At 69.0% G+C, this 461,373-nt stretch carries 353 protein-coding genes, 4 tRNA genes and 2 pseudogenes (2 of these 359 only partly in view); 148 read left to right on the forward strand and 211 right to left on the reverse strand.

Going from position 1 to position 461,373, the window contains the following annotated elements; translation table 11 throughout:
• Positions 1-1,723 carry the 5' portion of a nitric-oxide reductase large subunit gene (locus HW274_RS08160; protein ID WP_075253314.1) on the reverse strand. Its footprint begins 620 nt before the window's first position, so 1,723 of the gene's 2,343 nt are visible here — the first part of the coding sequence; its start codon is at positions 1,721-1,723; the stop codon falls past the left edge of the window.
• A gap of 365 nt (positions 1,724-2,088) precedes the next feature.
• Between HW274_RS08160 and HW274_RS08165 the strand changes: the two genes are divergently transcribed.
• Positions 2,089-3,660 (forward strand): molybdopterin-dependent oxidoreductase, encoded by a 1,572-nt coding sequence (locus tag HW274_RS08165; protein ID WP_185988553.1) that lies wholly within the window; start codon positions 2,089-2,091, stop codon positions 3,658-3,660.
• A 115-nt stretch (positions 3,661-3,775) separates the two neighbouring features.
• Here HW274_RS08165 and infB read toward each other — a convergent pair whose 3' ends face one another.
• From infB to rimP, 4 genes are all read right to left on the reverse strand, one after another.
• Complete coding sequence (gene infB, locus HW274_RS08170; RefSeq protein WP_075253312.1) at positions 3,776-6,739, reverse strand: translation initiation factor IF-2; 2,964 nt, start codon at positions 6,737-6,739, stop codon at positions 3,776-3,778.
• A gap of 91 nt (positions 6,740-6,830) precedes the next feature.
• Positions 6,831-7,163: a YlxR family protein gene (locus HW274_RS08175; protein WP_075253311.1), complete on the reverse strand. Its 333-nt coding sequence runs from the start codon at positions 7,161-7,163 to the stop codon at positions 6,831-6,833.
• Between the two features lie 118 nt (positions 7,164-7,281).
• Positions 7,282-8,322: a transcription termination factor NusA gene (gene nusA, locus HW274_RS08180; protein ID WP_003786363.1), complete on the reverse strand. Its 1,041-nt coding sequence runs from the start codon at positions 8,320-8,322 to the stop codon at positions 7,282-7,284.
• Positions 8,323-8,515: 193 nt separating this feature from the next.
• Positions 8,516-9,034 (reverse strand): ribosome maturation factor RimP, encoded by a 519-nt coding sequence (rimP, locus tag HW274_RS08185; RefSeq protein ID WP_075253310.1) that lies wholly within the window; start codon positions 9,032-9,034, stop codon positions 8,516-8,518.
• 124 nt (positions 9,035-9,158) lie between these two features.
• Here rimP and HW274_RS08190 point away from each other — a divergent pair, with 124 nt between their 5' ends.
• From HW274_RS08190 to HW274_RS08200, 3 genes are read left to right on the forward strand one after another with little or no spacing between them, the layout of a single operon-like run.
• Positions 9,159-10,208: a Tat pathway signal protein gene (locus HW274_RS08190; protein WP_185988554.1), complete on the forward strand. Its 1,050-nt coding sequence runs from the start codon at positions 9,159-9,161 to the stop codon at positions 10,206-10,208.
• A 1-nt stretch (position 10,209) separates the two neighbouring features.
• The gene (locus HW274_RS08195) at positions 10,210-10,446 is read left to right on the forward strand and encodes a hypothetical protein (RefSeq protein WP_075253308.1); all 237 of its coding nucleotides are present in this window, start codon (positions 10,210-10,212) and stop codon (positions 10,444-10,446) included.
• Between the two features lie 3 nt (positions 10,447-10,449).
• Positions 10,450-13,473 (forward strand): DEAD/DEAH box helicase family protein, encoded by a 3,024-nt coding sequence (locus HW274_RS08200; protein WP_185988555.1) that lies wholly within the window; start codon positions 10,450-10,452, stop codon positions 13,471-13,473.
• A 13-nt stretch (positions 13,474-13,486) separates the two neighbouring features.
• On the opposite strand, the gene HW274_RS08205 is transcribed toward HW274_RS08200, so the two are convergent.
• On the reverse strand, positions 13,487-15,319 hold the full coding sequence (locus tag HW274_RS08205) for a proline--tRNA ligase (protein WP_185988556.1): 1,833 nt from the start codon (positions 15,317-15,319) through the stop codon (positions 13,487-13,489).
• A gap of 256 nt (positions 15,320-15,575) precedes the next feature.
• On the opposite strand from HW274_RS08205, the gene mvk reads away from it, so the two are divergent.
• Genes mvk through fni form a run of 4 tightly spaced genes read left to right on the forward strand, consistent with a single transcriptional unit; the run spans position 15,576 to position 19,829 of the window.
• A complete protein-coding gene (gene mvk, locus HW274_RS08210) occupies positions 15,576-16,538 on the forward strand; it encodes a mevalonate kinase (protein WP_185988557.1) in 963 nt (320 codons plus the stop codon).
• Entirely contained in the window at positions 16,535-17,566 is a 1,032-nt protein-coding gene (gene mvaD / locus HW274_RS08215; protein ID WP_185988558.1) for a diphosphomevalonate decarboxylase, read from the forward strand. The genes mvk and mvaD overlap by 4 nt, the downstream gene beginning before the upstream one ends.
• Positions 17,557-18,744, forward strand: coding sequence for a phosphomevalonate kinase (locus tag HW274_RS08220; protein ID WP_185988559.1), 1,188 nt, complete (start codon positions 17,557-17,559; stop codon positions 18,742-18,744). The genes mvaD and HW274_RS08220 overlap by 10 nt, the downstream gene beginning before the upstream one ends.
• Entirely contained in the window at positions 18,741-19,829 is a 1,089-nt protein-coding gene (gene fni, locus HW274_RS08225; RefSeq protein ID WP_185988560.1) for a type 2 isopentenyl-diphosphate Delta-isomerase, read from the forward strand. Before HW274_RS08220 ends, fni begins: the two co-directional genes overlap by 4 nt.
• A 169-nt stretch (positions 19,830-19,998) precedes the next feature.
• Here fni and HW274_RS08230 read toward each other — a convergent pair whose 3' ends face one another.
• The 13 genes from HW274_RS08230 to rpsB all read right to left on the reverse strand — a co-directional run bounded on the left by HW274_RS08230 (position 19,999) and on the right by rpsB (position 33,164).
• Positions 19,999-21,375, reverse strand: a complete 1,377-nt coding sequence (locus HW274_RS08230) for a tripartite tricarboxylate transporter permease (protein ID WP_003786380.1) — start codon at positions 21,373-21,375, stop codon at positions 19,999-20,001.
• The gene (locus tag HW274_RS08235; RefSeq protein ID WP_101586145.1) at positions 21,372-21,662 is read right to left on the reverse strand and encodes a hypothetical protein; all 291 of its coding nucleotides are present in this window, start codon (positions 21,660-21,662) and stop codon (positions 21,372-21,374) included. Before HW274_RS08235 ends, HW274_RS08230 begins: the two co-directional genes overlap by 4 nt.
• A gap of 110 nt (positions 21,663-21,772) precedes the next feature.
• Positions 21,773-22,762, reverse strand: a complete 990-nt coding sequence (locus HW274_RS08240) for a GNAT family N-acetyltransferase (RefSeq protein ID WP_185989596.1) — start codon at positions 22,760-22,762, stop codon at positions 21,773-21,775.
• A 48-nt stretch (positions 22,763-22,810) separates the two neighbouring features.
• The gene (ispG, locus tag HW274_RS08245; RefSeq protein WP_003786387.1) at positions 22,811-23,992 is read right to left on the reverse strand and encodes a flavodoxin-dependent (E)-4-hydroxy-3-methylbut-2-enyl-diphosphate synthase; all 1,182 of its coding nucleotides are present in this window, start codon (positions 23,990-23,992) and stop codon (positions 22,811-22,813) included.
• A 102-nt stretch (positions 23,993-24,094) separates the two neighbouring features.
• The gene (locus HW274_RS08250; protein WP_185988561.1) at positions 24,095-25,429 is read right to left on the reverse strand and encodes an RIP metalloprotease; all 1,335 of its coding nucleotides are present in this window, start codon (positions 25,427-25,429) and stop codon (positions 24,095-24,097) included.
• Entirely contained in the window at positions 25,426-26,718 is a 1,293-nt protein-coding gene (gene dxr, locus HW274_RS08255) for a 1-deoxy-D-xylulose-5-phosphate reductoisomerase (RefSeq protein WP_185988562.1), read from the reverse strand. The genes HW274_RS08250 and dxr overlap by 4 nt, the downstream gene beginning before the upstream one ends.
• A 41-nt stretch (positions 26,719-26,759) precedes the next feature.
• Positions 26,760-27,305 (reverse strand): DivIVA domain-containing protein, encoded by a 546-nt coding sequence (locus HW274_RS08260; protein ID WP_003786395.1) that lies wholly within the window; start codon positions 27,303-27,305, stop codon positions 26,760-26,762.
• Complete coding sequence (rlmN, locus tag HW274_RS08265; protein ID WP_185988563.1) at positions 27,302-28,564, reverse strand: 23S rRNA (adenine(2503)-C(2))-methyltransferase RlmN; 1,263 nt, start codon at positions 28,562-28,564, stop codon at positions 27,302-27,304. The genes HW274_RS08260 and rlmN overlap by 4 nt, the downstream gene beginning before the upstream one ends.
• A gap of 71 nt (positions 28,565-28,635) precedes the next feature.
• Positions 28,636-29,565, reverse strand: coding sequence for a phosphatidate cytidylyltransferase (locus HW274_RS08270; RefSeq protein ID WP_185988564.1), 930 nt, complete (start codon positions 29,563-29,565; stop codon positions 28,636-28,638).
• A gap of 72 nt (positions 29,566-29,637) precedes the next feature.
• Positions 29,638-30,195, reverse strand: coding sequence for a ribosome recycling factor (frr, locus tag HW274_RS08275; protein WP_003786400.1), 558 nt, complete (start codon positions 30,193-30,195; stop codon positions 29,638-29,640).
• Positions 30,196-30,350: 155 nt separating this feature from the next.
• Positions 30,351-31,103: a UMP kinase gene (gene pyrH / locus HW274_RS08280; RefSeq protein ID WP_070511117.1), complete on the reverse strand. Its 753-nt coding sequence runs from the start codon at positions 31,101-31,103 to the stop codon at positions 30,351-30,353.
• Positions 31,104-31,359: 256 nt separating this feature from the next.
• Positions 31,360-32,199: a translation elongation factor Ts gene (gene tsf, locus HW274_RS08285; RefSeq protein ID WP_003786404.1), complete on the reverse strand. Its 840-nt coding sequence runs from the start codon at positions 32,197-32,199 to the stop codon at positions 31,360-31,362.
• A 107-nt stretch (positions 32,200-32,306) separates the two neighbouring features.
• Positions 32,307-33,164: a 30S ribosomal protein S2 gene (gene rpsB, locus HW274_RS08290; protein ID WP_075253294.1), complete on the reverse strand. Its 858-nt coding sequence runs from the start codon at positions 33,162-33,164 to the stop codon at positions 32,307-32,309.
• A 632-nt stretch (positions 33,165-33,796) separates the two neighbouring features.
• Here rpsB and HW274_RS12810 point away from each other — a divergent pair.
• The gene (locus HW274_RS12810; RefSeq protein ID WP_256692389.1) at positions 33,797-34,450 is read left to right on the forward strand and encodes a M23 family metallopeptidase; all 654 of its coding nucleotides are present in this window, start codon (positions 33,797-33,799) and stop codon (positions 34,448-34,450) included.
• Positions 34,451-34,475: 25 nt separating this feature from the next.
• Here HW274_RS12810 and HW274_RS08300 read toward each other — a convergent pair whose 3' ends face one another.
• The 3 genes from HW274_RS08300 to HW274_RS08310 all read right to left on the reverse strand — a co-directional run bounded on the left by HW274_RS08300 (position 34,476) and on the right by HW274_RS08310 (position 36,808).
• Positions 34,476-35,399: a tyrosine recombinase XerC gene (locus HW274_RS08300; RefSeq protein ID WP_185988565.1), complete on the reverse strand. Its 924-nt coding sequence runs from the start codon at positions 35,397-35,399 to the stop codon at positions 34,476-34,478.
• A 52-nt stretch (positions 35,400-35,451) separates the two neighbouring features.
• A complete protein-coding gene (locus HW274_RS08305; RefSeq protein ID WP_185988566.1) occupies positions 35,452-35,811 on the reverse strand; it encodes a helix-turn-helix transcriptional regulator in 360 nt (119 codons plus the stop codon).
• A gap of 85 nt (positions 35,812-35,896) precedes the next feature.
• Positions 35,897-36,808: a DMT family transporter gene (locus HW274_RS08310; protein ID WP_185988567.1), complete on the reverse strand. Its 912-nt coding sequence runs from the start codon at positions 36,806-36,808 to the stop codon at positions 35,897-35,899.
• A 991-nt stretch (positions 36,809-37,799) separates the two neighbouring features.
• Between HW274_RS08310 and HW274_RS08315 the strand changes: the two genes are divergently transcribed.
• Genes HW274_RS08315 through HW274_RS08325 form a run of 3 tightly spaced genes read left to right on the forward strand, consistent with a single transcriptional unit; the run spans position 37,800 to position 41,043 of the window.
• Entirely contained in the window at positions 37,800-38,165 is a 366-nt protein-coding gene (locus tag HW274_RS08315; protein ID WP_075253290.1) for a serine/arginine repetitive matrix protein 1, read from the forward strand.
• Positions 38,162-39,790 carry an FHA domain-containing protein gene (locus HW274_RS08320; RefSeq protein WP_185988568.1) on the forward strand — a complete coding sequence of 543 codons (1,629 nt, stop codon included), beginning with the start codon at positions 38,162-38,164 and terminating at the stop codon, positions 39,788-39,790. Before HW274_RS08315 ends, HW274_RS08320 begins: the two co-directional genes overlap by 4 nt.
• Positions 39,790-41,043 (forward strand): serine/threonine-protein kinase, encoded by a 1,254-nt coding sequence (locus tag HW274_RS08325; protein ID WP_260679033.1) that lies wholly within the window; start codon positions 39,790-39,792, stop codon positions 41,041-41,043. The genes HW274_RS08320 and HW274_RS08325 overlap by 1 nt, the downstream gene beginning before the upstream one ends.
• A gap of 27 nt (positions 41,044-41,070) precedes the next feature.
• Here HW274_RS08325 and HW274_RS08330 read toward each other — a convergent pair whose 3' ends face one another.
• The 13 genes from HW274_RS08330 to rpsP all read right to left on the reverse strand — a co-directional run bounded on the left by HW274_RS08330 (position 41,071) and on the right by rpsP (position 51,920).
• On the reverse strand, positions 41,071-41,217 hold the full coding sequence (locus HW274_RS08330; protein WP_178384959.1) for a hypothetical protein: 147 nt from the start codon (positions 41,215-41,217) through the stop codon (positions 41,071-41,073).
• 72 nt (positions 41,218-41,289) lie between these two features.
• Complete coding sequence (locus HW274_RS08335; protein ID WP_075253286.1) at positions 41,290-42,669, reverse strand: DNA-processing protein DprA; 1,380 nt, start codon at positions 42,667-42,669, stop codon at positions 41,290-41,292.
• Positions 42,666-44,237 carry a YifB family Mg chelatase-like AAA ATPase gene (locus HW274_RS08340; RefSeq protein WP_185988570.1) on the reverse strand — a complete coding sequence of 524 codons (1,572 nt, stop codon included), beginning with the start codon at positions 44,235-44,237 and terminating at the stop codon, positions 42,666-42,668. Before HW274_RS08340 ends, HW274_RS08335 begins: the two co-directional genes overlap by 4 nt.
• Positions 44,228-44,788 carry a YraN family protein gene (locus tag HW274_RS08345; protein ID WP_075253284.1) on the reverse strand — a complete coding sequence of 187 codons (561 nt, stop codon included), beginning with the start codon at positions 44,786-44,788 and terminating at the stop codon, positions 44,228-44,230. The genes HW274_RS08340 and HW274_RS08345 overlap by 10 nt, the downstream gene beginning before the upstream one ends.
• Positions 44,789-44,950: 162 nt before the next feature.
• A complete protein-coding gene (locus tag HW274_RS08350; RefSeq protein WP_003781502.1) occupies positions 44,951-45,259 on the reverse strand; it encodes a DUF2469 domain-containing protein in 309 nt (102 codons plus the stop codon).
• A gap of 108 nt (positions 45,260-45,367) precedes the next feature.
• Complete coding sequence (locus HW274_RS08355; protein ID WP_185988571.1) at positions 45,368-46,090, reverse strand: ribonuclease HII; 723 nt, start codon at positions 46,088-46,090, stop codon at positions 45,368-45,370.
• On the reverse strand, positions 46,087-47,307 hold the full coding sequence (gene lepB / locus HW274_RS08360) for a signal peptidase I (protein WP_185988572.1): 1,221 nt from the start codon (positions 47,305-47,307) through the stop codon (positions 46,087-46,089). The genes HW274_RS08355 and lepB (HW274_RS08360) overlap by 4 nt, the downstream gene beginning before the upstream one ends.
• A 111-nt stretch (positions 47,308-47,418) precedes the next feature.
• Positions 47,419-47,766, reverse strand: coding sequence for a 50S ribosomal protein L19 (gene rplS / locus HW274_RS08365; protein WP_003786428.1), 348 nt, complete (start codon positions 47,764-47,766; stop codon positions 47,419-47,421).
• Between the two features lie 243 nt (positions 47,767-48,009).
• A complete protein-coding gene (lepB, locus tag HW274_RS08370) occupies positions 48,010-48,924 on the reverse strand; it encodes a signal peptidase I (RefSeq protein ID WP_185988573.1) in 915 nt (304 codons plus the stop codon).
• Positions 48,921-50,339, reverse strand: coding sequence for a tRNA (guanosine(37)-N1)-methyltransferase TrmD (trmD, locus tag HW274_RS08375; protein WP_185988574.1), 1,419 nt, complete (start codon positions 50,337-50,339; stop codon positions 48,921-48,923). The genes lepB (HW274_RS08370) and trmD overlap by 4 nt, the downstream gene beginning before the upstream one ends.
• Positions 50,336-50,893, reverse strand: a complete 558-nt coding sequence (gene rimM, locus HW274_RS08380; protein WP_185988575.1) for a ribosome maturation factor RimM — start codon at positions 50,891-50,893, stop codon at positions 50,336-50,338. The genes trmD and rimM overlap by 4 nt, the downstream gene beginning before the upstream one ends.
• Positions 50,894-51,199: 306 nt before the next feature.
• Complete coding sequence (locus HW274_RS08385) at positions 51,200-51,436, reverse strand: RNA-binding protein (protein ID WP_003786440.1); 237 nt, start codon at positions 51,434-51,436, stop codon at positions 51,200-51,202.
• 1 nt (position 51,437) lies between these two features.
• Positions 51,438-51,920 (reverse strand): 30S ribosomal protein S16, encoded by a 483-nt coding sequence (rpsP, locus tag HW274_RS08390; RefSeq protein ID WP_070512919.1) that lies wholly within the window; start codon positions 51,918-51,920, stop codon positions 51,438-51,440.
• A 356-nt stretch (positions 51,921-52,276) separates the two neighbouring features.
• Here rpsP and HW274_RS08395 point away from each other — a divergent pair, with 356 nt between their 5' ends.
• The 8 genes from HW274_RS08395 (at position 52,277) to HW274_RS08430 (ending at position 59,060) form a co-directional block, all read left to right on the forward strand.
• Positions 52,277-52,675 carry a GntR family transcriptional regulator gene (locus tag HW274_RS08395; protein ID WP_003786443.1) on the forward strand — a complete coding sequence of 133 codons (399 nt, stop codon included), beginning with the start codon at positions 52,277-52,279 and terminating at the stop codon, positions 52,673-52,675.
• On the forward strand, positions 52,672-53,430 hold the full coding sequence (locus tag HW274_RS08400) for a hypothetical protein (RefSeq protein WP_075253278.1): 759 nt from the start codon (positions 52,672-52,674) through the stop codon (positions 53,428-53,430). The genes HW274_RS08395 and HW274_RS08400 overlap by 4 nt, the downstream gene beginning before the upstream one ends.
• A gap of 53 nt (positions 53,431-53,483) precedes the next feature.
• On the forward strand, positions 53,484-54,314 hold the full coding sequence (locus tag HW274_RS08405) for an ABC transporter ATP-binding protein (RefSeq protein WP_003786447.1): 831 nt from the start codon (positions 53,484-53,486) through the stop codon (positions 54,312-54,314).
• A 65-nt stretch (positions 54,315-54,379) separates the two neighbouring features.
• Complete coding sequence (locus HW274_RS08410) at positions 54,380-55,147, forward strand: hypothetical protein (RefSeq protein WP_260679036.1); 768 nt, start codon at positions 54,380-54,382, stop codon at positions 55,145-55,147.
• A 128-nt stretch (positions 55,148-55,275) separates the two neighbouring features.
• Complete coding sequence (locus tag HW274_RS08415) at positions 55,276-56,286, forward strand: ABC transporter ATP-binding protein (protein ID WP_075253276.1); 1,011 nt, start codon at positions 55,276-55,278, stop codon at positions 56,284-56,286.
• Between the two features lie 58 nt (positions 56,287-56,344).
• Positions 56,345-57,223 carry a hypothetical protein gene (locus HW274_RS08420; protein WP_075253275.1) on the forward strand — a complete coding sequence of 293 codons (879 nt, stop codon included), beginning with the start codon at positions 56,345-56,347 and terminating at the stop codon, positions 57,221-57,223.
• A gap of 134 nt (positions 57,224-57,357) precedes the next feature.
• Complete coding sequence (locus HW274_RS08425) at positions 57,358-58,452, forward strand: sensor histidine kinase (RefSeq protein WP_185989598.1); 1,095 nt, start codon at positions 57,358-57,360, stop codon at positions 58,450-58,452.
• Positions 58,449-59,060, forward strand: a complete 612-nt coding sequence (locus HW274_RS08430; protein ID WP_185988576.1) for a response regulator transcription factor — start codon at positions 58,449-58,451, stop codon at positions 59,058-59,060. Before HW274_RS08425 ends, HW274_RS08430 begins: the two co-directional genes overlap by 4 nt.
• Before the next feature lie 25 nt (positions 59,061-59,085).
• Here HW274_RS08430 and ffh read toward each other — a convergent pair whose 3' ends face one another.
• On the reverse strand, positions 59,086-60,771 hold the full coding sequence (ffh, locus tag HW274_RS08435; RefSeq protein ID WP_075253272.1) for a signal recognition particle protein: 1,686 nt from the start codon (positions 60,769-60,771) through the stop codon (positions 59,086-59,088).
• A 363-nt stretch (positions 60,772-61,134) separates the two neighbouring features.
• Here ffh and HW274_RS08440 point away from each other — a divergent pair, with 363 nt between their 5' ends.
• The 4 genes from HW274_RS08440 (at position 61,135) to HW274_RS08455 (ending at position 64,880) form a co-directional block, all read left to right on the forward strand.
• A complete protein-coding gene (locus HW274_RS08440) occupies positions 61,135-62,127 on the forward strand; it encodes an ABC transporter ATP-binding protein (RefSeq protein ID WP_003786461.1) in 993 nt (330 codons plus the stop codon).
• Positions 62,128-62,282: 155 nt separating this feature from the next.
• The gene (locus HW274_RS08445; protein ID WP_178384964.1) at positions 62,283-63,011 is read left to right on the forward strand and encodes an ABC transporter permease; all 729 of its coding nucleotides are present in this window, start codon (positions 62,283-62,285) and stop codon (positions 63,009-63,011) included.
• Positions 63,012-63,033: 22 nt separating this feature from the next.
• The gene (locus HW274_RS08450) at positions 63,034-64,191 is read left to right on the forward strand and encodes a sensor histidine kinase (protein WP_075253400.1); all 1,158 of its coding nucleotides are present in this window, start codon (positions 63,034-63,036) and stop codon (positions 64,189-64,191) included.
• A gap of 77 nt (positions 64,192-64,268) precedes the next feature.
• A complete protein-coding gene (locus tag HW274_RS08455; RefSeq protein ID WP_075253270.1) occupies positions 64,269-64,880 on the forward strand; it encodes a DNA-binding response regulator in 612 nt (203 codons plus the stop codon).
• A gap of 128 nt (positions 64,881-65,008) precedes the next feature.
• Here the strand turns inward: HW274_RS08455 and ftsY are convergent, their stop codons facing one another.
• The 3 genes from ftsY to smc form a co-directional block, all read right to left on the reverse strand.
• On the reverse strand, positions 65,009-66,169 hold the full coding sequence (gene ftsY / locus HW274_RS08460; protein ID WP_185988577.1) for a signal recognition particle-docking protein FtsY: 1,161 nt from the start codon (positions 66,167-66,169) through the stop codon (positions 65,009-65,011).
• A 351-nt stretch (positions 66,170-66,520) separates the two neighbouring features.
• The gene (locus tag HW274_RS08465) at positions 66,521-66,895 is read right to left on the reverse strand and encodes a hypothetical protein (protein ID WP_075254880.1); all 375 of its coding nucleotides are present in this window, start codon (positions 66,893-66,895) and stop codon (positions 66,521-66,523) included.
• 161 nt (positions 66,896-67,056) lie between these two features.
• Positions 67,057-70,836: a chromosome segregation protein SMC gene (gene smc, locus HW274_RS08470; protein ID WP_185988578.1), complete on the reverse strand. Its 3,780-nt coding sequence runs from the start codon at positions 70,834-70,836 to the stop codon at positions 67,057-67,059.
• Positions 70,837-71,005: 169 nt separating this feature from the next.
• Between smc and HW274_RS08475 the strand changes: the two genes are divergently transcribed.
• Both HW274_RS08475 and HW274_RS08480 read left to right on the forward strand, forming a co-directional pair.
• Positions 71,006-71,953: an ABC transporter ATP-binding protein gene (locus HW274_RS08475; RefSeq protein WP_075254878.1), complete on the forward strand. Its 948-nt coding sequence runs from the start codon at positions 71,006-71,008 to the stop codon at positions 71,951-71,953.
• Positions 71,953-73,197: an ABC transporter permease gene (locus HW274_RS08480; RefSeq protein ID WP_185988579.1), complete on the forward strand. Its 1,245-nt coding sequence runs from the start codon at positions 71,953-71,955 to the stop codon at positions 73,195-73,197. The genes HW274_RS08475 and HW274_RS08480 overlap by 1 nt, the downstream gene beginning before the upstream one ends.
• A 121-nt stretch (positions 73,198-73,318) precedes the next feature.
• Here HW274_RS08480 and ndk read toward each other — a convergent pair whose 3' ends face one another.
• From ndk to HW274_RS08495, 3 genes are all read right to left on the reverse strand, one after another.
• Complete coding sequence (ndk, locus tag HW274_RS08485; protein ID WP_185988580.1) at positions 73,319-73,759, reverse strand: nucleoside-diphosphate kinase; 441 nt, start codon at positions 73,757-73,759, stop codon at positions 73,319-73,321.
• A gap of 87 nt (positions 73,760-73,846) precedes the next feature.
• Positions 73,847-74,527, reverse strand: coding sequence for a dihydroxyacetone kinase subunit DhaL (gene dhaL / locus HW274_RS08490; protein WP_185988581.1), 681 nt, complete (start codon positions 74,525-74,527; stop codon positions 73,847-73,849).
• Positions 74,528-74,845: 318 nt separating this feature from the next.
• Positions 74,846-76,642, reverse strand: a complete 1,797-nt coding sequence (locus tag HW274_RS08495) for a folylpolyglutamate synthase/dihydrofolate synthase family protein (RefSeq protein ID WP_185988582.1) — start codon at positions 76,640-76,642, stop codon at positions 74,846-74,848.
• Positions 76,643-77,003: 361 nt separating this feature from the next.
• Between HW274_RS08495 and HW274_RS08500 the strand changes: the two genes are divergently transcribed.
• Positions 77,004-78,326 (forward strand): UDP-glucose/GDP-mannose dehydrogenase family protein, encoded by a 1,323-nt coding sequence (locus HW274_RS08500; RefSeq protein ID WP_075254873.1) that lies wholly within the window; start codon positions 77,004-77,006, stop codon positions 78,324-78,326.
• A gap of 23 nt (positions 78,327-78,349) precedes the next feature.
• On the opposite strand, the gene HW274_RS08505 is transcribed toward HW274_RS08500, so the two are convergent.
• From HW274_RS08505 to HW274_RS08575, 15 genes are all read right to left on the reverse strand, one after another.
• Positions 78,350-79,777, reverse strand: a complete 1,428-nt coding sequence (locus HW274_RS08505; protein ID WP_185988583.1) for a lipopolysaccharide biosynthesis protein — start codon at positions 79,775-79,777, stop codon at positions 78,350-78,352.
• Complete coding sequence (locus HW274_RS08510; protein ID WP_020991665.1) at positions 79,761-80,702, reverse strand: polysaccharide pyruvyl transferase family protein; 942 nt, start codon at positions 80,700-80,702, stop codon at positions 79,761-79,763. Before HW274_RS08510 ends, HW274_RS08505 begins: the two co-directional genes overlap by 17 nt.
• Before the next feature lie 291 nt (positions 80,703-80,993).
• The gene (locus HW274_RS08515; RefSeq protein WP_185988584.1) at positions 80,994-82,433 is read right to left on the reverse strand and encodes a lipopolysaccharide biosynthesis protein; all 1,440 of its coding nucleotides are present in this window, start codon (positions 82,431-82,433) and stop codon (positions 80,994-80,996) included.
• Between the two features lie 108 nt (positions 82,434-82,541).
• A complete protein-coding gene (locus HW274_RS08520) occupies positions 82,542-83,648 on the reverse strand; it encodes an EpsG family protein (RefSeq protein WP_003786497.1) in 1,107 nt (368 codons plus the stop codon).
• 9 nt (positions 83,649-83,657) lie between these two features.
• The gene (locus tag HW274_RS08525; protein ID WP_075254942.1) at positions 83,658-84,809 is read right to left on the reverse strand and encodes a glycosyltransferase family 1 protein; all 1,152 of its coding nucleotides are present in this window, start codon (positions 84,807-84,809) and stop codon (positions 83,658-83,660) included.
• 65 nt (positions 84,810-84,874) lie between these two features.
• Entirely contained in the window at positions 84,875-85,657 is a 783-nt protein-coding gene (locus tag HW274_RS08530) for a glycosyltransferase family 2 protein (RefSeq protein ID WP_003786500.1), read from the reverse strand.
• A 31-nt stretch (positions 85,658-85,688) separates the two neighbouring features.
• Positions 85,689-86,375, reverse strand: a complete 687-nt coding sequence (locus HW274_RS08535) for a sugar transferase (protein WP_185988585.1) — start codon at positions 86,373-86,375, stop codon at positions 85,689-85,691.
• Positions 86,372-87,583 (reverse strand): DegT/DnrJ/EryC1/StrS aminotransferase family protein, encoded by a 1,212-nt coding sequence (locus HW274_RS08540; protein ID WP_185988586.1) that lies wholly within the window; start codon positions 87,581-87,583, stop codon positions 86,372-86,374. Before HW274_RS08540 ends, HW274_RS08535 begins: the two co-directional genes overlap by 4 nt.
• Complete coding sequence (locus tag HW274_RS08545; protein WP_232211293.1) at positions 87,583-89,508, reverse strand: nucleoside-diphosphate sugar epimerase/dehydratase; 1,926 nt, start codon at positions 89,506-89,508, stop codon at positions 87,583-87,585. Before HW274_RS08545 ends, HW274_RS08540 begins: the two co-directional genes overlap by 1 nt.
• 693 nt (positions 89,509-90,201) lie before the next feature.
• The gene (locus HW274_RS08550) at positions 90,202-91,551 is read right to left on the reverse strand and encodes a polysaccharide biosynthesis tyrosine autokinase (RefSeq protein ID WP_075254939.1); all 1,350 of its coding nucleotides are present in this window, start codon (positions 91,549-91,551) and stop codon (positions 90,202-90,204) included.
• Positions 91,552-91,802: 251 nt separating this feature from the next.
• Positions 91,803-92,744, reverse strand: coding sequence for an ATP-grasp fold amidoligase family protein (locus HW274_RS08555; protein WP_075254938.1), 942 nt, complete (start codon positions 92,742-92,744; stop codon positions 91,803-91,805).
• 438 nt (positions 92,745-93,182) lie between these two features.
• Positions 93,183-96,542, reverse strand: a complete 3,360-nt coding sequence (gene ileS, locus HW274_RS08560; RefSeq protein ID WP_075254937.1) for an isoleucine--tRNA ligase — start codon at positions 96,540-96,542, stop codon at positions 93,183-93,185.
• 551 nt (positions 96,543-97,093) lie between these two features.
• Positions 97,094-98,041, reverse strand: coding sequence for an aldo/keto reductase (locus HW274_RS08565; protein ID WP_185988588.1), 948 nt, complete (start codon positions 98,039-98,041; stop codon positions 97,094-97,096).
• 155 nt (positions 98,042-98,196) lie between these two features.
• On the reverse strand, positions 98,197-99,039 hold the full coding sequence (locus HW274_RS08570; RefSeq protein WP_185988589.1) for a hypothetical protein: 843 nt from the start codon (positions 99,037-99,039) through the stop codon (positions 98,197-98,199).
• A 118-nt stretch (positions 99,040-99,157) separates the two neighbouring features.
• The gene (locus HW274_RS08575) at positions 99,158-99,940 is read right to left on the reverse strand and encodes an SDR family NAD(P)-dependent oxidoreductase (protein ID WP_185988590.1); all 783 of its coding nucleotides are present in this window, start codon (positions 99,938-99,940) and stop codon (positions 99,158-99,160) included.
• A gap of 118 nt (positions 99,941-100,058) precedes the next feature.
• Here HW274_RS08575 and HW274_RS08580 point away from each other — a divergent pair, with 118 nt between their 5' ends.
• From HW274_RS08580 to HW274_RS08620, 9 genes are all read left to right on the forward strand, one after another.
• A complete protein-coding gene (locus HW274_RS08580) occupies positions 100,059-101,423 on the forward strand; it encodes a Na+/H+ antiporter family protein (protein WP_185988591.1) in 1,365 nt (454 codons plus the stop codon).
• An 88-nt stretch (positions 101,424-101,511) separates the two neighbouring features.
• Complete coding sequence (proC, locus tag HW274_RS08585; protein WP_185988592.1) at positions 101,512-102,336, forward strand: pyrroline-5-carboxylate reductase; 825 nt, start codon at positions 101,512-101,514, stop codon at positions 102,334-102,336.
• A gap of 479 nt (positions 102,337-102,815) precedes the next feature.
• Entirely contained in the window at positions 102,816-104,519 is a 1,704-nt protein-coding gene (locus HW274_RS08590; RefSeq protein WP_003786542.1) for a nitrite/sulfite reductase, read from the forward strand.
• Positions 104,516-105,307 carry a phosphoadenylyl-sulfate reductase gene (locus HW274_RS08595; protein WP_185988593.1) on the forward strand — a complete coding sequence of 264 codons (792 nt, stop codon included), beginning with the start codon at positions 104,516-104,518 and terminating at the stop codon, positions 105,305-105,307. Before HW274_RS08590 ends, HW274_RS08595 begins: the two co-directional genes overlap by 4 nt.
• Complete coding sequence (gene cysD / locus HW274_RS08600) at positions 105,304-106,308, forward strand: sulfate adenylyltransferase subunit CysD (protein ID WP_075254929.1); 1,005 nt, start codon at positions 105,304-105,306, stop codon at positions 106,306-106,308. The genes HW274_RS08595 and cysD overlap by 4 nt, the downstream gene beginning before the upstream one ends.
• Positions 106,308-107,666 (forward strand): sulfate adenylyltransferase subunit 1, encoded by a 1,359-nt coding sequence (locus tag HW274_RS08605; protein WP_185988594.1) that lies wholly within the window; start codon positions 106,308-106,310, stop codon positions 107,664-107,666. The genes cysD and HW274_RS08605 overlap by 1 nt, the downstream gene beginning before the upstream one ends.
• 3 nt (positions 107,667-107,669) lie before the next feature.
• Entirely contained in the window at positions 107,670-108,479 is an 810-nt protein-coding gene (gene cobA / locus HW274_RS08610; protein WP_185988595.1) for a uroporphyrinogen-III C-methyltransferase, read from the forward strand.
• A 42-nt stretch (positions 108,480-108,521) separates the two neighbouring features.
• Entirely contained in the window at positions 108,522-109,565 is a 1,044-nt protein-coding gene (locus HW274_RS08615) for a sulfite exporter TauE/SafE family protein (protein WP_185988596.1), read from the forward strand.
• Complete coding sequence (locus HW274_RS08620; protein WP_185988597.1) at positions 109,562-110,248, forward strand: sirohydrochlorin chelatase; 687 nt, start codon at positions 109,562-109,564, stop codon at positions 110,246-110,248. The genes HW274_RS08615 and HW274_RS08620 overlap by 4 nt, the downstream gene beginning before the upstream one ends.
• 99 nt (positions 110,249-110,347) lie before the next feature.
• Here the strand turns inward: HW274_RS08620 and HW274_RS08625 are convergent, their stop codons facing one another.
• The 11 genes from HW274_RS08625 to arc all read right to left on the reverse strand — a co-directional run bounded on the left by HW274_RS08625 (position 110,348) and on the right by arc (position 125,552).
• Positions 110,348-111,151: a TetR/AcrR family transcriptional regulator gene (locus HW274_RS08625; RefSeq protein WP_185988598.1), complete on the reverse strand. Its 804-nt coding sequence runs from the start codon at positions 111,149-111,151 to the stop codon at positions 110,348-110,350.
• A 106-nt stretch (positions 111,152-111,257) separates the two neighbouring features.
• Entirely contained in the window at positions 111,258-112,067 is an 810-nt protein-coding gene (locus HW274_RS08630; RefSeq protein WP_003786563.1) for an ABC transporter permease, read from the reverse strand.
• A gap of 118 nt (positions 112,068-112,185) precedes the next feature.
• Entirely contained in the window at positions 112,186-113,139 is a 954-nt protein-coding gene (locus tag HW274_RS08635) for an ABC transporter ATP-binding protein (RefSeq protein ID WP_185988599.1), read from the reverse strand.
• 212 nt (positions 113,140-113,351) lie between these two features.
• On the reverse strand, positions 113,352-115,091 hold the full coding sequence (locus tag HW274_RS08640; RefSeq protein ID WP_185988600.1) for an ABC transporter ATP-binding protein: 1,740 nt from the start codon (positions 115,089-115,091) through the stop codon (positions 113,352-113,354).
• A 2-nt stretch (positions 115,092-115,093) separates the two neighbouring features.
• Positions 115,094-116,941 (reverse strand): ABC transporter ATP-binding protein, encoded by a 1,848-nt coding sequence (locus tag HW274_RS08645; RefSeq protein ID WP_185988601.1) that lies wholly within the window; start codon positions 116,939-116,941, stop codon positions 115,094-115,096.
• A gap of 10 nt (positions 116,942-116,951) precedes the next feature.
• Complete coding sequence (locus tag HW274_RS08650; RefSeq protein ID WP_185989599.1) at positions 116,952-119,285, reverse strand: ATP-binding cassette domain-containing protein; 2,334 nt, start codon at positions 119,283-119,285, stop codon at positions 116,952-116,954.
• A 70-nt stretch (positions 119,286-119,355) separates the two neighbouring features.
• Positions 119,356-119,991: an ECF transporter S component gene (locus tag HW274_RS08655; RefSeq protein ID WP_185988602.1), complete on the reverse strand. Its 636-nt coding sequence runs from the start codon at positions 119,989-119,991 to the stop codon at positions 119,356-119,358.
• Between the two features lie 404 nt (positions 119,992-120,395).
• A complete protein-coding gene (locus tag HW274_RS08660; RefSeq protein ID WP_185988603.1) occupies positions 120,396-121,940 on the reverse strand; it encodes a proteasome accessory factor PafA2 family protein in 1,545 nt (514 codons plus the stop codon).
• Positions 121,937-122,125, reverse strand: coding sequence for a ubiquitin-like protein Pup (locus HW274_RS08665; protein WP_075255146.1), 189 nt, complete (start codon positions 122,123-122,125; stop codon positions 121,937-121,939). The genes HW274_RS08660 and HW274_RS08665 overlap by 4 nt, the downstream gene beginning before the upstream one ends.
• Complete coding sequence (locus HW274_RS08670) at positions 122,122-123,897, reverse strand: proteasome accessory factor PafA2 family protein (protein WP_260679039.1); 1,776 nt, start codon at positions 123,895-123,897, stop codon at positions 122,122-122,124. The genes HW274_RS08665 and HW274_RS08670 overlap by 4 nt, the downstream gene beginning before the upstream one ends.
• A gap of 5 nt (positions 123,898-123,902) precedes the next feature.
• A complete protein-coding gene (gene arc, locus HW274_RS08675) occupies positions 123,903-125,552 on the reverse strand; it encodes a proteasome ATPase (protein WP_185988604.1) in 1,650 nt (549 codons plus the stop codon).
• 240 nt (positions 125,553-125,792) lie between these two features.
• Between arc and valS the strand changes: the two genes are divergently transcribed.
• Entirely contained in the window at positions 125,793-128,609 is a 2,817-nt protein-coding gene (gene valS / locus HW274_RS08680; RefSeq protein ID WP_185988605.1) for a valine--tRNA ligase, read from the forward strand.
• A gap of 70 nt (positions 128,610-128,679) precedes the next feature.
• Here valS and HW274_RS08685 read toward each other — a convergent pair whose 3' ends face one another.
• Positions 128,680-129,309: a hypothetical protein gene (locus HW274_RS08685; RefSeq protein ID WP_075255149.1), complete on the reverse strand. Its 630-nt coding sequence runs from the start codon at positions 129,307-129,309 to the stop codon at positions 128,680-128,682.
• 153 nt (positions 129,310-129,462) lie between these two features.
• Here HW274_RS08685 and HW274_RS08690 point away from each other — a divergent pair, with 153 nt between their 5' ends.
• On the forward strand, positions 129,463-130,008 hold the full coding sequence (locus HW274_RS08690) for a GNAT family N-acetyltransferase (RefSeq protein WP_185988606.1): 546 nt from the start codon (positions 129,463-129,465) through the stop codon (positions 130,006-130,008).
• A gap of 29 nt (positions 130,009-130,037) precedes the next feature.
• Here HW274_RS08690 and HW274_RS08695 read toward each other — a convergent pair whose 3' ends face one another.
• From HW274_RS08695 to HW274_RS08715, 5 genes are all read right to left on the reverse strand, one after another.
• The gene (locus tag HW274_RS08695; protein ID WP_075255151.1) at positions 130,038-131,051 is read right to left on the reverse strand and encodes a LacI family DNA-binding transcriptional regulator; all 1,014 of its coding nucleotides are present in this window, start codon (positions 131,049-131,051) and stop codon (positions 130,038-130,040) included.
• Positions 131,032-132,810: a glycoside hydrolase family 13 protein gene (locus HW274_RS08700; RefSeq protein WP_075255152.1), complete on the reverse strand. Its 1,779-nt coding sequence runs from the start codon at positions 132,808-132,810 to the stop codon at positions 131,032-131,034. Before HW274_RS08700 ends, HW274_RS08695 begins: the two co-directional genes overlap by 20 nt.
• Before the next feature lie 192 nt (positions 132,811-133,002).
• On the reverse strand, positions 133,003-133,866 hold the full coding sequence (locus HW274_RS08705) for a carbohydrate ABC transporter permease (RefSeq protein WP_060957622.1): 864 nt from the start codon (positions 133,864-133,866) through the stop codon (positions 133,003-133,005).
• The gene (locus tag HW274_RS08710; RefSeq protein ID WP_010613520.1) at positions 133,863-134,900 is read right to left on the reverse strand and encodes a carbohydrate ABC transporter permease; all 1,038 of its coding nucleotides are present in this window, start codon (positions 134,898-134,900) and stop codon (positions 133,863-133,865) included. The genes HW274_RS08705 and HW274_RS08710 overlap by 4 nt, the downstream gene beginning before the upstream one ends.
• A gap of 78 nt (positions 134,901-134,978) precedes the next feature.
• Entirely contained in the window at positions 134,979-136,271 is a 1,293-nt protein-coding gene (locus HW274_RS08715; RefSeq protein WP_075255154.1) for an ABC transporter substrate-binding protein, read from the reverse strand.
• A 312-nt stretch (positions 136,272-136,583) separates the two neighbouring features.
• On the opposite strand from HW274_RS08715, the gene HW274_RS08720 reads away from it, so the two are divergent.
• Together HW274_RS08720 and HW274_RS08725 are read left to right on the forward strand one after the other, a co-directional pair.
• A complete protein-coding gene (locus tag HW274_RS08720; RefSeq protein ID WP_185988607.1) occupies positions 136,584-138,476 on the forward strand; it encodes a long-chain fatty acid--CoA ligase in 1,893 nt (630 codons plus the stop codon).
• 47 nt (positions 138,477-138,523) lie between these two features.
• Positions 138,524-140,425 (forward strand): long-chain fatty acid--CoA ligase, encoded by a 1,902-nt coding sequence (locus tag HW274_RS08725; RefSeq protein ID WP_185988608.1) that lies wholly within the window; start codon positions 138,524-138,526, stop codon positions 140,423-140,425.
• Between the two features lie 127 nt (positions 140,426-140,552).
• Here the strand turns inward: HW274_RS08725 and HW274_RS08730 are convergent, their stop codons facing one another.
• From HW274_RS08730 to HW274_RS08745, 4 genes are all read right to left on the reverse strand, one after another.
• Complete coding sequence (locus tag HW274_RS08730) at positions 140,553-140,885, reverse strand: chorismate mutase (RefSeq protein WP_185988609.1); 333 nt, start codon at positions 140,883-140,885, stop codon at positions 140,553-140,555.
• On the reverse strand, positions 140,882-142,183 hold the full coding sequence (clpX, locus tag HW274_RS08735) for an ATP-dependent Clp protease ATP-binding subunit ClpX (protein ID WP_003786598.1): 1,302 nt from the start codon (positions 142,181-142,183) through the stop codon (positions 140,882-140,884). The genes HW274_RS08730 and clpX overlap by 4 nt, the downstream gene beginning before the upstream one ends.
• Positions 142,184-142,435: 252 nt before the next feature.
• The gene (locus HW274_RS08740) at positions 142,436-143,110 is read right to left on the reverse strand and encodes an ATP-dependent Clp protease proteolytic subunit (protein WP_075255158.1); all 675 of its coding nucleotides are present in this window, start codon (positions 143,108-143,110) and stop codon (positions 142,436-142,438) included.
• Position 143,111: 1 nt separating this feature from the next.
• Positions 143,112-143,750 (reverse strand): ATP-dependent Clp protease proteolytic subunit, encoded by a 639-nt coding sequence (locus tag HW274_RS08745; RefSeq protein ID WP_003786603.1) that lies wholly within the window; start codon positions 143,748-143,750, stop codon positions 143,112-143,114.
• Positions 143,751-144,066: 316 nt separating this feature from the next.
• Here HW274_RS08745 and HW274_RS08750 point away from each other — a divergent pair, with 316 nt between their 5' ends.
• Together HW274_RS08750 and HW274_RS08755 are read left to right on the forward strand one after the other, a co-directional pair.
• Complete coding sequence (locus HW274_RS08750) at positions 144,067-144,435, forward strand: cupin domain-containing protein (RefSeq protein WP_075255159.1); 369 nt, start codon at positions 144,067-144,069, stop codon at positions 144,433-144,435.
• A 574-nt stretch (positions 144,436-145,009) separates the two neighbouring features.
• A complete protein-coding gene (locus tag HW274_RS08755) occupies positions 145,010-146,143 on the forward strand; it encodes a glycosyltransferase family 2 protein (RefSeq protein WP_075255160.1) in 1,134 nt (377 codons plus the stop codon).
• 170 nt (positions 146,144-146,313) lie between these two features.
• Here the strand turns inward: HW274_RS08755 and tig are convergent, their stop codons facing one another.
• The 4 genes from tig to rpmF form a co-directional block, all read right to left on the reverse strand.
• Positions 146,314-147,675: a trigger factor gene (gene tig, locus HW274_RS08760; protein ID WP_185988610.1), complete on the reverse strand. Its 1,362-nt coding sequence runs from the start codon at positions 147,673-147,675 to the stop codon at positions 146,314-146,316.
• Between the two features lie 281 nt (positions 147,676-147,956).
• A tRNA-Pro gene (locus HW274_RS08765) sits at positions 147,957-148,030 on the reverse strand.
• Between the two features lie 48 nt (positions 148,031-148,078).
• Positions 148,079-148,149 (reverse strand) — tRNA-Gly (locus tag HW274_RS08770).
• 34 nt (positions 148,150-148,183) lie between these two features.
• Positions 148,184-148,348 (reverse strand): 50S ribosomal protein L32, encoded by a 165-nt coding sequence (gene rpmF / locus HW274_RS08775; RefSeq protein ID WP_010613511.1) that lies wholly within the window; start codon positions 148,346-148,348, stop codon positions 148,184-148,186.
• A gap of 156 nt (positions 148,349-148,504) precedes the next feature.
• Here rpmF and HW274_RS08780 point away from each other — a divergent pair, with 156 nt between their 5' ends.
• The 3 genes from HW274_RS08780 to epsC all read left to right on the forward strand — a co-directional run bounded on the left by HW274_RS08780 (position 148,505) and on the right by epsC (position 151,465).
• Positions 148,505-149,293, forward strand: a complete 789-nt coding sequence (locus HW274_RS08780) for a YigZ family protein (RefSeq protein WP_185988611.1) — start codon at positions 148,505-148,507, stop codon at positions 149,291-149,293.
• A gap of 541 nt (positions 149,294-149,834) precedes the next feature.
• Positions 149,835-150,764, forward strand: a complete 930-nt coding sequence (gene cysK / locus HW274_RS08785) for a cysteine synthase A (RefSeq protein WP_003786612.1) — start codon at positions 149,835-149,837, stop codon at positions 150,762-150,764.
• Between the two features lie 125 nt (positions 150,765-150,889).
• Complete coding sequence (gene epsC, locus HW274_RS08790; protein ID WP_185988612.1) at positions 150,890-151,465, forward strand: serine O-acetyltransferase EpsC; 576 nt, start codon at positions 150,890-150,892, stop codon at positions 151,463-151,465.
• An 84-nt stretch (positions 151,466-151,549) separates the two neighbouring features.
• Here epsC and HW274_RS08795 read toward each other — a convergent pair whose 3' ends face one another.
• From HW274_RS08795 to HW274_RS08805, 3 genes are read right to left on the reverse strand one after another with little or no spacing between them, the layout of a single operon-like run.
• A complete protein-coding gene (locus tag HW274_RS08795; protein WP_185988613.1) occupies positions 151,550-152,848 on the reverse strand; it encodes an alpha/beta fold hydrolase in 1,299 nt (432 codons plus the stop codon).
• 40 nt (positions 152,849-152,888) lie between these two features.
• Positions 152,889-153,890: an Fpg/Nei family DNA glycosylase gene (locus tag HW274_RS08800; protein ID WP_185988614.1), complete on the reverse strand. Its 1,002-nt coding sequence runs from the start codon at positions 153,888-153,890 to the stop codon at positions 152,889-152,891.
• 2 nt (positions 153,891-153,892) lie between these two features.
• Positions 153,893-154,393 carry a ribose-5-phosphate isomerase gene (locus tag HW274_RS08805; protein ID WP_075255167.1) on the reverse strand — a complete coding sequence of 167 codons (501 nt, stop codon included), beginning with the start codon at positions 154,391-154,393 and terminating at the stop codon, positions 153,893-153,895.
• Between the two features lie 98 nt (positions 154,394-154,491).
• Between HW274_RS08805 and HW274_RS08810 the strand changes: the two genes are divergently transcribed.
• The 5 genes from HW274_RS08810 to pepN all read left to right on the forward strand — a co-directional run bounded on the left by HW274_RS08810 (position 154,492) and on the right by pepN (position 163,842).
• On the forward strand, positions 154,492-156,672 hold the full coding sequence (locus tag HW274_RS08810; protein ID WP_260679040.1) for a M13 family metallopeptidase: 2,181 nt from the start codon (positions 154,492-154,494) through the stop codon (positions 156,670-156,672).
• Between the two features lie 203 nt (positions 156,673-156,875).
• Positions 156,876-157,838, forward strand: a complete 963-nt coding sequence (locus tag HW274_RS08815) for an LPXTG cell wall anchor domain-containing protein (protein WP_185988615.1) — start codon at positions 156,876-156,878, stop codon at positions 157,836-157,838.
• Positions 157,839-157,995: 157 nt separating this feature from the next.
• On the forward strand, positions 157,996-159,099 hold the full coding sequence (locus HW274_RS08820) for an LCP family protein (protein WP_185988616.1): 1,104 nt from the start codon (positions 157,996-157,998) through the stop codon (positions 159,097-159,099).
• A 225-nt stretch (positions 159,100-159,324) separates the two neighbouring features.
• On the forward strand, positions 159,325-161,049 hold the full coding sequence (locus HW274_RS08825) for a peptidase (protein WP_185988617.1): 1,725 nt from the start codon (positions 159,325-159,327) through the stop codon (positions 161,047-161,049).
• Positions 161,050-161,241: 192 nt separating this feature from the next.
• Positions 161,242-163,842 (forward strand): aminopeptidase N, encoded by a 2,601-nt coding sequence (gene pepN / locus HW274_RS08830; RefSeq protein ID WP_185988618.1) that lies wholly within the window; start codon positions 161,242-161,244, stop codon positions 163,840-163,842.
• 131 nt (positions 163,843-163,973) lie between these two features.
• Here pepN and HW274_RS08835 read toward each other — a convergent pair whose 3' ends face one another.
• Positions 163,974-165,422 carry a PTS transporter subunit EIIC gene (locus tag HW274_RS08835; RefSeq protein ID WP_075255026.1) on the reverse strand — a complete coding sequence of 483 codons (1,449 nt, stop codon included), beginning with the start codon at positions 165,420-165,422 and terminating at the stop codon, positions 163,974-163,976.
• Positions 165,423-165,682: 260 nt separating this feature from the next.
• Between HW274_RS08835 and HW274_RS08840 the strand changes: the two genes are divergently transcribed.
• The 3 genes from HW274_RS08840 (at position 165,683) to HW274_RS08850 (ending at position 167,309) form a co-directional block, all read left to right on the forward strand.
• Positions 165,683-166,432 carry a GntR family transcriptional regulator gene (locus HW274_RS08840; RefSeq protein ID WP_075405440.1) on the forward strand — a complete coding sequence of 250 codons (750 nt, stop codon included), beginning with the start codon at positions 165,683-165,685 and terminating at the stop codon, positions 166,430-166,432.
• Between the two features lie 188 nt (positions 166,433-166,620).
• Positions 166,621-166,851, forward strand: a complete 231-nt coding sequence (locus HW274_RS08845) for a glucose PTS transporter subunit EIIB (RefSeq protein ID WP_009397277.1) — start codon at positions 166,621-166,623, stop codon at positions 166,849-166,851.
• Entirely contained in the window at positions 166,848-167,309 is a 462-nt protein-coding gene (locus HW274_RS08850) for a PTS glucose transporter subunit IIA (RefSeq protein ID WP_185988619.1), read from the forward strand. Before HW274_RS08845 ends, HW274_RS08850 begins: the two co-directional genes overlap by 4 nt.
• Positions 167,310-167,460: 151 nt before the next feature.
• On the opposite strand, the gene malQ is transcribed toward HW274_RS08850, so the two are convergent.
• Both malQ and HW274_RS08860 read right to left on the reverse strand, forming a co-directional pair.
• Positions 167,461-169,674, reverse strand: a complete 2,214-nt coding sequence (malQ, locus tag HW274_RS08855; RefSeq protein WP_185988620.1) for a 4-alpha-glucanotransferase — start codon at positions 169,672-169,674, stop codon at positions 167,461-167,463.
• 434 nt (positions 169,675-170,108) lie between these two features.
• A complete protein-coding gene (locus tag HW274_RS08860) occupies positions 170,109-170,336 on the reverse strand; it encodes a glucose PTS transporter subunit EIIB (RefSeq protein WP_075255030.1) in 228 nt (75 codons plus the stop codon).
• Between the two features lie 368 nt (positions 170,337-170,704).
• On the opposite strand from HW274_RS08860, the gene ptsP reads away from it, so the two are divergent.
• The 4 genes from ptsP (at position 170,705) to HW274_RS08880 (ending at position 174,512) form a co-directional block, all read left to right on the forward strand.
• Positions 170,705-172,402, forward strand: a complete 1,698-nt coding sequence (ptsP, locus tag HW274_RS08865; protein WP_075255031.1) for a phosphoenolpyruvate--protein phosphotransferase — start codon at positions 170,705-170,707, stop codon at positions 172,400-172,402.
• Positions 172,399-173,379, forward strand: a complete 981-nt coding sequence (locus HW274_RS08870) for an acyl-CoA thioesterase II (protein WP_075255032.1) — start codon at positions 172,399-172,401, stop codon at positions 173,377-173,379. Before ptsP ends, HW274_RS08870 begins: the two co-directional genes overlap by 4 nt.
• A 38-nt stretch (positions 173,380-173,417) precedes the next feature.
• Entirely contained in the window at positions 173,418-173,771 is a 354-nt protein-coding gene (locus tag HW274_RS08875) for a hypothetical protein (RefSeq protein WP_256692544.1), read from the forward strand.
• 213 nt (positions 173,772-173,984) lie between these two features.
• Positions 173,985-174,512 carry an alpha/beta hydrolase gene (locus tag HW274_RS08880; RefSeq protein ID WP_256692545.1) on the forward strand — a complete coding sequence of 176 codons (528 nt, stop codon included), beginning with the start codon at positions 173,985-173,987 and terminating at the stop codon, positions 174,510-174,512.
• Positions 174,513-174,858: 346 nt separating this feature from the next.
• Here HW274_RS08880 and HW274_RS12915 read toward each other — a convergent pair.
• Together HW274_RS12915 and ettA are read right to left on the reverse strand one after the other, a co-directional pair.
• Positions 174,859-175,563: pseudogene (locus tag HW274_RS12915) on the reverse strand (M23 family metallopeptidase).
• A gap of 156 nt (positions 175,564-175,719) precedes the next feature.
• On the reverse strand, positions 175,720-177,402 hold the full coding sequence (gene ettA / locus HW274_RS08890) for an energy-dependent translational throttle protein EttA (protein WP_003786651.1): 1,683 nt from the start codon (positions 177,400-177,402) through the stop codon (positions 175,720-175,722).
• 317 nt (positions 177,403-177,719) lie between these two features.
• Here ettA and HW274_RS12920 point away from each other — a divergent pair, with 317 nt between their 5' ends.
• Positions 177,720-179,792 (forward strand): methylated-DNA--[protein]-cysteine S-methyltransferase, encoded by a 2,073-nt coding sequence (locus tag HW274_RS12920; RefSeq protein ID WP_343283693.1) that lies wholly within the window; start codon positions 177,720-177,722, stop codon positions 179,790-179,792.
• On the opposite strand, the gene HW274_RS08900 is transcribed toward HW274_RS12920, so the two are convergent.
• The 3 genes from HW274_RS08900 to HW274_RS08910 all read right to left on the reverse strand — a co-directional run bounded on the left by HW274_RS08900 (position 179,731) and on the right by HW274_RS08910 (position 182,947).
• Entirely contained in the window at positions 179,731-180,681 is a 951-nt protein-coding gene (locus tag HW274_RS08900) for a type II CAAX endopeptidase family protein (RefSeq protein WP_081376296.1), read from the reverse strand. The genes HW274_RS12920 and HW274_RS08900 overlap by 62 nt on opposite strands.
• A gap of 132 nt (positions 180,682-180,813) precedes the next feature.
• Positions 180,814-181,935, reverse strand: coding sequence for a peptide chain release factor 2 (prfB, locus tag HW274_RS08905; protein ID WP_010613489.1), 1,122 nt, complete (start codon positions 181,933-181,935; stop codon positions 180,814-180,816).
• 100 nt (positions 181,936-182,035) lie between these two features.
• Positions 182,036-182,947, reverse strand: coding sequence for a LysR family transcriptional regulator (locus tag HW274_RS08910; RefSeq protein WP_075255034.1), 912 nt, complete (start codon positions 182,945-182,947; stop codon positions 182,036-182,038).
• 30 nt (positions 182,948-182,977) lie between these two features.
• Here HW274_RS08910 and HW274_RS08915 point away from each other — a divergent pair, with 30 nt between their 5' ends.
• Positions 182,978-183,376, forward strand: a complete 399-nt coding sequence (locus HW274_RS08915; RefSeq protein WP_075255035.1) for a hypothetical protein — start codon at positions 182,978-182,980, stop codon at positions 183,374-183,376.
• Between the two features lie 67 nt (positions 183,377-183,443).
• Here HW274_RS08915 and HW274_RS08920 read toward each other — a convergent pair whose 3' ends face one another.
• The 7 genes from HW274_RS08920 to HW274_RS08950 all read right to left on the reverse strand — a co-directional run bounded on the left by HW274_RS08920 (position 183,444) and on the right by HW274_RS08950 (position 188,349).
• Entirely contained in the window at positions 183,444-183,950 is a 507-nt protein-coding gene (locus tag HW274_RS08920) for a glycosyltransferase (RefSeq protein ID WP_075255036.1), read from the reverse strand.
• The gene (locus HW274_RS08925) at positions 183,947-184,360 is read right to left on the reverse strand and encodes a hypothetical protein (protein WP_075255037.1); all 414 of its coding nucleotides are present in this window, start codon (positions 184,358-184,360) and stop codon (positions 183,947-183,949) included. The genes HW274_RS08920 and HW274_RS08925 overlap by 4 nt, the downstream gene beginning before the upstream one ends.
• A gap of 156 nt (positions 184,361-184,516) precedes the next feature.
• Positions 184,517-184,990, reverse strand: a complete 474-nt coding sequence (locus HW274_RS08930) for a TadE/TadG family type IV pilus assembly protein (RefSeq protein WP_075255038.1) — start codon at positions 184,988-184,990, stop codon at positions 184,517-184,519.
• The gene (locus tag HW274_RS08935) at positions 184,980-185,210 is read right to left on the reverse strand and encodes a hypothetical protein (protein ID WP_075255039.1); all 231 of its coding nucleotides are present in this window, start codon (positions 185,208-185,210) and stop codon (positions 184,980-184,982) included. The genes HW274_RS08930 and HW274_RS08935 overlap by 11 nt, the downstream gene beginning before the upstream one ends.
• 87 nt (positions 185,211-185,297) lie before the next feature.
• Positions 185,298-186,251: a type II secretion system F family protein gene (locus HW274_RS08940; protein WP_081376297.1), complete on the reverse strand. Its 954-nt coding sequence runs from the start codon at positions 186,249-186,251 to the stop codon at positions 185,298-185,300.
• A complete protein-coding gene (locus tag HW274_RS08945) occupies positions 186,248-187,099 on the reverse strand; it encodes a type II secretion system F family protein (RefSeq protein WP_185988621.1) in 852 nt (283 codons plus the stop codon). The genes HW274_RS08940 and HW274_RS08945 overlap by 4 nt, the downstream gene beginning before the upstream one ends.
• Positions 187,099-188,349, reverse strand: coding sequence for a CpaF family protein (locus HW274_RS08950; RefSeq protein WP_185988622.1), 1,251 nt, complete (start codon positions 188,347-188,349; stop codon positions 187,099-187,101). The genes HW274_RS08945 and HW274_RS08950 overlap by 1 nt, the downstream gene beginning before the upstream one ends.
• A gap of 287 nt (positions 188,350-188,636) precedes the next feature.
• On the opposite strand from HW274_RS08950, the gene HW274_RS08955 reads away from it, so the two are divergent.
• Positions 188,637-189,953 carry a phosphotransferase gene (locus tag HW274_RS08955; RefSeq protein WP_075255042.1) on the forward strand — a complete coding sequence of 439 codons (1,317 nt, stop codon included), beginning with the start codon at positions 188,637-188,639 and terminating at the stop codon, positions 189,951-189,953.
• A gap of 39 nt (positions 189,954-189,992) precedes the next feature.
• On the opposite strand, the gene HW274_RS08960 is transcribed toward HW274_RS08955, so the two are convergent.
• Positions 189,993-193,421, reverse strand: coding sequence for an ATP-dependent DNA helicase (locus tag HW274_RS08960; protein ID WP_185988623.1), 3,429 nt, complete (start codon positions 193,419-193,421; stop codon positions 189,993-189,995).
• Positions 193,418-197,044: a UrvD/REP family ATP-dependent DNA helicase gene (locus HW274_RS08965; RefSeq protein ID WP_185988624.1), complete on the reverse strand. Its 3,627-nt coding sequence runs from the start codon at positions 197,042-197,044 to the stop codon at positions 193,418-193,420. The genes HW274_RS08960 and HW274_RS08965 overlap by 4 nt, the downstream gene beginning before the upstream one ends.
• 242 nt (positions 197,045-197,286) lie before the next feature.
• Here HW274_RS08965 and HW274_RS08970 point away from each other — a divergent pair, with 242 nt between their 5' ends.
• From HW274_RS08970 to HW274_RS08980, 3 genes are all read left to right on the forward strand, one after another.
• Positions 197,287-197,502: a DUF3107 domain-containing protein gene (locus tag HW274_RS08970; protein WP_009232349.1), complete on the forward strand. Its 216-nt coding sequence runs from the start codon at positions 197,287-197,289 to the stop codon at positions 197,500-197,502.
• A 351-nt stretch (positions 197,503-197,853) separates the two neighbouring features.
• On the forward strand, positions 197,854-198,279 hold the full coding sequence (locus HW274_RS08975) for a hypothetical protein (RefSeq protein WP_185988625.1): 426 nt from the start codon (positions 197,854-197,856) through the stop codon (positions 198,277-198,279).
• A 10-nt stretch (positions 198,280-198,289) separates the two neighbouring features.
• A complete protein-coding gene (locus HW274_RS08980; RefSeq protein ID WP_185988626.1) occupies positions 198,290-199,045 on the forward strand; it encodes an NAD-dependent protein deacylase in 756 nt (251 codons plus the stop codon).
• Here the strand turns inward: HW274_RS08980 and ppk2 are convergent.
• The 5 genes from ppk2 to HW274_RS09005 all read right to left on the reverse strand — a co-directional run bounded on the left by ppk2 (position 199,042) and on the right by HW274_RS09005 (position 204,073).
• Positions 199,042-199,881 carry a polyphosphate kinase 2 gene (gene ppk2, locus HW274_RS08985; RefSeq protein ID WP_185988627.1) on the reverse strand — a complete coding sequence of 280 codons (840 nt, stop codon included), beginning with the start codon at positions 199,879-199,881 and terminating at the stop codon, positions 199,042-199,044. The two genes, HW274_RS08980 and ppk2, sit on opposite strands and share 4 nt — an antisense overlap.
• 166 nt (positions 199,882-200,047) lie before the next feature.
• A complete protein-coding gene (locus HW274_RS08990; RefSeq protein ID WP_185988628.1) occupies positions 200,048-200,314 on the reverse strand; it encodes a Txe/YoeB family addiction module toxin in 267 nt (88 codons plus the stop codon).
• Complete coding sequence (locus HW274_RS08995) at positions 200,311-200,553, reverse strand: type II toxin-antitoxin system Phd/YefM family antitoxin (protein ID WP_075255046.1); 243 nt, start codon at positions 200,551-200,553, stop codon at positions 200,311-200,313. The genes HW274_RS08990 and HW274_RS08995 overlap by 4 nt, the downstream gene beginning before the upstream one ends.
• A gap of 118 nt (positions 200,554-200,671) precedes the next feature.
• Positions 200,672-200,748, reverse strand: a tRNA-Met gene (locus HW274_RS09000).
• A 118-nt stretch (positions 200,749-200,866) separates the two neighbouring features.
• Positions 200,867-204,073: a UPF0182 family protein gene (locus HW274_RS09005; protein WP_185988629.1), complete on the reverse strand. Its 3,207-nt coding sequence runs from the start codon at positions 204,071-204,073 to the stop codon at positions 200,867-200,869.
• A 234-nt stretch (positions 204,074-204,307) separates the two neighbouring features.
• On the opposite strand from HW274_RS09005, the gene HW274_RS09010 reads away from it, so the two are divergent.
• A complete protein-coding gene (locus tag HW274_RS09010; RefSeq protein ID WP_075255048.1) occupies positions 204,308-204,889 on the forward strand; it encodes a PPA1309 family protein in 582 nt (193 codons plus the stop codon).
• 60 nt (positions 204,890-204,949) lie between these two features.
• Here the strand turns inward: HW274_RS09010 and HW274_RS09015 are convergent, their stop codons facing one another.
• Entirely contained in the window at positions 204,950-206,512 is a 1,563-nt protein-coding gene (locus HW274_RS09015; RefSeq protein ID WP_075255049.1) for a zinc-dependent metalloprotease, read from the reverse strand.
• A 246-nt stretch (positions 206,513-206,758) separates the two neighbouring features.
• Here HW274_RS09015 and HW274_RS09020 point away from each other — a divergent pair, with 246 nt between their 5' ends.
• Both HW274_RS09020 and HW274_RS09025 read left to right on the forward strand, forming a co-directional pair.
• Positions 206,759-207,988 (forward strand): PDZ domain-containing protein, encoded by a 1,230-nt coding sequence (locus HW274_RS09020; RefSeq protein WP_075255070.1) that lies wholly within the window; start codon positions 206,759-206,761, stop codon positions 207,986-207,988.
• Positions 207,989-208,148: 160 nt separating this feature from the next.
• Positions 208,149-209,129 carry a hypothetical protein gene (locus tag HW274_RS09025; protein ID WP_185988630.1) on the forward strand — a complete coding sequence of 327 codons (981 nt, stop codon included), beginning with the start codon at positions 208,149-208,151 and terminating at the stop codon, positions 209,127-209,129.
• A gap of 30 nt (positions 209,130-209,159) precedes the next feature.
• Here the strand turns inward: HW274_RS09025 and HW274_RS09030 are convergent, their stop codons facing one another.
• From HW274_RS09030 to HW274_RS09040, 3 genes are all read right to left on the reverse strand, one after another.
• Positions 209,160-211,247, reverse strand: coding sequence for an ATP-dependent helicase (locus tag HW274_RS09030; protein WP_185988631.1), 2,088 nt, complete (start codon positions 211,245-211,247; stop codon positions 209,160-209,162).
• Positions 211,248-211,310: 63 nt separating this feature from the next.
• Complete coding sequence (gene nudC, locus HW274_RS09035) at positions 211,311-212,423, reverse strand: NAD(+) diphosphatase (RefSeq protein WP_075255052.1); 1,113 nt, start codon at positions 212,421-212,423, stop codon at positions 211,311-211,313.
• Between the two features lie 154 nt (positions 212,424-212,577).
• A complete protein-coding gene (locus tag HW274_RS09040; RefSeq protein ID WP_260679042.1) occupies positions 212,578-214,725 on the reverse strand; it encodes a PfkB family carbohydrate kinase in 2,148 nt (715 codons plus the stop codon).
• Between the two features lie 408 nt (positions 214,726-215,133).
• On the opposite strand from HW274_RS09040, the gene HW274_RS09045 reads away from it, so the two are divergent.
• Positions 215,134-216,366 carry a cysteine desulfurase family protein gene (locus HW274_RS09045; protein ID WP_075255054.1) on the forward strand — a complete coding sequence of 411 codons (1,233 nt, stop codon included), beginning with the start codon at positions 215,134-215,136 and terminating at the stop codon, positions 216,364-216,366.
• Positions 216,367-216,401: 35 nt separating this feature from the next.
• A complete protein-coding gene (locus tag HW274_RS09050) occupies positions 216,402-216,767 on the forward strand; it encodes a DUF5655 domain-containing protein (protein WP_075255055.1) in 366 nt (121 codons plus the stop codon).
• Between the two features lie 194 nt (positions 216,768-216,961).
• Here HW274_RS09050 and HW274_RS09055 read toward each other — a convergent pair whose 3' ends face one another.
• Positions 216,962-217,258 (reverse strand): hypothetical protein, encoded by a 297-nt coding sequence (locus HW274_RS09055; protein WP_185988633.1) that lies wholly within the window; start codon positions 217,256-217,258, stop codon positions 216,962-216,964.
• Between the two features lie 409 nt (positions 217,259-217,667).
• On the opposite strand from HW274_RS09055, the gene mnmA reads away from it, so the two are divergent.
• A complete protein-coding gene (gene mnmA, locus HW274_RS09060) occupies positions 217,668-218,855 on the forward strand; it encodes a tRNA 2-thiouridine(34) synthase MnmA (protein WP_185988634.1) in 1,188 nt (395 codons plus the stop codon).
• 141 nt (positions 218,856-218,996) lie between these two features.
• A complete protein-coding gene (locus tag HW274_RS09065; RefSeq protein WP_185988635.1) occupies positions 218,997-221,309 on the forward strand; it encodes a hypothetical protein in 2,313 nt (770 codons plus the stop codon).
• Positions 221,310-221,380: 71 nt separating this feature from the next.
• Here the strand turns inward: HW274_RS09065 and HW274_RS09070 are convergent, their stop codons facing one another.
• Positions 221,381-222,361: an electron transfer flavoprotein subunit alpha/FixB family protein gene (locus tag HW274_RS09070; RefSeq protein WP_185988636.1), complete on the reverse strand. Its 981-nt coding sequence runs from the start codon at positions 222,359-222,361 to the stop codon at positions 221,381-221,383.
• Positions 222,362-222,458: 97 nt separating this feature from the next.
• Complete coding sequence (locus HW274_RS09075) at positions 222,459-223,217, reverse strand: electron transfer flavoprotein subunit beta/FixA family protein (protein ID WP_075255060.1); 759 nt, start codon at positions 223,215-223,217, stop codon at positions 222,459-222,461.
• 203 nt (positions 223,218-223,420) lie between these two features.
• Between HW274_RS09075 and glgX the strand changes: the two genes are divergently transcribed.
• Positions 223,421-225,814 (forward strand): glycogen debranching protein GlgX, encoded by a 2,394-nt coding sequence (gene glgX / locus HW274_RS09080; protein WP_185988637.1) that lies wholly within the window; start codon positions 223,421-223,423, stop codon positions 225,812-225,814.
• Positions 225,815-226,004: 190 nt separating this feature from the next.
• Here the strand turns inward: glgX and HW274_RS09085 are convergent, their stop codons facing one another.
• The 6 genes from HW274_RS09085 to HW274_RS09110 form a co-directional block, all read right to left on the reverse strand.
• Complete coding sequence (locus HW274_RS09085) at positions 226,005-226,544, reverse strand: DUF6301 family protein (protein ID WP_185988638.1); 540 nt, start codon at positions 226,542-226,544, stop codon at positions 226,005-226,007.
• Between the two features lie 50 nt (positions 226,545-226,594).
• Positions 226,595-227,200 carry an Imm5 family immunity protein gene (locus HW274_RS09090; RefSeq protein WP_260679044.1) on the reverse strand — a complete coding sequence of 202 codons (606 nt, stop codon included), beginning with the start codon at positions 227,198-227,200 and terminating at the stop codon, positions 226,595-226,597.
• 466 nt (positions 227,201-227,666) lie between these two features.
• Entirely contained in the window at positions 227,667-228,224 is a 558-nt protein-coding gene (locus HW274_RS09095) for a hypothetical protein (RefSeq protein WP_185988639.1), read from the reverse strand.
• 183 nt (positions 228,225-228,407) lie between these two features.
• A complete protein-coding gene (locus HW274_RS09100; RefSeq protein WP_185988640.1) occupies positions 228,408-228,938 on the reverse strand; it encodes a DUF6301 family protein in 531 nt (176 codons plus the stop codon).
• Between the two features lie 95 nt (positions 228,939-229,033).
• Positions 229,034-229,420 (reverse strand): hypothetical protein, encoded by a 387-nt coding sequence (locus HW274_RS09105; protein ID WP_185988641.1) that lies wholly within the window; start codon positions 229,418-229,420, stop codon positions 229,034-229,036.
• Positions 229,417-231,531, reverse strand: a complete 2,115-nt coding sequence (locus HW274_RS09110) for a hypothetical protein (protein WP_185988642.1) — start codon at positions 231,529-231,531, stop codon at positions 229,417-229,419. Before HW274_RS09110 ends, HW274_RS09105 begins: the two co-directional genes overlap by 4 nt.
• 377 nt (positions 231,532-231,908) lie before the next feature.
• On the opposite strand from HW274_RS09110, the gene trpS reads away from it, so the two are divergent.
• From trpS to HW274_RS09140, 6 genes are all read left to right on the forward strand, one after another.
• Positions 231,909-233,021 carry a tryptophan--tRNA ligase gene (gene trpS / locus HW274_RS09115; protein WP_185988643.1) on the forward strand — a complete coding sequence of 371 codons (1,113 nt, stop codon included), beginning with the start codon at positions 231,909-231,911 and terminating at the stop codon, positions 233,019-233,021.
• Positions 233,022-233,152: 131 nt separating this feature from the next.
• Entirely contained in the window at positions 233,153-235,312 is a 2,160-nt protein-coding gene (locus HW274_RS09120) for an alpha-1,4-glucan--maltose-1-phosphate maltosyltransferase (protein WP_313902155.1), read from the forward strand.
• An 11-nt stretch (positions 235,313-235,323) separates the two neighbouring features.
• Positions 235,324-237,246: a maltose alpha-D-glucosyltransferase gene (gene treS / locus HW274_RS09125; protein WP_185989604.1), complete on the forward strand. Its 1,923-nt coding sequence runs from the start codon at positions 235,324-235,326 to the stop codon at positions 237,244-237,246.
• Positions 237,246-238,853 (forward strand): phosphotransferase, encoded by a 1,608-nt coding sequence (locus HW274_RS09130; RefSeq protein ID WP_185988644.1) that lies wholly within the window; start codon positions 237,246-237,248, stop codon positions 238,851-238,853. The genes treS and HW274_RS09130 overlap by 1 nt, the downstream gene beginning before the upstream one ends.
• A gap of 79 nt (positions 238,854-238,932) precedes the next feature.
• On the forward strand, positions 238,933-241,143 hold the full coding sequence (gene glgB, locus HW274_RS09135) for a 1,4-alpha-glucan branching protein GlgB (RefSeq protein ID WP_185988645.1): 2,211 nt from the start codon (positions 238,933-238,935) through the stop codon (positions 241,141-241,143).
• Between the two features lie 274 nt (positions 241,144-241,417).
• Complete coding sequence (locus tag HW274_RS09140) at positions 241,418-243,784, forward strand: glycogen/starch/alpha-glucan phosphorylase (protein WP_185988646.1); 2,367 nt, start codon at positions 241,418-241,420, stop codon at positions 243,782-243,784.
• A gap of 104 nt (positions 243,785-243,888) precedes the next feature.
• Here HW274_RS09140 and HW274_RS09145 read toward each other — a convergent pair whose 3' ends face one another.
• The 3 genes from HW274_RS09145 to HW274_RS09155 form a co-directional block, all read right to left on the reverse strand.
• Positions 243,889-244,839, reverse strand: coding sequence for a tetratricopeptide repeat protein (locus tag HW274_RS09145; RefSeq protein WP_075254820.1), 951 nt, complete (start codon positions 244,837-244,839; stop codon positions 243,889-243,891).
• Between the two features lie 167 nt (positions 244,840-245,006).
• A complete protein-coding gene (locus HW274_RS09150) occupies positions 245,007-246,056 on the reverse strand; it encodes a Tat pathway signal protein (RefSeq protein ID WP_185988647.1) in 1,050 nt (349 codons plus the stop codon).
• Positions 246,053-247,825, reverse strand: a complete 1,773-nt coding sequence (locus HW274_RS09155) for a hypothetical protein (protein WP_185988648.1) — start codon at positions 247,823-247,825, stop codon at positions 246,053-246,055. Before HW274_RS09155 ends, HW274_RS09150 begins: the two co-directional genes overlap by 4 nt.
• Before the next feature lie 468 nt (positions 247,826-248,293).
• Here HW274_RS09155 and HW274_RS09160 point away from each other — a divergent pair, with 468 nt between their 5' ends.
• A complete protein-coding gene (locus tag HW274_RS09160; RefSeq protein ID WP_185988649.1) occupies positions 248,294-249,916 on the forward strand; it encodes a DivIVA domain-containing protein in 1,623 nt (540 codons plus the stop codon).
• Positions 249,917-249,925: 9 nt separating this feature from the next.
• A complete protein-coding gene (locus HW274_RS09165) occupies positions 249,926-250,417 on the forward strand; it encodes a hypothetical protein (protein WP_075254825.1) in 492 nt (163 codons plus the stop codon).
• A gap of 35 nt (positions 250,418-250,452) precedes the next feature.
• On the opposite strand, the gene HW274_RS09170 is transcribed toward HW274_RS09165, so the two are convergent.
• The 5 genes from HW274_RS09170 to HW274_RS09190 form a co-directional block, all read right to left on the reverse strand.
• Positions 250,453-250,743: a hypothetical protein gene (locus tag HW274_RS09170; RefSeq protein WP_003786752.1), complete on the reverse strand. Its 291-nt coding sequence runs from the start codon at positions 250,741-250,743 to the stop codon at positions 250,453-250,455.
• A gap of 113 nt (positions 250,744-250,856) precedes the next feature.
• Positions 250,857-251,711 (reverse strand): carbohydrate ABC transporter permease, encoded by an 855-nt coding sequence (locus tag HW274_RS09175; protein WP_075254827.1) that lies wholly within the window; start codon positions 251,709-251,711, stop codon positions 250,857-250,859.
• A 6-nt stretch (positions 251,712-251,717) separates the two neighbouring features.
• Positions 251,718-252,647, reverse strand: coding sequence for a carbohydrate ABC transporter permease (locus HW274_RS09180; protein WP_075254828.1), 930 nt, complete (start codon positions 252,645-252,647; stop codon positions 251,718-251,720).
• 144 nt (positions 252,648-252,791) lie between these two features.
• A complete protein-coding gene (locus HW274_RS09185) occupies positions 252,792-254,111 on the reverse strand; it encodes an ABC transporter substrate-binding protein (protein ID WP_185988650.1) in 1,320 nt (439 codons plus the stop codon).
• A gap of 385 nt (positions 254,112-254,496) precedes the next feature.
• Complete coding sequence (locus tag HW274_RS09190) at positions 254,497-255,483, reverse strand: malate dehydrogenase (RefSeq protein WP_185988651.1); 987 nt, start codon at positions 255,481-255,483, stop codon at positions 254,497-254,499.
• A 254-nt stretch (positions 255,484-255,737) separates the two neighbouring features.
• Here HW274_RS09190 and HW274_RS09195 point away from each other — a divergent pair, with 254 nt between their 5' ends.
• Both HW274_RS09195 and HW274_RS09200 read left to right on the forward strand, forming a co-directional pair.
• The gene (locus HW274_RS09195; protein WP_185988652.1) at positions 255,738-257,549 is read left to right on the forward strand and encodes an ABC transporter ATP-binding protein/permease; all 1,812 of its coding nucleotides are present in this window, start codon (positions 255,738-255,740) and stop codon (positions 257,547-257,549) included.
• Positions 257,546-259,402 (forward strand): amino acid ABC transporter ATP-binding/permease protein, encoded by a 1,857-nt coding sequence (locus HW274_RS09200; RefSeq protein ID WP_185988653.1) that lies wholly within the window; start codon positions 257,546-257,548, stop codon positions 259,400-259,402. The genes HW274_RS09195 and HW274_RS09200 overlap by 4 nt, the downstream gene beginning before the upstream one ends.
• A gap of 122 nt (positions 259,403-259,524) precedes the next feature.
• On the opposite strand, the gene HW274_RS09205 is transcribed toward HW274_RS09200, so the two are convergent.
• The 3 genes from HW274_RS09205 to purH all read right to left on the reverse strand — a co-directional run bounded on the left by HW274_RS09205 (position 259,525) and on the right by purH (position 263,303).
• Positions 259,525-260,877, reverse strand: coding sequence for a dicarboxylate/amino acid:cation symporter (locus tag HW274_RS09205; RefSeq protein WP_075404221.1), 1,353 nt, complete (start codon positions 260,875-260,877; stop codon positions 259,525-259,527).
• A gap of 180 nt (positions 260,878-261,057) precedes the next feature.
• On the reverse strand, positions 261,058-261,357 hold the full coding sequence (locus HW274_RS09210; RefSeq protein WP_075254834.1) for a DUF3017 domain-containing protein: 300 nt from the start codon (positions 261,355-261,357) through the stop codon (positions 261,058-261,060).
• Positions 261,358-261,476: 119 nt separating this feature from the next.
• A complete protein-coding gene (gene purH / locus HW274_RS09215) occupies positions 261,477-263,303 on the reverse strand; it encodes a bifunctional phosphoribosylaminoimidazolecarboxamide formyltransferase/IMP cyclohydrolase (protein ID WP_185988654.1) in 1,827 nt (608 codons plus the stop codon).
• A 262-nt stretch (positions 263,304-263,565) separates the two neighbouring features.
• On the opposite strand from purH, the gene HW274_RS09220 reads away from it, so the two are divergent.
• Positions 263,566-266,061, forward strand: coding sequence for a hypothetical protein (locus HW274_RS09220; protein ID WP_185988655.1), 2,496 nt, complete (start codon positions 263,566-263,568; stop codon positions 266,059-266,061).
• An 8-nt stretch (positions 266,062-266,069) separates the two neighbouring features.
• Here the strand turns inward: HW274_RS09220 and HW274_RS09225 are convergent, their stop codons facing one another.
• The 3 genes from HW274_RS09225 to sucC are packed head-to-tail and all read right to left on the reverse strand — an operon-like array spanning position 266,070 to position 269,494.
• Positions 266,070-267,347, reverse strand: coding sequence for a DUF6350 family protein (locus tag HW274_RS09225; protein WP_185988656.1), 1,278 nt, complete (start codon positions 267,345-267,347; stop codon positions 266,070-266,072).
• On the reverse strand, positions 267,344-268,285 hold the full coding sequence (sucD, locus tag HW274_RS09230; RefSeq protein ID WP_075404225.1) for a succinate--CoA ligase subunit alpha: 942 nt from the start codon (positions 268,283-268,285) through the stop codon (positions 267,344-267,346). The genes HW274_RS09225 and sucD overlap by 4 nt, the downstream gene beginning before the upstream one ends.
• A 3-nt stretch (positions 268,286-268,288) precedes the next feature.
• Positions 268,289-269,494 (reverse strand): ADP-forming succinate--CoA ligase subunit beta, encoded by a 1,206-nt coding sequence (gene sucC / locus HW274_RS09235; RefSeq protein WP_185988657.1) that lies wholly within the window; start codon positions 269,492-269,494, stop codon positions 268,289-268,291.
• A gap of 238 nt (positions 269,495-269,732) precedes the next feature.
• Here sucC and HW274_RS09240 point away from each other — a divergent pair, with 238 nt between their 5' ends.
• The 5 genes from HW274_RS09240 to HW274_RS09260 all read left to right on the forward strand — a co-directional run bounded on the left by HW274_RS09240 (position 269,733) and on the right by HW274_RS09260 (position 275,792).
• Entirely contained in the window at positions 269,733-270,503 is a 771-nt protein-coding gene (locus HW274_RS09240; protein ID WP_075254840.1) for an aminoglycoside phosphotransferase family protein, read from the forward strand.
• 236 nt (positions 270,504-270,739) lie between these two features.
• The gene (locus tag HW274_RS09245; protein WP_185988658.1) at positions 270,740-270,880 is read left to right on the forward strand and encodes a hypothetical protein; all 141 of its coding nucleotides are present in this window, start codon (positions 270,740-270,742) and stop codon (positions 270,878-270,880) included.
• A 233-nt stretch (positions 270,881-271,113) separates the two neighbouring features.
• Positions 271,114-273,480, forward strand: a complete 2,367-nt coding sequence (locus tag HW274_RS09250) for a 6-phosphofructokinase (protein WP_185988659.1) — start codon at positions 271,114-271,116, stop codon at positions 273,478-273,480.
• A 43-nt stretch (positions 273,481-273,523) separates the two neighbouring features.
• Positions 273,524-274,825 carry a chloride channel protein gene (locus HW274_RS09255; RefSeq protein WP_185988660.1) on the forward strand — a complete coding sequence of 434 codons (1,302 nt, stop codon included), beginning with the start codon at positions 273,524-273,526 and terminating at the stop codon, positions 274,823-274,825.
• 100 nt (positions 274,826-274,925) lie between these two features.
• The gene (locus HW274_RS09260; RefSeq protein ID WP_185988661.1) at positions 274,926-275,792 is read left to right on the forward strand and encodes a CPBP family intramembrane glutamic endopeptidase; all 867 of its coding nucleotides are present in this window, start codon (positions 274,926-274,928) and stop codon (positions 275,790-275,792) included.
• Here the strand turns inward: HW274_RS09260 and HW274_RS09265 are convergent.
• On the reverse strand, positions 275,782-276,441 hold the full coding sequence (locus HW274_RS09265) for a nitroreductase (protein WP_185988662.1): 660 nt from the start codon (positions 276,439-276,441) through the stop codon (positions 275,782-275,784). The genes HW274_RS09260 and HW274_RS09265 overlap by 11 nt on opposite strands.
• 110 nt (positions 276,442-276,551) lie before the next feature.
• Complete coding sequence (locus HW274_RS09270; protein WP_185988663.1) at positions 276,552-278,420, reverse strand: alpha-glucosidase; 1,869 nt, start codon at positions 278,418-278,420, stop codon at positions 276,552-276,554.
• 231 nt (positions 278,421-278,651) lie between these two features.
• Between HW274_RS09270 and HW274_RS09275 the strand changes: the two genes are divergently transcribed.
• From HW274_RS09275 to HW274_RS09285, 3 genes are all read left to right on the forward strand, one after another.
• The gene (locus HW274_RS09275; RefSeq protein ID WP_185988664.1) at positions 278,652-281,186 is read left to right on the forward strand and encodes a TIM-barrel domain-containing protein; all 2,535 of its coding nucleotides are present in this window, start codon (positions 278,652-278,654) and stop codon (positions 281,184-281,186) included.
• A 79-nt stretch (positions 281,187-281,265) separates the two neighbouring features.
• Positions 281,266-281,928: a sugar O-acetyltransferase gene (locus tag HW274_RS09280; RefSeq protein WP_185988665.1), complete on the forward strand. Its 663-nt coding sequence runs from the start codon at positions 281,266-281,268 to the stop codon at positions 281,926-281,928.
• The gene (locus HW274_RS09285) at positions 281,928-282,647 is read left to right on the forward strand and encodes a nitroreductase (protein ID WP_185988666.1); all 720 of its coding nucleotides are present in this window, start codon (positions 281,928-281,930) and stop codon (positions 282,645-282,647) included. The genes HW274_RS09280 and HW274_RS09285 overlap by 1 nt, the downstream gene beginning before the upstream one ends.
• Positions 282,648-282,802: 155 nt before the next feature.
• Here HW274_RS09285 and HW274_RS09290 read toward each other — a convergent pair whose 3' ends face one another.
• On the reverse strand, positions 282,803-283,798 hold the full coding sequence (locus HW274_RS09290; RefSeq protein ID WP_185988667.1) for a CPBP family intramembrane glutamic endopeptidase: 996 nt from the start codon (positions 283,796-283,798) through the stop codon (positions 282,803-282,805).
• 114 nt (positions 283,799-283,912) lie between these two features.
• Positions 283,913-286,819, reverse strand: a complete 2,907-nt coding sequence (locus HW274_RS09295; protein WP_185988668.1) for a UvrD-helicase domain-containing protein — start codon at positions 286,817-286,819, stop codon at positions 283,913-283,915.
• A gap of 113 nt (positions 286,820-286,932) precedes the next feature.
• On the opposite strand from HW274_RS09295, the gene HW274_RS09300 reads away from it, so the two are divergent.
• Positions 286,933-287,568 carry a DJ-1/PfpI family protein gene (locus tag HW274_RS09300; protein WP_185988669.1) on the forward strand — a complete coding sequence of 212 codons (636 nt, stop codon included), beginning with the start codon at positions 286,933-286,935 and terminating at the stop codon, positions 287,566-287,568.
• Entirely contained in the window at positions 287,549-288,022 is a 474-nt protein-coding gene (locus tag HW274_RS09305) for a MarR family winged helix-turn-helix transcriptional regulator (protein ID WP_185988670.1), read from the forward strand. The genes HW274_RS09300 and HW274_RS09305 overlap by 20 nt, the downstream gene beginning before the upstream one ends.
• Positions 288,023-288,380: 358 nt before the next feature.
• Here the strand turns inward: HW274_RS09305 and HW274_RS09310 are convergent, their stop codons facing one another.
• Positions 288,381-288,809 (reverse strand): nuclear transport factor 2 family protein, encoded by a 429-nt coding sequence (locus tag HW274_RS09310; RefSeq protein ID WP_185988671.1) that lies wholly within the window; start codon positions 288,807-288,809, stop codon positions 288,381-288,383.
• A 452-nt stretch (positions 288,810-289,261) separates the two neighbouring features.
• On the opposite strand from HW274_RS09310, the gene HW274_RS09315 reads away from it, so the two are divergent.
• Together HW274_RS09315 and HW274_RS09320 are read left to right on the forward strand one after the other, a co-directional pair.
• Positions 289,262-290,257, forward strand: a complete 996-nt coding sequence (locus HW274_RS09315; protein ID WP_185988672.1) for an NADP-dependent oxidoreductase — start codon at positions 289,262-289,264, stop codon at positions 290,255-290,257.
• Positions 290,258-290,294: 37 nt separating this feature from the next.
• Complete coding sequence (locus HW274_RS09320) at positions 290,295-290,759, forward strand: MarR family winged helix-turn-helix transcriptional regulator (protein ID WP_260679046.1); 465 nt, start codon at positions 290,295-290,297, stop codon at positions 290,757-290,759.
• A 159-nt stretch (positions 290,760-290,918) separates the two neighbouring features.
• Here HW274_RS09320 and prmC read toward each other — a convergent pair whose 3' ends face one another.
• The 12 genes from prmC to argS all read right to left on the reverse strand — a co-directional run bounded on the left by prmC (position 290,919) and on the right by argS (position 306,409).
• The gene (gene prmC / locus HW274_RS09325; RefSeq protein WP_185988673.1) at positions 290,919-291,815 is read right to left on the reverse strand and encodes a peptide chain release factor N(5)-glutamine methyltransferase; all 897 of its coding nucleotides are present in this window, start codon (positions 291,813-291,815) and stop codon (positions 290,919-290,921) included.
• Entirely contained in the window at positions 291,805-292,899 is a 1,095-nt protein-coding gene (gene prfA, locus HW274_RS09330; RefSeq protein WP_185988674.1) for a peptide chain release factor 1, read from the reverse strand. Before prfA ends, prmC begins: the two co-directional genes overlap by 11 nt.
• Before the next feature lie 119 nt (positions 292,900-293,018).
• Positions 293,019-293,231, reverse strand: a complete 213-nt coding sequence (gene rpmE, locus HW274_RS09335) for a 50S ribosomal protein L31 (RefSeq protein WP_003782958.1) — start codon at positions 293,229-293,231, stop codon at positions 293,019-293,021.
• A 140-nt stretch (positions 293,232-293,371) separates the two neighbouring features.
• Complete coding sequence (rho, locus tag HW274_RS09340) at positions 293,372-295,483, reverse strand: transcription termination factor Rho (RefSeq protein WP_185988675.1); 2,112 nt, start codon at positions 295,481-295,483, stop codon at positions 293,372-293,374.
• Between the two features lie 377 nt (positions 295,484-295,860).
• Positions 295,861-296,646, reverse strand: coding sequence for a CE1759 family FMN reductase (locus HW274_RS09345; protein WP_081376285.1), 786 nt, complete (start codon positions 296,644-296,646; stop codon positions 295,861-295,863).
• 1 nt (position 296,647) lies between these two features.
• On the reverse strand, positions 296,648-297,796 hold the full coding sequence (locus HW274_RS09350; protein WP_075254857.1) for a CE1758 family FMN-dependent luciferase-like monooxygenase: 1,149 nt from the start codon (positions 297,794-297,796) through the stop codon (positions 296,648-296,650).
• 228 nt (positions 297,797-298,024) lie between these two features.
• Positions 298,025-298,927 (reverse strand): homoserine kinase, encoded by a 903-nt coding sequence (gene thrB / locus HW274_RS09355; protein WP_075254858.1) that lies wholly within the window; start codon positions 298,925-298,927, stop codon positions 298,025-298,027.
• A 1-nt stretch (position 298,928) separates the two neighbouring features.
• The gene (locus tag HW274_RS09360; protein ID WP_185988676.1) at positions 298,929-300,257 is read right to left on the reverse strand and encodes a homoserine dehydrogenase; all 1,329 of its coding nucleotides are present in this window, start codon (positions 300,255-300,257) and stop codon (positions 298,929-298,931) included.
• A gap of 269 nt (positions 300,258-300,526) precedes the next feature.
• Entirely contained in the window at positions 300,527-300,694 is a 168-nt protein-coding gene (locus HW274_RS09365; RefSeq protein WP_003786832.1) for a hypothetical protein, read from the reverse strand.
• A gap of 252 nt (positions 300,695-300,946) precedes the next feature.
• Complete coding sequence (locus HW274_RS09370) at positions 300,947-302,770, reverse strand: DUF5979 domain-containing protein (protein ID WP_185988677.1); 1,824 nt, start codon at positions 302,768-302,770, stop codon at positions 300,947-300,949.
• 486 nt (positions 302,771-303,256) lie between these two features.
• Positions 303,257-304,717, reverse strand: coding sequence for a diaminopimelate decarboxylase (gene lysA, locus HW274_RS09375; RefSeq protein WP_185988678.1), 1,461 nt, complete (start codon positions 304,715-304,717; stop codon positions 303,257-303,259).
• Between the two features lie 6 nt (positions 304,718-304,723).
• Positions 304,724-306,409, reverse strand: coding sequence for an arginine--tRNA ligase (gene argS, locus HW274_RS09380; RefSeq protein WP_185988679.1), 1,686 nt, complete (start codon positions 306,407-306,409; stop codon positions 304,724-304,726).
• A gap of 133 nt (positions 306,410-306,542) precedes the next feature.
• On the opposite strand from argS, the gene HW274_RS09385 reads away from it, so the two are divergent.
• Positions 306,543-306,618, forward strand: a tRNA-Arg gene (locus HW274_RS09385).
• A gap of 131 nt (positions 306,619-306,749) precedes the next feature.
• Here HW274_RS09385 and HW274_RS09390 read toward each other — a convergent pair.
• From HW274_RS09390 to HW274_RS09405, 4 genes are all read right to left on the reverse strand, one after another.
• Positions 306,750-307,505, reverse strand: coding sequence for a glycerophosphodiester phosphodiesterase family protein (locus tag HW274_RS09390; protein ID WP_185988680.1), 756 nt, complete (start codon positions 307,503-307,505; stop codon positions 306,750-306,752).
• Between the two features lie 12 nt (positions 307,506-307,517).
• Positions 307,518-309,794, reverse strand: coding sequence for a peptidoglycan DD-metalloendopeptidase family protein (locus HW274_RS09395; protein ID WP_260679047.1), 2,277 nt, complete (start codon positions 309,792-309,794; stop codon positions 307,518-307,520).
• A 343-nt stretch (positions 309,795-310,137) separates the two neighbouring features.
• Positions 310,138-311,217: a hemolysin family protein gene (locus tag HW274_RS09400; protein ID WP_185988682.1), complete on the reverse strand. Its 1,080-nt coding sequence runs from the start codon at positions 311,215-311,217 to the stop codon at positions 310,138-310,140.
• On the reverse strand, positions 311,214-312,557 hold the full coding sequence (locus HW274_RS09405) for a hemolysin family protein (protein WP_185988683.1): 1,344 nt from the start codon (positions 312,555-312,557) through the stop codon (positions 311,214-311,216). Before HW274_RS09405 ends, HW274_RS09400 begins: the two co-directional genes overlap by 4 nt.
• A gap of 362 nt (positions 312,558-312,919) precedes the next feature.
• On the opposite strand from HW274_RS09405, the gene HW274_RS09410 reads away from it, so the two are divergent.
• Entirely contained in the window at positions 312,920-316,747 is a 3,828-nt protein-coding gene (locus HW274_RS09410) for a multifunctional oxoglutarate decarboxylase/oxoglutarate dehydrogenase thiamine pyrophosphate-binding subunit/dihydrolipoyllysine-residue succinyltransferase subunit (protein WP_185988684.1), read from the forward strand.
• Positions 316,748-316,877: 130 nt separating this feature from the next.
• On the forward strand, positions 316,878-317,471 hold the full coding sequence (locus tag HW274_RS09415; protein ID WP_003785741.1) for a GDSL-type esterase/lipase family protein: 594 nt from the start codon (positions 316,878-316,880) through the stop codon (positions 317,469-317,471).
• Between the two features lie 101 nt (positions 317,472-317,572).
• On the opposite strand, the gene HW274_RS13010 is transcribed toward HW274_RS09415, so the two are convergent.
• From HW274_RS13010 to HW274_RS09425, 3 genes are all read right to left on the reverse strand, one after another.
• Positions 317,573-317,647 carry a 50S ribosomal protein bL37 gene (locus HW274_RS13010; protein WP_370538935.1) on the reverse strand — a complete coding sequence of 25 codons (75 nt, stop codon included), beginning with the start codon at positions 317,645-317,647 and terminating at the stop codon, positions 317,573-317,575.
• Between the two features lie 161 nt (positions 317,648-317,808).
• On the reverse strand, positions 317,809-318,246 hold the full coding sequence (gene rsrA / locus HW274_RS09420) for a mycothiol system anti-sigma-R factor (protein ID WP_075254560.1): 438 nt from the start codon (positions 318,244-318,246) through the stop codon (positions 317,809-317,811).
• Positions 318,243-318,911 (reverse strand): sigma-70 family RNA polymerase sigma factor, encoded by a 669-nt coding sequence (locus tag HW274_RS09425; RefSeq protein WP_010613374.1) that lies wholly within the window; start codon positions 318,909-318,911, stop codon positions 318,243-318,245. The genes rsrA and HW274_RS09425 overlap by 4 nt, the downstream gene beginning before the upstream one ends.
• 368 nt (positions 318,912-319,279) lie before the next feature.
• Between HW274_RS09425 and HW274_RS09430 the strand changes: the two genes are divergently transcribed.
• The 5 genes from HW274_RS09430 (at position 319,280) to HW274_RS09450 (ending at position 325,857) form a co-directional block, all read left to right on the forward strand.
• Positions 319,280-319,780, forward strand: a complete 501-nt coding sequence (locus HW274_RS09430) for a DoxX family protein (protein WP_185988685.1) — start codon at positions 319,280-319,282, stop codon at positions 319,778-319,780.
• 215 nt (positions 319,781-319,995) lie between these two features.
• Entirely contained in the window at positions 319,996-322,272 is a 2,277-nt protein-coding gene (locus tag HW274_RS09435) for an NADP-dependent isocitrate dehydrogenase (protein ID WP_185988686.1), read from the forward strand.
• A complete protein-coding gene (gene aroA / locus HW274_RS09440; protein WP_185988687.1) occupies positions 322,269-323,735 on the forward strand; it encodes a 3-phosphoshikimate 1-carboxyvinyltransferase in 1,467 nt (488 codons plus the stop codon). The genes HW274_RS09435 and aroA overlap by 4 nt, the downstream gene beginning before the upstream one ends.
• The gene (gene rsgA, locus HW274_RS09445; protein ID WP_185988688.1) at positions 323,735-324,853 is read left to right on the forward strand and encodes a ribosome small subunit-dependent GTPase A; all 1,119 of its coding nucleotides are present in this window, start codon (positions 323,735-323,737) and stop codon (positions 324,851-324,853) included. Before aroA ends, rsgA begins: the two co-directional genes overlap by 1 nt.
• A gap of 272 nt (positions 324,854-325,125) precedes the next feature.
• On the forward strand, positions 325,126-325,857 hold the full coding sequence (locus HW274_RS09450; protein WP_185988689.1) for a metalloregulator ArsR/SmtB family transcription factor: 732 nt from the start codon (positions 325,126-325,128) through the stop codon (positions 325,855-325,857).
• 128 nt (positions 325,858-325,985) lie between these two features.
• Here HW274_RS09450 and HW274_RS09455 read toward each other — a convergent pair whose 3' ends face one another.
• From HW274_RS09455 to HW274_RS09465, 3 genes are read right to left on the reverse strand one after another with little or no spacing between them, the layout of a single operon-like run.
• Positions 325,986-327,668: a multicopper oxidase domain-containing protein gene (locus tag HW274_RS09455; protein ID WP_185988690.1), complete on the reverse strand. Its 1,683-nt coding sequence runs from the start codon at positions 327,666-327,668 to the stop codon at positions 325,986-325,988.
• Positions 327,665-329,068, reverse strand: a complete 1,404-nt coding sequence (locus tag HW274_RS09460; RefSeq protein ID WP_185988691.1) for a hypothetical protein — start codon at positions 329,066-329,068, stop codon at positions 327,665-327,667. Before HW274_RS09460 ends, HW274_RS09455 begins: the two co-directional genes overlap by 4 nt.
• Positions 329,065-330,246 (reverse strand): hypothetical protein, encoded by a 1,182-nt coding sequence (locus tag HW274_RS09465; protein WP_185988692.1) that lies wholly within the window; start codon positions 330,244-330,246, stop codon positions 329,065-329,067. The genes HW274_RS09460 and HW274_RS09465 overlap by 4 nt, the downstream gene beginning before the upstream one ends.
• 256 nt (positions 330,247-330,502) lie before the next feature.
• Between HW274_RS09465 and HW274_RS09470 the strand changes: the two genes are divergently transcribed.
• The 3 genes from HW274_RS09470 (at position 330,503) to HW274_RS09480 (ending at position 332,450) form a co-directional block, all read left to right on the forward strand.
• Positions 330,503-330,799 (forward strand): DUF2249 domain-containing protein, encoded by a 297-nt coding sequence (locus HW274_RS09470; protein WP_003785642.1) that lies wholly within the window; start codon positions 330,503-330,505, stop codon positions 330,797-330,799.
• A gap of 127 nt (positions 330,800-330,926) precedes the next feature.
• A complete protein-coding gene (gene moaA, locus HW274_RS09475) occupies positions 330,927-332,117 on the forward strand; it encodes a GTP 3',8-cyclase MoaA (RefSeq protein ID WP_185988693.1) in 1,191 nt (396 codons plus the stop codon).
• Between the two features lie 21 nt (positions 332,118-332,138).
• Entirely contained in the window at positions 332,139-332,450 is a 312-nt protein-coding gene (locus HW274_RS09480) for a MoaD/ThiS family protein (RefSeq protein WP_185988694.1), read from the forward strand.
• Positions 332,451-332,537: 87 nt separating this feature from the next.
• On the opposite strand, the gene HW274_RS09485 is transcribed toward HW274_RS09480, so the two are convergent.
• Positions 332,538-333,005: a molybdenum cofactor biosynthesis protein MoaE gene (locus HW274_RS09485; RefSeq protein WP_185988695.1), complete on the reverse strand. Its 468-nt coding sequence runs from the start codon at positions 333,003-333,005 to the stop codon at positions 332,538-332,540.
• Positions 333,006-333,183: 178 nt separating this feature from the next.
• Between HW274_RS09485 and glp the strand changes: the two genes are divergently transcribed.
• The 3 genes from glp (at position 333,184) to HW274_RS09500 (ending at position 335,798) form a co-directional block, all read left to right on the forward strand.
• Positions 333,184-334,518, forward strand: a complete 1,335-nt coding sequence (glp, locus tag HW274_RS09490) for a gephyrin-like molybdotransferase Glp (RefSeq protein WP_185988696.1) — start codon at positions 333,184-333,186, stop codon at positions 334,516-334,518.
• Positions 334,519-334,606: 88 nt separating this feature from the next.
• Positions 334,607-335,119: a cyclic pyranopterin monophosphate synthase MoaC gene (gene moaC, locus HW274_RS09495; RefSeq protein WP_185988697.1), complete on the forward strand. Its 513-nt coding sequence runs from the start codon at positions 334,607-334,609 to the stop codon at positions 335,117-335,119.
• Between the two features lie 19 nt (positions 335,120-335,138).
• Complete coding sequence (locus HW274_RS09500; protein WP_185989606.1) at positions 335,139-335,798, forward strand: molybdenum cofactor guanylyltransferase; 660 nt, start codon at positions 335,139-335,141, stop codon at positions 335,796-335,798.
• A gap of 43 nt (positions 335,799-335,841) precedes the next feature.
• Here HW274_RS09500 and HW274_RS09505 read toward each other — a convergent pair whose 3' ends face one another.
• A complete protein-coding gene (locus HW274_RS09505; RefSeq protein WP_075375287.1) occupies positions 335,842-336,375 on the reverse strand; it encodes a molybdenum cofactor biosynthesis protein B in 534 nt (177 codons plus the stop codon).
• Between the two features lie 319 nt (positions 336,376-336,694).
• Here HW274_RS09505 and HW274_RS09510 point away from each other — a divergent pair, with 319 nt between their 5' ends.
• From HW274_RS09510 to moeB, 8 genes are all read left to right on the forward strand, one after another.
• Positions 336,695-338,026 carry an MFS transporter gene (locus HW274_RS09510; protein ID WP_075375259.1) on the forward strand — a complete coding sequence of 444 codons (1,332 nt, stop codon included), beginning with the start codon at positions 336,695-336,697 and terminating at the stop codon, positions 338,024-338,026.
• 213 nt (positions 338,027-338,239) lie between these two features.
• Positions 338,240-342,016: a nitrate reductase subunit alpha gene (locus tag HW274_RS09515; protein WP_221935774.1), complete on the forward strand. Its 3,777-nt coding sequence runs from the start codon at positions 338,240-338,242 to the stop codon at positions 342,014-342,016.
• Positions 342,016-343,692: a nitrate reductase subunit beta gene (narH, locus tag HW274_RS09520; RefSeq protein WP_185988698.1), complete on the forward strand. Its 1,677-nt coding sequence runs from the start codon at positions 342,016-342,018 to the stop codon at positions 343,690-343,692. Before HW274_RS09515 ends, narH begins: the two co-directional genes overlap by 1 nt.
• Position 343,693: 1 nt before the next feature.
• The gene (narJ, locus tag HW274_RS09525; RefSeq protein ID WP_075254574.1) at positions 343,694-344,461 is read left to right on the forward strand and encodes a nitrate reductase molybdenum cofactor assembly chaperone; all 768 of its coding nucleotides are present in this window, start codon (positions 343,694-343,696) and stop codon (positions 344,459-344,461) included.
• The gene (gene narI, locus HW274_RS09530; RefSeq protein WP_185988699.1) at positions 344,458-345,246 is read left to right on the forward strand and encodes a respiratory nitrate reductase subunit gamma; all 789 of its coding nucleotides are present in this window, start codon (positions 344,458-344,460) and stop codon (positions 345,244-345,246) included. The genes narJ and narI overlap by 4 nt, the downstream gene beginning before the upstream one ends.
• A gap of 31 nt (positions 345,247-345,277) precedes the next feature.
• Positions 345,278-346,258 (forward strand): molybdate ABC transporter substrate-binding protein, encoded by a 981-nt coding sequence (modA, locus tag HW274_RS09535; protein ID WP_185988700.1) that lies wholly within the window; start codon positions 345,278-345,280, stop codon positions 346,256-346,258.
• Between the two features lie 42 nt (positions 346,259-346,300).
• Positions 346,301-348,427, forward strand: a complete 2,127-nt coding sequence (locus HW274_RS09540) for an ABC transporter permease (protein WP_185988701.1) — start codon at positions 346,301-346,303, stop codon at positions 348,425-348,427.
• A 41-nt stretch (positions 348,428-348,468) separates the two neighbouring features.
• Positions 348,469-349,716, forward strand: a complete 1,248-nt coding sequence (gene moeB / locus HW274_RS09545) for a molybdopterin-synthase adenylyltransferase MoeB (RefSeq protein ID WP_185988702.1) — start codon at positions 348,469-348,471, stop codon at positions 349,714-349,716.
• Between the two features lie 289 nt (positions 349,717-350,005).
• Here the strand turns inward: moeB and HW274_RS09550 are convergent, their stop codons facing one another.
• Together HW274_RS09550 and HW274_RS09555 are read right to left on the reverse strand one after the other, a co-directional pair.
• The gene (locus tag HW274_RS09550) at positions 350,006-351,121 is read right to left on the reverse strand and encodes an iron chelate uptake ABC transporter family permease subunit (RefSeq protein WP_185988703.1); all 1,116 of its coding nucleotides are present in this window, start codon (positions 351,119-351,121) and stop codon (positions 350,006-350,008) included.
• Complete coding sequence (locus HW274_RS09555; RefSeq protein WP_256692508.1) at positions 351,118-352,101, reverse strand: iron ABC transporter permease; 984 nt, start codon at positions 352,099-352,101, stop codon at positions 351,118-351,120. The genes HW274_RS09550 and HW274_RS09555 overlap by 4 nt, the downstream gene beginning before the upstream one ends.
• A gap of 188 nt (positions 352,102-352,289) precedes the next feature.
• Here HW274_RS09555 and HW274_RS09560 point away from each other — a divergent pair, with 188 nt between their 5' ends.
• The 4 genes from HW274_RS09560 to HW274_RS09575 all read left to right on the forward strand — a co-directional run bounded on the left by HW274_RS09560 (position 352,290) and on the right by HW274_RS09575 (position 356,131).
• On the forward strand, positions 352,290-353,357 hold the full coding sequence (locus HW274_RS09560; RefSeq protein ID WP_075254581.1) for an iron-siderophore ABC transporter substrate-binding protein: 1,068 nt from the start codon (positions 352,290-352,292) through the stop codon (positions 353,355-353,357).
• Between the two features lie 3 nt (positions 353,358-353,360).
• A complete protein-coding gene (locus HW274_RS09565; protein WP_075254582.1) occupies positions 353,361-354,227 on the forward strand; it encodes an ABC transporter ATP-binding protein in 867 nt (288 codons plus the stop codon).
• A 283-nt stretch (positions 354,228-354,510) separates the two neighbouring features.
• Complete coding sequence (locus HW274_RS09570; RefSeq protein ID WP_075254594.1) at positions 354,511-355,533, forward strand: zinc-dependent alcohol dehydrogenase family protein; 1,023 nt, start codon at positions 354,511-354,513, stop codon at positions 355,531-355,533.
• Positions 355,534-355,579: 46 nt separating this feature from the next.
• Entirely contained in the window at positions 355,580-356,131 is a 552-nt protein-coding gene (locus HW274_RS09575) for an NAD(P)H-dependent oxidoreductase (protein WP_075254583.1), read from the forward strand.
• Between the two features lie 82 nt (positions 356,132-356,213).
• Here HW274_RS09575 and HW274_RS09580 read toward each other — a convergent pair whose 3' ends face one another.
• Positions 356,214-356,708 (reverse strand): GNAT family N-acetyltransferase, encoded by a 495-nt coding sequence (locus tag HW274_RS09580; RefSeq protein ID WP_075254584.1) that lies wholly within the window; start codon positions 356,706-356,708, stop codon positions 356,214-356,216.
• Positions 356,709-356,801: 93 nt separating this feature from the next.
• Entirely contained in the window at positions 356,802-358,124 is a 1,323-nt protein-coding gene (locus tag HW274_RS12925) for an NAD(P)H-dependent oxidoreductase (RefSeq protein ID WP_178385022.1), read from the reverse strand.
• A 271-nt stretch (positions 358,125-358,395) separates the two neighbouring features.
• Here HW274_RS12925 and hisN point away from each other — a divergent pair, with 271 nt between their 5' ends.
• From hisN to HW274_RS09615, 6 genes are all read left to right on the forward strand, one after another.
• Positions 358,396-359,289, forward strand: coding sequence for a histidinol-phosphatase (gene hisN / locus HW274_RS09590; protein ID WP_003786930.1), 894 nt, complete (start codon positions 358,396-358,398; stop codon positions 359,287-359,289).
• Between the two features lie 401 nt (positions 359,290-359,690).
• On the forward strand, positions 359,691-360,527 hold the full coding sequence (locus tag HW274_RS09595) for an undecaprenyl-diphosphate phosphatase (RefSeq protein ID WP_185988704.1): 837 nt from the start codon (positions 359,691-359,693) through the stop codon (positions 360,525-360,527).
• Between the two features lie 236 nt (positions 360,528-360,763).
• Entirely contained in the window at positions 360,764-363,190 is a 2,427-nt protein-coding gene (locus tag HW274_RS09600) for a tetratricopeptide repeat protein (protein ID WP_185988705.1), read from the forward strand.
• A 42-nt stretch (positions 363,191-363,232) separates the two neighbouring features.
• Positions 363,233-366,223, forward strand: a complete 2,991-nt coding sequence (locus HW274_RS09605) for a tetratricopeptide repeat protein (protein WP_185988706.1) — start codon at positions 363,233-363,235, stop codon at positions 366,221-366,223.
• Between the two features lie 51 nt (positions 366,224-366,274).
• Entirely contained in the window at positions 366,275-367,600 is a 1,326-nt protein-coding gene (locus tag HW274_RS09610; protein ID WP_185988707.1) for an exonuclease subunit SbcD, read from the forward strand.
• Positions 367,597-371,052 carry an AAA family ATPase gene (locus tag HW274_RS09615; RefSeq protein WP_185988708.1) on the forward strand — a complete coding sequence of 1,152 codons (3,456 nt, stop codon included), beginning with the start codon at positions 367,597-367,599 and terminating at the stop codon, positions 371,050-371,052. Before HW274_RS09610 ends, HW274_RS09615 begins: the two co-directional genes overlap by 4 nt.
• Positions 371,053-371,118: 66 nt before the next feature.
• On the opposite strand, the gene HW274_RS09620 is transcribed toward HW274_RS09615, so the two are convergent.
• The 4 genes from HW274_RS09620 to HW274_RS09635 form a co-directional block, all read right to left on the reverse strand.
• Positions 371,119-373,740, reverse strand: coding sequence for a hypothetical protein (locus tag HW274_RS09620; RefSeq protein ID WP_185988709.1), 2,622 nt, complete (start codon positions 373,738-373,740; stop codon positions 371,119-371,121).
• A gap of 364 nt (positions 373,741-374,104) precedes the next feature.
• Complete coding sequence (locus tag HW274_RS09625) at positions 374,105-375,163, reverse strand: hypothetical protein (protein WP_185988710.1); 1,059 nt, start codon at positions 375,161-375,163, stop codon at positions 374,105-374,107.
• A gap of 103 nt (positions 375,164-375,266) precedes the next feature.
• Positions 375,267-377,513, reverse strand: a complete 2,247-nt coding sequence (locus HW274_RS09630) for a beta-galactosidase (RefSeq protein WP_185988711.1) — start codon at positions 377,511-377,513, stop codon at positions 375,267-375,269.
• Between the two features lie 71 nt (positions 377,514-377,584).
• Positions 377,585-380,017 carry a sialidase family protein gene (locus tag HW274_RS09635; RefSeq protein ID WP_185989608.1) on the reverse strand — a complete coding sequence of 811 codons (2,433 nt, stop codon included), beginning with the start codon at positions 380,015-380,017 and terminating at the stop codon, positions 377,585-377,587.
• A 148-nt stretch (positions 380,018-380,165) separates the two neighbouring features.
• On the opposite strand from HW274_RS09635, the gene HW274_RS09640 reads away from it, so the two are divergent.
• Complete coding sequence (locus HW274_RS09640) at positions 380,166-381,122, forward strand: DUF4862 family protein (RefSeq protein ID WP_185988712.1); 957 nt, start codon at positions 380,166-380,168, stop codon at positions 381,120-381,122.
• A 125-nt stretch (positions 381,123-381,247) separates the two neighbouring features.
• Here the strand turns inward: HW274_RS09640 and HW274_RS09645 are convergent, their stop codons facing one another.
• On the reverse strand, positions 381,248-385,201 hold the full coding sequence (locus HW274_RS09645) for a DNA-directed RNA polymerase subunit beta' (RefSeq protein WP_020991733.1): 3,954 nt from the start codon (positions 385,199-385,201) through the stop codon (positions 381,248-381,250).
• A 180-nt stretch (positions 385,202-385,381) separates the two neighbouring features.
• Positions 385,382-388,903 (reverse strand): DNA-directed RNA polymerase subunit beta, encoded by a 3,522-nt coding sequence (gene rpoB, locus HW274_RS09650; protein WP_185988713.1) that lies wholly within the window; start codon positions 388,901-388,903, stop codon positions 385,382-385,384.
• Positions 388,904-389,658: 755 nt separating this feature from the next.
• On the opposite strand from rpoB, the gene HW274_RS09655 reads away from it, so the two are divergent.
• Positions 389,659-390,780 (forward strand): hypothetical protein, encoded by a 1,122-nt coding sequence (locus HW274_RS09655; RefSeq protein ID WP_185988714.1) that lies wholly within the window; start codon positions 389,659-389,661, stop codon positions 390,778-390,780.
• Positions 390,781-391,109: 329 nt separating this feature from the next.
• Here HW274_RS09655 and rplL read toward each other — a convergent pair whose 3' ends face one another.
• The 5 genes from rplL to HW274_RS09680 all read right to left on the reverse strand — a co-directional run bounded on the left by rplL (position 391,110) and on the right by HW274_RS09680 (position 395,556).
• Positions 391,110-391,499: a 50S ribosomal protein L7/L12 gene (rplL, locus tag HW274_RS09660; protein WP_009747839.1), complete on the reverse strand. Its 390-nt coding sequence runs from the start codon at positions 391,497-391,499 to the stop codon at positions 391,110-391,112.
• Positions 391,500-391,562: 63 nt separating this feature from the next.
• Positions 391,563-392,084, reverse strand: a complete 522-nt coding sequence (gene rplJ / locus HW274_RS09665) for a 50S ribosomal protein L10 (RefSeq protein ID WP_075254603.1) — start codon at positions 392,082-392,084, stop codon at positions 391,563-391,565.
• Positions 392,085-392,433: 349 nt separating this feature from the next.
• Positions 392,434-392,916 carry a DUF6912 family protein gene (locus HW274_RS09670; protein ID WP_075404290.1) on the reverse strand — a complete coding sequence of 161 codons (483 nt, stop codon included), beginning with the start codon at positions 392,914-392,916 and terminating at the stop codon, positions 392,434-392,436.
• An 85-nt stretch (positions 392,917-393,001) separates the two neighbouring features.
• The gene (locus HW274_RS09675; RefSeq protein ID WP_185988715.1) at positions 393,002-394,879 is read right to left on the reverse strand and encodes a hypothetical protein; all 1,878 of its coding nucleotides are present in this window, start codon (positions 394,877-394,879) and stop codon (positions 393,002-393,004) included.
• Positions 394,876-395,556, reverse strand: a complete 681-nt coding sequence (locus HW274_RS09680; RefSeq protein WP_185988716.1) for a hypothetical protein — start codon at positions 395,554-395,556, stop codon at positions 394,876-394,878. The genes HW274_RS09675 and HW274_RS09680 overlap by 4 nt, the downstream gene beginning before the upstream one ends.
• 200 nt (positions 395,557-395,756) lie before the next feature.
• Between HW274_RS09680 and HW274_RS09685 the strand changes: the two genes are divergently transcribed.
• Complete coding sequence (locus HW274_RS09685) at positions 395,757-395,981, forward strand: helix-turn-helix domain-containing protein (RefSeq protein ID WP_003786975.1); 225 nt, start codon at positions 395,757-395,759, stop codon at positions 395,979-395,981.
• 23 nt (positions 395,982-396,004) lie between these two features.
• Here the strand turns inward: HW274_RS09685 and HW274_RS09690 are convergent, their stop codons facing one another.
• The gene (locus HW274_RS09690) at positions 396,005-396,553 is read right to left on the reverse strand and encodes a Fis family transcriptional regulator (RefSeq protein ID WP_075405272.1); all 549 of its coding nucleotides are present in this window, start codon (positions 396,551-396,553) and stop codon (positions 396,005-396,007) included.
• Positions 396,554-396,733: 180 nt separating this feature from the next.
• Here HW274_RS09690 and HW274_RS09695 point away from each other — a divergent pair, with 180 nt between their 5' ends.
• Together HW274_RS09695 and HW274_RS09700 are read left to right on the forward strand one after the other, a co-directional pair.
• A complete protein-coding gene (locus HW274_RS09695; RefSeq protein WP_185988717.1) occupies positions 396,734-397,579 on the forward strand; it encodes a LysM peptidoglycan-binding domain-containing protein in 846 nt (281 codons plus the stop codon).
• A 109-nt stretch (positions 397,580-397,688) separates the two neighbouring features.
• Entirely contained in the window at positions 397,689-398,204 is a 516-nt protein-coding gene (locus tag HW274_RS09700; protein WP_185988718.1) for an Rv3235 family protein, read from the forward strand.
• 71 nt (positions 398,205-398,275) lie between these two features.
• Here HW274_RS09700 and secA read toward each other — a convergent pair whose 3' ends face one another.
• Positions 398,276-401,107, reverse strand: a complete 2,832-nt coding sequence (gene secA / locus HW274_RS09705; protein WP_185988719.1) for a preprotein translocase subunit SecA — start codon at positions 401,105-401,107, stop codon at positions 398,276-398,278.
• Positions 401,108-401,437: 330 nt separating this feature from the next.
• On the opposite strand from secA, the gene HW274_RS09710 reads away from it, so the two are divergent.
• The gene (locus HW274_RS09710) at positions 401,438-402,358 is read left to right on the forward strand and encodes a ComF family protein (RefSeq protein WP_075254612.1); all 921 of its coding nucleotides are present in this window, start codon (positions 401,438-401,440) and stop codon (positions 402,356-402,358) included.
• Between the two features lie 216 nt (positions 402,359-402,574).
• A complete protein-coding gene (hpf, locus tag HW274_RS09715; RefSeq protein ID WP_075254613.1) occupies positions 402,575-403,225 on the forward strand; it encodes a ribosome hibernation-promoting factor, HPF/YfiA family in 651 nt (216 codons plus the stop codon).
• A 138-nt stretch (positions 403,226-403,363) separates the two neighbouring features.
• Here hpf and HW274_RS12835 read toward each other — a convergent pair whose 3' ends face one another.
• The 4 genes and pseudogenes from HW274_RS12835 to mtrA all read right to left on the reverse strand — a co-directional run bounded on the left by HW274_RS12835 (position 403,364) and on the right by mtrA (position 407,747).
• On the reverse strand, positions 403,364-404,110 hold the full coding sequence (locus HW274_RS12835) for an LpqB family beta-propeller domain-containing protein (protein ID WP_260679237.1): 747 nt from the start codon (positions 404,108-404,110) through the stop codon (positions 403,364-403,366).
• Positions 404,111-404,260: 150 nt separating this feature from the next.
• A pseudogene (locus HW274_RS13015) lies at positions 404,261-404,629 on the reverse strand (hypothetical protein); the annotation flags it as partial.
• 519 nt (positions 404,630-405,148) lie between these two features.
• Positions 405,149-407,032: an MtrAB system histidine kinase MtrB gene (gene mtrB / locus HW274_RS09725; protein ID WP_075254614.1), complete on the reverse strand. Its 1,884-nt coding sequence runs from the start codon at positions 407,030-407,032 to the stop codon at positions 405,149-405,151.
• A gap of 34 nt (positions 407,033-407,066) precedes the next feature.
• Positions 407,067-407,747 carry an MtrAB system response regulator MtrA gene (gene mtrA / locus HW274_RS09730; protein ID WP_003786992.1) on the reverse strand — a complete coding sequence of 227 codons (681 nt, stop codon included), beginning with the start codon at positions 407,745-407,747 and terminating at the stop codon, positions 407,067-407,069.
• A gap of 269 nt (positions 407,748-408,016) precedes the next feature.
• On the opposite strand from mtrA, the gene HW274_RS09735 reads away from it, so the two are divergent.
• From HW274_RS09735 to HW274_RS09755, 5 genes are all read left to right on the forward strand, one after another.
• On the forward strand, positions 408,017-409,366 hold the full coding sequence (locus HW274_RS09735; protein WP_075254615.1) for a hypothetical protein: 1,350 nt from the start codon (positions 408,017-408,019) through the stop codon (positions 409,364-409,366).
• Between the two features lie 7 nt (positions 409,367-409,373).
• Positions 409,374-410,060: a DUF4129 domain-containing protein gene (locus tag HW274_RS09740; RefSeq protein ID WP_075254616.1), complete on the forward strand. Its 687-nt coding sequence runs from the start codon at positions 409,374-409,376 to the stop codon at positions 410,058-410,060.
• On the forward strand, positions 410,057-411,268 hold the full coding sequence (locus tag HW274_RS09745; RefSeq protein WP_075254617.1) for a DUF4350 domain-containing protein: 1,212 nt from the start codon (positions 410,057-410,059) through the stop codon (positions 411,266-411,268). The genes HW274_RS09740 and HW274_RS09745 overlap by 4 nt, the downstream gene beginning before the upstream one ends.
• On the forward strand, positions 411,265-412,368 hold the full coding sequence (locus tag HW274_RS09750; RefSeq protein ID WP_075254618.1) for a MoxR family ATPase: 1,104 nt from the start codon (positions 411,265-411,267) through the stop codon (positions 412,366-412,368). The genes HW274_RS09745 and HW274_RS09750 overlap by 4 nt, the downstream gene beginning before the upstream one ends.
• Positions 412,369-412,433: 65 nt before the next feature.
• On the forward strand, positions 412,434-413,726 hold the full coding sequence (locus tag HW274_RS09755; protein ID WP_185988720.1) for a DUF58 domain-containing protein: 1,293 nt from the start codon (positions 412,434-412,436) through the stop codon (positions 413,724-413,726).
• A gap of 23 nt (positions 413,727-413,749) precedes the next feature.
• Here HW274_RS09755 and HW274_RS09760 read toward each other — a convergent pair whose 3' ends face one another.
• On the reverse strand, positions 413,750-414,745 hold the full coding sequence (locus HW274_RS09760; protein WP_075254620.1) for a stage II sporulation protein M: 996 nt from the start codon (positions 414,743-414,745) through the stop codon (positions 413,750-413,752).
• Between the two features lie 14 nt (positions 414,746-414,759).
• Between HW274_RS09760 and HW274_RS09765 the strand changes: the two genes are divergently transcribed.
• Complete coding sequence (locus tag HW274_RS09765) at positions 414,760-415,641, forward strand: RDD family protein (RefSeq protein ID WP_075254621.1); 882 nt, start codon at positions 414,760-414,762, stop codon at positions 415,639-415,641.
• Positions 415,642-415,699: 58 nt separating this feature from the next.
• On the opposite strand, the gene HW274_RS09770 is transcribed toward HW274_RS09765, so the two are convergent.
• Both HW274_RS09770 and HW274_RS09775 read right to left on the reverse strand, forming a co-directional pair.
• A complete protein-coding gene (locus HW274_RS09770) occupies positions 415,700-415,939 on the reverse strand; it encodes a Trm112 family protein (protein WP_075254622.1) in 240 nt (79 codons plus the stop codon).
• Entirely contained in the window at positions 415,936-416,322 is a 387-nt protein-coding gene (locus HW274_RS09775; RefSeq protein WP_020991738.1) for a DUF3499 domain-containing protein, read from the reverse strand. The genes HW274_RS09770 and HW274_RS09775 overlap by 4 nt, the downstream gene beginning before the upstream one ends.
• Positions 416,323-416,430: 108 nt before the next feature.
• On the opposite strand from HW274_RS09775, the gene HW274_RS12845 reads away from it, so the two are divergent.
• Positions 416,431-416,907, forward strand: a complete 477-nt coding sequence (locus HW274_RS12845) for a metallopeptidase family protein (protein WP_009407400.1) — start codon at positions 416,431-416,433, stop codon at positions 416,905-416,907.
• Between the two features lie 31 nt (positions 416,908-416,938).
• Here the strand turns inward: HW274_RS12845 and HW274_RS09785 are convergent, their stop codons facing one another.
• The 3 genes from HW274_RS09785 to HW274_RS09795 are packed head-to-tail and all read right to left on the reverse strand — an operon-like array spanning position 416,939 to position 423,281.
• Positions 416,939-418,900: a DUF5719 family protein gene (locus HW274_RS09785; protein ID WP_185988721.1), complete on the reverse strand. Its 1,962-nt coding sequence runs from the start codon at positions 418,898-418,900 to the stop codon at positions 416,939-416,941.
• Positions 418,897-422,964: a glycosyltransferase gene (locus tag HW274_RS09790; RefSeq protein WP_075254624.1), complete on the reverse strand. Its 4,068-nt coding sequence runs from the start codon at positions 422,962-422,964 to the stop codon at positions 418,897-418,899. Before HW274_RS09790 ends, HW274_RS09785 begins: the two co-directional genes overlap by 4 nt.
• Entirely contained in the window at positions 422,961-423,281 is a 321-nt protein-coding gene (locus HW274_RS09795; RefSeq protein ID WP_003787027.1) for a WhiB family transcriptional regulator, read from the reverse strand. The genes HW274_RS09790 and HW274_RS09795 overlap by 4 nt, the downstream gene beginning before the upstream one ends.
• Positions 423,282-423,609: 328 nt before the next feature.
• On the opposite strand from HW274_RS09795, the gene HW274_RS09800 reads away from it, so the two are divergent.
• Positions 423,610-424,401 carry a TIGR03089 family protein gene (locus tag HW274_RS09800; protein WP_075254625.1) on the forward strand — a complete coding sequence of 264 codons (792 nt, stop codon included), beginning with the start codon at positions 423,610-423,612 and terminating at the stop codon, positions 424,399-424,401.
• Between the two features lie 38 nt (positions 424,402-424,439).
• Here HW274_RS09800 and manA read toward each other — a convergent pair whose 3' ends face one another.
• Positions 424,440-425,630 (reverse strand): mannose-6-phosphate isomerase, class I, encoded by a 1,191-nt coding sequence (gene manA, locus HW274_RS09805; protein ID WP_075254626.1) that lies wholly within the window; start codon positions 425,628-425,630, stop codon positions 424,440-424,442.
• A gap of 32 nt (positions 425,631-425,662) precedes the next feature.
• Positions 425,663-426,244, reverse strand: coding sequence for a dTDP-4-dehydrorhamnose 3,5-epimerase family protein (locus tag HW274_RS09810; RefSeq protein ID WP_075405255.1), 582 nt, complete (start codon positions 426,242-426,244; stop codon positions 425,663-425,665).
• A 202-nt stretch (positions 426,245-426,446) separates the two neighbouring features.
• Between HW274_RS09810 and rfbA the strand changes: the two genes are divergently transcribed.
• Entirely contained in the window at positions 426,447-427,319 is an 873-nt protein-coding gene (rfbA, locus tag HW274_RS09815; RefSeq protein ID WP_009747944.1) for a glucose-1-phosphate thymidylyltransferase RfbA, read from the forward strand.
• A 90-nt stretch (positions 427,320-427,409) separates the two neighbouring features.
• Here the strand turns inward: rfbA and HW274_RS09820 are convergent, their stop codons facing one another.
• The 3 genes from HW274_RS09820 to HW274_RS09830 all read right to left on the reverse strand — a co-directional run bounded on the left by HW274_RS09820 (position 427,410) and on the right by HW274_RS09830 (position 431,234).
• Entirely contained in the window at positions 427,410-428,978 is a 1,569-nt protein-coding gene (locus HW274_RS09820; protein ID WP_075414584.1) for a DUF2142 domain-containing protein, read from the reverse strand.
• Between the two features lie 54 nt (positions 428,979-429,032).
• Positions 429,033-429,962, reverse strand: a complete 930-nt coding sequence (locus HW274_RS09825; RefSeq protein WP_185988722.1) for an NAD(P)-dependent oxidoreductase — start codon at positions 429,960-429,962, stop codon at positions 429,033-429,035.
• A gap of 150 nt (positions 429,963-430,112) precedes the next feature.
• Positions 430,113-431,234 carry a glycosyltransferase family 1 protein gene (locus HW274_RS09830; protein WP_185988723.1) on the reverse strand — a complete coding sequence of 374 codons (1,122 nt, stop codon included), beginning with the start codon at positions 431,232-431,234 and terminating at the stop codon, positions 430,113-430,115.
• Between the two features lie 167 nt (positions 431,235-431,401).
• On the opposite strand from HW274_RS09830, the gene HW274_RS09835 reads away from it, so the two are divergent.
• From HW274_RS09835 to HW274_RS09845, 3 genes are all read left to right on the forward strand, one after another.
• The gene (locus HW274_RS09835) at positions 431,402-432,514 is read left to right on the forward strand and encodes a glycosyltransferase family 1 protein (RefSeq protein ID WP_075254632.1); all 1,113 of its coding nucleotides are present in this window, start codon (positions 431,402-431,404) and stop codon (positions 432,512-432,514) included.
• The gene (locus HW274_RS09840) at positions 432,511-433,521 is read left to right on the forward strand and encodes a glycosyltransferase family 2 protein (RefSeq protein WP_185988724.1); all 1,011 of its coding nucleotides are present in this window, start codon (positions 432,511-432,513) and stop codon (positions 433,519-433,521) included. Before HW274_RS09835 ends, HW274_RS09840 begins: the two co-directional genes overlap by 4 nt.
• Before the next feature lie 134 nt (positions 433,522-433,655).
• Positions 433,656-434,756: a glycosyltransferase family A protein gene (locus HW274_RS09845; protein ID WP_185988725.1), complete on the forward strand. Its 1,101-nt coding sequence runs from the start codon at positions 433,656-433,658 to the stop codon at positions 434,754-434,756.
• A gap of 28 nt (positions 434,757-434,784) precedes the next feature.
• Here HW274_RS09845 and HW274_RS09850 read toward each other — a convergent pair whose 3' ends face one another.
• From HW274_RS09850 to HW274_RS09900, 11 genes are all read right to left on the reverse strand, one after another.
• Positions 434,785-436,083, reverse strand: coding sequence for an ABC transporter ATP-binding protein (locus tag HW274_RS09850; protein ID WP_075255341.1), 1,299 nt, complete (start codon positions 436,081-436,083; stop codon positions 434,785-434,787).
• A gap of 8 nt (positions 436,084-436,091) precedes the next feature.
• Positions 436,092-436,958 (reverse strand): ABC transporter permease, encoded by an 867-nt coding sequence (locus HW274_RS09855; RefSeq protein ID WP_075255340.1) that lies wholly within the window; start codon positions 436,956-436,958, stop codon positions 436,092-436,094.
• 4 nt (positions 436,959-436,962) lie between these two features.
• Positions 436,963-438,057, reverse strand: coding sequence for an NAD(P)-dependent oxidoreductase (locus tag HW274_RS09860; RefSeq protein WP_075255339.1), 1,095 nt, complete (start codon positions 438,055-438,057; stop codon positions 436,963-436,965).
• A gap of 165 nt (positions 438,058-438,222) precedes the next feature.
• Positions 438,223-439,320 carry an acyltransferase gene (locus HW274_RS09865; protein ID WP_075255338.1) on the reverse strand — a complete coding sequence of 366 codons (1,098 nt, stop codon included), beginning with the start codon at positions 439,318-439,320 and terminating at the stop codon, positions 438,223-438,225.
• Positions 439,317-441,197, reverse strand: a complete 1,881-nt coding sequence (locus HW274_RS09870; protein ID WP_075255337.1) for a rhamnan synthesis F family protein — start codon at positions 441,195-441,197, stop codon at positions 439,317-439,319. The genes HW274_RS09865 and HW274_RS09870 overlap by 4 nt, the downstream gene beginning before the upstream one ends.
• A gap of 74 nt (positions 441,198-441,271) precedes the next feature.
• Positions 441,272-442,114 carry an NAD(P)-dependent oxidoreductase gene (locus HW274_RS09875; RefSeq protein ID WP_075255336.1) on the reverse strand — a complete coding sequence of 281 codons (843 nt, stop codon included), beginning with the start codon at positions 442,112-442,114 and terminating at the stop codon, positions 441,272-441,274.
• Positions 442,115-442,149: 35 nt separating this feature from the next.
• Complete coding sequence (locus HW274_RS09880; RefSeq protein ID WP_185988726.1) at positions 442,150-444,159, reverse strand: hypothetical protein; 2,010 nt, start codon at positions 444,157-444,159, stop codon at positions 442,150-442,152.
• Positions 444,149-444,616 carry a GtrA family protein gene (locus HW274_RS09885; RefSeq protein ID WP_075255334.1) on the reverse strand — a complete coding sequence of 156 codons (468 nt, stop codon included), beginning with the start codon at positions 444,614-444,616 and terminating at the stop codon, positions 444,149-444,151. Before HW274_RS09885 ends, HW274_RS09880 begins: the two co-directional genes overlap by 11 nt.
• On the reverse strand, positions 444,613-445,710 hold the full coding sequence (locus HW274_RS09890) for a glycosyltransferase family 2 protein (protein ID WP_396027375.1): 1,098 nt from the start codon (positions 445,708-445,710) through the stop codon (positions 444,613-444,615). The genes HW274_RS09885 and HW274_RS09890 overlap by 4 nt, the downstream gene beginning before the upstream one ends.
• A 57-nt stretch (positions 445,711-445,767) precedes the next feature.
• On the reverse strand, positions 445,768-447,822 hold the full coding sequence (locus HW274_RS09895; protein ID WP_185988727.1) for a rhamnan synthesis F family protein: 2,055 nt from the start codon (positions 447,820-447,822) through the stop codon (positions 445,768-445,770).
• A 123-nt stretch (positions 447,823-447,945) separates the two neighbouring features.
• On the reverse strand, positions 447,946-450,363 hold the full coding sequence (locus HW274_RS09900; RefSeq protein ID WP_185988728.1) for an N-acetylmuramoyl-L-alanine amidase: 2,418 nt from the start codon (positions 450,361-450,363) through the stop codon (positions 447,946-447,948).
• A 412-nt stretch (positions 450,364-450,775) separates the two neighbouring features.
• Here HW274_RS09900 and rfbB point away from each other — a divergent pair, with 412 nt between their 5' ends.
• Complete coding sequence (gene rfbB / locus HW274_RS09905) at positions 450,776-451,771, forward strand: dTDP-glucose 4,6-dehydratase (RefSeq protein WP_075254727.1); 996 nt, start codon at positions 450,776-450,778, stop codon at positions 451,769-451,771.
• Between the two features lie 272 nt (positions 451,772-452,043).
• Positions 452,044-452,385: a type II toxin-antitoxin system HicB family antitoxin gene (locus HW274_RS09910; protein ID WP_075254729.1), complete on the forward strand. Its 342-nt coding sequence runs from the start codon at positions 452,044-452,046 to the stop codon at positions 452,383-452,385.
• 24 nt (positions 452,386-452,409) lie between these two features.
• Here the strand turns inward: HW274_RS09910 and HW274_RS09915 are convergent, their stop codons facing one another.
• Together HW274_RS09915 and HW274_RS09920 are read right to left on the reverse strand one after the other, a co-directional pair.
• The gene (locus tag HW274_RS09915) at positions 452,410-454,476 is read right to left on the reverse strand and encodes a DUF6541 family protein (RefSeq protein ID WP_075254730.1); all 2,067 of its coding nucleotides are present in this window, start codon (positions 454,474-454,476) and stop codon (positions 452,410-452,412) included.
• A gap of 31 nt (positions 454,477-454,507) precedes the next feature.
• A complete protein-coding gene (locus HW274_RS09920; RefSeq protein WP_075254731.1) occupies positions 454,508-455,812 on the reverse strand; it encodes a nucleotide sugar dehydrogenase in 1,305 nt (434 codons plus the stop codon).
• Between the two features lie 102 nt (positions 455,813-455,914).
• On the opposite strand from HW274_RS09920, the gene HW274_RS09925 reads away from it, so the two are divergent.
• Positions 455,915-457,576 carry an asparagine synthase-related protein gene (locus tag HW274_RS09925; RefSeq protein ID WP_256692518.1) on the forward strand — a complete coding sequence of 554 codons (1,662 nt, stop codon included), beginning with the start codon at positions 455,915-455,917 and terminating at the stop codon, positions 457,574-457,576.
• Between the two features lie 56 nt (positions 457,577-457,632).
• Here HW274_RS09925 and HW274_RS09930 read toward each other — a convergent pair whose 3' ends face one another.
• The 3 genes in view from HW274_RS09930 to HW274_RS09940 are tightly spaced (each overlapping or abutting the next) and all read right to left on the reverse strand, a layout consistent with a single transcriptional unit that may run on beyond the window.
• On the reverse strand, positions 457,633-459,735 hold the full coding sequence (locus HW274_RS09930) for a DUF6541 family protein (protein WP_075254732.1): 2,103 nt from the start codon (positions 459,733-459,735) through the stop codon (positions 457,633-457,635).
• Positions 459,732-461,153 (reverse strand): glycosyltransferase, encoded by a 1,422-nt coding sequence (locus tag HW274_RS09935; RefSeq protein ID WP_075254733.1) that lies wholly within the window; start codon positions 461,151-461,153, stop codon positions 459,732-459,734. Before HW274_RS09935 ends, HW274_RS09930 begins: the two co-directional genes overlap by 4 nt.
• Positions 461,150-461,373, reverse strand: partial view of a glycosyltransferase gene (locus HW274_RS09940; protein WP_075254734.1) — the 3' end only. Its footprint extends 931 nt past the window's final position; the window shows 224 of its 1,155 coding nt (coding positions 932-1,155); its start codon lies beyond the right edge, outside the window; its stop codon occupies positions 461,150-461,152. The genes HW274_RS09935 and HW274_RS09940 overlap by 4 nt, the downstream gene beginning before the upstream one ends.

The raw sequence follows: 461,373 nt of genomic DNA on the forward strand, positions 1-461,373 counted from the left end.
TGGCGCCCAGCTGCATGAAGGCCCAGGCCTCCACCGTCAGGAAGGTCAGGGGGATCACTTCAGCAGCTGAGAAGAAGGCGCCCAGGGCCATGTGCTCGACCGGCGTGCCGGAGAAGTACAGGTGGTGCATGGTGCCGATGACGCCGCCGGCGGAGTACAGGATGATGTCCATGAAGATGATGCCCAGTGCGATCCTCTCACGGACAACGCCCAGCAGGACGAAGACGTAGGCGACCATGACGGTGGTGAACAGCTCGAGGAAGTCCTCGACCCACAGGTGCACCACCCAGAAGCGCCAGAACTCGGCGACGGTGACGTGGGTTCCGGTGCGCGCCATCATCCCCACGGCGTAGAAGGCGGGGATCGCCAGGGCCGCGAACATGAACAGCCAGGGCATGTTGGCCACGTGCTCGTTGCTCAGGCGCGAACGCATGGCGCGCCAGATGATGAACACCCATACGAACAGGGCCAGGGTCAGCAGCACCTGGAAGACGAAGGGCAGGTCGAGGTACTCCCACTGCTGGGCGAACAGCGGCCCCTTGGCCCAGCTCAGGCCGTGCTGGCTGGCCCCCTCCGCCAGGCAGGACAGGACGACGACCACCGTGGCGGCGATGAACAGGGTCCACACCAGCACGTGCTGCTTCTTCGGCTCGCGCCTGGCGATGAACGGGGTCAGGAACAGGCCGGCCGCGAGCAGCCCGATGGCGGTCCAGAACAAGGAGAGCTGGACGTGCCAGGTGCGGGCCAGGGAGAAGGGCAGGAGCCGGCCCAGGTCGAAGCCGAAGAAGGACAGCACGTCGGCCCGGTAGTGCTCGGCCAGGGCTCCCAGGAGCGTCTGGACGAGGAAGAGGGCGGCGATGGTGAAGACGTACCAGGCCACCACCCGCTGCGACTTGGTCAGTCCGACCTCCTCGGGCTGCCGGAAGGACAGGGCCGGGGCCTCCTCGGAGTGCCAGCCGATCTTCTGGCTCCAGCGGCCGTAGATGGCGAACATGACGCCGGTTCCACCGATGAGGACGATCAGCGACAGGACCGACCAGATCATGAGGTCACCAGTGGGCGCGTTGCCGACCAAGGACTCGGCGGGCCAGTTGTTCGTGTACGAGTAGTCATGACCGGGGCGCTGCGCTGACGAGCCCCAGGCGGTCCAGCCGAAGAAGGCCGTCACCTGCTTGACCTGGACAGGGTCGGTGATGAGATCCGGCTTGAGGCCGTGGCTGTGTGCATCGGGCCCGAACATCGTGGTGTAGTGGCTGACGGCCTCGTTGTAGGCCTTGACCTGCTCATCGGTCCACACCAGGGTTCCCGTAGAGGGGTCGTAGCGGTTGGTCCGCATCATCTCCTTGGTGGCGGCCGCCGGGTCGGCGACCCCCTGGGCGGCGAGCTGCTTCTTGACGCTCGTGGCCTCCATGCGAAGGTACTCGGCGGTGAAGTCCGGACCGAGGTAGCCGCCGTGCCCCAGGATGGAGCCGTACTCCATGAGACCTCTGGCCTGGAAGAGCTTCTGCCCCTCGGTGATGTCCTGCGTCGTGAAGAGAGTCTCACCGCTCTCGGTGACCACCTTCTGCGGCTGAGGCATGGAATTGGTGTAGGTGCGGTAGGCCAGCAGGCCCATGACAGTGAATCCGAAGAGCATGACCAGGGCGACCCCCTGGATCCACCCCTTGCCGATGAGGCGAGCGCGTCGGGAGGACGCCCCCTCAGTCGTGGCAGCGGATGACATGAGATTACCTCCGTGTATCTCAGGAGACGGCGGACGTCTTCCGCGTCGTCACAGCCACCGTACAAGCCTTGCAGAGCATCGCGGGGGAACAATCCAGGACTTCTCCGTCGATATCCCAGCCAATCGGTCCCATTTCCTCAGATTCTCTCCATTGATATTCAACACGTGGAACGACACGATGGCCAGGACGCCACCTATTTTAGTCACTATTGTGTTTCCTATTTAAGGAAGGCTGATGTAACTCCACCTCCGCCGCGCCGACATCTCGATCGCGACATCTTGTCACCATCCCCTACATAGAACCGAGAAACAGCAGTACAATCATTTATACGGAAAGACTGTCACCCCGTTTGTAAGGCACGACGATGTCCCTTTTGCCCCTAGCCGCACAGACCGCCAACGACGTCGCCCAACAGTGCGTCGACACTGAGACCTTCCCACTGTGGTTGCGCGTCACCCACTTCATCAACTTCCTCCTCATGGGCGTGCTCCTCCGCTCCGGGATTGAGATCATCGCCTCGCACCCGCGCTTCTACTTCAAGGACCAGTGCGAGCCCGGCTCCGAGTGGATCCGGTTCACCAAGGACAAGGTGCCCCTCGAGGAGGGGGCCTTCACCGCCCGGGACGATCAGCGCGACCTCTCCCCCCTGCTGTCCCTGCCCGGCCGAGCCAAGATCGGGCTGGGGCGCGCCTGGCACGGGGTGGCCACCAGCTTCTGGCTGCTCAACGGCGTCATCTACGTCGCCTTCCTCGTGGGCACCGGGGCGTGGAACCGCCTGGTTCCCACCACGTGGCGAATCCTGCCCGAGGCCTGGGACTCCCTGCTGACCTACGCGCACCTGCGCACCCCGTCCTTGTGCGACTTCACCCCTTACGACAGCCTCCAGCAGCTGGGGTACTTCTTCATCGTCTTCATCGCCGCTCCGCTGATGATCATCACGGGACCGGTCATGTCCCCCGCCGTCGTGGGCCGCTTCCCCTGGTACGCCAAGATGTTCGGCGGCCGCCAGGCCGCCCGATCCCTGCACCTGATCGGCATGTTCATCTACCTGGGCTTCGCCATCGTTCACGTGGGCCTGGTGTTCATCGTGCACGCTCCTCACAACCTCACCCACATCGTCTTCGGCTACTACGACCCGAGTCGGGTGGGTCAGGCCTACGTCACCGTGATCGGGACGATCATCGTCGTGGTGGCGCTATGGATCGCCATGTCCTACTGGACGCTGACGGACACCCGTCGCAGCCAGCGGATCCTGTGGGACGCCACGCGAGGGATCCGCCGCCTCACGGTGGACCGCTTCAGTTCTCAGCAGGCCGCTAAGAAGCCCTGGACGGAGAAGGACATCTCCAAGTTCCATTGGGTCAACACCCGCACCCCCTCACGGGAGGAGTCTCCGGAGTACCAGGAGCTGGCGGCGAACGACTTCGCCGACTTCCGCCTCGAGGTGGGTGGCATGGTCTCGGCGCCGGCGTCCTTCTCCCTGGCGGAGCTCAAGTCGATCTCCAGCCAGTCCCAGATCACCATGCACACCTGCATGCAGGGCTGGACGGGGATCGCCAAGTGGACGGGGATCCGTGTACGGGACCTGCTCGCGCAGGTCGGTCAGATCGATCCCGAGGCCGGCTGGGTGATGTTCGAGTCCTTCGGCATGGCCCAGCACATGCACGACGGGCGTCCGGTCGAGCCGTACTACACGTGCCTGCCGCTGGACATGGCCCTCGAGGATGACACGATCCTGGCCTGGGGCCGCAATGACGCACCGCTGTCGGGCATGTTCGGTGCTCCGCTGCGCCTGCGCTGCGAGACGAGCCACGGTTACAAGATGATTAAGTGGGTCCGGTCGGTGACGTTGATTCGTCACTACAGCGAGGTCGGTGACGGCATGGGCGGGACCCGCGAGGACTCCGGGTACCAGGACGTCAACGCGCGCATCTGACACTCATCGCCCCACCCGCCGATTCTCGCGGGCAAGGCGATGCGGGTCCGTCTGATACGGTGGCCGGCCACCCCGCAATGGGGTGGCCGGCCACCGTTGATGAACGCTGTCGTTCTCAGTCGCGAGGCTTCTCGCGCATCTCCCAGGTCTCGATGACGTCGCCCTCGGCGAGGTCCTTGAAGCCCAGGTTGATACCGCACTCGTAGCCCTCGCGGACCTCGGTGACGTCGTCCTTCTCGCGGCGCAGCGTCTCGATGGACAGATCGCCGTTGATGACGACTCCGTCGCGCACCAGGCGGGCCTTGGTGCCCCGCTTGATGATGCCCGAGCGGACGATGGAGCCGGCGATGGAGCCGAACTTCGAGGAGCGGAAGATCTGTCGGATCTCGGCGGTGCCGAGCTCGACCTCCTCGTAGACGGGCTTGAGCATGCCCTTCATGGCGGCCTCGACGTCCTCGATCGCGTTGTAGATGACCGAGTAGAACTTCATGTCGACGCCCTCGCGGTCGGCGATCTCCGAGACGCGCTCGGCGGGCCGGACGTTGAAGCCGATGATGACGGCGGAGTCCACCGTGGCCAGGTTGACGTCGTTCTGCGTGATGGCACCCACGCCGCGGTGGATGACGCGCAGGGCGACCTCCTCGCCGACGTCGATCTTGAGCAGGGAGTCCTCCAGGGCCTCGACCGCACCCGAGCTGTCGCCCTTGAGGATGAGGTTGAGGGTGTCGACCTTGCCCTCCTTGAGGACATCGGTGAGGTTCTCCAGGGAGACCCGCTTGCGGCGCTTGGCCAGCAGGGCGGCGCGCTCGGCGGCCTCACGCTTGTCGGCGATCTGGCGGGCCGTGCGGTCGTCGGGGGCGACGATGAAGGAGTCACCGGCGCTGGGCACGTTGGTCAGACCCAGGACCAGGGCCGGGCGGGCAGGGCCGGCCTCGGTGAGGTTCTCCCCGTGCTCGTTGAACATGGCACGCACACGCCCGTAGGCGCTTCCGGCCACGATCGGGTCACCGACCCGCAGCGTGCCGCGCTCGACCAGGATGGTGCTCACGGCGCCGCGGCCCTTGTCGAGCTTGGCCTCGATGGTCACGCCGCGGGCCTCGGTGTCCGGGTTGGCCCGCAGGTCCAGGGCGGCGTCCGCGGTCAGCAGGACGGCCTCGAGGAGCTCGTCGATGTGGAGACGCTGCTTGGCGGAGATGTCCACGAACATCGTGTCGCCGCCGTACTCCTCGGGGACCAGACCGTACTCGGTGAGCTGGCCACGGATCTTGTCCGGGTTGGCGCCCTCCTTGTCGATCTTGTTGACCGCCACGACGATCGGCACGTTGGCCGCCTGGGCGTGGTTGAGGGCCTCAACGGTCTGGGGCATGACGCCGTCGTCGGCGGCCACGACGAGGATGGCGATGTCGGTCACCTCGGCACCGCGGGCACGCATGGCCGTGAAGGCCTCGTGACCGGGGGTGTCGATGAAGGTGATCGGACGCTCCTCGTCGTTCAGGTTGACGCGCACCTGGTAGGCGCCGATGGACTGAGTGATGCCCCCGGCCTCACCGGCGACGACGTCGGTGGAGCGGATGGCGTCCAGCAGCTTGGTCTTACCGTGGTCGACGTGGCCCATGACCGTGACCACCGGGGGCCGGGGCAGGAGGTTGGCGTCGTCCTCGTCGGGCTCAAGGTCGATGTCGAAGGACTCCAGGAGCTCGCGGTCCTCGTCCTCGGGCGAGACGATCTGGACGTTGTAGCCCAGCTCGGCGCCCAGGAGGGCGAAGGTGTCCTCGTCGAGGGACTGGGTGGCCGTGGCCATCTCACCGAGGTGGAACAGGACGGTCACCAGGGCCGCGGGGTTGGCGTTGATCTTCTCGGCCAGGTCCGTGAGCGTGGCCCCCTGGCGCACGCGCACCGGGGTGGAGCCGTCACCGCGCGGGACGATGACACCGCCGATCGACGGCGCGCTCTGCTGCTCGAACTCCTGGCGCTTGGCCCGCTTGGACTTGCGTCCCCGCGGGGCACCGCCACCGCGCCCGAAGGCGCCCTGGGTGGAACCGCGACCGCCGCGGCCACCACGGGGTCCGCCGAAGCCGCCGCCCGGACGACCGCCGCCACCGGGACGACCGCCGCCGCCGGGACGCGAGCCACGGCCACCGCCGCCGGCACCGCCTCGTGCGGGGGCACCGGGGCGCCCGATGGAGGACTGGCCGGGCATCATGCCCGGGTTGGGACGCGGACCGCCCGGACGCGGGGCACCGGAGCGTCCGGCTCCCTGAGGCCGTGCACCGCCCTGCGGCCGTGCGCCGCCCTGAGGGCGGGGGCCACCGGGGCGCGGGCCGCCCTGGGGACGGGGTCCACCGGAGCCACCCGGTCGGGGCATGCCCTGGGAGGTGGCGAAGGGGTTGTTGCCGGGGCGCGGCGCGCCAGAGCGCGACTGACCTGAGCGCTGGCCTCCTCGACCTGTCTGACCACCCTGGCGGGGCATGCCCTGGGAGGTGGCGAAGGGGTTGTTGCCAGGGCGCGGCGCACTGGGGCGGGGCCCCGGAGTCGGGGCGTTGCGGCGCGCGCCGGGCGTCGGGGCGCCAGAGGCGGCCGCAGGCTTGGGGGCGCCGGCTCCGGGCTTGGGGACCTTGGGTGCCTCAGCGGCAGCACTCGGCTGGGGCGCCGGCTTGGCGGCGGCCGCCGGGGCCGGAGTGGGGTCACTCGGCTTGGCGGACTGAGCCCCTGGCTTGGGTGCGCCGGCTCCCGGCTTGGGGGCGGCCGGCTTGGCGGCGGGGCTCGGAGCCTGGTCCTGAGCACCGGCGGCTCTCGGCTTGGCGCCCTGAGCTCCCGGCTTGGGGGCGCTCTTGGAGGGCTTGGGGGCCTGAGAGTCGGTCTTGGCCGGCTTGTCGACCTGGGTGTCCGCCGGCGCCTCCTGCACCTGGGCGGCGAAGTGCTCGCGAACCCGGCGAGCGACGGGGGGCTCAACGGCGGAGGAGGCCGCCTTGACGAACTCTCCCTGGTCCTTGAGCCAGGCCAGGATCACCTTCGAGGTGACCTTCTTGCCAGTGGGGTCGAGCTCCTTGGCGAGCTCATGAACGCGTGGTTTAGCCACTTTTCTCCTGTCCGGTTTCCCACCCCGGACAGGGGTGGGTGCTTCTAGAGGCAGCTCATCGCTGGGTACTCATCGGGTGCCCATCGGCTTCCTACCCGCCTTCGCTATCGGTGGTCCGCTCACCCGGTCGGGCAGCGGGGACCTCGCCGTCGTTAACCATCCTCCTCTCCAGGAACCCGCGCACCCGGGCCACATCCAGTGGTCCGCCGGTGCGCAGAGCGCGTGGAGCGGCGCGTCGTCGTTCAGCAAGGTCGAGGCACGCCGGATCCGGGTGGATCCAGGCGCCGCGCCCGGGTCTGACGGCCCGGGCATCGACGTCGAGCTCACCGCTCGGCGTCAGGACGAGACGCAGCATCTGCGTCCGCGGGGCCCTTTGTCGACAGCCGATACAGGTGCGCTCGGGCACGTGGGGGATGGTGACCACCGTCCGTCGGCGTCCTTCCGCTGCTCTGCAACCGCTGACGCGGGTACCGCAACCGGGGAATCCCGGCGCAGGACCCGCAAAGGTCCGCCGGAAAGTCTACATCGCCCCGCAGGGCGGTTCAGTCGCCCAGCTCTGAGGGACCTGTCACGTCGTCGGACTGGGAGCCCTGGCCGGGAGTGATCTCACCGGACTCGGCATCGGCGTGGATGTCGATCTTCCACCCGGTCAGGCGCGCGGCCAAGCGGGCGTTCTGCCCCTCCTTGCCGATAGCCAGGGAGAGCTGGAAGTCGGGGACGATGGCGCGCGCAGTGCGTTCCTCGGCGTCGATGACGCCCACGGCGGCCACACGGGCCGGGGACAGGGCGTTGGCGATGAAGCGCGCCGGGTCCTCGGAATAGTCCACGATGTCGATCTTCTCTCCACCGAGCTCAGTCATGACCGCGCGCACCCGCTGCCCCATGGGGCCGATGCAGGCCCCCTTGGCGTTGACGCCGCGGACCTTGGAGCGCACTGCCATCTTGGTGCGGTGGCCGGCCTCCCGGGCGACGGAGACGATCTCGACGTCACCCGAGGAGAGCTCGGGAACCTCGCGCTCGAAGAGCTTACGAACCAGACCGGGGTGAGTGCGCGACAGGATGATCTGAGCCCCCCGAGTGCCGCGCGAGACGTCGGTGACGTAGGCGCGCACGCGGTCTCCGTGGCGGTAGCGCTCACCGGGCACCTGCTCATGGGGAGGCATGATGCCCTCGTGCTCCTCATCCAGGCGCACGTAGACGATACGGGGGTCGCGCCCCTGCTCCACGGTGCCGGAGATCAGCTCACCGGTCTTGTCCTTGAAGGCGCCCAGGACCTCGAAGTCGCGGCGGTCCTGGATGCGCTGGACGATGACGCTGCGGGCCGTGGCCTGGGCGATGCGGCCGAAGTCGTCGGGGGTGTCGTCGAAGTACTCCCCCGTGGGCTGGTCCTCCTCGTCGACCTCCGGGGCCAGGACGCTCATGTGCCCGGTGCGACGGTCGATCTCGACGTGGGCGCCGCGGATGGCCCCCGGAACCTTGGAGTAGGCCCCCAGGATGGCGTCCTCGATAGCGGGCAGCAGGTTGTCCAGGTCAATACCGAGCTCGTCGGCAGCGCCTCGCAGCTCCGGCATATTGATGTCCATGGGTCCTTGGGTCCTCTCTGGTCCGCTGAGCGGGTGTGCACTGGGTTCCCGTCGACGGTAGCCCGTGACGGGTCGGATGGTCCATCACGTCTGTCCGGGCCGGTCCGTCAACCTATCAGTTATCAGGACACACATTATTCCCGGTCGCTATCCGCGGGGAGCATCTTATGGATTCTCGGCCTGTTGCCCGGCTCTAGAGCCCGGCCACCACCATCCGCGCCTCGGTGATGTCCCCCAGCGCGATGCGGTGCTCGACGCCGTCGACCTCAATCCCGACCATGCCGCCATTGTGGTCGTCGGCCTCGTCGTCCGCATCGGCCGCGGCGACGAGGCCGGTGAGCTCGACATCGGCCGTGCACACCCGGGCACTATGACCAACGGCACGTCGGAAGTGACGCAGGGTGGTCAGCTCCCGCTCGGCTCCGGGGGTGGAGACCTCAAGGGTGTACTGCCCCTTGACGGGGTCAGCCTCGTCGAGAGCCTGGGAGATGGCCGCGGTCACGGGCCCCAGGGCGTCGAGATCGAGGTCTCCGGGACCGTCGACCAGATCCACGAAGACGCGCACGACCGAGTACTTGCCCGCCCGGGTGGTCTCCACGCTCTCGAGATGAAGCCCGGCGTCGTTGACGATCGGAGCGAGCAGATCGGTGAGACTGCGGGCCAGAGCGTCAGCGCGCTGGCGCGGATCCTTGCGCGGCTCATGGGCTGCCATGGTCGTTCTTCCTCCCGTACTGGCCCGAGCCGAAGGCCCGGACGAACGCGGTCAACATAGTCAACATGGTCGAGGTGGTCGAGGTCGGGATCATGCTACCTGCCGTCTGTGGGAGGATTCCCCGGTGAACACTCGCCGCGCTCCCCTCCCCGCCCAGTCGAACGGCTCTCAGCCGCCCTCCAGTGACCGGGTCGGCGCCAGGCCCCGTACCAGTGGCGACACCGGTGCGGCGGGCCACGGCTTGACGCGCCGCGCCATGGTGCTCGCGGTGGGAACGGCTGTGACCGCGGCGCTGAGCGGTTGCGGGCTGCGCCTGGGGAAGGGCTCCCCGGCGTCCCTGCCGTCGGCCTCGGCGGCAGAGACCGCTCGTGATGGACTGGCCAGGCAGGCTGCGCTCATCTCCTCCACCGCTGGCGTGGTCGCGCAGGCCGGCGGCGGGGATGCCACGACGACGGGTCTGGCCGAGGGGGTCAAGCAGACGGCTGATGCCCAGCTCGAGACCCTGGGCGGGGTGTGGCAGCCCTGGCCCTCTCAGGTGCCCTCCGCGTACCCCACGGTGGCTCCCGTGCCGTCGGCCTCGCCGGGCGCCTCCGCACAGGACCTGGCCACGGCCCTGGCCGATGGATCGACGCTGGCCCGCCGCGCGGCGATCGCCGCCGCCTCGGAGCAGGATGCCCGGCTCTTCACCTCGCTGACGGTGGCCTGGAGTCTCCAGCATGATCTCTTCGAGCCGCCGAGCTCGGCGGACAAGCCTCGGGTGGAGGTGGCGCAGGGCTCCAAGATCAGCTCCGGTCTGCTGACCTCCTATGACGCGGCCCGCTACGCCATGGAGGAGCTTGCCGCGCGCAGCGACGACTCCGAGCGCACTCGGGCGATCGCCGACGCCAAGGCCGCCACCGCCGTGGTCAACGCCGCGGTGGCCGCGGGCTCTGAGGACAAGCGGCTGGGCGCCTACGCCGCACCGAGTGAGTCCACCGACCCCAACGTGAGCACCCAGGTGCTCTGGGCCCGGCAGGTGTGGTCCGCCGTCGTGTCGTCGGAGGTGGAGGAGGCCGGTTCCGCCAAGGCCTCCAGCCCGGCCCGCGAGGCGGCCGTCACCGGTGCGGTCGACGCCGCCCGGCGCGCCACCGCCTGGGGCGCGGACTTCTCCTCCTTGCCCGGCTACGCCGCCTGACATGCGTCTTCTCGTGGCGGCCGTAGCCGCCATCGCCGCCCTGGCAGCCGTGGACCAGCTCTTCTTGTGGATGGAGCGCCGTGGCCGGCTCTACTGGCGGCGCCGCAAGCGCGACCCACGTGGCGCCCTCCTGGGTCCCATCGACAACGTCTTCAACCCGGCCCACGAGCACGTGGTTGAGCAGCAGGAGACCGAGGAGCGCCTGGCCGATATCCAGGGCGACGCAGCCTCGAGGTGAGACATGAAGAGCGCAGCCGCCCCCACCACGCAGCGCCCGCTGCGCCGGTGGACACGTCGAGTGCCGTTACGCGACTACCAGCAGAGTCTCCTTGACCGGCTCCATCCCGACGACGGATCCACGCTTCACCTGCTCGCACCACCGGGAGCGGGTAAGACGCTCATGGGGCTGGAGCTGGCCGTGCGCAACGGCCGCCGTGCGCTCGTCCTCGTACCCACCACGGTCATCAGGGCGCAGTGGATCCATCAGGCGCAGAAGCTCTTCACCTCCTCCTTCGGCTCTCCTTCGGTCACTGGTTCCGTCGGCGCCCACCTGCCGGGCGCGCGTCCAGAGCAGGCTGCGGAAGCCGCCGACCTGACGGTGCTGACCTATCAGTCCCTGGCCGTCGTCGGCTCCTCCCCCGCCTGGAGCGAGGCGGCCCGCTCGCACTGGCTCACTGAGCTCACGGCCGACGGACGAAGCACCGGGAGCGCCGAGGCGTGGCTGAAGCGCCTGGAGGCCGATAATCCCCGGGCCTACAGCCGTGGACTCCGTTCACGTACTGCCACCACCCGCCGCCGGATCGATGAGCTCGACGACGACGCCATCGACGCGATTCTGGGTCCAGGTGCCCGGGCACGCCTGGACGCACTCGTCACCGCGGGAGTCGCCACCATCGTCCTCGACGAGTGCCATCATCTGAAGGCCCACTGGGCCATCGTCGTCCACTACCTCGTACGGCGTCTGAAACGAGCGGGCCTGTCCCCCACGCTCATCGGTCTGACGGCCACTGAGCCCTCGGGTGAGGACCGGTCGGCCCGCCGCTATCGCGCGCTCCTGGGCGACATCAACGCTGAGGTCCCGGTTCCGGCCGTCATCCGCGCCGGTCACCTCGCCCCTTGCCGTCAACTGGCCTGGTTCACGCTCCCGTCCCCGGAGGAGACGGAGTTCCTGGCCGTCGCCGGAGAGGAGCTCCGTCACCGGGTGGGCGAGCTGCTGCTGAGCCCCGACGGCGTCGACTACCTGCTTGAGGTTGTCGCCCCGCCCACGTCGTCCACGGCTCCAGGTGACGGGAGCGGGTCGGGGACGTTGCCTCGCATCGCTGAGACGGATGACGACCATGCCCCTACGACAGCGAGGCCTTACGAGGAGGACGAGCTGGTGCGTCGGATCGTTGCGGGTTTCGACACCGACCCGCTCCTGGCCGCATCCGCAGCAGCGCTGCTGCGCAGAATAGGCAGCTACCGGGGCACGACTCTGAGCACTCGAGTTGTTCCGCTCCTGCCCGAGCTCGACCTGCTTGATCTTGACGATGAGCTCAGGCTCCTGGGTCGGTACGCTCATGACCGCCTTCTGGCGGCGCCGGAGCGCCGGCGGGACTGGGAGTCCACACGCGAGCTGCTCAGAGGCTTCGGGCTGTACCTGACCGATTCCGGTATCCGGGCGGGACGGTCCCCGGTGGACACCATCACTGCCGCATCCAGGGCCAAGGACACGGCCATCGTCGACATCCTGCGTCACGAGCTCGACTCCATCGGCGATCGGCTGCGAGCAGTGGTTGTCACCGATGCGGCCGAGCACTCAGCTCCTCACCGAGCGCTCGACGTCCTGGTCCCAGCTTCACGCCCCGGCCCTGCGGGAGGCGCGGTGCGTTGTATGAGTACGCTGCTCAGTGATGCGGATCTGCGCTCCTTGCACCCGGTGCTGCTGACCAGTTCCCGCCTGAGCCTGGCCAGCGGTGACACCTCGCTGCTGGATCGGCTGCGTCGGAGCACCGGTCTCGCACTCCCCGCCACCGATGACGGCTGGATGCTCTCGGTCACCGGGCAGGGAGTTGGCAGCGCCGGGCTCGTCCTGGCCGTCAGTGAGCTGGTCGCTGCCGGGAAGGTACGACTCGTCGTGGGCACCCGGGGGCTGCTCGGCGAGGGCTGGGACTGCCCTGCCGTCAACACGCTCATCGATCTGACGGCGGCGACGACCTCGGCCTCAACGCAGCAGCTGCGCGGTCGCACGATGCGTCTGGACCCAGGCTGGGTCGACAAGGTCGCTCACAACTGGTCCGTCACCTGCCTCCTGCCAACCCATCCCCGACTGCGCTCCGACCCGGACCTGAACCGACTGCGTCGCAAGGCCGAGCACCTGTGGTCACTGGTGCGGATCGATGATCCCGAGAGCGCCCCGGTGTCGGCCTCCGACGAGCCTGGTGGCGCTCCTGTTGTCGAGACGGGGCTCGATGCCATGCTGACACCGGTCCAGCGCCGCCTTCTCGAGAGAATGGATGACGGCGCCTCCCCGGAGGATATTGATGCCCTCAACTCCGCCACCCTGACCGGCCTCGATCGTCGGATCGAGTCGCGGCGATGGCTCGCTCAAGCACCCGCAGCACACCGAGTGTCACAACGCGGCCGTGGCCGCGTGCTGGAGGCGGTCGAGATCACGAGCGCCCCGGCCCTGCTGCGCCGGGGATCGCCCACGGCCTTCTGGAGTGCAGCGGCTCGCGCCGTTCTCGATGTTGTCCTGCCGCGATACGACCTCACTGCGGACGGGGAGCCCGCTGGCGGACCCTGCCCCGACCTCGTGGTTCGCGAGAGTGCCACCGATTCGCTCGGCGGATCTCGTCCGCGTGTGCTGATCGGCCTGGACGGGGTGGGGACCCGTCAGAGTGCTCGGTTCGCCGACATCCTCACCGAGCTCCTGAGCTCCCCGGTGCGCCGTCCTCGTTTCATCCTCGAGGCCGCTACCGCAACATTGGCTCGAGGTACGGCCGAGCAGCCTCTGAACGGGCTGCGGCGTCTCCTGGGAAGGCTGCTGGCGCTGGGGGCATGGAACCACGATGACAGTGTTCACCTTGCGGTTCCGACGGCCCTGGCCCGCTCCCGAGCCGATATGGAGGCCTTCGTCCGTTCCTGGTCCACACGAGTGGGTCCGTGCCGGCTTCACCTGGTTGCCGATGCCGATGACGCGGCAGCACTCCTGTCCTGCCTCGGCAGCGGTGGTCCCACCGGACGAGTCGAGCTGCGTCGTACCAAGCGCTGGCTGGAGGACTGAGCGGCCGTGCCGTTCAGTGACGGGCGGCCTCCAGGGCGGCGCGGACGGTGGTGCTGAGCTCGGCTGCGGCGGCGTCGGCGGGCACGGAGCGGCGCTCGCCGGTGCGGCGGTCACGGATCTCCACGGTTCCCTCCTTGGCCAGGTCCCGGCCGACGACCAGCGTGTAGGGCAGGCCGAGGAGCTCGGCGTCGGCGAACTTCACGCCGGCGGAGACCTTGCGGCGGTCGTCGTAGAGGACCTCGACGCCGTCGGCGTCCAGGGATGAGGCGATCTGCTCGGCGACGTCGAAGACGGCCTGGTCCTTGCCGGTGGCCAGGACCTGCACGTGGTAGGGGGCGATCTGGGCGGGCCAGGTCAGTCCCTTGTCGTCGTGGTTGGCCTCGGCCAGGGCGGCCATGACGCGGCTGACGCCGATGCCGTAGGAGCCCATGGTGACCACGCGGGCCTTGCCGTTCTCGTCCAGGACGGTCAGTCCCAGGGCCTGGGAGTACTTGCGTCCCAGCTCGAAGATGTGGCCGATCTCGATGCCGCGGGCCAGGTGGAGGGGACCGGAGCCGTCGGGGGCGGGGTCGCCCTCACGGACCTCGGCGGCCTCGATGGTGCCGTCGGCGGTGAAGTCGCGGCCCATGACCAGGTCCAGGACGTGCTTCTTGTCGCTGTTGGCACCGGTGACCCAGCTGGTTCCCTCCACGATCCGGGGGTCGACGAGGTAGCGCACGGAGCCGGTGAGGACCTCGGTGCCGTCCTCGCGCTTCTCCACGCGCCGCAGCGGGGAGTTGGGGCCGATGGCACTGGGGCCGATGTAGCCGCGCACGAGCTCGGGGTGGGTCTCGAAGTCGGTGTCGCCGGCCATCTCGACCTCGGCGGGGGCGACGGCGGCCTCCAGGCGCTTCATGTCGACGTCGCGGTCCCCGGGCACGCCGACGACCAGCAGCTCGCGCTCGCCGCCGGGGTGGATGAGGGTGACAACGACGTTCTTGAGGGTGTCGGCGGCCGTCCAGTCCCGCCCGTCTGAGCGCGGGTAGGCACGGTTGCACAGCTCGACCAGGGAGTCGATGGTGGGGGTGTCAGGGGTGTCGACCACGCGCGCCGGGCCGATCCCGGAGGCGTCCACGGGCTCGGGGACCACGGTGGTGACGGCCTCGGCGTTGGCCGCGTAACCGCTTGAGGAGCGCACGAAGGTGTCCTCACCGATCTCGCAGGGGTGGAGGAACTCCTCGGAGTGGGATCCGCCCATGGCGCCGGCCATGGCGTTGACGATGACGTAGTCCAGGCCCAGACGGGTGAAGATCCGCTCGTAGGTGTCGCGGTGGGCCTGGTAGGCGGCGGCCAGGCCGGCGTCGTCGATGTCGAAGGAGTAGGAGTCCTTCATGACGAACTCGCGGCCGCGGATGATGCCGGCGCGGGGGCGGGCCTCGTCGCGGTACTTGGTCTGGATCTGGTAGACGACGGCCGGCAGGTCCTTGTAGGAGGAGTAGAGGTCCTTGACCGCGAGGGTGAACATCTCCTCGTGGGTGGGGGCCAGCAGGTAGTCCCCGTCCTTGCGGTCGCGGAGCTTGAACAGGGTGGGGCCGTAGTCGTCCCAGCGCCCGGTGGCCTGGTAGGGCTCGGCCGGCAGGAGTGCCGGGAAGTGGACCTCCTGGCCACCCATGGCGTCCATCTCCTGGCGCACGATGTCCTCGATCTTGCGCAGTGTCCGCAGCCCCAGTGGCAGCCAGGTGTAGACCCCGGGAGCAGCCCGGCGGACGTAGCAGGCGCGTACGAGCAGGCGGTGGCTGGCGACCTCGGCATCGGCCGGGTCCTCGCGCAGGGTTCGGATGAAGGAGGTGGAGAGTCTGTGCAGCACGAGGGCGATCCTACGGGGTCTGACGCCACGGCCCCAACGGAGCCCGCCCGACCGTACGAGATCACGCGATTCGGGACCGGCTGACCAACGACGACGCACCGGGCGATCCGAAGGCCTTGACGCTGTTCAGGGACGACTTGCGGCCCTCGAGAAAGGCCCGATACGCTCCATCCCATCGGAGGGTTCGTCGACCCTCTTATCCCTGAGTTCGGCCGCGTCACGTCCCCCTGCTCGCGGGCCACAGGCAAGGAAGCATATGGACAGGCACTCCTCCCTGCGCGAGGGACACGGCCAGACGTGGGCGAAGGCCATTCTTCTGGGTGAGCACTCCGTGGTCTACGGCCACCCCGCCGTCGCCGTACCGCTGCAGGACCTGCGGATGCGAGCCACTGTGAGACCGACCTCGGGCCCCTCTACGCTGACCAGCCTGGACTACTCGGGCCCCCTGACGCAGGCCGGCCCCCGGTTCGCCAGCGTGGCGCGAGCCTTCGAGGTGGCACGGGAGTTCTCCGGGTGCCTGGACCAGGCCCTTGAGATCACTACCGTCAGCGACTTCCCCCATGAGCGCGGGCTCGGTTCGTCGGCCGCGGCGGCCGGCGCGATCATCCGTGCGGTTCTGGACGCCTGCGGGCGCGAGGCCACCGCGGACGAGCTGTTCGCCCTGACGCAGATGGCCGAGCAGATCGCTCACGGCAAGCCGTCGGGGCTCGACGCCGCCGCCACCTGCTCCCCATGCCCCATCCGGTTCCAGGGAGGGCAGATGCGGCCCCTGAGCCAGCGCGTTGAGAACGCCTCCCTCATCATCGCCGACTCCGGGATCCACGGCTCCACCCGAGAGGCCGTTGGAGGCCTGCGCCGGCGCTACGAGAACGATCCTGACAACATCGGCCCGCGTATCAACCGACTGGGAGCACTCACCCAGAACGCGATCATGGCCTTGGACCAGGCCGACGCCCCGGCCCTCGGGGTCGCCATGGACGAGGCGCACGCGGTGCTGACCGAGCTCAGCCTGAGCCTGCCGATCCTCGATGACCTCACCGAAGCCGCCCGCAGCGCCGGGGCACTGGGCGCCAAGCTCACCGGCGGAGGACTCGGCGGCTGCGTCATCGCCCTGGTCACCGGCGAGTCCGCCACGCGCCGGGTGCGTGCCGCCCTGGAACAGACCGGCGCACCGGAGACATGGAGCTATCGGATGCGCATCAGCGAGGTGGACGAGTGACCGCCGTACCCCCTGGAGCCGCTGCCGGCTCCTCCCCGTCCGCCATCACGACCGCGACGGCCAGCGCGAACACCAACATCGCGCTCATCAAGTACTGGGGCAAGGTCGATGAGGCACAGGCGATCCCAGCCACGTCGAGCCTGTCCCTCACCCTCGGCGGCACCCGGACGACGACAACGGTCTCCTTCGACGGCGGGGACGGCGCCGCAGACTCGGTGACGATCAACGGGGCCTCCCCCAGCGCCGTGGAGCTGGAGCGAGTGACCCGGTTCCTCGACCTGGTGCGCGCCCGCTCAGGCGTCACCGCCCCGGCAACCATCACCTCCCGGGCCTCGGTCCCGCTGGCGGCCGGCCTAGCGAGCTCGGCGGCGGGCTTCGCGGCGCTTGCGGCAGCGGCCTCCCAGGCTGCCGGCATGGATCTCGATGGCCGGGAGCTCTCCAGACTGGCCCGACGCGGCTCGGGCTCGGCGACCCGCTCCGTCTTCGGCGGGCTGGTCCTGTGGAACGCGGGCCACGACGACGCCTCCTCCTACGCCGAGCCGGTCGCCTGCGAGATGGACCTGGCGATGGTCGTCGTCGTGCTCTCGCAGCGTTACAAACCCATCAGCTCGACCCTGGCCATGCGGGCCACCATGTCGTCCTCCCCTCTCTTCCCCGCCTGGGTCGAGGCCAGCGGAAGGGACCTTCAGGTGGCGCTGGAAGCGGTCCGGGCGGGCGACCTGGCACGGCTCGGGGAGATCGTCGAGGGCAACGCCCTGGGCATGCACGCCACGATGATCGCGGCCCGCCCTGGCATCATCTACTGGCTGCCGCAGACCGTGGCGGCACTGCACGCGATCCGCGCCATGCGCGAGGAGGGGCTGCCCGTCTGGGCAACGATCGATGCTGGACCCAACGTCAAGGTCCTCACCGAGGGCGCCCGCGCCAAGGAGGTCGCCGCCGCGCTGCGGGACCGTCTGACCGGCACCACCGTCTCGGTGAGGTGTCCCGGCGGCGGGGTGCGTATCGAGGAGGGCCCATGCCCCTGACCTCTCACGGCGGCGATGTCGTCTCCAGGGCGCCGGGCAAGCTCTACATCGCCGGAGAGTACGCCGTCGTCGAGCCCGGCCACCGAGCGGTCCTGGTCGCCGTCGACCGATTCATCACCGTACGCATCACGCCCTGCTCCCCCTCCGGCGAGTATGCGGGCACGATCAGCTCACGGCTCTACGCCAACGGCTCCAGGTCCTGGCGCCGCCGACCGCAGGACGGCCAGGCCGAGGCAGTCGGAGGAGAGGACGACTACATCATCTCGGCGATCCGAGTCGTTGAGGCGCTGGTGACCCAGGGTGGCGGCCGGCCACGCTCCTTCGACCTGAGCGTCTCCAGCGAGCTGGAGGAGGACGACGGGCGCAAGCTGGGACTGGGCTCATCATCAGCGGTGACGGTGGCGACGGTGCGCGCCGTCGCGACGTTCTACGGCATGGCCGCCGACGACCTGACCGTCTACAAGCTGGCGATGCTGGCCAGTGACACGGTCCAGCCGATCGGCTCAGGAGGAGACATCGCCGCGAGCGCCATGACCGGGTGGGTGGCCTACACCTCCCCCGACCGCTCATGGCTGCGCCGGGCCCGACAGCGAGCCGGGGCCGGTGGCATGAGCGATCTCGCGGAGGCGGACTGGCCAGGTCTGAGCGTCCGCCGCCTGCCGCCTCCTTCATTGCGGCTTCAGGTGGGCTGGACCGGTGCGCCCGCCTCCACCCCGGCCCTGGTCGCCGACGTCCAGACCCGATCCCACGGGGCCGATGACTACACCGTCTTCCTGCGCGACAGCCAGGACTGCCTGGCTCGTCTCATCACCGCGATCGAGGATGATGACGTCGTCCGGATCATGCGCCAGATCGCGCGCAACAGGGCTCTTCTGGCAGGGCTCAGCAGGATCGGCGGCCGGACCATCGAGACCACTGAGCTGGCGAGACTGGTCGAGATCGCGCTCGACCACGGGGCCACGGCTAAGAGCTCGGGCGCCGGGGGCGGGGACTGCGGAATCGCCCTGTGCCCACCGGCCACGGACCTGGTTGCGCTGCGAGCCGCGTGGGAGACTGCCGGGATACGGCCTCTGGACCTGTCGGTCTACAGCCAGGACTCATCCGCTGCCTGCGCAGCCGACCCCGCTGAGGCACATGCTCATTCCTCGACCGCCTCCCCCGTTAAGGTCACCCCATGAGCCACGAGCCCATCACCTCGCAACGGGCCTCCCGTAAGGACGAGCACCTGGAGCTGGCCATGCGTCTGCACGGTCAGGACCGCGCCGGCGCCTTCGACGACGTCTCCTTCATCCATCACAGCCTGCCGGGGGTCAGCGCCGAGCAGGTCGATATCGGCACCACCGTCCTGGGCTGCCGATGGGAGGTCCCGTTCTACATCAACGCCATGACCGGCGGAACGCAGACAACAGCGGCTATCAATGCCGGTCTGGCCGAGGCGGCCGCTGAGGCGGGAGTCGCGATCGCCTGCGGTTCCCAGCACGTGGCCCTGCGTGACCCGGAGCGAGCGGACGGCTTCCACGTCATCCGACGCCGGGCCCCGGGCGCCTTCGTCCTGGCCAATGTCGGACCGACCGTCAGCCCTCAGGAGGCACTGCAGGCCGTGGAGATGCTGGAGGCCAACGCCCTGCAGATCCACCTCAACGCGGCCCAGGAGCTGGTCATGCCCGAGGGCGACCGCGACTTCACCGGCTGGAGCGAGGCGATCGCCGGCATCGTTGCGGCCGTGCCCGTCCCGGTGGTGGTCAAGGAGGTGGGCTTCGGGCTCTCACGCCGAACGATCGAGGCCCTGGCGCGCACCGGCGTCGCGGCCGTCGACGTGGCTGGGGCCGGAGGCACGGACTTCGTCGCCATTGAGAACGAGCGCCGACCGCAGCGCGACCTGTCCTACCTGGTCGGCTGGGGCCAGTCGACGGCGCTGTGCCTGCTGGAGTCGCTGAGCGGCTCGGAGCCGGTCAGCCTGCCGGTACTGGCCTCCGGCGGCGTGCGCAACCCGCTCGACGTCGTCCGGTCTCTGGCCCTGGGAGCCTGTGCCGTCGGCGCCTCCGGGCACGTCCTGCGCACCCTGGTCAAGGAGGGCCCCGAGGCCCTGCGCCAAGAGCTGCGCACCTGGAGCGAGCACGTGCGCACGCTCATGACCCTGCTGGGAGCGGCCGATGTCTCTCAGCTGCGTCGCACCGATGTTCTCGTCACCGGGAGCACCGCTGAGCGGGCCCGTCTGCTCGGCGTCGATCTGACCGGTCTGGCGCACCGTAGCGATAGCTAACCGTCACCAGGTGCTTCCATCAAGGGAGATCGTCCCCTCTGCCCCAAACTCCGACTGACTCATCGAGTGCTGGTATCAGGACTCAGCACCGGAGTCTTGCGCGGCCGATCGCAACAGACGTGCGGCGGAGGCCGGTCCCCAACCTCCGCCGCATCCCGCGAGAAGGAGATCAGGCCAGAGCGGCCAGGGCCTTGACGATGCCGGGGGCCGCGTAGAGGGACATGAACTGGACGCCGTAGGAGACCCCCAGTCGGTTGAGCGACCCGCACGCGATGCCCACAAGCAGGACCCCGAAGACATTGGCCAGGCCTGCCTTCTGGTCGGCGTCGATGTAGGCCAGCAGGAGGACGAAGGCGACGAACAGCGCCAGCACCGCCTCGTGGGGAATGCGACGCATGACGAAGTAGGTGATCTGCGAGGACCAGCGCACGGCGATGACGTACGTGATCGTAACCGCGGCAAGAGCCCCGATGGTCACGGTGATGATGAATCCGGGCAGATCCAGCAGGTGGTGCAGGTTGTGCTGCTTGGTGTAGACCGAGCCCGCATTGAACAGCGGACCGGCGGGGCCGACGGACACACCGGAGATCGGGACCCCGAGCGCCACCAGAGGAATGATGACGCCGGCCAGGTAGGTCGAGTGGGTCAGGGCGCTCATGACGGTCACTGCACGTTGCGCGCGGGGCACCCGGTCCTCCTTCTGGCGGGCCACGGAGGCCTCGCCCAGCAGGAAGGTCAGGCCCACCGGGCTGAGAATGAACAGCGGGGTGGAGACGGCGGCCATGGCGGCACTCCACCAGCCCTCGGACCTCGTGATGAGCCGCCCCGGCCACAACGCCTGTCGCTCAAAACCGGATCGCAGCAGCTCGGCCTTGGTGCGATTGCCGTGCGGCAGTGCCTCCCGGCGCTTGGCATTGAGCAGCTCCAGGAGGGTCAGGAGCATGGGCCCCACGGTGATACCGAGGAAGAATGAGGTATTGACACTGGCCTTCTCAGGGATAATCCCCGCCCCTCGGTAGAGCGCCGGAAGCGCCTGGAACAGAAGTGCCATGGGAAGAATCGATACCAGGGAGAGAATTCGGTTCTTTCCGAGCAGTGCCAGAATCACGGCTCCGGCAGCCAGGACGATATCGGAGTTGGACTTGATCCAGTCGGCCATGGGCAGCAGCAGACCGGCAAGGAGGAAGCTCAGGGGAATGGAGATAAGAGTTCCGATGGCCGACCCCACCGCCATCTTCCGGATCGTGTCTGAGGCCAGGCCCTTGTTGCGCAGCACCATGGCGTGATCCATGAGCGGAGCGGACATGACTCCGCCGGGCAGTCCCACCAGCGCCGTCGGGATCCCGTTCATGAGGTTGAGCGTGACCACGGCGGAGATGAAGAAGGCGAGCACTACGTGCGGTGGTGCCCCAGCCAGGATGATCGCCAGAGTGACGGGGGCCAGCACCCCGGTCTCATCGGTCCCGGGGATGAAACCGATGAAGGTGTAGAGGACTACGGCAGCCAGGATGGCAGCCGCCATCATGAGGAGAAGGCTCACAGTCACTGGTCTCCCCCTTCACTCGCCCCGATGTTCAGCTCATCGACAATGGTGACCTCACGTTTAGGAGTCACAAGGAAGCAGCAGGCGATAAAACCGATAGTGGAGGCCCCCAGCCCCCAGAACAGCGGCTTGCCTCCGAGATAAACGGAGAACAGCACCGCCGCGACGACACATATCACCGATATCAGGAGACAGACAATCAAGTCTCTGGGCGATACGAGGTCATTCCATACCTCGATATTGTTCTGACGCTCCGTGTTCTCGGAGTCGACGTCATCCGTACTGCACACGATTGGTGATCGTAGGCGAGCCGCCCAAGACGCTCCATATGTTGTTCACCATGACTTTGCAGGCGCCGTGTAACAAAATCGCATCATCCTTGCGGTCCCACCGGGAACATTCACAGGAGCACGGTGGCGAACAGGCCCACCTGCTCAAAGCCCAGGGAGCGGTAGAGCGCCATGGCAGGGGCGTTGTAGTCGTTGACGTAGAGGCTCACGACGCCGTCGGCGCCGACATGGTCCCGGCGCACGGCGTCCACCACGCCGGCCAGTGCCGCCGCCCCGACTCCCCGCCCACGCAGGTCGGGGCGGGTCCACACGCCGGTCAGCTGGGCGACGCCGCCTGTCGGGGAGTGCCACAGGGCCCCGACGTCGGCCTTGAAGGCCACCGCCCGGGGCGATTCGGGCTGGACAGGCCCACCGGCGCCGTCGTCGAGGACGACGTAGCTGCGCCCCTGCTCGATGAGCCAGCCGACGTGGCGGCTGTATCCGGAACCATCGGTGGTGGGGTCGTAACCGAGCTCACCGATGAACATGTCCACCGAGGCCGGAAGGACCATCTCCGTCTCACTTGGCTGCGCCCGGCGGACCGCCTGCCCCACCCAAGACAGGGAGGGGTGACGGGGCCGGTGCCCGACGCTCAGCCCCGCGGCCGGGCGAGGTGCGGCCAGGACCGGCTGCTTCCAGCGCTCCTGGCGGGAACGCACTCCCTGCTCGCTGAGCGCTCCCCAGATCGCTGCGACGTCCGGGGCCGGCCCGCAGACCGAGCCGTGCCTGGACAGGCGGGGTCGGCAGTGCTCGGCCAGTGCCCGGATCTCACCGGCATCGGCCGCCCGCAGACCGTGCTCGGGGCGTCCGGCCAGGCCGAAGGGCATGAGGGAGCCGACCGACCAGGCCGCGGCAACGGGCTGTGCCAGTCCGCCCAGGGCGACGACGTCTCCACGTCCCCAGCGGGTCCAGCGCTGCATCTGCTGGACCAGGCTCACGGCGCAGACCGGATCCAGAGCGCACAGCGACATGACTCCCGACACCTGATCGGAGGGAACCGGTGTCAGGCGGTCGGCGTGACGCTGAGCGCGTCTCGTGTCGCGGTGCCGCAGGAAGCTCATACCCGTCAGGCCCGGGCCGGCGCTGAGGCGCCCGGCCCTCACCGGTCCTCAGCCGGCTGCCGAGACCATGGGGCTGGTGCCGGCCAGGGCCTCCTCCCCGAGTTCCTCGGCCATCTCTGCGGCCATGGCCTCGGCGTGCTTGAGGAGGGTCTCGACGACCTGATCCTCCGGGACGGTCTCCACGACCTGGCCGCGCACGAAGATCTGGCCCTTACCATTGCCCGAGGCGCAGCCCAGATCCGCCTCGCGGGCCTCGCCGGGGCCGTTGACGACGCAGCCCATGACGGCCACGCGCAGCGGAGCGGTGACCTTCTTGAGTCCCGCCTCGACCTCCTCGGCAAGGGTCCACACGTCCACCTGGGCCCGACCGCAGGAGGGGCAGGAGACGATCTCGAGCTGGCGCTCGCGCAGCCCCATGAACTCCAGCAGCTTGGTGCCCACCTTGACCTCCTCGACCGGAGGAGCGGACAGCGAGACCCGAATGGTGTCGCCGATGCCCTCGGCCAGCAGGGTGCCGAAGGCGGCGCAGGACTTGATGGTGCCCTGGAAGGCGGGGCCGGCCTCGGTCACGCCCAGGTGCAGGGGCCACTGGCCGGCCTCCGACAGGAGCCTGTAGGCCTGCACCATGGTGACGACGTCGTGGTGCTTGACGGAGATCTTGAAGTCGTGGAAGTCGTTCTCCTCGAAGAGTCCGGCCTCCCAGGTGGCCGACTCCACGAGCGCCTCGGGGGTGGCCTTCCCGTACTTCTTGAGCAGGCGCTTGTCCAGGGAACCGGCGTTGACGCCGATGCGCAGGGAGACGCCGGCGTCGGAGGCGGCTTTGCAGATGTCGGCGACCTGGTCGTCGAACTTGCGGATGTTGCCGGGGTTGACACGCACCGCGCCGCAGCCCGCCTCGATGGCGGCGAAGACGTACTTGGGGTTGAAGTGGATGTCCGCGATGACGGGGATGCGGGACTGCTTGGCGATGATCGGCAGTGCCTCGGCGTCCTTGTCGGTGGGGCAGGCCACGCGCACGATGTCGCAGCCCGCGGCCGTCAGCTCAGCGATCTGCTGCAGAGTGGCGCCGATGTCGTGGGTCTTCGTGGTGGTCATCGACTGCACGGTGATGGGGGCGTCTCCACCGACGTTGAGGCTGCCGACCCGGATCTTGCGAGTGGGTCGGCGCGCTGCCAGGACCGGGGCCTGGGCACGCATCGTAGGGATGCCAAGAGCGATCGCTTCAGTCACCCGTCCAGTATGTCACCCGCCCTGCCCGGGCCTGCATCTCCGGTGTGTGGCATCGCTCCCGCCGGTACCGATTTGCTCACGCCCTCCCCGGCCCTGCGGGCCTCACAGCGGCGCGGCGATATCCACCCACACCAGGACCAGGGCCATGGCGATGAGCAGTCCGAAGACGACCTGACCGACGGGCAGCATCCTGGCCGTGTCCACCGGTCCCGGATCGGGCTTGCCCTGCGCCTTGGCGATCGAGCGCCGGATGCCCTCCCAGCAGGCTCCGAGGACGTGCCCGCCGTCCAGTGGCAGCAGGGGCACCAGGTTGAAGGCGAACAGCGCCAGGTTGAGGCTGCCCAGCAGCATGAGCATGGTGCTCACCCGCATCGACAGGGGGACCGCCCCACCCCCGGCCACACCGCCGCTGGTGGCGTTTCCGGCCATGCGTCCCATGCCCACCAGGCCCACGACGCCACTGTCGGCGCTGCGCTGCTCAACGCCCAGCGCCGCCTGGACGGCGTGATAGAGGCCCACCGGCAGGGTGGCGATGGCCTTGACCGTCCCACCGATGGCCTGTCCGATGATGCCGGGGATCTTGGTGGGGCTCAGGGGAGTGGTTCCCAGCGACGGGGAGATGCCGACATAGGGGCGGGCCTGGGTGCGCACGGCCCCGGAGGCGTCCTTGACCGGGGCGCCCTGCGCGTCGCGAACGGTGCGCTGGGCCTCGACCGCAGTGACGCTCACTTTGCGCTCGACTCCGTCTCGCTCGATGATGACCTCGGTGGGGCTGGTGCCTGCGGCTGCGATCCGGGCCTGCAGCTCCTCCCAGGTGGAGACCTTTACCCCGCCCCAGGAGACGATCCTGTCGCCGACCCGTATGCCGGCGGCGCTGGCGGGGCCGACCGGGTCGGAGTCCTGGCAGGGGGTGCCCGCGTCGATGTCTGAGGACACGCAGGGCGCCACGGTCGACAGCGTCGTCGTGCGTCCGGGGATGCCGACCACGCCGACGGCCACGGCCAGCAGCACGATCCCCAGGACCAGGTTGGTGAGGATTCCCCCGGCCATGACGATGAGCTTCTTGGGGACGCTGAGGTGGTAGAAGGCCCGGTGCTCCTCCCCGGGCTGGATCTCCTCCAGGGCCTCGGCGCGTGCCTCGCCCACCATGCCCAGGCTTCCGTCCTTGCGTCGGCGGTCCGGCCTGCCGGGCCTGGCCGGAGGCAGCATGCCGACGAGCTTGACGTAGCCGCCAAGCCAGATGGCTTTGACGCCGTACTCGGTCTCGCCGCGCTTGAACGACCAGATCTTCGGGCCGAAGCCGATGAAGTACTCGGGTACCTTCACGCCGAATTTCTTGGCGGGGATCATGTGCCCGAGCTCGTGAAGGGCCACTGAGACACCGATCCCGATGACGAGGATGACGATGCCCAGGATGTAGGCCAGGGTGGTGCTCACGAGTGCGTTCCTCCGTTTCGTGCCGCGATGAGCTCGTCGGCGCGGGCGCGTGCCCAGGTCTCCACGGCCAGGACGTCGTCGAGGCCCGGGCCGGTCAGGCCCTCGTGCTCGGCCACGACGGCCGCATCGATCTCGACGATGTCGCGCCACTCCAGGCCGCCGGCGAGGAAGGCGGCTACGGCCTGCTCGTTGGCCGCGTTGAGCACCGCCGGGTGGGTGTCCGAGGCCGCCACGGCGCTGCGGGCCAGGTCGACGGCGGGGAAGGCGGCGTCGTCCAGCGGCTCGAAGGTCCAGCTGACCGGTTCGCGCCAGTCGTTGGGAGTCACCAGGCCCGACAGGTCGGGGCGCTCGGGCCAGGTCAGGCCCAGGGCGATGGGCAGGCGCATGTCGGGCGGGGAGGCCTGGGCGATGGTGGCGCCGTCGGTGAACTCCACCATGGAGTGGATGACGGACTGGGGGTGGACGACGACGTCGATCCGCTCGGGTGCCACGTCGAACAGGAGGTGGGCCTCGATGAGCTCGAGCCCCTTGTTGATGAGGGTCGAGGAGTTGATGGTCACCACCGGCCCCATGTCCCAGGTGGGGTGCTTGAGGGCGGCGGCGGCACTGATCCCGGTGAGCTCGGCGCGGCTGCGTCCGCGGAAGGGACCGCCGGAGGCGGTCAGGACCAGCCGCCGCACCTCGCTGCGTCCGCTGAGGACGGGACTGGTCAGTCCCTTCTCGTGGCGGCCGCTGGCCAGGGCCTGGGCGATGGCGGAGTGCTCGGAGTCCACGGGGACGATCTGGCCGGGTCGCGTGAGCGCCTGGCGGACCAGGGCGCCCCCGACGACGAGGGACTCCTTGTTGGCCAGGGCCAGGCGGGCGCCGCTGGCCAGGGCGGCCAGCGTGGGCAGCAGTCCCACCGAGCCGGTGATGCCGTTGACGACCGTGTCGCCGGCGCCGAGCTCAGCGGCCTGGACCGCCGTGGTGGCGGCGTCGGGACCGGTGAGGATGGTGGTGACCGGGTCGGGGCGGCCGGCCTGGGCGGCTGCGGCTCTCAGGGCCTGGCGCAGGCGGCCGGCGAGGTCCTCTCCCCCGCCGGTGACGGCCAGGACGGGGACCTCCCAGGTGATGGCCTGGCGGGCCAGGAGCTCCAGGCGCGATCCGCCGGCGGCCAGGGCGACCACTCGCGGGGCGTGCTCCCCCAGGCGGGAGAGGACCTCGAGGGTCTGGGTGCCGATCGACCCGGTGGATCCCAGGAGGACCAGTCGCTGTGGGTTGTGGGAGGGCGCTGGTGCGTGGCTGGTCATGGGGTGGCGGGTTTCCTCAGGACGGGCTCGACGGGCGTGACTCACTCGACGGACAGGAGGACCTCGACGACGCGCGCCAGGTAACGGTCGACGCTGGGCTCCCCGTAGGCCTTGTTCCCCCGGGCTCGACGGAAGACCGCTCCGCGCACCTCGCTGGAGGTCAGGGTGGTGTCGGAATCGAAGTAGCCGGCGATACGGTCCATGAGGGCATCGACGTCGGTCTTGTCGTACCCCTGCCCGGAGGCCGGGGCGAAGCGCTCGCCGGCCGGGCGCAGCAGACGCGGGTAGAGGGTGGTGGCGAGCTGAGTGACCTGGTCCATCCAGGCCTGGCGACCGTTCTTGGCCACGAAGGCCGCGCGCCGGCGCTGGAGGAAGGCGGCCTCGAGCCGGTCGAGGGCGGCGTCCACGGCTTGGGGCTGGTAGCCGCGCAGGACGACGTCGAAGGCGACGGTGCGCACGCCCTCGGAGTCCATCTCGTCGAGCTCACCGGCGTCGTAGATCTCGTGAGCCGTCTCGAAGTAGCGGTCGACCTGCTCGGGGCGGTAGCCCGGTCGCAAGAGCGCTGACTTGGGGAACATGTCGCTCATGTCGTCTTGACCCTCTCCTGGTTGAGTACCTCGGTCGCGAGCTGACCGCAGGCACCGTCGATGTCGCTGCCTCGAGTGTCTCGCACTGTCGTGGTAATTCCGGCACGCCGGAGCGTGTCGACGAACATATCCTGAACCGCAACCTCCGAGCAGGTCCAGATGGACCCCGGGGTGGGGTTGAGCGGGATGGGGTTGACATGGGCCCATCCTGTGTCCCTGCGGTTGAGCTCGTCGGCGAGCAGCTGGGCGCGCCAGGCGTGGTCGTTCATGTCCTTGATGAGCGCGTACTCGATGGACACGCGCCGGCCGGTGGCCAGGAAGTAGTCGTGGGCGGCGTCGAGCAGCTCGCCGACCTTCCACTTGGAGTTGACGGGGATGAGCTCGTCTCGCAGCTCGTCGTCGGGGGCGTGCAGGGAGACGGCCAGCGTCACCGGCAGCCCCTCGCCGGCGAGTCGGCGGATGAGGGGGACGAGTCCCACGGTGGAGACGGTGATGCCGCGCGCCGACAGGCCGAAGCCCGCCGGGGCCGGGTCGATGAGCCGGTGGAGGGCGCCGACGACGTTCTTGTAGTTGACCATCGGCTCGCCCATGCCCATGAAGACCACGTTGGACAGGCGGGCCGGCCCCCCGGTCAGCTCCCCGGCGGCCGAGGCCTGGGCGGCGTGGCGCACCTGCTCCACGATCTCCCCGGTGGATAGGTTGCGGGTCAGGCCCATCTGACCTGTGGCGCAGAACGGGCAGGCCATGCCGCAGCCGGCCTGGGAGGAGACGCACAGGGTGGTGCGCTCCTTGTAGCGCATGAGGACGCTCTCGACGCGCACGCCGTCGTGTAGTTCCCACAGGTGCTTGATGGTGCGCCCGCCGTCGGCGCGCAGGGCGCGCACCGGGGTGATGAGCTCGGGCAGCAGCTCGGCGCACAGCTGCTCGCGCTGGGCGGCCGGCAGGTCGGTCATATCCGCGCTGTCACGGGTGAAGTGCGTGAAGTAGTGGCGTGAGAGCTGGTCGGCCCGGAAGGAGGGCAGGCCCGAGTCCTTGCAGGCGGCCTTGCGCCCGGCCAGGTCGAGGTCGGCCAGGTGGCGGGGGGCCTTGCCGCGCGCGGCGGGCACCGCGAAGGACAGGCGCGGTTTGGCGTCGGGGCTGGTGGCGCCCTCCGGGGGCTGGTCGGTGGGCATGACCTGGACCCGGCCGTCATGTGGCCGTCCGGTGATGCTGACGGGCTGCGGGCGCCGGGGGCGCTGCTGTGCTCGCGATGGACTCACGCTCGTGCTCCTCGTGTCCCGGGGCTGGGGAGGGCCGGGCTGGTCGATAGGGGTGGGTGCGGCATGCGTGCCTATTTCACCAGGAGGGTGAAGGCGTAGACAAGTGGAGCGGCCACGAGGATCGAGTCGAGCCGGTCCATAATTCCGCCGTGCCCGGGCAGGAGCGTGCCCATGTCCTTGAGTCCCAGGTCCCGCTTGAGCAGGGACTCCCCCAGGTCTCCCAGGGAGGAGACGATCACGGTGCAGGCCCCCAGTGCGGCCCCGGTCCACCAGGGGCCGCCAATGGCCCAGACGCAGCCGGCACCGGTGGCGACGGCTGCGATGAGGGAGCCCATGAGCCCCTCCCAGGACTTCTTCGGTGAGACCGAGGGCGCCAGGGGGTGACGGCCGAAGGTGATGCCGGCCATCCACCCGCCGGTGTCGTTGGCGGCCGCCAGGGCGATGAGCATCATGACTTTTCCCACTCCGTGCTCCTGCACCAGGACCAGAACCGCGAAGCCGGCCAGGAAGGGCAGGTAGGTGGCGGCGAAGACCGAGGCGGCCGCGGCGCTGGAGCGCGAGCGGCGGACCTCGTCGTGGGCCTCGGTGCGGGGGATGTCGTGGCCGGCCTGCTCCAGGACGGTGCCGACCTCCGCCTCGGCCTGGTCCATGAAGCTCCACAGGACGCAGGCGCCGACGGTGGCGACGTAGGCCCCGAAGGCCGCCTCCGCTCCCACCTCCCAGGCGCACACGGAGATTCCCAGGGTCCCCAACCACAGCGGCGCCAGGGGCAGGCGGATGCGCTTGCGGGCGAAGGCCGCCGCCAGCTCCCACAGCGCCCCGCACACGGCCAGGACGACGACGCCCACGAAGATGACCTTGTAGAAGGCCAGGGACCCCAGGACCACGGCGATGAGCACGACCGCCACCCCGATGGCGGCGGGCAGGTTGCGTCCCGCCCGCCCGGTGGCGGGCAGGGGGTCGTGGTTGCGCGTGGGGCGCGGGTTCAGCAGAGGCGACACGGGGCTCACAGGGGTTGACGGGACAGGGCAGGAGGCCGGACGGTGGCGCGGCTGCTCCCGGGAGAAGGCGGCTCAGACCTCGAGCAGCTCGGCCTCCTTGGCGCTCAGGGCGGCGTCGATCTGCTCGACGAAGCGCTTGGTGAGGCCGTCGAGCTCGTGCTCGGCGCGCTTGACGTCGTCCTCGCCGGCCTCACCGTCCTTCTTGATGGCCTCGAGCTCCTTCTTGGCCTTGCCACGGATACCGCGCACCTGGACGCGGGAGTCCTCGGCGCGGGAGCGGGCGAGCTTGACGTAGTCCTTACGGCGCTCCTCCGTCAGTGCCGGGAGGGTGACGCGGATGACGGTGCCGTCATCGGTGGGGTTGACGCCGAGGTCGGACTCGCGGATGGCGGTGACGATGTCCTTCATGGCGGAGCGGTCGAAGGGGCTGACCAGGACGGTGCGGGCCTCGGGGATCGTCAGGGAGGCCAGCTGCTGGAGCGGGGTGGGGGCGCCGTAGTAGTCCACGACGATCCCGTTGAACATCGAGGGGTTGGCGCGGCCGGTGCGGATGGTGGCCAGCTCGCTCTTGGCGGCCTGGAGGGCCTTGTCCATCTTGTCCTCGGCCTCGAGCATGACGTCGTCGATCATGGTGCTTCCTTTACTGGGCGGTCGTGGGTTCGTCAGGTAGTGATCGGCCATCGCGGGGATGGCTGCGGGTTGGGAGGGTGTGCCGGCCGTCTGCGCTGCATGCGGTCACGGAGCTCGAAGGGGCCCTCGGCGGCCCGTCTGAGCTCGCAGCCGGGTCAGTCACAGCTGACGAGTGTCCCGATTCTCTCACCCAGCAGGGCTCGGGTGATGTTGCCGGGCTCCCCCATGCCGAAGACGCGCATGGTCAGGCCGTTGTCGCGGCACAGGGCGAAGGCGGAGGCGTCGACCACCTGGAGGCCGTCGGCCAGGGCGCGCTCGTAGGTGAGCTGGTCCAGGCGCCGGGCATCGGGGTTCTTGCGGGGGTCGGCGGTGTAGACGCCGTCGACCCCGTTCTTGCCCACGAGCAGCTCGTCGCAGTGGGTCTCCAGGGCGCGTTGGGCAGAGACGGTGTCCGTGGAGAAGTAGGGCAGGCCGGCACCGGCGCCGAAGACGACGACGCGGTTCTTCTCCATGTGGCGGATGGCGCGCAGGGGGATGTAGGACTCGGCGACCTGTCCCATGGCGATGGCGGTCTGGACACGGGCGGGCACCCCCGCCTTCTCAATGAAGTCCTGCAGGGCCAGGGCGTTCATAACGGTTCCCAGCATGCCCATGTAGTCGGCGCGGGCGCGGTCCATGCCGCGCGAGGAGAGCTCGGCGCCGCGGAAGAAGTTCCCGCCTCCGACGACGACGGAGACCTGGACTCCGGCGCGCACGGCCTCGGCGATCTGGCGGGCGGCGTCGGAAACGACGTCGGGGTCCAGACCTATGGCTCCGCCACCGAAGACCTCACCGGAGAGCTTGAGTAGAACACGTCTGGGGTGCGTGCCGTGGGCGACGCGGTCGTCACGAGCCGGTTCCTGACTCATTGCGCTATGTCTCCTGGGTTCGGTGGGCAGGCTTGGCACAGCCTACCCCGTCCGGGCAGGCACCGGGCCACGATGAGCGTCAACCCCGGCAGTCAGACACACCATGGGACCGTGCCATGGGGCCAGGGCCACGCATGAGACGTGCTCGAGGAGGGCGCCCCGGGGAGCAGACGGTGAGGGATGTCGATGAGTGGGGAGAGAAACGGGCGGGGGCGCGAGCATGATGCTCGCGCCCCCGCCCCGAACAGTGAGCGGATCAGGCGCCGACGCGGAAGCGCACGAAACCGGTCAGCTCGCCACCGGTGGCCTCGACGACCTTGCCGACCGTGGTCTTGGGGTCCTTGGCGAAGGCCTGGTCCACCAGGACGTTCTCCTTGAAGAAGCCGTTGAGACGACCCTCGACGATCTTGGGGATGGCCTTCTCGGGCTTGCCCTCGGCGCGGGTGGTCTCCTCGGCGATGGCGCGCTCCTTGTCCACGACCTCGGCCGGGACGTCCTCGCGGGTAGCGTAGGCCGGGGAGTAGGCGGCGATGTGCATGGCGACGTCGTGAGCCACCTCGGCGGCCTTGGCGTCGGTGCCCACCAGGACGCCGACCTGGGCGGGCAGGTCGGGGTTGGTGCGGTGCAGGTAGAGCTCGATCTTGTCAGCCTCGAGGCGGCCGACACGGCGCACGACGATCTTCTCGCCGATGACTGCCTGCATGCCGTCGGTGAGCTCCTTGACGGTGGAGCCGTCGACCTCGACCTCGGCCAGGGCCTCGGCGTCGGTGGCGCCGGAGTCCAGGGCGGCGGTGAGGACCTGCTCGGCGTAGTCGAGGAACTTCTGGTTCTTGGCCACGAAGTCGGTCTCGGCGTTGATCTCGACGAGGACGCCGACCTGGCCGTTGCCGGAGTCGACGACCTTGGCGGCGATGAGACCGGCGGAGGCGGCGCGGCCCTCGCGCTTGGCAATGCCCTTGAGGCCCTTGACGCGAATGATCTCGATGGCCTTCTCGGCGTCGCCGTTGGCCTCGTCGAGGGCCTTCTTGACGTCGAGCATGCCGGCGCCGGTCTTCTCGCGCAGCGCCTTGATGTCAGCAGTGGTGTAGTTCGCCATGAATGTCTCCTGGTCAGTCAGTGACTAATAGACGTGTGAAAAAGGACGAGTGAGAGGTGCTCACAGCGCGGGGACGCCGCGCTGTGAGCGAGGAGCTGAGGGCGGGCTCAGGCCTGCTCGGCCGCAGCGGCCTCGGCGACAGCCTCGGTCACCTCAGCGGCGACCTCGGTGGCCTCGGCCTCGGCTCCGGCGAGGAGCTGGGCCTCCCACTCGGGCAGCGGCTCGGCGTCGGCGGGGGCGACCACGGCCTCCTCACCGGTGCGGGCGCGGCCGCCGGAGCGGGCCAGCAGGCCCTCGGCGGTAGCGTCGGCGACGACACGGGTGAGCAGGGTGACGGCGCGGATGGCGTCGTCGTTGCCGGGGATGCCGTAGGTGGCCTCGTCCGGGTCGCAGTTGGTGTCCAGGATGGCGATGACCGGGATCCCGAGCTTCTGGGCCTCGGAGATGGCCAGGTGCTCCTTCTTGGTGTCCACGACCCACACGGCCGCGGGGAGCTTGCTCATGTCGCGGATACCGCCCAGGGTGCGCTGGAGCTTGTCCTTCTCGCGGCGCATCATGAGCAGCTCCTTCTTAGTGCGGCCGGAGCCGGCCACGTCGTCGAAGTCGATCTGCTCGAGCTCCTTCATGCGGTCCAGGCGGGCGCGCACGGTGGAGAAGTTGGTGAGCATGCCGCCCAGCCAGCGCTGGTTGACGTAGGGCATGCCGACGCGCTGGGCCTGCTCGGCCACGGCGGCCTGGGCCTGCTTCTTGGTTCCGACGAACAGGATGTTGCCGCCGCGAGCGACGATCTCCTTGACGAAGTCGTAGGCGGTGTTGATGCCCTCAATGGACTGCTGGAGGTCGATGATGTAGATGCCGTTGCGCTCGGTGAGGATGAAGCGCTTCATCTTGGGGTTCCAGCGACGAGTCTGGTGCCCGAAGTGGACACCGCTGTCAAGGAGCTGGCGCATGGTAACGACGGCCATGACGGTCCTTCCGTGTGTGCCGAGAGGTTGCTCGACGCACGATCATTCGGGGGACGGCCGAGCTGCGCCCGGACGCGTCCCAGGGTTCTTCTTCTGGGTTCTTCCCCGTGGTTCCGCACGCTTGCGAACGCGCACCGGAGCCGGTGACCGGCTGGGAGCCGGCGCGGATGGGGCCTGGTGCCTGCGACGCACGGCCACCCGTTCACCGTGGCGAACCGTGATGATCGGGACCGCGACCGTGTCGCCCGGAGGGACGTCCCGATATACTCGGGTGCAGACACGCGAAGTCAGCATTCCGGGCCCGTCTCCCGCTGACGCCGGAGCGATCCGCAGAATGCTGCGGAGGCGAGGCTACCACAGGACTGGACCAGCAGCCGAGGCCGAATCTGCGGTTTTCGGAGTCGTCCCGGTCACCACAGGCCGCTTCCTCGAGGGGCTTTCCACAGGGCCGACGACGCCCTCGGCGCCGAGGGCCGCTCGGCGCGCACTCTGAGGGCATGCACCCACAGCAGCCTCGGCAAAGCCGCCACCTCGGAGATCCTCGCACGTCCCGCCGTCTCGCCGCGCTGGCAACGGCCCTGATCGCCTGCGGCTCACTGGCCGCATTGCCCGGTGCACCACCGGCCCGGGGAGTGAGCACCCTCTCCGGCCCGGGCGCCAGCACTGCCGTGACCACGGTTCGGGCTCCATGGCTCCAGGATCCGTTGCCTCCCGAGCGGACGGGCAGTGCATCCGGGCCGGCTGAGGCCGCCCGCTGGTTGTCCTCGTCGACCTCGCTCGTGACGAGCCTGAGCCCTTCCTCCCCGCTCATCAATGGCACGGGGACGGCCGGCCCGGCGCTGACGGACCGGCCTGCGGACCCCCGGCACCCGCGGGGCCGCTACCAGTGGCCGACCGGCGCGCCGGCCACCGTGGTGGAGGACTTCGACCCGCCCGCCGTCGTGTGGGGACGCGGGCACCGGGGAGTGGATCTTGCGGCCGCCGAGGGCACGCAGATCCGCAGCGCCGCCGCGGGGAGGGTCGCCTTCGCCGGCATGGTGGCCGGGCGCCCCGTGGTCTCCATCGACCACGCCGACGGGATCCGCACCACCTATGAGCCGGTCGAACCGACCGTCAGCGCCGGTGACACGGTGGCTGCGGGGCAGGTCATCGGCACCCTGCTGCCGGGGCACCGCTCGGACGGGGTCTGCGCCCTGCACTGGGGGGCGCGCACCGGCCCCAAGACGTACATCAACCCGCTGCGCCTGCTGCAACCGGCCGTCATCCGCCTCAAGCCCCTTCACTGAGAACGCGACCCCACGAGGGTTCCGCTCAGGCCCGAGGGAAGGCCTGCTCGTAGACGCTGCGCAGGCGCTCAGCCGAGACGTGGGTGTAGCGCTGGGTGGTGGCCAGTGAGGAGTGGCCGAGGAGCTCTTGGACGCTGCGCAGGTCCGCTCCCCCGCCCAGGACGTGGGTGGCGGTGCTGTGCCGCAGTCCGTGCGGGCCCAGGTCGGGCACCTGGGCGGCCGTGCACAGGCGGTGGACGACGTCGCGCACCGCCCGGGGATCGATACGTCGCCCTCGCGCCCCGAGGAAGAGGGCGCCTCCCGCATCGACGGCGCAGATCTCACCGCGCCGATGCAGCCATGCCTCCAGCGCCTTGGAGGCGGGCAGCCCGTAGGGGACGGTCCGTTCTTTACGGCCCTTCCCCAGGACTCGCAGGGTCCGTTGGGAGTGGTCGAGGTCGGCGACATCCAGGCCGACGAGCTCGGAGACCCGCACTCCGGTCGCATAGAGCGTCTCGATGATGGCCAGGTCACGCACGGCCAGGACGTGCCCGTCCGAGGCGAGGTCCGAGGCGGTCTTGAGCAGCTGCGAGGCCTGCTGGGGCGTCAGCACCCCGGGCAGACGGTTATCGACGCGGGGCGCTCGCAGACGCGCGGCGACGTCGGAGGTGAGCAGTCCCGTCTCGAAGGCCCAGGAGGAGAAGGTCCTCACCGAGGCCGAGCGGCGGGCCAGGGTGGCGCGCGAGTGACCGCTGGCGGCCATCGCGGCGAGCCAGTCCCGCAGGTCCGCCAGGTCGAGGGTGGCCAGGGCGGCGTCAACGGGCTCCGTGCCCCCCTCACCGACGCCGAGGAAGCTCAGCAGGTCGTTGATGTCGACGAGATAGGCGCGCACGGTATGCCCGGACAGATCCCGCTGCAGGGCCAGGTAGCTGCGGTAGGAGGCGAACAGGTCGGCGCGCGTCCTCGGCATGACAACCCCCTTGATGACGGTCCTCACTGGCGAATGACGTGAGGTAGATGAGCTACAGCAACGTGGCGACCTGTGAGCGGATCTCGGCGATGCGCTTCTCGTCGCGTTTGTAGTGGGTCCATTTCCCGATACGCGTGGAAGTCACCAGCCCCTCACGCTCCAAGGCTCGCATGAAGGCCGACACGGTCGACTGAGCAAGCCCCACCTTGTCGGTGATCTGCTTGATGCAGACCCCGTACTCATCGGGATCCGCAATCCCCTGCTCGATAGGGAACTCCGCCCGAGGATCTCGGAGCCACTGAAGAATCCGGAGGCGCACCGGATGAGCGAGAACCTTGAGGGCGTCGACCATCACAGCCAGGTCCGCAGAATCCGAATATCCTTCCGAATGACTCTTCACATCCTCCGACATCGTTCCCCCCTCTCTGTGCCGCGGCTCGAGGTTCGGGCGAGCATATCACTCGTCCTGAAAACCGGCGTTCCGATACCGAGACGCATCACGTACCGAGGACGAGCTTGGCCCAGTAGATGCTGACGATGAGGACTACCGCACCGAGGAACTGAGAGAGCGACAAGGTCTCGGAGAAGAGGACATAGGCGTAGACGGCTGCGGCCACGGGCTGGAGCAGGGTGAACAGCGACCCGAGCTGCAGCGACATGAAGTGCATGGCGTGCGCCATGAGAGTCTGCCCGAGTATCTGGGAGGTGAACGCCAGGACAACGAGTAGCAGCCAGCCCTCTGCGGAACGTGGAAGCAGGTTCTCCCCGCGCAGCATTGCCACTGCAAGACACACCGCTGCGCACCACAAGCTGAGTAGTGCCATGATACGTGGCGCGGGATACCTCGTTCGCAGCCCCTGGGCGACAACTAGAAATCCCGTGTAGAAGAATGCCGTGGCCAAGGCCATCGCGTTTCCGAACAGGTGCCCCGGGTCCGCATGAATACCGACCGGAGTCAGAAGCAGCAGTCCCCCGATCGCCAGGGTCGCCGGAGAAACGAGTCTGACGTCGGGAACGTCCCTGAAAAGCACCCACCCAAGGATCGCCGCGGCGAAGGGGACAAGGTTGGCCAGGAGGTTGGACTCGGCCAGCGTGGTGTAGAAGAACGACACGTTCCACAGGCACAGGTCGATCGCCAGGAGAGCGCCACCCAGGGCGATGGTGACATGGTCACGAAGGGGCATACGTTCCCGCACTCGGGGTCCGCCCCGCAGTCCAATCCCGGCGTCGAGCAGGAGCAGCATGGGGGCGGCGATCAGCGACCGGAAGCCACCGGTGGCGATCGGTCCGACCTCACTGAGCCGAACGAACACTCCCCCGAGCGCCAAGCATCCCACTGCGAGCAGTGCGCACGCAATCGCCCCTCCTCTCGCCCCACCGCCGACAGCATGACTCAGACGCTGCACCATCACGCCCCTCCTTACCTCTCGTTTCCTCTGACACCGACCATCAGCCGCCCCAAGCGGCCGATGCCCGCTCCCAGCACGGCGACGCGAGCTGACACCAGCACCATAACCCATACATCGACAATACGCGATAGGTCGATCTATCGAGAGTTGTCGACTACTCGACGAGGGGCGTCTGGGGGCGAGAATCACCCACGGCACCCGGCTGCCGAGAGCCGCAGATAAGCGGAGCGGCCTACCGGAAAGCAGCTGAGGTCTCGCGCATAAGTGGTGCAGGACCGGTCGCCCACCAGCCACCCCCCCATGCGACGAGAGGCGGCAGGAGGGATGGACATCGAGGACATCGAGGTCTTCATCGGTACCGGGCGCCAGCAAGGAGTGAGCACTGGGCCACGACCTTGAGCTGGGAGGGCCGGAAGACCCTCGGTAGGGCCCTGCCAAACGACGAGGACCGGCTGCGAGAGGTCTCCCAGCACGTACAAGGAAAGAGACAGGTACTGGTGGTGGCCGACCAACCCCACCACCCCCGAAGCCCTGGCCAGGCACACGACGCCACGTCCGGAGAACCGTCGCCACCTAGCCCACGTCAGCCAGGCTGAAGCGAGCGGGCAAGGCAAGGATTGGCGCCAACCCCCTACACCCCGCAACCATCGACACAGCCACCAGCAGCCGCTTGACACGCCACATAGAGGCACCCCACCACGGACCGTCTCCGCCAGAGGGCGGCAGTATCCGCACCCCAGTAAGAGGCGGCCGCATTGATTCAGCACACAACCTCACCATTCGAATCACAAGTTCATAACAACCACCCAGGTGGATACTGGAGACACAAGCCTCCCCTTCTCCTTGATCCCAACGAAAAATCCACTCTTCCCCTGTATTTCCCCACATTCGGGACATTTGTTGCCGTCCAACGAGGAAGTTAAAATCTTGGTCGTTCTGACGAGCTCCATCCTTCCTGGCTCATCCCTATTTCCTGCTGGAGCGCAGCACTGTGAAACGGTTCTCCAGGCGCGGCGTCAATGTCGGCGTCATCGCGGTCCTGGCCGCTGCCGCTCTGGTCGCCGTCGTCCTGCACCCGGGGATGGCCACTCATGATGTCGATCTTCATGACGGTGGAGTGCCGGTGACCAACGGGGCGATGGCGATGGTCGCCCACCTCAGCTACCGCTCGCAGATGCTCGACGGGGGCCTGCGCACCTCCTCGACGAACTTCGACGTCGACCAGTCCGACTCCCAGGTCTTCATGTCCGACGCCTCCTCGGACACCTACACGCAGGTCGACGACATCACGCTGCCCCGGGGCGCAGGCTCCGGCTCCACCGTCCCCACCCCCGTCTCCAGGAGGTTTCGTCCATGAACATGCTGACACGCTGGGTACCCGGCGACATCCTGGTCGCCGTCGCGGACGGCGGCGTCCTCGCCCTCGACGGAAGTGCGCAGGCGATGGAGGCGATGTGGACCAAGCTCGGTGAACACCGCTGCCTCGGCGACCTGCTGAAGGGCCTGAGCCGGCTGCACGACAACGAGGTCTTCACCCTCCCCGACTTCCTCATGATGGCCATCGACGGCCAGGAGCTGCGAGTGGCCGCCCGGGGGCGCTTCTGCCTCCACCTGGACACTGCCGACGGCGAGCGCAGCTTCAGCGCCTCCGAGGTCGTCGTGTGGGAGGAGTCCCGCTATGAGCGGGTCAACCAGTGCATCCTCGAGCTCGTCCCGGTCCCCGGACACGCAGCCGGTCACGAAGGGCTCGAGGAGTTCCTCCCTCTGCGCTCGGGGATCGTACGAGCCTCTCAGCTGCACATCGGTTTCGGAGCCCACCAGCATCCATCGTCCTCACCTGCTGAGACCGGCGCTCACGGGGGTCAGGGGGCACCGCTGCCATCTGCGGCCCAGGAGATCCTCCGGCAGGCTCAGGCCGACGGCGCCCCCAAGCGGGACGACCCACCGCCGTCGACATCGCTATCTGCGAGGCAGGAGCAGGGGGAGGCCGCCCACCTGTCCCGCCCCGATCCCGGACAGACGCTGGGAGCGCAGTCCATGGACCTGCTGGACGGTACGGGCTCCCCGCAGGGGACCGGGGCGGGAGCTCCGGCCGCGGTACTGGGGCCCGACGACGTTCCGGCGGCCGAGGCCGCAGCTCCAAAGGCACAGGGGCAGCAGGCCCAGGACCAGAACGTCGGTCGTCTTGTTGAGCACACGATGATGCAGGGGGCCGAGGCGGCCATCGGCCCGGTCTCCTCCCAGGACACTGATCCGTTGGCCCGACTCACCGCAGGGTCCGGACGCCACCGGGCCTCCCCCCTGGGCGAGGGCACCTCCGGCCAGCACGCATCGCAGGTCGCTGAGCCGCTCCCGGCTCAGCGACAGGCCCCGGACGGCGGCGCGGATACGGCCTCCCCGAAGGGTTCGGTGCCCTCGAGCAAGCAGGGCAAGCACGACGGACGCACCGTCTCGGCTGCAGGACTTCATGCCACCGGAAACACACTGGGCGGGCAGACCGGGCTCGACGAGCCCTCCGGCACCGGCCCCAGCGTGATGGCCGTCTTCTGCGAAGCGGGGCACCCCAATCCGGTGCACGCCTCCTCGTGCCGCGAATGCGACGGCACCATCACCTCCAGGACCGGCCAGGTCGAGCAACCGGTCCTGGGCGTTCTGCGTGTCTCCTCCGGCGCCACGGCGGTCCTGGACGCCGACATCATCATCGGCCGACTGCCCCAGGGCACGAGCAGCACCGCCGCTCAGAGCCCCCGCCTGCTGGCCGTCCCCAGCCCGGGCAAGGAGATCTCGAAGACTCATTGCGCCGTGCGGGTCGAAGGCTGGGACATGCGCGTGGAGGACCTGGGCTCCACCAACGGGACCTTCCTGCTGCGCGCCGGAGAGGAGCCCCGCCGCGTGCCCGAGCACCAGCCGCTCTTCCTGCGCATCGGCGACGTCATCGACATCGGTGACGGCACCACCCTGACAGTGGAGCGAAAGGCATGATGTCCGCCCCGAGCTCCGCCCCGCAAGGACCGCCGATCCCCGGAGCCAGCCCCAAGCACCTCCTGGGCGCCGGGGGCTTCGCCGATGTCTTCCTGTATGAGCAGCAAGTGCCGCGCCGCGACGTAGCGGTCAAGATCCTGCGGCAAGGAGGCAGCCGACGCGACCACCACCGGTTCACCACCGAGGCGGACCTCATGGCCCGCCTGTCATCGCACCCCTCCATCGTGTCGGTCTACGGGGCCGGGACGGTGGAGGAGGATCGCAGCTACCTCATCATGGAGTACTGTCCACCTCCCCACCTGGGCAAGCTGGCCGCCTCGCAGCCCTTGCCCCTCACACGCGCCCTGGAGATCGGTATCCGGCTGGCGGGCGCGGTGGAGACCATTCACCGAGTCGGCTACCTCCACCGCGACATCAAGCCTGCCAGCATCCTGCTCACCCCCTTCGGGCGCCCGGTGCTCGGCGACTTTGGGATCGCCGCGCCCATTGGGCTCAGCGCCGAGCAGGACGAGTTCAGAGGGGCGTCCCCGCCGTGGGCCTCACCCGAGCAGCAGCTCAACCAGGAGATCCTGACTCCGGCCTCGGACGTCTACGCCCTGGCCGCGACCATCTACACGCTGTTGGCGGGACGCTCACCCCACGTCGATGTCTCCGGAGCAGACCGCAACGACCAGCTCTCGATGCTCGACCGAGTGCTCCACCAACAAATCCCCCCGATCGGGCGACGCGACGTACCCGAGCAGCTCGAGCGGGTCCTGGTCGCAGCGATGGCCAAGTCCTCCCGCGAACGGTATGCCAGCGCGGTCTCCCTGGCTCGGGCGCTGCAACAGGTACAGACCGACCTGCGCCTGGCCATCACCCAGCTCGATGTCATGGAGGAGGCGTCCGGACGACACACGAGCGGGAGCCGGAACCAGGACTCCACGATGCTGCGGCCGGCCGTCACAGTGGACCCCGACGGGCCGACCGGAACCGTGCCCGCCGCCCACCGGCATGACGACGCCGCCACGACCTTCGCGCCTCGTCGTGTCGAGGCCCAGCCCGCCGGCTCCGCCTCGCTACACGACCGCCCTGCTCTCCCGCCCCAGGGCGATGAGGCCGAGGTCGCAAGGAATGACCCGGGCTCGCAGGAGGCCGAGGTGGGCCTGCAGTGGCGGCGCAGCCGCCCGTCGGGGCGAGCCGTGGCCGTCACCGTGGTAGGCGCCGCCGTCGTGGTCTGCCTGAGCGCGATCGGAGTGTGGTCGGTGCTGTGAATGGAAGAAGGAGGGATCATGACGAATTCACCCGCCGAGGCCCCGCTCGTGGACATCGCCGGTGATCTGTACCACGTCGATCCCGGCACGCGCTTCAGCATCAGGCGCGACAGGGAACTCGTACTCGACACCGACAACCTGTTCCTGCACCGCGGCGTCCTCATCCTGGAGCATGTCGCTCGCATGCCTCACAAGGGTGGGGCAGGACCTGTCCATCATGGTCCCGCCGTCGTGGCAGGGCGCTCTTCATTCCCGACCACCTGCACTCTTCCTGGTGCGTCGCCTCCAGCCGGAGGCGGTGCGCTCCACCTTCCCTGACAGCTCCAGGATCCCCAGTGCCGATGTGGTCTCCTTCGGGGACAGCCCGGAGGAGCGGACGATGGACTCAGTACTCGCCGCGGCCCGGGCCGGCATGGCGTCCAGGACGAGGGAGGCGGCCGGGTCCAGGCCGTCGAGGAGCCCACTGCCTCTCAGCTCGGGGTCCTGCTCCTTGGCGGCGTCCGCGTCGACGGTGCCCAGGGGCGTCAGCAGTTCCAGGGCGTCGTCGGTGTCGGTGATGCACACCGCCCCTTTGCGCAGGAGCCGGTGGCATCCGACTGAGGACATGGAGGTCACGGGGCCGGGAACGGCTCCTAACTGCCTGCCCAGCTCGAGGGCGCGGTGGGCGGTGGACAGGGCGCCTGAGCGCCAGGCCGCCTCCACCACGATCGTCGCCTGGGAGATCGCCGCGATGACGCGGTTGCGTGAGACGAACCGGTGGCGGCCCGGCTGACAACCCGGCGGCACCTCCGCCACCAGGGCCCCCGAGGCGATGACTGCCTCCAGCACCCCGGTGTTTCCCACCGGGTAGAGGCGGTCCACTCCCCCGGCGGAGACCGACACCGTTGGTCCCTCACCCAGTGCCCCGCGGTGCGCACAGGCATCAATGCCGAAGGCTCCCCCGGAGACGATGAGGCCACCCTTGGCGGTCACCCCTGAGGCCAGGGAGAAGGCGACCGCCTCCCCGTACCGGGTGGAGGCGCGGGCCCCCACCAGTGCCAGGCACAAGCCACTGGCCGGTCCCACAGGCATCCGCTGCTCACGTACGGGCTGACCGGTGCCCGCGACATGTGGAGCGTCGTCGTCTCCAACGGTTCCAGGTGGCCCTCCCCCGACACCCTTGTCCCTCTGGTCCGCAGCGTTGACCAGCAGCGAGGGGTCTCCGCGCACCCACAGGCAGAAAGGCGGGTGCTCCAGCTCGTCGAGCCCCGGCGGCCACCAGGGCTCCCCCGGGAGGATGAGGCTCCCACCCAGGCGGTCGAGCACATCGAGCTCGCGGCGGATGTCGAGTCCCTCCAGGCGCGGCGCCCACCGGGCGGCGACCTGGGCCCAGCAGGCGCTGATATCGCCGGTTCTGGGCGTCCCCGGGGGCGGCTGCGGCACCGGCGGTCTCGGGGAGCCGCGCACTTGTCCGGAGGGGTCGATGGCCTCCTCCAGCAGCCACCTCAGGGCGGGACTCGGCCCGAGCCGGCCCACCACCATGGCTGCGGTGGCGCTGTCGGGCTCGGCCAGGCGGGACCAGGTCGCGCGTGCCAGCGCCGGATCGTCGATGTCGTAGGGCAGTGTCATGGGTGTCATGGGCGTCATGGCCGCACTCCAGAGGTTCTCAGGGCCAGGGCGGTCCCGATGTGGGCGAGGGCGAGAGTCTCGACCCCCTCGAGGTCGGCGAGGGTCCAGGCCAGTCTGAGGACCCGGTCCACCCCGCGCAGGGAGAGGTCGCCACGTTCGAGGGCGGTCATGAGCCGGCGGCTGAGCGGAGCGCTGAGTCCTCCGTCGGGGCCCCTGAGATAGGCGCCGGGTACCTCGGCGTTGAGGCGCCACGGGGTGTCTGCCAGCCTGCGCTCTGCGGCCCGGCGGGCACGCAGGACACGCCGCGCCACCTCGGTGCTGGACTCTCCATGGCCGGTCGAAGCGAGGTCGGCGGCGCTGACGGCACCGACCTCAACCTGGATGTCGACCCGGTCCAGCAGTGGGCCGGACAGTCGTGAGAAGTAGCGCCGCCGCTGCAGGGAGGTGCAGGTGCACTCCAGGCCCCGGCCGCCGGCCTTGCCGCAGGGGCAGGGGTTGGCGGCCAGGACGAGCTGGAAGGCGGCCGGGTAGCTGGCACGCCCACCCACCCGGTCGATGGTGACCACTCCCGACTCCAGCGGCTGGCGCAGGCAGTCCAGGACGCCGGCGCTGAACTCGGGGGCCTCGTCGAGGAAGAGCACCCCGCGGTGAGCCAGGGAGACGTCCCCGGGGCGGGGCAGGCCGGAGCCTCCCCCGACGACGGCGGCCCGGGTCGCCGTGTGGTGCGGCGCGCGCAACGGCGGCCGGGTGATTAGTCCACGGGCGGGGTCGAAGATGCCGGCCACGGAGTGCAGGGAGGTGACGGTGACGGCGTCGGCCTGCTCCAGGGGCGGCAGGATGGAGGGAAGCCTCTCAGCGAGCATGGTCTTACCCGTCCCCGGAGGCCCCACCATGATGAGGTGATGTCCCCCGGCGGCGGCGACCTCGAGGGCCTGGCGGGCCTCGGACTGCCCGACGACGTCGGCCAGGTCCGGCAGCTCGGCATCCCGCGGCGGGGTCGTGAGGGCATCGTCTGTTGCGGCCTCGGAAATATGCTCCAGCGCGGCGGCCACGGCTGCGCTCAGGCGCCCTCCGTAGCGCTCGACGAGCTGGCCGATGTGCCTGACGGCGGTGACGCAGGCGCCGGGGACGAGCTCGGCCTCGGCGGCGGCTTCCTGGGCGACGACGATCTCCTCGACCCCGGCGGCCACCGCGGCCTGGACGCTGGGCAGGATGCCGCGGACCGAGTGCACGGAGCCGTCCAGCCCGAGCTCGCCGATGTAGACGGTCCGCCCCAGGAGCCCGGCGGCGCTCCGTCCGAGCCGCCCGCGTGCTCCCAGGACGGCCAGGGCGAGCGCCAGGTCCAGCCCGGTCCCGGTCTTGCGCAGGTCAGCTGGGGAGAGGTTGACGGTCAGGCGCTGCTCGCCCCAGGTGACGCCGCAGGTGCTCAACGCGGCCCGGACACGCTCGCGCGACTCGCGCACGGCGGCGTCGGGCAGGCCCACGAGGGTGAATCCGGGCAGGCCCTGGGCGGCGTGAGCCTCGACCTCAACGATGTGTCCGGCCAGCCCGGTCAGCGTGACAGCGAGCGTACGAGCTAGCCCCATGACGCATCCACCGCCCGGTGGTGGCGCAGCAGCGCAGGACGCGCGTCGCGCAGGAGGATGGAGACGACGTCCAGGCGCATGCCGGCGTGCGGCGGAGTCTCATGGGTGCTCGCCCAGGCGGCGGCCAGGGCCCGCAGTCGGGCGACCTTGCGGACGTCGACCGCGGCGGCCGGCGGTCCCTGGCGCAGGGAGCTGCGGGTCTTGACCTCGACGATGACGAGCCTCGGTCCTGCCCACGCCTGAGCTGGGTCGGCGACGGATAGGCTGCCCGGCTCGCGGTGCGCGTGACCGGGTTCCAGGGCGATGATGTCGAGCTCTCCGCGCAGGCCGTGGTCCGGGCGCCAGTTGCGCTCCAGGACCTGCCAGCCGATGTCCTCCAGGTAGGTGGCGGCGAGGTCCTCTCCGCACCGTCCGGTGCTCTGGCGGGACGTCCCTGCGCGGACAGCTCCTGCGCGTCCCGGGCCCTGGACCGGCGGCGTGAGCGCGTGATCGCCGCACCTGGCTGCGATCACCGTTCGTCCCCTTGTGGCTGTTACGACCTGGTCGGTCATCCCGATCACCTCCGCCACTAGCGTGAGACCGGATCAGCCGGTGCGCGCCATGACCCGATCAGCTCTGTGGACGGCACTGTCAGAAGGCGACCTGTGGCCCCCGGCGAGCGGGGAGGGACAGCCGAGCGGAGCGATCAGAGGCGGCGCGGCGTAGGAGGGGCGTTAGGAGGAGGGGATGTCCATCTCGAGCTTGGTGAGCTCCTCGACGTTGACGTCCTTGAAGGTGACGACGTGGACGGACTTGACGAACCGGGAGGCCCGGTAGATGTCCCACACCCAGGCGTCTTCGAGGGTCAGCTCGAAGAAGACCTCCCCGCCGCTGGTGCGTACCTGGACGTCAACGGCGTTTGCCAGGTAGAACCGCCGCTCGGTCTCCACCACGTAGGAGAACAGGGAGGCGACGTCGCGGTACTCCCGGTACAGCGAGAGCTCCAGCTCGTTCTCATAGGACTCGAGGTCTTCTGCGCTCACCGGGCCATCATGCCTGCCCGCAGCCGCTGGAGGCGGCAGGCGGCGGGGGCGAGTCGGCCTTGCCCGCACCTCGCCCCCGGGGCCGCACACCAGCGTCCGGCAGCGCCGTCAGCGGTGGCGCTTGTCCAGGCCGGGCAGGTGCCAGCTGCGTCGATGCTGGTCACTGGCCCCCAGGGCGGTGAGTCCCCGGATGTGGGCCGGTGAGGCGTAGCCCTTGTTGGAGGCCCACCCGTAGCCGGGGTCGTCGAGATCGGCCATGAGGCGGTCGCGTTCGACCTTGGCCAGGACACTGGCCGCGGCGACGACGGCGCACCGGGCGTCGGCCTTGACCTCCATGCGCACCGGCGGGGTGGAGGGAACCTCAGCGGGCTCGGGACTGTCCTTTGGGGCATGAGTGCTCTCCAGGGTGGTGAGCAGGTCGGGCTGGGGGGCGGTAAGCCAGTCGGCCACGCCGTCGAGGATGATGACGCCGGGGGCGTGACCGCGATCAGCGACCTGCTGCAGGGCCCGCAGACCCGCCACCCGAAGGGCCCCGATGATGCCGTGCTCATCGATCTCTGCCGGTGAGGCGTGGGCGACGGCGTGGTCCACGAGCCAGCCGCGCACGGGCTCGATCAGGCCGGTGCGGGCCCGGGCCGTCAGCTGCTTGGAGTCAGCGAGCCCCTCGGGGAAGTCATCGTCGGTGCGCCGCGCCACGATCGCCAGCCCGACACTGACCGGTCCGGCCAGGGCCCCGCGACCGACCTCGTCCAGACCGCCGACGTAGTCGTAGGTCTCCAGCAGCGCCTTCTCCAGGGACCGGTCGGGGCGGGTGCGTCCCCGAGGGCTCACCTTGTTCTCCCCGCAGCCTGCTCCTGGCCGGAGGAGTGTGCGGAGACGTCCGGGACGTCAGCCGGCCCGCCGGGCTCGGCCTGCGGCCCGTCAACAACACCGGTCCCCTCACCACCAGCGCCAACGTCATCGGAGTCTCTGCCCTCGGGGGCCGGGGAGGGTGCCTCCTCCTCGGAAGCCGTCTCCCCGTCGCCAGTGGGAGCAGCGGGAGACGAGGGAGGTGCCGGCGGCGTCGCCTCCTGCGCCGGAACGTCTGAGAAGGCGCGCTCCCCTCCCCACAGCACCCCCCACCGGCTCAGGTGTGTCCATTGGAAGACCACCTTGGCCACTCCGACCACGTTCTTGAGCGGCACGAAGCCGCCATGGGCGTCGTCGCGGTGGTAGCGGGAGTCGGCTGAGTTGGAGCGGTTGTCCCCCATGACCCACACGTAGCCCTGGGGGACGGTGACATCGAAGGAGGTCAGGGACGGGGACTGGCCGTCCTTGACGTAGGGCTCCTTGATCGCGACACCGTTGACGCTCAGTGTCCCCTTCCCGTCGGCGACCACATGGTCGCCGCCGACACCGACGACCCGTTTGACGAGGTGATGGCCGGTGTTCTCCGGCAGAAGGTTCACTGAGACCATGAGCCTCTGGGTGGCGCCGCGCAGTCCCGTCGGTTCCTTGACATGAAGCCAGTCGTCGGGATCGGAGAAGACGATGACGTCACCCCGCTCGACGTCGTCGGAGCCGTACATGGGCACGGCGACCTTGTCCCCATCACGCAGGGTGCGTTCCATGGAGCCTGAGGGGATCTCGTAGATCTGGACGACGTAGGACCGTAGGAGTGCCGGCACCAGGATGACGACGGCCACGACGAGCACCAGTCTGATGACCCGTTGGTACAGGGGGCTGGTCTGCGGCGGGGGGATGGCGGGGGCCACCTGCCGGCGGGGCGGGATGGAAGGGGGCAGCTCGGGGGGCTCGTCATCGGGCTCGGGCTCGGCGTCCGGGTCGATGAACGGGTCGTAGTCCCACTGCTCGCTGTCGTCGACCGGGGCCGGACTGGGAGGTTCCTCGGCGGTCTCAGGAGCCGTGCGGCTCTCCTGGGGGGAGTCCGCTGACGGAGAGCTGCAAGCCGGTGTGATCGCGGACCTGGAGGTCCGGCCGATCTGAGAGGGATCGGCCTGTTTCAGGTCCAGCCCGACGTCGTCGGCCCCATCCTGCACCGGACTCACCGTGCTCCTTCCCCGGAATTGATGGACTTGGGTCCACCGCTGCACGGCGGTGGGAGATGGCGAGCGCCCGGAACCCGTGGGCTCCGGGCGCCGCCTGGAGAGTGCAGGCGCTCAGTCCTCGCGACGCTCCTTGATCTTGGCAGCCTTACCGCGCAGGTTGCGCAGGTAGTAGAGCTTGGCGCGGCGGACCTGGCCCCGGGTGACGACCTCGATCTTCTCGATGGAGGGCGTGTGGACGGGGAAGGTGCGCTCAACACCGACGCCGAAGGAGACCTTGCGGATGGTGAAGGTCTCCGAGACGCCGCCGCCCTGGCGCGCGATGACGACGCCCTGGAAGACCTGGACGCGGGTACGCGATCCCTCAACGACCTTGACGTGGACCTTGAGGGTGTCCCCAGGACGGAAGGAGGGGATGTCGTCACGCAGTGATGCGGCGTTGATCTCGTCGATCAGGTTCATGTTTCTCTCCACACCCGTGCCACTGGTCAGGAGTGCTGGTTCGGCGGCGCCGCGCCGTGCGGGGCAGCGCCGGAGGTGGACGCTCCTGGGCTCCTTCACAGCGGCCGCCTCCCCAGTGGCAGAGGAGCCGCAGGACCCAAGTGCCCGCTCAGTTTGCCACAGGCTCAGTCCACGGACGAGTGCGTCAGCCTCGACGTGCCTGAGTTCACGCCTTTCTCACGCCCTGGCACGCATTCGGGGCGATCAGTCCCCGGAGCCCGCCAGCGTGCTCGCCGGGTTGGGCGCGGCCGGTCCGGCGGGGAGCGCCGTGGGGGTGGAGGTCGGCTTGGGAACCTGGGAGAAGACCTCCTGCCCGGAGGTGAGGCTGGACCAGTGGGAGTAGGGCCATACGACGTTCTTGGCCACTCCGACGACGTTACTCTGGGGCACGAAGCCACGGTGGATATCGTTCTGGTGGTAGCGGGAGTCCGAGGAGTTGGAGCGGTTGTCGCCCATGACCCAGATGTAGCCCTCTGGGACGGTGACGTCGAAGGCGACCTCGGAGGCCGACCGGCCGGGCTTGAGGTAGCTCTCATGGAGCTCGACGCCGTTGACGGTCAAGGAGCCCTTCCCGTCGGCCACGACGTGGTCACCGGGCATCCCGATGACCCGCTTGATGAGGTGGTGGCCGGCGTTCTGGGGGAAGATACGGATCGCGACGAGGAAGTCCTGCGCGGCGCCCTGCAGGCCAGTGGGCTCCTGGGTGGTCAGCCAGTGGTCAGGGTCAGTGAAGACGACGACGTCCCCCCGGTGGACCTTGTCGGAGTCGTACATCGTCACGGTGACACGGTCGCCCTCGTTGAGGGTGTTCTCCATCGAGCCCGACGGGATGGTGAAGCTCTGGATGATGAAGGTGCGGATGAGGGCGATGATCGCCACGGCGACGACCAGGTAGGACAGGGTGATGCCCCACTGCTTGAGGCGGAAGACGATCCGCTCCCCCAGCGAGGCCGGCTCAGCGGCCTCGCTGGTCCCGGCCTTGTCCTCGCCGGCGCGGTCCTTGTGCCGGTGATTGTTCCGGCGGTCATAGTCGGTCCGCAGGTGCCTGCCCGATGTCACGTCCTCATCCGCCTCATCATGGATCACGCCCTGAGGGCTCTGGTCGGGTGCGCTGCTCATAGGCATTCTCCTGTCCGCCGGGTCATGACGACGTCGTGGGCGTCCTGGCCACCGACGTTGTAGGTACGGGTACCGACCTGGCGGAAGCCGGCCCGCTTGTAGGCCTTCTGGGCGCGTTTGTTGGTGACGTGGGTGCCGAGCCAGAGCAGGTCTGTTCCGTGGGCGCCGGCCTGGCGCGTCACGGCGTCCATGAGCGCGGGGGTCAGCCCGGATCCCCTCATGGCGGCGTCGACGTACACCTTGGACAGCTCGCCGACAACCTCTCCCTCGGCAGGCCGCACGCAGGCGGGACGGGGATCGATCCTGTGGGGGTGCTCCCCGTCGGAGTCGGCCTCCTCGCGCAGTACTGCGGCGTAGCCGACCAGGGCCGGAGCAGTGCTCGTGCTCGCCCGCTCCTCGAGGTTGCCGTTCCGCACCGATAAGGGCTCGAGCAGCTCGGCGACAATGAGGTCGACGCGGTCGTCGTCGGCCCAGGTGGCGAACAGCTCGGGAACCAGGTTCGTGGCGATGTGGCGCTCGAGGAACTCGGGGTCGATGACGTTGCCGCAGGCATCGGGGAAGGTGCGGGCCGCGAGCTCGGCCAGGGCGTGGGCATCGTCGGCGGTGGCGTTGCGAAGGCGCACCGGAACCGGGTGGTCCGCCCCGGCCGGCACCGCCCACCCCAGGCGAGCCAGGAGCGCGCGGTCCTCACGATCCAGGCCGGCGGGGTCCAGGGCCCGAATCATGTCGGGTCGGCGCTCGACAGTGCGGGTGAGAGCCTGGTCCCGTCTGGTTCGGGCGATACGGCCGTGGTCGCCGGAGAGCAGGACGGGGTCGACCTCCAGGTCTCGCCACCGGGTGGGGCGGGTGTGGACGGGGTACTCCAGCAGGCCGGCGACTCCGTGGGACTCCTCGACCAGCGACTCGGGGTTGCCCAGGACCCCGGGCAGGAGCCGGGCGATGGCCTCGATCATGACGATGGTGGCGACCTCTCCCCCGTTGAGCACGTAGTCGCCGATGCTCAGCTCGCGCACCTCGATGCCGCGGGAGGCGTAGTGCTCGGGCACGCGTGCGTCGATGCCCTCGTAGCGGCCGCAGGCGAAGACCAGGCGGTCGGCTCCGGCCAGGTCCTCGGCGGTGCGCTGGGTGAAGACCTCCCCGGCGGGGGTGGGGACGATGAGGACCTGGCGGGGCGCACCGGGAGTGTCCACGGCGAGCACCTCATCGAGAGCCTCGCCCCACACGTCAGGCTTCATGACCATGCCGGCCCCGCCGCCCAGAGGCGTGTCGTCAACGGTGCGGTGCCGGTCGTGGGCGTGGTCGCGCAGATCGTGGACGTGCAGGTCGAGGGGGCCGCGGTCGGCCGCCTTCCCGATGAGAGAGAGGTCGAGGACCTTGAGGTAGTCGGGGAAGATGGTGACGACGTCGATCCTCACCTGGCCTCCTCCGCCTGGCCGTGTCCGGGGAACAGGCCACCGGGTGGGGCCAGCGTCACCGTGCCGGCCTCAGGGTCGATGGCCGGTACGAGTGCCTCAACGAAGGGCACGGCCACATCGTCCCTCTCAGGGGTGGTGACCACGAGCCGGTCCTGGGCGACGCCGGGCTCTACGTCGGTGACCTCTCCCAGCTCCTCACCGGAGACGCTCAGCGCCCGTAGACCGACGAGCTCGTGGCGGTACCAGGCCTCCTCGGAGACCTCATGACCCTCATCATGGCCCTCATCGCCTTGGTCGTCGTCGGTCTCGACCAGGAGCCTCACTCCTCGCAGGGCTTCGGCGGCCGTGCGGTCGCGCGCCTGCTCGAAAGCGGCGAACCAGCGCGAGCCGTCGAAACGCAGACGACTGACCGTCAGCGGGCCCGCGTGGGCCGGCTCCGTGGGGACGGTGGTTCCGGGTGCGAGACGGCCCTCGGGGTCATCGGTACGGATCTCGAGACGCACCTCGCCCTTGAGGGCATGGGCGGGACCGACGACAGCAAGGGTGAGCAGCACCTGTTCTCCTGGGATCGGGGCATGGAACGGTTTGTCCGGAAGGTCTGGATGTCTGCGGCCAACCTACCGCGCCGTGGTCTGCGTTCCCATCGGCCGCGGGGATGAGGTGGCGCACCGCCTGCGTGAGGTTGGCCAACTCGATACGGCTCCCGGTCGGCTGCGGTCATCGCCGCTGGCGGCGCAGGAGCGCCCGCTCCGAGGGACGACGACGCCCGGCCCCCTTGGGCGGGGACCGGGCACCGGCGTTGATCGATCAGACGGGTCGAGGCCGACGCGGCCTATGGCACCGATCTGAAGGCCCTGCGCTCAGCGGCGATCGGTGTCGACGACGTCGACGCGCACCGGCGAGTCCGCCAGCGCTCCGACCACTGTGCGCAGCGCTCGAGCAGTACGGCCCGAGCGGCCGATGACTCGGCCGAGGTCCTCGGGGTTGACCCGCACCTCCAGCAGGTCGCCGCGGCGCAGCGACCGGGAGGTGACGGTGACGTCGTCAGGGTTGTCGACGATGCCCCGTACGAGGTGCTCGAGGGCGTCGGCCAGCATCTCAGGCCTCCTCGGCGGCGGCCTCATCGGAGGCCTGGTCCTCGGCGGACTCCTCGGCCTTGGACTCGGCGGCCTCGGCCGCCGCAGCGGCCTCCTCGTCAGCCTTGGCCTTGGCGGCGGCGGCCTTGCGCTTCTCAGCGTCGTCGGCGGCGGCCTTGACCGCGGCCTCCTTGGCGACCGCGGCGGCGTCGGCGTCCTTGACCTTGAGGGTGCTCTCGACACCCTTGAGGCCCTTGAACTGGTGATAGTCGCCGGTGATCTTAATCAGCTTGTAGACAGCGTCGGAGGGCTGAGCGCCCACGCCGAGCCAGTACTGGACTCGCTCGGAGTCGATGCTGATGAGCGAGGGCTCCTGCATCGGGTCGTAGACGCCGATCTCCTCGATGACACGGCCATCGCGCTTCTTGCGGGAGTCGAGGACGACGACCCGGTAGAAGGGGGCGAACTTCTTGCCCATGCGCTTGAGGCGAATCTTGACTGCCACTTGGTTGAACTCCTGGTTCTGGATGGTTTGGCGCGCGCTGGTCCCCGGTGGGGTCAAGCAACGGTTTCCGGCGTGAGCCGAGACGCGACCGGGGCCGGGAGAGGGACCGACGTCCGACCGAGTACAGCCGGACATTCTGCCAGAGCCTCCGAGGAGGTCGCCAGCCCGAGCCGGGGCACCACCCCACCACTCGGTGCGAGATCGCCCACAGGTAGCGAACAGCTCACAACACCCACAGGTTGACACCACCAAGGTTCTCTGGTTCATTAGTCGACTAATGAACCAAGGAACTACGTCCGTCTGGATGACCGTCTCCAGCCGGGCAGGATCAACACAGCGAACAGGAGGTGATCCGGATGTCGCGCCATTTCGAGGACTCAACCCCTATCTACCTCCAGATCGCAGAGGAGGTCCGCACCCAGATCCTCTCCGGGGATCTCTCGGACGGGGATCGGCTCACCTCCACCACTGAGTACGCCACCCGATACCGCATCAACCCGGCGACGGCGAACAAGGCCATCACGCTCCTGGTTGACGAGGGGCTTGTCGTCAAGCGGCGCGGCATCGGGATGTTCGTGGCGCACGGCGCCTACGAGCATCTGCGAAACGAACGGGCGCGCACGTACGTGGACACCACTCTCGGCCCGGCTCTGCACGCAGGGAGAGTCCTGGGACTGAGTGATGACGATCTGGTCGAAGCAGCGAGGACCTACCTGAGGGACTCACCCATCAACCCATTCAAGGAGCCGGCATGACGGCAGCAACCACGAAGGACTCACCCACCACACCAGGCGACCCCCACTATCGGAGAGCTCTCGCCTCTCTCAGAGAGGTGCCGACCAGAGCACTGGGACAGATCCTCATCGTCGGCGCCTCCGTCAACCTTCTGGTCAGTGCAGCGCTGCGGCTTTCCGCCAACGACCACAGACTGCTCTTCCCCCTCTCAACGGCACTACTGGCGACCTGCACCGCTCCTGCGCTGGTTGCGTTGCTTTTTGGCGATGGCGCGGCTTGTCGCGAGCTTGCCGAACGGTACGCGGGCGCCACAGGAAGGGAGGTTTGGAGGACACACACGTCGACAGCGAGGCGGATTCTGGCAATGAGCGCGCTCTATGCGCTGGCGTGTGCCGGATGTGAGCTGATCATCGCCGGAGGAGACGCCGAACCGACCAATATCTGGTCCAGCTTTCCAGCGACGATCAGGTGGACCCTTATGCCGGCAATCATTACATTGAGCTATTACCTCGGAGTTTCGATGGGCGCAATTAAACTACGCCACCCGATGTGCAGCACCGTCGCCAGGACATTCATAGGAATAGCCTTCATCATAGGCATTCCGGCCTATAGCATGCCTCTGGCGCATTTTCGCCACATGTTCCCGATCGCTTTTCCAGCACTTCCCCCGCTTTCATCGCTGACCACCTTCTCTGTTCAGTTCATCGCAGTGACACTTGTTCTCGGATTCATCACCTGCCGCCAGCTGATCCTGAGGACACCACCACTGCAATGACCACCACCGACCCACCATCATCGAAATACTCCTAAGAGAAACTAAGGAGCATCATGACAACTTCCTCACCTTCCACACCCGCCTCAGCTTCTTTGAGCTCCGGTCCCACTCGGGAGGGGAACGCAGCGGATGACGGACTCTCCATCGCTTTCTCCGACGTCGGATACAGGCATCGTTGGGGCAACTGGGCACTGCACAACATTACTCATACCTTCAGGCCGGGAACGATCACCGGGCTCTTGGGAAGGAACGGCTCAGGGAAGTCGACGTTGCTGGATCTTGCGGCAGGGATGCGCCGCCCCACGCGTGGCTCGGTCTCCGCATCCAGGCTGAATGCAGTTGAGGACTCCGCGGCGCGCTCATCGATCTGCCTGCTGGGAACCCGCAGGGGCCTGCTGGAACGAGCACCGGTCAAGGACTCGTTGGCGCTGTGGGAGGCCACTCGGCCACATTGGAACCGGCAGGACGCCGAGCAGTACCTCGACCTGTTCGAGGTTTCGGTGAAGAGTGTGCCGGCACGCCTGTCTCAGGGACAGCGATCAGCGCTCGATGCAGTCTTCGCTCTGGCGTGCCACTGCCCAGTCCTGCTTCTGGACGAGATTCAACTGGGTATGGATGCAGTGGTGAGGCGAACGTTCTGGAACGCTCTGCTCGATCTCTACGTGCGGGATCGCCCCACAATCATTATCTCTTCTCACGAGGTTGATGACATTGAGGATCTTGTGGAGGACGTCGTCGTGCTGCAGCAGGGCGGCCTTGTCGCCGCGGCGAGCGCCGATGAGCTGCGTGCCACCGCCACCGCCCCTGACGCACCGCTGGCATCGCTGACTGATGCGCTCGTGGATATGACGAGCACCGGCCCTACGGCGAGCACTGCTCACTGAGACACATCCACCGCCTTTTCAAAGATCTCTCTACTGAGAGCACTGGTCCTAGAAGGAGCAGAACTATGCACAAACTCACGGCCCCTTCATTCCAGAGCCGGCTCGCCACCCAGGAGAGCAGCGAGTCGGTGAGAGAATCCGTCGGAACGCTGAACCCAGTCACCACCACTCATTCCCTCGAAAGCGAGTGGCGTCGAGCAATCCAGATAGCCAAGGCACTGGCGAGGCCTCATCTGCACCTCTGGATATTACTCTTGGTGTACACCTTCACCATCCCCACCATCGGCCTGTTGGCGAACCACAGACATGTCAACTACGTCTACAATGGCACCATTTTATTCATCATTGGAGGTGTCGCCACTGGTTTCACACTCACCCGAACAGAGCGTCCTATTCTGCTCGCAGGCGTCACGTCACGGGAAATTTGGAGAGTCGCCATAATATTTGCCTGGGCGACCACCGCACTCATCGCCATCAGTATGGGGTGCTGTGCTGTCTTGGACATCACCCCAGGGGGTGTCAGAGTTGCAGATGTCTACATGATACAGCACACTGGAATCGGCCCTTATCTCTGGTTCCTCGTTCCATTGGGCGCATTCCCAGGGGTTATTGCGTCAGTATGTATGAGTATAGCGAACAGGTACTTAAGTTCTGGAGGTACCGCCGCCGTTGTCGTACCAACTGTCCTACTCATGAATCCAATCTCCTACCTCATTATTCCTCATGCTTTTCGTTCAGGTCTACTCGGGTACGTCTCTTATCTCCTCGTAGCATCAGTTGTCTACCCCCTGCTCCTGCGATTCATCCTGAATCGACCTCGCAACGAGGAGTGAGCCACCCAAGGCGGAACTAGGGGCGCTCCAGTGCACCACGGCAGCGCCCCTGTCATATGACACCTGTCATGCAGCTTCGGTGACAGCGCTCAGTACCGGGAGCCGTAGGGCGGCGCGAGCCTGGGGCCATGATCCGAACCACCGCAGCCGCCACCACTGACTCCTCGGGGTCCTGTTCTCAGGTCGGGCGCACGGCTCCAGCCCCCGCGATTAACGCCCGTGGCCTGCGCAAGACATTCGGCAGCCTCGTCGCCGTCGACGACCTCGACCTGACCATCCGGTCCGGAGAGGTGGTTGCCTTCCTGGGTCCCAATGGTGCAGGCAAGTCCACCACCCTCGACATGGTCCTCGGGCTGACCCTGCCCGACGCCGGGACGATCGAGCTTCTGGGAACCTCCCCCGACCATGCGGTCCAGGCAGGTCGCGTTGGTGTCATCTTCCAGGACGGCGGTCTTCTGGACGACTTCACCGTCGGGGAGATCCTGCGGGTCGTGGCCTCGATGGGACCCCGGCACTGCGACAGCATCTCGCACGCTTCCAGGCTCGACGACGTCGTCGACCAGGCAAGTCTTGGAAAGCTCCTCACCCGCAAAGTGAGCCGCTGCTCGGGAGGCGAGCGCCAGCGCCTGCGCCTGGCCCTTGCTCTGCTGCCGGACCCCGACCTCCTCGTGATGGACGAGCCCACCGCCGGCATGGACGTCAGCGCCCGGATCGCCTTCTGGGAGACGATGCGCACCCAGACCCGCCGCGGCCGCACCGTCCTGTTCGCCACCCACTACCTGGAGGAGGCGGCCTCCTTCGCCGACCGCATCGTCATCATCGCCCACGGCCGCCTGGTCGCCGACGGCAGTGTCGACGAGATCCGAGCCCTGGGCGAAGGCGCCCTGGTCACCGCCACCTGGCCCGGGCTCTCCGAGGAGTCACTGGGGCAGCGCCTGGCCGACTGTCCCGCGGCCGGCAGCATCGGGCACGCGGTCGTCCACGGTGAGCACGTGGAGCTGCGCACGACGGACTCCGACGCCGTCGCCCGCTGGCTGCTGAGCGCCACCCCTGCCGAGCACCTGGGGATCGGCGCCGCAAGCCTCAACGAGGTCTTCACCGCGCTGACCTCAGACCGCTCTGATGAGACAGCCCCGTAGAGGCCTGAGCCCCACCCTTCAACCTGACCACCATCACCACCTGCATTGAGGCCACATCATGACCGCGATACCCCGGGCAAGCTCCGATCTCCCCACCTCCCCCGTGAATCCCTCTACCGGCAGCCCCGGCGGCCAGTCACGCCAATTGGGAGGACTCAGGCCCGCTCGCCCTCTTCTGACCTACCTCTGGCTCGACCTCTACCGGAGTCTGCGCGAGCCCGCCAACCTCTTCTTCGTCGTCACCTTCCCTGTGGCGATGTACCTCGTCTTCGGTCGGTTGAACGCGTCGGCAGGGGACTACGGCCCGCACGCTCACGGCAATGTCTCGGCCTCGGTGATGCTTGCGATGGCCTCCTTCAGTGCCTGTCTGGGTGCCACGAGCGCCTCGGCGGCGGCCGCCGTCGAGCAGTCGGCGGGCTGGGGCCGGCAGATGGCGGTCACCTCCCGGGGCCTGCGCGGCTACCTGGTGGTCAAGACCGGAACCGCGGTGGGAACGGCGGCTCTTCCCGTCGTCGTCGTGCTCACCGCCGGGGCACTGACGGACTCGCAGATGGAGGGCTGGGTCTGGGTCGTCAGTCCCCTCATCTGTCTGATCGGGGTCCTACCCTTCGTCCTGTGGGGGCTGGCCGCCGGGATGTGGCTGCCGTCCTCGGCATCGATCGGTATCGCGACCTCCTTGGTCTCCTTGTTCGCCTTCATCGGCAACGCCTTCATGCCCCTGAGCCACACGCTGCTGACGATCAGTCGCTTCACGCCGATGTACGGAGCGACGGCGCTGGCCCGGTGGCCGCTGGGCGAGGGGTGGGCCTACGTACCGGATCGGCAAGCGGGTATTCAGGACCCGTTGTGGATGCCGTTGGCTAACCTGGTGGTGTGGACACTCATCTTCGGGCTGCTCGTGATCGGGGCCCGACGTCGGGCGACCAGGCGCCTGTGAGACCGGAGATGACCATGCCGCAGCCTCTGCATGACTCAGCCGACCTGAAGGCATCATCGTCTGGGGCAGGGCGGCCCCGTTCCCGCCCCTGGTACCGCTATCGCCGTCATATCGTCTGGGACGCCACAGTATGGGTGCTGTTCCTGGCCCTTCCCATCATCCAGCTTCTCCTCGGTTCCTTCACCTGGTGGCAGCGTCTGCTGGGCCTCACCGGGGTGCTGGGGTTCATCGCCGGCTACGTCTGGGCGTTCTCGACGCCGAACGACCGTGCATCGAGGGTCAGCGTCCCTTCTACTGACCTCCCGACTCGAGTCCTTCTCAGAGAGCTCGCGGTCCAGGGCTTCTTCACCGTACTGACGCTGCCGGCACTGGGATGGTGGGCGGTCTGCTTCTTCCCCTTCTTCTGCTCGTTGAGCCTGTTCTCCACGACGTTGCGCCGGGGCATCCCCATCGTCGTCATGGCGACGGGCCTTCTGGTTGCCGCCTCGCTGTTATGGAACACGCATCCGGAGTCGCACTGGCAGGTACTGGGCATATCGCTCACCGAGATTCCCATCATCATCGCCCGCATCGCGTTGGAGCTTCAGGAGCGCAGAACAGCCGCTGAGCGCGAGCTCGCCCTCGTCTCCCAGCGAGAGGCGCTCGGGCGCGACGTCCACGACATCCTGGGGCACTCCTTGACGGTGCTCACTCTCAAGGCCGAGGTCGCCCGCCGGCTCATCGAGCGTGACCCGGCCGCCGCCTCCCGGGAGCTCGACGAGGTCATCACCCTGGCCCGTGGAGCCCTTGCCGACGTGCGCTCCACGGTGACACGCCTGCGGTCCCCGGACCTGGACAGCCAGATGGAGGCCACGCGTACCGCCTTGAGCGCGGCCCGGATCCGTCTGGATATGACCGGCAGCGCCCAGGACATTCCTGAGCGTCAGCGTGCCCTCATGGCCTGGGCCCTGCGTGAGGCCACCACGAACGTCGTCCGGCACGCGCAGGCGGCCACTGTGACGGTACATCTGGAGCCGGGGCTGCTGCGGGTGAGCGACGACGGTGTCGGCCTGGCCGGTGACCAGCCCGGCAACGGGTTGGCAGGCCTGCGCTCCCGCTGTGAGCAGGAGGGCGGTTCGCTCACCATGACCAGTCCGCTCACCGGTCGCACTGACTCATCCGGCTCCGGCATGACAGACTCCGCTGGCGTGACGACCGGCGGGACCAGACTGGAGGTGAGGCTGCCGTGAGCCCGATCCGTGTGCTCATCGCCGATGACCAGGCCCTAGTGCGCGGTGCTCTGGCGACGCTCCTGGGGCTCGAGAGTGATCTAAAGGTCGTGGCCCAGGTGGGGCGGGGCGACGAGGTCCTGGACGCCGTGCGTAAGCACGCCGTGGACGTGGCCCTGGTGGATATCGACATGCCGGGGCGCGACGGGCTGGCGGCGACCGCCGAGGTCGTCGGCTCGGATTTGCCGTGCCGGTGCCTCATCGTGACGACCTTCGGTCGCCCGGGCTACCTCTCACGGGGCATGGAGGCGGGAGCAGCGGGCTTCATCGTCAAGGACACCCCGCCCGAGGCGCTGGCCGAGGCGATCCGCAAAGTTCATGCGGGCCTGCGGGTCATCGACCCCGAGCTCGCCCAGGAGTCGGTACTGCTCGGGCCGAACCCTCTCACCGAGCGGGAGAAGGAGGTTCTGCTGGCGGCGGCCACGGGTTCGGACGCCCGAGAGATCGCAACGCGGCTGAGCCTGGGCGAGGGCACGGTGCGCAACTACCTGTCCTCGGCGATCGCCAAGACCCACGCCCGCAACCGCACCGAGGCGGCCCGCACCGCCGAGACCAACGGCTGGTTGTGAGCGGGCCCGGCTTCTCCGGTCGCTTCTACAGTCCGAGGTGGCGGCGCAGGTCCTCGGGCAGGGCGCTCATGGCGTCGGCGACGTCGTCGCCCGAGGGCTGCGCTCCGGCCTGACCCTGCGGCTGGCCCTGAGGCATGATCCCGTAGCCGGAGGCATCGCCCTGGCCGCCCCCGAGCCCGAAGGAGGAGCCGGCTGCGGGCGCAGCTCCCTGTCCGCCCTCGATCTTCGCCTGCTTGGCGGCCGCCGCCTCCTTGGCCTGACGGGCGGCCTTGGCGGGGTTGCCGCTGCGCCCCTTCTTGCCGCCCTTGCCGCGCTTGGCCTTGGGGGCCTGACGGGCCTTGGAGTGCTTGCCCATGCCGGGCAGCGACCCCATGCCGGGCATAGGACCGCCCTCACCGAGTCCGCCCATGCCACCGGAGGCCATGGCCTCCATCATCTTCTTGGCCTGCTCGAAGCGGTCCACGAGCTCGTTGACGGCCTGGACCGTGGTCCCCGAGCCCTTGGCGATACGGCTGCGGCGAGAGCCGTTGAGGATGGACAGGTCCTTGCGCTCGGCGGGCGTCATGGAGCACACGATCGCCTCGATGCGGTCGACCTCGCGCTCATCGAAGTTGTCCAGGGCCTCACGCATCTGCCCCATGCCGGGCATCATGCCCAGGAGCTTCTTCATGGAGCCCATCTTGCGGATCTGGCGCAGCTGACCCAGGAAGTCGTCCAGGGTGAAGGTTCCCTTGGCGAGCTTGGCGGCGGCGTCCTCAGCCTCCTGGCGGTCCAGGGTCCTCTCGGCCTGCTCGATGAGGGTGAGCAGGTCACCCATGTCCAGGATGCGCGAGGCCATGCGGTCGGCATGGAAGCGCTCGAAGTCGGTCAGGCCCTCACCGGTGGAGGAGAACAGGACCGGGGCGCCGGTGACGCCGCGCACGGACAGGGCCGCACCGCCGCGCGCGTCGCCGTCGAGCTTGGAGAGGACCACGCCGGTGAAGCCGACGCCGTCCCGGAAGGCTACCGAGGTGTTGACGGCGTCCTGACCGACCATGGCGTCCAGGACGAAGAGGATCTCGTGGGGGGAGACGGCGTCGCGGATGCGGATCGCCTGGTCCATCATCTCGGCGTCCACGCCCAGGCGGCCGGCGGTGTCCACGACGACGACGTCATAGCCGTTGGTGCGCGCGTGCTCGACGCCGGAGCGGGCCACCGCCACCGGGTCGCCCACGCCGTTGCCGGGCTCGGGCGCCCACACGTGCACCCCGGCGCGCTCGGCGACGACGCTCAGCTGGGTCACGGCGTTGGGGCGCTGAAGGTCGGAGGCCACCAGCAGGACGCGCTTGCCCTGGTCGCGCAGCCAGCGTCCGAGCTTTCCGGCCAGGGTGGTCTTACCGGCGCCCTGGAGACCGGCGAGCATGATGATCGTGGGGCCGCGGTCGGCCCAGTGGATCTCCCGGGTCTGGCCTCCCAGGACCTCGATGAGCTCCTCGTTGACGATCTTGACGACCTGCTGGCCCGGGTTGAGGGCCTGGGAGCGGGCGGCGTCGACCGCCTTCTCGCGCACCGCTGCGGTGAAGGCGCGCACCACGGGCAGGGCGACGTCGGCCTCCAGGAGAGCACGGCGGATCTCGGTGACCGTGGCGTTGACGTCGGCCTCAGTGAGACGACCCTTGCCGCGCAGCTGGTTGAAGGAGGCGGTGATGCGATCGGAGAGGTTGCCGAACACGCGATGGTCCTTCCTGGCGCCGTCGGGCGCGTTGGTCGGGAGACTTCAGGGCGGGTGAGGGAGGAACATCCATGGCCGTGAGCCATGGCGACTCCGCTGACTGCGACCCAGGATAGCGGCAAGACGGGCCAGTCCTCTCCCCCGCGCCCGGACCGGGACTGAGCCCACACTCCCCGGTCGGCGACCTCGGATGCGTCATGCCTGAAGTCCTCGATTCGCCGTGACGCCCTCCCCCAGTCCGAGCAAGGGCTTTCTCCCGGTATTCCAAGGTATTTCACGACTCGTCGACCCCTGAGATATGTCATGAGCAAGTAGTGACCGATGGGCCATGGACCGCAGCCGACACGGGGCGAGTCTTGAGCCATGAGCACAGCAACGCCTCGGAGCAGCCGGGATGCCTCCGTCTCGGAAGCCCCTCGAACAGACCGTTTGGACGCCGTCCGACTGACCGATCTACACAAGTCCTTCGGTGACGTCACCGCCGTCGACGGTGTCGACCTGACCATCAGCCCCGGCGAAGTCGTCGCCCTCCTGGGCCCCAACGGTGCGGGCAAGACGACGACGATCGACATGATCCTGGGACTGAGCCGCCCTACCAGCGGCGATGCGAGAGTCTTCGGGATGAGCCCGCGCCAGGCGGTCGACCGGGGCCTGGTCGCCGCAGTCATGCAGACCGCCGGCCTCCTGCCCGACATCACCGTGCGTGAGACGGTGCAGCTGACGGCGAGCCTCTTCTCCCATCGAATCGATGCCGAGGACGCCATGCGCCGCGCCGGCGTCACCGACTTCGCCTCGCGCATCGTCAAGAAGTGCTCCGGAGGCCAGCAGCAGCGCCTGCGCTTCGCCATGGCGCTCGTCAGCGATCCGGCACTGCTCATCCTCGATGAGCCGACCACAGGCATGGACGTCGAGGGGCGCCGCAGCTTCTGGGAGGCCATCCACGCCGATGCCGAGCGCGGGCGCACCATCGTCTTCGCCACGCACTACCTTGAGGAGGCCGACGCCTTCGCCGACCGGATCGTCCTGATGCGTCATGGGCGCATCATCGCCGACGGCACCGCCGCGGAGATCCGCGCCTCCGTGAGCGGCCGCTCCCTGAGGGCCACCCTGACCTGCGCTCCCGGAAGGCTGCGCGACGCCCTGACCGATCCGCAGATCCGCGGGCAGGTCCACGACGTCGAGATCCTGGGCAGCTCGCTCACCCTGAGCTCGACCGATACCGACGCCGTGGCCGCGCTCCTCCTCAGTGAGCACCTCGCCCAGGACCTGGAGATCACCAGCCGAGGCCTGGAGGACGCCTTCATGGCCCTGACCAGCGACAGCGCCTCCACCCCCAGTGCCGGAGCGTCAGCATGAGCCGTTCCGTCCGCCCCAGCAGCACCGTCACCCTTCCGCCTACTACCTCCACCGGAACCGCAATGTCCTCTTCTCAGTCCTTCTCGTCCTCCTCCGCCTCATCAGTTGTCAAGCGCCTCGATCTGTCCTCCCGGACCGCGCCCCCGCTGGGAGGGTTGAGCCTTCCCCTGCTGTCACTCGAGGTACGCCGCCGCCTGCGCAACCGTCGCTCCGTCATCTTCTCGATCGTTCTTCCGGTGGCCTTCTTCCTGATGTTCACCACCACCGACTACTCGGCCACGCCCTACGGCAACGGCAATGTCGTGGCCAACATGATGATCGGCATGGCCCTGTACGGCGCCCTCATGACCACCACCGGGGCCGGCGCGGCCGTGAGCAACGAGCGGGCCTCAGGCTGGAGCCGCCAGCTGCGTCTGACACCGCTGAAGCCCATCGCCTACATCACCGCCAAGGCGATCGTAGGGATGCTCATCAGCGCCCTGGCCATCGGCGCCGTCTATGCCTGCGGCCCTGTGCGTCACGCGCAGATGCCTGCGAGGGCCTGGATCACCTCGGCCCTCATCATCTGGCTGGGCTCCCTGGTCTTCGTCGCCTTCGGACTGTTCGTCGGCTACCTCCTGCCCTCGGACAATGCCATGCAGGTGGTCGGCCCGCTCATGGCCCTGCTCGCCTTCCTCGGCGGCATGTTCATCCCGTTGACACCGGGCTCCACCATGGATCGCATCGGCAGCTTCACCCCCATGTACGGGCTGCACAACCTGGCGCTGTGGCCCATGGGCGCCGAGAGCTTCTCCTGGTGGTGGGTGGTCAACGTGCTGACCTGGCTCGTCGTCTTCCTGGGCGGGGCCGCCTGGAAGATGGGCCGAGACACCGCCCGGGTGTGAGACCGTGAGTACCATCAGGGTCATGAAAGCCCGCGCCCTGTCCCCCGACGAGGCGCGGGCTCGCCGCACTCGCGTTGTGGCGGTCGGCTGGGGGATCGTGTGGGCCGCCTCCATGGTTCCGGTCGTCAGGGTCGGGCTGGCCCAAGGATCCAGCGGTGGGGTGTGGGGCGCTGTCAGCGCCGTTGTCTCCTGCGCATGCCTGTACGCCGCCTGCTCGCTCAGCGTGAGACGGGTGCGCCAGGGCCTGACCTGGCCCGGCCGCCTGAGTCTGTTGCTCATTGTCGTCGGCGCGCTCACAGCGATCGGGGCGGCCCTTGGCGTGGGCCCTCAGAGCCTGCAGCTGGTGGTCTACCTGGCCGTTGTCCTGGCCTTCTCCCTGCCTTGGCAGGCGGCCATCGGGCCCATCGCGATCCTTGCCGGCACGTTGTTCCTCGTTCCCAGGATGAGTCCTTCCTGGTCCGCAAGTGAAGGCGCCTGGATCGCTCTGCTCGGCGCGGGCGGCGCCTGCGTCTTCGGGCGCTACATCATGGAGCAGCGGCGGGTGGCCCGCATTCTGGAGCAGCGCACCCACGAACTGGAGATCAACGAGGAGCGCAACCGCATGGCCCGGGACATGCACGACATCCTGGGGCACTCGCTGACAGTCATCGCCTTGAAGACCGAGCTCGCCACCAGACTCGTCGATGCCGCCCCCGATCAGGCCAAGGCGGAGCTGACCGAGGTTCAGTCTCTGGCACGCTCCGCCCTGGCCGACGTGCGCGCCACCGTCAACAGCTACCGTGAGCTGAGCCTGGCCGGCGAGCTGGCCCGAGCCACGAACGTCCTGACCTCTGCCGGTGTCCGCGCCGACCTCCCGCTGACCGTCGAGATCGTCGATCCCGAGCTGCGCGAGCTCTTCGCCTGGGTAGTGCGCGAGGGCGTCACCAACATCGTGCGCCACGCCCACGCCTCGCACTGCAGGGTGGCGCTGACCGCCAACTCCATTGAGGTGGCCGACGACGGTGTCGGGCTGAACTCGGCCGGCACCGGTGACGGTCACGGATTGGAGGGGCTGCGCCAGCGTTGTCAGGACAACGGCGCCGACCTCACCATCGAGACGCCCTCCAGTGGCAGCGGCACCGTCCTGAGGGTGCGCGCCCGCCATCTATCCTCACCTATGGCACCCGACGCGAGCCGGTGAGCCGGTCGGACACCCCGAACTCCGGCGAGCACTCGTGCCGTCGGCCCTGAGGACCCCCGAGTAGACGGAGCTGAGCGATGATCCGAGTGATGCTGGCCGATGACCAGGCCATGGTGCGCGGGGCGCTGGCCGCTCTGCTCGCCCTGGAGGCCGATATCGAGGTCGTCGCGCAGGTCGGGAACGGGGACGACGTCCTGCCCGTCGCGCTCGAGCACCGACCCGACGTTGTTCTCATGGACGTCGACATGCCCGGCACCGACGGGCTGAGCGCGACCGCGAGTCTCCTGGAGCGGTTGCCGGCCACGAGGGTCCTCATCGTCACCACCTTCGGGCGTCCCGGATTCCTGCGGCGCGCCATTCAGTCCGGGGCCCACGGCTTCGTCGTCAAGGACGCCCCGGCCACCGAGCTGGCCGAGTCGGTGCGCCGGGTCCATGCCGGGCTGCGCGTCGTCGACCCGGCGCTGGCCGCCGACTCGCTCGTCTTCGGGGACTCCCCCTTGACCGCCAGGGAGACCGAGGTGCTTCAGGCGGCGGCCGACGGCGCCACCGTCTCCGAGGTCGCCCGGCGGGTCCATCTCTCGGAGGGAACCACCCGTAACCACCTGTCCCAGGCCATGGCCAAGACCGGCGCCCCCACCCGGGCCGCGGCGGTGCACATCGCCGCCCAGAAGGGGTGGATCATCGAGTAGCGCGGGGGCGGCGACAGAGAGCAGGCCCCGCTCCGACCGGCCTTGACACCAGTGGCCACCCGCGCCCTGAGACGAGGCGGGTGGCCACCGGTGTTGCGGCGTGGTTCCCTGGGCGTCGGTTCTTAGGCTCAGCCCAGCAGCGCGTCGACGAAGCCCTCCGGGTCGAAGGGGGCCAGGTCGTCGGCGCCCTCCCCCAGGCCCACGAGCTTGACGGGCACGCCCAGCTCCTTCTGGACTGTAACGACGATGCCGCCCTTGGCGGTGCCGTCGAGCTTGGTGAGCACGATGCCGGTGACGCCCACGGCCTCGGAGAAGACCTGGGCCTGACGCATGCCGTTCTGGCCGGTGGTGGCGTCCAGCACCAGCAGGATCTCGCCAACCGGGGCGATCTTCTCCATGACGCGCTTGATCTTGCCCAGCTCGTCCATGAGGCCGGCCTTGTTCTGCAGGCGCCCGGCGGTGTCGACGACGACGACGTCCGCCTCCTGGGCGGCGGCCTCACAGGCTGCGTCGTAGGCGACTGAGGCGGGGTCGGCCCCCTCCTTCTCGGAGCGCACGACGTCAACGCCCACGCGTTCGCCCCAGGTGCTCAGCTGCTCGGCCGCCGCGGCGCGGAAGGTGTCGGCCGCCCCCAGGACGACGGTCCTGTCCTGAGCCACCAGGACGCGGGCGAGCTTGCCGCAGGTGGTGGTCTTGCCGGTGCCGTTGACCCCCACCATGAGGATGGCCGCCGCAGGCTTGCCCTGGGCACCTTCGGCCGGGGTGGGGCGCTCCAGGTTGAGGGAACGGTCCAGTGAGGGGTCGACGAGCTTGAGCAGCTCGGCGCGCAGGACAGTGCGTACCGCCTCGGGGTCGGAGGTTCCCAGGACCTTGGCCTGGGTGCGCAGCTCGTCCATGAGGGAGGTGGTCACCTCGATGCCGAGGTCGGAGGTGAGCAGAGTGTCCTCGATCTCCTCCCAGTCCTCCTCGGTGAGGTCTCCTCGGGACAGGACGGACAGTACCGCCTTGCCGAAGCCGCCTGCACCGGCCAGGCGGGCGCGTAGGCGCTGCATGCGGCCCGGGATGGACTCGGGGGACTCCAGCGTCGCGGCCGGCTTGGCGGCCCCCGCCCCTTCCGCATCCTCATCGGCGTCCTCGTCCTCCGAGGGCAGAAGGTCCTCCACGGACATCGGCTGGTGGGCGCTGATCTCGTCGGAGACCTGGCCCCGCCGTCGGCCGGCGTAGAGCCACAGCCCTCCTCCGATGACGATGACCAGGATGATGCCGAGAACGATGAGGATCGGTTCCATGGGCCCATCATGCCCGATCATGGGCTCCCTGTGGCGGGGTCGGTCTGCCAGGATCGACTCTCGCCCGCGGAAGGCACGAGGGCCATGGCGTGCGATGCAGCTGCGGCATGAAGAAAACTGCAGCACGTCTGTTGACGTGCTGCAGGACGGGCCGCCGTCGTAACGGCATTGCCCATTGAGCCGTATCGCCCTGAGACCGAGGCAGCTCTAGGACGGTGAGAGAAAGTGCGAGAGGGTATCGGAGCGGCGATCTCCCACGGCCAGGATTTCATCGAGAAGTAGCGTCATCGCGGCATCACATAGTCGTGAAAAAAACGTCGATCGCAGTTTTCACGAGACGACCGCCGCCACTCAACTCTGAGGCTGCGACAGACCACCGGCTGCCGGCTCATGTGCCTGCGCGCGACGCCGGGAGCCGGCGGAGCCACGGGTCCTCTCGGCAGCGTCCATCGCCTTTCCGACGACGCCGACCAACCCTCCGAAGCCCTCGGTGCCGGCATAGGCCGCCGGCCCCTCACGCGTCATGAGGTCGGACAGGCTGACCTCCTGGGGCACGACCTCGACCTCGACGTCCTGCTCCTCCAGGCGCACTTCCTGGGAGTTGCGGACCACGCTGCGAATGCGTGAGGGCCAAGAGCGCACCGGGAAGCGCTCCGCACAAACCATGCCGAGCACAAGCAGGCCGGCAACCAGCACGACAACGAGGGGAAGAATCATGACACCCATAGTTAGGATTCTGCCTTGCGAAATACGATCTGACCAGACTTTGCACGCACTTGTCGTCCAATCAACAACAAAACCTGACAACTTCCTGACACAACAATGGCTCATATCTGAAAACGAGCGTCATGCTGTCAGCAGTCTATCACATTATCATCACGTTTCACTCAGACATCAGGAGTCACAGCCGTACCGCGGTCGGGCTGGGCCAGCCTCTGCGAGACCGCCTTGGTGACCCCATCGCGCATCGTGATGCCGTAGAGGGCGTCGGCCACCTCCATGGTCCGTTTCTGGTGGGTGATGATGATGAGCTGGCTGGAGCGCCGCAGCTCGGTGAAAATCTCCAGCAACCGCCCCAGGTTCGTGTCGTCCAGGGCCGCCTCGACCTCGTCCATGACGTAGAAGGGCGAGGGCCGCGCCTTGAAGATCGCCACCAGGAGTGCCACGGCGGCCAGCGAGCGCTCCCCTCCTGAGAGCAGGGAGAGTCGCTTGACCTTCTTGCCGGCGGGGCGCGCCTCGATCTCGATGCCGGTGGTGAGCATGTCATCGGGATCCGTGAGCACCAGCCGCCCCTCCCCGCCGGGGAAGAGCCGGTCGAAGACGGAGGCGAACTGACGGGCGGTGTCCTCGTAGGCCTGGGTGAAGACCTCCTGAACCCGCGAGTCGATCTCCTCGACGATGCTCAGCAGATCGTCACGCGAGCGCTTGAGGTCGGCCAGCTGCTCGGCCAGGAACTGGTGACGCTGCTCCAGGGCCGCGTGCTCCTCCAGGGCCAGCGGGTTGACCTTGCCGAGCCGGGCGAGGTCGCGCGAGGCCTTGGCCAGGCGCTTCTCCTGCTCGGAACGCACGTAGGGACGGCCCAGGTGGTCTGAGCCACCGGCCGACGCCTGAGCAGCGTCCCGGTCCGTGGTGGAGCCAGGGTCGGAGGCGTTATCAGCGTCCTCGATGAGCTCGGGGACGAGCATGTGCGGTCCGTACTCCTCCACGAGGGGGTCCAGCTCCAGGCCGAGCTCGCTCATGGCGCGCTCCGCCAGAGCCTCCAGCCGCATGCGCTGCTCGGCCCGGGCCACCTCCTCGCGGTGGGCGGCATCGGTGAGACTGCCCAGCTCCTTGGTCAGCCGGTCGATCTCCTCGCGAACCTCGTTGGTGGCGGCCAGGGCCTGGGAGCGCTCAGTCTCGATGGCGGCTCGCTCGTCGGCCGCCTGCTGCACACTGGCGCGCGCCGCCTCGGCGGCCGCGCGCGCCTGGTCCCGCACGTGGGTGGCGACCGCCAGCTGGGCGCTGCGGCGCTGCTGGGCCCGCTCGGCAGCAGCGCGCTGGTCGCGTTCACGGCGCGCGGCCGCCCGCAGCGAGTCGGCGCGCCCGCGGCTGGAGCGCTCGCGCTCCTCGGCCGTGCGCAGGGCGAGCCTGGCATCGGTCTCGGCGGCGCGGGCCTGGCGCGCGGCATCCGCGGCGGCCTCGCGCTCCTGTCGGGCGGCCTCCAGGGCGCGCTCGAGGCTGGCGGCACCACTCTCCCCCAAGACGCCCGCACCGTCGGCGCCCTCGGCGGCCTCTGCGGTTTCATTCCCGCCCTCCACCTCGGCCAGTGCGGCAGTGGCGGCGGCGAGCTCGGCAGTGCGCTGGACCGACTCGGCCTCGGCCCGCTCCAGCACCCGGCGAGCACGCCCGGTCTCCTCGGCGGCGGCGTGGGCGGCGGAGGTCAGCCGGGCCATCGCCTCAGCGGCCCGGGCGGCCTCGGCGTCGGCCTGACGCAGGGCGGACAGTGCCTCGCTGAGCGCCTGGCGAGCAGCGTCCTCCTGGCGACGGGCCTCCTCCAGGGCCGCGTCGGCCTCAGTCTCGGCCTGTGCGGCGGCAGCGGCCTCAGCGTCGGCCTCCTCGTGGGCGGCGGTGAGCTCGAGGACCGAGGAGGCCCCCCGGCCGGCCCCGCCGACCCAGCCGGGCGCCAGGACGTCGCCGCCGCGAGTGGCCACGACGCCGTCGGGCAGCTGTGCGCGCAGGGCCCTGGCGGCCTCGAGATCCTCCACCACCCAGGAGTCCTTGAGCAGCCGGTCCAGGACCCGCTCGAGGCGCCCCGGCTGCGCGGTACTGACGAGGCCGCGAGCCGCCAGGGCCCCGTCAACGGGAGCCGGCTCCGCCTCATCATCGGTGTCGGCGACCCCCAGTGAGGGGTCGTCAGCCAGCACAAGTCGCACCGCCCCGAGGTCCTGGCTTCGGGCATGATCCAGCCCGCCCAGGGCCGCCTCGGCATCTGCGGCCAGGCCGGCCTCGGCGAGCGCTCCCAGGAGGGCGGCGACGGCGTTCTCCCAGCCGCGCTCGACACTGAGGTGCTCCGCAAGCGGTCCGAGGAGACCGTCGATACCAGCTTGCAGCAGCGCCGCCGTGCCGTCCTGGCCGCGCAGGGACATGGCCAGGGTGTCACGTCTGGCGGTCCAGGTGGCCCGGTCGGAGGCCGCCTCCCGGCGGGCGTCGGTCGCAGCCGCGACGGCTTCACGGGCCTGAGCCAGGTGGCGTGCGGCCTCGTCGTGCACGGCGGCGGCCCGCACCGCCGCGTCGGCAGCCGCGCCGGCCTCGGCAGGCGCCTTCGCTGGAACGGTGGCGTCCTGCGCGCCATCGGCGGCCGCCTGCGCCGGTTCCGCTTCTCCCCCGGCCTCGGCCAGGGCTGCCCGGGCGCTGTCCTCGCGAGCCTCGGCGGCGCGCAACGCGCTGCGCGCCTGCTCGAGGGCGGCCAGGCTGGCCTCGTGGCGGCTGCGGGCCGAGGCGACGCGCCCGCCGGCGCGGGCGATGGTCTCACGTCTCTCTGAGACGCGACGCTGAGCCGCTGAGAGCTCCTGGTCGGCCGCCTTCTCAGCAGTCTCCGCATCCGTACGCACCCGGCTGGCGTCACTGAGCGCGGTGCGGGCGGCCTCGAGGGTATCGGCGAGCTCGGCCTCCTCCCGGCCCGCGGCCTCGGCCCGCCGCTCGAGCTCCTCAGGATCGGTGCCGTGGCTCGGGGCCGGCGCGGAGGCCAGGAGCCGGATCCGCTCGCCGGCCACATCCGCGAGCGCCCCGAGGGACTGGGCAGCACCGGTGAGCTCCTCCCAGATGCTGCCGGCTCGGGCGAGGCGCTGAGCGGAGGTGGCCTCGATGGCGGCCAGCTCGCTCAGGCGCGCCCTGGCAACGCGCTCGGCCTCCTCGACGGCGCTGCGGCGCCGGGCCAGGGCCTCCTTGTCCTCGTCGCCGGCCTCCAGGAGGGACTGGGCCTGGACGACGTCGTCGGCCAGGAGCCGGGCGGTGGCGTCACGAACCTCGACCTGGATGCTCCGGGCTCGCCGGGCGATGGCGGCCTGCCGGGCCAGGGGCCCGAGCTGACGGCGCAGCTCCTGGGTGAGGTCGGCGACGCGGGCGAGGTCGGCGGCCATGGACTCGAGCTTGCGAAGGGCGCGTTCCTTGCGCTTGCGGTGCTTGAGGACGCCGGCGGCCTCCTCGATGAAGCCGCGGCGGTCCTCAGGCGTGGCGGTCAGGACCGCGTCGAGCTGCCCCTGCCCGACGATGACGTGCATCTGGCGTCCCAGGCCCGTGTCGCTGAGGAGCTCCTGGACGTCGAGGAGGCGGCAGGGACTGCCGTTGATGCGGTACTCCGACCCGCCACCACGGAACAGGGTGCGCGAGATGGTGACCTCGGTGTAGTCGATCGGCAGTGCGCCGTCGGTGTTGTCGATGGTCAATGAGACCTCGGCGCGCCCGAGGGCCGGGCGGGAGCCGGCGCCGGCGAAGATGACGTCGGCCATGGAGCCACCGCGCAGGTTCTTGGCGCCCTGCTCCCCCATAACCCAGGTCAGGGCGTCAACGACATTGGACTTGCCGGAGCCGTTGGGGCCGACCACCGCTGTGATGCCGGGCTCCAGGCGGAGGGTGGTTGACGAGGCGAAGGACTTGAATCCCTTGATCGTCAACGTCTTGAGGTGCACGGGTGCCACCCTAACAGCGCGGGCGGTTGAGACGGGGACAGGCACGACAAAGGGACTTGACATGGCCACGATAGACAAGCAGACTTTCCATACTAAGGCGGTCGAGTACGGGGCTATGCACCTGCTCGACCAGCCTCGTCGCCCCGTCCCCGAACCCGAAGGAGCCACGATGCTCGAACTGTCCCGCCTGTCCAAACGCTTCGGGAGCCTTCAGGCCCTGGATGATCTCTCCCTGTCCCTGGACCGCGGCGAGATCGTCGGTTTCGTCGGTTCTAACGGGGCGGGCAAGTCCACCACGATGCGCATCGTCATGGGGGTGCTCGCCGCCGACTCCGGCGCCGTGACCTGGATGGGTGCCCCGGTGGACGCCGCCATCCGACGCACCATCGGCTACATGCCCGAGGAGCGCGGCCTCTACCCCCGGATGAAGGTGGCCGAGCAGCTCGTCTACCTGGCCCGCCTCCACGGACTGTCCTCCTCCGCCGCCAAGGCGGCCGCAGACCGGTGGACCGAGCGTCTGGGCCTGGAGGGGCGCCGCGGCGACGAGGTGCAGAGCCTGTCGCTGGGCAACCAGCAGCGCGTCCAGCTGGCCGCCGCACTGGTGAGCGACCCCGAGCTGCTCATTCTCGATGAGCCCTTCTCCGGCCTGGACCCGGTGGCCGTGGACGTCATGAGCCAGGTCCTCCTGGAGCGGGCGGCCGCAGGCGTGCCCACCCTCTTCTCCTCCCACCAGCTCGACGTCGTCGAGCGCCTGTGCGACCGAGTGGTCATCATCCGCTCGGGCCGGCTCGTGGCCGACGGCACGATTCCCGAGCTGCAGGCCACTGAGACGCCCCGATGGCGAGTCGTCGTCGAGCAGGCCGCGGGGAGCCCACCGGTGCAGGCAGCCTCCTTGAACCTGCCCGCCCCAGCTGTCGAGCTCGATGATGCCGGCCGCCTGGTCATCACCGCGGCGGGAGCCGATGAGCAGGCGCTGCTGAGCGCTGCCCAGCGCCTGGGGACGGTGCGCGAGCTCGGCCCGGTGCGCCACCGGCTCACCGAGATCTTCCGAGAGGTTCTGACCACCACCTCCCACGAGGGAACCGCAGACACCAACGAGACGAAGGAGGCGCGCTGATGAGCGACCGGACCACCCCCATCACTCGCCGTCAGGAGATCGCCCTGGTCACCGGCCGGGAGCTGCGGGCGCACCTGCTGAAGAAGTCGACCATTATCTTGACCCTGGTGCTGCTCATTGCCGCCGTCGGCGGCATCGTCGGCGTCAAGCTCTACACCGCCGGCCAGGACCACGCCTATCGGGTCGGACTCAAGGGCGTGACTCTCACCCAGGCCACCGGGCTGGACAAGGTGGCCGCCTCCAACGGGGAGACGATCACGCTCGTTGATGTCTCGGCCCACCAGGCCAAGGACGTCCTGGCCGACGACGCCCCAGAGGGCACGCCGCACGTGGACATGGTCCTGGACGTCTCCGGCTCGACCCCCACCATCACGGTGGAGAAGTCGGCCGACGACGCGGTCGTCTCGGGGGTCACGGTCTACCTTCAGCAGTCGGCTCTGGGCCAGCAGATCGCGTCCTTGGGAGGCGACCCCGCTCAGGTGGCCTCTCAGCTCAGTGCCGCCAAGCCCAAGGTGAAGGCGCTCCATGCCCCTCAGCGCGATTCGGCAGAGTTCGGCTCGCGTTACGCGATCCTCATGACGATTGACGTCCTGCTGCTGTTCGCCATCATGGGCGGTGGCCAGTTCATCGCCCAGGGGGTGGTGGAGGAGAAGTCGAGCCGGATCGTGGAGATCCTCCTGGCCTGTGTGCGGCCCAGCTCGCTGCTGGCCGGCAAGATCCTGGGGATCGGCATCGCCTCGGTCCTGACCACGGGGGCCGTCGCCGTGGCCGGGGTCGTCGCCGCGAAGGCAACGGGAGTCATGCCGGACATCAGTCTCAACCTGGACGGTGTGCTCGTCGCGATGATCGTGTGGATGATCGTGGGCTACGCGATCTTCGCGGTCGCCTTCGGGGCCGCCGCCTCACTCGTGAGCCGCCAGGAGGATGTCAGCTCGGTGAGCATGCCCCTGGTCATGCTCTCGATGGTCCCTTACGTCCTGAGCTTCTTGATGGCCACCGGGGACACCAACAGTATGACCTTCCGGGTCCTGTCCTACTTACCGCCCTTCGCCCCCTTCATGATGCCGGCGCGCCTGGTGCTGGGGGTCTCTTCCTGGAGCGAGCAGCTGATCGCCCTGGGGCTCGCGCTGGTCTTCCTGCCGCTGCTGGTGCGTGTGGCGGCGGCGATCTACACCAGGGCTGTCACCCGCACCGGTGCCCGCGTGCCCCTCAAGGAGGTCCTCAGGAGGGCCGAGCAGGCCTGAGCGGGGTCTCATCGGCTCGGGCCGGCCACGTGAGACGACGATGGTGCACCTTCCCTTCTCAGGAGGCGCACCATCGTTGTCTCATGGCGGGCGTCAGGCGCCCTACGGGAGAGGCTGCGGGTCAGTCGACCAGCTCGGGGAACCAGATGGCGATCTCTCGGGCTGCGGACTCGTCGCTGTCCGAGCCGTGGACGAGGTTGAGGATGGCGGGGGTGCCCCAGTCGCGTCCCAGGTCTCCGCGGATGGTGCCGGGCGCGGCCGTGGTGGGGTCGGTGGGGCCCATGAGGCTGCGCACGCCCTCGACGACGCGCTGCCCCTCTACGACTGCAGCCACCACGTTGCCGGAGGTCATGAACTCCACGACACCAGGATAGAAAGGCTTGTCCACGTGCTCGGCATAGTGCTGGGCGAGGATCTCCTCAGTGGGGGTCAGGACCTTCAGGGCCGTCAGGGTGTACCCCTTGGCCTCGATACGACGCAGGATCTCACCGGTGAGGCGACGCTCGACGGCGTCGGGCTTGATGAGGATGAGAATGCGGCCGGCGTGGGAGGTGCTTGCCATGGGGGCTCCTTGGTGGGTTGGCATTCGAGGGACCGAATGGACCATAACGGGCCCGGGCACCTGCCCGCCATGGCGGAGCCGGTGGAGTCAGGCCTGCTCGACCAGCAGGCTCGAGGCCGCCGCGCGGTCACGGGCGGCATCGAGGGCGGCCTGAAGGATGAGTGCGGATGACTGGGCTCCGGGATCGCGGTGACCGCAGGAGCGCTCCCCCAGGAAGGAGGCCCGACCACGACGGGCCTGGAGAGGCTCGGTCTCCTGGGCCCCCGTGGCTGCGGCCTGTGCGGCTGCGGCGAGGACACCGACCTCGTCCTGCCCGCTCTCGGCGGCTTCCCTGGCGGCCACCGCCGCAGGGCGCCAGGCGTCTGCCATGGTCTTGTCCCCGCTGGCGGCGTGCCCCCGGGCCTCCAGCCCTGAGGTGGCCTCCTCCAGGGCGCGAGCCAGGTCCCCGGGCCCCCAGGCAGCGGCCTCACAGGAGCGGGCGGCCTTGAGGAAGGCCGTTCCCAGCAGCGGCCCACCGGCACCACCGACGGTGGCCATGAGTGTGGTGGCGACGAGCTTGAGGACCCCTCCGGGGCTTGCCGGAACGCCTCCGGCCTGCTGAGCGGCATCGAGCTTGGAGACCGCCGCCTTCATGCCGCGCTCCAGGTTGTCGCCGTGGTCGGCGTCTCCGATGGCTCGGTCCAGCTCGGTCAGCTCGGCGCGGTTCTCGGCGATCAGCTCGGCGACACGACGGGCCCAGTCAAGGGCCCAGGCGGCGTCTAAGGACATACTGCTTCCTTCTCGGGTCTTAGCAGGTGTTGGTTCCAGGCATGAGCGCCACGCACCCGAGGGTGAAGGACGACCATGCGGCTGTGATCGGGCTCCGCACGACCCCGATGGGGCCCGACGCGTCCTGGGAACGCCCGTGGGGTGCGCCGGAGCAAGCCGACGAGGTGCTCATCGCCCGCTCGCACTCCCATCCTCTCACGCCCCCTGCCGCCTCGCGCGCTGAGATGCCCGCAGGGCCTGCGACCAGCCCGAACGCACGTGCCACCACAGTGAGGACGAGGATTCGAGGCGCGCCGTCGCAGGAGCGGGCCGCCGCTGTCAGGGCCTGCCGAACAGGGCGCGGGCCTCGGCGGCCAAAACGACGGAGCCGACAATGAGGATTCCTGAGGCGGTCAGCGGGGCGTCATACCCCTCGGACAGGGCGACCGCCCGCTCCACCCCCTCACCGAGCTGCTGACTCACCACGACGCGGTCAGCGCCGTAGACCTCCCGGGCGATCTCGCCGAGGTCCTCGACGTCCATGGCCCGGGGTGAGTCGATGGGGACGCACACGACGGCGTCGGTCACCGGTTCCAGGCCCGCCAGGATGCCCTCGGCATCCTTATCGGCCATGACGCCCAGGACCGCGACGAGGTGCTGGAAGCCGAAGGCCTCCTCGATGGCTCCGGTGAGGGCCTCGATGCCGTGCGGGTTGTGCCCGGCGTCGACCAGGACCGTGGGCGAGGAGCGCAGCACCTCCAGACGGCCTGGGCTGGTGACGGAGGCGAAACCGTCCTCGACGATGCGCGCAGGCAGCCGGCGCCCACCGTGCACGGCCTCGGCGGCGGCCAGGGCCAGCAGGGCATTGTGGGCCTGGTACTCACCGTGCAACGGGAGGAAGGCGTCCTCGTAGACGGCCGCCGCCGTGGCGAAGGTGACCAGCTGACCGCCGACGGCGAGCTGGCGGTCGAGAACCTGCAGGACGCCGGCCTCCGGCGAGGTGGGGTCCTCCTGAGGGTCCCGCTCCCGGCGCACAACGGCCCAGTGAGAGGCCGCGGCCTGCTCGATCTCGGCAGCGGCCTCGGGAACCTGATGGGCGACGATGACCGTGGATCCGTCCTTGATGATGCCGGCCTTCTCGTGGGCGATCTCGGTGATCGACGAGCCCAGCCAGCGCTCGTGGTCTCGCCCGATCGGGGTGATGACCGCGACGTCGGAGCCGATGACGTTCGTGGCGTCCCATCGCCCGCCCAGGCCCACCTCGATGACGGCGACATCGACGGGGTAGTCGGCGAAGGCGGCCAGCGCCATGACGGCCAGGACCTCGAAGAAGGACAGGCGGGGCCCGCCTGCGGCCCGGGAGCGCTCGTCGACCATGGCGACATACGGCGCCACATCCTCCCAGGCGGCGATGAAGCCCTCCTCACTGATCGGTTCACCGTCGAGGCTGATGCGCTCGCGGATGGTGGCCAGGTGCGGGGAGGTGAAGCGGCCGGTGCGCATGCCTCCGGCGGCCAGCAGTCGCTCGGTCATGCGGGCGGTGGAGGTCTTGCCGTTGGTGCCGGTGATGTGAACGGTGCGGTAGGTGCGCTCGGGGTTGCCCAGGAGGTCGAGGACGGCCTCGACTCGTTCCAGGGAGGGCTGGACCTGATGCTCGGGTGCGCGCGCGAGGATCTCGGCCTCGACCTCGCGCATGCGGGCGGCGACCTCGACGCCGCGGGCAGCGGCTTGCAGATCGCGCAGGTGCTCGCCCTCGGAGTCGTCGGGGAGCTGCGGCTCCCAGGATTCCCAGTCGTCGGAGTCGTCGGCGTCCACCTCAGCCAGGAGCTCCTCGAGGCGATCGGTGTCACCGCCGGGGATCATGTTGGCGGCGACGAGCTCACGCAGAGCCTCGAGGTCCTCGCGGTCCTGGGCCTCGGCGTCGGCCTGTCGCTGAGCACCGGCCTCCTGAAGCTCGGAGACGGTCAGCCCCTCGGCCAGGTCGGGGGCGCCTGCGGCCTCCAGGTAGGGCAGGAGCTCGGGGTCGATACCGTCCTGGCCGAAGACGGCGTCGACGACCTCCTCCCCCGTGGCGCCCTCGGGGATGCCGAAGGCGGCGCCGGGCCTGACCTGCTTGGAGTCGTCGTCTACGGGCACTGTGCCATCCTTTACTCGACGTGACGGGTTGGGCAGAGGCTTTCTTAAGCACCCCTCCCAGCCCTAATCTAGCCGAGGCCCGAAGACTCCCGGCCACTGTCCCGTCACGACGGTCGGCAGGAGAATCACGTGAGCGCAATCTCTCACAGCAAGATCCGCGCTCGAACAACAATTTCTTCTTAAATCTTTTTTCAGAGTGCAAGCACATCCGGACAGCTTCGACAATACGACTACCATGATTGTTGTACAAAAACTCGATGAATACATCCTAATTCTCGGTGAAATATTTGAGGAATTCACCAGGGAACCCTATGGGTATAGGGGTAGACATACCCCCCACATGCCTGCCTAGGCTTCCTCCATGCGTTTGTCAGTGATTGGTTGCGGATATCTCGGTGCTGTTCACGCTGCGTCAATGGCGGAGCTCGGGCATGACGTGGTGGGCGTGGACGTCGACGCCCACAAGGTAAATCTTCTGAGTAACGGCAGGGCGCCGTTCTTCGAGCCCGAGCTGGAAGGGCTTCTGGCCCGTAACGTGGAGGCCGGACGCCTGACCTTCACTCAGGACTTCTCCGCCATTAAGGGAGCCCAGGTCCATTTCATCGGCGTGGGCACACCGCAGTCCGAGTCGGGGGCGGCGGACATGACGTACGTCGACGCAGCCGTGACCGCCATGCTCCCCCACCTGGGGCACTGCACCAGTGGCCCTGAGGTGGTCGCCGGCAAGTCCACAGTTCCCGTTGGCACCGCCGCCCGCCTGTCCCAGCTGATCGAGCCGACCGGGGCGCTGCTGCTGTGGAACCCGGAGTTCCTGCGGGAGGGCTTCGCCGTTCAGGACACGCTGCGTCCGGACCGGATGGTTTACGGCCTGCCGGAAAATCCCGACGCCGCCGGTCGCGCCCAGGAGACGATGGACGCGGTCTACGCGCAGATCCTGGCCGCTGGCACCCCGCGCCTGGTCATGGACTACGCCACCGCCGAGCTGGTCAAGATCAGTGCGAACGCCTTCCTGGCCACGAAGATCTCCTTCATCAACGCCATGTCCCAGGTCTGCGACGCCGCGGGGGCCAATGTGACGGCCCTCGCTGAGGCGATCGGCATGGATGACCGTATCGGGCGCCGGTTCCTGCGCGCCGGTATCGGCTTCGGCGGGGGTTGTCTGCCCAAGGACATCCGTGCCTTCCAGGCCCGCGCCGGCGAGCTCGGCGTCGGCGACGCGCTGGCCTTCCTCGCGGAGGTCGATCGCGTCAACGACACCATGCGCGCCGGCGTCATCCGCACCGTCGCTGAGCTCCTCGGCGAGCACACGTCGACGGCCACGGTGACGGTCCTCGGGGCTGCCTTCAAACCGGACAGCGACGACATGCGTAACTCCCCCGCTCTGGATCTCGCCGTCGAGCTGTCGGGCATGGTCGAGCGGGTTGTCGTGCACGACCCGGCCGCCGGCCCGATCCTCGCTCAGAGGACGAACCGCCCCTACGAGGTCGCCGCCTCAGCGCAGTCCGCCCTGGAGGGAACCGACCTGGTCATCATCGGCACGGAGTGGCGCGAATACCAGGATCTTGATCCCGCTCAGGCGGCCGGTCTGGCACGTAACCGCTACGTCATTGACGGACGCAACTGCCTGGATGCGCAGGCTTGGAAGGCGGCCGGTTGGAGCTACCGCGGCATCGGCCGGCGGTGAGCGGCTTGGGCGGCGCGGGCTCCTCAGCGCCGCCCAAGCCTGCCGGCGAATACTCCGGCCACGGCTCGAGCGCCGCCACCCAGTACTGACATATCGCTGGTCGCCAGGAGGATCAGGCAGGCCCAGACTGCCCCGTTCAGCCATGCGCCGCCGTCGAAGGACGTGCACACGGACATGATGCTGAGCAGCGCGAGCTGGTAGGTCAGGCGCGAACGGTCCATGGGCAGGTCGATGCGGCGCCTGAGGTCTTGTGCCCGCACTACCAGGACGAGGGCGTAGGCCACGGCTCCGGCCAGTCCGGCGCCCCACGGTCCCATGAACGGCACGAGAGCCACGCCGAGGACCACGTTGACCACCGCCCCCATCATGGTGGAGACCATGAGCATGCGACTGTTCATGAGTGCCTGGTAGAAGGTGCCGAAGAAGATGGTCATGACCCCGAAGGTCGCCGCCAGCATGAGCAGGGGGACGTAGCGCCATCCCTCGGCGAACTCGGCCTGGAGCATGACCCTGGAGATCGGCCGGTTCAGTGCGATGACCAGCCCGGCGGTCGACAGAGTGGCCAGCGAGTAGCCCCGCAGGACGGAGCCGAAGAAGGCGCCGCGGTCGGGTGAGTCGATCTCGCGGGCGGTGGAGTACTGCCAGGCCTGCTGGAAGACGGAGGCGACGATGTTGATGAGTGAGGGCATCTTGCTCGCCGCGGTGAAGAGCCCGGCAGCCGCCAGGCCGCTGCCCCACAGGACCACGTACCGGCCGGAGACGCTGACCAGCCACCACGACAGCAGATTGGGCACGAGCGGCAGGCTGTAGACGAGCATCCGGCGCAGCAGCGCCCGATCGAGCCGGAATGGAGCCAGGAGCCGGTACTCGGCCGACCCGAGGAATGCGGCAAGACCACCCACCAGGTAACCGATCGTGTACGACCACAGGTAGCCCTCGATACCTGTATGCGCGCGGACCAGGAGCAGGTAGGTGGACACCACCATGGCGAGCGCGTTGATGAGTCCGTAGGCCACGAAGCGGCGCACGTGCCCCAGACCGCGGGCGAGCTGGGTCGTGGCCTTGAAGACGCACACCGAGCAGAACAGGGCGAAGAACGCTGCCGCGTGCTCCATGTTCCACAAGACGCTGCCCAGGGCGCACGCCACCCCGGTGCAGACGACGCCGCCGCCCAGGACCACCAGGGAGTCGGCGAACAGCTCGCCCTTGGGAACGTCATCGTCAATGGAGAACCGGTAGAGGGCCTCCACGACACCAAGCGAGAGCAGTGGGAGCACAATCTCGATCGCACTGTTGAGCAGCTCGGCCGTCCCGTACTCACCGGCGGTCAGGGCGGTTGTGTACAGAGGCATAAGGACCAGGGAGACCGCCTTGACCGCCAGGCCCCCCAGGGCGAAGACCAGGGTGTTGCCCAGCAGGAGCCTCATGCGCCCCTTATGGCTTGCCGACATCGAACTGAGCCTTCCACTTCTCGATACGGTCGAAGTCCAGGCCGTGGATCGCGGTCGGCCAGGAGGACTCGATCCGGTCGGCCAGATCGGTCTCGATGGAGTCGCGCTCCACCAGCGGCAGGGAGTAGTCCTTGGCCATCTCCCGCGCGCGGTAGTCGATGGCCACGATGATGGCGCGCCGCTTGCGCTGCAGGGCGAAGATGCCCCCGTGCAGGCGGTTTCCCACGTAGTCGACGCCCCGGTCGAGCACCTCCCGGAAACCTGCCAGGCTCGGCGTGACGATCTCGACGCCGTCGGCTGCTCCCAGCGACTGCAGGTAGTCCAGGTCGTCGATGGACTGGGGCCAGAAGTGCAGTCGCGAGTAGCTCCTGCGCAGCACGTCGACCATTGCCCGGTCCTTGCGCGGGTTCGGGTGGTAGGAGGTGAGCGTGAAGACCACCTCGTCGCCCTTACTGCGGGCAATGGTCTCGCAGTGCTCAGGGGTCAGTCCCCACAGGGTGGGGCAGCCGGTGTTCCAGGCTCGCAGTCCCACCCGCTGCAGGAGATGCTTGGTGCGCTCGTCACGCACCGAGTGCACCAGGTCATGGGACAGCACCTTGCGGTAGAGGGCCCGCGTGTAGAGGTTCACCGATGAGGAGTTGGCCCCCGCACCCACGCCCAGACACACCGTGCCTGTGGCCATCCCGCAGTTGAGGTAGTTGATGTTCCATGTCGGCAGGGGCCGCAGCATATTCGTGTACAGGGCGTTGGTGCCGCACAAGAGCTTGATGTCGGCTCCTTTGAAGATGCTGAGCCGGCGCTTGGACAGCAGATACTGCGCCGGCGTGTACATCGGGGTATGGGTGGCCAGGCGCATGACATAGTTCGACGAGAACAGCTCGCGCCAGTTCATCTCAATGGATCGCCCAATGATCTCATCCCCCATATTGAGAGATCCAACAGATGTATCCAAAAGCAGAATACGCTTCATAATCTTCCCTTCTTGCATCAGCAAGATACTTCAGCTCAACCAGTCAGATCGGCCCAGCAAGGATACGCCGTGTCGACGGACCCGCTTTCCCATAGACATCACGAAAAGACAACAGGGATTATCACACTGTACAGTTAAGACAAAACGCACTGGTTGACACAAAAGCATTTTTACAAGCAGGGCAGTAAATCGTCGCTTTGCACACAGAGCCGTTATACCGCGCAGATCCTGTGCCGACACCCCGAGTCAGAGCTGGCGCATCAGTCCCCCGCTCCTGCGCCTCAGGGACTCCGTCACGGCTCGAGCACTGTTGGTGAGAACCGTGATGTCGCTGGTCGCCAGGAGGATCAGGCAGACCCAGACCACAGCAGTCAGCCATGAACCGCCGTCGAAGGACATACATGCGGTGATACTGATGAGCAGCGCGAGCTGGTAGGTGAGACGAAGGCGGTCTATCGGCAGGTTGATGCGGCGCCTGAGGTCTCTTGCCCGTACCACCAGGACAAGCATGTATGCCACCGCTCCGGCCAGGCCGGCGCCCCACGGTCCCATGAACGGCACGAGAGCCACGCCGAGGACCACGTTGACCCCCGCGCCCAGAGCGGTCGAGGCCATGAGAACACCGCTGTTCTTCAAGGCCTGGTAGAAGCTCTCGAAGAAGATGCTGATGACCCCGAAGGAGGCGACCAGCATGAGCAGGGGGACGTAGCGCCACCCCTCGGCAAACTCGGCCTGGAGCATCACCCTGGAGATCGGCCGGTTCAGTGCGATGACCAGCCCGGCGACCGTGAGGGTCGCCAGCGAGTAGCCCCTCATCACGACGCCGAAGAAGGCGCCGCGGTCGGGTGAGTCGATCTCGCGGGCGGTGGAGTACTGCCAGGCCTGCTGGAAGACGGAGGCCACGATGTTAACCAGCGCAGGCATCTTGCTCGCCGCCGTGAAGAGCCCCGCGGCCACGACTCCGCTGCCCCACAGGACCACGTACCGTCCGGAGACACTGACCAGCCACCACGAGAGCAGATTGGGCACGAGCGGCAGGCTGTAGACGAGCATCTGGCGCAGCAGGTCGCGATCAAACCTGAATGGAGCCAGGAGCCGGTACTCGGCCGACCCCAGGAAGGCAACAAGACCACCCACCAAGTAGCCGATGGTGAAGGACCACAGGTACCCCTCCACGCCCAGGTGCGCGCGGACCAGGAGCAGGTAGGTGGACACCACCATGGCGAGCGCGTTGATGAGCCCGTAGGCCACGAAGCGGCGCACGTGCCCCAACCCACGGGCGAGCTGAGTCGTGGCCTTGAAGACGCACACCGAGCAGAACAGGGCGAAGAACGCTGCCGCGTGCTCCATGTTCCACAAGACGCTGCCCAGGGCGCACGCCGCCCCAGCGCACACGACACCTCCACCCAGGACCACCAGGGAGTCGGCGAACAGCTCGTCCTTGGGAACGTCATCGTCAATGGAGAACCGATAGAGGGCCTCCACCACGCCCGCCGACAGCAGCGGCAGCACGATCTCGATCGCGCTGTTGAGCAGCTCGGCCGTCCCGTACTCACCAGCCGTCAAAGCAGTCGTGTACAACGGCATAAGGACCAGCGAGACGGCCTTGATCGCCAGGCCTCCCAGAGCGAAGACCAGGGTGTTACCCAGCAGGAATGCGATGCGGTTCTTATAGCTCGCCGGCATCGAAGTGCACCTCCCACGTCGGGCTGGCGTCGCGTCTCTCCCGCAGGCAGCCGCCATTCAGATCACCGACACCGGACCTACACGAACTCGCGGAACGGACAGATTCCATCACGGGATCCCTTTCTCGAAGACGGTTCGGTAGGGGAACAGGTGGTACCACTCGGGCCGGTACAGGAAGAAGATCGTGGAGGCTGCGAAGGCGATGATGACCAGGAGGGCGCCGATGTAGGAGCGCTCGGGCCGGCGGCCCCGCACGGTGAGGTTCACCAGACCGACGACGAAGGGCATGGTCAGGTACATCTCGAGACGGTCGACGAGGTTGAAACCCAGGGACACCGTCACCATGGCAATATCGGCAACGGCCAGTGCCAGGAGACTGCGGGTACGCCCGGAGGGGTCGTCCTCCACGGCGGCCTCCCAGCCGCAGGTGGAGGCCAGAAGTATGAGGAAGATGCGCACTACGATCAGCAGAACAGTGGCCGAGCGCACCCCGCCGTCGGCGTAGTCGCTGTTGAGGTAGTGACCGTAGTAGGCGGAGGACGCCGCAAGGGAGTTCATCACCCAGCTCAGCGACAGCATGCTGGTCCCGATGAGGGCGCCCCATTTGATCCAGTCACCGAAGGTACTCAGCCTCATGGCGGAGACGAGGTAGATAACGAGCAGGAGCAGGGCGCTGAGATGGAACTGGGAGGCGAGCGCGATGAGCAGGGCGTAGCGCAACAGCTTGCGCTCCATGAGCGCGGGGACGGCCAGCAGGAAGATCGCCACCGCAACGCTCTGTCGGGTAAAGAGTGTGAAGTCGTAGAAGGCGGATATGCCGAAGGCGAGGAGGACCGCCAGGGAGTAGTTGGCGGCGTACCGCTTGATGAACAGCACCGCTGATCCGTAGACGAACACCGAGATGATGAGCAGCAGGATGTTGAAACTGTCCGTGATGCGGCTGACCAGGTAGTTGAGTACGACATAGCCGTACTCGAAGCGGCTGACGGTGAAGGCCTCCTGGAGGGAGGTCGTCGCCTTGATCTCCTCGAAGACCCGGTGGTACTCCACCGTGTCATTGCCAACGCTGACGGCTCGCATGGAGGAGAAGGCCACGAAGGCCACGAAGGCCACGACCAGAATGACCCGTGAGCCCCGCCGACCGGCATTGCCCCGCAGCCCCAGGAGAGCTGCTGGCAGGAGAAGAGCGGCGAAGAGCGCGAAGTGAATCCACATGCTCCGCCGTCACCATTCCGCCAGCGCACGGTAACGGTGCGCCAGCCGCTCGGCTTCGTGAGTGATGTCGAAACCCGCGACGCGCGTGGCCCGCTCTCCCTCCGCCCTGCGCCGCGGGTCCCGCCCGTGGTCGAGGGCCTGGCTGACATGGTGCGCCCACTGAGGCGCCGGCATGTCCAGTGGCAGGAAGGAGACCTCCCCGATCGTGACCTCATCGGTCACCTCGTCGGAGCACACCAGCGGGAGCCCCGCGCACTGCGCCTCCACCCCCACCATCGGCAGCCCCTCGTAGAGGGAGGGCAGAAGGAACATGTCCATGGCCTGGTAGAGGTCAGGGACGTCCTTGCGGTCCCCCAGGAACAGAACGCGGTCACTCAGGCCGCGCTCGGCCACCACGGCCTCGATGCCCGGCCGTAGCGGGCCGTCGCCGATGAGCATGAGACGGGCATCGGGGCGCGCACGGAACAGCTCGGTGCACACATCGATGAGGAACCGGTGGTTCTTCTGCTCACTGAACCGTCCCACATGGCCGACGACGGGTGCCTCCCCCAGCCCCAGCCGGGAGCGCACCTCGGCACGGACCGACTCATTGAAGCGGTAGGTCTCCACGTCGATCGCGTTGGGAACCACCTCGAAGCGGCCTGAGCCGAACAGGAAGTCACCGGCCGCCCGGGAGCAGGCCAGGCGCGCGTCGGAGTAGGCCCCGATATTGCGGCAGACGAGCCAGTTGCGCAGGCTCCGCAGCCGGGAGTCGGAGTACGCCGTCGCATGGGAGTGGACGGCGAAGGACCGCACCCCGTGGCGACGGGCCACCGGGTAGAGGAAGCGCGACAGGATGGGGTCGTGCAGGTGCGCCACGGGGTACTGCCCCGCATGCTGCTCCAGCACCTGCCCCAAGGATGATCGGATGCGTCCGATATGGTTCCCGGCATCGATGACGTAGCAGCGCCCGCCCAGTGCCTCGATCTCCTCGCGATAGGTCTCGTCGGGCGTGGCGTAGCAGAAGAAGTCGAACACCACCTGCGAGCGATCCATGTGCCTGAGGTAGTTCATGAGCACGCTCATGACTCCGGAGCGCCGGGAGATTGATGAGTTGATCTGCAGGACCCGCAGGGGGCCGCCCCCAAGGTCCCGCGTGGTCGATGACTGTTCCTGGCTCATTGCCTGTCTGCCTCCGTCGGCCCCGGACCGCTCCGGGGAACTGCTCGTCCTGCTAACGCCGGTCCTCATTTCACCTTGAGGGTCTTGATGAGGACCCACACGCCGATGTGGAAGACGGAGCGGGGGACGCTGAGATGCTCGATGTCGCGGTAGAGAGTCCAGTGGTACTTGACCAGGCTCCGTTTGTTGGCCGACACCGATCCCGAGCGGAGCCGGTACCTCATGAGCACCACCGGCATCCCCCAGATGTAGGGCTCGGTGCGGAGCATGCGCAGCCACAGGGCGTCGTCGTTGCGCTTGCGGATGTTGGGCACCTCGAACTTGCCCAGGCGCGCCACGTCGTACATGACCGTGGAATTGCCCACCGGGCAGTCCAGGAGCAGGCGGTTGTAGCTGATCCTGGCCGGGCTGCGCACGATCCTGCCGGTGGGCACACCCTGCTCGTCGATCTGGGCGTAGGCGGTGCAGGACATGGCCACGTCACGCGAGGTCATGAAGTCGATCTGGCGCCTGAGCTTGTCGGGGTGCCACAGGTCGTCGGAGTCCAGGAAGGCCATGTAGCGTCCCTGGGCCAGCTCCATCGCCCGGTTACGGGCCATGGCGGCACCGCTGTTGGTCTCCAGCCGCACATACCGGATCCGCGGGTCGTCCTTGGCCAGGGCCCCCACGACATCGGTGGTGTCGTCGGTGGAGCAGTCGTCGACGACGATCAGCTCCCAGCGGGGGTGGGTCTGGGCCTGGACGGTGGCGATGGTCTCGGCGATGAAGGCGCCGCAGTTGTACGTCGGCATGATGATGGAGACCAGGTCGGAGTCCAGTTCGCGATCGTGCTCAGTACCTGCTGTCATGCTTGCTCCTTAGGTGTCGTCATTGCGCTACTCACCTGGCCACCGCCAGGACGGTCCTCAGCGCGATCGACAGATCTCGTCCGATGCTGAAGTTCTGGACGTCACGCAGGTTGAGGCGCATCTTGGCCGGCAGGACCTGAGTGAGGTAGGCGTCCTGGCCCGGCGGGGCGGCCGCCAGGATCTCGGCCTCGTCCTTGAACTCGATGGAGGCCGTGGAGGTAACTCCGGCGGGCAGCAGCAAAGTGGCCCGCATCTGCGGGGTGTACTGCTGGACGTACTCGGGCACCTCCGGCCTGGTCCCCACGAAGCTCATCGTGCCGCGCAGGATGTCGATGAGCTGACTGATCTCATCGAGCCGGTAGCGGCGCAGCACCGCTCCGACCTTGGTGACCCGGGGGTCGTTGCCCCGGGTGATCTGGTCGCCGGGGTCTGCCGGCCGGTGCGTCATGGTGCGGAACTTGACGATCCGGAACTCGCGTCCGAACTGGGTGACCCGCCGTTGGCGGAAGAACACCGGTCCGGGCGAGTCCAGCTTGATGAGGGCCGCCAGGATGATGAACAGCCACCCGAGCAGCACCATCAGGATCGTCGCTCCGACGACGTCGAGCAGGCGCTTGAGCCACAGCTGGACTCCGCGTCGGGCCAGTGCGTCGTAGTAGGGGCGGACCTCCTCGGTGCGCAGGGAGGCCGGCAGCTCCTCCCAAGGCGGCATCGTCATGAGCGGCCCATCGCCGCGAGCGTCTCGAGCGCACAGCTGATGACGTAGTCGACCTGCTCGTCGGTCAATGAGGTGTGCAGAGGCAGACTCACCTCACTGGCGTAGAGGGCGTAGGCCTGTGGGAAGTCCTCAATGGAGAAGCCGAGGTCGCGGTAGGCGCTCAGCAGGGGCAGCGGCTTGTAGTGGACGTTGCAGGCCACGTCCGCGCGCGCCATGCGTTCGATGAACTCGTTGCGCGCCTCCTCCCCCAGGCCCGGCAGGTTCGCCAGGTAGAGGTGCCCGGAGGAGACGCTCCCGTCCTCGTAGTGCCGCAGCGATGTCACGCCCGCCGGCGCCAGGGCCTGGTCGTAGCGGGTGATGATCTGGCGCCGACGCTCGAGCATCGAGTCGTAGCGGGTCATCTGCGCCAGGCCGATCGCGGCGCACACGTCGGTCATGTTGCACTTGTAAGCGGGGCTGACGACGTCGTACTCCCAGGCCCCCAGGCGGGTCTTGGACAGGGCGTCCTTGCTCTGGCCGTGCAAGGACAGCAGCATGTACTGGCGGTAGAGCTCCTCGTCCAGGCCCAGCTCCGGCCTCCACGTGACGGCGCCGCCCTCCGCGGTGGTCAGGTTCTTCACGGCGTGGAAACTGAAGGTGGTGAAGTCGGCGGCACTGCCCGAGGGTGTGCCGTCGCGCCGGGCACCGAAGCTGTGGGCGCCGTCGGCGACGAGGGCGACACGTCCCAGCGCCTCCTGGACCGCCCCTGCCGGTGCGAACAGGTGGCTGTGGGCGTCGACGACCGCGCGCAGCGCCGGGTAGTCGCACATGCGCCCACCGATGTCGACCGGGATGACGGCCTTGGTCCGCGGGGTGATGGCGGCCTCCAGGGCGCCGGGGTCCAGCCCGTAGCCGCCGTCGGCCTGGCCGGCATCGACGATCACGGGGGTGGCGCCCACATGAACGATCGGGGAGGCAGAGGCCGTGTAGGTGTAGGCCGGGACGATGACCTCGTCTCCGGGACCGATGCCCAGGACCCGAAGGGTCAGCTCCAGCGAGGCGGTCGCGGAGTTCAGGCAGGCGGCCCGGGTGGTTCCACAGCGCTGCGCCACCTGCTTCTCCAGGGTCTTGGTGCGCGGTCCGGTGGTGATCCAGCCAGAGCGCAGTGCATCCACCACTTCCTGGCACTCGGCGTCGGTGATGTCTGGAGGCGAGAAATCAACACGCATCAGTCAGCTGTCCTCACTGTTGGCGACGGATTCGTACTGTTGTCAAAACGTGGGTGATAGGTGGGCACCGCGCGAGCGAGCTCCCGCTTGATCTGCTCTCCGCCCTGGGGCAGGCAGGCCATGAGCCGAGCGATCTTGTCCTCCACCTCCAGCCTGGTGGGAGGCGGTGCCGTGGAGACGAGGATCGAGGGGTTCTGCGTGGGGTGCAGATCCTCGTCGTGCATCTGCAGCTCCTCGTAGAGCTTCTCGCCAGGACGCAGCCCGGTGAAGACGACCTCGATGTCACGCCCCACCCGCAGGCCCGAGAGCTTGATGAGGTTGACGGCCAGGTCGTAGATCCGCACGGGCTTGCCCATCTCCAGGATGAAGATCTCTCCAGCCTGGGCCATGGAGCCGGCGGTGATGACCAGCTGGGCCGCTTCGGGGATCGTCATGAAGTAGCGGGTGATGTCGGGGTGGGTGACAGTCAGCGGCCCACCTGATCTGAGCTGGCGCCTGAACAGCGGGATGACCGAGCCGTGGCTGCCGAGCACGTTGCCGAAGCGCACGGCGGCGAAGACGGTGGAGCGGCTCGTCTGGGCCAGGGCCTGGATCTCCAGCTCGCACAGCCGCTTGGTGGCCCCCATGACGTTGGTGGGGTTGACCGCCTTGTCGGTGGAGACCAGGATGCAGTGGCTGCAGCCGAGCTCCTCCGCCAGACGGCAGACGACCCAGGTGCCCAGCACGTTGTTCTCCACGGCCTCACGGGCGTTGTCCTCCATGAGCGGCACGTGCTTGTGGGCCGCCGCGTGGAAGACGACCTTGGGCCGGTACCGCTGGAAGCAGTCGCGGACGATGCGCTCGTTGGTCACTGAGCCGATGACGACCGAGAGCGTCACTCCCAGCTCGGTTGCCTTGGGCTGCATCTCGTGGAGCAGCTCGTAGGCCGTGTTCTCGTAGACGTCGAAGATGATGATCTGGCTGGGCCGGGCCTCGATGAGCTGACGGACCAGCTCAGAGCCGATGGAGCCACCACCGCCGGTGACCAGGACGACCTGGTCGCGCACGTACCCCATCCCTGTGGAGTCGAAGGCGACCTCGTCACGGGAGAGCAGCTCGGAGATCTCGACCTCCCGCAGTGCGATCCGCCCGTCATCCTGCTGGGCCAGGTCCCGTACGTTCGGGAGGGTGAGGATCCTCAGGCCCGTTGTCAGGCAGATGGACAGGATGCGCTGACGCTCGGAGGCCAGCGCCGAGGGGCAGGCCAGGACAATCTGCTCGGCCCGGCACTCCTGGGCGATGCGGGGGATGTCGTCACACGCGCCGTAGACCTTGACGCCGTGGACGTGGCGACCGTGCTTGGTCATGTCGTCGTCGACCAGGGCCACCGGTTCTCCGCACATGTCCTCGTCCCCCAGGTGCATGCGCTTGATGGTCAGAGAACCGGTCTGCCCGGCTCCCACGATGAGGGTACGGGGCCGGGGACCCGGCTCACCTGCGCGAGCGCTGCGCTGGGCGCGGCTGTGCCACAGCGCCCGGACGGCGAGGCGAGTCCCTGCAGTCATGATGACGAGCAGCGCCCAGGCCATGACGTAGGAACGCACGGACAGCCCGCCATCGAAGGCCAGGGAGAAGAGCAGATCGCCGCAGATCGAACCGACGACGGTCGCGTACAGAATCCTCAGCGCCTCCGCCATCGAGGCGTAGCGCCACAGGCTGTTGTACATCTTGAAAGTGGCGAAAACGCCCACGTTGACGATACCGAGCACCCCGACGGCCAGGAGGCCGCCGGTCGCCCCCGTGGCGGTCGCCCACTTCGTGGTCCCCCAGGCCGCGGAGTACAGCGCCACATACGTGGCCAGGAAGTCGACGACCATCAGGGCGACCGGCTCGAGCCGGCACAGGGCGAAGCCTCCGCGCTGCGCGCCGCAGTCCGACGGTCTCACGGGCGCTGAGCCCGGTGCCGAAGGGGCGCCCGCGGTGGCACCCCCCGGCACTGCGAGGGATCGTGCGGGCTGAGGCGCGCCAGGGCGGCTCACCTCGGTACTGCGCTCATCACGGCCAGTGGTGCCATGGGAGTCCTGACGTGCATCAGTCATGAGTCGTCACGCTCCATTGAGCCTGCTGACGAGCATGGGACATACCGCCTGAGAGTGAGGAACTCCGATCAAGCGTTTGACGCTGGCAGGAGCGACAGATTTCAAATGTCATCAGGATTTCAATCTGTATATGGGCGAGCAGGTTTCACTGCTTCGCGGGACGGACTTGGGGATGCGGCTCCTACTGCTCAACAGGAGGAAACGGCACAGAAAAGGGCATACGGAACCCATTGAACCATCACTATTAGATTCCGTATTTAATGCTCAGCATTAATCTAACACCAAGAGTCACCGATTGGAAGATTTTGACGAGATTATACGTCAATCATCGTTTACCAACAGATCCACTTCGGTGCAATGGTATAAATCCACAGGCCGCTGAACCCGAGAGCATGAAGCGTCAAGATTCATTACAGCAGGAACCCGGAGCGCACACCTCACCGACTAACGTCAGTGCGGCCACAAGGTAACATTTGAATAAACGTCCTTGACGTCACGACTCGGCTCTCTGCGCAGGTGCCGCGCGCTGAGAAAGAAGGGTTAGACGGTTGCGCTCTCCGCATGAGTGACGCCGGCCTGGACACTCCGACTACCGCGCCCAGGATCGGACACGTTGGTGAGCACCACGCCGAGCATGTGCCCGCCTCCCTGCCCCACGGCCAGTGCCGCCTCGCGAAGCTCTTCGGCAGACGTGCGCCCGGCTCGCGCCACGAGGAGGACTCCACCGGCATACTCGGCCAGCACCACGGCGTCGGTGAAACGGCACACCGGAGGCGCATCGATAATCACGATGCGGTCTGCGGCCAGATGATGCAGGAGGTCGCTCATGTTGCGGCCGCCGAGCAGCTCAGAGGGGTTCCCGGGCATGTCGCCGGCAGGCAGGAGCTCCAGACCCGGCACCTCGCCTTCGACCAGGACCTGGCTGAGACGAGCCGTTCCGACCAGGACCTCCGCGAGTCCTGGGGCGCCCGGGGCGCCGACAGCACTTGGCGAGCGCAGGTCTCCCCCGACCAAGACGACCCGATGACCGGACAGAGCCAGGACCCGCGCCAGGCCGGCAGCCGTCGTCGAGGCCCCTTCCCGCGGACCAGCAGAGGTGACGACCACGACCTGCCGAGCCCCGTGAGACAGGGCGTGAAGCACGTTGGTGCGAGTGGCCCGAAGCCGTTCCTCGACCTCCGTCTGCGCACCACGCCCCAGTCGCAGAGGCGACGGATCCTTCGGCAGGACACCGAGCACGGGCGCTGACAGGGCCTTGCGCACATCCTCAGGCCCCTTGAGGCTCTTATCGAGCAGTTCCTGGACGAGAATCCACACGTACCCCAGAACCAGCCCGGCCAGCAGCCCCACCCCCACGCAGGTGACCAGGGCGGGGGACCGAGTGGCACTCACCAGCTCGGCGGAGGACAGCAGGGAGATCTTCACCGGAGAATCACTGCCCTCCAGCTCAGTCACCTCTTCGGCCGTCTGACGGACGACCTCATCGGCCAGAACCTGAGCCTGACGCGAGGTGGAGGCCTCCACGGAGACCTGCACCGACACTGTCTCAGGCGTCCGCGTCGCCGACACCGAGGAGGCCAGCTCCTCCGGGGTGACATCCAGCTTGAGGGACTCGATCACGCGCTGGGCGACCGCCTCCGAGGTGAAGACCGGAACGGCGGACTCGGCCTTCAAGTCGGCGAGCTGTGCCGCGTTGTAGTGGGACTGCGTGTTCAGCCCCGGGTCCCCGCCCACCTCCACGTGTAGGTAGGCCTGAGCCGTCGCCGTATAGGAACTCGGCGTCACGAAAGCGAACGCTACTGACAAAAGTACGCAGATCACGATCGCCAGCGCGAGAGATCCGAAACGTCGACGAGTTAGATGAAGAAGGTCCTCGAGCGTCATCCGCATACCACCTGTCGTTATTCAGGACTGATAGGACACAGCACTCACCAACATGAAGCGACAGTCAGGAAACCCCACGAAGGAGCGCCAGAATTAATGACACAGACAGTAACACGCAAGAGCCCGAAGAGGGCAAGTAACCGACGGATTTAATGAGAAAGCCCTCATGCACATCGAGAGACTTGAGAGGTCTCACTCACCGAGCGCGACGATCTTCGTAGAAAATCTACAGACACCATCCCCTGAGTGTTAAACCATCACAGTATGACACCCTTAAACGACTTCTTCTCGGGAAGGACGATTCGATCACCGAATATACGGTTGTAGCGAGCGGGAGCAAATTCAGACAACCCATCGGCGTCGGTGAAGGTGATCTCACCAAAGTAGACGCGTCCCCGCACCTCATAGAAGTCAATGCGCGCGCAGGCGAACCCCTTCCCGAGCCTGCTGGCCAGCTGGAGCATGGTCTCCAGGCCGCTCGGCGGGGGAACGTCCGGGGCGCGAACAGCCTCGCAGGTGTACTCGAAGGGGGCTCGGGTCCAGTCCGGCAGGTAAGTCCCCCGCATCGCGCGCCCCGCACGCCTGTCCACAGTGAAGGCGAACTGGACGACGCCGTCGAACACCATGAACTTGTAGTCCCGCAGCCCCCCTGTGCCATCACGCAGGAAGCGCTCGCACACGATGCGCGGCTCGCAGTACTCGTAGTGCAGTTCGAAACCGCCCTTCATCGCCTGACGCAGGCCGAGCCACTCCCCGAGGCGTCGACGGGCCCACTCCTCATCAAGAGCGCTCTTGTTCGGCACGAGGATGTTCCACCCCGAGCCGTGCGTGGCTTTGAGCGCGAAGCTGCTCGGCAGGGAGGCGAAGTCGATCTCGTCAGGTGAGTCCCACACACCCAGCAGGGGTACGAGGTACTCCTCCCCCACCGTGTCGGCGACCCACTCGCGCACCAGGAACTTGTCCGCCAGACGCCCTTTGAGGGGTGTGGAGTCATAGAGCTTGAGCCAGTGAATCTTCTCAGTCATGGTGCGCGGCGCCTCCAAGTGGCAGGGCCGGCCCTTGAAGAGCCAGTACCAGTGCTTGAGGGCTGCACGGTACTGGGGCGGCGACAGGTGACAGTTGCGATGGTAGATCGCCTGCTTCAACCACCCCTGAGCCGGCGGGGGAAGAACTGCTTCTGCAGCACCCTTGATACTCATCGTCCGTACCTCTCACAACCAAGGCCACCAGCGAGCCTGCTCCAGGGAGAAAGCTGCGCACGACGTTTCCCCTACCGCCGTCATGGCGGTAGGAAGCATGCTGACCGGGAGATGGGAGAGGCGAACCGCGGGAGGAGGAGCACCGTTGCTCAACCAGGTCCTGGTGGCTGAGCAACGGAATTATTCTGCATCACACCTCAGGTAATAGGAAAGTTAACCGACCGGCGTGTCGGATCGGCTTCGCGTCGCCGTGCGCAGCGCCCCTCCCGGCAGCTCATCACCACGATGTCATCACTGGGCTGGGGCGGGAGAACCTCAGCTCGCCTCTCTCCCGAGTGACGCACTCCCGGCTCTCCGACCTGGATGCAGGAGTGGGGTCGGCCAGACCGAGCTCATCGGTCTGGCCGACCCCACGACGCAGCCTGTTCGGCGGCTAGTTCAGCTCTCCCTTACATCGGCGACCTTCTCAACCGTGGCGGTGGGCTCCTTCACGGCCGGGTCAGCCACGACGGAGGCGTCCACGCAACCGACCTCACGCTTGATGAGGTCCAGGTGGGCACCGGTCCAGGCGTCCTTGTCCTGCGGAACCCTCAGCTCCAGGCGGATCCGGTCCCCCACGTGCAGGCCGGCGGCCTTGCGCTCGTCCTGGACCAGACGCACCAGGTCGCGGGCCCAGCCCTCGGCCTCCAGGGCGTCGTCGAGGGCGGTGTCCAGGACCACGAAGGCCCCCGAGGGCAGCATGGTGGCGGCCAGGGAGTCGTCGTCGACCTCGATGCGGGTGGTCAGTGTGAAGGCGGAGTCCTCCGCCTCCAGGACTACGGGGGCGCCATCGAGCAGGACGTCGTTGAAGCGCACGTCACCGTCCTCGGTGAGCTCCCACTGGCCCGCCTTGACGGCGGCGAAGAGCTTGGAGGTGAGCTTGCGGACTTCGGGGCTGAAGGCGCGCGGGTTGAGGGCCAGGTCCGTTCGGGCCTCGTAGCCGGCGGACTCGGCGTCCATGACCCGTACCTCCTTGACGTTGACCTCCTCGGCCACGAGCTCGCGGAAGGGGGCCAGCCCGGCCGGGTCGGCCGTGGCGATGGTCAGGCTGCGAAGCGGCTGGCGAACGCGCAGCTTCTCGGCCTTGCGCAGGCTCAGGGCGGCCGAGACCGCGGCTCGGGCCTCATCCATGGCTGCCACGAGCTCGGCGTTGGCGACGTGGCTGGGCAGCACGGGCCAGTCGGTCAGGTGCACGGAGCGCCCACCGGTCAGGCCCCGCCAGATCTCCTCGCTCACCAGCGGCGCCAGCGGCGCCATGACCTCGGTGAGCACCCTCAGCACGGTGGCCAGGGTGTCGAAGGCGGCCGTCTCGCCGTCGGTGAAGCGCTGACGCGAGGTGCGCAGGTACCAGTTGGTGAGCACGTCGAGGAAGTCGCGGATCGTGGCGCAGGCCCCGGTGATGTCGTAGCCGTCCATCTGGGCGGCCACCGTCTCGGTCAGGTCCTTGGTACGGGCCAGGACGTAGCGGTCCATGACGTGCAGGCCGCCGTGCTTGGCGAACAGGCTCGCGTCGTCCAGGTCGACGCCGCTCGTGACGTAGCCGGACTGACCCACCTGGCCCGCGTAGAGGGCGAAGAAGTACCAGGTGTTCCACAGCGGCAGCACCACCTGGCGCACGGTGTCGCGGATGGCCTTGTCGGTCACCACGAGGTTGCCTCCGCGCATGACCGGCGCCGAGAGCAGGAACCAGCGCATGGCGTCAGCCCCGTCACGGTCGAAGACCATGGAGACGTCCGGGTAGTTGCGCAGCGACTTGCTCATCTTGGCCCCGTCGTTGCCCAGGAGGATGCCGTGGGAGACACAGGAGGTGAAGGCGGGCCGGTCGAACAGCGCGGTGGCCAGGACGTGCAGGGTGTAGAACCAGCCGCGGGTCTGGCCGATGTACTCCACGATGAAGTCGCCCGGGTAGTGCGACTCGAACCACTCGACGTTCTCGAAGGGGTAGTGCACCTGGGCAAAGGGCATCGAGCCGGACTCGAACCAGCAGTCCAGGACGTCGGGGATGCGGCGCATCATGGACTTGCCCGTGGGGTCGTCGGGGTTGGGCCGCACGAGGGTGTCGATGAAGGGGCGGTGCAGGTCGGTGACCTTGACACCGAAGTCGCGCTCGAGCTCGGCGTAGGAGCCGTAGACGTCGGTGCGCGGGTAGTCGGGGTTGTCGCTGACCCACACCGGGATGGGCGCGCCCCAGAAGCGGTTGCGGGAGATCGACCAGTCGCGCGCGTTCGCCAGCCACTTGCCGAAGATGCCGTCCTTGATGTGGCCGGGGTACCAGTCGATGTCCTGGTTGAGCTCGACCATGCGGTCGCGGATCGCCGAGACGCGCACGAACCAGGAGGAAACGGCCTTGTAGATGAGCGGCTTGCGGCAGCGCCAGCAGTGCGGGTAGGAGTGCACGTAGGAGGCCTGGCGTACCAGGACGGCGCGCCGGCTCTCGTCGCGGCGGGCCAGGGGGCCGGTGCCGTCGCGCAGGTCGGCGACGATGGGCTTGTTGGCCTCGAAGACCTGCAGCCCGGCATAGTCGCGGATCTCCTCGGTCAGGCAGCCGCCGTCGTCGACGGGCACGACCGTCTCGATGCCGGCCTCGGAGCAGGCGATCATGTCGTCCTCACCGAAGGCCGAGGCCATGTGCACCAGGCCGGTTCCGTCGGAGGTGGTCACGAAGTCCGCGGCGATGATCTGCCAGGCCTTCGGCCCGGGCGCGGCGCCCTCGGCCCGGTGGGCGGCGTCGTCGAAGTAGTCGAAGATCGGGTGGTAGCGCCGCCCGACCAGGTCGGCCCCGGTGCAGGCGGCCAGCACCTGCGGGGCCTCGCCGAGCTCGCGGGCGTAAGAGCCCAGCAGGTCCTTCGCGATAACGACGTCCTGGCCGGCCACCGGCGAGTCGAGGTCCTCGTCGACGTGGACGGTCACGTACTCGACGTCGGGTCCCACGGCGATGGCCACGTTGGAGGGAAGCGTCCAGGGGGTGGTGGTCCAGATGAGGACCAGCTCGGGGCGTTCGGCGCCCTGGCGCAGCGGCTCCTCCAGGCGCAGGCCCACCGTGACCGTGTTGTCCTGGCGGTCCTGGTAGACGTCGTCGTCCATCTTGAGCTCGTGGTTGCTCAAGGGGGTGCGGTCGTGCCAGCAGTAGGGCAGGACGCGGTAGCCCTGGTAGGCCAGACCCTTGTCCCACAGCTGCTTGAAGGCCCACAGCACCGACTCCATGTAGTCGGGGTCGAGGGTCTTGTAGTCGTTGTCGAAGTCGACCCAGCGGGCCTGGCGGGTGACGTAGTCCTCCCACTCCTTGGTGTAGCGCAGGACGGAGCTACGGCACTCCTCGTTGAACTTCTCGATGCCGATGCCGCCGGGGCGGGTGATCTCGGTGACGTCGTCGATGCCGAGCAGGCGCTGGGCCTCGAGCTCGGCGGGCAGGCCGTGGGTGTCCCAGCCGAAGCGGCGCTCGACGCGCTTGCCGCGCTGGGTCTGGTAGCGCCCGACGGCGTCTTTGACGTAGCCGGTCAGCAGGTGGCCGTAGTGGGGCAGGCCGTTGGCGAAGGGCGGGCCGTCGTAGAAGACGAACTCGTCGCAGGGCTCGGCGCGGTTGTCGATGGAGGCCTGGAAGGTGCCGTCGGCCTTCCAGTAGGCCAGGACGTCCTCCTCAATGGCGGGGAAGGAGGGCGAGGGGTCGATCTGCTCCCCCGGGCGGTGCAGGGGGTAGAAGGCGGCGCCGGTCGGCTCGCTGCCGTCGGCGGTGGTGCTGTCAGCCATCTTCTCAGCCATCGCGGTGTGCTCTCGTCTCACTCGTTCCTGCCGCCTCGGGCGGGTGCCCGGGGCCTGACGAGGACGACGTCGGCTCCCGACCGGGGCTGGTGCCCGGCTGGTGCCGCACCGCGGTACCACCTCGCTTGCCGTGCTGCGCGTCCCGAGAGGGACGGCGTGCGCGACCGCTTCGTTTCCAGCTGTGACGGGCTGTCCCGTCCGGTTCTACTGAGGGCCGACGGCGCTGGTGCGCCGGGGTCCGGTTCTTCCGGAGGCTCGCCGGTGATGGCCGGGTCACTGCCTTTGCTCCGGGGAGTGTAGTGGGGGGCGTACCACCGGGGCCAGTTCACGCCGCGGCTCGGCGGCGTCATCCTCCCCACACCCGGCGGTGGAATAGCGGCGGGCACCACCTTCCCTAGCCCAGACCCGACCCCAGCGCCAGCGACCGAATCTGCACACACCAACAAGAACTTCAAAGGCGACACGAATACGCGTCGCCTTTGAAGAAAAGGTCGATCTGTGGGCGGTGGTCCGGCTAATCGCCGGCTCGGAGCCGCTCGGTCTAGCCGTATCTAGCCGGCTGCGTTGAGCTCCTCGACGGCCTCCTGCGGAAGGCTGAAGCGGGTGGCCTCAACGGCGTCAGTGAGCTGGGCGACGCTGCTGACGCCCACGATCGGGGTGATGGTCGGCTGCTGGGCGCTGAGAAGGGCCAGGACGACCTGGCTCTGCTTCATGGCAAGACGCTCCGACCATGTGCGCAGCGCCGTCAGCCGCTTGTCAGTCCCCGGGTGCCTGTAGGCCTCGGGCAGTGGGCGCTCCGGGTGCTCGTAGGCGCCGGTCAGCAGCAGCGTGTAGGCCCACAGGTCCAGTCCGCAGCGCTCAGCGAGATCCTTGCTCTCGATGGTCATCATCCCGTGGGGGTGGTCCTCCCCCTCAACCGGTATATCCGGCCTGGGGTGGAGGTACGACTCCCGCAGCTGCAGGGCGCTGAAGCCGGCCGAGCCCCGCTGCTGGGCGTGCACGTTGGCTGCGGCGGCGTACCAGGCCGGGTGGTTGGACAGCCCGATCCGTGCGGTCAGCCCTTGGTCAACCAGGGCACCGAAGGTCTCAGCGACATCCGCGACCGACTGCTCCCGGTCCTCCATATGGGCCCAGTACATGTCGACACGCTCCGTCTGCAGGCGCTGCAGACTGTCCCGAATGGCCTGGTTGACGGTCTCCCTGCTCAGACCTTCCACGGCGGCCGGGAAGCCGTGGGGGCGGGTCGGCTCCGCACCGACCTTGGTGCTGATCCTCACCTGGTCGCGCACGCCGCGATCAGCGAGCCACTGGCCGATGACGGTCTCGCTCTGGCCCCCGAGGCCGGACTCGGCTCCCCAGAAGGCGTAGCAGTTCGCAGTGTCGATCCACTGGCCGCCCAGATCCAGGTAGGCGTCGAGGATTTCACGGGACTGGGTAGCGGACAGGCGGGTTCCGAAGTGCATGGTGCCCAGCGCCATGCGGGGACGTGCGTCAGTCATCGGGTTCCTCTCCTCCGTGTCATCAGGGTGCGTGATGCGAGGTGTGCCAGCGACCGTAACCGAATCTGCACACACCGACAAGAACTTCAAAGGCGACACGAATACGCGTCGCCTTTGAAGAATATGTTGGTCTGTGGGCGGTGGCGCCGGCGGCCTCAGCTCTGCGTGCCCGGAGAGGCGTCCTGCTGCTGGAGAACACCCGAGGAGCCTGAGCCGCCCTTCTGGTTGGCATCACCCGAGCCCGAGCCACTGGAGGCGTCCCCGTTGGGGGTGGTCCAGCCGGCTCCACCGGAGCCTCCTCCCGGACCACCCTGGCCGTTCTGGCCGCCCGGGCCTCCCTGTCCGCCGGGACCACCTCCGGGCATCTGACCACCGGGGCCTCCCCCGCCAGGACCTCCCTGACCCCCTCCGGGCATGCCCTGACCGTTGCCGGCTCCCTGCTGCTGGGCCTGACCGTGCTGGGAGTGGGAGCTGAGGAGCTCGTTGGTCCCCCACCCGGCCCCGAAGGATCCCGCCAGCAGCGCCACCCCGGCAGCGCCCACGACGGCGCGACGGCGGTACCAGGGACCGCGAGCCTTGGTCCGGGCCTTCTTGGCCGCCGTGGATGCGGAGGGCACGACGCCGATGGTCGCGGCGTTCTGAGCATCCGGGGACGCCCACGTCCCGCCCAGGCGGGTCTCAGCAGTGCTGCTGCCAGCAGCCGAGTGAGCCGCCCCGGAGCCCTTGGCGGAGTCGTGGGTGACGTCCTTGGCGAGGGCCTCGGTCCTCACCGGCCCTGAGTCAGCGCTACCCGCAGCCGCTTTGAGGTCCTTGACGTCCGTGTTGACGTCCGTGCTGCCGGCAGTGTTGCCATCACTGCCGGGGCCACCTACGGCGCCCTGCGGCAGGCGTTGCGCAGCAGCATCGGCGGCGGCGGATTCCCTGATGGGAAGACTCTCCGTGGCCGCCTCGCGCGAGGAGGAAGTGGCCTCACCACCGGAGGAGACGTGCTTGGTCATGGGTGTCCTTTCAGTCTGGTTCCCGGCCCGGCCGGGGCTGGAACAGACGTTAGGAACCCGCACTGTGCCCGGGGCAGGTCGCACCTGTGGACCACCTATGTGCGACGACGCCGCTCCCCTACTGCTCCCGGGCCACCAGCGTGTTGGAGGCCTGGGCCCGCGGCCGCACCACCATGGAGTCGATGTTGACGTGAGCGGGCAGCTCCAGCGTCCAGACGATGCAGGCGGCGACGTCGTCGGCGCTGAGCGGCTCGGCGACACCGGCATAGACCTTCGCCGCGGCCTCGGCGTCCCCGTGGAGACGGTTGAGGGAGAACTCCTCGGTGGCCACCATGCCGGGGGCGATCTCGATGACGCGCACCGGCTCCCCCACCAGCTCCAGGCGCAGCGTGTTGGCGATGATCCGCTCGGCATGCTTGGCCGCCACGTAACCGCCCCCACCGGGATAGGTGTCGTGGGCCGCCGTGGAGGTGAGGAAGACCAGGTCCCCTCCCCGCTCCCGCAGCCCGGGCAGGAAGGCCTGGCTCACGCGCAGGGCCGCGAGCACGTTGCGCTCATACATGGTGGCCCACTCCTGGGCGCTGCCCTCGGCGACCGGGTCGACCCCCAGCGCGCCCCCAGCATTGTTGACGACGGCGTCGATGCTTCCCTCGGCCAGCACCTCGTCGGCCAGGCGCTCGACGTCGCCGGGCTCCTGGAGGTCGGCGGCCACCCATGTGCAGCCGGTCTCGGCGGCCAGCGCCTCAAGACGCTCCACCCGCCGGGCGGTGGCGACGACCTCCCACCCGTGGGAGCGCAGGAGTCGAACGGTGGCGGCACCGATACCGGTGGAGGCCCCTGTGACGAGGGCACGGCGGGCCGGTGCGGAGTCGACGGTGACGTTCTTTCGGTTCTCGCTCATCGGTCCACGATACGCCCCTGTCACGCTCGCCTGGCACAATCGGCCTCGATTCGCACGGGTTCACCCAGCCCCGCTCGCGAAGCCCCGCACAGCCGGCCCCCATCGGAAGGCCCCCCCTATGAACGCCATCATCCTCGCCGTCCTGGTCATGCTCATCCTGGCGATGCTGCGCGTCCATGTGGTCCTGTCCCTGTTCGTCGGCGCTCTCGCGGGCGGACTGAGCGCCGGCCTGGGTATCAGCCGCACCATGGTCGCCTTCCAGGACGGGCTGGCCGCCGGAGCCAAGATCGCCCTGTCCTATGCGCTGCTGGGCGCCTTCGCCATGGCGGTAGCCCACTCGGGCCTGCCCCAGCTGCTGGCGAACTGGCTCATCGGCCGCATTGAGAACGAGGACGAGTCCGCATCCCGCAGGGCCGTGCGCACCACCACCATGCTGGTGCTGGGCGGGCTCACGGCCATGGCTGTCATGAGCCAGAACCTCATCCCGGTTCACATCGCCTTCATCCCACTGGTGGTCCCACCGCTGCTCATCGTCATGAGCCGGCTGCAGCTGGACCGTCGCGCCGTGGCCTGCGCCATCACCTTCGGCCTGGTGACCACCTACATGTTCCTGCCCCTGGGCTTCGGGCGGGTCTTCCTCCACGACATCCTCTACGCCAACATCGAGGAGGCGGGCCTGGACGTCTCCCAGGTCCCGGCCACCCAGGCCATGGGGATCCCGGCACTGGGCATGCTCGTGGGGCTGCTCATCGCCGTGTTCGTCACCTACCGCAGGCCCCGCGTCTACCGGATCGACACCGGCGGCACCGGCTCGGGCGAGGAGGACTCCGGCCCGGTCGAGATCGACTACCGCAAGATCCGGGTCGCGCTGGTCGCCGTCGTCGCCTGTTTCGCGGTCCAGACCTTCCTGACCTGGACGGGGTCCGAGGCCGACCCGCTCCTGGTCGGGGCCCTGATCGGTCTGCTGCTGTTCATGGCCACCCGGGTCGTCACCATCGCTGAGGCCGACGACGTCTTCACCGGCGGTATGCGGATGATGGCGCTCATCGGGCTCATCATGATTACGGCGCAGGGCTTTGCCAATGTCCTCAAGGAGACCAAGCAGATCGAGCCGCTGGTGACGTCGGCGACCTCTTTGTTCGCGGGCTCCAAGCCCGCCGCCGCCTTCGTCATGCTGCTCGTGGGCCTCATCGTGACCATGGGCATCGGCTCGTCCTTCTCCACCCTGCCGATCATCTCGGCGATCTACGTGCCGCTGTGCGTCTCCCTGGGCTTCTCCCCGGTCGCCACAGTCTCCCTCATCGGGACCGCCGGGGCCCTGGGGGATGCCGGCTCACCGGCGTCGGACTCCACGCTGGGGCCCACGGCCGGGCTCAACGCCGACGGGCAGCACGACCACATGCGCGACTCGGTCATCCCGACCTTCCTGCACTTCAACATCCCCCTGCTCATCGCCGGGTGGATCGCCGCCATGGTGCTCTGACGGCCACCGGCACCCCGGAAGTCGCACCGCCTGGTGCGCCACCGCGGTACGGTGATGGCCTCATGTCGCTCACGAGCAGGAGGCCTTCATGCGTATCGGGTTCATCGGCGCCGGCAACATGGTCAGCGCCATTGTGCGAGGGGCTGTGGCTGCGGGAACACCGGCCGGGCACCTGCTGCTGACCAGTAAGCACGGCTCTGCCGAGCGCCTGGCAGGGCAGGTCGGGGCCGTCCACGTGCCCGACGCCGCCGAGCTGGTCTCACGCAGCGACGTCCTCATCGTGGGCCTCAAGCCCTACGTCATTCCCGATGTCCTGCCCCGGCTGTCGGAGGCCATCGCCGCCAGCCGCCCCCTGGTGGTCTCCATCGCGGCCGGCGTGCCCGTGGAGCGCCTGGAGTCGATGCTGCCGGGCGGAACCCGGGTGGTGCGCACCATGCCGAACATGGCCGCCTCTGTGGGTGAGTCGATGACGGCGCTGGCACCGGGCAGCAGTGCGAGCGCCCAGGACCTGGAGACGGTGCGCACCCTCATGGAGACCATCGGTCGCACCGTGATCCTGGAGGAGAAAGACTTCTCCTCCTTCATCGGCCTGGCGGGCTCCTCCCCCGCCCTGGTGTGCGCCTTCATCGACGCCCTGGCGCGCGCCGGCGTCATGGGCGGCATCCCCAAGGCCCAGGCCGTCCAGATCGTGGCACAGGCGGTGCTGGGGACCGCCCGCACCGTGCAGACCGAGGCTCAGCGCACCGCCGAGGGAGGTCACGGCCGTACCCCGGCCGACCTCATTGACGCGGTCTGCTCCCCCGGCGGGACAACAGTGGCGGGCATGGTGGCCCTGGAGCGGGCCGGTTTCTCCGACGCCGTCGTGCGCGCCTTCGAGGCCATCGCCGAGAGGGACCGCGAGCTGGGCGCCTGATCGCAGCCCCGGGCCCAGCACCGGGCCCAAGGTCCCATATCCCGCCTATCCGCTGCCGCACGCCACCACCGGTGCCACGTGCGGCAGCACGATCTTTTTCCGCGTCCTGACGGGGTAAAGTGCACCCCCAACACCCCTGCCGTGACTCGAAGCACAGATCATTCCTGCTTGTCGCCAGGTAAAAGCATGGTTAATGTTTCGGCCATGACCTTCTCTCACGCAGCACTCTTCAGCGGTACCTATCCCGCTGATCTTCTGCGTGCCCATGCGGTCATGTGTTGTCGGGCCTGACCAGCGCCTGACACCACGGGGACTTCACCCCCGCAACGAGGTATCCGGCGCAATGAAGCGTCCGGAAGGCCCCGTTGAGACGGCTGACGCCAACCGAACGGCCCTGCAGGCTCTACACGCAGCAGCACACCAGGCCGCCCCCGGACGCTCCTCATACGCCAATGACACGCCACCGTCATGGAGGAGCAATGACCACCACCGTCACACCACCCGCCCGCACCCTGCGCCCGCCGCGCAAGGCCCGCTCCAACGGCCAGTGGGCCCTCGACGGGCGCAAGCCGCTCAATGACAACGAGGCCTTCAAGCAGGACGGGGACCCGCTGGCGGTGCGCGACCGGATCATGCGCATCTACGGTCCCGGCGGCTACGAGAGCATCGCACCCGATGACCTCAACGGCCGTTTCCGCTGGTGGGGTCTGTACACCCAGCGCAAGCAGGGGATCGACGGCGGCCGCACCGCCCAGCTGGACGCCTCCGAGCTCTCCGACCGCTACTTCATGCAGCGGGTGCGCCTGGACGGTGGGAGCCTGAGCCGCGAGCAGCTGCAGGTGCTCGGCTCGGTCTCCAACGACTTCGCCCGCGGCACCGCCGACATCACCGACCGGCAGAACATCCAGCTGCACTGGGTGGAGATCGACAATGTCCCAGAGCTGTGGCGGCGCCTGGAGTCGGTGGGGCTGACCACGGTCGAGGGCTGCGGGGACACGCCTCGGGGGTTCCTGGTCTCCCCGGTGGCCGGCATCGCCAAGGACGAGGTCATCGATCCGACCCCGCTGGCCCGTGCCATCAAGGACACCTACCTGGGTGACCCCGAGCTGGCCAATCTGCCCCGCAAGTTCAAGACGGCCATCACCGGCTCCCCCAGCCTCGACATCCTCCACGAGATCAACGACGTCTCCTTCGTCGGCGTCAACCACCCCGAGCTCGGTCCCGGTTACGACCTGTGGGTGGCCGGCGCCCTGTCGACCGCCCCGCGTCTGGGCCAGCGGCTGGGGGCCTTCGTCACGCCTGAGGACGTTCTCGACGTCTGGTACGGCGTCATCCGCATCTTCCGCGACTACGGCTACCGTCGCCTGCGCAACAAGGCCCGGCTGAAGTTCCTCATGGCCGAGTGGGGGCCGGAGAAGTTCCGCCAGGTCCTCCAGGACGACTACCTGGGGCGCGCCCTGCCTGACGGGCCGGCTCCTGAGGAGCCGAGCGGGGACTCCGACCACATCGGCGTCCACGAGCAGAAGGACGGCCGCTTCTGGGTGGGGGCCAAGCCGCCCGTCGGCCGGTTGAGCGGGGACGTCCTGCTGGGCCTGGCCGACTTGGCCGAGCGGGTCGGCTCCAACCGGGTGCGCACCACCCCGCTGCAGAACCTGCTGCTCCTGGACGTTCCTGCCGAGAAGGTCGACGACGCCGTCACCGGCCTGCGCGAGCTGGGGCTCGATCCCGATCCGGGCGCCTTCACCCGCTCGACCCTGGCCTGCACCGGGCTGGAGTTCTGCAAGTTCGCGATCGTGGAGACCAAGAAGCTGGCGGCGCGCGTCTCGGCCGAGCTCGACGCGCGCCTGGCCGACACCGACCTGGAGCGGCGCATCACCCTGACCATCAACGGCTGCCCGAACTCCTGCGCCCGCATCCAGATCGCGGACATCGGCCTCAAGGGCCAGATCATCACGGTCGACGGCGAGCAGATGCCCGGCTTCCAGGTGCACCTGGGCGGTGGCCTGGCCTCCGACGGGCGCGCCGAGGCCGGCCTGGGTCGCACGGTGCGGGGCCTGAAGGTTCCCGCCTCCGGCCTGGTCGACTACGTCGAGCGCCTGGTGCGCCGCTACCTGGACCAGCGCCTCCCCGAGGAGAGCTTCGCCCAGTGGGCGCACCGAGCCGATGAGGAGGCCCTACAGTGAGCGCCGCAACCACTGACAGCGCCCGGGCATCCCTGAACCTGGCTCACCGCGCTCCTGCCGCCTCGAGGTCACGGGGAGCCGGCTCGGCCCCGCGGCGGTCCACCGAGGAGCTGCGAGCCCTAGCCGAGGCCGGTGCGCGCGAGCTCGGTGACGACGCCCCGGCCCTCGACGTCGCCCAGTGGGCGGCCCAGAACTTCCCCAACACGCTGGCCGTGGCCTGCTCCATGGCCGACGCCGTCCTGCCGCACGTGGTCTCCCGGGTCCTTCCCGGCGTCGACGTCCTCTTCCTGGACACCGGCTACCACTTCACCGAGACCGTGGGCACCCGCGACGCCGTGGCCGCCACCATGGACGTCACCGTCGTCGACGTGACTCCCGAGCTGAGCCTGGCCGAGCAGGATGAGCGCTACGGGCCGGATCTGTGGTCACGGGACCCGGCCGCCTGCTGCCGTCTGCGCAAGGTCGAGCCGCTGGCGAGGGCCCTGAGCGGCTACGAGGCCTGGGCCACCGGGGTGCGCCGCGAGGACGCCCCCACCCGCACCCACACACCGCTGATCGGCTGGGACGCCACCCACGAGATCGTCAAGATCAACCCCCTGGCCGCCTGGAGCATGGAGGAGCTGACCGGCTACGCCGACCAGCACGGCGTGCTCATCAACCCCCTCCTGTACGACGGCTACCCCTCGATCGGCTGCGCCCCGTGCACGGCGCGAGTCAAACCCGGAGACGACCCCCGTTCCGGCCGCTGGGCCGGATTCACCAAGACAGAATGCGGAATCCACCTATGAGCATCACCCTGACCCACACCCGTCCGGCCCCCTCCTCCGTCCCCCATCAGACGCCGGAGCTCGAACCGGCCGGCCTGGCCGACCTCTCCCAGGCCCCCGCCACCACTGAGGCCCTGGACATCCTTGACGTCCTGGAGGCCGAGGCCATCCTCGTCATCCGGGAGATCGCCGCCGAGTGCCGCCGCCCCGTGCTGCTGTTCTCCGGGGGCAAGGACTCCGTGGTCATGCTGCACCTGGCGCGCAAGGCCTTCTGGCCCGCTCCGATCCCTTTCCCCGTCCTGCACGTGGACACCGGCCACAACTTCCCCGAGCTGCTGGCCTACCGCGACCGGACGGTCGAGGAGCTCGGTCTGCGGCTCGTGGTGGCCCGCGTCCAGGACTACATCGACGACGGCCGTCTGCGCGAGCGCACCGACGGCACCCGCAACCCGCTCCAGACGATCCCGCTTCTCGACGCCATCGAGGAGGGCGGCTTCGACGGCGTCTTCGGCGGCGGGCGCCGCGACGAGGAGAAGGCCCGGGCCAAGGAGCGCATCGTCTCCCTGCGCGACGAGTTCGGCCAGTGGGACCCGCGCAACCAGCGCCCCGAGCTGTGGAACCTGCTCAACCCCCGCCACCGCCCCGGTGAGCACGTGCGGGTCTTCCCCTTGAGCAACTGGACCGAGCTGGACGTGTGGCGCTACATCGAGCGCGAGGACATCGCCCTGCCCGGCCTCTACTACGCCCATGAGCGCGAGGTCTTCCTGCGTGACGGGATGTGGCTGGCGGCCGGCGGCGTCAACCGGCTGCGCGACGGCGAGCAGGTCGTCACCCGCACCGTGCGCTACCGCACTGTGGGCGACATGTCCTGCACCGGCGCCGTCGAGTCCACCGCCGCCACCAACCACGACATCGTTCTGGAGGTCGCCGCCTCCACCCTGACCGAGCGGGGAGCCACCCGCGCCGATGACCGCCTGAGCGAGGCGGCCATGGAGGACCGCAAGAAGGAGGGCTACTTCTGATGAGCACCCCCACCCTCACCGACATCCCTGCCGAGGCCGAGGCACGCGCCGCCGCCGCCGGCTCACTGCTGCGGCTGGCCACGGCCGGCAGCGTCGACGACGGCAAGTCCACGCTCGTGGGCCGCCTGCTGTTCGACTCCAAGTCCGTGCTGCGCGACCAGCTGGCCGCCGTCGAGCAGGTCAGCCTGGATCGGGGCCTGACCAGCGCCGACCTCGCGCTGCTGACCGACGGGCTGCGGGCCGAGCGGGAGCAGGGCATCACGATCGACGTCGCCTACCGCTACTTCGCCACCCCGCAGCGCTCCTTCATCCTGGCCGACTGCCCCGGGCACGTGCAGTACACCCGCAACACGGTCACCGGATGCTCCACGGCCGACGTCGTCGTGCTGCTGGTGGACGCCCGCAACGGGGTCCTGGAGCAGACGCGCCGCCACCTGGCGGTCGCCGCCCTCCTGCGGGTCCCACACGTCATCGTCGCGGTCAACAAGATCGACCTGGTGGACTTCTCCGCCGAGGTCTACGCGGCCATCGAGGCCGATATCCGCGCCGTGGCAGCCGAGCTGGGCGTGGCTGAGATCCATGTCCTGCCGACCTCCGCGCTCCTGGGGGACAACATCGTCGAGGCCTCGACCAGCACGCCCTTCTACGAGGGGCCGACCCTGCTGGGGCTTCTGGAGTCCCTGCCCACCGCCCGCGAGGAGGGAGCCTTCCGCCTGCCGGTCCAGCTGGTCATCCGCCCCCAGGGGGCGGCGCCGGCGCCAGAGCTGCGTGACTACCGCGGCTACGCCGGGCGGATCGCCTCGGGCACGGTGCGCGTCGGCGACCCCGTGGTGGTGCTGCCATCAGGCAGGCACTCGCGCGTGGCCGGCATCGACCTGGGCGAGCGCAGCCTGGAGGAGGCCGTTGAGGGCCAGTCGGTGACGGTTCGCCTGACCGACGATATCGACATCGCCCGCGGTGACACCCTGGCTGCGGCGGGGGACGCGCCCCAGGTGCTCACCGAGGTCGACGCCCGCGTGTCCTGGCTGAGCGAGGAGCCCCTGCGCCCCCGGGCACGAGTGCTGCTCAAGCACGGCGCTCAGACGGTCCAGGCGATCGTGCGTGCCATTGACGGGCGCCTCGACCTGGATGACCTGACCACGGTGCCGGCTGACCGCCTGGAGCTCAACGACATCGGCCTGGTGCGGCTGCGTCTGGCCTCGCCGGTGCCCTTGGCCGACTACTCGGTCTCCAGGTCTGACGGCGCCTTCCTCCTCATCGACGCCCACGAGGGAGGCACGCTCGGCGCGGGCATGGTGCAGCTGGCAGGCGCAGGGCGCGGAGAACCGGCTGCGGCCGCCTCCTCAGGCAGGGGCTGAGGCATGACCCACGACGTCTCTCCCCATGTACCCGACGGCTCTGCCGGTTCGGCGGGTTCCGCGGATGGCTGGGTGGCCCTGGTGGGCGGCGGCCCGGGCAGCAGCGGCCTCATCACCGCCCGAGGCCTGGAGCTGTTGGGCCGGGCGGACGTGGTTGTCGTCGACGCGCTGGCGCCCCGCGACCTCCTGGAGGACCTTGACCCCGGCACGGAGGTCATCGACGCCTCCAAGCGGCGCGGCCGGCACGTCATGAGTCAGGAGGAGATCGACGCGCTCCTGGTCGACCTGGCCCGCCGCGGCAAGGGGGTGGTCCGTCTCAAGGGCGGCGACCCCTACGTGCTCGGGCGTGGCGGGGAGGAGGCGGCCGCCTGCCGTGCAGCCGACGTGGCCGTCGAGGTCGTCCCGGGGATCACCAGCGCCATCGCCGTGCCTGCGGCGGCGGGGATCCCCGTCACCCACCGGGGGCTGTCGCGCGGCTTCTCGGTCATCACGGCTCATGCGGATCTGGGGGTGCTCCCCCAGCGCCGCGACCACACCCTCATCCTGCTCATGGGGGTCTCCCGGCTGCGGGACTCGGTCGCCTCCCTGCTGGAGGCCGGCAGCGATCCGGCCACTCCGGCGGCGATCATCGAGCGCGGTTATCACCCCGACCAGCGTGTGACCACCACCGAGCTGCGATGTCTGGCCGACGTCGCCGCCCGGTACGGCGTGACCGCCCCCGCGGTCATCGTCATCGGCGACGTCGTCACTCTGAGCCCGTACTGGGCTGACCGAGTCGTCGAGGAGGCTCGGCCGGCGAGTCCGGCCGCATGAGTCCTCTTCGGCGCATGCAGACTGAATGTCCTGGAGTCTCTGATGCGCAAGCTTGTTCTTCTCGCCCTCGTCGGCCTGGCCGCCCAGCTGGTCGATGGATCTCTCGGGATGGGGTATGGCATGACCTCCTCCTCCCTGCTGCTTCTGGCCGGGCTGAGCCCGGCACTGGCCTCGGCCTCAGTGCACCTGGCTGAGATCGGCACGACCCTGGCCTCGGGGGCCTCCCACTGGAGGCTGGGCAACACCGATCCTCGCCTGGTGGTCCGGCTGGGGCTGCCCGGTGCGGTGGGAGCCTTCAGCGGCGCCACGGTTCTGTCTCACCTGTCGACCCGCGCGGCGACCCCGGTGACGGCGAGCCTGCTGATACTGCTGGGGACCTATGTCCTGGGGCGCTTCGCACTGCGCCCGCCCAGCGGATCCGGTAGCCGGCGATCCCCGCACGGTAGGCGGCTCCTGGTTCCCCTGGGACTGGTGGGCGGTTTCGTTGACGCCACCGGTGGTGGCGGCTGGGGGCCGGTGGTGACGACGACGCTGCTCACGGGTGGTCGCACGGCACCGCGCACCGTGGTCGGCTCGGTGGGGGCCTCGGAGTTCCTGGTGACGGTGGCGGCCTCGGCCGGTTTCCTCACCGGACTGGGCACCGCGGGCATCAGCCTCGGCATCGTCCTGACCCTGCTGGCCGGTGGGCTCGTGGCCGCACCGATCTCCGCCTGGCTGGTCTCCCGCCTGCCCGGAGCGGTGCTGGGCACCGCCGTCGGCGGGCTGATCCTGGCCACGAACCTGCGGGTGCTACTGTCCTGGTCCGAGGCCTCGGCCCGAACCGGGGTCGTGTTGTACGGCGCGCTCGGGGTGATCTGGGTGGCCTTCCTGACCCTGGCGGTCCGCAAGGCACGCGCCACCGCTACAGAGATTCGAGAGGAGACCGAGCAGGTGCTTGAGGAGGTCCGCACCGATCCTCTAGGCGGCCACGAGCCTGAGGCTACCGTCCTGGAGGAGGCGATCGCCGCCGGCGGTCCCGTCACCCCGAGGCCGGTCGAGCCGACTCGTCCTCACACGCACGCGGTTCTGGCGGTGGAGCCGGCATGAGCACTCGTCCCCTGGTGCTGCTGGCCCACGGCTCGCGCCGGCCCGGGCCGTCCTCGGTCCTGTCGCGTACCGCTGAGCGCGTCGGCACGATCCTGCCGGGGGTGGAGGTGCGCACCGGCTACATCGAGCTCCAGCCCCCGGACCCGGCCACGGCCCTGGAGGGGCTGGTGGATCCGGTGGTGCTGCCCTTCTTCCTGGCCCGCGGCTATCACGTCGTCCATGACGTACCGGCCGCAGTGGAACGACACGGGTCGGGGACGGTCACCGGGCACCTGGGGGTCGAGGAGCACCTGGTGGAGGCCGTCGCGCAGCGTCTCCACGAGGCATCGGCGCCCCTGGGCGGGCTTGCAGGACTCGACCACATCGTCCTGGGCGCGGCCGGGTCGCGCCACGCGGCGGCTCTGGAGGAGGTTGAGACCATCACTCGCCTGCTCGAGGCGCGCCTGGGGCGCGAGGTGACACCCGCCTACCTCTCGGCTGCGCGCCCCAGCGTCCGTGACGCGGTGAGCACGGCCCGGGCCCGAGGTGCCAGGCGGGTGGGAGTGGCCACCTACCTGCTGGCGGAGGGACGTTTCCACCGGGCCCTGCACTCCACGGGCGCCGACGTCGTGGCCGCGCCCATCGGCGACCACCCGGCGCTCGCCGAACTGGTGGTCCACCGCTACCGGGAACAGGTCGCCTGACCGCGAGACCCCTCCTTCATCGAGAAGGACACTGTTCGCGGAAGACAACCGTTGTCCGTGTCTCTAGGCGAAACATGCCGCTCTCGGCGGAGAGGCATATCAGTCACGGCCATCCTCAAGGAGCCGCTCGGACAGGCGCTGGATGATGGGTTCGACCTCCTGCGAGGTGGTGGCTGCGGCGCTCACGCGGCCGAAGATGCCCACCGCCAGAAGTCCGAAGGCCGTCTCCTCATCCTGCTGGCTCGGCTCGCGGCGTCCATGGGAACGGGCCACCAGGAGGGAGGTCTCTCTCAGCCAGCGGCGCCAGCTGCCGGCCAGCCGGTCCCGGGAGTCCTCATGACGAATCGCGTAGAGCCAGGTCTCCAGGTGCAGGACGACATCCTCCATGGGAAGCTCCTGGAGCTGCTCGCCCCACTGCTCGGGGCTCGCCATCTGGCGAGCGGCCTCATCCGGACTCTCCTCACCACAGGTGACGACCTCCAGGAACAGGGCCTCCTTGGAGGGGAAGGAGGAATAGAAAGCGCCCTTGGTGAATCCGGCCGCCGAGGCGATGTCACTGACAGACGCCCCCTCGTAGCCCTTGGCAGCGAAGACCTCCCTGGCAGCAGCAAGAATCCGCGCCCTGGTCTCCTCGCTCCGACGGCGCCCGCCGCTCCGACCCAGGGCGGCTCCGCTGACTGCAGTGGAGGCGGAGGCCAGCTTCCGGGAGGCGAGGTCCAGGGAGGCCGCTACCGCACTCTCACTGCTCCGGCGCGCACCCTGACCGGCCGCCCCCACCGCACGGGAGAAGGCGGTGATCGCCTCATTGAGGGCGCGCGTCGCCTCCCTGATGTCATCAGAGGCGGAGGCCCCGGAGTCATCACTGTCACTGTTCGGCCCACGGGCGGAGCTCCTGGCGGTCATGCCCCCACTGTAGAGGAGGCCCCTCAGAAAGGGGTTCACGGCACTTCCCCCTCCACGTTCGTCACTTCCCCCACCGGGCTCCAACCATTCGGGCATCCCGGCCGACTCAGGGCCGCCTTCCCAGGGCCCATGACGCTCCGGCGACGGCCACCAGGCACCATCCGCCCAGGAGGCCCCAGGAACGGGCGGGCATGGTGGCGTCGTGGGAGAACAGACCGGCACGCACCACCTGAGCCATGGGCTCGAAGGGCAACCAGCGGTGGATGTCCTGGGCCCAGTCGGGGAGCCTGTCGGCGGGGAAGCTGACGGGCGAGAACAGCATGATGCCGAAAGCGAGTACCTGGGAGAGGATCTGAGCCAGGGCCGGAGCCAGGAGCGTGGCGATGGCGTATCCGATGCAGGCTGCTGTCAGGGCGACCAGCACGGCGCCGGGCACCAGCCACCACTGCGGGGCGAGGTCGACGTCGAAGCGGGCGTTGGCCACGAGGACGCCCACAACCAGGCCGGGCAGTGCAAGAGCGGTCCAGATCGCGAGGTCTGCCAGGAGGAAGGCGACCCTGGGGACGGGCAGGGTGCGCATCCAGTCCAGGCTGCCCTCAGTGCGGGACTGGGAGACCCACTGAGGCGTCATGATGAGGCCCAGCGAGATGAGCGCGATCGCCGGGCCGCCGCCGGCCAGGTAGAGGCTCGCCTCGCGGCCTGGGTGGCCCGCGATGAGCCCGTATCCCAGGACCATGGAGACGGACAGCAGCGTCTGGACGATGATGAAGAGAGGAAGCACGGGCAGGCTGCGACGGAACTGCCACTGGATGAGCAGGCCGAGCTGACGCCAGAGCGAGGTCTTCTGGGACGCGACCTCGAGAACAGTCTCACTGACCGGGGCCGCTTCAGCAGTGGCACTGGTTGGAGCAGGCATCGGATTCTCCTTACGTTTCATGTTTCTCTGGGGACTGGAGTCGCACCGCGCCTACGTAGCAGCGCGGGGATGACGCGAATCATCGGGACGGGCCGGGACTCCCGCGGATTCACACGGTTCAGGCGGCATGACGGCGCACCTCCTCTCCCGCACTCCCGGTGAGATCGACGTAGACGTCCTCCAGCGAGATCGGTGCCAGCTCGTAGCGCTCGATCGCTCCGTCCTTGAGGGCTTGAGCGGCCCACTCCACGGCCTGGGTCGTACGCTGAGAGTCCACCGCCACGGATGCTCGCACGGCGTCGTGCTGCATCAGGCTCATTCCCGCGGGAGGCTCGATCCGCCGGCCGGGAGTCCGGCTGACCTCCAGGACGAAGGGAGATCCGTGGCCGGCCACGAGTGCCGCGGGGGTTCCCTCGGCGATGACGTGGCCGTGGTCCAGGATGGTGAGCCGGTCGACTGCCCGCTCGGCCTCCCGCACGTTGTGGGTCACCAGGAGGACCGCCGCCCCGGCCTCGGCCAGAAGACGGATCTGGTCCCACAGCAGGCGCCGGCGTACCGGGTCGACATCATTGGTGGGCTCATCGAGGATGACCAGGCGCCCGGGGACGACGGCGCACATGGCGAAGGCAGTCAGACGGGCGACTCCGCCGGAGATCTTCTGCGCGGGAGTCCTGGCCCACTCCCCCAGGTCGAGGGCGTCGATCAGCTCTTCGGCGCGCCTGCGCGTCTGACGCGGACGCCCTCCTCGTATACGCCCCACGAGGTCGATCGCCGTCAGGGGCGTGAGCCCGGTGATGGGCACATTGGCCTGCGCCTGGACATTGGTGAGGCGACGGGCGAGAGCGGGGTTGGCGACGGCGTCAACCCCGTCGAGCCTGATGCTCCCGGAGGTCGGACACAGCAGCCCCACCACCTGGTTGACCAGCGTGGTCTTGCCCGCGCCGTTGTGCCCGAGGAGCCCGACCACCTCGCCGGCACCCACCCGCATGGTGACGCCGGCGTTGGCTCTCACCGCGTGCGGCCCACTTCCGAAGTGCTTGTGAAGGTCCTCAATGGCTAGTACGTCGGCCATGAAGCCCCTCCTTTCGTTCAACTACCTGGATCCGATCACTCGATCGACCACCAGACTGATTCGTACCGGTCGGTATCAATGATACCAGTCAGTATTTCCAGGAGGTTTCATGGCGCTCCGAGGGTTCTCATAACAACGGAAACGCTGTCCCATACCAACCGGTACGGGACAGCGTCTGCCCACCATGTCGTCTTAACTGAAGCGGCCCCGCCTCACCCCTGACGGATGTGCCAGCGCGAGGAGGCCGTGGAGGCCTCGATGAACTCGCGGAAGGGGCCGGGGACGGCAGCCAGCTCCTGGGGTGTACCGCGCTGGGCCACGCGGGCGCCGGCCTGACTCGGCTCGAGGAACACGACCTCGTCGGCCTGGCGGACGGTGGACAGGCGGTGCGCCACCACGATGACGGTGCGCCCCTCGGAGAGCTCGCACACCACCTCGGTAATCGCGGACTCGTTCTCCCCGTCCAGGGCCGAGGTGATCTCGTCGAGCAGCAGGATCGGGGCGTCCTTGACGAAGGCCCGGGCGATGGCGACGCGCTGGCGCTCCCCACCGGACAGGCTCAGCCCGCCAGGACCAACCTGCGTGTCCCACCCGTGCGGCAGCGCCTCGATGACGTGGTCCAGGCGGGCACGTCGGGCGGCCTCGGCCAGCTCGGCGTCGGTGGCCTCGGGCCGGGCGATGCGCAGGTTCTCCCGGATGGTGGTGTCGAACAGGTAGACGTCCTGGAAGACCATGGAGGTCATGCCCATGATCGTCGAGGCGCGCATGGAGCGGACCGGTGCACCGCCGATGGTGACGGTCCCGTCGTCGACGTCCCAGAACCGGGCGGCCAGGCGCAGGATCGTGGACTTGCCCGCCCCTGAGGGCCCTACCAGGGCGGTCACTCTCCCCTGCGGTGCGCTCAAGGAGACGCCCGCCAGAATGGGGCGGCCGGCGTCGTAGGAGAAGGAGACGTCGTTCAGGGCGATCGTGGTTCCCCGGGGCTCGATCTCCTGACCTGGCTCGGGGTCGGACAGAGGCTGCGCGTCGAGAATGTCCCCCACGGCCCGCAGGGCGACCTTCGCGTTGTCGGCCTCGGATCCGTACATGGCCGCCTTGGTCAGTGGCAGCAGCGTGCGCGCGGTGACGGCCATGATCGCCAGGTATGCGACGACGTCGAGCCGGTGCCCACTCACCCGTGCCAGCCCCACCGCCATGACCAGGGCGAAGGCGACGTTAACGATGAGGTTGAAGTACTGCCCGGGCCTGCCCTTGACCCGCAGGCCGTCCAGGGTGGAGGCGGAGTCGGCCTCCAGGGCGGCTCGCACCGGTGCCCAGCCCGTCTTGGTGGCACCGGTGGCGCGCAGTACGGGCTGGAGCCGGGCGAACTCCACGAGGCGTCCGGCCGCGGCGCTCGAGGTGCGGTCCTCCATCTCGTTGGCGCGAGTGGTCGCGGCGCCCATGAGCCGCCACGTCAGGACCAGCGGGACGATGGCTGCGGCCATGATGAGCGCCAGAGGCCACTCGACGACGGCGGTGGCCCCGAGCATGACCAGCGGGACGATGAAGGCGTTGCACAGGTTGGGGATCACCATGGAGGCCAGGTGGGAGAGGGTGTTGACCTCCTTGGAGGTGGCGTTGACGACGGCGGCCTCCCGCTCGGCGCTGAACCAGCCCAGCGGCAGAGTCAGGACGTGATCGGCGACGCGGTCGATCATCGTGTCGCAGACCTCGAAGACACTGACCCGGTAGGAGCGGTGCATGGCGATGGTCTCGACGAGCGCGGCGCTCACTGCCATGACCACGACGGCGATCAGCCAGGCGGTCAGGAACTGCGAGCGGGAGTAGAGGGCGCGCAGGAAGGGGATCATGAGGGCCAGGGTGAGGCCCTGGAGGACGGCGGAGGCTACGAACCAGGCGATGATGGTGCGCATCTCGGCGGCGTTGACGACTCGCGTCAGCAGCTTCCACATGGTTACCTCTCCTCCTGCCCGGCGGGCTCGGCTCTCAGCTGTTCGACCTGGACGGTCAGTGCGGCGGCGTCGGTCTCCTCGCTCAGGTCCTGGCTGCTCCACATGGCGGCGTAGCGGCCGCCGGCGGCCAGCAGCTCCTCGTGCGTGCCGCGCTCGGTGATGTGTCCGGCGTCGACGACGAGGATCTGGTCTGCGTCGCGGATCGTGGACAGGCGGTGGGCGATGATGATGACGGTCCGCCCGGCTGCGAGCCGGGACAGGGCCTGGTGGATGTCGCGCTCGGAGGCCGGGTCGGCCTGGGCGGTGGCCTCGTCCAGGACGAGGACGGGGGCGTCCTGGAGGTAGGCGCGCGCCAGGGTGATGCGCTGGCGCTCCCCTCCGGAGAGGAATCCGCCTTCCTCACCCAGGATCGTGTCGTAGCCGTGGGGCAGGCGCGCGATGCGCTCATGGATGCAGGCCGCGCGGGCAGCGGCCTCGACATGCTCCCGGGTGGCCTCGGGGCGTCCCAGGGCGATGTTGTCGTGGACGGAGTCGTGGGCCAGGGCCACGTCCTGAAGTACGACCGCCACGCGCGAGAGCAGCCAGGGGAAGGTCGCGTCGCGCACGTCGACGCCGCTGATGCGCACGGCTCCGTCGTCGACGTCGTGGAAGCGGGCGATGAGGCGGACCAGGGTCGACTTGCCCCCGCCGGAGGGGCCGACGAGCGCTGTCACGGTTCCGGGCTCGGCGGTGAAGGAGGCGCCGTGCAGGACCGGGGAGCCGGCCTCGTAGGAGAAGGTGACGTCCTCGACGTCGACGCGCCCGGGGGTGGGTCCCTCGCCCTCGTCATGGGCTCCCTCGGGCATCGGCGGCAGGGAGAGTAGGTCGGCGGTGGCCTGGGCGGCCATCCTGGACTCGTACATGTGCTGCATGAGGCCGATGAGGGTCATGAGTCCCTCCGGCAGCCCGAGGGCCACCAGGAAGAACGGCAGGGTGGCCGACAAGGGCGTCCATCCTTGGGAGGTGAACAGGACGGCCAGGAGTGCGACCGTGGCGAAGACCGTGGAGGGACGCAGGACGGCGGTCATGGCGCTGATGGCCTTCCCGGACCTGCTCACCCACTCGTAGGACAGGCTGGAGAACTCGGTGCGCGCCTGGCTGAAGCGGGTGCGGGAGGCGTCGGTGGCCTGGAAGCCCTTGATCTCCTTGATGCCCTCGAGCATCTCGACGGTCGCGGCGGCCAGCGCGGTCTGAGCGGCGCCGAAGCGCTCAGTGATGTCCGACATGCCCGACATGGTCAGGAGCATCGTTCCCAGGACCAGGACCCACAGCCCCACCAGCGCGCAGGCCAGGCGCCAGTCGGTCCACAGCAGGTAGGCCGTCCCCGCCACCGCCATGACGACGGCGTTGGTGGCGTCACCGGGGACGTGGGCGACGAGGGTGTGGATGGAGGTGGTGTCGTCGCAGACCATCTTGCGGATGGTGCCGTGCGGGATCTGCGCCACCCGCCCCAGGGGCAGGCCGCTGATGGCCTCGATGACTTGTCTGCGCAGGTGGTGGCGCAGCCGGGCCTCGGCCAGGTGCGTGATCCCCAGGCCCGCCAGGTAGAGGGCCTGGGAGGCGAAGAGCGCCCCGACGGCGATGGCTGCCCAGGCCCATGGGCTGCCGCGCCAGCCCTGCGGTGAGGACTCGCCCAGCCAGATGGCCGCCAGGTTGCGCATGGCCTCGAAGGGGACAATGGACAGCAGCGCTCCGAGGGCGGTCAGCAGCCCGGTCGCGATCATGGCCGGGCGCGCCGGTCGGATGAGCTCGCCGACGGTGACGCCTGCGGCCTCCTGGTGACTCGCCTGGTGCATCGGTTGCTTCGGCATGGTTGTCTCCTCAGCGGAGGGTGTTCCAGATGATGAGGGCCAGCGCCCAGGCGAGAACGACGACTCCCCAGTCGCGTCCTCTCCAGGGCTCGTCAGCCATCTCGGTGCGCCGTCGATGGGCGCCGAAGGCACGTGAGTCCATGGACAGGGCAACGCGCTCGGCGTGCTGGATGGCAAGGATCATCAGCGGCAGGATGGAGCCGATCCAACGGACCACGGGCGCGAGCACCCCCCAGCGGCCACCGACCCCGCGCAAAGCCCTGGCGGTACGAAGGAGGACGAAGTCGCCGTGGAAGCGGGTGATGAAGGCGATGGCCGCGGTGCCCGCCGCCCCGAGGCGGTAGGGCATGCGGAAGGTGGTGGTCAGGGTGCGGATGAGGGCCTCGGGGTCGGTGGAGACGCCCGAGAGGAGGACCAGTGCGATGAGCGCGCCGATACCGCTACCCCCCGTCACCGCGTCACCCAGGTCGTAAAGGCGCGCCGCCGTCTCCTGGTGGTGGACCCCGCTGCTGAAGATCCAGGTCATGAGTGCGGTGACCACCCAGGGGGCGATTACCGAGGCCACAGTGCGTCTCAGGGAGGCGCGCGCGGCGACGATGAGGACCGAGGAGGTCAGCAGGATGCCCAGGTTGAGGTGATGGTTGCGCAGGACGAAGACCATCACCATGGCCGGCAGGACCGACGCGAAGAGGGTGAAGGGGTTGAGCGAGGTGAACAGACCTGGCCGTGGCTGGGGCCGGGGCGGCACCGGGGCGGGCTCGAGCAGACCGACGCGCGATTCCGCCGCTCCGGTGCCGGCCGCCCAGGGCAGGGCGACGATATGGGTGCCGTGCTTCAGGGCGAGCTCGAGGTCATGGGTGGCCATGATGACCGTGCGCCCCTGGTGGCGCAGCTGATCGATGAAGTCCATGAGCTCGCAGGTGTTATCCCAGTCCTGCCCGTAGGTGGGCTCGTCGAGGACGACGACGTCGCGCTCCTCGCTGACCATGGTGGCCACCGAGAGCCTGCGGGCCTGACCGCCCGAGAGGGTCAGGGGATGGTGGTCCCGGTGGGCGGTCAGGTGGAACTGCTCAAGGAGCTCATCGACCCGCTCCGGCGAGGTCCCTCCGACAGCGAGCTCGGCCCCGACGGTGGTGGCCACGAACTGGTGCTCAGGATTCTGGAAGACGTATCCAACCAGGTGCCTGCCCTTGCCGACGTCCCGGCCACCGACCACCGCCTTGGGTGCGGTGGAGCGCACGAGTCCGGCCAGGGCGGACAGGATCGAGGACTTACCCGCACCGTTGGGGCCGACCAGCGCCACGAGCTCGCCGCCACCCAGGCGCAGGGACACCTGAGGTGAGCGCCCCGGCACTTCGAGGTCGACCAGCTCGACACTGGTTCTGGACTCGGGCCGGGGGCGGCCTGCGAGCACGTGACGGGTGTCGATGGCCTCGACCTGCTGCCAGCTCTCGGCGGAGCCGGGCGCCTGTTTCTCCAGGTAGCGCACCTCGCCCTCGGCGCACAGGTCGGCGAGCCGGGGCACCCGGATTCCGGCCTCGGCACAGGTCAGCGCCGCCTCCGAGGCCTGCGTCCCCGCGGGGAGGTCGTCGCCGGCTTCACGCAGGGCTCGGGGCATCCACACTCCGACGTCGGTCAGCTCGCGGCGGTGGCTCATGAAGACCTCCCGCGGCGAGCCGACGGCGATGGTCCGCCCGTCGGCGTTGAGGGCCAGGACCTGGTCGACAATGGGCAGTACCGGGTCGAGGTCGTGGTCGATGACGACGACCGCCGTGCCCGAGGCTGTCAAGGAGGAGATGAGGCTGTAGAACTCCTCGCGGCCGGTGGTATCGATGGTGCTGGTCGGCTCGTCGAGCACGAGGAGCTGTGGGCGCATGGCCAGGGCGACGGCGAGCGCGAGTCGCTGACGCTGCCCGCCCGAGAGCGTCCAGGGGTCGTCCCAGATGCGCTCGATGAGTCCCACCGCACGCAGGGCCTGCTCGACCCGCGCGGTGATCTCCGGCCTGGTCAGGCACAGGTTCTGCAGCGGGAAGGCGACGTCGTCGTGGACGGTGCGGGTGACGACGGCGGCGTCGGGGCTCTGGCCGACGTAGGCGACGGTCTGAGCCAGGGTCTGGACGGTGGCGTCGGCGACCTCGGTGCCGGCCAGTCTCAGGCTGCCGGAGTACTCCGAGGGCAGGCAGTGCGGGATGAGGCCGCACAGTGCGCGCACGAGGGTGGTCTTGCCGCAGCCCGAGGGGCCGATGACGGCGGTGACCTGAGTGCGCAGGTGGGTCAGGTCGACGGCGTCCAGGACCCAGCTCTCGCGTCCGAGGTAGTGGACGCTCAGGCCCTCGATGCTCACCAATGCCGGATCGGCCGACTCTCCCAGAGGCTGCTCCACCCCCGGAGCAGCCGGTGCGGCGGGCACTGTCTCAGGCACGGCCGGTCGTGCGTTGATCGATGCCGACGCCGGCGCGGTTGAGCAGTCGGGTCAGGGCAATGGTGAGGCCGCCACCAACCAGGGCCGAGACCACGGCGATGACGACGCCGGCGCTCGCCGAGGCCATACCCGCTGCGGCGCTCATGACGGAGACGTACATGATGCCGTTGAGCAGGCCGAAGGTTGCCGCCGAGATGAGGAAGGACCACCAGGTCCACTTCCGGTAGAGCAGGATGGCCAGGGGCACCTCGACGAAGGCCCCGCCGATGAGGTTGCCGACGATGGCCGCAGGACCCGTCGGAGTGGTGAAGACACTCATGATCCCCATGAGAAGGGCCGCGATCATGACGGCGCCGGGGCGGCGAACGACGGTTGCGGGCAGCAGGTACGGCACGAGCCACAGTCCCATGATCGCGCACCCCAGGAGCACGGCGTCCCGGGAGGCTCCCGCCGCCGGAGCCAGGTAGTTCAGCGGGACCAGGAGGATCATGGAGACGACCGCCAGCGCGGCGATCATCATGAGGTTGCGGGTTCCCAGGGCGGAGTCGGCCAGCCCTGAGCGCGATGAGGTGTGAACCGAGGGCCTGTTCTGCTCGGTGACGACCGGCGTGCGGTTGGTGGTGCTCATGCTTTCTCCTTGCGTGTTCTCACGGGTCACGGTGACCGCTCCGACCTCATGCCGGAGCCCCGGGGCGCGCCTGGGCGGGCACGCCGGCATGATGACCGCACATCTACTCCGCCCCCATCCCGTTTTGCAAATCATTATCATTATTGACTTGCTCAGAGAAATGTCTGACCCGAGCCGCGCATCGACACGTCGAACGAACCAACCCAGAGACATCACCCCGAGAGGCGGCACACCTCGCGGCTTTGGTGAGGCACACCTAAGTGTCTACTCCTTCCCGGGACTTCACGCAAGGGTCGACCAGGCCCCGGGCCGTGAGGGAACACCCGACCCCAGCCGTTGAAAAGACGGGAAAAACCGGTAGCGGACAGCACTCAAGGGCGACGGGGCCCAGGCCCTCAGAAGTCTCAGCCCGGCGCACCCAGGCCGCCGCGGCCCACGAGGTCGATGCGGTGCATCTCCTCGGGACGCAGGCCCAGCACCCGCTGGGTCAGGGACTCGGCGGCCTCGTGGACCGTCTCCAGCGGGTCCGGCAGGTCCACGGGCGCAGTGGGCGGCGAGTCCAGCCGCAAGCTCTCCCAGGAGACGGAGAAGTCGGCACCCACCTCCAAGCAGGCCGCCACGAAGGCCCCCCGGAGGGCAGCGCGCGTGGCCGGGGGAGCCTGGCGGGCACGCTCGATCTCCTCCGGATCGCACAGGTTCACCATGGCCCCTTGGGCGACCAGGCGCGGAACCAGTCCGGTCTCGGCGTTGAGGTCGTGGTAGGCCAGGTCCACCCGCGAGCGCAGGGTCTCCAGGGCCTGGCCGCTCAACTGGGGGTGGCGCTCGCACTGGGCGCGCATGAGGCGGCGCTTAATGGCCCAGTCGATCTCGGTGTCGATGCCGCTGTCGTCGTGGTGGCGCAGCGCGGAGATGACGCGGGGCGCCAGGTCGGTGAGCAGGTGCTCGGCGCCGCGCAGGAAGTCCGGTACTCCGGCGTCGTCCAGGTAGGCGGCCAGTCGTTCCAGGAAGGCCTCCTGGATGTCGACGGCGCTCAGGCTCCGCCCCTGGACGGTGGTGACGGGCACGTCCCCCCAGGGACTCTCCCCCAGTGCGGACAGAGTGGCCAAAGGGTCGACCAGGGTCAGGTCGGTGAAGTCCCAGCCGGCCTCGAGGGCGTCCAGGAGCAGGAGGGTCACAGCGCTGCGCAGGCCCGTTGTCGGCTCGGCCATGGTGGTGTCGGCGCAGGTGACGTGCAGGCGACGTAGGCGGCTGGCGTCGGCGTGGGGCTCGTCGCGGGTGTTGACCAGGGCGCGCTGCCCGGTGGTGTCGGCCGAGGTCAGGGCCTGCAGGTGGGGGGCGCGCGGGGAGAGGCCCCAGGCGGCCTCCTCCCCCACACCACGGCTGCCCTGCTTCGACTCCGTCGGACCGCCTGCCAGTGGGCGCCCGGAGCCGACCAAGGCGGGGCGCGTGGCCAGGAAGGAGGTGAGCACCGCCATGGCGGTCTCACTGCTGGCTCGGGTTGCGTCGTCGGTGACGTCGAGCAGACTGCGGGGCACAGAGTAGCTCTCGTGGCAGCCGTAGGTATGGCCTGCCGAATCGGTGTTGTTGGCCAGGAGGTGGAAGCGGGCCGCGGTTCCCTCCTGGGCGAGGCGCGCGGCGGCGCGCCTGGCCATGTCGGCCAGGATCGCCCGGCCGGCCTGATCCTGGGCGACGAGGTCGCGCACTCTCACGCACTCGGCGGTGGCGTACTCGGGGTGGGCTCCGATGTCGAGGTAGAGGCGACCACCGTTGGGCAGGAAGAGGTTGGTACTGCGGTAGCCGACCGGCCGGTGACGGAAGATGAGCGCCGCCGCTCTCTCGACGTCCGGCAGGTCCGCCTTCGTCTCCTCCGGCGGCCCCACGGGGGCGCACAGGACGCCGAACTCGGTCTCCAGGCCGGTGACTCGCAACCCCGGGATCCTGGTGCTCACTGGCCGCCCTTCTGGACGAAGCCGCGCACGAACTCCTGGGCGTCAACGGCCAGGACGTCGTCGATCATATCCAGCACCGAGTCCAGGCCCTGACCCCGGGCGGGTCCTGCGGGGGCGGGGGTCGGGTCGTCGTCGGGGGCGTGGTCGTCCTGGCGGCTGCGGGACGGCTGGGCGAACTCACTCATGTCTGCTCTCCTGACAGGGTGGCGGATGTGGTCACTGCTTCGGCGGCTCGCCCCGGGTCGCCGGGGCGCTCGCCCGTGAGGCGCGCGAGGACCTCGACGACGTCGGCGGCATCCTTGAGGACCAGCGCTGTGGCGGTGCGGGTGAAGGCCAGGGTGTCGGTCAGGGGCAGGCGGCGCTGGGTCCTCTCACCGGTCTCCAGGACCATGGAGTGCCAACCGGCGGCGACCACCTGCCCGGGGAAGTCGTTCACGAGCCTACCTCTCAGCCAGGCCCGGGTCGTGGTGGGCGGCTGACCGAGGGCCGCCTCCACCATCTCGTCACGGAGCCCGCCGCGCGCGTCGACACCGGCGGGAACCCGCTCGGCCAGGCCCCTCCCGGCCGGGGAGAGCTCTGACCAGGCCAGGTCGACGGCGTGGAGGACGTCGTGTCCGCCGGCGCCCGGATGGCGGCGGGCGGTGGCGTCCAGGAGCTGCTTCTTGGCGACCCACTCCAGGTGCCCGGCCACACCTTGCGACTTCCTAGGCCCGTGGCCACCGGCGCACTGGGCCTGCCGCTCGCGCAGTGAGGCCAGTGAGGCCTCCCAGAAGGCGAGGAGCGCGCCGGTCTCGGCGCCGCCGGTGTCGGCGCCGTCGGCCAGTGCGGCCAGGTCCGGGCGCAGGGGGTCGCCTTGCGGCGCCGGCGCGGGACGGCCGTGGTCCTTCAGGTGGCTGCGCAGCGTCTGCAGGTAGTGCTCCAGGATCTCCAGGGCGCTCAGACGCCGCCCGTCGGCCAGCTCCAGCGTGCCTTGAAGGCGGGTGTCGCGGGAGACCTCCCGGGCCTGGGCCACGGGGTCGGCCAGGCGCAGGCGGCGCCAGGAGGCGGGCACGCCGTCGGCCAGCACCTGGAGGACGAGGGCGGTCATGCCGAGCTTGAGCCAGGCGATGGTGTCGAAGCAGTTGGCGTCGCCTGCCACCAGGTGGAGACGGCGCCAGCGCTGGGGGTCGGCGTGGGGCTCGTCGCGGGTGTTGACCAGGGGGCGGTCCACCGTGGTGCCCAGGCCGACGACCTTCTCCAGGTAGTCGGCCCGCTGACTGATCTGGAAGTCGGCGCCCTGGCCGACAGCGCCGGTGCCGACCCGGCCCGAGCCCACCAGAAGCGGGCGGACCACGAGCAGGGGGACCAGGGCCTGAGTGAGGTCGTCGAAGTCGAGGGCGCGGGGCACGAGGTAGTTCTCATGGGTGCCGTAGGTGGCGCCCTTGCCGTCGACGTTGTTCTTGAACAGCCGGGCCTTGACGCCGCCGCGACGCAGCCGCTCGGCTCCCCTGGCCACCAGGAGGTCCCCCGCCCGGTCGGCCAGGACGGCCTGCGCGGCACCGGTGCACTCGGGTGTGGCGTACTCGGGGTGGCCGTGGTCCACGTAGAGGCGCCCGCCGGTGCCCACGCAGGTGGCGGTGCCGCGCTGCCAGGCCTCCTCCTCGGCGGTCAGGCGCACGACGGCGGTGGTGCGCACCCGCCCGGGAACGGGGGCCTCGACGGAGGCGGCCCCGGGGATGTCGGTGAGCATGGAGGGGTCGGCCGCTGCGCGGTCCATCTCGAAGCCGCGGGCGTCACGCAGGGGGTACTCCCCGGAGTAGTCCCAGCGCACTCCCCGACTGCGCCCCGCCTCACCCTCGGCCTCCAGGCAGGCGGCCACGACGTCCTCCGGCTCGGCCCCAAGGATGCCGTACTCGGTCTCCAGGCCCATGACCGTGACCTCGCGGCCGGGGACCCGCTGGGTGCTCGCCGGCGCCACGGCTCTCACTCCTCCCGCGAGCGCTGGAGCACGCTCATGGAGACCACGGGGGTGCCGCGCCTTCCGCTGACGCGGGCCCAGTCGTCGGGGTGGACGGTGGCGGGCAGGCCCTCGTTCTCCACGATCTCCTCGATGACGGCGCGGCGCAGGTGCTCGGACGTCAGGCCGCGCCTGCCCTTGGTGACCAGATCCTTGACGGCCGCCTTCTTGGCGCGGTCGACGATGTTGGCGAGCATGGCGCCGCTGACGAGGTCGGCGACGTGGAGGATCTCGACCTGCCCGTCGGCGCGGGTGAGCTCGACCATCTCGGTGGCACGGCGGCGGGTGTAGAGGGCCTCGACCACCTGCTCGATGAGGGCGTCCACCGCGCCCTGCGCGTCGCCGTGCGCGGCCAGGAGCTCCTCGCTGATGGGGAGGTCGGGCGTCAGGTAGGTCGCCAGGATCTCGGCGGCGCCGCGCCGGTCCGGCCGGCCGATGCGGATCTTGACGTCGAGGCGGCCCGGCCGCAGGATCGCCGGGTCGATCATGTCCTCGCGGTTGGTGGCGCCGATGACCACGACGTTGTCGAGCTCGTCGACGCCGTCGATCTCGGCGAGCATCTGCGGGACCACGGTGGTCTCCACGTCCGAGGAGCGCCCGGACCCGCGGGTGCGGAACAGGGAGTCCATCTCGTCGAAGAAGACGACGACGGGCACGCCGGTGGCCGCCTTCTCCCGGGCTCGGGCGAAGATGACGCGGATGCGCCGCTCGGTCTCTCCCACGTACTTGTCCAGCAGCTGGGGGCCCTTGATGTTGAGGAAGTAGGCCTCGCCGCGCCCGCCGGCCCCCAGGGAGGCGGCGACGGCCTTGGCGATGAGGGTCTTGCCGCATCCCGGCGGCCCGTACAGCAGCACCCCGCGCGGCGGGGTGAGCCGGTGCTCGCGGTAGAGGTCGGGGTGGAGGAAGGGCAGCTGGACGGCGTCGCGGATGAGCTCGATCTGCTCGCCCAGTCCCCCGATGTCGCCGTATCCGACGTCGGGCACCTCCTCCAGGACGAGCTCCTCGACCTCGGAGCGCACCACGGGGCGCAGCGCCATGCGCACGGCCAGGTCGGCCACGAGGGCGTCGCCGACCCGGGGGCGGTGGTCGCTCAGGGTCTCCGAAAGGCTGAGGACCTGCTCCTCGTCGTGACGGGCCAGGACCAGGACGGTGCCGTCGTCGTAGGTCTCCTTGACGGTGACGACCTCCCCGAAGCGCGGCGAGGGGCAGGTAGCGGTGATGACGAGGTGCTCGTTGAGGACGACGTCGTCACCCGGGTGGAGGGAGGAGGACACGACGGCGGGACCCACGCCCACCCGGTGGCGCCGCCCGGCGATGGAGACGTCGGCGGCGCGCGCGCCTGGGTCCACGGCCAGGACGGTGGCGTGCGCCAGGGGCGGGAGCTGGAGGGCCTTGATGTCCTCGTGCAGGGCCGCCAGCTCCTGGCGCGCCGCCCTGAGGGCGTTGGCCAGGTGGGTGTTCTTGCGGCTGAGCACGCCGGCGTGCTCGCTGAGCTCCCGCAGGCGCTCGGTGACATCCCCTCCGGACTGGCTACCGGCCTGCGCAGACTGGTCCCGGGAGACGCCCGTCAGCGTCTGCGCCACCGGATCCTTGTGCTCCGCCGGTTCCTCATCCATGCGCGTCCTCCTCGACTGCCACCCGGGGCCGCTGCGGTCTCCCCTCGATCCGTGTTGGTACAAGCGTACCAATTCGCGCCCGTTTCGTGACCCGTATCCATGTCTATTCTTCGTGACCCGTATCCATGTCTATTCCATGTCTACTCCTTGTCTGCGCAGAAGGCGGAGCGGCGCCGACGCCCGCCGACCTCACACCGCAGCCGGTCGAGGCCCCGGGCAGCGCCGTGACAGAATCGACCCATGTCTGAGATCCCCACGAGCCACTCCGCTCCCCCGTCATCGTCCAGCCGTCTGCTGCCCTCCGAGCCCCACAGCCCGCGAGTGCCGGCCAAGGTGTCGACCGACGGCCTGGAGACCACCTGGGGCGAGCGCTGGGAGTCCGAGGGGACCTACGCCTTCGACCGCAGCGCCGAGCGCGCCGAGGTCTTCTCCATCGACACCCCGCCGCCGACGGTCTCCGGCTCCCTGCACGTGGGGCACGTCTTCTCCTACACCCACACCGACACCGTGGCCCGCTTCCAGCGCATGCGCGGCAAGGCGGTGTTCTACCCCATGGGCTGGGACGACAATGGCCTGCCCACTGAGCGCCGCGTGCAGAACTACTTCGGGGTGCGCTGCGACCCCTCTCTGCCCTACGACCCGGACTTCACTCCCCCGCACACCGGCGGGGAGGGCAAGTCGATCAAGGCCCGCGACCAGGTGCCGGTCTCGCGTCGCAACTTCGTCGAACTGTGCGAGCGCCTCACGGTGGAGGACGAGAAGCAGTTCGAGGCCCTGTGGCGCAGGCTCGGCCTGAGTGTGGACTGGTCCCACACCTACCAGACCATTGGCGAGCGGGCCCGCAAGGTCGCCCAGACCGCCTTCTTGCATAACCTCGAGCGCGGGGAGGCCTACCAGGCCGCCGCGCCCGGCCTGTGGGACGTCACCTTCCAGACGGCGGTGGCCCAGGCCGAGCTGGAGTCGCGCGAGTATCCCGGCTTCTACCACCGCCTGGCCTTCCACATCGTCGATGAGGCCGCCGCCGCCAAGGCCGAGGCAGCCGGCGCTCCGGTGGAGAACGGCGTCGACGTGTGCATCGAGACCACCCGTCCCGAGCTGCTGCCCGCGTGCGTGGCCCTGGTGGCCCACCCCGACGACGAGCGCTACCAGCCCCTGTTCGGCACCACCGTGTCCTCCCCCGTCTTCGGCGTCGGGGTGCCGGTCCTGCCGCACCCGGCCGCGGAGAAGGACAAGGGCGCCGGCATCGCCATGTGCTGCACCTTCGGTGACACCACGGACATCGACTGGTGGCGCGACCTGCAGCTGCCGCTGCGTGCGATTCTGCGCAAGGACGGGCGCATCGAGACCGAGACCCCCGAGTGGATCACCTCCCAGGCCGGCCGTGAGATGTACGAGGCCATGGCCGGCAAGACCACCTTCTCGGCCCGTGAGGCCCTTGTGGCCCGCCTGGCGCAGACCGGTGAGATGCGCGGTGAGCCCGTCAAGACGGTGCGTCAGACCAACTTCTTCGAGAAGGGCGACAAGCCCCTGGAGATCGTCACCTCCCGCCAGTGGTACATCCGCAACGGCGGCAAGGAGTGGACGAACCCGGCCTCCGGCACCGACCTGCGCGAGGAGCTGCTCGAGCGCGGCCGCCGGCTGGAGTTCCACCCCGACTTCATGCGCGTGCGCTACGAGAACTGGGTGCGCGGCCTCAACAACGACTGGCTGGTCTCGCGTCAGCGCTTCTTCGGCGTCCCCTTCCCGCTGTGGTACCAGGTCGGGGCGGACGGCGAGGTCGACTACGACAAGATTCTGACGCCGGCCGAGTCAGAGCTGCCCGTGGACCCCTCCTCCGACGTCCCGGCCGGCTACACCGAGGACCAGCGCGGCGAGCCCGGTGGTTTCGTCGGCGAGCTCGACATCATGGACACCTGGGCCACATCCTCCCTCTCTCCCCAGCTGGCCTCGGGCTGGCTGAGCGACGAGGACCTCTTCGGCCGGGTCTACCCGATGGACCTGCGCCCGCAGGGGCAGGACATCATCCGCACCTGGCTGTTCACCACGGTGGTGCGCGCGAACCTGGAGTTCGCGGCCCTGCCGTGGACGAATGCCGGCCTGTCGGGCTGGATCCTGGACTCCGACCACAAGAAGATGTCCAAGTCGAAGGGCAATGTCGTCACCCCCATGGGCCTGCTGGAGCAGTACGGCTCCGACGCCGTGCGCTACTGGGCCAGCTCGGCCCGCCTGGGCCTGGACGCGGCCTTCGAGGAGACCCAGATCAAGATCGGCCGTCGCCTGGCCATCAAGGTCCTTAACGCCTCCAAGTTCGCCCTGTCCATGGGGCTCCCCTGGGACGCCGACGAGGCCACTGTGGCCGCGGCCCCCGCCCCCTGCCTGGACGCCTCGGTGGTCAGCGAGCCGATCGACCGTGCGGTCCTGGCGGCTCTGGCCGACGTCGTCGACGCCGCCACGGCGGCCTTCGAGGAGTTCGGTCACGCCCGGGCCCTGGAGGTCACCGAGTCCTTCTTCTGGACCTTCTGCGATGACTACATCGAGCTGGTCAAGGACCGGGCCAATGACTTCGACGGATCTCACGACGCGGCCGCCGTCCGCTCGGCGCGGGCGACGCTGGCGATCGCCGTGGACACCTTCGTGCGCCTGCTGGCCCCCTTCCTGCCCTTCGCGACCGAGGAGGTGTGGAGCTGGTACCGCACCGGCTCGGTGCACCGGGCCGCCTGGCCGCAGTCCGATGGTCTGCGGGAGGCCTCCGCCGGGGCCGACGCCGAGCTGGTGGCCCGCGCGGGAGTCGCCCTGGCGGCACTGCGCAAGGTGAAGTCGGAGGCCAAGACGAGTCAGAAGACGCCGATCCTCTCGGTGACGCTGGCCGTTGCCGCCGACCGGCCCGAGTACGCCGAGGCCATCGAGGCGGTTCGTGCGGACCTGACGGAGGCCGCCAAGGTGACCGGCCCCTTCACCGTGGAGCAGGCCGCCCCGGCAGCCGACTCGGCTGAAGGCGCTTCCCCGGTGGCTGTGACCGCCGCCGAGCTCGGAGAGGCCCCGGCCAAGAAGAAGTGAGCCGCGAGCACCCGGCCCTGTGACGAACGGTGGCGCCGTCCTCCCTCGGGACGGCGCCACCGCTGTCGCTCTAGGGCCTGTCGAGCAGGTTCGCGTCTCCGGTTGTCTGCCGGAGGCTCAGCAGGATCCTGTACTCGATGAGGACGATGGTCACGGCGGCCAGCAGGGCCGCAAGCACGTCGATGCGGCTCTGAGTCACGCAGTCGCGGTTGAGGAAGGGGATGAGTCGGGAGTCGAGTGAGGTCAGGCGCTCCCCGAGGCAGTTCATCGCGTCCCCGTCGTCGTCCTGAATGCCTGCGTTTCCGACCGTGTAGCCCCAGGCGATCCCGATCATCAGTGCGAAGGCGCCGCCGAAAGGCAGCCGGGCGAAGCTACGGGGCAGATGGGCTCGATTCCGCCAGGACAGCGCCACCGCGATGACGGCGATGGAGGCGAACACGATGCTCACCCCCAGCCCCATGAGGTCGGCGCGGTGCTGGATGTCAACGGGAGGGCTAGGGCGAGCCCGGTCGATCGCTTCGTCGCTGGCCACCGAGCGGTCTCGGGCAACATCCCCGGTGAGGACGACGTCGGAGTCGGGTCTGTCCCGCACCGCCTCCTGGGTCCTGGGGACCAGGCACGGAACAACGGCGAGAGCTACCACGGTCAGGACCAGCAGGCCGATGAGAGCGTTGACCACGCGCGTTCTGCTCAGCGCCATCCCCTCTCCTCCAACATCTCACGCTCATCGTCGAGTCTGGCACAGTAGGCGCTTTCTCAGATGGTGTTACCTCAACCACTGCGACCTGTCGTTACCGAACCCCGCTGTCCAGACGGTCGGACCTCCAGGCGGGGTCTTCTTACACTGGCCTCCATGACGATCAACCTGAAGCCCCTGGAAGCCGCCGACCGCGAGTCCTTCATCGCCGACCTGCAGGAGGCCTTCGAGCACTTCGTGGGCGACGCACGAGCCTCATTCATCGACGTATCCCTCCCCGAGGACGGAACCGTCTACCCAGCCGCCTCTCCGATCCTTCCGCGAGAAGACATTGAAGAGTCGCTCAGCAGGTCCGAGGTCCAGGCCCTGCGCATCATCGAGGAAGGTACTCCAGTCGGCGGCGTCATGCTCTCAGTGAAGGGAGATCGCGGAGAGATCGAGATTCTCGCGATCAATGCGAGCACGCACGGACGCGGCATCGGCGCACGCGCATGGACCGCCATCGAGGAGGCGTACCCCGACGTGCGGGAGTGGGAGCTGGTGACCCCTTACTTCGAGGTACGCAACATCCACTTCTACGTCAACAAGTGCGGTTTTCACATCGTGGAGTTCTTCAATGAGCACCACCCCGCCCCCTTCGACTCGGGCATGGACAAAGACCTCTCCTTCCGATTCGTCAAGTATGTGGGGCTCCCGGAGTAGGGGGTGGAAGGGATCCGTAGCGGCTCGAGCTACTCCTGACGGCGCGCTGTGGTCCCACGGTCGGTGAGGACGGCGGGCATGAGCCCTCGGTACTGGGCCTGGTCCGGTTCTCCTCTGAGGCATCTGAGCAGGAGCGAGCCCGCCTCGGCCCCCATGACCTCACGGTCCACACTGAGCTCACTGAAGGCCTCCCCATGGCGGCCGCTGCCCTGGGTGATCCCGAGGGTGAGCACGGACAAGTCGGCGGGAACGGACAACCCGTGGGCCTGCGCCGCGCAGGCCAGTCCCACCACGGCGGCGGGGTTGTTGGACAGGACTGCGCTGCACCCCTCGATGAGGCCCTCGGCCTCCACGATCTCGGCGCCGGCCAGCGCCGCCTCCGGCACCTGACGCACCAGGACCTCCACCCCCAGCTCCTGGGCGGCGCGCAGGAGCTCGCGGGCCTGGTCCTGGCGGGCGTGAGCGTCATCGGATGCGGTCTCCCGCATGAGCGCGACGATACGACGGTGCCCGAGCCCGGACAGGTGCTCCACGCCGGCGCGGGCCATCTGAGCGAAGTCCGCGTCAATGCCGGGCGCCCCACCGGCGCGATCCGAGGAGCCGATGAGGACGGTGGGGACCTTCTCCTCCAGCAGCATCGCCTCGCGGTCATCACCGTCAGCCACGTCCATGAGAACCACCCCGCCCAGGGCGCCGGAGCGCACAAGCGAGCGCAGCTCGATCAGCGGCGCCGAGGAAGTCATGACCGGGATGACGACCTGGATTCCGCTGGGCGCCAGTGCGCGACGCACACCATCGACGTAGTCCAGGTCGTTGGCGTCAATGGTGGAGCGCTGGCGCCGGAACAGGACACCCACGGTACGCAGCACCGGCGAGGCCAGTGAGCGGGCGGCGGTGTTGGGGTGGTAGTCGAGCTCGCGCACGGCCCGCATGACCCGATCCCGCGTGCTCGAGCGCGTCGAGCGCTGACCGGTCAGAACGTAGGTGACGGTCGAGGGCGACACCCCCGCCGCCCGGGCCACATCAGCGCGGGTCGCCGCCATCGGTTCCTCCGGCGGACGCATCCAGCCAGCAGGCGCCGTTGGGCGGTACGACGACGGCACCCGCAGCCTCCACGGTATTCGCTGCAGTCGACCCGTCAGTCTCGCTCCGGCGCCAGGAGGTGATGAGGGTCCTGCCGACCCCCTCGATCGTCACCGGCTGCTCGGTGGTGTTGAGGACGATCGCGGTAATGCCATTGCGCAGGTGCAGGACCCCGGGCTCGCTGTCCAGCCACTCCACTGACCCACGCCCGAGTCGGAGCTCGCGGCGCAGGGCGATGGACCGCCGGTACAGGGTGAGGGTGGAGTGCTCGCGTCCCTCCTGGGCCTGGGGCGAGTACTCGCCCCAGCCCTCGGGTTGAGGCAGCCAGGTACGGCCGCTGGCGTTGTAGCCGTAGGAGGCCCCGTCCCGCGTCCAGGGCAGAGGGACCCGGCAGCCGTCGCGCCCCGGTACGAGGTGGTTGGTGCGCTCCCACAGGGGGTCCTGGCGGGCCTCGTCCTCCATGGTGGTGTGCTCGGGCAGGCCCAGCTCCTCGCCCTGGTAGAGGTAGGCGCTGCCGGGCAGTCCCAGCATGAACAGGGTCGCGGCGCGCGCCCGGGCCAGGCCAAGCTCGGCGTCGGGCTGGGGATCCTTGGGGCCGATCCCGGGGTCGGTGTCCATGTCGGCGGGATAGGCCAGGCGGGAGGCGTGGCGCACGACGTCGTGGTTGGACAGCACCCAGGTGGCGGGCGCCCCCACGGCGCCGTACTCGCTCAGGGAGACGTCGATGACGCGGCGCAGCGCGTCGGCGTCCCATCCGGCACCCAGGAAGGGGAAGTTGAAGGCCTGGCTCATCTCGTCGGCTCGCACGTACTGGGCGGCATCGGCCTCCGTGGGCACCCAGGCCTCGGCGACCAGGAGGATGTCCTGACCGACCTCGTCCAGGACACGGCGCCACTCGCGGTAGATGTCGTGGACCCCGGGCTGGTTGAAGGCGGGTCCGACATCGGGCAGCTTCTCGTGGGCCGTGTCCTCATCCGGGGAGGCGGCAATATTCCACCGGTCGGGGCCGAGGTCGTCGTCGGGCAGGCCCTCGGCCTTGACCAGGCCGTGGGCGACGTCCACGCGGAAGCCCTCGACACCACGCTCCACCCAGAAGCGCAGGAAGGTGCGGAAGTGCTCGTGGACGTCCACGTTGGACCAGTTGAAGTCGGGTTGCTCGGCTGCGAACAGGTGGAGGTAGTACCAGCCCCGGTCCTCGCTACGGCCGGTGAGCGGCTCCACCGGCTGCCAGGCCGGCCCGCCGAAGAGCGAGCCCCAGTTGTTCGGTGCGCCGTCGTCACTGTGGCGGAAGATGTAGCGGTCGCGCTTGGGAGACCCCGGACCCGCCTCCAAGGCGGCGCGGAACCAGGCGTGCTGGTCGGAGGAGTGGTTGGGGACCAGGTCGACGATGACGCGAATGCCGGCCTCGTGGAGGTCGGCGATGAGGGCGTCGAGGTCCCGCAGGGAGCCGTACTCGGGGGCCAGATCGAAGTAGTCCGAGACGTCGTAGCCGGCGTCGACCTGGGGCGAGGGGTAGAAGGGCGAGAGCCACACGGCGTCCACGCCGAGGGCCACCAGGTGGTCGATGTGCTCCCGGATCCCCTGGATATCGCCGATGCCGTCACCGTTGGCGTCGGCGAAGGAGCGGGGGTAAATCTGGTAGATGACGGCATCACGCCACCAGGCGTCGGTGTCGGTGCGCGGTAGGCGGCCCTGGGGGCGGGCACTGGTCGAGGTCATGATCAGGTCCTGGTCGGGCAGCGGCGCTGCGGCCGAGTGAATGGAAACAGGGATGGCGGGGTGGAGGCTGGAGGCATCCAGCCTAGTCCCGAACACTCTCTGTGGGGCGGCAGCGCGGCGGTGGTGCCGCCCCACAGAGACGAACGGGTGATGGGCGGGCTCTCCAGTGAGCCGAGCCCGGACTGAGCTGCCCTACTGCTTGAGTCCTCCTGCGGCCAGTCCGGCCACGATCCGGCGCTGGAAGAGCAGCACCATGATGACCAGCGGTAGCGTCATGATGACTCCGGCCGCCATCTGGGAACCGAAGGGCGTATCGAACTGGGACTCCCCGGTGAACTTTGACAGCAGCACCGTGGCCGGCTGCATGGAGGGGTTGACGATCATCGTGACGGCCACGAGGAACTCGTTCCAGGCGCCGATGAAGATGATGATGGCCGTGGTGAAGATTCCCGGCGCGGCCAGCGGGAGGATGACCTTGCGGAAGGCCTGGCCGGGGGTGCACCCGTCAACCATGGCGGACTGCTCGAGCTCCTGGGGCATCTGCCGGAAGAAGCTCGTCAGGTTCCACACCGCCAGCGGCAGGGAGAAGGACAGATCCGGGACGATCATCGCCTGGTAGGTGTCCGTCCAGCCCCAGGCGGCGAAGTTCTTCAGCAGGGGCACAATGATGGCCACGAGCGGGAACATCGAGGTGGCGATGATGAGGAGCATCAGCACCCCCTTACCCCGGAAGTCGAGGCGCGCCAGGGCGTAGGCGGTGAAGGTCGCCACCGCCAGCGCCACGATCGTCACGATGATCGAGACGACCAGGGAGTTGATGAGACCGTTGGCGAAGTCGTTCTTCTCAGAGAAGACCGCCTTGTAGTTCTCCAGCGAGGGGTGCCGGGGCCACCAGCTGTTCTCGAAGATCTCCTTGTCGTTGCGCAGCGAGGAGACCAGCATCCAGTAGAAGGGCGCCAGGCAGTAGATGACGATGAGGACGATACCGACGGTGGAGAAGACCTTTCCCCAGTCCCTCTTGGTCTTGTTGAGCGGTGCGGCGGTGGAGGTGCTCATGCCTGCTGGCTCCTTTCAGTAGCCGTCTGGGAGGCCGGGGTGGAGGAGCCGGAGCGCTTGAAGAAGGCGCTGACCGGCAGCTTGCGCTCATTGCGCTTGCGCCGAGCCTCGTCGTTGCCGCTGATGTCAGTGTTGGTGATCTTCAAGAACGCGACCGCGAAGACGAAGACATAGAGGAACAGGATGAGGGCATAGGCCGCGGCACTGCCGTAGCGCGAGTTGGAGCTCTCGTCCTGTACCAGCATGGAGAGGGTCTCCACGCTGCCCTTCCTGGGGCCGATGAGGATGTAGGGCAGGTCGAACATACGCAGGGCGTCCAGGGCGCGGAAGACCACGGCCACGACGAGCGCGGGCTTGACCAGTGGCAGGGTGATGGAGGTGAAGCGCTTCCAGGCGCTGGCGCCGTCGATCTTGGCGGCCTCGTAGACCTCATCGGGGATGAGCTGAAGCCCGGCCAGGGTGAGCAGCCCGATGTAGGGTGCCGTCTTCCACACGTCGGCGATGATGATGGCCGCCTTGGCACTCAGGTCCCCCGAGGCCCACATGACGTGCCGTCCCAGGATGGCGTTCGCAACGCCGTTCTGGTTGAAGATCCAGCCCCACAGGATGGCGGAGACGGCGGTGGGAATCGCCCAGGGCACGAGGATGGAGGCGCGCACGATGCCGCGCCCCTTCATCGCCTTGTGCATGATGAGCGCCATGGCCACACCCAGAACGGTCTCCAGGACCACGGTGACCACGCCGAAGAGGGTCGTGTTGTAGAAGGCGACCCAGAACCGCTCACCGGCGCTGGAGAAGATGTCGGTGTAGTTCTTCAGGCCCACAAAGGGCTCGATGGTGGAGAAGAAGCCGTTGTCCTCCAGCCGGGGCCGCCCGAAGAGCGACTGGTAGAGGGACTGCGCGATGGGGATGAGGATGACGATCGTCAGTACCAGCACCGTGGGCGAGATGAGTATCCAGGCCAGACGGGCCTGGGCCTTGGAGCTCTTGGACTGGTGATTGACGACTTGTTCGGAGTGCGTCGTGGTACTCATGACTGTCCTTTGACCGTCCTTACTGACATGACCGGGTTCACGAGGGGCCGCCGCAAGGCGGTCACCGTATCGGGACTCTTAGCCCTCCAGCTTCTTCAGGCTGCTGCTCAGGCCGGCGATAACGTCCTTGGCCGCCCTGCCCCCCGGCTGCTGGATCGCAGGGTAGATGCTGTCCTGAATCTTGGCGGTGACGTCGCCGTAGTAGACGGCCTGGGGACGGCTCTTGGCGTTCTCGAGGCTCTTCTTGAGAATCGGCAGGTAGGGGAATTCCTTGAGGAGCTCGGGGTCGTCGTAGAGGGATCCAAGGATCGGAGCGTTCGCCTGGGCCTTGAGGGAATAGCGCTGGGAGTCCTCGTTGATCCACCACTTGAGGAACTTCAAGGCGGTTTCCTTGTTCTTGGAACCCTTGGTGATGGCGCAGTTGTGCCCACCCAGGGTCGGCACGAATGGCTTGCCATCGATGCTCGGCAGGGCGGCGACGTCGAACTTGTCCGGCCCCAGGGACTTCTTGTTGTTGGCGTACTGGTAGGGCCACTGACGGTAGAAGAGGAGGTCGCCCGACTCGAAGGCGTTACGACCGTCCTCCTCCTTCCACTCCAGGGACTCCTTGGGGATGTAGCCCTGGGAGAAGCCGTCGATGAGCCACTGCAGGCCGGCGACCGACTCGGTGGAGTCAACGATGACCTGGGCGTCGTCGTTGTAGAACCCACCTCCGGCGGAGTGGATGAACTCCGAGGCGCAGCAGGTCAGCCCCTCGTACTTGGCGAACTGGCCGCCGAACCCACCAATGTTCTTGTGCTCGGGAAGGGCCCGGACCTTGTCGATGGCAGCCTTGACCTCGTCCCAGGTCGTGGGGACCGCGACGCCGGCCTGAGCCAGGAAGTCCTTGCGGTAGAACATCACCGGCGCATCGGTGGCATGGGGGACGGCGAAGAGCCTGTCCTTGTACACGCCCGTCTTCCAGACGGGTTCCAGGATGTCGTCATTCTTGAGCTCGTCTTGGGGCAGCTCGACCACCCACCGGTTGGCGGCGAACTCGGAGACCCAGACGTTGTCCAGGGAGACGACGTCGTAAGCGTTGGAGTTGATCCTGACGGCATTGATGAACGAGGTGCGCTGCTGGTCGGCCTCGGCGGAGAGCTCGATGAGCTTGACCTCCTCGCCGGGATGAGCCTTGTTCCACTCATCGATCCTGGCCTGCACCTTGCCACCCGAGTTGTCCTTGCCCTGGACCCAGGTGATTGGTCCAGTGCCTTCAAAAGTGACGGGGCCGTCGTCGTCTCCGTGGGAGGTGGCGCAGGCCCCGACGGAGGCCAGTGCCGCAGCCAGGGCCGAGCCCTGGATGAACTGACGACGGGGTAGGGGTGTCATGTGTGTTTCCTCCTTGAAACTGCTGCGAAGCCCACCGGCTCCGTTCCGGAAGGACCCACATCGTCGACGCGCGTCGACTAGGGCATGAGATGCACGTTACACATCTGCAACCGACCGGTCAAACCTAATCCGCGCTTGTCGTCCCGGAATCCTTGAGAGGAACCTCCGAACCGCGGACTGCCCTCCCGCCACCCGCACCCCGCGATCCCCACGAGACCACCGCGTACCGCCTGTGAAAACCTCCACAGCACCGCTCTCCTTCTCTCACCTCAACGGTGCGCCGCCCTGACCGTCGCCTGACACAATGAGGCCGTGAGCTCTCACCCCTCCTCGCCCCAGGCCACCAGCACCAGGCCGCCGCGCTATCCCGGCCACATGGCCGGCGGGGTCTCCAGCACCGAGATCCCCTTCCAGCCCGAGGCGCACTGGTCGGTGCCGTGGCTGCTCGCCGACCGCATCGCCCGCAGCGGCGACCGGCCACTGGTGGCCCGCAAGTCGCCCCTGTCGGGGGACTGGCAGGAGGTCTCGGCCCGAGCCTTCGGCGAGGAGGTGGCCCACGTGGCCGCGGGTCTCATCGGCATGGGGCTGGAGGCGGGCACCGCCGTCGGCATCATGGCGCACACCTCCTACGACTGGTTCCTCCTGGACATGGCCATCGCCCGCGCGGGCCTCATCTCCGTGCCCATCTACGAGACGAGCTCGGCCGAGCAGGTCGAGTGGATCGTCACCGACGCCGACGTGCGTGTGGTCATCACCGAGAGCGGCACGCTGGCCGAGCTCGTGCGCGGCGCCGTCGCCGGTATCGAGCAGCCGGTGAGGGTCCTCGCCCTGGACGCCGACGCGATCACCACCATCGTCCAGGCGGGCTCGGGCGTCAGCCCCTCCCAGGTCGACCAGCGCTCCAACGCCCTCACGGTCGACGACGTCTACTCCATCATCTACACCTCCGGCACCACGGGCCGCCCCAAGGGCGTCGAGTTCACCCACCGCAACGCCGTCGGCATCCCGTATCACGGGGTGCGCTACCTGCCCGGAGTCCTGTGGGGCACCAACGTGCGCCTGCTGCTGTTCCTGCCGCTGGCACACGTCTACGCCCGCTGCCTCCAGCTGCTGTCCCTGGCCGGTGAGGGCGTGCTGGGCCACACCCCCGACGCCAAGACCCTCCTGCCCGACCTGCAGTCCTTCGCTCCCTCCTACATCCTGGCCGTCCCACGCGTCCTGGAGAAGATCTACAACGCCGCCGACGCCAAGGCCGGCAGCGGCGCCAAGCTCAAGCTGTTCCGTTGGGCCGCCAAGGTCGCCATCGCCTACTCCCGCGCTCTGGACACCCCTCAGGGCCCCTCCCGCGGCCTGCGTCGGGCGCACGCCATGGCCGACCGTCTCGTCTTCCGCAAGATCCGGGGACTCATGGGGCCCAACGCCCGTTTCATCATCTCCGGCGGAGGGCCGCTGGGGCAGCGCCTGGGGCACTTCTACCGTGGCCTGGGCCTGGCTATCCTGGAGGGCTACGGCCTGACCGAGACCATCGGCCCGGTCAGCGTCAACACCGACTGGCTCAACAAGATCGGCACCGTCGGTCCACCCGTCTGCGGCAACGAGATCCGCATCGGTGAGGACGAGGAGATCCAGGTCCGCGGTATCGGAGTCTTCTCCACCTACCACAACAACCCCTCGGCCACCGCCGAGGCCTTCACCGCCGACGGCTGGTTCCGCACCGGCGACATCGGCGCCCTCGACGAGGACGGCTACCTGCGCATCACCGGACGCAAGAAGGAGCTCATCGTCACCGCCGGAGGCAAGAACGTCGCCCCCGCCCAGCTCGAGGACCGCCTGCGCGGCCACCCGCTCATCAGCCAGGTACTCGTCATCGGGGACGGAGAGCCCTTCATCTCCGCGCTCATCACCCTGGACAAGGAGATGCTCCCCCAGTGGCTGCGCAACCACGGGCTGGCGGCGATGGACGTGGTCGAGGCCTCCTCCCACCCGCAGGTGCTCGCCGCCCTGGACCGGGCCGTGGCGCGCACGAACCGCGCGGTCTCCCGGGCCGAGTCGATCCGTACCTTCCGGGTGCTGGCCACCGACTTCACCGAGGCCAACGGCCTGCTCACCCCGTCGCTGAAGGTCAAGCGCGGCCCGGTCATGGAGGCCCACGCCGACGTCATCGCGGACATCTACAGCGCCACGCGCAAAGGACCGCAGGAGTAAACGGGGGCAAGCCTCGCCGGTGGCCGCGGGCGGGCATACTTGCCACCATGACCGACGCCTCCACCCGACCGGCCGACCCCAGCCCCTCCGCCTCGTTAGAGGAGCACGCCACCGAGCTCCTGGTGCCGGTTCACGACGGCATGACGACGCCCTGGGCGCTGGCCGAGCGCGTGCGCCGCAGTCCCGACGGCGGGCTCATCGCCCGCAAGTCCCCCTTGGGGCGGCGCTGGCGAGAGATGAGCGCCAGCGCCTTCCGCACCCAGGTGCGTGAGGTGGCCGCGGGTCTGGTGGCCCGAGGTCTTCAGCCCGGAGACGCCATCGGCATCATGTCGCACACGTCGTATGAGTGGACGCTTCTGGACTTCGCCGCCTGGGAGGCGGGCCTCGTCGTCGTCCCCGTCTACGAGACCTCCTCGGCCGAGCAGGCCCAGTGGATCCTCACCGACGCCGGCGTGAAGCTCATCGTCGTGGAGAACGAGGCCATGGCCTCCATGGTCGGCGCGCTGACCTCCACCGTGCCCGAGCTGGAGAGCCTGCAGGTGCTGTGCGTCGAGCGAGAGGACGTCCTGGGGCTCATCAAGGCCGGTCGAGGCGTGGATGCCGGCGAGCTCGACCGGCGCAGCGCGGCCCTGACCTCACAGTCCCTGGCCACCATCGTCTACACCTCCGGCACGACCGGCCGCCCCAAGGGCGTCGAGCTCAGCCACGGCAACCTCGTGCACCTGTGCGTCAACGTCTGCCCGCACGTACCCGAGGTTCTGGGCGGGGACGAGGTCCGTTTCCTGCTGTTCCTGCCCCTGGCCCACGTGCTCGGCCGGTTTGTGGAGATCGCGGTCGTCTGCTCACGCGCGGGCGTGTTGGGGCACGTGCCCGACGTGCGTAATCTCCTCAACGACCTGGGCTCCTTCCGCCCCACCGCGGTCCTGGCCGTCCCCCGGGTGTTCGAGAAGATCTATAACGCCGCCGATGCCAAGGCGACCGGCGCCAAGCAGAAGGTCTTCCGCCTGGCGGCCAAGACCGCGATCGCGTACTCCCGGGCCCTGGACACCCCGCAGGGCCCGTCACGCCGGCTCAGGGCTCAGCGCGCCGCCTTCGACAAGCTCGTCTTCTCCACCCTGCGCTCCGTACTGGGAGGGCAGGTCACGCACGTCATCTCCGGAGGCGGGCCTCTGGGCGAGCGCCTGGGACACTTCTACCGCGGCGCCGGAGTCACCGTCCTGGAGGGCTACGGCCTGACCGAGACCATGGGTCCGTGCAGCGTCAACCTGCCCCAGGCCACCCGGATCGGGACTGTCGGCACCCCACTGCCCGGCTGCTCGCTCCGTCTGGCCGACGACGGGGAGATCCTGGTCCGGGGCATCGGCACCTTCACGGGATACCACAACAACCCCGAGGCCACGGCCGAGGCCTTCACCGACGACGGCTGGTTGCGCACCGGGGACATCGGCTCCTTCGAAGGCGCCGAGGGCTTCCTGCGGATCACCGGGCGCAAGAAGGAGCTCATCGTCACCGCCGGCGGGAAGAACGTCGCCCCGGCCCCTCTGGAGGACCGCCTGCGGGGTCACCCGCTGGTCAGCCAAGTACTCATCGTCGGGGAGAACCGTCCCTGCATCGGTGCACTGCTCACCCTGGATGCGGAGATGCTGCCACTGTGGCTGTCCTCCCACGGCCTGGAGGAGATGACGGTTGTCGACGCCGCCCGGGACCCGCGGGTACGCGCCGCCCTGGAGAAGGCGGTGGGCCGGGCCAACGAGGCGGTCTCACGGGCGGAGTCGATCCGCACCTTCGAGGTGCTACCCACGGACTTCACCGTGGCCAACGGCTTGCTGACTCCCTCGCTCAAGGTACGTCGCGCCGAGGCGGAGAAGCGCTTCTCGGCCGAGATCGAGGCTCTCTACACGCGCACGCCGCTCGTCCCCAGCACCACCGTCTCACCGTCACAGGACTGAAAGCCGCTGCGAGAGCCCACTGGGCTCAGTCCGCCGGCTGCTCCCGGACCGCGCACCTACTCGCCTCAACGGTTCGTATCACAGCGAGTCACCGGAAGCGCGCCTGACCGGATGCCTCCGGCGGTTCCTACGTCTCGGTCTGCTTGGCCTGCTCGGCCTCGTGGTCGTCGCGGATCTCCTCATGGTGCTGGATGACCTCAGCGACGATGAAGGTGAAGAACTTCTCGGCGAAGATCGGGTCCAGGCCGGAATCCTCGGCCAGGGCCCGCAGACGTGCCACCTGCTGCTGCTCGCGCCCGGGGTCGGCCGGCGGCAGATCGAGTCGGGCCTTGAGCAGTCCCACCTGCTGAGTGCAGCGGAACCGTTCGGCCAGGAGATGGACGAGGGCGGCGTCGAGGTTGTCAATGGTGGCCCGATAGACGGCCAGCTGTGGGGGGATGCCGCCCTGCTCCTCGCTCATGCGGTCCGGCTCCGCTCCCCCATCTTGTTCGTCGAGCGCAGCGTTCCCGAACCGGACTGGTAACTGGGCTTGCCGGTGCCCCTGACGGCATCGGCGTCAACGACGACGCGCCCGACCTCGGGCAGGGAGGGAACCTCGAACATGGCCTGTCCCAGGACCTCCTCGACGATGGAGGTCAGTCCCCGGGCGCCGGTCTTGCGCTCCAGGGCGAGGGAGGCCACCGCCTCAATGGCGGCATCGGTCAGCTCGAGCTCGACGCCGTCGAGACTGAAGAGGTACTGGTACTGGGAGACCAGAGCGTTCTTGGGCTCGGTCATGACGCGCACGAGCTCACGCACCCCCAGGTCCTGAACCGTGGCAATGACGGGCAGGCGGCCGATGAACTCGGGGATGAGGCCGAACTTGTGAAGGTCCTCGGGGCGTACCGGTGAGGTGAAGACGTCCTGCGATCCTGTGCTGCCGGTCAGCTGTGCCCCGAAGCCCACCATCTGGGCCCCGGACTCCTTGCGCTGACGCTGGCGCACGATCTCCTCAATACCGGCGAAGGCACCTGCGGCGATGAAGAGAATGTTAGTGGTGTCGATCTCCAGGAACTCCTGGTGCGGGTGCTTGCGCCCGCCGCCGGGCGGCACGGAGGCCGTTGTCCCCTCGATGATCTTGAGCAGTGCCTGCTGCACACCCTCACCCGAGACGTCGCGGGTGATCGACGGGTTCTCCGCCTTGCGACCGATCTTGTCGATCTCGTCGATGTAGATGATGCCCTTCTCAGCGCGCTTGACGTCACCGTCAGCGGCCTGGATGAGCTTGAGGAGGATGTTCTCCACGTCCTCACCGACGTACCCCGCCTCGGTCAGAGCCGTGGCATCGACGATGGCGAAGGGGACATCGAGAAGGCGGGCCAGGGTTCGGGCCAGGTGAGTCTTACCGGTTCCGGTGGGCCCCAGCAGCAGGATGTTGGACTTGCCCAGCTCCAGGCCGTCCCCCTCGGCCACGGAGCGCTCCTTGACCTGGACGCGCTTGTAGTGGTTGTAGACCGCCACACTCATGGCGCGCTTGGCGGCCTCCTGGCCGATGACGTACTGGTTGAGGAAGTCGAAGATCTCCTGGGGCTTGGGCAGCTCGAGAGGAACTCCGGCGCCAGAGTCGCTCAGCTCCTCGTCGACGATCTCATTGCACAGCTCGATGCACTCGTCGCAGATGTAGACACCGGGCCCGGCGATGAGCTTCTTGACCTGCTTCTGGCTCTTGCCGCAGAAGGAGCACTTGAGCAGATCCACACTCTCAGCGTTACGTGCCACAGTTTCCTCCAGGTTCGTCATCGGCCCCCGCACCCGGGCGGTCCTGCGTCAGCCTACGGGCTCAGACGGCAGGTGCGCCGAGGGCATGGCGGCGTGTCCAGTCCGCAATATGCCACGTTGGGCGCCACGCTGCCAGGGTTTGCTGGACTTATTTCCACCGCTGCGTGCGTGGCGCTCCCACCGCTCATGGGAGGGAGCGCCACACACGGCGTCAGTACGGCACCGACGGCCCGGCCTGCATCCCGGCACTCCTCAGGAGGAGTGCGGAGAGGCCGGCGCCTTGCGGGACGTGAGTACCTGGTCCACGATCCCGTACTCCTTGGCGGCGGCGGCCGTGAGAATCTTGTCGCGCTCGAGGTCGGCGTGGATCTTCTCGCGGTCCCGTCCGGTGTGCGCGGCCAGGGTGTCCTCCAGCCAGGAGCGCATGCGGTCGATCTCGTCGGCAACGATCTCGATGTCGCTGGCCTGGCCCTGCATCCCCTCCATGGCGGGCTGATGGATAAGGACGCGCGCATTGGGCAGGGCCAGGCGCTTGCCCTCACTACCGGCGGCCAGGAGCACGGCGGCGGCGGAGGCCGCCTGCCCCAGGCAGACGGTCTGCACCTGCGGCTTGATGTACTGCATGGTGTCGTAGATGGCCGTCAGCGCCGTGAAGGATCCGCCGGGGCTGTTGATGTACATGGTGATGAGGCCGTCTGGGTCCTGGGACTCCAGGACCAGGAGCTGGGCCATGATGTCGTCGGCGGAGGCGTCGTCGACCTGGACACCCATGAAGACGATGCGGTCCTCGAAGAGCTTGGCGTAGGGGTCCTGACGCTTGAAGCCGTAGGCGGTGCGCTCCTCGAACTGGGGCAGCACGTAACGAGCCTGCGGCATGGCACCGGCCTGGCGGGCGATGGCCTCGAAGTAGGGACGGGTCGAGGACATGTCAGTTGTCTCCGTTCTGCTTGCCGATCTCCCGGCTGGAGCGCACGATGTGGTCGACGAATCCGTACTCCAGGGCCTCCTGGGCCGAGAACCAGTGGTCGCGGTCGGAGTCGGCAATGATCTCCTCCACCGTGTGCCCGGTGTTGGCCGCGGTGATCTCAGCGAGCTCCTGCTTCATCTTGATGATGAGGTCGGCGTTGATGCGGATGTCGGTTGCCGAGCCCCCGGCACCACCGGAGGGCTGGTGCATAAGCACGCGGGCATGAGGGGTGAGATAGCGCTTGCCCTTGGCGCCGGCAGACAGCAGGTGCTGCCCCATGGAGGCGGCCAGCCCCGTGGCCACGGTGGCGACGTCGGGCTGGACGTACTGCATAGTGTCGTAGATGGCCATGCCGGCGGTCACCGAGCCGCCGGGGCTGTTGATGTAGAGGTAGATGTCCCGCTCGGGATCCTCGGCGGCCAGCAGCAGCATCTGGGCACAGATGGCGTTGGCGTTGTCGTCACGCACCTCGGAGCCGAGCCAGATGATGCGCTCCTTGAGGAGGCGGTTGTAGATGGAGTCGGTCAACCCCAGACCCGCGCCTGCGGCGTCGGCTGCCTGGGGAGGGGCGACCGCAGCGGGTGTGTAGAGCTCGCTCACGTCAGTCCTCTCATGGTCGGTGTCACCAACGCTAACGCGACCCCCTCGGCCACCATGCCCGCCATCGCACCCTTTTCGCCCACGGCGCAGGTGTGACGGCCACGAGGCGTCGCTCCTCGAGCATCCTGCCGATCACGACACCTTCCCCGACGGTCAGTACCTCGGCAGATCGCACCCTTCGCTCTTGTCACCAGTACTGTCTGCCATGACAGCATTATACGACGCCGGCGCGCCGTCACCTCATGGCATGCCCGGCCCAGCCCTCACAGCCCCACAACCCTCACAGTCCTGGCCGCCCAACACCGTAGGAGCACACATGTCCCCCTCGTCCAGCACCCCCTCCACCGAGTCCCTGTTCCAACTCGGCCTCAACGCCGCCCTGCCCGTCTCCGAGGAGGCGACCACCTCGCGGGTCGTCGTCAACAACGAGATCCTGCGCACCGTCGTCTTCACCTTCGACGCCGGCCAGGTCCTCACCGAGCACTCCTCCCCCAGGGCGGTGATCGTCACGCTCCTGGAGGGCGAGATGGACTTCTCCATCGGCGAGCGCACCGAGAGGATGGGCGCCGGGGACGTCATCTACCTGGCACCCGGCGACCGTCACGCACTGACGGCCGTGACGCCGTGCCGCATGCAGCTGGTGATGGTCGACGTCGACAAGGCAGCAGCAGCGAACGAGAAGTAGCCCGGGAGCGGGCAACCGCTTACCGATCGGGAGCCGTCAGGTTGACGGCCACCGCCGGGCGGGGTGGGAGCGAAGCACTGAGCCTTCGCCCCCACCCCGTTTCCTTGTGAAATCCACTAAGCCAAGCACCTCATCCGGCCGCAGCACAGACGGCGGACGACCAGGCACCATCTGACGTATCGCGCCCAGTGTCGGGGATCACTCGAATCCGTAGACTCAAGACAACGGTAAGCCAACTCACGCCCTCTTGTAGGAAAACTAAACCTTCCATCGGTTAGGTTGTAGGCGCCCGAGATCTTGACGTGACCCACTTCCCACACCGTGGCATCGGTGAGGGCGGCGTGGCACCATCGAATTTATCCGACCGATCGCATTGGGGTGCCCGCCTGCCTGACGACACCAAAACCCTCCAGCCCAGGCTTCACTCCGCCGTCAGTCAGCCATATTCTTTCACGATTCAATAACCCCGTCCCTGCTCGAACAACACGTCTTTTCCGCTTGCCGCACCACCCAGTAAGGGGCTACTCGTGTTCAGCACGTTCGCACAACTCCATGCATCAGAGAGGACCACTGCATGATCGTCATTACCCTGCTGGTGGGAATCCTGTTCTGGATCGGAATCGACATCTGGGCCGGCATCACCTCGAAGTGGTATAAAGCTGTGGAGCTGAATCCGAACATCACCTCGGACGACTTCAGCGTCCTGGTACCGATCTACGGTAATGTCAAGTACTTGCAGAACGCGGATTATCTGCGCCCCTATGGAGATCGAGTAGTCCTGTGCACCACCTCTGGTGAGTCAGAGGAGTTCTACCGCGACCTTGAGGACATCGCCATTCGCTACGGGTTCAGAATCTTCCGCAGCAACTACGTCCCACGCAAGGTGGGTCGCAAGCGGAGCACCTCGGGAATCACCCGGGACACGGTTGTCCGAGACGCGCTGCTGGCCGCTCCCCTCAACTCCTACATCGTCTGCCTTGACGCCGATACTACGGCGCAGGAGCCGCTGACCCATATCATCGGCGCCCTGGTGGCCAATAGGGCCGACTTCGCCTCAGTCACCATCGTGCCTCAGAAGAAGGGGCCCTTCATCGTCCAGATGCAGCGCCACGAGTACGTGGTCTCGATGCGCGCACGCAGAATCATGCCGTGGCTGCTCAGCGGCGCCCTTCACATCGGCAAGACCGACGTCATGCGCCAGATCATGGCTCGCCACTCACTGTTCTTCCAGGGCAATGACATCGAGTCCGGGATTATCGGAGACGCACTGGGATACAAGGCCGTTCACATTCTTGCCCACGTCAATACCAACGCACCCGACACACTGTACTCCTGGTGGCGCCAGCGAATCGCCTGGAGCGGTGGCTCCTTCAGGCTCTTCATCATCAACTTCAGATTCGTATTCCAGCATCCCTTCCTGTGGCTGTACAGCGGCATCGTGGTCATCAGCATGTTCGTGCTCAGGTGGATAGCCGTCGTCAATCCTGGGTGGACACTTCTTCTGGCACTGTTCATCTACTACGCCGCTATTGTGTGGCTTCACTGGGACCACGGAAATAAGTGGCTGATCTTCCAGCCCTTCTACTGCCTCTTCGTCAGTCTCATCGTGGTTCCGATCGGGGTCGCTTACTATTTCAAGATGGCGATTCCTGAGCGCAATTTCGGAGTCATTCGTCCCAAGCGCAAGGACCTCGTCACAGCGGGCTGATCGTCATCCGGGACGCATCCCGGCCAACGCGGGAGAGGTCGTCCCGGCAACACTCCCCCGCACGGCAACGGGCCCACCTTCCAGAAGAAGGTGGGCCCGTCTGTTCAGCTTGGGCGTCCCGTATGAGCGTGAACTCGCCTCAGCTCATACGCACCTTGAGCGCCATGGGCTCACTCGGCGTCCTCGCCCTCAGCGGAGTCGGCGTCCTGCGCAGCGGCGGCTGCGGCCTGAGCTGCCGCGGCGGCGTCATCCTCGTCGGAGCCGATGAAGGCGGACAGGTCCACGGTCTCCCCCTTGGAGTCAACCACCGCTGCCTGGCGCAGCGCCATGGCCAGAGACTTGTTGCGAGCGACCTCGGAGACAAAGGCGGGAATCTGCCCGGCCTGCTGAGCACCCTGGAGGAACTGGGCGGGCTCCATGCCGTACTGCTGGGCGGTCTGGAAGAGGAACTCCAGCAGCTCGTCCTGCGCCACACCGACCTTGAGGTCCTCAGCCAGGACATCGAGGATGATCTGGTCGCGCACACCGTTGACGATGTCCTCGCGGATCTCCTTGGCATGCTCCTCGTCGCCGTCCTTGCCCTCGGCCCGCAGGTGCTGGGCGACCTCGGCCTCGACAACTGCATCAGGGACGTCGAAGGCGACCTCGCTGCGCAGGTGCTCGAGGAGGGCGTCACGGGCGGCGACCGCCTGCTCGCCGGTCTTGCGCTCGGTGACCTGCTTGACAAGGTCCTCGCGCAACTCCTCGACGGTGTCGAACTCGGAGGCGAGCTGGGCGAACTCGTCGTCGACCTTGGGCAGCTCACGCTGCTTGACAGCAGTGGCTGTCACCGTGACCTCGGCCTGCTCACCGGCGTGCTCCCCGCCGGCCAGCTCGGTGGTGAAGGTGGCGGACTCGTCAGTCTTCAGACCGCGCAGGGCAGTGTCCAGGCCCTTGAGCATGTTGCCCTTGCCGATCTCGTAGGAGACGCCGGAGATGGAGTCGACCTCCTCGCCATCGATGACGGCCTTGAGGTCGATGGTGACGAAGTCACCGGTCTTGGCCTTGCGGCCCACGGACTTCAGAGAGCCGAAGCGGGCACGCAGGTTGTCCAGCTCGGTGTCGACGTCCTCATCGGTGACCTCGACGGCGTCCACGGTCAGCTTGGCCTTGCTCAGGTCCGGCAGCTCGATGACGGGGCGAACAGTGACCTCGGCGGTGAAGGCCAGCTGGCCGCCATTCTCTCCGGTGGCGTTGGGCAGCTCGACGACGTCGACCTCGGGCTGGAGCATGGGGACCCGCTCGGCCTCGGTGATGGCGTCCCGGTAGAAGTCGGAGAGCTTGTTGTTGACGGCCTCCTGGATGACGGTCCCGCGGCCGACGCGCTGGTCGATGACCCGGTTGGGGACGTGACCACGACGGAAGCCGGGGACCTGGATCTGGGAGCCGATCTCCTTGTAGGCGGCATCCAGGCTGGGCTTGAGCTCCTCATAGGGGACCTCAACGGTCAGCTTGATGCGACTGGGGTCAAGATTCTCGACAGTGGTCTTCACGGGGGTTGCTCCCAAGGTCTGAGTTCTGCGGTAACACCGACACGCTCGGAGGCGCTCGGCGGACGCGCGTCTGTGGCGTCAATCCGTGCCATCTTAGGGCAAACGGACAGTGGGATCGACGCTGCGTCCGCACCTGGCGCATGAGTCTGGACACAGGAGGTGACGCCGGGCGCGGCCGTCGTGGCCGCGGGGCGCATCGGCATATTCACGGGCCATGCATCCGCCTCGACACGCGCCTGAATGCGGTCTGCGCACGAGCCGTCCGCCCACGCGACGAGGAGTCGGGCTGGCGGGATTTGAACCCGCGGCCCCCTGCTCCCAAAGCAGGTGCGCTACCAAACTGCGCCACAGCCCGTGACGTGACGAAAGGGACCGCCGAGGAGCGGCCCCTTTCGGCTCACAGAGCGGGTGACGGGAATCGAACCCGCGCAATCTGCTTGGAAGGCAGAGGCTCTACCATTGAGCTACACCCGCATGGATGAAGGGTTTCACCCCTCCACCAGCAGCCTCACTGCTCGATGAGGCCCTCCTTGTAGGCCCGCGCCAGACGGCGAGGGACGGAGATCTCGCGGCCCTGGACGCGGACGGTGGTGAGCTCGGTGAGCTTGGCCTTCCACTGTGAGCGGCGGTTGCGGGTGTTGCTGCGGGACATCTTCCGCTTCGGCACTGCCATGGGCCCGCTCCTCTCTCATGAACCTTGGGGATCGGACGACCCCTCGAAACTGGACCGAGGGACACCATAACGACATCTCACGGACCGCTTCCAGTCCAAGACCGCATCAAGGCGTGTGACATCGGTCCCGAGTCCGCCCCGTGCGAGGATCCCGCCATGGCCCCGCACGCCCCTCGCACACCATCGCAGCAGCCGTCTCAGGAGCAACCATCCCCCGGACTCATCACCCTGGCCCGCGGCGAGCAGCCCGAGATCGACCTGGAGATCAAGAAATCCCACTTCCTGGCACGCGCCTGCCGCACGGACTCCATGGACGAGGCCCGCAGCTTCATCGCGGAGGTGCGCTCCACCTACCCCGACGCGCGCCACCACTGCTCGGCGCTGACGCTCACCGACCTCTCCGACGGACACGCCCTGGCCGCCCCGCCCCCACCCACCGAGCGCTCCAACGACGACGGCGAGCCCTCCGGCACGGCCGGCCAGCCCATGCTCGACGTCCTGAGAGGAACGGGACTGGCCAACACGACCGTCGTCGTCACCCGTTACTTCGGCGGAACGCTCCTGGGTACCGGCGGACTGGTGCGCGCCTACTCCGAGGCGACCGCTCAGGCGCTGCAGGCGGCTGCACGGGTCACCCTGACCCGGCTTCATCTGTGGGACCTGCGGGTTCCGGTGGCCCAGGCCGGCAGGATCGAGGCGGAGCTGCGCTCCCGCAACCCCACCGCAGCATCGGGGCCGACGGCGGAGGGCGGGACGGCCACCCCGGCCCCGACCATTCACGTCGAGGAGACGATCTGGGGACCGACCCACGCGGTCCTCGTGCTGGCCACGTCCTGCGCCGACCCTGAGCTCCTGCACGCCCCACTGGCGGCCCTGACCCGCGGCGAGGGGGCGGCAGAACCTGCCGGGAGCCGACTGGTCGAGGTCCCTGTGCCCCCGGCCTGAAGCCCAGGGGCGAGAACCCCCTCTCACCCGGATACGCCTACCAGGCGCCCGCGGACTCGGCCGCGCTCACGACCACGATGCGAGCAGATACCGGATGGATGTGGCGATCACCGTCGGAGGCGGGGTAGGGTTCAACCATCGGCCGGGGCACCACGCTCCGGATGAGCAGTTCACGCCCGGGTAGGCGCAGCCAGTCGCCGAGAGGAACTAAGGAGGACCCATGATGGTTAAGACCGTCATGTGCACCATGTCCTCGCCCTCCATGCCCATCGCGCCCGCGTGCTGCTGCTGCCGGTGTCGGTAGGGCGCCAGGCCACGACATCTGTGCGCGTACCGCTGCGCGCATGCCCGGCGCTCCCGGAGCAGGCGGCCATCCCTGCTGTTCGAGCCACTCCTCATGACGTGGCCCTCTGACGGACGCGGACCGTCCCACTTCTTTTTCTCTCACGAGTCCCCACGGGCCCGACGTCGCCTCATCACGCGGCACCGCCGGTCGCCATCACCGCAGGACTCACCCAACCCACACTCGAAGGACATCACTATGACGTACGCACCCGACGCAACCGCTCTGGTCGGCAACACCCCCCTGGTCCGCATCAACCGCGTCACCGACGGCGCCCCCGCCACCGTCCTGGCCAAGGTGGAGGCCTTCGAGCCGGCTGCCTCGGTCAAGGACCGCATCGCCCTGTCCATCGTGCGCGCCGCGGAGGCCTCCGGTGACCTCAAGCCCGGTGGCACCATCGTGGAGGCGACCTCCGGGAACACCGGCGTCGGCCTGGCCATGGTGGGAGCGGCCCTGGGATACAAGGTCATCATCACCATGCCCGAGACCATGTCCAAGGAGCGCCGGGCCATCATGCGCGCCTTCGGTGCGGAGCTGGTGCTGACCACCGAGGGCGGCGTAGCCGGAGCGGTCAAGCGGGCCGAGGAAATCCAGGCCGCCACCCCCAACTCGATCCTCGCCTCCCAGTTCGCCAACCCGGCCAATCCCAAGGTTCACCGCGAGACCACGGCCCGGGAGATCCTGGAGCAGACTGGGGGCGACATCGACGTCTTCGTGGCCGGCATCGGCACCGGGGGCACGCTGACCGGAGTGGGCCAGGTACTGCGCCAGGAGAAGCCCGGGGTGAAGATCTACGGCGTCGAGCCCTCCGAGTCCCCGCTGCTGAGCGAGGGCCAGGCCGCTCCCCACAAGATCCAGGGCCTGGGCCCCAACGTGGTTCCCGAGATCCTTGACCAGGGCATCTGGGACGAGCTGCTCCACATCGAGTCCGACGTCGCCATCACCTACGCTCGCCGGGCCGCTGCGGAGGAGGGCCTTCTGGTGGGGATCTCCTCGGGCGCCGCTCTGGCCGCCGCCAGCGAGCTGGCCAGGCGCCCTGAGTTCGAGGGCAAGACCATCGTCACCGTCCTGCCTGACACCGGTGAGCGCTACCTGTCCACCCCCTTGTTCAAGGACTTCCTCGACTGACTCCCCCGACGGCGGCGAACCTGGGAACAGGTGAGCCGCCGTCGGTGTTGTCACCGGCGCAGCGGGCGAGGTGAAGGCTCACCAGCCGACCTGAGCCGCACCTTCACCCTTCAGAGGAGCACACCATGCACAACTCCCAGCGGTCCCTTCTGGACCTGGCCCGCGACGACCTGGCCACGGCTCGCAAGCGCGACCCCGCCGCCCGCTCCAGCGTGGAGGTGGCCCTCCTCTACCCGGGTGTCCACGCCCTGTGGGCGCACCGGGCGGCTCACAAGCTGTGGCACAAGGGGTACCGCTTCGCGGCGCGCGCCCTGTCTCAAGCGGCCCGCAACTTCACCGGTATCGAGATCCACCCGGCCGCGAAGATCGGTGAGCGCTTCTTCATCGACCACGGCATGGGCGTGGTCATCGGTGAGACCGCGGAGGTCGGCGACGACGTCCTGCTGTTCCACGGAGTGACTCTGGGCGGGGTGTCGATGAGTCCGGGCAAGCGCCACCCCACCATCGGCAACAACGTGCAGATCGGCGCGGGCGCCAAGGTCCTGGGGCCGGTCACTGTCGAGGATGGGGCCAAGGTGGGGGCCAACGCAGTCCTGGTGAAGAACCTCCCGCAGGGTCATGTCGCCGTGGGCGTACCCAGCCGGGCCCGCGACCCCCGCACTGACCCTGAGCTCATGATGGACCCGACCATCTACATCTGAGCCGCCTCACGCCGTCCCTCGCGTGCTCCTCCACGCACCCGGCTCTGCCCCGGTGCGCCCACCGGGCGCACCGGGGCACACCTGTCAGCGAGCGATCACTCCGGCGGCCAGGTCGCGCAGGCGCTTGAAGACCCGACCGCCGGAGGCTCGTGAGCCGTCATGCTCGTACTCGCTGGTGATCCAGGTACGCAGGCCGGGGATGAGCGCGGCCGTCTCCAGGGAGGTGGTCATCGGCACGAACACGTCACGGGCGTAGACGGCGGCAGCCCCGGGGGTCGTCGCAGCCTTGAGACGGGCCGGGTCATAGAGCGCCGGCCACTCCTGCGCGGCCAGGAGGTCGGCCACCTCCAGCCAGGGGCTCAGACCGGCGTCCTCGACGAAGGCCTCACGGCGCACGTGCTCACCTGTCAGGAGGGTGGGATCGTCGTCGAAGACCGCGGGGCGCACCCGCTGGGCGGCCCAGTCAGTGGTGCCGGCGTCGGCCCAGCAGGACTCGTGGATGACGGCGTAGAGCGGGAACCTGCCGCCGAAGGGCAGGCACTGCCCCAAGTCGTAGCGGAAGGCCCAGGAGTCGGGGTCGCGCTCCAGGAGGTAGTGGATCGTGTCCGCTCCCCCGGCCCCGCCCAACAGGGCGCCCAGCGAGCGCAGGCGCTCGGGTCCCACGAGGTCCCCTCCCGCCGTCCTCAGCTCGCCCCGACCAGCCTTTTCAGCCAGGGACGCCATGCGGTCGCGGTCCTGAGGGAAACGGACGTAGTACTCCTCGCTCTTGAGGCGCATCGCCTCGTAGCTGAGGGCGTAGACCTCGTCGATGCTGTGCCCGACGGCGGGCAGGCCACCGGTGATGTAGACCTTCTCCAGGCTCTGGGCGTGCTCGGAGAGGTACCGGGTGACGCAGAACCCTCCGAAGGACTGGCCCAGCAGGCTCCAGCGCTCCAGGCCCAGAGCGCGGCGCAGGTCCTCGCAGTCCTCGACGATCTCATCGGCGCGCAGGTGGGTGAGCAGCCGGGCGGTGTCTGCGGGGGTGCCCGCGGCATCGGGCCGGTCCACCGGGCTGGAGGCTCCGGTGCCGCGCTGGTCGACGAGGATGAGTCGGTGGTGCTCGAGGATCGCACCGATCCAGCCGAGCCCGGAGTCGGCGCTGGGGCGCGGGGCCTCGCAGCCCGGCCCGCCCTGGAGGAAGACCAGTGGCGGCCGGGAGAGCGGGTCAATGCCCACGGCTGAGATCTCACGGGCGTAGACGGTGATGGACTCCGTCCCGTCCGGGGCTGAGTCACCCTGTCCGCTGCGGTCCAGGGGAACGGTCAGGTGGTGGTCGCGGGTCAGCAGGCCGGCGGTCAAGGAGAACCAGCTCGAGGAGTGCAGGGCGGGCGAGGCGTTCGACATGCCGCCACCTTAGTGGGACCCGAAGGGTCGCCAGCCGGTTTCAGTGGGCCTGGCAGGTCGGACACCAGAAGAGCCGGCGGGAGGCGACCTCCTGCTCCGCCACCGGGGTCCCGCAGCGCAGGCAGGGACGGCCGGTGCGGTGGTACACGTACCACCGGCCGGCCTCGGGGTCGTCAGGCGGCAGGGGGTCGGGGACGTCGTCGAGGTCGACAGTAGTGATGAAACCGGTGGCCACCCCGTACTCCATGAGGGGGCGCAGGTCCTCCCAGATGGCCCGCAGCCGCTCCCGGCTGATGCGGTTGCCCGCCCGGAAGGGCGAGACCCCAACCCGGAAGAGCGTCTCGGCCCGGTAGATGTTGCCGGCCCCGGAGATGACGGCCTGGTCCATGAGCAGCTCCCCGATGCTCTTGCGCCGCGAGCGCGCCTTGGCCACGAAGGCCTCCACGTCGCCGTCGGCGCGCAGCGGGTCCGGACCGAGGCGACGGCGCACAGCAGCCACGCCCTCGGCGTCAAGCAGCTCGCAGGCCGCCGGTCCGGTCAGGTCGGCCACCCCGTGCTCGCCGAGCAGCCGCAGCCGCACCGCGCCACGCGGCTCGGGAGGCTCCCACTCCTCGGGGGCGGGCCCGTGCGCGGCAGTGTCCCGGTCACCGGGTTCGAGGCTCCCGCCGTTCAGCCCGGTCAGGGCCGACCCTCCCCCACCTTTGAGGGCGTGCTCGCCGCGCTCCCCGACGCGCCGACGCGGCGCCCCGATGGCGTGGGGCGCCGTGAACTCACGGTCGCCGTCGAAGGTCCATGCCCCATACAGGCCCAGGTGGATCCGCAGCCAGGTGACGGAGGCGTCGTCGAGGGACATGTCGGCGCTGGGGCCGAAGGGCAGGAAGAGGTGCTTGCCGTGGGCCTGGCTGCCCAGGAGGACCTGACCGTCAAGACGGCTCGCCCCGTCGGCGAAACGCCCCTGCGGCGAGCGCACGCGCAGGCTCTGACCACCGTAAAGCTCGTCAAGGGCGGCGGCGAGCCGGTGGATGGTGTGCCCCTCCGGCATGCTCAGGCCCCGGTGGGGGCGCCGGTGGGATCAGCCGCTGGGGCTGGGGCGTCATGAACGCGGTTCTCGTAGTCGGTGAGCTGGGCGATGCGACGCACGTGGCGCTCATCGCCACTGAAGGGCTCGGCGAGAAAAGCATCGATGATCGCCAGGCCCGCCCCCAGATCGTGCATACGACCGCCCAGCGCGACGACGTTGGCGTTGTTGTGCTGGCGGGCAAGCCTGGCGGTCTCGATCGACCAGGCCAGGGCGGCACGCACCCCGTCCACCTTGTTGGCGGCGATCTGCTCCCCGTTGCCACTGCCTCCGAGAACAATGCCGAGGCTCCCGGCGTCGGCCACGACGGCCTCCCCGCAGGCCAGGCAGAAGGCGGGGTAGTCGTCATCCGGGTCGTAGGAGTGGGCTCCATGGTCGATGACGGTGTGCCCCTGCTCCCTCAAGTGCGCGCTCACGGCGCTCTTGAGCTCATAACCGGCGTGGTCGGAGGCGATATGGATGCGCATGGGCAGAATTGTGCCTCACGCGAACAGCGCTTCGCACCATGAGGCAATGGGCGCCGTCGGGGCGCCTGAGAGCAGCGGAGCGGGTTAGCGTGTCCGCTATGACTGACGCCTGCGCGACCTCACCGACTCCCACCGGCCCTGCATCGGACTCACCGGCCCAGCACTCTCAGCCGACGAGCAGTTCCCCTGCCGCCGACGCGGTCCTCGCCGGCGTGCTGGAGACCGCGCACACCGACACCTCGGTGCGTCCCCAGGACGACCTGTTCCGTTTCGTCAACGGCCAGTGGCTCGCGACTGCCGAGATCCCGGCGGACCGTCCCAGCAGCGGCGCCTTCACCACTTTGCGGGACGAGGCCGAGGCCGCCTGCCGCCAGATCGTCGAGGAGCTCGCCGAGCAGTTCTCCTCCGTGGCGCCCGAGGGGGCCTCGGAGGTCCTGGCCACCAACCGGGGCCGAGTCGGCGCCCTCTACGAGGCCTTCATGGACGAGGCCCACCTGGAGGAGCTCGGGGCCGAGCCTTTGGCTGAGGAGCTGGCGCCGGTGCTGGGCGCCTCCTCCAAGGAGGAGTTGGCCCGAGCCCTGGGAGAGATGACGCCCGTCGGCTTCATGGGCGTGGTCGGCGCAGATGTCGAGGTGGACATCAATGACCCGGAGCGCTACACGAGCTGGGTGGGGCAGTCGGGGCTGGGGCTGCCGGACGAGTCCTACTACCGGGAGGAGGCTCAGGCCCCGCTGCGCCAGGCCTACGTTGAGCACGTGGCCAGGATGATGGCGCTGGCGGGTCTGACGGACTCCTTCGGCGCCTCGGGTGAGGACCTCGCCGAACGGGTCATGGCCGTGGAGACCGCCCTGGCCAAGGGCCACTGGGACCGCGTCACCTGCCGTGACGTGGAGAAGATGAACAACCCGATGTCCTGGCGGCAGATCGTGGACTCGGCCCCGAACCTGCCCTGGGACGAGTGGCGCGAGGGGATCCGTGCGGCCGCCCGGGACGCCGGCGTCGAGCAGACCGCCTTCCTCGAGGAGGCCATCGTCACCCAGCCCGACTATCTTCCCCACGCGGCCGGCGTCTGGCAGGAGACCGACCTGGAGGATCTCCAGGCCTGGGCCGCCTGGCACGTCGTTCACGGACGGGCCTCCCTGCTGTCGGCGGCCTTCGTGGAGGAGAACTTCGACTTCTACGGCCGCACGCTCCAGGGGACAGACGAGCTGCGGCCCCGCTGGAAGCGCGGCGTCGGTCTGGTGGAGTCCTGCCTGGGTGAGGCACTGGGTGAGATCTACGTGGAGCGGCACTTCCCGCCGTCGCACAAGTCGGCGATGGAGGCCCTGGTGGGTCGGCTCATCGAGGCCTACCACCAGTCCATCTCCTCGTTGGAGTGGATGAGTCCGGCCACACGGGAGCGGGCCCTGGAGAAGCTGGCGCTGTTCACCCCGAAGATCGGCTACCCGGTGCGCTGGCGCGACTACTCCGCCGTCGAGGTCGTCCCCGGGGACGTCCTGGCCTCGGTGCGCAGCGTGGAGCGGGCCGATATGGCCTACTCGCTGAACAAGCTGACCAAGCCAGTGGATCGCGACGAGTGGCACATGACCCCCCAGACGGTCAACGCCTACTACAACCCCACCATGAATGAGATCGTCTTCCCCGCAGCGATCCTTCAACCCCCCTTCTTCGACCCGCAGGCCGACGACGCCGTGAACTACGCGGGGATCGGCGCCGTCATCGGCCACGAGATCGGCCACGGCTTCGATGACCAGGGATCCACCTTCGACGGCACCGGAAAGGTCAGCGACTGGTGGACCCAGGAGGACCGAGAGGCCTTCACCGAGCGCACGAGCGCGCTCATCAGCCAGTACGACGCCTACACGCCCGAGGTCGTCGTCGCCAAGCACCGGGACGCGGGCACGGCGCAGGAGGAGATCCCGCACGTCAACGGTGCTTTGACCATCGGCGAGAACATTGGCGACCTGGGTGGCCTGGGCATCGCCCTCAAGGCCTACTCCCTGGCCCTGGCCGACGCCGGCATCCCTTCAGTGGATGAGGCTCCTGTCATCGACGGGCTCACCGGCCTGCAGCGCTTCTTCTACTCCTGGGCACGGATCTGGCGCTCCAAGAGCCGTCCGGACTACGCCGAGCTCCTTCTGACAGTCGATCCGCACTCGCCGGCGGAGTTCCGTTGTAACGGGATCGTGCGCAATGTGGATGCCTTTTACAAGGCCTTCGCGGTGGATTCCAACGATGCCCTGTGGTTGCCCCCAAACGAGCGGGTCTCTATTTGGTAAATGGCCCGGTTGCTCGGATTCGAGCCCCAGGGTCCGAAACTCGTTGCCCCACTTAGAAGAATCCACAACTACTCACGACTGAGGTCGATACCTCATTCACAAAAAACCATGGAACCTCACCCTGAAGAACGCTAGGGTGGGGGCAACGCGGTGACACCCCGACTCACCGGTTGCCACCTATCCCCTTATATCTAGGAGTACTCATGCGTCTCGGACGCCCCCTGGCCGCCGCGAGCGTGATGGCCGCCGCCATCGGCGCCTCCCTTGCCGCCTCCCCCGCCCTGGCCGGCGACTCCCTCGCCTTCAAGTTCGCCGAGGACCAGCAGGTCATCGTCAACCCCTCGGACACCGCCTTCTCGGTGTCGGGCACCGGCTGCACCGGCAAGGACGCGGCTGTCGGCATCGCCCTCCACACCTCGAAGGGCGAGATGTCCACCATCGTGAAGGCCACCCCTGACGCCGAGGGCAACTGGTCCACCACGCTGAACATCCCCGAGCTGGTCAAGTCCACTGGCGCTGAGGCCAAGACGGACGGCTCGGACGACGGCTGGTCCCTCGTGGCCGGTTGCGTCTCCTACGGCGAGGAGAAGGGCCAGGACCAGCAGGGCATCGCCTTCGACGACACCGACGTGGACGGCACCTACAAGATCACCACCGACGAGAACGGCGCTCAGAAGATCGCGGTGGACGTCAAGGGCTTCTCCCCCAAGGAGAAGGTCACCCTCACCCTGGTCAGCAAGACCAACTCCTCCAAGACCTACCCCGTCGGCACGCTGGAGGCTGACGCCAACGGCAACGTCACGGGCGAGCTTCCGGCCCCCTCGAACGTGGATGACGGCGAGTACACGCTGACCATCGAGGGCGACCGCTACGGCGAGGGCGGCAGCTCCAACAAGACCGTCGTCGCCAAGGGCGGCTCCCTCGACCTCGTGGAGAACGGTGACAACGGCATCACCGACAACGGTGGCGCCACCGCCAGCCCGACCGCTCCCGCCACCAACGGCAGCGTGAACGTCCCGGCCAGCACCGAGGCCACCCCTGCGGCCTCCACCTCGGGCAAGCCCCTGGCCCAGACCGGTGCCAACGGCCTGCTCTTCGGCGGCATTGCCGCGGCCCTCGTGGCCATCGGTGGCGGTGCCCTCGTCGTGCGTCGTCGTAAGGCCTGATCGCCTCCTCCCAGTCTGACTGGGAACACCTTCCCGCCGGGGAGACAGCACTGCACGTGCTGTCTCCCCGGCGGTCTCATTCCATCCCGCCACCGCCACACGGCGCGCGCATCCACGCCTGACGACACTGCACCGCCCCGAAGCGGACACTGAGACCATGGACACCACCTCCCACGACGAGCACAGCGCAGCCCCCTCGGAGGCCTCGGAAGCCACCGGGAACCCCGCCGACACCACCTCCCTCCAGCCACTGCGAGGCCGTCGAGATCGGGGCGGCACAGGCATCAGGCGCTGGTCGAGGCGACGCACGATCGTCGTCGGCCTGAGCACTGCGGTCATGACGACCGCCCTGGCGCTGGGGACGGACGTGGCCGTCCTGGTTCATCGCCCCGCACGCGTCGATATCGCCATGCCCTCCACCTCCTCCCCGACGGCCGGCGAGACTTGGCTGATCCTGGGAACCGACTCGCGCGCCACCGTGCCGGGAGACCAGAGCCGCTACGGAACCACTCAGGAGGTGGAGGGCTCCCGCGCCGACGTCATCGCCCTGGTACGCCCATCCCAGGACGGACTCACCGTCATCAACCTGCCCCGGGACCTGACCGTCAACAGCAAGGGCATGGAGCTGGACCGCCTGGCCACCACCTACGTCCCGGGACCGCAGAACACGGTCAACGCCCTGTGCACCGGCCTGGGAATCCCCACCACGCATCTGGTGACCATCGACATGGCTCAGTTCGCCACCATCATCGACTCCCTGGGAGGCGTTGAGGTGGACATCCCTGAGCCCGTTCGAGACGCCTACACCGGCCTGAACCTCACCTCCGCAGGCCACCACCGGCTCAGCGGGATCGACACCCTGGCCCTTGTCCGCTCACGGCACCCGGAGATCCTGCGCGACGGCAGCTGGGTGGCCATGAGCCAGGCCGACGGCGCCCAACGCCGCAGCCAGTCCACGGCCACCGTCATGCAGGCCGCACTGTCCGCCATCGGGCAGAGAGCCAGTAACCCCATCTCGCTCCATCAGCTGGCGCACACCGTGGCCGGGAACATCACCCTGGACTCAGGTACCGGGCTCGCAGACCTGGTCTCACTGGGACGCAGCGCCTCCAAATCCGGACGGGCCGGAGCCACGACGGTCATCGACCTTCCGACGGGGCCTCGGGATGAGTCGATCATCGTCTCCCCCAACCAGGAGTCGCGTGATCTGCTTGCCGGCTACGGGTACAGGCCCAAAACCTGTCGGCCAGCGGGCACCTAGTCACTCACCGGAGAGACCCCGAGGGTTTCCCGCCACATCAGCCTTTCGTCGCCCTTCCGACACGACCACCCCACATTTTCACGTGAGCGAGAGCACTCCCACATGTGGCTGGTATCACCTCAGAGACCCACGTCCTCGCCCTATTCATCGTTACGGTAGATAACGAGTCGACGAAGAATCGGATCGCCGGCAACCATCGTTCCCCCGTCAGACCTAGGAGGACACATGCGTCTTGGACGCCCCTTGGCCGCAGCCAGCGCGGTGGCCGCAATGACCGGAGCCTCGCTCATTGCCTCCCCCGTTCTCGCCAACAGCTCCAACAGCAACAGCTCGAGCACCCCCAGCAGCACCGCCGAGGCCACCACGCCCCCCGGCAGCCCTGCTCAGCCCAGCCCGACGCCCGGCAAGACTGGCGAGACCACTCCGGCCCCCGGCAAGACCAGCGCTGGCAGCAGCTTCAAGATCACTCAGGAGAAGACCTTCGCCTCCTCCAGCACCAACACGTCCTTCACCATCTCGGGAACCGGCTGCACCGGGAAGCAGGCCACCGTCGGCATCGCGCTGTACGCACCTGACGGCTCCGTTTCCGACGTCGTCAAGACCGAGGCGGCTGAGGACGGCAGCTGGACCTCCGACCTCGACCTGGCGGCGCTCATCAAGTCCATCGGCACAACCACCGCCACCACCACTGACGGGTGGACCATTGGCGCCGGCTGCATGACCTACGGCGACAAGACCGAGATGACCCAGGTCACCAAGCAGCAGCAGACGCAGATCTACTTCGACGACACGCGTATCTCCGGCTCCTACGAGGTCTCCGCCCGTACGGAGAGCCAGTCCCAGACCTTCACCTTCCACGCCCAGGGCTTCTACGCCAGCGAGAAGGTCACGGTCCTCCTCAGGAGCAAGAGCGACTCCAGCGTCAGCTACACCCTTGGTGAGCTGACGGTTGACGCCAACGGCAACCTCACGGGCAACCTGCCCGCTCCCACTGACGCCCCCGACGGGGAGTACGTCCTGGTGCTGACCGGCTCTCACCACAGCGAGACGGCCACCAGCCAGACCGTCACCACGGTCTCCCAGCACACCTTCACCATCGCGAGCTCCGAGCGCTCCACCACCGCCGAGACCGAGACCTCCGAGCAGAAGACCACCGAGAACAACGGTGGCGGCGACAAGACCTCCGAGCAGAAGACCACCGAGAACAACGGCGGTGGCGACAAGACCTCCGAGCAGAAGACCACCGAGAACAACGGTGGCGGCGACAAGACCACGGAGCAGAAGACCACCGAGAACAACGGTGGCGGCGACAAGACCACGGAGCAGAAGACCACCGAGAACAACGGTGGCGGCGACAAGACCACGGAGCAGAAGACCACCGAGAACAACGGCGGTGGCGACAAGACCTCCGAGCAGAACACCACCGAGCGTTCCACCTCCGAGCGTCAGAACTCGGAGCAGAACACCACCGAGCGCTCAACCTCCGAGCGTCAGAGCACTGAGCAGAAGACCACTGAGCAGAACACCACTGAGCGCTCGGCTTCTGAGAACAACGGTGGCGGCAACAAGCAGGCCGGCGGTGACAAGACCACCGAGCAGAAGGCCAGCGAGAAGAAGACCACCGAGAACAACGGTGGCGGCAACAACGGCGGAAGCAACAGCAACAATGCCAACGCCGGCAGCGACAAGCAGGCCGGTGGAGACAAGCAGGCCAAGGCCGACGAGAACAAGGCCGGCGAGAACAAGGCTGGAGCCGACAAGGGCAACAACTTGAGCTCGAACGCCAAGGACTCCTCCTCGGAGAACCGGGCCGGCGGTGAGACCACCAAGGACAGCGACAGCTCCCTGGCCCGTACCGGTGCCAACGGCCTGCTCTTCGGCGGAATCGCCGCGTTCCTGGTCGTGGCTGGAGGCACCGCCCTGGTGCTGCGTCGCCGCAACAAGGCCTGAGCCGCATCTGACCTGATCCGCTGACGTTCCCACGTCCATGGGAACAGCCTCGATGCCGGGGGACGACACGCCACGTGTCGTCCCCCGGCATCGTCGTGCCGTACCTCAGGCACTGCCGGTGTCGATCAGAAGGTGAGACAATCGCCCGGCGCGCCCCCATGGGCCGCGCATCCCTCGCAGACAGGAGTTCTTATGCCCGGTCAGAACCTGACTCGTCTTGAGGCCGCCGAACGCAGCGCAACCGTACGGACCCAGAGCTATGACATCGTCCTCGATCTCACGCGCGGCGAGACGGTCTTCGGCTCCACCACCACGGCGCGGTTCACGGCCACCCCGGGTTCCTCCACCTTCATCGACCTCGTCGCACCGACGGTCCGCTCCATCACGCTCAACGGCACCCCTCTTGACCCCGCCGAGGTCTATGCGGACTCACGTATCGCGCTGAAGGATCTGGCCGCGGACAATGAGCTGGTCGTCGTCGCCGACTGCGCCTACATGCACACCGGAGAGGGGCTGCACCGCTTCACCGACCCGGCCGATGGCGAGACCTATCTCTACAGCCAGTTCGAGGTCCCTGACTCCCGGCGGGTATTCGCCGTCTTCGAGCAGCCCGATCTCAAGGCCTCCTTCACCTTCACCGTCACTGCGCCGTCGAGCTGGACGGTGCTGTCCAACTCCCCCACTCCTGACCCGACTCCCACCAAGGCCTCCGACGGCTCAGGAGATGCCCACATCTTCGCCTTCGCCCCTACCGAGCCCATGAGCTCCTACGTCACGGCCATCGTCGCCGGGCCCTATGTCGGTGCGACCGACGAGTACGTCGCCGAAGACGGACGCACCGTGCCCCTGGGGGTCTACTGCCGAAAGAGTCTGGTCGAGCACATGGACTCAGAGGAGATCCTGGACCTGACCAAGCGGGGCTTCGCCTACTACGAGGACCTGTTCGCCACCCCCTACGCCTTCACCAAGTACGACCAGGTCTTCGTTCCCGAGTTCAACGCCGGAGCGATGGAGAACGCCGGCTGCGTCACCCACCGCGACGACTACATCTTCCGCTCCAGGCCCGTCGAGGCCCGCGTGGAGCGGCGAGCCGTGACGATCCTGCACGAGCTGGCCCACATGTGGTTCGGGGACATGGTCACCATGACCTGGTGGAACGACCTGTGGCTCAACGAGTCCTTCGCCGAGTACACCTCCACCCTGGCCACCGCCGAGATCACCCGCTGGAACCAGGCCTGGACGACCTTCCAGACCCTGGAGAAGGGGTGGGCCTACAAGCAGGACCAGCTGTCCTCCACCCACCCCGTGGCCGCGGAGATCCACGACCTGCACGACGTCGAGGTCAACTTCGACGGAATCACCTACGCCAAGGGGGCCTCTGTCCTGGCCGCGCTCGTGGGATACGTGGGCCGTGACAACTTCTTCGCCGGCATCCAGCGCTACCTGGCGGCGCACGCCTACGCCAACGCCGAGCTGAGCGACCTGCTCCGCGAGCTGGAGGCGGTCTCGGGACGCGACCTGAGTACCTGGACCCGCCTGTGGCTCCAGGAGGCCGGTGTGACGACCCTGCGCACGCAGCTGGTCACCGACGCAGATGGCCTCATCACTCATGCGGCCGTCCGCCAGGAGATCCCCGCCGACTCTCCGGCCTCGCTGCGCCCGCACCGGGTGGCGATCGGCTGCTACACCCTGACCGGCCAGGGAGCCGAGGCACGCCTGGAGCGCACCAACCGTATCGAGCTCGACGTCGACGGGGAGCTGACCGAGGTTCCCGAGCTGGTCGGCACCAAGCGGGCGGATGTCCTCGTCCTCAACGACGACGACCTCACCTACGCCAAGGTCCGCCTCGATGAGGACTCACTGTCCTTCGGCCTCGGGCACATCGAGGCCTTCACCGACTCCCTGCCGCGCTCCATCGTCCTGGCCTCGGCCTGGGACATGGTGCGCGACGGCGAGCTCGCCGCCTCCCGATTCCTCGACGCGGCCCTGCGGGCGCTGGGCGTGGAGGAGCATTCCTCGGTCATCCAGGGACTGCTGGGACGTATCACCACCTGCCTGTCCGGTTTCCTGCCCCCGGCCGTGCGCCGCGACCTCGCCCCCGGCACCGCCGACCGGCTGCTGGGGCTGGCGCGGGCGGCCCAGCCCGGCAGCGACAAGCAGCTCCAGCTGGTCCGGGCCCTGGCCGCGCACGCCGTCACCGATGAACAGCTCGACGTCGTCGCCGGGCTTGTCGAGGGGAGCCAGGCTCTGGACGGTCTCGACGTCGACCAGGACCTGCGCTGGGACCTGCTGATCGGCCTGGTGGCCGCCGGCCGCAGCGGGGAGGAGCAGATCCGCACCGAGGAGACCCGGGACCGCACGACCACGGGACGTGAGCGCGCCGCCGAGGCCCGGGCATCGATTCCGACCCCGGAGGCGAAGCAGGCCACCTGGCGGACCCTTGTCGACGACGCCTCCATGCCCAATGAGACCCAGGTGCGCGTCCTGCGGGGCCTGACCAATGTCGAGCGCCACCCCGAGCTGCTGGTTCCCTTCGTGGGGGCGTATGTGGAGGCCATCGACTCCGTGTGGTCCTCGCGCACCTTCCACATGGCCGAGAACCTGCTGACGGGCCTGTGGTCCTGTGCCACGGTGGGCCTGGAGGGCGCTGACGACCCGGCCGCCGCCCTGACGGGATGGTTGGAGTCCCACGCCCAGGCCCCGGCCGCATTGCGACGGATCGTGCGCGAGAACCTCGACGACACGCAGCGCGTGGCCAGAGCGCAGGCCGCGGAGGCCCGGAGCGTCGAGTAGCCGACTCGGGTCCTGGTCCGGGTCGCACCCCGGTCCAGGACCCGACGACACCATGAGTTGGGGCCGAGCGCATGATGCGTTCGGCCCCAACTCGTGAGGTGCCGGCCCCGACATCCCGGCACCCGAATCTCTCAACGCCCAGACGACTCCGCGGCCTTCTTGCCCGTGGACGTGGCGGCGGCGTCCTGCGCGGCGGCGAAGGCGTCGACGTCGTCGTCCTCACGCCCAGGGGTCTTGAAGTCGAACTTGACGATGAGGAACCTGAAGAGGAAGTAGTAGATGACGGCGTAGACCAGTCCCATGATGACGATCATGAGTGGTCCGCGGACCACGCCACCGGAGAGATCAGCGGACTTGCCGAAGTTGAGCAGGTAGTCGATCGCTCCGGCGGAGAAGGCGAAGCCGTCCTTCGCTCCCAGGAGGTTGGCGATGGCCAGGGAGGAACCGGTCAGCACCGCGTGGACGGCGTAGATCGGGAAGGCCACATAGGCGAAGGCGTACTCGAGGGGCTCGGTGATGCCGGTGATGAAGGCGGTCAGGGCCACCGAGACCATGAGGGCGCCGGTCGCCTTGCGCTTGGCGGGCTTGGCGGTGTGCCAGATGGCCAGTGCGGCGGCGGGCAGCGCGAACATCATGATCGGGAAGAAGCCGGTCGTGAAGCCCCCGGTCCAGGAGTTCGAGCCGTCCACGCCCTGGAAGAAGCAGGTGATGTCACCGTGCGCCGTATCCCCGGAGGCCGTCTGGCAGGAGCCGAGCTGGAACCAGGGCACGGAGTTGAGCAGGTGGTGCAGACCGAAGGGAATGAGCAGGCGGTTGACGGTACCGAAGACGAAGACCGCCAGAGCTCCGGCGATGCCCTTGGAGTTCCCGGCGTTGATGAGCCAGCCGCCGAGCTGTTCGTTGATGAGCCAGTTGAAGGCCGGGTAGAGCGCCGACATCACCAGGGCGACGACAAGAGCGGCACCGGAGGTGACGATGGGGACGAAGCGGCGTCCGCCAAAGAAGGCCAGCCAGTCGGGCAGCTTGACGCGGTAGTAGCGCTGCCAGAGCAGGGCAGCGACGACGCCGATGACGATGCCGCCCAGCACCCCGTAGTTGATGGGCGTCTGAGTGGGAATGTCACAGAGCTTGATTCCCTGGTTCCAGGGGCCGACCTGTGCGATCTTCCCCGTGGCGGGATCGAAGGAGTGGAGGCAGTCGAGGGCCTCCTTGCTCAGGGGCGCGGGCTTGCCCATGATGATGGGGGACATGGTCCAGGTGACGGCCCGGTAGACGAGGAAGCCGAACAGCGCGGCCACCCCGGTGGAGCCGTCGGCCTTCTTGGCGAATCCCACGGCGACGCCAACGGCGAAGATGAGGGGCAGGTTGTCGAAGACCGCCCCACCGGCCGCACTGAAGATGTCTGCGACGGGCTGCAACCAGGACGCCTTCGCGGCGAGCCCCTCCGCCCCCAGCATGTCCGCCTGCCCCAGACGCAGCAGCAGACCCGCTGCCGGGAGCGTGGCGATGGGCAGCATCAAAGATCTCCCCAGACGCTGGGCAAGGGCGAAGGCACCGCCCGTCTTCTTCTTGACTGACATGAGTGTTCTCCAGTTCAGGATCGCGCGGCAGCACTGCCGCGTCAGAGATAGCCACCGTGACGGTGGTAGTCGGGACGGATCGACACCGAACACGTCTGGACCAGTGCCACCAGAAAAACCGATAGAACCTTCAATGTCAAGCGCGGGGCACACTCGTCGGCCATAATGATATGAAAGTCAATGCGACACAGCGGAAGCAGTGGTCGTAGCCATCCCCCTCGCCCTGGCTGCGTCCACCCACTGTCAACCAGGGGAGTCCCATGCCCAAGAACGCAGGCAGGAAGCCGGCAAAGTACGTCATCGTGCGCAATTACCTGCTGGACCTGGTCAGGAACGGGCTCGCCAACGGCAGCCCGGTGCCCTCCGAGCGCGAGCTGTGCGAGCAGTTCGAGGTCTCCCGCATGACCGTGCGCCAGGCCATCGACACCCTCGTCGTCGACGGCATCCTGGAGCGCCACCAGGGCAAGGGGACCTTCGTGGCGCCCCCGAAGCTCGACCTGCAGGTTCGACTGACCTCCTTCACCCAGGAGATGCAGCGCCGTGGGATGGAGCCCGGCGTTGTCATGTTGCAGGCCGAGACCGTCGCCTCCGATGAGACCGTGGCGGAGGCGCTCGAGCTCGAGGCCGGGGCCGAGGTCCACCACCTGCGTCGCCTGCTGACCGCCAACGCCATCCCCATGGCGATCGAGGAGAACTGGATTCCCGCTGCGCTTCTACCCAACCTGCTGCGCACCAGCCCGAACTTCTCGGTCTACGCCGAGCTGACCAGCGCCGACCTGGCGCCGCAGTGGGGTGAGGACATGATCGAGGCCCACGCAGCCACGGCCCAGGAGGCAGCGCTGCTCTCCGTCCCAGAGGGCGCCCCGACCCTGGATATCACCCGGCGAACCTTCCACGAGCACTGCGCCATCGACTACTCGCGCACCTTGTTCCGCGCCGACCGCTACACCCTGTGGGTCCCGGTGGCCGCCCCCAAACCCGCCTTTCGCCCGGACCGCTCGTCGTCTTGAGGGGCTGACACAGGTCGGTACTGGACAACCTCCGGGCGGCCTGTACCATGGGGTACTGGTATGGACCATTAGTCCGGTACCGGCGAAGGTGCCGCACCTGACTGCACCTCCACCATGTCCTGACGCCTCATCTCGGCACCATTACCCACCGAGCCCGGCAAGCACCCGGGCAGACCCAGGAGGAACCCATGTCTCAGGCACAGAGCATCGTCGACGCCCTCGGAGGATTCGACAACATCGTGGAGATCGAACCCTGCATCACGCGGCTGCGCTGCGAGCTGGAGGACGGTTCCCTCGTGGATGAGCCGGCCCTGAAGGCCGCCGGAGCGCACGGTGTCGTCAAGCTCGGCGACATCGTGCAGGTCGTGGTCGGCCCCAACGCGGACACCATCGCGGAGGACATCGAGGACCTGCGGTGAGCCTGACCGTCCAGTCGCCGGTATCCGGCGTCATCGTCGCTCTCAGCGACGTTCCCGACCCCGTCTTCTCCGGCAAGATCGTCGGCCCCGGTGTGGCCATCACCCCGGACACCGGTGCCGGGAGTGAGGTCAGCGCCCTGGCGCCGATCAGCGGAACCATCACGAAGATCCACCCCCACGCCTACGTCATCACCAACGACGACGGCCACAGCGTCCTGGTCCATCTGGGGCTGGACACCGTGAGTCTGGGGGGCAACGGCTTCACCCTCCTGGCCAGTGAGGGAGACACCATCGATGCAGGCAGCCCCGTCATCAGCTGGTCACCGGCTCAGATCGAGGCCGGCGGACTCAACCCGATCGTCCCCGTCATCGCCCTGGAGGGTGATGAGACTGATCTGGAGCCCGTGTCACCCGGCCGTATGACGGCAGCCGGTGACACGCTCATGACCTGGGCGTAGACCCGAACGCGGGCCCGGTCTCATCTCTCATCAGGCCTCGACCGCTTGCGTGTGGCCCCGGCCGTCAGGGTGACGGCCGGGGCCACAGCGTCTCAGCACTTCGCCCACCTCAGGCCCGTCTGGGGTGCAGTGGCCGCGGACCGAGTGACAATCAGTCCTGAGAAGCCATCTCGTCGCGTACGACGCTCAGCAGGCTGCCCAGACGTGCGTTCTCGGGCAGGTCGTCGACCAGGACGACCTCTCCCGCGCCGTCGGCCAGAGGGATCCGCCAGTTGGGGTACTCCTGGTCGGTGCCGGGCTGGTTCTGAGCGCGCCGCTCCCCCACGCCGTCGACCAGGGCGACGCCGACCAGCACCGAGGGGGTGCGCACCACGTAGCGGTGCAGGGCCTCGACGACCTGACGCTCGGTGGGGGCATCCCCCAGCAGGCCGTGCTCGCGCAGCCGGGAGGTCATCCGGTCGCGCTCGATGCGCGCCTCGGTGCGCACCTGCTCGACCGGCTCGGTGAGCAGGCCGAGGCGCTCACGCAGATCGACGTGCTCGTCAGCCAGGTAGCCGGCAGTCGGAGGAAGATCGTGGGTGTTGACCGTGGACAGGGCGAGCCTGCGGTAGTCCTGGGGCTGGAGGGGCCAGCCGTCGTGCTGCTTCTCGAACCACAGGACACTGGTTCCCAGCACACCGCGGCTGGCCAGGTAGTCGCGCGCCCAGGGCTCCACAGTCCCCAGGTCCTCACCGATGACCACGGCGCCGGCCCGGTGAGCCTCCAGCAGGACGACGCCGAGCATGGCCTCGTGGTCATAGCGCACGTAGGCGCCGTGATCCGCACCCATGCCCTCGGGGATCCACCACAGGCGGAACAGGCCGATGATGTGGTCCACGCGCAGTGCGCCGGCGTGACGCAGGACCGTACGCACCATGTCACGCAGAGGGGCGTAGGCGCTGCGCGCCAGGTACTCGGGGTTCCACGGCGGCTGGGACCAGTTCTGCCCCTGCTGGTTGTACATGTCCGGCGGAGCCCCCACGGTGACTCCGGAGGCGAAGGCCTCCGGGTTGGACCACACGTCCGCCCCCTGGGAGTGCACTCCGACGGCGAGATCGTCCATGATGCCCAGGGCCATCCCCGAGGCCAGGGCCTCGGCCTGAGCACGGGCCAGCTGCTCGTCGACGATCCACTGCAGCCAGGCGAAGAAGTCGATGCGTTCGGCCAGCTGGTGCGCCTCGTTGGCGACGTAGGCGGAGTCCGCCTCCCGCAGCGTGGCGGGCCAGTTCTCCAGGGACCCGTGCTTCTCCACCAGCGCACTCCACAGGGCGAAGCGCTCCAGGCCCTCGCCCTGCTCGGCCCGGAAGCGCTCGAAGTCTCGCTGTCGGGAGTAGGAGCGACCGGCGGCGAAGATGACCTCGAGGGCCTCGCGCTTGGCCTTCCACACCGCGTCGCGGTCGATCGGCTCGGCGCTGAGGTCACTGTCCTTGACCTCCTCGAAGGCCCACTGCACCAGTGAGCGCTTGGGGCCGGACAGACGGGCCACCTCGGGGATGTTCTCCGGACGGATGTAGAGGGGGTTGACGAAGCGACGTGTCACCGGCAGGTAGGGCGAGTGGGTCATCGGCGCCACCGGCTCGGCCGCGTGCAGCGGGTTGATGAGCAGGAAGTCGGCCCCTTGGTCCCCCAGGAAGGCGGCGAGCTCGGTGAGATCGTCGGTGTCACCGGTCCCCCACGACCCGCGCGAGCGGGTCGAGTACAGCTGGGCCATGACCCCCCAGCCCCGGTCTCCGAGAGACTCGGGCAGGTCGAGGTGGTTGGGGGTGACCGCCAGCGCCGAGGTCACGGTGATGGTATCCGCCTCGTCGTCGGCGGGCGGCGCGGCATGAGCCCCCTGCGGAACCGTCTGGTCCGTGGAGCCGGGGCTGACCTCGGCGATGATCCGGTGCCATCCCAGAGGCAGATCGGCTCCGAGGATGAAGGAGGCACGGCCGCGCTTGACGCCGTCCACCTCACGGGGCACGGTCCAGTCCTCAGTCTGAACCAGCTCACGGACATCTCCGTTCTCGAGCTCGACGCGCACCCGCACCCTGGCGCCGTCGGGCACGTAGACGGGGACGGTGGACTCCACACCGCCGCGTGTGACGACCGTGGGAGCGAGCGCCTGTCGCCAAGGGGCGTCCTCGACCTCTCGCAGAGCGCGCCCGATCTCCTCCTCGGAGTTAATGCTCACCCCTAGCGCGGCCAGCACGGCCCTGAGAGTGGCGCTTGAGGGTGAGGCAAGGTTGCCGTGATAGTCCCAGTACTCGGTGGAGACACCGTATGCCTCAGCCAGTTGCTTGAGGCTCTCGGAAGCAGGTAACAGGTCGTCGTTGAACTCGTTCATGTGCGTGTGTCAGCCTTGCGTGAGCAGATGTGCGATGGAGCGCCATGGAGCGGACGTGGTGCGGGGTTGCACTCCGCCATCACCCCTGGGAATGAATGGGTCGGATCGGGACGCGGGCGCTAGCAGGACTAGCAGTGTCCAAGTGTGCCCTAGCGGCTGAGGGTTGTGCACCCGCCGCACCGCGTCTTCTGACGTTTTGCTGCAACTGTTTCACCGTGAAGCCGCACGACGGCGCCACTGCCGTCGAGCCGCCCGGGACCATGTACCCAGGACCGCGCAGCCGGTCGGCGATCAGCGGGGCGGACGGCGAGATCGGGTCCCGTTTCCCGAGATGCGCCCCACCGCTGTGCGGGGAAAGGCAGGCCGCCCGGCTCCACGTTGCAGGTGCTGGAGCCGGGCGGGCGCGCAGACCCTCCGGGAACGGGGCGATCAGTTCAGAGAGCTGCGATCTCCGAGGCGAGGTTGTCCGCCGTGGGCCCAACGACGACCTGGACGACGCGGCCCGAACGCACCACGCCGAAGGCGCCGGCCGCTCGCAGTGCCTCCTCATCAACCTTCGCCTGATCGGCTACCTCGACGCGCAGACGCGTGATGCAGGGCTCGAGATCGGTGATGTTCTCCTGGCCGCCGAGACCGGCGACGATGTCTGATGCAGTGCTCATGGCTTCTCCTTCCCGGTTCCCGCCCTCGCGCAATCCCCGTCTGTCATGCGCGTGGTCGGGCAGCTGAGGTCCTTCGTGCTCGCGATCACTTTATCCCACCTCCGCCCCGTCTGCGGCGAAGAGTTCCGGTCGGCAGGAAGACGCGTGCGCACGCGGGCCGCGGGGCCTGCCGAACAGCAGACGACCGCGCCGGAGAACCTTCGTCCTCGCATGACGGGGCTCACTCACGTAACCTTACGGGAACGCGATAGATGCCTTGACGCGGCCGCAGAGGAGATCGTTATTCCCCTGGCGGAAACATCTCTTTCCGGCCGCACTCGGGGCACAATGAGCAATGATCCCCATTCGTCTCCGATGAGGAGCACCACATGACAGCGTCCGACACCACCTCCACAACCCTGTCCGGCATCGGTGTGAGCCCTGGCCTTGTGGCCGGCCCCGTCGCCAGGATGGCACCTCCCATTCCTGAGCCCGAGATCGCGACCCTCGAACCCAGTCGCGACATCGAGAAGGAGTGCGAGCGCATCGCACTGGCGGCCCAGCAGGTCAAGAAGGGCCTGGAGCTGTCCGCGGCCGAGGCCAAGGCCGAGGCGCGCACTCTCCTCGAGACCACCGCGCAGATGGCTGCCGACCCCACCCTGACCTCGACGGCGCAGGCCATGGTGCGCGAGAAGCGCCTGGTTCCGGAGCGCGCCGTGTGGGAGTCGGCGGGAACTCTTGCCTCCATGCTGGAGTCCCTGGGCGGCTACATGGCCGAGCGTACCCGTGACGTCCAGGACGTGCGCGACCGCATCGTCGCCGTCCTGACCGAGTCCCCGATGCCCGGGATCCCCCGCCTGCCTGAGCCCTTCGTGCTCGTAGCGACCGACCTGGCCCCGGCCGACACCGCGCTGCTGGACCCCGAGAAGGTCATCGCCTTCATCACCTCCGAGGGCGGTCCCACCTCCCACACCGCGATCCTGGCACGCGCACTGGGCATGCCGGCGATCGTCGGCACTGGCGAGAAGGTCACCGACGCGCTGGCCGAGGGCGACATCGTCCTGGTCGACGGCACCAAGGGAAGCATCACCCTCAACCCCTCCGAGGACGCTCTGCGCCGGGCACGGGAGCTCGCCTCGCGCGTGCGTGTCTTCAACGGCGACGGAGCCACGAAGGACGGCCACGAGGTCCAGCTGCTGGCCAACGTCGGTGACGCGGCCGGAGCCCGTAGCGCCGCCGAGGCCGGAGCCATGGGCATCGGCCTGTTCCGCACCGAGTTCTGCTTCCTGGACCAGCCCGAGGAGCCCACGGTCGAGGCTCAGGTGGAGGCCTACCAGGGTGTCCTAGAGGCCTTCCCCGGCAAGAAGGTCGTGGTGCGTACCCTCGACGCCGGGGCTGACAAGCCGCTGCCCTTCCTGACCGACGCCACCGAGGCCAACCCGGCGCTCGGTGTGCGCGCCTACCGTACGACGCGCCGCGACCCCGAGGTGCTGGACCACCAGCTCGAGGCCCTGGCCAAGGCCGAGGCCGCCACCGAGGCGAAGGTCTGGGTCATGGCCCCGATGATCTCCACGGCCGAGGAGGCCGAGGCCTTTACGCAGAAGGCCCGCTCCTACGGTCTGAAGACGGCCGGGATGATGATCGAGGTGCCCTCTGCCGCGCTCATGGCCGACAAGCTCTTCGAGCACGCCGACTTCGCCTCGGTGGGCACCAACGACCTCACCCAGTACGTCATGGCGGCCGACCGTCTGCTGTCCTCGCTGGCGGATCTGTCCACGGCCTGGCAGCCGGCCGTTCTGCGGCTGATCGGCACCGCCTGCGAGGGGGCCTCCCCCAAGGGACGTCCGGTCGGCGTGTGCGGTGAGGCCGCTGCGGACCCGGCCCTGGCCGCCGTCCTCGTGGGTCTGGGGGTCGCCTCCCTGTCCATGACGGCGCGTGCGCTGCCCGACGTCGACGCCGTCCTGAAGTCCGTCTCGCTCACCGAGTGCCAGGAGCTGGCGAGGATCGCCTTGGACGCGGCGACGGCTGAGGACGCGCGCTCGGCGGTGCGCGCCAAGCTGCCGATCCTGGAGGAGCTCGGTCTGTGACAACTCCATACCCCGTCCCCGCCGCCACGGAGGAGCCCCTCGGGTCGGTGACCCGGATCCTCAGCCTGGCGGCGGGTGACGGGGAGGATGTCTTCTCCGGGGGCTCCCTGCCCCAGCTTTCGGGCCGGGTCTACGGAGGTCAAGTGGTGGCCCAGGGCATGCTTGCCGCGGCCGCCACGGTGGAGGACGACGGCGACGGTGAGCGCCTGCCGCACTCGGTTCACGCCTTCTTCATGCGGGGCGGTCAGCCCGATACACCAATCACTTTCGCCGTCGAGCGCCTGCACGACGGGCGGTCCTTCTCCCAACGGCGCACCGCCGCCTCCCAGGAGGGCACGCCGATCCTGACGATGCTCACCTCCTTCCAGGAGGAGCAGGAGGGCGCCGACCTCCACGTGGGAGCCCCCATAGTTCCGCGCCCTGAGGACTTGACGAGCGCACTGGAGATCTTCCGTACCATCGACCATCCGGTGGCGCGTTTCCTGGGGCGCACGGCGGCCTTTGACCTCAGGCACGTGGAGGGCAACCTCTACCTGCGCCCCGCCCAGGAGCGCAGCGGTCGCCAGCACCTGTGGATGCGCTCGCGCAGCCGCATCCCGGAGCAGACCTCACAGACCGTGCACCGGGCGCTGCTGGCCTACGTGTGCGACCAGGTGATGCTGGAGCCGGTGCTGCGAAGCCAGGGACTGTCCTGGCGCAGTGAGGGCATGAGCCTGGCGACCCTCGACCACGCCCAGTGGTTCCACCGCGACGTCGACATGGGCGACTGGCTGCTCTACGTGCAGGACTCCCCCTCCTCACAGGGCGGCCGCGGCATGGCGCGCGCACAGGTCTTCGACTCATCCGGCCGGCTGGTGTCGACCATCGCCCAGGAGGGCATGGTGCGCATGCCCACCGGTTCCCAGTCCGACGGCGGCTCGGGACGTTGGCGGATCCGCATGGGAGAGGGCGACGACGGCAGCGCCATCCCCGGCTGAGGCCCACCGCATCCTTCTCTCCTCTCAGGTGATTCACGGTGTCGATTGCCGTACTTCAGGTTCTCAACGCTATCGCCGCAACAATCAGTACAGTGTCATCACTGCTGGCTGTCGTACGACCTCAGATCATGAGCAAGTCGCAAGAGGTCAGCGCCAGCGAGAGGTTCTTTGCTCAGATGTATGCGGCTCGAGCGGTTCCCCTCGGTGTGGTGACGGCAGTCGCACCTTTTGTCACAGCTTCGGACATCACTACCGTGAGGATGGTTCTCGTGGCTGCGATGGCGGTCCAGGCCGTCGATGCCAGCATCGGTATCCGACGCAGAGAGGTGGCCATGATCGTCGGTCCGTCAATCGCGGCGATCGTTCACGGCACTATGGCGTGGTATGCCTAAGAAGAAGGTTTCTCCATAGGAGTCACTACTGCCTTTGCTGTTCACAGGATTCTGGTTCTGAAGGAGAGATGATCCATGGACTGTGAGCCGGAGGAACTCATCCTCGACGGAATTCCCGCCTTGAGGTGAGGAGAGCCCGGTGGACGGGCCATTATCGGTGTACACGGCCAGTTCTCGAACAAGCGCGACCCCGTCATGGCACAGTGCGGCGACGTGATTGCCTCACAGGGCGACCAGCTGATCACCTTCGATCTGCCCACCCACGGTAATCGTCAGGATGACAAGGCCTTCAACCCCATAGAGGCGAGTCCTGAGGTCCGGATGTTCGCGCAGCTGGCCCACAGCCAGTCGACCGAGATCGGTCTGCGTGCGCACAGTATTCGGGCCTACTTCTCCTTGTGTGACACGCCTGCCGGGACCTTCGAGCGCGTTTGGCTGGTGTCGCCACTTCTTGACCTCGAGTACTACATCCCGGACATGATGGCCGAGTACTCGGTGACCGATGAGCAGCTGGAGGCAGAACCCGAGATCAACACGCCTCGCGGGGTGCTCGAGTGGCCCTACTTACGTTTTGTCGAGAAGCATTCGGCGCGGTTGGACATTCCCATTTGGATTATTCGCGGCGACCAGGATGAAATGGTCCCGCTGGGCATCCTCAGCCGGTTCGTCGGCGCACCCGGGGTCGAGCTCGTCCAGATCGAGGGTGGCCAGCACTTCCTTGGCCGGCCCCCCGTATCTTGACACCTTGGTGGCATGGTTCGAGGAACGCTATCCGGCATAACAAGGACCGTTTAGCACCTGGCATTCTCGGGAGGGTCTGCGATCATGAGCAGACATGCCGACCTCACGGTCAGATGGTATGGGTCGGAAACTGCGTTGTCCGTCCAGGACGTACATCTCCCCCACACGACTACGGCCGGGTCCCAGAGGTTTGCAGGAAAGCGCAGTCCTCGCCGGAGAAGTACGCCCCCGACCAGGAGCAGCGCACTGTGCCGTAGAGCCATCCCCCGCTTCTCGCCACGATCAGCACGCAGCGCCCCACGACCGATCATCACGCCGGATCCGAGGCTCGTTGTGTGGCGTCGCCTCAAGACTGAGCGATGATCGAACCCTGCTCGGGGCACGACTGTCGCCGAAGTGCCCAGGGGGCACCCTGCTGCGGGCTGCGTTGCCGGAACTCCTCAAAACGGAGCGGAATCCCCTTCGCGGCACGGAGATCTGGGCTGTCCATCGCTTGGATGTGAAGGTGGGGCTGCGTGGAGTTCCCGGAGTTGCCGCATCGACCGATCTGATCGCCTGCGCTCACCCGGTCGCCGGGCGACACCTGGACGGAACCTCGCTGAAGGTGTACGAGCCCCACGCAATGAGGCCCCTCGGCAACCTGGATGATGATGTGGTTTCCGGGGATGGCGGGAAGTCCCTACCGAATTCGTTGGGGCTGACTCAGTCCGTACGAGATGCGAGTCAGGACGGAACGGCGCGCCACGTGGTCGGGCTCGCCGTCGTGAACGGAGACCACGGTTCCCGCAACGGGCGAGTACAGGGGACGGCCGAAGGCGTGGAAGAGCTCTGGCGGTTCGGGGGCGAAGAGCGCACGCATGCTGCGTGCTGGAGCCGTGAGACCATCGTCGTCGACGGCGACGAAGTCAAACGCGTACGTGGTGGCGAACAGGTGAGTCCCATGGCTGGGAACACGGCGTGTGGGACTGCGCTCGGTCAGCCACTGCCCGTCGAACGGGAGCCTCCCGATAACGCCGCCTTCGGGGATGAGTCCTGGGGTATTTCTACGCATCATGACACCTCCCGCAGCACCTTAAGTGCAAGCGGCACCAACCGACAAGACGCATGAAGTCGCCTTCTGAAGCAGTACGAGAAGCGCCATTCCCCAGCAGTCTGGCTGAGGGAATGGCGCTTCTCCTTCTTATGCGGTCAACCGGGCGGGCGCCGCTCAGTCTCGAGTCAGCTTCCGGTAGGTGACCCGGTGGGGGCGGGCCGCCTCGGGGCCGAGGCGCTCGACCTTGTTCTCCTCGTAGGAGGCGAAGTTCCCCTCGAACCAGTACCAGCTGGCCGGGTTCTCGTCGGTTCCCTCCCAGGCCAGGATGTGGGTGGCCACGCGATCGAGGAACCAGCGGTCGTGGGTGATGACCACGGCGCAACCGGGGAACTCTAGCAGGGCGTTCTCCAGGGAGCCCAGGGTCTCGACGTCGAGGTCGTTGGTGGGCTCGTCCAGGAGGATGAGGTTGCCGCCCTGCTTGAGGGTCAGGGCCAGGTTGAGGCGGTTGCGCTCACCGCCGGAGAGGACACCGGCCGGCTTCTGCTGGTCGGCACCCTTGAAGCCGAAGGAGGCGACGTAGGCGCGCGAGGGCATCTCCACGTTGCCGACCTGGATGTAGTCCAGCCCGTCGGAGACGACCTCCCAGAGGGTCTTCTTGGGGTCGATGCCCGCTCGGGACTGGTCGACATAGGAGAGCTTGACGGTCTGGCCGATCTTGAGGTCTCCGCCGTCGAGCGGCTCCAGGCCCACGATGGTCTTGAACAGGGTGGACTTTCCGACGCCGTTGGGGCCGACGACCCCGACGATGCCGTTGCGCGGCAGGGTGAAGGAGAGCCCGTCGATGAGGGTGCGTCCGTCGAAGCCCTTCTTGAGGTTGGTGGCCTCCAGGACCTGGTTGCCCAGGCGGGGACCCGGCGGGATCTGGATCTCCTCGAAGTCGAGCTTGCGGGTGCGCTCGGCCTCGGCGGCCATCTCCTCGTAGCGGGCCAGACGGGCCTTGGACTTGGCCTGGCGTCCCTTGGCCGAGGAGCGCACCCACTCGAGCTCCTCCTTGAGGCGCTTGGCGAGCTTGGCGTCCTTCTTGCCCTGGACCTCGAGGCGCTTCTCCTTGGTCTCCAGGTAAGTGGAGTAGTTGCCCTCGTAGGGGTAGAGGTGGCCGCGGTCGACCTCGGCGATCCACTCGGCGACGTGGTCGAGGAAGTAGCGGTCGTGGGTGACGGCGATGACGGCACCCTGGTAGCTGGCCAGGTGCTGCTCGAGCCAGAGGACGGACTCGGCGTCGAGGTGGTTGGTGGGCTCGTCCAGGAGGAGGAGGTCGGGGGCCTCGAGGAGCAGCTTGCACAGGGCGACGCGGCGGCGCTCACCACCGGAGAGGTGCTTGACCTCGGCGTCCGGCGGGGGGCAGCGCAGGGCGTCCATGGCCTGCTCGAGCTGGGAGTCGAGGTCCCAGGCGTTGGCGGCATCCAGCGCGTCCTGCAGGGTGCCCATCTCTGCCATGAGGGCGTCGAAGTCGGCGTCCGGGTCCGCCATGGCGGCGCTGATCTCGTTGTAGCGGTCCAGCTTGGACTTGATCTCGGCAACACCCTCCTCGACGTTGCCGAGCACCGTCTTGTCCTCGTTGAGCGGAGGCTCCTGCAGGAGGATGCCGACGCTGTAGCCGGGGGTCAGGCGGGCCTCGCCGTTGGAGGGCTGGTCGATGCCGGCCATGATCTTGAGGATGGAGGACTTGCCGGCACCGTTGGGGCCGACCATGCCGATCTTGGCTCCGGGGAGGAAGGCCATGGTGACGTCGTCGAGGATGACCTTGTCACCGTGGGCCTTACGCGCCTTGATCATCTGGTAGATGTACTCAGCCACTGCTCGTCTGCGCCTTTCGTCAGGGTGTGAGCGGAGGTTCTGCGCGACGACGGCGACCGACCGGTCCCGCCCTGCGCACCGTGGCCAAGCCTAAGGGAGCCCCGGAGCAATGGCGACGACGGCGAAGGTGAGACGGTGCACGCGGATCCGCAGCGAGCCGCTGAGGACCGACATGTTCTCGGACTACTCGCCGGCGAACCGGGAGGCGACGGCGCCGCCTCAACCCGAAGCGCGTCAATGGCTGGACATCAATGTCCGAAAACGGCCGGACTCCTCACGGCTCCGATGCCATGCTTGGAGCACTTCTGAGGAGGAACATGCCGGATTTGGACAGTGAATCGCTGTATAGGGCCCTGTTGGCCAAAGACACCCGATTCGACGGGCGATTCTTCGTTGGGGTCGCAACGACCGGTATCTACTGCCGTCCGGTGTGCCGGGCACGGAAACCCCTTGCGGTCAACTGTTCCTTCTACGCCACGGCGGCCGAGGCCGAACAGGCTGGTTTCCGCCCCTGCCTGCTGTGCCGGCCCGAGCTGGCACCCGGTTACGCCCCCGTGGACTCCTCAGCATCACTGGCTCGCGCCGCGGCGCGCTACATCGAGAGGAACTGCGGTGTTCAGGGGAGCCTGACGGACATCGCCCGTCATCTGGGCTGCTCCAACCGCCACCTGCGCCGTGTCTTCGAAAACGCCTATCACGTGCGTCCCGTGGAGTACCGCCAGACCTGCAGACTTCTGCTGGCCAAGAGTCTTCTGACCGACACGGACCTATCTGTGGTGGACGTGGCCTATTCCGCGGGGTTCGGCAGCCTGCGCCGCTTCAATGAGGTGTTCCGACGTCGCTACCGGCTGACGCCCACCGCTTTGCGCAGCCAAGCACGGCTCAACAGGGCCGACGGTGACACCGTCCAGCTCAGTCTCGGGTACCGTCCCCCATATCGTTGGGACCTCATGCTGAAGTTCCTGGCACGCAGAGCCATCCCCGGCGTCGAGAAGGTCGAGGATGATTGTTACGCCAGGACGATCCGCCTGCGCTCCTCAGGACGTGATCTCACCGGCTGTGCGACCGTGGGCAATGACGCTAAGCACAATCGGCTGACCGTGACCGTCTCCGCCTCCCTGCTGCCCGCGCTACCGGTGGTGCTGGATGGGATCAAGAATCTATTCGATCTCCATTGCGAGCCAGATACCGTGGCTCGCGCACTCACAAGCATGGACGAGTCCGCACTAGGACCATTCATCCCGGGCACACGCGTACCAGGCTGCTTCGACGCCTTCGAAACCGCCGTACTCGCGGTCCTGGGCCAGCAGGTCACGGTCCAGGCGGCCAGGACACTGGCCGGTCGGCTCGTCCAGGCCCTCGGTTCACCCGTGGATACCGGAATCGACGGACTGACCGCGACCTTCCCCATGGTTCAGGAGCTCCTCGACCTCGACGGTGCGATCGAGCAGCATCTAGGACCGCTCGGCATCATCACTGCGCGGGCACGGGCGATTCACGGCCTGGCCGCGATGATGGGGGCTGGTGCCATCGACGCCTCCTGCTGCCCCGACCCCGAAGCCGCAGTTGCTCGATTCATGGAAATCCCGGGTATTGGAGCCTGGACCGCTGGCTACATCGCCATGCGCTGTCTGGCCTGGCCCGACGCGTTCCTCGCCACCGACCTGGAGGTCAGGAAGGCGCTGGGATCCCCGCCCCCAGGGAAGATCCTCACCCGGGCCGAACGTTGGAAACCGTGGCGGGCCTACGCCGTCATGCACCTGTGGAACCAGGCAGAAGCAGAATCAGCGTCCGAACACGCCACCAAGAGCAAGAAGCGGAACGAGAAGAAGGCAGCGATGCACTACCTCAGCCATTACGAGTCCCCCTTGGGAGCCATGACCATGGCCAGCGACGGCGAGCACCTCACAGGCCTGTGGTTCGACGGTCAGAAGTACGACCGCTCGACGATCGACGGCAACGCAGAGCTCAAGCCGCATCTGCCTGTCTTCACACAGGCGGCCCAGTGGCTCGATAGCTACTTCGGGGGCACTGACCCGGGTTTCACCCCGCCGATCAGCGTTGAGGGCTCCGACTTCAAGAAGACGGTCTCCTCCATCATGCTCTCCATCCCCTTCGGCGCCACCAGCACCTATGCCCGTATCGCTGCCGAGGTTGCGCGTCGCATGGGCCGCAAGCAGATGTCTGCCCAGGCCGTAGGTGGCGCGGTCGGGCGCAATCCGATCGTTCTCATTGTGCCTTGCCACCGCGTGCTCGCCTCCGACGGAAGCCTGCGCGGTTACGCGGGAGGGGTTGACCGCAAGGAATGGCTCCTGGAGAGGGAAGGCGTCACCATGTCCGGCCCATCAACGCCGCCAGACGCTGACGACGGCGGTGAAAGGCGAGAATGAAAAGGCCGACCGCGGCCCATATCACACCTTGGAGAATCCAGGTGATCGACCCGACGGGGAGGTGAAGCCGATCCGTCAGCGCATCGTTCGCCACAAGAAACCCTCCGTGCACGCCGATAGCCGCCCAGGTTGATCCCGAGATCATTCGAACGATCAATGCCGTCACCGCGAATCCACACGGCCCAGCGAGATACGTGAGGTGCTCGAGAAGATTGTGCTGACCTCCTTGGGAGAAAAGATGAACAGCGGTGAATCCAAGGACGCTGGATACCGCTGCACAACGTGTCTCACCCAGCGAGGAGAAGAGCCAGCCTCGCCACACCATCTCCTCAGGGACGGCCTGAAGCAGAAAGGCCTGAGAGAGGGTCGCCACGACCATAGCCCACCAAGGTAAATCCGGCGCTGCCCCACCCTCACTGGCGAGACCAAGAGCATGGATGAGGCCGGCAACCGTAAGTTCCACAGCAACGGCAATGAGGATCATCCCCGCCATCCAACGCATGGCTCGACAATCGACTTGCAGGCGCAGATGGACGCTCCGGCCGCGGTCAAGACTACGACGCAGCACATAGCAGAAGATGAGCGCTAGAATCGTTGCCACCCCGTAGACCACCACAATGAAGGCACCTATGGCCAGATCACCGGTATTACCTTGGGGGTGCGGGTGCGCAGCAGCAAAGGAGCGAAGTGGCGGAATGAGTGCCACGACGCCCGGCATGAGCGCGCAGGCGAAGGTCATCACAAACGCAACCACGATGCGCACAACCTTGCCGCCCGCGGTGAGGTGATGATCTTGATCCGATTGATCCCCACTGAGATCCGGGGACTCGAGAGACGAGAGTGTTGATGAGACTTCCACCGACCGAGGTTTTCCATGTGATGTACTCATGAAATTCACGGTACGCCCACCATTTTGCGCTCTCAATCGCACCCCGGAGGAATCAGGGGCACGTGGAAAAGAAATCAGGGCCCCCTCCGGGGGATCCCTGACTCCGATGATGCTTCTTAGAAAGCGAGCCGATCAGTCCTCGGCCGTTTCCTGCTGCTTGCGCCAGCGGATGCCGGCGTCGATGAAGCCGTCGATGTCGCCGTCGAACACCGAGTCGGGGTTACCGACCTCAAAGTTGGTCCGCAGGTCCTTGACCATCTGATAGGGGTTGAGAACGTAGGAGCGCATCTGGTCCCCCCAGGAGGCCTTGACATCCCCGGCGAGCTCCTTCTTCTTGGCATCCTCCTCCTGCTGCTTGAGCAGGAGCAGACGCGACTGGAGGACGCGCATGGCGGCGGCACGGTTCTGGATCTGGGACTTCTCGTCCTGCATGGAGACCACCAGGCCCGTGGGCAGGTGGGTGATGCGCACGGCGGAGTCGGTAGTGTTGACGCTCTGCCCACCGGGGCCCGAGGAGCGGAAGACGTCGATGCGGATGTCGGTCTCGGGGATGTCGATGTGGTCGGTGGACTCGATGAGCGGGATGACCTCGACGGCGGCGAAGGAGGTCTGGCGGCGACCCTGGTTGTCGAAGGGACTGATACGCACCAGGCGGTGCGTGCCGCCCTCGACGCTCAGGGTCCCGTAGGCGTAGGGGGCGTGGACCTCGAAGGTGACCGACTTCAGGCCCGCCTCCTCGGCGTAGGAGGTGTTGAGGACCTTGACGGGGTAGTCGTGCCGCTCGGCCCAGCGGGTGTACATGCGCAGGAGCATCTCGGCGAAGTCGGCGGCGTCCACGCCGCCGGCGCCCGAGCGGATGGTGATGACGGCGTCGCGGGGGTCGTACTCGCCGCTGAGCAGCGTGCGGATCTCCAGGTCGGAGAGGTCCTTGCTGATGGCCGCCAGGTCCGTCTCGGCCTCGGCGAGGATCTCGGCGGCATCCTCACCCTCCTCCTCGCCGGCGAGCTCGACCATCGCTTCGAGGTCCTCGATGCGCTCCCCCAGGCTCTCGACCCGCTTGAGGTCGGCCTGGGCGTGGGACAGCGCGGAGGTGACCACCTGGGCGGAGTCGGGGTCATCCCACAGGTCGGGGGCCGAGGCCTGCTCGGAGAGCTCGGCGATCCGGGCGCGCAGGGCCTCGGGGTCGGTCACCGCGGCAATGGAGGCGTAGGTGTGTCGGAGTCGTTCGATCTCAGCGGAGAAGTCAGTGGCCACGGAGGGGAGTCTACGGCAGAACCTGCGAGGGGCGCCGTCAGGGCGGACTCGGGCTCGCTCGACGGCTCGGTCACGCCCACCGTTATCCCTCAACTGTCTCTCACCCCAGCTCAATGCCCTGGGCCTGGGCGAGCAGCGCCTCGAGCACCGCGCGTGTCGCCGGGCCCGGCTCGGTGCGGGTCGATCGGTGGCGCACCACCAGCTGGCGCACGCCCAGCCCAGGCAGGCGCACCACACTGAGCTCATCGGGGACGAGCCCGGAGTAGACGGCCAGCTCGGGCAGGAGAGCACAGCCCAGGCCCTGACTGACCATGGCCAGCACGACGTCGTAGTCGTAGGCGACGTGCCGTGTCGTCAACGGCACCCCCAGCTGACGCTCCAGACGGTCCAGGGCGAAGGCGCCCGCGGTCCCCGGGGCCAGATCGATCCAGGTGGCGCGCGCCAGGTCCGCCAGGGTCGAGGGGGCCGCCTGCTCAGCCGGCACGACGACGAGCCAGGACTCGTCCAGCAGCGGGATGTCGGCCATGCCCCGAGGCGCCGCGGGCAGCGTGTGCTCGTCACGCTCCATGAGGACCAGGTCGAGCTCACCGCGACGCAGGCGGGGCAGGGCGTTGCGCTCCTCGGCCTCCTCGACGATCACCTCCAGCTCGGGGCTGGTGGTCGCCAGCGAGCTCAGGAGGGGCAGCAGGAGCGCCCGGACAGCGGAGGCGAAGCTGCCGACACGCACCACACCGGAGGGGATGGAGTCGTCCAGGTCCGCCAGCTCGCGGCGCACGGTGGTCAGCTCGTCCTCGATGCGCTCGGCCGCGTCCGCCAGAACCTTCCCTGCTGCCGTGAGCACGGCTCCGGTGGGTGTGCGATCCAGGACCCGGGCACCGCACTCGCGCTCCAGGAGGCGAATCTGCTGGGAGACGGCCGACGGCGTTATATGAAGGAAATCTGCCGCTGCGACGACTCCTCCGGCTCGATGGACGGCCAATAGAACCGAGAGCCTCTGGGGCAATACCTGCATGAAGTAAATCTACATCCCTCATGCAGATAGATGCGATTGACCTTCATTCGGGGGTGTCTAAGAATCATCCCCGTGAACGACGTGCTCTCCTCCCTCATCTCTATCGGCGGCTGGATCGGTGCCGCTGAGCTCCTCGTGGCCTACTTCCTGGTCTCCAAGGGCACGATCGCCGGCGATTCGCTCAAGTACCAGGCCCTCAACATCACCGGATCCGTGCTGCTGACGATCAACTGCGCAAGCTCCGGGGCCTGGCCCAGCGTCATCGCCAACGCCTTCTACCTCCTGGTGGGGCTCAACATCCTGTTCACGGTGAAGCGGGCCTACATCGCCCAGCTCTCGCGCCGGCAGACTGAGGAGCTGCGGTCCCGGATGCACCTGCGCCGGCACCCCTCCCCCATGGTCTCAGCGGGCTTCGTCGAGCAGGCCTGAGCGACGGGCCGCCTCCGGCCACGCACAACCTTTCACCCATCCGTCTCGACGCAGTGAGTCCGCCGGCTCACTGCGTCGTCGTCATTCGGGCAGAGCCGGTGGCGGTGATGGTGAAGCCCTCTGCCGGAAGGATCCCCCAAGGGAGGAAGGGCGGACGGGAGCGGGCCTGCAGCGTCACGACGGCGGTGCGGCTGTCGGCGGCCCGGGCGCTGACGATCGTGACCCCCTCCAGCCTGTCCGCTGCCGGTTGGGCGGACAGGTCCTCGGCCGCCTTGCGCCCGACCCCTGCGTCGGTGAGGGACCCGGGTGCGTCATCCGTGGCACCGCCCCCGTAGTAGGGGTGCGCCTCCACGCTGTCGGCTCCCGCGGCCGCAGCCGAGTCCGCCAGTGACGTGAGGGTCTTGAGGTCGAGGTAGACGGCGGTTGCCGAGGCTGCGACGAACAGCAGCGCGAGGACGACGCAGATGAGCCCAACCCCCAGGAGAAGCGTCTGCCCGTCCTCCTCGTGGTGCAGGCGACGCAGCAGGGCACGGGCCCGACGCTGGGCGGCCCTGGGGCCGGAACTCCGGTTCACTGCTCCTCCTTGCCCGGCAGGGTGATGGAGCGCTCGGTGTCCACCACGACGACGTCCCGACCGATCCCCAGCGAGGCGAAGCCCGGCAGATCCACACCGACTGAGACTTCGACCATCGCCGCCTGGCCCCGGGCACAGCCGTGAGCACAGGTGACCGACAGGGAGCCGGACGGGTCGGCGTCAATGCCCTGGTCGGACAGGGACAGCTGCATGGCCAGCTGCGCGTTATCCATCGCTAAGGGCGAGTCGTCGACCTCCAGGACCCGGCTGGCGGCGTCTGCCGCCGAGGCGACGGCGAAGGCCGTGGCCTGGAGCTGGGCGAGCGTGACCACCAGGTAGAGCACGGGCACCACCAGGACGGCGCTCCACCCGATGAACTCGACGATCGCATTGCCCTCCTCCTGGCTCATGAACCGCCGGACGCTTCGGGGACCTGCCCTGAGTGCCTCTCGGAGCCGGCTGACTGCCCTCCCGGCGATGAGGGCGGGGGCCGGCACCGCCCTCGGCGACCGCGGCGCGGCACAGCTCCCGCGTCGCCTGGAGCCGACCATGGCTATCACCCGAGCTCACCTCTCCTGGATCAGGGAGGACTCGTCGATGGCGTGCCCGGTGACCCGCAGTGTCCCTCCGGGGCCGAACAGCCCCAGGACCGGGAAGGGCGCTGTCACCGTCACCTCAACGATCCTCAGGTCGCCGGAGGGGACCCGCGAGACGGTGACGGTATCCACGTAGCCACGCCTGAGGGCGGCGTCGGTGAGGACCTGCACCCGCTGGCGCGCCTCGGCCTCCGTGCCCCCGACCAGTGCGGCCCGGCGAGCGCCGTCGCCCGCGGCATCGGTGACGACGTTACGGACGTAGACCCCCAGGGCCACCTGGAGGAGCGCCACGAACACGACGATGACGAGGGCACCGACCATGACGAAGTCGACGACGGCCGAGCCCGACTCTTTGTGCTTGCGCGGGCAGGGGCGACCCGGCCGGGGCAGGGCGCGACCAGCCCGTTGGAGCACCCCGAGGCGGGGCACTCGTTCAGATCGCACTGGTCACCTTCGCGATGGCGTTGAGGAAGACCTCGGTCAGCGTGCTGCCGGCCACCGTCCACAGGGCCACGACGAGCCCCGCGGTCATGAGGGTCACCAGGACCCAGCCGGGGACGTCGCCGCGCTCATCGCGCAGATCGATCCGAGGCGCACCGGTGGCACGCCACAACCGGGAACCGGGGTGAGGACGGTGGGATGTGGGAGGGATGAGGCGCTTCATGACTGCTCCTTGCTGTCGGTCGGGATTCTGGGCAAGAGGACGAAGGCTGATTGGGCTCGGCAGGTGCCGGAGGGAGGTGAGGACGCTTCACACCCCCAACGTGAGAACGAACAGTCCCGGGAAGAGGGCGAAGACGACGGTGATGGGCAGGACGAGAAAGACCACGGGGACCATCTGGGCGATCTCTCGTCTTCCACCCTCCTCCATGAGGTCCTGGCGCGCCGCCTCACGCACGTCGGCGGCCTGGGAGCGTAGGACCTCGGCCAGTGGTGTGCCGCGCTCGAGGGCCACGATGATCGCCTCACACAAGCGGGTGACGTGGACGGAGCCGACTCGCCGCTCCATACGGTCCAGCGCGGTGGACAGCACCGTGCCGGAGCGGATGTCGGTCAGAGTGCTGCGCAGCTCGTCGACGAGATCGCCCCGGCCCAGCGCGACGATGCGCTCAATGGCCGGCACTGGGCCCTGACCGGCCCCCACCGCCAGGGCCAGCAGCTCGACGACGTCGGGCAGCTGCGCCTCGATCCGCGACAGCCGTTTCGCCACGGCCCGGCTGAGCCACCAGTCGCGGGCAGCGGCCCCGGCGACTGTGCCCATGAGGCACAGGACGATGAGCGCGGGCACGTTGACGGAGCGGGCCAGGGCCGCCAGGCCGCCTGCAGTCAGGACGAGCAGGAGCGCCATTGTCGACCACAGGACCTGCTGGAGGCGGAACTGGTCGACCCCCAGTGACGACCCTGATCGCGTCAAGCGCCGCCGGACCGAGTCGGCCGACGACCCCAGGGTGTCCATCAGCCTGCCGAGACTGAGAGCACGTGCGGTGGAGGCCATGAGCAGGCCGACGACGGTGCTCCCGTCAGAGGTCGGCCCTGCCGGAGCGGCCAGCAGGCCGGAGGTCGTGGGCCGGCGGTGGACGTAGGGCTCCAGGCGGGCCATGAGCGTGGGGCGGCGTCGGCGGAGGGCTGAGATGACGCTCAGGATGCCCACCGCCCCCAGCAGCCCGGCGAGTCCACCGGTGAGCATCGCGTTCATGGGGTTCATCGCAGCGTCCTCTCCTCCTCGGGCAGTCGCCCCAGGCGCAGCATGAGCCGGTAGGCGATGACCGATACAACGGCTCCGATCAGGAGAACGACGGCTCCGGCGGTGGTGGCGTAGGCCGCTGCTGCCTGAGGCCGGCTGGACAGCAGCGCCAGGACCAGCCACGGGGCGGCGACCGCGACCTTGGCGCCGTTGACGGTCCAGGACTGGCGAGCCTCGAGCTCGCCTCGGGTGCGCATGTCCTCACGCAGCATCTGCGACAGGGAGCGCAGCAGCGTCCCCAGGTCAGTGCCGCCGACCTCGTGGGCCAGGCGCAGGGCCTCAACGATCCGGTCGGCGACCGGGTCAGCGAAGCGGGCCTTGAGACGGTCCAGGGAGCTGTCAAAGCGGGCCGAGGCGGCGTAGTCGGTGGCGAAGGCCCGGAACTGGGGGCGGACTGCCTCCGGGCCGCGCTCACCGAGGTTGGTCAGCGCCTCCGGCAGGCTCATGCCCGCACGAACGCCGGAGACGAGGGTGTCGACGGCCTCGGGCCACACCTCGCGCAGCCGGGTGCGGCGGTTGCGCGCTCGCGAGGAGATGACAAGGAAAGGAATCGCCGTGAAGATGGCGGTGAAGGCCAGGGCCACCGGCCAGGCTCGGGACATCCCCAGGAAGACCAGACCGACCAGCAGCCCCAGCCCGATCGACCCCAGGACGAACATCGCGGGGCTGGTGCGGCCGGCACCCGCTTGGACCAGGATGTCGGCCAGGAGACGGGAGCGCCGCGAGCGCCACCGAGGCGGGTCGGAGGTGCAGGCCATCCAGATCAGGAGCAGCCCCACCCCGCCCAGGAGCCCGGCGACGGCACCCATCAGTAGACCTCCTGGGGACCTGCGGGATGGGAGCTGAGCAGCGCGGTCAGATCGTGACCGGCCCGGTTGAAGCGCTCGGCGGCGTCGGGCGCTCCGGCGCCCCGGACGAGGTTGCCGGTGGGGTCACGGTGGAAGACGTCTGAGAGCTCGATGATGCCGTTCTCCACCCGGCCGGACAGGGCCGCGACCTCTCGCACGGTACGGCGCCCGCTGCGATCCAGGTCGAGGTGGACGACCAGGTCGATAGCGCTGGCGACGGTGGGGACCACGAAGTCGCTGGAGACGTTCTCCCCTGCCAGCAGCGGAAGTGTACAGATCTTGATGATGGCCTCCCTGGCGGAGTTGGCGTGGACGGTGCACATGGACGGCAGGCCCGAGTTCATAGCGATGAGGAGGTCCAGGGCCTCGGCCTCGCGGACCTCTCCGATGAGGAGGCGGTCGGGGCGCATGCGCAGGGCCTCCTTGACCAGCCGCCGCAGGCTGATCTCTCCGACGCCCTCAAGGTTGGGCGGCCGGGTCTGCATGGCCACGCAGTCACGGTTGCGCAGGGCCAGCTCGAAGACCTCCTCGCAGGAGATGACCCGCTGCGCGCCCGGGATCGCTCCGGCCAGCGCCCTGACCATGGTGGTCTTGCCGGCCTGGGTGGCGCCCGAGACCAGGATGTTGAGGCCGGCCTGCACGGAGGCGTCCAGAAAGGCGGCGACCTGGCTAGTCAGCGAGCCCATGCGCACCAGGTCGGCGGTGCGGGAGGCACGGGAGGTGTGCTTGCGGATGTTGACCGCCCAGTGCTGGGAGGTAATGGGCGGGATGACGACGTGGAGCCGCTGTCCCCCGGCGAGCTGGGCGTCGACGAAGGGGCTGGACAGGTCCAGGCGGCGCCCGGAGGCCCGCAGCATCCGCTCGACCAGAACCGTGAGGTCCTCACTCTCCAGGATCGTGGTGGTCAGCTCGGGGCGTCCGGAGCGGGCGACGAAGACTCGGCCGGGGGCGTTGACCCAGATCTCCTCAATGGACTCGTCGTCGAGGTAGCCCTGGAGCGGGCCCAGTCCCGCCATGGAGTCGAGCACGTGGGTGCGTGCCCCCTTGGGGTCGATGAGCGGCGGGACGAGTCCGGCGTCGGAGCGACGCAGATAGTCCTCCTCGGCCTGGGTGACGAGCTGGTCGAGGTCGGAGGCGTCCTTGAGAGGGTCGATGCCGCGAGCGCGCACCAGCTCGCGAACCTCGGTCAGGAGAAGATCGGCAGCGTCCATGATGCCTCTCAGCGTGGGAGTCGTATGAGGGGAGGAGTGAGGATGATGTGAGGATCGACCCGGGGCTCTGCACTGAGCCGTGACACACCAGCCGGTCGGTGACCATTGTCACGGATAAACTCTAGGGCACCTGGTCATACCATGGCCACCACCTCAACATAACCTGTGGATAACATCGGTCTTCTGGCACATTCCTCAAGCCGTTGCCCACGTCCCTGGACGTTTGCCGCCAGCGGACGGGCGCGGCTGTCCTGCGAGATATAGGACCTGTCGCCTACGGTTGGACCATGTCACAGCCTCCGCAGTCCCCGGACGCCCCCGGCACCACTGATGTCGACGGCGGTGTCGACAGCCTCGCCGATGAGGTGACCTCCGACGTCGAGCGCGCTGAGGCTCAAGTCGGCGATGAGGACAACCACCAGCAACAGGCTGAGCCCTCCGATCAGCGATCCGACGAGGACGACGAGGACTATCGTGCGCCCGTGGTCGTGGCCCCGCTGCCGGGTGCCTCGGCCGAGCCGCCCCGCAGCAGCACGCCGGCCCCACAGGCCCAGACCGCCGAGACTCCTCGTCCTCGCCACACCGCGCTCTCCCTGGCGGCGATGGCGAGCGTCGCCGTCGCCGGCCTCAACCCGACTCGGCTGGCGCTGCCTCAGTCCGAGACCCCGGAGCGGCACATCATCGGCGTCATCGACACCCAGGGCCGCCACTGGGAGGTCCATGAGGCCCGTACCGATGCCGTGGGCGCTTCCTTGGAGGCTGAGGCCGAGGTGCTGCGCCGCATCGGACGGGTCGTCGACGACGGACGGCTCTCCTTCGATGTTCCTCGTGTCGCCGGGTCTCTGCGTCAGAAGGACGCGCACATTCAGGTCCGCTCCCATGTGGAGGGCAAGCCGATCCCGGTGGAGACGCTCCGGCCGGGGCCGGGGATGTCGGCGGGCCTGGGCAAGGCACTCGGTGAGATCCACGAGCTGTCCATGACGGTGATCTCCGAGGCCGGTATGCCGGTCTACGACGCTGAGGAGGTGCGTCGGCGCTGGCTGAGCCTGCTGGACGACACCGCCGCGACAGGCAGGACCCCACCGGCGCTGCTGGGGCGCTGGGAGCAGGCCCTGGAGGACACCGCTCTGTGGCGCTTCCGCCCCACTGTGGTTCACGGGGACCTCGCCGAGGAGAACGTCCTGGTGGCCGGCGGCACGGTGGTGGCCGTGCGGGGCTGGTCCCAGGCGCATGTGGGAGACCCGGCCGAGGACCTGGCCTGGGTGTACTCATCGGCGCCGGTGGACTGCCTGGACTCCATTGAGGACGCCTACGACATCGCCCGCTCCGAGGGCGTTGACCGCCACCTGCGTGAGCGCGCCGAGCTGGTCAGTGAGCTGAGCCTGGCGCGCTGGCTGCTGCACGGGGTCAGGACCGGGGACAAGCCGGTCATCAATGACGCGGTGGCGATGCTGGAGGATCTGGCCGCCCAGGTGGGTGACGCCCCGCTAGTGGAGCCGGCCACGCCCCGGCTGGCACCGGTTCCCGGGGTTCGTGAGCCGGCTGAGCCTGACGCCATCACCAACCCGGTGACCATGGTGCGCGTCGACGACGAGGAGAGCTGACAGGCGCGCTGCTCTGCGGCCCTGACCCCGCTGCGACCCCTACCCCACTGTCAAAGCCGCCTGGATCTGCTCGATGCTGAGCAGGCCCTCGGCGGTGAGCTCATCGACGCGTCCTCCGGGGTAGTCGACGTAGACGTAGGCAGCCCGTACTGAGGCGGTGGGCACGCCTTGGGAGGCCGCCCAGGCGTGGACATAGACGCTGAGCTGGTCCACGGGCACCTGTCGTCGCCCGGTCTTCCAGTCGACGATGAGCCACCCGGAACCGTCCAAGCGGTGGAAGACGGCGTCCATGCGACAGCGCAGGGTGGTTCCGCCGATAGTGATCTCCCGGTCCGTCTCGGTCTCGGCCAGGACGTAGTCCTCCAGGAGCGGCAGGTTCTCGGCAGTCTCCAGCCAGCGCTCGATGCGGTCCCGGTCCTGGGGTCCGAGGCTGTCGGGCACGCCCGCCTGCCCCAGGCCGAACAGGGTGCCGCGAGCGCTCAGGCGCTGGGCGACGGCGTCGTGGAAGACGGTTCCGAGCCGGCCGGCGGCGCGGGGCTCAGGTGGCAGCGGGCGACGCAGGTCGAGTGCGAACTGGTGGCGGTCGGCGCGCAGGTCGTCCAGGCGGGTGGCGGCCAGGTGCTCGGGCAGGCGGACAGCGGGCCCGCCGGCCAGGGCCCGGGAGCGCTCGGCCAGGAGGAGTCCCGCCTCGAGTCTCCACCGCTGCACCGTCTCGTCGTCGGGCTGGGCCTGAGCGGGCGCCTCCCGGACGGGCTCAGCCCCACCCATAGCGGCGGTGACCTGGGCGGCGGCCGCGTACCGGGCCCGGCGCACAGCGGCGACGCGGTCCGTGACCGCGGTCCCCTCTCCCCCGGCCTCCGCGGACTGGCCGCTCAACGTCTCCGCTGCGTCGGAGTCGGGGGGCCAGGTGCCCACCTGGGTCAGGGAGGTCAGTGGGTTGGGGCGGGACTCATCGAAGTCGACCCAGCCCTCCGCGTAGGGAGACAGGAGGTCGCGCCGCTGGAGCTCGGTGAGGAAGCGTGAGGGACGACGGGGCTTGGAGGCGGTCTTGGACAGGTGGGAGCCGGTCAGGAGGAGCTCGTGGCGGGCCCGGGTGAAGGCCACGTAGGCCAGGTGCCGCTCCTCGCGCAGGCTCTGGCGCCCGAGGGCCTCCTTGTAGGCGCTCATCGTCTCGGTCAGGAGGGGCTTGTCGGTGACAGCCGGGTCGAGGTCCCCCACGGTGAAGGGGGGCAGGTCGCCGGCGTCGGCCCGCAGCGGGAAGGGGAAGGTGGAGGTGGAGCCCATCCAGCCGGTCTCCGCGACGCGAAGATCGTCCTTGACGGCACTGGTGTAGGAGGGGAAGACCTGCTCGTCCATGCCCGGGACGGCGACGACGTCCCATTCCAGGCCCTTGGCGGCGTGGACGGTGAGGAGCTGGACCGCCCCGGGCGAGGGCTCGACCTCGGGGGCACTCATGGCGTCCTCGTGCTCCTCGGCGGCGTCGAGCCATTCCAGGAAGCCGGTGAGGGTGGGGGCGTCGGTGTCGGCGGCGAAGGCCCGGGCGGTCTCGTGGAAGGAGTCGAGGGCGCGGTGCCCCATCGGGTGGCCGACCCGGGCGGCGATCTCGATGTCGAGGTCGAGGGCCTGCTCGGCCAGGGCCACGAGGTCGGGCAGGGGCAGGCAGACGGCCTCCCGGATGCGTCGGATCGCCCGGGCGGTGCGCAGCGCGACTGCCCGCCCGGCCTCGGTCAGGTCCCGGGCCGCGGCGGACTCTTCCTGCTCTTCCTGCACGCCGTCCTCATGCCATCGCAGCAGGGTGTCCAGGGCCTCGCTGAGCAGTGGGGAGTCGGCCTCGGCCTGGTCGCCGTGAGGTCCTGGTGCTTCCTTGCCGCTTTCGGTCGCGGGGCGGGTGAGCTCGCGGGCCAGCGACGCCAGGGCCCGCAGGTCGCGGGCACCGATGCCGAAACCGGTCAGGAGCCTGACCACCCGGTCCCCGCGCTCCGGGTCCGAGGCCGCGGTCAGCAGGGCACGGACGTCGGCGACCTCGGGGACGTAGAGCATCCCGCCCAGGCCGATGATCGTGTAGGGCAGGCCGGCCTCCTCCAGCTCGGCGGCGATGGGCTCCATCTGTGCCCGGGTGCGGCACAGGACGGCTATCTCGGCACTGGGAGACCAGCGCTCGGCAAGAAAGGCGACCACCGTGCGGGCCTCCTCGGCCGGGTCCTGGAGGAAGGCCCCGTACACCGCGCCGGGCTCCAGGCCGAAGGCTGCGGGACGGGCCTGCAAGGGGGCGACGGTGAGGTGCTCGCCGACCGGGTCCCCGTCCTCGACGACGCCGGAGCGCAGAGGTGCGGAGACGACGTTGGCGACCTCCAGGATGGTGGAGTCGTTGCGCCAGGAGGTCGACAGCTCCAGGACGGGGGTGGCCTCAGCCGGTGGGGTCCCGGACTCCAGGAGGGCGGTGCCGGTGGGGTTGAAGCGCTGGTGGAAGGTGTCCAGGGCTGCGGCACTGGCTCCTCGCCACCCGTAGATGGCCTGGTGGGGGTCGCCGACGGCGGTCACCCCGGAGTCGGCGAAGAGGGCGGACAGGAGCCGGACCTGGGCCACCGAGGTGTCCTGGAACTCGTCGAGCAGGACCGCGGGGTACTGGGCCCGCACCTGGGCGGCGGCCTCGGGAACGGACTCGGCGATGGCGCAGGCCAGGGCGATCTGGTCACCGAAGTCGAGCAGGCCGTGGTGACGTTTGTGCGCATGCAGCTCGGCGACGACGTCGAGCAGGGCCTCCCACTCGGCCATGACGGCGGGCGCCTTGCCGACCAGGGTCTTGCAGCCCTTGATGGCCGCCAGGGCGGTGAACTGCTCGGACAGGTCGGCCAGGTCCTTGGCGGCCTCCTCGATGGTCAGCAGGTTCTGGCTCAGGGAGTCGGCCAGGACCAGGGCGGCGCTCGCGTTGTGGCTGAGGCTCTCGTTGGGCAGCGGGAGCGTGCGCGCCTCGAGCAGGGAGGTGACGATCTGCCACGAGCGGGCCTGGGTGATGAGGGTGGAGTCGGGGTCCACACCGATGCGCAGTCCGTGGTCTCGCACCAGGGCTCCGGCGAAGGAGTTGTAGGTGGCGATCATCGGCTCGCCAAAGTCGGTCGCGTCAGCGGTGCCCTCCACTCCCCTGTCGTGCTCCGACCCGGTGGCCGGGAGCAGGCCGGCCGCACTGAGGCCGGCCAGGCGGGAGGCGACGCGCTGGTCGAGCTCGGCGGTGGCCTTGCGGGTGAAAGTCAGTCCGAGGATCTGGTCGGGGCGGACCTGCCCGGTGGCGACCAGATAGACGACTCGCTGGGCCATGGTGGCGGTCTTGCCTGAGCCGGCTCCGGCGACCACCAGCAGGGGGCTCAGCCGGTGGGCGATGACGCGCGCCTGCTCCTGGGTGGGAGTGTGGATGCCGAGGGCCTCCGCCAGGGCCTGGGGGGTGAGCCGGTCTGGGGCGGTGGGGGTCATGAGACGACTCTCCTTCCCTCGACCTGCACGGGGCAGGAGTCCTTGACCCGGCAGGTACGGCAGTGCTCACCGGTGCGGGCCTCGATCTGCGGCCCCACTCCGGCCACGGCCGCGGCGGCCACGAGGTCCTCGGCCCAGTACTCCTCGCTGCTGTCGGTAGCACCATTCGCTTCCTCATCACCCGGATCCTCCGCGGGCTGCTCCGCAGGTTCCACGGTAGCGGGGCTGGGGTCGAGTGCGGCGCCCGGCGGGGCCAGAACGTAGCCGTCCCCGGAGCGTTTGGAGGGCTCCTTGCCCAGGAGCACGAGGGCTCCGCCGACGACGTCGAGGCCCTGCGAGCTCAGGGCCAGCCGGTAGGTGGCCAGCTGGGGGTGGCGCTGGACGTCCTTGGGGACGCGCTGCCCGGTCTTGAGGTCGATGACACGCACGGTGCCGTTCCGGTCGGGTCCGGCCGTGTCCTCCGGTTCGCCTCCCGACAGGCCGCCGAGGTGCTCGAGGCGGTCGATGCGTCCGGAGATCGTGATCGGGACGGCGTTGCCGCCTTTCGTCGGTATCCGCAGGCCGGCCCGCTGGCGGACCGCGGGGCTGAGGACACTCAGGGGGATGTCGACGTCGGCGCGCACCGGCTGCTCGACGTCGGCGCGCACGCCCAGGGCGTCGCAGTCAGCCAGGTAGGCGTCGAGGCGCTCGATCATGGCGCGGGCGCGGTCTGCGGCCAGGCCTCCTTGCCAGGTGGCGGGGTAGCCGAGGTCGGTCAATCGCTCCTCGAAGGCCTCGCGCAGGGCCGGACCGCGCAGGTGCTCCTTCTCCGCCCGTTCGGCGACGGCGTGGACGAGGCTGCCCAGGGCCTGGGCGTCGCTGGCGGGGGCCGATCCGCCGCTGCGGGTCAGGAACCACTTGAGCGGGCAGGCGGCCAGGCCCTCGACGTCGGAGGGGCTGACCCGTATCCGCTCGCCGGCGGCGATGAGGGGGGCGGTGGAGGTGGGGCCGGTCGCGCCGATCCAGGTGGCGGGGTCGGCGCCGGGTACGCCTTGGCGGGCGAGGTCGGCCAACAGGTCGACGGCGGCCCGGCCGCGGCGGCGCTCGGCGTCGGTGGCCGTCTCGAGGTTGCCGCAGATGGCGGCGTGGCGCAGCTCCCCCACCAGGCCGCGCAGGGTGAGGTCGCCGGTGTCGGGAGTCAGGGCAGGGGCGCCGTCGGCGTCGGTCAGGGTGATCCCGGCGCTGTGGGCGATCTCGGTCAGGAAGGGTGAGGGGGCGTGCTCGGTGTCGGCGGTGGCGGTCAGCAGGAGGCGCCTGGAGGCGCGGGACAGGGCCATGATGAGCATGCGGCGCTCGTCGGCGCGCACCTGCGCCCGGGCGGCGGCCACGGCGCCGCTGCCGCCGCCGCTTCCCTCCCCCGGTGCAGCGGTGTCTGTGGTCAGGCGGCCGGTGACGGCGTCGACGAGCAGGCCGGTGCGGGTCAGGGAGTCCCTCAGGCGCAGGTCCGGCCAGCGGTCCCGCTCCAGTCCGACGACCACAACAAGCTCCCACTCCTGGCCCGCGCAACCCGCCGGGGTCATGACGGCCACCCCCTCCGGGCGCCGCCCCTGAGGGGCCACGGAGTCCGAGGGCAGGACCTCGGCATCGAGCTCGGCCAGGAAGCTGGAGGCGTCCTGGCCCGGGTGGCGCTCGGCCCAGACCTCGGCGCGTTTGAAGAGGGTGGTGACGACGTCGAGGTCGTGCTCGGCGGCCTCGGACAGGAGCGTTCGCACCGAGCTTGCCGAGGGCAGCAGGGCGGTGGCGCGCCAGGCCTCGGCCCGCTCGGAGGCGTTCCAGGCGGCCCACAGCAGGGCCTCGACATCGCGCGGGGCCTCGTCCGGGGTCTGCCCGATGGCGGAGCGCAAAGCCTCAAGGATCCTGGCTGCGGTGAGGAGCCGCTCCGCCTGGGCACTCAGCGGCTGCCCGTCCAGGGACCGGGCGAAGCCGGAGGTCTGCTCAGGGTCGGCCAGCAGAGCCAGGAGGGCGGCGTCGCCGCCGGTTCGGGGCCCGGTCCCTGCAGCGGGAACGGGGGCGGGACCGGTGGAGGTACTGGGCTCACTGGGCTCGGCCGCGCTGGCGTGCGGGGTTGCGGCCGGCGGGTTCTGGCGCAGCCTGCGGCGCAGTCGACGCAGGTCCATGGTGGTCAGCCCCACCAGGGGGCTGGTGAGGAGGTTGATGGCGGCGTCTCGCTGGGGCGGTTCACCGTGCCCGCCCAGCTGGTCGCGGATGGCGGCGCGCACGATGTCCAGGAGCGCGGCTGCGGCCGGTTCTGCGCGTAGCAGGACCGCGGGCGTGCGTGAGGCCAGGGGCACGCCTCGTCTGCGCAGGTCCCTGGCGAGGGTCTCGGCATCGGCGGCGCTGCGAACGATGACCGCCATTTGTGACCAGGCGGTGCCGTGGTGGACGTGCTCGAGCCTGAGCGCCCGGGCGACGTGGGCGTGCTCCTGCCAGGCGGAGGAGGCCAGGATGACTTCGACGCCGGCCGCCGCCTGCGGGCGCTCAGCGTCACTCGCCCCGGAGGAAGGCCCTGCCGAGGACCGTACTGAGGACCCGGGCGCCGGGGTCGTCTGCCGGTGGGCGGTCGTGCCGGTCACCGGGACCCGGGCGCTCTGGTCGCGGATCACCGCCGCGATGGCCGGGTTGCCTCGGTAGCAGGTGGTCAGCCGCAGGCGGGTGGCTGCGAGCCCCGAGTGGTCCTCGGCGGCGATAAGCAGGCTGGGGGTGCCCCCGCGGAAGGTCTCCACGGCGACGTCGGGGTCCCCCAGCACCACGACCTGCGCCCGGTGCCCGTCGGGGTCCGGGGTCGCCAGGGCCGTCAGGAGCCTGGCGGTGGCGGCCGTGCAGTCCTGGTAGTCGTCCACGAGGACGAGGTCCGGGACAGGGCGGGGGGCGGTGACGGCGTCGACGCCCCAGGAGCTCAGGGCCTCGACGGCGCGGTCCTGGAGACGAGCCGTGTCCATCTTGCGGGTCTGGGCCCGGCGCTCGGCGCTGGCCCGCCCCTGCGCGTCCCAGGTGCGCAGGAGCTGGGACGCGGGCCCCCAGATGGGGACGTTGAGCCGGTGTCCCAGGTCGGCCAGGTCGTCGGCGCTGATGCCCAGCTCTCCGGCGCGGGCCAGGAGGTTGCGCAGCTCGGAGCGGAACGCCCGCGACCCGGTGGCCTCGGCGGGGAGCCCTGGCCAGATGACGGTGCTGACCATGGAGGCCAGGGCGGAGTCCTCCTCCGCACCGGCCAGAAGCACCGGGGGCGGCAGCGGGGCGGGCCGCATGGTCAAGGAGGTGGTCAGGATCGTCAGGGCGAGGGCTGCGGGGGTACGCACTCGGACGACGCCGTCGCCATGGCCCTCACGCAGCAGGTGGGCGGCCCGGCCGCGCAGCCAGTCGGCCCGCGCCCGGGTGGGGGCCAGTAGAACGGCGTCGCGTCCACCGGCGACCGCCTCGGCCAGCAGCCTCAGGGCCAGAGACGTCTTACCGGTCCCAGGAGCCCCCAGGACGACGACGTTGGAGCCCTCGGCCACGCGGTCCAGGACCCGCTGCCCATCGGCGTCGGCGGCGGGCAGCTCGGCCGCCTCGGCGGGCGGGAGGAGACGGACGGGGTCCTGGGGCATGGGACCATCTCACCACGGGCCACCGACATGATCGTGCACCGTTAACGGATCGTCATCGGTCTTAAGCCCTTCACCCGGAAGCGCCGGCGGCGCCTGTTCCGCGTGGCGCGAAACGCCGCGGCTCCTGGGGCGCGCGAAGGGTCGGCGCGGCCGCGGCACCCTAGGATCGAGCCAGGTTCACGCCCCTCTCCCCGACGGGCTATGCCGCTCAATACGGCACACAGACGATGCGAAGGAGCCCCATGCAGGTCACGATCGGAATCAAGCACGCCAGCCGCGAGCTCTCCCTGGAGACCTCCGACTCTCAGGAGAAGGTGCTGGCCGCCGTGGCCGACGCCGAGACCAAGGCCGTCACCCTCACTGACGACAAGGGCCGCAAGGTCTTCGTGCCGGCCGGCTCCCTGGCCTACGTCGAGCTCGGTGAGGCCGAGCCCCGCCGGGTCGGCTTCGGTATCTGAGGCTCTCCCCCACGACGAGCACGCACAGGGCCCAGGTCTGGCGGAGCGTAGCCACACTATTCCGCCGCTGATCTGGGCCCTTGCCTTATCACTCAGCGTCCTACGAGGAGGCTGAAAGTCGATCAACCGGCGCGGCAGGAAGGAGGACCGGTCCGCATGAACCTGACGGAGCAATTCGCTCATATGGCGACGGGCGCGATGTACGACGACCTGACGCCTGAGCTCATCGCAGCGCGGATCAAGGCCGATCGCACTGGCTACCGACCGATCCACTGAGTCCCAGCCTGACGCGGAGTTGTCCGTCCTTCGATTCTTCACATTGCCGACCTGTAGGCCGATACAGTCGCTCTCATGAAGTCACCTGTGCTCGCGGTGATATGCGCCGCCTTGTTCTTCATCAATGGCGTGCTGCAACTGCTGCTGGCCCTGGGACTTCCTTTGGGCCGGTTCGTCCTGGGCGGCGCCTATACCGTCTCTCCTGTCCTACTCAGGCCGGTCAACCTGGCACTCTTTCTGGTCTGGTTCAGCTGCGGTATGGCGTACCTCAGGTACGGCGGTCTGATATGCCGTCCCCTGCGTGATCGCACCGCGCGAGGGGTTGTGTATGCCTCGACTCTGTGGCTGTTCATCGCCTCGGTCTTCAACCTCTTCATCACCACCAGCGAGTTCGAGCGTTATGTCACCGGGACGCTGTCCACTCTTGCCTGTGTCCTGAGCATATGTCTCGTATGGCGTCGCAACCGGCTCTGCGCGTGCAGGATTGGTCCCCGGCGTTAGGGTGGAGTGCATGGATCACCAGGACAGCCAGTGGGGCCTGCTCGCCCAGTGGATCGAAGAGTCCAGCCGCATCGTCTTCTTCGGCGGCGCCGGGGTCTCCACGGAGTCGGGGATCCCTGACTTCCGGGGCGCCAAGGGCTTCTACCACCAGGACCGGGAGATTCCCCTGGAGCAGGTGCTGTCCATCGACTTCTTCACCGTGCACCCGCAGGCCTACTGGGAGTGGTTCGCCCAGGAGAACGCCCGCGAGGGCGTGGCCCCCAACGCGGCGCACAGGTTCGTGGCCGACCTCGAGCGGGCCGGGAAGCTGTCGGCCGTGGTCACGCAGAACATTGACGGCCTCCACCAGCGGGCCGGCTCCGAGCGGGTCCTCGAGCTGCACGGCAACTGGTCGCGCCTGATCTGCACCGGCTGCGGCGAGCACGTCACCCTGGACGACGTCGACGGCGCCCGCTCCGGCGAGGTCCCCCGCTGCCCCGCGTGCGCCTCGGTGCTGCGCCCGGACATCGTGTTCTACGGGGAGATGCTGGACAGTGACGTCATAGAGGGTGCCGTGCGGGCCATCTCGAAGGCGGACCTGCTGATCGTGGCCGGCACGAGCCTGATCGTCTACCCGGCGGCAGGCCTCATCGACTACTACGCCGGTGAGCGCCTAGTCCTCATGAACGCGACTCCCACACCGTATGACTCCCGCGCCGACCTCATCATCCGTGAGCCGGTCGGGCAGGTCTTTGAGGAGTTGGGGCGCAGGAGCCGCCGGCCCTAGCTGATCCCCTGGTCCTCAAGGTCCACGTAGCGCTCGGTTGCGTCGGACTCACTGAGAGTGGCCGCGTAGTCGGGCACCTCGCTCTGGAGGGAGCGGTCCGTGCGGCGGTAGCCCGACGACGGGAACGAGGGCTTCTTGGGGAACTTCATCTTGGGACGTTCCACGTGCTCGTAGGGAATGGACTGCAGCAGGTGGTGGATCATGTTGATACGCGCCTTGCGCTTGTCGGCGGACTCCACGACGTGCCAGCGCGCGGAGTCGATGTCTGTGTGGACGAACATCTCGTCCTTGGCCCGCGAGTAGTCCTCCCAGCGGGGCAGAGCCTCCAAGTCGGTGGGTGAGAGCTTCCAGCGCCGCATAGGATCAGTCATGCGTGACTTGAAGCGCTTGTACTGCTCCTTCTGAGGGACGGAGAACCAGTACTTGCGCAGCAGGATGCCGTCGTCGACGAGCATCCTCTCGAAGACCGGGCACTGCTGGAGGAAGCGCCGGTGCTCCTCCGGGGTGCAGTAGCCCATGACGTGCTCGACGCCGCCGCGGTTGTACCAGGAGCGGTCAAACAGGCAGATCTCGCCGGCGGCGGGCAGGTGCGCAATGTAGCGCTGGAAGTACCACTGGGTGCGCTCGCGCTCGGTGGGCACGGGAAGCGCGACCACGCGCGCGATACGCGGGTTGAGGTACTCGGTGATGCGTTTGATCGCCCCACCCTTGCCGGCCGCGTCACGACCCTCGAAGATGACGACGACCCGGGCTCCAGTGGCCCTGACCCACTCCTGCATCTCGACCAGCTCCGCCTGCAGCCTCAGCAGCTCTGCCTCGTACAGGGAACGGTCCATGGTGGGGTGCTTCTTTGCCATACTTGAGTTTCGCACAGATCCCACGCGGGCGCGCAAGCAACCGAGAACGTGTTCATGAGGGAGATACCGGCGCTACCCAGCCATGTGCCCGCAATGCTGCCAGGCTCCAGGAATCGCATCACGCCGAGTCTGCGGGGAGGCGTCATCACTCGTAGTGGGTCCACATTCTCAGGACATGGATGGTCCTCTCGTCGGTGTGCACCTCGTAGACGAGTCGCTGCTGGATAGTGATACGCCGCGAGTAGCAGCCCAATAGATCCCCGACCAGCTTTGCGTCACGAGGCGGCTTGACGAAGGGATTCTCCCGCATGAGGTTGAGGAGCTTCTCGGTTTTAGGCCTGAGTCCCGCCGCGGTGAGTTTCTTCGCATCCTTCTGTGCCTGACGTGAGAACACGATTCGCCACGAGCTCACCAGTCGAGTTCTTCCGAGCCCGCTTCGACGCCTTCACGTCGGGCATTTCGGATCGAGTCCATCATGCCCGGGACGGACTCCAGGTAGAGCGTCTCCTGGATCGCCCTCCAGTCCTCCTCCCCCACCAAGACGGCATTGCCGCGTTGGCCGGTGATGACCAGTGGCTCGGAGTCTTCGTTGACCTGGTCGATGAGCCGATACAGCTGAGAACGAGCGGTCGTCACTGGAATCGTAGACACACAGTAAGCGTACGTCATAACGTACGCCCCCTCAAGGCCGTTGCCTCTCTTCAGTCGGACGGCCGAACAGACAAGAACAGAGGAGCCCGGTCCTGGGAAGGACCGGGCTTCTCTGGAGTGGTAGCGGGGACAGGATTCGAACCTGCGACCTCCGGGTTATGAGCCCGGCGAGCTACCGAACTGCTCCACCCCGCGTCGGTGAGACCAACCTTAGGAGGCGTCCCACCCTTGAGGCAAATGACGAGGGCGTGCCCTTGCTCACCACCCGGTGAGGCGGGTCGCAGGGCACGCCCTCAGTGGCGGCCGACCGGGCTCAGCCCAGCTTCTTCTGGGCCTCAACGGCCCGCTTGACGGCTTCGTTGAGGCGCTTCTGCGCATCGCCGTATGCCGACCAGTCGCCCTTGCTCCTGGCTGTGTCCGCGTCAGTCATCGCGGTCTGAGCGTCGGAGAGCGCCTGATTGAGCTCCGCCTTCGGATCCGAGGTTCCCGAGGCCGACGGGGTGGCGGAGGAACTGGAGGACGCGCTGGCCGAGGCCGAGGGGGACGCACTGGCTGAAGCCGTGGGCGCGGCGCTCGGGCTCGCCGATGCCTTGGCCCCGCCATCCGCCGTTGGGTCCTTACCGTCGGTCGTCTCATTGGTGTCATTGGCCGCGGCGGCATCGCCGTCGATGGCCTCCTGACCCGTGGTCGCCCCGGAGTTACCGCCGAAGACCTGGTCGAGCGCCCCCGAGAGGGTGTCGGCGAATCCGACGTTGTCCCCGAAGGAGACCAGCACCTTGCGCAGCAGCGGGTACTGAGTTCCCGACGACGACTGCACGTAGACGGGCTGGACGTAGAGCAGTCCGCCTCCCACGGGCAGCGTCAGCAGGTTGCCCTTGATGACCTGGGAGCCCTCCTGGGACAGGAGGTTGAGCTCCTTGGAGATCTCCGGGTTGGAGTCGAAGATGTTCTGCACCTGCCCCGGCCCGGCCACGTTCGAGGAACGCGGAAGCTCCAGGAGTCTCAGCTTGCCGTAGCTCGGACTACGCTCCCCCTTCTTCCCGGTGCCGGGAGAGGTCTCGGAGTCCACGGCGAGGAAGCCGGTGAGCACGTTGCGGTTGGTATTTCCGCCGATGATGTAGGCGCTGGACAGGGAGAAGCTCGCCTGGTCCTGCCCGGGCATCTTGAGGGTCAGGTAGTAGGGGGCCTGCTGGTCCTGACCGGGTGTGGTCGGGTCATCCGGAATCTTCCAGAAGTCTCCACCGGAGTAGAACTCCGCGGCGTCGTTGACGTGATAGGTCGCCATCATGGTGCGCTGGACGTTGAACAGGTCCTCGGGGTAGCGCATGTGGGCGATGAGGTCGGCGCTCATCTGGCTCATGGGCGTGACCGTCCCGGGGAAGACCTTCTGCCAGGCCTTGAGGATCGGGTCCTTGTCATCCCACTGGTAGAGCTTGACCGACCCGTCGTAGGCGTCCACGACGGCCTTGACGGAGTTGCGCACGTAGTTGGACTCCTCCGGCGCCCGCAGAAGTCCGCCCTTGTTGTCGGCGGTCGCCGTCGCCTTGGCCAGGGACTCGTGCTGGGCGTAGGGGTAGTTGTTCGTCGTGGTGTAGCCGTCGACGATCCACATCACCCGCTTGGGAGTGGCCGGGTTGTCATCGTGATCGACAACGGCCGGGTAGGGGCTGTTGTCCAGGGTCAGCCAGGGGGCCACCTTGGCGACGCGCTTGGCCGGGTCCCGGTCGTAGAGGATCTGGGAGCCCTCGCGCACCTCCTGGGAGAAGAGGATGTTGGCCTCCCGGAACTTGGCGGCGTAGAGCAGGCGGTTGAACGGGTTGGACACGCTCGGCCCGCCGTTGCCGGCGAAGGTGGTGTTGACCTGACCGGTCTTGGACTCGTCGTCGGGGTAGTCCAGCTCGCGCGGCGAGCCGTTGTCCTTGCCGCCCACGATGGAGTAGGACGGCGAGGACTGACCGAAGTAGATCCGGGGCTCGTACTTACCCAGGTCGCCCTGGGAGGGGATGCCCCCCTCCCAGAACGAGGGGTAGCCGCGGGTGGCCACCGTGTTGCCGTAGGCGTTCACGACGCCGTAGCCGTGGGTGTAGACGGTGTGCTCGTTGACCCAGGTCTGCTGCTGCTCGCCCAGGCCGGACAGGTTGAGCTCACGTACCGCGATCACCGTGTCCCGACTGGTGGAGTCCACCTTGTAGCGGTCCACGTTGAGCCGGTTCGCGAAGGAGTAGTACTGCTTGTTCTGCTGGACCTGCTGGAAGGTCGGCGAGATGAGCCCGGGGTCCAGGAGCCGGATCGAGGTGGTGGACTCGGCGTCCTTCTCCAGCTGGCCGGCCGCCGTCTTCGTCGTGGCGTCGTAGTTGGTGGTCTCCACGTTCTCCAGGCCGTAGGCGGCCTTGGTGGCATTGATGTTGCGCTGGATGTACTCGGCCTCCTGGCGCTGGGCGTTGGGGTCGACGATGAACTTCTGGATGACCAGCGGGTAGGCGGTCCCCACCACCAGGGAGGAGACGATCATGACAACCACACCGATGATCGGCAGGCGCCAGGAGCTGGATCGCACCGAGGCGACGAAGAGGAAGGCCACGGCCAGTCCGATCGCCGCGAGAATCGCGTTGGCGGGGATGACCGCGTTGACGTCGGTGTAGTTGGCGCCGTCGAACTTGGAGTTGGAGGCGTACAGGGCGCTGTAGCGACCCAGCCAGTAGCCCACGGCCCGGATGACGGCGTACAGCGCCAGGAAGATCGCCAGGTGCATGCGTGCGGCCTTGGTGAAGTGGGGCTTACGCACCACGGAGATACCGCCGTACAGGTAGTGGACGACGATCGAGGCCACCCCGGCGAACAGGACGACGCCGGACAGGAAGGACACGAGCGTCAGCACCGCGGGCAGGATGAAGACGTAGAAGGAGATATCGATCCCGAACTGGGGGTCCTTGACTCCGAAGGACTGGGAGTTGAAGGCCAGCAGAATCTCCCGCCAGCTGGGGGCCAGCTCCCAGGCCGAGCCGAACAGGGCCAGCACCGCGGGCACTGCCCAGGTAAGCCGACGTCGCACGGGCTCGATGACGGAGCGGTAGGCCTCGAGGTTGCGCGTGGCCTCGTCGTCGGGCATCCCGATCTCCCGGGCCCGGTAGGCCCTGGTCATCGAGACGAAGACGGCCCCGAACATGATGCCGAATCCCACCAGGAACAGGACGATGAGGGCGATCCACTGCGTCCACAGCACCCGGGCGTACCCGATCTGACTGAACCAGAGGACCTCGGTCCACACCTGCGACAGGATGCCGATGGCCACGGCGATGGCCGCGATGATCGAGATGGTCAGAACCAGCGGACCGGGACGGCCGCCGCCTTTACCAGTGCGCGGAGCGCGGGGAGGACGGGGCCCTCCCCCACCCATGCGTCCAAGGCCGAACAGTCCGGCTAAGTTGTCAGGCTTGCCCTGCCGGGACGAGCCGGTGGACTTGCTCGAGGACTCCTCGGAGGTTGAGTCCGGGGACTCGTCATCGGGCCTGGTGCTCACGATCCTGCTCCCTGTCTGACGTGCGTGGTGACGCCGCCTCGCACACGGTGAAACATGGCGTCATCGGCCGGAGGGGCCGCTCGGACCATCGTCCCACACACCTCTGACACGGCCATAACCTTCTCCAGGATGAGAAAACGCCTCGGGTGGCCAGGGCGCGCCACCTGACTGATGAAGCCTCGTCATTGGAGGAGGCGGCGCCACCAGTGAGACGATGGCGGCGTGACTGACACAATGCATGACGAGGCGACCACCGAGGGGGCGGGTCGAGCCGCAGCCTTATCGGCAGGGGCCCTGGCCCGCGCGGTGACGGAGACCGAGACTCACGTGGCGGCCCACGGCTGGGACCAGCCGGTGCGCGTCTTCGCACTGGCGCGCACCGCCGAGGCTCTTGAGGCCGACCCGGACGTGGCCGACCTCCTGGACGCCGCCACCGTGGAGGAGGCCCGCTCGAACCCCGAGCTGCTCATGGTGGTGGAGCAGGAGGGGCTGCCGCCCGCCGCGGACCTGGAGCACCTGCTGGCCCAGCTCGCCTGGCCCGACTCCGTCCACGGCGCCGCCATCAGCGTCGAGCGGCTGGTCCTGCCGCCTGCAGCCCAGGAGGAGGCCGAGGCCATCACCGATGCCGCCGAGCGTCTGGCCTTCCTCCAGGAGCGCCCGGACCGCGAGGACATCCGCATGGTGGTGGGGGTCCTGCGCGGAGGACAGTCCTGGTGCGTACTGCGCTCACGCAGTCACGACGACGACGCCTCGCTCTATCAGGGCGAGCGCCTGGTCCCCGGTCTCGTCGAGGCCCTGGAGGCGACCTTCCTGTAGCCGGTCACCGTCGGGCGAGCACGCGACGCCGGTCACCGGCGCCGCGTGGCCCCGTGCGCCTCAGTCCTTGTCCGTGCCGGTCGGGTCCTGCTCGTCGGGCTCTCCGGGCGAGTCCTCGCCCCCGGCGCCGGCCGAGGCGGGGTCGGCTGACTGGTCGGGCTCCTGGGAGGCGGCGTCGGCGGAGGCAGGGCTCCGGTCCCCGAGCCCCTCGGGGCTGTTCTCGTCGGCCTCCTTGGCGCCCTCGGCGTACCCAAGGGTCCCATCCAGCAGGGAGGCCAGGTCAGCGTCGATCTCGGCGTCGATGTCCTGAGCCATGCGCCGCATGGTGAGGAAGTCCTTGGGATTGGCGAGCTCGGAGGCCGTGGGCATGACGTCGGGGTGGTTCCAGAAGGCGTCGCGCTCGGCGTCACCGGCCTGGGCGCCCAGGTGGGCCCACAGCTCGGCGGCCTCCCGGGCCCGCCGGGGACGGAAGGTCAGGCCGATGAGGCGGGCGAAGACCTGCTCGGCGGCGCCGCCCTGGGCCCGGCGCCGGCGCATCATCTCGGCCAGTGCCATGAGGTGGGGCAGGTGCGGTGCGGCGGCGCGGGCGGTGACCACCTCGACCCAGCCCTCAACGAGTGCCAGGAGCGTCTCCAGGTCCTCGAGGGCCTCGCGCTGGGCCGCCGTCTCCTGGGGCGCGAACAGCCCGCTCTCAAGGGCCTCGCGCAAGGCGTCGGGATCGTTGGGATCCACCTGGGCCACGGCGGACTCCAGGGTCTCGGTGTCGATGCGGATCTCACGGGCGTAGGCGACCACTGCCTGGAGCACCTGCCCGCGCAGCCAGGGCACGTGGGCGTAGAGGCGGGCGGTGGCGGCCTCCCGCACGGCCAGGAACATACGGGCCTCGTCCTCATCGACCTCCAGCCCCTCGGCGAAGGCGGCCACGTTGGCGGGAACCAGTGCCGTACCGGGCTCACGGGTCAGGGGCAGGCCGGTGTCGGTGGCCCCCAGCGCCTCCTTGGCGAGCTCACCGATGGCCTGGCCGATCTGGAGGCCGAAGGCCGTGCCGGCCATGGTGCGCATGATGGACCCGAGCGCCCCCATCTGCTGGGCGGCCTGCCCCATCTCGGCCGGCATCTCCTGAATCTGCTTCTCCAGGGTGCGGGCCAGGGCGGTGGTGACGGCCTCGGCCACCGGGGCGCACACGTCCTTCCACACCGGCAGCGTGCGCTCGACCCAGCTGCTGCGGCTCCAGGCCTCCCGCTGCCCGGGCGCCGGCATGAACTCGGTGGCGGTGTCCAGCCACAGGTCGGCCACCTGAAGGGCCTGGCGCGTGGACTCTGCGACTGCGGCGGTCACCGTGGGGTCGCCGTCGCCGCGCGCCTGCTGGAGGGCCAGCTCCTGGCCCATCTGCCAGTTGACCGGCTCGGCAGTAGAGGCGGAGAACATCTGCTGGAACTGGGCGCGCATCGCCAGCAGCTGGGCGGGACTGAGCTGGGAGATGTCCCCCACCCCCGGCATCTGGGCGATGGAGCTGGGATCCATCCCGGATGAGCGCAGGGCGCTGACGGCGTCGGAGGCCATCTGCTCGCCGAACAGTGATGCGAGCATCTTCTCGAGCTCGTCGAAGGCGTCCTCGCTCACGGGGTTTCCTCTCGCCGGGTCGTCCTTGGGCACTGTCCGGGCCGTCTGGGGCGCCCGGACACTGTCGCTAACGGCCTTATGGTCGCACCCATTCCTGTGCCGGGGCTATGTTCCGTTCGCCGATGGCGTGCCCGCTCCGTCCCGGTCGGGCCCGTGTCCTCCCCGTGCCGGCACTGTGTCGAGTTCGTGCCGGGTTCGTGTCGGTATCTGCCCGTCTTCCTCAGGAAGATGTCGCATGATGAGCGCGTGACGCACCCAGACCAGCACGACGCCGTCGACGCCGCGGGCCCGCTCGCCCCTGACGACACCCGGCCGGCCCCAGAGCCTGAGGATGACCGGCTCGACCAGGCCGAGCACGCCGAGGCCCCGCAGGCGCGGCCCTCCCCACAGGACCGGCGCCGACGCAGGCTGCGGCGCACCGCGGCGGTCGGGGCGGTCCTGGTGGTGGTGGCCCTCATCGTCGCCGTCTTCACGGTGCCGATCAACGTGGTCATCGAGGCCCCCGGCCCGACCTGGAACGTGCTGGACAACGGCTCGTCGTCGAGCCAGGACGTCCTGAAGGTCTCGGGGACCGAGACCTACCCGACCCAGGGCGCCCTGCGGATGACGACGGTCTCGGTGTCGGGCTGCCCCGGTTACCCGGTGACCACCGCCGACCTCATCGCCGCCTGGTTCTCCGCGGACAAGCGGATCGTGGACCGCAACGAGGTGTGCCCGCAGGATCAGAGCGCCGAGCAGGTCGAGGAGACCGGCAAGGCCCAGATGACCGCCTCGCAGGACTCCGCCGTCATCGCCGCGCTCGTGGAGACCGGCAAGGCCGGAGCCATGCACCTGACCGTCACCGAGGTGGCCGAGCAGCAGACCTCGACCGAGGTCCAGGCCGGGGACGTCCTGGAGACCATCACTCCTGAGGGCGGCCAGGCCACGACCATCACCTCCTTCTCCCAGCTGCGGGACCTCATGACCACCATTGCCGAAGGCACTCGGGTGACCCTCGGGGTGCGCCGCGGCGATCAGCAGGTGGCCGCCGCGCTCACCACGATCGCCCCGCAGGAGGGGACGACCGGTTCCCTGCTGGGGCTGAGCCTGAAGATCTCGGTGGACAGCAAGGTGGACGCCACCTTCGGCCTGTCCGACGTCGGCGGACCCAGTGCCGGCATGATGTTCGCCCTGGGAGTCGTTGACGAGATCACCCCGGGGGCGCTGACCGGGGGCAAGGACATCTCCGGGACCGGGACGATCGACATCAACGGCCAGGTCGGCCCTATCGGCGGTATCCAGCAGAAGATGGCCGGTGCCCGCAAGGCGGGCTCCACGTACTTCCTGGCCCCGGCGAGCAACTGTGACGAGGTCAAGGGCCATGAGCCCAAGGGCATGCAGGTCTTCGCCGTCGGTACGCTGCACGAGGCCGTCACGGCCACCGAGGCGATCGCCTCTGGCGACACCTCCGGCCTGGCCACCTGCTCGGCCAAGTGACTCCCGCCGCCCCGCCGGGGACAGTTATCCACAGGCCGGCAACTGCCTCTGGTGGCTTGGAGGCGCCCCGTGCCACTGTCGCACCGTGTCCTGACACGTTCGCCAGGACGTCGAGCTCCCGGCGCCCCTTCGCGTTCCGGGAGGACTGTGAGGAGGCACGATGCGTGTACGTGGTGGGTGCGCCATCCTGTGGCGCCAGCAGGGCGTCAGCCAGATCGGGACGAGTCCGGGGCGGCGCACCATTGTCAGTGACCTGAGCCTGGCCGAGCAGCGCCTGCTCGATGAGTTCGCGCGCAACCTGGAGAGCACGGGCGTCTACCGGGCCGCCCGGCGCAGCCGGGTGCCGGTGGCGCGGGCGCGTGAGATCGTCGCCGACCTTGAGCGTCAGGGAGTTCTAGTGGCCTCGGCGACCAGCGAGCTCGGCGGGGCCGACGGCGTCTACTGGGACCGGTTGGGAGCCGACGCCAAGGGCCGTGGCGCGGTCCTGTCCCAGGCCGTCCTGGCTGTTCACGGCGTGAGCGCCCTGGCTCAGGAGGCGGCTCTGTGGCTAGCGGAGGCTGGGGTGGGCACGATCCTGTCCACCCGGTCCCCGCAGGACGGGGGCCTGGCTCCGCTGCTGTCGGCACGTTTCCCGGCCCTGCGGACGCGGGCGCCGTTGCGCACCCGCCCCGATGTCATGGTGACGGTGGACGCGCACGTGGTCGAGCCGCTGCTCGCGCGCCGGCTCGCTCAGGAGGACGTGGTGCACCTGCCGGTCGTCGTCGGCGAGGCGGGGGTGCGCATCGGCCCGGTACTCAACGGTCAGGGTCCGTGCTCGACCTGTCTGAACCTGTGGGAGAGGGACGCCGACCCGTGCTGGCCGGCGCTGGCCACGCAGATGCGCACCCTGCCCATGCCGGAGGTCGAGCACCTGGTCCTGCACGAGGCGGCGGCGTCGACGGCTCGGGCCGTCATCGACACGCTGGTGGCCCAGGCTTCCGGGGCCGACCGCGCCGGGGACGAGGCTGAACCGGGCGGGGAGGCGAGCGCAGGCTCGGCCGCGTGGTGGTCCACGCACTCGGTGGAGGTCACGGGCCAGGAACCCCGGGGGCGGCACAGGGCCTGGGAGCGCCATCCCGAGTGCCTGTGCTCGCAGCTGTGACCGCCGTCGGGCAGGAGTGCCTCGGGCCGGTCAGTCCCTGGCCTCGAAATCGCGCAGAAGAGCCAGGACCGGCCCTCCGTATTCCTGAAGCTTGGTGGCGCCCACGCCGCGGATGAGGGAGAGCTGGGGCAGGCTGGTGGGTTTGACGACGGCGATGTCCCGCAGGGTGGCGTCGGCGAAGACCGTGTAGGCGGGCCTGGACCTCTCCTTGGCGATCTGGGAGCGCCAGGCCCGCAGCTCCTCGAACAGGGCGATGGTGCGGGGGTCGTTGTTGGCCTCGAAGTCGGCGGCGGACTGTCGGGAGCGTTCCTTGGCGCTTTGGCGGCCCTGGTGCCGGGAGGCGTCTCGGCTGCCGTGGCCGGTGGGCCACAGGCCGTCCAGGAAGCGGGAGGGTTTGCGGGAGGCCCGCCCTCCGGCGTTGCGGGCGCGGGCGTAGGAGATGATGAGGTGCTCGCGCGCGCGGGTGACGCCCACGTAGAGCAGGCGCCGCTCCTCCTCGATGGCGGCCTGCCCCTCGGCCAGGGAGATCGGCAGCAGGCCCTCGCAGACGCCGGCGAGGATGACGGCGTCCCACTCCAGGCCCTTGGCGGCGTGCAGGGAGGACAGGGTGACGCCCTCGACGGTGGGGGCGTTCTGGGCGTCGGCGCGCTCACGCAGCTCGGTGTGGAAGGCGTCGAGGTCAGCGCCGCGGGTCTGGGCCATCTCGTCTGCCAGGGCCACCAGGGCGTTGAGGGCGTCCCAGCGCTCGCGCACGGCTCCGCGGGGGGCGGGCGGCTCCTCGCTCCAGCCCTCTCGGGCCAGGACGGTGCGCGCGTCCTGGCCGAGGTCGCCGGTGAGGGTGGCCTTCTCGGTGCGGGCGGCCCCCAGGATGACGGCCATGGCACGCTTGACCTCCTCACGCTCGAAGAAGCGCTCGCCGCCGCGCACGAGGTAACCGATCTGGGCTCCGGCCAGGGCCTGCTCGAAGACCTCGGACTGGGAGTTGGTGCGGTACAGGATCGCGATCTCGCTCAGGGGGACCCCGGCGGCCTGCAGGCGGCGCACCTGGGCGACGGCGCCCTCGGCCTCGGCGATGTCGTCGTCGTAGGTCTTGAAGCGCACGGCGGGGCCGCTGGGCCGCTGGGCGACCAGCTCGACGGCGCCTGCGGGCAGGTGCAGGCCGCCGCCCCCGCGCCGCGAGCGCGACAGGACCCGGTTGGCCAGGGAGACGACCTGCGGGGTGGAGCGGTAGTCGCGGCTCAGGCGCACGGTGCGCGCGCCCTCGTAGCGGGTGGTGAAACCGGTGAGGAACGCGGGCGTGGCGCCGGTGAAGGAGTAGATGGTCTGGGAGACGTCACCGACGACGCACAGCTGGCGGCGCCTGCCCAGCCACAGGTCCAGCAGGCGCTGCTGGAGCGGGGAGACGTCCTGGTACTCGTCGACGACGAAGTGCTTGTACTGGCCGCGCACCTGGGCGGCGACGTCCTCGCGGTCCAGGAGGATCCCGATGGTCAGCAGGAGCACGTCCTCGAAGTCGATAACGCCGCGCTCACTCTTGGCCTCCTCGTAGAGGGACAGGACTTGGGCGACGGTGGCCGCCTCCTGCCCGGCCACGCCGGTGCGGCCGGCGGCGACGGCGGCCTGGGCGTAGTCCTCGGGCAGAGTCATGGTGACCTTGGCCCACTCGACCTCGGCGGCCAGGTCCCGCACGGTGGCCCGGTCGGTGGGCAGGCCCAGGCGACGGGCGGCGGCACCGACCAGGGGCGCCTTGTGGGCCTGGATGTCGGGGCGCCGTCCGCCGATGGCGGTGGGCCAGAAGTAGGTGAGCTGGCGCAGGGCGGCGGCGTGGAAGGTGCGGGCCTGGACGCCGGGGACGCCGAGGTCGGCCAGGCGCGAGCGCATCTCGCCGGCGGCGCGGGCGGTGAAGGTCACGGCCAGGACCTGGGTGGCCTGGTAGGCACCGGTGGCCACGCCGTGGGCGATGCGGTAGGTGATGGCCCGGGTCTTGCCGGTGCCGGCGCCGGCCAGGACGCACAGGGGGCCTTCGAGGTGCTCGGCGACCTCGCGCTGGTCGGGGTCGAGGGCTTCCAGGAGCCTGGATGCGTCGAGGGGGGCGGGGTGGGGGGTGGTCGGGCTCATCGGGACCAGCCTGCCACGCAGCGGTGACAGGAATCGACGGTCCTTGGCCCGGGCGGGGTGGCGTCAGCTGACGATGGGGCCGCCGTACCAGTCCTCGATGAGGAGTCGGGCGATGGATGTGGGCCCGGGCAGGAGGATGCTGCCCTCGTCCGCGGCCGCGGTGAGCTCGTCACGGGAGACCAGGCGGGCCTCGACGACCTCCTGGCCGTCGGGGCGGGGCCGGTCCTCGCCGGGAGCCAGGCGGGCGCGGCAGCCGAGCATGAGGGAGCGAGGGAAGGGCCAGGGCTGGGAGGCGACGTACTCGACGTCGGCCACGCGCAGCCCGGTCTCCTCCCACACCTCCCGGGCCACGGCGGCCTCAACGGACTCGCCGGCCTCGACGAAACCGGCCACGACCGAGTAGCGCCGGGGAGCCCAGGTGGCGCCGCGCACAAGGAGGAGGCGGTCGGAGGTGTCGGTGACCGCCATGATGACGGCCGGGTCGGTGCGCGGGAAGTGGACGGTGGCGCAGTCGGAGCAGCGGCGGGCCCATCCGGCCTCGATGATCGAGGTGCGTCCGCCGCAGCTCGGGCAGTAGGCGGAGCGGGCGTGCCAGGCGGCCAGGGCGGTGGCCGTGGTGGCCAGGCCGGCGTCACGGGCCGTCATCTGGGCGCCCATGGCTCGCAGGGCGGAGAGCGGGTAGCGCTCCAGCAGGCGGCGCAGGTCGGGGTGGTCGACGGCGGTGCCCTCGGCGTCGGAGCCGGTGGCGGGCGGCTCGGGGGCGTCGGGGACCTCGAGGGCCTGGGGCACGACGACGGCGATCCAGGCGGGGCCGGAGGATGCGTCGTCGGCGAGCTCGCGACCCATGTAGAGGACGGTCAGGTCGGGGCAACGAGTGGGAGCCGAGGCTCCGAGGTAGCCGACGCGCAGGTCGGGCAGGCCCCAGCCGCTGCGGGTGCCGGGCCCCTCCCAGGCGGTGGCGCCGGGGCTGCCGATGAGGCTGGGCGGGGTGAGACCATCGTCGGGCAGGTCGGGGTGGATGGCGGGGCCGGTCAGGGCGACGCGGCCGCGGGCGTCGACCAGTAGCAGGCGGGTGTCGGGGTCGGCGGCGAGGCGCTCCAGCAGCCCGGGCTCGCTGCGTCGCTCGGCGTCGCGGTCGGTGGCGGAGCGGGACAGGGCGAGCTGGTCGGTGCGCATGGGCTCACTCTCCCACCCCCTGCTTCGAGGCGCACATGGGCACGCCCATGGACAGAGCAGTGACGGTTAACTCAGAACCAATAAACTCACCTCAAAAACGCAACTACATTCCCATATTATCGTCACCAACGAACCACGTAAGCATCCAACTTATTCACAACAGGACTGAATAAAACAGGAGTTCAAGACCACCCTTGAGGCACTTTGCCCACAAAGTCGATAACCTCTCAGCACGAAACCCAAGCATCGACACCTCAAAACAGAAACACCAACCCATCAACAGATTCGATAAGTTAAATTCTATTTCGCCCCCCCCCTGAGTCATCTCGGATTCAAGGGCGACACACCCACCCAACTCCATCACCTCCACCTCGCAAGCCCTCAACCTTCTTGGAAGGTACACCAAAACTGGGCGAAATAAACGCCTTTTATCACCAGCAAAGTATACAAGAAAATAGAAGGAGATCCCTAGAGACACTGCAGCCGAAAGCATCGACACCACCCAGGCCCAGACATACGATTTCTCAACAGCAACAACCTCATGCCAAACAAAAATACACGATCCCGCAACTAACGGCACTCCATAAATCAATGTGAGCACAGCAAAGAGCCCTCGAAACAGGCGATCCACCCACCTACGTCGACCACCATTAACAACCCTTTCGCTTAACATGAAGAATGCATACACCATCCTCATAAAATATAGCCAAAACACCACGAGAGTCGCCGACAGTATCACAGCCACGGCTACAGCGACAATCAAATTCCATAAAGATGGAGGACTCTTTACCTGACCCTCACTACCCCTCAAAACCCCGGCAATATAAACAACCACAAGGAACAGCAGCGGAATACTTACGATAAGTCGATGCGCCCAAACAACTAGCTTACTCCGATCCGGACTTGGATATAGTTCCGCAACCTCACCGAAAGCATCGCCACCCACCGCAGGGTCGCGGATTTCGGAGTGTTTCCTATATTCTTCCCACAAGACATCAAGCTCTCTTTTCTTCCTCCTGAAGCGAGATTTAATTTTCTCTACTACAGGCTCATGAACAACCGCAATCAGCATCCACGGAGATGCCACACAAAGCACACTGAAACACATCCCACCCAACACAAGGACATGGTCCGACCACGAGCGAGGAACCACCCACCATATGAAATTAACTAGAATAACCATGCAGCACAACAAAGTCATGGCAAGCGCCACCAACCCAGACTTCCAGCGGTCAGTAAGAATACGCCCTAGACGATCGGCGATCGAACCAAACTGAGACCCGGCTATCGCTGTAAGTGCAAGAACTCCTCCGACTAAGGCAAATAACTGACTTGAATTCGAAAGATATTCACTAGGCCCCCACGAACTCCCCCAATTATACAATGCAGAATCCCTCTCACTCTCCCGCAAATCTTTAACCCAGGAAAACACCCTACTGTAATCAAAGAGCATCCAGACGACAGGGATCAGCCCAACTGCATACATTATCGTCAAGAACTGCCATAGAATATGACCTTCAATTAGTCTAATCCGAACCCGTATCGCCCCACTCTCACTTTCATCACCCCCTCTAAGTAAACTCTTGGAGACACTAAAGCGCCCACTTTTCTCGAGCAACAGTTTGGAACGTGATAGTGGCGGCGATGAAAACTCAAAGCTCTCTTCTGCTAGAGGAACCTGTGAAGCAATTGCCAACTCTAGAGATCGCTTCACGCTGCCAGTGCTTAGCAGGTGGTGGCCGAAGGAGCCAATGAAGGCGTCGCGAGCGCTGGTGGTATCGAGTGTGATGGTGGGAGCTGCAGGCAGTAGCCGCGCTTCGGCGCTGGAAACCCACAGCACGCCCTGACCTTCGAGGACTACAATGACGTTGTCGATGTCGTTCTCACATATTCTGTCGGCCGCTCTCCGAATCTCTTCAGAGGTACTTATCGGCATGTGAGTAAGCATCGATAGTTCGGCGCTGTTGAGAATGATGTAACTACAGCCGCGGATTCGCGCCAACTCGAGATTAGGGTCAGCGGGAGTAGGGTTGAACAGAACAGGGACGTTGTGCTTACACCCCAAGGCAATCGCCTCATAGGCAGTCTTCAGGGGGATTTCGACCTGTAGGACGATAAGTCGACAGGAGGCAATGTCTTCTTCTACATTCTGGAGATCATCAGGCGAGAGGAGGCCATTGGTGTTTTTTCCTTCACATTCTCTACGAACGTCAACAGCATCCTGGGGCTTCGCTTGGCAGGGCTTAGGATGTGGGTAGGAGATGAGGCCAACCATGTTGGAGCCGATGACGGCGATGTCCATTTGGGTTCGCATATCGTATTCTCCGGAATTCGAACTAGGTGTAGGGGCTGGAGATGGTCATCGTGCAAGATACGGGGCACTGTACGGTCGGATGGGAACTGCAGTCTGCTGGAACTGGTTCGCTTGTCCCGCGGGTCTGGAGTTCAAGGCTTGATCTTGTTGTGCTGGCCTGTGAGCCGGAAGTCGACTTCGGTGATGCGGCATGCGGCTCAGAGACGCGTGAGGATGGGACAGGAATCAATGCAGAGGTTACGCCAAGGGAAAGCGCTCGTGTGGGATGGCTCTGACGGCGAGCCGGTTAAGGACTGCTGACATCTGTGCGGGTCAGAACCGTTTGGTTTCGGTACGTCGTACGGGGGCAGCGTGCGGACCATGCTGGTCGCCGGTGCCGCCGTCTAGGCTGGGCGCGTGCGCACCTACCTCGATCATGCCGCCTCGGCCCCGGTCCGTCCCGAGGTCGCCCAGCAGGTCACCGAGGACCTGTCCAGTGGGCTCGGGGGCTGGGCGAATCCGAGTGCGCAGCACACTGCGGGCCGGCGGGTGGGGGCACTGCTGGCGCAGGCCCGTGCCCGCCTGGCGAGTGCCCTGGGAGTGGATGCGCATGAGGTGCTGCTGACCTCCGGTGGGACTGAGGCCGATGCACTGGTGATCTCGGGGCGGGCGCGAGCGGTGCCGGGCGGGAGGCTGGTGGTCTCTCCGATTGAGCACCCTGCGGTTCTGGACTCGGCGCGTACCGCCGTGGACCAGCTGGGGGCGGGGCTGAGCCTGCTGGAGGTTGACGACGCCGGGCGGGTCGAGCTCGACTCAGTGGATCGAGCACTGGCGCCGGCGGGCAGTACCGGCCACTCCCCCGCGTCCCTGGTGTCGGTAATGACGGCGAACAATGAGACCGGCGTGGTGCAGGACATGGCGGCGCTGGTGGCGCGCGTGCGTGAGGCCAGCGGCGGCGGACGTCCCGGCGAGGCCGGGTACGTGCCCGTCCACTCCGACGTGGTTGCGGCGCTGGGGAAGGTTCCGGTGGACTTCCATGGCTGGGGGCTGGATGCGATGAGCCTGAGCGGCCACAAGCTGGGGGCGCCGGTGGGCGTGGGGGCCCTGGTGGTTCGCCGCGACCTGGCGTTGACGCCGGCCACGGGCGGGGGCCGTCAGGAGCGGGGGCTCCGCTCGGGTACTCAGGACGTGGTGGCGGCCCGGGCGCTGGCCCTGGCTGTGGAGCTGGCGGTCGCCGAGCGGGAGGAGCAGGAGGCCCGGCTGGCGGCGCTGCGACGTCGGATCCTGGAGGGCGCCGGGGCGCTTGCGGGCGTTCACGCCACGTTGCCGGAGGGTGCCGATCATGTGGCCTCCACGGCGCACCTATGGTTCGAGGAGGCCGACGCCGAGGCACTGCTCATGGCCCTGGACCTGGCGGGGATCGATGCGTCGGCGGGGTCGGCCTGCCACGCCGGGGTCACCCAGCCCAGTCATGTGCTCCTGGCGATGGGCTTTGAGGAGGGTCCGGCCCGCTCCACGCTGCGCTGCTCCCTGGGTAGGGAGACGGGCCCCGACGACGTCGAGCGCCTGCTCGCCGCCCTGCCCGCCGCCCTGGAGGGGGCCAGGCGAGCCTGGAAGGTGACGCACAAGGCGGCCGGGACACGCCTGTAGCAGCATCCAGTCCGACGACTCACGAGGAGCTCCGCATGCCAGCCACCTCCAACAAGATGATCGGCGACTTCGGCGGCAAGCCGGCGTCGGCCGCCATGTACACGGCGATCGAGTCCTACGCACTCTCGCTCGGTTCCGTCACCAAGCACCTGACGGCCCAGGTGAGCTTCTCCGTCAATCGGAAGTTCCTGTGGGTCTGGGCCTATGAGAGGACGGGCGACGGCACCCTGTTCCTCAACGTGAGGCTCGATCGTCCCATGGAGGATCCGCACGTCCATCGCGTCGACCAGGTCAGTGCCAACAGGTGGAACCACCACGTCGTCGTCAAGACGATGGAGGCCGCGCAGAGCGACTGGCTCAAGGACCTCATTCGCGCCGGTCATGAGTTCGCCGCCCGTTGAGCGCCCCTCAACGGCCACGCAGCAGCGCCATGCTGCTGGCCATCCGCTCTGGATCCCGAGTTCTTGGCCATCGGGGACGTACTTGGTGACCGAGGACTGCGATGTCCCCCACACGACTGGCGTCCGTCAGCAGTCGTTTGGGGGAAAAGTACGTCCTGGGCGGAGAACACAGTTCTCGATCCAGCGCGCCCCTCTCACACGCGGTCGACGAACTGGGCGGCGATCTCCCGAGGAACGGGGTCCCATTCTTGGACGTACCTGATGGCTCGCGCACTCCCGTCGCTTCTCCCGGAGTCACGCAGGCGCCGTACCTCGTCCCGATCCAGCGGGCTCTCCGAGAGCATGCGATCGATCGACAGGCTGTAGGTCTGCCGGAAGAATATGCGTTCCTGCTCGCTCTTCGTCATCGGACGCTCTCGACTGTCTGCTATCCGCCAGATCGCCATCAGCATGGCGAAAATAACCAAGAAGGCCAACCACGCATCGGACATCGCAGCTCCTTTCGTGAACGATGAGGCATGAGCACCATGAGCACACTGACACGGACTGCCACACCTTTGTCGAGTCGAGCCCGACGAACAGCATGATGCCGCTGGTCGGGCGCTGTTGGAACGTGCCTGGGCATTACCGTCACATGCTCACCCGCCTCACTGAGAATGCGCTTGCACTCCCCCGACGGAACACGAAGAATCCTGGGCATCAACGCTGATCGCGCAGGGCCCGGGCGAAGTTGCCGGTGCCAGTGACGCACTCGTCAGGTATGACATCTCCGTCGTCAGCGCCTTCTTTGCCGGTCACCTCCAGCCCCTCTGGGCTCCCCCGGTTGCCTGGACGCCACCGACCTGCGGTAGCCTGCCACGGCCGTAGCAACGGCTACCCGTCTGCCTGAAGGAGATCCTCGTGCGCGTCCTGGCCGCCCTGTCCGGTGGAGTCGACTCCGCCGTGGCGGCGGCGCGCGCCGTCGACGCTGGCTATGAGGTCGTGGGCGTCCACATGGCCCTGACCCGCAACCGGGCCCAGACCCGTTCGGGCTCGCGCGGCTGCTGCTCCATCGAGGACTCCGCCGACGCCCGCTGGGCCGCCCAGATCCTGGGCATCCCCTTCTATGTGTGGGACCTGTCCGAGGAGTTCGAGGAGCGGGTCGTGGCCGACTTCCTCGACGAGTACCGCGCCGGGCGCACCCCCAATCCCTGTGTGCGCTGCAACGAGCGCGTCAAGTTCGACGCCCTCCTCGAGCGGGCCCTGGCCCTGGGCTTCGACGCCGTCGCCACCGGCCACTACGCGCGCCTGAGCGGCGGCGCCTCCTCCGGCCGCCCCGGGGACACCGAGGGCCTCACGCTGCGCCGCGCCGTCGACGCCGCCAAGGACCAGTCCTATGTTCTGGCCGTCTCCGGCCGTGAGGGCCTGGCCCGGGCCCTCTTCCCCCTGGGGGATGCCCCCTCCAAGGCGCAGGTGCGCGCCGAGGCCGAGTCCCGGGGCCTGCCGGTGGCCTCCAAGCCGGACTCCTACGACATCTGCTTCGTGGCCGACGGCGACACCCGCGGTTTCCTGACCCGCTCACTCGGCGCCCACGAGGGCGCCATGGTCTCCCCCGACGGCGAGGTCCTGGGCACCCACCAGGGCTATTTCGGCTTCACCGTCGGCCAGCGCAAGGGCCTGGGCCTGTCCCGCCCGGCCGAGGACGGTCGCCCCCGCTACGTCATCGAGACGCGCCCGGCCACCAACGAGGTCGTCGTCGGCCCCGAGGAACTGCTCAGCCGCACCGTGGTCGACGGCGACGGGCTCGTTCTGCTCGCCGACCCCGAGCCTCTCGCCACCGGCCCCGACACCGGCGGCACCGATTCTGACGACTCCCCCGCCGTCGGCTGGCAGGAGGCCAGCGTCCAGGTGCGCGCCCACGGCCGCCCGGTCCCGGCGAGGGTCCGCGTCGATGCGGCGCGCGGGCTCCTACACGCCGAGCTGGCCACACCCCTGCGTGGCGTGGCCGCAGGTCAGAGCCTGGTCATCTACGGCGGCGACGACGGCGATCAGGTCCTGGCCCAGGCGACCGTCGCCTCCACACAGTCCTCCAGCCACCCCGTCGCCTGACGTCCCACCCGGGCTGTGCCGGATACGGACATGACGGCACATTCCCCCGGACACGAGCCCGCACAGTAGGCAGCCTATTCACCGATCGGTACGAATCTAATTCCGCCTCTCGGCCGGCCCATTTCCTTCTAGGCTGCGGTTATGTCTCCGTCTCCTGACTCCCCTGCTCCTGACTCCTCTGCTCCCGAATCGCCTTCCCCGGAGGCCCCCTCATCCACGACCCCGCCGCCTGCGGCGCCGCCCCAGGGGCCTCCTGCCCTCGCTTCACCGCCCCCGCCTCAGCGGCGCCGTCGGGCACGGCTCGGGATCCTCAGCGTCGTCGTCGCCCTGGTCCTGGCGCTCGGCGGTGGAGGCATCTGGGCGCTGACGCGCAGCTCCGACCCGCTCTCCATGGTCACGGCCCCGATCCTCCAGGCGCAGCAGGACCTGTCCAACATCGGTAAGGAGCTCGCGGCGGCGCCCTTCGACGCCAACGGCACCATGACGATCACCAGCAAGCAGCTGACGATCCTGCGGGTGATCGCTGATCGACGTGAGGCACTGGTGGCTTTGAACCCGAGCTCATCGTCGTCCTACGCCGCCTGGCAGGTCCCCATTCCCGACAATCTGGCGGGCCAGTACCTCGACTGCCGGATGAACGCGAAGACCTTCGACTGCGGTGACCAGATCAGCATCGATCTGGCCTCGGGGATCAACTCCCCCGCCAAGCCCTCAACCGTCTCCGCCGAGGCACCCACGGCGCCGGCTTCACCGGTTGCGCCCCAGCCCAGTGACGCCCGCTCGGCCGCTCCCTCCCAGAGCGGACCCTCGAAGATCCCCAATGGCATGGCCCCCACGAACCCCGTGGGCCCCGCGGCTCCCTCCGCCGCCCCGCCCTCCACTCCTGGCGCACCTGCGTCTCCGAGCACCTCGGCAAAGGGACCGGCACCCGCCTCGGTGCGGCTGAGCAACACCCCCGGGGGCGGCTCGCCCCTGGCAGTCAGCTCCGACGGAACCGTGAGCGTCAACCGGGAGAAGGTCTCGGGGCTGAAGCTCGACGGCTCCAAGCCGGTGTGGGCGACCCGAGTCGAGGCGCCCCGAAAACTCGTCAGTGTCAACCTGCCGATGAGCCGTGACGTCTGGGTGGTCAGTGACGGCGTCACGGTGGCCGGCCTGGACGGCAGCAGTGTGCTGTGGTCGAGCAAGCTCCCCGAGGGCGCGGGCGCCCTCAACACCTTGGGCACCGAGGTGGTACCCCGCTGGCAGACGAGCAAAGGCGCTCTCGTCATCGCCTACCCGGACTCGCTGCGCGCCCTCGACCCGGTCGACGGGAGCACGATCTGGCGGGTCTCCACCCCGGTGACCTCCTGGGCGGCCGGCGATGGCTACGTCGTGGTCTTCAACGGCTCGACGACGTCGGTCATGACCTTCGACTCCGGCTCGAGCTCGACCCGTGCCACGGCACTGCCGACCTCGGCCCCGACCTCCGCAGCCAAGCCCGCCCCCAGCCTGGAGGAGCTGGGCGGCGCCACCCTCGATGTCCCAAGCGTCTGCGCCGACGGCTTCGCCTCCGTGGTCCGCGGCACGACGAAGTCGCAGGTGATCGAGAAGATGAAGAATGACAAGACCAGCCTCACCTTCTCCAGCGGCACCGCAACCGCGGCGGCGGGCAACGGCCCTGGCGGAAGCAACTTCACCGTCGCGCTGAAGGAGGCGCAGCCGGGCTTCTTCGGCTCCTCCCCGGTGACGGTCGCGGTTCTGGAGTGCAACAGCGGTACCGCTGCGGCCTTCGACGTCATGGCCGCCTACAACGGTGACAAGCAGATGGTCGGCTCCCTCATCATGGGAGGCAGCAACGAGATCGGCTACACCCCGGCAACCCATATGGAGAACCTGCGCGTCGTGGGCGGGACCGTGCTGTTCAACATGCCCCAGCTCATGGTCGCCGGGGACATGGACTGCAAGGCCTGCTCCGGTTCGGGGACGGCCGCCGTCGCCGCTCAGTGGGACGGTGAGTCCCTGGAGCTGTTCGACGTCGTCTACCACCTTCCGACCCAGGACATCCACCGCCCGTCACTGGTCAAGGTTCAGGCCGTCTACGACGCCCTGGCCGCCAAGGAGGACGACAAGGTCACCGACCAGGTCGACTCCGCGGTGCTCTCCTCCCTGGATCAGCCGGCCGGCTCCACGCAGGCCGGAGACGCCACGGCGCGCAGCGCCTACCTGCCTAAGGGAGGCAAGGTGGCCTCCTGCCTGCTGGCGGGTCCCAAGGACTCGTTGTTCGGGACCATGGTGATCTCTGAGGATCTGGCTCCGGGGTCGATCCTGTGCCCGATCACCTCCGAGGATCAGTCCAAGCCCTGGATGCAGCCGCTTCCCAACCGCAGCGCCCAGCTCGAGTACGGGTCCTGGCTCATCATCACCCCCAGTGAGGACGGCTTCACGGTCACCGGACTGGGGCACCGGAGGGGCTGACGCCCCGTGCGCGTTGTGGGGGTGCCCCGTCTCATCGACGGGGCACCCCCACAATGTCGTTGAGGACGAGCTCAGCCGCGCAGCCTGGCGAGCTCCTCGACGAGCTGGGGCACGACCTCGGTGACGTCGCCGACGACGCCGAAGTCGGCCATCTCGAAGATCGGGGCCTCGGAGTCGTCGCAGATGGCGACGACGGTGCCGGCCCCCTGGATGCCGCTGGTGTGGTGGACGGCGCCGGAGACGCCCAGACCGATGTACAGGCGCGGGGAGATGGTCTCACCGGTCTGACCGATCTGGGCGCTGCGCTCGATCCAGCCCTCGTCGCAGGCCACGCGGGTGGCTCCCACCGCGGCGTCGAGCGGCTGGGCCAGGGAGCGGACCAGGTCGAAGTCGCCGTCCACGCCGCGGCCGCCCACGACGACGGTGCGCGCCTCGCTCAGGGCGGGACCGGAGGCCACGGAGGTGGCCTCGCGCGAGACGAGGCGCACGGCGGCGGCCTCGGCGCTGACGGGAACCTCGAGGGCCTCGGCCGTCAGGGGCGCGCCCTCGACCGCAGCGACCTCGGCGATCCCGGGGCGCACGGCGATGATCGGCGCGTTGCCGCCCGCGGCGACGCCGACGGTGGTGGACCAGGAGCCCGACAGGACCAGCTTGGAGGCGCGCAGCTCGGTACCGGCGGCCTCCAGGGCGGTGACGTCGGAGACGCAGGCCGAGCCGAGCACGACGGCGGCCCGTCCGGCCAGCTCCTTGCCACGGTAGTCGGAGACGACCAAGACCGCGGCGGGCTGGACGGCGCCGACGGCCGCCACAACGGCGTCGGCTGCGGTGGCGGGCAGGTGGGCGGCCTCACCCAGGTCGGCGGACAGCAGGCGGGTGGCTCCGGCGCCGGCCAGGGCCGCTGAGGCGGCCTCACCCAGGGGCTGGAGGGCCAGGGCGACGACGTCGCCGCCGGTCAGCTCCCGGGCGGCGGTGAGCAGCTCCAGGCTGGGGCCGGTGGGGGCGGCCTCGGTGGTCTCGAGGTCGACGAGGACGAGCAGAGGGGCATCGAGCATGGGAATCAGCTTCTTTCGCGAGTGGTAGGAGGCGGACGGGCGGCGCGACGGCGTCCAGCGCCCCTGCCGGGACGTGGGCGGGCGCTGCGGCCGGCCGTCAGACGAGCTTGTTCTCCACGAGCCAGGCGGCGAGCTCGCGGCCCGCCTCTCCGGCGTCGGTGCGGATGATGCCGGCCTCACGGGCGGGTCGGGCCTCGTCGTCGACGACGGCGACGGCCGGCTCAGCGGCCTGGAGGCCGAGCTCGGAGGCGTCCCAGAAGTCGATGGGCTTCTTCTTCGCGGCGCGCATGGCGGCGAAGTTGGGGTAGCGGGGCTCGTTGGCCTGGTCGGTGACGCTGACGAGAGCGGGCAGCGGCGCACTGAGGACCTCGCGGACGGTGCCCACGGTGCGGGTGACGGTCACGGCGCCGCCGTCGACCTCGAGCCGGTTGGCCAGCGTCAGTGCCGGAAGGTGCAGGGCGGCGGCCAGGGCGCCGGGCAGCATGGAGGTCATGGAGTCCAGGGAGGCCATTCCGGTGACGACCAAGTCGACCTCGCCAATACGCTCGATGGCGGCGGCCAGGACCCGGGCGGTGGTGACGACGTCGGCACCGGCCAGGTCATCGTCGGCGACGACGACCCCGGAGTCGGCCCCCATCTGCAGGGCGCGACGCACCCCGTCCTCAGCATCCTCCGGCCCCATGGTCAGGGCGATGACCTCGCCGTCGGCCTCCTCGGCCAGACAGACAGCGGCCTCGACGGCGTTCTCGTCGAGCTCGTTGAGGACGTCCTCCTCACCGCGCACGAGGCGACCGTCCTCGATGCGACGCTCGGACTGGACGTCAGGAACGTGCTTGATGCAGACCACGATTCTCATGGGCTCAAGGTTGCCATAACAGCGGCATCTCGCCACTGAGCGCTCAGTCACCCTGACACGGCGTCAGGACAAGAATGAAGACGACGCGATGATGACGAGGCAGTCACGGCGGGTGGGTTGAACGCGACGGGGCGCACTCCCACGAGGGAGACCTCACGTCCCTTCAAGTGGTAGCAACCAGCGGCCGCCAGGACAATGGGCCCATGCCTTCGACGCCAGAGCCCGCTCCAGCACCGCGCGCCGACCTGCCCGCAGCTCCCGACCACGGGCTGGGCGTCACCCTGAACGGAGACGGCGCGGATTTCGCGGTCCACGCCCCGCACGCCACGGCCGTGGACCTGTGCCTGCTGACCATGGGTGCCGACGGCGCCGTGGTGGAGGAGACCCGGATCGGGATGCACGGGCCCTCGCGGGGCCTGTGGAGCGCGCACGTCCCCGGCGTCGGTGTCGGTCAGCGCTACGGCTACCGCGCCCACGGCCCCTGGAACCCGCACGAGGGTCTGCTCTACAACCCCCGCAAGCTGCTGCTGGACCCCTACGCCCGGGCGCTGGACGGCCATGTGGATCTGGGGCCGGCCGTCTACGCTCATGAGGTCACCGATGATCTGGTCCCTGCGGCCGAGCCGTGGAGGCCCTCGCGCCTGGACTCGGCCGGCAGCACCGCCGTCGGCGTGGTCACCGGTGACACCTTCCCGGTGGTTCCGGGCCCGCGTGTGCCCCGTGAGCGCGCCGTCATCTATGAGGCCCATGTCAAGGGCCTGACCTATCAGCTGCCTGGGGTGCCCGAGGAGCTGCGCGGCACCTACGCGGGGCTGGCCCACTCGGTGACGGTCGAGCACCTCAAGGCCCTGGGGATCACCACGATCGAGCTGCTGCCGATCCACGCCTCGGTGAGCGAGCCCTTCCTGACCAAGCGGGGCCTGAGCAACTACTGGGGCTACTCCACGCTGAGCTACTTCGCGCCCGAGCCCTCTTACGCCACGGCCGCGGCGCGTGCGGCCGGCCCGCAGGCGGTCCTGGACGAGGTCCGCGGCATGGTCTCCATGCTCCACGAGGCCGGCCTGGAGGTCGTGCTCGACGTCGTCTACAACCACACCTGCGAGGGCGGTGTCGATGGCCCCTCCTTGAGCCTGCGCGGCCTGGACAACCTGGACTACTACCTGCACGCCCCCTATCTGCCGGCGCAGTACATGGATGTCACCGGCACCGGCAACACGGTGGACTTCCGGGCCACGGGTGCGATCCGGCTGGTTCTGGACTCGCTGCGCTACTGGGTCACTGAGGTCGGTGTCGACGGCTTCCGCTTCGACCTGGCCACCACCCTGGGGCGCCACGCCGCGGAGTTCTCGCCGCGTCACCCGCTGCTCACGGCGATCGCCACGGACCCGGTGCTCAGCACGGTCAAGCTCATCAGCGAGCCCTGGGACGTGGGGCCCGGCGGCTGGCGCACCGGCCAGTTCCCCGAGCCCTTCCAGGACTGGAACGACCACTTCCGCGACACCACGCGCTCCTTCTGGCTGCATGACGCCTCGGAGATCTCCAAGGGCCGTCTGGGCTCGGACCTGCGAGACCTGGCCACGCGCCTGTCGGGCAGTGCGGACCTGTTCAGCCACGGGGAGTTCCCCGGCGGTCGCGGCCCGCTGGGCTCGGTCAACTTCGTGGCCGCGCACGACGGCTTCACCCTGCGCGACCTGGTGGTCTACGACCACAAGCACAATCTGGCCAACAAGGAGGACAACCGGGACGGCAACTCCAACAACCGCTCCTGGAACCACGGTTTCGAGGGGGACGTCGTCGAGGGCATCAACGGTGGCCCGATCGAGGTGCTGCGCCGCCGGTCGATGCGCAACCTGCTGGCCACCGTGCTGTTGAGCGCCGGGACCCCCATGCTGGTGGCCGGCGACGAGATGGGACGCACTCAGCAGGGCAACAACAACTGCTACTGCCAGGACTCCGTGCTCTCCTGGGTGGACTGGAACCTGGAGGTCTGGCAGCGCGACCTGGTCGCCACGACGCGCTTCCTCATCCACCAGCGCCACAGCCACCCGGTGGTGCGCCCCTCGCGCTTCGCGACCGGGCAGGTCTTGGAAGGCGACGCGATCGCGGATCTGGCCTGGTACCGGGCGGATGCCGCACCGATGGACGGGGACTCCTGGCACGACCCGCACACTCGCGTCGTCCAGATGCTGCGCTCGGGCCACCCCTGGAACGACGACGACATGCTCGTGGTCATCAACGGCGCCCTGGACCAGGTCGACGTCGTCCTGCCCGAGGGACGCGGGACCGACTGGCACCTGGCCTGGGACTCGACCTGGGCGGTCCCCCAGCCTCACACAGCACCCTTCTCCCAGGCACGGCGCGTGAGCCGAAGCCCCCAGGACACCCAGGCCGACGTCATCATCGAGACGGACGGCTCCGGCGAGGTCAAGGAGGTCAGGACCACGGCCGCCGAACCCGAGGGCCACACCGCCGAGAGCCTCACGGACTGCCATCACGACCGGCCGGGCGACACAACGATGCTGGAGGCGCTGTCCCTGCGGATCTACTTCTCCGGCGAACCGCTCGAGACCCTGATCCCGGGCGCCGAGACGGACTGAGCCGGCACCGAAGTCACCCAGCACCTGACGCGATCAGGGGCGGCGACATCATCTCCAGATTACCCTGGCTCACGCTCAACCCAACGGACGATAGTCACGCTCCACAGCGTCCACAGCCACACATATCGATGAGCACAACTCCGCACTCGCGCATTTCTTAGAGGTCGCACCAGTCAACTGTGGAGGCGCCTTAGAGTTCTCCACCCTCATCGAAGTAACGCTGCTCAGCCTCAGTCAGATCCATCATTGCAGGAGACTCGATAACAACATCAATGAACCTGCGAGTACCTCCGAGAACAATACTGACACGGGAGCGTAGATTCCACACGTTCAAGGCTCCGACAGCGCTCGACTCCGTACTGCTTTGACCGTACAGACTGTTGAGTGCATCAACATAGGCCTTATACTGTGAGCGAATAATGCGATCGACCTGAGGTTCTGCATCACTGTAAAGCCGGGTAGTCAGATTGAAGTTAATTTCAGAAGCGATAGACCGATCGTTAGGATCCAGGCCAATGTTTCCATCTTCTTCGCCGCCACTGACTGCGGTGACGAAAAAGCGTCCATCGTCCGGCGCTGGTTTCCAGCCGAATTGGTCTCGTAGGGCGAAAGCCTCGTTGATGGTCATGGGCCATCTATGCTCGGCGATGGTGCGGATGATCGCCACCCCCTCTTCAGTAGAGTAGGTGCGGAACCGCTTGGCTTTAGTTGTCGAAATAGACTGATTCATCTCCAAGCACCGTCCGCCTATTGTTTGGCAACCTGTCTTGCAGAGTTTACTTAATTTTCGAGGACTGATGGAACGGCTTCATTAAGGTACCACAGCCAGAAAGCCCGACGCGCTTCAACGTCAACCTCATCGGCAGGCCTCCAATTCATGCCACCCGCAACCGCGCACGCGCACACATAACTGCAGTCCAAGGAGTCCGGCAGGAGCTCGTCGTCATCCTCCAACTCTTCGTCAATAACATAGTATGGATCTCGATGGCATGCCGAGATCACCATGTGCTGCGCTGCGTTCGCAACAAAAATTGCTTTGTCATTCTCGGGATTAGTTGCGTCATTTCCTAGGCTTTGAAAAAAGCGATATGCAGATCTTTCGGCGTCATCTGCATCCACTCGATTTTCAGTTAACGAAGCGGCTAGTGATAGCATTTCATCAATGTCTGGGCACCCCCTGAATGTCTGTTCCCAAATATATTGAACTTTACGTATACATAGCATATCTAGATAAGTTCTGCGGCGGTAAGAGGCCTCTGGCTGGTTGGCATCAATCATCGCCTCCCAGAGTCGCATTCTTGCCCCAATCGACAGTATTCCTTTGTTGTTTTTGGTCAGTTCGGTGCGGGCTCCCTGGATTTCTTTCTGAAGTGAGTTGTAGTCCATGATCTATATGCCTTTCTTGTTCTTGCATTGTTACTTAAAGTACGACTCAGGTAATGGCGTGCTGGGCGGGACAACATTTCCGTCGGGTGTGATTATGGTGCCGTCAGGTTTGAAAACCTATGTTCCGTTAGGGTCGGTCACATGCCATGTTTTCTGCGTATGATGGGCGTAGCTCCTAAACCATCCACCACAGTCCTCGCACATATCTTTGGAAATTCCTAGACCTGTGTCTATTGCTCGCAGAGCTTTCTGTCTCTCTGCGTGAGAGCCGTTGTATCGCCCAGGTACTCCCTGGTCTAACCCATGAGGTGTTCTGGGGTACCCCATTTCGTCGGTAACTCGAAGAACTTCGTCGACGTTGGGGGATTGAAACCCGCTTGGTCGCCTACTCTGACTCCATCCGCTGAGAGCATCATCAGAACCGTCAACGGAATCGGAGGATACGGTTTTTGCAGAGTATCGTTTCCTACTTGTGACTTCCTTTCCTCTTTGCACGGCTCGTGCGTGTGCTGCTTACGATTCTGCGACGTGTCGAGCTTCGGTTCTGGCTGTTGCTTGTTCGGTGGCTTGGACTGTTTTTTCCTCCTTGTCTCAGGGCGGTGCGGCTGGCGGCCATGTCCCTGGCGGTGGTGCGGGCGATAGTGTGGGCGCCGGCCCCGAAAACTGAGCCTGGGATGAAGGTCAGAGCGAAGTCGAACAGGTCCCAGGCTAACTGGCCTGCGGTGACGTTGCTAAGGTATGAGGAGGTCGCCGCCGCAGGGTTGTGGATGAAGGAGGCCAGGCCGTGGCCGTGGGCCGCGGCCCAGGTCAGGACTCCTACAGCCCCCATAGCCAGGGCGAAAGTGGAACCAGCTGACATCAGCAGCATCACACCCAGAGCCGTGACCAGGAGCTGGCCCGTCGGCCCCAGGGAGTCCCACCACGCCGCCAGCTCATCAAGCAGGCCGACGAAGAACCCAGAGTCACTGCCGCCGAACAGCAGGGAGGAGCCAATGTCCTGGGCGACCCGCACCAGACGCACCATGGCTACATGGTTAAGGACGTGGTGACGACCCCGATCGCGAGGACCTGCTCGGGTAATGCCCGCCGTCCATCACGAGTACGCTCACTGAGAACCGAAGAGGATTCGAGAAGATGTCGAGATACGGCCCACCTAAGTGGTGACACAGCCTCCGACGACCTCACGCCAGTAAGGCATGGAGGCGTCTTAGAGCTCTCCGCCCTCATCAAAGTAGCGCTGCTCAGCCTCAGTCAGATCCAACATCGCAGGAAACTCGATGGTTACTCCTATCAATCGTCGAGAGCCAGCAATTGCTATCTTCACCCTCGAAGATAATTGCCATCTCGTGGAGATGATTCCGTCATGAGTTTTCGAACTTCCTTCACCGTACTGAATATTTAGTGCATTGACATAAGAGGAGTAGCTCGAATAGATTATCTGCTCTAACTCGGGAGGGGCATCCTGTGAAAGTCGGGTAGTTAGGTTGATATCAAACCTCGAAACCAGGTCACTGTTTTTGACGTCACATCCGATATAACCATCCTCTTCGCCGTTGCTGACTGCGGTAGTGAAGAATCTGCCATTGTCTGGAGCTGGCTTCCAGTTGAACCGGTCTCGGAGGGCAAATGCCTCGTTGATGGTCATGGGCCATCTGTGCTCGGCGATCGCACGGATGATGGCCACTGCCTGCTCGGTGGGGTAGGCCCGGAAGCCTGACGTGGGAGGATGGGTGGTCATGGTTGCCCCTTAGTGTCTAGAGGTTGTCGATGGCTTGCTGGAGAGCCTGGAAGCTTGGGGGGCAGTAGAACGGTTAGTCTCCGACTTCCGTGAGATCAGATGTTCTGGTGTAGGTCGTTCTCGCGTTGAGCTCTCTTGATCCCCATCTCAGCCTCAACCAAGGGCTCACCGCGGGCAGTGGTGTCATAAACCAACATTCGGTCATCGTCAGAGGTGACGATATCTTTGATCCGCTCAGGCGTAATCAACTGAACCCCCTTGGGGTCGCCAGGTCGCGGAAGTGGATCTCGGGTTACAGGATCTCCCAGCCACACATCGATCATGGCGTGAGCAGTTAGGTACTCAAGAATCTCACACGCTCTTTGCAAGGCAGCATATTCATCGAGACTCTCCATAGACTGAACAGTAGTGAGTACTTCCAGCCCACTTGTCTCTCCTTCCATTCCCATAAAAAGCACTTCGGCAACAGTAGAATGATTCATAATGCCGGATTTCCTTTCAGTGGAATCCTATACTTTCGTCCACCCTCAGAAACTCGAAGATATGGTCCAGCGTGAACCGGATCCCACGCATCCGGCCAGCCGGGTTCATACATAATTACTTCCCCTCGAACATGAGGATTCTCAAATTTAATCCCATTGGGTTCTTTCTTGGGTGTACCAACAACCCAATCATCCGGAATGATATCGAGAATGTCATCGGCGGGGCGTCCTCGCATGCTCTGAACGTCGGGGAACGGACCTCCGGGGCGTGGCTTGTTTCGGCTGTGAGCGTGACTTCCGTTTTTCTTTGGTGGGGCGCCTCTGCTTCCTGCAGCAGCTGGCCTGGCTTGGGCTCTGGCTGCTGCTTGTTCGGTGGCTTGGGCTGCTTTCTTGCCTCCTTGTCTCAGGGCGGTGCGGCTGGCGGCCATGTCCCTGGCGGTGGTGCGGGCGATGGTGTGGGCGCCGGCCCCGAGTACTGAGCCTGGGATGAAGGTCAGAGCGAAGTCGAACAGGTCCCAGGCTAGCTGGCCTGCGGTGACGTTGCTGAGGTATGAGGAGGTCGCCGCTGCAGGGTTGTGGATGAAGGAGGCTAGGCCGTGGCCGTGGGCCGCGGCCCAGGTCAGGACTCCGACGGCTCCCATAGCCAGGGCGAAGGTGGAACCGGCTGACATCAGCAGCATCACACCCAGCGCCGTGACCAGGAGCTGGCCTGTCGGCCCCAGGGAGTCCCACCACGTCGCCAGCTCGTCGAGCAGGCCGGCGAAGAACCCAGAGTCACTGCCGCCGAACAGCAGCGACGAGCCAATCGCCTGAGCAACCACCACACCGCACCACAGACACACCAGCCCTATGAGGGCCGAGACCACGATTGTGATGAGAGCGAAGACGCGGCGTGCCGCGGGTTCGAACCCGGGGGTGGTGGCCGCCATGGCGTCACGGCGCGTTTCCATCACCTGAGCAGCGGTCAGACGGCCCTCGATCATGCGCTGGGAGCGGGTCATGCGCCGGTCGGCGTAGCCACGGGCGATAACGACCAAGTCACTGTAGGACAGCACTACCAGGGCCACGGCCGCCTCGATCGGAGCCCGCACAAAAGCCGGTCCCCCGATCGCCGTCACGGAGGGCACCCTGGGCGCCTCGCCAGCAGTGACCCCCAGGGCTCCGGTGCGCAGGCGCCTGCGGGCATCGGCCAGCAGGCACAGGCCGAACAGCACCACCGAGTAGGCGATCGCATTGTTGCCCCGCCCCGAGACCTGCCACACCGCACCCAGCCAGTAGACGACCGGGTCGTCCGAGTCCAGCCAGGACACCGAGGTCAAGGAGGCCACCGAGGCGTTGTAGGCCGCGTGATCCACCACCACCTGCACCAGCGCTACGGCAGGCAGCACCCAGGCCACCACCCGCCCCAGCGGCCTACCGGTGCGCCACAGGACGATCCCCAAGCCGACCGCCATCGCCACCGTCATCGTGGACACGTGATGACCCACCGCCAGCGGGCTCGGCCCCCCGCCGGCCATGAACCGACCTAACAGACCGTCACTGTTCCACAGGCGGAAGGACCCGGCCGTCCAGGCGTTGAGCGAGTAGTCCAGACCCTTATCACCACCCAGCAAAGAAGCCAGCATCCCCTGAGGCGCTAGACGCCTGGCGCCGTCCTCAGCCGCAGTGAAACCCGCCCCGGCCGCGTAACCCAGCAACGCCCAGTCCACCGCCGCCAGGCGCCGCGCCCGCCCCGGTGCCACCAAAGCCACCACCACCAGCGGCACCAGCTTGCCCGGCTCCTCAACAAAGGCCGCCAGAGCAATGCTCGTTCCGTCGTCACTCGTCGACATCCCGCCACTGGCGGCAACCAGCTCCGTAGCCTTGGCCACCACCAGCGCCCACGGCACACTCACCGAGAACATGACACTCACCGCCCGCCACGAGATGGTGCGAGTGCGTGACAGCAGCACCATCACCCCCAGACAGGCCAGCATCCAGAGCGTCGGCACCATCGCAGCAGCCAGGCGCGGCACCACCAGCACAGCCACCACCAGCAACACGATCGTGATGCGCTGACTGATCCGAGACAGCCGTAACAGCCCCCGGGCCAGCCCCTCGTGACGGCTCAACCACCTCTGCCAGGCCCATTGCACCCGCTGCCAGGCCTCCGGTGGAAACTGTAAGGACCCCGCCGGCCGCCCCCACACAAACGGGTTGACAACACCAAAAGCGCCCGGAGCACTACGAAGACCCACCAAAACCTTCTCACATCACCAACGGTGGACAAACACCCACCCGGAGCCACAAGAACGTAATCATCCTGTTATCTGCGGCCCCGCGTCACCACTCTGACGAAGATCAGGGTGGCGCAGACGACAGCTTCGAGTGCTCGCCCCTCTTCACGTTCCTCATCGGATAAGTCACCGAAGCGCAGGACGTTGGAGCCCATCACCCGGGCCGGCGAACTCCGCATCAGCGCTAAGAGCGCACCCCCTAGGATGAGGGCATGACTCAGACCCCCACCGCGGCCGAGGAGGCCCTGGCCAACGCCACCAATGACGCCTCCCTGGCCCGATCCATCGCCCGCTCCGCCGAGATCGAGGCCGATATCGCCGTCAACCCCGGCCGCTACCGGATGTTCACCGGGGTTCGCCCCACCGGGAACATGCACCTGGGCCACTACTTCGGCACCATGCACTCCTGGAAGACGATCCAGGACGCGGGCGTGGAGACCTGGATCCTCGTGGCCGACTACCAGGTCATCACCGACCGCGACGGCGTGGGCCCCATTCGCGAGCGGGTCCTGTCCCTGGTCACCGATGCCCTGGCGGTGGGCGTGGACCCGCAGCGCTCGACGATCTTCGCCCACTCGGCGGTCCCCGCCCAGAACCAGCTGATGCTGCCCTTCCTGTCCCTGGTCACCGAGTCCGAGCTGCACCGCAACCCCACGGTGAAGTCGGAGCTGGAGGCCACCGACGGGCGGGCCATGAGCGGCCTGATGCTCACCTACCCGGTCCACCAGGCCACCGACATCCTCTTCTGCCAGGCCAACCTCGTGCCCGTCGGCAAGGACCAGCTCCCCCACCTGGAGCAGGCCCGGCTCATCGCCCAGCGCTTCGACAAGCGCTACGGGCGGGCGGTCAAGGACCACCCGGTCTTCCGCCGTCCCGAGGCGCTGCTCAGCCAGGCCCCGATGCTGCTGGGCCTGGACGGGGAGAAGATGAGCAAGTCGCGGCACAACACGATCGAGCTGCGCATGAGCGCCGATGAGACCGCCAAGGCCCTCAAGAAGGCCAAGACGGACTCCGCGCGCGTCATCACCTACGACCCGACCAACCGGCCGGAGGTCTCCAACCTGTTGATGCTGGCCTCCCTGTGCGGGGCGGGCGCTCCCGAGGAGATCGCCGAGCGCATCGGTGACGGTGGCGCGGGCACGCTCAAGAAGGTCACCACGGAGGCCGTCAACGAGTTCTTCGCCCCCATTCGGGCCCGTCGCGCCGAGCTGGCGGCCAACGAGGACTACCTCCTGGAGGTCCTGGGGCAGGGCAACGCCCGGGCCAACGAGGTCGCCAATCGGACGCTCGACGACGTCCGCACCGCCATGCAGATGAACTACTGAGGGCCTGCTGGCCGCTGAGCCGGCCCGCCCACCCCCTCGATCGGCCCGGTTCGCGACGCGCGTACCGGGCCGATCCGCGTCCTGCGAGCCGGCATGTGACTCAGGTCGTTTCTCACCGTACTCTTGCTCTTGTGACTCCGAACACGACGCCGAAGGCCGGCAAGAAGCAGTCCACCCGTCCCTCCAAGTCCTCTGCCGCTCCCACCGACGCACCCGCTCAGGGCACCGGGACGCAGACCGCGCCGTCGGGGTCGTCCGAGGCCTGTGCGGCACCGCAGCCGGCCCCGTTCTCGCTGATCGGCCGGATCCCGGTCACCGAGGTCTTCCCCGTCGTCGAGGACGGGCGCTGGCCGGCCAAGGCCGTCGTCGGCGAGGTCATTCCGATCCGCGCCACCGTCTTCCGCGAGGGGCACGACCGTTACGGCGCCACCGCGGTCCTGGTGCGTCCTGACGGCAGCGACGGCCCCAGCGCCCGCATGCACGACATCGCCCCGGGGCTGGACCGCTATGAGGCCTCCGTGGCGCCCGACGCCCCCGGGGACTGGCGCTTCCGCGTCGAGGGCTGGTCGGACCCGTACGCAACCTGGAGCCACGACGCCGGTATCAAGGTGCCCGCCGGCATCGACGTCGAGCTCATGCTGGAGGAGGGCGCCCGTGTCCTGGACCGGGCGGTGGCTGTCGAGGGGCGCGACGAGGAGGGCGTCAAGGCCCTCAACGATGCCGTGTGGATCATGCGCGACCCCTCCAACCCCGTGGCCGACCGCCTGGCTGCGGGCATGTCGGACTCGGTCCAGGCCGCCCTGGAGCGCCTGCCGCTGCGCGACCACGTCTCGCCCTCCGCCGAGTACCCCCTTCAGGTGGACCGCGAGCGCGCCCTGACCGGCTCCTGGTATGAGATCTTCCCGCGCTCGCTGGGCTCGGGGGCCGGTGAGGACGGCACCTGGCACTCGGGGACGCTGCGCAGCGCGACCGAGCGGCTGGACCGCATCGCGGCCATGGGCTTCGACGTCCTCTACCTCACGCCCATCTCCCCCATCGGCCTGACCAACCGCAAGGGCCGCAACAACACCCTGACGGCGCGTCCCGGTGACCCCGGCTCCCCCTACGGCATCGGCTCCCCCGACGGCGGCCACGACGCCATCCACCCCGACCTGGGCACCTTCGAGGACTTCGACGCCCTGGTGGCGCGCTCGCGCGAGCTGGGCATGGAGGTGGCCCTGGACCTGGCGCTCCAGTGCTCCCCGGACCACCCGTGGGTGGCCGAGCACCCCGAGTGGTTCACGGTCCTGGCCGACGGCTCGATCGCCTACGCCGAGAACCCGCCCAAGAAGTACCAGGACATCTACCCGCTCAACTTCGACAACGACCCCGAGGGCATCTACCAGGCGATTCTGGAGGTCGTGCGCACCTGGATCGCGCACGGGGTGACGATCTTCCGGGTGGACAACCCCCACACCAAGCCCCTGCCCTTCTGGCAGCGGCTCATCGCCGAGATCCACGCCGAGTCCCCCGGGGTGCTGTTCCTGGCTGAGGCCTTCACCCGCCCCGCCATGATGCGCACCCTGGGCATGATCGGCTTCCACCAGTCCTACACCTACTTCGCCTGGCGCAACACCAAGGACGAGCTCATCGAGTACATGATGGAGCTCAGCAAGGACACCGCCCACCTGCTGCGCCCGGCCTTCTGGCCCACGACGCACGACATCCTCACCCCCTTCATGACCAACGGGAAGGTGCCGGCCTTCAAGCTGCGCGCCGTCCTGGCGGCCACGCTCAGCCCGACCTGGGGCATCTACTCGGGCTACGAGCTGGCCGAGTCCACACCGCGCCCGGGCTACGAGGAGCAGATCGACAACGAGAAGTACGAGTACAAGCCGCGTGACTTCGCCGCCGCTCGCCGCAACGGCATCGAGGACCTCCTCACACGCCTCAACGCCGCCCGGGCCACTCACCCGGCGCTGCGCCAGCTGCGGGACATCTACTTCCACCCCACCAGCGATGACCAGATCCTCGCCTACTCCAAGCGGGTGGACGCCTTCCACAGCCCCACGGGCAAGGACGACGTCGTCCTGACGGTGGTCAACCTCGACCCGCACGGGGCGAGGGCCGGCGAGGTCTACCTCAATCTGGAGGCCCTGGGCCTGCCGGGCTGGGTGGACGCCTCTCGCCCGGTGGTCAGAGTGACCGACGCGCTCACCGGAGACTCCTACGAGTGGTCGGGGCAGAACTATGTGCGCCTCGACCCCTTCGCCGGGCAGGTCGCCCACGTCTTCTCCGTGGAGCCGCTGTGAGCACCGATCCGATGAGTACTGCCCCGGTGCCCCCCGGCAGCGAGACTCCAACCGCGGCGCCGGGGGGAGCCTTCGGCCCGCCCGCGGCGGGCGTGCCCGTCACGGCGCCCGTGGCGGCCCAGATGTCGGCGATCCCTACCCCCAGCGGCGGGATCCCCATGCCGCTGGCGGTGGCCCCGCCGATCCCCGGGGTGCCGGCCCTACCGGCCCAGGCCCGCCCCGGCCTGAGCCCGGACCCCGAGTGGTTCCGCACGGCGGTCTTCTACGAGGCGCTGCTGCGTTCCTTCGCCGACTCCGACGGCGATGGCATCGGAGACCTGCGCGGGCTCATCTCCCGCCTGGACTACCTGGCGTGGCTGGGTGTGGACTGCGTGTGGATCCCGCCGTTCTACCCCTCACCCATCCGCGACGGCGGCTACGACATCTCCGACTACACGGCCATCGACCCGCGTTACGGGACGATGGAGGACTTCCGCGAGCTGGTCCACCAGGCCCATCAGCGCGGAATCCGCATCATCATCGACATGGTCGTCAACCACACCTCGGACGCCCATCCCTGGTTCCAGGCCTCCCGCTCGGACCCCGAGGGACCTTACGGGGACTTCTACGTGTGGGCCGACGACGACTCCGGCTACGACGACGCCCGCATCATCTTCGTGGACACCGAGGAGTCCAACTGGGCCTACGACGTCGAGCGCGGCCAGTTCTACTGGCACCGCTTCTTCTCCCACCAGCCCGACCTCAACTACCGCAACCCGGCGGTCATCGAGGCGATCCACGACGTCATCCGCTTCTGGGCGCGCACCGGGGTCGACGGCTTCCGCCTCGACGCCATCCCCTACCTGACCGAGTCGGAGGGCACCAACTGCGAGAACCTGGCCGGCACCCACGAGATCATCGCCGGGATCCGTCAGATGCTCGACCGGGAGTTCCCCGGGACCATCACGCTGGCCGAGGCCAACCAGTGGCCCGAGGACGTCGTGGAGTACTTCGGCACCGAGGAGGCGCCCGAGTGCACCATGTGCTTCCACTTCCCGGTCATGCCGCGCATCTTCTACGCACTGCGGCAGGGCTCGGCCGAGGCCATCCGCTGGGTGCTGGAGAAGACCCCCGACATCCCCGCCCACGGGCAGTGGGGGACCTTCCTGCGCAATCACGACGAGCTGACCCTGGAGATGGTCACCGACGCCGAGCGCGACCAGATGTACGCCTGGTACGCCCCCGAGGAGCGCATGCGCGCCAACATCGGGATCCGGCGCCGCCTGGCCCCGCTCCTGGACGCCTCGCGCGCCGAGGTGGAGCTGGCCTACGCCCTGCTCCTGTCGCTGCCGGGCAGTCCCTGCCTCTACTACGGCGACGAGATCGGCATGGGAGAGAACATCTGGCTGGAGGACCGCGACGCCGTGCGCACCCCCATGCAGTGGGACGACTCCCCCAACATGGGCTTCTCCTCAGTGGTCGACCCCGGTGCCCTGACGCTTCCACTCATCCAGGCCCCCGGATACGCGCACCTGACGGTGGCCACCGAGATGGCCCGGCCCGACTCGCTGCTGCAGTTCACCAGGCGGATCCTGCACCTGCGCCGCGCCCATCCCGTCCTGGGACGCGGGAGCTTCCTCCTGCGCCCCACCAGCGATGACGCCGTCCTGGCGCACACGCGCTGCGACGAGGCGCCGGTGGAGGGGGCAGAGACCCTCCTGTGCGTCGCCAACCTCTCGGCCACCCCCCGATCGGTGACGATCGAGGTTCCCGAGCTGGCGGGCAGGGGCACCACGGACCTGTTCGGCGGCTGCGCCTTCCCGCCCGTTGACGAGCGCGGCCGCCTCACCCTGACGCTGGGAGCGCGCGGATACTACTGGCTGTCTGTTAACCGGACCGAACCCGACGACGCCCCTCAGGGCGACCACGAGAACCACCCGACCGAGGAAGTCTGATGCCCAACGAGCCGATCTCCGCCGCACCGCAGCCCGCCACCGTGCCGGCACAGTCCCTGCGCAGCGCCCAGGCCCCGTCGACCTGGCCCACCAATGCCGAGATCCTGGCTGCGCTGGGACCGTGGATGCTCCAGCGGCGCTGGTTCCCTCTCAAGGGGGACGCCGCCCCGCCCTTGGGCTCCCTGCGCGTGATCGCCTCCTGGGAGCCGGAGGAGGGGGTGCGAGACCTCGTCATCGCCGCCCTGCGGGGCAACCAGGCCGAGACCGGTCACCGCGACGGGATGGTGCTGCTGCACGTGCCGGTGGTCCTGGAGTCCGCCGAGGCGCTCGACTCCTTCGCCACCCCCGGTGAGGCACCCGGCAACCACGGCCTGCTGGTGACCACCGACTCTCAGGGGTCGCCCACGCAGGTGGCGCTCGTCGACGGCGCCCACCACCCGGCCTTCTGGCGGGCCTGGGCCCTGAGCGCACTGGATGCGGGCACCGTCCTGGGCGAGGCCGGAGCCCTGGCCATCGCCCAGCGGGCGCCGAGGCTGCGGGTGACCACCGGGGAGCAGTCCAACACCTCCGTCATCCTGCCGGCCCCCTCCGACCCCGCCGAGGCTCTTGGGGAGCAGGACGCCGCCACCGGTGACCTCATCGTCAAGCTCCTGCGGGTCCTGGAGCACGGGCGCAATCCCGACGTGGAGCTGTCGGTGGCCCTGGCCCGCAGCGGCTGGGACCGGGTGCGCACTCCGGTGGCCTGGTCCACCATGACCTGGACGCGCATGGGCGGCTGCGGCCAGCCTGCCCTGGAGGAGTCCACCGACTCGGCCGTGGCCTGCAGCTTCGTCCCCCGCGCCGATGACGGCTTCGAGCTGTTCTGCTCACTGGCCTCCACCGACGACGTCGACGGACCGGTGCGGGCCCGGGCCGTGGAGCTGGCCCGGGATCTGGGACGTACGACCGCGCAGATGCACCACCACCTGGCCGCCTCCCTGGGCACGAGCCGACCGCCAACGCCGACCGAGCTCGCTGCCTCCCTGCGCAAGCGCGCCCGGTGGGCGCTGGAGGAGGTGCCCGAGCTCTCCGGGCACATCCGGGCCCTGGAGCTCAAGGTGGAGCAGGCCATGGAGCGGCTTGAGGCGCTCCAGGCCCTGGAGCCGGCCACCCGCATCCACGGCGACTACCACCTGGGGCAGGTGCTTCACGAGATCGGCGGCCAGCAGCGCTGGTACGTCCTGGACTTCGAGGGCGAGCCCCTGCGCCCCCTGGCCCAGCGCTCCGACCCCGACCTGCCGGCCCGGGACGTGGCCGGCATGCTGCGCTCCTTCGACTACGCCGCCGCCGTGGGCAAGGCCCCCCACCCCGACTGGCTCCCCGCCGTGCGCTCCGCCTTCGAGGAGGGGTACCGCCTGGGACGCCAGGAGACCGGCTCGCTCGCCCCGTCGCCGGCGGCATCCGGGGACCAGGAGCAGGCCGAGGCCTCGTACCAGACGGTCCTGACCTGCCTGGAGCTGGACAAGGCCCTCTACGAGGCCGTCTACGAGGCCCGTAACCGTCCCGACTGGTTGGGCATCCCCATGGCGGGGATCGAGTCGGTCCTGTCCAAGCAGGCGGAGGGCTGAGCACGCGACGATCCCCCATCCCCATCGGTCCGACGTCCAAAAGCACCCGTTAATCACCAACGCATGGAAGAGTTGCTGTATGAGCGCCAACACACCTGAGAAGGACCTCGCCCCTGTCCCTGTGGACCCCTGGATTCTGGCTGACGTCGCCTACGCGCGCTACCACGACCCGCACGAGGTCCTGGGCGCCCACGTCGGCGAGAACGGAGTCACCATCCGCACCGTCCGGCACCTGGCCGACGACGTCGTCGTCGTCACCAAGGACGGCACCCACCCGGCCACTCATGAGCAGGACGGCGTGTGGGTGGCGGTCCTGCCCGGCCAGGAGATCCCCGACTATCGCATCAAGGTCACCTACGGCGACGAGACCACCACCGTCGACGACCCCTACCGCTACATGCCGACCCTGGGTGAGATGGACACCTACCTCATCTCCGAGGGCCGCCACGAGGAGCTGTGGGACGTCCTGGGCGCCCACGTCAAGCGCTACGACGGCCCCATGGGTGAGGTCGAGGGAACCGCCTTCGCCGTGTGGGCCCCCAACGCTCGCGCCGTGCGCGTCGTCGGCGACTTCAACTACTGGGACGGCACCGCCACCGCCATGCGCTCCCTGGGCTCCTCCGGGGTGTGGGAGCTGTTCGTTCCCGGCGTCGGGGTCGGTGCGCGCTACAAGTTCGAGCTCTGCTTCGCCGACGGATCCTGGCACCAGAAGGCCGACCCGATGGCCCGTGCCACCGAGGTCCCCCCGGCCACGGCCTCGGTGGTCACCGACCAGTTCCACCAGTGGGAGGACCAGGAGTGGATGGCCAAGCGCGCCACCACCGACCCCCACAGCGGGCCGATGAGCATCTACGAGGTCCACGTCGGCTCATGGCGCCAGGGGCTGGGCTTCCGCGGCCTGGCCGACGAACTGGTCCCCTACGTCAAGGAGGCCGGCTTCACCCACGTGGAGTTCCTGCCGGTGGCCGAGCACCCCTTCGGCGGCTCCTGGGGCTACCAGGTCACCAGCTACTACGCGCCCACCTCGCGCTTCGGCACCCCGGACGACTTCCGCTACCTGGTGGACCAGCTCCACCAGGCCGGCATCGGCGTCATCCTGGACTGGGTGCCGGCCCACTTCCCCAAGGACGAGTGGGCACTGGCCCGCTTCGACGGCACCCCGCTGTACGAGGACCCCGACCCGCAGCGCGGTGAGCATCCCGACTGGGGCACCTACGTGTTCAACTTCGGACGCAACGAGGTGCGCAACTTCCTGGTCGCCAACGCCCTGTACTGGCTCCAGGAGTTCCACGCCGATGGTCTGCGCGTCGACGCCGTGGCCTCCATGCTCTACCTGGACTACTCGCGCCAGGACGGCCAGTGGCACCCCAACCAGTTCGGCGGCCGCGAGAACCTGGAGGCCATCAGCTTCCTGCAGGAGGCCACCGCCACCGCCTACCGCAAGAACCCCGGCATCATTATGGCTGCCGAGGAGTCCACGGCGTGGCCGGGCGTCACCGCTCCCACCGAGTACGGCGGCCTGGGCTTCGGACTGAAGTGGAACATGGGGTGGATGAACGACACCCTGCGCTACCTGGCGGAGGACCCCGTCAACCGCCGCTACCACCACGGAGAGCTGACCTTCTCCCTCGTCTACGCCTTCTCCGAGCAGTTCATCCTGCCGCTGAGCCACGATGAGGTCGTCCACGGCAAGGGCTCCCTGCTGTCCAAGATGCCCGGCGACCCCTGGCAGGAGCTGGCGGGCCTGCGTGCCCTGTACGCCTACCAGTGGTCCCACCCCGGCAAGCAGCTGCTGTTCATGGGCCAGGAGTTCGGTCAGGGGACCGAGTGGAACGCCGATACCTCCCTGGACTGGTGGATTCTGGACGACCCCGGCCACCAGGGGCTGCTCGCCCTGGTCAGTGACCTCAACCGCCTCTACCTGAGCTCGCCGGCCCTGTGGTCGGAGGACTTCTCCCACCGAGGATTCGAGTGGATCGAGGCCGGCGACGGCGACCACAACGTCCTGTCCTACCTGCGTAAGGGGACCGATGCCGACGGGCGGGCCGACCTGATGGTCTGCATCATCAACTTCGCCGGCACCCCGCATGAGGGCTACCGGGTGGGCCTGCCCTTCGCCGGGGACTGGGAGGAGGTCCTCAACACCGACTCCGAGGACTACGGCGGCTCCGGCGTGGGCAACCTGGGCCGGGTCGAGGCCGAGGACCTGCCCTGGAACGGGCGCCCGGCCTCGGTGCGCCTGCGGGTCCCCCCGATGGGAGCGGTCTTCCTGCGTCCGGCTCAGGACTGACCCGGGCTGACGCCACGTGCCGCGGTGGGGTGAGGGGCATGGCCCTCTCGCCCCACCGCGGCCTGCTGCTTGCCACATCATCAGAACTGTGAACTCGGCCCACCACTATCGCCTATGAGCGGGTAGTCTAGACCCTGTCTCGCACAGGCGCGCGGCCTCCGGTGCCATGTTCCCTTGCGCGCTCCGGTCGGCCCGGCCCCGTCGATGTACGATGTTTCAGTCCGCTGCAAAGTTCTTGCAGTCGGCGACCACGATGCCTGACAAGGGAAGAAGAATGACACAGAAGCTGGTCACGAGCGCCCCCGCGCAGGTGCGCGCCGTATCCGGTCGACCCGAGACCGCAGCCACCCTCATGGAGGTCTGGCAGGGCCTGTCCGCCGCCGTCGTCGACACCATCGCGGACGACTGGTACGCCACCGAGCAGAAGTACAGCGCCGGGCGCCAGGAGCACTACTTCTCCGCCGAGTTCCTCATGGGTCGCGCCCTGCTCAACAACCTCTCCAACCTGGGGATGGTCGATGAGGCTCGCGAGGCCGTCGGTTCCTTCGGCGTCAACCTCAGCGACGTCCTGGAGCAGGAGCCCGACGCCGCCCTGGGCAACGGCGGCCTGGGCCGCCTGGCCGCCTGCTTCCTCGACTCCTGCGCCACCCTCGACCTGCCGGTCAACGGCTTCGGCATCCTCTACCGCTACGGGCTGTTCAAGCAGCTCTTCGAGGACGGCTTCCAGACCGAGCACCCCGACCCCTGGATGGAGGAGGGCTACCCCTTCGTCATCCGCCACGAGGAGGCCCAGCGCCTGGTCCACTACCAGGACATGACCGTGCGCGCCATCCCCTACGACATGCCCATCACCGGCTACGGCACCAAGAACGTGGGGACTCTGCGCCTGTGGAAGGCCGAGCCGCTCGAGGAGTTCGACTACGACGCCTTCAACTCCCAGCGCTTCACCGAGGCCATCGTCGAGCGCGAGCGCACCTCGGACATCTCCCGTGTCCTCTACCCCAACGACACCACCTACGAGGGCAAGGTCCTGCGGGTGCGCCAGCAGTACTTCTTCTGCTCGGCCTCCCTGCAGCAGATCGTTGAGAACTACGTCAACCACCACGGTGAGGACCTGACCGGCTTCGCCGACTACAACGCCATCCAGCTCAACGACACCCACCCGGTGCTCGCCATCCCCGAGCTGATGCGCATCCTCCTGGACGAGCACCACCTGGGCTGGGAGGAGGCCTGGGAGGTGGTCACCAAGACCTTCGCCTACACCAACCACACGGTGCTGGCCGAGGCCCTGGAGACCTGGGAGATCTCCATCTTTGACCGCCTCTTCCCGCGCATCACCGAGATCGTCCGCGAGATCGACCGCCGCTTCCGCATGGAGATGGCCGAGCGTGGCCTGGAGCAGGGCACCATCGACTACATGGCCCCCATCTCCGGGGACAAGGTGCGCATGGCCTGGATCGCCTGCTACGCCTCCTACTCCATCAACGGCGTCGCCGCGCTGCACACCGAGATCATCAAGCGCGAGACCCTGGGCGAGTGGCACGCCATCTGGCCCGAGCGCTTCAACAACAAGACCAACGGCGTCACCCCGCGCCGCTGGCTGCGCCAGTGCAACCCGCGCCTGTCGGCGCTGCTGGACGAGGTCACCGGCTCGGACACCTGGGTCAAGGACCTCTCCGTCCTGGCCGAGCACACCGACTCCGTGGACGAGTCCGTCTACGACCGCCTGGCGGAGATCAAGCACGCCAACAAGGTGGACTTCGCCGCCTGGATCGCCCAGCGCGAGGGGATCGAGATCGACCCGGAGGCCATCTTCGACGTCCAGATCAAACGTCTCCACGAGTACAAGCGCCAGCTGCTCAACGCCATCTACATCCTGGACCTCTATTTCCGCATGAAGCAGGACCCGAGCCTGCGGGTCCCCAAGCGGGTCTTCATCTTCGGCGCCAAGGCCGCTCCCGGGTACATCCGAGCCAAGGCCATCATCAAGCTCATCAACGCCATCGCCGACCTGGTCAACAACGACCCCGTGGTCTCCCAGACCATCAAGGTCGTCTTCGTCCACAACTACAACGTCTCCCCGGCCGAGCACATCATCCCGGCCGCCGACGTCTCCGAGCAGATCTCGATGGCCGGTAAGGAGGCCTCGGGCACCTCCAACATGAAGTTCATGATGAACGGAGCCCTGACCCTGGGCACGCTCGACGGCGCCAACGTGGAGATCCTGGAGGCGGTCGGTGACGACAACGCCTACATCTTCGGCGCCACGGAGGACGAGCTGCCCGCCCTGCGCGAGAGCTACGACCCCGTGTGGCACTACGAGAACGTCCCCGGTCTCAAGCGCGTCCTGGACGCCTTCACCGACGGCACCCTGGATGACAACGGCTCGGGCTGGTTCGCCGACCTGCGCCGCAGCCTGCTGGAGGCCTCCTACGAGCCGGCCGACGTCTACTACGTTCTGGGCGACTTCGCCTCCTACCGCGAGACCAAGGACGCCATGGCGGCCGACTACGCCGACACCCGCGCCTGGCAGCGCAAGGCCTGGGTGAACATCACCCGCTCGGGCCGCTTCTCCTCCGACCGCACCATCAGCGACTACGCCCGCGAGGTCTGGAAGATCGACCCCGAGCCCATCGCCTGATCGTCACGGCATGAGCGAGCGCCCCTCACCGGTTGCGGTGAGGGGCGCTCGTGGCATGCGCCGGGTGTGAGCTAAGAACGCCCGGCAGGGCTGCTCATCGAGGCTCAGTAGAGCATGGTGGCCAGGCGGCGACGGGCCTGGGCGACCTCCGGGGAGGTGGAGCCGATGACCTCGAAGAGCTCGAGCAGCCGCAGCCGGGCCTCCTCCCGATCCTCCCCCGCATGGGTGCGCACAGCCTCCAGGGCGCGTCCGAGGGCGGCGTTGACATCCCCCAGGGCCAGGGCGGCATCGGCACCGGCCAGGGCCGCGGCCAGATCGGTGGGCGCAGCGTCAGCGGCTGCGAGGAGCTCGTGAGGGTCCTGGCCGTCCAGACGGGCCATGAGGCGCACCTGGTTTCGGGCCACCTTGAGGTCGTCGTCGCCCGGGTTCTGGGCGATGGCGTGGGTGTAGACCTCCTCGGCGGCGGCGAAGTCCCCGGCCTCAATGGCCTCGCGGGCTGCCCGCTCGACCTCGGTCTCCTCGGGCTCGGCCTCAGCAGTGCCAGCGCCGACTGCGCCGTCGACGGCGATGGTGCCGTTGACACCGTTGGCGGCCGCCACCTCCAGCAGCTGGTCGATGACAGAGCGCAGCTGCTCCTGGGGCACCGCCCCCTGGAACATCGGCACCGGCTGGCCCGCGATGAGGGCCACCACCGTGGGGACGGCCTGAGCCTGGAGGGCCTGGGCGACCTCCGGGGCCGTATCCACGTTGACGCGCGCCAGCTGGAAGCGGCCGGCGTACTGATCGGCGAGCTCCTCCAGGACCGCGGCGAGGTCGGCACTGGCCTGGCTGCGCGGGCTGTGCAGGACGACGATGACAGGCACCTGGGTGGAAACCTCGGCGACCTCGCGCAGGTTGGAGGCGTCGACGTCAACGACGAGCGGCACCGGCAGACCAGAACCGGCGGCTCCGGTGGGGCGGTCCCCGGTGGCTGGGCTCGGAGTGGCGCCGGTAGAGCCGGCCGGCTTGGTAGCGGGGGCGAGACTGGACAGGTCGACGGCGCCGAACATGCTCATAGCAGCTCTGCCTTCCTCGGGCCGCGGCCCGGTTGCTTCATGGATCTGGGTCTTTCGGTGTTCGTGAGCGCCGGCGCGGTTGGCAGGCCTCACGCTGCGCACCAGCCTGGGTGCGCCAGCGGCCCGACTCCGAGCAGTCACGGAGCCGGGCCGGGGACCGGAGGCGGTCAGGAGGGCTTGGCCGACGCCGACGCCGTGGGGGCCGGAGTCTTGGAGTCGTCCCGGTCCACCTTCATCAGCGCCGTCTCGGCGCCCAGAACAGTCACCTTCCCACCGCTTCCCTCCTTGGGGATGGAGAAGGCAACCATGGAGTCGTAGGTGGCAGTCACGGTACCGACGATCTTCTGGTTGCCACCCATGTGGGCGGCAATGTCACCCTGCAAGGTGAGATCGGAGCCGTCAACGGTGCGCTTGTAGACCACCGTGAAGGTCAGGGTGGTGAAGACCAGCGCCCCGCCGTCGCCCTCCTCCAGCTGGAGGCCCTGGAACCCGTCCTGTCCGGGGACCGCCGTCACGGTGACCTCACCCAAGTTGCTCAGGTCGGTCTTTCGGGCGTCCTGGACCTTCTGACGCAGACTGTCGTCAGGGAAGGTCTTACCGTTCTCGCCGTCGGGATGGTTGAGCGCGTCGACGTAGGCGTCGAGAGCCGCCTTGGGGGTGACAACCAGCCCGGTGGACTCGGCTGTCACCTGCTTGGCGTGCTGGGCCGACTGCTTGGTCAGCACGGGAATGCTCGCCTGCGCAGCGAACCCCTGCACCCAGGCCCACACCTTGAACTGGTCCCGGGCCGAGCCCTGCTCCAGGGAGATGATCGAGACGCTCTTGTCACTCTCCGAGGCGACGGCTGCGTTACGGGGGAAGCCGACGGTCTGCCCCACTCCGCCGCCCTGGATCTTGGTGTTCATGGCGTGGATGACGGAGTCGTTCCCGCTGGCGGAGGCGGTGGCGTACTCGGCGGCACGGATCCGCGCCGCCGGACCGGACATGACCTCCTTGAGCTTGTCCGCGTTCTTCGCCTTGTCCGCCGTGGCCAGACCGGTCTGGACGCGCTGGAGAATCTCCTCGAGCTGTTTGTCGTTGAGGACGGGTTCGGCGATCGGCGTGCCGGAGGCCACGGTCTCAGCAGTCTTGGGCTGAGACCGCGAGCAGGCGGCCAGGCTCAGGGCGATGGCGGAGGCACCGCCTGCGCTCAGAAAGGCTCGACGGGTGGACATCATGCGCGCTCCTGGTTGTCGGGGTCCGCGGTGGGGTCTGGCTCACTGAGGGGCTCGGCGTCAACGGCCTGGATGACGGCGGGGTCGGCCTGGGGAGGCAGCTCGACGCCGTCGGAGTAGGAGGGCCAGGACACGGTGGTCGACGTCGCAGAGGAGTCCCCGAAACCGCCCGGGGAGAAGGTAGGCCCGTGCGTCGGCTCGACCTCCTGCTCGCTCCAGCTCAGCGACGCGTCACTCACCTCCGGCTGGGTAAGTCCGGTCGGCATCTGGAGGCCGGGGTCGTGCGGCGGGACCGAGGAGGCCGCGTCCTGGAACTCGGCGGTGTCGGTCTCGAAGGACCGCGCGTCGCCACCACCCGCCACATGGCTGGTGTGGTGCTCCGGCGGAGCGAAGCGGGAGTGGTCCGGGGCCCCTGTGGGCTGGCCGGCGACCGGGTCCACGCCCACGGCCATGTGGTCAGCGCCGGCGGCACCGCCGGCGCCATCACTGAGAGCCGGGGGGTTGGAGTAGGCCGACGGGTCGGGGACGTTGGCGACATCCGAGGCGATGGTCAGCGCCTCGCCGTCCTGGAGGCCATCAGGCTCCCGGGCGGCCCGGTGCTGCTGGGTGGCGGCCTCGTCAAGCCCGGGGACGACTGACGCGCCTCGGGCGACGCCGGCCACCGCATGCTCGCCCTGCCCGCCGTGACCCTGTTCGTAGGCGGCAGCGGCTCCGTCACCGAACCCGCTTCCGGGGCCGGCGCTGAGCCCGGCGGCGGGGCCGTAGCCGTATCCCTCGGTGGGGAGGGCCTCAGGCATCTGGGAGGCCGCGGGTGCCTCGACGCCGTCGAGGTAGACGCGCCCGGTGCGCGGGTCGGTCCAGGGCTCGCCCGAGGCCTCGGCGCGCTCCTTGTCCCGCAGCTCTCGGCGGGTCAGCCGTCGGTCGGGATCGTCCACCTGGGGGATGCCCTCGGTGGAGACCGAGTCGGCGTTGGCGATGCGGGCCGCCCGCTCGGCCGAACGGGTACGCCGATCGACATTGGCGCGGCGCAGCTGGAGGTCGATGAAGAACAGGAAGGCTCCTACGAGCACGAAGACACTGCCCAGAACCAGTCCCCCGTAGAAGTACCAGGGCGTCTCCACCTGGCGCTTCCAGCTGATGGTCAGGCCGGGAGCCGAGGCCTTGCCGTCGGTCATGGCCATGACGACGATCTGCTCGTCGAGGTTCTTGTGCGGCAGCATGGCGCGGTCGGCGTCCTTGCCGGTGTTGAAGGTGACTGACGAGCCGCCGGTCTTCTCCCCCAGCCAGATGTCGGAGCCCGAGGCGGTCACGCCCTTGGCCTTGCGCTCCGAGCACTTCGAGCCGCCGGCCTGCGCGGAGGCGGAGGGCTGAGCGGAGGGCGCCGCGGAAGGAGCGGGAGCGGCGTTGGCCGGCGGGCAGTACTGGGTCTCGTCCTTGGAGGCCAGGGTCCCGGCGCCGGCGTCGATGCTGGTGACCGCCGTGTAGGGCAGCGCATTGTTGGCGTCGGGGCTCATCCAGGCGTCAAGATCGGCCGCCCTGGCCACGAAGAGGTGGACGTCCTTGCCGTCGGAGGAGCTCGCCGTCACGGTGACGTCGGACTCCGCACCACTGAGAACCCCGGGGGCTGTGATGACGTAGGGCTGAGAAGGGCCGGAGGCGAGCTTCGCCTCGACCTTGGAGCCAGGTTTCCAGATGGTGGCCGAGCAAACGGCCAGGGCGACGAGGACCAGCCCGAGGACGGTCACCACCACGCTCAAGATACGTCGACTCACGACGCGGATCTCCTATGCTCGCGGACACGGTACGGACGACGGCCGGCTCCGTGGAGCCGGGTATCGCTGCGAGCGCTCACCGTGCGCCCGCCTAGGGACCAGAATCGCATGACGGACCCTGCGACCGCACCGACCTCGGCGCAAGATCACAACCAGACACGCGCTGAGCGAAGCGATATCTCCCGGAATTCCGCCAGCAGAAAGGGTCTCGGCGACCCCGCGAGCAGCGCGATGGTCTCGAAGCGGACACGAGGGAAGGCGCGGAGAATCGCGCACGTGAGATCGGAAGTCTCCGGAGAACCCACCAGCGCATCCATCCGCCACCCTTCCCGGGCGGTCGGGAGCCCAACCACCCCAGGCCTTCTGTGCGCATGGTCACACTTTCGTGGTGGCCGTCCCGATCACACCCAATCGTTAGGCTTGCCCTGGTGGTGAGCGTCCCCGGCTCGCCAGGAGGAGGAACCCGACGTGGCTGAGGAATACAGCGAGTTTGCCATCACGATGCGCGGCTACGACCGTGCTCAGGTCGACCGGAAGCTGGAGCAGCTCTCGCGCCAGTTGGCCGATGCCCGTCGCGAGGTGGCCAGCCTCGACCAGCGCGCCATGACGCTGGCCGGCGAGCTGGCCGACGCCCAGCGCCGGCTGCGGGAGTCCGACAAGCCGACCTACGCCGGCCTGGGCTCACGGATCGAGCAGTTGCTGCGCAGCGCCGAGGAGCAGAGCGCCTCCGTCCTGTCCAAGGCCAACGCCGAGGCCGACGCCCTGCTGACTCGAACCCGGACCAACGCCAAGAACCTCTCCGAGCGCAGCGCCTCGGAGGCGGCGACCCTGCTGGCCGACGCCCGCCGAGAGGCCAGCGAGCTGCGCTCCCGCTCCCAGGGGGAGGCCTCGACCGCCCTGGCCAACGCCGAGGCCCGCGCCCAGGAGCTGGTCTCCTCCGCCTCGCGCAAGGCCGCCCAGATCTCCGCCGACGCCGAGGCGGCCGTCACCGAGATGCGCGCCAGCGCGGAGCGTGAGGCCGCACTGGTCCTGTCCCAGGCGCGCAAGCAGGCCGCCGAGATCGCCATCACCTCCGAGCGCGACGCCACCGCCAACCGAGAGGCGGCCGCGGCAGAGGCCGACGAGCTGCACAAGACCTCCACGGCGAAGGCCGAGGAGATCCTCTCGGCCGCCAAGCAGGAGGCCGAGCTGACCGTCGGCAAGGCTAAGCGCGAGGCCGAGGAGATCCTCACCTCGGCGCGCAACGAGTCCGAGACGCTGCGTCGCTCGGCCACCGACGAGGCCGCCGCGGCCCGAGCCGAGGCCACCGAGCTGCGCCAGCAGGCCACCCTGGAGATCGCCGCGGCGCACGAGCAGGCCGCCCAGGAGGACTCCGACGCCCACGAGGCCACGCGCGAGCGCATCCGGGAGATGCAGGAGCAGGCCCAGGTCCAGGCCCAGGAGGCCGAGGAGCGCCTGCAGGAGGCGTTGTCCCGGGCCGAGGAGGTCCGTGCCCGTACCGACGCCGAGGCCCGTAAGCGCCAGGAGGAGGCCGTCGCCCAGGCGGAGGAGACTCTGGCGCAGGCCCGTCTCGAGGCTGAGCAGATCATCAGCGACGCCCGCGCCGACGCCGACGTCACCGCCCAGGTGGCCGCCCGCCAGCTCCAGGAGCTCGAGCGCCAGCGCGACTCGGTCGCCGCCTACCTCACCGAGATGCGCGGCGTCCTGGGAGGCGCACTGCCCCAGGCCCCCTCCTTCAGCGACCACGTCGCAGCCCTGCCCCAGGAGGAGAGTCCGGCCCCGGCGGCCGAGGAGGCCTCCGCGCAGTCGGCAGAGCCGGCGGCCACCGGCAGCGCAGGCAGTCCGCGCTCGGCCGGCTCCGGCAGTGCCTCCTCAGCGCCGTCGGCCACCTCGGCGGCCCCCGCGCCGGCCGGAAACAAGGCGGCTGCGGCCTCCGGTGGTGGCCAGCAGGCGGGCGCGCAGTCGACCCCGAAGAACGCCCAGAAGAGCAGCCCCGGTCGCATCGAGCACGTGCCGGCCCCCAGCAAGAGCTCCAACGGCTCCGGCAGCTCCGCCAACCGCAACCCCCGCCAGGGCAAAGGACGTCGCTGAGGCCCCGACGTGACTGCCGACGACGCCGCCCGGTTCGAGACCGAGTCGACCAGCACCCGTGGTTCTGGTGACTGCGACTGGGCGGCGTCGCGTCGTCGTGCGGCCACACAGCGGGCCCGCATGCTTCAGGAGCGTCAGGATGCCGAGCACGCCCGGGCCGCCCGCATCGTGGGGCTCTTCCTCGAGGTCGCCCGCGAAGAGGGCCTCCAGGATGTTCCTCTGCGGGTGCGCGGCTACGCGGGCGGCAGCGCCCGCACCCCGCTGCGCGGCTGGTACCTGAGGGCCGACGAGACGGTCGGCATCGACACCCAGGGGCGCTACTACGTCCTGTCGATGCCGCTGAGCCTGGCTCAGCGCCTGCGCGGGGTCAGGCCCGAGAGCCAGCCGGTGCCGATGACCATCGGTGAGGGCGGACGCGACGGGGATATCGTGCCGCTGCGCTTCGCGCTGGACCGCCTGCTGCCGGGCTGGGAGGAGCACTCCCCCGAGCCGCTCGTGTGACTCTCAGCCCCACTGCCTCGCGTCGGCGTCGGGTTCTACCAGAGGCGCCGTTCCCAGCATGAGGTGTGCCAGTGACGCCGCTCCTCCAGGCCCCGGTCCGCCCCGAAGAGGGACTCGTTGCTCCAGGCCACCACGTGCGCGGTGCCGGCCGGGATGACGCGGTGGCAGCCGGGACAGGTGTAGGGCTTGTCCCCGCCGCGCAGGTGGCGCACGGTGAAGTCGGCGCCGCCCGGGCCGGTCTGGGTACGCGGCACGGAGGCGAGACGGTCCATGCTCAAGGGGATGTGCCCCTGCCCGTAGGGGCGCTTGGATCTGCGACGTGCCATGCCCCGATCACATCACATCCGGCTGCCGTCCCCAAGCCGAGGGCGGCAGCCGGATGCGAGAGCAGGCCGAGACAAACGAGGCGTAGGACGCGGGCGAGCGGCCCGGGCCTGTCTCAGCCCTTGACGGAGCCTGCCATGAGGCCGCCGACGAAGTACTTGCCCAGCAGGATGTAGACCGCCAGGGTCGGCACCGAGGCGATGAGTGCGCCGGACATGGAGGCCCCGTAGTCGGCCAGGATCGAGCCGTGGGCCAGGTTGTTCAGCGCCAGCGTCACCGGCCCGGACTGCGCGCCGCCGCCGAAGAACAGGGCGAACAGGAAGTCGTTCCAGGCGGAGGTGAACTGCCAGATGAGGACGACGACGAAGCTGGGCACTGAGATCGGCAGGACCACCGAGACGTAGGTGCGCAGCATGCCGGCCCCGTCGACCCGGGCGGCCTCAATGAGCTCGTTGGGAATGGTCTCGTAGTAGTTGCGGAAGATGAGCGTCGTGATCGGGATGCCGTAGACGACGTGCATGAGGATCAGCGTGTGGATCCCGAAGCCCAGGTCGGCACTGGTCACCAGGCGCATGAGCGGGATCATGACCGCCTGGTAGGGGATGAACATGCCGAACAGGATGAGGGTGAAGACCACGTTGGCCCCGGGGAAGCGCCACTTGGACAGGACGAAGCCGTTGGCGCTGCCCAGCATCGCGGAGATGATCGAGGAGGGGATGACCAGCGCCAGGGAGCGCAGCAGTCCGCCACTGAGCTGGTTCCAGGCGTTGGACCAGTTCTTGGTGACCCAGACCTCGGGCAGGTACCAGGTCCGCGAGGGGTCGGCGTCGGCGGATCCCTTGAAGGAGGTGACCAGCAGGACGTAGACCGGAATGAGGACGAGGACCACCGAGGCCAGCAGCAGGATGAAGCGGACGGTCTGGCCCCAGCCGGGGCGGCGCGGGGTGCGCATCGTGAGTGCCTGTGTCATCGCCGCTCACCTCCTGCCCTTGGCGTCGTGGATGAGGTAGGGGATGACGGCGACGGCGACCAGGACCAGCAGGATCGTGCCGACGGCGGCGGCGTTGGAGTAGTCGTTGTCGGTCATGAAGTTGAACATGTCGATGGCCGGGACCTTGGTGGAGTAGGTGCGCTGGTCCGTGATCGACATGATGAGGTCGAAGGACTTCAGGGACATGTGCCCGATGATGATGACGGCGCTCAGGGCGATCGGGGTCAGCTGGGGGAAGATGATCGACTTGTAGAGCTGCCACTCGCTGGCGCCGTCGACCCGGGCGGCCTCACGCAGGTCGTCGGGAATGCCGCGGAAGCCGGCCAGGAAGAGCGCCATGACGTATCCGGCCAGCTGCCACACGGCCGGCAGCGCGATGGCCAGGATGCCCCAGGTGGTGTTCTGGGTCCATGAGTTCTCCAGGAACCTCAGGCCGGTCATCTCGAACAGGCGGTTGAGCCCCGAGGCGCTCTCGCCCTGCGCGGAGTTCAGCAGCCACCGCCACACCACGCCCGAGGCCACGAAGGACACGGCCATGGGGAACAGGAAGATGGAGCGGAAGATCCCCTCCCCCTTGATGGGGCGGTCCAGGAGCCAGGCCCACAGGAAGCCGACCACGAGGGTTCCGGCCAGGAAGGTGACGGTGAACAGGATGAGGTTGATGAAGGAGTGACGGAAGTCCGGGTTGCCGAACAGGGAGGTGAAGTTGCTCAGCCCGACGACGGTGGTCCCCCTGCGTCCGGAGACCTGACCGGCGGTGTGCATGTCCAGCAGGGAGGTGTTGATGTTGATGCCGATCATCCCGTAGACGAAGACGCCGACGAGGATGATCGAGGGCGAGATGAGCAGGAGGCCCGGGCCCCACTGCCTCCAGTTCGCCCGACGGCGCCGCGCGGGGGCGCTCTTGGTGCTCACAAGGTTCTCCTGATGCGTAGGTGGCGGAAGGACTCCGCCTGTCGTGGTGATGAGCTCCGGCCGGATGATCGGCGAGGGGTCGTCCCCGGGGACGGGAGCGGACCGGAGCGGACACACGGCCCGCCCCCGCCCCCGGGGAACCGGTCAGGAGGCGGCAGCGGCCTTGAGGTCGGCCTGGAGGGCGGCGACGTCGGAGGCGCCCTGGGCGAACTTGGTCAGGGCGTCATTCATCGCGTTGGTGGCCTTCGACGGAAGCGCCGCGCCGTGAGCGATGGAGGAGACGATCTTGTCCTTGGCGAAGGACTCCATGGCCGAGCGCTGGTACTCGGAGAACTTGCCCTTCTCCTCGTCGGTGAGGTCGGTGCGGGCCGGGATTGAGCCCTTGACCGTGTTGAAGGCGATCTGGCCGTCCTTGGAGGAGATGGTGTTGAGCCAGTTCTTGGCCCCGCCGGGGTGCTTGGCGCCGTCGGGAAGGGTGAAGGAGTCGGCCAGGAAGTCGAAGACGCCGTCGGTGCCCGGGACCGGGAAGTAGACGTAGTCCTGGCCGGCCTTCTTGCCGGCCGCGTCGAAGCCGGCCACGGCCCAGTCGCCCATGACGTTGAAGGCGGCCTTGCCGTCCATGATGGGCTTCATGGCGGGCTCCCAGTCCTCGGTGTAGAGGGAGGAGTCGGTGAAGCCCACGATGGTCTTGTAGTGTCCCAGCGCCTTGGTGACCTCGGCGCCGCCCCAGTCGGTCTTGCCTGCGAAGAGCCCGTTGTAGGCGTCCACGCCCAGGTCGGCGATGAGGATGGTCTCGAGCAGCTCGAGCTGGGTCCAGGCCATGCCCATGGTGATGGGGGTCAGACCGGCGGCCTTGACCTTCTCCATGTCGGCGATCCAGGCGTCGATGGTGGTGGCAGGCTTGGTCGGGTCGAGCCCGGCGGCCTTGAGCGCGGGCACCGACGCCCACACGACGTTGGCCCGGTGGATGTTGGAGGGCACGGAGTAGATCTTGCCGTCGGAGTCCTTGAGGCGGTCCATGAGGGTGGCCGGGAAGGCCTCGTTGAGCTTGAACTCCTCGTAGAGGCTGGAGACGTCCAGCAGGTAGCCGGCCTCGATGTGGTCCTTGATCTCGGCGCCGGCGTGGGCCTGGTAGGTGTCCGGCGGGTTCTTGGCGGCCAGGTCGGCGGCGAGCTTCTGCTTGGCCTGGCTGCCGGCGCCCCCGGAGACGGCCTTGTTCTCGAACTTCGTCTTGGGGAACTGCTGGTTGAAGACCTTGACCAGGGCGTCCAGACCGAGCTTCTCCGAGCCGGCCGACCACCAGGTGACGACGTCGACCTGGCTGGCGTCCCCTTCACCGGCGGCTCCACCGGACTTCGAGCCGGAGCTGCCGGAGGTGGCGCATGCGGCCAGGGTGGCGGCGACTGCAGTGGTTCCCAGCCCTGCCAGCACGGCGCGGCGGGAGAGGTAGTGGGTGGGACGCATGGGACTGCTCCTTAGAAACGACGGTGTCTCATGACCACGGCACCGTTGCCGCGGGCGGGGAGATCAGATGTTGTCTAGTCATCTGAACTCGCCAGGAGAGTAGACCTAAACTGAGCGAAACTCAAACATACATTGCGCGAACAATCATTGTACTGGTCATGAGCGACAGGTCTATACCAGCAGTGGGAACGATTCATCCGCGCCCACATCTGCTCCGGGTGTGAAAAAGGGTCCTCGCCGCTCGAATGAGCGGCGAGGACCCGGATCGGAGAGCGGACAGGGCCTTACAGTCCTCCGCACCCCAAGGTGGTCCGTACCAGGAGCGGGTCGGGCCAGGGCGGGCTCTCAGGCCGTTCCTGGCGCCGAGCCGTAGGGCTCGAGGAACTCAGATGAGCCCCATGGAGGCCACGGCGTTCTTCTCCTCGACGAGCTCGGCCGCCGAGGCGTCGATCTTGGCGCGGGAGAAGTCGTCGATCTCGAGGCCCTGGATGATCTTCCACTCCCCGTTCTCCGAGGTGCAGGGGAAGGAGGAGATGATGCCCTCGGGCACGCCGTAGGAGCCGTCGGACATGATCGAGGAGGAGGTCCAGGACCCGGAGGTGCCCAGCACCCAGTCGTGCACGTGGTCGATGGCCGCCGAGGCCGCAGAGGCCGCCGAGGAGGCGCCGCGCGCGTCGATGATGGCGGCGCCGCGCTTGGCGACGGTCGGGATGAAGTCGTTCTCGACCCAGGCCCGGTCGGCCAGGATGTCGGTGATCGGGGAGCCCTTGACGGTGGCCTGAGTCAGGTCGGGGTACTGGGTGGAGGAGTGGTTGCCCCAGACGGTGACCTTGTCGATGTCGGTGACGTGGCAGCCGGCCTTGGTGGCCAGCTGGGCCAGGGCGCGGTTGTGGTCCAGGCGGGTCATGGCCGTGAAGCGCGAGGAGGGGATGTCGGGGGCGTGCGAGGCCGCGATGAGGGCGTTGGTGTTGGCGGGGTTGCCCACGACGAGCACCTTGATGTCCTCGGCGGCACCGGCGTTGAGGGCCTCGCCCTGGGGGCCGAAGATGCCGCCGTTGGCGGAGAGCAGGTCGGCGCGCTCCATACCGGCCTTGCGGGGCATGGAGCCGACGAGGAAGGCGATGTTGGCGCCCTCGAAGGCGGCCTTGGCGTCGTCGAAGATGTCGACGCTGCCCAGGGTCGGGAAGGCGGAGTCGAACAGCTCCATCGCGGTACCCTCAGCGGCCTTGACGGCCGGCGGGATCTCCAGCAGACGGAGGTTGACGCGCTGGTCCGGGCCGAGCAGGGCGCCGGAGGCGATGCGGAACAGCAGGGCGTAGCCGATGTTGCCGGCAGCACCGGTGATGGTGATGTTGACGGGAGCGTTAGCCATCGAGGACTCCTTCGAGACGTGTGTCGTCGCGGGCCGCAGGCGGCAGCCCGGCAGGACAACGCTATGACGTTCGTGCAGGTGAACACACCGATCCACCATATTTCGTGACTCTCACCACTCCCCGTAGCCATGGAGGTGGGATTCCTCCTGGTAGCCCATGATTCCAGCGAGATACTCACCGCCCCTGACAACCTCCCGTCCTGGTCGATACGCTGGAGGCCTCCCCCAGCCCATTTCTCGTTTCCAGGACCGTGATGAGCTCACGCCGATCCCCCGCGCCCATCCTCGCGCCACTGCGCCGCGGCTCCCCGCCCCGCCCCACGGTCTCCTCACCGGCCGGGCGTCGCGCAGGCGCCCTCTCCTTCGGTATGACGCTCCTGGGTGCCCTGGGAGCCGGGTGGTGCCTCATCTGCACCGGACGCGCCCTGGGCGCCCTGCTGACCTCCTCGTCAGTGGTGGGCCTGCTCGCCCAGGCGCTGGCCGCGGCCGCCGTGAGCGCCGCCTGCCAGCTGGTGGCGCAGCGGGTCGCCCGTTTCAGTGCGCTCACCGAGGAGGCGCACCTGCGCCGCCTCACCCTGGCTCACCTGCTGGGGCTGGGCCCGGCGCGCGCCGCCGACGTCCGCAGCGGTGCGACCGCCTCCCTGCTGACCGACGGCGCCGAGCGGGTGGCGCTCTACCGGCAGACCTTCCTGGCCCCCACACTGGCGGCCGCGGCGGCTCCCCTGCTGGTGCTCATCGAGCTGGCCGCCTTCGTCGACGTCGTTCCCGCCCTGGTCCTTGCGGCGGCCGTCGTCGTGGTCCCGGTCTTCATCGCCTGGTGCCACTCGCGACTGCGGGCCTCGTCGTCGGAGTCTCGACGGGCGCGGATGCGTCTGGCCGCCGAGTACCTCGACGCGATCCAGGGACTGCGCACCCTCACCCTGGCCCGGGCCGCGGAGCGCACCAGTGCGCGCCTGCGCCTGGAGGGGGAGTCGAACCGACGCGCGGTCATGGGGCTGCTGGCGGGCAACCAGCTCGTCATCCTGCTCACCGACGGTCTGTTCTCGCTCTTCCTCATCACCGTGGCCGCCGGTCTGGCCCTGGTGCGCCTGTCCGCCGGCGCCATCGACGTCAGTGACGCCTTGGCGATCGTCCTGACCTCCTACGTGCTCCTCGAGCCGCTGGACCACGTGGGCGCCTTCTTCTACGTGGGCATGGCCGGAATGGCCAACCAGCGCGCCATCCGCAGGATCCTGTCGCGGCCCCTGCCTCGCTCGACCGCTCGTCCCGGGGTCGCGGTCTCCACCCCGACTGCCGCTCAGTCCTCCATCGTGCTCGACGACGTCGAGGCCGCCTGGGATGCCGACCCGGTGCTGGAGGGCGTCAATCTGAGCGTGCGCCGCGGCGAGAGCCTGGCGGTGGTCGGCCCCTCGGGGGCAGGCAAGTCGACGCTCATGGCGGTGCTCGCCGGCGACCTGCTGCCCAGCGGCGGATCCGTGCGCGTCGAGGGCACCGAGCTGAGTGCCGCCACGCAGGACGAGGTGCGCTCGGCCTCCGCGCTGGTGGCGCAGACGACGTGGCTGTTCACCGGGACGATCGCCGACAACCTGCGCCTGGCCCAGCCCTACGCGACGCCGTCGCAGATGTGGCAGGCCCTGGAGGTGGCCCGCCTGGACAAGGAGGTGGCACTCATGCCCGAGGGGCTGGAGACGCAGGTCGGCGAGGCCGGCCTGGGGCTATCGGGCGGTCAGGCCCAGCGCCTGTCGCTGGCCCGCGCCTTCCTGGCCGACCGCCCCGTGCTGCTCCTGGATGAGCCCACCAGCCAGGTGGACCTGGCCAGCGAGGCGGCCATCGTGGAGTCCCTTGAGCAGCTGGCCCAGGGCCGCACCGTCGTCACCATCTCCCACCGCGTCGGGGCGCTGACCGCAGCGGACCGGACGGTGAGGGTCGAGGGCGGGGTGGTCCGAGAGGTGGATGGAGCCGGGACGCCCAGATCCGCCGGCGCGGCGCCCGCTCAGGAAGCCACCGGGGCCGACGGGTCCTCCTCCGAGGCCGCCGACGGGGATCACCAGGAGGAGCGGGCATGATCCGATCGATGCAGTCGAGGCGGTCCTCGGCCCCCCGCTCGAGGGCAGCCCGCGGCTCAGAGCAGCGCAGCGGGACCGGTCAGGATACTGCCTCCGCGCAGACGCCTGTATCCCGCGCGATGCTCGCGCGCTGGCTGCTTCGGGTCACCCGCCCGGTCCTCTCACCGCTGCTGGGCTCCACCCTGTGCCGGATCACCAACATGCTGTGCGGCGTGGCCCTGTTCTCCTTGGGCGCCTACGCCGTGGCCCGGGCAGGTCTGGCGGTGGCGACGGATGCACCGGTGGCCGCCATCTGGCCGGTCCTGGCTGTCATGGCGGGGCTGTCCCTGCTCAAGGCGGCCCTGCGCTACGTCGAGCAGTTCCTCGGCCACCTGGTGGCCTTCAAGGCCCTCGAGCTGCTGCGCGGCCAGATCTTCCGCTCCCTCATCCCCCGCTCCCCCAGAGTCAGTGCGACGTCACGCTCGGGCGACCTGCTGTCGCGGGCCACCAAGGACGTGGACCGGATCGAGGTCTTCTTCGCCCACACCTTCGCTCCGGCGGTCTGCGCCGTCGTCGTACCGATCACGGTGCTCACGGTCATCGGCCTGAAGGTGTCCTGGCTGGTGGCCCTGGCGGCGTTCCCCTTCGTGTTGCTCCAGCTGTTCATCGTGCCCCGCCTGGGGTTCGCCGCCTCAGTGGATGCCTCCCGCTCGGTCTCGGCGGCGCGGGCGGATCTCACCCAGCACGTGACCGACACCGTTCAGGGCATGAGCGAGGTCGTCGGCTACGGGCGCAGCCAGGAGCGTCTCGATGAGATGGCCAGGATCGACGCCGAGATCGCCGGTGCCGCACGGCCAACCGGGCAGTGGGCCGCCGTGAGGCGAGGCCTCAACCAGCTGGCGGGTCTGAGTGCGCCGATCGCCGTCGTCGCCGTGGGTGCGACGCTGTCGGCGACCGGCTCGGGCACGGGTGTCCCCCTCCTGGTAGCCGCGGCCGCTGCGGTGCTGCGGCTGTCTGAGACCATCCGCGGTGTCGAGGAGCTCTCGAGCGCGCTCAATGCCTCCTTCGCCTCGGCCGAGAGAGTGTGGGAGGTCGTCAACACCCCGGTGGAGGTGCGCGACGGCGATGAGGACCTGACCCCCGGCATCTCCCACGAGGTCCTGTGGCAGGACGTCACCTACTCCTACCCCAACACCGCCACCCAGGCTGTCCGCGGCGCCAGCATCAGGGCCAGGGCCGGCAGGTGGACCTGCATCGTGGGGGCCTCCGGATCTGGCAAGTCCACACTGGCCCAGCTGGCGGTGCGCTTCGATGAGCCGGACTCGGGCCGCATTCTCATCGACGGCCAGAACGTGAGTGATCTGCGTGCCGTCAGCCTCTACCAGGAGATCGGCCTAGTGGATCAGCGGGTTCACCTCATGCGAGCCACCATTGCGGACAACGTGCGCCTGGCAGCGCCCTCGGCCACTGACGCCCAGGTGCGCCGAGCGTGCCGAGCCGCCTGCATCGATGAGGACATCGAGGCCCTCGAGGACGGTTACAACACCCTGGTGGGCGAGCGCGGCCAGTCCCTGTCCGGGGGCCAGCGCCAGCGCCTGGCACTGGCCCGCGCGCTCCTGGCCCGTCCCGGGGTGCTCATCCTCGATGAGTTCACCTCGCACCTGGATCCTGACCTGGATGAGCGGGTGCGCATCGGGGTGCGCACCTATCTTCCGCAGGCGACGATCATTGAGATCACTCACCGCCTGCAGTGGTCCGAGCAGGCCGACCACGTCGTCGTCATGGACGCGGGGGCGATCGTGCAGACGGGGCCGCCGGCCAAGCTCCTGGCCGAGCCCGGCCCGCTGCGCACACTGATCGGCCGAGGCCGCTGAGATAGCGGTAAGCCCACGCGGATTCACGCGGTTTCAGTCGGGTCTCAGGCCGAGAGACTGATCGGGCGCCAGGAGTCGATTGACTCCTGGCGCCCGATCAGTGTGTCAGCGATGTACTGGCTCTACTCTCCCGAGCGGGTGGCTGCAGCCGAGGCCTCGAGCTCCTCGGGGCTGACGACCCCCTCGACGCTGACCGCGTGGAGGTAGGCCATGCCGTCGAAGGAGAGCTCGCGAACGTTCTCCGGGTCGCCCTCGTCGTTGACGGAGCCGCCGGCCATGCGGTCCACGATGATGGCGATGGCGCCGTCACCGGTGACGTTCGTGGCGGTACCGAAGGAGTCCAGGGCGATGTAGGTGGCGATCATGAGGGCCACCTGCTGGTCGTTGAAGCCGAGCATGGAGGACAGCAGACCGGTGGCCGCCATGATGGCGCCCCCGGGCACGCCCGGAGCGGCCACCATCGTGATACCGAGCATGAAGATGAAGCCGATCCACTGGGTGGTGCTCACGTGCAGGTCCTGGGTGAGGACGATCGCGAAGGCGAAGGAGAAGATCTTCGAGGTCGACCCCGCCAGGTGGATCGTGGCGCACAGGGGGATGGTGAAGGAGGCCACCGCGTCGGAGACGCCGTTCTTCTTCGTCTGACGCAGGGTGACCGGGATCGTAGCCGCGGACGAGGAGGTGCCCAGAGCCGTCAGGTAGGCCGGAAGCATGGTGAGCAGTGCCTTGAGCGGATTGCGGCGGCCGATGAGTCCCGCGGTGAGGAACTGGATGCCCAGGATGACGACCTCGAGGATGAGGACCACGACGACGACGCGCAGAAGCGCCTTCATCACCGCCCCGGCCGCCCCGGTGTAGGTGAGGTTGAGGAAGATGCCGAAGATGTGCAGGGGCAGCAGCGGGATGATGAGCCGCTCGATGAGGCGGGTGATGATGGCTCGGAACTCGATGAATCCCTTGCGCAGCACGCCCCGGGGCACCATGGACAGGCCGATGCCCAGGACGAAGGACAGCAGCAGGGCGGTCATGACCTCGACGGCCGGCGGCATCTCCACCGTGAAGTAGCTGCTCAAAGCCCCCTCCGGCTTGGAGACGTCGGCCAGAGAGGTTCCGGCGAGCAGCCGGGGGAAGGTGGCGGCGCACACTACGAAGGTGAGGAAGCCTGCGAAGAGGGTTGAGGCGTAGGCCAGGGCCGTGGTGATCCCGAGCCACTTGCCGGCCCCGCGTCCCAGATCGGCGATGGCGGGGGTCACCAGGCCGATGATGATGAGCGGGATGGAGAAGCTGAGGAACTGGCTGAACAGGTCGGAGAAGGTCGCGAAGACGTTGCCGACGGGCTTGGGAACGAAGGGGTGGCCCCCGAAGCGGATCGACCCCAGGAACAGGGCCAGCAGGATCGCGCCAATGACCCAGGTCAGGATGCTGTGGCTGAGACGATGGGCCAGCGATGGCGAGGCTGAGGGATTGCTTGACATAGAGGGACCTTCAGGGTGTGAAACGAGATGACAAGACGTCTTGACTGGGGCCAGCGTGCCATACCGCTTGGTCACGGCGCCGCACCGGACCGAAGAATGAGCACTCCCAAGGCACAGATCACACGGGGCGGCGCGCAGCGTCGCCGTGAGAACTCACGAGGAGGGCAGAGTGCTCCCTACTCACAGAATGCGGGGCAGGTTGACGTAAGGAGACAGGAGCAGCAGGACAGCGGCCAGGCCGATGCCGAGGACGACGTCGAACAGGCGGCTGCGCGCCGCCAGCCAGGTGCCGTCGGGGCGCTGGATCCGGACGATGGCCAGCACCAGGATCCCGGCGGCCGCCCACAGGACGGCGATGCGGCGGTGCCCCAGCAAGGCGATGGCTGGGACAGCCGCCAGGCCAAGGGCAACGAGGACAACACAGATGGTGCGGTAGGGCTCCTTGTGCTCGGCCTGCTGGGGATGCGGGTCATGAGTCACGGGCAGGAGCCTATCGGCGCGTGGGGTGCGGGTCCATGACCTTTCTCGGACTGGCACGCCCGCCTGGTGCCCGGCGCGAGGAGCCGGGCACCAGGCGGCACAGGCGCCCCAGTGGGAGATCAGTGGGAGAAGTGACGGGTGCCGGTGAGGTACATGGTGACGCCGGCGGCCTGGGCGGCGTCGATGACCTCCTGGTCACGGATGGAGCCACCCGGCTGGACGACGGCGCGGACCCCGGCGTCGATGAGGACCTGAAGGCCGTCGGCGAAGGGGAAGAAGGCGTCGGAGGCGGCCACGGCACCCTGGGCGCGCTGGGGTGCGGCCGCGCCTGCCAGGACATCGGCGGCGTCGGCCCCGCCCACAGCCCCCTTCTCCTGCTGGGAGCCGTCGAGTGCGGCGTCGCCGGTGGAGCGGGCCCCCAGGGTGTTGGCCCGCTCGACGGCCAGCTTGCAGGAGTCGACACGGTTGACCTGCCCCATGCCCACGCCGACGGTGGCGCCGTCATGGGCCAGGAGGACCGCGTTGGAGCGCACGGCGCGCACCGAGCGCCAGGCGAAGACCAGATCGGCCAGGAGCGCGTCGTCAGCGGCCGGACCCGCGGCCAGGGTCCAGGTCGAGGGGTTGTCGCCGGCGGCGTCCAGGACGTCACGCTCCTGGATGACGGCGCCTCCCGAGACCTGCTTGATCTCGTAGCCCTCGCGCTGGGGGGCCTCGACGAGGAGCAGGCGCAGGTTCTTCTTGGTGGACAGGATTTCCACGGCCTCGTCGTCGAAGGCGGGGGCGGCGACGACCTCGGTGAAGATCGGTTTGATCTGACGGGCCATCTCGGCGGTGACAACCGCGTTGGTGGCGATGACGCCGCCGTAGGCCGAGACCGGGTCGCAGGCGTGGGCCTTGCGGTGGGCCTCGGCGACGTCGCCGGTGGCCGAGACCGCGATGCCGCAGGGGTTGGCGTGCTTGACGACGGCGACCGTGACGGCCTGGCCGTGGTCGTAGGCGGCGCGCACGGCGGCATCGGTATCGGTGTAGTTGTTGTAGCTCATGGCCTTGCCGTGGAGCTGGCGGGCGCCGGCCACTCCCCCGCTCGCCCCGGCGATGCGGTAGACGGCGGCCCGCTGGTGGGGGTTCTCCCCGTAGCGCAGGCTCGCGAGGCGCTCGTAGCCGACGCCGACGTAGGCCGGCGGCGCGGCCGGCCCATTGGCTTCAGCCTCGGCCGCTTCGGCCGAGTCCGTGGCGTGGGCGGCGGCGTCGGCCTCGATCTGGGCGGCCATCCAGGTCGACACGGCCGCGTCGTAGGCGGCGGTGTGGGCGAAGGCCTCGGCAGCCAGGCGGCGGCGGCCGGCAAGGGTGAAGCCTCCTTCTCGCACGGCGGCCGCGACGTCCTCGTACCGGTCGGGGCTGGTGACCACGGCGACGGCGGGGTGGTTCTTGGCGGCGGCGCGCACCATGGTGGGGCCGCCGATGTCGATCTGCTCGACGCAGGCGTCGAAGGGGGCGCCGGAGGCGACGGTGTCGGTGAAGGGGTAGAGGTTGACGACGACCAGGTCGATGGGGGTCACCCCCAGGGTGGCCAGCTGGTCGAGGTGGTCGGGCTTGCGGCGGTCGGCGAGGATGCCGGCGTGGACGGCCGGGTGGAGGGTCTTGACCCGCCCTTCGAGGCACTCGGGGAAGCCGGTGACCTCCTCCACCGGGGTGACGGCCAGGCCCTCGGCCGCGATGGTGGCGGCGGTGGAACCGGTGGAGACGATCTCGATACCGGCGTCGACCAGGGCGCGGGCGAGCGGAACGAGGCCGGTCTTGTCGTAGACGGAGATGAGGGCGCGGCGCACGGGGACGCGGTCGGGACTGACGAGACCCTCGGTGGGGACGTGAGCGGTGGGGACCGCCTGGTTCGTGGGCTGTGAGGACTGGGACGACGACGGGGACGAGGACGTTGACGAGGACATGGCGCTCCTGGTGTGGCGTGAGGAAGCGGGACGCCCAGGCGGGCGACGTCCCCTTCATGGATGGCCTCGGCCACTCCCCGGTGGTGCCCCACCCTCGCCAGTCGCAGCCGGCCCCATCCTATCGGGTGGCGGCCACAACGGCACCGGATAAGGCCACCGCGCCTGCCTGACCTGACGTTTTCCATGTCGCTCCCGGCGAATCACCCGACCGAACGGCCTGTTTCCTTGCGGGCGGCTCGAGGGACCGCATACAGTCCACAGCATGACTGCGCCCATCAACATCGCAGCAACACCGGTATATCGGAGGACTCCCCCGGAGCAGTGGCAGGAGGCCGCCTCCGCCTACCGGCGCTGGTGGAGCCGCCACCCAGGATTATCCAGTGCCCTGAACCTGGTGGTGCGCGGAGCCTACGCCTTGATGATCCCGCTGCTCGTCGCCGCCTTGGTGATGGTGCCCAGGCTGGCCTACGCCGCCGTGCCGGCGGCCTTCATGGCCGTGTGCCTCATGGTGGTGGCCCTTCTGGCGCGCACACGCACCATCAGCTGGCGCTCGGTTCTGCTCATGTACGGTGTCGGCGCCGCCTGGTCGCTCGTCGTGGCCGCCATCATGAGCTCGGTGCGTACCCGCGCAGGGCTGTCCGTCATGGGTAACGGGATGAGTATCGCCCTGACCATTGCCCTGGAGGTTCTCAGCCCGCTGGTGCCCCTGGTGCTCGTGGTCTTCCTGGCGCCGGGGCGGATGCGCCGCCTGGCGGCCTCCGACTGGGCCCTGCTGGGTTTCGCGGCCGGCGCGGGCCTGACGGCCCTCAACGACGGCATCCGGGCCCTTGAGGAGAGCAGTCTGCTCTCCTCGGTCCTGGGCAACGGACGCCTGCCCTTCTCCTTCAACCCGTGGACCTCGGGGTCGATGACCCAGGAGAACAGCAACGTCCTGGCCGTCAGCAACCAGGTGAGCACCGCGAACATCACGATGGCGGTAGCGCTGGCGATCACGCTGTGGCGCCTCAAGGACTCCCGGGCCTTCGAAGGGGCCAAGAACCTCGTGTGGCTGCGGATCGTGGCCTGGATCCTTCCGGCCGTGGTCATCCTGCAGTCGGTCAGCGACCACGCCACCTACATCGCCAGGATCGCCCAGCAGCTCGGCCAGAGCGACTCCGGCGGCGGTTTCCCGGCGCTGCTCATGTTCTTGTGGAGGGTCAACGGCGGTGGCCTGAGCGCCATTCCCCTGTCCGTCATCCTCATGGCCGCCTGCCTGCTCCTGGACGCCCACCGCCGCGCCTACGCGGGTGTGCACGGCTGGACGGTGGCCGGGGCGCCGGCTCCCCGCTACCCCAACCTCACCGAGGCGCCGCCCTTCGTGCGCGCTCTCATCGTCTCGGTGGTGGCCCTGGCGAACTTCACCTGGGGCGACCTGGCCGTCACCTGGGGCGCCTACGGGGACCTGCGCCAGGGGCGTCTGTACGCCATGCGGGCGGGGCGAGCCACTGCCGAGCAGGTGCGCGGCGTGCGAGCAGACGCGATGGAGGCTACGACGCCGGGCGCTGAGCCCAATGCCCGACAGGGCTTCCGTCTGGGGATCCTGGTGGTCAGCGTCGTGCTGTTCCTCCTGTGCTGCATGTACGAGGTGCGCACCGTCTGGCAGCTGGCCCCCGAGCTCAAGGAGACCGAGGACGACCTGTTCCTCTCCGCCCTGCCGCGCCTGTTCTCCCAGTGGTGGAGCGGGTTGAGCGGCACCCAGGGGCTCCTCTACGCGATCGGTGCGCTGGCGGTGGTGGCCATGAGTCTGTCCCTCGTCCTAACACTGGGGGCCCCGGGGCGCCGCATCAGCACGGCGCCGTCGTCGAGCGGCCTCCTCGGTCACCTGGCCACTCTCACGCCGGGGCAGGCGTGCCTGGCGCTTCTGGACTTCGCCATGACCTACATGCCTCGCTCAGCCCTGAGCGCCAGTCCCGCCGGTGGCGGAACCGACCTGGCCGCCGAGCTCTCCGTCAACCGGCGGATCCGGAACGCTGAGAGCTTCTCCGAGAGCCAGGCGCTGTTCACAGCGCGCACCAAGCGGCAGGTGGCGGTCGAGGCCGATATCGCGCGCCTTCGCGAGCTCGCTGAGTCTCTGGGCGTGACCGACATCGACGCCCTGGAGCCGAGTCGGATCGATGAGACCATCGCCGATCTGGCCGCCTCCGGGGTCGACTCCCAGGTGGTCGGGCAGATGCGGGACCTGGCCGCCTCAGTGTCGGAGCAGCAGGCCGAGATTTTGGACCTGACGCGCCGCCTCAACACCGGCAACGGCGAGCAGTTCGTCATCCTGGAGGGCTATCGGATCACCGACGACTTCCGGGGTGAGGCCATCGACCAGCGGCCGGTGGACAGCCCCGTCCACGCTCTGGCGCTGTCCCCGGCCGGGAGCCAGCTGGTCGTCGTCGAGTACCAGGGGGCGGCCCCCACCATTGATGACGACGACGAGACCGACATTCCTCCCCGCAGGCTGCCGGGGCGGGCGGCGCACAAGTCGGCCGACAACGTCCTGGAGCACCTGACCCGCGACGAGCGCGTCGCGCGGTTCTTCCAGGAGAATCCCGAGCTGTGGTGGGACATCAAGGAGGGACGCGCCCTCTTGGAGGCGAACGTCCTCTACACCCCCATCCCCGGGATGACCTACCGGGCCGGGACCGCGCTCCTGGCGGTGACGCCTGAGCTCGTCGAGGGCGTGGACGCGGCCGTCAGCGCCCTGAGCGGCGCGGGCACCGCGGCGCGCTGACCTGCGGGTCAGGCCTCGCCGTCCACCTCGCCGTCGTCCGCATCGTCCTCCTCGTCAACGGCATCGTCGCGCACATCCTGGCGCCGGTAGGGCGCCGGCAGGACCGACTCGGGCAGGGTGTTGCGAGCCCAGGCCCGCGTGTAGGGGTGGGCCAGGACGGCCATGGCCGCCAGTCCGACACCGACCTCGACGAAGACGAGGATGACGGTGTAGAGGACCAGCGGACCGACGCTGCTCATCCGGTCCGGCCCCACGGATCCGGAGGCGGCCAGGCACAACAGCCCCACGCCGACAGCAACGAGGAGGGCGGCCAGACCGGCGGCGCTGAGGGCGTAGCGCACCCGCAGGGCGTTGAGCACCGCCCGACGCCGCCAAGCGGCCACCATGGCGCCGGCCGTCACCACCAGGGGCAGCCACAGGCCCACGCTGCTCAGCGGCGTCGATGGCACCAGCCCCAGCAGCGGCAGGCGTGGGACGGGGCCGGCCACGACCCGGTCGGGGGCGAAGACGGTGCCCGTGCCCACGGAGAAGCCGGCGCCGATGAGCCAGGAGCAGGCCCAGATGAGCAGGGTCGGCACCCAGCCGGCCTGAAGCAGGATCAGGCCGGCCATCGCGACGAAGCCGTCCCCGGCCAGGGAGTCGTGCAGGACCGAGACCCGGCCGGCACCGTTGAAGACGGCCGCGACCACTACCAGCAGGCTCAGCAGGCTCAGGGCCCGCGTGGCCCCATAGGCCAGTGACAGGGACGGCCCCAGCCAATGGGGGCGGCGGTCCCACCAGCGGGTCAGGGGCGGCCAGTGGTGGCCGGCGCGCATGAGCTGGATGGCGACGATGACGCCGGTGAGCAGGGCGATGCCGACGACGGCGGGCCAGGTGTCCAGCCCGGCGGGGCCGGTGAGGCAGGCCAGGGCCGCCACGACGGTCGCAGCGGCGACGATGGCCGCCCCGGCCGCCGGCCGGGACGGGCGGGCGCGCCGCACGCAGAACCAGGTCCAGCCCGCCTGCACCAGGGTGAGTCCCAGCAGCGGCAGGCTGAGCACGCCGTCGTCCTCGGAGGTCAGCGCGGTCGAGCCCCCGAAGCCCAGGCTCCACAGGGCGGTCCCGGTGTGCAGGGCGTCGCCTGCGCTGAGGATGGCCGCGGCGTTGAGGCTGGCGGCCGCCTTGGACACGGCGATCGTCGCCAGCACCACCACCAGCCAGACCAGGCCGACCGACTCGACTCCCACGCGCAGGGACCACAGGGCCCAGGACGCCAGGTTGGTGGCTCGCTGCCGCGCCAGGCTCAAGCGGTCACCTCTCCGGCCAGCTGACGGTAGAGCTCGCGGGCGATCTCAGCGGTCTGGCTAGGAGTGCGCCCCACCCGGACGCCGGCGGCCTCCAGGGCGATCTTCTTGGCCTCCGCGGTGCCCGAGGAGCCGGAGACGATGGCGCCGGCGTGCCCCATGGTGCGGCCCTCGGGTGCGGTGAAGCCGGCGACGTAGGCGACGACCGGCTTGGTCATGTGCTCGCGGATGTAGGCGGCGGCCCGCTCCTCAGCGTCGCCCCCGATCTCACCGATCATGACGACCAGACGGGTGTCGGGGTCGGCCTCGAAGGCGGCCAGGGCGTCAATGTGGGTGGTGCCGACCACCGGGTCCCCACCGATGCCGATGCAGGTGGTGAAGCCGAGGTCGGACAGCTCGTGCATGAGCTGGTAGGTGAGGGTCCCGGACTTGGAGACCAGCCCCAGGGGACCGGGGCCGGTGATGTCGGGCGGGGTGATGCCCACGTTGGAGCGGGCCGGGGAGATGATGCCGGGGCAGTTGGGGCCGATGATCTGTACGCCGTGGTCGGCCGCGTAGGCGCGCATCCAGGTGGCGTCGGCCACCGGGATGCCCTCGGTGATGACGACGAGGAGGCGCACTCCGGCGTCGACGGCCTCGACGACGGCGCCCTTGGCGAAGGCGGGCGGGACGAAGACGACGCTCACCTCGGCGCCGGTGGCCTCCTTGGCCTCCGCGACCGTGCCGTAGACGGGGACCTCAACGGTTCCGGCCTGGACCTCGCCGGCTCCGGGGCCGATGGGGGCGACGTCGAAGGCGACGGTGGTGCCGGCCTTGCGGGGGTTGACGCCGGCGACGACCTTCGTGCCGGCCGAGAGCATGCGGGTGGTGTGCTTGCGGCCCTCGGAGCCGGTCATGCCCTGGACGATGACGCGGTCGGTCTCAGTCAGGAAGATGCTCATGTCTCAGGCCTCCTTGCCAGCGGGGCGGCCGCTGATCTTCTCGGCGATGGCGGTGACGACGTCGGCGGCCCCGTCCATGGTGTCGACGACGGTGACGCCCTCGATGGCGGCGTCAGCCAGGATGGCGCGACCGGTGTCGGCGTTGTTGCCGTCCAGGCGCACGACGACGGGCTTGGGCAGCCCGCCCAGGGACTCGACGGCGGTCACGATGCCCTGGGCAACGGTGTCGCAGGAGGTGATGCCGCCGAAGACGTTGACGAGGATGGCGCGCACCTGGGGGTCGGAGGCGACGACCTCCAGGCCGGTGGCCATGACCTCGGCCGATGAGCCGCCTCCCAGGTCGAGGAAGTTGGCGGGCTTCATGCCGCCGTGGCGCTCGCCGGCACCGGCGACGACGTCGAGGGTGGACATGACCAGGCCGGCGCCGTTGCCCAGGACCCCGACCTCGCCCTCGAGGCGCACATAGTTGAGGCCGGCCTCGCGGGCGCGGGCCTCCAGGGGGTCGGTGGCGGCGTTGTCGACGAGCTCGGCGTGGGCGGGGTGGCGGAAGCGGGAGTTGTCGTCGAGGGTGACCTTGCCGTCCAGGGCGATGATGCGGCCGTCGGTGGCCTTGACCAGGGGGTTGACCTCCACGAGGGTGGCGTCCTCGGCGGTGAAGACCTCCCAGAGGCGTTCGATGACGGCGGCGACCTCGTCGGCCAGGGGGCCGGCCTCGAAGCCCGCGGCCTCGACGATCCGATGGGCGACGGCGGGGGTGATGCCCTCGAGCGGGTCGATGCCGATGCGGGCCAGGGCCTCGGGGCGCTCGACGGCGAGGGTCTCGATGTCCATGCCTCCCTCGCGCGAGCACATGGCCAGGTACTGGCGCTCGGCGCGGTCCAGGAGGATGGAGAAGTAGTACTCGGCGTCGAGGTCGACGCCGTCGGAGATGAGGACGGCGCGCACCGTATGGCCCTTGATGTCCATGCCCAGGATGTCGCGGGCGCGGGCCTCGGCCTCGTCAGCGGTGCGGGCGAGCTTGACGCCGCCGGCCTTGCCGCGGCCGCCGGTCTTGACCTGGGCCTTGACGACCACTAGCTCGCTTCCCGCGTCGAGGAGGGACTGCGCGGCGCTGCGCGCCTCCTCGGGGGTTGTGGCCACGGCACCGTCGAGCACGGGGACGCCGTGCTCGCGGAACAGGTTCCTGGCCTGGTATTCGTACAGATCCATGCAGCTGATCCTCTCGGGGCATGTGGATGGCTTGCGGGCGCGGGCCGACGTCGGCCGGGCAGGCACCAGTGATGAGCCTAACGTCCCAGTGGCCGGTTAGGAGGGCGGACACGGGCGCGAACCGCTGGCGTCTCACACAGCGTGGTCGCAGCGTCTCACGGCGGGGCGTGCGGACCGGGACCTCCGCCGGCCACGAGCGCCGTCGATCCACATAGGATGATGAGATGGGGCAGGTGTCATGATCGCGATTCCCGAGGACCTTCAGGGAGGGTCGACCAAGGTCACCAAGATGGGCAGCAGAGTCCTTCGCGCTCGGCACCAGGGCAGCACCAATGTTGAGTGGCTGCTCACCGTGCTGGAGCGCAGGGGGTTCAGGTACTCCCCGCGTTTTGTGGGCCTGTCCGACGACGGCCGGCAGATCCTCGAGTTCATGGAAGGGCGGGCCGGCAACTACCCACTGCCGGCAGCACTGCGCAGCGACGACGCACTTATCTCAGCGGCCCGGGCGCTGCGCTTACTGCACGAGGTGACCAGCGACCTGGCGACCGAGGTGCTGGATGGCTGGATGCTGAAGGCAGTTGAGCCTTACGAGGTCATCTGCCATGGGGACTTCGCGCCGTACAACTGTGTGTTCGACGAGAGCAGGCTGGTCGGCATCATCGACTTCGACACCGCGCATCCAGGTCCTCGCATCCGCGACATCGCCTACGCGATCTATCGCTTCGCCCCACTCACCGCACCAGAAAACGCCGCCGGATTCGGCTCTCTGGCCGAGCAGGCTCGGCGGGCTCGGCTGTTCTGCGACGAGTACGGGGAGGTGAATCGGTCTCAGATCATCGAGGCCACGTGCCGACGGCTGCTCGATCTGGTCCGGTACATGCGTTCTCAGGCGGCGCAGGGCGATACTGCATTCCAGTCCCATCTCGACGACGGCCACGACACCATCTATCTGCGTGACGTCCACTATCTGAAGGCCAACGCGGCGGCGCTCACCAGAGCGCTCATGTAAGAGCCCCGATCAAACCGCCACTGGATCGCGGCACGCGGTCTCTAACCATGAGCGCCGTCGAGAACGTACTTTTCCTACGTGGACTGCGTTGTCCTCCAGATGACTGCGGTCAGACCCCAGTCGTCTGGAGGACAACGCAGTCGCCGATCACGGAGTACGTTCCCGATCCTGAGCTGCTCGCCACGCACGCGAATTATAATGAATTGACATGGGGAGGCTCGATAAGGGAGACGGTCATGCCCGCACTGACGGCGACGAGCGCGCTGGTCGGCGCCGTGGTGCTGCTCGGCGTCTGGAGCGGCAGGTGGTGGGGTCGACGACGCAAGCGCGTCCTCGACGCCGAGGCCCACCGATTCCGCATCCGCAGAGACGGGTAGTTCCCTAGCCTGCGGACCTGCTGCCCCCTGCTCCCACAGCAGGGGGACACATCGCTCCCCTCCTCCCGGGGTTCACCACGAACCGGCGAATGCGCGGATGCCGCAGCAAGGACACGCCTCTGGGACCACAGGCGGATGACGTGGCGGCGCTCACCAGCAACAATAAGGGCTGATGCCCTCCCGGCCGACGCCGGGAGCCAGGCCCACCGGCGCCCCCCAGGGAAGGACCCCACATGCCAGCCGCGATGTCCTCAGACACCGTCCCCTCCCCCACCGGCTCGTCGGCCGGCCCGCTGCTCGGCCTGGACGGCGAGCCCCTGCGCATCGGGGTCCTCACCTCCGGCGGTGACGCCCAGGGCATGAACGCGGCCGTGCGGGCCGTGGTGCGCACCGCCATCCGCCTAGGGGCCAGGCCCTACGCGGTCATGGAGGGCTGGGCCGGGGCCGTGGCCGGAGGCGACGGCATCCGCCCCCTGGAGTGGGACTCGGTGGGCTCCATCCTCCAGCGCGGCGGCACCATCATCGGCACCGCCCGCTCGGCCGAGTTCCGCGAGCGCGCAGGCCAGTTGGCGGCCGCCCGCAACCTGCTGGAGCACGGCATCGACCGGCTCGTGGTCATCGGGGGCGACGGCTCCCTGACCGGCACCAACGAGTTCCGCAAGAACTGGCCCTCCCTGCTCGAGGAGCTCGTCGCGACCGGTGACATCAGTGCGCAGACGGCCGCCGCCCACCCCGTCCTCATGGTGACCGGCCTGGTGGGCAGCATCGACAACGACCTGGTGGGCGCCGACATGACCATCGGCACCGACTCGGCCCTCCACCGCATCCTGGAGGCCATCGACGACATCTCCTCAACGGCCGCCTCCCACCAGCGCACCTTCGTCGTGGAGGTCATGGGCCGCCACTGCGGCTACCTGGCCCTCATGGCGGCCGTGGCCGGGGGCTGTGACTACGTCCTGGTCCCCGAGCTCCCCCCGGGCAAGGACTGGGAGGAGGACATGTGCTCCAAGCTCAAGGCGGGCCGCGAGGCCGGGCGCCGCGAGTCCATGGTGATCGTCGCCGAGGGCGCCACCGACCGTGAGGGCAACCGCATCACCGCCGACGACGTCCGCCAGGTCATCGCCGACAAGCTGGGTGAGGCCGCCCGTGTCACCATCCTGGGGCACGTCCAGCGCGGTGGCCGCCCCAGCGCCTACGACCGCTGGATGTCCACGCTGCTGGGCTGCGCCGCCGCCCGTGAGGTGGTGTCCATGGATCCGGGCAGCGAGCCGGTCATCATCGCCGAGCGCCACAACCGCATTCGCCGCCTGCCGATGATGGAGCAGATCGCGGCCACCCGCGCCGTCAAGGATCTCGTGGCCGCCCACGACTACCTCGGGGCGATCCAGGCCCGCGGGGCGAGCTTCGGCAGGATGCTCGAGCTGTTCGAGACCATGTCCACGCCTCCCGCCGAGCCGGCCACTGACGCGGGATCGACGCCGTCGGCCTCCGTCCGCCCCAAGCGGGTCGCCATCATCCACGCCGGCGGCCTGGCCCCGGGGATGAACACGGCGGCGCGTGCGGCCGTGCGCCTGGGCATCGACCACGACTTCACGATGCTGGGCGTCTACGGCGGCTTCCCCGGCCTGCTGGACGGTGACGTCCGCGAGCTGACGTGGGCCGACGTCGAGGGCTGGGTCGGTGACGGCGGCGCCCAGCTGGGCACGCGCCGCGAGGTGCCCACCATTGAGCAGCTCTACGCGCTGGGGCGGGCCATTGAGCTCCATGAGATCGACGCCCTGCTGGTCATCGGCGGCTACAACGCCTACCTGAGCGCCTACCGCCTGGTCACCGAGCGGGACCGCTACCCCGCCTTCCAGATCCCGATCGTGTGCGTGCCGGCCTCCATCGACAACAACCTGCCCGGCTCCGAGCTGAGCATCGGCACCGACACGGCTCTCAACAACGCGGTGGCGGCGCTGGACTCCATCAAGCTCTCCGCGGCGGCCTCCCACCGCTGCTTCGTCGCCGAGGTCATGGGCCGCAAGTGCGGCTACCTGTCCCTGATGTCGGGCCTGGCCACCGGCGCGGAGAAGGTGTACCTCAATGAGGAGGGCATCACGCTCAAGGGCCTGGCCGCCGACTCCGAGCGGATGGTGGAGTCCTTCCGCTCGGGACGCAGCCTCTACCTGGTGATTCGCAACGAGCGGGCCAGTGTCAACTACACCACCGACGTCCTGGCCCACATCTTCGCCGAGGAGGGCAAGGGCCTCTACGACGTGCGTGAGGCGATCCTGGGCCACCAGCAGCAGGGCGGCAGCCCCACGGCCTTCGACCGGATCATGGCGACCAAGCTCGTCGCCTACTCTCTGGAGCTGTTGGCCTGCGCCCTCAAGCGCGGCGAGCCGTCGGCCTCCTACGTGGGACTGGTTCGGGGCAAGGTCTCCGACCACCCGCTGGACCGGATGAACGACGACCTCGACCGCGACCACCGTCGCCCCCGCCACCAGTGGTGGCTGGGTCTGCGTCCCGCCGTGGGCCTGGTCAGCCAGGACGTCGGGACCCTGACGCTTCAGGACGTGCCCGACTTCGGTGAGGCGGTCGACGACGCGGCCAGCTGACCCACCGGCTCCGGGAGCCGAGCGGCCGGGTATGGTGCCTGGCGTGCGCGTGCTGATACGACCCCGGTTCCTTCTGGCCGCCGCCGTGGCGGGAGTGGCCGCGGGTCTCATCGGGATCGCGATGGCGCTGCTCCTGGGGCTCTTCGAGTCGCTGTTCTACGGCGTCTCCCACGGCGGGCTCCTGGAACGCCTGGCCGCCGCCCCGCCCTGGCGGCGCGCGCTCGCCCCGGCCTTGGGCGGCCTTGTCGCCGGTGGCCTGTGGTGGTGGCTGCGCGCCACCGGCGGGGTGGCCGATGTGGAGTCTGCGGTCGCGGACCGCAGCGGTCAGGCGGCCCCCCGGATGGGGCTGGCGCGCCCCTTCCTCGACGCCGTCACCCAGGTCCTCACGGTCGGTGCGGGCAACTCGGTGGGCCGCGAGGGCGCTCCACGTCTGGCCGCCGGGGCGGTGGCGGCCAGGCTCGCCACCCGCCTGGGGATCGGCAGCAGCGAGGGCGCGATCCTCATCGCCTCCGCCGCCGGGGCCGGCCTGGCGGCCATGTACAACGCGCCGCTGGGAGGGGCCGCCTACGCCGTCGAGCTCGTCATGGTCGCCGGGATGCGACGGCGCGGCGCCCTCGTGGCGGTACCGGTGTGCCTCATCGCCACACTTGTCTCCTGGCTGCACTCCCACGGGCGCCCCACCTTCGAGGTCACCTCGCCAGGCCTGTCGTCGGGAACCGTCCTCGGGCTGCTCCTGCTCGTTCCAGTGACCACGGTTCTCGGCGTGGGGGCGAGGAAACTGTGGTCGTGGATGCTGGCGCACCGGGTACACGTCCTGAAGTGGCTGCCGGTGGCAATCGGAACGGCGGGACTCGTCACCGGGCTGGCGAGCCTGTGGGTCCCGGCGATCGTCGGCAATGGGCGCGACGCCATGGAGATGGCTCTGGGTACTGGCCTTCCCGGGGCCTCTAACCGTGCTGCAGGAGCGGGCCTCGTCCTGCTGGTGGGCATCGTGGCCCTCAAGCCGGTCCTCACCGGTCTCACGCTCGCAGCCGGTGCCACCGGCGGCAGGCTGGCCCCCTCCCTGGCCGCGGGCTCGAGCGCCGGAGCCGCCCTGGCGATCGCGCTCCACGCCTGTGGGGTGCAGGCCAGCGTGGCGGTCCTGGCACTGGCGGGGGCGGGTGCCGTCCTCGCCACCACTCAGAGGGCCCCCGTCTTCGGGATCGTCTTCACCTGGGAGCTGGCCCGTGCCGGAGCCTGGACACTGGTGGCCCTGTTCGCCGTCGTGGTGGCGGTCACGCTGCTGGCCTCCCCCGCCTGGCGGCGCACCGTGGCCTCACGGCTGCGGACCTTACGGAGTCGGTAGCCGGACCCGCCTGCGACGTGTCAGGGTCATTGATTCGACCGCACGAACATATACTCCTGGGCGGATCGCAACCGGTAGCCACTTCTCCATCGGAATCACTATGGATCGTCTCCACGACGCCGCACCGCCTCGTCACGCGCTACAGCCCAGCGCGGCTGACGCCTATGCCTTCGAGACCGGACGCCCCGCTGTCTCCGAGGGCACCGCCCTTGTCGCCGTCGCCCTGCTGGCCGGCGCTCCGGCGCTGGGTACGGCCCTGGCGCTCCTGAAGGGGCAGTGGATCCTCATGCTCGTCCTCCTTCACGTGGGCGGGCTGGCCCTGTGGTTCGGCCTGTCGGGCCGGGGCTGGCGCGACCTGCTGATCGGTGGCGGCGTCCGCAGCAGAACCGTCCTGTTCGTTGTTGGCGCCCTGGGCGGGGTCGCCTTCGGCGGCCTGCACGCCTGGATGGGGCCGACGGGTACCGGCCCGTTGTGGAAGCCGGGGATCACCGCCTCCACGGTGCTTCACGCGCTGGTCTTCGCCCTGACCGTCGGCGTTGCCTACAACGCGATCCCCGAGGAGATCACGCTCAGGCGCACCCTGTTCTCGCCGATACACGAGCGCTTCGGGGCAGCGGCCGCTGTGCTGATGACGACGGCGTCCTTCACCGCCCTGCATCTGCCGACCTGGCTGACCTCCGACACCAGCCTCAAGGGCTACGCCTGGCAGATCCTCCACAAGGTGCTCTTCGGGCTGCTCGCCGGCTGGTCGGTGGTGCGGCTGCGGTCGATGTTCTTCGCCCTGGGCCTGCACGTCAGTGGAAACGCGCTGGGCTTGTTCATCGGTCAGCTCCAGAGCGAGAACCTGCCCGACTTCGAGCTCTCGTGGCTCAACGCGGCGATCCTGCTCACTGGCGCGGCCGCGGTCGCTTCCCTCATCCTCCTCCTGGGCCGACGAGTCAAGCAGCCCTCTGCGCTCAGTCCTTGATTGTGAGGATCTCGTTGACGTCGACGCGGCTGGGGGCGAAGGCCGCCAGCGCCGAGTCTGCGGGATGGCCCAGCGCGATCCCGATCGCGACGATCTCATCGGCTCCGATCCCCATGGCCTCCCCCATGGCCTCGCGCACCTCGTCCGGGTACATGACCAGGGCGTAGGCGTTGATAGCGCCGAGACCCTTGTCGGCAGCCGCCAGGACGAGCATGGCGGAGAAGGCCCCGAGGTCGTGGAAGGACCACAGGGTGGACTCGTCCGGGATCGTCACGTACAGGACTGCCTGGGCGTTGAACAGCCGTCCCTGCGATGCCTGGAACTCCTGAACACCCTCACCCAGCTGCGTACTGATCTGCTCGCCGAGCGCGGTCATGTTCTCCTGGGTGGTCGCAGACCACTCTGTACGAGGCTTCACCGGGAGGTCGGCGTTTCCCTTCCTGCCGGCAGCGACGTCCGCAGCATGACGCTTCTTGATCCCGGCCAGCGTGGCCCCTGTGGCCGCATAGACCCGCCAGGGCTGGGAGTTCACCCACGACGGCGCCTGCTGGGCGGTGCGGACAATGTCGACCAGATCCTCCTGGGAGACGGGCTGGTCGGTGAAGTCTCGTACCGAGTGACGATCGGCGACGGCCTGGCTGAACTCCATGGTGCTCCCCTACTTCCGAAATCCGCGGGTGTGTCCACCCAGGCCAACGACCGGCCGGCCAGCACTATTCCAGCTGGGGCCGTCCGGCGGGCGCAGCGCGCACCACCTCCTCAGGCCCGACGGCGCAGCAGGATCGAGTCCCATCCCGGTAGCGCCTCTGGCAGGCCCGCGTGGGCCGAGCCGGGCTGGACGTCCGGGTCGGCGGCGCGCAGAACCTGCTCGGCCCCGCTCCACTCCTCCGGCTCCAGGCCCTCGGCCGCGAGCGCCGCCATCAGGCCGCCCTGCCCGGTCAGGGGCAGGTCCTCGCGGGCGCACTGGGCGATGAGCAGCAGCTGCTCGATGCCCCCGCCCTGCGTCTCGGGGGCGCGCCACTGGCGCAGGATGACCCAGGCGGTGGGGTGGTCGGCGGCCAGGAGCCGGAAGGTGCCCAGGGCGAGGGCGTCGTCGTCGTGCCGCAGGGCGATGAGCTGGCGGTAGTGCTCGAAGACGCTGCCGGGTACTCCCACCTGGGCGGCGGCATTGACGGTGCCGTGGTCGGGGGCCAGGGCGATCCAGGGCTCGCCGGTGGTGAACCCGGCCTTCTCGCTGCTGTCCCAGTGGACGGGGGTGCGGGCGTTGTCCCGGGAGACGGGGGCGATGCCGGCCAGGACGGCGGCCGGGTCGTCGCCGGCGCGCACGCGCTCGTGGAAGTGGTTGACGGACTCCAGGTCCCGGTAGTCATCGATGGAGCGGAAGACCGTGTTGGCCATGCCCAGCTCCTCACCCTGGTAGATGTAGGGGGTGCCGCGGTGGGTGTGGAGGATCGTGGCGAGGGTCTTGGCCGAGCGGACGCGCCAGGCGGGGTCGTCGTCGCCGAAGCGGGAGACGGCGCGGGGCTGGTCGTGGTTGTCCCAGTAGGCGGAGTTCCAGCCCTTCTCCGCGCTCACGGCACCGGTGGGGGTCGTGGCGGGGGCAAGGGCGGCCTGCCAGTGGGCCAGGTTCTGCTTGAGGGTGACGAGCTCGAGGGGCTGGGGGTCGAACTTGCCGCCGGGCCCGTCGGTGAGGCAGACGTGCTCGAACTGGAAGACCATGTCGAGCTCGCCTCGGGCGGGGTCGGTGTAGAGGGCGGCCTCGGCGCTCGTGGCCCCGGGCATCTCCCCGACGGTGATGACATGACCGGGCCGCGGCGCGAGGACCTGCTGGTTCATCTCGTGCAGGAACTCGTGGATACGGGGGCCGTTGGCGACGGCGGCGAAGGCGTTGCCGTAGAGATCGTCCTCGCCCTGGGGCGCGTCAGTGAGCGGGTAGGTCTTGGAGATGAGGTTGATGACGTCCATGCGGAAGCCGTCGACGCCGCGGTCCAGCCACCAGGTCATCATCTCGTGGATGGCGCGGCGCACCTGCGGGTTCTCCCAGTTGAGGTCGGGCTGCTTGGGTGAGAAGAGGTGCAGGTAGAACTCCTGGCTCTCCTCATCCCAGGCCCAGGCCGACCCGGAGAAGGCCGATCCCCAGTTGGTGGGCTCGGTGCCCGGCTGCCCGGGGGCGAGCCCGTCGACCTGCCGGGCGGGCCGCCAGATGTACCAGTCGCGCTTGGGGTCGTCCTTGGAGGAGCGACTAGCGGCGAACCAGGGGTGCTCGTCACTGGTGTGGTTGACGACGAGATCCATGACCAGGCGCATGCCGCGACAGTGCAGTCCCTCGATGAGGGCGTCCAGGTCGGTCAGGGATCCGAAGAGGGGGTCGATGTCCTGGTAGTCGGAGATGTCGTAGCCGTTGTCGTCCTGAGGGGAGCGGTAGACGGGGCTGAGCCACACGACGTCGACACCCAGCTCGTCGAGGTGGTCCAGGCGGCTGGTCAGGCCGGGGATGTCACCGATCCCGTCGCCGTCGGAGTCGGCGAAGGAGCGGGGGTAGACCTGGTAGACGACGGCGCGGCGCCACCAGTCCGGATCGTCGCCGACGTGGTGGGCAGAGACAACGAGGGGTGCGGGAGAGGTCACGGGCGACTTCCTTCCTACCGGACAGGGGATGCGAGGAAAGCGGGGCGGGCCGGGTGCATGAGGGCCTGCCCCTGCTCCGCCGCCAGTGCTGACGGGGTCTTGCGGGCCGGTACCGATTGTGTCAGAACCCGCCCGGGAGGAGGGCCGATTAAGATGAGTTCTCGCGCCTCACTCGGGGCGCCGCCTCTCCCACCGCTCCCCGTGACGACTCCTGCTGTGAAAGGCCGACTGTTGGTTTCTCCTCTCCGCGATGCCCCTGACACTCCGCGCCCGGCCGCTGCCCGTCCTGAGGCGGTCATCGCCGGGACCTCGTCGGAGGAGTCCCGCTACCGGTTCACGGTGCTCACCTCTCGACTCATCCGCATGGAGCACTCCCCCACGGGCGTCTTCACTGACGCCGCCACCCAGCTGGTCGTCAACCGCGACCTGGGTGAGACGCCGTCGTTCCGGGTGGTGCACGGCCAGGACCGCGTGGAGATCATCACCGAGCACCTGCACCTGACCCATGTGCCATCCCTGGGCTTCTCCCCCGCCGGGCTCAGTGTCAGGCTGCGTTCGACGGCGCTGCACGCCCACGGCGGCACCTGGCACCACGGCGACGTGTGGGACCCGGCCGAGACCTTCCCGACGAACCTGGGCGGCACCACCCGCACCCTTGATGAGGCCGACGGCGCCGTCGCCCTCGGTCCGGGCCTGCTGAGCCTCAACGGCATCACCGCCCTAGACGACTCGGCCTCGCTGCTGCTCACCCAGGACGAGTGGGTCCAGCCCCGTGAGCCCGGCAACCGCCTGGCCGACGGGGCGCAGGACCTCTACGTCTTCGGCTACGGCCAGGACTACCAGGAGGCGCTGCGGGACTTCTTCCGCCTCTCCGGGCCGAGCCCACTCATCCCGCGGGCGCTGCTGGGCAACTGGTGGAGCCGCTACCACCCCTACAGCGACCAGGAGTACCTGGCGCTCATGGACCGCTTCGCCGCCGAGGAGCTGCCCTTCTCCGTGGCCGTCATCGACATGGACTGGCACGTCACCGACATCGACCCGGCGATCGGCACGGGTTGGACCGGCTACACCTGGAACCGGGAGCTGTTCTCGGACCCGGCGGCCTTCCTGGCCGGCCTGCACGAGCGGGGCATGCTGACCACGCTCAACGTGCACCCGGCCCAGGGGGTGCGCCGCCACGAGGAGGCCTATGAGGAGGTCTGCGCCGACCTGGGCCTGGATGCGAGCACCGGCGAGGACGTGCCCTTCAACATCGCCGACCGAGACTTCGTGGGCTCCTACCTCTCGCGCCTCCACCATCCCCTGGAGGATGAGGGCGTGGACTTCTGGTGGCTGGACTGGCAGCAGGGCGGGTCCACGACGGTTCCCGGACTGGATCCGCTGTGGATGCTCAACCACGTCCACTACCTCGACTCGGGCCGCGAGCGCCCGGCGGCCGACGGTGGTGTGGAGCGGCGCCGCCCGGTGACCTTCTCTCGCTTCGCCGACGCCTCGAGCCACCGCACCCCGGTGGGCTTCTCCGGGGACACGATCATCAGCTGGGACTCCCTGCGCTTCCAGCCGCGCTTCACAGCCACGGCCGCCAACATCGGCTACTTCTGGTGGTCCAATGACATCGGCGGGCACATGCTGGGCGGCAGCGACGACACGATGGCGGCGCGCTGGTTCCAACTGGGCTGCTTCTCCCCCATCAACCGCCTGCACTCGTCGAACTCAGGCTTCACCTCCAAGGAGCCGTGGCGCTACTCGCGTGACGCGCGCGCCACGATGGAGGCGCACCTGCGGCTGCGTCACCGGCTGGTGCCCTACCTGTACACGTGGGCGCGCCGCTCGGTGGGTGAGGGCATCGCTCCGGTGCGCCCGGTCTACCACGACCACCCGCGCGAGCTGGCCGCCTACGAGCACCGGGGCAGCTTCTTCTTCGGGGACCTGCTGGTGGTGCCCTTCACCTCCCCGCTCGATGAGACCACGGGCCTGGGGCGGGAGCTGACCTGGCTTCCCGACGGCGTCTGGTACGACCTGCCCACGGGGCGCCGCTATGAGGCCACCACCGGCGGGCGCGGTCGCATGCTGAGCCTGTCGCGCCCACTGGACCGGATCGGGGTGCTGGCCCGGGCCGGCTCGGTCATTCCCCTGGCCGGGAACCTGACGGAGGCGGCCGGGGACAATCCACACGAGCTGGAGATCGTCGTCGTGCCCGGGGGCTCGGGGAGCTTCACCTTGGAGGAGGACGACGGCTCGGCCCAGCCCGGGGAGGACCAGATCGCCCGCACCCACATGGCGCTGACCTGGCCCGATGCCGAGGAGGAGGACGGCGCCGACGTGGTGCTGCGTATCCGCCTGGAGGGGGCGGCTGAGGTCGTGCCGGCCTCGCGGCTGGTGACGGTGCGGCTCCTGGCCGGCCAGGTCGCCGGCGCCTGGCTGGGTGTGGGTGAGCGGGCGCGCCGGCTGGCCACTGAGGAGGTCAGTGGGGACGGCTTCACCCTGGGGGCTGGGACGCTGGTGCACTTGGAGGAACTGAGCCGCCAGGAGCTCATCGACGGCGTCCAGCTGGTCCTTCGTGGCACGAAGCACTCCCCTGCCGACTGGCGCGATGAGGTCCACGCGATCCTGGACGCCGCGCGCGTGGAGTACATGGCCAAGGACCTGGCCTGGGACGCGGTGCAGCGGGGCCTGAGCGGAACCGCCCTGCTGGGTGAGCTCGAGGCCCTGGGCCTGCCGGAGACACTGCGGGCGGCCGTGGCCGAGGTGCTCCCCCACTCCTGAACAGGCTCCGCACACCGACTCCGGCGGGTCGGCTCGAACGGACCAACGGGCGCATCGGGCCACCGCTAGGCTGCTAGGTATGAGTGAGACCCCCACCCCACGCTTCCCAGAGGCCGAGCCCTACTTCGTGGGCGACGAGCGCACCAACCGCGAGCGCATGCTCGCCGGTGACTGGTACGTCGCCGACGACCCGGACAACGCCAGGATCGCCGCCCACGCCCGCAAGATGCTCCACCGCTTCGAGCGGGCCTTCGCCGAGGGCGAGGAGGACTGCTGGGACCTGCTGCGCTCTGCGATCCCGGGGCTGGGCGACAAGGCACACCTGCTGCCGCCGGTGCGCGTGGACTACGGGGAAAACATCGCCGTAGGTGAGGGGACCTTCGTCAACTACGGGCTCGTGGCCCTCGACGTCGCCCGGATCAGTATCGGCGCGCACTGCCAGATCGGCCCGAACGTCCAGCTGCTCACGCCGGTCCATCCCCTGGAGCCGACGCCGCGCGCCTGCTCCCTGGAGGCGGCCGACCCCATCACGATCGGGGACAACGTGTGGCTGGGCGGCGGGGTCATCGTCTGCCCGGGTGTGACCATCGGGGACAACTGCGTCATCGGCGCGGGCTCAGTGGTCACCAAGGACATTCCTGCCAGCAGCCTGGCGGTGGGCAACCCGGCCCGGGTCCTGCGCCGGCTGGACGACTCCACCTTCGGCCCCCGCCATCAGCACCCGCCTCAGGAGACGCCGTAATGAACCCCGAGGCCTTTTCCGAACTGGTCGCTTCCCGGCACTCCGTGCGGGACTTCCGGGCTGATCCCGTACCGCCTGAGGTTATCGAGGAGATCCTGGAGGATGCCCGCCAGGCACCGAGCTGGTCCAATACGCGCCCCTTCATGGTGGCGCTGGCGACCGGTGAGCAGGCGGACCGTTTGCGCGCGGCCTACGTCGAGGAGTTCGACGCTGCCCTCCCTCTCCAGCACAAGGAGCCCGGGGCGATGGCCCGTCTGGCCCTGAGCGGCAAGGCGCCCGACGGCGACTACCCGACCTGGGCCCCCTACCCCGCGGACCTGCTGCCCCACTCTCAGGCGGTCGGTGGCCGGCTGTACGCGCACATGGGTATCTCCCGCAAGGACCGTGAGGCCCGTGACGCGGCCGCTCGCCGCAACTGTGAGGCCTTCGGCGCCCCGGTCATCGGTTTCGTCCTGGTCCACGAGGGCCTCATGCCCTTCGCCGCGCTCGACGCCGGGATCATGCTGCAGACCCTGTTCCTGTCCGCCAAGGCCCACGGCGTCGACTCCTGTCCCCTGGGGGTCCTGGCCACCTGGCGCCGTCCCTTCGACGCCGAGTTCGAGGCGCCGTCGGACTATCGCCTCATCACGGGCTTCGCCCTGGGCTACGCCTCCGAGGCCCCCGTCAACGACTTCCGGGCCGAGCGGCGCCCTGTGCGCCTGGTGCCGAACCGCAGCTGATCCGGTTGCGGCCGGCTCACGCCGTCACCGCCCGCGGTGCTCGACGTCGCGGTCGTACCTTAAGCCTCGCGTTCGAGGGGTAGAGGGTACGACCGCGCGCCCTATGGTACGAACACACAGTGCTCCGTCCGGGTGTCCTGGTTTCGTGACGGATCCTAGGCCGGCTGTGTGCCGTCCAGTGCGGCCTGAGGCGGACGGCGCCAGCAGGGCGGGACAACGAGCCCGCGCCGGCGGACCGCCAGCAGCATGGCCAGACCGGCCGCCGTGCACACGATGACCGCGACGACGGACGCCTCGATTCCCATGACTCCGCCGGTGAGCAGGTCGGGGCCGGTGAAGCGGGCCTCGATGAGTCCGCGTCCTGACCCGGTGCCGGAGATGTCGGAGCCGAAGATGCCGCCCTGGACGAAATTCCAGGCGGCGTGCAGCCCGATCGCCAGCCACAGGCGACGGGTGAGCAGGTAGCAGGCGCCCAGCAGGATGCCCGCCTCCAGTGCGATCGCCGCCGCACCGAAGATGGTGGCTTGAGGGTTGCCGAGGTGAGCGGCGCCGAAGAACACCGCGGTGATGGCCAGCGCCCACCAGGTCCCCAGCCACCCCTCGATGAGGCGGAGCATGACACCTCTGACGAGGATCTCCTCGGTGAATCCGGCGACGATGCCGGCTTGGAGGCCGACGAGGATCCCGGTGCTCCAGCCGACGTCCACCACGTGATAGGAGCCGAGCAGGGCCAGGACCGCGATGACGGTGCACATGAGCATCGCGCCTATGGCCAGGCCGGCCAGGAGCTCCCGCAGTGCCGCCCCGCGCCCGCCCAGTTCGATGACGGGCCGGCCACCGACGAAGCGCACTACCAGCCAGTACCCGAGCAGGGCCAGGGGCACGGCACTGATCGCGACGATGAACGCGACACCCGGCCGGGCTGCCGCCCCGTCCCCGTGTCGCACGAGTCCAGTCGCCACCGCCAGCAGCCCGACGAATATCTGAGCGCCGAGGACGACCAGGATCCCCAGAAGGAGCTGGAGCCAGCCGAGGCGCTCCGCCTTTCGCGGAGGGATGCGCCACTGGGGACTGACCGGGATGAGCCGGTCCAGGAGTCGAGGAGCCCGCGGCTCCACTGATGAAGCTGGGAAGGAGGCCGGGGCGTTCATGACCCCAGTGTTTCCTACCCGCCAGTCGCCACACCTCCCCCACCAGGAGGAACCGGCCCCGCAGCCTTCAGTACGGTTTCCGGTACCGCGGGAGGTTGATGGCGGATGGATCCGTCAGATCTTGGCGACGGGGGCGTAGCGCAGGATGAGGCGCTTGGTGGTGGGGGCACCGTCGATGACGAACTCGACGCGGGCGGTCAGGGACCGTCCCTTGCCCTCCAGGCCGACGACGGTGCCCACCCCGTAGGAGTCGTGGCGCACTTGGTCGCCGGTCCTCAGTCCGGCGACGGCTGCGGGCAGGTCCTCCGAGGCGGCGGCCGGTGAGGGGGCGCTCTGCTTGCCGCGGGCCTCGAGGCGGGCGGAGGTGCGCTTGGCGGCCCGGTCCTGGGCGGTCTCCACGCGCCCCAGCTTGCCCGAGCGCTTGGTGCCTGCGCCCACGGGTGGGGCGAAGTCATCGTCGTCGGAGTAGGAGCTCTGCCGGGAGGAGCCTGAGCGCCGCCCGCCCGAGCCGAAGCCGCCCTCGCCCCAGCTGCTGCCCCAGCCGGTGCCGCCGCCGCGCAGCGCCTCCATGGAGGAGGTCAGGCGCTTCCAGTCGATGGTCTCGTCCGGTACGTCGTCGAGGAAGCGGGATGCGGGCATGGCGTTGGCGGCTCCCCAGGCCGAGCGCACGGCGGCGCGGGTGAGGTAGAGGCGCTCGCGGGCGCGGGTGAGGGCCACGTAGGCGAGGCGCCGTTCTTCGGCGAGTTCGGTCTCCTCGGCCAGGGAGCGGCTGTGGGGGAAGGTGCCGTCCTCCATGCCGGTGACGAAGACGACCGGGAACTCCAGGCCCTTGGCGGTGTGGACGGTCATGAGGGTGATCTGGCCCTGCTCCTCGGCCTGCCGGGCCTCCTCGTCCTCCAGGTCGGCGCTGGGCGGGAGCTGGTCGGAGTCGGCCACGAGTGAGACGCGTTCGAGGAAGTCGGCCAGGGTGCCGTCGGGGTTGGCGGCCTGGAAGTCGCTGGCCACGGAGTGGAGCTCGGCGAGGTTCTCCACGCGGGTGGCGTCCTGGGGGTCGTCGCTGGCGCGCAGCTCGGCGAGGTAGCCCGAGGCGTCCAGGGCGGAGTCGAGGATGTCGGCGACGCCGTCGCCGGCGGTGACCATGTGGCGCAGGGTGGTGAGCAGCTCGTGGAAGCCTCGCACCTGGTTGCGGGCCCGGGTGGTCAGGCCCTCGACCTCGGGCGGCTCGCCGGCCCCGGTGATGGAGGGGGCCTGCCCGTCGGGCTCCTCGGTCTCGCCTGTCTGAGCCTCACGGGGGGCTCCGGCGGCGTCGGCGACGGCCTGCCCGAAGGAGACGGAGTAGCGGGCGGCGTGCTCGGCCAGGGTGCCCTCGGCCTTGTCACCCAGGCCGCGTTTGGGGACATTGAGGATGCGGCGCAGGTTGACGTCGTCGTCGGGGTTGTCGACGGCGCGCAGGTAGGCGATGGCGTCCTTGATCTCGCGGCGGTCGTAGAAGCGGGTGCCGCCGATGACCTTGTAGGGCTGGCCGGCGCACATGAAGGCCTCTTCGAGGGCGCGGGACTGGGCGTTGGTGCGGTAGAAGACGGCGACGTCGCGGGGGCGTACTCCGTGCTCGTCGGCCAGGCGGTCGATCTCCTGGCTGATCCAGCGGGCCTCGTCGTGCTCGGAGTCGGCGACGTAACCGGTGATGGGGGCGCCGTCGCCGGCGGCGGTCCACAGGTTCTTCTCGCGCCTGCCGCTGTTGCGGGAGATGACGGCGTTGGCGGCCGAGAGGATGTTCTGGGTGGAGCGGTAGTTCTGCTCCAGCAGGATGGTGCGCGCCGAGGGGTAGTCCTCCTCGAACTCCTCGATGTTGCGGATGGTGGCGCCGCGGAAGGCGTAGATGGACTGGTCGGAGTCTCCGACGACGGTGAGCTCGCCCGGCGGCAGGGCCGAGCCGGCCCCGGAGGTGCCGGGCCCGCCGACGAGCTCACGCACGAGGACGTACTGGGCGTGGTTGGTGTCCTGGTACTCGTCGACCAGGATGTGGCGGAAGCGGCGCCGGTACATCTCGGCCACGGCCGGGCGGGTCTGGAGCAGGGAGACGGTGCGCATGATGATGTCGTCGAAGTCCAGGGCGTTGGCGGCGCTCAGGCGCTGGGCGTAGGCGCGGTAGACCTCGGCGAGGTGGCGCTCGAGGGGGTTGGAGGTGACGGCGCGCTCGGCGAACTGGGCCGGGGTGATGAGCTCGTTCTTGAGGTCGGAGATGCGGTGGGCGAAGGTCTTGGGGGTGAAGCGCTTGGGGTCGATGCCCAGCTCGCGCACGATGAGGGTGATGAGGCGGGTGGAGTCGGCGGCGTCGTAGATGGAGAAGGTGGAGCGCAGGCCGGCGGCCTCGTGCTCTCGGCGCAGGATGCGCACGCAGGCGGAGTGGAAGGTGGAGACCCACATGCGTTCGCCGGCGGGACCGACCAGGGCGGTGACGCGTTCGCGCATCTCGGCGGCGGCCTTGTTGGTGAAGGTGATGGCCAGGATCTCGCCGGGGCGGGCGCGCCCGGTGGCGATGAGGTGGGCGATGCGGTGGGTCAGGACCCGGGTCTTGCCCGATCCCGCGCCGGCGATGATGAGCAGGGGGGCGCCGGCGTGGGTGACGGCGGACTCCTGGGCGGGGTTGAGGCCATGGATGAGCTCGGCCGGGTCTGAGACTGTGACGCCCCTGGCCGGGCCGGTGGACCGGCCCGAGGGCGCGGCGCCGTCGGCTCGGGCGCGGGCCGCAGCGGCATTGGCCTGGGCGCGGGCGACCAGGGCGGAGACCTCGTCCTGACGCTCCTCCCAGGTGGGGGCTGCGGCGTACTCGTCCTCGGGCGGCGGGACGTCCTCGGGGCCCCAGTCCTCCTCCGGGGCCTCGACCTCGGCCCAGGAGTCATCGTCGAAGGAGCCTGCGGCGGGGACGAGGGCAGGCAGCGCGGCCTCGGGCGGCGGCGTGGCCGCACCGCCGGAGCCGGGCATGGGCAGGGCGCCGAAGAGGGAGTTCATCGCGTTCATCGTGAGGCCAAGCCTAGGCCAGGCCACCGACACGTTGCGCTTTCCCCGCCGCACCGCAGGCCTTCATAGTACGTTGTGAACAGGTTGCGAAAGCCGCTGAGAGAGGAACCGAGATGCGCACCATCGCCCTGTACACGACCGAGACCATGGCGGACTGGGAGTACGCCTACCTCACTACTCAGATCGCGGGCGCGGAGCAGCTCAAGCCCGGTCGCTTTCGGCTGCTGCTCGTGGGCGACGGGCTGGAGCCGGTGCGTACGCTCGGCAACCTGCCGCTGACGCCTGAGGCCGACCTCGACGCCCTAGGTGCTCTGGCCGACGACGGCTCGCTCGCAGCCTTGGTCATCCCTGGAGGGGACCACTACGAGGCCGGGCACGACCGGCTCATCGAGGCAGTCGGCCGTCTCGTGGATCAGGAGATTCCGGTGGCCGCCATCTGCGGTGCCACGCTTCTGTTGGCCCGCAGTGGCTTCCTGGACGAGCGCCGCCACACCTCGAATGCCGCCTCGTACCTGGGGGCCAGTGGGTACCGCGGTGGGGTCCACTACGTGGAGACGCCGGTGGTGACTGATCGGGGCGTCACCACGGCCTCAGGCATTCATGCGATCCCCTTCACCGCGGAGGTCATACGGATCACTGGGCTCGTGCCCGACGCGATGGTCGACGCGTGGGAGCAGGTCTTCCTGAGCGCCCGGGAGGACGACTACATGGCACTCATGGAGGCGACCGTTGCCTGGCAGAACGCCTGAGGGGGACGCCCTCACCGCCTTGGTCCTTCCCGCCTTCGCCCTCAACGGGGAGCTCCTGGAGGCGGCCGCGGCGATTACGGCCCCGCATGAGCTGCCCCCGGCCCGATGGCAGGTGCTGGGCGCCGTACTAGAGGAACCGCTGCCGGTTGCCGAGATCGCACGTCGGATCGGGCTGACGCGGCAGAGCGTGCAGCGGGTGGCCAATGATGTCGTCTCACAGGACTGGGCGCACTGGCAGCCCAATCCCGGGCGGCGCGGTCAGAACCTGCTCGTCCTGACCGGCAAGGGACGGCGAGCGATCACGGCACTCAACGCGGAGCAGCACGCCTCGGCCGACACCGTCGGCCAGGAGATCGGAGAGAAGAACCTGAAGACCCTGGGGACGCTGATCAGCAGGCTTACTGACGCATCACGCCGCTACCGGCAAGCCGCCGGAGAGGAGCCCTCACCTTAAAGCAGGAAACCACGCCCGCCGCGCCGGACCCCGAGCGGGCACCTAGGCCAGGGCACCGACACGTTCCGCCCTGGACGCGCGCTGCCGCACCTCGAATGCCGCCTCGCACCTGGGGGCCAGTGGGTACCGCGGAGGCACGCACTACGAGGAGGCGCCGGTGGTGACTGACCGGGGTGTTGCCACAACCTCAGGCATTCACGCGGCGCTCTTCACTGCAGATGTCATGTGGCCCTCAGGCTCGCGCCCGACGCAATGGCCAATGCCTGGAAGCGGGTCTTCCTCAACGGTCGGGAGGGAGGACTACCCGGCACTCACGACCATTAACGTGCGACGTCACGCAATCGGAGTATCTCGACGCTCAAAGTGGCCGCGTTTCACTCAAAACAAGATGCTGAATGCGACGCTTGATGAGCCAAGCACCATCTGTCAGCACAAGGGTGTCAGTGTAACGATAGGAACGATCCACAACAACGTCCTTACCATCCACCTCTTGCACCAAAATCGCTTTGCCATAGTGAACATCGACGGCGGAATCACCATCAACAGTAATGACTTGCTGACCATTGAGATGATAAGCAGTTTTAATTTCCGAAATTGCCTGTTGAAATACTTCAACAAGCTTGTCCCTGCCATCAAATTCCACCATGACAGAACCGTCCGAGTCATAGACCTCGACATGAACGTCGGAGGTGACGAGCTTAGCCTGCTCAAGCACATCAATCTCCAGGTTCGAGAAAAGATCTATGACTTCACGGATAGCCTCTTTGTGTTCCAACAATGTCGACATGTCACTCCCCCGCTTTCACGGTCGAACTTCTCTGCAAGACGCACTACGAGCATAAGAGGCTAAAACTCGGCACTCACAGCGATATCAATAGTTTGTGACGAACGCAACACGATACAGCCTATAAAAGCCATACGTTTTACAAAAATTAAGTTTCCCAAACACTTCATGCCACCCGCCTCCGGTCGCCACGGCACTCGAGCGCAAATAGTTCTTTATGTACGTCATAACGAAGATCGAACACTCGGGCGCCCCCTCAACACCAACACCTCCAAGCCCTCTCGAGCGAGCAGTCGATCGACGAGAACCCCCTCGACAGTGATGGGGGGTGTCGTGCAGACGGTCGGAGACACCCCGTTGCTCAATCTAGTACGATTGACGTACTATTCATTCAACGAAGTACTTCAGAGCAACGACCAGCCATCTCGCCCTCGAGCGAGCCCAAGGAGGTAACCATGAAGCGAGCGATCGAGTACCGCAGATTCGGCGGGCCAGAGGTTCTGGAGGAGGCCGAGTACCCGGAGCAGGCACCCGGCGACGGAGAGGTACGCATCGCGGTGCGCGCCGTCGGACTCAACCCCCTCGACTTCAAGACCTTCCGCGGTGACCTGCGACGGCTTGAACGGGTTCAGCGCATCATTCATCCTCGACGCTGGTTCGAGGGCGCATCCGCTCACTTCCCCAGGGGCGTGGCCCGGGACTTCGCAGGCGTCATTGACGTCGTCGGTACGAACGTCTCAGACCTCGCCGTGGGCGATGCCGTACTGGGCACATTGCGGAGCGCGCCCGGCCAGGCCGACACCCGCGGGGCGCTCACCACCGAGCTGATAGCGCCCGCCGACGACGTCGTCACGAAGCCGGCTTCGCTGTCCTTCACACAGGCGGCCTGCCTGGGCGTGGCTGCGCAAACCGCGTGCGGCGCATTCAGGCAGTTGAACCTGCGCGAGGGTGATGTCATTGTCATCAGTGCCGCCGCGGGCGGTGTAGGTTCGGTCGCCTCTCAGCTGGCCGTGAGCCGAGGCGCCACCGTCATCGGAATCGCCGGCGCCCGCAATACGGACTACCTCCGCTCCTTGGGCGCTATTCCAGTCACCTACGGTGAGAATCTGACCAACCGGATTCGCGAAGCGGCTCCCTCCCCCGTCACCAAGCTCCTGGACTGCTACGGCGGCACCTACGTACGGCTTGGCCGCGATCTCGGACTGACGGGCCGCGCCATCGGCACCCTGGTTCCCTCACCTGCGGCGATCCTCAGGGGCGCGCAGTTCACCGGCTCGCGGCACAGCAGTGGACGCGGCGACCTCGAGGAGGTGGCACAGCTGGTGGCGGACGACGCCATCAAGGTCGAGCCCGCCCGCACCTACTCCTTCACACTGGAGCAGATTCGCGCCGCCTACACCGAGCTGGCAAAGGGCCACGTCCGCGGCAAGCTCGTCATCGATCTATCCTGACACTCATCCATGCTCACCCCGATCAGGAGAAGGTCACTTGAGCGGAGGGATTCACAATCAGCGTCTCATCCGGGCGTTACGCGCCATGAACAGCGAGCTCGCCGCCAGCAACCGTGCTGTCGCTGCGAGAACCGGGCTCAATGACAGTGATCTGGCGGTACTCGACATCCTGTACCGCGATGGTCCGCAGACCCCCACTGCCCTCGCCCGCCGCACCCGGATGGGGACAACAACGATGACGAGCGTGCTGCGGCGACTCGTCCGCGATGGCTGGGTTGAGCGTCGCCCCAGTGAGACGGACCTGCGATCCTTCACCATCCACGCCACAAGCGCTGATCGTCTTGCCGAGATATTCCTGCCCGCCAACCGGAAACTGACGGCACTGGTCGAGCACTGGCCGGACAGCCAGGTCGATCAGCTCATTGAGTTCCTGGAGGGCGCCACAACAGTGATCCACGAGTCGGCGGATCGGCTATCCTCCGCAGGCGGTCGCAACTCCTGACCCAGATCGTGCACCCAATCGACGAGCGGCGATTCCACACCCGCTCAAACCGCGACACCTCAGCTCACCGATTACGAGCGCGCGTCACGCTGCCATCACAAGTACCCGCGGCGGTCAGGCTTGGGACGGCCTTGAGAGCCACCTCTGCCGGAGTGGGGCCTACCGCACGGCGCGCAGGTAGCGGTCGCGGCCGGTGAGGTCCTGACCGGTCTCGGCCTTCTTGAACCCGGCCCCGAGCGCAGCCGCACGCAGCAGCGCCCCCTGCTCGTGGTCGTGCTCCATGATGAGCACCCCGCCGGTGCGCAGCAGCGCGACCGAGCGCACCAGGACGTCAATCGGAATCTCCAGCCCGTCCGGGCCCCCGCCGTAGAGTGCCACCGTGGGCTCGTGCTGCTCCGTCTCGGTGTCCTCCACGGCACCGGCCGGCACGTAGGGCGGGTTGGAGACGACGACGTCGACCTGCCCGTTGAGGTCGTGAAGGACCAGCGGGTCGGTGGCGTCGGCGTGGATCACCTCGACGCGACCGGGCACCAGCCGCTCACAGTTCTCGCGAGCCAAGGACGCCGCCGTCTCACTGATCTCGACAGCGACCACCCGGGCTCCCGGCACCTCCTTGGCGACGCAGGCCGCGATCGCCCCCGAGCCGGTGCACAGGTCCGCGGTCAGGACCACTCCCCCGCCGCCGTCCATGACCTCACGGGCCGCCTCAATGGCGGCCCCGGCCACCACCTCGGTCTCCGGGCGCACGATGAACACGCCGGGACGGCTGATGAGCTCGGCGCCCCGCAGCCACATGCGCCCAATGATGTGCTGGAGGGGCTCGCGGCACTCGCGGCGCAGCACGAGCGCGTCATAGGCGGCCGGGAAGTCGCCATCGGCGCCGTCGGCCAGCAGCAGGGCCCGCCCCAGCAGGTGCTCGGCCAGAATGCGGGCATCGACCTGAGGGCTGGTCACGCCGGCCGCCGCCAGCCGACCGGCCGCCTGACGCACCAGCGCCCGCAGCCCGTAGCGGTCCACCGCGCCCGCCGGCGCGCCGCCACACAACTCAGGAACCACTGCCCTCACCCACCTGGGATAATCGTTCAGCCTCGTCCATGGCGATGGCCGAGGCGATCACCGGGCCGAGGCCACCGTCAAGAACGGCGTCGAGGTTGTAGGCCTTGAAGCCGGTGCGGTGGTCGGCGATCCGGTTCTCAGGGAAATTGTAGGTGCGGATGCGCTCGGAGCGGTCCACAGTGCGCACCTGACTGCGACGGGCCTGCGCCGCCTCGGCGGCGGCCGCCGCCGCGCGCTCGGCCAGGAGCCGGGCCCGCAGGACCCGCATGGCCGCCTCCTTGTTCTGCAGCTGGGACTTCTCGTTCTGCATGGACACGACGATCCCCGTGGGCAGGTGCGTGATGCGCACGGCCGAGTCCGTGGTGTTGACACTCTGGCCCCCCGGCCCCGAGGAGCGGAAGACGTCGATGCGCAGGTCGGCGGCGTCGATCTGGAGCTCACCGGGGTCGTCGGCCTCCGGCATGACCAGGACACCGGCCGCGGAGGTGTGGATGCGGCCCTGGGACTCGGTGACCGGGACGCGCTGGACGCGGTGGACGCCGCCCTCGTACTTCAGGTGCGCCCATACCCCGTCCTGAGGCTCCACCGGCCCACGGGTCTTGATGGCCAGCCGCACGTCCTTGTAACCGCCCAGGTCCGAGTCGGTGGCGTCCAGGACCTCCACGGCCCAGCCCTGCCGCTCGGCGTAGCGGGAGTACATGCGGGCCAGGTCGGAGGCGAACAGCGCCGACTCCTCACCGCCCTCACCGGCCTTGACCTCGATGATGACATCCCGGGCGTCGTCGGGGTCCCGGGGCACGAGGACCTCGCGCAGGTGCTCACCGGCAGCGGCCTCGGCGGCCTCCAGCGCCGGAACCTCAGCGGCGAAGTCCTCGTCCTCCGCAGCCAGCTCGCGGGCATCGGCCAGATCGGCACTGGCCGACTGCCAGACCCGGTAGGCGGCCACGACCCTGCCCAGCTCGGCATAGCGGCGCCCCAGCCGACGCATGGCACCGGGGTCGGCGGCCGCGGGCCCGGCCATCTCGGCCTCGATGTCCGCGTACTCGGCCAGGAGCAGCTCTGCGGCGGAGAAGTCCTCACTCATGGACTCGAATTCCTTCACTGGCTAGGAGTCGTGCTGACGGGCACCAGCGGCACTCGTGCGATATGCAAACGACGCCGACGGCGACTCTGGGAGCCGGCCGCCGGCGTCGTGAGACGCGGCTACTTGCTGCGCTTGCCGTACCGGGCCTCGAAGCGGGCAACGCGGCCACCAGTGTCGAGGATCTTCTGCTTGCCGGTGTAGAACGGGTGGCAGGCCGAGCACACGTCCACGCGGATCTCACCGGAGGTGACGGTGGAACGGGTCTCGAAGGTGTTGCCACAGGTGCACGTGACCGTGGTGGCCACGTAGTCGGGGTGGATGCCCTGCTTCATAGGTTTCTCCTTAAGCGTCAGAGGGTCCCGGGTCCCACGCGGAAGCGAGGGTGAACCGGAGGCCAGCAGCAGACTATGCCACCGGCTGCCGGCCCATGCAACGGTTTTACCGCGTGAGACCGGGCACCTGGCCGGTTGCTTTACTCGTCCTCGCCGTCGGCCAGGGAGGTGCCGGCCGGAGTGGTCTTGGACAGCACCATGAGGAACTCGGCGTTGGACTGGGTGTCCTTGAGCTTGGAGAGCACCAGCTCGATGGCCTGCTGCTGCTCCAGCCCGGCGAAGAGGCGGCGCAGACGCCACATGATCTTGAGCTGGGCGGGGTCGATGAGCAGCTCCTCGCGGCGGGTGCCGGAGGCCGCCACGTCCACGGCCGGGAAGATGCGCTTGTCGGCGAGCTGGCGCGACAGCCGCAGCTCCATGTTTCCGGTCCCCTTGAACTCCTCGAAGATGACCTCGTCCATCTTGGAGCCGGTCTCCACCAGGGCCGTGGCCAGGATGGTCAGGCTGCCGCCGTTCTCCACGTTGCGGGCCGCCCCGAAGAAGCGCTTGGGCGGGTAGAGGGCGGAGGCGTCCACACCACCGGAGAGGATCCGGCCGCTGGCCGGGGCTGCCAGGTTGTAGGCGCGCCCGAGCCGGGTGATGGAGTCCAGCAGCACGACGACGTCCTGGCCCAGCTCCACGAGGCGCTTGGCGCGCTCGATAGCCAGCTCGGCCACGATCGTGTGGTCGGAGGCGGGGCGGTCGAAGGTGGAGGCGATGACCTCGCCCTTGACCGTGCGCTGCATGTCGGTGACCTCCTCGGGGCGCTCGTCGACGAGCACGACCATGAGGTGGGCCTCGGGGTTGTTGACGCTGATGGCGTTGGCGATCTGCTGCAGAACGATCGTCTTACCCGCCTTGGGCGGGGAGACGATGAGCCCGCGCTGCCCCTTGCCGATGGGCGAGACCAGGTCGATGATCCGCGGGGTGACGGCCTTGGGCGTGGTCTCCAGGCGCAGCTGCTCCTGGGGGTAGAGGGGGGTGAGCTTGGCGAACTCGGGGCGGCGCTTGGAGCGCTCGGCGTCCATGCCGTTGACGGTCTCGACACTGACCATGGGGTTGTACTTGACCCGGCCGGCCCGGTTCTGACGGCGGTTGTTGCGCCCGCCCTGATGGGGCGTGGAGGACTCTCCGCCCTCACGGACCCAGCCGGTCACGGCGTCGCCGGCACGCAGCCCGTTGTCCTTGATGAGCTGGTTGGAGACGTAGACGTCCTTGGGGCCGGGCAGGTACCCGGAGGTGCGCAGGTAGGCGTGCTGGTTATCGGTGACGTCCAGGATGCCGGCGACCGGCAGGAGGACCTCGTCCTCACGCGGCTGGTTGCGGTTGCCGCGCCCGGCGGAGCCGTCCCGGCCCTCACGGCCGGAGTCGCGGTCATCACGGTCGAAGCGGTCGCGTCCGCGCTTGCGGCCCCGACGACGGCGCCCACCGCGCTCCTCGTCGTAGCCGTCGGACTCATTGTTGCCGTCACGGCCCCGGCGCGAACGCTCCTGGGGCTCGACGACGGAGGTCCCGGTGGCGTCGGCAAGGTCCCGCATGAGGGCGGCCTTGGCGTCGGCGTGGTCCTCGGGTGAGTCGGTACGGGGCTCGTGTGTGGCGCGCTCCTGGTTCTCGGGGGCGCCGGCGGAGGCCTGGGCGCGCCGGCGGCCGCGGCGGAACTGGTCGCGCGAGGAGCGCTCGCCCCGCTCCGAGCGGCCATAGGAGTCACGGTCATCGCCCTCACTGGTCTCGGAGCGCTCGGCGCGCTCAGCGCGCTCGCGCCACCGGCTGCGTGCGGGGCGCTCCTCGTCACGGCCGGAGCCGCTGTCCGAGTCACTGCCGGAGGAGCCGGAGCGATCTGGCAGATCGAGGCCCAGGTCGAGGGCCGGCGCGGACTGACGCTCCTCGGGGGCCCCGGAGGCCGCGGTGGCGCGACGACGGCGGGAGCGCCCGGAGGCCGCGGCCGGGGGCTGCTCCGGTGCGGGCTCACTGGCCGCTGAGGCGGCGGAGGAGGAGTCGGCGGCGTTGGTCACCCCGGCATCGGGCGAGCTCTTCGACGTGCTGTCGGAGTCGGGAGTGGAGACGGAGGAGCCGCGCGCCTCACGGATGGCGGCGACGAGCTCACTCTTACGCATACGGGAGGTGCCCTTGAGGCCCATGGAACCGGCGAGCGACTGAAGCTCGGCCAGACGCATGGTGGAAAGCGAGGGCTGGGCGCTGGAGGTCTCGGTCACGAGTGTCCTAACGGTGTGATAACGCTCCGACAAAGGAGACGTTCAACTGGGGAGACTTCCCCGGAATCATTCACGGGGGTGGGTCATGCACTGCCGGCTTCTGCTGAGACCTGAGTCTCAGGTCCGGGGCTGGTGCGGTCAGCGGCATGGTGCGATCCGTGCGGCCGACAGCGTCATCATAGCAGCCCGGAGAAGCAGCACCTAACGGAACACTGGCGAGCAACGCCGGGGATGCAGCCATTATTCCAACCATGACACTTCTCATCGTCGCCGTGACGCCGGTGGGGCCGACCGTACCCACGATCAGCCCCACCGGAATGATCGACTCGGACACCACCAAGCCGACTCTTGCCCTTCAAGCCCCCAGGCTCACGACCTCAACGACCTGCGAGAAGCGCCTCCATGGGCGCGAAGTCGGCCAACGGGTCAACCGGCGCCTGGCGCGGGAAGCGCTCCATGAGCGTGGCCAGCTCCCGTCCCGCCCGGGCCACGCGCTCACTCAAGGGCGACTCGGGCCTCTCCGAGGATGATGGCGTCTGCCAGGCCGCACCGAAGTCTTCACTGGCCGCGAAGACGGCGGTCTGCGTCGGAAGGGCCTTCATGTAGACCACCAGCGGCCGCAGCGCCATCTCGGTCACAAGACTGTGCCGCGCAGTGCCGGCCGTCGCCCCCAGCAGGACAGGGACGCCCTCAAGTGTGCCGGCCGGCAGCACATCCATGGCGGACTTGAACAGTCCGGAGTAGGAGGCCTGAAAGACCGGGCTGACAAGGATGACACCGTCAGCGGCGGACAGGGCATCGACCACCTTCTGCAGGTCGGCGGACACCGGTCCACCCACACTGGCCAGGGCGATGTCCTTGACCAGGGGCCTGAGCCCGATGACCTCGATGCTGGCCAGGCGGGAGTCGGCCTCCAGGGCCTTGCGGGTCGACTCAGCCAGCCGCTCGGCGAGCATCTGCGAGGTCGAGGGTTCCGAGACCCCGGCGTGCAGAGCCACGATCCGGCTCAGACGTCCCATCTGGGTATTGGCGAAGGCGTCATAGGTCGGCGATCCGGCCAGGGACTGGGTGCCCCCGGACGGGGCGATGGGCGTAGTCGTGTCGGCGGTCATGTCATCCATCTCCTGCCTGTCACTCGTCGTGTCACGGGTTTCCCATGCCATCTCAGATCCTCACCTTCCGGCCCGTGAGCGGGTCGAACTCGTTGGACATGGAGAAGGGCTCCTCAGCCGGAGGCTCCGCCCCCTCTAGCAGGGCCCGGTGGCGCGGGTGGAGCGGCGCGTCGGGAACCCCCTCGGGCCTGGTGGGCTCCAGCTCGGCGCGCAGCGCCGGGACGATCTCGGAACCGAGGTACTCGATCTGCTTCATGATCTCCTTGTGCGGGACGCCGCCCAGGTCCACGTTGAAGGCCTGACGCTGGTAGTCGCCGATCGCGTCCCGGTAGGTCAGGTACTTCTCCACGATCTGCTCGGGCGTGCCGACGGCGAGAGGCGTGTGCTGCGTCATCTCCTCCAGCGACGCCCCCTGGTAGACGTAGGTGTTGCGGAAGTAGGGGGTGTAGCGCTCGATGGCCTCGGCCTCACTCCTGGCGGCGAAGATCTGTCCGCCCAAGCCCACGATCGCCTGCTCGGGCTTGCCGTGGCCGTAGAATGCGAAGCGTTCGCGGTAGAGGTCGACCATTTTCTTGACGTGATCGATGGGCCAGAAGATGTTGTTGTGCAGGTATCCGTCTCCGTAGTAGGCAGCCTGCTCGGCGATCTGGGGCGAGCGGATGGAGGCGTGCCACACGAAGGGCGGGACGCCGTCGAGCGGGCGGGGCATGGAGGTGAAGTCCTGCAGCGCGGTGCGGAACTCGCCCTCCCAGTCCACGTTGGTCTCGCGCCACAGGCGGCGCAGCAGGTCGTAGTTCTCCACCGCGAGCGAGATGCCCTTGCGGATGTCCTTGCCGAACCAGGGGTAGACGGGGCCGGTGTTGCCTCGCCCCATCATGAGGTCGACGCGTCCGTCGGAGAGGTGCTGAAGGTAGGCGTACTCCTCAGCCAGACGCACTGGGTCGTTGGTGGTGATAAGAGTGGTCGCGGTGGTCAGGAGCAGCTTGTCCGTGCGTGCGGCGATGTTGGCCAGCAGGGTCGTGGGTGACGACGGCGCGAAGGGTGGGTTGTGGTGCTCCCCGGTAGCGAAGAAGTCCAAACCTGCCTGCTCGGCCAGGACCGCCATCTCGACTGTGTTCTTGATGCGCTGGTGCTCACTGGGGGCCTTGCCAGTAGCCGGATCGGTCGTGATGTCTCCAACTGTGAAGATTCCGAACTGCATCAGACGTCCTCCCTGTTCTCAACACTGGATTTCAATGATTTCTTGTGTACTGAGAGAACTGGAGAAGCCCATAGTTTATTTCTCAACTATCCAGATGTGGTGCACATCCCACGTGGAAGCAGGGCTCTGCTGCCTCACCGAGGATTCGAGACGGACACAGATCGCGGGCGTCCTCGGACTCGAGGGCGCCCGCGATCAGGGAGCGGATGAAGAAGCCATTCGCTCGGATCAGGAGGTCAGGACCGCCCCACGGGTGTCGATTCCGGGGCTGAGCACGCTCCAGCCGTGGTTCTCCAGCGCGAATCGGGTCTGGTCGGCCAGCGTGGACAGCACCAGCACCGTGGGACCGGCGCCGGAGATGACGGCCGGGTAGCCCTGCTCGCGCAGGGAGTCCATGACGGCCATCGAGGCGGGCAGGACTCCGCGCCGGTACTCCTGGTGGAGGCGGTCCTCGGTTCCGGCCATGAGCAGGTCGGGACGTCCGGCGAGCGCCAGCATGAGCACGGCGGCCCGGGAGGTGTTGAACAGGGCGTCCTCGCGCGGCACGGAGACCGGCAGGACCTGACGGGCCTCCTTGGTGGACAGGCGCGTCGTCGCCGGAGGGATGAGCAGGCTCACCCCGAGGGAGGCGTCCACGGGCATGGGCGCCATGCGCGGGTGCCCGCCGCGCTCGACCCAGGCGACGGTGGCGCCTCCGAACACGGCGGGCGCGACATTGTCGGGGTGGCCCTCGAAGTCGGTGGCCAGGGCGAAGATCCGGTCGTCGCTGAGAGCCTCGGGCTCGGCGATGAGGCCGCGCGCCAGCATGAGTCCGGCCACGGCGGCACTGGCGGACGAGCCCATGCCCCCGCCGTGGGGAATCCGGTTGACGCAGCGCATCTCGAAGCCGGCCTGCGGGGCGCCGACGGCGTCCAGACCGGCTCGCAGCGCCTGCACGACGAGGTTGTTGTCATCGGTGGGGACCGTCTCGGCGCCCACGCCCTCGACAATGACGCGGGTAGTACCGGTGATCGGCCGCACCGAGACCTCGTCGTAGTAGCGGAAGGCCATGCCGAAGGAGTCGAAACCGGGTCCCATGTTCGCCGTCGTGGCCGGAACCCGGACGGCCGCGCGCTCGTAGACGATGCGCATGTCACTCGCCCTCGACGCGTTGGATGGAGACGACCTCGGCGACCCGGTCGGACTCCCGCAGACCCTCGACGGCGGCGTCAAGGTGGAAGACGGGGGCCGGGTGCGTCACGAAGGTGACGACGGCCTGGTCGTGACTGCCATCGGAGGTGACGTAGGCGCTCTGGCGCACCGAGTTGATGGAGACCTCGTTCTCGGCGAAGACGGAGGCCATCGCAGCCAGGGAGCCGACGGCGTCGTCTGAGCGCAGCTGGATCTGGTAGCGGGTGACGGCGGCCTCGGGGCCGAGGACCGGCAGGCTCGCGTAGGAGGACTCGCGGGGGGCCTGGCCGCCGTGGACCCGGTGGGCGGCGGCGGCGACGACGTCGGACAGGACCGCCGAGGCGGTCGGGGCTCCCCCGGCTCCCTGACCGTAGAACATGAGGCGCCCGGCGCTCTCGGCCTCGACGAGGACGGCGTTGTAGGCGCCGTGAACGCTGGCCAGTGGGTGGTCGTTGGGGACGAGGGCGGGGTGGACGCGCACGGAGACGCCTTGCGCGTGTTCGTCGTCGCGGCGCTGGGCGATGGCGAGGAGCTTGAGCTCGCAGCCCGAGGCGTGAGCCTCGCGGATGTCGTCGGCGGTGACCTTGCGGATGCCCTCAACTGAGACGTCGTCGAGGCCTACGCGGGTGTGGAAGGCGAGGGAGGCGATGATGGCGGCCTTGGCGGCGGCATCCAGGCCGTCGACGTCGGCGGTGGGGTCGGCCTCGGCGTAGCCGAGCTCCTGGGCGGTGGCCAGGGCGGTCTCGAAGGACAGTCCCTTGGTGCTCATCTCGTCGAGGATGTAGTTGGTGGTGCCGTTGACGATGCCGAGCACGCTGGTGACGCGGTCGCCGGCCATCGACTCGCGCAGCGCGTAGACCACCGGGATGGCGCCGGCGACAGCGGCCTCGTAGTAGAAGTCGGTGCCTGCGGCCGCGGCGGCGGTGTAGAGCTCGGGGCCGTGGGCCGCGATGAGGGCCTTGTTGCCGGTAATGACGCTGGCCCCGGCCTTGAAGGCGGCCAGGATGAGGGTGCGGGCCGGCTCGATCCCGCCAATGAGCTCGATGACCAGGTCGTTGCCGGTGGCGACAGCGGTGGCGTCATCGGTGAGGAGGTCCTGGGGGACGGCGAAGTCACGCGGCGCGTTGACGTCGCGGACGGCGACGCCCGTGATCTCAAGACGTGCGCCGGAGCGGGCGGCGAAGTCGTCGGCCTGCTCGGTGAGGAGGCGAATGACCTGGCTGCCGACGGTCCCGGCGCCGAGGACGCCGACGGTCAGTGTGCGCTGGGCGGGTGAGAGGTCCTGAGCCACGGGATGACCACCTTGCTGTGTGTGCTGTGTTGCGTGCCGCGCGTGGGCACTTCGACTGCGTCATGCGATGGGGCCGATCGGCTGGCACGGTCAACCGACCGCCCACCGGCGCTGGCCATCACTGCGGGCCAGCATAAGGGGCATCGGCCGTGGAGCGCTTGCATGTCCGCCTGTGGACACACGGCCGGCCCTGTGCTCCCCAGTGCGATGAGGCCGGCAGGGGTGCTTCCGGCGCCGGCCTGAGGCTGCGCGCGGACGGGGTGGGGCTCTCAGCGACGCCAGATGATCTGCTTGAGCAGTCGGCCGATCACCCGTCCCAGGCCCAGGGATACCGGGGCAGCTGCGCTGTCGGAGTACCCCCAGGCCGGAGGCGGCTGCTCCAGGGAGGACAGGAAGGAGGTCAGTGAGGACGATGAGGAAGAGGTCGTTGCGCTCATGCCTTCAGGTTAGAAAACAGCCGTGCGATAAGCGCCCCTCGAGAGAATGATTGGTGGGGAGGCTTCCTCCTCCCCATGGCCGAGACGATCGGACGGGGCTCTCCTGCTTTCGGCAGATCCGCCGAGCCAGGCCGTCGGGGCGGGACCCCTGCGCGCAGACAGCCAGTGGCCCCGCCCCGGTTGAACCGGAGAGGGGCCACTGGACGGGCTCTGCTGACAGAGCGTTCAGGCTCGAGACACGGTTACCCGCGTTCAGGAGGCGTTGCGGCGACGAGCCACCAGCAGGGCACCGCCACCCAGGCCGGCGCCGGCGAGCAGCACGAGCGCAACGGCGTTAGCACCGGTGTGCGCCAGCGGCGGGGTGCCGCCGTTCGGCGTCTTCGGGGTGGAGGTGGGCGGCACCGGAGCACCCGGGGTGCTCGGCGGCTGCTGCGTGGTGGTCGGCGGGGTCGCCGGCGGGTTGTCCACCGTGGGCGGGGCCTGCGTGGTGGTCGGCGGGGTCGCCGGCGGGTTGTCCACCGTGGGCGGGGCCTGCGTGGTCGTCGGCGGCGTCGAGGTGGTCGTCGTCGTGTTGGTCAGAGAGACATTGACGATCTCCTGGTCGCGGATGGTGAAGGTGTTGGTCTTCTGGCCGTCGATGGTGAAGACCGGCTCGCCCCAGCTGAAGCCGGAGGCGGCGGGCTGGGCCTTGGAGGTGTCCTCGGTGAGCGTGACCTTGGTACCCACGGGGAAGGTGCCGTCGAAGGTGACCGGCTCACCGGGCTTGACCGTGACGGAGGAGGTTCCGGTGCGGCCCTCGCCGGTGGCCTTCTGGCCCTCGGGAGCCTTCCAGTCCGGGTAGGAGCTGGCAGCGGCCGGCAGCTCGTAGGCGACGTCGACGACGAAGCTGGAGCCGGCGGCCTTCGCGGCAGCATCGCCCTCGACGACCTTGGTCACGTTGAAGCTGCCGAAGCCGGGCTCCATCTGGACCGAGATGTCGAAGTACTGGACGTAGGACTGCTTCTGGGTGCTGGTCAGGTCCGTACCGTTGAGGTTCACGGTGTTCTCGTAGGAGGTGCCTCGGGAGGCGGCGACGGCCTTGCCGTTGGCGTCCACGAAGGAGACGGGGTACTCCAGGGTGAAGTTGGTGCCGTTCTGGAACGGACCGGTCACCTCGTAGGTGGCGGTGCGGCCGTCCTCGGAGTAAGTGGCCTTGACGTCGTAGTCACCGTACTGGGTGGTGGAGTCCTGACCGGCGGCGTTGGTCAGCGGGACGGACTTGCCGTCAGCAGGACGCAGGTTGAGGACCGTGCGGGTGGCGTCGGCCTGATTGAAGGTCATGCCGCCACCGAGGGTGTCGGTGAAGACGATACTCTGGCGGGAGCCGTCGAAGGTCTTGCCGAGCTTGCCACCAGTGGTCTGGTTGGTCCCGAAGTTCACACCCCAGGTCAGCTCCTTGTAGTTGTTGTAGAAGCTGGAGGCCCACTTGGTGAGCTCCCAGTCGCTCTCCTTGGGGCCGCCGATGCCGCCGCCACCGGGCAGGGTGACGGTCGTGGTGACGCCGTTGACGGTGAAGTCAACGGACTGCACGTCGGTGGCCTTGGCGACGGACACCAGGGCGGAGCCGGAACCCTTGAAGTTGTGGAAGCCGGCGGCCTTGAGCTCGTCAACCTTGGAGTTGAAGGTGCAGGTGACGTCCTTGACGGTCAGGGTGCAGGTACCGACCTCGACATCCTTGCCGCCGTACTCGACGGTCATGGGGTGGGTCTCGTTGTTCTGCAGGTTGGTGAAGTACTCACCCAGACCGATCGTGAAGGAGTCGCCGCTCTTGAGGTTGGCGTCGACGCCGCTCCAGTCGAAGCTGAGACGGGCGAGGTCGTAGGTGTTGAGCTGTCCGTCCTGCTCAACGTTGTTGCCGTCCACCCGTGTCAGAGACAGGTTGGTGACGTTGACGCTCTTGTTCTGCTCAGCGCTCGCCTGAGGGGCGAACTGAGACAAGATCGCGACAAGGAAGAGAGTGAGGATGGCGGCGGCCCCCCTCACCGCCCCTCGCGTGAGGGCCGGCCGAGAGGCGGCGCCCGTGGACATTGTGTTCATGGGTTCTCCGGATTCCTGGCATAGATGACAAGGGTCTGCCTTGTGAAACATCACCGAACGTTCCCACCGTCTGTTCAGGAGAGGGAAAGGCCGCCCCGTGATGACCAAGACCACTGTGTCACAAACCGACTGATTGGGAACAGGGAACACTCAAAACACGCGCGACGTCACAGTCTCGTCACATCCAAATCTTCCTATTCTGACAAACGTCAGCCTGCCATATTGTAGGTTTCCTACAAGGAATCTGTCGTCGAGCCATGCCACCCCTGTGTCTCCCCTATCAAGCAAGCCGCGCTTCAGTTGTGTCAGCCCTCCAAAACAACCGCTATCCACCCCGCTTTTGAAGCGGCTACACCCAGCACTCTTTAAGATTGTTGCCACCCTCAGGGTCGCCTCATCGTTTTATCAGAACATATACAGAAGCGCCGTCGTTGCAGGAATTGTTCCTGGCACGACGGCGCTTCAGCGAGCGACCGATAGGAGACCTCAGCCCTCCAGGCGTACAAGGTCCTCGATGGTCTCGGGTCGCAGGACCCAGCCCGACTCACCCTCGCGCACCCAACGCACGCCGGGGCGGGTGAAGAGGTTGTAGTTGGAGGCCATGGAGCGCCCATAGGCGCCAGTAGCGGGCACGGCCAGCACGTCGCCGACGGCCAGGTCCGCGGGCAGGTCCACGTCGCGCACGACGACGTCACCGGACTCGCAGTGCTTGCCCACCACCCGGCTGCGCACCAGCCCGGCCTGCGGGTCGGGGCGGCGGTTGGCGACCAGGGCCGTGTAGGCGGCCTCGTAGAGGGCTGGGCGGATGTTGTCACTCATGCCGCCGTCGATGCTGACGTACAGGCGCGAGGCCCCCTCCCCCAGCTCGACGCGCTTGAGGCCGGTGACGGTGTAGAGGGTGACCGTCGTCGGTCCGGCGACTGCGCGGCCGGGCTCGATGGAGACGGTGGGGACCTCGTCTCCAAGACGCTCGCAGGTCTCGCGCACGGCCTCGGCCAGGGTGCGGGCGACCTGCGCCGGGCTGGGCGGCACCGGGTCGGCCCCGGTGTAGGCGATGCCGTAGCCGCCGCCCAGGTCGACCTCCGGGCACAGGTGCCCGGTGTCGACGGCGACCTCGTGGCGCAGGGTGAGGACGATGCCGACGGCCTCCCGGAAGCCGGCCAGGTCCAGGATCTGAGAGCCGATGTGGGAGTGCAGCCCGTGCAGCTCGAGCTCGGGGGCGGCGATGATCGCGTCGATGGTCTGCCGGGCAGCGCCTCCGTGGACGGAGAGGCCGAACTTCTGGTCCTCGTGGCCGGTGGAGATGTACTCGTGGCCGCCGGCGTGCACGCCGGTGGTCAGGCGCACCATGACCTTGCCGGTCTCCTCAGGCCCGTAGACGCCGCTGGCGCGCAGCTCGCGCACGGCGCGGACGGCGAGCTCGACCTCCTCGAGGGAGTCGAGGACGAGGTGACCCACGTGGTGGGTGAGAGCGACGGCGATCTCGGCCTGCGTCTTGCCGTTGCCGTGCAGGCCCAGACGGGTGGCGTCCGTGGTGGCCTCCTCACCGTCCACCTCCTGCAGGGCGGCGAGGGACACGGCGAGCTCGCCGCGGCTGGCGGTGTCGATGCCCATGCCCTCCTCGAGGACCCATTGGGCGATCTTGGTGGTCAAGAAGGCCTTCCCGGCGTAGAAGGCATCTCCCCCGGCCATGCCGTAGCTGGGCCAGAACTCCTCATGCATGGCGGCGGCCCAGGAGGCGGCGCGCCCGCGCAGGTCGGCCTCGTCCAGGACGAAGACGGGGCTGGGGGCCTCGGCGAGGATCTCGGAGACGGTCAGTCCGCCCAAGACGAGCTCGCCGTCGTCCGTGCGCCGTGCCGTGGTGGGCCACAGGTCGGGACGGTCCTCGGGCTCGGGGCAGGCCAGCGACCCCAGGGGCGGCTCTCCGGCGGGAATCTGGTCAGTCATCAACTCTCACATCCTCTCGGGGGCGCTCACACCCAGCAGGTCGAGCCCGTTGGCCAGGACCTGCCCGACGGCGTCGTTGAGCCACAGGCGGGCGACGTGCCCGGAGTCCACGGCGTCGTCCCCACGGGGGGTGACGCGGGTGGCGCCGTACCAGGCGTGGTAGGCGGCGGCGAGCTGCTCGAGGTAGCGGGCCACGCGGTGCTGCTCACGCAGCTGCGCGGCCTGGGCCACGGTGGCGGGAAATTGGGCCAGGACCCCCAGCAGGGCGGCGTCGGCCGGATCGTCCAGGGCACCGGGCTCGAAGGGAGCCTCGTTCGGGTCCCGGCTCACGCCGTGCTCGGCGGCGTTGCGGGCCACGTTGCGGGTGCGGGCGTGGGCGTACTGGACGTAGTAGACGGGGTTGTCGGAGGTGGAGGAGGCCAGCAGGTCCAGGTCGATGTCGATCATGGAGTCCATGGAGGAGCGGGCCAGGGCGTAGCGGGCGGCGTCCACGCCGACGGCGTCGACCAGGTCCTCCAAGGTGACGATGGTGCCGGCGCGCTTGGACATGCGCACCGGGACGCCGTTGCGCACGAGGTTGACGAGCTGGCCGATGAGGATCTGCATGTTGGTGCCGGGGGTGTCCCCGAAGGCCGCGCACATAGCCATCATTCGGCCGATGTAGCCGTGGTGGTCGGCCCCGAGCAGGTAGAGGGCGCAGTCGGCGCCGCGCTCGCGCTTGTCCAGGTAGTAGGCGAGGTCGGCGGCGAAGTAGGCGGCATTGCCGTCGGACTTGATGAGGACGCGGTCCTTGTCGTCCCCGAAGTCGGTGGTGCGCAGCCAGGTTGCGCCGTCGCGCTCCTCGATGACGCCTCGCTCGCGCAGGCGGGCGATGGCGCGCTCGACGGCGCCGGAGGTGTGCAAGGAGTCCTCGTGGAAGAAGACGTCGAAGTCGGAGCGGAAGGCGTGCAGCTCGGCCTTGACGGCGGCGAACATGAGGTCAACGCCGCGCGAGCGGAAGACCTCGGTGGCCTCGGCATCGGGCAGGGTGGCCGGGTCGGGGCGGCCGGCGGCGAGCTCGTCGGCGGTCACCTGCTGGGCGATCTCGCTGATGTAGGCGCCGCCGTAGCCGTCCTCGGGGGTCTGCTCGCCGCGTGCGGAGGCCAGCAGGGAGCGGGCGAAGCGGTCGATCTGGGTGCCGTGGTCGTTGAAGTAGTACTCCCGGGTGACCTGGGCGCCGCAGGCGGACAGGATTCGGGCCAGGGAGTCGCCGACGGCGGCCCAGCGGGCGCCACCCAGGTGGACCGGCCCGGTGGGGTTGGCCGAGACGTACTCGAGGTTGATGTGCTGGCCACTCAGGGAGTCGTTGCGGCCGTAGGCCTGACCGGCCTCGACGATGGAGCGAGCGAGCTCGCCGGCGCTGGCGGCGTCGAGGCGGATGTTGAGGAAGCCGGGGCCGGCGACCTCCACGGAGGCGATGCCGTCGAGGGCCTCAAGACGCGGGACGAGGAGCTCGGCGAGGTCGCGCGGCTTGGTACCGGCCTTCTTGGCCAGCTGCATGGCCACGTTGGTGGACCAGTCACCGTGGTCGCGGTTGCGGGGCCGCTCGACACGGGGTTCGGGAATCTCTGCGGCGGGCAGGGCGAGGGAGCCCTCGGCGGAGGCCTCCTCCAGGACGGTGCGGATGGCTGCGGCAAGCTCTTCTGGGGTCACGCGCGTCAGCGTACCGTCAACGGGCGGACCGGATCACGAGGGAGACCGGCAGCCTCCGGGCATCGTGGGACATGTCGCATGTCTCGCGCCGGTTTCGCTCCAAGACCGGGACGCTGGTACAGTCACGCCTCGGGCCCCGGTAGCTCAGTGGATAGAGCGTCTGCCTCCGGAGCAGAAGGTCGCAGGTTCGAATCCTGTCCGGGGCACCACCTCCGAGCCCTCGTCGCCACCCGCGACGGGGGCTTGCTCATGCGTGTTACGGCACGATTCCCCTGGCCGAGGCGGAGCCCAAGCGAGTTCCGCGAGGCCATCCTCCGGCTCCGGGCTCTTGACGGGCCCTTCAGCTGAGTGTCTTGAGGGCGAGACTGGGGACGTCGGTCATGATGGCGTCCACGTTGAGACCGGCCAGGTAGCGCATCCGCTCGGGGTCGTCCACCGTCCAGACGTGGACCTCCAGGCCCGCGGTGTGCGCGGAGGCGACGAAGCGGCGGGTGACCACCGGGACGCCGTGGTAGCTCTCCGGCACCTGGACGGCGTCGACCCTGCCGCGGGTCCAGCCCCAGCGAGTCTGGGGCAGGGGGACGGCCGCCTCGCTGCGCAGCATGAGTCCGAGCACGTCACTGACGCCCAGTGAGGTCAGGGCCCGCGGCTCCTGGCGGCGCAGCACGGCCAGCCGGCGGGCGGAGAAGGAGGCGAACCGGACTCGGTCGAGGGCCTGGGCGTCGCGCACCGTCTGCAGGGCGGCCTGGACGACGCAAGAGTCCTTGAGGTCGATGTTGAACTTCATCGCCGGCTGGGCGTGCAGGGCGTCGTCGAGTCGGACGAAGCCGCGCCCGTCGCCGGAGTCGAGGTCGGCCAGCTCGGCCCACATGACCTCTCCGACGGTGCGGGGGTCGTTCGCGGTACGCCGCAGGTCCTCGTCATGGCTGAGCACGACGACGCCGTCGGCGGTCAGCCGCAGATCGGTCTCCATCCACTCCAGCCCGAGCGCAGCTACGTGCTCGACGGCGCTCCAGGTGTTCTCGGGAACCTCGCGTCCGCCGCCGCGGTGGGCGATGACGGCAGGACGGCGGGTTCGTGACGCGGCAGGCGGCACAGTGGGTCTCCCTCAGCTGCAGTTGGTGGTGAGCTCGACGGCGTTGTGCTGCTTGAGCCAGCCCCACGGCTCCACGGTGGACTCGTCGGCGGTGTCGTCCTTGGTGCGCACCTCGAAGTGCAGGTGAGAGCCGGAGGACCGGCCCGTGTTACCCACGCCGGCGATCATCTGACCGGCCGTGACGGTGTCACCGACTTTGACGTGGATGCCGTCCTCGTACATGTGCAGGTAGCTGGTGTACCAGACCTGGCCGTCGATCTCGTGCTTGATGGTGATGGTTCCGGTGCCGTCGACCATGCCGGCGGTGGTGACGGTGCCGGCGGCGGCCGCGTAGATGGGCGTCCCCACGGGGGCGGCCATGTCCTGCCCGGCATGCAGCTTGCGGTAGCCGAGGGTGGGGTGGGTGCGGTACCCGTACTCGGAGGAGATCTCGTAGGTGCCCGGAAGCATCGGGTAGAACAGCTGCGGCTTGGAGCTGAAGGCGGTGGTGTCGCCGGAGGCGCCGGTGGCCGAGGAGCAGGTCTTGGCGGCGTTCTGGAAGGCCTCACGGATCCGGGCGCGGGTGGCGGCGTCGGGCACGTTGGACAGCTGGGTGCCGGAGTCCTCGTCCAGGTCGTCGCTGCCGAGCACGGCGCTGGCCACGGAGGATGCCTTCGTGCCGCCGGCGGCCGGGCTCTGCGTGGCGGAGCCGTTGGAGTGCATCTTCATGGCGGCCGAGGCCAGCGGGGTGTTGTCGAGGTGGCTGGACAGGGGGGCGAGCACCGTGGCAATGGCCAGGACCGACAGGACGGCGGTGCGCCCCAGAATCCCGGAGCCGGTGCGGCGACGGGTGGGACGTGCGGGGGCGGGGCCGGTCGGGGAGTCGCGGTGGACGTCCGGCTTCGATGCTGCCGCGCTCCGGGCCGACGACGTCGGGGCGCCGGCCTCATCGGCTGCCTTGCCTCGCTTGGCCTGGGCGGCCGTCTTCTCGGGCTTGGTCTTCTTGGTGCTCCGGGCGGCCTTGATGGCGCGAATGGTCTCCTCGTCCGCGAGCGGGACCCCGGCCTTGCGGGCGGCCATGATCTTGCGGACCTCGGGGACCTCGATGGTCTCGGCACCTCGGAAGTCCGTAATCCGCTGCGAGAAGCGGATCTCGTGGGGCGTCTCGGGAGCGGAGGGCGCCTGAGGAGCCTGCTCCGCGGGCGCTGACGGCTCGGCCTGCGGCGTCTGGACGGCGGGATGATCCGCCTGCGCGCCGGGGACGCCGAAGGTGGCGGTGTGGTGGGACGTGGCGGCGAAGACGGGCTTGGCCGAGGCGGTCGAGGCGGGGGCTGCGGCGGAGGCGCGCTGCCGGCGGCGGCCCGCGGATCGAGAGGCGGGCTCGGAGGGCGCCCCGACCTCCGGCTCGGCGGAGCTGGTCTGCGCGGCTGCGTGCCGATGACCGTGACCGTGACGCTGTGTGTCGCTGGGCGAAGCAGGAGCCGTGCCACGAGCGGCCCACCATGGCGTGGCACCGGCGGGGTGAGCGGCTGCCGGCTCGAGCCCTGAGGTGGACTCGGCCAGTGAGGCGGCGACCAGGGGCGACAGTGCCGAGGGCGTCGAAGGCGCCGCTGCGAGCGCGGCCTGGTCGCCACGATGCGAGTGGTGCTGGTCGTGGTGACGCTCGGAGTTGCCCTCGGGGTGGTGAGCCTGGGGCTGCGCGGGGCTCTGGGCAGCGGGGTTCTCCCGCGTCTGCTCGGGGTCCTCGAAGACCTGGGCGGTGCGCAGTTCCTTGCGGGAGCGCCGGGTGGGGCGAGTGTCACCGGTGACCTGCGGCGAGGAGGAGAAGACGGACGGGGCCGCAGATGCGGCGCTGTGCGCCTGAGCCGCCGGCGTGGGCTGCTGGGAAGTGGGCTCGGGCCCTTCGATGGTGCTCTGGCGCCGGCGGGCCATGCGGCTCATCGGTGCGACGGGCTGGGACTGCGCCGGCTCTGCGGGGACAGACGGCGCTGAACCGCTCCCTGGGCGCGTCGCAGGCGTTGCCGGCGCCACGGATCGCTGCGGGTGGTTCTGCTTCTGCGGGGCGACCGGGACGTCAGGGAGAGCCGATGGACTCGGAGCGGTGACGGGGCTGGAGGCGGCGCCGTTCTCGGCGCGGTGAGTGTGAAGGTCGCGACGTGAGCGGCGAGTGGCTCCGGCGACGTGAGTGGTGTGCGTCGTCGACGGTGACGACGGGGCAGTTCCGGCCTGCGCCTCAGCGACTTGGCGAGCAGCTTCGGCAGCACGTTCCGCCTCGCGACGCTGGCGTCGACTCATGGGCTGCGGGGTCACGCGGGAAGCCTCCAGGTGGCTGAGTGTCATAGGGAAGTCGTTGCGGCCGGTGTCCCGGCTGTGGCGACATGGTGGCTGCCAGAGCGACAGCCTGGGTTGTACTCGGTTAAAACAGTAGCGGTCCGCTGTGAGTCTTGCCAGGAGAACCAGCACACCTTTGTGTGACCTGCACTTCTCACACAAACCCCAGGGGTTCCATCCGACCAGCCGGCCGCAAAGCGGATTCGCATGCCATACGAAGGAATCAGCACCTGGCCACCAGCGCTGGAGCAGCGGTCGACGATGGTCGCCCCAGGCGGCCCATGTTGTGGGAATCCGCCGATTCCGGCCTTTAGATCACGATTTAATCACGGCGCTGGTGCTCTTCGCGCTGCATGGCGTCGTTAACCTCGCCGACGAGCTCTTCGAGGATGTCCTCCAGGAAGAGGACTCCGACAAAGCGCCCTTGCGCGTTGCGGACGTGCCCGAGGTGGGCCCCCGAGCGCTGCATGGCCGCCAGCGCCTCCTCGACCTCATCGTCGTAGCCGACGGGCACGAGTGCGCGAGCGCGCCAGGCGGGTACCGGCTCGGTGCGCTCAGCGCCGTCGGCGTAGAGGATGTCCTTGAGGTGCAGGTAGCCGGTGATGGTCGGCTCCTCCCCCTGGTCGACCGCGGCCTGGTCGGCGACCAGCGGGAAGCGGGAGAAGCCGGTGGAGGCCACGGCCCGCTCCACGTCCTCCGGGGTGCAGTCCCGGGGCAGAGTGACGAGCTCGCTCAGGGGCACCATGACGCTTCCGGCGGTCTCCTCGGAAAACTCCAGGGCGCCGCTGAGCAGGCCGGTGGAGTCCTCCAGGACGCCCTCGGCGGTGGAGCGCTCGACGATGGAGGCAACCTCCTCGGCGTTGAAGGCCGCGGCGATCTCCTCCTTGGCCTCGATGCCCAGGACCTTGAGGACCCCGTTGGCGAAGCCGTTGAGAGCATTGACCACGGGACTGAAAACGCGCGAGCACCACACCAGGGGCGGGGCGAGCCAGCGCACGGCCTTCTCCGGGCAGGCGATGGAGATGTTCTTGGGCACCATCTCCCCGGCGACGACGTGCAGGCCCACGACGATGACCAGGGCGATGACGACGGCGACAGCGTGGGAGCCGGCGTGCCCGACGCCGATGGTTGCGAGCAGGGGCTCCAGGGCGTGGGCAATGGCCGGCTCGGCGACGACGCCCAGGCCGGTGGAGCACAGGGTGACGCCGAGCTGGGCGGTGGCCAGCATGCGTGAGACGTTCTGCAGTGCCCACAGGGCGGTGGTGGCGCGGGCGTCGCCGACCTCGGCCAGTGGCTCGAGCTGGCTGCGGCGTGAGGAGGTGACGGCGAACTCGGCGCCGACGAAGAAGGCGTTGCCGGCCAGGAGGATGACGGTGAGCAGGAGGGCGAGCGGAGTACTCATCGGCGCTCCCCCTCCGGTCCTCGGCTTCCGGGGGCGGCCTCGGGGTCCTTGGGGCGCACGTGGAGGCGGGTGACGCGGCGCCCGTCCATGGCGTCGACGGTCAGGGAGGCGTGGGCCAGGTCGACGACGTCGCCGACGGCGGGTATGCGGCCGAGCTCGGTCATGACCAGGCCGCCGAGGGTCTCGTAGGGGCCGTCGTCGGGGACCTGGATGGCGGCGCGGGTGGCGAGCTCGTCGGGGCGCATCCACCCCGGGACGACCCAGTGGCCCGAGGGGTCGAGGTGGGCGCCGGCGCGGCGGCGGTCGTGCTCGTCGGCGACGTCCCCGACGACCTCCTCGACGGCGTCCTCGAGGGTGACGACGCCGGCGGTGCCGCCGTACTCGTCGACGACGATCGCCATCTGGGAGCCCTGGGCGCGCAGCTCGACGAGCAGGTTGGCCAGCGGCATGGTCTCGGGGACGCGGGGTGCGGGCGTCATGAGGGAGGTGGAGGCGACGGGGACGTCGGCGCGCCGCTCGTAGGGGACGCCGATGGCGCGGCGCAGGTGAACGATGCCCATGACGTCGTCGATGTCGCGGCCGATGACGGGGAAGCGGGAGTGGCCGGTGGTGCGGGCCAGGTGCACGACGTCCTCGGCGGAGTCGTCGGCCTCGAGGGTGTGGAGGCGGCCGCGGTCAGTCATGACGTCGACGGCGGTCAGGGCCCCCAGTCCGATGGAGCGGGTGAGCAGGGTGGCGGTGGAGGCGTCGAGGGTGCCTTCCTCGGCGCTGTGGCGCACGAGGGAGGCGAGCTCGCCGGCGCTGCGGGTGCCGCTGAGCTCCTCGGCGGGTTCGATGCCCATGGCGTGCAGGACGGCGTTGGCGGCGCCGTTGAGCAGGACGATGAGGGGCTTGAGGAGGGTGGTGAAGCCCATGAGGAAGGGGGCGACGAGGCCGGCGGCGCGCATGGGGTCGGACAGGGTGGCGTTCTTGGGGATGAGCTCGCCGATGACCATGGAGAAGGCGTTGACGACGATGAGGGCGATGACGACTGCGGCGCCGGTGGCCACGGAGGTGGCCAGCCAGTGGCTCATGAGGTCGGTCAGCAGGTTCGCCAGGGCGGCCTGCATGGTGTAGCCCAGGAGCACGGTGGTCAGGGTGATACCGACCTGGGCGCCGGACAGGAGGGTGGACAGGCGCCCCAGGGCGCGCCGGACGGTGGTGGCGCGCTTATCGCCGGTGGCGGCGCGGGTCTCGACGGTGGAGGGGTCGAGGGCGACCAGGGAGAACTCGCCAGCCACGAACAGGGCGGTGCCCAAGGTGAGGACCACGCCGACGGCGATCATGAGCCAGTCGGTCATGCGGGCCCCTCCCCCACGTGGGATGCGGCGTGGGTGCCGGATGCGGACGAGTCGGGGTGGGGGTGGTCAGAGGCGGGCGAGGAGGCGCGGTGCGTGCGGGTGCGGCGCCTCGAGGCCCGGCGGAAAGCCGATCGCATAGTGACCGAACGGTACCACCGCCCCCCTCCTCCAGTGCCGCCACAACTCCGGTGCAGAGCCACGTCACGCCTGGGACACGCATGTGTCTTTGGTCCCGTGTTTGCTCGCATGAGACGCCCTTCACCTTCTAGGATGTCTGGTGAACACCGCCGTTCCTCCCCCGGGGTCCCGCTGAGGCTCCCAGTGTCGGAACGGGAGACTGACGAGCTCCGAGGAGACCCGACGTGCCCACGCAGGACCAGATCAGCCCAGGCTTCGGTGCCAATGAGTGGATGGTGGAGGAGATGCGGGCCGCCTGGTCGGCGGATCCCTCCTCTGTGAGTCCCCAGTGGCGCGAGCTCTTCGAGACCGATCCGGGTGCCGGCCTGCACCAACCGGGCCCTGCCTCCTCCAACGGCTCTGCGTCGTCGGCCGCCGGTGGGCCGCGCCGGGCCACCATCACGCCCCAGTCCGCTTCCACCCTGCGCCGCCCCTCAGCCGTCCAGGACGTCACGCGCTCCGACCTGCCGCCGGCCCCGCCGTCGGACACCGCACCCCCGACCTCCCCCTACGCCCAGCGCCAAGCCGTCCACCCCGCTCACGACCAGGACGGCGACGCCTACGAGGACCGCGCCACCAGGCTCAAGGGGGCGGCGGCCCGCACCGCTAAGAACATGGACGACTCCCTGTCCATGCCCACAGCCACCTCAGCCCGGGCCGTGCCCGCCAAGGTCCTCATCGAGAACCGGGCCGTCATCAACAGCCACCTGGCCCGCACCCGCGGCGGCAAGGTCTCCTTCACCCACCTCATCGGCTGGGCGGTGGTCGAGTCCCTGACCGAGATGCCCTCGATGAACGTCTCCTACGGGGTTGACGAGGCCGGTAAGCCGGTCCTGCACGAGCCCGCCCACGTGGCCTTCGGCCTGGCCATTGACGTGCCCGGCTCCGACGGGCAGCGCCGTCTGCTGGTGCCCTCCATCAAGCAGGCCGACCTCATGGACCTGTCCCAGTTCGTGGAGGCCTACGAGGCCCTCGTGGCCAAGGCCCGCGAGAACAAGCTGGACCTTGACGACTTCCGCGGCACCACCGTGACCCTGACCAACCCCGGCATGATCGGCACCCTGCACTCGGTGCCGCGCCTCATGCCCGGCCAGGGACTCATCGTGGGGGTCGGCGCCATGGACTACCCGGCCGCCTTCGCCGGCGCCAGCCCCGACACCCTGGCCCGCCAGGCCATCGGCAAGGTCGTCACCCTGACCTCCACCTACGACCACCGCGTCATCCAGGGCGCCGCCTCCGGTGAGTTCCTGCGCCTGGTGGAGCGCAAGCTCCTGGGACTGGACGGCTTCTGGAACCGGGCCTTCGAGTCGCTGCGCATCCCCCTCGAGCCGGTCAAGTGGGTGCGCGACACCACCTACGACCCCGAGCTGGAGACCGGCAAGCCGGCGCGCGTGGCCGAGCTCATCCACGCCTACCGTCAGCGCGGCCACCTGGCGGCCGACAACGACCCGCTCACCTACCGCCTGCGCCGTCACCCCGACCTGGACATCACCTCCTACGGGCTGAGCCTGTGGGACCTGGACCGTTCCTTCCCCACCCGGGGCCTGGGCGGGCGCGACCGGGCCACCCTGCGCGAGATCCTCAGGATGCTGCGCGACGCCTACTGCCGCACCGTGGGCGTGGAGTACATGCACATCCAGGACCCGGCCCAGCGCGCCTGGTGGCAGGAGCGCCTCGAGCGCGACTGGGAGGACATCGCCGACGAGGAGCGCCGTCGGATCCTCACCAAGCTGGAGCAGGCCGAGGCCTTCGAGACCTTCCTGCAGACCAAGTACGTGGGCCAGAAGCGCTTCAGCCTCGAGGGCGGGGAGTCCCTCATCGTGGCCCTGGACCGCCTGCTCGACGCCGCCGCCCACGACGGCCTCGACGAGGTTGTCATCGGCATGGCCCACCGCGGCCGCCTCAACGTGCTCACCAACATCGCCGGCAAGTCCTACGGGCAGGTCTTCGACGAGTTCGAGGGCAACGGCGTCATCGAGGGCGCCGGCACCGGGGACGTCAAGTACCACCTGGGCACCGTGGGCGTCTTCTCCGGGACCGACGGCGTGTCCACCCGCGTCTCCCTGGCCGCCAACCCCTCCCACCTGGAGACGGTCGACGGCGTCGTCGAGGGCATCGTGCGCGCCAAGCAGGACCGCATCGGCCTGGGCGAGAAGGGCTACACGGTCATGCCGGTCCTCGTCCACGGCGACGCCGCCTTCGCCGGCCAGGGCGTGGTCTACGAGACCCTCAACATGAGCCAGCTGCCCGCCTACCGCACCGGCGGCACCGTCCATATCGTCGTCAACAACCAGATCGGCTTCACCACCGGCTCGGCCTCAGCCCGCTCCACCATCTACGCCACCGACCTGGCCAAGGGCCTGCAGGTGCCGATCTTCCACGTCAACGCCGACGACCCCGAGACAGTGGCCCGCACCGCCCGCCACGCCTACGAGTACCGACGCACCTTCCACAAGGACGTCATCATCGACCTCATCTGCTACCGGCGCCGCGGCCACAATGAGGGCGACGACCCCTCAATGACCCAGCCGCTCATGTACCGGCTCATCGACTCCCTGGACTCCACGCGCGGGGTCTACACCGCCGCTCTCGTGGGACGCGGCGACATCACCCCGCAGGAGGCCCAGGAGATCGCCAAGAGCTACCAGGACGAGCTGGAGCGGGTCTTCACCGAGGCCCGCATCCAGGTCACCGGGGGCACGGGCTCCGACGGCGCCGACGAGGCCACCGACACCTCCGCGCAGGACCTCTCGGACCCCACGAAGGTGGGCGTTCCCCTGTCCTCCCTGGAGATCCCTCACTCCCAGCGGGCGGGCACCGGCATGATGCTGGGCTGGACCTCGGCCGTGCCGCGCGACGTCGTCGAGCGCATCGGCGACGCCCAGGTCGCCTGGCCCGAGTCCTTCACCGTCCATCCCAAGCTCCAGGCCATGCTGGCCAAGCGCCGCGAGGCCACCCGCAAGGGCGGCATCGACTGGGGGCTCGGGGAGCTCATCGCCCTGGGGAGCCTGCTCATGGAGGGCGTGCCGATCCGCTTGGCCGGTGAGGACGCCCGCCGCGCCACCTTCGCCCAGCGCCACGCCGTCCTGCACGACCACACCTCCGGGCAGGAGTGGACGCCCCTGAGCTTCCTGACCCCGGACCAGGCGCCCCTGGAGATCTACGACTCCCTGCTCAGCGAGTATGCCGCCCTGGCCTTCGAGTACGGCTACTCCGTGGAGCGCCCCGAGGGACTGACCATGTGGGAGGCCCAGTTCGGCGACTTCGCCAACGGGGCCCAGTCCGTCATCGACGAGTACGTCACCTCCGCCGCCCAGAAGTGGGGGCAGCGCTCCGGCCTGGTCATGCTGCTCCCCCACGGCCAGGAGGGGCAGGGACCGGACCACTCCTCGGCCCGTATCGAGCGCTACCTGCAGATGTGCGCCCAGGACAACATGCTGGTGGCCCAGCCCTCCACGCCCGCCAGCTACTTCCACCTGCTGCGCGAGCACACCTACACCCGTCCGCGCCGCCCGCTCATCGTCTTCACCCCCAAGCAGCTGCTGCGTCTGAAGGCCGCCTGCTCCCCGGTGGAGGACTTCACCTCCGGCACCTTCCAGCCGGTCATCGGGGAGACCGACGACGCCGTCCTGGCCTCGGCGCGCAAGCAGGGCGTGGACCGGGTGCTGCTGTGCTCAGGGCGCGTCTACTACGACCTGCTGGCCCACCGGACCAAGACCGGGGACACCAGCACGGCCATCGTCCGCCTCGAGCAGCTCTACCCGCTGGAGAGCTCGGCCATCGCCGAGGCACTGGCCCCCTTCAGCGGAGCCGAGCTCGTGTGGGTGCAGGACGAGCCCGCCAACCAGGGCATGTGGCCCTACCTGGCGCTCAACCTGCCGACCGACCTGACCGGCGGCGTCCTGCCCACGCTGGTCTCCCGGCCCGAGGCCGCCGCCCCAGCAGTGGGCACCGCCGGCGTCCACCGCGCCCAGCAGGAGGAGATCCTCCGCCAGGCCTTCGCCCGTCACTGAGAGGAGGCCGGTCCACCGGCCCGTCCCGGGGCAGCCCCGCCGAAATGCCGTCAGCCTCCACCGTTACAACGCAAGGTCACGATAATGTCAAGACAGCATGAGGGATCATGAGGCACGAGGAGGCGCTGTCATGCGTGAGACGAGGCTGAGCTTCATCGGTGACGAGCTGGTGGCCGGTCATGGTGACGGGCGCGCCCTGGGATGGACGGGCCGCGTCATGGCCCGCACGCCCCGGGACGCCGACATCCTGTGGACCTCCCTGGCGGTTCCCGGTGAGACGACGGCGCAGATGTCCGACCGCTGGGGCCCCGAGGTGGCCCGTCGCTCCACGCACACCGGCATCAACCGGCTCGTCGTGGGGCTGGGCGTGGCCGACGTGCTCGCCGGCATCTCCTACGCCCGCTCACGCCTGGCCCTGGCCAACATCCTCGACACCGCCGCCTCCGACCACCGCGAGTGCTTCGTCGTCGGGCCCCCTCCCCTGCCCGAGGCCGACCCCGACGCCACCGCCCAGCTGTCCCAGGCCGCCGAGGAGGTGTGCCTGCGGCGCAACGTGCCCTACGTGGACGCCTTCGAGCCGCTGCGCAACCACGAGCAGTGGACGGCCGACGTCGCCGCTGCCGGCGGCACGCACCCGGGGCAGGCCGGGTACGGTCTGCTGGCCTGGCTGGTGCTGCACCGCGGCTGGTACGAGTGGCTCGGCGTCGAGCGCCCCGAGTCCTGAGGCCCGAGCGCCCCGCTCACGTCACGTCGGCCGGTCACCACTGGGGTGACCGGCCGACGTCTGCTATGTCTCAGGACGTTGCGCTCAGTGCGCTACCCGGCTCAGGCGTTGGGACGCTTGCCGTGGTTGGCGCTGGACTTGGCGCGTGCACGACGCTTACGACCGCGCTTGCTCATCACTGCCTCCTCGTGTCTTGACTCGCCCCACGAGGGGGCACGGAACGCAGCTGATTCTCGCACACAGCGGCGCGCCTGGGCCAGTCTGGCGCCGCTGACCAGCCGGTGAAGGCGACCACACGTCAGCGCACCTCGCAGCCGGCAAGGCCGGGCCGCCTTCCTCAGTCGCTCTCGAAGCGGACGGTCCGGGAGGACTCGACCCGGGACTCCACGACGCGCACGACCCGCCCGGAGGCGGAGGCCTGGGTCCGGGTCGTGGTCGACGTCGTCGTCACGCTCACCGCGGTGGCGCGCAGGGTCGACAGGCGCCCCAGGACCCGGGCGCGCAGCTCGGGAGGGGCCTGCTCGGCGCACCGCGAGCGCAGGATCTCCCGCAGGTGGGTCTCGGCGTCGGCGAGGCGGGAGCAGTGCGAGCAGGTGGCCACGTGCTGGGCGAGGCGCTCGGCCAGGTCGGCGGTGCACTCGCGGTCGAGGAAGGCCTCCAGGTGGGCGCGGGCCTCGGCGCAGGAGCAGTCCTGGGAGCCGTCCGCCGTCTTGGGACCCTTGGTGGGATCGGCGCTGTTGTCGCCGGACGTTCCCGGTTCCATGCGGTCTGTCATTTCTCCTCCTCCCCGTATCCGTACTCTCGGGCGTAGTCGGCCAGCAGCTCGCGCAGCTGGCGGCGACCTCGGTGCAGCCGGGACATGACGGTCCCGATGGGCGTGTCCATGATCTCGGCGATCTCCTTGTAGGAGAAGCCCTCCACGTCCGCCAGGTAGACGGCCAGGCGCCGGTCCTCGGTGAGCTGGCCCAGGGCGTCCTTGATGTCGGAGTCCGGCAGGGCGTCCAGGGCGAGGTTCTCCGCGCTGGGCAGCCCCACCGAGTCGTGGGAGGCGGCCCGGTGCAGCTGCCAGTCCTCAACCGTCTCCGCGTCGGACTGGAGCGGCTCGCGCTGCTTCTTGCGGTAGGAGTTGATGAAGGTGTTGGTCAGGATCCGGTACAGCCAGGCCTTGAGGTTGGTGCCGGGCCGGTACTGGTGGAAGGAGCCGAAGGCTTTGGCGTAGGCGTCCTGCACGAGGTCCTCGGCATCGGCCCGGTTACGGGTCATACGCAGGGCGGCGCCGTAGAGCTGGTCGAGGTAGGGCAGGGCCTCGGCCTCGAAGCGGGCGGCCCGGGCGGCCTCGTCCTCATCGGCCGGCGCCCGGTCCAGATCGCGCGCGCCATCGTCAGGATCGATCACCTCATCCAGGGTGATCTCATCAGTGTGGTCGTCGATGTCCGTCATCAGCCACGAGCCTAACGTGCCCCAGGAGTCTTCGGCCCGACCGACGCCACGAGCCTTGGTCATCGTCTCGGTCATCGTCTTGGTCCTCGCCTCCGTGATCGTGGCGGGTCCTCCCGGCAGATCCCGGTGCCGACGGTGCCGGTCCTGCCTGCCGGGCCGCTCTCGGCGGCCGCGCGGCCTGCTCGGCGGGGCGCCCCGACGGCGGGCAGCCCGGCTCGGCGGCGACACGATCGACTGCTGGATGCTCATGTCCCGGCCAACACGACGGCGCCCCGATTTCATTCCCCGTCCGCCCTGAGCGAGGCGCGCACCACGTTTGAGCAGCGATTTCGCTGGCCCGAGCCGCCCGTGTAGGTCAGGATGGGGGCATGAACATTCTGCGCTCCTTCGCCCGCCCCATGCTCGCCGCGCCCTTCATCGTCGATGGACTCGACGCCCTGGTGCGCCCGTCGCGCCACGTGGAGAAGTTCGAGAAGGTCGCCCCCACGCTGGAGCGGGTCGGCCTGCCGCCCGTGCTGACCTCCGACGCACGGCTGCTCACTCGCGCCTCGGGGGCCGTGAGCCTCGTAGCCGGGCTGGGGCTGGCCACCGGGCGGGCACCCCGCACGAACGCCACCATCCTGGCGGCCCTCAACGTGCCCCTCACCGTGGTCAACAACCCCGTCTGGGCGGTCAAGGGAACGCAGGCCCGCAAGGAGGCCCTCTCCGGGCTGCTGCGCGGGGCCGCCCTGGGGGCCGGGCTCGCGCTGGCCGCCGTCGACCGTCAAGGCAGGCCGTCCCTGGCCTGGCAGGTGCGCAACGCCCGCCAGCAGCGTGAGGCGATGCAGGCCGCTAACAAGGCCGTTCAGCAGCGCTCCGTGACCGCCTGAGTCGCCCTGGCCGGCCCCATCGGAACCTGTTGGCTCCGGGTCCGACGTCGCCCCATCGCCACCTGCACCCGCAGCGCCCCGGCACCTGTCACCTGGGCGTCACAGGCGGCGGCTACTCTCGTCCCGGTCCACGTCCGACCGGTCGCGGCGCCCTGACGCGCCCGCACCACTGACCACCACGCGCAGACACGTCATCGACACGCTAGGGAGCACTCATGACCGTCCAGTCCGCCCAGCCGGCTCAGGCAAGCCAGTCACCCCAGTCGGAGCAGGCCGCCCAGCCCGACATCGTCTACACCTGGACCGATGAGGCGCCGATGCTGGCGACCCACTCCTTCCTACCGATCGTGCGCGGCTTCGCCCAGCGGGCGGGCGTGAGCGTGGGCACCGCGGACATCTCGCTGGCGGGACGCATCCTGGCGGCCTTCTCCCTGGCCGACGACGACCTGGCCCACCTGGGCGAGCTCACCCAGTCCCCGGCGGCCACGATCATCAAGCTGCCCAACATCTCCGCCTCCCTGCCCCAGCTCAAGGCCGCCATCGCCGAGCTCCAGGCCCTGGGCCACGAGATCCCCGACTACCCCGACTCCCCGGCCACGCCCGCCGAGCGGGAGGCGCGTGCCGCCTATGACGCCGTCAAGGGCAGCGCCGTCAACCCTGTCCTGCGTGAGGGCAACTCGGACCGGCGCGCCCCGGCGGCCGTCAAGGCCTACGCCCGCTCCCACCCGCACTCGATGGGGGCCTGGTCGCCCCAGTCGCGCACCCGCGTGGCCACGATGGGGGCCGGGGACTTCCGGCGCAATGAGCGCAGCGTCGTCGTGCCCGAGGCCGGCACTCTGCAGATCCGGTTGCGCCCGGCCAACGACGGTGAGCCGATCGTCCTGCGGGAGTCGCTGCCGGTGACCGCCGGGGAGGTCGTGGACGCCACCTTCATGAGCGCCGCCGCCCTGGATGAGTTCCTCGCCGGGCAGGTGGCGGCCGCCAAGGACGAGGACCTGCTGCTGTCGGTGCACCTCAAGGCCACGATGATGAAGGTCTCCGACCCGATCATCTTCGGTCACGCGGTGCGTGCCGCCCTGCCGGGGGTCTTCTCCACCTACGGGCAAGTTCTGGCCGAGGCGGGTCTGCGGGCCGAGGACGGGCTGGCCTCGATCCTGGCGGGCCTGGACCCGCTGCCCCAGGGAGAGGAGATCCGCGCCGCCATCGAGGCCGAGCTGGCCGCCGGACCGCGCCTGTCCATGGTGGACTCCGACCGCGGCATCACGAACCTGCATGTGCCCAGTGACGTCATCATCGACGCCTCCATGCCCGCCATGATCCGGGCCGGCGGCCACCTGTGGGGGCCGGACGGCCAGACCGCGGACACGCTCGCCGTCATCCCGGACTCCTCCTACGCCGGGGTCTACCAGGCCGTCATCGATGACTGCCGCGCCCACGGGGCCCTGGACCCGGCCACCATGGGCTCGGTGCCCAACGTGGGTCTCATGGCCCGCAAGGCCGAGGAGTACGGCAGCCACGACAAGACCTTCCTCATCCCGGCCGACGGCACCGTCGAGGTCGTCGCGGTCGAGGGCGCCGGCGCCGAGCCCGGTACGGTGCTGCTGTCCCACGAGGTGGCCGCCGGCGACATCTGGCGGGCGTGCACCACCCAGGACGCCCCCGTGCGCGACTGGGTGCACCTGGCGGTCACGCGGGCCCGGGCCACCGGCGCCCCGGCCGTCTTCTGGCTCGACCCCGAGCGCGGGCACGACGCCGTCCTCATCGACCTGGTGAACCGTTACCTGGCCGATGAGGACACCGAGGGCCTGGACATCCGCGTCCTGGACCCGGTTGCGGCCACGCGCCTGTCCCTGGAGCGCGCCCGCCGCGGCGAGGACACGATCTCGGTGACCGGCAACGTCCTGCGCGACTACAACACCGACCTCTTCCCCATCCTCGAGCTGGGCACGAGCGCCAAGATGCTCTCGGTGGTGCCGCTGATGAACGGCGGCGGCCTCTATGAGACCGGTGCCGGGGGCTCGGCCCCCAAGCACGTGCGCCAGCTGCTTGAGGAGGACTACCTGCGCTGGGACTCCCTGGGCGAGTTCCTGGCCCTGGCGGAGGCCTTCCACCACGTGGCCCAGGTCAGCGGCAACGAACGCGCCGAGGTCCTGGCTGACGCCCTGGAGGCCGCCACGGCCCGGCTGCTGGAGGAGAACCGCTCCCCGGCGCGCCGCCTGGGGCAGGTCGACAACCGCGGCTCGCACGCTTGGCTGGCCCTGTACTGGGCCCGCGAGCTGGCCGCTCAGGAGACCAGCCCCGAGCTCGCCGCCGTCTTCTCCCCGATCGCCCAGCAGCTCGAGGCCTTCAATGACACGATCCAGGCCGAGCTCTTGGCCGTCCAGGGCTCCCCGGTGGACATCGGCGGCTACTACCGCCCCGATGCGGCCCTGACCGACGCCGCCATGCGGCCGTCAACCACCCTCAACGCGGTCATCGAGGCCTTGGCATGACCAACGCCCCCGGCGCCGGCGGCCCTACGGCCCTTTCGGCTGGCTCGGCAGGATCGACCGAGCCGTGGCGGGCGCCGGTGGCGGCGGGGGCGCTGGAGGCCGTCGTGGAGCTGCCGGGGTCGAAGTCGCTGAGCGCGCGGGCCCTGCTGCTGGCGGCGCTCGCCGACGCACCGACGACGCTCACCGGGCTTCTGCGCTCGCGCGACACCGAGCTCATGCTCGCCGCCCTCACCGTGCTCGGTGCCCGTTTCGAGGACCTCGACGAGACCGGCACGCGCCTGCGCGTCACGCCCGCTCCCCTGCCGCTGCACGTTCAGGCCGGGCCCGACGGCCTCGGACGCATCGACGTCGGCCTGGCTGGGACCGTCATGCGCTTCGTGCCCGCCCTGGCCGCCCTGGCCGACGCCCCGGTCGTCTTCGACGGGGACGAGGCCGCCCGGCGCCGCCCCATGGCGCCTCTGCTCGACGCGCTGGCCTCCCTGGGCGCGGAGGTCATCCACCTCGGCGAGCCCGGCTTCCTGCCCTTCCGTGTCGGCCCCGGCGACGGCGCCCTCCTGCGAGCCGAGGGCGCCCGCGTGGCGGTCGATGGCTCGGCCTCCTCCCAGTTCGTCTCCGCCCTCCTGCTCCTGGGCGCCGTCCTGCCCAGCGGCCTGGAGCTCACCCCCACCGGGCCGGTGCCCTCACTGACGCACGTGGCCATGACGGTGGCGACGCTGCGCGAGCGGGGCATCGCCGTGGACGAGCCCGCCCCCGGGGCCGGCGACGGCGAGCGCACCTGGTGGGTCCACCCCGGTCGCCCCCGCGGCGGGAAGGTCATGATCGAGCCGGACCTGTCCAACGCCGGCCCCTTCCTGGCGGCCGCCCTCGTGGCCGGGGGCCGGGTCCGCGTCCCCCACTGGCCGGCGACCACGACCCAGGCCGGCGACGCCTGGCGCGAGCTCCTCCCCCGCCTGGGCGGAGAGGTGACACTCGCCGACGGGCTGCTCACGGCCCGCGGCACCGGGCGACTGACCGGGATCCACGCGGACCTGTCCGACGTCGGCGAGCTGGCCCCCACGGTGGCGGCCCTGGCCACCCTCGCCGGAGCCCAGGGCCACACCAGCGCCCTCACCGGCATCGCGCACCTGCGCGGGCACGAGACCGACCGCTTGGCGGCCCTGGCCACCCAGATCCGCCTCCTGGGCGGGAACGCCGAGGAGAGCGACGACGGGCTCATCATTCGCCCCGCCCCGCTGCACGGCGCCGCCCTGCGCTCCTACGCCGACCACCGGATGGCGACCTTCGCCGCCATCATCGGCCTGAGCGTGGAGGGGGTGAGCCTGGACGACGTCGAGTGCACCTCCAAGACGCTGCCCGGCTTCACGGACCTGTGGGCCGCCATGCTCGCCACGGCCGGCGAGTGCGGCACCGACCCCGCCACCGCATCGCACCACGAGCCGGAGCCCCCGGGAGATGATGCCTGATGGCCCGCCGCGACATCGGCACCGATGACCCGCGCGTGAGGGTCCGCCCCGGCCGGGGCTCGCGCCCACGCACCAAGCAGCGCCCCAGCCACGCCGACGCGGCCCTGGGCATGGTCACCCGCATCGACCGTGGCCACTATCGCATCCGCCTGGATGACCCACGTCTCACCGAGGACTCCAGCGGCAACATCACCGCCATGAAGGCCCGCGAACTGGGGCGGGGCAAGGTCGTCGTCGGGGACCGGGTCGCCGTCGTCGGGGACACCAGCGGCCGCAAGGGCACCCTGGCGCGTATGGTCCGCATCGAGGAGCGCACCACCCTGCTGCGCCGCAGCGCAGAGGACGGGGACGCCGCCGGCACCGAGAGGGCGATCGTCGCCAACGCCGACAAGCTCGTCATCGTCACCGCCGTGGCCGACCCCGAGCCGCGCCCACGCATGATCGACCGCTACCTCGTGGCCGCCTACGACGCCGGCATGGAGCCGCTCATCGTGCTCACCAAGACCGACCTAGCCGATGCCGCCCCGCTGACGGACCTCTACAGCCCCCTGGGCGTGCGCTGCCTTGCCACCCGACTGCGCCCCCACGGCCCCGAGACCGGCCCCTCCCAGGCCGACGACGAGCGGCCCGACGACGGCATCGAGGCGGTCCGCCAGGTGCTCGACGGCGCCGTCTCGGTCCTCGTGGGCCACTCCGGGGTCGGCAAGTCCACGCTCATCAACGCACTCGTGCCCGGGGCCGACCGCACCACCGGGCACGTCAACGAGGTCACCGGCCGGGGCCGCCACACCTCCACCAGTCTTCAGGCCCTCGAGCTGCCCGGGGGCGGCTGGGTCATCGACACCCCCGGCGTGCGTTCTTTCGGAGTTTCCCACGTCGGCAGCGCCGACGTCCTGAGGGGCTTTCCGGACCTGGCCCGCGTGGCCAAGAACTGTCCGCGCGGGTGCACCCACGAGGACAGCGTCGTCGACTGCGCCCTGGATGAGTGGGCGAGCGCGGCGGACGGGCCGGACGCCTCGGGAGCCTCGGCTGCCCGCGAGGAGCGGCGTGCGAGGGTGGAGTCCTTCCGCCGACTGCTTGCCCCCTCACTGGAGGCCGAGGACCCCACCCGCCCCTGAAACGCTTCTGAAGCAGTCCCGGCGGCGCGCGCGGAGCCCTTCCGGGCGCGTCACAGTTTCGTCGACAGCGCGACCCTTAACCCCGAGGGCCATTTGCCCTGGTCCTGGGCGATGACCCGACGAAAACGGCGCCAACACTGAGTTTTTTCACGTTTCAACGGACCCGCTATTGGACTCCGTGTGCTAAAACTCACATCACGGCACCGTTGCAGGATTCAACTACACACCGATTTTGACGGTTCCCACAAGCGAAAGCGCGTTAGTCTCATGACATGCACAACCGTCCGACCCCTTCGCTCCCACGTCCCGCCCTGGGCGACCTGTCCGCACGCGCCAACCTCTCTGCGGCGCGCCGGCGCGTCCTGGAGGTCGTGGAGGCTTCTAACGACGCGATGACGGCCGTTCAGGTCGCCAGCGCACTCAACCTGCACCACAACACCGTCCGTGAGCACCTCGACGCCCTGGTTGACGCCGGGTTCGTCACGGTGTCCACCAAGCCGACGGGCAAGCGGGGCCGCCCGGCCCTGCGCTATGCCTCAACGGCCCCCGACCCCCAGCAGATGGTCGACGCCTACCTGCTGCTGCTCGACGCGATCGCCGACACCCTGGGCGAGGGCGAGGACGCCCGCGCCACCGCTCTGGAGATCGGTCGCCGCTGGGCCGAGCTGACCCCCGGCACCATCGCTGAGCCCACGGTCGACGGCGAGCAGGTGGACCGGGTCACCGCCCTCATCCCCTACCTGGCAGTCATGGGCTTCGCCCCGGAGGTCTCCGGAGACAGCGTCGTCCTGCGCTCCTGCCCGCTCATCACCCGCAACCACCAGCCGCGCGACCTGGTGTGCACCATGCACGAGGGTTTCCTCCGGGCCGTCGTCGGCCCCGACCCGGCCGCCTACGAGCGTCTCAAGTTCCTGCCCAACGGTCCTGACGGCTGCCAGATCAGCTCGGCTCAGCCCGTCGACGAGGAGCCGGACCTCAAGATCGTCCACGCCGACGTCGCCTGAACGCGCGGCTTCAACAGCATCACCCGTCCACCACTTCTAGATCGCAAGGCTTCGGCCCCGGGCACAGTCGCCCGGGGCCGAAGCGGCATTCGGTGGTGCTGCGAGTCCTCGTCTGAGGCGCCCGCGGTTCAGGCGCTGACCTCCAGGACGCCGTGAGCTCCCTTCTCCATGTCGGCGAAGGAGTGCGTCACGAACACGTAGTGTCCCGGCTCGGAGGCGACGCACTCGACGAATCCGCCCTGAGCCGGCTGCAGGCCGAGGGACTGGGAGCCGCCGGACCAGGCGGCCCCGATCCGGTTCGGGCCGCCCAGGGTCCAGGCCCCCTCGAAGAAGACCTGATCGAACTGCAGGCCGACGGTGTGGAACGACGTCGGAAGGGAGGGCCCGGCGGCCATGACCCAGAAGCGCACGCGCTCTCCGACCTTGGCCTTGAGCGGCTGCTGGTGGTACTGGAAGGCCACCCCGTTGAAGGTCATGAGGTCGGGGGTCTTGGCGGCGATCTTGTCCGTGTTGGGCTCGCCGCCCTCGGGGCCGAGGTAGACCTCGGAGGCGACGATGACGTACTCGCGGTCCACGGCCGCCAGCCCCGGCGGATCAATGATGACGGCCCCGTGCATGCCGGCGGCCAGGTGCAGGCTCATCGGCGAGGTGGAGCAGTGGTAGAGCCAGATCCCGGAGTGCTGGGCCTTGAAGGTGTAGACGAGGGACTCCCCGGGGTTGATCGAGCGCATCGCCTGATCGGGCGGGGTGATCCCGGCGTGGAAGTCCAGGGAGTGGCTCATCGTGCCGTCGTTGACCAGGGTGATCTCGAAGGTGTCCCCCACCTTGCCTCGCAGGACGGGGCCGGGGACCTGCCCGTTGAAGGTCAGGCGCCGCTGGGTGACGCCGGCGCCGACCGGCATGACCTGTTCCTTGACGGTGAAGGTGTGCCGGTGGGTCATGGGGCCGCCGTCGGGACTGGTGGGGGCCGGTGGCAGGGCGGCGTCGAAGGCCTTGAAGCCGGCGGGCAGCTGGGCCGAGTAGTCGGGAACCGCGTCCTTGCCGGAGCCGGCCGGCTTGCTCTGGCCACCGCCGTGCTGGTGGGCGCCGGCGGCCGCCCCGCCCGCGGTGACGTGGAAGACCATGCCCTGGGCGCGGTGGCCGGCGATGGAGCACCAGCCCTCGATCGGGCCCGCGACGATGCCGGCGTCGAGGGTGCCCTTGGCTCTGGCGGCGATGCGCCCGGTGGTCTGGCCGGTGGCCAGGACGAGGTCGTGGACCTGGTCGGCGGTGTTGTCCAGGGTGATGACGAGCCGGTCGCCGGGGGTGACGTCGACCGTGTCCGGTACGAACCGCAGGCCCTCCACCGTGATGGTGGCGTTGACGGTGTTGCCGGTGGGCGTGACGTCCTGGGTGGTTCCGCCCTGACTGCGGTTGCCGATGACGCTGCCGACGACGACGGCCGCTCCGGCGGTGAGCAGTCCCATGAGGACGCCACGGCGGTCGGCGGGCTGGAGCAGGCCGCCCGAGGGCGATTGGGCAGTCCCGTCTCCCGCCGCCCGGCCGGCCCCTCCGGTCAGGGGGCGGCGGTTGCGGTCAATGGCGGGGGCGGTACCGGCCGTCACCGCTCGGCGGTGAGCGCTCTCGGGCTTATCGGTGCCCGCCGCCGCGCGCCCGGCAGTGTCGCCGGGGGTGTGGGCCGTAGTGCCGGCGCCGCTGCGCTCGGTCTCCTGGGAGGCAGTGTCCTGGGAAGGGGCGTTCTCGGAGGCGGCGGCTTCGGGAGAGGCGGCCTCATCAGGGGATGGTGCCTGCGCGTCGGGCGTCTTCGTCATCGGGTTCCCCTTCGGGGCTGGGCGGGCCGGTGGCCCGCGGGGTCGGAGGTGGGGTCGGCGTCGGCCGGGGTGCGTGGGGTACGCGGCGGGCGCATGCGCTGGGAAAGCTCACGCAGGCTGAGGATCATGCCCGCCAGCAGGTAGGAGGTCACCAGCGCGGCCAGGGCTCCGGCGACGACGCGCACCTGCCAGGGCGCCCCCGGGTAGAGCGCCAGCAGGAGGCAGGCGTTGGCGGCGGTGACCCGGTAGGCGGCGAAGCAGTCCATGATCGCGTTGGTGGCCCGCGTGGCCGTGGGGCCGCCGCCGAGCATCACCGGGGTGAGGTAGCTCAGGGCCGCCACGAGGATCTGCAGGGCGAAGCCCGCCGCCAGGGGCAGGCGCAGGGAGTGGATGACCTCACGGGCAGCGGCGGCGTCGTCGGCCAGCGCCATGCGGGCCCCCAGGACGGCGACGCAGCCGATGAACCAGGCCACCGAGGCCGCGGCGGAGGCCGTGGCGAAGGAGGTCGGCGGGACCCGACGGGCGGTGCGGTACGCGGGCACGAGGACGGCGCAGGCGCCGCCGAGGTAGACCAGGGTGCCCAGGCCCGCCAGGGGCGGCCACAGCCCGCAGGCGGCCACCAGCGCGGTGCCGCCCACGAGGTAGGGCAGGCCGCGGGTGGTCCAGCGCGGTGCGACCGGCTCCATGGGGGTGCGCAGCATCGTGGGCCACAGGACGGTGAGCGTGCCCAGGACCGTGGTGCCCACGAAGCCCAGCAGCATGGTGGTCGTGTGGGCCAGGTAGAAACCGTCGGCCAGGGCGGAGCGCCCGTGGGCGTTGGACCAGGCGATGAGGAAGCCCAGGAGCGCGCCGGTGGCCAGCAGGACCAGGGCGACGGCGTAGTGGAGGGCCAGGGAGGCCAGGCGCGGGGCGATGGCGCGCCGGTACTGCACGGTGATGGCCACGACGCCCGCAATGGCCTGGGCCATGACGATGACCGCCCCGATGAGCGCCACCACCTGCTGGCCCATGGTGATGCCGGTGAGCACGACGGCAGTGCCGAGGCTATGGGCGTAGAGGCGCGCGTCCAGGAGCGTGGCGCCGCCCAGGGCCGGGCGGTGCAGGAGGGTGTCGGCGAAGTGGGCGGACCAGATGGTGATGGCGCTGCCGATCCCGCCCAGGAGCAGGGCGTGCAGAGGCAGCCAGGTGCCCCAGGAGACCAGCGGGCCCACGATGGTCAGGGCCGCCAGGACCGCGGCGATGAGCAGCCAGGCCATGACCAGGGCGTTGCGACGCACCTGGGTGGTGCGCCGGGAGGGCTTCTTGGCGGGGCGGCCCGGACCGTTTGCTCGTCCGGGGCCGGGAAGCGAGCCGGGCCGAGGGGCGGACCCGGTACCGGGAGAACCGATGGACAGGCTCATGCGGGACTACCTCCCGTCTGCGACGTCGTCGTCCCGGATGCCACAGCCGCAGCCTGCGGTCTTGCCCTCACCGGCTTGCGGATGCTGCCGGAGGTCAGGACGCGCCCCAGGGTGAGGACCATGAAGACGAGAATCGCCGCTACTCCTACGGCACCGCCGACCTTCCAGACCGAGGAGGCCTCCGCCAGCAGGCCGACGACGCGCACCACCAGGCCGGCATGCAGCAGAACGTAGGGCAGCCACATGAGCCGGTGGTAGGGCAGGGCCCGGTGGACGATCGCGGGGATGATGACCGGGGCGTGGGCCAGGATCATGGAGAAGGCGAAGCCCACCGCGATGCAGTGGATGACGATCTCGTAGGCGGCCCCGTTCAAGCCCTGCAGGCCCCACAGCGACCACACCGCCCCGGCGAGGGCGAGCCACACGTAGCCGGCGAGCATGGAGGCCGCCATGAAGCGCACCCCGCTGCGCAGGCGGACCGTGCGTCGGGCGACGTCGTAGTAGGCCATGACGACAGCCAGTCCCAGCAGGGCCGGGCCGACCACGAGGTGGGAGCCCGGTGCAATGAGCAGCAGGCAGGCGCCCAGGACCGCTGCGCCGGAGAGCGCCTCGACGACGGTCTCCACCATCTCGTCGAGGAAGGCGATGCGGGCCAGCTCCAGGCGTTCGCCGACGATGGTGAGCGTGGGGAAGAGCAGCCACAGCGGGACGACGTCCTCCATGCCACGCCCACCCAGCCACAGAATGTCCCCCAGCAGGAGGGCGGCCCCGCCCATGGCCTCAACATCGACGGCGGCGCTGGGGGCGCGCCGGTGAACCCGCAGGTAGATGGCGCACAGGACGACGGCGGCACCGGTCATGAGCCCCCGGCCGACGACGTCGGGAGCACCGGCCATGAGGGCCAGGCAGCCCGCGGCACTTCCCAGCGGGGCGAGGAAGGCCCAGGGGGTGCGGGCGGCGACCGCCCGTTCCAGGGCGATGACGGTCCCCAGGAAGCCGACGAGCATGAGGGGGCCGTGGAGCGCCGCCAGCTCGGCCCCATTGACGGGGGCCGGCAGGTTGAGGCGCAGGAGGGCGGCGTTGAGTCCCATGAGGATGCAGGCGGCGCCCAGGGCCAAGGCCACCAGGCGCGGCGCCACGCGGCTGGTCAGCGCCCGGCTGAGTCGGTCCGTCTCCACGGCCCAACCGTATCCAACAGCGCCGCAAACCCACGCACTCGCATCGACAAACATCGACAGAAACTTCATGGACGACACGGCTCCGCGTCGTCTATGAAGTTTCGGTAGGTTTGTGTGGGCTGGCCGCGCCGGTGGTGGACTGCCCTGCCCACGAAGGTGGACAGCGTTCCACTGGAGGTGGACAGTCGTTCCGGCCGACCCTGCGGTGGTAGTAAGGTCACGCCCACCAGTACGAAACACTCCGAAGGAGAGCCCTATGAGCGAGAGCCCCGAGCTGCTGCCCGTCACTGAGAAGAAGTCCAGCTGCGGCTGCCACGAGCACAGCGACGAGCGCCTCACCCTGGACGCGCGCGCCATCCCGCACCGTCTGCGCCACGCCGCCGTCATCGGCGCCGCCTCCTCCCTCAACCCCGGTGAGGGCTTCGACCTGGTGGCCCCGCACGTGCCCACCCCGCTGTTGGCCCAGATCGACCAGCTGCCCTTCACCTTCCAGCACACGCTGCTGGAGCAGTCCGAGGGCTTCGCCCGCGTCGAGATCCTGCGTACCGCCTGATCCGCGCCTCAGCGCGGCCGGTCGGCGGGAGACACCCGAGGCCCCGAGCCCTCGGCTCCGGCCACGGGCTCGGGGCCTCGTCGGGTCTCACACCATGCCGCCGGCGCGCTCCCGATATGCTCAACGCATGACGCCAGCACCACTCGATGCCGCGGTCGTCGGCCCGAGCAGGAGCCGTGGAACCTCCGCGGACCTGCCCATGCCGACGACCCGGCCGGTGCTGCCCGAGCTGCCCGAAGGTCCCGGCCCGTCGGCCCCGGCTGCCGACGGCGTCCCCCAGCAGCTGGTCGACCGATACGGGCGGACCGTGCGTGACCTGCGCCTGTCCATCACGGACCGCTGCAACCTGCGTTGCACCTACTGCATGCCCGCGCAGGGGCTCCAGTGGCTGCCCACCCCGGATCTGCTGACCACCGCCGAGCTCACCCGCCTGGGGCGCATCGCCGTCGAGCGCCTGGGAGTCGAGCGGATCCGCCTGACCGGTGGCGAGCCGCTGCTGCGACGCGACCTGGAGGAGATCGTCGAAGCGCTGTCCGCCCTGCGGACCTCAGCCGGGGCCAAGCCGGACATCGCCCTGACCACGAACGGCCTGGGCCTGGAGAAGCGGGCCGCCGGACTGCGGGCGGCCGGCCTTGACCGCGTCAACATCTCCATCGACTCCCTGGACCCGCAGGACTACGCCGCCATCACTCGCCGAGACCGGCTCGCCGACGTCCTGACGGGGATCGCCGGCGCCCAGGAGGCGGGCCTGGCCCCCATCAAGGTCAATGCCGTGGCCGTGCCCGCCACTGTGGAGGAACGCGCGCCGCGACTCCTGGCCGAGTGCCTGCGCCGCGGCTGGCAGCTGCGGTTCATCGAGCACATGCCGCTGGGCCCCCGCGAGACCTGGAGCAGCCAGGACGTCGTCGGCGTCGATCAGATCCTGGGGGTGCTGCGGGGGGCCGGATTCATCCTCACCGAGGTGGGCCGCCCGGACCGTCGTCCGGCGGCGCTGTGGCGCGTCGCCGCCGGAAGCGCGTTGGGCCAGGAGCATCCACCCGGGACGGTGGGCGTCATCGCCTCGGTCACCGCCCCCTTCTGCTCGGACTGCGACCGCACCCGCATCACGGCCGACGGGCGTCTCATGACCTGCCTGTTCTCCAGTACCGAGACGGACCTGCGCGGCCCCATGCGCGCCGGGGCCAACGACGACGAGCTCATCCGCATCTGGGCCGGCGCCACTTGGGGCAAGCCCCGCGCGCATGGCTCGGACAATCCCCACACCGAGAGCGACGGCTTCGCTCGCCCGCAGCGCACCATGTCGGCCATCGGTGGCTGACCCGAATCCTCAGGAGCCCCCATGACGAACCCCTCCCCCGAGCCGTCCCCCCAGGCGGGCGCGCACCCCGGTCAGGCGCAGATCTCTGTGACCATACGCTACTTCGCCGCGGCCACTGAGGCCGCCGGGCGCCCCGAGGAGCGCCTGGACCTGCCCGCCGGCACGACTCTGGCGGCTCTGCGCGAGCAGCTCTCCGGCCGGGGCCTGGAGATGGCGCGGGTCATCCCGATCTGCAGCTTCCTCGTCAACTCGGTCTCCACCCCGGCGGACTCGCTCACGCCCCTGGCCGACGGCGACGCCGTCGACGTGCTCCCGCCCTTCGCCGGCGGATGACGACCGCATCAAGCCGGGCGGTTGTCGCACAGTCCGACCGTTCTTCCTCCCGGCTGCCCGAGACGTTCCCGGCTCGACGGCAAGACGTCAGGCGATGTTGCTCCACTGACTCGAGCCGTCGGTGAAGGTCTGGCGCTTCCACACGGGCAGGCGCTCCTTGACCTCCTCGACGATCTGGCTGCACACGGCGAAGGCCTCGGCGCGGTGGTCGGAACTGACGGCGACCGCGAGCGCCGCCTCCCCGACGCTCAGGTCGCCGACGCGGTGGACGACGCCCAGGGCACGCACCCGCCCCTGCTGGGCCACGTCCTGGGCAATCTGCTCGACGACCTGGCCGGCCGTGGGGTGGCAGGAGTAGCCGATGCCGGTGACGGCGCGCTCGGCGTCGTGGTTGCGGACCACGCCCTCGAAGGTGACGACGGCGCCGGCGGCCGCGTCCTGGACGGCGTCGGCGAGCTCGGTGACGCTGATGGGCGCCTCGGTGACCTCGGCGCGGACCACGCGGGCCGTGGGAGCCGGGAGCGGCCGGCTGGGCTGGTCAGGGCTGAGCGTCACGGGGTCTCCTCGATCGGGATGGCGGGCTGGGGGTGATCGGATGGTCGGCCGCGAGCATACCCATGTGGGCTTCCCCAGCTGAACGGGCATGATAGGCCCCGGGATGCTCGGGCACCGGCCCCGCGTCCACCCGCCCCGCGTTGCACCCCACAGGGCGCCCGCTGAAGGAAGGACCGCTATGGCGCAGATGATTCCGCTGGAGGACTACGTCTCCCAGGTGCTGGAGGCCCTCTCACCCCTGGAGGGCGGCCGTGTGCCGCTGGGGCGGGCGCACCGCCGGGTGCTGGCCGAGGACGTGACCGCCGCCGTGCCGGTGCCGCCGTGGACGAACTCGGCGATGGACGGCTACGCGGTGCGCGCGAAGGACACGACCGGCGCCTGCCCGCTCACGCCCGTGGTGCTGCCGGTGAGCGGGGATGTTCCGGCCGGCGCCGCACCGCGGCCCCTCGTGGAGGGAACCGCCCAGCGGATCATGACCGGGGCGATGCTGCCCGAGGGCGCGGACGCCGTGGTCAAGGTGGAGGACACCGACCAGGCTCCCGGCCCGCACCCGATTCCTGAGCGCGTCGAGATCCGCGCGGCGGCGACCCCGGGCCTCAGCGTGCGCCGCGCCGGGGAGGACGTGGCGGCGGGTGATCCGGTCATGGCGGCGGGGACGAGGCTGTCGGCGGCGGCCATCTCCGCCCTGGCCTCCGTGGGGCTCGGCTCGGTGCTGGTGCGGCCGCAGGTGCGCGTGGCGGTGGTCTCCACCGGGGCCGAGCTGCGTGACGCCGGCCAGGCGCTGGAGCCCGGGAGGATCCCCGACTCCAACTCCCTGCTGCTGGCGGGGCTGGTCGCCGAGCAGGGGGCCGTGTGCACGAGCGTGGCCCGCAGCGGCGACACGGCCGAGGCCCTGGCCAGGGTGCTGCAGCAGGCCGCGTCCGGCGCCGACCTCATCGTCACCTCCGGGGGCGTGTCCGCGGGGGCCTTCGACCCTCTGACGATGCTGGCTCAGGCGCAGCGCGGCGAGCAGGCCCCGGTGCATCTGGACTTCGTCAAGGTGGCCATGCAGCCGGGCAAGCCCCAGGGGCACGGCTGGGTGCTCGCCGACGACGGCCGGCGGGTGCCGATCATCTGCCTGCCGGGCAACCCGGTGAGTGTCCTGGTCTCCTTCACCACGATCGTGGCCCCGGCGCTGGCCCGTCTGGCCGGGCAGGATGCGGCAGGCGGCACCGAGCCGCTTCCGGGTCGGCCTGTCCTGACGGCGCGTGCGGCGGTGGGCTGGCGGACCCCGCCGGGGCGACGCCAGCACGTGCCGGTGCGCTTCACCGAGGCCCCCGCCGGCTCCGGAGTCCGTTCCGACGTCGGCGACGGTGCGGGCCTGCCCTGGGTGACGCCCACCCACCGGCTGGGCTCCGGCTCGCACCTGGTGGCCTCGCTGCCTGCCGCGCAGGCGCTGGCGGTGGTGGCCGCCGAGGTGGAGGCGGTCGAGATCGGCGACGAGCTGCCCCTCATCCCGCTGACCGCCTCCTAGCGCCCGCCGGCCGCCTGTGACGGCCGCCGGTGAGAGCCACGAGTCGCATCCACGACGCACGATCCCGTACCCCTGTGAAGGAGCCCCTGTGACTACCCGCCCCGAGATCACCCTCACCCACCTGGACGAGGCGGGCGCCGCCTACATGGTGGATGTCACCGCCAAGACCCCGACCGTGCGCGAGGCCCGCGCCACCGCCTTCGTGGCCTGCTCGGAGGCGATCGTGGACGCCCTGCGCAGCGGCTCTGTCCCCAAGGGCGACGTGCTCGCCGTGGCCCGCGTGGCCGGGATCGCGGCGACGAAGAAGGTCCCCGAGCTCCTCCCCCTGGCGCATGTCATTGGTGTGCACGGGGCGCGCGTGGACCTGGAGATCGTCGACGGCGGCGTGCGCATCGAGACCACGGTGCGCACGGCCGACCGCACGGGCGTGGAGATGGAGGCCCTCACCGCCGCCACCGTGGCGGGACTGGCGATCGTCGACATGGTCAAGGGAGTGGACCGGGACGTCGAGCTGCGAGAGGCCAAGGTGGTCGCCAAGTCCGGGGGACGCTCAGGGGACTGGTTGCGCGGTGACCGCGGTGACCGCGGTGACGCTGCCTGAGCAGACGGTCGGCGCCATCATGAGCACCGCGGATGCGGCCGAAGTCACCGAGGTCGCCGATGGCGCCGAGGTCGCCGATGTCATTGTGCTGGCCGGCGGGACCGGGGCTCGGCTGGACGGAGCCTCCAAGCCCGACGTCGTCGCCCGGGGGCTGCGCCTGCTCGACCACGTGCTGGCCGGTCTGGAGCATCTGCGGACGCAGGGTCTCCCGCTCGGGCGCGTGTGCGTTGTCGCCCCGGCAGAGGTCGCTCTGCCCGGAGGCGTCCTACGGGCGCTGGAGGACCCTCCCCTAGGAGGACCCGTCGCCGGGATCGGAGCCGGGCTGGATGTCCTAGGACGGAGCGCCCCGGTTGCGGGACTGGCCGGGATCCTCACCTGCGACGCGCCCTTGTCCTGGAGGGCGCTGCCGGCCCTGCACCGGGCGCTGGCGCAGGCCGGGCCGGAGCTGGACGGCGTCTGCGCCCGCGACGGCGAGCACACCCAGTACCTGCTGGGCCTCTACCGCCGCCGAGCACTGGCCGCGGCCGTCGCCCCGGACGGCGCGCCTCTGCGGGACACGGCTGTGCGCCGGGCACTCGGGACGCTCCGCGTCAGGGCCATCCCCACGGCTCGCGATGTCGTGCGGGATCTGGACACCTGGGCCGAGGTCCATTCCTGGGACTCGGGCCGCTCCGAGTAGCAGCCCGGCTCAATCCGAATCGCTCAGTAGTGCTCGAGCGTGCTCAGTGGTCGCCGCCGCCGAGCTGCTCCAGGACATGGGGCACCAGGGGGCCGACGACGGCAACGGTGTCCTTGACCCCACCGCGCGAGCCGGGGGCGTTGATGACCAGGGCGCCGTCGTCGCCGCGAGAGGTCACGCCTACCAGCCCGCGGGACAGTCCCGCCAGCGGTGTCTTGGTCAGCCCGTGGGCGCGGATCTGCGCCTCGATGCCCTCGATACGGGTCTCCAGCAGTGGTGCCGTCGCCTCCGGGGTGAGGTCCCGAGGGGTCACCCCGGTACCGCCGGTGGTCAGGACCACCCGGGCGCCGCCGGCCACCGCCCGCCTGATCGCCTCACGCACCGGCTCAACACCGTCGGGCACGAGGTCCACCTTCTCGACGACGACGTCGTGCTCAGCCAGGAGGCGCTGGGCCAGCGGGCCGGAGAGGTCCTCTCTCTCACCACTGACGCAGCGGTCGGAGACGGTGATGACGGCGCCCTTGACGGGCTCGGGCAGGGCCGCCAGGCCCTTCTGGACGATGGGGGTCTCACTCATGGACCCACCGTAGTCCGCATACACCCCGCGCGGCTCCTCCGTCTCCCACCCGGAGTTTCAAGGGCAACACGTCCCGATCCAACCGGCAACCTCAATTAGGCAACTGACATTGAACCTAATTCACCGCCCTTAGTCACCTCTGAGATGTCGGTTTCGCCTCGTATTGCTCAGACATTCGTCCCTTGCATGAAGATCTGACCAACTCAATGCATCATTGAGCGCGGTGTGAGTCCGCAGGCTTTCACCGACCCTCTCCAAACAGTCTCAGGTCCAGGGCGCTGTCGCCCAGCGGGCCGAGCCCCACAACAGCAGGAGCCCTATGTCCACGCTCGACACCTCCGGTCGCGTCCTCACAGGGTGGAACCCTGAAGAGCCGGAGAACTGGTCCGCGAAGATCGCCTGGACCACTCTGACCATCTCGACCTACTCGATGATCCTGGCCTTCTGCGTCTGGTTACTCCCCAGCGCGATCGCCCCCAAGCTCACCGAGATCGGCTTCAAGCTCACTGAGAGCCAGCTGTACTGGCTCGCCGCCATGCCCGGCCTGTCCTGCGGCCTGATCCGCCTCATCTACATGTTCCTGCCGCCGATCGTCGGCACCCGCAAGCTCGTCGCATGGTCGTCCCTGCTCTACGCTCTGCCGATGCTCGGCTGGTTCTTCGCGGTGCAGAGCACCGAGACGAGCTTCGGGACACTGCTCGCCCTGGCCTTCGCCTGCGGGATCGGGGGCGGCTCGTTCTCCGGCTACATGCCCTCGACCGGCTACTTCTTCCCCAAGCGGCTGACCGGTACCGCCCTGGGGATCCAGGCGGGCGTCGGGAACATGGGAATGAGCATCATCCAGCTGCTGAGCCCCTGGCTCATGGGTTTCGGTCTGCTGGGCATCACCTGGATCGCCCCCCAGCACGCCGGCAGCGGCCAAGTGTGGGTCCACAACGTGGCCGTCTTCTTCATCCCGTGGACCATCGTGGCCGCGGTCCTCGCCTTCGCCCTGCTCAAGGACGTCCCGGTCAAGGCCAACATCCGCCAGCAGATCGATATCTTCACCAACCCCGACACCTGGTACATGACGCTCATGTACGTGGCGACCTTCGGGCTGTTCTCCGGGTTCGCCGCACAGTTCGGACTCCTCATCAAGAACACCTACGGGCCTGGCTCGCCCCTGGCCCACCACTTCGACAAGTCCCTGCTGCCCCTGGGTGCGACCTACGCCTTCCTCGGGCCGCTGATCGGGTCGGTGGTCCGAATGCTGTGGGGACCCCTGTGCGACCGCTTCGGCGGGGCCATCTGGACCTTCATCTCCATCGTGGGAATGGGCGCCACACTCGCCGTCACCACCTTCTACCTCCACCCGACCGATCCGGCGCAGTTCCCCGGCTTCCTGTGGTCCATGCTGGCGATGTTCTTCTTCTCCGGCCTGGGTAACGCCGGCACCTTCAAGCAGATGCCGATGATCATGCCCAAGCGGCAGGCCGGCGGCGCCATCGGCTTCACGGCCGCCGTTGCCAGCCTGGGCCCCTTCATCGTCGGCGTCGCCATCGCCTCCCTGGGCACCACCGCCTGGTTCTGGATCTCGGTCGCCTACTGCGCCGTGTGCGCGGTCATCTGCTGGCTGCGCTACGCGCGACCGGGAGCCCCGTTCCCGGGCTGAGTTCCCACATCCGGCATCCGTTCGGAACGCCCACAACTGTCTGACGGGCTCGGCGGCTCACGGCTCACCCGCCCGCCTGCCCCGTCGAGGGGGCAGCGCCCGCCCGGTCGCCATCGGCCGGACCGCCGCCAGCCAGCCAGCCCCAGGCTGACCACTGATGAACACAGACACACCATTGACCACCCACCAGCTTCACGGATCAAAGGACCATTGATGAGCACCACCGGCTCCCAGACCACCGGCCCCGGGATCGTTCCTGGACCCGACCAGCAGGTCGAGAACGCCCCCGGACTGCTCACGCTGGGCTCGTACCTGCGTCGAGGACAAGCCTCTGCCGACGCCCGCCGCCTGTTCCTCACCGGAGGGCGCGAGGCCGACACCTTCTACCGCCACCGGTGGAGCCACGACAAGATGGTCCACTCCACCCACGGGGTCAACTGCACCGGGTCGTGCGCCTGGGAGGTCTACGTCTCCGATGGCATCATCACCTGGGAGAAGCAGATCACCGACTACCCCACCACGGGGCCGGACATGCCCGAGTACGAGCCCCGCGGCTGCCCGCGCGGCGCGGCCTTCTCCTGGTACACCTACTCCCCCACGCGCATCCGCTACCCCTACGTGCGCTCGGTCCTGCTGGACGCCTTCCGCGCCGCGAAGGCCGACAACGACGGCGACCCGGTCGCCGCCTGGGCGCAGGTCACCGGTGACCCCGCCACCGCCAAGGCCTACAAGTCCGCCCGAGGCAAGGGCGGCATGGTCCGCGTGGGCTGGGACGAGGCCATGGAGATCGTCGCGGCCGCCTACGTCCACACCATCCGCACCTGGGGTCCGGACCGCATCGCCGGCTTCAGCGTCATCCCGGCCATGTCCCAGGTCTCCTACGGAGCCGGAGGCCGCCTCCACGAGCTCATCGGCGGCACGATGCTCTCCTTCTACGACTGGTACGCCGACCTGCCCCCGGCCTCACCCCAGGTCTTCGGTGACCAGACCGACGTCCCCGAGGCCGGCGACTGGTACAACGCCCAGTACCTCATGATGTGGGGCTCCAACCTGCCGCTGACCCGCACCCCGGACGCCCACTTCATGACCGAGGCCCGTTACCACGGGCAGAAGGTCGTGGCCGTCTCCCCCGACTACGCCGACAACACCAAGTTCGCCGACCAGTGGCTGCGCGTGGCCCCGGGCACCGACGGCGCCCTGGCCCAGGCGATGGGGCACGTCATCCTCTCGGAGTTCCACGTCAAGCGCGAGGAGTCCTTCTTCCTGGACTACATGCGCCGTCACACCGACTCCCCCTTCCTCATCAGTCTGGACCCCTCCCCCGACGGCACCGGCTACGTGCCCGGGCGCTTCGTGACGGCCTCCGACGTCAACGGCGTCGCCACCGGCGCCCCGAAGAACGAGTTCCGCCCCCTCGTGTGGGACCGCGAGCGCGGCCCGGCCGACCCCGGCGGCACCCTGGCCGACCGCTTCACCCCCGAGGGTGAGGGCAAGTGGAACCTGCTCATGGAGGGTGTCGACCCGGTCATGAGCATCCTGGACCTGCACGGCCAGGGCCCCCAGGTTCAGGCCGCCGAGGTGCTCCTGCCCCGCTTCGACCTGCCCGGCTCCTCCACCCCCGAGGGCTCCGTGGGCGGCGGCGTCGTGCGCCGCGGCGTGCCGGTCACCCGCATCGGTGACCGGATGGTCACCACCGTCTACGACCTGCTCCTGGCCCAGTACGCCGTCGAGCGCCCGTCCATGCCTGGCGAGTGGCCCGCGGACTACCAGGACGCCACCGTCCCGGGCACTCCCGCCTGGGCCAGCGAGATCACCGGCGTTCCCGGCCCCGCCATCATCCAGGTAGCGCGCGACTTCGCCCTCAACGCCGTGGAGTCCGGCGGCCGCTCCCAGATCGTCATGGGCGCGGGCATCAACCACTACTACCACGCCGACCAGATCTACCGGACGATCCTGGCGCTGACCTCCATGTGCGCCACCCAGGGCGTCAACGGCGGCGGCTGGGCCCACTACGTGGGTCAGGAGAAGGTCCGCCCGCTCAGCGGCTTCCAGCAGTACGCCTTCGCCCTGGACTGGCACCGCCCGGCCCGACAGATGATCTCCACCGGCTTCTGGTACCTCACCACCGACCAGTGGCGCTACGACAACACCTCCGCCGAGCGCCTGGCCTCCCCGCTGGGGCCCGGCACCCTGGCGGGCAAGACCACGACCGACGCCATGGTCGAAGCCATGAAGCGCGGGTGGACGCCGTCCTACCCGACCTTCAACCGCAGCCCGCTGCTCCTGGGCCAGCAGGCCGCCGAGGCGGGCATGGACCCCAAGGACTACATCGTCGAGCAGCTGCGCTCCGGTGAGCTGCGCTTCGCCTGCGAGGACCCCGACGCCCCCGAGAACTTCCCGCGCATCCTGTGCTCGTGGCGCACGAACCTGCTGGGCAGCTCGGCCAAGGGCACGGAGTTCTTCCTGCGCCACATGGTGGGTGCGGATAACGACGTCAACGCCGTCGAGACCCCGGCCGAGCAGCGGCCCGCCTCGGTGACCTGGCGCGACGAGGCCCCCGTGGGCAAGCTCGACCTCATGTGGACCGCGGACTTCCGCAACACCTCCACCACCCTGCACTCCGACGTCGTCCTGCCGGCGGCCACCTGGTACGAGAAGCACGACATCTCCTCGACCGACATGCACCCCTTCGTGCACTCCTTCAACGCGGCCATCGACCCGCCCTGGGAGGCGCGCACCGACTTCCAGGTCTTCCAGACCCTGGCCGGGCTCATCTCCGCCTGGGCGCCGCGCTACCTGGGCACCCAGACCGACGTCGTCGCCGCACCCCTGACGCACGACACCCCCGACGCCATGACGATGGCGCACGGTGACGTGTCCTCCCTCCCCCAGGAGTGGGTGCCGGGAGTGACGATGCCCAAGCTGGTGCCCACCGAGCGCGACTACACCCAGATCCAGGCCAAGTTCGACGCCCTGGGCCCCCTGGCCGAGAAGCTGGGGATTCCCTGCAAGGGCATCATGCTCAAGCCGGGTCCGGAGGTGGAGCGCCTGTCCCGTAACCACGGGGTCTCCTCCGACGGCGTGGCCGCCGGCCGGCCGCTGCTCGACACCGACATCCGCGCCGCCGACGCCATCTTCACGCTGTCGGGCACCACCAACGGGCGCATCGCCACCGAGGGCTGGGACACGCTGTCCAAGCGCACCGGAACCACGCTGGTCGAGCTCAGCGAGGAGGAGGCAGGCAAGCACATCTCCTTCGCCGACACCCAGGTCAAGCCCCAGGGAGTCATCACCTCCCCGGAGTGGTCCGGCTCCGAGCACGGCGGACGGCGCTACTCGGCCTTCGTGGTCAACGTGGAGCACGCCAAGCCCTGGCACACCCTGACCGGGCGCATGCACTACTACCTCGACCACGACTGGATGCGAGACATGGGCGAGTCCCTGCCGATCTTCCGGCCGCCACTGGACTTCCACGCCCTGTACGGGGAGGCCGCACCGGGCTCGGTGTCCACGAGCCAGGCGGGCACGGCGGAGGTCGCGGTGCGCTACATCACCGCGCACAACAAGTGGGCGATCCACTCGCAGTACTTCGACAACCTGCACATGCTCACGCTGGGACGCGGGGGCCAGACCATCTGGATGAGCCCCCAGGACGCCGACAAGATCGGCGTCAAGGACAACGAGTGGGTTGAGGCCTACAACCGCAACGGCATCGTGGCGGCGCGCGCCGTCGTCTCCCACCGCATCCCCGAGGGCATGGTCTTCATGCACCACGCCCAGGAGCGCACCATGAACACCCCGCTGACAGAGTCCAGCGGCAGGCGAGGCGGGACGCACAACTCCCTGACCCGGATCGTGCTCAAGCCCAGCCACTTCGCAGGCGGCTACGGGCAGCTGTCCTACGCCTTCAACTACATCGGCCCCACGGGCAACAACCGCGACGAGGTCACGCTTATCCGTCGCCGCAGCAACCAGGAGGTGACTTTCTGATGAAGGTCATGGCCCAGATCGCAATGGTGATGAACCTCGACAAGTGCATCGGCTGCCACACCTGTTCAGTGACCTGCAAGCAGGCCTGGACCAACCGCGAGGGCACCGAGTACATGTGGTTCAACAACGTCGAGACCCGCCCTGGTGTCGGCTACCCCAAGGGCTGGGAGGACCAGGACACCTGGCGCGGCGGCTGGGAGCGCACGGCCTCGGGCCGCCTGCGGCCCCGCTCGGGCGGGCGCCTGCGCCGCCTGGTCAACATCTTCGCCAACCCGGAGATGCCCACGGTCGAGGACTACTACGAGCCGTGGACCTACGAGTACGACAAGCTGCTCTCGGCCCCCAAGGACTCGCCGGCGATTCCGGTGGCGCGCGCCAAGAGCCAGCTGACCGGCGAGTACATGCCCACCATCAAGTGGGGTCCCAACTGGGATGACGACCTGGGCGGCTCCATGGAGACCCTCCAGCAGGACCCGATCATCGAGGCGATGAGCACGAAGGTGCGCACCGACATCGAGTCGGCCTTCATGTTCTACCTGCCGCGCATCTGCGAGCACTGCCTCAACCCCACCTGCGTGTCCGCCTGCCCGTCGGGCGCCATGTACAAGCGCACTGAGGACGGCATCGTCCTGGTGGACCAGGACGCCTGCCGCGGCTGGCGCATGTGTGTGTCCTCCTGCCCTTACAAGAAGGTCTACTTCAACCACGCCACCGGCAAGGCCGAGAAGTGCACCCTGTGCTACCCGCGCCTGGAGATCGGCCAGCCCACTGTGTGCTCGGAGACCTGTGTGGGCCGCCTGCGCTACCTGGGCGTCCTCCTCTACGACGCCGATCGCGTCTCGCAGGCCGCCGCCGTCAAGGACCCGCAGGACCTGTACATGGCCCAGCGCGAGATCCTCCTCAACCCCCACGACCCCGAGGTCGTGGCGGGCGCGCGCGCCGAGGGCGTGCCGGACAACTGGATCGAGGCGGCTCAGGCCTCCCCCATCTGGGACCTCATCGACACCTACGAGGTGGCCCTGCCCCTGCACCCCGAGTACCGCACCATGCCGATGGTCTGGTACATCCCGCCGCTCTCCCCGGTCGTTGACGAGGTCGCGGCCGCAGGCCTGGACGGCGAGAACTACAAGGTGCTGCTGACGGCCGTCTCCGACATGCGCATTCCGCTGGAGTACCTGGCGGGCCTGTTCACGGCCGGCGAGACCAACACGGTCGAGCTCGTGCTGCGGCGCCTGGCCGCGATGCGCTCCCACATGCGCGACGTGCGCCTGGGCCGCGAGCCCGACCCGGCCATCGCCGCCGCCGTGGGCCTGGACGGCAAGAAACTGGAGGCCATGTACCGCCTGCTGGCCATCGCCAAGTACGACGACCGCTACGTCATCCCCACCGCCAAGCCCGAGGTCCCCCGCGGCATGGAGTCCATGGGCAACGACGTCATGACCCTTCTGGGTGAGGGGGCCCCGGCCGGGTGCCACCCCGACGTCGCCTCCTTCCACGGCCAGGGCGGCGGCATCAACAACGGCCCGGTGAGCCTGCCGCTGCCGACCGTGCGCCGCGAGCCGGTGCCGGCCGCCGGCCCGGGCATGCCGCAGGTCGGTGTGCCTGAGCCGGTGGGGCAGGCCCCGGCGGCCGACTCCTCGACCGGCCCCGCGGTCGCGGCCCCCAGGGATCTCTGAGATGGTCTCCTTCGTCCGCGCCCCCCGGGTTCTTGAGAAACCCGCCGAGGTGCAACTGACGCCCTCCCAGCGAGCCACCGTGCACATGGCGGCCTCGCTGCTGCTGGACTACCCGGCCGAGGGGACTCTGGAGACGCGCCTGAGCGCCGTCGAGGCCGAGCTGGCCACGCTACCGGCGGAGGTGGCCGTCCTCCTGGAGGAGTTCATCGCTCAGGCGCGGCGCCGCGGCGAGCGGGCCATGGCCGAGCACTACGTGGAGGTCTTCGACCGACGTCGGCGCTGCTGCCTGTACCTGACGTACTACACGGTGGGTGACACCCGACACCGGGGCGCCGCACTGCTGGCCTTCAAGCAGGCGCTGGCGGCGGCCGGCTACGAGATGGCCGCCGATGAGCTGCCCGACTACCTGCCGGTGGTCCTCGAGCTGTCCGCGCGCAGCGGTGACGAGGTAGCGGGAACGCTCTTGTCCTCCCACCGCGAGGGCATCGAGGTGCTGCGCAGCGCCCTGGCCGACGCCGCCTCCCCCTACGCGGGGCTGGTGGAGGCCGTCTCGATGACTCTGCCGCAGATCGACGAGGCCACCGCCGAGCGCGTGCGCGCCCTCGTGGCGGCCGGACCACCCACCGAGACCGTCGGTGTCACCAATACCCTGCCCTTCCCGACCATTCCCGTGCGCAACCCGAGCCTGTCCGGTGCACCCGCCGTGCCGGGCTCGGCACCAGTCGCCGATCCTTCCCCCTTCACGAGCAGCCAGGAGAGCATGACATGAGCCCGATTCAGCAGAACCTCATGTGGGTGGCCCTGCCCTACGCCAGCCTGGTGCTGCTGGTGGCAGGCATGATCTGGCGGTGGCGCACCGACCAGTTCGGCTGGACCTCCCGATCCTCGCAGTGGAACGAGTCCCGCATCCTGCGCCTGGCATCCCCCCTGTTCCACCTGGGCTTCCTCATGGTGATGGGCGGTCACGTCGTCGGGCTGCTGGTGCCCAAGGACGTCACCGAGATGCTGGGCGTCTCCCAGCACATGTACCACCTGGGCGCCACCTACCTGGGAACCTTGGCAGCCATCCTGACGATCGTGGGCCTGGTCGGGCTCATCTACCGGCGCATCGTCGTCAAGAGCGTGCGCCTGGCCACCACCCGCAACGACCTCGTCATGTACTGCTTCCTCATCATCCCGATCCTGCTGGGAACGGCGGCCACGGTCCTCAACCAGCTCACCGATGCCCACGGCTACGACTACCGCGAGACGATTAGCCCCTGGCTGCGCTCGGTGCTGGTGCTCCAGCCGCGCCCCGAGCTCATGACCGATGTGCCGATCTCCTTCAAGCTCCACGTCATCGCGGGCTTCCTGCTCCTGGCGATCTGGCCCTTCACCCGCCTGGTCCACGTGGTCTCCGCGCCTGTGGGCTATGTGACTCGCCCCTACGTGGTCTATCGTTCGCGTGAGGGGGCCACTTCCACCGCACGGCCATCGCGCGGATGGACCCCAGTACACACTCAGGGTACCGGCAACCAAGGAACCAACGACGTTACCCCTTCTCAGGGCGCCTGATCCCGGCTGCCCTACCCCGAAAGGACAACGTATGGGTATCACTCGTCGTGCGGCCATCGCCGCCGTCAGCCTGCTCTCCGCCGTCTCTCTGGCCGCCTGCGGCGGCTCCGCCTCCAACAGCTCCACCGGCGCCGCTTCAAGCGCCGCCTCCGCAAGCGGCTCAGGTGCCTCCCAGAAGGCCACTGGCAAGGTCACGGTCCTGGCCGCCGCCTCTCTTCAGAAGGCCTTCGAGGAGATCGAGAAGACCGTGGAGAAGGACAACCCCGGCCTGGACGTCACCTTCGACTTCCAGGGCTCCCAGGACCTGGTAGCCTCCCTGGCAGGTGGCGACAGCGCCGACGTCCTGGCCACGGCCAACAACTCCACGATGAAGACCGCTGCGGAGCAGAAGCTGGTCGGGAACCAGACCGAGTTCGCCACCAACGTCCTGACCCTCATCGTCCCCAAGGGCAACCCCAAGAAGATCACCGGGTTGGACTCGTCGCTGGACGGCGCCAACCTGGTCATCTGCGCCCCCGAGGTGCCCTGCGGTGAGGCCACCAAGAAGCTCGCCGAGGCCCAGGGAATCACCCTCAACCCGGTCTCCGAGGAGCAGAAGGTGACCGACGTGCGCGGCAAGGTCGAGTCCGGTGAGGCCGACGCCGGCATCGTCTACACCACCGACGCCGCGGCCGCCAAGGACAAGACGGACAAGATCGACATCCCCGACGGCGGCGTCGTCAACCACTACCCGATCGCTCCGACGGCCAAGCCCGAGAACCCCGCGGGCGCCCAGGCCTTCATCGACGCCGTCACCGGCAAGGCCGGCCAGGAGATCCTGGCCAAGCACGGCTTCGGCAAGCCCGGCAGCTCCACTGCCGGGGCGAGTGCCGGGGCCTCCGCCGCGGGTAGCGCGGCGGCCGGCACCGGGGCCAGCTCAGGGGCCAGCACTGCCCCGTCTCAGGCCGCGCCCGCTGAGGGGTCCTCCTCCCCGGAGGCGAACAAGCCCACCGCACAGACGACTGCTCCGTGACGGCTTGCAGGCCTGACTCGGAGACCTGGTAGACATGAGTCTGTGAACCAGATGTCCCCCACTGCACGCTCCGAGCAGCAGTCGGTACGGCGGCCCGTCCGCGCCCTTTCTCGGCGTGGGCGGGCCGCTCGTTCGCCTCTGCCCGTCCTCGTCACGGCCCTGGCCGTCTTGGGGGGCTGCGCGATCGTCCTGCCCCTGGTGGGTATGGGGACGCGCGTGTCCTGGGGGCAGCTCCCCCAGCTGCTGGCGACACCGTCGGCGCAGGCCGCCCTGTGGCTCTCGATCCGCACCTGCCTGACCTCCACAGCCATCTGTGTGGTGCTGGGCGTGCCGCTGGCACTGCTGCTGGCCCGCAGCTGGCCCGGGGTGAGGATCGCGCGAATCCTTGCGGTGCTGCCGATGACGATGCCGCCGGTGGTGGCCGGTATCGCGTTGCTGTCCACCTTGGGCAACCGCGGCCTGCTGGGGGCGTACCTGAAGGAGTGGGGGGTGCCCATCGCCTTCTCCACCACCGCGGTGGTCATCGCCCAGGTGTTCGTCTCCATGCCTTTCCTGGTGGTCACCCTGGAGGCTGCGCTGCGCAGCCGCGACAAGCGGGCCGAAGTCACCGCGCGGAGCCTCGGGGCCGGCCCATGGCGGGTTCTGGCGCAGGTGACGCTGCCGCTGGCAACGCCCGCCCTGGCTCGGGGCACGGCCCTGGCCCTGGGCCGGAGCCTGGGCGAGTTCGGGGCGACCATCGCCTTCGCCGGCTCCAAGGAGGGCGTCACTCGCACAATGCCCTTGGCCATCTACCTGGAGCGGGAGAAGGATACGGCCACATCCCTGGCCCTGGCCGCCGTGCTCATCGGCCTGTCCTTCGTCATCGTCGGGGCGACCAACATCGACTGGGGCACGGCGGCCTCCCACCTGCTGCCCCACCACAGGCGCCAGGAGCACCAGGACCACGACGCCGCCGGTTCGGAGCCCCGAGGCGCGCAGGCCTCGACGCCGTCCAAGGGCGAGCGGACTTCCGAGTCACCTCGGGGCGGCGGGCACGGCCAGGACCTGCAGGTGGCCTTTGAGCTGCCGCAGCGCGACGTCGTCGTCGACCTGGAGGTGGAGGCGGGGCGCACGACGGCACTCATCGGCCCCAACGGCTCGGGCAAGTCGACGGTCTGCTCCGTGGTGGCCGGCCTGCTGGACGCCGAGAACGGCCAGGTCGTGCTGGGCGGACGAGTCCTGGACGGCCCCGGGGGCTTCGTGCGGGCGGGGCGGCGCCAGGTGGCGCTGCTCAGCCAGGAGCCGGGCGTCTTCACCCACATGTCCGTGCTGGGCAACGTGGTCTTCGCGCTGCGCTGCCAGGGGGTAAGCCGGGCGGAGGCGACGCGTCGGGCCCGAGCCGAGCTGGCCGCCGTCGGGGCCGATCACCTGGCCTCCCGCCCGGGAGGCGCACTCTCGGGAGGGCAGGCGGCCCGGGTGGCCTTGGCTCGGGCGCTGGCAACGGGGCCCCGCCTGCTGGTCCTGGACGAGCCGATGGCCGCCCTGGACGTGACCGCCCGCCAGGAGATGCGCCGGCTGGTGGCGCGTCGATGCGCTGAGGAGGGGCTGACACTGCTGCTGGTGACCCATGACGTCCTGGACCTGACGGCGCTGGCCGAGGACGTCGTCGTCCTGGACCGGGGCCGCGTGGTGGAGCAGGGGCCGACGGCGAGGATCCTGTCCGCGCCGCGTTCGGACTTTGTCGCCCACTTGACGGGGACGGCCGTGCTCACGGGGGTCATTGACGGTGACGCCGAGACGCCGGGGCTGCGGCTGCCGTCCGGGCAGGTCGTTCACGGCCGCCCCCGGGAGGATGCCGCTGACGGGCACATCGGCGAGCAGGGTCACGGGGATAACCGCGACGAGGTGCTGCACCCCGGAGCGCCGGGTATTGCGCTGGTGCCGCCCGACGCCGTCGCCCTCTACCGGCAGGCGCCGCACGGCAGTCCCCGCAACGTCCTGACCGGCAGGGTGACGGGGCTGGAGCGCTCCGGGGCGCTGGTGAGTGTGCGCCTGGAGCTGGAGGAGGGGCAGCGGCTGTCGGCGGCGGTCACCGCGGGAGCCGTGGCCGAGCTCGGCATCACCGAGGGCCGGGAGGTCTGCTGCGTCATCAAGGCGGTGCAGGTGCGTATCCTGGCTCGCCGGGGTTGAGGACCACGGCACTGAGACGTTGAGAGAAGGACCGGGTGTAGATGAGGGAGGGCGACGTGAGCGCTGTTGAGGGAAGCGAGCGCAATGGGGTCTGCGGATCGGTGATTGCCGAGGAGCGTCTACGACCGCTGAGCCACGATGAGCTGGAGCGCTACCACCGCAATGCGCTCGTGCCGCAGGTGGGGCTCGTGGGGCAGCAGCGCATCCGCGCGTCTCGGATCCTGCTCATCGGTGCCGGCGGGCTTGGGGCGCCGGCGGCCCTGTACCTGGCGGCCGCCGGAGTGGGGACGATCGGGCTTATTGACGACGACGAGGTCGACGTGTCCAACCTGCAGCGACAGGTCATCCATGCCACGGCCGCCGTGGGACGTCCCAAGGTGGACTCGGCGGCCGAGGCGATCAGGGCGCTCAATCCCGATGTTGAGGTCGTTGCCCACCGGACTCGGTTGACGGCGGACAATGCCCGGGACCTGCTGGGCGGCTGGGACGTGGTTATCGACGGCACGGACAACTTCCCCACGCGGTATCTGGTCAATGACGCCGCCGTCATGCTGGGGCTGCCGCTGGTGCACGGGGCGGTGTTGGGCTTCAACGGGCAGGTGGGGGTCTTCGACGCGCGCCGGGGCCCGTGCTACCGGTGCCTGCACCCCGCCCCGCCGCCCGCAGGTTCCGTGCCCTCCTGCGCGGAGGCCGGGGTGCTGGGAGTGCTGCCCGGCATCATCGGGACGATGCAGGCCGCTGAGGCGCTCAAGCTGGTGATCGGCGGCGGGCAGCCGCTGCTGGGGAGGCTGGCGTTGCTCGACGCCTGGGGGGCGCACCTGCGGGAGATTCCGGTGGCGAAGAACCCGGCCTGCCCGGTGTGTGGGGAGAACCCGAGTATCACTGCGCTGGTCACGGAGGCTGATGCCTGCGTGATTCCCCGGACTCCCGAGGCCGAGACGCAACCGCAGGAGCCCGGCTCCGGGGGTGAGGCCCTGGGGGCAGGAGTGGGGGGTGTCTCTGCGGCCGAGCTGAGGAGGCTCCTGGAGAGCGCCGAGCCGCCGGCGCTGCTGGATGTGCGTGAGGACATCGAGGTGGCGCTCGAGCCGATGGAAGGCGCTCTGCACATTCCGTTGCGTGAGGTCGTGGCACGGATGGACGAGCTCGACCCGGGCCGGCTGACGGTGGTGGTGTGCGCCGCTGGGGTGCGCTCGGCCCGCGCCATCGAGGCGCTGAAGGCAGCGGGCTTCCCCGGCCGACTCCTCAACCTCGAGGGCGGCATGAAGGCCTGGTCATCTGGCCGATCTTGACCGCGGCATCAGCGGGCCTCGGTGTCACGGTTGGCGACTTTTAGGCCGTCCATCGGCTGACGTGCCCGGGCCTGTAGGGCTCTGAACTGCGCATATGTGCCGGACAGTGATGGCCATTGGCCAGGGGGTGCTCTTAAAAGTCGCCGATTGTGACACCGCTTATGGAGTGAGCCTGGTGGTCTGTGGTGTGAGCGTGTGCTGAGGGTTAGTGGCCCTGGGCTTCTTCGGCGTCGTCGGTGAGGTAGGTGACGATACGGACCAGGTCGTACTCTGCCTCTCTGCCACAACCTCAGCCGGCCCGCTCCGCACGCCCCAGGGGAGCCATGAGCAGCCAGACGAGGTAAAGCCCACCCACCGCAGCGCTGACCAGACCCACCGGGATCTGGAAGGGGCTGAGCAGCCGTTGCGCCAGAAAATCAGCCCCGCCCAGCAGCACCGCTCCCATGGCCGCCGAGGCGATCATGGTCATCCCAGCCGACCGGCTCAGCCGGCGCGCCAGCTGCGGTGCGGCCAGGGCGATGAAACCGATCGGTCCCGCCGTCGCCACGCAGATCGCCGCCAGCACGACGCCGTAGCCGAGCATCGCGCCGCGCACTCTGCCAACCCGCAGTCCCAGGCTGGTTGCGGCGTCGTCGCCCATCTCCAGCAGACTCGCAGGCCGCACGAGCCACACCACCTGAATCAGCAGCACGGCGGCAGCCAGAGCCAGGGGCTTGACCTGCCCCCACGAAATCGCGTTGAAGGAACCGTACTGCCAGGCCTTGGCCGTCTCGGCACTAGGCAGACTGGCTTGGGAGATGAGGTAGCTGTTGGCCGCCGAGAGCATCTCGGAGATGGCGACCCCGGTCAGGATCAGGTTGTCGCCGCCCACGCCACCGCGCCGCGACACAAGAGCAACCACCGCCGCGGTCGCAAATCCTCCGAGGACCGCCCCCACCGAGACCTGGAGATCACTCGCCGACGCCGCCAGCAGGAGCATGAACAACCCACCGCTGGAGGCACCGGTCGTGAACCCCACAATGTCGGGGCTGCCCAGGGGATTTCGTGACAGGCTCTGGAAGACAGCACCCGACAGCGCCAGCATCGCCCCCACCAGCGCCGCCGCGACCGCGCGCGGAAGCCGCTGGTTGAGCACGAAGAAGCGATCCATCCTGCTTCCAGATCCCGTCAGCAGTGTGTGCAGCGCGTCGGCCCCGGAGATGTTGTAGGCACCGAACAGCACCGAGACAGCCACCACGGCCAGCGCCGCAGCAAGCGCCAGCACCGTCACCACAGCGGCCCGCCGGTGGACGAGGAAAGCCCTGCGGCTTCCAACGGGGCATCGCAGCTGAGAGGCCGGGGCCCCGAGGCGCACACCGTCGGCCTCCGACGCCGGGCTACCGGCCGCGTCCCGAACCCTTCTCATCGTCCCCTCACCCCCATGCGCTGGATGACCATGACCAGCAGCACCGGACCGCCGATGAATGCGGTCACGACCCCCGCCTCCATCTCACCGGAGTCCAGGATGACCCGCCCGACGACGTCGGCGGCCAGCAGCAGGACTGGTCCGGCGACGAGGGAGACGGCCAGCAGCCTGCGCTGGTCAGCCCCCAGGGCCAGCCGCAGCACCTGCGGGACCACCAGCCCGACGAAGGAGATCGGCCCGACCGCCGCCGTCGACGCCCCACACAGCAGAGTGATCGAGGTCAGTGCCAGCGCCCGAGCGCGCCTCGGGCTGACCCCCAGCGCCTTGGCCTGCTCCTCCCCCAGCGCCAGGGCGTTGAGCGTGAGCCCCGAGGCCAGAGCCAGCACCAGCCCGACGGCGAGGAAGGGCGCCACCCACACCAGCAGCACCGCATCCCGGTCCGCCAGCGAGCCCAGAACCCAGAAGCGATAGGAGTCGAAGGTGACGGAGTCGTACATCGTGATGGTCCCGGTGATCGACCGCAGACTCGCCCCCAGGGCCACCCCGGCCAGCACGAGTCTTGCAGGTCCGGCGTCGGCGCTGCGCACCGACATGAGATGGACGAGGAAGGCGGCCAGGGCGGCCCCTGCGAAGGCGAACCAGAGGAAGTCACTCACATCTGTCAGCCCCAGCAGAGACATCGACAGGACCACCGACAGCGACGCGCCGGCATTGATGCCGAGAATGCCCGGCTCGGCCAGGGGATTGCGGGTCAGCCCCTGCATGACGACCCCCGCCACGGCCAGCGAGGCTCCCACCATGACCGCCAGGACGGTTCGCGGCATCCGCAGCTGCCAGACAATGACCGAGGCGACCGTCGTCCTGCCCGGCACGAAGGCACCGGCCACTTCCTCCAGCGTCAGACTGTGCGACCCAACGGCCAGGCTCACCAGGCACAGAAGCACCGACAGCACCCCGAGAACAAGGACGGTCCCACCCACCGGAACCCCCACTGACGTAGGGGCGGACCTCCCGGCAGACTCCTCACCACAGCCACGGCGGCGCTCCCACCACCGGGCGATCACGCCAGAGCTCCCGGCTGCGACTGACGAGCGACCTCCGCCACGTCCCCACCTTTCCTCAGGATGATTCTTGATAAAAACGCTATGACTTAGGTTAACCTAAGCCCATGACATCCCACTACAGCCGCCGCAGCGCTCTCGTCTTCGCAGGGTTGGCCACCACCATCCCCGTCCTCGCCGCTTGCTCCGGTAAGAAGGCGGAGTCCAGCGCCTCCTCGACCGCCAAGGCCAAGCCCGCCTCATCGGTGCCCACCGGCATGCCCGAGGGCAAGGGCTCAGGCAAGGCCGACGACGTCTTCCCCCGCAAGGTCGTCCACTTCAAGGGCACCACCGAGATCAAGAAGGCCCCCACCAAGGTCGTCATCCTGTCCACCGGTCAGCTCGACGTCGCCCTGACCCTGGGCATCGTGCCGATCGGCTCAACCAAGGGCGACGGCGCCGCAACGGTCCCGGAGTACCTCAAGAAGGCCTTCCCCAAGCAGGCCGACAAGCTGGGCGCCATCAAGGATGTCGGCTCTCGCAAGTCCCCCAGCGTCGAGGACATCGGCAACCTGTCCCCGGACCTCATCCTCGTCAACCAGGCGGGCAAGGACGACATCGACACCCTCTACAAGTCCCTGTCCGAGGTGGCGCCCACCGTCGTCACCCAGGGCAAGAGCGAGGCCTGGAAGCAGGACTTCCTCCTCGTGGCCGACGCCCTGGGCAAGCCGGAGACCGCCAAGAAGTGGATGGAGACCTACCAGGTCGACGCCGCGAAGGCCGGCTCCGCCATCGACGGCAACCCCACCGTCTCCCTGCTGCGCAAGACCAGCGACAAGCTTCGTCTCTTCGGGGCGGTCTCGCTGGCCGGCTCGGTCCTGTCCGATATGGGCGTCGCCCGCCCCAGCAGTCAGACCTTCACCGACAACGGCAACAAGGACATCAGCTCCGAGACCCTGGCTGAGGCCGAGGCCGACTGGATCCTCTACGGGGCGCAGAAGACCCCGAAGGATGAGAAGGACAAGGACAAGAACAACACCGAGCTGACCGCCATGCCCCTGTGGGCGGGACTCAAGGCCGTCAACGACAAGCACGCCGTGCGCGTTGACGACGACGCCTTCTTCCTCAACGCCGGCCCCACCGCGGCACGGCTCGTCATGACCACGGTGGCGGACACGCTGCCGAAGAAGAAGTAGTCCGTGCCCGCTCCGGTCTCATCGCAGGCTCGTTCCGACGCCCAGGTCCCCACTGCGGGCCTGGGCGTCCGGGGCATCCGCCTGGCCTACCATCCCAGCCATCCGGTCATCGAGGACCTGAGCACGGCCATCACCCCGGGCGCGGTGACGATGATCGTGGGCCCTAATGCCTGCGGGAAGTCCACGCTGCTGCGCGCCATGAGCCGGGTCCTCTCCCCGAGCTCCGGGCAGGTGGTCCTCGACGGCCGCGACATCGCCACCCTGGCCCCCAAGAAGCTGGCCCGGCGAGTGGGCATGCTGGCCCAGTCCTCCATCGCCCCGCCCGGGATCACCGTCCACGAGCTGGTGGCGCGCGGGCGCTACCCGTATCAGTCGCTCCTGCACCAGTGGTCGACCGACGACGACGCGGCCGTCACCGAGGCCATGGAGCGCACCGACGTCGTTGGTCTGGCCAACCGGCACGTGTCCGCACTCTCCGGCGGGCAGCGTCAGCGGGTGTGGGTGGCCATGGCCCTGGCCCAGCGCACCGACATCCTCCTGCTCGACGAGCCGACCACCTACCTGGACCTGGCCCACCAGGTGGACCTCCTTGAGCTGTGCCGCGACCTGAACGCGGAGCTGGGCACCACGATCGTGGCGGTGCTCCACGATCTCAACCAGGCCTGTCGTTACGGGGACGAGGTGATCGCCATGCGCGCCGGCAGCATCCTGGCCCATGGCCGCCCCGAGGAGGTCGTCACCGCGGAGATGGTTGAGGAGGTCTTCGGCCTGAAGGTCCAGGTCATTGCCGACCCGCTCACCGGGACCCCGCTGGTTCTGCCTCTTCCGCGCAAGACCCGGGACACGGCGTCGGGCAGCAAGGCCGGGTAGGAAACGGCGCCGCCCGCGCCCCGGCTTCGGCCGAGCGCGATCATCCGCGAGCGCCTGCGAGCCTGAATTCCCGCTCGTCGGCACCGGTCTTCGCCCGCGCTCGGGCCGAAACACACCAACCTCACGGACCACGACCGGTCCCCCGCGACCCCGCAGGGTGGCCCTGACAGAACCTGTCAGGCGGTGGACCCGCGTCGAGACGCGCGTTTAGTCTTCACATATCAACCCGCACTGATATGAGGACATACCTGTGACTGCTTCTGCTCCTGCCCTGCCCACCACGATGCGCGGCGTCGTCATGCACGCCGCCGGAGACGTCCGCGTCGAGGACCGTGAGGTCCCCCACGTCATCGAACCCACCGACGCCGTCATCAAGCTCGAGGCCGCCTGCGTGTGCGGCTCGGACCTGTGGCCCTACCGGGGCATCCAGCCCCTGGAGGAGGCCCGCCCCATGGGCCACGAGTACGTGGGCACCGTCGTCGAGATCGGCGACGACGTCAAGAACGTCAAGGTCGGCAACTTCGTCGTCGGCTCCTTCTGCCTGAGCGACAACACCTGCGAGATCTGCGAGGACGGCTTCCAGTCGCGCTGCGCCAACGGCGGTTTCATCGGGGACACCCAGGCCGAGTACACGCGCGTGGCCCTGGCCGACGGGACCCTCGTCGTCGTTCCCGGCGGCAAGCCCGAGGACCCCGAGGTCATCGCCTCGCTGCTGGCCGCCTCCGACGTCCTGGGAACCGGCTGGTTCGGGGCCGTCGCTGCCCAGGCCGGCCCCGGCAAGACCATCGCGGTGGTCGGCGACGGCGCCGTGGGCCTGTCCGCCGTCCTGGCCGCCAAGGCCCTGGGAGCCGAAAAGGTCATCGCCTTCTCCCGTCACGAGGACCGGGCGGCGCTGGCCCGCGAGTTCGGCGCCGACGTCGTCATCGCCGAGCGTGGCGACGAGGGCGCCGCGAAGGTCAAGGAGCTCACCGGCGGCTACGGCGCGCACGGCGTCGTCGAGGCCGTGGGCAACCAGACCTCGATGATGCAGGCCATCGCCTCCTGCCGCCCCGGCGGGCACCTGGGCTACGTGGGCGTGGCGCACGGCGTCTCCCTGCCCGGCGACCAGCTCTTCTTCGCCGAGATCCATATGCTGGGCGGCCCCGCGCCCGTGCGCCGCTTCCTGCCCGACCTCATCGACCGCATCCTCAAGCGTGAGATCAACCCCGGCAAGGTCTTCACCCTGCGCCTGCCCCTGGAGGAGGCCCCCGAGGCCTACAAGGCCATGGACGAGCGCCGCGCCATCAAGGTGCTCCTGGAGCCCTGAGCCGAGCCCCACGCCCCACCATCATCGTCTGACAACAGGAGCATTCATGAAGACCCTCGTTCTCGTCTTCCACCCCGACATGTCCACCTCGCGCGCCAACCGGTCCCTGGCGGCCAGGGCCGAGGCCCTCGGAGACGACGTCACCGTGCGCTACATGTACGACCTCTACCCCGATCAGAAGGTCGACGTCGCCGCTGAGCAGGCCGCCCTGGAGGCCGCCGACCGGGTCGTCCTCCAGTTCCCCATGTACTGGTACTCCACCCCCGCACTGCTCAAGCAGTGGCTCGACGACGTGCTCCTCTACGGCTGGGCCTACGGCTCAACCGGTAAGGCCCTGGCCGGCAAGGAGCTGCTGGTGGCCGTCAGCACCGGCGGTCCCGGTGACGCCTACAGCCACGAGTCCTCCTACGGCTACACGCTCACCGAGCTGCTGCGCCCCCTCCAGGCGACGGCCAACATGGTCCAGATGACCTACCTGGCACCTTTCACCACCACCGGGATCCTCACCATCACCGATGAGGCCCTGGCTCAGCGGGCTGAGGACTACGCCGCCACCCTGCAGTCCACGGACCTGCCGGTTCTGGACCGCCGCGGCTGAGTCCGCCAGCAGGCAGCGTCCACATGCCTGAGGGCCCAGGCCGGTTTGCCGGTCTGGGCCCTCGGGGCGTCTCACGGGTGTCTCAGTCGCCGTCGGCCAGGTCCTTGAAGTAGCGCGCCACCGGCCAGCGCTGGAAGCCGAGTCCCTCGTAGGTGGCGCGGGCCGGGGCGTGCCCCAGGTCCCCGCCGGTCTCCACCATCACCATGGCCATCCCGGCGGCCCGGGCCCGCTCCATGGAGTGGTTCATGAGGGCACGGCCAATGCCGCGACGCTGGTAGTCGGGGTCGACGACGACGATATAGACCTCGCCCATCCTGTCCTCGGGATGCAGACGGGTGCACACCCAGCCCACCGGGCGACCGTCGACAACGGCGACGTCGACGCCGTCGGGCTCGCCGTCGAGGACCTCGGCAAGATCGGAGGACTGTCGCTGCCGCCAGCCCTCGGGGTAGAAGGAGCGGTAGACGAAGGCGGGCACGTCCTGCTCCATGAGTGGGAAGACCGGAGCCCAGGCGCGCAGGGACAGGTCCAGCAGCACCTGACGCTGCTCCGGCCGGTACGCAACGATCTCAACCATGCCGAAATCCTACGGCGCTCCCCACAGATACGCCGGGTCCCCGCCGGTCATTACGCCGACGGGGACCCAGTAGCTCAGGACCGCTGAAGGACCTCAGCCGAAGATGTCGAGCAGCGGGAGCTCGGGGGTCTGGAGGACCGCGGCGTAGTCCTGCGCCCGGCGGGCGATGGCCTCATCGGTGATCTCCAGGGCGCCCACCGACAGGAAGGGCACCGCGTACTTGGTGCCGATGACTCGCGAGGTTCCCTGCATAGGCCGCAGGAACTCGTGGATCGTGTAGATGTGCGCGCCCTCGCGGCCGTAGGCGCTGCCGGCGCCGCCGACGCTGACGGCCAGGAGGAGCTCCTTGCCGTGCAGGGCCGTGCCGGTCGAGCCGTAGGCCCAGCCGAAGGTGAGGACGTCGTCGAGCCACTTCTTGAGCAGGGGCGGGCAGGAGAGCCAGTACATGGGGTACTGCAGCACGATGCGGTCGGCGCCCAGCAGAGCCGCCTGCTCGGTGGCCACATCGATGTTGAAGTCGGGGTAGAGGTCGTACATGTAGCGCACGGTGATGTTGCCGCCGAGCGACTCCGCCGCGGCCCCGAGGGCCTTGTTGACCCGGGACTCGGAGATGTTGGGGTGGAAGACGAGAACGAGAGTGTTCACGGAGGACTCCCTGGTGTCGTTGGACTGTGAAGCGGGGGATGGCCCCCGTGAGGCGCCGGGGCTCCCGGCGCCGGACAGGACGTCGCTCAGGCCGGAGAAGCCGCCGATGATGACCTCCAGCTTGGGGGCCATCGCACCGCGGTCCAGCCAGGACTCCTTGGGGCGGAAGGGGACGCGGTCGGCGTCGTCGCCACTGTGCAGCTCATTGGGCCCACGCATGCCCAGGGCGGCGTTCGAGTCGCCGAAGCGCTCGTCCCACATGCGGGTGGCGACGTCGATGCCGCGCTCGCTCCGGCCCGGCTGACGGTCGGACTCGACGGTCTCGGCCATGGCGACCGCTTGCTGGTGGGCGGTCAGAACCGTTGAGAGGGTGTAGTTGAGCGCCAGGTAGGCGTCCTCGCTGCGCAGGCCCCCGGAGACGAGGGCGTTGTGGGCGCGCTTGGCCACGGACATGAAGGGCACGTAGGCCCAGGCCAGGTTGATGAGGGTGTGGTCCAGGCCGGGATGGGCGTCGAGCACGTCCCACAGCGAGTCGGAGAGCCGGCGCAGGTAGTCCTGCCAGCTCAGGCCGGTGGGGGGCAGTGTGACGTCGGCGGACACACGCTCCAGGCAAGCCACGAGCAGGTCGTCGCGCGAGCTGACGGTGCGTCCCAGATCAGCCGCACTCACCCCGAGCCGACGCGCCACCTTGCCCATCGTGAACCGGTCCACACCGATCTCAAGGGCCGCTGTGACGACGTCATCCCTGGTAAAACCGGCATTATGCTGCATTGAGCCTCCCGGGTTGGGTCATACTCGTCAGCGTAACGAACCAATAACAGCCCGCCAAATCGAAGGCACCTATCCGCGCGATGACCGACGCCGTTCTTCCGCAATATAACGGGAAATAAACCATCGCTCCCCCACACCTCCCGCACACCTCTGACGCCGCCAGGAATCTCACGGCGAGGTAACGACTCGGCACACGCCGGGCGGCCTGCCGGGTGGCGCGCCCGACGACGGTGGGGTCTCGCCGAGCCCGCTCCCCCGTTACCGTGGTGCCATGAGCGAGACTCCCCGCCCACAGCGCCCCGTCTTTCCGGAACCGCCCGCGGCGCCCTCACCGGCAGCGGCGCAGCCCGCGCTGACGGCTCCCCCGGCCAAGCAACGGCGCTGGCGCGATGACCTGCACCTGGCGCACACGATCGCCAACAAGGTGGACAGCCTCACCCTGGCCCGCTTCGACGCCGGCAACTTCACCGTGGAGACCAAGTCGGACCTCACACCGGTCACCGAGGCCGACAAGGAGGCCGAGCGCGTCATCCGCGAGCAGCTGGGGCGGGCGCGCGGGCGCGACTCCGTCCTGGGTGAGGAGCTGCCCACCACCGGGCACTCCTCGCGTCAGTGGGTCATCGACCCGATCGACGGGACCAAGAACTTCGTGCGGGGCGTGCCGGTGTGGGCCACGCTCATCGGCCTCATCGAGGACGGCCAGTGCGTCGTCGGGCTAGTCTCGGCCCCCGCGCTGGGGAGGCGCTGGTGGGCCGTGTCCGGCGGCGGGGCCTGGACCGGGCGCTCCCTGAGCTCGGCGCGGCGGCTGTCGGTGTCCGGCGTCGACGACCTCACCCGGGCCTCGATGTCCTACTCCTCGCTGTCGGGGTGGGCTCAGACCAAGCGGCTGCGCGGGATGCTGGGGCTCATGCAGTCGTGCTGGCGCACCCGCGCCTACGGGGACTTCTGGTCCTACATGCTCGTGGCCGAGGGCGCCGTGGACCTGGCCGCCGAGCCCGAGCTCGAGCTTTACGACATGGCGGCGCTCGTGCCCGTGGTCACCGAGGCGGGCGGGCGCTTCACCTCCCTGGACGGCGAGCCCGGACCCTTCGGGGGCAATGCCGTGGCCACGAACTCACTCCTGCACGACGTCGCCCTGCACCACCTGAGCGCTGAGACGGACTGAGCCGGCCCGCTTGAGCCGCAACCCCATCTGCTGGACACTAGTGCGCCCCGAAGTTATAAAAGATCTAAAAGATCTAAAACGCGCAAAAGTGAGCCAAGACACTTTGGGTAAGGGGTAGCCCACACTGCACGATGGCGGGGCGCTACTGGACACCGCACGACGGAAGCAGCCGCTCCTCGGGGCCACACGCCGAGGCCGCACGGGCTGGACTTGTCCCGCATCCAACGTTATAAAAGGGATACAAACTGATATGCGGCCGCAGAGTTGGGCCTTTGCCCCGGTGTCGCCGCGCGGCTGAACCGCCACCGCTGCGGCGGGTACCACAGTGACCCGGCCGTTTCCCCACCCCGTGCGCCGGTAACCTGCCGTGAGTCCACTATCCATCCACCCCAGGAGTCCCTTTGAACTGGCTGCACGCCATCCTCCTCGGCATCGTCGAGGGCATCACCGAGTTCCTCCCGGTGTCCTCCACCGGTCACCTCAACATCGTCGAGAAGCTGCTCGGCTACGAGATCAACTCCGCCGGCATGACCGCCTTCACCGCCGTCATCCAGGTCGGTGCGATCATCGCCGCCATCATCTACTTCTGGGCCGACATCGTCCGCATCGTCACCGCCTGGTTCAAGGGACTGAGCAACCAGCAGGCCCGCCAGGACCCCGACTACACGCTCGGCTGGGGCATCATCCTGGGATCGATCCCGGTGGCCGCCGTCGGACTGCTGTTCAAGGACTTCATCGAGGGGCCGGTCCGCTCCCTGTGGGTGATCGCCGGGGCCCTCATCATCTGGTCGGGGGCCATGTGGCTGGCCGACCACCAGCAGAACCTCAGCAAGGGCATGAAGGACGTGACTGTCAAGGACGCCCTCATCATCGGTGCATTCCAGGCCCTGGCCCCGGTGTTCCCCGGTATCTCCCGCTCCGGGGCGACGATCTCGGCCGGCCTCTTCCTCAAGTTCGACCGGGTGACGGCCACGCGCCTGTCCTTCTACATGGGCATCCCATCCCTGGTCGCGGCCGGACTGCTGGAGGCCGCAACGGAGGCCAGCACCATCAGCAACACCGTGGGCTGGACGCCCACCATTGTCGCGACCGTTGTCTCCGGCGTCGTCGCCTACGCGACCATTGCCTGGCTGCTGCGCTTCGTGTCCTCCAACAAGTTCACGTCCTTCCTCGTATACCGCGTGCTGCTGGGCCTCATCATCATCGTCCTGGTAGCCGCCGGCACCATCGCCGCCTGACGGAGCCCTTGCCGCCGGGCTCAATTCATCTCCGCCGGCATTCTTCACGTGGGGCAACGGATTCTTCCGTTGCCCCACGTGATTTCTGTGCTCCTCAGCGTCGAGCTCCGACGCCGTACGAATCCTGTTCCAGCGTTGTCGTCCGCTTGTACGATAGGCGGCGCGGCCACCCCCTGGGGTAAGCGCAGACTCACGAGCCGCTGAGGACGTCGGCTAACATCGGGGAGATTCGCAGCATGACCACTCGCCACCCATCTGCTTCTCCTATGCGAATTCGCTTCGGAAGTCGTCCCGCGATCGCCCCAGGTTTCGTCAAGCGGCAGGGGCAGGATGAGCTCTTCGACGCCGTCTTCGCTCGCTCCGAGCCTCGCACGGTTCTGACGGGGATGCGGGGAAGCGGCAAGACTCGGCTGGCCGCTGCGGTGGCGGCCAGGTGCGAGGAGGACGGCTGGCCCCTGGTCACGTGGATTCATGCAGCCTCACGCAAGGAGATCCTTGCTGGTCTCTACGAGCTCGCACTGCGCATCGGTATCGACGCACCGAAGAACATTCCTCTGGAGGTCATTGTTCGGCGCCTCCTGGATCGGCTGCGCTCAGCAGAGGCTGCGGACCGCCTCTTCGTCTTCGACAACGTGGAGAATCCGGACGACCTGAGAGACTTCATCCCCAAGGGCACTGGAGTCCGGACCCTCATCACCACCCCGCGCCACCTCGACTGGGACCGCCTGGGGTGGCTGCGGTTGACGGTTGGCACCTTCGATCGGGAGCAGTCGATCTCCCTCCTGTGCGAGCACACTGGCGACACTCACCGCGAAGCTGCTGACCGGATCGCGGATGCGCTGGGCGACGTGCCCGTCGCCATCACCCAAGCCGCCGCGACAGCACAACAGGGTGGATACTCCTTATCCGGCTACCTCAACAGGCTCAGTCATCACCCGCTCGAGTCACGCATCAGTCACCTCGAAGGTGCCAACTACCCCGACGCCGTCGGCATCGCACTGCTCATGGCCTATGAACAGGTCTTGGAGCAGCTCAGAACCAAGCACCCTCGGCAGGAGAGGATCGCCGTATCGCTCCTCGACGCACTGTCCCTCCTGGCTGCTTCCGGAGTGCCGACTCACTGGCTCTTGAGGCTCGACGGCGACTCCGATGCAGTACGCGACACCTTGTCTTTCCTGAAGAGCGCCGCTATCTTCCAAGAGTCCAGTGACGGCAACAAGACCATTATTCACTGGCTCCAGGGACACGTGTACCGGGAAACCTACCTGAATGACCAGAAGAAGCTCAGTGAGGCGCGTTCGCACGCAGCAACACTTCTCGGCGGGATTGACGTAGACCGCCTAGAGAATGTTGAACAGCGGCGAGACGAGACCCACCATCTCATCGAGCAGTTTCTCTCAGTCACATCACAGGAATACTCTCATTCATTATTCTCTGAGCCACAGGTGCCTTCAAAACTCGCCGAGACACTGCACGACGCAACCAGTCTTGGGATGTCGCAGATGGCCCTTAGTCTCACTGACTCCGTGACCCAGGCCTGCGACGTCTTGGGCCCCCACCACCCCGACACCCTGGCTTCACGCAACAACCTCGCCAGCACATACCGGGACGCGGGCAGGCTCGATAAGGCCATCCCCCTGTACGAGCAGACCCTTGAGGACTCCATCCGCGTCCTGGGCACCGACCATCCCAGCACCCTGACCTCACGTCTCAACCTCGCCGGCGCCTACCAGGCAGCCGGCAGGCTCGATCAGGCCATCCCCCTGTACGAGCAGGTTTTCAGCGGCCGCAGCCGCATCTTGGGCCCCGACCACCGCAGCACCCTCACCGCACGCGACGAACTGGCCGGAGCCTACCGGGAAGCGGGCCGATTCGACGAGGCCATCACCCTGAAGAAGCAGATCCTCGCAGACGCCATGCGCATCATGGGTCCCGACAGCCCCGGCGCCTCGGCCGCACGTAACAACCTCGCCGCTACCTACCGGGATGCGGGCAGGCTCAGTGAGGCCATCCCCCTGTTCGAGCAGAACCTCGACGAGGTTAGCCGCGCCCTGGGCCTCGACCATCCTGAAACCTTGGCTTCACGCCACAGTCTCGCTGGCGCCTACCGGGATGCGGGCAGACTGCACGAGGCCATCGCCCTATACCAGGAGAACCTCGAGGAATTCACCCGTCTCGCGGGCCCCAACCACCCTGAAACCTTGGCCTCGCGCGCCACGCTCGCTGGCGCCTACCGGGACGCCGGCAGGCTCCACGAGGCCATCCGTCTGTTCGAGCGGAACCTCGACGACGTTGCTCGCGCCCTGGGCCTCGACCATCCGGAAACCTTGGCCTCACGCCACAGTCTCGCTGGCGCCTACCGGGATACGGGCAGGCTCGACGAAGCCATCCGTCTGTTCGAGCAGAACCTCACCGACTTCATCCGCATTCTGGGTCCTGACCGCCCCGACACCTTCACCTCACGCAGCACGCTCGCTGGCGCCTACCGGGACGCGGGCAGGCTCGACGAGGCCATCACCCTCTTCGAGCAGAACCTCGAAGACCGCACCCGCACCCTGGGACCTGCTCACCCTGTCACTCTCACCTCGCGCAACAACCTCGCCAATGCCTACCTTGCCGCGGGGAGATCCGAGGAGGCAAAGAAGCTCTTCGGGACGCCGTGAAAATTCTGTTTCGGGGCCGCTGACCGCTTGTACGATAGCAGCATGGCCGATCCCCTCTCCTTCGCCGTCCTGTCTGCCAGCATAACCGGGCTGCTTATGCGTGGAGCCGCTGTGGCCGTTGATCCTTCGTGGAGCAGCGCGGCATCACTGCCTGGCGAGACCCTCAACGCGTGGCGCAGCCTGAGACGTCTGCAGCAGGAGCGGGGTGGACAGGAGAATCCGCTGGAGGCGTCCATCAAGGCCCGACTTCAGAAGCAGGTGGATGACGCCCATGAGCGGTACAAGCGGACCGGAGCCACTCGATCTGCCCTGGCCGGAGCCGTCACCGAGATGGAGGTGGCACTCAAGGAGCTCAGCGGGGACGACACCACAGTCCTTGAGGCGGTGCGGTTCCCGGACAACTTTGAGACCTACCTCCGACGGCGGACGGCAGGCCGCCGCCAAAACGTCGAGGCGGCAGCCGAGCCTTTCTTCAACGACCTGACCCACATCGTCGCCGAAGAGTTCATCCATCTCGCACCAGGCTCACGCGGTTTCGACATCGCCGCACTCAAGCAGCTGCTCGCAGGCCAGGAACAGCTACTCGCAGGGCAAGAACAGCTGCTGGAGAGGCAAGCAGAGACTCACGAACTGCTGGGGACGATGGCGACGGACATTAAGGAGATCCATAGCGCGACCCCGCAGAGCCAACCTGCCTCACCCACGCGGATTCGCTTCGGTAGCCGCCCCAGGGTCAGCGCAGGCTTCATCAAGCGAGAAGGGCAGGACGAGCTCTTCGATGCCATCTTCACTCACGCTGAGCCTCGCACAGTTCTGACGGGGATGAGAGGGAGTGGCAAGACCCAGCTGGCCGCTGCTGTTGCGACCAGATGCGAGGAGGAGGAATGGTTCCTAGTCGCCTGGATCAACGCGGCCACACGTCAGGAGATTGTTGCAGACCTCTACGAACTTGCACTGCACATCGGTATTGATGCACCAAAGGATGTTCCTCCGGGGATTATTGTTCGGCGTTTCCTGGATCAGCTGCGCTCAGCAGATACAGCGGACCGTCTCTTCGTCTTCGACAACGTGGAGAATCTCGACGATCTGAGAGATCTTACCCCTGAGGGAAACGGCATCCGAGCCATCATCACCACGACGCGCCACCTTGACTGGAACAGTTTGGGATGGTCGCCATTGGCAGTCGGTGTCTTTGATCGCGAGCAGTCAATCACTCTCCTCTGCCAACACACCGGTGACGCTCACCGAGATACGGCCAACCAGATCGCAGAGGTGCTCGGCGACCTCCCTGTCGCCGTGGCCCAAGCGGCCGCAACAGCCAAGTCAGGGCAATACTCCCTATCCAACTATCTTGAGAGACTGAGCAACCACCCGCTCGAGTCAAGCATCAGCCGTCTCGAGGGTGATGACTACCCGGACGCCGTCGGCGTTGCACTGTTCATGGCCTACGAACAGGCCTTGGAGCAGCTCAGAACCAAGCATCCTCAACAGGAGAGCATCGCCACCTCACTCCTTGGCATACTGTCCCTTCTCGCTGCTTCCGGAGTGCCGACTCACTGGCTTCTGGAGCTCGACGATGACTCCGACGCAGTTCGAGACACCCTACAATTCCTAAAGATATCATCAATTCTCCAAAGATCCATCGACGGCAACAAGACCATTATTCACCGCCTCCAAGGACAAGTTTACCGCGAAACCTACCTGAGCAACCAAGAGAAGTTGAGCGAGGCACGTGCGCACACAACAACCCTTCTCAACGAGATCGACGTGGACCAGATAGAAAATTTTGAACAGCAGCGACAGGAAACACGCAATCTCGTCGAACAAATAGGTACCATCACACCACAAGGCTACTCTCGCCCACTATTCTCCGATCCGAATTTTGCTGCACTACTCGCAACGACTCTGCGGAATGCGACCGACCTTGGGATGCCACATCTGGCGCTTGCCCTTACTGATTCTGTTACACGGGCGGGCGACACCCTGGGCCCCGATCACCCCAGCACCCTGACCGCACGCAACAACCTCGCCGGTGCCTACCAGACAGCGGGCAGGCTCGACGAGGCCGTCCCCCTGTACGAGCAGACCCTCAAAGACCGCACCCGCATCCTGGGACCCCACCACCCCGACACCCTCACCTCACGAAACAACCTCGCCGGCGCCTACCGGGACGCAGGCAGGCTCGACGAGGCCGTCCCCCTGTACGAGCAGACCCTCAAAGACCGCACCCGCATCCTGGGACCCCACCACCCCGACACCCTGACCGCACGCAACAACCTCGCAAGCGCCTATCACGACGCGGGCAGGCTCAACGAGGCCATCCCCCTGTACAAGCAGAACCTCGAAGACCGCACCCGCATCCTGGGCCCCCACCACCCCCACACCCTGACCGCACGCAACAACCTCGCCGGCGCCTACCAGACAGCGGGCAGGCTCAACGAGGCCATCCCCCTGCACGAGCAGAACCTCGAAGACCGCACCCGCATCCTGGGCCCCCACCACCCCGACACCCTCACCACACGCAACAACCTCGCCAACGCCTACCACGACGCAGGCAGGCTCAACGAGGCCATCCCCCTGCACGAGCAGAACCTCGAAGACCGCACCCGCATCCTGGGACCCCACCATCCCCACACCCTGAACTCACGCAACAACCTCGCCGGCGCCTACCAGACTGCCGGCAGACTCAACGAAGCCATCCCCCTATTCGAACAGACCCTCAAGGACTTCGAGAACCTCCTGGGACCCCACCATCCCCACACCCTGCTCTCACGCAACAACCTCGCCGGCGCCTACCAGACTGCCGGCAGACTCAACGAAGCCATCCCCCTATTCGAGCAGACCCTCGAAGGCCGCACGCGCATCCTGGGCCCCCACCACCCCGACACCCTCACCACACGCAACAACCTCGCCGATGCCTATCGCGCCGCTGGAAGAATTGAGGACGCAGAGAAACTCTTTGAGACGCCATCGGACTCAGAGGATGAGCAGAACGGTACCGAGGACGACCCGGACCATACGGCCGGAGACTGACCGCCACAGACCGCAGTCATTGATGTCGGTGGGCCGTGAGACAGTGTCGGCATGCGGATCCTCCACACCTCCGACTGGCACCTGGGGCGCACCTTCCACGGGCGCGTGCTCGATGACGCGCACGCCGCCTTCACCGACCACCTCGTCGAGCTCGTCACCGCCGAGTCAGTCGATGCCGTCCTCGTCGCCGGGGACGTCTACGACCGCGCCATCCCACCCAATGACGCCGTCGCCCTCCTGGATGAGACGCTGCGCCGCCTGACCGAGCGCACCCGGGTGGTCCTGACCCCCGGCAACCACGACTCCGCCCGCCGCCTCGGCTTCGCCGCCGACCTCATGCGCGAGGGCCTCATCATCCGGGCCCGCACCGCCGGCCTCGACCGCGGCATCATCCTGCCCGACGCCGACGGCAACGCGGCCGCCATCGTCCACGCCCTGCCCTACCTCGACCCCGACGCAGCCCGCGAGATCCTCCCGCCCCTCCTCGCCGAACGCCTCGGCGAGGAGATCCCCACGAAACACACAGCAGGGGAAGACCGGGCCAAGGGTGGGGACACCGCCTCCCAGCCCGACCCGCCGGAGCGCCCGCGCCTGCCCCGCTCCCACGAGGCCGTCGTCTCCGCCGCCCTGCGCCTCTTGGCCACGGACCTGGACCGTCTGCGCGCCCGCCACACCCGGCGCCTGCCGAGCCTGCTCATGGCCCACGCCTTCGTCGTCGGCGGTGAGGCCTGTGAGTCCGAGCGGGACATCCGCGTCGGCGGCGTCGACTCCGTGCCCTCCGGCGTCTTCACCACCTTGGGCGGCTCACCCCTGGCCGAGTGCAGCGGCGGCCTGGACTACGTGGCCCTCGGCCACCTCCACCGGCCCCAGGAGCTCACCCGGCCCACCGGCCCGCGCCTGGTCTACTCCGGCTCGCCCCTGCCCTTCTCCTTCGACGAGGCCGAAGGCGCCCGCAACTGCGCCACCAAGTCCTCCGTCCTGCTGGATCTCAGCGCCGACGGCGTCACCGGTCTGGAGCGCATCCCCACCCCGGTCCTGCACCAGGTGCGCACCCTGACCGGCACCATGCCGGAGCTCCTCTCCCCCGCCTTCGACGACGCCGCCGGCGCCTGGGTGCGCGTCATCCTCCAGGGCGAGCGGCCACCCGGTGCCCTAGCCACCCTCAAGGAGCGTTTCCCCAGCCTCCTGGCCTTTCAGCACGAGGCCCCCACGCGCACCGCCCGCGAGCGCATCTCCGTCACCGCCGCGGCCGACCCGCTGCGCATCACCGAGGACTTCTTCGACGACGTCTGCGGGCGCGCCCCCGACCCCTCCGAGCGCGGCGTCCTGCGCAGCGCCTATGAGTCCGCCCTGGCCAGCGTGAGGAGCGAGCGATGAGGATCCACTCCCTGACCATGACCGGCATCGGCCCCTACGCGGGGCGGGAGCACATCGACTTCGACGCCGTGGGCGCCTCAGGCCGCTTCCTGCTCACCGGCCCCACCGGCTCGGGCAAGACCACCATCATCGACGCGATCGTCTTCGCCCTCTACGGGGACGTGGCCGACTCGGCCGACTCCTCCAAGGAGCGCATCCGCTCCACCCTCGTGGGCCCGCACACCGAGAGCGTCATCGAGCTCGTCTTCTCCACCGGCGCCGGCGTCTACCGGGTGCGCCGCACCCCCACCTACGAGCGGGCCAAGCGGCGCGGCCAGGGCACCACCACCCAGAACGGCACCGTCAAGCTCTGGCACCTGGCTGAGGTCGGCGGGGAGCCGCTCGACGAGCCCGTCACCCGCGTGGGCGACGCCGACGCGGAGATCGCGCGCGCCGTGGGCTTAAGCCGGGAGCAGTTCACGCAGACGGTCGTCCTGCCGCAGGGCAAGTTCGCCCGGTTCCTGCGCGCCGACTCCTCCGAGCGCCAGCACCTCCTCAAGGACGTCTTCGGCACCGGCATCTACGACGCCATCCAGGACGCCCTCATCCAGGCCTCCCGGGACGGGGCCCGGCGGGTCGAGCAGGCCGCGGCCGACCTGCGCGGGCAAGTCGCCTCCCTGGGACGGTACCCCCTCCTCACCGAGGTCCCCTCCCCCGCTGAGCCCGCAGATACCGGTGAGGAGACTGCCGACGCCGATCAGGCGGCTCTCCCTGAGGACTCGCCACCGGATAACTCGTCTCAGGAGGCCCCGTCCGGGGGGACCCAGGACGCGCTGCCGCTGCCCATGGATGACGCCGGCCGCGCGGAGCCTCAGGAGGCCGACGCCGGCCCGGCTCCGACGCCGGCCCAGGCCTTGGAGGCGGCGATGGCGGGAGCCGCCCCGGACCTGGTGGCTCTTCGCCGCATCGGGGCTGAGGTTCTGAAGGCCTCCAGCAACCGGGTCGCATCGGCCGAGGCCCACTCTGAGGCCGCGGGGACGGTCCTCACCCGGGCGCAGTCGGCCCGCGAGGAAGCCCAGAGCCTCCACGACCTCCTGGAGCGGCGCCGGGCCCTCATTGAGGAGAACGAGCGGCTGGCCGAGCGCGCCGAGCAAGAAGCCGACGACGCCCGGCGTCTCCAGACCGCCGAGCGCGCCTCCCGGGTGCGGCCCTACCTGGTCGCCGAGCAGGCCGCCCGTCACCGCGCCCAGCAGGCCGTCGCCGCACTGGCCGCCCGCGCCGACCAGAGCGGACTGGCCCACCTGGCCGAACAGGCCGGAGACACCAGTGCCGACAGCGCAGAGGAGGCCACCGGCAGCGCGGCTCGCAGTCATGGTGCCACGGTGACACCCGCCGCTCTCGTCGAGCCCCTGGCCCGTGAGGCGCAGCGCCAGCTCACCGCCCTCGAGGATGACCCCAGCCAGGCGAGCGCCGGCACTACCGAAGTGGACACGGCCCCACAGGACTCCGAGGCGGCAGAGACCCCTGTGGCGGCCGATGAATCGGAGACGGAGCGCGCCGAGGCTCTGAGCCCCCGCGACCTTGACGACCTGGCGCACCGCTACCGTCGCGAGCACGGGCAGCTCGAGACCCTGGTGGACCTGGAGGCCGGCCTCCCCGAGCGCGAAAGCGCCTTACAAAAGCGGGAGGCGGAGCTGCAGCGGGCCGCCATCCAGCTGGAGCAGCGCACGGAGAAGCTCGCCGAGCGCCCCGCGCAGCGCACCGCCCTGGTGGAGACCCTGGAGGCGGCGCGCGCGGCCCACGAGCGCCTCGACGGCCTTCAGGACCGCCGGGCCCGGGCCGAGGAACGTCACCGGGCGGCCCTGGCCGTCGAGCAGCTCAGCGCGCAGCTCGCCCAGCGGGACAATGCCTGCGCTCAGGCGGCGGCGCTCGCGCGGGAGGCGACCGAACAGGTTCGCGCCACCCGCCTGGCCTGGATCTCCGGGACCGCCGGGGCGCTCGCCGGTGAGCTCACCGAGGGCGAGCCCTGCCCCGTGTGTGGCTCGACCACGCACCCCTCCCCCGCCACCGCCGGCACCGACGGCGCCACCCGCCAGCAGGTCGAGGCCGCTGAGGAGCAGCAGCGGCAGGCCGACGAGGCGCTCAGCAGCGCCGTCCGGGAGCGAGACGCCTGTGCCACCCGGCTTCAGGAAGCCCAGCGCACCAGTGACGGCATGGATGCCCCCGCCGCCCAGGAGGCGCTGGAGGCGGCCGCCACCTCCCTGGCCACGGCGCGGGCCGCGGCCGACGGCGTCGAGGAGCTGGTGGAGCGCCTCGAGGCCTTCGATGCCGGCACCGAGCAGGAGCGCGCCGCGCTCGATGCCGCCCGCTCCGCCCAGGAGTCGGCCCGCAGCCGCCTGGAGGCCGAGCGCGAAGCCCTCGCCCAGGACCAGCAGCGCTGCCTGGAGGCGCACGGGACCTGGCCGAGCGTCACCGCCCGCGCCGCCGCACTCCTCGTGCGGGCCAAGGAGGCCGAGGACGCCTCCCAGGACGTCGACACCGCCCGCACCGCCCTAGCTCAGGCCCGCAGCGCCCTGGCCGACCTGGCCGCCGCGCTGACGGAGGAGGGCTTCACTGGTGCGGCCCAGGCAACGGCGGCCCTCATGGAGCGCGGTGCCATCGAGGCCCTGTCGGCCGGCGTGCGCGCCGCCGCCACCGCCCGCGAGCGGGTCCGCCTGGGGCTGGAGGACCCACAGATCGCCGCCCTGAGCGGCCAGGAGGAGGACCGCCTCGAGGCCGCCACCGCCGAGCTCGCCCAAGCGGACGCCGCCGCCCGGCAGGCCGCCTCCGCTCAGGCGCGCGCCGCAGAGTCCCACGAGCACCTGCGCCGGGCCGTCGACGGCGTCGAGCAGGCGGCCACCGCCTATGAGGAGGCGGCCGGCTCCAGCGCCGACCTCATCCGGGTGGCGAACCTCGCCCGCGGGGAGAACGAGGCCGGCACGCCCCTGGCCACCTGGGTGCTGCAGGCCCGCTTCGAGGAGGTCCTCGTCTTCGCCAACGAGCGCCTGTCCCAGATGTCCTCCGGGCGCTACGAGCTCATCCGGGTCGCCGAGGAGACCAGCCAGCGCCGGCGCCGCAAGGGACTGGGCCTGGCCGTCGTCGACCACCTCGGAGACGAACGCACCCGCGACCCCCGGACCCTCTCGGGCGGGGAGACCTTCTACGTCTCCCTGTCACTGGCCCTCGCCCTGGCCGACGTCGTCTCGGCCGAGTCCGGGGGCGTGAGCCTGGAGACCCTCTTCATCGACGAGGGCTTCGGCACCCTGGACGCCGACACCCTCCAGGCGGTCATGGCCCAGATCGACCACCTGCGCGCCGGCGGGCGCACCGTCGGCATCGTCTCCCACGTGGCCGAGCTGCGCGACCAGATCGCCGAGCGCATCGCAGTGCGGCGCGTCGCCTCGGGCGGATCCACCCTGAAGGTGACCGCCTGAGACGACGCGCCGCGAACGCATCCTGCTGGCCGGTGCCGACCCAGCGGCCGGCACCGGCCAGTGGCCCTAGAAGACGCTGCTGCTGGACTCGATCGTGATGGTGGGCTCGCCATCACCCTCCGGCAGCTCCACCTTCCCGGAGAAAGTGAACTTCGCCTTGCGGGGGCTGGGGTTCTTGTCGAAGGCCGTCGGCTTGGGAGACCCGGAGATGCTGATCTCGTCGGAGGTGAAGGACAGGTCATTGCTGTCCTCGGAGAACTCCACCTTCGTGGCGTCCTTCTCCACCGACAACGAGGTCATGTCCGAGGAGGTCTGGTAGGGGAAGGTCTTGTCCGAGTTCGTCGGAACGGTCGCACAGGTCTTCGTCTGCTCCTTGACCTTCTCCAGCGCCTTGGTCTTGAGCTCGTCAGTGGGAGTGGCATCCACCTTCTGGGTGCCCACCGACTCGGCCTCCGAGGCGGCACCCTTGCCCGAAGGAATCAGGGTGAAGGAGGTCTCCTTGGCAGAGAGGTACTTGCTGACGGAGTCCGGCGCCGACACCGGGTACACACCGGGGTAGGCGAACTGGGTCGAGGTGCGGCTCCCACTCCACCCGTCCTTCTCCTTGGCCAGGTCGATGGCAACCCCAGCGACCTTCAGCCCCGGGAGCGAGGAGGAGCTGAAGTCCGCGGAGACCACGAGGGGCTTATCCACCTTCCAGCTGTCCAGGCCGAAGGATCCCGACGACTTCGAGGCGGTGAAGTCGTACTCGAAGGCCTTCCCGTCCAGGGACAGGTGAGCCTTGATCGTGGCGGTGTCACCGGAGATGGTGGGCTTGTCGATCTTGGTGACCTTGATCCTCGCCTTGGCGGCCTTGAGGGCGTCGTCGGTCAGCAGCTTGCGCTGGTCGTTGGGGACACCGGGGTCCACCATCTTGGTGGCCTCGGAGGCCTTCCCCTCCGACAGGAGCGTCAGGTAGCTCTCGACCGCCTTCTCGGGGCCGCGCATGCCGTTGACGATATTGAGCCCGACGACGCCGGCCACCACCAGCGCCACCACGACCCCGAAGGCCGACAGTCCCAGAATGACCTTCTTGCGCGAGGCCGCACTCATCGGGGCGGGCTCGGGCAGGTCGCCCGCAGCAGTCGCGCCCGCGGCCGCGCCGCCAGGTCCGGGAGCCGGGGCCTGCGAGGCCGGCGTGGTCTCCACCCACTGGCCGGTCGCCGGGTCCATGGAGAAGACGGCGCCGGTGGCCGGGTCCGTGGCGATGCTGGCCCCGGTGGCCGGGTCGGTGCTGTACGCCCACTGCTGGGCCGACGACGTCGAACTCACGCCGGAGGTGCCCGCACGCCAGGCCGCACTGGCCTTCTTCCCGCCGGCCAGCCGCAGCACCGCCGGGAAGGAGGAGTAGACCCACAGAGGCAGCAGCTCGGCCAGCACGGAGATGATCGCCACGACAACCCCGAGCAGGAAGAAGGTCAGGGCGTTGGGCTGCAGGCTCAGAGACATGTAGTGGCCGGCCCCGCCGCCCGAGGAGCGCATCGGGGTGTCAGCGCCCGAGAAGCGCAACGGCAGCAGCCCGTAGAAGACGATCGCCCCCAGGACCAGCGACACGAGCGGAAGCTGCCAGACGCGCTGCCACTCGGTCCGCCCCGTGCGAGCGCGCCTGACACCCACGCGCAGCGCCGCCGCCGCGATGGCCACGATCATGGCCGCGAACAGCAGGATCGACCAGCTGCCGAACCAGGTCCAGGCGTAGGCGTCGCCACCGTCCTCGCCGCCCAGGGACGGCAGGAAGTAGGCCAGAGCCGCCGCGGCCTCGCTCTTGTCCAGGGTGATGCCTCCCAGGGACCCCAGGCCCAGGGCGAGCAGTACCAGGTTCGGCAGGAGCACCGGCAGCAGAAGGATCGAGGCGAAACCCGACCCCTGGATCAGTACCGCAGCGATGTAGGCAAGGACGACGAAGACCCCCAGGACCACGCCCAGTGCCGTGCTCAAGGCGCCCAGCTCGCGGCCGAGCTGCACCACCGGGCTCGGCAGGCGCTCGAGCAGCGACCCGCCGCTGCGAGCGACCACCAGCGCCACGAAGACCACCACAGTCACCAAAAGGATCGTCATCAGCGCGGAGGAGGAGACCGTCATGACCTTCAGCCCCATCATCGTGGCGGTCATGGAGAACGGTGCCGTCACCAAGCAGGCCACCAGGGCCACAGCCAGAGCCTCGGCTCCGGCCCGCGCCAGAGTCGGGACCAGCGGGGCCGCCGACCCGTCAACCGCGGCCCGGCGGCGCGCCAGCCAGAAGACCCCGATGCCAGCGGCGGTCAGTGCCCCCATGGGTAGCAGCGTGAAGGTCAGGGTGATCGTCTCGTAAGAATTTGAGCCCGACATGACGAACTGCCCGCCCAGGCTCCAGCCCATGAGCAGCGGCAAAGTGGAGAAGGTCGTCGGGAACGTCTTCGTCGATTCCGAGGTGGACAGGGCCACAAGCATGAGGATCGCGCTGATGGCCGCGGAGCCGAGCACGATCGCCAGGCTCAGGGCCGTGGAGGTCAGGCCCGGGCCGCGGAACCAGGCAGTGAAGGTCTGCGCCAAGGGCGAGGCCTGAGCCACCTGCCCGGGCTGCACGTACCCGCCTTGGGCCTGCGGTGCCGGCGCACCAGGTGCGGCAGCCGCAGCGACCGGAACGCCCATAGTGTTCGGTGCGGCCACAGCTTCTCCTCCAGGGGCGGGCACCGGAGGCGGAGGAGGAGCCTCGGCCACGTTGGGCACCTGGGGCGCGGGGGCGCTCGGCGGAGGAGGCACAGGCACAGCGGGAAAGCTGCCGGTCTCCGGCCCCGACGTCATCGGCGGCGCAGGGACTGGAACCTCACCAGTGCCATGGGAAGGATCAGGAGGAAAACTGCTGTGAGACACAGGGCTGCCTTCGATAGGGAATCAAACACGGCAGTTCTACCCCATGAAAAACGGCCGCGCACCAGTTTCGTCACCCAGTCTTGACATGCGATCCGCGCTGTCCGCGGATGAGCACGGACAGAGCCGCCTCGGTGCGCCCAACGTCCTACCGCGGCTGAGGCTAGCCCTCGCCGCCCGCCGAGCCGCCCTCACCCTGCTGGCCGTCGCCGCCTTCCTGACCGCCACCGTCCTGGGAGCCGTCCTGCTGGTCCCCGGACTGGTCGGTCCCCTGCGAGTCCGTGTCCGGCGAGGCGACACCCTGCTCAGCGGCCTTCTCCTTGACCGTGTTGAGGATGCTGATGAGGTCGTCGCGTCCGGGGAAGGAGACTCCGGACTGCAGCGCCTGGAGGGCCTGGTCGACATTGCCGATCTTGAGCTGCCCGGAGAAGCTCTCCGCCTCGGCCAGCGTATGCGTCTTGAGCACGCCCGCCCCGTAGTAGATGCCCGCTCCTGTGGCCACCAGGGGCAGGAACAGTGCCGCCAGGACCAGCAGGGCGGCAGGCCCCTTCGGCTTGGCTCTGGCCAGCGCCGAGCAGGACACGAGGAAGGCGAAGAAGGCCAGCACCGCGCCGCCGCCGACGGCGCCGATCGCCGCCCAGTTGGGCGTCCAGCTCTGAGTCGAGAGGATCTCGAAGACATGCAGCGTGCTCAGCAGCGTGTAGGTCCCCCAGCCCAGGGCCCCGCAGGCCACGAGCACCATGATCGTCCCCAACGGCAGGGCGGCCGTACGACGGCGCTCAGGGGGACGCGGAAGCTCCACCGGGGGCTCAGGCTCGGGCTCACCCCAGGTCTCACGCACCGGCACCTGGGAGACCATGGGCCGTGCGGGCTCGGGGGTGGCGTAGACCGGCTGGACCGGCTCAGCCGGGTAGACCGGCGGCGTCTCCATGGCCATCGTCTGCGGCGCCGCGGGCATGGGTTGGAGGACCTGGGTGTACTGGCTGCGCTGGTCCGGGGAGGCGGCCAGCTGCGGGGTCGACGTCGACGGCGGCAGGTACCCCCATCCCTCGTCCCCCGGCGGCATGGCGATGGCCTCCGTGGCCCCCGGCTGCGCCTCCATCTGGGCCAGGTCGATCCGCTCGGTGGGCCGACCGCGGTCGATGTGCTCGGTGCGCTCGACAGCGGCGTCCACGTCTGCGTCGTCGTCGAACTGCGGCCCACGGGAGAGAGGACGGGACACGATGAGGCTCCTTGCCAGAGGGGTAACGATGGGGTCTCTACGACCACGAGGCTACGCCACCGAGGCTACCGGCACGAGGTGCCTCGGCCCCGGAAGGAGGACTTCACCGAGTGTTCTCGTGCACCACGAGCGCTGAGCGCGGGGGCACGATCACGTGGCCCGTGCAGGACTGGCCGCTCAGCAGGTCGGTGCCCACGACTCCGGCCACCTCAGCGGCCCGGTCGGAGTGGTTGAGCAGGAAGAGGACGTCCCCGCGCCGCTGAGCCTCGACGCCGTCGGGCAGGTCGGCGACCACGGGTCGCAGCCGGGCGTGCGCGCACACCAGTGTCAGTAGGGCGGCCCGGCTGAGGGCGTCAAGGTCGGCGGCCACGTACCAGCCCGCTCCTGCCCCGCTCATAGACCGCCGGGTGATGGCGGGCCGCCCGGCCAGGTCCGCTCCCCCGCCGCGGCCGTCGAAGACCGCGACGACCTCCACCGGCAGCCGCCCCTGCCCCGCCCGGGTGTTCTCAGCCGCCTCCTCGGGCGCCTCGTCGATACGGAGCTCTTCGGCCCAGCCGCCGGCGCGCAGGTCGGGGGCGGGCGTTCCCATCCGGTCCAGGACTCGGCGCAGGGGCTCGCTGACGGCCTCCAGTCCCGTCCAGGTCTCGGCGGCGGGAGTCCCGACGGCGCGGCTGAGTCGGTTGACGAGCGCGCCTCGGGGATCAGGCTGCTGGACCTGACCGGTCAGGGCGGCGTGATCGGTGACCCGCACCCCCAGCAGGGGCCGCAGGGATCCCAGGTAGCCGCCCAGGACGGCTCCCGCGTTGGCGTCGACGACCCCGGTGGGGCCGACCACGACGACCTGGGCGCCGGCGGCGACCGCCCGCTCCAGGTGCCCGGCGAGCGCGGGGTGGTCGATGAACACGGCGGGAACGATGATGAGGCGATAGCCCTCCAGGCTCCGGCCCACCGGGACGATGTCGGTGGCGATCCCGGCCTCCCATAGGCTGCGGTGCCAGGCGCGGGCCGCCTCGAAGCGCTCGCCGACCTCGACCGGGCCGATGGCGGTGCTCAGGGCCCACTGGCTCTCCCAGTCCAGGACGAGGGCCGTCTCGGCCTGCACCGGTTCCCCCAGCACCGGCCCGAGGCGTGCGAGCGCCTGCCCGGTGGCCGCGGTCTCCTCCCAGGTGCGACTGTCGCGCCCGGCGTGGGGGACCATGCCGGAGTGGAAGGTCTCGGCGCCCTGGCGGGACTGGCGCCACTGGAACTGCAGGACGCCGTCGGCGCCGTGGGCCACGCGGGCCAGGGACCACAGGAGGAGCTGGCCGGGGCGCTTGGGCGAGTTGCGCCTGCGCCACTGGACGGCGCTGGGCGCCTGCTCCATGAGGATCCAGGGGCGCCCCTCCGCCAGGCCCCGCATGAGGTCACCGGCCCAGGCGACCTCGTGGGCGGCGGCCGGGTCGGCGGGGTCGGGGTAGGAGTCGTCGGAGATGATGTCGAGAGACTCGGCCCAGCGCCAGTAGTCGGTGGCCGGGAAGTCGCCCATGAAGTTGGTGGTCACCGGCCGCGTTGAGTGCTGCCGCAGGATGCGGGCCTCGGCCTCCATGAGGCTGCGCAGCTGGTGGTCGCTGAAGCGCCTCCAGTCCAGCATCTGGGCGGGGTTGGGGAAGGTGGGCATGGCGGCGGGCGGGGCGATCTGCTCCAGGCTCGTATAGCGTTGGGACCAGAAGTCGGTGCCCCAGGCGGCGTTGAGGCGCTCGACGTCGTCGTAGCGCTCGGCCAGCCAGGCCCGGAAGGCCCGGGCGCAGGCGGGGCAGAAGCACTCGGCGGTGTGGCAGCCGTACTCGTTGCCGATGTGCCACATGACGACGCCCGGGTGGTCGCCCAGGCGCTCGGCCAGCGCCGCGGCCAGGGCGGCGGCGCGCTCCCGGTAGACGGTGGAGCTGGGGCAGTACTGTTGGCGCGAGCCCAGGCCCAGGCGCACGCCGTCGGCGTTCATCGGCAGGGACTCGGGGTGGTCGGTGGCCATCCAGACGGGCGGAGAGGCGGTGGCGGTGGCCAGGTCGACGGCGATGCCAGCCTCGTGGAGGCGGTCGACGATCTCCACCAGCCAGTCGAGCTCGTAGACGCCCTCGCGCGGCTCGAGGCGCGCCCAGGAGAAGATGCCCAAGGAGACCAGGTTGACGCCGGCCTCGGCCATGAGCTCGAGGTCCTCGGCGAAGGTGGCCTCATCCCACTGCTCGGGGTTGTAGTCGCCGCCGTAGGCGGGGCTGGTCAGTCCCAGCAGCTCGTGCGGGGCGCGGCGGGGTGTGGCGGCACCCGGTGCCTGCTCGGGCCGGGGCGTGGAGGCTGAGGGCGAGGGACTCGTCATGGGGCGATTCTCCCCCACCTCTTCCCCGCCCTGTGCACCGCGGGCACCCGGGTCGGCGGGGCCGGGCGTGCTCAGCTGATGGTCGAGCGCGAGCTCGTCAGCCAGGCCAGCGGCACCGTGGTGAGGAAGAGCCCCTGCCACTCGCGTTCCCACAGCAGGGCGATGTCACCGCTGGGCAGCTGGGCCATGCACTGGTAGACGTAGTGGCGCGGGTTGATGACCCGGTTGTGGGGCCAGGTGGCGCCGTCGTCGTCGCTCAGGCGCAGGACGCCGCAGCCGCGGAAGGGAAGCATCCGGGAGGCGTTGGCGAAGACGATCCCCCGGCCGGCCGCCCCCGTGGCGCCATCTCCGCCCTCTGCGGCCGCTGCACCCTCCAGGCCGGTGACGGCGATGGCATTGGGCTGGGAGAAGATCTCGGGGAGCTGCGCGTCGTAGTCGACCTCCCCCCAGATGACGCCCCCGTCACGGGAGACGGCGTGGGCGACCCGGCCCGAGGGGTGCTGGTTGCGGGCCCACACGTGCACGGCGCCGTCGGCGCCCTCGACCAGGACGGACTCGTACAGGCTGGCCCGCTCGTCGGCCAGGTCCCGGGAGTGGACGACGGCGCCCAGCACCTCGCGTCCGTCATTGGGTGAGGCGCCCAGGGTCCAGGTGGTCCCGCCGTCGTCGGAGTAGATGGCGGCGCAGGACAGGTAGCCGGTGCCGCCGGCCTCGTGGCTGTAGTAGACGGGTGCGAGGATGCGTCCGGCGTACTCCGGTGCGGTCAGCTGGATGGCGTTGCCGGGGCCGGTTCCCAGGAAGCACATCCATTCGGCCTTGACCTGGGCGGTGATGTCGATCGGCTCGGACCAGGTGGCGCCGTCGTCGTCGGAGGTGAGCATGAGCAGGTGGGAGCCGCGGTGCTGGAAGAGGCAGTCCTCGGGGGCCTGCTCGTGAGCGAGGTAGATGCTGCCGACCGCCCGGCCGCCCCGGAGCACGTCGCCGGCGCGCACCCCGGCGGCGTCATCGCCTCTGAGAATGACGCGGTAGTCGGTGGCCTCGCCGGCCTGCGTGACGACGCTGCCGTCGGGCTCGACGGCGAAGAGCTCGCCGGCGCCGTCGTGCAGCACGCGGCGCCCCTGCTCATCGAAGCCGGTGCCGACAGCCGCGTTGGGTTGGCCGATGCCGCCGGGGAACTGGTCGACCAGACAGATGACGCGCCCGGTGGAACGGTCCTGGACCAGGACGGAGTCGATGAGGCTGGCCCCCAGTGCCCCGGTACCCGGGAGACTGAGCAGGGTGCGCATCTCCTCCCAGGTGGCCCCGCCGTCGAGGCTGCGGCGCATGACGAGGTTGATGTCGTTGGGGGCGTCGTTGGGGATGGAGACGCGCTGGTCGGCGCCGGCCAGAATGACGCCGCTGTCCAGGGTGAGCAGGGAGGGGATCCGGTAGGACCGGGCACCGTGGTAGCCGGTGTCAAACAGGGCGCGCGTGGGCAGCGGGGCGGCCCCAGCCAGGCGCTTGACCTGGGCGTCGGTGAGGGCGGCGTCGTAGATCATGGCGGTCTGCGCCTCGCCGAAGAGGCGCCTGCCGTCCAGGTCGGCGCCCACCACGACACGCGTCACCGGCGCGATGTCGGCCAGGAAGGCGCCGCCGGGGACGAGGGCCACCTGGTAGCCATCGACGTGGATCTCCACCGCGCCGCGCCCCGAGGTGACCACGACGTCGTGCCAGGTCCCGTCGTCCCAGTGGCCGGGGGCCCACACCTCAATGAGGGGCTCGGTCTCGGGTGAGTCCTCACCGGGGAGCACCCGGTAGCTCAGACCTCCCGCATCGATGTCGAGGTGCAGGGTGCCGCCCTGGCCGGTCGCAGCGATGATGGTGCCGGCCTGGCCGCGGCCGCGGGTGCGCAGCAGCGCCCGGATGGAGCCGGTGGTCAGGGCGCCGGTGCGGCGGGCGTCGCGGGCGGAGAGCTCATTGGCCGCGAACTGGACCAGCGGGGTGGCGGCCAGGGACTGGGCCATGACGGCGCGGTCGCTGAGCGGCTCGTCCCAGGCGGCCAGGCGGGTGACCGCGGCGATCCCGTCGGGGTCGATGCGCACCTCAGTCAGCCCGATCTGGGCGAGGAAGGCTGGCAGCGTCGTGGAGAAGCACTCGTAGCCGTCGGCGTAGAGGTGGGTGCCGGTCTCGTTGACGGTCACCGCGATCGTGTGGGGGCGGCCGTCGTCCAGGCCCAGGGCGTCCTCGGCGTCGAGGACCCGCCGCTGGATACCGCCCTCACTCCCGGCTCCGGGGGCCTCCTCCGGACGGCCGACCGCCCCGAGGACCTGCTCGCCATCGAGGCGGCCGGCGCGCAGGGACAGGGTGATCCGCCCGTTGGTGCCGGTGAACGCAATGAGGGTGGCGTCGGCGCGGGCGGCGACATCGAGAAGGATCGTGCCGCGCCCGCAGGCGGCCAGGGCGGCGACATCCTCCTCTCTGAGGCTCAGGGGGGAGGTCTTGGATGCGGTGAGGTCGAAGAGCATGAGGAGGTCCTTCGTGCCGGCGGCGGCTGCCCGCCGGCGCTGGATGACCGGCAGTGCCGTGCGCGACAGTGCGCCACCGCACATCCAGTCATATGATGTCTGACGTATCGCGCACTGTAGCACGATCCCTGAACCTCAAGGAGACCACATGTCCGCCACCTCAGAGAATCGGACTGACACACCCGCCCAGACCCGCACCGTGCCCTTCGTCGTCGGCGCCTACCCCATGCTTCCGCCCGACGACGAGGACTGCAGCGGTGCCGCCGCCCTGTACGCCGCCCTGGGTGACCTCGGCTGGATCAACGGCATCGAGCTGCCCTTCCGGGAGGCCCTGGACGCCCCCGAGCCGTGGCTGGCCGAGCAGCTGGCCGGGCGCTTCGACCAGTGCGTCATCACGGCGATCCCGGGAACCATGGGACGCGCCGGAGCCGATCCCGTCTTCGGACTGGCCTCCCCCGACGACGACGGACGCGCTCAGGCACTGGCCTACACCCGCTCGCTGCTGGAGGCCGTCGACCGCCTGCACGAGGCTGCGGGCGAGCGGCTCGTCACCCGGGTGGAACTGCACTCGGCGCCGCACCACCAGGCCATCCCTGAGGCCTTCCATGCCTCCTTGAGCGAGCTGAGCGAGGACTTCGCCTCCCGCGGCCTGGGGATGATCGTGGAGCACTGCGATGCCGAGGGCGGCGTGGGCCCCTCGGAGAAGGCCTTCCTGACGCTGGCCCAGGAGATCGACGCCTGCCGGGACACCGCGGCACTCATCACCGTCAACTGGGGGCGCTCCGTCATCGAGACCCATGACCCGTCCACCCCGGAGAGCCACGTGCGCGAGCTCGTGGAGGCGGGTCTCCTAGGTGGCGTCATGATCTCGGGCGCCGGACCGGAGGAGACGCAGTGGGCCTGGGCGTGGGCCGACGCGCACCTGCCGCTGGCCGAGCACGAGCCGACCAGCTGGCTCACCCCACAGCGGGTGGCCGCCACGATGCGGGCCGCCGATGGCGCCCAGGTCTACGAGGGCCTCAAGATCAACACTCCGGCGAGTGCCTCCCTGGAGGACAAGCTGGCCTGGGTCAGCCGTGTCCGCGAGACCATGCTCGGTGCCTGAGCACCATTCCTCCGAGCCCGGCTCCTCCAAGCCCGGCCTCTGACGGCGTTCGGCCCGCTCCCCTGCCGGAGAGCGGGCCGAACGCTATGCGAGCCTCAGGTCCCGTGGACCCGGTGGCGGCTCGATCAGAACTCGACGTCCTCGCTGCTGGAGAAGCCGGTGCGGAAGTCGTCGGAGAAGTCCGCACGCAGGTCCCCACCGAAGTGGAAGTCGTCCAGGGCGACGGACTCGCCGAAAACGCCGTCTCCCAGGTCCACGCGGGAGAAGACCTCGGCCTTGACCTCCTCGGTGGGCTCGACCTCGATGTCCGAGTAGCGGGCCAGACCCGTACCGGCGGGGATGAGCTTACCGAGGATGACGTTCTCCTTGAGGCCCAGCAGCGGGTCGGACTTGCCGTTCATGGCGGCCTCGGTGAGCACGCGCGTGGTCTCCTGGAAGGAGGCGGCACTCAGCCAGGAGTCCGTGGCCAGCGAGGCCTTGGTAATTCCCATGAGCTCGGTACGGCCGGTGGCGGTCTTGCCGCCCTCGGCCATGACCCGGCGGTTCTCGGCGCGGTAGTGCATGACGTCCACGAGGTCCCCCTGGAGGAGGCGGGTGTCCCCGGAGTCCAGCACGGTCACGCGGCGCAGCATCTGACGCACGATGACCTCGATGTGCTTGGAGTGGATGTCCACGCCCTGGGAGCGGTAGACCTCCTGGACCTCCTCGACGAGGTGGCGCTGGGTGGCGGCCACCGAGCGCAGGCGCAGGACCTTCTTGGGGTCGACCGGACCCTCAGTGAGGGCCTGGCCGGGCTCGACGTGATCGCCGTCGTTCACCAGCAGGCGCTGACGGCGCGAGACCGGGACGATGACGTCCTCCTCGCCGTCGTCGCGGGTGATGACCAGGCGCTTGCCGTCGGCGTCGTCCTCGATCTTGAGGGTGCCGGCGGCCTCGGCCACGGCGGCCTCGCCCTTGGGGGTGCGGGCCTCGAAGAGCTCCTGCACACGGGGCAGACCCTGGGTGATGTCGGCGGCGCCGGCCGCGCCACCGGTGTGGAAGGTACGCATGGTCAGCTGCGTGCCGGGCTCACCGATGGACTGGGCGGCGATGATGCCGACGGCCTCACCGATGTCGACGCGCTTACCGGTGGCCAGCGAGCGGCCGTAGCAGGCGGCGCAGGTGCCGACGTTGGAGTCGCAGGTGAGCACGGAGCGCACCGTGATCTCCTCGATGCCCGCGTCGATGGCGGCCTGGATCTCGGCGTCGCCGAGGTCGGCGCCGGCCTCGATGATGAGGTTGCCCTCGGCGTCGATGGCGTCGCGCGCCAGGGTGGTGCCGAACACGGTGGTGCCCAGGATCTCCGAGGGCTCCTTGATGAGCTCGTCACCGGCGTCGATCCAGGAGAAGATCCGCTTGGTCAGGCCCTTGCGGGTGCCGCAGTCCTCCTCGCGGACGATGACGTCCTGGGAGACGTCGACCAGACGACGCGTGAGGTAGCCGGAGTCGGCGGTACGCAGCGCCGTGTCCGCCAGGCCCTTACGGGCTCCGTGGGTGGCGATGAAGTACTCCAGGACGCTCAGGCCCTCGCGGTAGTTCGACTTGATCGGGCGCTCGATGAGGCGCTGCTTGGGGTCGGCCACCAGTCCACGCATACCGGCGAGCTGGCGGATCTGGTCCCAGTTGCCTCGGGCCCCGGAGACCACCATCTGGTAGACGGTGTTGCGCTGCGGGAAGTTCTCGCGCATCGCCTCGGCGACCTCGGCGGTGGCCTTGGTCCAGATGTCGATGAGGGAGGCGTAGCGGTCGTCCTCGGTGAGGGCACCGAGCTCGAACTGCTCCTCGATCTCAGCGGCCTCGTTCTCGTAGCGAACGAGGATCTCCTGCTTGGCCTCCGGGGAGACGACGTCGGCGAAGGCGACAGTGATACCGGACCAGGTGGACCAGTAGAAGCCGTTGGCCTTGAGGGCGTCCAGGGAGGCGGCGACCTCGACGCGCGAGTAGTTCTCCGCCAGGGCGTTAACGATGTTTCCCAGCTGCTTCTTGTCAACGATGTAGTTGACGTAGGGGAAGGTCTCGGGCAGCGAGGTGTTGAACAGGGCCCGGCCCAGCGAGGTGCGCAGGGTGATCGGGTCGCCCTCACTCCAGCCCTCGGGCGGCTGCCATCCCTCGGGAGCGGCGATGCCCTCCTCGAAGCGGATGTCGCAGGCGGCGTTGACGTGGAGCTTGCCGAAGTCGTAGGCCATGACCGCCTCCGCGAAGGAGGAGAAGGCCGGGACGATCTCATTGCCCTCGGCGTCACGCTCGACCTCGACCGCCGGGTCGGGGTCGGAGGTGAGGTAGTAGGTGCCAATAATCATGTCCTGACTGGGCATGGTCACGGGGCGCCCGTCGGAGGGCTTGAGGATGTTGTTCGAGGACAGCATGAGGATGCGGGCCTCGGCCTGCGCCTCGGCGCCCAGCGGCAGGTGGACGGCCATCTGGTCGCCGTCGAAGTCGGCGTTGAAGGCGCCGCACACGAGCGGGTGCAGCTGGATGGCCTTGCCCTCGATGAGCTGGGGCTCGAAGGCCTGGATGCCCAGGCGGTGCAGGGTGGGAGCGCGGTTGAGCAGCACGGGGTGCTCGCGGATGACCTCGGCCAGGACGTCCCAGACCTTCGGGTTGGCGCGCTCGACCATGCGCTTGGCGGCCTTGACGTTCTGGGCCTCCTTGAGCTCGACGAGCCGCTTCATGACGAAGGGCTTGAACAGCTCCAGGGCCATCTGGCTGGGCAGACCGCACTGGTGGAGCTTGAGCTGGGGGCCGACGACGATGACGCTACGGCCGGAGTAGTCCACGCGCTTGCCCAGGAGGTTCTGGCGGAAGCGGCCCTGCTTGCCCTTGAGCATGTCGGACAGGGACTTCAGCGGACGGTTGCCCACACCGGTGACCGGGCGACCGCGGCGGCCGTTGTCGAACAGGGCGTCGACGGCGTCCTGAAGCATGCGCTTCTCGTTGTTGACGATGATCGTCGGGGCGCCCAGGTCCATGAGCCGCTTGAGGCGGTTGTTGCGGTTGATGACGCGGCGGTAGAGGTCGTTGAGGTCGGACGTGGCGAAGCGGCCACCGTCGAGCTGGACCATGGGGCGCAGGTCCGGCGGGATGACCGGGATGTTGTCCAAGACCATCGACTCCGGGGCGGTGCCGGTCATGCGGAAGGCGTTGACGACCTTGAGGCGCTTGATGGCGCGGGTCTTGCGCTGGCCGGTGCCGTTCTCGACGATCTCGGCCAGGGCGGAGGCCTCGGCCTCGAGGTCGAAGCTGCGCAGGCGGGCCTGGATGGCCTCGGCGCCCATGGAGCCCTTGAAGTAGATGCCGTAGTCGGCGACCATGTCGCGGTAGAGGACCTCGTCACCCTCCAGGTCACCGACCTTGAGGCTCACGAAGCGGTCCCACACCTTGTCCATGTGCTCCAGGGCGCGCTGGTTGCGGCGGCGCATGGCCGTGATCTCGCGCTCGGCGGTCTTGCGGAGCTTGTCGCGCTGGGAGGCCTCGGCGCCCTCGGACTCGAGCTGGGCGAGGTCCTCCTCGAGGCGCTGCTGGCGCGCCTCGACCTCGGCCTGGCCGGACTCCTCGAGGTGCTTCTTCTTGACCTCCAGCTCGTTGCGCAGCGAGGGCAGGTCGTCGTGACGGCCCTCCTCATCCACCTCGGTGACCATGTAAGCCGCGAAGTAGATGACCTTCTCCAGGTCCTTGGGCGCGAGGTTGAGCAGGTAGCCCAGACGCGAGGGCACGCCCTTGAAGTACCAGATGTGGGTGACCGGCGCGGCGAGCTTGATGTGGGCCATGCGCTCGCGACGCACCTTGGAGCGAGTGACCTCGACTCCGCAGCGCTCGCAGACGATCCCCTTGTAGCGCACGCGCTTGTACTTGCCGCAGGCGCACTCCCAGTCCCGGGTGGGGCCGAAGATCTTCTCGCAGAAGAGGCCGTCCTTCTCGGGCTTGAGGGTGCGGTAGTTGATGGTCTCGGGCTTCTTGACCTCGCCGTGGGACCACGAGCGAATGTCCTCCGCGGTGGCGAGGCCGAGCTGGATCCTGTCGAACACGTTGGCGTCGAGCACAGTTCCTACTTCCGATGGTGAAATCTCATCAGGTGGTGGTCTGGGGGCGTTCCGTCGTCGTTGTTCCATGACTCCGACGGCGCCTGCGAGCCTGGTGGGAGGGCGGGCGGCGGGTGGGCCACCCGCCCTCAACCGGGGCTCGATGAAGTTGTCACGAAGTCGTCACCAGGCGGTGGCCACTCAGATCTCGTCAACCGTGGAGGCCATGGCCCCGCCCGGACGCCGGCCCAGGTCGAAGCCGAGCTCATCGGCGGCGCGCGAGCCGTCGTCGTCGGTGTCGTCCAGGGCGATGGCGACGCCCTCGGCGTCCAGGGCCTCGACGTTCAGGCACAGCGACTGCATCTCCTTCATGAGCACCTTGAAGGACTCGGGGATGCCGGGCTCGGGGATGTCCTCGCCCTTGACGATGGCCTCGTAGACCTTGACACGGCCGTTGACGTCGTCGGACTTGACGGTGAGGAGCTCCTGGAGGGCGTGGGCGGCGCCGTAAGCCTCCATGGCCCACACCTCCATCTCACCGAAGCGCTGACCACCGAACTGGGCCTTACCACCCAGCGGCTGCTGGGTAATCATGGAGTACGGACCCGTGGAGCGGGCGTGGATCTTGTCGTCCACGAGGTGGTGGAGCTTGAGGATGTACATGTAGCCCACCGAGATGGGGTACGGGAAGGGCTCGCCGGAGCGGCCGTCGAACAGGCGGGCCTTGCCGTTGGGCTCGACCAGCTGCAGGCCGTCGGAGGTCGGCAGCGTGGAGCCCAGCAGCCCCATGAGCTCGTTGTCCCGCACACCGTCGAAGACAGGCGTGGCCACGGGCGTGCGGGGCTCGGCCTTGATGCCGTTCTCGGGCAGGTTGGCGGTCCAGGCCTCGCCGGCCTCGCGGGCGGCGGTGGCGTCCCAGCCGCGGGAGGCGACCCATCCCAGGTGCAGCTCGAGGACCTGTCCGACGTTCATACGGCTGGGCACGCCCAGCGGGTTGAGAATGACGTCGACCGGGGTGCCGTCGGCCAGGAAGGGCATGTCCTCCACGGGCAGGATCTTGGAGATGACGCCCTTGTTGCCGTGACGGCCGGAGAGCTTGTCACCGACGGTGATCTTGCGGCGCTGGGCGATGTAGACGCGCACCATGCGGTTGACACCCGCGGGCAGCTCGGCGTCGTCGGAGGCGGCGTCGATCTCGCGCACGCCGGTGACGATGCCGTACTCGCCGTGGGGCACGCGCAGGGAGGTGTCGCGCACCTCGCGGGCCTTCTCACCGAAGATGGCGCGCAGGAGGCGCTCCTCGCTGGTCAGCTCGGTCTCACCCTTGGGGGTCACCTTGCCCACGAGGATGTCGCCGCTGCGGACCTCGGCGCCGATGCGGATGATGCCGCGCTCGTCGAGGTTGGCCAGGGTCTCCTCGCTGACGTTGGGGATGTCGCGGGTGATCTCCTCGGCGCCCAGCTTGGTGTCGCGGGCGTCGACCTCGTGCTCCTCGATGTGGATCGAGGTGAGCATGTCCTCGGCGACCACGCGCTGGGAGATGATGATGGCGTCCTCGTAGTTGAGGCCCTCCCAGGTCATGAAGGCGACCAGGAGGTTCTGGCCCAGGGCCAGGTCGCCCTCGTTGGTGGCGGGGCCGTCGGCCAGGACCGTACCGACCTCGACTCGCTCGCCCTCGGTGGCCACGACCCGCTGGTTGTAGCAGTTGCCCTGGTTGGAGCGGCGGAACTTGGCGACCTTGTAGACGTTCTCGGTGCCGTCGTCGTTGGCCACGCGCACGAAGTCCGCGCAGACCTCGGTGACGACACCGGCCTTGTCGGCCACGAGGACGTCACCGGCGTCGACGGCGGTGCGCCGCTCCATGCCCGTGCCCACCAGCGGGGCGTCGGGGCGGATGAGCGGCACGGCCTGGCGCTGCATGTTGGCGCCCATGAGGGCGCGGTTGGCGTCGTCGTGCTCGAGGAAGGGGATGAGGGAGGTACCCACCGACACCATCTGGCGCGGGGAGACGTCCATGAGGTCCACCTGCGAGGAGGGCACGAGGGCCGGCTCACCGCCGGTGACGCGGCACAGGACGTGGTCCTCGGTGAAGTGGCCGTCCTCGGTGAGGGCGACGTTGGCCTGGGCGATGACGTGGCGGTCCTCGTCGTCGGCCGTCAGGTAGTGGGTCTCGTCAGTGACCCGGCCGTCGACGACGACGCGGTAGGGGGTCTCGACGAAGCCGAAGGGGTTGATGCGCCCGAAGGTCGCCAGCGAGCCGATGAGGCCGATGTTGGGGCCCTCGGGGGACTCGATGGGGCACATGCGCCCGTAGTGCGAGGTGTGGACGTCGCGGACCTCCATGGAGGCGCGCTCACGGGACAGACCGCCGGGGCCCAGGGCGCTCAGGCGGCGCTTGTGGGTCAGGCCCGCCAGCGGGTTGTTCTGGTCCATGAACTGGCTGAGCTGGGAGGTGCCGAAGAACTCCTTGATCGCGGCCGTCACCGGCCGGATGTTGATGAGGGTGTTCGGCGTGATGGCCTCGACGTCCTGGGTGGTCATGCGCTCGCGCACCTGACGTTCCATGCGGCTCATACCGGTGCGCACCTGCGCCTGGATGAGCTCGCCCACCGCGCGGATGCGGCGGTTGCCCAGGTGGTCGATGTCGTCGTACTCGACGGCGATCTCGGTGATCTCGCCGTCGCGCACGCCCTCGACGGTCTCGGCGCCGGAGTGCAGGGCCAGCAGGTAGCGCAGGGCCGCGACGATGTCCTCGATGCGCAGGGTGGACTCGGTCAGGTCCGAGGCCAGGCCCAGCTTCTTGTTGATCTTGTAGCGGCCGACCTTGGCCAGGTCGTAGCGCTTGGGGTTGAAGTAGAAGTTCTCCAGCAGGGTGCGCCCGGCCTCGACGCTCGGCGGCTCACCGGGGCGGATCTTCTTGTAGATGTCCAGGAGCGCCTCGTCCTGGGTGGTGATCTTGCGGTCCTCGTCCAGGGCGGAGGTCAGGGCCGGGTAGTCCGCGAACTCCTTGCGGATCTCAGACTCGTCCATGCCCAGGGCCAGCAGGAAGACGGTGACGTCCTGCTTGCGCTTGCGGTCGATGCGCACCGAGACGCGGTCAGACTTGTCGATCTCGAACTCGAGCCAGGCACCGCGCGAGGGGATGAACTTGACGTTGTAGACGTACTTGTCCGTGGCCTTCTCGGTGGTGCGCTCGAAGTACACGCCCGGCGAGCGCACGAGCTGGGAGACGACGACGCGCTCGGAGCCGTTGACGATGAAGGTGCCCTTGTCGGTCATGAGCGGGAAGTCGCCCATGAAGACCGTCTGGGACTTGATCTCACCGGTGGAGAAGTTCTCGAAGTCCGCCACCACGTAGAGGGGGGCGGAGTAGGTGAGGTCCTTCTCCTGGCACTCCTCGGCCGTGTACTTCGGCTCCTCGAAGCGGTGGTCGTGGAAGGACAGGGCCATGGTCTCGCCGAAGTCCTCGATCGGGGAGATCTCGTCGAAGATCTCCTCCAGACCGGAGGTCTCGGGCAGGGAGCCCGGGTGCGCCTTGTTGGCGGCGGTCATCCGCTCGCGCCACCTCTCGTTACCGACGAGCCAGTCGAAGCTCTCGGTCTGGAGGGCAAGCAGATTCGGAGCCTGCATGGGCTCGGCGATCTTGGCAAAGTTGATACGACGCGACGCGGTACGAGCGGCGATGTCTGCAGCAGTGGGTGCGGAGGTGCGCGAGGCAGCCAAAGGGGGATCCTTCCCTCAGATCGGGGATCACACAACGCGCACTGCGGGCACCGGGTTGAGTAGAATCTGCGTTGCCGGGCTCACGCCCGCCAGGGTTCCGACGGGCCGGAGCCCGTGCGGAGGGCAGATACTCCTCGCACCAATACACACAATGCACGCAAAGCGCTAGCGTACACGGCCGACGTCAAGGACTCCACGCCGATCCACCCTGGTTCCTTGCGATTCCCACCACAGTCGCGCATACTGCCCCACCCGTGTCCACCGCGTGACCTGATTCCCTCGGTGCGGCCCACTGGCTGAGCGGCTGCCAGTCGGCTCGCGCCCGGCGCGCCCAGCCACCCACTCCCCCGGCCCCCGCGGCCCTGCACGTCCGCGAGCCCGCCTCTCCTCTGCGTCCGCCAACCGGCCCCGCTTCCCTCCGGCCGGCGACGTCGGGAACGTACATTTCGATCGGCGACTGCGTTCTCCTCCAGACCACTGGGGACGGACCTCAGCGACCTGGAGGACATCGCAGTCCTCGGCGCACATGTACGTCCCCGATCCCCACCGCCCTCTCCAGCCCGTCCACCTGCTGGCCGCCCCAACCCGACGACGTCGCGACGAGCACGTCGATCCCGCCTCTCGTCCGGGAAGCGGGCGTTCAGTGGTCACTGCGGGATCCACAGCGAAGCACTCCTGCCTTCAGACTCCGGCGAGTCCACACCCACGGGGCTCTGCACTCGCCAGGCCCCGAAACTCTTGAGAAGACTCGCTGCATGAGCCCCGTCGCCACCACTGCCAGCCACCCCACTCCCATCTGCCCGATCCCGGCGCACCTTCGGCCGACCATCATCTACTCAGGCGGCCGCAAGCGCTTCCACGCGTCGCGCAATCCTGATCTGCTGCGACTCATGCCGGGCGCCTACCTGCACGCAGTCCCGGGCAGGCAACGCTGGGAGCAGCGGTTCACGGTGTCCTTAGCGCGTGCGATTGCCGCGCAACAACTCCTCCCCTCCGCCACCTGTCTGTCTCACACATCGGCAGCCCTGATTCATGGCCTGGCGATGTGGACAGGTGAGCCGGACGTCTACCTCGCCGTCTCCGGTAACCCACGTCTGACCACAACGATGCTGCCCACCTTCCGGTACTCGTCGTCGGGTGTACCCGCTCCTATCGATCCGGCGCGCCCCGAGGCCACCCCGATCCGAATGCGCCGTCGTCGGCTTCAACTGCGCGACGAGGAGATCGAGGTGGTTGGAGGGGTTCCCGTCACGTCCGTGCTGCGCACTGCCTTCGACTGCGCCTGCGACGAGCCCCCGTTCAACGCGCTCTCCATCGCCGATGCGGCTCTGAACCGTCACTGCCGACCCGATCCGTGGCACCGCGATTCCTGCGCCACGCGGCTGCGCTCGGCCCACGCCTGCTGGGAGGAGCTCATGGCACGTCATCGGGGGCGGCGAGGGATAGCGCAAGCGCGTGCGGTACTGGCCGCCGCCACCCCTTGGGCGGTCTCGCCCGGGGAGAGTGTGCTGCGGTGGATGACGCTCGTGGTGGGGCTGCCTCCGGCCATTGCCCAGTTCCCGGTTCCGGGGCTGTCCAAGGATCGTTTCCTGGACCTGGGCTGGCCCGATCACCGTGTCGTCGCGGAGTTCGACGGCCGGACCAAGTACCGCACCGAGGAGGACGTCTTCCTCGAGAAGCTCCGCCAGGATGAACTCGAGTCGCTGGGGTGGAGGTTCTTCCGGACGACGTGGTCCTCTCTCAGCGACATGCGCACCCAGGCCGATCGACTGCTGTCGATGTTCCCTTTGGAGGTGGTCTCCCACCTTTCGCCGGTGGCCGGGCTTCAAGGTGGCGGACTGTGGGGCGAGCGTCCTCCCGGAGTGCTGGTGCCATGAGGTCACGGTTCCCGACGCCGCATCCGGACTCATCAAGCGCGGCCGGCGACGTCGGGAACGTACATTTAGATCGGCGACTGCGTTCTCCTCCAGACCATTGGGGACGGACCTCGGTGAGCTGGAGGACATCGCAGTCCTCGGCGCACATGTACGTCCCCGACTCCACCTCCCCGAGCCCGACGGCGTCGAAGCGCGCGAAGGCCGAGCAGCACCAGTGCTCCCCGGAACACGACCGGGTCCCGCCCACCTCACGGTGGACGGGACCCGATGAAGCTGGTCTCCCCCAGCCCTCGGCGACCCTCAGGCCGCCTCAGGCAGCGGGGAGAGACTCACTTGAGGGTGACGGTGGCGCCGGCGCCCTCAAGCTGCTCCTTGGCCTTCTCGGCGGCCTCCTTGTTGGCGCCCTCGAGGACGGGCTTGGGAGCGCCGTCGACGAGCTCCTTGGCCTCCTTCAGGCCGAGAGAGGTCAGGGCGCGCACCTCCTTGATGACCTGGATCTTCTTGTCGCCGGCGGCCTCGAGAATGACATCGAACTCGTCCTTCTCCTCGGCAGCGGCGTCGCCACCGGCAGCGCCGGGGGCGGCGGCAACGGCCACGGCGGCCGGAGCGGCGGCGGTAACGTCGAAGGTCTCCTCGAAGGCCTTGACGAACTCGGACAGCTCGATGAGGGTGAGCTCCTTGAACTGCTCGATGAGCTCTTCGGTGGTCAGCTTCGCCATGATGGGCGTTCCTTCCTTATCAGGTTCCTGCGCGCGCAGGGTTGGTGGATGACGCGTGCGGCCTCAGGCCGCGGTCTCCTGCTTCTCGCGCAGGGCGTCGACGGTGCGCACGGCCTTGGAGGCCGGTGCGGCGAAGAGGTACGCAGCCTTGGACAGGGACGCCTTGACGGCGCCCGCGGTCTTGGCGAGCAGCACCTCGCGGGACTCGAGAGAGGCAAGCTTGTCAACGCCGTCGGCGGACAGCACGGCGCCGTCCATGACACCGCCCTTGATGACGAGCTGCTGGTTGTCCTTGGCGAAGTCACGCAGAGCCTTGGCGGCCTCGACCGGCTCACCGGTGACGAACGTCAGGGCGGAGGGGCCCGTAAGGTCGTCGGCGAAGTCCTCGAGCCCGACCTGGCGGGCGGCGATCGCAGCAAGCGTGTTCTTCACCACGGTGTACTCGGCGTTACCGGCGAGGGAACGACGCAGCTCCTTGAGCTGGGCGACGCTCAGTCCCCGGTACTCAGTCAGCAGGACCGCGTCAGCCTGGCGGAACTTGTCCGCCAGTGCAGCAACGGCTGCTTCCTTGTCAGGCCGTGCCATGGGCCCTCCTTCCGTGGTATGCCGCAGGGGTCCAGTCACTGGAAAAGCCCCGCGCCGGTGGGCACGGGGCTCGATCTCGGGCACGCCCGAAGAAGTCTCGTTCTCACCTGCGCCGGCCCCACCTGACGTGGACTTGGTCCCGCCGGAGCGGGCGACCTGCGGTCTTTGGCAGAGAGCACCTTACCCGGCAGCGGACCGCACTGCGCAAGGCAGGCAGCCGTGGAACTGGTCACGTCACCACGAATCCTGGACGAAAGCATCCCCGGTCGGGTCCGGGGGTGGGGCAGCGAGCAGTCCGACCCGACGTCGGACGCGGGCGCGCTCCGCACTGACCTGCGATGCCGGCCAGTCAGACGCCGAGGCTCTCGGCCAGCGCCTCTCGCTCCGTGACGTCGTACCAGAGCAGGTCGGCCTCGGCGGCGCGCTCGAAGGCGTCCTCGTCGCCGAGCCGGGCGGCTCGCACATCGTTCTGCGCCTCGGGCTCATCCACGAGCAGGGCGGCGACATCCTCCCAGGGGATCTCGCCGGTGACCTCGATCGTGCCGGGCAGCACATCGCCCTCCACGGGAACCTCGCGCACATTCTCGGCGTCGACGTCGGCCGCGATGACGATGCGCCGGTCGGCCAGGCCCGCGGCCTCGGGCTCGGCCAGCAGGACGACGGAGGCGTCGGCGGCGCACAGCGAGGCGGAGACCTCCAGGCCCTCCTCATCCTCCTCGGGCAGGGCCTGGGCGAGGGCCGGGGTGGCGGCATGAGCCGTGAGCGGCTGGTGCGAGGAACCCAGGACGCTTGCACGCAGGTGGGCGGCGGTGGCGGGCAGGTAGATGCGCATGCGCCCAGTCTGCCCTACCTCCGCACTCGTCCCCTTCCACGAAGCACCCGGAAGGCCGCCCGGCACCGCTCGCGCGCACCGGTTCTCAGTAGCGGTGTCGCCCGGTTCCCGGCGGCGCCGACTCCGGGGGCGTTCCCACACTCGGCTCCGGCCCGGACCCAGGTCCGTGCGGCGAGCCGGGGACCGGCCGATGCGGCTGGTTCGCTGGCTGGTTCGTCGGCTGGATCGATGGCGGTAGGCCCGGAGGCGACTGCGGCGACGCCTGGGCGAGTCCGCTGGGCGCCTGGGGAGCCGGCGGTCGTTCACCGACCCCCTGTCCCCCGTTCCCGTCTCGGCGGCGGCGCCTGGCACCTGCGCTGCGTGCGTTTGAGCGGCTCCTGCTTCTGGCGGTTGCGGTCCGGGCTGCGGAGTTCCTGCGGTCCCGGCGCCCACCGCGCCTTTTGGAGCGCCACAGCAGGGAACGGCGCGGAGAGGCGGCCCTGCGTGCCGCTGCGATCTGCGGATCGATCCGATCGACCAGTGCGCTGAGGGCCTTGCCCAGTGCGCTGGCGGGCGCCTGCTCCAGGACGGTGCACCCCTGGAGCAGGCAGGCATCGGCCGTTGCCGCGTCGTCGGGCAGGAGCACAATGTCCTCCAGCCCGCCAAAACGCGCCAGGGCCTCTCGCAGAGCCTGCTGGGGAGAAGGTCCTGCGGCCGAGGCCCGCACCCGGTTGATGACGACCTCGACCCGGCCCGCGGGGTTCATGGAGGCCCCCATCTCGTCGAGGAGCTGGAGCAGCCGGCGCACCCCGACGGGGTCAGCCCCGCCGACGACCAGAATCACGTCGGCGTGCGACACCAGGTCGGCCGTTACGGCCCCGCGCCCGGGCTCAAGGGTGAAGTCATCGACGTCGTCATCGGCGGGCCCGCCGGCGACGTCGACGACGGTCCAGGCCGCGGCCCGACGGCACTGCGCCCACACCTCGGTCATCGACGCCGGTGGCAGCTCGCGCCACCGCCCGGACCTGCCCAGGCCGCCCAGCAGAAGGAGCCCTCCGCCCGCCGGAGCCAGGATTCCTCGGAAGCTCTCGGCGTCAAGGCGGCCATGGGTGGCCAGACGGGCGGCTCCGGCCAGAGCCGAGGAGTCCTCCGGCATGCCGAGGAGCTGGACGAGGCTGGGCGCCTCGACGTCGGCGTCCACGAGGATCGCACCGCTGCAGGCGGCCAGGCCGTGAGCGAGGGAAGCGGCGACCGTCGAGCGCCCGGGAGCACCATGAGGCCCCCACACCAGAACGATCCTCCCTCCACGCTCGTCACCCGCCGGACTCGCCACGACCGGGGGCGCAGGCTCCGGCGTATCCGCGGCGGCCGTCTCCCAGCTGCGGCGCCGGCTCTGCCCCATGTCCTTCCTGCCGCCGGCGTCGTTGGAGGCCCGGGGCGGCTGCGACGGCGCCGTCCCGCCCTCAGGGGAGCCGGGCGACTGGCGCCACAGCTCTTCGAGCCAGGCGGTCTCCTGGGCGGCGGCGTTCGGTTCCGTGTTCGCTTCCGTCGAAGCGGGGGTGGCGGCGCTCAGCCAGTCGGCGCTGCCGGCTGCCGGCCCGGCCCCGGTGGAGGCCGCGCCGGAGGCCCCACCACGACGCACGAGGTCCTGCAGCGCCGCGCAGATCCGGCCGGGCTCCGTGTCGCGGCGGAGAACCGGCCACCCCGCACTGCGCCAGCGCTCCTCCTCGTGGGCCTCCACCAGGAGCATTCCGCTCAGGCCCGCGCGCGCGAGCCGGTCCAGGACGGTGCGGTCGATCTCGTCGAAACCGGTGTCCAGCAGGGCGAAGCCCGCCAGTCCGGCCATCCCCGCGGAGAGCAGCTCGGGCAGGTCGGCGCATCGGCGCACGACACACAGCCCGCTTCCCGCCTGACTCAGCGCCCGCAGAATCTCGGCGTCGTCGCCGCTGAGAGCCAGGAGGACTCCGGCACCCGGGGCGCTCACGAGGCCTTCTCCGTCGGCGCTTCCTGGCCGGTGGGAACCAGGACGAGCGCCCCCTCCTGCCCGACGGCGCTGAGAACGGCGGCGAGGGAGGCTTCGGGAACCTTGACCTCCACCCCGGTGCCGGGTCCGGAGATCAGCCCCTTGCTGGTCTCACCGACTGAGGCGATGACCAGCCCTGTGGCCACGCGGCGGGCCCCAGTCCCCTCGGCCTGCCCCGCCTGGTCGCCTTGACCTCCCTGTCCACCCTGTCCACTCTGCCCGGTCTGCCCGGTGGCAGGCGGCTGGGCCGCTGGCCGGCCCACCATGCCCTCCTTGGGCACGATCCACAGATCGACGTAGTCGCCGACCTTGGTCGAGGCCGGCAGGTTGGAGGCGACAGTGAGGACCACCGGCCGCAGCTCCTGCTCCCGGCCGCTGTTGACGGCCGCCGTGGCCAGCAGCTCTCCCTTGCGCATGGAGCGCGTGGACACGGCGCCGTCCGGCAGGTGCCCAGCCTCGACGTAGGCATCGGTGCCGGGATGGGCCTCAACCACCGTAAGAATGCCGTCGACAGTCAGGTCTGTCCCGGGAGCGACGTCCTGGGAGAGGACGTAGACGCGAGTGGTATCAGCGGCCGCGTCGACCGCCCAGGCCCCCAGGGCCACGGCCCCGGCCACCAGCACCACTCCCCCGGCCATACGCGGATCCTTCCAGGCAGGACGGCGCCAACGACCGCGGGGACGCTCAGGACCGGTCAGGGTTCGACTGCGGCGAGATGACATCACGGGAATCCTCCTTGATCTCCAGCAATCATCGTTGGGATAAAATAGTACCTCAAGGTTATCCACAAGCGTCTTTAAGAATTGTGGAGCGGATCCAGCAGTGGGATCATCGTGGTATGAGCACACGATTCCTGACCATCGCCGACGTCGCCGAGCAGCTTCAGCTCTCCGCACAGGCCGTGCGCGCCCTCATCCGCACCGGCGACCTTCCCGCCATTCAGGTCGGCGCCCGCAAGCTCTGGCGCATCGAGGACCAGGCCCTGGAGGACTACATCCAGCGCCAGCTCGCCTCCACCAGGGCCATGGTCGCCGCAGGCTGGAACGAGGACGGGGCGCCCTGAACCACTCTGCCCGCTAGCTGACGTCAGCGACTGCGCAGCACCTCGATCGCGGCGGTCATGACGCTGACAACCCCTGCACCGCCCGCTCCGGGAGCGCGACGCGAGCGGATGCCGCCCTCAGGGTCGACGGCGACATCGACATGGTCCGCTCCCACCCGGACCAGCCGCCCCACCACTTCTCCAGAGCTCAGCACCAGGCGCACCCGCGCTCCACGTCGGGCGATCTCACGCATCAGGGCCGTCAGCGTGGGCCGACGGCGACCATCTCGGGGCGCCGGACCGGCCAGCGACACCACGGTGGCCACCGCACTCACCGGAACGACGGCCTGCAGCCCGTCCCCCTCATCGACGAGGACGTAGGAGGGCTCCACCCGGCAGACCACACCGTCGACGGGGACACCGCCGCGAGTCCGCAGGTGGATGAGCCGGCCCACCGAGCCTCGCAGACGGTCGACGAGCTCGATGGAGGCGTGCTCAGCCTCCGCGAGCTCGGCACTCTGCGCCACCAGGTCCGCACGGCGCTCAGCATCGAAGCTGCTCTCCAGGTCGGCAATCATCGCGTCCCAGTCCATAGGCCCACCTCACCACAGTCCGCACGCCGAGGAAAGCACACCGAGGCGACTCAGGCCGTGCACCTCCGACACCACTCCCGCCCCGTTACCACGACTCAGCGCACAGCATGTCACATCGTCACTATTGACATCATCACATCATAGGAGTACACCTAACATCATCAAACGACATCATCGGCGATGGAGAGTGACATGGGAGCCCGTCAACGACTGACACTCCTGGCCGCAACGTCAGGGGCCGTCCTGATACTTCTGGGACGCACGGCCCACGGCGCCGCGGAGCAGCTCGTGCAGGTCCCGCCGCGGGCCTGGGGACTGAGCGACCTGTCGGACGCCGTGGTGGCCGGGACCTGCACATGCGGGGCCCTGGGGGCCCTATGGCACGTGGTCTCGGCCCTCCTGGCACTCATGGCGCTCCCCAGGGCGAACGGTCCCTCGAAGCGCTGCCGCGGCGGCGCCCGCGCGCTGGCGGTCAGAGTCCTCGAGGCCTGGGGAGCGCCAGCGGTCAGACGCATCGTCGCCTCCGCACTACTCGTCTCCCTGTCCTCGGCGCCGGCGCTGGCCAGCGAGGAGACCAGTAGCGGGGATGACCTGGGATGGCGTCCCACCAGCTCGGCACCCGCCTCACCGACGTCACAGTCCTCGACGCCGTCGCCACCGGCCGATCAGTCCCCGTCGAGCGCTTCGACCGGTTCAGGCGACTCAGAAGGCGCAAGCCAGTCAGCGGACTCGACACCGCCGGGCAGCCAGGCGGCACAGCCCTCCACCGGCCCCGAATCCGCGCCCTCCTCAGGGCCCACTCATACCGTCGCACCCGGCGAGAGCCTGTGGTCCATCACCGCTCACCTCCTGCCCACCGGCTCCGCCCCCGCACAGATCGCGCAGGACTGGCCGGCCCTGTACCGCGCCAACTCCGAGGCCATCGGCGCCGACCCGTCGCTGATCCGGCCCGGCACGGTCCTGAGTGTCCCGGACTCCCTGTCCGCACCGAGCACACCGGCAGGAGGTCAAGCGCCATCACGATGAACCGCAACGCACCAGCGCCGGCGGCCCCCGCCGCAGACCCCGACCACCTTCCTCATTCCACTTCGCACTCCGTGCCCACGGGGCACCCTCCCAATCCCAGGAGCCCACCATGACCGCGACCACCACTGTCCAAGCCACCCGCCCCGCACGCCGCAAGACCGACGCTCAACGTCGCAGCCGCCCCGCACCGAGTCACCCGACGCCGACTCGTGCGGTTCCGCACAAACCCTCCAAGCCCGTGAACGACGCAGGCTCCGTCACACGGGGTGCGCCCCTGACGCAGCGGCCCACCGCCGGCACTGACGCCTCGCGCACTGCCGCCATCGTGGTGACGGCCGCCAGCGAGGTCCTGGCCGGGCTGCGCCCGGTGGACCACCTGGCCCGTTGGACCAGCCCTTCCCTGTTCGAGGCCCTCGCCCGCCGGGCGGGCCTGGCCGCCCGGATCCTGGGAGGCCAGTCGAGCCCACGACGTCCGCGCATCCGTAGCGTGCGCACCGAGCTGACCATGTCGGGAGCCTGCGAGGCCACCGTCCTGCTGCAGGAGGGCAACCGGGTCCGGGCCGCGGCAGCACGCCTGGAGCTGCTGCGCGAACGCTGGATCCTCACCGGCCTGGAGATGGCGTGATCCCGTCGAACCCCGGTTGGTTGCCGGGTTCCGACGGGATCATCGACAGTCGCGTCAGCTCGCGCTGAGCCTCAGTGCCGGCGCTTCTTCCTGGAGCGACGACGCTCGGCCCGGTTGCCGCCGGAGTCGGCGCCGGAACGGGAGGCCCTGCGAGAGGAGGCCCCGGAAGTCTCCTCCTCGCCGGACTCGCTGGGGCCGGAGTACGTGACCCGCTGCTCCATCGAGGCCTGCCCGGTGTCCCCCAGAACCGTGCCGCGCCCCTGGCCGCCGGCCTGGCCCACACTGATGCCGGCCGCAGCAGTGGCATTGGCCTTGGCGACCGCCTGAGCGGCCTCGACAGTGCCGTCCTCGGCGGCGCGCTGGGCGGCGGCGTCGAAGCGGGCGACGTTGGCGAAGATCTGCTCGACGGTCTCCTCGCGGATCCCCTCCATCATCGCCCGGAACATGCGGGCACCCTCGTTGGCGTACTCCACGAGGGGGTCACGCTGGGCCATCGCCCGCAGACCGATACCCTCCTTGAGGTAGTCCATCTCGTAGAGGTGCTCCCGCCAGCGCTTGTCCACCACGGCCAGCAGGATGCGGCGCTCCAGGGTGCGCATGGGGTCCTCGCCGAGCTGGACGTGGGCCAGGGCGTTGGCCTCAATGCGGGCCTCGGCGTCCTCGTAGGCCACAGCGACGTCCTCAGTGAGCTCCTCGATGAGACGCTCCGAGGTCAGTGCGTTCTTACCGCCCAGCGCCTCGACGACCTCGTCCTGGGTCAGGCCCACCGGGTAGAGGCGGCCCAGCTCGCCCCACAGGGCGTCCAGGTCCCACTCGTCGGGGCGGCCCTCGGCCGTGCCTGCCTCGACGATGGAGGTGACGGCCTGGGCCCGGAAGGCCTCGATCTGGGGCTCCAGATCCTCTCCGTCCAGGACCTGACGGCGCTCGGAGTAGACCTTCTCGCGCTGCTCGGTCATGACGTCGTCGTACTTGAGGACGTTCTTGCGGATCTCGTAGTTGCGCGACTCCACCTGACGCTGAGCCCCGGCGATGCCGCGAGTGACCATCTTGGACTCCAGGGGGACGTCGTCGGGGTAGGCGCCCGAGGACATGATGCGCTGGGCGAGCCCGGAGGCGAACATGCGCATGAGGTCGTCCTCCATGGACAGGTAGAAACGGGACTCACCCGGGTCCCCCTGACGACCGGAGCGGCCGCGCAGCTGGTTGTCGATGCGCCGCGACTCGTGACGCTCGGTCCCCAGCACGTAGAGACCGCCGAGCTCGACGACCTCGTCGTGCTCGGCACGGCAGGCCTCCTTGGCGGCGGCCAGGGCCTGCGGCCAGGCCTTTTCGTACTCCTCGGCGTTCTCCTCGGGGTCCAGACCGGCCTCCTTGAGGGCGGTGACCGCGATGTGCTCGGCGTTGCCGCCCAGCATGATGTCGGTTCCGCGTCCGGCCATGTTGGTGGCCACGGTGACGGCGCCCTTGCGGCCGGCCATGGCCACGACGGCGGCCTCGCGGGCGTGCTGCTTGGCGTTGAGGACCTCGTGGGGGATGCCCTGCTCGCGCAGGCGCTCGGAGAGGATCTCCGACTTCTCCACGCTGGTGGTGCCCACCAGGACCGGCTGGCCGAGCTCGTGGCGCTCGGCGATGTCGTCGACGACGGCGTCGAGCTTGGCCTCGACGGTGGTGTAGACGAGGTCGGGCTGGTCCTGACGGATCATGGGCTTGTTGGTGGGGATCGGGACGACGCCGATCTTGTAGGTGCCGGCGAACTCGGCGGCCTCGGTCTCGGCGGTACCGGTCATGCCCGAGCGCGAGCCCTCGGGGTAGAGGCGGAAGTAGTTCTGGAGGGTGATGGTGGCCAGGGTCTGGTTCTCGGCCTTGATCTCCACGCGCTCCTTGGCCTCGATGGCCTGGTGCATCCCCTCGTTGTAGCGGCGGCCGGGCAGGACGCGGCCGGTGTGCTCGTCGACGATGAGGACCTCGCCGTCGCGCACGATGTAGTCCTTGTCCCGGTGGAAGAGCTCCTTGGCCTTGATGGCGTTGTTGAGGAAGCCGATCAGGGGGGTGTTCTCCGACTCGTAGAGGTTGTCCACCCCGAGGTAGTCCTCCACCCGCTCGATGCCGGCGGCGAGCACACCCACGGTGCGCTTCTTCTCGTCGACCTCGTAGTCCTTGCCCGCGCGCAGGCGCTCGGAGATCGTGGCGAACTCCTTGTACCACTTGTTGACGTCGCCGCTGGCCGGACCGGAGATGATGAGCGGGGTACGGGCCTCGTCGATGAGGATGGAGTCGACCTCGTCGACGATGACGAAGGCGTGGTCGCGCTGGACCAGGTCCTCGGGGCGCTGGGCCATGTTGTCGCGCAGATAGTCGAAGCCGAACTCGTTGTTGGTGCCGTAGGTGATGTCGCAGGCGTACTGCTCACGGCGCTCGGCGGGCGTCTGTCCCACGAGGATGCAGCCGGTGGTCAGCCCCAGGAAGCGGTGGACGCGCCCCATGAGATCGGACTGGTACTCGGCGAGGTAGTCGTTGACGGTCACGACGTGAACGCCCTTGCCGGTCAGGGCCCGCAGGTAGGAGGGCATCGTGGCCACGAGGGTCTTGCCCTCACCGGTCTTCATCTCGGCGATGTTGCCGCGGTGGAGGGCCGCCCCGCCCATGATCTGGACGTGGTAGGGGCGCATGCCCAGGACGCGGTCGGCAGCCTCCACGACCGTGGCGAAGGCCTCGGGCAGCAGGTCGTCGAGGGTCTCCCCGTCCTGGTAGCGCTCCTTGAGCTCATCAGTCATCTCGCGCAGCTCGGCGTCGGAGAGCTCGCTGTACTCGTCGGCGAGAGCCTCCACCTGGTCGGCGATGGCATCAAGCTTCTTCAGGGTGCGGCCCTCGCCAATGCGAAGGATCCGGTCCACGATCGACACGCTGCATTCTCCCTTGGGACGTCAGATTGCGAAGAGCGACGATGAGACGCAGGCCGTATCGGTCGAGTCGGCCGACTCGGAATCGACTCGAAATCGAGGCGGAATCGGCTCAGGATCGGCACGGTATCGGCTCAGGTCTCACCGGCTACCTGCCTCCGTACTCTAGTGGACCTCGCTGGGCGGCGGTCTTTCCAGCACCGAGATTCTTCCCACCGAGGACACAGGCGGGGCACGGGGCCACAGGTGACGGCGACGGCGGCCGTCCCCTCGCGGTGTGGACCGCGAGCGCCGCCAGGAGCGCGAAGGTTCCGCCTGCGTCACAGTGGGGACATGGAGCACCGTCGCCGCAAGCCCCGCCGTCCCGCCGCGCTCGGCCCTCCTCTGGGCCTGTCGGCGGTTTTCTCCCCGGCCCTGTCGCTGGGGCTGCCGACCAGCTGTGCGGGCTGTGGGCGCTGGGAGACGACGTTGTGCTCGCGGTGCCGGGAGCTGCTCGAGGCCGCCCCCTTCGCCGTGGAGCACGCCGATGCCGCCGATGACCTGGACATCTGGGCCCTGGCCTCCTACACCGGCCCGATGCGCACCATGGTGCTGGGGTGGAAGAACGGTGCCCGGGAGGACCTGTCGGAGGTGATGGCCCGATCCGGTCGGCACCTGGGGCGCCGGTGGGCGCACGCGCACCCTCCCACAGAGGTCTGGACCGGTTCCCCCGAGGACGCGCGGGTGTTGATCGTGGTCCCCGCGCCCTCCGGGATCGTGCGCCGTCTGCGCGGCCGCCTGGTGGCCGCCCACCTGGCCGACGCCGTCACCCGGGGGATCTGCGCACAGTGGGCCGGGCAGACACCCTCAGCGCTCGTGCTGAGCACGGACCTGCTGCGCCGTCGGGGCGGTGGGGCGCACCAGGCGGGCCGATCCGCCCGCCAGCGGCGGGGCAACCGCGCCCAGGCCCCGCGCCTGCTGGCCGCCGTCACCGGCCTGCCGATCCTGCTGGTCGACGACGTCGTGACCACCGGGGCCACTCTGGGAGCCTGCGCTCGGGCGCTGCGGGCGGGCGGCGGGCGGGTCCTGGGCGCTCTGGCGCTGAGCGCCGCCCCGCCCCCGGCGCATGCGCGTGCGGCGGTGCCGTCCGGCCCTGGAGTGGTCGCCGCAGGCCGCCGCACCCCTGGCCGCATGGCTCCGGGGCCCTCCGCCTTGTCCGCCTGCGGCGATCAGGAGGATTCTTCCGGGCGTGGCACGCACGAAAGGGAGGCGTGAACAGCCCCACATGGTGTACCTTATGTGGCACAACGCACAGGCGGCTCCCGACGCCGACAAGGACAGTCGACCGGATGCCCGCCTCGGTGCCTGAGGGCCCTCACGAGGTGACCAGGAGGTGATGACACCAGTCCCGAACCCGCCGTGAGACGTGGCGGGTACTTGTCGCACACGGCCCGTCAGGGCCGGCCCACGAGCCCAGAAAGAGGTTCCACCATGGATATCACCGTCGTCGGTCGTAACGCCGAGATCAGCTCTCGCCTGCGCGACTACGTCGAGGACAAGGCCGTCAAGGTTGAGCAGTTCGACCCCCGGGTCCAGCGCGTCGAGGTGGAGGTCACCCACGAGCGCAACCCGCGCCAGGCCGACACCGCCGAGAGAGTGGAGATCACTGTCGTCTCCAAGGGCCCGATCATCCGGGCGGAGGCCTCCTCCTCGGACCGCTTCGCCGCTTTTGATATCGCCATGGGCAAGCTGACCGAGCGCCTTCGCCGGGCCCGGGACCGCAAGAAGGACCACCACCGCCGTCACACCGTGGCCGCACCGAATGAGGACCTCCAGGCAGCTTCCGGCGTGGAGGAGCCCCTTGTCCCCGACACCGGTGACGCGCCGATCGAGGACTCCCCCTCAGCCCCCACCGAGCCGGGTGTCGCCGTTGAGGCACAGCTCGGCGACTCCCCGGTGATCGTGCGTCAGAAGCTGCACGAGGCCAGGCCGATGACCGTTGACGAGGCTCTCTACCAGATGGAGCTCGTGGGGCACCCCTTCTACCTGTTCATCGAGAAGTCCTCCAAGCAGCCCTGTGCCGTCTACCACCGTCACGGGTGGACCTACGGCGTCATCCGCCTGGACGCCCAGGTGCTGTAGTCCCATCCGGCCCCGCGGCGCGGGGATGGCCCCTGATATCCGGGTGCTCCACGGTCCTGACCGACCGGGGGCACCCGGAGCCGCGCGTCAGGGGCGTCGTCGGGTGTGACCCCGTCGGCAGACGATGGCGCGGTCGGCTCAGGGCAGGGGGAAGGAGGGGTCGGTGACCTCGGCGGTGAGCACCCGCCACATCGCCCCACGGCGCTGCCAGGTCTGCCCGTCCTCGTCGACGATGATGAGGGACTCCTCGGAGCGGTCGGAGATGACCGAACGGGCACGACGCACCCCCACCAGCGTGTTGACCGCCCCGCCAACCTGGACCAGACGCACCTCCGGCACGCCCCCGCCCTCGGTGCCGGCAGCGGCCAGGACGCACACGGCGTTGGGGGCGCACCAGGACAATCCCCGCGTGCCCGCCCCACTGGCGCGGGGCATCTCCAGGGCCGGCCCCAGCCCGGTGGGACGGCCGTCCTGGTCCCTGATGATGATGGCGACGGCGACCCGCCCGTCGGTTCGCCGCACGGCGATCCGCTCGGACTCCACGGACAGGTCGAAGGCCGTGACCGTGCCGTCCTGCAGCCAGGAGGACTCCAGGGTGGCGCGTTGCCCGGAGCCGTTGACGGCGGTCAGACGACCCTCGGCCAGCAACCAGGCCCAGCCGTGTCGGTCACCCATCGGCGCTCCCAGCCCACCGGCGCCCGCGGAGGGATCCCCCACCGAGAGGATGACGCTGGCGGAGTTCTGCCCCCGGGGCAGGCGCAGCAGGCTGGAGGCCGACAGTGCGTAGACGGCCCCGTCGGCCCCCAGGCTCGGGCTACGGGCGTCACTGGTCCCTAGGACCCGGTCACTGGCCAGGGTGATGCGCCTGGCCCCCGTACCGCGCACGACCGAACCCTCCGACATCCCCACGATGCCTCCGACCTCGGGGGCCATCGGTGTCAGCTGGGCGGCGGCACCGAGGTCGACGGTGCCGGCGAGCACCCGCACGTGGTCGATACCGCTGATCTGGACGAGACTCTGCTCGATCTGGGCCACCATGAGCCCGCGGGCGTCCTCCGAGGCGGGGTCGGAGTCCGCGCTCAGGTGGACAGTGGCGGTGCCGCCCTCGACGACGACCCCCCCGCCCCGCCCGCTCGGCGTTGCGCGGGATGAGGCTGGAGGCCCCCTTCGCAAGCCAGTCCGAGGGCCCGGCCAGCAGCCCGGAGACCAGGGAGTCGGCCTGCGAGCTGCGCGGATACCAGCGCAGCTCGGGGACGAACCTGGACCGGTCCCGGGACAGGAAGGCCAGGGAGCTGACCGCGAAGTTCTGCATGAGTCGGGACAAGGGCAGCAGGATGCCGTGAGGCAGGCCGACGATGCGCCACTGGCCGGTGGAGTTGGTGGCCAGGGAGAACACGCCGGCATAGGTGCTCCCCTCCGGGGCGGGGGTGAAGACGCCCAGGGAGTTGAGCACCCCCACCTGTCCGGAGGTCACCATGAAGGAGCCGTTGGCCGTCACCGAGACCTGGGGCTCGGTCGACCCGCTGTAGGCGCTCACCGTCTCGAGGGGCTTCCACTGCGCGACGGCGTGATCGCTGAGGAACTGCTTAGCGGTGGCGAAGTCGTCGGAGAACCCCGCGATGGCGGCGCGCAGGAAACCGTTGACGATGTCCTCGGCCGAGTCCCCCTCACCCGGTCCGGGGGCGGTCTCGATGAGGGCGTTGGTGTCCGAGGCGGCCACCCCGGAGCGGGTGACACGGCTGGAGCTCGGAAGCGCCGTGCAGCCGGCCAGCACGCCGGCGGCCGTGGCCGAGAGCAGTCCCAGCGCGCCGCGTCGCGACAGTCTGGCCGGAGCCGTCGCGAGGGTCCCGGTGGGCTCAGTTGACTCTACGGACTCTGCGGACCCGCGCCCCCGAGTGAGCGCGTCGCGGTTCATCTCCTGCGTCATCGGCGCCACCCCTCTTCCTCGGTCTCCTCGGGTGTGCGGGTGGCGGGCTCCTGACCGGGAAGGACGACGACGACTCGGCCGACGTCCTCGGTGACAGCGTCATGGCTCTCCCCGGCCAGGGGGATGTCTCCCAGGACGACGCTCTGGCGCGCCCGGCGGGTGGCGGGCGCGGGCCCCAGAGGGCCGACCGGGGAGAAGGAGGACTCCTCGTCGATGGGGATGCCGGCGCGGGCCACCGCGGGCGCGTCCTGCGGGACGAGCTCGAGCGGCCCGGGGCCGCTGAGCCGGCCGGGACCGCCGTCGGCCCCCTGAGTGCGGGGCAGGACCAGCAGGAAGGAGGAGCCGTCGGCCGGCCACCCCCAGGCCGAGAGGCGACCGCCGTGCAGACGGGCGTCCTCCATGGCGATGGACAGACCCAGTCCGGTGCCTCCCAGGCTGCGCTTGCGCGAGGGGTCGGCGCGGTAGAAGCGGTCGAAGACCTTGGTGACGACGTCGGGGCTCATGCCGATGCCGTGGTCGCGCACCCGCACCGCCACCGCGTCGGCGTCCACGGCGACGGTGACGTCCATCGGCTTGCCCTCACCGTGCTCGAGCGCGTTGACCACGAGGTTGCGGATGATGCGCTCGACCCTGGTGACGTCGATCTCCGCGGTGGCCGGCTCCTCGGGGAGGTGGAGGCGCAGCTCGGTGCCGGTGGCGTCGAAGTGGAACTGGGTGGTCTCGATGACGGTGTCGACCACCTGGGCGAGGTCGATCTCCTCCAGCCGGAGCTTGACGTTCCCGGAGTCGATGCGGGAGATGTCCAGCAGGTCGGTGAGCATGGTCTCGAAGCGGTCCACCGAGCTGGACAGGACCTGGATGCTGCGCAGGGCGAAGGGATCGGAGATCTCCTCGCGCGCGTCCTGGATCTGCTCCGTGGCCAGGCGGATCGAGGCCAGCGGGGTGCGCAGCTCGTGGGAGACGTCGGAGACGAAGAGGCGCTGCACCTTGGACAGGGACTCCAGGCGCTCGATCTGGTCCTCCAGCGAGGTCGCCATGTGGTTGAAAGATCTGGCCAGGGTGGATATCTCATCCTCCCCCTGGATGCTCAACCGCTCGGCCAGCAGCCCGGAGGCCAGCCGCTCAGCGGCCCGGGCGGTGTGCCGCACGGGGCTGAGCACCCACCTGGTGAAGGCCCACACCACGACGATGAGGATGGCCAGGAAGCCCAGCCCCCCGATGGTGATGTTGCGCGAGGCCAGGGAGACTATGCGCTGCTCGCTGGCCAGGCTGTAGACGAGGTAGAGGTCGTACTCCCCGGCCAGGGGCAGGCTCACCCGGGTCCCCACGATGAGCCCCGGATCCGTGCCCCCCTCATCGTTGGGCACCGCCACCGACTGCCAGTACTGGGCGCGCGCCCCGCCCTCATCGAGAGCCCTGGTCATCTCAGGGGTGATGAGGGAGCGCAGACGGGTGTCGGTCTCCAGGTCGTTGACGACCGTCGTCGAGGTCTCCTCCTCGTTGCGCAGCATGAGGACCCCCACTCCCCCGGAGGAGGAGATCGAGTTCTTGGCGCCGTTGACCTGCCGCTCGGCGGCGGCCGAGACCTCGTCAACGGTGACTGCCGTGGTCGAGTCGAACTCGGCCTGAGCGACACTGGCGCGCAACGCGGCATCGGCGAGGATGACGTCACGCTGATCGGCGAACACCTCGGAGCGGATCCGGTCGGTCACGAAGGTCAGCAGCAGCACGATGAGAAGCAGACCAATGACGGTGGCCGTGCACACCATGCGCACCTCGAGGCTGCGGCGCAGCAGCCCCGGCAGAGGCAGACGCCGAACCAGTCGCTCCTCCGCGGTGCCCACCGATGACCCCATCGACGTGCCCCCTGAATTACGCATCGGGTTCATTGTATGGCGCCCGATGCGCCGTCGCTCACGCGGATTCGCCGACCCTGTAGCCGACACCGCGCACCGTCACCACGATCGAGGGACGCTCGGGGTCCTTCTCGATCTTGGCCCGCAGGCGCTGAACGTGAACATTGACCAGACGGGTGTCGGCCGGGTGCTGGTAGCCCCACACCTGGCTGAGGAGCTCCTCACGGGTGAAGACCTTCCACGGCGAGCGGGCCAGGGTCACCAGCAGCTCGAACTCCAGCGGCGTCAGGGAGATGACCGACTCGCCGCGCTTGACCTGGTGACCGGCGACGTCGATGTCGAGGTCCCCGGCACGCACGTGCTCGGCCGCACCGGGGTTGGTGCGGCGCAGGCGGGTGGAGACGCGGGCCAGCAGCTCCTTGGACTTGAAGGGCTTGGTCACGTAGTCGTCCGCACCGGCCTCAAGACCGGCGACGACGTCCTGGGTGTCGGTGCGCGCGGTCAGCATGATGATCGGCACGTCGGACTCGGAGCGGATGAGCCGGCAGATCTCGACGCCGTCGAGCCCGGGAAGCATGAGGTCGAGCAGGACCAGATCGGGGTTGACCTCGTGGAAGGCGTCCAGGGCCTTGGCTCCGTCATGACAAAGTGTGGGCGTGTAGCTCTCCGACTCCAGCATGATGCCGATCATCTCGGCCAGGGATGCATCGTCGTCGACGACCAGAATGCGCGTGCTCATAGCCCGTATCTTGGCATGAGCCCCAGGACCCGAGGGACACCCGGACCACCGAGGTGGCGCCCACAGTTTCCCCAGGAAATTACGAGAATCCCCTCAGTTACGGGAAAAACCGGCGTCAGCGCGCCCAGAAACCGGGATTATTGCGGCCGAACCGTGATCTTCGCTGCGCCCCCTGAACCTGGCTACAGCGCACGCGCGGAGCTCCAGCGGCACGATTTCCTCCTCCAGGGGGAGGGCCAGACGACGGCCGGACATGACAGCATGGACTTATGAGTACCGACTTCCCCCCTGACGGCAGCGGTCCGAGCGGAGAGCCGAGCCGCGAGGCTCACGGCACCTCCGGCAGCGACTTCGTCGGAGGCGATCAGGACGGATGGCAGGCCCCCGACGCCGGCGCCTTCACAGGAGCCCCCTCCTACCCGCCGCCGGGTTCAGCGCCGGGAACGACGCCGGGACCCCAGTACCCCGGCTACGGCGGCTACCAGACGCCACCGGTGGGTCAGCCGGGCTACGCAGGCGGCTCAGTGCCCGGGGGCACTCCCTATCCCGGAGCGCCGGGGTACCCAGGAGCTCCGGGATACCCGGGAGCTCCGGGTGCCCCCGGGTACGCGGGCTATGGCGGCTATACGTCGGCACTGGCCCCCAAGCCCTCGATCATTCCGCTGCGACCGCTGTCCATCGGGGAGATCCTCGGGGGAGCCTTCGAGTCCCTGCGCGCCAACCCCAAGGCCATGTTCGTGCCCTCGCTGGTGGTGATGGGCATCGTGGGGCTCTTGTCCGCCGGCAGCTTAGCCCTGTTCCTGTCCCGGCTCGGCCTGCCGAACCTGACGTCCGGGGAGGCTGAGCTCTCCGAGGCCGACCTGGACAACATCGGGTCATCGTTGGTGGGCCTGCTCGTCCAGCTCGGCGTGACCAGCGTGCTGAGCATGATGGCCACCTCGATCATCATCGGCCTGCTCATCGTGACCGTCTCACGCACCATTCTGGGCCGCAAGGCGTCCCTCGGCGACGTGTGGCAGCGCACCCGGCCGCGAGTGTGGGCGCTCATCGGCCAGACGCTCCTCATCGAGCTCATCCTCGCGGTCATCACCGCCGTCTTCGTCGCCGTCGCCGTCGGCATCGGCTGGGCCCTCCTGGGGAACGTCATCACCAACGGGGCCTCTGAGGACTCCGCAGGAACCTTCGTCGTCGTCTTCCTGGTACTCCTGGCGCTGCTCATCGTGCTCGGGCTGGCGGTCTTCGCTCTGATGTGCAAGCTGTGCCTGGCGCCGGCGGCACTGGTCCTGGAGAACATCGGCGTCATGGAGGGGATCTCCCGCTCCTGGACCCTCACGCGGGGCTACTTCTGGCGGATCGTCGGCATCCGTCTGCTCTCCTTCATCATCGTCTTCTTCGCCACCCAGATCGTGTCCCAGGGCGTGTCCATCGTCATGCAGGGACTCGTCTACGCCGCCCCGGACATGACCCTCGCGATCCTGGTGGCATCGACGCTTCTCAGCAGCCTCATCCAGGCCGCGATCCTGCCCTTCGACTCCGCCGTGGTCGCGCTCATGTACACCGACCTGCGGATGCGCTCGGAGGGCCTGGACGTCGAGCTGCGTCACGCCGCCGGAGTATGAGCCGGCCGTGACACCTCTCAGGACGATCAGCGCGCAGGCCCCGGCGACCCCTGACGCCGACGAGGCCCGGCGCGCCGCGGGCAGGGAGCTCTCCCGTCCGATCTACCACGACCATCACGATCTGTGGGACCGACTCTGGAGCTGGCTCAAGGGGCTCTTCGACGTCGACAGCATGGTCCCCGGGGTTCCCCCCTGGGTGTCCACACTCATCGTGGTCCTCGTCGTCGCCGCCGGTATCGCGCTGCTGATCCTCCTGCTGACCAGGCTGTCCTCGGCCCGGCGAGTGGCGACGCCGCCCTCGCTGTCGGTATTCACCGACGACCGCGATGCCGACACCCTGACCCGAGCCGCGGACACGGCGGCCGCGCAGGCCGACTTCACCACCGCCGTCGTCGAACGCTTCCGCGCCATCATCCGCTCCCTCGATGAGCGCGGGATCATTGACGAGTACCCGGGCATGACGGCCCTGGAGGCGGCCACTCTCACCCACCAGGCCCTCGGCGAGCACCGGGTCGTGGCCCCGCTGTACGAGGCCGCCCACCTGTTCGACGCCGTCCTCTACGGTCGAGTGGTCTCCACCAGCGCCCAGGACCAGCAGATGCGCGAGCTCGCCGATCAGATGACCACGGTCCGCCTCCCCAGCGGATGCGCCCTCGTCGGCGCCTCCGCCCAGGCCCCGGGGACACCGGCATGAGCACCCCCACGACGACGTCGCAGCCCCCGGCTCCCCCGGCCGCCCCTCTCGAGGCCTCCCAACCCCAGGTGACGGGTCCGCGCTGGTCCCGGCGCTGGCGCCGGTGGCGCCCGGGGGTCATCGCGGTGGCCCTCATGCTCATCCCCGTCCTGGTGACCGTGTGGGCTCGGACCATCACCTCCACGACGCCGCTGGCCATCGACAACCCCAAGGACTGGGGAACCATGGCGCTGGCCGAGCTGCTGCGCCACGAGGGGATCTCCGTGAGCAAGGCCGGCAGTCTCTCCGAGGCCGTGGATGCCGGCCGCCAGGGCGCGACCATCGCCGTGGTCAACGCCGACCGGCTCAGCGACCAGGACCGGCAGGCCCTGGCTGAGGCGGGCGGCGACGTCGTCGTCATCGGAGCCGAGGGCGGCAGCGACGCCCTGGCGGGGATGACGGGCATGACCCCCAAGGGCACCGCGGCAGCGGCCTCCTCCACCCGGGCGCCGCAGTGCGACGACGCCGATGCCCACGCCGCCCGGAGCCTGGCCGGTACGCGCGCCTCGGTGTCCCTGCAGGGCGATGGCGACGCCGTCGGCTGCTTCCCTGTGGGCGAGGATCGTTACGCCTATGCCACCGACTCCCTGCCCAGCGGTGCCACGCTGCGGGTCCTGCCCGATCCCGCACCGGTGACCAACGCGCGCCTGGCCCAGGAGGGGCACGCAGCCCTGGGAGTACGCGCACTGGGCCACCACAGCCGCGTGCTGTGGCTGGACGGAGAGCACTTGGAGGCGCCCTCCGTGTGGAACTCCTCCTCCACTCCCCCCTGGCTTCCGGTCCTCATCTTCCAGCTGCTCGTCATCGCCGGCGTGCTGGCGATCGTCCAGGGGCGTCGCTTCGGCAGCATCGTGAGCGAGGACCTGCCCGTCGTCGTGCGCTCCATCGAGACCACGGTGGCCCGCGGGCGTCTCTACCGTCAGGGCTCGGACCGGCCCCGTGCCGCCCAGGCCCTGCGCTCGGGCGCCGCGCTGCGTCTGGGCGCCACTCTGGGCCTGCCGCCCGGGACCTCGCGCCGTGACGTCATCGCCGCCGTCTCCCTGGCCTCGGGCATCGCCCCGGCCACGGTGGACTCTCTTCTTTACGGCCCGCCGCCCACCAGCGACAACGCCCTGGCCACCCTGGCAGTTCAGCTCGACCAACTCGAGAGCGAGGTTCACTCCGCATGAGCACGGACAGCACCGACCCCACCCGCGCCCCGGGCATCGCAGGCGAGGCGCATACCGGCGCCCCCCACCCTCAGGCCCCCGAGGGCCCGGACGCCTCGGGGGCCCACAGCGCCCCACAGGTCTCCCCGCCCTCCCCCCACGGGGAGGACGGCTCCGACCCGCGCAGGCGCCTGGTAGCCGTGCGCAGCGAGGTGGGCAAGGCCGTCGTCGGTCAGGAGGCGGCTGTGACCGGGCTGGTCATCGCCCTGCTGGCCGGCGGGCACGTCCTTCTCGAGGGGGTCCCCGGCGTGGCCAAGACCCTCCTGGTGCGGTCACTGGCCACCGCGCTGGATCTGGAGACCAAACGCATTCAGTTCACCCCCGACCTCATGCCCGGTGACGTCACCGGCTCACTCATCTACGACTCCCGCAGCGCCCAGTTCTCCTTCCGGGCCGGCCCCGTCTTCACCAACCTCCTGCTGGCCGACGAGATCAACCGGACCCCACCCAAGACGCAGTCGGCACTGCTGGAGGCCATGGAGGAGCGCCAGGTCTCCATCGACGGCGAGCCCCGGGCCCTGCCGGATCCGTTCATGGTGATCGCCACCCAGAACCCGGTGGAGTACGAGGGGACCTACCCGCTGCCCGAGGCCCAGCTGGACCGTTTCCTGCTCAAGTTGGTGCTGCCCCTGCCCGAACGGGCCCAGGAGATCGAGGTGCTCTCCCGCCACACCTCAGGATTCGATCCGCGCGACCTGCTCTCGGCGGGGCTGCGGGCCGTCGCCGGGGCCCAGGAGCTGGCTCAGGCCCGGGCCCAGGCGAGCACGGTCGGAGTCACGCCGGAGGTGCTGGCCTACGCGGTGGATCTCGTGCGCGCCACCCGCTCCATGCCCTCGGTGGCCCTGGGGGTCTCGCCGCGTGGGGCCACAGCGCTCCTGGCCGCATCACGCGCCTGGGCCTGGCTCGCCGGCCGGTCCTTCGTCACTCCCGACGACATCAAGGCACTGGCGCTGCCGGCTCTGCGACATCGCATCAAGCTGCACGCCGAGGCCGAGATGGAGGGCATCACCCCTCAGTCCGTCATCGAGGCCGTGCTGCGAACCGTTCCGGTCCCGCGCTGAGGCATCGGCCGCCGAAGACCACGAACACAGAACCGATCAGCTGACCGACTCACAACAGGAGTGGCATGTTCCTGACGATGCGCGCCGTATGGGCGATGCTTGCGGGGATCGCCCTGGTCCTCATCGCGCCGCGCCCGGCCACCGTGCTGGCCTGGGCCGGAGTGGTCATGGTCCTCGTCGTGATCGACGTGGTGAGTGCCCCCTCACCCGCAGTACTGCGGGCCTCGCGCTCCGTGAGCCACGGCGTGCGGCTGGGCGAGTCGATCACTGCGACGCTGACGCTCACCAACACCGGTCGGCGCACGGCCCGCGTCCTGCTACGCGACGCCTGGCCCCCCAGCGCCGGGGCGACCCACGAGCGCGGGGCGATGACGATCCCGCCGGCCCAGCGCCGTCGTCATTCCACGGTGCTCACGCCCCGACGCCGAGGGGAGCGCCAGGCGGGGCCGTTGACCGTCAGGGTGACGGGTCCCCTAGGCATCGCGGGGCGGCAGGCGTCATTGGACGTCCCTGCCTCCGTCCGGGTCCTGCCGGCCTTCCGCTCGCGTCGCCACCTGCACTCGCGTCTGGCCCGGCTGCGGGAGATGGACGGACGCAGTGCCGTCATGGTGCGCGGGGAGGGGACCGAGTTCGACTCTTTGCGCGAGTACGTGGTCGGAGACGACGTACGCTCCATCGACTGGCGATCCACCGCCCGCCGGGGCGAGGTGCTGGTGCGCACCTGGCGCCCGGAGCGCGATCGGAGGGTTCTCATCATCATCGACTCGGGTCGCCTGTCCGCTGCCCGACTGGGGGACGCCCCCAGGCTCGACGCCCAGATCGAGGCCACCCTGCTGCTGGCGGCCCTGGCCTCCCGCGCCGGCGACCGGGTCGACGTCCTGGCCATGGACGACGCCGTGCGCGCACAGGTGCGGGGCAGCGCCGGACCGGTGCTCATGACCGAGCTGGCCGAGCACCTGACCGACGCGGAGCCGCGCCTGACCGAGCTCGACTGGACCCTCGTGGCCTCCCTGGTGCGCACCACGCTCTCGCAGCGCGCACTGGTGGTGATCATCTCCGCCCTGGACGGCAGCGCCGGGGACGCGACGATGATTCGGACGCTGGCGGCTCTGGCCCGAGAGCACACGGTTGTTCTCGCCTCGGCCCTGGACCCCGAGCTGGAGGAGCTCAGATCGACGCGTGACGACACCAACTCCGTGTACGTGGCCGCCTCCGCGGAGAAGGACCTGGTGGAGATGCACGCCGTGCGCCGCCGCCTGAGCCACGGCGGGGTGGAGGTCGTGGAGGCACCCGACCAAGGACTCGCCCCAGCGCTGGCCGACTGCTACCTGGCCCTCAAGGCGGCGGGGCGTCTATGAGGCGCACTGCGACGACGCCCGGTTCAGCCGGCCTCGGGCTGGACGTAGCCGGCCTCATCCTCCTCGAGGTCACCCGTGGATCCTGCGGCGACGGCGGAGCGGCCCAGGATGAGGGTGTAGGCCCACAGCAGTGCCAGCGCACCGGCTCCGATGGCGATCTTGACCAACCAGGGGATGGGGGCCGGAGTCACGAAGGCCTCAATGAGTCCGGCGACGGCCAGGGCGGCGGTCAGGCCCACGGCCACCGTGATGAGGGCCCGTCCCTCGGCGGCCAGCGCGGCGGTGCGGCTGCGCCGGCCGGGGACCAGCATGGTCCAGAAGAGCTTGAGTCCTGCCGCACCGGCGATGAAGATGCAGGTCAGCTCCAGCAGGCCGTGCGGCGAGATGAGCGAGAGGAACACGCCGAGCATGTCGTGGTCGGCCAGGATCGCCCCGGACTGTCCCACGCTGACGGCGTTCTGGTACAGCATGTAGAGCGGCAGGAACCCCGTGATCCCTCCGGCCACGCAGATCGCTGCGATACGGGCGTTATTCGTCCACACCGCAGCGGCGAAGTCGGGGGCGGAGTACGTGGAGTAGTAGGACTCGAAGGCCTCATGGGCGTAGGTGTCCAGCTTCTCGGGGCTGCCCAAAGCGGCCATGGCCTCCGGACTGCGCAGGGTCCACGCCCCCACCACCAGCGCCAGGGCGATCTCGGCAACCATGACCCCGCAGGTCCACCACCGGATGCGGTACAGGGCCGCGGGCACGGACTGGAGAATGAAGCGGCGCACCGAGTGGCTCCTCACCTCCCGTGTTCCGGTCAGGCGGCCGCGAGCCGCGGCCACTCGGGAGGACAGCTCGGCGATGAGTTGCGGATCTGGCGCGGCCGAGCGCACCCGCGACAGATGACGGGCGCAGGTGCGGTAGAGAGCCACGAGCTCATCGGTCTCAGCCCCGCTGAGGTGGCCACGCCCCACGAGCACATCGAGACGTTCCCACTGATCGCGGTGCGCCGCGGAAAAGGCATCAAGATCCACGCAAGGAGTCTGTCATGACGGCCGCATCCCCCACATCCTCCGAGCGGATGATCGAGCCCGAGCTGCTCATCACCGGGGAGGCGGTCGCCCTGGAGATCACCCCGGCAACGGTCGCCAACCGCATCGCTTCGGGGCTCATCGACTACGCCGTCTACACCCTGGGGGCAGGACTGTCCGTGGTCGTGGTGATGGTGCTGGCCATCTCCTCCGGCTCGGAGTTCCGAGAGAATCTCGCGTTGACCCGGGCGATGCTGTCCCTGGTCATCCTCGCCTGGTTGGTCGTCATCCCCCTGCTCGTCGAGCTTCTCAGCGGGGGCCGGAGCCTGGGCCGCATGGTGACCGGGGCACGGGTGGTGCGCGACGACGGCGGTACCGTCAGGCTGCGCCACTGCCTGGTGCGCACGCTGCTGGCCGTCGTCGAGATCTGGGGCACCTGGGCCGTGCCTGCCCTGTGCGCCAGCATCGTCTCCAAGCGGGGGAAGCGGTTCGGGGACATGCTGGCCGGCACCTACGTGGTTCGAGAGCATCACCGCTCCCTCGCGGCGCCACCGCTGCTGATGCCCCCCGAGCTGGCCCAGTGGGCGGCGGGCACGGACCTGCGCGTCCTGCCCGGGAACCTGAGCCTGACGGCGCGCACCTTCCTGCAGCGCGCCTCCTCCCTCGTGCCCTCCTCCCGCCACCAGCTGGGACTCGAGCTGGCCTCTCAGGTCCAGGGATACGTCTCTCCCCCGCCTCCCGCCGGCACGCACCCCGAACGGTTCCTTGCCGCGGTTCTCACCGAGCGGCGCAACCGTGAGCTGGTGCTGGAGAGCCGCGACCGCCGACTGGAGGAGGACGTGCTGCGAGACATGGCCCGCCCGCCCTATGGGGTGGGCGGGGAGACCCGACGGCGCTGAACCGCCCCGGGCTCGTCCCCGGGACGGGCCACCCGGCTCGTAGCGGGGGCGCGGAGCCTTAGCCCTGGGAGTCGGGACCGGGCGCGGGCACGCGTGATGCCTCGTGAACCAGGAGGATCGGCACGCCGTCACGTACCGGGTAGGCCAGGCCCGCGCTCCGGGAGACGAGTACGGGGCGACCGGCCTCATCGAGGCCGTCAACGAGCTCCTCGCCGCTCAGCGGGCAGCGCAGGGCGGACCTCAGTCCGGAGGGGAGGACCGCTCGCTGCTCAGGCACGGGGACCTCCTGCCGGCTCATGCGTCCCCCTTCTGTCCGCGCAGAACTCGCAGGTGCCCGCGCCGCAGGATCTCGTCCTCGGCGATCTCCGGCGGGGGCGGCAGCGGGGCCGTCAGGGAGGCCGGCATGATCCCTCCGGGGCGGGGCCGGTGCTCGGCCGGCGAGGCGACCGGGCGTGGGGCGCGGGAGGCCTCGCGCACGGCGTCGGCCAGGGCCAGGAGGTCGTCCTCACTGGGGGGCGCCGGTTCGAACTCGGTGGCCAGGCGGATGATCTGCCAGCCGCGGGGGGCCGTGAAGGAGGAGACGTGCTTGTCGCACAGGTCATAGGCTTCGGGCTGGGCCTCGGTGGCCAGTGGCCCCAGCACGATGGTGGAGTCCGCGTAGACGGAAGTCAGGGTGGCCACGGCTGGACGCTCGCAGCCGGGCTTGCGGCAGTGTCGGACTCTTCTCACGCTCGCAGGTTACCGTGCCGTTGCCCGCCGGTCATCCACACGCCGCCTAGGCTGGCCGATGTGACCGACCTGTTCCCCTTCTCACCCGGGCGGATCCCCCCGCGCTCCGCCGCGGCACCGGGGCGGCGCCCGAGCAGTCGTCGCGACCGCCACGGCCGGGGGCTGCGCGGTCCGCTCCTGCCGCCGCACCTGCCGGCCTGGCGCACCCGCGCCGAGCGCTTCGACGAGCTCGTCGTGGACGCGGCCCAGAACCTGGCCAGACGCTGGCCGTCGGTGGATCAGATCCAGTTCGCCGTCGAGGAGGTCCCGCCCTCGGATCCGGCGCCCTGGGAACGCTCGGTGGTACTGGGACGCGGCTTCACCGCTGAGCCCCGTGCGGGACTGCCGGCGCGTGTCGTCATCTACCGCCGACCGGTGGCCTCGCGGGCCACGAACGACGCCGAGCTGGCCGACCTGGTGCACCGTGTCGTCGTCGAGCAGGTGGCCCTCATGCTGGGACGCCGCCCCGAGGAGATCGATCCCGGCTCGGCCCTGTGAGACGGACTCCCCCGCCCGGGGCCCGGTGTCGTCAGTCCAGCAGGATGCGGCGCTGGGCCTGAACGGTGGCGTCGGGCTGAGCCGGCACGGTGGAGATGAGCGTGCCTGCCAGGTCTCCACCGGCCTGCGCGGTCACGATGGTTGCGGCGGCCAGGCCGCTGGAGGTGTGCGAGGCCCCCGATGAGCCCTTCTGACCGGCCGTGTTCAGGCGGACGGCGGAGACCTTGGCCGGCACCTCGACGACGCTGGAGCTGCCCTTGGCGACCTTGACGTCCTGCTTCCAGGAGCCGTCGAGGGAGGACAGGGTCACCGAGGTGGTCTCACCGCTGTTGGCCACGGTGACCGCCGAGCTCAGGGAGGTCGCGCGCGGCACCGCCAGCAGGCCGGAGTCCGCGGCTCCGGGCAGCGCGGCCTGCGCCCAGGCCTGGTCGTGGACGAGGGCCTTGGAGCGCGCGGGGTACTCACCGCCGCTGCGCACCATGCGGACAGCGGCTCCCACTGGCGTGTTCGACGTGACCTGCACGCCGTAGGTGCCCGCGGGCACGCCGGCCAGCTGGATGTCGAAGACGGAGCCGGCGTCGATGGTCACGGACTGCGCCCCGCTCAGCGGACGGGCCCCGTCCTTGCCGAGCATGGTCACCGACACGGTCGCCGGGGCCGCACCAGGGTTGATGATGCGCACGGCCGGGGTGTCGGAGGAGTCCGCACCGGTCTTGGCGTCGGCAACCTCGCCCTGTGCGGCCGGCTCGACGATCTCCACGCCGGGAATCACGAGGTCGGTGGCCGGAGCGGCTCCCGGGGTGATGACGTCGGTGCCGGCGGGGGTCTCCCCGTCGAGGGACTCGGTGACGAGGGTGGGCACCACGGAGCCGCCGTCGGCCTCGACGGATACGGCGATGCGCGGGTCCTGGCTGCCCTTCGTCTCCAGGGCCAGGGAGGAGGAGCCGCCCGCGGGCACGGTGATCTCCCCGTTGCTGGGCAGGCTGAGCCGGCCGATGGAACCGTAGAGGGTGACCTTCGCGGTGGCGGGGGTGACGCCGGGGTTGACCAGTCGCAGCTCGGCCGAGGATCCTGCCGCGATGGAGCCGCCCACGATCCAGGACATGGCGGACAGCTGGGTGCAGGGGGCGGCGGTGAGCCCCCGCAGGTCACCGTTCTTGGTCAGAGTCGTCACCGCCCCGACGGCGTTGGCCACCCGGCCGTCAGCGGGCGCGAGGGTGAGGATGCCGCCCTCGGCGGTACTCATGGAGGTGGCCGTGTCGGTGGGGATGCTCCGACCGGCATAGGTGGCCGACTTGGCGGCCCCGTCTCCCTTGGCCGGGACGATGGCGGTGGCGGACTCCATGGCGCCCACGTCGGTGCCCCGCAATGTATTGGTGGGCGCGTGCGGGCAGACGTAGGTGGTGGCGCCTCCGGGCTGGGCCAGGCTCAGGGCCTGCAGCTGCGGGGTCGGTGTGGTCGGTGCGGTGTACCCCCACCAGGTGACGCCTCCGACGGCCGCGGCCAGCGCGAGCGAGGTCAGGACACCGACGCCGCGGGAGATCGTCTGCCCCAGCGACCGGCGGTGCCGCCTGGTGCTGGCGGACTTCCTCCGACGCCTCGGGGAGGAGGTGGTGGAGGGAGCGTCAGTCTCATCCACCGTCTCGGCATCGGTGTCATCCGACGCCTCGGCATCGGTGTCGGCTGCGTCCTCGGCATCGGTGCGGGAGGCGTCGTCTGCGGCCTCGCCGGTGGAGGCGCTGCCTGAGTCCTGGTCGGCGGGGCTGTCAGCGCCTTCGTCCGCCTCCTGATCCGCCTCCTCGTCTGCGGCCTTGTCCACGGTCTCGTCCGCGATCTCATCCGCGGTGTCGTTGTCGGTCTTCTCCGCGGAGGCGGTCTCGTCGTCGGCCTGCTGCGGGTCCGGGCTGGTCGGTTCGTGCTGCGGGGGCTGGGTCTCGGACGTCTCCACTGACTCCTGCTGGCTGTCGGCGTCGTCCTGACGGGGCTGCGTCATGAGGCCATCTCCTTTCCGCGTCGCAGGGGAAGTGCCGCCACCAGAGTCAGGGCCCAGACTGCCCAGATCGTGTAGGTCGCGGCGGCCGTGGACCTGCGGGTGTGGGTGACCACCAGCTCCCCGCCCTCTGAGCCGACGGTGAAGCCCTGCTTCCAGCTGCCGTCCTGGGCGCGAACCGTGGTGGCCTCAAGGCGCCGGCCATCGAGGGTGGCGCTCCAGCCGGCGTCGGAGCGCTCCACCATGACGAGGGTGCGGGGGCCGGCTCCGGCGGGAATCTCAGTGCGGGTCCCCGAACCGGTACCGGTGGACGCGACGGGGGTGACCACACCGCCGGCGTCCAGGAGGCTCAGGCGGGCCGAGTCGGGGTGCGCCGAGGACGTGACCCTCCAGGAGTTGCCCGAGGCGGTCTGGGCGAGCTGCTCCAGTCCCGGCGTCGAGGCCAGGCCCACGCGGGCCTCGGCGGTGACGGCGTCGCCCTCCTGGTGATCGAGCACGACGACGGCGATGCCGTGGGCCGCCAGGGCGTCGGCGGCCCCCTTGTCCTGTCCGGCGGTGGCGCGGGTGACGATCTGGGCGAGCTCGACGTCGGCGGGGTCGTCCAGGACGAGTGCCTGACCTGCCGCTGCGCTCCTGGGCCTGGCCGGCCGAGCGTCCTTGCCGGGCTTGAGCCCGGGGTCGGCCAGTGCCGCGGCGGCACGGGTGCGCGCCTCGACATTGACCGCTCCGGGCAGGACGTCGCTGATCTGGGTGCCGGGCCCGCGCCAGATGGTGGCCTGGAGCCCCTGCGGCGTGGAGGTGAGTCTGAGAACTCGTCCGGCCGCCTCCGAGCCCTGGAACTGCTCGGCGATGAGCGGGATCTGCTGGGGCGTGGAGTGCAGCGCCAGGACCCGCGGGTTGCTGGCGCGGTGAGCCTGGTAGGACCAGATGCCACCGACCACCACCGGGGCGAGCAGGACGAGGCAGGCCGCGGTCGTGAAGGCCGCCTTGAGGCGGCGCGATCGCTTCCGCCTCGCCGTCAGGTCTGCGGCCGAGGAGGAGGCCGCGTCGGTATCCTTCCGGCCCCTGCGCTCCAGGGCGCGACGGCCGCCTCTGGACCGCTGACCGAGCAGGTCCCAGATGGTCTCGCCGGCGGTCAGGGCCGCTGTGAGGAAGCCGCTCAGCGCCAGGGACAGACCGGCCCCGGACCATCCGTTGACGGGGGCCAGGCCGCTTCCGGCGACGTCCGGGCCCAGCCCGGTCGGGGTGCGCAGGCAGAGCCCGGCCAGGATGAGGCCGCCCAGGGCCAGAAGGATGCCGGTGCGGGCCACCCGGACGCGCCGGGAGAAGAAGAGCCCGACGACGCCCAGGACCGGGACCAGCGCCAGCAGCACCCGCAGCAGGACGCTCAGGGCCCCGGAGGACACGAGGGCATCCAGGTCCATCGGGGAGCCGACCAGCAGGTCGAGGCTGCTCGGCGCCGGCGCGGAGACGGGCAGGCCGATGTCGGTCAGCAGCAGCCGGACCCCCTCGGCCCAGCCCGCCCGGTGGCCCAGGAGCCAGGCGCCCCACCAGGCCGGGGCGGCGGTGACCAGCATGGGGACCAGGGTGAGGACGAGCTTGAAGCCGCGTCGCGTGGTCACCGACAGCAGCAGGATGATGACGGCCAGCACGGCGGCGGTGGCCGGGATGGCCGCGACGACGACGCTCAGCAGCAGTCCTGCGACTGCGGCGGCCGTTGCCGACCCGTGGCCGTACTTCTCCGTGGGGGGCAGGTCGACCTCGGGCTCTCGAGCAGCCGGGGCGCGGACGGCAGGGTCGGTCTCCTCCTCATCCTCACCGCGGTCATGAGCGTCATCCTCCGGGGCGGCGGCCGTGTCGGCCTCCCCGTCCTGGGCGGGATCGGCATCACCCTCGGTATCGCCCGCAGTATCACCCTCGGCATCGACTGCATGCACTGCATCCGCAGCATCCTCGGTGGCCGCGGCATCGTCAGTGTCTTCGGCGTCCTGGGTGTCCTCGGCCTTCGACTCGGCCTGTGCCTCCTCGTCCAGGTGGGCGAGGTCGGTGACCTTCTCAGTGGAGAAACGGTCGAGCTCGGCGCGCTCCTCGTCGGTGAGCAGGTGGGCACCCACCAGTCCGGACAGAACGAGGTCACGCCGGTCGGCGCCCACTGCGCGGGCCAGGGCCAGCAGCGCCCAGGGCAGGACGAGGTGGACCAGGAGGGCGCCGAGGCGCCCTTGGCCCAGGGCGAGCAGGAGGCTGGGAGACAGGGCCCACACGAGTGCCGCCCAGGCCCTCAGCACCACCTTCCGGGTCATCGTGCCGGCGGCGAACCATGCCCCCAGCGCCGCCAGGGGCACGGCCAGGAGCACCAGAGCGCTGATGAGCGCGCTGGTCTCCAGACCGACCAGCCTTCCCAGGGCCGCCGGTAGGGCCAGGATGCCCAGCAACGGGGTGACGCCGCCCGGATAGCCGTCCGCGGTGGCTATCCAGGTGCTCCAGGCGCTGTCCCACATCTGACGCCAGCCGCCGCTGAACAGGGGCAGGGCCCCACCGGTGATGGAGCGGGTCAGCAGCAGCCGGGACAGGCCGTAGGTGCTCAGTGCCAGCACCAGCACCATGACCGCGCTCAGGGTGCGGCGCCGGCTGCGGGCCAGTGCGGCGAGCTCGCGCAGCTCGAGCTCGCTGGGGGCTGCTGCGCGGGCACGACGCTCGCGCTCCTGGCGGCTGCGATCCCGGCGCACCCCGCGAATCTCGGCCGCCGTGGCGTACAGACGCCCCAACGCGGATGCAGGCACCTTGGTGTGCTGGGCGAGCCGGCGCCTGGCGGCCTTGATCCGTCGGCCGCGGCCGGCCACGGCCAGAGCCGCGCCGAGCTCGTCGCGGGCCAGCGCCGGAGCCTTGGAGGCCAGGCGCCACACGAACCGCATCAGTCCGAGGATGACGAACCAGGTCAGCAGCAGACCGATGGGACGGGTGGAGAAGGCCGCCCAGTTGGTGAGCTGGGCGCTGCGCCGAGCCCGGAAGGATCTCTCCGGGTCGGGCTCGGGAAGGGCGACCTCGATGGCCTCGGCATCGGTTCGGGGAGGCGCGTCGGAGGAGTGGGAGACGGATGCGGGGCGGCGAAGCCCCTGGTAGGAGGCCCGTCGGTGGCGGATGACGGCGGTGGGTTCGACGATGACGCGGTATCCGGCCAGGCGCGCGGCGCGCGAGAGCTCCAGGCCGTCGCCGAAGGGGCCGAGCCACGGGGCGATGCCGCCGATCTCCTCCCACACGGCCCGGTCGATGAGGGCGCCGGCTGTTCCTACGGCCAGGACGTCACTGCGGTCATCGTGCTGGCCCTGGTCGACCTCGCCGGGGACGATGTCATTGGCGCGGCGGGCCGAGGCGGTGGCGCGCAGCCCGACCTCCAGGAGCAGCTCGGGGTTGTCCCAGCCCACCTGCTTGGGTCCGACGATTCCCACGGAGCGGGCGTTGGTCGCGGCGGTGAGCAGCCGCTCGAGGCAGTCCTCGGCGGGCGCGGAGTCGTCATGGAGCAGCCAGAACCACACTTGGTGCTCCGGCATCTCCGGGGCGGCCTCGGTGGGGGCAACGAGCCGCTGCTCGTAGGCGGTGATCGGCGAGAGTGCACCGGTGGGGCCGGTAATGGGACCCGAGCCCGACAGCAGCAGGTCCCGCACCGAGGTGCGCGGCCCGCTCGAGGTGGTGTCAGCATCTGAGCCCTCTGCGCCGTCGACGACCTCCGAGCTGCGGCGCTTGCGGTTGCCGGCGGCGACGAGTCCGGCATAGGCGGTCAGTCCTCGGGAGACGGCGTCCCCGAAGTTCTTGGCCTCCTTGGCTCTGACGACGCGCACGGCGGTGGTGGCATCCAGCCCCGACCTCTCCACGAGCTCCTCGATCGGGGTTCCGTCCCCCAGCCCGTTGGCTCGCGAGGCGACGTCGACGACGAGGACGACGTCCGGCGCACAGGTCTGTGAGGTGATCGCGGACAGTGTCTGCGCCAGAAACGGGCTCGCCCCGGCCGACACGACGACGGCCAGGGCTCCTACCCGACTGGCTCCCTGTGTGGAGCCGGCGGGGGTCATACTGCGCGACGCTTGAGCTTGCGCCGCTCGCGCTCCGACATGCCGCCCCAGATACCGAAGCGCTCGTCGTTGGCGAGGGCGTACTCGAGGCACTCCTCACGAACCTCGCAAGTCGCACAGACTCGCTTGGCCTCGCGTGTGGAACCACCCTTCTCAGGGAAGAAGGCCTCTGGGTCCGTCTGAGCGCACAGAGCGCGCTCCTGCCACGCCAGAGGACCTTCATCGACGTCGTCACCGCCACCGAAGAGGAGTGACAGCACCTCCGCGTCAGGCTCCTCTGGGTGCTTCAGTGGGCCGTCGCCGAGGATGTTCCACATGCCGGCCTCCCTTCGATCCGAGCTTCTTGCCAGTAAGAATTACATGCGTGTGAGACAAGGCCAGTCAAGCCAGCGAGGGAAAGTTCACCCTCTCGTGACCGTCGACATCATTCCTTGATATATCAAGGAATATCCCCATCTGGATGGAACCATATGTCGACTTCCTACAAAACCCCTGAGAGGCTCCCACTGCCTGGCTGACAGCGGAAATACCCACGGCGCTGCAGAGGATTTCAGGACGCCTGACACACGTTCCCATATTGCCCCTACCGGCTGGACACCACCAGGGAAGTTCCTGAAAGCCACAGAATCTGCTTCAATCGGGGTCATGCCAGATCCCTTGCTCCCACTGCTCCCCGGCCCTCAGGACGCCGACAGGCCATGGCTCGTCTGTTATGGAATCGACGAACGAGTCGAGCTGACCGGACACGTCCTGTCCATGTGGCTGGCGAAGATCGCGGGATTCGTCACATCGGAGTCGGCGCCCGGTGACGGGGTCCACCTGGGGCTCCCCCCTCACTGGCGGAGCGTCGCATGGGCCTGCGGTACGTGGCTGGCGGGGCGCAGCGTGCTTGTGGGAAGCAGCGCGGAGATCTGCGCCGCCCGCCTCCTCCCCGAGCTGAGTGTGGCCTTCGCCCCGGAGAGCCTCTGCGATGAGGCCGAGGCGCAGGCGCTGGTCCCACTCGCCTCGCTGGCGCTGCGCTACCCGGGCGAGCTGCCCGCCCTCGTGCTCGACGGCGCCGCCGACCTCATGCACTATCCCGACCGCTTCACACCGGTGAGCACGACGGCTGATTCGGTGTGCCTCAGGGACCTCGCCGCCGAGGGGGCGGCGCCTGCGGCTCCAGGCACCCCGGCGGGCGCCGTTCCGTCACGCGAGCGGCCCACCACCCTGACGCGCGCCCAGCTGGCAGCCCGGGTCGAGGCGGCCGGCGCATCGGTGGGGGCCGACAACCGCTCCGCCTCACGTGCGGTCCTGGTGCGCAGCCCCGACACGGCCCAGATGCTCCAAGAGGTACTGGTCGCCTGGCGCGCCGGGCGCATCGCGGTGGTTCTCACCCCCGAGGCGGACGACGACGTCGCCGCGGCCGCCATCCGGCAGGAGGGCATCACCGCCTGAGTCGGCAGGGCTCAGTCCCGCCGACCCTGCCGGTGGTGTCAGGGGACGTCGGCCTGGACGAGGGTGCCCTCCCCCTCGACGGACAGGCTGCGCTCGTCGGCACCGACGAACACGGCCTCGCCCTGGGCGAGCGTCTGGGTGTCGGCCTGGGTCACCAGGGTCATGGCGCCCTCGACGGCCAGGAGGATGCGCGGCCCCCGTCCGGGGACCGGCAGGCGCCCGTCGGCGGCCACCACGGTGGTGACCATGAGCTCGAAGTCATCCACCGGCGCGTAGTAGGCGCGGGTGGCGCGAGAGAGGTACTCGGGAGCGGGGCGCACCGGCGGGGCCGCCACGTAGTCGACGCAGGCCAGCATCTCGGGGACATCGATGTGCTTGGCGCTCAGTCCGGCGCGCAGCACGTTGTCCGAGGAGGCCATGACCTCCACCCCCAGACCGGAGATGTAGGCGTGCACGCTTCCCGCCGGCACGAACAGCGCCTCACCGGGCTGCAGGGTGACGGGGTTGAGCAGGAGCGCGGCGGCGATGCCGGGGTCCCCGGGGAAGGTGCCGGCCATCTTCACGACGTTGGAGTCCACTCGCAGGGACGGGGACGTGCCGGCCTCGAACCTGGCGGCGATCTCAGTGACGAGGGCGTCGATCTCCTGAGGGCTGGGACGCGTGGCGGCCGAGACGACGTCGGAGAAGACCTGCCGGATGCCGTAACGCGTGGGGTTGAGGCGCAGAGTGCGGCGCATCCGGCGGGCCAGAGGGCTGTCCAGACCGGCCAGGACCTCGACGGCGCGGCGCGGAGCCCGGAAACCGGCGACGGCCTGGAAGCGGGTGAGGGCCAGGACCATCTCCGGCTTGTGGTTCGTGTCCTTGTAGTTGCGGCAGGGGTGGTCCAGGGCGATGCCCGCCTCGTCCTCCAGGGCGTAGCCCTCGGCGGCCTGGGCCTGGCTGGGGTGGACCTGGAGGGACAGAGGCTGCTCGGGTGCGATGAGCTTGAGGAGGAAGGGCAGCCTGCGCCCGAAGCGCCAGATGATGTCCTCCCCCAGGAGGCGCTCCGGCTCGGCGTCGATGAGCTCGGACAGCACGCCGCCCTCGGCGACCTGGGCGGGCCCGGCCGGGTGGGATCCGTACCAGGCCTCGGCCCAGGGGGCGCCGTCGTCGGCCCTGCCCAGGAGGGAGGGGATGGCGGAGGTGGACCCCCAGGCGTACCGCTGGCGCGCAGGCTCAAGTCGTCTCATGGCGCCTCACCGTACCGGTGCGCGCGCACGTCCTAGGCCTCAGCCCCGGGAGCCGGGAAGGGGGTGACCTCGGCCAGGCGGGGGTGCGCCTTGTCCTTGTCGGAGAGGATCGCCTCACTCAGCGCGATCGGCCAGGGCACATTCACCGTCTCATCGGCCAGGTTGAGGAAGGTGTACCGGGCATCGGCCGACCAGTGGTCGTTGACCAGGTAGGTGTAGGCGGTGTTGGGCTCCAGCGTCTGATAGGAGTTGCCCACGCCCCGGGGCACGAACACCGCCACCGACGGGTCGATCTCGCAGGTGTAGACGGCCCCGAAGGAGGGTCCCTCGCGCAGGTCCACCCAGGCGCCGAAGACGCGGCCGGTGGCCACCGAGACGAACTTGTCCCAGGGCTCGGCGTGGATGCCGCGGGTGACCCCAACCTCGTTGTTGAAGGAGATGTTGTTCTGCACCGGCCCGAAGTCGGGCAGCCCCAGGGCCAGCATCTTCTCCCGCTGCCAGTTCTCCTTGAACCAGCCGCGGTTGTCCCCGTGAACAGTCAGGTCGATCCGCAGGAATCCCGGAATCGGCGTCTCCTCGACGGCAAGCGGCTTGCCCAGCTCGATCTGCCCCATTGATGGCCCCTTCTGTGCGCACAGGTCTTGGTCTCGGCGCCCCGTATCCGTCAGGCGCCATTGCCCGAGTCTATCGGTGCGGCCCGTCGACACCCCGCAGACAGGGCCACCAGGGGCGGAACGTGCCGGGAAACACGAACATGAGCTCCCGATCCACTCGATCCTGGCGCCATTGAGGGCCTCAATAGGTCATGCTTGGAGCATGCGAGGAATCATTCTGGCCGGAGGCTCCGGCACGCGACTCAACCCGATCACCCTGGGGACCTCCAAGCAGCTGGTGCCCGTCTACGACAAGCCGATGATCTACTACCCGCTGAGTACCCTCATGCTCGCCGGGATCCAGGACGTCCTGGTCATCACCACCCCCCACGACGCCCCCTCCTTCCACCGCCTCCTGGGCGACGGCTCCCAGCTCGGCGTCAACCTGTCCTACACGGTTCAGCAGGAGCCCAACGGCCTGGCTCAGGCCTTCGTCCTGGGCGCCGACTTCATCGGTGACGACAGCGCCGCCCTGGTCCTGGGCGACAACATCTTCTACGGCCCCGGCATGGGCACCCAGCTGCGCCGTCACACCAGCCCCGACGGCGGCGTCGTCTACGCCTACCAGGTCGCCGACCCCACGGCCTACGGCGTGGTCGAGTTCGATGAGAGCTTCAAGGCCATCTCCATTGAGGAGAAGCCGGCCCAGCCCCGCTCCAACTACGCCGTGCCCGGCCTGTACTTCTATGACAACGACGTCGTCGAGATCGCCAAGAACCTCCAGCCCTCCGCCCGCGGCGAGTACGAGATCACCGACGTCAACCGTACCTACCTGGAGGCCGGCCGGCTCACCGTGGAGGTCCTGCCCCGCGGCACCGCCTGGCTCGACACCGGCACCTTCGACTCCCTGGCCGACGCCACCAGCTTCATCCGCACCGTCCAGCACCGTCAGGGTCTCAACATCGGCGCTCCCGAAGAAGTCGCCTGGCGCATGGGCTTCATCGACGACGAGGGCCTGCGCCGGCGCGCCGAGCCCCTGGTGAAGTCCGGGTACGGCGCCTACCTCCTGGGTCTGCTGGAGAACCAGCAGTCCTGAGGCTCCTGGCCGGAGGCCTCCGGCCTGCTCCGTTCCTGTCTCATGCACTGTGGGCGGGTGGCACCGAGATGCGCCGCCCGCCCACAGTGCTCATGAGTGCTGTGTCGCCTCGCGGTTCTCAACTGCCGGGTGAGTCAGCATCGTCATGACGATCCCCAGAGCCGCAGTGGCGAAGCAGGTCGTGAAGAACCAGACCACCATGGGCGAGACCGGCATGCTCCACCACCACTGGATGTCCTTGTTGAGATTGACCTCCCACTGCTCACCAATCCCCTGAACGAATCGCAGCAACAGCGTGTGCAGGGTGATCGTCTGGCACAGCGATGCACAGGCGGTGACCCAAACGGCCTGTGGCACCGAGAACCACGCACCCTCATCCTGATCGACGGCCAGCATGAGGAAGAAGGTGGGCGCCAGCAGCGGGAAGATGTACCGGGCCTGATAGAGCTCGATGTACTCCATCGCCCCGTTCGCGTAGAACAACGCCGGTAGGAGGACCATCGCCCCCACGATGATCGCCATGGCGGTCCACTTCCGCCAACCGCCACGACGCAAGGCGATGGCCACGAAAGCACCGGCCGCCATAATGGTGAGCACATAGGGAGCGCGTATCTCCAGAGGAACGTCGTACCAGCCCGGGGTCCACGTATGACCCCAGAATCCGCCGAGATACTTCGGAGCGGTCTCCAACCCGATGATGAACTTGTCGAAGAACGACTGCTTGTCAGCGGATGCCGCTGGATCGGAGGTGTCGAAAGCACGCAGGAAGTAGCTGACCTTCGACACCTGGGACGATGCCATAAAGGTGCCGACCCCAAGGAGGGCCACTGTACCCAGGGCACCCAGCCCCACCCATCCTCCACGTCTCCACGGCACCGCGAAGAGCAGGGCGAATCCGACGACAAGGAGAAAGAAGGCGGCGTCGTATCGAGACGTCAGGCACATCACGGCGCCGATCACTGCGCAGATCACGAGGGTAATACGACGACGCCCCTTCTGCTGTGGGGCCATAAATGTTGCCGCGGAGTAGGCCAACAGACCTGACAGGGACCATGAACTGGGATTGTTGGAGGCGATGAAGTAGATACCCATCGGGATCCACGAGGCGACGATCGCCGCCACGAATGGTCGTCTCATCCGCTGTGGTGCGCAGAAGCCGACGGTTCCCAGAAGTGCAACGGCGATGAGCACATTGACGGCGCGCATCACCAGGACCGAGGTCTGTACATCCTTGCCGATAAGGAGGTGGTGGAAGTGGTAGTAGCCGATCGGGTAGGCACCATTGTCGAAGCGTTTGGACCACGCCATCTCCGAGTCGCTGTAGCCGAGTGCACATCTCGCCGACTGTTCCGAGTGGAGAACGTAGCACTTCATCGAGTCGTCCGACACAGCGACCGGGACCCGGACGACCGACTCGCCATTGACAACGCTGGTCTGGCAGTACTCATCCGCGGGTCGGGGGCACCAGATACTCCCCAGGTGATAGTCCTCGTCGGGAGACGACTCCAGCGGCGAGGACACCGCCCACCCGAGTCCGGTGAGCAGCATCAGGATGAGGAGGATCCCGCCCACCACCGCTGGACGACGTGACGACACCGCCCCGGCCTCTGAGCGGCCCAGGGTCGGCAATCGTAAGTACTTGGTGAGCTCACGTCTCATGCTGATCTCCGACGAGAAACGGGGACGAGGGAGTGTAAACCGGTCGGATTCAACCTACAGGAGGCCCTGAAGATAAGCCTCCAGGCGCTCCGTGGAGTCAGCCGGGGTGAAACCTGTGGCTTTGATCTTCGCCAGGTCCAGGGCCGAGTTCAGTGGCCGCGGTGCGATCCCCTCCTGACCGGCGTAGTACTCCTCAGTGGTGACGGCAGTGACCTCGTCGGGGCTGTGGCCGGCGCGCTCGTAGACCCGCTTGGCGACATCGGCCCAGGAGACGATCGGCCCATCACCGGAGAGGTTGTAGGTGCCGAACTCGGCGCCCGCGGTGAGGAGGTGGATGATGCCTGCCGCCAGGTCGGAGGCGAAGGTGAGGCGCCCGGTCTGATCGGCCACGACCTGCGGACGGATACCACGCTCGGCGAGGGAGAGCATCGTCTTGACGAAGTTCTTGCCGTCGCCGACCACCCAGGAGGTACGCACCAGGTAGTGGCGGGGGCAGACACTGACGGCGGCGTCCCCGGCAGCCTTGGACTGGCCGTAGACGCCCAGCGGCGAGGGGGTCTCCTCCTCGGTGTGGAGAGCCGTGGCCCCGTCGAAGGTGTACTCGGTGGACAGGTGCACCAGGGTCAGGCCGTGCTGGACGGCCGCCCGGGCCAGGTTGACCGGGCCGACCGTGTTGGCCCGCCAGGACAGGCGGCGTCCCTCGGGAGTCTCCGCCCCGTCCACATTGGTCCAGGCCGCGGCATTGATGATGATGTTGTAGCCAGTCCAGTCCCAGGAGGACATGGCGGTCGCATTCGAGATATCCACCTCGGGCAGGTCGACGCCGGTGGGCTCGAAGCCCGCCTGCGGCAGCAAGGTCATGAGCGCACGCCCGAGCTGACCGTTGGCACCGGTGACGAGAACCCGCCCACGCATCTGCCCTTCTTCGCGCCCGGCACTGGGGAGGGAGGTCCCCTCAGTCTGCGCGGGCTTGGTCTCGTTCACTGGCCGTCTCTTCCTTCCCACCGAGCGTTGTTCTGCCGGCGTCTCATAAGCGTCATCAACCTGTCGATGAACACTACACGAGCACACCGGCCACGTTGGCTGATATCACCAAGGACAGACGGCGTACCGCGCTCCGCTCAGAGGTGGGCACTAGCGCGCCATGACAGCGCGGTAGGCCTCGACATGCGCCTGAGCGGAGACCCTCCAGGTGAACTCGGCGGCCCGTTCGAGGGCGGCGGCCCCCAGGGCCCGGCGCCGCTCGGGATGGGCATCCAGGACCACGAGGCCCCGGGCGATGGCCTGAGCATCCGATCCACAGTAGGCGACGGCGTTGCCCCCGACCTCGGGCAGGCTCAGCTCGCGGGTGGTGAGCACGGCGGCCCCGCAGGCCATAGCCTCCAGGACCGGCAGGCCGAAGCCCTCGCCGATGGAGGGATAGGCCAGGATCTCGCAGCCGGAGAGGAATCCGGGCAGGTCCTCCAGGGGCAGGTAGCCGGGCCGCAGGACGGTCAGGTGCCGGGGTACCTGAGCCAGGGCGGGCTCAATGTCCTCGTCCCACCCGGGTCCGCCGGCCAGGACCAGGGCCGGGGCGTCCTCGCAGTCACGGAAGACGCTGGCCCAGGCGCGCACCAGGTTGGGGACGTTCTTGCGAGGCTCCAGGGTCCCCAGGAAGCCGATGTAGCGCCGCCCCTCCAGTCCGAGGGAGGCGGCCACGCGGGCCCGCTCGGCGTCGTCGACCGGGTGGAACACGGAGGTGTCCACGCCGTGGTAGGCGACGTGGAAGCGCTCGGGGTCGCCTCCGACGTACTTGATGGTCTCGTCGCGGGTGGCCTGCGAGGGCACGACGAGTGCGTCGGCCCGCCGCACGGCCCGGCGGATGGCGCTGGTGAAGAACTTCTGCTTGAGGGGCGAGTGCGCCTGCGGGTGGGAGAAGAACGTGGCGTCGTGGAGCGTGACGACCACGGGCACCTGGTGCAGGGCCGGGAAGGTGTAGTGGGGCGAGTGCAGCACGTCAGGGCGGATCCGGTGGATGAGTGCCGGCAGCCCCGTCTGCTCCCAGGCCATCCGGGCGCCGCGCGACTCCATGGACTGCGGGACCGGGAAGAGATGGGCACGGGGCACCTTGGCGGAGAAGTGCGCCACATCACGTTGCTGGACGGCCATGGCCAGGTTGACGCCGCAGGCGATGAGCTCGGGCACGAGGTCGTCGACATAGCGCCCCACGCCTCCGAGGTCAGCCGGGATCGCCGTCGCATCGAGAAGAACCTTCATGACGGCAGGCTACCGCGCCTGGCGCGGTCACCCCGTACTCTGAGCCCATGAGCGCAGATCATTCCCGCCCGGCGCACTCCCCGGCCCCTTCCCCCTCTCCCGCCTCCCGCACCGCGTCCTCCACCGCCAAGGGCCCCCGTCCACCGGCTCGCCCCCGCGGCCCACGCGTGGGCATGGTGGTGGAGCAGCTGTGGCAACCCGTTCCCGGGGGCTCGGGCACCTACATCGTCGAGCTCGCCCAGGCCCTGCGCGCCCGGCGGGTGCCCGTGGCCGGGATCGCCGCCCATCACCAGGGGGCCGCCTCGCCGCGCCAGGTCGGACTGCCGCCGATGCCGATGCGCTCCTCCCACCTGCCTCGTACCGCCCTGTACGAGTCCTGGAACCGTCTGGGGCTGCCGCGGGCCGAGTCCATCCTGCCCGGCGCCCAGCTCATCCACGCCACGACCTGGGCGCTGCCCCCCACCTCACTGCCGCTGGTCGTCACCGTGCACGATCTGGCCTTCCTGCGCTCACCCGAGCACTTCACCGCGCGCGGCAACGCCTACTTCAGCCGCTGCCTGGAGCGCGTCATCGCTGAGGCCAGCGCCATCATCGTCCCCTCCCAGGCCACCGCTGACGACTGCATCGCGGCGGGGATCGACGCCGCCCGTCTCTACGTCATTCCCCACGGGGTACGCACCCGCACCGTCACCGACGAGCAGGTCGAGGGTTTCCGTGCCGCCCGAGGCCTCACGCGCGACTACATCCTGTGGACGGGTACCCGTGAGCCCCGCAAGAACCTGTTGGGGCTGCTGCGCGCCTTCGCCCTGCTCATCGAGGAGCACGACGACGCCGGCGGCCTCGACCTGGTCCTTGTCGGTCCGGCCGGGTGGGGCGACGACGCCGCCGAGCGCGAGCTGCTGACCCGCCTGGGTGATCGAGTCCACGTCACCGGCAGACTCGACGACGACGAGCTGGCGGCCGCCTACCGCGGCGCCCGCGCCTTCTGCTTCCCCTCCATCTGGGAGGGCTTCGGCCTGCCGGTCCTGGAGGCCATGGCCTATGGGGCCCCGGTGGTCACCAGCGCCGGGACCTGCATGGCCGAGGTGTGCGGACAGGCCGGCCTGCTGGCCGACCCCACCTCGCCGAGTGAGATCGCCGGCCTGCTCGCCCGGGCTATTGGAGCGGAACACGACGAGCTGGCCGAGGCCGGCCGCGAGCGCGCCCGGACCTTCACCTGGGAGGCCTGCGCCGCTGCACACACGGAGGTCTATCACGCCCTCATCGGGGGTGCGGTGTGACCCAGCCCGTCAGGCGCCCCTCAGCCCGCGTCGTCATCGTCAACTGGCGCCAGGCCGAGCTGACGATCCGGGCGGCCCGCTCCATCCGTGAGCAGCTGGGAGGCGAGGACGTACTCGTCATCGTGGACAACGCCTCCGGTGACGGCTCGGCCGAGAGACTTCGCCGAGAGGAACTCACGGTGGTCGAGTCGAGCGAGAACCGGGGCTTCGGAGCCGGCGTCAACCTCGGGGCCCGAGGCATGGTCGAGGAGGTCCTCGTCCTGCTCAACAATGACGCGGTGGCCGAGCCCGGCTTCCTCGAGGCGCTCCTGGCCCCCCTGGGCGACCCGCCGTCCGCTGCGGCTCCGGCCGCGACCACAGCGCGGATCCTGCTGGCCGGACGCTGGAGGCCGGCCGCCCCGGGGCAGCAGGACGCCCTCGTCTCCCCCCGCACCGGGCGGTGGACCCGCCTCGATGAGGAGGCCGCTGCCCGCGGCGAGGGGGAGGTCCTGGTCAACTCCACGGGCAACCTGGTGGACGCCTCCGGCAACGGCTATGACCGGGACTGGCTGGTGCCCGCCGATCGAGAGCACTCCCCCAGCGAGGTCTTCGGCCTGTGCGGAGGCGCCTGCGCGATTCGGCGTGAGGCGTGGCAGGCCCTGAGAGGCTTTCGCGAGGACCTGTTCATGTACTACGAGGACACGGACCTGTCCTGGCGCCTGCGTAAGCGCGGTTGGCGAGTCCTCTACGTGCGCGAGGCCGTGGCGCGCCACGATCACGCCTCCTCGTCGGGCACCGACTCACCGATGTTCATCCAGGTCAACGTCCGCAACCGGATCCTGACGGCGGCCGCTCACAGTCCGGCCCCGGTGGTGATGCAGGCACTGGCCCGTACGCTAGTGCGTACCCTGCGCGGACCGCAGCGCGGCCCGGTGCTGAGGGGACTGACTCAGGCTCTCGCCGGCCTGCCGCGCGAGCTGCGTCAGCGTACGAGGGGCAGCGCACGCGGCTCGGCGAGAAGTCGTTGATTGCGGCAAGCGACTACGTCAGTGGCACCCCAACCGTTACAGTTACCAAACCGACGTCGTCAGACGCCCCGCGTCACCGGGCAGTACTGTCAAGCACGCTGCAAGCGCATGATTGGATCAAGGAGGACCCCCCAATGGCTGGACCCGCCACACAATCCCCACGGGTCACCGTGGTGACCCGGACCCGTAACCGTCCCCTGATGCTCAAACGAGCAGTCCAGTCGGTCGGGGCGCAGTCCTTCCAGGACCTCGAGCTCGTCATCGTCAATGACGCCGGAAGCACCGAGCCCGTGGAGAGCGCTCTGGAGAGCGCTCCCGAGTGGCTCAGGGAGCGCACCCGGGTGGTCACCAATGAGACCTCTCACGGCCGCGAGGCCGCCCTGGAGGACGGTCTGGCCGTCTCCACCTGCGAGTTCTTCGCGATCCATGACGACGACGACTCCTGGGAGCCCGGCTTCCTGACCGCCTGCGTGGCCCACCTCGATGAGCACCCCGAGCACGGCGCCGTGGCGGCGCGCTGTGACCTGATCGATGAGATAGTCACCGAGGAGGGACTGACCGAGCGCTGCCGGGGACCGCTGGCACAGGACAAGGAGAGCTGGACCCTCATCGACACGATGGTGGCCAACTACGTCCCACCGATCTCGCAGCTCATCCGCCGTGAGGTGGCCGACCGCATCGGCCACTGGGACGGGACTCTGCTGACCCAGGCCGACTGGGACTTTAACCTGCGTCTGCTGGCAACCTCTCCGGTGGGTTTCATCGACGGGGAGCCGCTGGCGCACTGGCACCACCGCGACTCCGCCGACGGGACGATGGGGAACTCCGTCGTCGTCGACGCCGTCCACCACCGCACCGACAACCTCGCCATCCGGGACCGCTACGCCCGCCAGTCCCTGGAGGGCGCCGAGACCGCGGCCGCCGCTCGGCAGGGTGGGTCGGTGGACTCCGAGAACCTGGGTCTCCTACTGGTCTCCGCGGAGTACTACCACCGCCTCCGGGAGAGGCTGGAGCATCAGGATAAGGAGATCGCGCACCTCAAGGGGACCATGCACGAGCTGGGCTCCGGCATCAACCAGCTGCGCGACGAGCTGCACGGCGAGCTGCGCGGCACGATGCAACAGGTCCTGTATCAGACCTACGACATCAGTGCAAAGATCGATCGCGTTGAGGCCACGGTCAAGCCCTTCTTCCGCACTGTGGCTCAGCACATCAAGAGGATTCGGCGAGGCTGAGCAGCGGCCCTACCCGCCCCGCCGAGCCTCAGCTGTTCTTGGCGACCTTGACCATGGGGCGCGGCGGGGTGATTTGCTCGAAGTGTGCCCCCAGGGCCACCAGGCCCCCGGACTCCATGCGCGGCCCCGGGACGATGTCGAAGGAGGTGGCCTTCTGGTAGGCGTCGATGACGCTGGAGAGCTGCCAGGGCTGGATGGAGCCGGAGATGAGGTAGGCGCCCGGCCGTAGCATCATCGCGGGGATGGAGACGTCCACAGTCCCCTCGCCCGGCTCGATCCTCTCGGGCTGGAAGCCGTCGTCAAGACCGTGCAGCCCCCAGGCGAAGATGCCCTCACGGGTGTCGATGGAGCAGCCGAAGACGGGCTTCTCAATCGTCTCGTCGCAGCGGTAGTGCAGGCGAATGGTGGCCTCATCCCCGGTGCGCATGGAAGTCACCGGCCGGCCCGTACGGTCCAACAGCTCGATGCGGCGGATCTGGGCCTCCCCGCTGCCGAAGCGGGTACCTTGTCCGTCCTTGACTTTCTTGGCGCCGTGGGTGATATCGGAGTACTTGTCGATGATCTTGGGGGCCGGACCGACCTCCTTGAGCCGGCCGTGGTCGAGCCAGGCGACCTCGTCACAGAAAGTGCGCATCTGGGCAAGGCCGTGGGAGACGACGACGACGGTGCGGCCGTCCTCGCGGAACTCGGCGAACTTGTCCATGCACCGTTCCTGGAACTCCATGTCGCCGACGGCCAGAACCTCGTCGACCAGGAGGATCTCCGGCTCGACGTGAATGGACACCGAGAAGCCCAGGCGCACATACATGCCCGAGGAGTAGTTCTTCACCGGCTGGTCGATGAACTCGCCCACCCCGGAGAAGTCGACGATGTCATCGAACTTGGCCTCGATCTCCCTACGGCTCATCCCCAGGATGGCGCCGTTGAGGAAGATGTTCTCCCGCCCGGAGAGCTCGGGGTGGAAGCCCGAGCCGACCTCCAGCATGGCGGCCATACGCCCCCGGGCGGTGATGGAGCCCGAGTCGGGAGCCAGGATCTTGGCGATGCACTTGAGCAGCGTGGACTTGCCCGATCCGTTGTGCCCCATGAGCCCGAAGGTCTTGCCCTCGGGGATATCGAAGGTGATGTCCTTGAGCGCCCAGAAGTCCTCGTAGACGCCACGACTGCGCTGCAGAATGGCTCCCTTGAGGGACTGGTTGCGGTGGTGGTAGATCCTGAAGCGCTTGGAGACGTCCTCAATGCGCACGGCCGGCACCGCCGAGGATGCTACCGAGGAGCCCTGCGCCGACGACGTTGATGATGCGGACGATCCGGTGGTTGCAGTCATCTGACGTATCAGAGCTCCTCAACGATACTCGCCGAGTGCCGGCGGAAGAAGACCAGGCCCAGCGAGAGCATGACGACTGCCCAGCCCAGGCAGGCCAGGAAGACCGGTAGCGATGGCAGGGCGAAGTCGTACAGGCAGGATCGGAAGGCTTCGAGGTAGGTCTCGGCCGGGTTAAGCCGAGCAATCGTCGTGATGGGGATCGGTGCGCCGTTGATCTGCCATCCGGCGTCGAACAGGCGATTCTGGACGCTGTCGAGCATGTTCAGCGAGAAGACGACACCGGAGGCGTACATCCAGATCTGGTTGAAGATCTGCCACAGGTGGCCCAGGTCCCGAAAGTAGACAGTGGCGATGGACAGGATGAGGCCCAGTCCGACGGCGAACATGCCCGCCAACAGGGTGACGACGAGCAGCGCCGGGATCATGAGCAGGACCCCGGGACCGCCCATCAGCATGGCGATGATGATCAGCACGAGCAGCTCGAAGGCGAAGTCCACGGCCAGCGACAGGACCGCGGAGTAGATGAGGACCTGGCGGGGAAAGTAGACCTTGGTGAGGAGCCCCGAGTTGTTCACGAGGGCGTTCATGGAGGCCATGATGCCGCTGGAGAAGAAGGTCCAGCTGAGCACCCCGATGCCGATCCACAGCGCGAAGGAGTCGATCCCGGAGTTGCGGCCCGGCGGCACCTCGTTACGAAATACGATGCCGAAGATGAGGGCGAAGATGGCGATAGTGGCCAGAGGGTTGATGAAGGACCACAGGCGTCCCAGGGTGGTTCCCTTGAACTCCGAGGAGACCGAGCGTTGAGTCAGCCGCAGGGTGAGGTCCAGCGTCTGGCGGGAGTCCTCTGAGCGGAGCAGTCGAGACAGCTGCATAGGCTCACACCTCCGTCGTGATGCCGGTAAGCGCTGATGGAACCGCCTCCTGCTGGGCATCGATCCAGTCGCACAACCGGTTGATGCCCTCGGTGACGCCGATCCTCGGCTCCCAGTTCAGCGCCTGGCGGGCACGCGCTGTGTCCGCCCAGGCAGCGCGCACATCGCCGTCGCGGAACTGGCCGGTGACGTGCGGGGCGGGCGCGCCGTAGTGCTCGGCGATGGCCTGAGCGACCTGCATGATGGTGGTCCGCTCCCCCAGGCCGATGTCGTAGGGCAGGGCGGCGGCCGGCGAGTGAAGGACTCCGGCCACGATGGCGGAGGCGACGTCGTCGATGAAGACGAAGTCCCGCACGATCTGGCCATCCTCGTAGACCGGGATGGACTGTCCCTGCTTGGCCAGACGGGCGAAGAGGGAGACGATGCCGGTGTAGGGGTTGATGAGGGACTGTCCGGGGCCGTAGACGTTCTGAAGCCGGTAGAGCACCGGGGTGACGTCGAAGGATCCGCACCAGGAGGTCACGAGGTTCTCCTGGCAGTACTTGGTGGCGGCGTAGACATTGGCCGGAGAGGCTTTGACCTCGGTCGAGGACTGGACCGAGGGGGTCAGTCCGGTGAAGTCCCACTGACCGGCCTCGAGCATCGCGTGAGTGCGCTGCCCGGGGTAGGAGGGGCGGCCCGCAGCATCGATCCACTTCCCTTCGCCGTAGACGGCCCGGGAGGAGGCCAGGACAATCTTGTCGGGACGGATCTCGTGGCGCACGAGGGCGTCGAGCATCTGGGTGGTGCCGACGACGTTGACGTTGGCGTGCCGGGAGGCCTCGGTGAGCGACTGCCCGGTCCCGGTCTCCGCCGCCAGGTGGACGATGGCATCCGGCGCGACCTCAGACAGGAACGCGTCCCAGTCCTCGGCAAGCGACACGTCCAGCCGGCACAGCTCCACACGCTCATCAAGCTCGGCAGGGCGAGCCTGGGAGGGGTGGATCTGCGGGTGCATGTTGTCCAGGGCCACGACGCGGTCGAAGGCGTCGGCCAGGTCACGCGAGATCGCGCAGCCGATGAATCCGGCACCACCTGTGACAAGGCAGGTACGGGTCACGAGGGTCTCCCTTGGGTAGTCAATTCGGGCCGACAGAGCACGCGCAGGGCGTTCCTCGACCACATCACTATTCTCGGCGCTGGCAGAGCTGATCGTGCCGGCAGATGCCGTTGCCTTCGACACGCCGACTGGTTCCACGCCACTCTCGGCAGCCGCCGGCGGCTCTCAGCACTCGGCCTCAGACACCTCGGGGCGCCAGCTCATGCCCTTGAACGCCTTGGTGAAGAAGTCGACGACGATACCGGTGACCTTCTCCAGCGCCACCGACAGGGCGAAGATGAGGACGAACTCGGCCGCCAGGAGTATGTAGCGCTGAAGGGGGAAGAGCCCGTAGACGTCGATTCGTTGACTCAGGTACCAGATCACCACGTGGTGGACGAGGAAGATTGGGTAGGAGTACCTGGCGATCAGGCTGACGAGGGCGCGAACCGGCTGGATCGCCACATAGCGACCGACGACCACGAGGATGAGGAAGGCCGAGATGCCGACGAGTGTGGTGGCCACATCCTCGGGGATCTCGTCGGGGAGCATGGCCGAGACAGCCAAGACCACGGCTGCCGGAATGATTGTGGCCCCATGGACCCGACGGACGTAGAGGACGAAGTAGCTGCCGAAGGCCAGCTCGGGAAGCCGGGTGGTGAGAACCATGGAGGAGGGGTAGCCCGGGAAATAGCGAGGCATGATGACCACGGTGGCGGCATAGGCCGCCAGCAGCACGAGGCCGGTGACGACCGGGAAGCGGTCAATGGCCCACAGCAGCAGCGGAAAGACCACGTAGTACAAGATGATGAATCCGATGAACCACTCGCCCAGCAGGTACATCGTGCGGAAGTGGAAGTTCAGGGCGAGCCCGTCGACTCCCAGTAGCGTGAAGATGAAGGTCCGGGCCGGACCGACATGCGGTGGCCGCCCGTTGGAGATGAGAGCGAAGTAGAACGTTGCCAGCAACCAGGCGATCCAGAACATCGGGTAGATGTTGAGGAAGCGCTTCCAGTAGAAGCGTTTGAAGTTGATCGGCCGCCGGTAGGTGAGTGTCAGGGCCGCCCCGGAGATGATGAGGAACAGGGAGACACCCAGCGCGCCCACAGAGATGCCGAAGGGCTGGCGGGTCAGGACATATCCCCCACCGTGTTCGTCGAGATGAACGTTGAAGTGGGCCAGGACGATGAGCAGCGCGGCCAGGGCCCGGATGAGGTCGAGGTAGAAAATCCTGGGTTTCCCGGTCGTCCGCCGGCTCGTTATCGCCGTATCCGCCACTGTCACCTCCCGATTCCCCGGGCCCGCTGGAAGGCCTTCAGAAGCGGCTTGTGCAGAGGACGTGGAATCCAGCGCTCGGCCTTTTTCTTAAGTCGCCTCAGCTCGACACCCCGGCGGAAGAGGTTGCTCACCATGTCATCCTCGTAGCCGAGAATGCCGTTCTCGGCCACTGCGTAAGTGAAGTCCTGAACGTAGTGCGACAGGCTGGTGATCTCAATGCGGGCGAAGGAGTCCGAGAAGAGCCAGCCACAGAAGTAGCCGGAGGCCTGAGCGACGTAGCCATAGGCGCGCTCGATGGCGTGGAGGATGGTTCCGTCAATATTGTTCGGCTCAGGCGGGAAGTCCTCCCACTGCCAGTCGTGGTCGAAGAGCGGTTTGAGAGCGGCCGGACGGAACCAGAACATGGTGCCCAACGGGGCGATGGGCAATTTGCTCTCGTCCATCGGGACGTTCAGGTTCAGCTCGTCCTTCACGAGAGTCTTGGTGCGCTCGAAGTTCGGTCCCCACCCCATGGTGAAGACGGGGAAGTAGTCACCGTGGTTGGGAGGAGTGGGCGCGAGAAGCCCCAGACGCGGCTCGGCGTCGAAGGTGGCGATGACGTTCTTGACGAAGTCGCGTGTGGCCAGCAGGTTCTCGAAGCACTTGATCGCGAACCCGTCACCAACGGAGTAGGGCCTGACCTGGGTGACCTTCTTGTCGTGGGTGAAGCAGACCAGGTCGTAGTCGTTAATGATGTCCTTGCAGCCCACCAGGAGCGCACTGACGTCACGCCCCCGGTTCTCAATGAGGCGCACGGTCACGTTGTATGGCAGATCCTTGCAGGCCTCCTCCACCAGCTCTGCCTTCTCCTGGGATCCGACGGTGAGGATGAGGTCCGTCCCCTCCGGCATGGACTTGACGTAGGCCAGCGTGGGCTCCAGGAGGTCCATGTAGTACAGGTGCGCGATGAGGGCGACCTTCTGCGGCTTGGGCTCGCGGATCACCGCCTTCGTGGGCAGGACGTATGTGAGGTGGAGGTTCTTGACCACGTCCTCCATGTTCATCGAGCGCAGGACGTTGTCCCAGATGAGGTTCGTGTCGAAGTCAGTGTGGTCGCGCAGGTACTCGTAGAGGTCGAGGGAGGTGTTGCCGACGGACTGGCGAACCAGGTCCTGGTAGTCGTGGAAGAAGGACCTGCGCTTGAAGATCGGGCAGCGCTTCTCCTCAATGAGTCGCTTGGGGGCGAAGAGCACCGGGGAGAAGGTGTAGCCCTCCAGGTCCTCGGTGTTGACGTAGACGTCGGAGGTGAAGCCCAGCCGCTCGAAGCGCTGGGTGAAAGGAGCCTCGTGAAGTCCCACCGAGTCCTCGTAGGAGCTCATCTGAGGAAGGTTGTCCCAGTAGTCCTGGAAGGCCTTGGAGGAGACCAGGGAACGCCGGTAGGCGTGGAAGTGGGACTGGAGGTGACGCGGGAGATACCCTTCGGCGGCATGCCCGAAGGGGTCATAGGGGACCTTGTGGAACCAGGTGATGCCCCAGAAGTCGATGTCCCGGCCGGCCATCTCGGTGAACATCTCCTCGAAGGGGTACACCGGTCCCATGATGGTGGCGTTGAACAGGACGACCTCGTCGAACTCGACGAGCCGGTCCCAGCCGTAGCTCTCCAGGGCCGTCTTGTAGGCCCAGGCGTCCAGCCCCTTGTTCTCCCGCAGGATGATGTTGTCCGTGAAGACCCTCAGCTTGGCGTAGCTCGGGGCGGTCAGTTCGCCGTTGACGACGATGACCAGCTCGGAGAGGTTCTTGACCATGCCGGCGAGGAGGGCCTCGACGTAGGAGTCCACGACACCTTGAGCGTCGAAGAAGAAGAAGATGCCGAGTCGCTTCGGGTCCTCACCAAGCGTTGCCATGATGTCCCTTCTGGGCAGTGGATCGGGCCGCTTGCCGCGGCAGGAGAAAAGGGGATGCGGCTTCTTGGAGTGTGTCAGCTCGCGCTTGAAGCGAGGATACGGCGGATCTTGGTCGGATCGCCCCACACGCCCGGCGAGTCGTAGGGTCGGTCCGGGAAGGCCCCGTACTCCAGGGTGATGTCCAGGTTGTTGTCACGGATGTAGGCCTCGACGCGCTCGGCCAGGCTCATGGGCTCACCGGTGCAGGCGTTGATGATGCCGTCGACCTCGGCCTGGTCCACGATCGCCGCGATCTGCCTGGCCAGCTCGTCCACGGAGATGAAGTCGTAGCGGTTCTTGCCCGTGGTGAAGGGGAAGGTGGTGCGCCCCTCCTCAGCGGCGGCCAGGAGCTTGGAGAAGATCGAGTTGCCGAACTTGTCGTCCCCCACGATGTAGTAGGCGCGGATCCACTGGGCGACGGCGTCGTGCGTCTTGGCCGACAGGAAGGTGGTCTCCCGCAGTGCGTTCTTGGCGATGCCGTACAGCGAGGCAGGGTTGCACGGGGAGCTCTCGTCGATGGCGCCCTCCCAGTAGCCGACCTCATGCATGGTGCCCATGACGGCGAGCTGCTTGAGACCGCCCGCGTAGAGGTTCTCAATGAGGTTGACGTGCTTGGCCAGATCGTCCATGTGGGCGGACGAGGCGTGCTTGAAGCCGTCGCGCCATGCCATGTGCAGGACGACGTCGGGGCGCCCCATCTGATCGTAGATGTCAGCGTCCCCGGAGAAGAGGTCCAGGGAGAGCCTCTCCGCCCGCTCGTCGACGCCGTCGAGTCGCAGGTCGAGGGCCTTGACATCCAGGCCACGCTCCAGAAGCGCGGTGACGACGTGGCGACCGATGTAGCCGCCGGCTCCAGTGACGAGAACTGTCTTTGCCATGGTTCTGCATCCTAACAGGTGCGGTTGCGGAGCAATCACTTGGTTCTGCCGGCGATGGTCATGAGGAGATCACCGTTGACGGTCGTTCCGTTCTCCGTGGTCGGGAACTGGTCCACCGCGGTGTTCATCATGACGCGGGCGCTGCCGCCCTCGGTCATCTTGCTGGTGATCGTCACGGTGTACTTCTCACCACCGCGCAGGACGAGCCCGTCGGCGGGAAAGCTGTGCAGACCAGCGTGAAGGGAGTTCGCCGGGGCCTCGGTCCTGAAGACCTGCTTGCCGGAGGAGTCTGTGACCTCGACGTTGACCACCGAGGAGTCGATCCACTGCACATCTTCAGCCAGGAAGGCGATGTTGAGGGAGCTGACCTCCACGGTGGACGGCAGGGTGATCGTCTCGGCGACGCTGGCCCCGTCCTCGAGAATGTTGACACTTCCCGACTGCGGGGCGTCAGTGGCCGCTGAGTAGACCACCGGAATGGCGGGCACGAAGTAGGGAATCATGACGAGCGCGCTGAAGCCCGCCGGCATGAGAAGACGCACCCAGGCGACCGAGCGTGGGATGCGCTCCCCCTGGCCCAGGTCCTCCACCATTGTGCGACGGGGGAAGTTGATGATGAGGATCGCCAGGGCGCAGGCGATCATGAAGCCGACGATGAAGGACCCCTGCCGGCTGATTCCCACGGCCTCGAGGAACTGCGCGGGGGTCTCGTACTTGGACTGCTCCGCGGGGGCGACCAGGTGCGGCAGCAGCAGCTGAGTGAGAATGTTCCGGTCGTACATCGAGTAGCCGGTGAAGGTGTACAGCAGGAACAAGGCGGTTCCCACGCCCGTCTCGAGGAGGGTGTTGAGCAGCACGTGACGCGGGTTGAGGAAGATGATGAGCACCGCGAAGGGCGAGACCATGACGGCCCAGTAGGGGTTGAGCGGGACGACCGTGGCGAAGACGAGGTAAATGCCCATGCAGATGTAGACCGCGTCGGCGGCCAAGGCCTTCGTCCCCTGAGGGCGGCGCAGATAGGCGAAAATGACGATCCCGACCATGAACACGACGAAGATCGGGATCGTGCTGCCCATCCACGGTATCCCGACAGCGGTGAGCCTCTGAAGCATGCTGCTCATGAATCCACCGGTGGACGCCTTGTAGGCCACGTTGCCGTGGTAGATGGCCCGGCACGCCACCAGGCCGATGAGCCCGACGCCGAACTGAAGCGCCACCACGCGCAGTCGCTTCTCCCGCAGCAGCAGGAGCGGTACGAAGATGAAGATGGCGAAGAGCTTGAAGGTATTGGCGATCGCGAACCACAGCAGGAACCTGCTCAGCCTGCCGCGCAGGTAGGCGCGCAGCCCCAGCAGGATGAAGACGATCATGATGATGTCGTACTGGACGATGACGAAGACCGGGACGAACAGCGTCATCGAGGACAGGAAGTAGAAGGCGACCCACTTACTGCGCTGCCGGCTGACTCCGAGGTCACGAGCGATATCCACCAGCACCTTGGCGGCGAGAATCGCGGCCAGCACCATCATGGTCTTGAGCCACAACTGTGCCGGCGTCGACAGCAGGTACTGGAAGCCGGTGATCCGGTAGATGATGTACGTCGGCAGGTTCCACAGCCCGAAGAGCAGGTAGAGCGGAATGTCGTAAACTGCGGGGTGACCGGTCGAGGTGTGCTCGATCGCGATCTGGTAGAAGTCTCCCACCCGCCCCTGGCGCACCGAGTCCAGGAAGTTGAAGGAGTGCTCGAAGGTGGCTCGCACGTCCCCGTAGAGGAAGAAGGCGTAGGCGCCGAGCAGGATGATGCCCAGCAGCGCCCAGTCCACGAGGCCGGGACGCTCGGTACTGCTCCACCAGGAGCCCAGGCGGCTGTCCACCACGCGCTCGACCACCCGGCGTCCCTGATCGCTCATCGCCTCAGTGAGCGCGCGCATCCGTGCGGTGAGGCCGGCGGCGGAGAGGGGCTGCGGCGTGGAGTCGTGATCGACGGCCTCGGCGTCGTTGTTCTTGACCTGACTCGTACTGTTCTTCGCGGACTTACCGGACACGAGAGCCTGCCTGTTCATCGGGGTGGTGGACAGTGGTCGCCCCGCCGGAGGCGCCGAGACGCTCCAGGAGGGCTTTTCGGGAGACGAAGTTGTAGATGAGCACGATCGCCGTAGCGAGGATCTTCCCCAGGAAGGGGCTCATGCCTGCGAGGTCGGCGCAGACGTAGAGGATGAGTGTGTTCAAGCCCAGTGCGACGACGTTGAGCAGAACATACAGCGTGAATTCCTTGAGGACACTGACATTCTCCTGCGCTTCGAAGACGTAGCGCCTGGAGAGGATGTAGTTGAGCACCACCGAGGTGGAGAAGGATGTCGCACTGGCGATGAGGTGGGGCACGCCCAGCCCGTACAGCATGGTGAAGAGGCCGAAGTCAACGCTGAAGGAGATGCCGCCGACGACGAGGAAGCGCCCGAACTGCGCAAGGAGGGGACGCAGTTTCTCCTGGAGGGCGCTCAAGAGGCGTTCCCGCCGGGGCGTTCCTGCGCGGAGGGACCCGTCTGCTCCGACGTCGGGCCGCCCCCGAAGCTCGACGGCCCCTCGGAGGGTCCGAAGTTGAGGCGCTCACCGATGACCACGCGAGGCTTGCTGACGACGCGCCCGTTGATGCTGAGAATGTACTCACCCAGGATTCCGATGAAGAACAGCTGAATGGACCCCAGGAAGAACAGGCCCACGGTGCGCGAGGCCTCTCCCACTGGATAGGCGTTCCAGTCGATGAGCTTCTTGACCAGGACGAAGGTGGCCAGGCCCAGGCAGATGATGCCGACGAAAGTGGCCACGAAGGTGGCCATGCGCATCAGCAGCTTGGTGGAGCTGGTGATGCCCTGCATGGCGAAGTCGTAGTTGCGCAGGAAGTTGAAGTTCGACTTTCCTCGGGAGGACTGGGCCTGATCGTACTGGACGATCTCGAGTCCGATCCCGTACTCGGCGACCACCGTCTTGAAGTAGGGCTGAATATCGCCGATCTGGCGCAGAACATCGATGAACTCGACGTCGTAGAGTCCGTATCCGGTGAAGCGCGCGATCTGAGGGGTGTCGGCGAACCAGTCAATGAGCTTGTAGTAGAGGTGACGGCACCCCGTCATGACGAAGCCCTCATCAGAGGATCTCCTCTGCCCGATGACGACCTTGGCCCCGGACTCCCAGCGGGCCACGAACTCCGGGAGATTCTCCGGAGGATCCTGGAGGTCGCCGAAGAGCATGAAGGTGGCGTCCCCCGAGCCGTAGGTGAGCGCCGAGAAGACATTTCGGTGAAAACCGAAGTTACGGGCGTTGAAGACGGCCTTCACCCGCTTGTCCTCGCCCGCCAGAGCGCGGATCGCGTCGCGGGTGCCGTCCGTCGAGTAGTCATCGACGAAGATGATCTCGTAGTCGTACTGGGGAAGATGCGTATGAAATACCGAGTTCAGTCGGTCATACATCAACCTGACGCTTTTTTCCTCATTGTAACTGGGGATGACGACGCTAATCTTCTTCATGGACAGGTCAAAGGTCCTCACATGACTCATTGATCGAGGCAGGGGCTCCAACAGGGGCTCCAACAGGGGCATACCCGACCATGCCGGCAGGAGGTGCGGGGAGCACCTCACGGTATGCTAACACCTCGCTCATTCCCCTTTGTCTCCCTCCCGATGGCGGCCGACACCGCGCAAACGTCTGCCGGCACTCGTCGCGGCGCGCGCCAGGCCTGAGGCCCCGCCGGTCAGGTAGCGGTAGGCGGGCTTGAGAGCACTGCCCATAGCGGGGTGGTTGACGTCGACGTAGGTGCGCACCCGGGCGCCGACTCCGGCCAGCGGTCCGAACCGGGCCTGAAGGAATCTGACCTGCTCATCAGTGTGGGCCGGCAGGTCCGCGGTGACGACTCGATGCTTGTAGGCCAGAGCCCCGTAGAGCCGCCCGGCCCAGGCCGGGGTGAGCACCTCGCGGGGGTGGAAGCCGCTGGACATGGCCGCATAGACGGTCAGCAGCTCGAACACCTCGGCGGCGCGGGCGCGCCTGAGGCGCTCGGCAGACTGCTCGGCTCCGCCGGCGGCCTGATCGGTCAGCCGCACGAGCTCCTTGGCCCCCTCACTCAGGGTGCGCAGCGCTTCGGGGCGGGCCATGAACATCGCGCCGGGAGGAACCACAGGGGCGAACGGATCCAGCTCGACGCTCAGGCCGAGCCGCCGAGACAGGGCCTTGGCGGCGCCGGCCAGCCCGTCCCATGTGGGTCCTGCGTGGGCCCGTCCGATGTGGCCGGCAGCGGGCATGGCCACGCCGAGGCCGGGGTGACGCGCGAAGAGGTCGATGAGGCCGGCCGTGTACCCCGGCGAGTCCAGCAGGCAGTCGAGCGCCTGCCGGTGAGCGACGTCGTCGGCCCGCGTACCGGGGCCGGGCGGGGGCTCCACGGTGATCCGCAGGACCAGGGCGTCACCTTCGTCGCTCTCGTCACCGTCGCCGCCGCCGGCGGCGCGCCCGGGATCCCAGAGGTCGTCGCACTGGGTGAGGAAGGCGATCGTGCCCCGCGGGTCGAGATCGCGCACCAGGCGGAAGGACACATCCCCTTCCCCGTGCGCTGAGTCCTCCTGCGTGTCCTCCTGGGTAGGACGGCGGCCGGTGACCCGCTCCAGGTCGGTGGCATCCAGGTGCGTGGGCGAGGTGACTACGACTCGCCAGTGCACCGGCAGGCTCGCCAGGCGCTGGGCCAGGCCATCGGCCTCGGCGCGCTGCACCGCCTCCCTCCCGGCCGGGACGTGGACGACGACGCAGCCCGCGGGCCGCTGCGCAAGCGAGTTCGCCTCGACGCCAGTCCCCGCGACCCCGGGGATGCACCCGGTCACGACCTCGGTGAGGCCTGCGTTGACGATGAGGTCGCGGGCGGCCGCAGTGTGGACGACATCGGACAGGATGAGGTCCTCGCTGTAGCCCGCCGCGACGGCGGCTTCCAGCAGCTCCCCGCCGACGACGGCCTGGCGGTCCTGGTGGAGCGGGTCATGGAAGAGGGCGCGGCGCTTGAGCAGGGGGCAGCCGTCGGCCAGCAGCGCCGGGGCCTCCTCGATGGCCGGGTTCTCCGAGCGGTAACGGTCCACGGGGAAGGCGACCTCCCAGGCGTGGCCGAGCTCGGCGAAGTGGCCGGTGAAGCGCGACTCATGCCACTGGATGGAGTCGCGGTAGGAGGTGACCGGTGGCATCTGCTCCCAGTACTCACGGAAGGCCGGGTCCGTCAGGAGCCTGCGGCGCACCGCGATCCAGTGGGACTGGAGGTGGCGGGGCAGCTCGCGCTGGGCGAGGAAGGGGTGGGGGCGCATGGCGGCGTGCTCGGTCATACCCCAGAAGGAGATATCGCCCCAGTTCGCGGCGCGGGCAAGGACCTCCTCCCAGGGCCGCAGCGGCGCGTAGTAGGTGTGGTTGGTCAGGATGAGCTCGTCGAAGTCGGCGAGCTGCTCCCAGCCCAGGTGCTCCAGGCCTGCTCGGTAGGCGCCGGCGTCGAGTCCCTCATTGGGGCGCTGAAGGATCTCATCGCAGCAGGCCGCCAAGCGGGCGCGGTCTGCCTCGCTGATGGGTGAGTTGGAGACCAGCAGGATGTGGTCGGCGTGGGGCCGCAGGGAGCTGAGTGCGGCGACGACGTAGTCGCGGACCTGATGATGAGGATCGAAGTGGAAGTAGACGAGTCCTCGGTTCATGTGGAGGTCCTTCCCGGCAGGTGGTCGATGAAGGCGGCTGGTAAGGAAGCGGCGAGGCGGCCAGTGTCTCATGAGCTGTCTCATGCACTTCTGGCCACCTCGCCGCTCCCCCGGTGCGGAATGTCAGCGGATGGTCACCTTCCCGTTGGGCGCCGCGGAGATGCTGCCCTTCTCAAAGGTCTGGGTCATGGTGCCGTCGGCCTGGCGCACTGCGCGTCCGGTGGGCAGCCCCACCTTGGAGTGCTCCCAGCCGGAGGCCGCCCAGGCGTTGAGGATCGAGCCGTGGATGAAGCTGACCCGGCCCCCGGGGCGCCAGTAGGCGATGCCGCCTTCGAAGATCTGGTGACGACTGCCACCGACTCCCGCCACGCCACCGCTGCGCGGGTAGCCCATGGACCCGGTCTGATAGCCGTAGGCACCCCAGGCACTGAGCACCGGCTCACCCACGAACTGCGCACCGGTCGCCGGGCTCCAGTAGCCCACCCCATGCTCGAAGCGCTGGAACACCCCACCCTTGGTGGAGGCGGTCTCGTTGGAGGTGGGAAGCCCCAACCAGGAGCGTTCCCAGCCGGCAGCACCCCAGCCCGTCAGGATCGGACCACGGATGAAGCTGACCCGGCCCCCGGGGCGCCAGTAGGCGATGCCGCCTTCGAAGATCTGGTGACGACTGCCACCGACTCCCGCCACGCCACCGCTGCGCGGGTAGCCCATGGACCCGGTCTGATAGCCGTAGGCACCCCAGGCACTGAGCACCGGCTCACCCACGAACTGCGCACCGGTCGCCGGGCTCCAGTAGCCCACCCCATGCTCGAAGCGCTGGAACACCCCACCCTTGGCAGAGGCCTGGACACCGGAGGTGGCCGCTCCGATCCAGCCGTTGGCGCCCAGCGCACCGCGCAGAGCGACGGCTCCCGGATGGTCCTGGGGCACGGTCGACGACGCACTACTGCTTCCTCCCTGCGGGGAGGAGCCCTGCGCCTTGGCGATGGCGCGGATGGCACCGAGCTTGGAGTAGCCGACGTTGCCGGGGCAGGTGGTGTAGCCGACGTCGCGGTGCCCGAGGATGCGGGGCATGGAGATAGTGGAGCCGGCCTGGTAGCGCTCGGTGGTCCACACGTGCAGGCCCGCCCAGCCGGTGACATCGGAGATGCCGGCTCGTTTGAGGAACCATCCGGCCATCTTGCCCACGGAGCTCAGCTGGGCGTCCGAGGGGGACACCGTGCTGTAGTCCCCCATCATGGAGATGCCCATGGTGCCGGTGTTGACGCCGCGGGCGTGCGCCCCGATGCTCATCCTGCCGGCCGGCGCCGCCACGGAGCCGGAGCGCCCCTCGAAGACGGTGCCGAACTTGTCGACGAGGAAGTTGTAGCCGATGTCGCCCCAGTCCAGGACGACCGCGTGGTAGTAGTAGATGCCCCGCACGATGGAGGCGGACTGGCCTGCTGAGTAGCTGTTGGTGCCTGCGGTGTGGTGGACGACGACGTGGCCGGCTCTCGCGTACTCGGGATCCCAGCTCATGTAGGAGGCATTGGCCCCCCACTCGGCCCGGGTGGTCACCGCGACCGGCAAGCCATTGGCGGTCGTCGCAGCCGGTGCGACGACAGGCACAGCGGCTGGCGCAGCGGCTGGTGCAGCAAACGATGCTGCGGCCGGCCGGGTGACCGATGCGGGGCTCGCGGGCAGCGTCATGGCGACCGGATCCACCTGAGTGCCCTGGTTCTCAGTGGCGGAGGCATCCTCGATGACGGGGGTCGGTGCGGCCTGGGTGGTCGTGAGGTCGTCTGCACCGAGGACCTCCTCGCCCTGCGGGCGGGAGGGGACCAGGGCCAGCTTGAGCCCGGCGGGAAGCGAGCTGCCCACGACGGAGGCCTGGATCGCGTCGGCCCCGCCGGTGACGAACTCCCCCGTGCCGGGGGTGGCGCGGTCGTCGCGGCCGGAGTCGGCCGCCTCACTCAGGTACCAGGGCGACCAGCTCCCGTTCTCCCGCACGCGCAGGTAGATGCGTACGCCGTCGGGCAGGTCGGCGCCGCCGGTCCAGGTGAAGCCGGCGACGAAGAAGCGGTCGACCTCGAGGGGGTCGGTGAGCAAGGCGGCGTCCGCCTGCGGGTCCGTGGCCGCCGGCAGGATCGACGGGACCGGCGCGCCGGCTGCCCCCGTTGTTTGAGCGAGGGCGGGCACGGTGGCGGTTGCGCCGAGCACCGCCGCCGCACTCGCCGAGGTGGCATCGGCCGAGCCGGAGCCCTGCCCCGTCGAGGCTCGAGCGTCGTCGAGCCCCGACTGCGCAACCTCGGTGGCCTGCCCGCTAGCGGTGGTCAGATCGAGGATCTGCACCGGGGCGGGGGCCTCGCCCTGACCACCTGCGTCGCCGGCGCCCGGAGCGGCACCGGCCGCGGGGACCAGGCTTGACAGGAGCAGCGAGGTCAGGGCGATGAGCCCGGCGGAGCGGCACGCGTGTGCGCGGGCGCTGAGACCACCGGCATGGCCACTGAAGCGATGGCCGCCGCGTGGAGCGATGCGGCCAAGAGCGCGAGGGACGTTCATGGGGTTCCTTTGAGGTGATACCGACGGGCGTCCATCAGGCCTCACCATCAGAACCGACGACGCGCTCCCTCGAGAGGCACGAAATCAAATTTCTGAGCAATTTCCAAGAGATTGCTGATAGTTTACTGAATGTCACGGAGGGTCCTTGACGGCGACGACTGCATCGGCACTCAGAATCCCGGAGACCGCCAGCTCACCCCGCACTTTTTCTTGAGGCTCCGCGGTTTTACCGGTTCACGACGCGTCTATTGCAATCCGATCTCACCACCCCGGAGGCCCTCGGTCAGGCCACGCCGTCCCGACGACCTCGCCCTACAACCGCCCGTGGGCTCGAGCGCACTCCTGTGGCATGATGGCGTCGGCCATGATGGGCGCTCAGCGCCCGCAGTTCCCACGTATCGGAGCGAGTTCTATGCACGTCCTCATCACCGGAGGCGCCGGCTTCATCGGCGCCAACTTCGTCCACCAGACCCTGGTACGCCACCCCGATGCCACCGTCACCGTCCTGGACAAGCTCACCTACGCGGGGAACAAGGGCTCGCTGGCGGACCTGGGTGACCGCGTCACGCTCGTCGTCGGGGACATCGCCGACGCCGATGTCGTCGACCCGCTCGTCACCCAGGCCGACGTCGTCGTCCACTTCGCAGCCGAGTCCCACAACGACAACTCGCTGCGCGACCCCTCCCCCTTCATCCAGACCAACCTCGTGGGCACCTTCACCCTGCTGGAGGCTGTGCGCCGCCACAAGGTGCGCTTCCACCACATCTCCACCGATGAGGTCTACGGGGACCTGGAGCTGGACGACCCGGCTAAGTTCGAGCCGACGACGCCCTACAACCCCTCCTCCCCCTACTCCTCGTCCAAGGCCGGAAGCGACCTGCTCGTGCGCGCCTGGGTGCGCTCCTTCGGCGTGGAGGCCACGATCTCCAACTGCTCGAACAACTACGGGCCCTACCAGCACATCGAGAAGTTCATCCCGCGTCAGATCACCAACCTCATCGACGGCGTGCGCCCCAAGCTCTACGGCGCCGGCGAGAACGTGCGCGACTGGATCCACGTCCTGGACCACAACGACGCCGTGTGGGACATCATCGAGAAGGGCCGCATCGGCGAGACCTACCTCATCGGCGCCGACGGCGAGAAGAACAACAAGGAGGTCGTCGAGCTGATCCTGGAGCTCATGGGCCACGCTCCCGACGACTACGAGCACGTCGCCGACCGCCCCGGTCACGACATGCGCTACGCCATCGACAACTCCAAGCTGGTCCAGGAGCTCGGCTGGGTGCCGAGGTTCACCGACTTCCGCTCCGGTCTGCAGGCCACCATCGACTGGTACCGGGACAACGAGGCCTGGTGGCGCCCGCTCAAGGCTGAGGTCGAGGCCAAGTACGCCGCTCAGGGGCAGTGACCGGGCGACGCCACCATCGAGCCGCCATCAATGAGTCGTGACGTGTGGGGTCCCTGCGGGGCCCCACACGCGTCTCCGCCCCTGTGTCCCGCCTCCCGATCCGGCCGCCTCGGCCCGCTCACAGCACGCCGAGGAGGCCGAGGTCATCCCAGTGCAGATGGCCGGTTATACCCTGACCCACGACGCCGACTGCCTGCCACCCGCCAGCCGGGAGGCGCGAATGCACGTGCGACACGTTCTCGCCGCCATAGAGAAGAGGGAGAGACGGAGACATGAGTACAGCCATCGACACTGCGAGGTACAGCTTCCGCGTGACGTGGTCGGCGGAGGATGACGAGTTCGTTGCCACCTGCGTTGAGTTTCCTTCACTCTCCTGGCTCGACGGAACCCCTGAGCTGGCATTGTCTGGTTTACGCAACCTTGTCAGCGAGGTGGTCGCCGACCTCCACGCGTCAGGGGAAGCGGTGCCGGAGCCTCTATCGACCCGCCACTACTCGGGTAAGTTCCAGCTGCGCCTCGGCGAGGACCTGCACCGACGTCTGGCCATGGAAGCAGCAGAGCAGTCCACCAGCTTGAATCAGTACGTCGTGCGAAAGTTGGCCTCAGTCTCCTGACTCAGGATCGTGGAGCAAGCCCCCTCAGTCGCAGGCGGTGATGCGCCACAGTGAGGTGCCGCCCTGGGAGTCGATGAGCTCGAGCCCCTCGCTGGGGATCCGGGTCAGCGGGGCGTCCCAGCGCAGGGGGGCTGCGCCTGCCACGGAGCCCGCGGCCGTGGCGTCCGAGCTGCTGTAGAAGTAGTGCACGCCCAGCTGGTTGAGGAGCGCGCAGGTCCGGGAGCCCTTCTGCCCCAGGGTGGGCCAGGCAGAGGGCAGGGTCGCACCCGGGGTTCCAGGTGCTGTCTGGTCACGGGTCGGGTAGACGACGTGGACCCCGCCCACGGACCACAGGTGGGCGGCCCCTCGCGATGGCGCTCCGAGGACGACCGCGTCCTGAGGCAGGACGCTCCTCGAGCGCGCAATGAGCGCCAGGGCGTCCTCGGTCAGCAAGGTCCCGTACTTGATGCGCTGCGGGTCGTAGACGGAGGCGACGAGGTTACGCTCCAGGGGGACCCGTGCCGCCACCGGCAGAAGTACAAGCGCCGCCAGCATGGCCACCGCCGCACGCTGCGGCCGGGCCCCGCCGACCCGTGAGGCCAGTCGACGCAGCAGCCCCCACAGTCGTCGTCCAGGTCGCCCGGCCCCGGCCTGCGCCATGAGGACGAGCGCCGGCAGGATGACAAGCGGAAGGATCCGGGCCTTCTGGAGGTACCAGGGCGCTCCGAGCTGACGGCCGGCCCACTGGGGTCCCCCCACAAGGACCACAAGCAGCAGCGACAGGAGCCACATGACGAGCCAGGGGCGCTGATCCCGCTGTGCACGTGCCGACCATGCCGCCCCCAGGGTGAGTCCGCCGAACACGATCCCGACGGGCACGGAGGCCCCCGGGACTGCCCCATACATCGGCAGGTCGATGAGCGCCTGCCCCAGGGTCGCCACGATGCCGCCCACTCCCCCGGCCGGGCGCTGATAGCCCAGGACAGAGGCCAGGGAGGCGCGCATGACCCAGGCCCCCACGACCAGGACCAGCACGGACGCAACCGCTCCGGCCACCAGGAGGGCGCGGCCGCCCCGCCCGGCGGCGCAGCGACGCCATCGGGAGACAATGAGGTTGACCAAGAAGGGTGGGCTCAGGACGGCGAGGTTGAACAGGCCGGTGCCGTGCGCGGCCACCACGCCGCCGGCGGCGGCCAGGGTGAGGAGCACCAGTGTCAGACGCAGGCGCCACGAGGCGGTTTCCTGACGCAGCAGGTCGTAGAGCACGAGGACGCCGGGAAGCCCCGCAACGCTCAGGGCGTAGGGCCACACTGCCAAGGCCGTCATGGGCAGCAGTGGGAAGCCCACCACTGCGGCGCTGAACGCCAGCACAGCGGCGACCGCGCAGGTCCGTTGCCTGCGGTGGACTCGCTCCGTCTCCGAAGCCCGAGTGGCGTCGAGACCGGTGGCCCGGGCGAGCAGCCCCAGCAGGCTCAGCGGCCAGACCACCGCGGTGAGGGCCAGCACCCCCGCGGTACTGACCGGGGCCGGACCGCCCGGTGCCAGCGCCACCGCCCCGTGCCAGACCGTGGGGTAGTAGACGGCGCGGCCGGAGTACAGGGCGGACAGGCCCCCCAGCATGGAGGCGTTGCCGCCCTCGCGGATGGCCGCCACCGCGTTGAGGTGGAAGGTGGCGTCGAAGGCCTGCGCCGGGTAGCCGGGGCTCGGCAGGACGGACAGGATCACCCCGGCCGGCAGGGCAACGGCCACGCTCAGGCCTGCAGCCAGGATCGCCCACTCGGCCCGGCCCGGCGACGCCGCTCGTCGCGCATGCTCCGGTGGGGCACCGACGATCAGTCGTGCCATCAACGCCAAGACCGCCGTCAGACTGGCGATCACCGCCCACCCCCAGGGGAGCCAGGACAACGCGAGGGTGTGGGCGAGGATTTCCGCCGCCGCGATGATCGCCGAGCCGAGTGCGGGAGCCACTGCCAGCGACGGCAGTGCGGCAAGGTGCGCCGCGCGGCCCACGATCCAGCCGGGCACCAGTAGCAGACCGGCCACGACGAGCGTGGCGGCCGTCAGGATCCAGCCGGAGTCTCCGGACAGCCCCGCCGCCACGCTCGCAGTCATTCCTTCTGCCGACCTCAGAGCGCCTCCGGGGTCACTCGCCTCCGCCGATGGTCAGGCGCGGCACACCGGTCCACTTGGTGGCGTCGGTGGCGCGGCGCCCGTCCAGCAGGAGGCGCAGCCCGGGCAGGTCGGTGGCGGAGAGCTCGCCGTACTCGGGGTGGTCGGCCTGGACGATGGCGACGTCGACCTGCTCCCCCAGGTGGTAGGGGGTCCAGCCGAAGCCGGCCAGCTCCTCGTCGGTGTACATGGGGTCGTGAACGAGGACCTCGGCGCCGGCCTCGCGCAGGGCCTCCACGGTGGGGAAGACCCCGGAGAAGGCGGTCTCCTTGACCTTGCCGCGGTAGGAGGCCCCCAGCACGACGACGCGCAGGCCCTTGAGCGAGCCGAGCACCTCGGTGGCCCGACCCACCACGTAGGCGGGCATGGTGGCGTTGAAGGTGCGGGCGGTGCGCACCACGGAGGCGTCGGGGTCGGTGGACAGGTACAGGCGCGGGTAGACCGGGATGCAGTGCCCGCCCACCGCGATGCCGGGGCGGTGGATGTGGGAGTAGGGCTGGGAGTTGCAGGCCTCAATGACGCGCTCGATGTCGAAGCCGGCCTTGTCGGCGTAGACGGCGAACTGGTTGGCCAGGCCGATGTTGACGTCGCGGTAGGTGGTCTCGGCGAGCTTGGCCATCTCGGCGGCCTCGGCGGTGCCCATGTCCCACACGCCGTTGGGACGGGGCAGGTCGTCGCGCTCGTCGAAGTCGAGGACGGACTCGTAGAAGGCGATGCCGGCCTGGGTACCGGCCTCGTCCAGACCGCCCACGAGCTTGGGGTAGCGGCGCAGGTCGGCGAAGACGCGGCCGGTGAGGACCCGCTCGGGGCTGAAGACGAGGTGGAAGTCGGTCCCCTCCTTCAGGCCGCTGATCTCCTCGATCATGGGCTTGAAGCGGCCCCGCAGCGTGCCCACGGGCAGGGTGGTCTCATAGGAGATGAGGGTGTTGGGGGTCAGGTGGGCGGCCAGGGAGCGGGTGGCGTCGTCCATCCAGGCGAAGTCCGGCTCCCAGGTGGCGTCGTTGACGAAGAGCGGCACGACCAGGACGATGGCGTCGGCCTCGGGGATGGCCTCGGCGTAGTCGGTGGTGGCGCGCAGGGCGCCGTTGCCGGTGGCGGGGCTCAGGGCGGCGAGCTTTTCGGCCAGGTGGGCCTCGCCGGGGAAGGGCTCGATTCCAGCGTTGACGGCCTCGACGACGGCGGGGTTGACGTCGACCCCGATGACCTCGTGGCCCTTGTCTGCGTACTGGACGGCCAGAGGCAGTCCGATCTTGCCCAGGGCGACGACGGCGATGCGCATACGGGTTGGTCCTTCCGACGGATCAGACTGAGGCTCAGGTTGATGCTCAGATGGCGGCTCGGGTAGCAGCCCTCCGTATGATACGGCGCTTACCATGTCCACATGCACGACTTGGACCACACGGACTGCACGGACACGTCCCCTTCCGGATACCGCCTTCACCTGACGTCTCCGACGTGGACACACGGTCCAGCGGGCACTGAGCCCACAGCGTCCCAGTACCACCTGTGGCGACCGCTACCGCCCGGGTCCGGTGACCTGGAGTCCCTGCGGCGCGAACAGCCCGAGCGGCGCACGGGGGCCTGGACACTCATCGAGGCCGATGACGGTCTCGTGCGCCTGACCACGGACCGCACCCGTTCCCACCACCTGTTGTTCACCCGCGCAGGCGACACCTGGGTCATCAGCGACGACCCCGAGGAGCTGCGCCGCCACGCCCCGACCTGGGTGCGCGACGAGGAGGCCGCCGAGGTCTTCCTGCACTCGGGCTTCACACCGGGGACGCGGACACTGGCCCACGAGGTCTACGCCACCCCGGCCGGCTCGGTGGTGGAACTGCGCCCCGACGGCACCTGGAGCAGCCGCTCGTGGGAGACCTACCGGTACGCCGCCGACCCGATCACCTCCCCGGAGGAGTTTGCGGGCGTCTTCCGCACCGCGCTCGACATCGCGGTCGAGCGCGTCCTGCAGGACATCGACGGCCGCCAGATCCTCGTTCCGCTCTCCGGTGGGCTGGACTCCCGCCTGCTGGCCGTCTGGCTCAAGCGTCACGGGGCCCGCGACGTGGTGACCTTCACCTACGGGGTGCCGGGCAGCTCCGAGGTCGCCATCTCCCGAGGCGTGGCCGAGGCGCTCGAGCTGGACTGGTTCACGGTCGACCTGGACCCCGCCGAAGTGGCTCGTACCTGGGCCGGGCCCGACGGCATCGACTTCCAGAGGCGTACCTGGGGCCTGACCTCCCTGCCACACGTCCAGGACTGGTACGCCCTGCTCCAGATGCGCCGCAAGGCCCTGATCGACACCGATGCGGTGTTCCTACCCGGCCACACGATCGTCGGCAACATGCATGACGAGCACCTGCTCGAGGGCAGCCCCTCACGCAGCGAGGTACTCACCGCTGTGGCCCACCACCACTCGCTGCTTCAGGGGGACCGAGATGCGTGGCGCCACCTGCCCCTGCTGCGCCGGGCAGTGATGCAGGGAGCCCAGGAGGTCTCCTTCCCGACCAACCCGGGCGAGGACCTGCCCGGAGGCGGACGCTGCATCCAGGAGCTCCTGGAGTGGGTCAACCTCCAGGAACGTCAGGCCAAGTACATCAACGGGTCCTTCAAAGCCTACGAGGCCTTCGGATACGGCTGGGCGCTACCGATGCTCGACACCGAGATGTGGCACGCCTGGCTGCAGGGATCGGAGGAGCTGACCGCCACTCGCGACTGGTACGCGCAGTTCACGGCGGAGGTCTACGGCGAGGCGACAGGCACTGCCTCCCAGCTCTTCGAGGCGCCGGCCGCGCGGATCCCGGCTGGACCGCGGCGAGCGCTCATGGCAGCGCTGACCGTCACCGGCACCCGCACGGCGCTGTCCCGAGCGGTCTCCATGCGCACCATGCTGCACCACCCCATGGCTTTCGAGGCCTTCAACGCCCCCATGCCCTACGCCGAGCAGATCCTGCGCATGGCCAAGGGGGCCGCCTCGACGGGTCTGTGGACGCGGCTGTTCCTGGACGGGACCTGGGGCGCCGAACCCGTCGCCCCCATGAGCTGAGAGCTCTGAGAACTCATAGGCCCCGATACGGGCGCCGTCAGAGCGTCAGCAGGTCGTCAGCCGCAGATGTCGATGCGCCACAGCGATGCCGTGCCGCCGGAGTCGACGAGGGTGAAGCCGCTGGAGGTGTCGACCCCGTAGAGGCCGGGTCGGAACTTGCTGAGCCGGTTGCCGTTGAAGACGATGTCCTTGTCGGCGTAGAAGTACTGGATCCCGTGCCGCTGGAGAAGCTCGCACACGTGGGGGTCGGTGTGAATCCGGTTGAAGTTCTCGCGCAGGTAGATCCCGTCCTGGTCGTCGGCGGCCTGACCGGGGAAGACCCACACGCTGCGCATACCGGTGAGAATGGGGATGTAGCCGGTCCCGGCCACCGGGTCACCGATGACGACGGCGTTGTCCGGCAGCTCGTCGGGCAGGCGGCGGATCATGTCGAGCTCGGCCGTATCCGCGATAAAGCGGGTGTCTCCGTGCACCGGAAGATATCCCTCGCGTACGTCGGTGGCCACGGCCCGGCTCCCGATCAGCATGATGGGCAGGCACACGGCCAGGACGGCGACGGCGGCCCCCGCCCTGAGCACCGCAGTGCTCACCGAGGCCAGGCCAATACGTCCCAAGGCTGCGCGCAGCGCGGAGCCGGCCCGCGCTCCCAGCGGGCTGAGCCACGTACGCAGCGCATCCAGGGCGATCACCACGAGCAGCACCGCCAGAACGGCGGTCATCGCCTTGATGCGGTGGGGAACCCGGTAGAACAGGCCGGTGAACGCCGAGAGCACCGGGATGGGGGCGATGGCGGCCAGGATGAGGGACATGCTGAAGATCCAGGCCACCACCAGCTCCCAGTTGCGCCGCCGCCACAGGCAGATCGCCGCGCCCAGGAGGCACAGGGTCGCCAGCGGCATCTCGATCCACTCGATGGCCCAGCCGCCGAAGTAGTTCAGGGTGATGGGGATGAGGAGCTTGGTGGTCAGGTTGCTCCAGTCCAGCTCGGTGTACCTGCCGAAGTGGTGCTGCTGGGGACCGGGCAGCACGACGAAGGCGACGAACGCGACCACCGCCAGGACGGCGCCGATCCACCAGGCCGCGGCCTGAGCGCGCCGCTCGCAGCGCCAGCTCCTGATCCCCGAGTGCACCGCCTGGCACAGGAGGATGCCGAACAGCGGCCACAGGAGCATTGCCGCCGCTGAGGTGTGGATGAGGCAGGACCCGACGAAGAAGGGGATGATGGCGCTCAGCGCCATGGCGGCACGCGCCCGTGCTCCCCAAACCGACGTGTTCTGCTCCCGAGCGGCCACCACCATGAGGGTGCGGGCACGGCGCCAGCACTCGATCGACATGGCGATGACGGCCGGGCAGGTGGCCACCGCCATGCAGTAGGGCCACAGCGCCGCACCGTAGGTGAGCCGCCAGGGGAAGACCGGAGCCAGGAGTGAGGCGGCCAGTGCCAGGTAGGGGGCGTGGCGGACCTTGGGCAGCGCGGTACGAGCCAGGTAGACCAGGCCGAGGTACCACACCAGCGCCACGGCCAGCAGCAGAACGTTGTTGGCGATGAGCGTCTCACGCCAGCTCCACGCTCCCAGGCTGGCGACCTGGTGCCACACGATCGGGTAGAAGCCCGCGTGGCTCGTGAGCCCGAACATGCCGGCGTTCGGGTTGAACATCGAGGCGTAGTCCTCGCGCTCGATGATGGCGACCTGCATGTAGTGGTAGAGGGCGTCACCGCTCTGGGAGACCGCGTTGGGCGGGATCGTGAGAATGACGGGCAGTGCGGTGACGGCCCAGAACACCAGGACCGTCAGGAAGAGCCTGCGCTCGGCGCGTCCGCCGTCGGTGCGCATGGTCATACCCTCCCGCTGATCCTCGGGCATGAGGAGGATCCCCGGGTCCCAACGGTCGATGAGGCGCTTCGCCGTGGTCGCGGCAAGAGCCAGGAGTGCGGTCGTCACCATGACGGGGATCCAGCCCCAGGGCTTGCCGACGGCGGCCTGGAAGAGCCCGTCGGCCGTCAGGATGAGGGCGCTGATGGTCGGGGCCAGCGCGACGGGACGGATCCCTCTCATCCCGGCGGCGCGCAGCACGAGCCACCCGACCCCGAAGAGCGCAGACAGAAGCAGGATCGCGGTTGGCAGGGTGTTGAACCAGTCGACCAGGCTGTTGGTCACCAACGTTGCGCCTCACTCACTCGACGTACCTCATGGCCCCCCGCACTCTCCTCGCTGCTGTCACCGGCCCTGCCGGCGGCCTCCTGCACGACGCGGGCGGCGGACTGCCCCGTGGCACGCAGCGAGCGATGGTCCTCGACCCAGTCGTGGAAGCGCTGCGCCGTGGCGGGCCGCGCACCCGAGGCGATCTCGGCGTCGTAGGTGTCCAGCGCCGTGCGCATGGCCTCGGCAACCGCCGCCGCGTCGTGCTCGGCCGCCCACCCCAGGTCGAAGTCGCGCACGTCCGCGGACACCGGCCCGCGACCGGCGAAGAGCACCGGTGTGCCGCACCCCAGGGCGGAGAGGACCTTGGTGGGGTAGGCGAAGTCGTAGCCCTGCCCGGGCTTGATGGACACCAGGGCCGCTGCGGCGCCCCGCTGCCACACGGCGGCCTCGGCCGCGGGCACGGCCGGGTGCATGATGACGGCCGGGGCGCCGTCGGGGCCCGCGGGCAGCTGGGAGGCGGCTTGGGTGATCTCCTGCCAGGCCGTTCCCCGGCCCAGGAAGAGCAGCTGGGCCTTCGGGTGGGTGCGCCGCACCTGGGCCAGGGCGTGGACGAAGACGTCGGCGCCCTGCCACTCCGAGGCCGTTCCGGCGTAGACGAAGTACGGCCCGCTCAGCCCGATTCGCGCGCGGTCCTGCTCGGAGGGGGTCGGCCCGTGGGCATCGAAGACAGTGGTGTCGATCCCGTTGGGCACGACCCGTATCCGCTGCGCCCAGGACTCGTCGTCCGGTGCCGCGTTCACGAGCTCGGCGACGGACTGGGCGACTCCGTCATTGACGGCGATGACCCGAGTCGCCCCGCCGACGGCGAATGCCTCGAGCTTCTCGACGGCCCGCACGACGATGTCGGCCGCACCGGTGGAGGCCGCTGCCGCCGACCAGACGTCCGCGGCGTACCACACGTAGGGAATCGCGCGCAGGGCCGCCACTACCCGCACGACCGCACCGGTCGTCGGGGGCGGCTCCACGAGGATCGCCTCCGGCCGAGGGGCCATCAGCAGCCTGAGAGCCAGGGGCAGATCGAAGGACAGGTAGGGCACATAGCCGCGCAGGTAGCCCGAGGAGTCCCGCAGGACCGGCCAGCGCGAGACCTCGACCCCCTCAGGATCGGGCTCACCCTGCGGCGCGTCGGCCGGGGCCCGGCTGGTGAGGACCCGCACCGCCATCCCATCGGCCACAAGCGCCTTCTCCACGCTGTCGAGCCGGAAGGAGGCGGCTGCGGCCTCGGGCAGGTGGATGCGGGTGGCCAGCAGGACGCCGTCGGCTCGACCGGAACGGGCGCACCGACGCGACGTCACTGCCGTCGCCAGCGCGGCCGCGGCGCCGCCGAGGACCACAGCGCCCAGCGACGCCTTGACGAAACCCCGTGCGCTCATCGGCCCCCTCCTGCTCGCAGCGTGCGGGCCTGAGCCAGTGCTCCGGCCCGAACCGCCTGCATGTCCTGGGCGACCGTGCGCGCCCGACTGAGCCAGGTGTGCTCCTGGCGGGCCTGCCGGGCCCGGCCGGCGGCCTCGGCGACCTCCTGGGGGTGCTGGAGAAGCCTGCGCAGCAGCCCACAGAGCGCTGCGGCGTCGTAGGGAAGGGTCCAGCCGGCAC

Origin of the sequence: Actinomyces sp. oral taxon 169, from assembly GCF_013394715.1 — a bacterium.
Taxonomy (GTDB): Bacteria; Actinomycetota; Actinomycetes; order Actinomycetales; family Actinomycetaceae; genus Actinomyces.

Excerpts from the sequence above, each read along its gene's own strand:
- HW274_RS08825 (WP_185988617.1), top strand. The coding sequence starts at position 159,325 with ATGCGTCTTGGACGCCCCTTGGCCGCAGCCAGCGCGGTGGCCGCAATG.
- aroA (WP_185988687.1), top strand. The coding sequence starts at position 322,269 with ATGACCAACGCCCCCGGCGCCGGCGGCCCTACGGCCCTTTCGGCTGGC.
- HW274_RS08645 (WP_185988601.1), bottom strand. The coding sequence starts at position 116,941 with ATGCCGAAGCAACCGATGCACCAGGCGAGTCACCAGGAGGCCGCAGGC.
- HW274_RS08325 (WP_260679033.1), top strand. The coding sequence starts at position 39,790 with ATGTCCGCCCCGAGCTCCGCCCCGCAAGGACCGCCGATCCCCGGAGCC.
- HW274_RS09800 (WP_075254625.1), top strand. The coding sequence starts at position 423,610 with ATGCCAGATCCCTTGCTCCCACTGCTCCCCGGCCCTCAGGACGCCGAC.
- cobA (WP_185988595.1), top strand. The coding sequence starts at position 107,670 with ATGACCCACGACGTCTCTCCCCATGTACCCGACGGCTCTGCCGGTTCG.
- HW274_RS09025 (WP_185988630.1), top strand. The coding sequence starts at position 208,149 with ATGCGTGTACGTGGTGGGTGCGCCATCCTGTGGCGCCAGCAGGGCGTC.
- HW274_RS12920 (WP_343283693.1), top strand. The coding sequence starts at position 177,720 with ATGCCGGATTTGGACAGTGAATCGCTGTATAGGGCCCTGTTGGCCAAA.
- HW274_RS09640 (WP_185988712.1), top strand. The coding sequence starts at position 380,166 with ATGTCCGCCACCTCAGAGAATCGGACTGACACACCCGCCCAGACCCGC.
- HW274_RS08800 (WP_185988614.1), bottom strand. The coding sequence starts at position 153,890 with ATGCCGGAGGGGCACACCATCCACCGGCTCGCCGCCGCCCTTGACGAG.
- HW274_RS09055 (WP_185988633.1), bottom strand. The coding sequence starts at position 217,258 with ATGTCCGATGCGTGGTTGGCCTTCTTGGTTATTTTCGCCATGCTGATG.
- HW274_RS08950 (WP_185988622.1), bottom strand. The coding sequence starts at position 188,349 with ATGGACGCTGCCGATCTTCTCCTGACCGAGGTTCGCGAGCTGGTGCGC.
- narH (WP_185988698.1), top strand. The coding sequence starts at position 342,016 with ATGAAGGTCATGGCCCAGATCGCAATGGTGATGAACCTCGACAAGTGC.
- HW274_RS08220 (WP_185988559.1), top strand. The coding sequence starts at position 17,557 with ATGCCCCTGACCTCTCACGGCGGCGATGTCGTCTCCAGGGCGCCGGGC.
- valS (WP_185988605.1), top strand. The coding sequence starts at position 125,793 with ATGTCTGAGATCCCCACGAGCCACTCCGCTCCCCCGTCATCGTCCAGC.
- HW274_RS09935 (WP_075254733.1), bottom strand. The coding sequence starts at position 461,153 with ATGAGCGCACGGGGTTTCGTCAAGGCGTCGCTGGGCGCTGTGGTCCTC.
- HW274_RS08465 (WP_075254880.1), bottom strand. The coding sequence starts at position 66,895 with ATGGGTGTCATGATTCTTCCCCTCGTTGTCGTGCTGGTTGCCGGCCTG.
- rsrA (WP_075254560.1), bottom strand. The coding sequence starts at position 318,246 with ATGACAGACCGCATGGAACCGGGAACGTCCGGCGACAACAGCGCCGAT.
- HW274_RS08685 (WP_075255149.1), bottom strand. The coding sequence starts at position 129,309 with ATGGCGCTGAGCAGAACGCGCGTGGTCAACGCTCTCATCGGCCTGCTG.
- HW274_RS08820 (WP_185988616.1), top strand. The coding sequence starts at position 157,996 with ATGGACACCACCTCCCACGACGAGCACAGCGCAGCCCCCTCGGAGGCC.
- HW274_RS08590 (WP_003786542.1), top strand. The coding sequence starts at position 102,816 with ATGACCACCACCGTCACACCACCCGCCCGCACCCTGCGCCCGCCGCGC.
- HW274_RS08710 (WP_010613520.1), bottom strand. The coding sequence starts at position 134,900 with ATGAGTACCACGACGCACTCCGAACAAGTCGTCAATCACCAGTCCAAG.
- HW274_RS09900 (WP_185988728.1), bottom strand. The coding sequence starts at position 450,363 with ATGAACGTCCCTCGCGCTCTTGGCCGCATCGCTCCACGCGGCGGCCAT.
- HW274_RS08440 (WP_003786461.1), top strand. The coding sequence starts at position 61,135 with ATGAGCACAGCAACGCCTCGGAGCAGCCGGGATGCCTCCGTCTCGGAA.
- HW274_RS09130 (WP_185988644.1), top strand. The coding sequence starts at position 237,246 with ATGCCCAACGAGCCGATCTCCGCCGCACCGCAGCCCGCCACCGTGCCG.
- HW274_RS09100 (WP_185988640.1), bottom strand. The coding sequence starts at position 228,938 with ATGACCACCCATCCTCCCACGTCAGGCTTCCGGGCCTACCCCACCGAG.
- manA (WP_075254626.1), bottom strand. The coding sequence starts at position 425,630 with ATGAGACGACTTGAGCCTGCGCGCCAGCGGTACGCCTGGGGGTCCACC.
- HW274_RS08945 (WP_185988621.1), bottom strand. The coding sequence starts at position 187,099 with ATGGGTGCCGTCGCCGGGCTCCTGGGCGGGGTGGGGCTGCTCCTGATC.
- ppk2 (WP_185988627.1), bottom strand. The coding sequence starts at position 199,881 with ATGGACCGTTCCCTGTACGAGGCAGAGCTGCTGAGGCTGCAGGCGGAG.
- HW274_RS09195 (WP_185988652.1), top strand. The coding sequence starts at position 255,738 with ATGAGCTCACGCCGATCCCCCGCGCCCATCCTCGCGCCACTGCGCCGC.
- HW274_RS09415 (WP_003785741.1), top strand. The coding sequence starts at position 316,878 with ATGCGTGAGACGAGGCTGAGCTTCATCGGTGACGAGCTGGTGGCCGGT.
- HW274_RS08780 (WP_185988611.1), top strand. The coding sequence starts at position 148,505 with ATGGCCCCGCACGCCCCTCGCACACCATCGCAGCAGCCGTCTCAGGAG.
- HW274_RS08530 (WP_003786500.1), bottom strand. The coding sequence starts at position 85,657 with ATGACAGCAGGTACTGAGCACGATCGCGAACTGGACTCCGACCTGGTC.
- epsC (WP_185988612.1), top strand. The coding sequence starts at position 150,890 with ATGCACAACTCCCAGCGGTCCCTTCTGGACCTGGCCCGCGACGACCTG.
- HW274_RS08565 (WP_185988588.1), bottom strand. The coding sequence starts at position 98,041 with ATGACTGACGCACGTCCCCGCATGGCGCTGGGCACCATGCACTTCGGA.
- HW274_RS09185 (WP_185988650.1), bottom strand. The coding sequence starts at position 254,111 with ATGCGTCCCACCCACTACCTCTCCCGCCGCGCCGTGCTGGCAGGGCTG.
- HW274_RS09240 (WP_075254840.1), top strand. The coding sequence starts at position 269,733 with ATGATCGCGATTCCCGAGGACCTTCAGGGAGGGTCGACCAAGGTCACC.
- rplL (WP_009747839.1), bottom strand. The coding sequence starts at position 391,499 with ATGGCGAAGCTGACCACCGAAGAGCTCATCGAGCAGTTCAAGGAGCTC.
- HW274_RS09250 (WP_185988659.1), top strand. The coding sequence starts at position 271,114 with ATGCCAGCCGCGATGTCCTCAGACACCGTCCCCTCCCCCACCGGCTCG.
- HW274_RS08340 (WP_185988570.1), bottom strand. The coding sequence starts at position 44,237 with ATGGGGCTAGCTCGTACGCTCGCTGTCACGCTGACCGGGCTGGCCGGA.
- ptsP (WP_075255031.1), top strand. The coding sequence starts at position 170,705 with ATGACAGCGTCCGACACCACCTCCACAACCCTGTCCGGCATCGGTGTG.
- HW274_RS09655 (WP_185988714.1), top strand. The coding sequence starts at position 389,659 with ATGAGCCCCGTCGCCACCACTGCCAGCCACCCCACTCCCATCTGCCCG.
- HW274_RS09075 (WP_075255060.1), bottom strand. The coding sequence starts at position 223,217 with ATGAGAATCGTGGTCTGCATCAAGCACGTTCCTGACGTCCAGTCCGAG.
- ftsY (WP_185988577.1), bottom strand. The coding sequence starts at position 66,169 with ATGGAACCGATCCTCATCGTTCTCGGCATCATCCTGGTCATCGTCATC.
- HW274_RS09635 (WP_185989608.1), bottom strand. The coding sequence starts at position 380,017 with ATGCTCTTCGACCTCACCGCATCCAAGACCTCCCCCCTGAGCCTCAGA.
- HW274_RS09750 (WP_075254618.1), top strand. The coding sequence starts at position 411,265 with ATGAGCACGGACAGCACCGACCCCACCCGCGCCCCGGGCATCGCAGGC.
- HW274_RS08405 (WP_003786447.1), top strand. The coding sequence starts at position 53,484 with ATGACAACTTCCTCACCTTCCACACCCGCCTCAGCTTCTTTGAGCTCC.
- HW274_RS08515 (WP_185988584.1), bottom strand. The coding sequence starts at position 82,433 with ATGCCGGCGAGCTATAAGAACCGCATCGCATTCCTGCTGGGTAACACC.
- HW274_RS09685 (WP_003786975.1), top strand. The coding sequence starts at position 395,757 with ATGAGCACACGATTCCTGACCATCGCCGACGTCGCCGAGCAGCTTCAG.
- HW274_RS09830 (WP_185988723.1), bottom strand. The coding sequence starts at position 431,234 with ATGAAGGTTCTTCTCGATGCGACGGCGATCCCGGCTGACCTCGGAGGC.
- HW274_RS08980 (WP_185988626.1), top strand. The coding sequence starts at position 198,290 with ATGGATCACCAGGACAGCCAGTGGGGCCTGCTCGCCCAGTGGATCGAA.
- pepN (WP_185988618.1), top strand. The coding sequence starts at position 161,242 with ATGCCCGGTCAGAACCTGACTCGTCTTGAGGCCGCCGAACGCAGCGCA.
- HW274_RS09710 (WP_075254612.1), top strand. The coding sequence starts at position 401,438 with ATGGAGCACCGTCGCCGCAAGCCCCGCCGTCCCGCCGCGCTCGGCCCT.
- HW274_RS08845 (WP_009397277.1), top strand. The coding sequence starts at position 166,621 with ATGTCTCAGGCACAGAGCATCGTCGACGCCCTCGGAGGATTCGACAAC.
- HW274_RS08345 (WP_075253284.1), bottom strand. The coding sequence starts at position 44,788 with ATGACCGACCAGGTCGTAACAGCCACAAGGGGACGAACGGTGATCGCA.
- HW274_RS08625 (WP_185988598.1), bottom strand. The coding sequence starts at position 111,151 with ATGACCGCCAGGAGCTCCGCCCGTGGGCCGAACAGTGACAGTGATGAC.
- thrB (WP_075254858.1), bottom strand. The coding sequence starts at position 298,927 with ATGCGCATCGTCTACGAGCGCGCGGCCGTCCGGGTTCCGGCCACGACG.
- HW274_RS08740 (WP_075255158.1), bottom strand. The coding sequence starts at position 143,110 with ATGTCCTCGACCCGTCCCTACTTCGAGGCCATCGCCCGCCAGGCCGGT.
- HW274_RS09680 (WP_185988716.1), bottom strand. The coding sequence starts at position 395,556 with ATGGCCGGGGGAGTGGTGCTGGTGGCCGGGGCCGTGGCCCTGGGGGCC.
- HW274_RS08525 (WP_075254942.1), bottom strand. The coding sequence starts at position 84,809 with ATGAGCCAGGAACAGTCATCGACCACGCGGGACCTTGGGGGCGGCCCC.
- rimP (WP_075253310.1), bottom strand. The coding sequence starts at position 9,034 with ATGGCAGCCCATGAGCCGCGCAAGGATCCGCGCCAGCGCGCTGACGCT.
- HW274_RS09580 (WP_075254584.1), bottom strand. The coding sequence starts at position 356,708 with ATGGTTGAGATCGTTGCGTACCGGCCGGAGCAGCGTCAGGTGCTGCTG.
- HW274_RS09290 (WP_185988667.1), bottom strand. The coding sequence starts at position 283,798 with ATGAACGCCCCGGCCTCCTTCCCAGCTTCATCAGTGGAGCCGCGGGCT.
- glgX (WP_185988637.1), top strand. The coding sequence starts at position 223,421 with ATGCCTTCGACGCCAGAGCCCGCTCCAGCACCGCGCGCCGACCTGCCC.
- HW274_RS08635 (WP_185988599.1), bottom strand. The coding sequence starts at position 113,139 with ATGGCCGACGTACTAGCCATTGAGGACCTTCACAAGCACTTCGGAAGT.
- HW274_RS08715 (WP_075255154.1), bottom strand. The coding sequence starts at position 136,271 with ATGACACCCCTACCCCGTCGTCAGTTCATCCAGGGCTCGGCCCTGGCT.
- HW274_RS08260 (WP_003786395.1), bottom strand. The coding sequence starts at position 27,305 with ATGAGCGACATGTTCCCCAAGTCAGCGCTCTTGCGACCGGGCTACCGC.
- HW274_RS09870 (WP_075255337.1), bottom strand. The coding sequence starts at position 441,197 with ATGGCAACGCTTGGTGAGGACCCGAAGCGACTCGGCATCTTCTTCTTC.
- HW274_RS09050 (WP_075255055.1), top strand. The coding sequence starts at position 216,402 with ATGCCAGCCACCTCCAACAAGATGATCGGCGACTTCGGCGGCAAGCCG.
- lepB (WP_185988573.1), bottom strand. The coding sequence starts at position 48,924 with ATGAGCAGCGCACCCGACCAGAGCCCTCAGGGCGTGATCCATGATGAG.
- HW274_RS09560 (WP_075254581.1), top strand. The coding sequence starts at position 352,290 with ATGACATCCCACTACAGCCGCCGCAGCGCTCTCGTCTTCGCAGGGTTG.
- HW274_RS09435 (WP_185988686.1), top strand. The coding sequence starts at position 319,996 with ATGACCGTCCAGTCCGCCCAGCCGGCTCAGGCAAGCCAGTCACCCCAG.
- HW274_RS09400 (WP_185988682.1), bottom strand. The coding sequence starts at position 311,217 with ATGAGTACTCCGCTCGCCCTCCTGCTCACCGTCATCCTCCTGGCCGGC.
- HW274_RS09065 (WP_185988635.1), top strand. The coding sequence starts at position 218,997 with ATGTCTCCGTCTCCTGACTCCCCTGCTCCTGACTCCTCTGCTCCCGAA.
- glgB (WP_185988645.1), top strand. The coding sequence starts at position 238,933 with ATGAGCGCCAACACACCTGAGAAGGACCTCGCCCCTGTCCCTGTGGAC.
- HW274_RS08300 (WP_185988565.1), bottom strand. The coding sequence starts at position 35,399 with ATGCCGAGGACGCGCGCCGACCTGTTCGCCTCCTACCGCAGCTACCTG.
- HW274_RS09140 (WP_185988646.1), top strand. The coding sequence starts at position 241,418 with ATGACACAGAAGCTGGTCACGAGCGCCCCCGCGCAGGTGCGCGCCGTA.
- HW274_RS09295 (WP_185988668.1), bottom strand. The coding sequence starts at position 286,819 with ATGAACGCGATGAACTCCCTCTTCGGCGCCCTGCCCATGCCCGGCTCC.
- HW274_RS08655 (WP_185988602.1), bottom strand. The coding sequence starts at position 119,991 with ATGAGCACCACCAACCGCACGCCGGTCGTCACCGAGCAGAACAGGCCC.
- dhaL (WP_185988581.1), bottom strand. The coding sequence starts at position 74,527 with ATGTCCTTAGACGCCGCCTGGGCCCTTGACTGGGCCCGTCGTGTCGCC.
- HW274_RS08935 (WP_075255039.1), bottom strand. The coding sequence starts at position 185,210 with ATGAAGCGCCTCATCCCTCCCACATCCCACCGTCCTCACCCCGGTTCC.
- rfbA (WP_009747944.1), top strand. The coding sequence starts at position 426,447 with ATGCGAGGAATCATTCTGGCCGGAGGCTCCGGCACGCGACTCAACCCG.
- HW274_RS08415 (WP_075253276.1), top strand. The coding sequence starts at position 55,276 with ATGATCCGAACCACCGCAGCCGCCACCACTGACTCCTCGGGGTCCTGT.
- dxr (WP_185988562.1), bottom strand. The coding sequence starts at position 26,718 with ATGACCAGCCACGCACCAGCGCCCTCCCACAACCCACAGCGACTGGTC.
- HW274_RS09265 (WP_185988662.1), bottom strand. The coding sequence starts at position 276,441 with ATGGAGTTCAGCCAGGCCGTCGCCGATCGTCACTCGGTACGAGACTTC.
- HW274_RS08690 (WP_185988606.1), top strand. The coding sequence starts at position 129,463 with ATGACGATCAACCTGAAGCCCCTGGAAGCCGCCGACCGCGAGTCCTTC.
- glp (WP_185988696.1), top strand. The coding sequence starts at position 333,184 with ATGGCGCAGATGATTCCGCTGGAGGACTACGTCTCCCAGGTGCTGGAG.
- HW274_RS09095 (WP_185988639.1), bottom strand. The coding sequence starts at position 228,224 with ATGGTGCGTCTGGTGCGGGTCGCCCAGGACATTGGCTCCTCCCTGCTG.
- modA (WP_185988700.1), top strand. The coding sequence starts at position 345,278 with ATGGGTATCACTCGTCGTGCGGCCATCGCCGCCGTCAGCCTGCTCTCC.
- HW274_RS09820 (WP_075414584.1), bottom strand. The coding sequence starts at position 428,978 with ATGAGACGTGAGCTCACCAAGTACTTACGATTGCCGACCCTGGGCCGC.
- HW274_RS09505 (WP_075375287.1), bottom strand. The coding sequence starts at position 336,375 with ATGAGTGAGACCCCCATCGTCCAGAAGGGCCTGGCGGCCCTGCCCGAG.
- HW274_RS08955 (WP_075255042.1), top strand. The coding sequence starts at position 188,637 with ATGTCACAGCCTCCGCAGTCCCCGGACGCCCCCGGCACCACTGATGTC.
- HW274_RS08195 (WP_075253308.1), top strand. The coding sequence starts at position 10,210 with ATGCGTCTTCTCGTGGCGGCCGTAGCCGCCATCGCCGCCCTGGCAGCC.
- HW274_RS08550 (WP_075254939.1), bottom strand. The coding sequence starts at position 91,551 with ATGCGGATGACGCTCGAGGACCTTCTTCATCTAACTCGTCGACGTTTC.
- HW274_RS08805 (WP_075255167.1), bottom strand. The coding sequence starts at position 154,393 with ATGCGCATCCATATCGCCTCCGACCACGCCGGTTATGAGCTCAAGAGC.
- HW274_RS08910 (WP_075255034.1), bottom strand. The coding sequence starts at position 182,947 with ATGCAGGTATTGCCCCAGAGGCTCTCGGTTCTATTGGCCGTCCATCGA.
- HW274_RS08835 (WP_075255026.1), bottom strand. The coding sequence starts at position 165,422 with ATGTCAGTCAAGAAGAAGACGGGCGGTGCCTTCGCCCTTGCCCAGCGT.
- HW274_RS09765 (WP_075254621.1), top strand. The coding sequence starts at position 414,760 with ATGACGGCCGCATCCCCCACATCCTCCGAGCGGATGATCGAGCCCGAG.
- HW274_RS09315 (WP_185988672.1), top strand. The coding sequence starts at position 289,262 with ATGAAGCGAGCGATCGAGTACCGCAGATTCGGCGGGCCAGAGGTTCTG.
- cysD (WP_075254929.1), top strand. The coding sequence starts at position 105,304 with ATGAGCATCACCCTGACCCACACCCGTCCGGCCCCCTCCTCCGTCCCC.
- HW274_RS09450 (WP_185988689.1), top strand. The coding sequence starts at position 325,126 with ATGCACAACCGTCCGACCCCTTCGCTCCCACGTCCCGCCCTGGGCGAC.
- HW274_RS08815 (WP_185988615.1), top strand. The coding sequence starts at position 156,876 with ATGCGTCTCGGACGCCCCCTGGCCGCCGCGAGCGTGATGGCCGCCGCC.
- HW274_RS09925 (WP_256692518.1), top strand. The coding sequence starts at position 455,915 with ATGCACGACTTGGACCACACGGACTGCACGGACACGTCCCCTTCCGGA.
- HW274_RS09795 (WP_003787027.1), bottom strand. The coding sequence starts at position 423,281 with ATGTGGAACATCCTCGGCGACGGCCCACTGAAGCACCCAGAGGAGCCT.
- nudC (WP_075255052.1), bottom strand. The coding sequence starts at position 212,423 with ATGCGCACCGACCAGCTCGCCCTGTCCCGCTCCGCCACCGACCGCGAC.
- HW274_RS08455 (WP_075253270.1), top strand. The coding sequence starts at position 64,269 with ATGATCCGAGTGATGCTGGCCGATGACCAGGCCATGGTGCGCGGGGCG.
- HW274_RS09200 (WP_185988653.1), top strand. The coding sequence starts at position 257,546 with ATGATCCGATCGATGCAGTCGAGGCGGTCCTCGGCCCCCCGCTCGAGG.
- HW274_RS08450 (WP_075253400.1), top strand. The coding sequence starts at position 63,034 with ATGAAAGCCCGCGCCCTGTCCCCCGACGAGGCGCGGGCTCGCCGCACT.
- HW274_RS08840 (WP_075405440.1), top strand. The coding sequence starts at position 165,683 with ATGCCCAAGAACGCAGGCAGGAAGCCGGCAAAGTACGTCATCGTGCGC.
- HW274_RS08725 (WP_185988608.1), top strand. The coding sequence starts at position 138,524 with ATGACCGACGCCTCCACCCGACCGGCCGACCCCAGCCCCTCCGCCTCG.
- HW274_RS12925 (WP_178385022.1), bottom strand. The coding sequence starts at position 358,124 with ATGCAGCATAATGCCGGTTTTACCAGGGATGACGTCGTCACAGCGGCC.
- HW274_RS09070 (WP_185988636.1), bottom strand. The coding sequence starts at position 222,361 with ATGCTCGATGCCCCTCTGCTCGTCCTCGTCGACCTCGAGACCACCGAG.
- HW274_RS08755 (WP_075255160.1), top strand. The coding sequence starts at position 145,010 with ATGATCGTCATTACCCTGCTGGTGGGAATCCTGTTCTGGATCGGAATC.
- tsf (WP_003786404.1), bottom strand. The coding sequence starts at position 32,199 with ATGGCGAACTACACCACTGCTGACATCAAGGCGCTGCGCGAGAAGACC.
- HW274_RS09260 (WP_185988661.1), top strand. The coding sequence starts at position 274,926 with ATGGATCGTCTCCACGACGCCGCACCGCCTCGTCACGCGCTACAGCCC.
- HW274_RS09700 (WP_185988718.1), top strand. The coding sequence starts at position 397,689 with ATGACCGCGACCACCACTGTCCAAGCCACCCGCCCCGCACGCCGCAAG.
- rplJ (WP_075254603.1), bottom strand. The coding sequence starts at position 392,084 with ATGGCACGGCCTGACAAGGAAGCAGCCGTTGCTGCACTGGCGGACAAG.
- HW274_RS09365 (WP_003786832.1), bottom strand. The coding sequence starts at position 300,694 with ATGAGCGCAACGACCTCTTCCTCATCGTCCTCACTGACCTCCTTCCTG.
- cysK (WP_003786612.1), top strand. The coding sequence starts at position 149,835 with ATGACGTACGCACCCGACGCAACCGCTCTGGTCGGCAACACCCCCCTG.
- HW274_RS08615 (WP_185988596.1), top strand. The coding sequence starts at position 108,522 with ATGCGCAAGCTTGTTCTTCTCGCCCTCGTCGGCCTGGCCGCCCAGCTG.
- moeB (WP_185988702.1), top strand. The coding sequence starts at position 348,469 with ATGAGGGAGGGCGACGTGAGCGCTGTTGAGGGAAGCGAGCGCAATGGG.
- HW274_RS09695 (WP_185988717.1), top strand. The coding sequence starts at position 396,734 with ATGGAGAGTGACATGGGAGCCCGTCAACGACTGACACTCCTGGCCGCA.
- purH (WP_185988654.1), bottom strand. The coding sequence starts at position 263,303 with ATGTCCTCGTCAACGTCCTCGTCCCCGTCGTCGTCCCAGTCCTCACAG.
- HW274_RS08395 (WP_003786443.1), top strand. The coding sequence starts at position 52,277 with ATGTCGCGCCATTTCGAGGACTCAACCCCTATCTACCTCCAGATCGCA.
- HW274_RS09300 (WP_185988669.1), top strand. The coding sequence starts at position 286,933 with ATGCGCACCATCGCCCTGTACACGACCGAGACCATGGCGGACTGGGAG.
- HW274_RS08580 (WP_185988591.1), top strand. The coding sequence starts at position 100,059 with ATGAACGCCATCATCCTCGCCGTCCTGGTCATGCTCATCCTGGCGATG.
- HW274_RS09285 (WP_185988666.1), top strand. The coding sequence starts at position 281,928 with ATGAACCCCGAGGCCTTTTCCGAACTGGTCGCTTCCCGGCACTCCGTG.
- HW274_RS09090 (WP_260679044.1), bottom strand. The coding sequence starts at position 227,200 with ATGGACTACAACTCACTTCAGAAAGAAATCCAGGGAGCCCGCACCGAA.
- HW274_RS09895 (WP_185988727.1), bottom strand. The coding sequence starts at position 447,822 with ATGAACCGAGGACTCGTCTACTTCCACTTCGATCCTCATCATCAGGTC.
- HW274_RS08970 (WP_009232349.1), top strand. The coding sequence starts at position 197,287 with ATGCAGGTCACGATCGGAATCAAGCACGCCAGCCGCGAGCTCTCCCTG.
- HW274_RS09220 (WP_185988655.1), top strand. The coding sequence starts at position 263,566 with ATGACTGCGCCCATCAACATCGCAGCAACACCGGTATATCGGAGGACT.
- HW274_RS08555 (WP_075254938.1), bottom strand. The coding sequence starts at position 92,744 with ATGAGTATCAAGGGTGCTGCAGAAGCAGTTCTTCCCCCGCCGGCTCAG.
- HW274_RS09175 (WP_075254827.1), bottom strand. The coding sequence starts at position 251,711 with ATGACACAGGCACTCACGATGCGCACCCCGCGCCGCCCCGGCTGGGGC.
- HW274_RS09460 (WP_185988691.1), bottom strand. The coding sequence starts at position 329,068 with ATGAGCCTGTCCATCGGTTCTCCCGGTACCGGGTCCGCCCCTCGGCCC.
- HW274_RS09850 (WP_075255341.1), bottom strand. The coding sequence starts at position 436,083 with ATGACTGCAACCACCGGATCGTCCGCATCATCAACGTCGTCGGCGCAG.
- HW274_RS09770 (WP_075254622.1), bottom strand. The coding sequence starts at position 415,939 with ATGAGCCGGCAGGAGGTCCCCGTGCCTGAGCAGCGAGCGGTCCTCCCC.
- mtrB (WP_075254614.1), bottom strand. The coding sequence starts at position 407,032 with ATGCGTAATTCAGGGGGCACGTCGATGGGGTCATCGGTGGGCACCGCG.
- rsgA (WP_185988688.1), top strand. The coding sequence starts at position 323,735 with ATGGCCCGCCGCGACATCGGCACCGATGACCCGCGCGTGAGGGTCCGC.
- trpS (WP_185988643.1), top strand. The coding sequence starts at position 231,909 with ATGACTCAGACCCCCACCGCGGCCGAGGAGGCCCTGGCCAACGCCACC.
- HW274_RS09570 (WP_075254594.1), top strand. The coding sequence starts at position 354,511 with ATGCGCGGCGTCGTCATGCACGCCGCCGGAGACGTCCGCGTCGAGGAC.
- HW274_RS09670 (WP_075404290.1), bottom strand. The coding sequence starts at position 392,916 with ATGCGCATCTACCTGCCCGCCACCGCCGCCCACCTGCGTGCAAGCGTC.
- HW274_RS09910 (WP_075254729.1), top strand. The coding sequence starts at position 452,044 with ATGAGTACAGCCATCGACACTGCGAGGTACAGCTTCCGCGTGACGTGG.
- HW274_RS09785 (WP_185988721.1), bottom strand. The coding sequence starts at position 418,900 with ATGACGCAGCCCCGTCAGGACGACGCCGACAGCCAGCAGGAGTCAGTG.
- HW274_RS09105 (WP_185988641.1), bottom strand. The coding sequence starts at position 229,420 with ATGAATCATTCTACTGTTGCCGAAGTGCTTTTTATGGGAATGGAAGGA.
- fni (WP_185988560.1), top strand. The coding sequence starts at position 18,741 with ATGAGCCACGAGCCCATCACCTCGCAACGGGCCTCCCGTAAGGACGAG.
- rpsB (WP_075253294.1), bottom strand. The coding sequence starts at position 33,164 with ATGGCCGTCGTTACCATGCGCCAGCTCCTTGACAGCGGTGTCCACTTC.
- HW274_RS08475 (WP_075254878.1), top strand. The coding sequence starts at position 71,006 with ATGCTCGAACTGTCCCGCCTGTCCAAACGCTTCGGGAGCCTTCAGGCC.
- HW274_RS09500 (WP_185989606.1), top strand. The coding sequence starts at position 335,139 with ATGAGCACCGCGGATGCGGCCGAAGTCACCGAGGTCGCCGATGGCGCC.
- HW274_RS09515 (WP_221935774.1), top strand. The coding sequence starts at position 338,240 with ATGAGCACCACCGGCTCCCAGACCACCGGCCCCGGGATCGTTCCTGGA.
- HW274_RS08965 (WP_185988624.1), bottom strand. The coding sequence starts at position 197,044 with ATGCCCCAGGACCCCGTCCGTCTCCTCCCGCCCGCCGAGGCGGCCGAG.
- HW274_RS09745 (WP_075254617.1), top strand. The coding sequence starts at position 410,057 with ATGAGCACCCCCACGACGACGTCGCAGCCCCCGGCTCCCCCGGCCGCC.
- malQ (WP_185988620.1), bottom strand. The coding sequence starts at position 169,674 with ATGAACGAGTTCAACGACGACCTGTTACCTGCTTCCGAGAGCCTCAAG.
- HW274_RS08510 (WP_020991665.1), bottom strand. The coding sequence starts at position 80,702 with ATGGGGGATGAGATCATTGGGCGATCCATTGAGATGAACTGGCGCGAG.
- HW274_RS09790 (WP_075254624.1), bottom strand. The coding sequence starts at position 422,964 with ATGACCCCCGCCGGCTCCACACAGGGAGCCAGTCGGGTAGGAGCCCTG.
- mvk (WP_185988557.1), top strand. The coding sequence starts at position 15,576 with ATGGACAGGCACTCCTCCCTGCGCGAGGGACACGGCCAGACGTGGGCG.
- HW274_RS09245 (WP_185988658.1), top strand. The coding sequence starts at position 270,740 with ATGCCCGCACTGACGGCGACGAGCGCGCTGGTCGGCGCCGTGGTGCTG.
- HW274_RS09010 (WP_075255048.1), top strand. The coding sequence starts at position 204,308 with ATGCATGACGAGGCGACCACCGAGGGGGCGGGTCGAGCCGCAGCCTTA.
- HW274_RS09370 (WP_185988677.1), bottom strand. The coding sequence starts at position 302,770 with ATGAACACAATGTCCACGGGCGCCGCCTCTCGGCCGGCCCTCACGCGA.
- HW274_RS08695 (WP_075255151.1), bottom strand. The coding sequence starts at position 131,051 with ATGGCGGCGACCCGCGCTGATGTGGCCCGGGCGGCGGGGGTGTCGCCC.
- HW274_RS08620 (WP_185988597.1), top strand. The coding sequence starts at position 109,562 with ATGAGCACTCGTCCCCTGGTGCTGCTGGCCCACGGCTCGCGCCGGCCC.
- HW274_RS08535 (WP_185988585.1), bottom strand. The coding sequence starts at position 86,375 with ATGACGATGCCGCCTTGGGAGGAGCTGCCGGCCTCCCTGCGCACCGAG.
- HW274_RS08665 (WP_075255146.1), bottom strand. The coding sequence starts at position 122,125 with ATGAGTGAGTTCGCCCAGCCGTCCCGCAGCCGCCAGGACGACCACGCC.
- HW274_RS08505 (WP_185988583.1), bottom strand. The coding sequence starts at position 79,777 with ATGTCGGCAAGCCATAAGGGGCGCATGAGGCTCCTGCTGGGCAACACC.
- ileS (WP_075254937.1), bottom strand. The coding sequence starts at position 96,542 with ATGGCTGAGAAGATGGCTGACAGCACCACCGCCGACGGCAGCGAGCCG.
- HW274_RS08940 (WP_081376297.1), bottom strand. The coding sequence starts at position 186,251 with ATGAACCCCATGAACGCGATGCTCACCGGTGGACTCGCCGGGCTGCTG.
- rpmF (WP_010613511.1), bottom strand. The coding sequence starts at position 148,348 with ATGGCAGTGCCGAAGCGGAAGATGTCCCGCAGCAACACCCGCAACCGC.
- HW274_RS08410 (WP_260679036.1), top strand. The coding sequence starts at position 54,380 with ATGCACAAACTCACGGCCCCTTCATTCCAGAGCCGGCTCGCCACCCAG.
- HW274_RS09920 (WP_075254731.1), bottom strand. The coding sequence starts at position 455,812 with ATGCGCATCGCCGTCGTCGCCCTGGGCAAGATCGGACTGCCTCTGGCC.
- HW274_RS09280 (WP_185988665.1), top strand. The coding sequence starts at position 281,266 with ATGAGTGAGACCCCCACCCCACGCTTCCCAGAGGCCGAGCCCTACTTC.
- frr (WP_003786400.1), bottom strand. The coding sequence starts at position 30,195 with ATGATCGACGACGTCATGCTCGAGGCCGAGGACAAGATGGACAAGGCC.
- HW274_RS09170 (WP_003786752.1), bottom strand. The coding sequence starts at position 250,743 with ATGGCACGTCGCAGATCCAAGCGCCCCTACGGGCAGGGGCACATCCCC.
- HW274_RS09470 (WP_003785642.1), top strand. The coding sequence starts at position 330,503 with ATGAGCGAGAGCCCCGAGCTGCTGCCCGTCACTGAGAAGAAGTCCAGC.
- HW274_RS08330 (WP_178384959.1), bottom strand. The coding sequence starts at position 41,217 with ATGCTCCAGGATGAGGACGCCGCGGTGCAGGAACAGGTTGTCGGTGTC.
- HW274_RS08860 (WP_075255030.1), bottom strand. The coding sequence starts at position 170,336 with ATGAGCACTGCATCAGACATCGTCGCCGGTCTCGGCGGCCAGGAGAAC.
- moaA (WP_185988693.1), top strand. The coding sequence starts at position 330,927 with ATGACGCCAGCACCACTCGATGCCGCGGTCGTCGGCCCGAGCAGGAGC.
- HW274_RS09480 (WP_185988694.1), top strand. The coding sequence starts at position 332,139 with ATGACGAACCCCTCCCCCGAGCCGTCCCCCCAGGCGGGCGCGCACCCC.
- HW274_RS09600 (WP_185988705.1), top strand. The coding sequence starts at position 360,764 with ATGACCACTCGCCACCCATCTGCTTCTCCTATGCGAATTCGCTTCGGA.
- HW274_RS08500 (WP_075254873.1), top strand. The coding sequence starts at position 77,004 with ATGCGTTTGTCAGTGATTGGTTGCGGATATCTCGGTGCTGTTCACGCT.
- HW274_RS09030 (WP_185988631.1), bottom strand. The coding sequence starts at position 211,247 with ATGAGCCCGACCACCCCCCACCCCGCCCCCCTCGACGCATCCAGGCTC.
- HW274_RS09890 (WP_396027375.1), bottom strand. The coding sequence starts at position 445,710 with ATGCCCCTGTTGGAGCCCCTGTTGGAGCCCCTGCCTCGATCAATGAGT.
- proC (WP_185988592.1), top strand. The coding sequence starts at position 101,512 with ATGCGTATCGGGTTCATCGGCGCCGGCAACATGGTCAGCGCCATTGTG.
- HW274_RS08630 (WP_003786563.1), bottom strand. The coding sequence starts at position 112,067 with ATGCCTGCTCCAACCAGTGCCACTGCTGAAGCGGCCCCGGTCAGTGAG.
- HW274_RS09735 (WP_075254615.1), top strand. The coding sequence starts at position 408,017 with ATGAGTACCGACTTCCCCCCTGACGGCAGCGGTCCGAGCGGAGAGCCG.
- HW274_RS08385 (WP_003786440.1), bottom strand. The coding sequence starts at position 51,436 with ATGCTGGCCGACGCCCTCGAGCACCTCGTACGGGGCATCGTCGACAAC.
- pyrH (WP_070511117.1), bottom strand. The coding sequence starts at position 31,103 with ATGAGTCAGGAACCGGCTCGTGACGACCGCGTCGCCCACGGCACGCAC.
- HW274_RS09630 (WP_185988711.1), bottom strand. The coding sequence starts at position 377,513 with ATGACGAGTCCCTCGCCCTCAGCCTCCACGCCCCGGCCCGAGCAGGCA.
- HW274_RS08810 (WP_260679040.1), top strand. The coding sequence starts at position 154,492 with ATGACTGACGCCTGCGCGACCTCACCGACTCCCACCGGCCCTGCATCG.
- HW274_RS09615 (WP_185988708.1), top strand. The coding sequence starts at position 367,597 with ATGAGGATCCACTCCCTGACCATGACCGGCATCGGCCCCTACGCGGGG.
- HW274_RS09755 (WP_185988720.1), top strand. The coding sequence starts at position 412,434 with ATGTTCCTGACGATGCGCGCCGTATGGGCGATGCTTGCGGGGATCGCC.
- HW274_RS08900 (WP_081376296.1), bottom strand. The coding sequence starts at position 180,681 with ATGAGTACATCACATGGAAAACCTCGGTCGGTGGAAGTCTCATCAACA.
- HW274_RS09575 (WP_075254583.1), top strand. The coding sequence starts at position 355,580 with ATGAAGACCCTCGTTCTCGTCTTCCACCCCGACATGTCCACCTCGCGC.
- HW274_RS09810 (WP_075405255.1), bottom strand. The coding sequence starts at position 426,244 with ATGGGGCAGATCGAGCTGGGCAAGCCGCTTGCCGTCGAGGAGACGCCG.
- mtrA (WP_003786992.1), bottom strand. The coding sequence starts at position 407,747 with ATGAGCACGCGCATTCTGGTCGTCGACGACGATGCATCCCTGGCCGAG.
- hpf (WP_075254613.1), top strand. The coding sequence starts at position 402,575 with ATGGATATCACCGTCGTCGGTCGTAACGCCGAGATCAGCTCTCGCCTG.
- lysA (WP_185988678.1), bottom strand. The coding sequence starts at position 304,717 with ATGACTGACCAGATTCCCGCCGGAGAGCCGCCCCTGGGGTCGCTGGCC.
- HW274_RS08335 (WP_075253286.1), bottom strand. The coding sequence starts at position 42,669 with ATGACGCCCATGACACCCATGACACTGCCCTACGACATCGACGATCCG.
- HW274_RS08700 (WP_075255152.1), bottom strand. The coding sequence starts at position 132,810 with ATGACCTCGACCAGTGCCCGCCCCCAGGGCCGCCTACCGCGCACCGAC.
- HW274_RS09845 (WP_185988725.1), top strand. The coding sequence starts at position 433,656 with ATGGCTGGACCCGCCACACAATCCCCACGGGTCACCGTGGTGACCCGG.
- HW274_RS09690 (WP_075405272.1), bottom strand. The coding sequence starts at position 396,553 with ATGGACTGGGACGCGATGATTGCCGACCTGGAGAGCAGCTTCGATGCT.
- rpmE (WP_003782958.1), bottom strand. The coding sequence starts at position 293,231 with ATGAAGCAGGGCATCCACCCCGACTACGTGGCCACCACGGTCACGTGC.
- HW274_RS08640 (WP_185988600.1), bottom strand. The coding sequence starts at position 115,091 with ATGTGGAAGCTGCTGACGCGAGTCGTCAACGCCGCCGAGATGCGCACC.
- HW274_RS08520 (WP_003786497.1), bottom strand. The coding sequence starts at position 83,648 with ATGTGGATTCACTTCGCGCTCTTCGCCGCTCTTCTCCTGCCAGCAGCT.
- HW274_RS09205 (WP_075404221.1), bottom strand. The coding sequence starts at position 260,877 with ATGTCAAGCAATCCCTCAGCCTCGCCATCGCTGGCCCATCGTCTCAGC.
- HW274_RS09455 (WP_185988690.1), bottom strand. The coding sequence starts at position 327,668 with ATGACGAAGACGCCCGACGCGCAGGCACCATCCCCTGATGAGGCCGCC.
- HW274_RS09550 (WP_185988703.1), bottom strand. The coding sequence starts at position 351,121 with ATGAGAAGGGTTCGGGACGCGGCCGGTAGCCCGGCGTCGGAGGCCGAC.
- HW274_RS08200 (WP_185988555.1), top strand. The coding sequence starts at position 10,450 with ATGAAGAGCGCAGCCGCCCCCACCACGCAGCGCCCGCTGCGCCGGTGG.
- HW274_RS09405 (WP_185988683.1), bottom strand. The coding sequence starts at position 312,557 with ATGACCGACTGGCTCATGATCGCCGTCGGCGTGGTCCTCACCTTGGGC.
- HW274_RS09190 (WP_185988651.1), bottom strand. The coding sequence starts at position 255,483 with ATGGCTAACGCTCCCGTCAACATCACCATCACCGGTGCTGCCGGCAAC.
- sucD (WP_075404225.1), bottom strand. The coding sequence starts at position 268,285 with ATGAGCATCTTCCTGACTGAGACCGACCGCGTCATCGTCCAGGGCATG.
- HW274_RS09915 (WP_075254730.1), bottom strand. The coding sequence starts at position 454,476 with ATGACTGCGAGCGTGGCGGCGGGGCTGTCCGGAGACTCCGGCTGGATC.
- narJ (WP_075254574.1), top strand. The coding sequence starts at position 343,694 with ATGGTCTCCTTCGTCCGCGCCCCCCGGGTTCTTGAGAAACCCGCCGAG.
- HW274_RS08310 (WP_185988567.1), bottom strand. The coding sequence starts at position 36,808 with ATGGTGCAGCGTCTGAGTCATGCTGTCGGCGGTGGGGCGAGAGGAGGG.
- HW274_RS08540 (WP_185988586.1), bottom strand. The coding sequence starts at position 87,583 with ATGCGTGTTGATTTCTCGCCTCCAGACATCACCGACGCCGAGTGCCAG.
- hisN (WP_003786930.1), top strand. The coding sequence starts at position 358,396 with ATGAGCGAGACTCCCCGCCCACAGCGCCCCGTCTTTCCGGAACCGCCC.
- HW274_RS08165 (WP_185988553.1), top strand. The coding sequence starts at position 2,089 with ATGTCCCTTTTGCCCCTAGCCGCACAGACCGCCAACGACGTCGCCCAA.
- HW274_RS08400 (WP_075253278.1), top strand. The coding sequence starts at position 52,672 with ATGACGGCAGCAACCACGAAGGACTCACCCACCACACCAGGCGACCCC.
- HW274_RS09310 (WP_185988671.1), bottom strand. The coding sequence starts at position 288,809 with ATGTCGACATTGTTGGAACACAAAGAGGCTATCCGTGAAGTCATAGAT.
- rfbB (WP_075254727.1), top strand. The coding sequence starts at position 450,776 with ATGCACGTCCTCATCACCGGAGGCGCCGGCTTCATCGGCGCCAACTTC.
- HW274_RS08730 (WP_185988609.1), bottom strand. The coding sequence starts at position 140,885 with ATGAGCGAGGAGCAGGGCGGCATCCCCCCACAGCTGGCCGTCTATCGG.
- narI (WP_185988699.1), top strand. The coding sequence starts at position 344,458 with ATGAGCCCGATTCAGCAGAACCTCATGTGGGTGGCCCTGCCCTACGCC.
- HW274_RS08960 (WP_185988623.1), bottom strand. The coding sequence starts at position 193,421 with ATGACCCCCACCGCCCCAGACCGGCTCACCCCCCAGGCCCTGGCGGAG.
- HW274_RS08240 (WP_185989596.1), bottom strand. The coding sequence starts at position 22,762 with ATGAGCTTCCTGCGGCACCGCGACACGAGACGCGCTCAGCGTCACGCC.
- HW274_RS08705 (WP_060957622.1), bottom strand. The coding sequence starts at position 133,866 with ATGAGCACCTCCACCGCCGCACCGCTCAACAAGACCAAGAGGGACTGG.
- HW274_RS08915 (WP_075255035.1), top strand. The coding sequence starts at position 182,978 with ATGCGATTGACCTTCATTCGGGGGTGTCTAAGAATCATCCCCGTGAAC.
- sucC (WP_185988657.1), bottom strand. The coding sequence starts at position 269,494 with ATGGATCTGTACGAATACCAGGCCAGGAACCTGTTCCGCGAGCACGGC.
- HW274_RS09350 (WP_075254857.1), bottom strand. The coding sequence starts at position 297,796 with ATGCAGTTCGGAATCTTCACAGTTGGAGACATCACGACCGATCCGGCT.
- prfA (WP_185988674.1), bottom strand. The coding sequence starts at position 292,899 with ATGAGTGAGGACTTCTCCGCCGCAGAGCTGCTCCTGGCCGAGTACGCG.
- ndk (WP_185988580.1), bottom strand. The coding sequence starts at position 73,759 with ATGGCAAGCACCTCCCACGCCGGCCGCATTCTCATCCTCATCAAGCCC.
- HW274_RS09430 (WP_185988685.1), top strand. The coding sequence starts at position 319,280 with ATGAACATTCTGCGCTCCTTCGCCCGCCCCATGCTCGCCGCGCCCTTC.
- arc (WP_185988604.1), bottom strand. The coding sequence starts at position 125,552 with ATGGATGAGGAACCGGCGGAGCACAAGGATCCGGTGGCGCAGACGCTG.
- HW274_RS08480 (WP_185988579.1), top strand. The coding sequence starts at position 71,953 with ATGAGCGACCGGACCACCCCCATCACTCGCCGTCAGGAGATCGCCCTG.
- HW274_RS09425 (WP_010613374.1), bottom strand. The coding sequence starts at position 318,911 with ATGACGGACATCGACGACCACACTGATGAGATCACCCTGGATGAGGTG.
- HW274_RS09875 (WP_075255336.1), bottom strand. The coding sequence starts at position 442,114 with ATGGCAAAGACAGTTCTCGTCACTGGAGCCGGCGGCTACATCGGTCGC.
- HW274_RS09085 (WP_185988638.1), bottom strand. The coding sequence starts at position 226,544 with ATGAATCAGTCTATTTCGACAACTAAAGCCAAGCGGTTCCGCACCTAC.
- rplS (WP_003786428.1), bottom strand. The coding sequence starts at position 47,766 with ATGAACCTGATCGACGAGATCAACGCCGCATCACTGCGTGACGACATC.
- HW274_RS09605 (WP_185988706.1), top strand. The coding sequence starts at position 363,233 with ATGGCCGATCCCCTCTCCTTCGCCGTCCTGTCTGCCAGCATAACCGGG.
- HW274_RS08570 (WP_185988589.1), bottom strand. The coding sequence starts at position 99,039 with ATGACCAAGCACGTCTCCTCCGGTGGTGAGGCCACTTCCTCCTCGCGC.
- HW274_RS08305 (WP_185988566.1), bottom strand. The coding sequence starts at position 35,811 with ATGTCGGAGGATGTGAAGAGTCATTCGGAAGGATATTCGGATTCTGCG.
- HW274_RS08420 (WP_075253275.1), top strand. The coding sequence starts at position 56,345 with ATGACCGCGATACCCCGGGCAAGCTCCGATCTCCCCACCTCCCCCGTG.
- HW274_RS08925 (WP_075255037.1), bottom strand. The coding sequence starts at position 184,360 with ATGAGCCAGGAGGAGGGCAATGCGATCGTCGAGTTCATCGGGTGGAGC.
- HW274_RS09510 (WP_075375259.1), top strand. The coding sequence starts at position 336,695 with ATGTCCACGCTCGACACCTCCGGTCGCGTCCTCACAGGGTGGAACCCT.
- HW274_RS09150 (WP_185988647.1), bottom strand. The coding sequence starts at position 246,056 with ATGATGTCCACCCGTCGAGCCTTTCTGAGCGCAGGCGGTGCCTCCGCC.
- nusA (WP_003786363.1), bottom strand. The coding sequence starts at position 8,322 with ATGGACATCAATATGCCGGAGCTGCGAGGCGCTGCCGACGAGCTCGGT.
- HW274_RS08575 (WP_185988590.1), bottom strand. The coding sequence starts at position 99,940 with ATGAGCGAGAACCGAAAGAACGTCACCGTCGACTCCGCACCGGCCCGC.
- HW274_RS08605 (WP_185988594.1), top strand. The coding sequence starts at position 106,308 with ATGAGCACCCCCACCCTCACCGACATCCCTGCCGAGGCCGAGGCACGC.
- HW274_RS09855 (WP_075255340.1), bottom strand. The coding sequence starts at position 436,958 with ATGCAGCTGTCTCGACTGCTCCGCTCAGAGGACTCCCGCCAGACGCTG.
- HW274_RS08795 (WP_185988613.1), bottom strand. The coding sequence starts at position 152,848 with ATGTCGAACGCCTCGCCCGCCCTGCACTCCTCGAGCTGGTTCTCCTTG.
- HW274_RS09610 (WP_185988707.1), top strand. The coding sequence starts at position 366,275 with ATGCGGATCCTCCACACCTCCGACTGGCACCTGGGGCGCACCTTCCAC.
- HW274_RS08750 (WP_075255159.1), top strand. The coding sequence starts at position 144,067 with ATGTCCCCCTCGTCCAGCACCCCCTCCACCGAGTCCCTGTTCCAACTC.
- HW274_RS09345 (WP_081376285.1), bottom strand. The coding sequence starts at position 296,646 with ATGGCATGGGAAACCCGTGACACGACGAGTGACAGGCAGGAGATGGAT.
- HW274_RS09040 (WP_260679042.1), bottom strand. The coding sequence starts at position 214,725 with ATGGACATCGCCGTCATCGGCTCCAACATGGTTGGCCTCATCTCCTAC.
- HW274_RS08320 (WP_185988568.1), top strand. The coding sequence starts at position 38,162 with ATGAACATGCTGACACGCTGGGTACCCGGCGACATCCTGGTCGCCGTC.
- HW274_RS09145 (WP_075254820.1), bottom strand. The coding sequence starts at position 244,839 with ATGAGCATGTTCGGCGCCGTCGACCTGTCCAGTCTCGCCCCCGCTACC.
- HW274_RS08975 (WP_185988625.1), top strand. The coding sequence starts at position 197,854 with ATGAAGTCACCTGTGCTCGCGGTGATATGCGCCGCCTTGTTCTTCATC.
- treS (WP_185989604.1), top strand. The coding sequence starts at position 235,324 with ATGAGTACTGCCCCGGTGCCCCCCGGCAGCGAGACTCCAACCGCGGCG.